Raw genomic sequence first — 452,298 nt, 5'->3', positions numbered from 1 at the left:
GACCCATCGCCTCGGCACGACCGCATCGAGTGCGGTCGGAACCACATTATAATCGCCGCAGAGCACCGTTGGCCTGCCGGCTTCAAGCAACGACAGACCGTAGTTGATAAGCCTTTCAAACCAGTCCAGCTTATAATTGAACTTGGGCCCTGGCGCTGGATTGCCATTGGGCAGGTAGAGACAGCCAATCACAAGCCCTTTTACGTCGGCCTCGAGGTAGCGGCTGTGCGTATCGTCGGGATCGCCTGGCAAACCGCGTCGGCGTTCTACGGGATCCGTCCCGCGGGCAAGGATTGCAACGCCGTTATAGGACTTCTGGCCGTGCCAGATGGCGCCGTATCCTGCCTTTCTGATCACATCCAACGGAAATTTCTCGTCAGATGTTTTGAGTTCCTGAAGGCAAACGATGTCGTACTTGGCGTCATCCAGCCATCGTAGAAGCACTGGCAGCCGACCGTTGACGCCGTTTACATTGAAAGTTGCAATGCGGGTCATGCGGACCTCTTATTGCGCTGTTGCGTTCTGGATTGCGCTTTAATCATCCGGATCAAGAATGTCGGCAACTGCATCCTTCTCATCGCGAGGTAGAACCGTCATCGTAAAGATGAAGGCTGACAGCAAAAGGCAGACGCCGTTGGTTATGATTATGGGCCATTCCAGCTTCATCATGCCGAAGGCCAACCACAAGGCAAAACCCAAAACCGTGATTCCATACATCGGCGCGGAGATCCCGCCTGTGTTTCGCGTTTTGATGATCTTCCAAGCCTGAGGCGTAAAGCTGGTCATGGAGCAGACAGTTGCGAGGTAACCTATAAGCGTGACTGCGTTCATGCGTGCCGCCCTAATCAAGGTGGGTTTCCGCGATGCGTGCCCGCTGTCGACAACGCGCCCTAGCTTCTAACCAAGGTGCGGACCAATCCGGGAATCCGGCCTTCGGTTACTCTTCCGCCTGTTCAATAACGTGAAACACGCTGGTTTTTCCACCTGCAGCAGGTCTCACCCTGATCCACGGTTTTCCGGATGCTTTCCCGGGCGTCATGGGCTTAGGGACGGTCTTTACGACCGCATGCACATGGCTTTGCGCAGCGACTGAAAGGCTTCGCACGACCTTTTTGCCATTCATCAATTCGACCCGATAGCTTTCCATCAGCTTGGCCCCAGCACCCAGAGTGTAGCGAACGTGCCAATCGAAAAATTACAACGGAGGGCGGCGAGGCGAGGATACCTCACAAAGCCAATTTTCGGGAACGCGCTGTACAGACACGCACCGCAACCAGCCGGTTGCGGTTGCCGGAACGGGGCACGGCCAGTTCACTACCTCAGGCTCGGCTTCTCAGCGCCTGTGCTTCCCTTTCCAGTGTCTCACGGCTGTTGCCGTGCTTTGCGATGAGTTCCCTCACTTGCTGAGGGGTGATGCCTGTCTTGCTGGCGAAATATTCGACCTCGTAGTCTTCGTCAGACGATACACGATCGCGGTCGCGAAAGTCTCGTTTGCTCTTATCATCGGCCATTTTCGTTTCCTCCACGCAAGCGATCGACCGAAACGCCATTCGAGGCGATTTGTTTCAACGGGTTGCAAAGTTTCTAATACTAACCTGCATCCCGAATTCGTGAGTCAGTATGTCTATGATGTGCGCCGGGCGCTTGGGGCCGCCTCTTCCAGCTAAAACCATGCGAGGCCAAAGCTATTTGCCATCTTGTCGTCGGTGTCAGACTGACGCGGCTGCTACATGTCAACATCATAAGTCTCCGGTTTGGTGCTTCAGCTTCCCGCTTAGTTTGGGCCAGTCGGCGCCGTGCTTCTGAAGAAGCCTGTATGCATGGATCGGTGTTATCGCTGCGACCTGTGTAAAATGTTCGATCGCAAGCTCTTGCCTTCACGACGCCACTTGAATCGTTCGACTTATTTACGCTCATTTAATTGAACCCTGCTCCTAGGCACCGAACGGCAACGAACGTTTCGAAGCGCGGTTTCGATTGTTTGGGGGCGAGATGGCCCAGCTTTGCGGTTGTATGCAGCCGCTTTTTGGGGGAATAAAAATTCACGCTCCTGAAAGGAGCAAGGCGGCCTTGGCCGCCTTGCGAGTGCTGCATCAAAGATCGCGTCCACGTCTAGTCCGTTGAAGGTCTTCTCCGTTATAGACGTCGGCATTCGGATCGAAACCAGTCCAGCCGCCAGCTTCATATTCATTGCGTCTGCCAGCGACATCGACCGAATTATATTGCTTGAGGATCTGTTCGGCATTCGGCACAAGATTGTCGTCGACCTTGGCCGTGACCATCGTCCCGCCGCGACGAACGCCCTCGGCATAGACGTGGGCATCATTTTCGGGGACTCCAGCGCTTGTCATGGCGCCGATGATGCCCCCAGCTGCGCCACCGACCACTGCCCCGCCAACCGCGCCGACGGCGGTGGCAGCCAGCCACCCAGCTGCAACGACAGGTCCGACCCCAGGAATGGCCATCAGGCCGAGGCCTGTTGCCAGGCCGCCGGCGCCGCCAATGACGGCGCCCACGCCAGCGCCAGTGGCCGCGTCCTCGCCGGCTTCGGTCTCCTCGTCCTTGTGCCAGCCGGTCGCGTTGTTGGCCACAATGCTGATGTCATCGCGCGGGACGCCGGTGGCCACGAGTTCGCCAACGGCATCGTTGGCATCGTCATAATTATCAAACAGTCCTGTTACGGTTTTCATTTTGATTCTCCTCGCTTTCTGATCACTTAGTGCCAGCAACGACGTTGCCTTGGTAGTCGAGCGCGATCGGCGTCGACTTGCCGTCCTTGCTTGCTGTTCCGCGCCAGATGCCTTGGTCGTCCTTCGTCAGGCCAGAGACGTCGCCATAACCCGCCTTTTCGATCGCGCTCTTGGCCTGGGCCTCGGTGAAGCTGTTGGCCCCGGGAACAGGAGCTGCCGGATTGGTGGCGCCGCTGTTGACTGCCGGTGTGGTGCCGTCAGAAGCAGGCGCCGTTACTGCGGCCTTTTGAATCATGTCCTGATGCATCTTGAGTGTAGGCAGCGTATCAGCCGCAAAGGATTGCAGGGCGGCGTTATCGCCGTCCTTGGCGTAAGCCTCGAACAGGCTGACCGCATCGGCATGGGCGGCCTTCTGCATGTCTGCATAAGATGCGTCTATTGGCGCCGCACCTGACTGCAGCTTGTCGACATCTTTCTTGTGTGCAGCATCGAGGTCGGCAGGCACCTTCAACTTCTGTTCGCCGGCGATGCTCTCAAGCTTCGCATTGGCGGCGCCATGATCGGAGATCATCTTCTGGGCGAAGTCCTTGAGGCCTTGGTCCTGCAGCTTGTCTTGGGCGACCTTGCTCGACTGAACTTCGAACATTCCGCCGATTCCGGCCTTGGTGACGAAATCCTGCGCGCTCTCGGCAGCGAGCGCTGGCCAGGCAAATACCATCGACGCAGCCAACGACAGCGTCGCCAGGCGAAGACTCTTTCTCATGATAAACTCCTCAGTTGAGATTGATGAATCCAAACCTGCTCGCGGCGGGTTTGTTCCCAGGCAATGCGAACGCGCTGCCAATTGGCTGAAGGTGCTTGTTCGGCGTTCATATGCATTGAAGCAGGCAAATTTCGGAGCCGCGCGAATTGCGCGGAAGAGCCCGGTAGTCGCCATGCCTTCTCGGTGCTGAAATCAGTTCTCTCACAGGCTGACGTGGTGTCCGGTCGAATCCGTAACGGGCGTTTTCACCGGTTGGTTGCGGTGTGGATATCCAAACCGAGCAAAGGATCGCGCTGGATCAGGAACATTTTGTCGAGCGGCAGGTTAGCGAAGGCACAACCAACGGAGAATGACGATGAAGGCGCTGACCTGGCACGGCAAGAGTGACATCCGTTGCGAGCAGGTAGATGACCCGGTCATTGAGGACGATCGCGATGCCATCATCAAGGTTACGGCCTGTGCGATCTGCGGATCAGACCTGCATCTGATGGGAGGATTTGTCCCAGAGATGCACGCCCACGACGTGCTTGGGCACGAGACCATGGGCGAGGTCGTCGAAGTCGGGAAGGGTCACTCCAAGTTCAAGATCGGCGAACGCATCGTCGTGCCGTTCACGATAGCCTGCGGCGAGTGCCGGATGTGCAAGTGGCAACTGTTTTCCCTTTGCGAGAGGTCGAATCCAGCCGGCGCCAAGCAAGCCCAGCAGATGGGGTATCCAACTGCTGGCCTGTTCGGCTATTCGCACATGTATGGCGGCTTCGCGGGCGGCCAAGCCGAATTCCTGCGCATACCCTATGCCGACGTTGGCCCTATCAGGGTGCCAGATAGCCTGACGGACGAGCAGGTGCTGTTTCTTTCCGATATTTTTCCCACAGGCTATCAAGCGGCGGCGAACTGCAACATTCAATCCGGTGATACAGTGCTGGTCTTCGGCTGTGGGCCTGTTGGCCAGTTCGCGATCAAGTCAGCCTTTCTCCTGGGCGCGGGCCGGGTTATCGCGCTGGACATCGTCCCCGAACGCCTGGCGCTTGCGCAAGCGTCGGGAGCGGAGACGCTGAGATATGACGACGAAGATCTGCAAAAGCGCATCCTGGATATGACGGACGGCAAAGGGCCGGATTCGGTCATCGAGGCGGTCGGCATGGAAAGCCATGGCCCCGGGGGCGTCATGGAGACCTTGCAAACCGACCTTACCGCGATGGAGAGACCTTATGCGCTACAACAGGCGCTTATGGCCTGCCGGCCCGGCGGCACGGTCTCGTTGCCGGGGGTGTTTGTTGGGAGCGTTACTGTGCCCATGGGAATGTTCGTCGGCAAAGGGCTGACAATGAAAACTGGCCAAACACATGTCCAGCGCTACTTGGAACCGTTGATGAAGCTCATTGAGGACGGAAAAATCGACCCGTCCTTTCTGATTACCCACCGCATTGGGCTAGAAGAAGGACCCGATGCTTACAAGACCTTCCGCGACAAGAAGGATGGTTGCATCAAGGTCGTCATCAAACCGTAGGCTCAATCACCCGCCCGGCATTCGCCTTCAATTCCATGGAAGCTTACTTCGATTTCGCAACGTCGATTGGCTGCAGCGGGCGTTAATGCAGGGCCGTTCAAAAGGACCCCGTCCGGCGCGAATCCTGGCATGAGCTATGCGACACTGCTCGGGGGAATTCCAGGCAATCTCGCATCTTGCATAGGTGCGAACCGCCCGAGATGGGCTTCCTCCCATGTTACTACATGCAGCAATTTTGTGTGTTCCTTTGCGCAGTAGACCGAGCCGAATCCGATGCCACGCCAGCTGATATCGACCGTCGCGGCTTCGTCGCGTTCCGACGCCGACGCGGCTACTGCGCGGCGAGCCTCACAGCGGAACAAAGGGTTTCTCCTCGCGTTGCGGCAAGGGCAACGAGGATATGGAGGCTTCACCGTGAATGATCGTGAATTACTACGGGATCCGCGTCAGGAGTATCCGGCGCCGCCTTTTCCAAAACAACCGCAGACCATGCCTGGCCTTGCCGGGAAAATGGATCCGGTGCCGGACCACGGCGAGGAAAGCTATCGGGGCTCTGGTAAGCTAGCTGGGCGCAAGGCGCTCGTGACAGGGGGCGATTCCGGGATAGGGAGGGCCGTCGCTATAGCCTTTGCGCGGGAAGGGGCGGACGTAGCCATTTCTTACCTTGCGGAAGAGGAGGCGGACGCCAAGGAGGTCATCGACCTTATCGAAACCGCGGGCAGGAAGGCGCTGGCGCTGCCTGGTGACATCAAGGATGAGGCTTGGTGTCGGGGTTTGGTAGACAAAGCTGTCTCCTCCCTCGGCGGCCTCGATCTGCTTGTGATCAATGCCGGGAGGCAGCAGTATCGCGAGAGCATTGATGAGTTGACGACAGACGACTTCGACAAGACCATGAAAACGAATCTGTACGCGCTTCATTGGATCGCTCAAGCAGCCGCGCGGCATCTCCCTGCCGGCGCCTCCATCATCACCACGGCGTCGATCCAGGCCTACGAGCCTTCGGCGATCCTGCTCGACTATGCCACCACCAAAGCCGGCATTGTCGCTTATACCAAGGCACTCGCCAAGCAATTGATCAAGCGGGGCATTCGGGCCAATGTCGTGGCTCCCGGGCCTGTCTGGACCGTGCTGCAGCCAAGCGGTGGTCAGCCGGATGAAAGGGTCAAGCATTTTGGCGATGACAGCGATTTCGGCCGTCCTGGACAGCCAGTCGAGCTGGCGCCCGTCTATGTGCTGCTGGCCTCGCGGGAAGCCAGTTTCATAAATGGCGAAGTTTATGGCGTCACTGGCGGCAAGGGAGTCGCGTGACCCTATATTGAGACATCGAGCTTCAAGGACGCCATGGGGCGCATTGCATACAAAGTTGCTGTCGCCATTCTCCTGACCGCAGCGGCTGCTGCGATCGCCGCGTTCTTGGTGACCTCGGCTCACCCGCCGTTCTCGCCAGACGATCCGCGATTCGAAGTGAAAGGGGATGTGGGCCGCGGCAAGCTGGTCTTCGCGGCGGGGGACTGCGCCTCCTGCCACGCTACCCCGGGACAGTCAGATCGACTACGACTAGGCGGTGGCATGGCGCTTGGGTCGCCGTTCGGCACTTTCAGGCCGCCCAACATCTCCCCTGATCCTGTTGACGGTATAGGCAGATGGAGCGCCGCCGATCTGGCAAATGCGCTGATTGGTGGAGTGTCTCCCAGGCGCGAACACTATTACCCGTCTTTCCCCTACACCAGCTTCACCGGCATGACCGTCGCCGACATCAACGATGTCTACGCCTATCTCATGACGCTGCCAAAAGTGTCTGGACGTGTGCCCCCGCACGATCCAGCAATCCTGTTCAGCATTCGCCGGTCCGTCGGATTTTGGAAGCTGATGTTTTTCCGCCAGGGCCGGTCGGCTGCGAATGCAGATGGCAAAACGCTGCCTGATCGTGGCGCATACCTCGTCGAAACCGTTTCTCATTGCGCGGAATGCCACTCCAGCCGAAATGCGTTTGGAGCAATCCGGTCCGATACGCTGTTTGCCGGCGGCATCGACCCGCAAGGTACCGGGTTCGTGCCCAACATTACGCAGGAACGATTGGGGGCTTGGACCGAGACCGATATTACCACGATGCTTAGAACCGGAAAGACGCCCAACCACGGCCGGGTGGGATCGTCGATGGCCGACGTGGTGACGAATACCGCCATGCTGCCTGAAGGCGACCGCGAGGCGATCGCGCACTACATCAAAGCGCTTCCGCCGGTCGCGACCCCACACCCATAGGTTCATTGGGCATAAAGATACGCCGCAAGATCCCGCGCTTCCTGTTCAGAAATCCCCGATTGCGGCATGGCCGTCTGCGGGGAGAAGCGCTGCGGCGAAACGATCCAGGCTACAAGATTGGCGGGACGGTTTTCCACGACACCCGCGATATAGACGCGCTTCGACAGTTCCGCCAGTGGCGCCCCAGCCTGGCCGTCCGCCCCAGGAATCCCGGAGATCGTGTGACATCCGGCGCACCCATAGCGACGAAAGATCGTCGGCGCTCGACCGGGATCGCCCCCGGTCATCATCCTGGCGATGGAGGCTTTGGTGTGCTTGTCACGCACGACACTGGTCGTGACAAACGCGGCGCAAGCCACGACAACAAGCACCGTCGCCAAGGCGGCCCGGCCGGGGACCGATGCGAGCGGATTAGACATTCTGTGCCTTTCTCTCGCTAGAGCCTCTGATCCAAAGCGCCAGCATCGTCAGTGCCGCGCCTGCATAGATGGTGCCGGCGGGAATCCACATGATCATGCCTGCCAGTTGTTGGTCTTCAAGCGGCGTCAAGCCCCAGGCCATCGCGGTTTGTGTCTGCGCTACGTACAAGACGCGCGGGGCGAGGGCCATCAATGCGCCCAGAATGCTTGTGTGCATCATAGTGAAAAACAGATGCCAGGCAGCCGAGCCGTAATCACTTCGCCAAACAAGCGCCCACCAGAACAATATCGCCGTGGCGAAGAAACTGAGATGTTGGAAGCGATGCAGCGCGGGGTTGGTAAGGGCGGCGTCGAACACTATCGGCACGTGCCAGGCCCAGATTGCAACGCCATGCAAAATGGTTGCGCTGGTCGCGTTTGTGCCCCTGTCCCACAAGCCGCGCACTATAGGCGCCCGCATCAGCATTCCCGCCGCCATACGGACCCTGGCAGGCAATCCCCACAGCAGGATTCCAATCGGCCGCGCCAACACGATCAAAGGGGCCGACACAGCCATGACGATCTCGTGCTCGATCATGTGAAAGGTAAAGAGGTGTTCGCCAAGCCAGTGCAGCGGGGATAGCAGCGCACCAGCCAGGGTCAGAAGCCCGGCGCTGTAAAGGCAGATGGGGCGGTGCATGCCACCGGGCCGATTTGTGCGTCGAGCCAGCCTTGCCGCTCCCACGCAATACAGAACTGCCAGCGTCCCGAGTGGCACCACCATCCACGGATCGAAAGTCCAGGCAGGCTCCAAGCCATGCGCATCGTCGCCATGCGCCATGGCCGGCCAGGCTATCATACCGCAGATCAGGGCGCAGATCAGCGTTGGCATGCGTCCAGCAGCATCGTGGCTGCCTCCTGCAACAACAGGGCAAAGACAAATGCCAGCGCGACCAGAAATCCCGCGTCAACAATAAAGCGCCTGGTCTGGGCCATCCCGTGTGAAGCCATACGCGCTGCAGTTAGGCCAGCGATCGAAGCAACCAGAAGGACCCCGCAGAGGACGGCGCTCCATGGACTATGCTGTCGGCAGTCAATGTAGGGCATGATTTGGCCAAGTTGGGTGCTGAGCGCCCAGGCCAGCGGCGCGACACCAAGTCCGGTCCATTGCAGCCCTGTTTTGCTCAAAGCCGAGCTATCCAATAAAGGCAGGCGTACATGGGCAACCACGTCGCAACCACGAAGTTCCAGTACATCGCATTGTCGCTGACATCTCCGAATCGGCGCGGCGTGTCGCCATGCCGGGAAAACATCAGGCAGGCGAGAACCAGCGTCTCGATCACATCGGTCAGGATGTGGGTGGTGTGGAGCCCAAGCATGACCCATACAATCGAACCGTATGCGTTTTGATCCCACTTGATATGCATTGCGGGAAACTCAAACGCGCGCAGGATCAGAGGCACTATTCCGAGCACGGCCATGACGATCAGCCCGATGCGAACCTTTCGCAGATCCTGCTCGCGCGCCCAGCGTGCGACGAGGATGTTGGGGACAAGGCTTGCCAGCAGAAGGACTGTCAGGGCCGTGCCGGCGAAGAGATCTGGCGGCGGGGCGCCCAATGGCCATAGCGGCGCCAGGCTCATCAGGTAGAGATAGATCACGATGGAGAGCGCAAAGCCTGTCACTTCAATGAGCATGAAAGCGAGCGTTCCCCACCAGGACGGGCTTGCCGTGCCAAGGCCATGCGCTGGGAGCTCGGTCAGATCGAGCACGATATCTTCCTTCATGACTCGTCCTCCGGCACGCCCTTGGGCCAGAACCAGCCTATCAGTGAGACCGCGACCGGGATGGAACCCCAGACAACCGCCCATGGGCTGAATATGGACCATATCAGCGTCAAGGTGGTCGCGAGCGCTGCCCAAAGCGGCCAGATCGAATTCCCGACCGATGATTCCCGCGCTTCTGGAATGCCCTCAACGACGCTGGTGATCAACAGTTCACGCCGGTCGACCCGCAAGCCGGCAGCGACGGGCAGGGCGGCCGCCTCCGCCCACAAGGGCTCTCGGCTGCTAACCACGGGTGGCCTGGCAAAATTGTAGGGTTGCGGCGGCGACGCCGTCGCCCATTCAAGCGTCGAGGCTCCCCAGGGGTTAGCACTCGCGACGGCGCCTGACCTGGCGCTACGGACGGCATCGATGAAAAACAGAAGGAAGCCAGCGGCCAGGACAATTGCGCTAAGGCTGATGAACATGTTGAGGCCGGCCCAAGGCATCTCGGGCTGATAGGTGTAGATGCGACGCGGCATGCCCTGAAGACCCAGTATGTGCATGGGAAAAAACGTCAGGTTGAAGCCGACAAAGATCAGGCCGAAGATCCAGCGGCCAAGGGCCTCGCTCATCATTTTGCCCGTCAGCTTCGGGAACCAGTAATAAATCGCGCCGAGGAGCGGAAAAACCGCGCCGCCGACTAGGACGTAATGAAAATGGGCGACAACGAAATAGGTGTCGTGGACCTGGGTATCGAACGGAACGGAGGCCACCATGACGCCGGTGAGACCGCCAATCACGAAGATCACCATGAAGCCGACGACGAACAGGAATGGCGTTTTGAAGATCGGCTTTCCCGCCCAGATGGTGGCAAGCCAGCAGAAAATCTGCAATCCCGCCGGGACCGCGATCGCCATGCTGGAGGCGGTGAAAAAGCTCTCTCCCAGCCGCGGGAGGCCAGCGACGAACATATGATGGACCCAAAGGCCGAAGGCGAGGACCCCCGTCGCCACCAAGGCCATGACCATCGCCAGGTAGCCAAACACTGGCCGACCTGTAAACGTCGCCACAATGGTCGACACCATGCCGACTGCCGGCAGGAAGATTATGTAGACCTCGGGATGACCGAAGAACCAGAACAAATGCTGCCACAGCAACACGTCGCCACCTTCGGCAGGGTTGAAGAAGTGCGTGCCGACAAGGCGATCGAGGATAAGGCTGGTGCTTGCGATCATGATCGCCGGCATGGCCAGAATGACAAGAAACGATGTCACCAGCATCGACCAGACGAACAATGGAATCCTGTCGAGCGACATCCCTGGCGCGCGCTGCTTGAACACGGTCACAACGATCTCGACGGCGATGGCGAGGGCGGAAACCTCGGTGAAGGTGATCATCTGGGCCCAGATATCGGCACGTTTCCCCACGCCATATTGCGGCCCCGACAAGGGCACGTAAGCGAACCATCCGACGTCCGGGCCGGTATCGACGATGAAGGCAATCCACAAGAGCAATCCGCCTGCGAGGTAGATCCAGTAGGAAAATGCGTTGAGGCGCGGGAAGGCGATGTTGCGTGTTCCCACCATCAAAGGCACGAGGTAGACGGCCATTGCCTGCATGACGGGGACGGCGAACAGGAACATCATGTTCGAACCGTGCATGGTGAAAATCTGGTTGTAGCGATCGGGTCCAATGAACCTGGCTTCAGGCTGCGACAGTTGCAGCCGCATCAGCAGCGAGAGCACCCCTCCAAGCGCCAGGAAAACAACAGCTGTCGCGATGTAGCGTCGACCGATCACCTTGTGATCCACCGTCGACAGGGCCTCCCACAGGCCAGGCTGCGCTGACCAGGTCGAGGCGAGGGCCCGGTTAAGTTCCTTGTCGCTTAAGGCCGTGTCCCTGAGCCCATCATCCTTCGAGCGAGTCATTTCAGGCTCTCCATATAGGCGGAGATATCCTGGAGCTCGATACTGGTCAGCGGCACCATCGGCATGTTGTTTCCGGGCTTCAGCGTCTGCGGATCGGTGATCCATGCGGCCAGTGAACCGCGCGTGGTCTCGACGAGGCCGGCCGCGATTGTTTGGCGACTGCCGACATGGGTAAGGTCAGGTCCGGTGGTGCCGTTGGCGGCTGTGCCCCGGATGGTATGGCAGGCGGAGCACGGCTTTGCCAGGAAAGCCGCGCGTCCGGCGGCTACGTCAGGACCTGTCGTCGGGATTGCATCAGCACTCTGTGACGCGATCCAGCGTGCATAGTCGGCTGGCGCCTCGGCGATGACCATCACCGCCATATGGCTGTGCTGCAGTCCGCAGAATTCGGCGCACTGACCGCGATAGACACCCGGCTTTTCGGCCCGCAGCAGCAGGCTGTTGGAGCGCCCCGGGACGAGATCCTGCTTGCCGGCAAGACTGGGAACCCAAAACGAGTGGATGACATCGGCGCTTTCAAGCCGAACATGAACATCCTGACCGACCGGGATGTGAATTTCATTGGCGGTCTGAAACCCGGGCGTGACGGTGGAGCTGGCGTAGAAGACCTGCCACCACCATTGCTGCGCTCTCACGGTGATCGTTACGGATGCTCTTTCAGGAAGGCCGATGCTGCGGGTGGTGTAGAAGCTGGCAACCGTCATGCCGGCAATCATAATGGCCGTCGCGGCCACTGCCGCAGTCACGACCACAGCCAGCCGCCGTTGCCGGATTTCCGTTTCGTCCTGCTGCCGTTTGCGCCACAGTGCGCCAGCAAGCACGAGCATCACAGCAACCCAGATTACCGCGCACAGAGCGACGATGCCGACGATCAGGTGTCCGACATGGATCGCGGGAGCGCCAGAGGGGTCGAGCGCGGACTGCTTTCCGCTGCAGCCGCACGCGAGCCCAGCGATCCACAACGCGATGGCGCGCGCGGCTCTCAAGGGGAGGGCCCCTGGTCAGGGTGAACCCCCACCGGCCCCTGGTCGAACAGAATGATTGCCGGTCCGCGATTTTCGGCGGGGCGGGTCTGCTTGTCATCGTTGCGACCGGGCGCCGCGACTTTGGGCTTGTAGGCGCCAATCGTCTGCACATAGCCGGCGAGCTGCCATATCTGCTCGGTCGTCATTCGATCGCGAAAAGCTGGCATTCCATGCGGCCGGCCGTCGCGGATGGACGCAACGATGGAAACGATCTCGGGCCCGTACAGCCACCAGCCGTCCAGGAAGGACGGGCCCGCGCCGCCGCGACCATCACCATGGCACGCTGGACAGCCGAACCAGGCGTAAAGACGCTTGCCCTGGCTAAGATTGTAGGCGTCCGTTTCGTATGGCTTGCCCAACGCAAAATAGCTCTCGGGCGGCGTTCCGCTGATGCCGTTTGGCATCAATCGCAACCCGTCAAGATCAGCCGCAACAGGTGGATCCAACCGAAGCTCTCGAGGCTCGCGAAGCCATCCCAAGGCGGCGCTGGCAATGCCGAGCGTTATCGCCGCAGCCGCAAAAGCGCCATTCGAGTAGCTCATCTCCCTCTTCATCATCTCGCCTACAGGGATTCAACCATCCTGGGACAGGGTTGATCGGCTCAAACGCACCGGCAAAAGTTTGTACGAAGGGGTCTTGGACTTTGGATCGTGATGCGCCAAGGGAAACAGCGGATTTGTCTCAGGATAATAAGCCGCACAACAGCCCTTGGGAATGTCGTACCGGACAATCCTGAGGCCACCGACGCTGCGAACGCTGTTGTCATCGATTGCTGTCGTCATGTCGACGATTTCACCATCGACGAAGCCCAGGCGAGCGATGTCTTGTGCATTCATGAATACAATCCGGCGCGTGCCCTCAACGCCACGGAAGCGGTCGCTGTAGCCGTAGATGGTGGTGTTGAACTGGTCGTTGGAGCGCAGCGTGGCGAGGTGCAAAACATCTGCTGTGTTGGCGGTTGAAAAGTCGGGGAAAAGCTTGCCCGGCGTGATAAAGTTCGCCTTTCCCGTTTTCGTCACCCATTTGCGCTCCCGCGCCGGCAGCGGTCTTGCAAATCCACCGGGCAAAAAAAGCCGTTCGTTGAAATCCTTGAAAGTTTCGGGGTAAGTCCGCTCAATGGCATTGCGGATCTCGGAGTAATCGCCAACCCAGGCGTCCCACGGAACCTTCGTTTGCCCAAGCGTAGCCTTGGCAATGCCGGCAATGATAGCCGGTTCGGAGAGTAGCGCGGAGCTTGCCGGTTTGGCCTTGCCGCGTGAGCCATGGAAATGAGCGATGGAGCTTTCCATGGACACCGCCTGCGGCCCACTCGCCTGCTGGTCGAGTTCGATGCGGCCAAGGCTCGGCAACAGATATGCGACCTCTCCATGCAGGACGTGGCTGCGATTGAGTTTGGTGGCTATCTGCACGCTTAGACGCAATTTGCGCCATCCCTCTTCCATGGCCGCGGTGTCTGGCACCGCTCTCAGGAAATTGCCGCCAAGGCTGATAAACGCGCGGGACTGACCGGTTAAAATCGCTTCGCATGTTTCCACCGTCGAGCGGCCGGTCCATTGCGGCGGCTCAAAGCCATAGAGTTCGGAAAGTTTGTCGAGGGGCGCCAGGCCGGGCTTCTCCGTGATCCCGACGGTGCGTTGGCCCTGCACGTTGGAGTGACCGCGAACGGCGCAAATATTCGCCCCGGGCTTGCCGATGTTGCCGCGCAGCAGCGCGAGGTTGCAGACCATGTGAACGTTCTCGACGCCCATGAGCTGTTGTGTGAGCCCCATGCCGTAGACCATCATGACTGCGTTTGAGTTGGCATAGGTGGCAGCGGCCTTTTTCATTTCGGCGTGCGTCAGCCCCGATACACGCTCAAGCTCGTCCCATTGGTGGGCGCGCGCAGCGGCTGCGAATTCCTCGAAGCCGGTCGTGTGTTCCTTGATGAAATCGTGATCGAGAACGTGCTTCTTGGCAGCCGATACCATCGATGCCGCAAAGGCAATCATGGCTGCATTGTCCGGATCTTTTGGCGTCGCATCGTGTCCGGCCACAGGGTTTTGACCAGAGGCTTTCAGAGCGTCGTCGGCTTCGATGAGCGCCTTGCAGACGCCGAACAACGCTGCGATATCGCCGCCGTTGTTGACTTGATAATATTCCGACGAAATCGGTGTCTCTTTGCCGGTGAGCATCTGGCCGGGCGATTGCGGATTGACGAAGCGCTCCAGGCCGCGCTCCCGCAGCAAGTTGAACGTAACAATCTTCACGCCTCGGTTGACCGCGTCCTGCAGATCGTGAAGCAGGCGTGGCGAGGAGGTCCCGACATTCTGGGCAATATAGAATATGCAGTCCGTGTTCTCGAAGTCGGACAAAATGGCGGTGCCGACCGATGCGCCGATACTCTCGGGAAGCGCAACGGAGGAGCTTTCATGGCACATGTTCGAGCTGTCGGGCATGTTGTTGGAGCCATACATCCGCGCGAACAGCTGGTACATGTAGCTCGCCTCGAGTGAGGCCCGCCCAGATGTGTAAAGATCGGCCTGATGCGGGTCGAGAGCGCGCAACTCCCTGCCGATCTCTTCGAATGCTGCGGACCATTCGACCGGCACATATTTGTCGCTGGCAGCGTCCCAGCGCATCGGGTGCGTCAGCCGACCCTCCTTTTCGAGGTCGTGATCCGACCATCGCTCGAGTTCTCTCAGCGTGTGCTTGTCGAAGAACGCCGGGCCTGCACGTCGCGACGTGGTTTCCCAGGCTGTCGCCTTGGCGCCGTTCTCACAAAATTCTAGCGGATGCGGCTGCGCTGGCTTTGCCCAGGCGCAGCTCACGCACATATATCCTTCAGGCTTGTTCTGGGTCGAAAGCAATCGGCTCCCCTTCAAGGGAACATGTTCTTTTAGGAGAACCTCACCCACGGATTTCGCTGAGCCCCACCCACCGGCGGGCCCTTTATACGGCTTGACAGTGGCTGTTCTCGTTCTCGAAGTCATTTCCTGCCTCGTTTGCGACAGCGAGATTTCCGTCGGTCTCGCTCTCATTTGCCGTGGACGCCCAAGCAACGCCACTTGGCCCGCGACCTCTTCCCTTCGCCGGCCACGGGATGACATCCTGGCTGCGACATAATCGACAATGCGAAAGGTTGGCCAATCAGCGTTTCCCGGCAATATGAAACTTGGGATCTGCCTGACGGTTCCACGCATGGACTGACTTCGTTGTCCTCAACTTTTGCCACCGGCTTCTGACGTCAGAGAAGCGTCGCGTCGGCCGCTTCGGGATTGCATGGCGGCGCTGGAACCTCGTCTCGAGTGGAAAGTTGACCACCGTCCCCGAAGGAGATTCCGCCATGGCGCGTCCAGCTAGCAGACCCGTTGTCCCGCCCTCCAACGGTCGTATGTGATGAAGAAAAATCCATGAACGTCGCCAACCTACAGCTGGAGGGGCTGCTGATGGCGGTCGCAGCGGTCAACAACGCCCTGGTACGGAAGGGACTCCTTTCCATTGATGATATCGATAGGGCCTTGAAAACCGCGGAAGCTTCGTTCACCGGCGACGAGCGCCTGTTCGAGGACATGTCACCGGCAAACCGCGATGCCGTCTGCTTCCCTTTGCGACTTCTGCAACTCGCGAACACGAGCCAGTTCGTGCCCGGCGTGCCGCCGTTTTCAGAGTTGGCCAAGCAAGTCGGGATTACCAAACAGCCTTACAACGACCAGATGTGAAGGAGCATAGGTATGGAGGTTCTGGAAATCGTCGTTGCCAACAACGTTGTGGAATTCCGCGGCGAGGGTGGTGACAACATAGTCGTTACCGTCGCGCAACCGGCGGTCTTATCCCCAGAGGAGCTGATCGAAAAATCCAAGATCATGCTTTTGCATGCCGCCAAATTTGGTGTCGACGAAGAGAATTCTGGCGAACAGCGGCTAGCCGATGCGGGGGATGAGTATCGGCTTGAGTATCATGACAATGGGGAGATCCGTGACGTGGGTGGCCTGGTCTTTCCCGATCTGGACGCTGTGCGCGACGAATGCAGGCGCTCGGCGGAGGATTTGTGGAAAGACGCCCTGTCTCGGGGTGAAGCACCGGTGGGCTGGGCCGTCAGGGCGCGTGACCGTCGCGGTGACATCGTCGCCACGGTCGATTTTTCCGACTTGCAACGCGCCGCCGCCGAGATGGACCAACGACCTCAGTCCGAAATTTGAGCCCGTCATTCTCAAGCGTTTCAAAGGAGAGCACTATGCCGCGTAAGCCAGCAGCCGAAGCCAACGCACCGGCAGCCACCGTCCACGACTTGACCTTGGTCAGAGGCCAAGGCGGGGAATTACATCAGGTTGCGGAGGGCGACACTGACGTCCTGACTACAGCCCAGGGCGGCCCGGTCTCAGATGACCAGAACACGCTCAAGATCGGCGCACGTGGTCCCACGCTGATCGAGGATTTTCATTTCCGCGAGAAGATTTTCCACTTCGACCATGAGCGCATTCCTGAGAGGGTAGTGCATGCGCGTGGCTATGGCGCCCACGGCTTTTTCGAAACCTACGAGTCGCTCGCAAAATATACGCGCGCCGACATCTTCCAGCGAGCAGGGGAAAAAACGCCGGCATTCGTGCGGTTCTCGACGGTGGCAGGCAGCAAGGGGTCATTCGACCTTGCCCGCGACGTCCGGGGATTTGCCGTGAAGCTTTATACCAAAGAGGGCAACTGGGATATCGTGGGAAACAATATCCCGGTGTTCTTCATTCAGGACGCGATCAAGTTTCCCGATGTAATCCATTCGGTCAAGCCGGAGCCTGACCGTGACTTCCCGCAAGCGCAGTCGGCCCACGACACGTTCTGGGACTTTATCAGCCTGACGCCGGAATCGATGCACATGATCATATGGGTGATGTCGGATCGCGCCATCCCGCGCTCTTTCCGCTTCATGCAAGGGTTCGGCGTGCACACCTTCCGGCTCGTCAACGCGGCCGATGAATCGACCTTCGTGAAATTCATCTGGAAGCCCAAGTTTGGCATGCAATCAGTCTTGTGGAACGAAGCGGTCAAGATCAACGGCGCCGATCCCGACTTTCATCGCAGGGACCTCTGGAATGCCATCCAATCCGGCGATTTACCCGAATGGGAGCTGTGCCTGCAATTGTTCGACCAGGAGTTTGCCGACAATTTCGACTTCGACATCCTGGATCCGACCAAGATCATCCCGGAGGAGATCTTGCCGCCCATACCTGTCGGGCGTCTTGTTCTAGACCGGATGCCGGAGAATTTCTTTGCCGAGACTGAACAGGTCGCGTTCATGACCCAGAATGTTCCGCCTGGGATCGACTTCAGCAACGATCCGCTGCTGCAGGGCCGCAACTTCTCCTACCTCGACACGCAGCTGAAACGCCTGGGCAGCCCCAATTTCACGCATCTGCCGATCAACGCGCCAAAATGCCCATTCCATCATTTCCAGCAGGACGGCCATATGGCGATGCGCAATCCGGTTGGACGGGCCAATTACCAGCCGAATTCATTCGGCGTCGGCCCGCGCGAATCCCCTGAGCGTGGGTACCGGTCCTTCGCTGACGGGGAGGAGGGCCAAAAGGTCCGGCTGCGGCCCGAAAGTTTTGCCGACCACTACAGCCAGGCCGCCCAGTTCTTCAACAGCCAGACCCCACCCGAGCAACGCCACATCGCTCAGGCCTTGACCTTTGAACTGAGCAAGGTTGAGACCCCGGCCATCCGCGAGCGGATGATCGCGCACCTGCTGAACATCGATGAGGGGCTTGCTGTCTCGGTCGCCGACAAGCTCGGCATCGCCGAGATGCCGAAGCCGGCCGACGCCGCTGTATCGCCGCGCACGGATCTCGAGCCCTCGCCAGCGCTGAGCATCATTGCAAATGGTCCGGAGAGCTTTGCTGGCCGCAAGGTTGGCGTCCTGATCGGCACCGGCACGGACGCCGGTCTCTTCAAAGCCTTGCAGGCTGCCATTGAGAATGAAGGGGCCGCAATGGAAGTTATCGCGGCAAAGGTCGGCGGCGCGGTGGCCAGCGATGGCACCAAGATTGTGGCCAAGCATATGATCGATGGCGGCCCATCGGTATTGTTTGACGCGGTCGCCATCCTGCTCACCGAAGAGAGTGCCAATCTGCTGGCCGGCGAAGCGGCGGCTCGCGATTTCGTGGCGGATGCCTTTTCTCATTGCAAGTTCATCGGCTTCACGACCGGCGCCGTGCCGCTTCTGGCCAAAGCGGGCGTCGAGCCCGGGGCTGACGAGGGAATGCTGCCGCTGGCTGACAAGGCGAGTGCCACGGATTTCATTGAAAGTTGCAGGGGTCTGCGGCTGTGGGCGCGGGAAGCCGCAGTCAAGCTGTGAGGCCGCGTCTTCAGCCTTGCAAAAGAGGGGCCCGCAGACTGGGGCCCTTCATTGTGATGATTTCTGAAAGAGCACAGCTCCGAATGGTGTGGACATCGTGTCGGCGCTGACCCCACGCAGCTTTTGCCGCTACGACTGCTCGCTCATGTGCGGCGAACGGTTGCTACGTTTCGCTGGTGACGTTAGGTACTTCGACGACGATTCTCACACCGCGATCTAACCATTCGCGCTCGGTAGACCCTTGAAGCTGCCGCCGTATCGTAGCTTCAGCGATCACAGTGCCAAAGCCTGCCTTTCGGATGCCCGCAGGCGGCGGGCCTCCCGTTTCTTCCCAAACGAGCGCAAGCCCTTTGGTTTGCGGAATTTCGTTCCAGCTGATTGCGACCTGGCCAGTGTCGTGCGAGAGCGAGCCATGCGACGCCGCGTTTACAGCGAGCTCATGAATGAACAACGCAAGCGGTTGGACCGCGTGAGCTGCAAGCATGATCTCCGGGCCGCTCAAAACTGCCCGTGTCGCACCGTAGGGCTCTATCTGTGTCCGAATGGCCTCCCGTAGCGGTATCTGATGCCAGCCGCGCCGGGAAAGCAAAGTGTGGGCTCGGGCCAGAGATTGCACACGCTGCTGCACGGAGGCCGCATACAAGGCAGCGTCGTCCGATCGAGTAAGCCGCACGATGCTGTCGACAAGCGCAAGCACATTGTTGGCGCGATGGTCTACCTCTAGAAGAAGCCGGTGCTCGGAGTCTTCGAGAGACTGGATCCTGCGATAGTCTGTGCGGTCGATTTGAGAGCCGAAGTGATACACAACTCGGCCGCTGTCATCGTGAATTGGGCTGAAGTGAAGCTGGTTCCAGAAGGCCGATCCATCCTTGCGGTAGTTGAGGAGTTCGACACTGGCCTCGCGCTCCTCTCTAATCGCGGCTCGTATTTCGGAAACGGCGATTTTGGATGTTGCCGGACCCTGCAGGAACCGGCAGTTTTTGCCGAGAACCTCTCCTGCGTCGTATCCTGTTAATTTCAAGAAAGCTTCGTTTGCCAGCACTATAGGGTAATCTTGCTGTGTGGCATCGGTGACCACCATCGGCATACGTGTTCGCTGAAACGCTGTGGCCGCCAACTCCTTGCGGTCTGGCAGCGCATCCGCCGTCACTGCGGCCGGCTGATCACCGTGAATATGGGACAGGTCTTTCTCGTCCATTAGCGTTCCTTGGTTGCCGACTAACAGGTTGAACGTGAGGGACGCTAAAGCGTTGCCGACCGCTACCAAATTCACTGCTGAAGCCGATCTGTCGCAACAGTCGGTGACGAAGTTGGCGCCGTCTGCCCGAGCCGTGGAACAAGGATCGGGGCCGCAAATTACAGGAATTGATGTCCCGGCGGGTGCCGCCAAGCGGTGCTTAGCGCTTTGTCGAATTGGGTGGAGGATTGAGATGTCGCGTGAGGTAGAGCAACGCCGTCTTCAAATGCTTATCGAGCAGTATGTCGAGGTGCGGAAGAAGCGGCACGATGTTGTATCGGTGAGGCACGCAGCGGCGGCTGTTCTGACCGTTATGAAACAGAGTCCGGTTTCAAAAAAAGAGCTGGACGACATGATTGCCGCAAGCGCCGTGGCTCATGGCCTCGGGGTTGTATTCGATGCGCTGCAATCCCCGTCGGATTATTCGGTGTCGCGCTGACATGGCTGCCGACCCTACTTTGCGCGACGAACCCATTGGTGACAATGCAGTGCATATCTGCGTCGACATGCAGGCGATGTTCCGCGAGCCGTCGCCTTGGTCGTTGCCGTGGATGGACCGTGTGCTTCCCAGGATCGTAGGGCTTTGCAGCACACAGCCGGCGGGATTGGTCTTTACGCGGTTTATACCGGCTAGGCGGCCCGGCGACGGGCAGGGGACTTGGAAACGCTATTATGAACGGTGGGCAGACATGACACTAGAGCGCCTTGGCCCGGGACAGGTGGACTTGGTGCCGGAACTTCGAGCGTTTACGCCGCCAGCGCCAGTTGTAGATAAGCCGGTGTATTCTCCTTGGCTTGGCTCGAACCTTCGCACTCTGCTGGCGCAGCGGCGCTGCGACACCGTTATCGTCACCGGCGGCGAAACAGATATGTGCGTGCTTTCGACTGTGTTGGGTGCGGCAGACTATGGCCTGCGCACCATCGTGGTCCAGGATGCGGTCTGCAGTGCCTCGGATGAGGCCCATGATGACATGATCGGGCTGTTCAGCAATCGCTACGGCCAGCATATCGAGACCGCCACCACCGAGCAGCTTCTAAACTGTTGGATAGGCGGGTGACCGACGTACACGGTAAGGGCCACGACGATGTCGCCGTGGCCATTCTTTCTGTGCGTGGAATCAGGCCGCTTTTTGCTGCTCGGCCGCTCTGTCATTCACGCCGGATTCACCAAGGGAGGTGAGGGCTTCGTCGGTGGCCTTCTCCTCTTCGAGTGTGGCGTTGAGGAGTTCGACGATGTCATCCTTGCCCAGCGATGTCGCCCAGGCGATCAGCGTGCCATAGCGCGCGATCTCATAGTGCTCGACCGCCTGCGCAGCGGCGACAAGGCCCGCGTCGATCGAGGTCGAACCCTTGTATTCCTCCAGGATCTCGGATCCTTCCTCGATGATGCCGTCGATGGCGGGGCAAGTCTTGCCGCGCGCAGCAACGCCAAGGATATCGAACACCTGCTCAAGTCGCTCGACCTGGCCCTCCGTCTCGACAAGATGTTTCTCGAAAGCGGCGGACACCTGGGCGTCCTCCGCGCCCTTGGCCATTTTAGGCAGGGCTTTGAGAATTTTCTTTTCGGCGTAGTATATGTCCTTGAGGCCGTCGAGGAACAGATCCTCGAGGCCCTTGGTGCCGGCACTGGCTTTCTTGGTGGCTGCCATCTGACAATCTCCTTTGGTTGAAATCACCCCTTCGGGTGCTAATCCAACTCGGATGGTTGCGGCAGGTTCCTCCAGAAAATCACGTGTGATCAATTTTCTTTTTAGCCTCGAAAAGCTCTTCAAAAGCGACACGAGACATGACCGAGCTTTGATGCTCGGCGCACCTGCTTGGTGCTATGGTTTGAATTCCTTGTTTGCCGCTGGGCGTCTCAAGGGGCGACCGCCGTGATGCACGAAGGGCGACATACGGGGATCACCGACGCTGCAGGGGAACGAACTGCTTCGGCGCGGGTTGCGCATCGTCCTTCATCCTAAGTCTCGGGGATGTCCGTTTGGCAAGCCAAGCGACCCGAGAAACCAAGTAATCATTTCACCAACGATGGGAGAACAAGGCGACTGAATTTGTGGTGACTATGATTGACGGGAGGCAATTTCGTGCCAGCAGCGAGAATGCCCGGTGTTGTCGGCCCTTGTAGACCAATGCAGCACGAAAAGGTTATTGCGAACTGGCTGTCAGGCCAAGCGAGCCCGAGCATTCCGGCCGGGAGACAAACGCCGTCTTTTTCAAGCACGGGATCATATCGATCAGTGAAGGAGGCCAAGCACAAACGGATTTGCCAGCGGACAAGCCAGTATCAGCCTAGCCGCTCGCCGTGGCAGGCCCGTCCCGCCAGTCGGACGAGGCACCGTCCGTGAACCTACCCAGCTCGTGTTAGGCTTCGATCACGCCGGAGAGCCGGTTACAGAGCGGCTAGCACCAGTTCATGAACAGTGGCCAACCGCTCCGGCCCAGGCTGCGTGGCGATCTTAAAAATGAGCCGCCCTTGACGTCGAACGCAGTCGGGGCGCTGGATCAAGCGGTCATAAGACTTGGAACCGGGCGTCCTAAATTCGATCGCTATGGCAACGGGGCCAGCGCCGATCTTGGAGATGCCGGCCTTCACCGCCGCAAGCTTAAGGCGTGCGAAATCGATTAGCATAGTCGCCTCAAGTGGCGGCTTTCCAAACCGATCTTCAAGCTCCTCGGCAAAAGCATCGATTTCAGCGAGGGTCTCAAAGCGTTGCAAACGCGAATAGAGATTGAGGCGCACCACCGCCTCGGGGACATAGTCGAACGGAAGAGTGCCCGAGAATTGCAGTTCGATCTCGGTTTCAAAGGTCGAGGTGGCATTATTACCCCGCACTTTATCGACTGCCCGCGCCAACAGCCGCTGATAGAGGCTCAACCCGATCAACTTCATGTGGCCGGCTTGTTCCTCTCCAACCAGATCGCCCGCGCCGCGCAGGTCGAGATCGCGGGCACTGATAGCAAGCCCTGACCCGAGCCGGTCGAAAGCGAGCAGTGTCGAGAGCCGCGAGCGCGTTTGCGGCGCGATGTCCTTCTCAGCCTCGGTTAACAAGTATGCCATACCTTGCACCCGCCCCCTGCCGACACGGCCGCGCAACTGGTGCAGTTGAGCCATCCCGAACCGGTCCGCTCGAAACACGACGATGGTGTTGGCGCGTGGCACATCCAGGCCATTCTCGATGATGTTTGTCGACAGAAGGATGTCGCCATCCCCGTTGGCAAAGGTCACGATAGCCTCGTCCATCACGGAGGCGTTCATGTCGCCATGGGCCACCAGCACGGATAAATCGGGAACCAATTTGCGCAGTTCAGCAAGCGTGGGTTCGATGTCCTCAATGCGTGGGACCACGCAAAAACTTTGGCCAGCCCGTCGATGCTCGCGGATGAGTGCTGTCTTGACCGACGCTCTATCGAATGGTGCAAGTTCTGTGCGCACCGGACGCCTTCTTGCCGGTGGCGTGGAAAGCAGGCTGGCTTCCTGGACACCAACCATGGCTGCCGCAAGCGTACGCGGTATGGGAGTGGCACTCATAGACAGAACGTGCAGTTTCTGGCCGAGGCCGCGAAGCGTTTGCTTGAATTTCACGCCGAAGCGGTGCTCCTCGTCGATAACGAGCAGACCGAGGTCGGCAAAGAAGACGTCCTTGGCCGCGATTGCCTGCGTCCCAACGACGATTCGAAGCGATCCATCCGTGAGCCCAGACTTGACCTTTCTTGACTCAGCCTCGCCGACGACGCGCGAAAGAAGGGCCACACTCACCTCGCTGCCCTCAAACCTGCGGGAAAATGTTTCGTAGTGCTGGCGCGCCAGCACTGTAGTCGGTGCGACGACGGCGACTTGGAAACCATTCAACGCGACAACGGCGGCAGCGCGCAACGCCACTTCCGTCTTGCCAAAACCGACATCGCCGCAGATCAGCCTGTTCATCGCCTTGCCAGATGACAGGTCGTCGATGACGGCGGCAATCGCCTCCGCCTGATCGGCGGTTTCCGGATAGGGGAACCTTCCGGCGAAACGAGCATAAGGAATACGCGGTGGTTTCAACGCTCGGGCACCAGTTCTGTCACGCTCGGCAGCCAGTCTGACAAGCTGTTCTGCCGCCTCAGCAATCTCCAAGTCGAGCTGTGCCCGGCGCTTGGCCCAGCCATCCCCTTTCAACCTGTCGAGCGTCACTACCTCTTCATCGGCCCCATAACGCCAGATGCGGCCGAATTCCTCTACGGGCGCCAGAAGCGTGGCTCCTCCATTATATTCAAGCCGTACGGTATCGGTGACCATCCTCTCGACCTCGACGGTTTCAAGGTCTCGCAGAACGGCGATGCCGTGATCTTCATGCAAAACGACGTCGCCGATTCGCAACTCTGGCTCCTGAGCGAGCGAGGGGGCTCCATGATCTCCCAGGTTTATTCGTGTACCGAAGACGTCGGGGGCCGTTACGACCGCAAGCGCGGCCTTGTCATCGACAAAGCCATCGTCGATATCGACATTGAGGCTGACCAAGGTTGCGGGCTCGACGCCCAGTGCCGATGCCCAGCTTTCGACGTGGCCGACATCAAGCGTCAGATGACGCTGCAGCGTCTTGACCATCCGATCGAGGTCCACAATAGGGCCGGCGAGGGCGACACGCCGGCCGGTCTGGATCTGTTCGGCAATAAAGTTTGCCATAGCCTTTGAAGGGTTGATCTCGACGATAAAGTCGGGCGTTGGCGACAAGCCATGCAAATCAAGCTCCATCCGACGTTTCGCCAAGTGCTTATCAAGGGTCGGGCGATCCAGGTAGAAGCGTTCTGCGGTCGGCTTGCGGCCTTGCTGGCTGTCGCGCATCCGCCGGGCGTCATCGATCAACGCGATCGCGGCGTCGAAGCGTTCGTCCACAGCCGGCTCCACGGCAATACGGGCGTGCGGCAAGAGTTCGAAGATGGTGTTGAGCTTGTACCCGGCCCCGACCATCTGCATTTCCATGCATGGTGCTTCCGTAGGTTCAGCCGGGGCTGAGCTCCCTTCCAGCAACTCCGTCGAAGGCGCGAGCATGATGTTCTCGAAACTCTCATCTGTGCGTTGCGACACCGGGTTGTATGAACGAATGCTGTCCACGACCCCACGCTCGATTAGAACCCGAAAGGGATGTGGCGCTCCTGATGGAAACACCTCGATGCCCTGACCAAGCAAGGCGAATTCCCCAGGCTCGTCGACCCGATCGTCCATCAGGTAGCCATAAGTCTGCAGGCGATCGCAAAATGCCTCAACATCAACGCGGTCGCCGATGGCCAGGGATGTGAAGGCCGTTGCAATCGCATGGACAGGAAGAAAGCGCTGCAGCGCCGCCTCTGGGGACATGACCACTACGCGAGGACGAGTGTTGGCCGGCTTGGCCAAAGCGAGAAGCGCGGTTGCGCGTCGTCCCATGCTTTGACGCGATGGCTGGATACGGTCGTACGGCAGGCAGTCCCACGGCGGCAATAAAATCACCTGCGTTTCCGGCATAAACTGCGCGAAGGAAATTGAGACTTCTTCTGACTGGTTCTCGCTCCGTGCGATGAATATCATGTCATCCGCGCCGCCATCCCGTACGGCCTCGACCAGCCGCGCGGCAATTGCCGCAGCTGGTATACGACGCGATCTTTTTGCGTGTTCTTCGTTCGGAACACCCGATTCTGAAAGCGCGCTCGAGCCCACCACGTCGATCGGCGGTTTTAAGTTTTTTTGTCGTTTCATGAAATATCGGTCCGAGGTTGCCCGCTTCTAACGAGCTTGCGCACGGTGTGTTCCAAAGGCCGCGGGCGCGCTCCAAGAGGGCGTGTAGCCCGAATGCGGCAGCCAGAGGACAGCGTGCAATTGGCTGTTCTCGACCCTTCGCCGAGTGAACCCTCGGCGGCAGGACGTGCAGGATACAGTCGGGTCTCCGGATACGGTCGTTAGCAATGCCCGCAATCAAATCGCGGCGAACGTGACGATCACAAGCGGGGAGGTAATTCCTAAGGCCAATCGCTGGCGGAACCTTTTCGACCCGGACGCTTTACGCATCCGATGTCACGCAGCGTCGTAGCGTTCGCTAATACCACCATCTCGCGTCTGCTGGCGGCCGTGTTGCTCGCCGGCCTAGCTGCCTGTTCTTCATCCGAGGCTCAAGACAAGCAGGCGCAGAACGCCAAGTCCACCGCCAATTCAGCGATCATGGTCATCGACAGTTGGAGCGCAGGTGCCACGCCCTCCCACTATGCGGGAGCCACGTTGCGGTCTTTGGCTGAAGCGTTAGCTGACTACGATCGGCAACTACAAACGGCGGACGGTTCTGAGTCCTCCAGGCGACTGGCGCGACAACTCACAGCCGCTGCCGAGCGGGCCGAAAATGCCGTCACGAGCGGCGACAGAGCACAAGCGGAGCAAGCCGGTCAGGAGCTACGAACTGTCATTGCCAAGTTCGTTGTGGCAAATCCCGCAGATCGAGCGACAAATCCATGAAAAAATTGCTGGAAATCTCGCTCGGCGTGGTGACCAGCGTTGGGGGCTTCCTTGAGGTCGGATCGTTGGCGACTGCAGCCCAGGCAGGTGCATTGTTCCACTTTCAGCTGGTCTGGGCGATTCTCCTTGGGACTATCTGCATTATTTTCCTCGTGGAGATGGCTGGCCGTTTCGCAGCCGTCAGCAAGCACACGATAGCCGACGGCATTCGCGAGCGCTTCGGCTTCAAAGCGTTCCTTTGGCCTCTGGTCAGTACATTGCTGGTCAATTTCCTGGTGCTGTCTGCTGAGATCGGCGGGGTCTCCATTGCTGCTGAACTCGCCACCGGGATCGGCTTCCAATGGTGGGCGCTGCCGGTAGCTTTCATTGCGTGGCTCTTGCTGTGGAAAGGCACTTTCGGCCTGATTGAGAAAGGCGTTTCGCTGTTGGGGCTGGTAACGCTCTGCTTCGTCGTAGCAGCGGTCATCCTCAAGCCTGACTGGACGCGGGTCGCCGTCAGTTCGGTGCCCTCCTTGCCGCATCACGACACCGCTACCTACTGGTTCATGGCTGTCAGCATTCTGGGTGCGTCCATCTCGCCATATCTCTTCATGTTCTATTCCGCGGGAGCGATCGAGGACAAGTGGGACAAGAGTTATCTCGGTATCAATCGCGCTATTGCCGGGCTCGGCATGAGTTTCGGCGGCACCATCTCCATAGCCGTGCTTATCGTCGCTGCGTTGGTGCTTGGAGCGAACGGCATCACCCAGGTGGACGATTACCACCAATTGCCATTGATGCTGACTCCGGTGTTCGGTTTCTGGGGCTTTGTGCTGTTCGTTGCCTCGCTTGGCATCGCCTGCTTCGGCGCCACGGTCGAGATCGCCCTTCAGCAGGCATACCTCGTCGCGCAGGGGTTCGGGTGGAATTGGGGCGAGGACCGCAAGCCTCGCGACGATCCAGGCTTCACCATGGTCTATACCGTCACGATCTTCGCGGCCGCCATTCCGATTGCGCTCGGCCTTGATCCGCTGAAGCTTACCATCTTTTCAATGGCCCTTACGGCCGCAGGCCTACCGCTGGCGGTCGTGCCATTTCTCTTCCTGCTCAATGACCGGTCTTATATGGGCGAACATCGCAACGGCGTGATCTCAAACGCGGCAGTGCTCTTTATTATCGCGCTTGGCTTCATCCTCGCGGTTGTCACCATTCCTCTGCAAATATTTGGAGGCAGTTGATGCACATGATACGCGACGTTTTGGACAAGCAGGTTGTCGACCGCAATCAGGTCAAGATCGGCAAGGTGGACGGGATAGTAGCCCAGTTGAGACAAGGTAAGCCCCCAAGGGTCATCGCCGTCGAGATCGGGTCGATTGCGCTGGCGCGCCGCTTGGGACCGCTCCCTGGACGCTGGATGGTCATTCTGGCCGCCAAGCTGGGCGGCGAACGCCATGCCAAGCCTCATCGGGTGGCATGGAGCAAGGTTCGCGACATCGGCCTCGAAATCGAGTTCGATATCGATGTGCGCAAGACTGCTATTTTTGACTGGCAGGACTGGTTGCGCGAACACATCGTCGGAAGGATTCCGGGAGCTTGACGATGGCAACCGCAAATCTCGACCGACTGGTTGGCCGGAGCGTCTTCTCGAAAGAGGGTCATTGCATAGGCCATTTGGAGGAGATCATCGCCGAGGCAGATGGCGATGAACTTGTCGTCACTGAGTACCATGTCGGCATTTTCGCGGCGTTCGAGCGTCTGTCCGCCTCGTCAATCGGCACGGCCCTGCTCGACCTTTTCCGGCTGCGCAATCGCAAAGGGATTTATCGGATTCCGTGGGACAAGCTTGACATTTCCGACCCCGCGCGGCCGGGCCTTCGCTGCTCCGAGCAGGAGCTCGCAGCGATGCAATCCAGCGTGCCGCTCGAACGCTGAGGTCCGGTCACCGGTCAGTCCAGCTTCAGACGTTCAGGTAACTGGCACGCAACGGCGATCGATCAACTGGAATCATTTTGGAGAAAGGCCTTGAATGCTGCTGCGAGAGCGGCTGGATTTTCTTCGGCGACATGGTGCCCACTCTTTATCCCAAAGCCTCCCACGTCGTCGGCCCAGTGCTTCCATATTGCGACCGGATCGCCATAGATCTGCTCCAAATCATCGTTGAGCGACCAGAGGCAAAGCATCGGACAGCGCACCTTCCGGCCTGCATCTCGATCATCACGGTCGTGGCGATGGTCGATCCTGAGACCTGCGCGGTAGTCTTCGATCATCCCATGGACGACAGCAGGATCGTGGATGAAGGAAACCAATTCGTCATAGGCCTCACGTCCCATCTCATCTGGCCGCAAGGCGCTGTGCCATGCCATTGGGTCTGCCAGGATGGCCCGTTCTGGCTTCTCGGGTTGAGCGAAGAAGAACCAGTGGTACCAATCGCGGGCAAATTTCCAGTCGGCACGCTCCAGATGCTCGATAACTGGCAATCCATCCACGGTAATCAACTTTCGCATCAAATCGGAATGGTCCATCGCCATTCTGAAAGCGACCAGGGCGCCACGGATCATGCCCGGCAACGAAGAAAGTGTCGTGGCCCAACACTTTCATGACCTCCACGAGCGCCGCCGCCTTTGCCCGCTTGGACGAGAACCTGCTCTCCGGGTCGTCGGCCGGTATGTAGGAGCGCCCGAACCCCGGAAGATCCGGGCACACGATCCTGAAATCTGCTGACAGCAAGTCCGCAACTTGGCTCCACGTCATATGCGAGCGGGGATGGCCATGGATCAGAAGCAGTGGCGGCCCAGATCCGCCGTGCCGAAGCCGTATCGGTCCGCCCTCGGTATCAATCATTTCAAGCACGAAGTTGTCGAACATGTCCCATCTACCCACAGGTCAACCATGAGCTTATAGAACCTTCTCACCGAGCAACGGTTCACGGCGGGATCGCCATTTCTCCGTGCCCCAGTCGGAATAATCCCCGGACGCGGCGGGCTCCCCTTCAGATAGATTTGTCCTTGCCGTCAAACTTGATGGAGCGAAAAGCTAGCAAGCCGTGGCAAAGCCGCCGGTCGGTAGTATCAAGCAAACCGAACCGCGGGGTATTGCTGGCGCTCTCATGCGTCCGCGCTGACCCTTGTTGTTTGTTTTCTTGTCTCTATGGTTAGCCCATTTCCGGAGGGTGGCATGCCTCGTCGATCGGCTCGGGCTCATTTGCTTGGTCTTATCGCGGTGGCCGTTTTGCCAGTCTGGCTGTTTGCTGCCTACCTCCTTGTAGAATATGCGCTTCATGAACAAAGCCGCTTTGAACAGGATGCCTTGCAGACGGCACAACAGGTCTCCTTGGTGGTCGAGGCCGAACTCCTCAATTTGCAGACGATCCTCGATGGGTTGTCAAAATCGGGGTCTCTCGCAAAGGGGGATCTGAAAGCGTTTGGGGATGAAGCGCGTCGGCTTGCGCAGGGCACGGATAAGATCATCGCATTGCGCGACCTCGATGGCCGCCAACTTGCAAACACGCAGATTGCACAGGGAGAGCCATTGCCGCCCGTCGACCCTGTGACGACCGACGAGCGCGAAAAGTTGAAATCGGGCGGCATCTCGGTCAGCAATGTGTTCGCGGCCAAAGACACCACGGACTATCGGGCGGCGGTCGAGAGGCGCGTGTCCGGACCGAACGGTGAAGAGTGGCTGCTTTCGGTCTCCGTGCCGACTGCCCGCATTCGCGATGTCATGTTGCCCGCCGTGCCGCGAGGCTGGACTGTGGGCATTGGCGATCGCCACGGCAGTTACGTCGCACGGTCGAAGCAACACGAGGAGATGACGGGAAAGCCCGGGTTGCCGGAGTACGTCGAAAAAATCGTCAGGCCTCATGGCAGTTTCACGGCCCGCAATTTCGAAGGGACAACGCTGCTGGCAGGTTACTACCGTTCTCCGTACTCTGGATGGTTTTACACCGCCAATGTGCCGCTCTCGGAAGTCCAGGCGCCGCTTTGGCGTTCGCTCGCAGCGATTGGTGGAATTGGCGCCGCGGCGCTGCTCATCTCCCTTGCCCTCGCTTACATCGTTGGAAAAAAGCTGACCCAAGCCACGATTGATCTTGCCGGCCGCGCAGAGTCGCTTGGTAATGGCAGCGAAGTTCGGCCGATGTCCACCTCGGTGGCCGAGTTCGCCAAGATCGCCCAGGCGATGATCAATGCAGAGCACGCTATCACGGAACGCACGCGAGAGCTGCAGACCGTGCTCGAGACGGTGCCGGCAGCCGTATGGTTTACTTATGATCCTCAAGCTCGCCAGGTTATCCGAAATCGCTTCGCGGCCGAGTTGATGGGTTTACCGACGGTAAGGTCCAAGTCATTTGGCGAACCCGATCTCGTTGTCGACACGGTGGCAGTCAAGGACGGGCAGCGTGTCCCTCGCGAAGATCGTCCTTTGAGCCGGGCGATGCGCGGTGAGACGATCGACAACCAGGAATTTGCATACATTCTGCCGTCGGGTGCTCACCGTTCCCTGCTCTCCAGCGCACGGCCGATCCGCGATCCGAGCGGATCCATCATTGGTGCGGTGCAAATCAGTTTGGATATCTCGGAGCGTAAGCGTGGCGAAGAGCAACGTCAGCTGCTGCTCAACGAACTCAATCACCGGGTGAAGAACACGCTGGCGGTTGTCCAGTCGATCGCCACCCAGACAATCCGCAACGCCGCGGATCTGCCGGAGGCAGGACGCAACCTGTCCAGCCGGCTCGTCTCGCTGGCGAAGGCTCACGATGCCCTGACACGCCAAAATTGGAGCGGTGCGGACCTCGGCGATCTGATCGCCAACTCGATCACCGCGCACGCACCGCTCGACCGTTTTCGGATCAGCGGCGAGGATGTCTGGCTTCCGCCAACTGTAGCGCTTTCATTTGCTTTGGCACTTCATGAGCTCACGACCAATGCCATCAAGTATGGCGCGCTCTCGAACGCAGCCGGAATAGTTTCAATCGCCTGGACAGTTACCGGTGAGGAGGATGGGCGCAACCTCAAGCTGGAATGGCGTGAGTCAGGAGGGCCACCGGTCACACCTGCAACGCGCAAGGGCTTTGGAACGCAATTGCTGACGCGCGTTTTCGACAATGAGCAATCTGGCGGAGTTGTCTTGCGATACGAGCCATCCGGCCTGCTTTGCGTTTTCCATGTGAGCCTCTCCAGGCAGACAATTGCGCGGGCAACGACCTGAAAGTTCATCTCGCCATAATGTGAGACACTACGCCGGGTGGGATTGCGGACGCTAGCTCCGGCCGAACTCCCTGCCGTGCGCAGGTCTTTCGTCGTTGAGTGCGCATTCTGGCATGGCCGGCGCGAAGCCGAAAATTTGTGTGGCACAGCAAGACAATCTACGGCGAATTTCGTGGAACAATCGGATGCCCAGACCGTTGCCAAGCGATTTTCAAGCTCAGGATTTGCCTTGTTTCAGCGACCGAACGAAAGTCTCGCTACCTCGCAAAGGTCTGGCGGTGCCACTCATGTCCAGGGCGGATTGGCCGAGCCCAGGCAAATCGCCAACGTTGCGCGCCGACTGGTTGTTATCTCGAATAGGTTGGGTAACATTCGCGATCTGTCGCAAGCCGGCGGGCTGGCGGTTGGTGTCGCGGATGCATTGGCCGAGCGTGGTGGCTTATGGCTCGGAGCAAGCGACGAACATCAGGACTCTTTCGCGAGCGACCAACCGCTGATCCGCCTCGAACGCTTGGGTAGGATCGAGACGGCTGCGCTCATCCTGCCGCGAGAGGATTATTCGCTATATTACAACGGCTACGCAAACAGTACGCTATGGCCGCTGTTCCATTATCGGCTGGACCTCGTGAACCACCGGGCAGACTTTCTAGCCGCCTACCGGCAGATCAATGCGCGGTTTGCGAAAGCGCTCGTGGGACTGTTGTCGGGCAACGACGACCTAATCTGGATTCACGACTACCATCTTATCCCCTTGGCCGCCGAGTTGCGGCGGCTCGGAATCCGCAATCGGATCGGCTTTTTTCTGCACATTCCGTTCCCGCCGCCTGACCTGTTTGTAGCCACACCCGACCATGAAGAACTCATCGGCGATCTGCTTCAGTATGACGTTGTGGGTTTCCAGACCGAAACGGACGTGGCGAATTTTCGGCGTTCGGTGCAGGCCACCAATTCCACGACCTTTGATACCAACGGCGCAGCTGAGGCAAATGGCCGGACAGTGTTGTCGAAGTGCTTCCCAATAGGCATCGACGTCAATTCATTCTCTCGCATGGCCAACGACGCGGCCGAGGATGTCCAGATTGATTCCATGCGCCGCCAGATTCTGGGATTGAAACAAATCATCGGCGTCGACCGGCTGGACTACTCCAAAGGTCTGCCCGGCCGCATGCAGGCTTTCGCTCGCCTGCTGGAAAGGCACCCTGAACAAGAGCGGGCGGCAACTTATTTGCAGATTGCGTCGCCCACGCGCGAGGAGGTTAGCGCCTATGCTGACATCCGGTCACAGCTAGAGGCAACCGCTGGCGCGGTGAACGGGAAGTACGCCGATCTGGCCTGGACCCCGATCCGCTACATCCACCGAGCCGTAGCACGCTCGCGGCTAGCTGGTCTGTTGCGCGCTAGCCAGGTCGGCTTGGTCACGCCTTTGCGTGACGGGATGAACCTTGTGGCAAAGGAATACATAGCCGCTCAGGATCCAGCCGATCCCGGAGTGCTTGTATTGTCTCGTTTTGCAGGTGCGGCGGAAGAGCTTGCGGAGTCCCTGATCGTGAATCCTTATGCGGTTGACGAGGTTGCCGATGCCATCGCAAAAGCGCTCGAAGATGCCACTTGATGAACGAATTGCCAGGCACGGCGCACTGCTCAAGCGCATCAAGCGCAACGACGCAGCAGAATGGCGGCGATCATTTCTCGCCGCGCTCGCGGGCGAGGGGTAGGGTGCGTTTGCACTAATCCTGCAAGCGGCCTGACTACACCGAGTTTACTAAGGGAAGCACCTGTGTGGCGGCGAGCACGCCGCTTTCATGCGGAATTACCGAGTTCGGCGGCGCGATGCAGGCCGGTGCGCGAAAATATCCGGCGCCGCCGTTTCCGAAGCAGGGGGCGCCAGAATTCCAACAGAAACACGGCAAAACCGGACTGGAACGCCGCGGACCGAACCAAATGTCGCCAAAGGCGTTGAGTCGCGTTGCGTCATCAGCCGGGGCATTTCCATGACGAAGGGCGAGCTATCTACCTATCGGACCAAACGCGATTTCACCAAAACGAAAGAACCCAGCGGCGAGCGTTTGATCGCGAAATCAAACCGGCTACGGTTTGTAATCCAGAAACACGCAGCCACACGGCTCCACTACGACCTTCGCCTTGAGCTCGACGGTGTCTTCAAGTCCTGGGCCGTCACGAAAGGTCCGTCGCTCGATCCTCAGGATAAACGCCTTGCGGTAGAGGTTGAGGACCATCCGCTGGACTACGGCGACTTCGAAGGCACGATCCCCAAAGGGCAATATGGTGGCGGCACCGTCCAGCTGTGGGACCGTGGATATTGGGAGCCAGAAGGCGCTATGTCGCCTGAACATGCCTTGGAGAAAGGCGATCTGAAATTCACGCTTGACGGCAAGCGCCTGCATGGAAGTTTCGTTCTCGTGCGCATGAAGCACGACCGCAATGGCGGAAAGCGAACCAACTGGCTTTTGATCAAGCACCGCGACAAATACGCGACTGATGGCAATGGCGACGCAGTGCTGACGCAGGACCGGTCCGTCGCCTCGGGCCGGAGCATGGAAAAGATTGCTGCCGGGAAGGGGGCCGGCCCGAAGCCGTTCGTGATGCAAGGCTCATCGGTGCCCGATGCGGACGCCGTGTGGGACAGCAATCGGGGCCTCGCCGCTGAGGAACGCGCAAAGTCGTCAAAGGTATCGCCAAAGCCGTCGCCGAAAGCATCGCCACGTCCGAAACGCGCCGTTCGTGCTGATGCGGTCAAGATGCCCGACTTCATCGCACCACAGCTTTGCGCGACGCTCTCCCGGCCTCCTATAGGAACAAACTGGGTTCACGAAATCAAGTTCGATGGCTATCGCGTCCAGCTGCGGGTCGAAGATGGCGTCGCCACGCTGAAGACCAGAAAAGGCCTGGACTGGACGGAGAAGTTCGGCGCCATTGCAAAAGAGGCGGAGAGCCTTCCCAACGCTATCGTGGATGGTGAGATCGTGGCGCTCGGCGAAAATGGCGCACCGGATTTTGCCGCGCTCAAAGCCGCGTTGTCGGAGCGCCGGACGAAGGATTTGATCTTCTTTGCATTTGATTTGCTGTTTGCGGACGGTGTCGATCTGCGAAAGCTGCCGCTCTCGGAACGCAAGGTAAGGCTAAGCGAGATGATCGGCGAGGTTGGGCGCGGTGAGGAGAACCTCATCCGCTATGTCGAGCACTTCACCAATGGCGGTGACGCTGTGCTGCAGTCTGCCTGCCGACTTGAACTCGAAGGCATTATCTCCAAAAAAGCTGATGCACCCTACGTCTCGGGCAGAACCGACACCTGGGCAAAGTCGAAATGCCGGGCCGGGCATGAGGTTGTTATCGGCGGCTGGTCGACGACCAACGGAAAATTCCGCTCATTGCTGGTCGGCGTCAACAGGGGCGACCATTTCGCCTATATCGGCCGTGTCGGGAGCGGGTACAGCGAGGCAAAGGTCAGGCAACTGCTGCCGAGGCTGAAGGAGATGATGGCGGCCAAGTCGCCGTTTACAGGCGATGGCGCACCGAAAAAGGATTCAACCGTCTTTTGGACGAAGCCGCAACTGGTTGCGGAAATCGAGTTCGCCGGCTGGACCGGCGGCGGCAATGTCAGGCAGGCGGCCTTCAAGGGCCTTCGCGAAGACAAGCCAGCAAAGGAGGTAGAGGCGGAGCGTCCCGCCAACCCACAAGAAACGCAGATTGCCGAACCTGCCAGAGGATCCGGCCGGACCGGAAAAACCCCAATCGTCATGGGCGTCATTATCTCGAAACCTGACAAGCCGCTTTGGCCGAATGCCGGTGATGGTGGGAAGCCAGTCACCAAGCTCGACCTCGCGGAATACTTTGAGGCCGTTGGCCCTTGGATGATCAAGCATCTCAAGGGCCGCCCCTGTTCACTCGTGCGCGCGCCGGACGGTTACGCCGGCGAGCAGTTCTTCCAGCGCCACGCCATGCCCGGCACGTCCAATCTGCTGGAGCTGGTGAAAGTCTTCGGCGACCACAAGCCGTATCTGCAGATCGGCCGCGTCGAGGGCCTGGCTGCGATCGCCCAGATCGGCGGCCTTGAACTGCACCCCTGGAATTGCCACCCTGCTCATCCCGAGGTTCCCGGCAGGCTGGTTTTCGACCTGGATCCCGGTCCGGAAGTTTCCTTTGGCGAAGTCGTCGTAGCCGCCAAGGAAATGCGCGACCGTCTCGAAGATTTGGGGCTGGTCAGCTTTTGCAAGACCACGGGCGGCAAGGGCCTGCACGTCGTGACGCCGCTGGCAGGCCAGCGCAGCAAAACGAACTGGCCCGAGGCCAAGGCCTTCGCGAAGGCGGTGTGCGTGCAAATGGCGGCGGACCGTCCGGATCTCTACCTCGTCAACATGGCCAAGAAGTTGCGGACTTCCCGGATCTTTCTCGACTACCTCCGCAATGATCGCATGGCGACGGCCGTTGCACCTCTGTCACCGCGTGCGCGGGAGGGTGCAACGGTCTCCATGCCACTGACCTGGGCTCAGGTGACGGCGGATCTCGATCCGAAAAAATATACGGTCCGAACCGTGCCGGGCCTTCTGAAGAAGACCGTTGCCTGGGCCGACTACGACGAGGGCGAAAGGTCGATCAGCACTGCCATTAAACGGCTTGGTTCCGCAAAGCTCGCGGCATGAATTCGAAAGGATCAAAACCGCCTTTCGGCGTTCCATTGGACACCGAGCCGATGGAGGCAAAGGCTGCGGACGCCTTGCCGGGTGACAGCGGCGAATGGCAGTACGAACCCAAATGGGATGGCTTCCGCTGCCTCGCCTTCAAAGCCGGTGATGAGGTCGAGTTGCGGGCAAAATCGGGCAAGCCACTCGGCAGATACTTCCCGGAAGTCGTCTCGACTCTGCGTGAACTGAAGGCCAAAGACTTCGTGGTCGATGGCGAGATCGTCATCGATATTGACGGCTCGCTGTCTTTCGATGCGCTGCAGATGCGGCTGCATCCAGCGGAGAGCAGGATCCGGAAACTGTCGATCGAAACTCCAGCCAAGCTGATCCTGTTTGATATGCTGGCCAGTTCGGACTCCAGCTTGATGGATCAACCGCTGTCCGAAAGGCGTCAGGCGCTGGAACTGTTCGTAGAATTGGCTGGTCATGCCGATATCGAACTGTCTCCTTGTACTCGGGATTTGACAACGGCAACCGAATGGCTTGGCGAATCTGGTTACGGTTCAACAGACGGCGTTGTCGCCAAGCTTGTCGACGACGAATATCGGCCCGGCGAACGCGCCATGGTCAAGGTCAAACGGTTGCGTACAGCCGATTGCGTGGTCGGAGGCTTTCGCTATCTGGCAAATGCGCGCGAGGTCGGCTCCTTACTGCTGGGTCTCTACAATAACCAGGGCAAGCTCGACCATGTGGGGTTCACGTCGACAATCGCGCGGGAGGATCGACCTCAGCTGACCCGACAACTCGAAGCTTTGCGGTCGCCTCCTGGTTTTACCGGCAAGGCTCCGGGCGGCCCAAGCCGCTGGAGCACCGAGAGGAGTGGGGAGTGGGAACCGGTTCACCCCGAATTGGTGGTCGAAGTTCGCTTCGATCACGTCACGAATGATCGCTTCCGGCACGGCACCAAATTTCTGCGATGGCGCCCCGACAAGAATCCCAAGCAGTGCACCTTCGAACAGATGCTGAAAACATGAAATCGGCACGCGGTCTGTAGCGCGCGTTGCGCTTAAACGTTAGCCCTATGCGCTCGACTGCCCAGTGTTCGCTTCTTGACCCCTTTCGTAGTGAGGCTGGGCCTCTGGCGTGATTGCCGCAACGACCACTGGTTCCGGCGGCGGCGCTAATCGATCAGCGCGTCAATCCGCTTGGGACTATCCATTCCTGAATCCGCCGAGCCAATTCCGCTGCAGTGACCCGTTCGGCGTCACCGAAAGTTCTGATACCCGCTTGGTGCCTTCGGTGAGTGCTGAGGTTGCACCGCCTGCTGCTGACCGGATTTAGACAGCGGGAGCTCTCCCCCGTTAATGGTCCGAGGAACCTCGCTGGCAGGCTGCTCAACCATTGGGTTAGGTGGCATCGGCGATTGCGTCATTGTGGAGTCCTCCGGTTACTGCGCTGCACGTGCGCCAATGAGCGTTACTGTTTGCGTAATTGCAGGCCTGACCTAAGCAGCATCGACGCGCTGGAGATCAGAGACGCGGACCACGCCGTGCTGGCTGACGAAGGTCAGGGTCGTGTCCGTGCTCTGGCTCTGTGAAACACCAGATATGCGATGATCTCCGGTATCGTAGATTATCGTATTTCCATGATCGTCGATGACCAGACGGCGCTTCTCGTTAAACGGCGCGTAGCGCATATGGTTCTGGGAGCCAGCGGCAGATTGCGTCCAGAGTCCGATCCGTCCTGTCTGCCCAGCAAATACCAGCAACTCCCAGCGAGAAGGAGCGAGCTATGTCAGAGCCGGATCGCATCATACGTCTCAAAACCGTCCTTAACCGTACCGGCCTGTCCCGCTCAACCCTCTATCGCAAAATTGCCGAAAGCACATTTGCCGATCCTGTTTCGTGGCGCGCCGGGGCGGGGCGGAACGATAGCGACTAGGGGCAATCGCTCGGCAGGCACATCGCTGCCATCGGCATAGATTCACCTTTGTCAAATCCAATGACCTATAAGGGGCCGCAGGCGGACGGACAGGTTTCTGCCGCGCGGATACTAAAGCGGGCCTTCAACTGGAAGCGCGCCGGTTGCCACCAAGCCCGACGCCGCGCCACTAACCAAGGCTCTCGAGAAGGACGCGCGCCGATTTATCTCCTCGGTCAGTGTCGACTGGACGATGTCTGGTGTGGAGCGATCCTGCTCGCGCCGATCGAGTTCGAAGCAGACGACGCCACATGACGATACGCAGGCCCGACTGTGTTCGTTCGAAAAATCCTCCATCGCAATCCGGATTTGGTCGCGCACAGGGCGGAAGAAGGCGTACATGAGGTCCGCCGCTGGCTCAGCCCGACGGCCCCGGCGCGGTGGCCGGGTTGCAGGGCACTTTCTCCAAAGTAAGCAGCTCTTCGTAGAGCGGCCTCGGAATGGTGACGCCGGCGCGAAAGCTCTTTGAACCGCGCCTCGTATCGGCGCTGTGACGGCAGTCGCGCATCCTGGCCGATGATGGCGGCGAAAAGCAGCTCGGCGCGGGCGAGGTTCTTGCGCAGCGCAGCGCCTAAGAACACACTCGGGTCGAAAATGACGATCAGCTCTCCATGGCACGGGGTGGCGACGAGCTCGTCGTCGAAAGCTTTCGATTCCAGGCGGGTCATGTCGTCGATCAGGGGACCGGCCTTAACTCACTATAGCGCGGGACGCTGTTTCGAGCGCCGCTCGATGTCGCGTCGGCCGCTTCGTCCAGCCCTCGGCTTGCTACTACCCGGCCGGCTATGCCGATCACAGTTATATCAACAGCAGACCGGCGGGCGGACGGCTTACGCCCGCTATGCATCACGCTTTGCATTCGACGAGGACAAGCGGCAGGTAGGGCTGGGGCGGCGCCCTACCTCCATAGGTCGGGCCTACAGGGCGCGCTGATAGCTTTCCTTGCTCCCTTAAGGGTGAATTCGACTGGAGCGATGTTGGGTATGACGACCATCACGGAACGAGAGCTGAGCAGCTGTTTCATAATCTCCTGATACCAAGAGATGCTGGCCCGGTTGTCGGTGGTGATGAGACCGCTGTACGGACTTACCGATCGGGAGCCATCAAAAAGCATGGTGAGCGGCCCGTCGACTTCTTGACCGCCGATCTTGATCGTTATGCCACTGCCGCCAGGTTTGGTAGCGCCGCAGTTGCACGCCACCATTATCTCATTGCCTGGGCCATGAGTAATAATGGCCTCATCGAAGCCCTGACCTGCACCCGAAACCCAGTGATCATCATTGCCGAAAGCGAAGGCTTGACTCGCAATCAAAAACAGCCCCGTGACGATTGGCAGAAAACGCATAATCAAAATCCTCACGATGCGCTGACCTTCAAAAGCGCGAAGGCCTCTTTGATATGACAACAAAGCCGGGTTGGGCACAAATTTTATGTCCGATGTCCATAGGATTTCAGCGACGCTTTCAGGCCCTGAGAGGCTGGACGGTTAAATTCCCGGGCCACTTTTGGCGGGGCGAAGGGTCACTGGCACGGCTACTTTTGGACGCGACAGAATTGCGGCAGTGACCGAAATGCTGAAGGGTTTCGGGTGCCGTCAGGCGTACGAAAGTCTCTCATGCAGGAACCCGCGGGCCGCAGACGATTGCCTATGGGGATTTGCCTGGGGGTGTGCCAGCGCCTGTCGCGAATTTCCGCATAGGATGCGGTGGGCATGTTGTGGAAGCGGCTTCCGGGCCAGGTCGCAGAGCCTGTAGCGTTGATTCCGACGGGATTGGTGTGCGTGACGACCAGCGCCACGGCAACGTGCACATAATATCCCGTTGACCGGCGCCGGCGTGGCGCGGTCATAAGAGCAACTTGGCCATGCCGGGTCATGGAGCGTTCTCCCGGTTCGGCGCTCTTGAGGCAGGCGGTGCACGAGGCTGGCACCACCGTTCGAACCACTCGATGACGACCATGCGTCCGCCGCAGCAAGGGCAAGGCGGGCGGACGTCAGCCGGTTCTTCCGGAGTGTCGTCTTTGGGCGGCAGAGCGACGTTCAGCAGTTCGCGCGCGAGTGCGAGGCTGTCCTTGCGGGCGAAGCTGGCGAGCAGCCCATAGTGACGGATGCGGGGGAACCCACGCGGCAGGACATGGAGCAGGAAGCGGCGGATGAACTCGTCGGCGGCAAGCGTCATGGCGCGCTGGCGCTCGACACCATCGCGGCGATAGTCCATGTAGCGGAAGGTGACTCCAGCCTCTTCGAAGGCGATCAGGCGGCGGTTCGAGATGGCGACCCGGTGAGTGTAGCGCGACAGGTAGGCGAGCACCGCTTGGGGGCCGGCGAAGGGCGGCTTGGCGTAGACCACCCAGCGCTTGCTGCGAACAGGCTTCAGATGACGCAGGAAGGCCCGACGATCGACCAGGTTCGCCGCCGATCCGAAGAAGGCGAGCCGACCGGCGTCGTGCAGCGCCACCAGCCGGATCAGGAACAGACGGCGGAACAGCTTGCCCAGTACTCTGACTGGGAGAAGGAAGGCCGGCCGCGACGATATCCAGCGTGACCCGTCCGGTGCGATGCCGCCGCCCGGCACGATCATGTGGATATGGGGATGGTGGGTCATTGCCGAGCCCCATGTGTGGAGCACGGCGGTGGTGCCGATGCGCGCGCCGGGGTGCTTGGGATCCGCCGCGATCGTCAGCATCGTCTCCGATGCCGCCTTGAACAGCAGGTCATAGACCAGCGCCTTGTTGTGGAACGCGATGACGGCAACCTCGGCGCGCAGCGTGAACACGACGTAGAAGTAGCCGACCGGCAGCAGGTCGGCCTCTCGCTCGGCGAGCCATGTCCGCGCGGCCGCGCCCTGGCACTTCGGACAGTGCCGGTTGCGGCAGCTGTTATAGGCGATCCGCCATTGGCCGCAGTCCGCACAGGCTTCGACATGACCACCCAATGCAGCGGTGCGGCAGTGTTCGATCGCCGACATGACCTTGAGCTGCTGCAGGCTCAGATGCCCTGCGTGGGCGACCCGGTATCCGGGGCCGGCAGCACGGAAGATATCGGCGACCTCCAGGTCCGCCCGGACCGGTTCAGCCGGGAGGCGACTTATCCTCCATCAGCGCCATCAGCCGGTCGAGCGGCCCTGCGACCGCGTGGATCGTCCGGGTCGAGACCTTGGTGTAGAGCGCGGTGGTATCGAGCTTGCTGTGCCCGAGCAGGACCTGGATGACGCGGATGTCGACATCCTGCTCAAGCAGGTGGGTGGCGAAGCTGTGACGCAGCGTGTGCGGGCTGACGCGCTTGCGGATGCCGGCGACTTCGGCTGCTTCCTGGACCGCGCGATGCAGTTGCCGCGATGAGATCGGCGCGATGCAACTGCGTCCCGGGAACAACCAACCATGCGGAAGCATCACCTCGCGCCGCTTGCCTTCGCGCCACCACAGTCGCAGCAGTTCCAAGAGTTGCGGCGAGAGCATGGCGTTGCGGTCCTTGCGTCCCTTGCCCTGTTCGACGCGGATCAGCATGCGTGTGCTGTCGATATCATCCACCTTGAAGTGCGCGACCTCGGACACGCGCAGGCCCGCGCCATAGGCAACACCGAGCGCGGCCTTGTACTTGATGCCAGGTGCTGCTTCGAGCAGCCGCGCCGCTTCCTCAACGCTCAGCACCTCGGGCAGCTTGCGCGGATACCGGGTGACCACCAGCGCACGCGCCAGATCGCGCCGCTTCAGCGTCACCGTGAACAGGAATCGCAGCGCCGAGACCGCGCCGTTGATCGTCTCAGGGCCCACGCCGCTCTCAAGGTGACGCAGCTGGAAGCGCCGGATGTCCTCGGGCGTCGCGGTGTCGGGAGCACGGCCAAGGAACGCGGCGAAGCGCCGGACATGACGAACGTAGTCCTGCTGCGTATGCGGTCCCAGGCCCCGCATCAGCATGTCTTGCTGCATGCGCTGGCGAAGCGGTGTGATCGGAGTGTCGATCGACAAGGTAACCATGGCAAGTTCCTCTCGTTGAAGGGAACTCCATGGCCCGATCGCGGTCTCTACCCGCTCAAGGCCTATGAATACCGCGCCATCTCAGAATCAGGCGACCCTCTCGCGAAGCGGGTTCGTGCATGAGGCGCAAAGCCGTCGCTCGCTCGCTACAGCGCCGTTTGATGGCGCGCTCACTCGCGTCTCCGTAAGCGTGACTTAGAGGCTCAGTGAGGTTCCGCGGCCAATTTCTTGATGGCGGAAGAAGGATCGAACCCTAAAATCTTCGCTAAATCGATGAATTCGACTACATCGACGCGGCGTTGGCCGCTTTCCAGCCGAGCTACAAACGACTGATATTCGCCTAACCTTGCGGCAAGCTCGGTCTGTGTAAGCCCACTGGCCTCACGCTTTTCAATCAGCATAGCGATCAGGGATTGGTGGCGATGCGTTCCGAGCGTTTTCACCACAGATTTCCCTCATCCGGTTCCAGATGAGGGCTTCAATTATATCTGATTTCCAGTTATCTTAAATTCAGATACGACCGGCCGTGTCGAATTGGAGGAACCCAAGGTGACGCCATCAACCGCGACAAAACATGACCCTGTTCTCACCCTGTGGGCCGCATGGCATCGTGCCCAACATACCTCTCTGGTGCTTTGCAGGATGCAGCAGCGGTTGGAGACAAGAATTATCAGCAATACCGGAATTCAGGTATTGACCAACGGCGATTTCAACGAACAGTCCAAGCCACCGGACAGCGTCCGTCAATACGCAGTGGCTCAGGAGGCCGAAGTCTTGGCTGTGACCGAGGCGCTCAAACTTCAGGATGCGCTTCCAGAGGTCGCCGCTGTGTCGCTAGCTGGTATCTTGGCCAAGTTGGAGGTGATCGTCGGAGCGGACCGGGATATTGGCGATCCGACCGATTTCCCTTGGCCACACATCGATTCAGTAGTGCGCGACCTAAAAGCTATTGCGGGCCTTTTGCCGCCACCACAGTCTGATCGCTACACCACCCGCGCTGATGTTGCGAAGCATTTGAAACTGGCCGCCGAGCTTGTAGAGTCTCTGGAAGAGGGACGGGCAGAACGTATACGCTAAGCTGCGACATCGGTTGGTTTTCCAAAACCGGCTGAGAAACTAGCTCTACCCACGCCGACGATCACAGATAGTCATGCCGCTTCCTCGAGTGCGGCTTTATGCTTCTTCTTCGTCAGGATCTCCCGCACGAATTTGTCCCACCGCGCCATAGCAGCGCGCTTTTCTGGCATATAGTTCCAGCGATCGTAGCTCTTAGAACTGACGTCCTGTAGCGTGTGGTTCTGCAATCGGTCTCGAATCTCTTTCGAGAGCCCTGCCTTTCCGGCAAGCGTCTTCCACGTTCGCCTCAGATCGCGGTTTGTCACGACGGGGATGACCTCGCGATCGCGCTGGCGCCACATGAACGAATAGAGCGTGCCATGGCTGACCGGCTTGGACGGGTCGGTTGCGGATGGAAAAAACCAGCCAAATTCATTCGCTTTGATCGACTCGATAAGCTCCGCCGCAATCTTGGGCACCGGGATGGCGTGAGGCTTTCCATTCTTAGTTTTGGACCAATCGATGATGCGTTCGGCCGCATCCCATTGATCGACGTGTAGCCGAGCGATCTCCTCGACACGCTGGCCGGTCAGCATAAGAATTCTTACGGCGCGCGTGTAAGGGGGGTGAACCGGCGCATCGGGATATTCGAGCCAACGATAGAGACGAATAAATTCCTCTTCGTCCAACCAACGCGTTCCAACGTTTTTCGGTTCTGTCGGAATACCTGCAGCAGGATTGTATACGAGCCGAAAGCGACGAACCGAGGATGTGCGGTAGTCATGCTCGGATTTCAGCCCCCAACTGTATGCCGATCGAATATAGCTGCGAACATGATCGGCCATAGACCGTTTGCCTCGCTGATAGATCGGGCGAATGAGGTCCCTGATCTCGTCAGGCTCGATGTCGCGGGCAGGGCGGTTGCGACCGAGCGAATCGGCGATCTTGTTCAAGCCCTTTTCGGTCTCCTTCCAGGACGGTTTTCCATCTGCCTTGAGCGACGCGACGTAAGCCTCGAACAGATAGCTCTATGTTGAGAGGAGACCTGGATGGCAATTTACGGTCTGAGGGTTATCAGCTTCATCTTCGTCGCATTGGCCTTTGTCCCGGCCGGTGCGCACTTCTTCTCGATGTTCAACAAGATGAAGCTGGATGGAACGAGCTACTTGGCCGCGCAACGCGCGTACGACGGCTGGAGCCTGTTCGGCATCGTGGTGCTAGGGGCATTGTTCTCCACAGCCGCCTTGGCAGTCCTGCTCTACAGGTCAGGTGGGTCATTCGGCCTTGTTGTCCTTGCCTTCATCAGCATCGGTGCCACCCAACTTGCCTTCTGGACGCTGACCTATCCGATCAACCAGGCAACCCGGAACTGGACCGTTTTGCCCGAAAACTGGGAGTTGCTGCGGCGCCAGTGGGAATATTCGCACGCCGTCGCCGCCGGCCTCAATGCCTTGGCGTTGCTGGTCCTTTTCATATCAGCGCTTCGCGCTGCGGTGCGTTGAACGACCACGTCTTCACCGACGCGGCGATCGAGCGGGCTGTTGGAGGCGTCGCTTATCCAGATCTCCGGATGGAGCGTGTGACGAAGTCAATCAGTGCATAGGCTCGCGGACCAACTGGAACTTTGTGATTTCGCGTGCTGTTCGATCAATGCAAGCAACTCCGTTGGCGGGCCGCTACGATCCGGCCGGGTCCAGCCAGTTTCGAAGGAAAATAACGGATCGTCGCGATCCGTGCGACGCTTAAGGCCGACCAACCGCACCCGGTAACCGAGCGCCTTGACGATTTCGGGCAGATCGTCCGCCTTTCCATCCTTCCACGTGACTTCCCAGCTCAGCACGGTGGTCGCGTAGAATGCGGAGGTCGATCCATTTCAGCACGAGAAGCGTCATCAAGGTTAGCAATGTCCCGGCCGCTCCCAAGCCATATTGACCACCGCCGAATGCCAAACCGATCGCCGTCATCACCCACGAGGTCGCGGCCGTGGTGATCCCACTGACAAGATCGCCTCGGCGAAGGATGGCGCCGCCACCGATGAAGCCGACGCCTGTCAACACGCCAAGCGGAAAGCGCAACACATCCATCGAGGCAAATGAATCGGGATTCTTGCCGCGTACTTCCAGCAATATGTTTGCCTGGACCATTGAAGGCGGCGGCCAGTCCGACGAGGATAGTCGTTCTGAAGCCCGCCGAATGACCGCGCGCTTCGCGATTCAATCCGGTCAACGGACCGGCAAGCACAGTCAAAACCAATCGCGCCGCGATATCTGCCAGTCTGGACTTAGAGGCATGGCGGGACCCGAATTGGAAGGTCGATTGTCCTGCAATCCAATTCTCGGGCGCGCTTTAGGTTCCGCGCCGAGTCGGGCGGGCGCGCAACAGCGGTAGCAAATTGAAATCCGCAGTACTAGCGGCGCGGGCGACGCAGTGGGATGCGCACGACATTCTCCGGTCCAGGCAGGTCAAAGGCCATGGCCAATTGGCGCACAGAGGCCATCTCCACGATCAATTCTTCGATCGAACGATTTGGCAAACCAGTCTTCACCCGCTGCCTCACCCTGGTCGCAAGCTCATGAACTCGCACCGGGACGAAAAGCGGGCTGTCATCCAACAGCTTGCTGATTTCAATGACGACATCGGCGTCAATGTCCTTCGGCAATTCCCGCATGGGCGTCACCTTGCTCTCGAAGCAACGGCCGTCACATCTTTCAATCCGACGGGGTTGAGGCACCGCGCGCCGGGCGTGGAACGGAAGAGGGTATGCAGGCACGCATCGATAGTCGGATTGATAAATCTGCCCGCCTCGGTGTGTCATCAAAAAATGTTGGTACGGAAATTACCAAGCTGCTCCTTCACGCAAGCCACCGGCGCCTTGCCCGGGATCGCGGCTCCGGCGGCAGCCACTGCCGAAGGGAACAAAAAATATCATCTGGAATTGAGACTGATGATCGGAGGATCGAGTCATGGACAGCAGGGAAGCGCGCATCAAACGGCGAGCCTACGAAATTTGGGAGCGGGAGGGCCGTCCTGCCGGACGAGAGCAGGAACACTGGGACCAGGCCGTACAGGAAATAGAGGCGGAAGGCCCGGAGGCCGAACGCGTATCGGCCGCTCCAATGGTTGGAGTTGGCTCGAAAAGCAGCAGCGGTTGAAGACCCACCCAAGCAACCAAGACGCCTGAGCTTCGTTGGTCGATATCAACCAGAGGAGGCCTCGACAATGAAAACCTTGCCATTGCTAATCTTGCTCGCTGGTCTGGCGCTTGCTGCCTGCGACAATAGCACCGAGCCGACAAAAGCCAACACCGACACTGTCAACAAGAACCCGACGGTCGATCAGGATACCAGGCCCAAGTCTACGACTGGCGGTGACCAGCCAGCTACCGTGCCGCCGAGCAAATGACCTTCGATCTCATAACGCCTGTTGGCAAGGAGAACCGATATGCAAGCTTCAATCGCAACTGCAACACACAACCCGCACCAACTGACCATAGAGCCGTTTGCCGGCACAGTGACGGTACGATTTTCTGACGCCATTGTTGCTGCGACGGACCGAGGTAAGGTGCTTAGGGAAGAGGGCTATGAGCCTGTTTTCTACATCCCTTTCGACGATATTTATTTCGACCTTTTTGAAAAGACCAACACCACCACCAAAAGTCCATCGAAAGGCACCGCCAGCTATTGGCGTGTCCATGCCGTGGGAAGCGCGGCTGACGATTTCATGTGGGCCTATGAGACTCCTCAGGCCGGGGCGAGGGCAATAGCGCGTCACGGCGCGTTCGACCCCGACAAGGCGCGCATCGATGTCGATCCGTTGGAGGACAAGCGGCATACGCCCCACGTCTTGGAGTAGCTCGCTCGTGCGCACACCGAGCCGGGCTGAGCCTCGGGTATGTTAGCGGCGCGGAAACTCCTCATCAAGAATGCGTAGTGCCTCTTCGTATTTGACAGTAGATGCCCCAACTTGTCGCGCCTGCCAGATATTGTCTTCCAGATCCGCGCGCTTTACCGGCAGCGCCAGCGGGTTAGATGCAGCGCGTCGCACAAACGCGAAATAATCCTCGCCGTCCCTGCGTGAAATGGCGTCAACAGCCGAAGCAATCGCCGGTCCGAAACCCGCGTCTTCGATCTTGGTCCGGTTCCAGCCTTCGCCCTTTTCCAGCACGTCATGAAGATAGGCGACGACCTTCTGATCCATCGTTTCGACAACATCAACGACACGCCGACAATGCTCGATGTAAGGCTGGCCGGTCTTGTCGCGTTGCGATGCATGGACCTCTTCAGCGATCTTGGCGGCCCGGTAAAAGATGCTCATCTGGCTTCCCCTTCAGGCATGGTTTCACCATCGCTCCTCGGTATCGTGTTGCGGCAGCTCTATTCCACAGCAAACCCAGGCAAGTCGCTGCCCCGACCCATAGTTGTAGCGCGGCTCCAGTTGGGCCGGATCGTCGAACGTCCCAACATGCAGCGCGATCTCGTCGGGCGATGCGTCATAGGAAAGGCTGAGCGGCGATCCGCAGCTGAAGCAGAATCCCCTCTGGGCGATCGGCGACGATCTGCGATAGGTTGGCGTCGCATTGATCCAGGCCACGCTTTGAGAAGGCACCCAGGCCAGGACCGCGAATGCGCTGCCGGTGGCTCGCCGGCACATGTCGCAATGGCAGTAGTGCACTCTCGGCTTGCCTCCAACGCGAAAGCGGACGGTGCCGCAGAGACATCCTCCGCTCAGTTCCATGGTGGTGTCCCGGCTGATTTACGGCCCCCGTCGCGTGGTTTCATGCGAGTAGCTCCATTCGCCTCGGCGGAAACGCCACTCATTCGCGTCGGTTCCTGTGCTATCTCAGGAACCAGTCCCGGCACGTGGCGTTGCCTGTCTTTGCTAGGAAGCTGTTGTGGACACATACCGCCGGTCGGAGACGCGCTGATGTCGATGCCAGGCTTGGCCTATGGTCCCCTTGGCGATCGATGCATGCATGTCTGCGTGGATATGCAGAGGTTGTTTGCCGAGCCGTCTCAATGGGCAACACCCTGGATCACCCGTGTTCTGCCACAAGTCGAAAGACTGGTCGAAAGACGCGCGCCGCAGACGGTCTTTACGCGGTTCCTGCCCGCCCCAAAGGTGGGGCAAGGCGTCGGCACGTGGAAGCGCTACTACGAGCGTTGGGCTTCGATGACGATCGAGACGATCGGACCCGAAATGGCCGAACTGTTGCCGTCATTGGCCGCTTATTGCCCGCCAGCGGCAATCATCGACAAGCACATATACTCGCCCTGGTTCGAAGGGAGCCTCCGAGCTCTTCTGATGGCGCGCGATATCGATACACTGGTCATCACGGGTGGCGAAACAGATGTATGCGTTCTGGCCACGGTGCTCGGGGCCATCGATTTCGGCTATCGCGTGGTTCTGGTCACGGACGCGCTGTGCAGCTCTTCCGACGCAACCCACGACGCGCTGCTGACCGTCTATCATCAGCGGTTTGCACAGCAGGTCGAGACAGTCGAGATGGAGACAGTTCTCTCGAACTGGACGTAAACCGCCCTGCCGATCGGTCCTTGAAGCTCAAGAGTCCAGATCGATAAGCGCAACACCGAGTTCCGGACGCTTGCTGCGGCGCAGATGGCCTGGGGCTTCTACCAGCGTGACTTCCAGCGTTGGCCGAACGATGCCTTCAAGCAGGTGCCCACCCCGGGTGGTGCCGTCGCTCAATCCGAGCACCGCATGGACGTGCAGGCTGGGCTTGCCATCGTCGCCCAGCGCAATATCGCCGATCGCGCTCAGCACTTCGCATTGTTCGTCGATCGGGATCTTGCGGTAGGTCTTAGCATTCAGGTCAAACCACCCGACGGTGGCTCGTTCGAACGCACCGATGGCGGTCAACGAAGCGCTGCCGACCGTCTGCTCGACCGCGAAGGCGGTAAGCTTGGCGAATGCTTCTTCACCGGGGTCCAGCACCACGACGAATGTCCTTGTCCGCTGTCCTCGTTGACGAGTTGTGATTTCATGTCTGCGCTCCGGGCATCGCCAGTCAATGCGCGCGGTGTTCGGCGTTCCGTTTGCGGGTGGCTGCGGCCTTCTTAGCCGATTCCGATCGGCTTGCGGATGAGCGCGACGCCGATGCCTTGCCGCCGATTCTACCGCCCTTGTGTGCCGCCGGATTGCCTGTGTGCTCGCCGCGTCCGGAGCCGCCTTCCTTCTTGCCGCCGCCATCATCCTTGTTGACGGTCGCCCATGCGCGACGCTCGGCTTCCTTGTCGGAAACCCCACGCTTCTCGTAGCCCTCGGCAATGTGGTCGGCCTTGCGTTCCTGTTTGTCGGTGTATTTCGATTTGTCACCGCGTGGCATGATTGTTTCTCCCTTGTTGGATAGGGTCTGAACGGAAAGCCAGCGACGGGGTTCCAGCGCCGACGATATTTCAACTAGCGCTTGTCATGCTTTGGAGACCGCAGAAGCAAGGCGAGGGGAACAAATAACGCCGTCACGATTGCGCAGTAGCGAAAGACGTCGACATAAGCGAGCAGCGAAGCCTGGCGCGCGATCAACTGCCCAATCCAGCCGGCGGCCTGTTGCTTGGCCTGGAGCATGGTCGATCCCTGGGCAACAAAATGCTCGGTCACTTGATGCAGCACCTTTTGGTAGGCGGGAGACGATTGTGCCGTGTGGCTGACAAGGTTCGCCTGGTGGAGCTGCGCATTCTGGGCGATCACCGTGTTGGACAGCGACACGCCGATGCTGCCGCCGATGTTGCGGGCTACATTGATCAGCGCCGACGCCTGGTTGGTCTTCTGCGGAGCGAGACCGACGTAAGCCGCCGTCGAAATGGGGATGAACAGGAACGGCAGGCCGATCATCAGGAAGACGCGCGCAAAGGCAAAGAAACGGAAGCTGGCGTCCGGGGCAAGCGACGTCATATGCCACAGGGCGACCACCACAACGGACATGCCCATCATGATCAGATATTTGGGCTGAACGATGCCTGCGGCAAATCCCGAAATCGGCATCAGCATCAGCATGGCGATGCCGCCGGGCATCATAGAGAGACCCGACAGGGTCGCCGTATAGTCGAAGGCGGTTTGTTGCAGCTGCGGCATCAACTGCGTGGTGCTGAACAGCACGGCGCCGACCGCCATCATCACCAGGAATGACGTGCCGAACTGACGACTGAACAGCAGGCGGATGTCGACGATCGGATCGCGGTGGCGGAATTCCCATGGGATCAGCAGCAGGAACGAGATCGCCGAAACCACAGCGAAAGCCGTGATGAAACTCGATGCGAACCAGTCGTTTCGCTGACCCTCATCAAGGAAGATTTCCAGGCAGCCAAGCGCCGTGGCGACCAGGATGAACCCGACCCAGTCGATTCTGAGGCCGCCCTTCAACCGTTCCTGCCGTTCGCGCTCGAGCACATCGGGCTCGACCAGCAGCCACTGCACCAGGGCAAGCGACATGATGCCGAACGGCACGTTGATGAAGAAGATCCAGTGCCAGGAGAAATTGTCGGTCAGCCAGCCACCGATGGTCGGCCCGACGGTCGGCGCGACGATGACGGCGATGCCATAAAGCGCGAACGCCTGAGAGCGTTTTTCGGGGGAAAGGTATCGGCAAGGATAGACTGTTCGCTTGGAGCCATGCCGCCGCCGCCGAGGCCTTGCAGGATTCTGAAGACGATGAGCATTTCCAGGTTGGGCGCTAGGCCGCAAAGCAGCGATGCGATGGTGAAGGTCGCTACACAAAGCATGTAATAGCGCTTGCGGCCGATCACGCTGGCCAGCCAGCCGCTGACCGGAATGATCACCGAATTGGCGACCAGATAGGTGGTGATCACCCAGGTGCTTTCGTCCATTCCCGCCGCCAAGCTGCCGGCGATGTTGCGCAGGGCGACGTTGGCGATCGAGGTGTCGAGCACCAGCATGAAGGTGGCGATCGAGACGACGACCGCGATGAGCCAGGGATTGCGACCACCGGCGGCGGACCGGCTTTCGCTCGCGCCACCGGCCATTTCGACGGCGCTCATCTCACCTTGACTGTCGGCACCACCGACAGCCCCGGACCGAGCAGCACGCCCGGCGGTTGGTCGAAGACGATCTTCACCGGCACGCGCTGCACCACCTTGACGAAGTTGCCGGTGGCGTTTTCGGCCGGCAGCAGGCTGAAGGCAGTGCCGCTGCCCGCTTGGATGCTGTCGACGCGGCCGTGGAAGGTTTTTTCGGGATAGGCGTCGATATCGATCTCTACCGGCTGTCCCGGCCGCATCAGGTCGAGTTGGGTTTCCTTGAAATTGGCCTTCACCCAGACCTCGTCTGGAACGAACATCATCAGCACCTGGCCGGGCTGGGCGTAGGTGCCCTTGGCGACCGTAACACTGGTAGCGCGGCCGGCAACAGGCGCGCTTATCGTGGTGCGTGACAGTGTGGCGCGCGCCTGCTCCTGGCTCGCCTTGGCCTGATTGAGTTTGGCTTGCGCGCTCTCTTCCTGCGCCTGCAGAACAGTGACCTGGCTCTTCGCGGCAGTCACGTTTGCTCCAGCACTGTCGAGGGCGGCCTGGTCCTGGCGCAGGGTCGAAGCGGCCTGTTCCGCCTGCTGTTGAGTGGAGGTTCCCTTGGCCAGCAGTTCGCGGTTGCGCTCGTCCTCCGCCTTGGCGAAATCGAGCGCGGCCTGGGCTTGCGCCACCTGCTTCTGCGCCGCATCGATCTTGGCGTTTTGTGCTTCGATCTGTGCTTCGACATCGACAATGTCAGCCTGCGCGGAGGCCACGCCGGCATTGGCCTCCGCCAGGCTCGCCTGATAGTCGCTGTCATCGATGCGCAGGAGCACATCGCCGGCTTTCACCGGCTGGTTGTCGGTAACAGCGACATCGGTGATGCGGCCCGATATCTCGGCACCGATCGTCACGGTGCGGGCATCGACGAATGCATCGTCGGTCGATTCATACTGGCGCGCGTTCAGCCACCACAGGACCAGCCCGATGGCAGCGAGCAGCAACACGATCAGGATCGCGATGGAGATGAAGGGGTGCCGTCGTGGGAAACTCAGCAGGCTGGGCTTTGGTTTTTCCGGCTGCCCGTCGGGCCTTTTGGGCTCTGAAGTGGTGGCCTCAGCCGCATCGTCCCTGCGTTTTGGCGAGGCGTCGGATTTGACTTTGCGCGATGAGCCGCGCGTGTCGCTGGTTTCGTCGGGTTCTTTGGTTTCGTTTTTCGCGTCCACGGGAGAACTCTCAAGAAGATGCCAACCGTTTTCGACAGTGGCGAATCAACGACAGCCGCTCGCAAAAGGTTCCTGACGACCGATAATTGTTTCGCGCCTGGTGAAGTCGGTTCAGGCGATTGAGACCCTGACCACGATCGCCAGGATCACGCTGCCGACCAACCCGGCTATGAAGGTGATCCGACGTGTGCGCGTTCGCAGGATGATCTCACCTTGTCGTGCCTGCTCCGCCGAGAATACAGGCCCATCGTCACTGTTCTTGTCATGCCGATCATCGCTCATGATCGTTTGCCTTGGTGCTCACGAAAGACAACTATCGGCCGGCAGTTGAAGTTCCAGATGCGTCGATGCAGCCAAACAAAAAAAGCGATCACAGGCACGTGAGGACGGAACTTTGCTCTTTGCGGTTGGTTGGGTCCGCTTAAGACCCAGCCAGCCCGGAGCCAGCCATGTCCGAAGCCAAAATTGCCAGTGGCCTGAGCAGACGCATGTTCATGACGGCCTCTGTTTCGGCGGTAGCGGCAATGCCGCTTGTCCAATCCGCGAAGAGCGCTGACCAGCCAACGTCCGCCAAGCCGGCCCAACCGCGTGACTTGTCGGCGGTTTCAATGCGTATCAACAAACAGCCCTACAACCTGGCGCTCGACAACCGCACTAGCCTGCTAGACGCTCTGCGCGACCATGTTGGCCTGACCGGCACAAAGAAAGGTTGCGATCACGGGCAGTGCGGTGCGTGCACCGTTCTTGTCGACGGAAAACGGGTGCTCTCGTGCCTGAGTTTCGCCGTCATGAACCAGGGCCGCGAGATCACCACGGTGGAAGGCCTGGTTTCGACCAACGGCGAACTGCATTCCGTCCAGCAGGCGTTTGTCGATCACGATGCCTTTCAATGCGGCTATTGCACACCGGGCCAGATCATGTCCGCCATCGGGTGCATCAACGAAGGCCACGCTGGCTCGGAAGATGATATTCGCGAATATATGAGTGGCAATCTGTGCCGCTGTGCGGCCTATCCCAACATCGTTGCGGCGATCGTCCAGGCCCGCGACGAGATCAGGAGGGCCTAGATGCGCCCCTTCGTTTATGAAAGCCCAACCAGCGTCTCCGCAGCGGTCGCCATGGCGTCGCATGCCGGTGATGGGCAGAGCCCGCCGACTGCGGCCGACGCGCAGTTTATTGCCGGTGGCACCAATCTGGCCGACTACATGAAGCTCGGTGTGGCGCAACCGGAACGATTGATCGATCTCAACTCTCTGGCCGAACCCGCCTTGCGACAGATCAGGATAGAGGATGACGCCATTCGCTTCGGGGCGTTGGTTCGCATGAGTGAAGCAGCCGACAACCGGGATGTCAGGCACCGTTGTCCGCTGCTAGCCGACAGTCTGAAATTCGCCGCCAGCGGCCAGCTTCGCAACATGGCTAGCCTTGCTGGCAATGTGCTGCAGCGGACGCGCTGCGAGTATTTTCGTGAAACCTCCTGGTCATGCAACAAACGTCAGCCGGGCTCCGGCTGTGCTGCGATGGAAGGGTTCAATCGCCAGCACGCCGTTCTCGGCACAAGCGATGCCTGTATCGCAACCTATCATGGCGATTTCGCGCAGGCGCTAGTTGCGCTCGGCGCGACCGTCGACATTGAGGGCAGGCGGGGAAGGCGAACCCTTGCCTTCGCCAAGCTGCATCGGCGGCCAGGCGAAACGCCCGACATCGAAACGGATCTCGCAGCCGACGAGCTCATCACCGCCATCGAAGTGCCACTCGCGCCGTGGAGCAGCCGGTCCCGTTATTTGAAGATACGTGACCGCGAATCTTACGCGTTTGCGCTGGCGTCCGCGGCTGTCGCGCTCGACATGGACGGCGACACGGTCAGGAGTGCGCGTATCGCTCTCGGCGGCGTAGCGACCGTGCCGTGGCGGGCGAGCGCGGCGGAAGACACGCTCAAGGGCAAGGTGCTTGATGAGTCTGCGGCCCAAGCAGCCGCCGACGTCGCCTTCGCCGATGCCAAGCCGCGCGAACACAACGCATTCAAGATAGCGCTCGGCAAGCACACGCTGGTGCGGGCGCTGCTCGAAACCCGTGACATGAAGGTCTGAGCCATGAATCAAGCCGCGCCAGTTCCCAAAGACAATCAGGGCGATCCCGTTGTTCGGATCGACGCCCGGCTGAAGGTTACCGGACAGGCCAGTTATCCTGCCGACATCGCCACGGCCAACGTTGCCTACGGCGTCCTTGCCACCAGCAGCATCGCACGGGGCAAGGTGTCCAAATTCCAGACGGAAGATGCCAAGGCGGTGCCCGGTGTGCTGGACATCGTCACCTATGGCGACATGGACAACACCGACAAGCCGAAATTCGGCAACACCGGCGCAAGTTCTATTGGGCCATTGCATGACAAGACGATTTTCCACGATGGCCAGATCGTCGCTCTGGTTGTTGCCGAGACCTTTGAGGCGGCGGAGGAAGCGGCGACGTTGATCCGTGTCGCCTATGCGGACGAACAACCCAGCGCTACCTTCGATTCCAAAGGCGTGAAGGTAGGGCCGGCGGCTGGCAAAAACCCGATGTTCAAGGAAGATGCCAAAGCCGGCGACTTCGATGCCGCCTGGGCAAATGCTGCTGTGAAGATCGACGAAAGATACTCTACACCGACCCAGCATCACAACCCGATCGAACTGTTTTCGACCACGGCCATATGGCACGGCGATCAACTGACGATCCATGAGCCATCGCAGAACGTGACCGGCTGGAAGATGGAACTGGCACGCCAACTGAAGCTCGACCCGGCCAACGTTCGGATCATCAGTCCCTATATCGGCGGGGCCTTCGGCTCGAAGGGGCCGATGACGGCCCGCACGGCCATCGTCGCCGTCGCCGCGCGGCGAATTGGCCGTCCAGTTCGCTGCGTCGTCAGCCGCGTACAGGCCTTCGGCACGCAGACTTATCGCGCCGAGACGCGGCATCGGATCCGCATAGGCGCCGGCAAGGACGGCCGCATCACGGCGTTCGGACATGAGGGGTGGGAGGTGACGTCACGCCCTGACCCTTATGTCGTCGGCGGCACGTCCACCACCGCCCGTATGTACAATTACGGCTCTGTCCTCACGCATGTTTCGCTGGTCCACGCCGACCGCAACACGCCTGGATATATGCGGTCACCACCAGAAACGCCTTACGTCTATGCACTCGAGAATGCCATGGACGAAATGGCCGTCGCGCTTGGCATGGACCCAGTCGCGTTTCGCCGCATCAATGAGCCGGACAAGGAACCGATCGGCGGCAAGCCATTTTCCAGCCGCTCGCTCATCAAGTGCTACGATCAGGCGGCGGAGGCCTTTGGCTGGGCGAAACGCGAGCCGAAGGCCGGCTCGATGCGTGACGGCGACTGGCTGGTAGGCATGGGGTGCGCGACGGCAATCTACCCGACCGCCGTCGCACCTTGCGCGGCCAGGGTTCGTCTCACCGCCGACGGCGCGGTTCGGGTCCAATGCGGTTCGCATGAAATCGGCACTGGTGTTCGCACCATAGCAGCACAGATGGCAGCCGAAAGGCTGGGTGTCGGCATCGCAAAGATCAGCGTCGAGATGGGCGACAGCGCCTTGCCGCCGGCACCGGTGTCGGGCGGCTCGATCTCGACGGCGAGCGTCTGCTCCGCGGTGATGATGGCCTGCGATGCAGTGCGCGGCAAGCTGTTCGCGGCCGCGGCGGGCAACGACGGTCCCCTTGCCGGTTCGGGCAACGCGAAACTGGATATGGCGGATGGGAAAGTCGTTACGGAGACTGGCAAATCGGTGAAGCTGGCCGACGTCTTCAAGGCCATGCAGGTCGGCGCCATCGAGGAATATGCCGAGTTTGCACCCAAGGGTTCTTCGCCGGAGGCCCTCAAGAAACTCTATGCCGGACAGCCGGAATTTCACGGTGGGGAAGGCGACAAGGATTCGGTCAAATATGCCTTTGGCGCCGAGTTCGTCGAAGTGCGCATCAACCGCTACACCCGTGAAGTCAGGGTGCCGCGCATCGTCGGTGCCTTTGCTGCCGGGCGCATCATGAACACGCGGACCGCGCGCAGCCAATTGATGGGCGGTATGATCTGGGGCATCGGCCAGGCTTTGCACGAGTCAACGGAAATCGATCGGCGGCAGGCGCGCTACGTCAACCGCGACCTGCAGGACTATCTGGTGCCGGTTAACGCGGATATCAAAAAGGTTGACGTGATCCTCGTGCCGGAAGTCGATCACGAGGTCAATCCTGCCGGCGTCAAGGGGCTGGGCGAACTCGGCAACGTTGGAACAGCCGCTGCCGTGGCAAGTGCGGTCTACCATGCTACCGGCAAGCGTATCCGCGATCTGCCGATCAGGATCGACGATTTGATAGACTGACGATTTGGGGCACTGGACTGACGTGGAACTGGTAACCCATAAGAAATTCAAAAACGGCAGGTTGATGCCGTGGGGAAAAGGCACGGTCGTTAGCGGAGCAAAGGGATTTGTCTACCTTTGCGGAAACACGGCAACCGCCGACGATTACGATCCAGCTGGAAAAAAGGGAGGCGGCTTCACTGGCGATGCAGCGGCACAGTGGCGCGCCATTCTGACGAACATCAAAACAGATCTGGAAGAACTCGGTAGCGCGCTCGACTACCTCATCCGGCTGACCTTCTTCATCAAGGGGCCATTCCCCGATGGCGGCGTTCTGAGTTCTCCCAATTTTCGCCTGGACGTGCTGGACGAGTTCTTTGCCGAGCATTGCCCGAAGCACTGCAGCTATAACAACCCGCCGCCCTCGGAGGTGATCGGGGTTGCAGCGCTTGCGCAAGCCGACATCGTTGTTGAAATTGTCGCGATGGCGGCGCTGCCTGATTGAATCGATTTTCCGTGTGCAACAGCGCTGGCTTAGTTACCCCTGGCTCTCGCGTATCATTCCGGCGCTGTGGCTGGAGCCGTGTAACGGCGGCGAACGGCATCGAGCACGCGCTTGCGGCTCTCCTCGGCCGATAATGTTTTGTCCTCTTCCGCCTCGGCCGTTTCGCGTGCGAGGTCCTTGTCCCTGATCTGATGTCGGAACCATTTGGAATAGTCGCCGGCATGCAAATGAAACGCCCAGGTCTTGTCGTCGATGCCCTCAGCGATCTGGGCAAAGATCATCAGATTGTGGGCTCTGAGGTTCATCGCATTGTCAGGGCCGTGGAAATAGAAGCTGCCTGCTTCATCTAGCTGGCCTTCGGCGTATTTGCGGCTGTGGCGCTTGAGTGACTGGCGCGGCTCGATCACCTTGACCGTTTTGACTTTCTTGCCTGCCTGCGGCCGCCAGAACAGCACGCGTGCGCCCTTGGGAGTTGGGATGGCCTTCGGTGCCTCAATGCCTGTCTCATGGCAGAAGACCTTCACCACGTCCTCCGCCTTGGGGCCAAGCGCAATGATAGCCGTCACCAGGCGCAACGCGTCGGTCGAGATCGCCTCGGGGTGAACAGTGATCAGGATTGTGCCCGGCAATTCCAGTGACAGGACAGCCCGCGTATCGTCGCGCCGCTTGGGCAGGAGATGATGCGCTTCGTCGATGACGAGCCAATGCGGCCTTGCGGTGCGGCGGCGAAAACTGCCGAGGCCGGGCAGCAGGTCCGCAAAGAAATCCGGCCTCTCACTGACGCGCAGCGCCAGTCCATTGACAACGATATTGCTGTCGGCCTTGGCGATCAGATCGAGCACCTGCGCCTTTGTCGGCGCGCTTGATCCGTCACCAAGCCGCACGGCGCCCTCAAGGCCGTCATAGTCTCCCTCGGGATCGAAGACGCAGAACTGAAACTTGCTCTCGACGAAGCGCTCCGTCAGCGCGGTGGCCAAGGTGGATTTACCGATGCCGGAACTGCCGGCAATGAGGACCGTGTCGGTCGGCGACAGATAGATATCGTCGCCACCGGCCGATCCCAGGACGATACCGTCGTGGCGCCTCGGTACGATCGCGTGATCATGCTTGATCATCTTGTCGATCAGCTGCTCCACGCCTTTGCCCCGTGCGCCACGCATGACCAGATTGGCTGTATTTTTGACCGAAGGAATTGCATTATCGACGGCGACGCTACAGCCACAGGCCTGCAGGAAGGCGTGGTCGTTTTCGGCATCGCCGACACCAACGACATTGTGTGGCGAGAGCCGAAGGTCCTGAAGGGCGGCAGCCAGTCCGGTAGCTTTGTTGATGCCGCTAGGCAGGACCATCACCGCGCCCTTGTTGAAGATGATTTCCAGTTCGAGGCCCATCTTCTTGATGACCTCGAGCACCGTGGCCTGATGGGGTTCCCAGGTAGCGACGATCGATCGCCCGACTGAAAGCGGCTTGACGCCCTGCTTCTTCAGCCTGGCGACGAATTTGGGCTCGGGCGCCGGTGAAATCACCCGCTCTTCCTCGCTGGCCGGTGTGTAGATCAGCGCGCCATTCTCGGCGACGACCTTGTCGAAGAGACTCACCTCGGAAAAGACGCGCTTGAGATCGGGCAGTTCACGGCCGGTGACCAGAACGAGCTTGCGGCCGCTTTTCTTGAACCGCTCGAGAGCAGAGAGCGTTTTCCGGGCAACCATGCCGTCATGAGCCAAAGTGCCGTCATAGTCCGTCGCCAATGCAATGAAATACATTCTCCCGACCTTTTACAGTTCTGGTTCGCGCTCCGGTTAGAACGTGTCATCGAGACAAAGGCTCCCCATCAGAGGAATTGCGGCTTTCGAAAAGGGGGTGACGGCTCCGCCCGGAAATCAGGAACCCATGCGGTATCGGCACGTTGACCGACAAGCCGGGACCATAGTCCCGGCCTTTGCGGGCGGCATGCAAACCCGCCGCCGAAATCCACACTGAGCGTAATGAAAGGCAAGGCCATGGGTTTCTTTTCGAAGGACATCAAGACACTCGATGATCTCTTCGTGCACACGTTGCGCGACATCTACTACGCCGAAAAGCAGATCGAGAAAGCGCTGCCGAAGATGATCGACAAGGCAACCGACCGCCAATTGAAAGCCGGATTCGAAAAACATCTCGGCCAGACCAGGGGCCATATCGAACGCGTCGAAGAGGTGTTCGAGTTGCACGGCGTCAAGGCCAAGGAGGTCAACTGCCCGGCAATCGACGGCATTCTCGAGGAAGCCGATGATGTGAGCGGCGACGTCGACGATAAGGAAGTTCTGGACGCGGCGCTGATTGCATCAGCACAGGCCGTCGAGCACTATGAAATGACCCGCTATGGCACGCTGATTGCCTGGGCCAAGGAGCTTGGCCGCACTGACTGCGCCAACGTGCTGGCCAAGAACCTCAGAGAAGAACAGGCGACCGATCGCAAGCTCACCGAAATGGCGGAAAGCAAGATCAACCTGCAGGCGGCCGAATAAGGCAACTCCATTGGCTGGCCGGCATACGCCGGCCAGCCCGCGCTGAGCAATCTCAGCGAGACGGGTCGACACCCGAAGCCGCTGATTGCTTACGTTCCACGCTGTCAGTAACCGCCGACCACCGGCAAGATTTCGCCGGTGATGTAGCTGGAGCAATGCGGCGAAGCGAGGAAGACATAGGCCGGCGCGAGTTCTTCTGGTTGCGCAGGTCGTTTCATTGGCGTGTCCGCGCCGAATTTTGACACGTCGTCTGCTTCTTTGTCCGACGGATTGAGCGGTGTCCACACCGGACCTGGCGCAACCGCGTTTACCCTTATTCCCTTGCCGATCAGATTGCCCGAGAGCGCGCGCGTGAAGGCGTGAATGCCCCCCTTGGTCATGGAATAGTCGACCAGTTGCTTTGAACCGTCGATGCCGGTTACCGAACCGGTGTTGATGATGGCAGAACCGGCTTTCATGTGCGGCACTGCTTCCTGTGCCATATGGAAATAGCCGTAGAGATTTGTCTTCAGCGTCGTATCGAAATGTTCCTCGGTCAGGTCGCTGAAATCGCTGGAATGGATCTGGAAGGCTGCATTGTTGACCAGCACGTCGATGCGGCCAAATTCCTTCACGGTCTCGGCCACCGCGTTGCGGCAGTGATCGCGATCGCTAACGTCGCCCTTGACCAGAATGCAGCGTCGTCCCTCCTTCTCCACTGCGGATTTGGTCTCTCCGGCATCCTTGTCTTCCGCGAGATAGATGATCGCGATGTCGGCGCCCTCACGGGCGAACAGAACTGCCACCGAACGGCCGATGCCGGAATCGCCGCCCGTGATGAGCGCTACTTTGTCTTCGAGTTTTTTCGACCCGAGATAGTACGGCGCATCGTATAGAGGGGCCGGCTCAATCGCCCATTCATGTCCCGGTTTCGGCTGATGTTGCTCGGGGAAGGGGGGCTCGGGATACTCGCGGGCGCCGGCCTGCATGGCGCCTTGCTGCTTGCCATTGGCTTTTGATTTGTCCTTGGCATCGACACCACGTTGGATATGGCGCTGTTTGGCCGCTTCGCCGGCTACTTCCGATTTCATCTGCATCATCGTCTCCTTGGCTTGGAGAGGGAACAACGCATTTCAGACGAAAAGGTTTATGGCCGACGCTCCATTCCTTCAAATCGGCGACACGCTCGAGAAATGGCCGTTGCAGTGTGGGCAAGCGGCCGATCACCTGAAAAGCCGCATTCCTGAATGTCTGCAGGACAGGACTGTCCGATTGCGCCACCGACAAGACACGCTCGCTGAGTTTGATCCAGTGCCGCCCTACCAGCCATCGCTCACCAGAGCAGCCGGCAAGCGTGCCTTCGACGAAACGCCTGGCAAAACATGCCGCATCTTCAATGCCGAGACTCATGCCACCGGCGCCCAGCGGAAAATGTGCATGCGTGGCATCGCCACCCAGGAACGTAGTCTGGTAGCGCATCGCTTGCCGCACGGGAATGTGGAACCGGTGAGTCCGCAAAAGACGGACGACCCTGTAAACGCCAGGGATGCGGGCAAGCGCACCATCAGTATTGGATACCGCGCGGTAGCGGTTTTGGCCAATCGGAATGACAAAGCCGACGTACGGCCTTTCGTCGATGTCGGCATCGGCGATGCTGTTCGCGGCTAAGTCAAATGGCAAATGTCGCTGCTGCCAGAACCATGGTGTGCTGACGTTTTCCACGAAAAGCTCGGGGCGGTTCACGAGCGATTTTCTCACCACATGCCGGGCAATAGCCGATAGCGCACATCGCGCGCGTACGCGTCGTAACCGTCCAATTCGTCACGCAGCATCGTTTCCTCGTCGAGGATGCGCAACACCAGGATCAGGAGGGTGGGAATCACGAAAATCATGCCCCACCAGGAGCCGAGCGCCAAAGGCGTTCCGAGCACCATGATCAGGACACCAAAGTACATCGGGTGTCGGACAATGGCGTAGGGGCCGGTCGTGATCACCGTCTGCCCTTCCATCTTCTCGATGGTCGAGGCCCCATAGCTGTTTTCGCGAAAGACACGCAAATCGATCATCAGTCCAAACGCCACGAGTGCGTTCCCGAGGACCGAGAGCCAGGCAGGAACCTGCGACCAGCCGAAACGATGGTCGAGCACCGAGGCCACCAGCACCAGGCACAAGAGGATGAAAGCCATCGTGATGATGATCTTCTGGGCGGGCCTGGCTTCCGCGACAGGTCCCGCCTTCATGCGGCGTTCAAGCAGGGCCGGGTCGGTCAAGGCGAGATAGAGGCCTATCGCATTGGTCGAAAGAGTGAAGACGACGATGAACGCCCATCCTTGCCAATAGGCCAGAGTGCCGGCCGGTACGAAAATGAGAAAGCCCAAGACGATGAGGCCGAGGATCATCGCCTTGAGGGTGCGCATCAGTAATCGCATCATGACCTCCGCTGGTTTCTACAGGCCCATCAGCGACAGCCCGACGACCAGGCCCATCAGGTAACAGCCGACATGCCTGCCGCGGCTGGCGACAGCGTTGCCGATCGCTGCGTAACCGTAAGCGACGACAGCCGCCGCGATGATCCAGCGCCGGGCGCTTTCGGATCCCAGAGTAGGCGCCACGATCAGCAGTGCGCCGATGCAGATCCAATCGATCGTACTGGCCTGCCAAACCATGCGGAGCAGGCGCTGGCTTCGGCGCGACTCGATGTGGACCTTCGGAAACACCTGCAATTCGGCCACGGCGCCATGCACCACGGCGACGAAGATCGCCAACGCGCCTGCGATCTGAAGTGCAAGATCCCTCATGGATCACCTCTTTCGTTTGCAGCCCTATGCGGCATAACCACGCTTGAGCAGCATGGTGGCGGCACGATCGAATTCCTCCGCCGAAGGCATAGCGAAATCGAGGGCATCGGCGTAGCGCGCGATGATGTTGAAGACCGTCGCCACGGCGATCGCGTCAAGTAGAGCGTCATCCGTCACCCCCGAACGAAGGGCCGCCGCTGCGTGTTCCGCCGACAACTCCATTGGGCGCAGCGTCATGGTCTCAAGGAACACCAGCGCTGCCTTGAGCGCCGGGGAAATCGGCGCAGAGCGGAAATCGGCGAGCACGGCATCGACCGATGGCCGTTTCATCGTCTTCGCCGCGACGGCGCCGTGGGCACCGATGCAAAAGGCGCTCGCATTCCATTTCGCGACCATGGCGGCCATCAGCTCACGCTCCGCGACGCTCCATGGGCTCGGACCGCGCATGGCCGCGTGCGTCCATGCGCCCATTGGCGTGCTGAAGAATTCCTTGTGATAGAACGCCACGCGAGCGGCATCCGGCAGCCGCATTCGCGAAACTATGGAAATGAAGCCGATGAGCAGGCGATGCGTGACCGTGTCACCGCGATCGATTTCAGGCAGACGCATGACGAGCCTCCTCAAGAGCTTTGATCGCACGCTCCCAGCGCAGCAGGGCCGCTCCGGTCGCCGCGGCCGCGATCAGCTCGAAGGCGGCCTTCTCGCTTCGGGCGGCAGCCAGAACATCCGCGACCTGTGCATCCGTCGTGCCGGATGCCGATTCGCCGATCTGGCGGGCAAGATCGTCGTATGGCGCTTCTATCGGCGGTCCACCTGCTGCGCGTGCTGCTGTCCTTTGCCGCAGCGCCGGGTCGGTCTCGCCTGACCCTTCAAGAACCCTGAGCCTCAACGTTTCGGCAAGTGCATAATGATCGGGTCGACTGGACGTCATCATAAAGCGCTCCTGTGTCCTTGGAACCCCCTGAGGCTCCGTTCACGTCTCGGGATCGCTCGATCTTTCTTGCGCACCGTCAGCGCGCTTGTCCTCGCAATCCCAGCCATGCGGCATCCAGGACGATGTCCGTGATTTCCTCGCGGCTTGGACCCGGATGATCGAGCCACCACACGGCCACCGCGTGGAGACCCTCTTTCAGAAATGCCGCCGTCGCCTGTCGATGCCACGGCATACGGCCGGGCATGAACTCCGCCAGCAGGGCGGCGATACCGGCGGACGCGCCCGCCTGGACCTCGCGCGAAACCTTCGCCGCGACCGGATTTCCGGCGGGAACCGTCAGCAGCACCCGTGCGGCATCCGGTGCCTGCTCTACGAATTCCAGAAAGGCGTCGACCGAGCGGCGGAATTTTTGCTCCGGGTCGCCGTCGTCTCGCACGATCGCCTTGCCTCTGGCGATCAGGCCGTCGCGGATCGACTCCAATACCGCCACGAACAGCGCCTGCTTCGACGGAAAATGGTCGTAGAGCACCGGCTTGGTGATCCCTGCGCCTGTCGCGATGCTGTCCATTTTCGTGGCGTCGTAGCCGTCGCGGGCAAAGGCGGAGACAGCCGCTTCGACGATCCTGGCCCGACGCGCCTCGGCGCTCAGACGCTTTCTTACCCTTGAATCCATCGGCAACAATACTAACCTACTTTGAGGTAGGTTATCAAGCCAAGAGGTGATGCCATGCGCATTTTCGTTGCAGGCGCGACCGGCGCCGTTGGACGCAGTCTGGTTCCACTCCTGATCGGCAAAGGTCACAGCGTCGTCGGATTGACGCGAACACCAGCTAAGACCGGCCTCCTGCGGGAGCTCGGCGCCGAGCCTGTCGTTGCCGACGCGCTCGATCAGAAAGCCGTTTATGCCGCGGTCATTGCCGCACGTCCGGATGTGATCGTGCACGAACTGACGGATTTGAAAGGCGCCTCGGACCTGCGCCACTTCGATCGCGCCTTCGCCGGCAGCAACCGGCTGCGCACCCTTGGAACCGACCATTTGCTTGCGGCCGCGCGTGACTGCGGCGTGAAACGGATGATCGCGCAAAGCTTCTGCGGCTGGCCTTATGCGCGTGTCGGCGGATATGTGAAAACCGAGGACGATCCGCTCGACGACAATCCGCCGCAAGAGCATCGCGGCACGTTCGATGCGATCCGCTATCTCGAGCACGCCGTTACGACAACGCCGAAGATAACTGGCGTCGTCTTGCGCTATGGCGGGTTCTATGGCCCTGACACCGGCGTTTTCGATCCCTCTACGATAGAACAGATCCGCAAGCGCCGCATGCCGCTGATCGGCGGCGGCACGGCGTGGTGGTCGTTTCTGCATATCGCCGATGCTGCGGAAGCGACGGCGCTCGCGGTCGAGCGTGGCGACGGCATCTACAATATCGTCGATGACGATCCCGCGCCGGTGCATGACTGGCTGCCTGATCTCGCCACAATGCTCGGCGCAAAACCACCGTTCCGTGTGCCGGCTTGGCTTGGCCGACTGGCGGCGGGAGAGCACATCGTTGTCATGATGACGGAGTCGCGCGCGGGATCGAATGCCAAGGCCAAGCGGGAGCTTGGGTGGTCGCCGCGCTATCCGTCGTGGCGACAGGGATTTGCCGAAATTACCCAAAATGAAGGGCGGAAGGATCAGACAGCATGACGATCAAGATCATTCAGTTCCTCGCCAACGTTATCTATGCGGGCATTCTCACCAGCGACATGTTCGGCCTGCAGACCACATCGGGCCAGCCCACCGAAGATCTGATGCGCTCGCGTCAGGCGCCGAGTGAAAAAGCCGCATCTGACTCTCGCAGAGCAAGAAGAACTCGCCAAGATCGATAGTGACCTTCGATCGATGGGATTCTCCACCGCGCGTTGGGACACCGATTGTCGTGCATTCCTCTTAGAGCGGAAGAAAGCGGCCAGGATACGGTCTCGCAGGCGGAGTAGCAGCGCAAGGTAATAGCAGAAGGTCTCATTCGCGAAATCTTGGGGAAGGGGAGTTCGGGATACTGACGCGCGCCCGCCTGCATGGCGCCTTGCTGCTTGCCATTGGATTTCGATTTGTCCTTGGCATCGACACCACGTTGGATATGGCGCTGCTTGGCCGCTTCGCCGGCTATTTCCGATTTCATCTGCATCATCGTCTCCTTGGCTTGGAGAGGAAACAGCGCATTTCAGACGAAAAGGTTTGCGCAAAAGATCTCGACTTATCGAAAGGATTCGGGTCAGCCTTTTGGCAGTGCATAAGCGATGACATCATCGCCAATCTTCGTCTCCATAAAATGATGGCCACCGGGAGCAATGACGACGTACTGCCTGCCGTCGACCTCATAGGTCATCGGCGTGGTCTGCCCGCCAGCCGGAAGGTCGGTCTGCCAAACGACTTTGCCGGTTTTGATGTCGATGGCACGCAGCTTGCTGTCCGTGGCGGCAGCGATGAAGATCAATCCGCCCGCCGTCACCAGAGGCCCGCCATTGTTGGGCGTGCCGATGTTGAGTGGCAGCATCGACGGTATGCCCCACGGCCCGTTGTTGACTGCACTGCCAAGCGGCTCGTCCCAAAGCGTCCTGCCCGTCTTCAGATCAATGGCGCGTATGTGGCCGTATGGCGGTTCGGAGCAAAGCAATCCGGTCGATAGCCGCCAGCCGGCGTTGACTGCTATGGCGTAGGGAGATCCCATCTGCGGGTTGCCCATATCCTTCGATTTCTGGGAACCGCCGCCCTGTTCGATCGACTTGAAACCAATCTGGTCGGCTTTCTCGCGCGGCAGCAACTGGTTGTAGTTCGGCATGTCGTTGTAGTTGGCAATCAGGATGCCGTCGTCGGCGTCGACCGCAACGCTGCCCCAATCGGAACCGCCATTGTAGCCGGGATATTCTATGAAGGGCTTGTCGACCGTCGGTGGGGTGAACTCTCCCTGGTAGAACGCTTGCCGAAACTGGATGCGGCAATAAAGTTGATCAAGCGGGCTCATGCCCCACATCTTCTTTTCGGTCAGCACCGGTTGGTCGAGATGCGCATAGCCCGAATAGGGCTGCGTCTTCGACAGCTTGTCCGGTTCGACGCCGCCGGACGGCACCGGCCGCTCCTCGACCGGGAAGAGCGACTTTCCAGTCTTTCGGTCGAGCACGTAGATCTGGCCCTGCTTGCTCGGCACGATGATCGCGGCCACCTTTCCGTTGCCTGCCGGAATATCGACGAGCGTCGGCTGCGACCCGAGGTCGTAGTCCCAAAGATCGTGATGCACGGTCTGGAAATGCCAGATTGGTTTGCCTGTCGCGACATCAATGGCGACGATCGAGGAATTGAACTGGTTTTCGAAATCCTGGCGATCGACGCCATAGTAGTCGACGGCGGCATTGCCGAGCGGCAGATAGACGTAGCCGAGTTGCGGATCGGCGGCCGCGACCGTCCACATATTCGGCGTCCCACGTGTATAGGTATCACCTTCCGGCGGCGCGCCTGTGCGGTCGGGATGGCCCATATCCCAGGCCCACACGAGTTTGCCCGAGACCACGTCATAACCACGCACGACACCCGATGGCGCATCCTCGGCCTGGCCGTCCTGAACCTGCGCACCAAGCACGGCGATGCCGCGCACGATGGTCGGCGGTGCGGTCACGGAGTACCAGCCTGGTACCGTTTTCCCCAGCCCTTGCGTGAGGTCGACTATGCCTTGCTGGCCGAAATCGGTGCAGAGCTTGCCATTCCTGGCGTCAATCGCAATCAGCCTGGCGTCGAGCGTACCCCAGACGATGCGCGTACCGCAGGGCTGCTCTGCCCTGGCCCCCGGCTTGGCGTAGTAGGCGACACCGCGACAACTGGCGCCGTAGGGGATGGCGTCATCCGAGACCTTCGGATCGTAGCGCCAGTCCTCCTTGCCGGTGGCAGCGTCGGCGGAGATGACGATGCCTTTGGCCGAGCAGGCATAAAGGTGACCGCCCACCTCAAGCGGTGTGTTTTCCGGCGAATATTTATCCTTGGCCGCCTTGTCGGGCATGTCACCGGTGTGGAATTCCCAGACCTTGGTCAGTTGCGAAACAGTATCGGCATTGATCTGCTTGACCGGGGAATAGCGGGTCGCAAGCTCGGAACCGCCATAGACTGGCCAATCGCGTCCGGCCGGATGTACCGCCGTGTCGGGCTGTCCGGTGCCGTCGTTCGCTGGAGCCGCCGTGGTAGCAGGGGCGATAGCGGGTGCTTCCTGCGACCGTGCCGTCATGGTGAAATGGTAGAAGCCGAATGTGCAGGTTAGAACCAGAGCTGCGGATGTGGTCGCGTAGGCGCCAAGCCGTTTCATGCGTCCACGGCCGAAGGCGGGTAGCGTCAACAGGACAAAGACCAGGATGACGGTGGGTGCCAGCACGCGGGGCATCAACCCCCAAGCATCCATGCCGACTTCCCAATAGGCCCAGGCGAGCGTGGCGATCCAGGTCAGGACATAGAGCCAGACCCCGGCAATTTTGCTGCGCAACAGCAGAGCGCCTGAAATCAAGAGTGCTATTCCGGTTGGTAAATAATACCAGGAACCGCCCAGTGCGATCAGCCAGCCGCCGCCGGCGCCGATCAGCAAGCCAAGTATCAACAGCAACACGCCTACGAATATGGTCCACCAGAAGGCAAAGCGGGAGCGGCTAGGATATGTGGTGGGCGAATTGGCGGCGCTGTGTGTCATGGCTAGATTTCCAGGTATGGAGCGTTCGTGATCATCTTGAACGCCAGCCATTGCTCATGGTTGCGGGCACGGGCGGCGTTTCAGCCGCGGGCAGGGGTCACCATTTTGTGAGCAGTTCTCACTGGCGGAACCTTTGCCACATCGCCGCCGTTAGGCGGTCGATCCAGAATCTGGCTCCATGCAAATCGGCGAGGGGATGCCGCAGGTTTTTTCCAGCAATGCCAATGGGATTGCCCGCTTTGTGTTGTGGGGCGTGTGTTTTTTCGCGATTTTTGTCGCCATTGGCGGGACGGCTTTTTTGCGATCAGGCTTTGTCACCGGCGTCGGACAACCCATCGCCCAACCCATCCCGTTCAGCCACAAGCACCATGTCGGCGAAATCGGCTTGGACTGCCGTTACTGTCACAGTGGCGTCGAGACGTCGGCTTCTGCGGGCCTGCCTGCAACCGAGGTGTGCATGACCTGTCACTCGCAGCTCTTCACCAATGCCGACATGCTGGCCCCGGTGCGCGCAAGCCTTGCCTCAGGCCAGCCTTTGCAATGGCAACGCGTCAATTCGGTGCCAGATTTCGTCTACTTCAACCATTCGATCCACATCGCCAAGGGTGTCTCCTGCGAGACCTGCCATGGCGAGGTCGACGATATGCCGCTGATGCAAAAGGCGCATTCGCTTTCGATGGAATGGTGCCTCGGCTGCCACCGCGATCCCGCTCCCAATCTTCGCCCGCCGCAGGATGTTTTCCTCATGCATTGGAAGCCGCCGCAAGACATCGAAGAGGTAAGGCGGTCGCTGATCAGTATCCTTGATATCCACCCCGAGACCATGACGGATTGCTATGTCTGCCATCGCTGACATCGAGACGGTCTCGGCCTGCGACCTTGCAGCAATTCGGCTCGCTGCTGCGGGGCGTGGACCATGGCGAAGCTTGGATGAACTGGCTGATAGCGCGGAATTTCAGCGCTTTGTCCAAGCCGAGTTTCCGGCGATTGCCGAACGCATGCCCCTCACTGTCGATCGCCGAACGATGCTGAAGTTGATGGGCGCGTCGCTGTCGCTGGCCGGTCTGACGGCCTGCAGTGAGGCCCAGCGCATCGTGCCTTACGTGCGCCAGCCAGAGAATGTTATTCCCGGCAGGCCGCTCTATTATGCGACAACACTCGCCAGCGATGGCTACGGCATTGGCGCGGTGGTGGAGAGCCACGAAGGCCGGCCGACCAAGGTCGAGGGCAATCCGGATCACCCGGCATCACACGGTGCAACCGATGCCGTCATGCAGGCTGCGGTGTTGTCGCTGTTCGATCCAGAACGGTCGCGTACGCCGCTCAAGCAAGGCGAGCCGGCCAGCTACGATGACTTTCTGAAAGATATCGCCGGGCTTGCCGGTGGATGGACCGCCTCAGGCGGACAAGGCTTGGCTCTGCTGATCGAAGCGACGACATCACCGACAGCAAAAGCTCAGATTGAAGCGCTTAAGAACCGATATCCCAAGCTCCGCGTCTTCCAACACAATGCGCTCGCGGCCAATTCCGGCGAGCAGGCAGCGGCGAAACTGTTCGGCAAGCCGTTGACCCCAATCTACCATTTCGATCGCGCCGATGTGATCGTCAGTCTGGATGCAGACTTTCTGGGGGAAGGGCCAAGTCGTCTGGCCTATGCCCGCGACTTCGCCAACCGGCGGCGCGTCCGTAAATCCACCGACACGATGAGCCGTCTCTACGTCATCGAATCCACGCCGACGATCACGGGTGCGGCGGCCGATCATCGTCGTGCCGTCAGGCCAAGTGCGGTCGAAGGTATTGCGCAGGCGCTCAAAGCGGCTCTCGAAGGAGACAAGGGGACAGCCGGTTCGTCGCCGCTCGAACCAATGTGGACAACTGCGCTTGTCGATGATCTTCGCAGCGCGGGGCGCAACGCACTCGTGGTGCCCGGTGCGCACCAGGCACCGTTCGTCCACGCGGCAGCATTTGCCATGAATGCCAGGCTTGGCGCCATCGGCAACACGCTGGAATTCATCGAACCTCCTGATGTCATGCCAAGCGATGGCGACCTTGTGATGCTCTGCCAAGCCATCGCGGGTGGTTCCATCGACACGGTCGTCGTGCTCGGTTCCAATCCCCTGCAGACCGCGCCATCGGACATCGATGTCCGCAAGGGCTTCTCCAGGCTAAAGCTTCTTGTCCACTGGGGGCTCTATCGCGACGAAACGGCGTTCCCAGCGCACTGGCATATTCCCGCCGCGCACGAACTGGAAGGTTGGAGCGATATCCGCGCCTATGACGGCACGGCTTCGATCGTGCAGCCGCTTATCCAGCCCTTGTTTGGCGGCAAGAGTCTGCATCAGCTGATAGCCGCGTTTAGCGGCGATTATAACGCTGATGCACGGGCGCTGGTGCGCTCGACATGGAAGGCCATGGATGAGCCGGCCTGGCGCAAGGCTCTGCGCGATGGCGTTGTCCCGAACAGTGCCGCTATCCCGATCGCCGTCACCATGCCGGCAGATATTGGCGCCGTTGCGCCAAGACCGTCTGTTGGAGATCGGCTTGAGGTCAGCTTCGTCGCCGATTCCTGGCTGCGTGACGGCCGCCACGCCAATTCGTCCTGGCTGCAGGAACTGCCACGGCCGCTAAGCAAGCTTGTCTGGGGCAACGCGGCTCTGGTCTCGCCCGGCACCGCGGAGCGCCTTCAACTTGAGAACGGGCAGATCGTCAATCTGGCGCGCGGTGGCAAGGATATGGATGCGCCGGTCTGGATCACACCGGGCCAGCCGGAAGAGACGGTAACGCTGTCGCTTGGCTTTGGGCGCAAGATCGGATCGGTTGCCGCGCTGGCCGGTGGCTATGATGCTTTTGCGTTGCGGACCGCCGGCGCTCTCTGGTTTGCCGATGACCTCGCGTTGACCGCGCGCGATGGTTCCGCGCGCGTGATCACGACCCAACACCATCAGGCGATGGAGGGCAGGGCGATCGTGCGCCATGCGACGCTCGACACATTCAGGAACAATCCGCATTTCGTGCGGGAGAATGTGCCGGCGTCGCCCACCGAGTCGCTCTATCCCGATTGGAGGTACGATCAGGAAGCCTGGGGGATGGCGATCGACCAGTCGGCGTGTATCGGCTGCATGGCTTGCGTTTCGGCGTGCCAGGCTGAAAACAACATACCGACCGTCGGTCCCGATGAGGCGGCGCGCGGCCATGAAATGCATTGGCTGCGCATCGACCGCTATTACGAGGGCACCGTTGACGATCCCGACATCTTCTTCCAACCGGTGCCATGCATGCATTGCGAGAAGGCGCCATGCGAGGTGGTCTGTCCCGTCAACGCCACCACTCATACGCATGACGGGCTGAACGCGCAGGTCTACAACCGCTGCATAGGCACGCGCTACTGCTCGCAGAACTGCCCCTACAAGGTGCGGCGCTTCAATTTCTTCGGCTATCAGGACTTCGACAAGGACTCTGCCGGGCCGCAACAGGCCGTGCACAATCCCGATGTCACCGTGCGCTCACGCGGCGTCATGGAAAAATGCACCTATTGCGTCCAGCGCATTTCCGAAAAACGCATCCGCGCCCAGGTCGAGAACCGGGAGATCGCCGCTGACGAAGTGGTCACCGCTTGCCAGCAAGCCTGTCCCACACAGGCGATCAGCTTTGGTGACCTTACCAAGAAGGGATCAAAAGTCGTGCGCGAAAGGAACGAGCCGCATAATTATGCGCTGCTCGAGGAGCTGAACACGCGGCCGCGCACCACTTATCTCGGCAAGATCACCAATCCCAACGACCGGATTGAAGCCAAGCCTGGCACGGAGACCGGCCATGGCTGAAGCCGTTGCCGCCAGAGGTAGAAAATCGCCACGCCCGCAGCCGGTGCTGCGCGGTCGTCACGATTTTCCGGAAATCAGCGGTCGCATCAGCGCCGTTGTCCTGGACGGAAAGCTGCCGCGGCTGTTCTGGGCCGCCTTTTTCGTCTGCTTCGCCTTTGTGCTGCTGTTCCTCTTTTCCATCACCTACCTGATTTCGGTCGGTGTCGGCGCCTACGGCATCAACATCCCTGTTGTGTGGGGCACGCTGATCTCGAGTTTCGTCTGGTGGATCGGTATTGGTCACGCCGGCACGCTGATCTCGGCCGTGCTGCTGCTTTTGCGCCAACCCTGGCGCGCCTCGATCAACCGTTTCGCCGAGGCGATGACGCTGTTTGCCGTGGCAATGGCTGGGCTCTACCCAATCCTGCATCTTGGCCGGCCGTGGTTCTTCTATTGGCTGCTGCCGCTGCCCAACACGCACATGCACTGGCCGCAATGGCGCAGTCCGCTGGTCTGGGATTTCGCCGCGATCTCCACCTACGCCACCGTCTCCTTGCTGTTCTGGTACATGGGCCTGGTGCCCGATCTCGGCGTACTGCGCGATCGGGCAAAGTCGCGTGCCGGACAAGTGTTTTACGGTATCCTTGCACTCGGCTGGCGAGGTTCGGCCTTCCATTGGGCGCGCTACCAGACCGTGTATTTCCTGATGGCAGCCCTTGCGACGCCGCTGGTCGTGTCGGTGCATTCGATCGTCGCGCTCGATTTCACCTTTGCCATCACACCGGGATATCACTCGACGATTTTCCCACCCTATTTCGTCGCCGGCGCGCTGCTTTCCGGCTTCGCCATGGTGCTGACGATCGCGATCCCGTTGCGCTGGGCGTTCGCGGTCGAGGATCTGATCACGCTGCGCCATATGGAGAATGCCGCCAAGCTGATGATCGCCGCCGGCATGATCGTCATTTACGGCTATGCCTCGGAAGCGTTTTTTGCCTGGTATTCGGGTCAGCCCTATGAGCGCGCCATGATGGCCGAACGCGCCGTCGGTCCTTACGCTCCATTGTTCTGGACGATGCTGTTTTGCAATTGCGTCGTCCTGCAGCTGCTGTGGTTTCGCGGTGTTCGGCTCAACATGCCGCTGCTGTTTTCCATCGCGCTGGTCATCAATATCGGCATGTGGCTGGAGCGCTATGTCATCGTCGTCACTGGCCCGAGCCGCGACTACCTGCCGTCCTCGTGGGGCGAACAATCGCTGACCTGGCTGGATTTCGGCATCTTGTTCGGCTCGATCGGCACCTTCTTCGCGCTGGTCTTCCTGTTCATCCGCATCTTGCCGGCGATCACCATCTTCGAGGTCGAGGAACTGGCCGAAGAAAAGGGCGGCGCAGCATGAGCCTCTATGGCGTCATCGCGGCTTTCGCCGATCCGGATGCGCTGACGCTGGCGGCCCGGACGATGCGCGACAAGGGCTACCGGCGCATGGATGCTTTCTCGCCCTTCGAGGTGCACGGCCTTGCCGACATTCTCGGCATGCGAAAGACGCGGCTGCCATGGGCGGTGCTGGCGGGCGCTGTTGCCGGCGCGGTGCTGGTCTACGCGTTGATCCTCTACTCGGTCGAGGTGGATTTTCCCATCAATGTCGGCGGCCGACCTCTGCACTCCTGGCCGCCTTTCACGGTGATCGCGTTCGAGGGGGCCATTCTCGGCGCGGCGCTGGCCGGTTTCGTCGGCATGCTGTGGGCAAACGGTCTGCCGCAATACTACCACCCGGTCTTCAACGCCAGGACCTTCACCTATGCGCGCGGCGGCAAGTTTTATCTGCTCGTCGAAGCGGCTGACCCAAAATACCGCAAGGGCGTCACGCGAGGGCAGCTTACGCGGCTTGGCGCCGAAACGGTCGAGGAGGTGGAGGCATGAGAGCCGCGACGCTCCTGTTGGTGCTCCTCCCGATGATCGCGGGCTGCAAGCAGGATATGGCCGACCAGCCGCGTTACAATCCTCTCGCGAGCAGCACACAGTTCGCCGACGGCATGTCGGCGAGGACGCCGGTCGACGGCACGATGACGCGCGATGCCGACCTCACGGCAACGCCGGATAAATTTCCCTATCCGATCACCATGGAGTTGCTCCAGCGTGGACAGCAACGCTTCGACATCTTTTGCTCGCCCTGCCATGGCCGCACCGGAGATGGCCACGGCATGGTGGTCCAGCGCGGCTTCCCGGCACCGCCGAGCTATCACCAGGATGCGCTGCGCAATGCGCCGGACCGTCATTTCTACGACGTCATCACCAACGGCTATGGCGCTATGTATCCATATGCCGGGCGTGTGCCGCCGAAGGACCGCTGGGCGATCGTCGCCTACATCAGGGCTCTGCAATATTCGCGTCATGCATCCGCCGGCGCGCTCCCGGACGGTCTGCGTGCAAAACTCGATGCGGAGGCCGCGCGATGAGGCGTCCCGCATGGCCCGATGGGTATCTTGCTCCAGCGGTTTTGCTGGCCGCTGTGGGGCTTCTGCTGGGTAGCATCGGACTCCTCTTCGATCCGCGGGGCACGCTGGCCGGCTGGCTGACAATCGCGCTCTTCCTGCTTGGATTGCCGCTTGGGGCGATGACGATCCTGTTGGTGCACGGGCTGACGGGCGGTCGTTGGGGCGAGGCATTGCGTGGGCCGTTACGCGCCATTGTGGCGACCTTGCCGCTGGGTTTGCTGTTGCTTCTGCCTGTTCTCGTGCGGCTTGATTTCGTCTTCCCATGGGCAGGGACTGATCCAGCTGTGTTGCCGGAGACGGTGCGGCAAAAACTCGCCTATCTCAACCTGCCATTCTTCGTCCTTCGCTTCATCGTCTGCGCCTTGATCTGGCTGGTGCTTGCCTGGCTGATCCGTGGGTGGACAGCGCCCGATAAGGACAGGTCAAGGCGCACGACGAGCCGTCCCTATGCGATCGGGCTCATCGTTCACGGTCTCGCCGTGACCGTGTTTGCCATCGACTGGATGCTTTCGATCGAGCCCGACTTCATCTCCAGCATCTATGCCATGCTGGAAGCCGCGGCCGAGGTCGTTGGTGCGTTTGCGCTGGCTCTGACGGTACTGGCGGCGGGCCGCGCAATAGAAACCGTGCCGGCCGGTGAGGACGATGTGGCGCTGGGCGAGGACGTCGCCAACATGCTGTTCGGGTTCATGCTCATCTGGGCATACCTGTCCTTCATGCAGTGGCTCATCATCTGGGCCGGTGACCTGCCCGAAGAAATCCACTGGTACATCCTGCGCAGCCAGGATGGTTGGCAGTACCTGCTGTGGATGCTGATCGCGCTGCAATTCGTCATGCCCTTCGCGGGCTTCCTCAACCGCTCGGCCAAGCGCAGCCATCGCGGTCTGCTCGGCCTTGGTGCGTTTGTCCTGGCCGGACATTTCACTGATGTCGTCTGGCGCATCCGCCCGGCGCTGTCGGCCGCCGGAGCGCCGGTATCCTGGACCGACCTGGCGGCGGTCGCCGGTGCCAGCGGCGCGTGGTGCGCTTGGTTCCTTTGGACCCTGTCCGAGCCGAAACGGATCGCTTTCTGGCACGGGAGGCAGGTCCGTGGTTAGGGCTGCACATCCCGAAACGCGCGACGTGCAGCCAAGGGCAGTTCTGCTGTTTGGCGCCGGTCTGCTCGTCTTCTTGGCGCTGGCTGCAATAGCGCTGAAGCTGATTTTCAACACGACGCCATATTGGCCGCTGGCAGGTGGCGGGACTGGAGACGCAGCTCCACAATTGCAGGTGTCGCCTGCAACCGATCTCACGGCATTTCGCAAGCAGGAAGATCAGGAACTGGGCAAGCTCGGCTGGGTCGATCGCAATGCCGGCATCGCACGCATTCCGATCGAAGACGCGATGAAACTGATCACCGTTCAGGGACTTCCTGATTGGAAACGGCAGGTCGTTTCGGAAGGGCAGGAATGCGCTTTGCTCGAGCAGCAGGTTCGCCGTGCGCCACGACTCGGCAAATGCGACACGGCAGGCGGTCAAGGATCGCCCGTTGAGGCGACCGGCCCGCGAGCCCATGCCGCGCCGGCCTCGGGGGTCCAGCCATGATACGATCGCTCCTGGTCCTGGCTGCGCTGCTCGCGTCAAACGCGGCCGATGCTGTAGAGCGCCCAACTTTCGATCCGAAGATCGGCGCGCAACTCGATCTCGACAAGGTCTTTCTCGATACTTCGGGCAAGGCAATTAGTCTGTCCGAAATTCTCGACGGCCGTCCGGCGCTTGTCGTCTTCGGTTACGACAAATGCCCCAACCTCTGCGGTGTCACTCAGCAGGCGGTAGCCTCAGACCTGAACAAGACAGGCCTCGATCCCAAAGCGTACCGGGCGATTTTCGTTTCGATAGATCCTTCCGAGACCGCTCAGGATGCAATCGCCGCAAGAGCGGCAGTCGCGCCGTCCGCCGGGGAAAAAGGGCTAGCGGCGTGGCGGTTCCTGACCAGCCCTGACGATGCCGGTGCCGCGCTTGCGGCCGAAGCGGGCATCACCTTCGACCGGCGCGATCGGATCGCCCAGTATGTCCATCCGATCGCCATCATCGCGCTGACGCCGCAGGGACGAATCGCGCAGGTGCTGCCGGCGGTGAGCTTCGAGCCGCGCGATCTCAAGCTCGCTCTCGTCGAGGCATCGGCCGGTCGCCTGGGCTCGATCGCCGACCATGTCTTCCTGCTCTGCGCCGGCTTCGATACGTCAAAAGGGCAATACACGTCCGCAATAGAGGCGGCCGTGAAGATGGCAGGCGTAGCGACACTTTTGGGGCTTGGAGGCAGCCTTTTCATACTTACGCGGCGGAGGCGGACTTGAGCTTCGGCATCCCCTTCACACCGCCCGAGGCGTCGTCGATCGCCGGCAGCGTCGACACGCTGTTCTACACCTTGCTCGCTTTCACCTTTGCGCTGGGCGCTTTCCTCGCCAGCCTCGTTGTCTTCTACGCCATCAAATACCGTGCCGGTTCCACGGCGGACCGAACCGGCGAGCGCACGCGCAGCCTGCCCTTGGAAGTGACCTGGACTGTCGTCAGCCTGTTGATTGCCTTCGTTATCTTTGGTTGGGGAGCCGTGCTGTTCCTGCGCCGCGAGCATCCGCCTATCGACGCGCTCGAAATCTCCGGGCTGGGCAAGCAATGGATGTGGGAGTTTCGCCATCCCGGCGGCCAGCGCGAGATCAACGAACTGCATGTGCCGGTCGGCAAGGCCGTGATCGTGTCGCTGGCGTCGCAGGACGTCATTCACTCGTTCTTCGTGCCAGCCTTCCGGGTCAAGCAGGATGCCGTGCCGGGGCGCACGACGCATGTCTGGTTCATCGCCAACGAACCGGGACAATATCATCTGTTTTGTGCGCAATATTGCGGCACCCAGCATTCGGAAATGGGCGGCTGGGTGACGGTGATGCCGCCGGAAGCCTATGCTACGTGGCTTGGCGACCAGGGGCAGGGTGACACGCTTGCCGCCGACGGTGAAAAGTTGTTTCGCGCGCTTGGCTGCTCGGGCTGCCACGGCAATGCCAGCAAGGTCAGGGCACCGGATCTGGCCGGTATCTTCGGACAGCCGGTGGCGCTGGACAATCAGCAAACGGTGATCGCTGACGACCGCTATCTCCGCGATTCAATCCTCAACCCGAAAAAGGAAATCGCCGCCGGTTACGATCCGGTGATGCCGAGTTTCGACGGCGTGGTCGATGAGGGAGAAATGCAGATGCTGCTTGCCTATCTCAAATCTCTTTCGCCCCGGGCGACGACCAAGAGCGAGGCAGCCCAATGAGCGCCGAGGCATTGAGGCCGTCGAGCTATCTGGGGGAGGGTGCCGGTCCAGCCGCGTGGCTGCTCACCACCGATCATAAGCGGGTCGCTTGGCTCTATCTCATTTCACTTACTGCCTTTTTCTTCCTCGGCGGCGCCTTTGCCGTCCTGATACGGATCGAGCTCGCGACGCCCGCCGGCGACCTCGTCTCGGATGACACCTACAACCGGCTGTTTTCGCTGCACGGCATCATCATGGTCTGGTTCTTCCTGGTGCCATCCATCCCCGCCACGCTCGGCAATTTCCTGTTGCCGCTGATGATCGGTGCGCGCGACCTCGCTTTCCCAAGACTTAACCTGGCGAGCTGGTATGTCTTCATGCTCGGCAGCTTGTTCGCCCTGGCTTCGGTGGTCTTCGGCGGCGTCGATACCGGCTGGACCTTCTACACACCGCTCTCCACGCTCTACGCCAACGGCTTCGTCTCGATGGCAGCCCTTGGCGTCTTCATCGTCGGCTTTTCGACGATCATGACGGGCATCAATTTCATCGTCACCATTCACACGCTGCGGGCACCGGGCCTGACCTGGTTCCGGTTGCCGATCTTCGTATGGACGATGTATGCCACCGCCCTGGTGATGGTGCTGGCGACGCCGGTGCTCGCCGCCTCGCTGATCCTGATCGTGCTGGAGCGCGTGTTCGGCATCGGCATCTTCAATCCCGCACTTGGTGGCGACCCGCTGCTGTTCCAGCATCTCTTCTGGTTCTATTCGCACCCCGCCGTCTACATCATGATCCTGCCAGGGATGGGGGTGGTCTCGGAGGTGCTGCCCTGCTTCAGCCGGCGCCCGCTGTTCGGCTACAAGGCCGTCGCCCTGTCCTCGATGGCGATCGCCGTGTTCGGCTTTCTGGTCTGGGGGCACCACATGTTCGTCTCCGGCCAGTCGGCCTATGCAGGCGTGCTGTTCTCGTTCCTGTCGTTCTGCGTCGCCATTCCCTCGGCGATCAAGGTCTTCAACTGGAGCCTGACGCTGCGCAAGGGCGAGATCACGTTCGAAACGCCGATGCTCTACGCGCTGTTCTTCCTGGCGTTATTCACCTTCGGCGGATTGGCGGGCCTGTTCCTGGCAGCGCTCGCCATCGACGTTCACGTCCACGACACATATTTTGTCGTCGCGCATTTCCACTACATCATGGTCGGCGGCATGGTGACGGCCTACATGGCCGGGTTGCACTTCTGGTGGCCCAAGCTGACTGGCCGCATGTATTCCGAAACCTGGGGCCGTATTGCCGCCACGGTCACCTTTCTCGGATTCAACCTCACGTTCTTTCCGCAATTCGTGCTCGGCTTCCTCGGCATGCCAAGGCGCTATCACACCTATCCACCAGAATTCCAGTTCTGGCACATCCTGTCGTCGGCCGGCGCCGTCGTGCTGGCGGTGGGTTACCTGATGCCGTTGTTCTACCTCGGCTGGTCGATGTTTCGCGGTGCCCGCGCACCCGCAAATCCCTGGGGTGCGACCGGGCTCGAATGGCAGACGGCTTCGCCGCCGCCACCACACAATTTCGATGTCATGCCGACGGTCAACAGGCCTGCCTACGATTACGACATGAAGGGGCTGCAACATGAGAAGTTCAGTCCGCATAAGGACGAGGCCTGATGGGCGCGCCGACCGAAAGCGTAGCCTTCGATACGCCGGCCCGCGAACAGGCGGCCGATACGTTCGCCATGTGGATATTCATCGGTTCGGAAGCGATGCTGTTCGGCGCGATCCTGCTGGTGTTCTTGATCGCGAGGATCAGCTACGGCCCAGCCTTCGCCGCCGCATCACACCGCCTGTCGCTGCCACTCGGCACGCTGAACACCGTCGTGCTGATCTCGTCCAGTTTCGCCATGGCCCTTGCGCATCTCTTCGCCAGCAGCGGCCGCTGGCGCGCATCGACTTGGTCGCTCGCTGCAACGGCACTGCTGGGTTTCGTTTTCCTCGGCATCAAGGCGGCGGAATACACGATGGAATTCCGCGAAGGCATCGCGCCGGTGCTTGGGGCGCCGTTCACCTACGATGGACCGGATCCCACGCATGCAGAATTCTTTTTCGGCCTCTATTTCGCGATGACATCATTGCACGCACTGCATCTCATAGGTGGCATCGTCGTCATTGCAGGCATGCTGGTGATTTGGTCGAGGGCGACGCAGTCCAGTCGGCTTCGCCGCGTGCGGGCGATCGGCCTTTACTGGCATTTCGTCGACATCGTCTGGGTGTTTCTGTTCCCCGTTCTCTACCTGATCAACCGATGAGCAACATTCGCAAACTCACCATCGCCTATTTCGGACTCCTGGCCCTGCTGGGTCTGACGGTCGGCTCATCATTCCTCGACCTTGGTGGTTTGAACTCCGCGCTCAACTTGGTGATCGCTGCTGGTAAGGCCGCGATTATCGCCATTCTGTTCATGCAATTGACCGATGAGGGCATCTTGCCGCGGCTGGCGGTTGCGGCGACAGGCTTGTGGCTGGCCGTTCTGTTCGGACTGACGTTGATCGGACGATGAGGATGGGACATGGTAGGCTTCTTGTTGAAGAAGCCTGTGATGCTCCGCAACTGCCGAACCTAACTCAACGTGGGCGCGACAACCGTTGTTGTCCTTACGCAACCGCAGAAATCCTCCCGCCGAGTGGGTTCGTTCATCGGCCCAACTGCGGCCATTCGTGACCTTTCTTCGATTGACGCTCCCGGCAAATTCACGACATGCAACTTCATGCTGCACCGTTAGGTTCAGACGGCTTTGCGGTTCTGCCCCTTGCTGAGCAACGCGGTGACGAAACTTTCCCACTTCTTCATGCCGGCGCGCTTTTCCGGCATGTAGTTCCACCTGTCGTAATTCTTCGAACTGACATCATGGAGGGCATGGTTCTGGATGCGGTCGCGGATTTCCTTCGTCACACCGGCCTTGCCAGCGAGTGTCTTCCAGGTGCGCCGCAGATCGCGATTGGTGACAACCGGGATGACGCCACGCTCCCGCTGCCTCCAGATGAAGCTGTATAGGGTGTTGTGGCTGACCGGTACGGACGGGTCGTTCGCTGAGGGAAAGAACCATCCATATTTGTTCGGCTTGAGGGAATTGATCAACTCGGCGGCCAGCGCAGGAACAGGTATCGCGTGCGGCCGGCTGTTCTTCGTCTTCGACCAGTCGATAATTTCTTCGGCGGCATCCCACTGATCGACGTGGAGTCGGGCAATCTCCTCGACGCGTTGTCCAGTCAGCATGAGGATGCGGATGGCGCGGGGGTACGGCGGATGCACGGGAGTGTCGGGGCATTCGAGCCAGCGATAGAGCCGCACATATTCGTCCTCATCCAGCCAGCGGGTGCCGACATTCTTTGGTTCGGTTGGGATGCCCGCTGCCGGATTATAGGCAAGCCGGAAGCGGCGAGGCGAACTGTTTCGATAGTCATGCTCGGACTTCATGCCCCAGCTGTAGGCGGAACGAATGTAGCTGCGGACATGATCCGCCATCGCCCGGGCTCCGCGCTCGTAGACAGGGCGGATGACGTTGGCAATTTCATCGGGTTCGATCTCGCGCGCAAGCCGATTGCGCCCGAGTGTGTCGGCAACCTTGTCCAGTCCCTTCTCGGCTTCCTTCCAGGAGGACTTGCCGTTCTCCTTGAGGTTCTCGACATAGGCCTCGAAGAGATCGCCGACAGTTCCCGGTCGAGTATCTGTGGCGATCTTGATGCTTCGACCCTTCTGGATAAGATTGGCGAAGTCCCTCTGAAAGAGCTCACGTGCTCCTGCCAGTGAGGTCGAGGGATAGGAGCCGATCTTCTTTTTCGTCCGTTTGCCATCGCGCCACTGCTGAGCCATCCACTCGGCTGTCACCCGCGTAGGCATAGCCTTCAGAACCAGCACCAGCCGACCCGTGCCGCGACCTTCGCCATCGGCAAGGTCTGCCTGCTTTCCTGACTTCTCGACCTGTTTGATTGCTCGCCGAATGGCTCCGTCAGTGAGGCTGGGCATGGCTGGGACTCGTGCAGATTTGGGGGCGGTATGGGCTCGTTAATTGGTGACGGTAAGGCGATCACTCGCCGAAAATCGCCTCCAATTATGCCAAATTCCGCCCCCTGTACGCAAGGCCAAAAAAGATCAATGATTCAATAGGATTGAGCGTGATTGCTCGTGACGTTTGGAGGACGAAATGGATGGTTGTGCACCAGGATGATCGCGGTGGCCGAGAGGTCGAGCGCACGCTTGACCACTTCCCTGGGATAGACGGGCGTATGGTCGACAGTGCCGGTCTGCTGCACCTCGTCGGCAATCAGCGCGTTCTTCTTGTCGAGGAACAGGATGCGGAACTGTTCGCGCGCCTCGAAGGCCATGGCAGAGCGGCAATAGGCGAGAAGCTGCGTCCAGGACGACAGGACTTCGCGGCCATGGACCTCGCCATGCGCCATGCGCTGTGCTGTCGCCGCGACGATTTTCAGGTCGAGCGCCACCGCCGGACCGATGCCCTTGACTTCCTGCAGCAGGTTGACGGGCGCACCAAGCACCTCGGCCAATGTACCGAAGCGCGTGAGCAACGCCTTGGCGGCCGGCTTGGTGTCGGCGCGCGGGATCAGCCGGAAGAGCAGGAGCTCCAGAAGTTCATAATCGGGCAGGGCGTCCGGACCCGCTGAGACGAAGCGCTCGCGCAAGCGATCGCGATGGCCGAGATAATGCGGTTTTTCGGCTGGAGCCGGCTTTGCCTTCGCCGCCGGCCGAACCGGTACCTCGGAGAAGAAACTCCGCTCGTCGTCGTCGTTGGCTTTCCCCATCCGCCCCCGCATCCGGCAATCGATCGGGCGCAGCAGTCGCCCGACGGTCAAAAACTCAGGCCGGCAGGCCGGGACGATCAAGCTTGTTGGGCGAGAGCGTGAAAATCTCGCAGCCGGCGTCGGTCACGCCGATCGTGTGCTCGTACTGCGCCGAGAGCGAGCGGTCGCGGGTTACGGCTGTCCAGCCGTCCGACAGCACCTTCACATGCGGCCGGCCGAGATTGATCATCGGCTCGATGGTGAAGATCATGCCGGGCCGCATTTCCACGCCCTCATTGACGTTGCCATAGTGCAGGATATTTGGGGCGTCGTGGAACAGCTGGCCGACGCCGTGGCCGCAGAAGTCGCGCACCACCGAGCAGCGCTCCGCCTCGGCATAGGTCTGGATGGCAGCACCGATGGCGCCGGTGCGAGCCCCGGGCCTGACCGCGGCGATGCCGCGCATCAGGCATTCATGGGTGACCTCGAGCAGCCGCTCGGCGGCGCGCTTGATGGTGCCGACCGGATACATGCGCGAGGAATCGCCGTGCCAGCCATCGAGAATGTAGGTGACGTCGATGTTGACGATGTCGCCGTCCTTCAACGGCTTGCTGTCGGGAATGCCATGGCAGACGACATGGTTGATGGAGGTGCAGGACGACTTCGTGTAGCCGCGATAGTTGAGCGTCGCCGGCAGCGCTCCGTGATCCATGCCGAACTCGAAGACGAAACGGTCGATGGCATCGGTGGTGACGCCGGGCGCGACCATGGGAACCAGCTCGTCCAGGCAACGCGCGGTGAGGTCGCATGCCTTGCGCATGCCGGCAAAACCGTCCTCGCCATAGAGGCGGATCTGGCCGGTGTTTCTGAGGGGTGCGGTGGCGGCGTCGAGATAGGTGACCATTTTGTCCGTATGGAAGGTAGGGCGCTGCAGGGATGCTGGCGTGAAAATCCCACCAGATTTGGCACTTGGGGGCAAAAGGTTCAAGGAAGAACTGCCTGATGCAGCCCGAACCGGCGGGATATTCGTCGCGTCTGCGCGGGCTTTTGCCGGTTTTGCACGGTTTGCTTTCCTTTGCGGCCATCGTGCGCTAGGGCGGGACGATGTTTTGGAGATCGCGTCCAGCCCTGAAGCGCGCCAGATCGCTTGAAGCGCCGTTGACGGCAGCCTGCTCCTGCCTGATGGGCCTTGTGTTGCTGGCGATGCTGTGCCTCGGCCGGCCGGTTTTCCCCACTTTCGCTGACCCTGCCCAGGGCAGCGCCAGCGTTGGCATCGAACGGTCGGGCGAAGTCGCGGCGTTGCTGCGTGTCACCAACAAGGCACAGGCCCTTGAGGCTCGCACCGTCAGGCCGTTGGTGGCCAAGTTCGCGGGCGGCCATCCGGCATTGCCGGCTCCAGAAACTGTTTTCCTTTGGCTCGCCCCGACGTCGCCGGCAGTGTTTGGCGCCGGCCGTGGGATGGTCTCGGCTCCGTGCACGAGCACCAATCAGCCGCGCGCGCCGCCGTCCGCGCAGGCCTGAGCGGTCCAAGACCGCACGTTCGCCATCCTACCAAGCCATTCGTGTCGCGATCCGTGCGGCGGCCATAGCCGCGCATTGTTGGCGCGGCGCGTCATTTCCGGATCATTGCAATGCAACAACGTATCAAGACATTCAAAAGCCTGTCGCGTGCAGCCTCGGCTGCTTCATTTCTGTCCGTTCAGGCGTTCATCTGTATCGGAACCGTTTACTGGGCGATCGCCGAGACGCTCTATCTGTCGGGAACCGGAGCGCTCGTGCTCGGTGTCCTGTTCGCCTTGCCGTCGGCCTATGTTCTGATGATGGTGGTGCGCATGGCCTTCGACGCCGAGACCGACCCGGCCAATCAATAAATTGCGCCGCCGGATCGGAAAGTTCTGCCGGGTACCTTTGTGCCGGCAGAACTTTCCTCGCCCTTTGCAGCAGAAGCGGCCGCTTCCGCAGTGACGACACATTTCCGTGGCACAAACCGGTCAAAGCAACTTTTGACGACGGACGGCGTTGCTGGGCGACGCCAGTTCGGGAGATTTCGGATGGACAGATTGCAGTTCGAGGTGCCGGTGCGTATCGCGCCAGGGCCTGGCTTGCCCGTCGAGGAGATTTACAGCGTCGAGCAGGCGTTGGATTTTCTCCAGGACTGGCCGGCACGCCGGCAGGGACCGGTGTATCAGAAAGCCTTCAACGCCTGCTTTGGCGCCACGGTGGACGTGGTCAAGACCGAGGATGCCTGCCGGGCATTCATGGCATTCTGCCGCGTCACCGGACTGATGGCCAGCGACATGATGGCGCCGCGCAAGCGCGGCGCCGAGGCGAGGGCGCTGCAGGCTTGAGGGCAGCTTCGCTTGCCTCGATAACCAGTTCGGCTTGAGTGCACCGTCTCTTGTCGCGGATATCCATCAATAGCGGCGTTAAGCTTCCGTTTCCACCTTCGCGGCTACGCCATTGCTTGTTCAGCAATGTTGATTCGTTGCGTCAGTCTCATGGTTCGGAAGATGTCTCCAGAAAAAATCCGTGCGTTCCCGATCGACCGTCAGCTATTCCTGGTCAGAGAAGTTGCGGCCAAGCTCGACAATCTGCATGGCGAGACCGCAGTCTCGTTCTGGAGGGCCAAGGCAGCGGAGCTGCTTGACCTCGTTGTCGGGTCGGGCAGGGACAGAGCCACGGCCGGTGATGAAGTCCGCAGATTTTTCCTGGCCGTACAGAAAGAGTTGTCGGCTGGAGTGGCCTCAGAGCAGGTGCCCGTCCTTTCCGCCTGAAGCCAAAACTGCGGCGCGCTGGATTTGACCGCATCCGGTTGAGCCGGATCGCTCCCATTCGCCGGAACCGCCAGCGTGATCCTGCAATCGGTGGAGTCACTTGTCCGCGGAGCGCTGCCGTGCCGGCAGGGACGGCAATCGCCGTCGTCCGAGCACCGATCAGCGAACGGCCGGTTGTTTGAAGCCGATCGAAGCCTTGATCAAAAATGAACCGAACTTCTTAGCCGTTCGTTCATATATGCGTGCTTTCTAATTTAAGTTATGGCTTCCAACTGCTTCACCCGAATTCGGCTCATGGCGACCGGCATACGCCGGAGTACCAGGGCAAATGTTGCCACTATCTTCGCCCTCAGCCTGCCGATCGTCGTCGGCGCCGCCGGCTTCGGCGTGGAGACCTCCTACTGGTACTACAACAGCCTGAAACTGCAGGCGACGGCCGATGCCGCCGCCTATGCCGGCGCGCTTGAACAGATCTCAGGGTCCGACAAGCCGACGATCGTCGCGGCCGCGACACAGTCTGCCGCGTCCAATGGGTTGGGCTCGGGCACGATCGTCGTCAACACGCCGCCAGCGTCCGGGCCGAATACGGCGAAGAAAGCAGTCGAGGTTATCGTCCACCAGAACGTCGACCGGATGTTCACCTCGATCTTCACGCAGGGCCAGGTGCCCGAACAGGCGAGGGCGGTGGCCCTCATCACCAACGCCTCGAAGTCCTGCATGACCGCGCTCGATGTGACCGCCTCGCAGGCTGTACTGTTTTCCGGCAATACCAGCGTGAAGGTCACCGGCTGCGTGGTGATGTCCAATTCGAACGCTTCGGACGCCATCAAGCTCCAGGGCTCGGCGGCACTGCAGGTCGATTGCCTGATAGCGGCGGGCGGCGTCTCACTGAACAATCCGGTCACCACCGTTTGCCCGGCCCCGATCACCCAGGCGCTGCCTGCCGCCGATCCATTCGCCGACCTGCCGACCCCGGCTGCTTCAAATCCCTGCCAGAACACCAACAAATCGACGCTGAAACCTGGCACCTACTGCAGCGGACTCAGCCTTAGCGGCAGCGTTACCCTCCAGCCGGGCGTCTATGTCGTTCAGGGCAATCTCAAGATAAACGCCAACGCTTCCGTCACCGGCAGCGGGGTGACCATCTTCATGTCGGGCAGTTCGACGGTCAGCATGAACGGCAACGCCTCCGTGCAGCTCAGCGCGCCGACTTCGGGCGCTTATTCCGGTGTTCTGTTCTATGGCGACAGGGCCGGTAGCAGTGCATCCAGCACCTTCAACGGCACAGCCGACTCGCTGCTGACTGGGGCCATCTACTTCCCGAGACAGCAGATCAGCTATCTCGGCAATTTCTCGGGCAATGGCGGCTGCACCCAAGTCGTCGCCGATACGATCCAATGGTCAGGCAGTTCAACCATCAATCAGGATTGCACCAGCCTCGGAATGCGCGACATTCCGGCCGCGCAGTCCGTGGCACTGGTCGAGTAGCCTCCCGTGGAACGCGGATCAAAACTGATCCTTGGCGACCGTTCGGGCGTTGCGGCGGTCGAGTTCGCCATGGTCCTGCCCTTCTTGTGCGCGGCGCTGCTCGGCATCATCGACGGCTGGTCCTATGTGACGAGTTCGCTGTCGATGCGCGCCGGCGTGAAGACCGCCGCGAACCTGATCATGGCAGGATCGACCAACGACACGGCGACGCAGGCCGTTGCGATTTCGAGTTGGGAGAAGCGGCCGATGGACGGCCGTGTCACGCTAAGTCGAATCTATATGTGCGGGGCGACCGTGGTCGACGCTTCCACCTTGTGCAGTGGGCCAAAGGTTCCATCGGTCTATGTGCAGATCCAGGCATCGGCCACCTGGACGCCACCCTTCACCTTCGGCGTTTTTTCCGCTTCCAGCGTCATCGGCCACCTGGAGGTGATCCGTGTCCGCTAAGGCAAGCGCCTTCAAGTGGGATCGATCGGGTGGAGCCGGATTGGAGTTCGCGCTGATCGCGCCATTCCTCATCATATTGCTGTTCGGAATCTTCGCCTTGGGCTGGTCGATGAACTCGGTCTCAAGCGTTCGCTATACGCTTGAGACATCGTCACGCTCGCTGCAGCTTCAGAACACGCTGACCCAGGCCGACATCCAGTCGATCGCCACGCAGAAATTGCAGGCCCTGGGTTTGAAGGATGTCAACGTGACGATCGCCATCGACCCGGCGAGCGGCGGCTTCCGCATGGCGCATCTGACCGCCACCTATGCCTTCGTCGTTGACTTCCCTTACCTCAGCGCCTTCCCGATCAACTACGCGACCACCGTTACCGTGCCGCTGGTTGGCGGTTAGGCGTGTCAGCCGGCAGGTCCTTGGCAGTCAAAGGACGCAGGCCTGCCCCGATTCTCGGGCGGTATCGGCCAAAGCTCGGCGGGAAAATAGGTTTTCAGTTGAGTGCTTGAAGTTGCTGGTACGCCCAAGGGGAATCGAACCCCTGTTACCGCCGTGAAAGGGCGGTGTCCTAACCGCTAGACGATGGGCGCGCTCAGACGAAGCGGCTTATACTGGCGTTGCGCGCAACCGGCAACCCGTCAAGTGCCGCCCTGGACAACTTTTTTCCGGCTTTTGGAAACACAAGGGGCTTCATCACGACTGCACGGCTTGGTGACTTGCGGAAACGCCCATCGCTCGTCATTCCAGTGCGGAGCAAGGAGCGAAGCTCCGCTGCGCTCCTCAACCAAGGTCACGGAACGGATCCCCGGGTCTTCGATGGAGCTTCGCTCTCGCTCCGCCCGTGGATGACGAAGTTGGGGATGCTCAGGCCAATCTCGAAAGTCTAGAATTGTTCACTGGAACGATATTTTGCGGCACGACCTGGCCGCTCTGGCCCGTCAAATCGCGCCCTTTAGCCGTCGCCACCGCCGCTGCGCCGGCGGCAGCGCCAGTTCCAGTCGCGCTCGGGGCCGACGTCGACGTGGACCGATTCGGTGTGGCAGTAGGTGCCGACGCCGCCACGGCCGGGCATTGTCCTGATGTAGTTCGCCAGTTCCCATTTGGAGACGCCGGGCACCTGGATGTCGGCGGCGGCGCAGTACATGTGCAGCGAATTCTTGGCGCCGTTGGCGCGGCGGTTGCGGGCAGGGTCGCGGTAGCCTGACGTGACCATCATCTTGCGGCCGTAATGGCCTTCGATCGTCTTCAGCACGCGCACCAGCGACGGCTTCAGGCAGGCGACGTCAACGCTTTCGTTCTGCTTCAGCAGCCCGTTGGGCGCGAGCCGGGCCATGCCGGCGGCGGACGCGACCTGATAGCTGCCGCCCGAACCCTCGTCCTCATTGAGGTCGACGTCGCTTTCATCATCGAGGCCGGATTTGCGCTTGATCTCGAACAGCGCCGTCTGGCGCACGCCGGGCAACGCATCGCCGCCCGTGATGTGGCCGGCTTCGTTGCCGATCGAAGCCAACTGTATCGGCTTTGCGGTGGAATTGGCCGAGGCCAGTGTGATGATCGGCTTTGCCGGTGTCGGCGCGGGCTTGGCCTGCACGGCCGGCTGTTCGCCTGTGCGCGTGTTGACCAGTGGAGCGGGGGTTGCGGAAGCCGGCGTGGCACCGAACATCGAGGCCAGGAAGCCCCGTTTCTTCGGCGCTTCTGCTTGCGGCATCTCGCCCGCCGTCACATAGACCGGATTGTTCATCGCCGGTGCCGCGGCAGGCTTCGGCGCCGTCACGTCGGCATCGGCGGCGGCGATCTTCTGGGCGACCGCGTCGGTCTGCTGCGCCGTCTGGGTCGGCTGCTGCAGGGCCTGCGGCGTTTGTCCCGCGATCGTTTCAGCCCCGGCCGGCGTTGTCAGTGGAAAGGCAGCCTCGGGCTTGGCGATCGGTACGTAAGCGACCGTTTCAGGAAGCGCCGTATCCCCCTCGCTCATCACGGTCGTCTGGGTGATCGTGGTCTGCGATGTCGAATCGGCGGTGGCGATGGGCTTGCCGGTGGCGGCCGCATTGATGTTCGAGGAGGAGGCATTGTAGCCAGGCATTCCGACCGACATTGTCGGGTCGCCGGCGGAGGTGCAGGAGGCCAGGAGCACGGAGCAAAGCGCTGCCACGATGGCGCGGCGTTCTCCCTTTGCGAGGCTCCATCCTGCTGATTTCAAAGTCAAATTCCCCCTCGATACCCGGTCGGTAAATCCTTGGCGCAGCACTGGCCGCCGCAGTCCAAGGTGACCTTTGTCTCCGATCCGGAAACGAGACCTGTGTCAAATCCGCAAGCTCGAAAGTATTTTTGCGGCGAATGCCGAATTACGACCGCTCGACGGTTGACGACACCATTTCGCCCGCTTTTGACAAGCCGTCAACTCACCAGACATTACAGTCCGTTACACACGCACCTTGACATAGGTACCGGGAGCATCCCCCAAGGTTTTCATATGCTTGCCTGGTTTGCGGGCAGGCACGCGGGTGTTGTCCTTGGCCTCTATCCAGCTTTGCCAGTGCGGCCACCAGGATCCCGGATGGTCGGTAGCCGTGGCTATCCACTGGTTGAAATCGCCGATCGGCGCGCCGCCGGTCCAGTACTGGTACTTGTTGGATGCGGGCGGATTGACGACACCGGCTATGTGGCCGGATCCGGCCATCACATAGTCGACCTTGCCGCCAAAATATTTCGAACCGAGGAAGACGGACAGCGCCGGCGCGATGTGATCTTCCTTCGAGGCAAGGTTGTAGATCGGAATGGTGACATCGCCGAGCGAGACCGTGCGGCCCGCCAATTCCATCGTGCCGCGCGAGAGGTTGTTCTCCAGATAGCAGTTGCGCAGGTAGAAGGAGTGGTTGGCCGCCGCCATGCGGGTCGAATCGGCATTCCAGTAGAGCAGGTCGAAGGGCAGGGGATCCTTGCCGCGCATGTAATTGTTGACGACATAGGGCCAGATCAGATCACCGGAGCGCAGCATGTTAAAGGCGGTCGCCATCTTGGTGCCGTCGAGATAGCCCTTTTCATTCATCGACTTTTCCACCGCCGCGACCTGTTCCTCGTCGACGAACACTTTCAGGTCGCCGGCATAGGTGAAGTCGACCTGGGTGGTGAAGAAGGTCGCCGACTTGATGCGGTCGTCGCCTTCGCTGGCCATCAGCGCCAATGCCGCCGCCAGCAGCGTGCCACCAACGCAGTAGCCGATCGCGTTGACGTCGCGCTCGCCGGTGGCCTTCTCGATCGTGTCGAGGCCGTATTGCAGGCCTTCCCTTATATAGGCTTCCCAGTTCTTGGCGCCGTGACGCTCGTCCGGATTGATCCAGGAGATGACGAAGACGGTATGGCCCTGCTCGATCGCCCAGCGGATGAAGGATTTCTGCGGGTTGAGGTCTAGTATGTAGAACTTGTTGATCCAGGGCGGGCAGATCAGCAGCGGCCGTTTCAGCACCATCTCGGTGGCGGGATCATACTGGATGATCTCAGCAATATCGCTGCGGCCAACCACCTTACCGGGCGTGGTGGCGATGTTGCGGCCGATCTCAAAGGGCGAATAGTCGGCCTGGCGCAGTTTCAGGTCGCCCTTGCCGGCGGCGATGTCCTCGGCAAGCATCTTCATGCCGCGCACCAGATTCTCGCCGTTGGAGGCGATGGTTTCGCGAAACAGTTCCGGATTGGTCAGGATGAAATTCGACGGCGAGATGGCGTTGGACACCTGCTTGACGTAGAAGCTCGCCTTGTGGCGGGTGTGCTCGTCCAGACCTTCGGCGTGCTCGACCAGTTCGGACGCCCAGCGCGAGGTGACGAGATAGGCCTGCTTGAGAAAATCGAAGAAGGCGTTGCGGCCCCATTCAGGATCCTGGAAGCGCTTGTCGCCGCGCTCCGGCTTGACGGCATCGTCGGTACCCTCGGCGCTGGCGCTGACACGCTGGATGGCGTTCGCCCAGACGGTCATATAGCCGGCGAACAGCCGCGTCTGCGCTTCGAGCGCGCGCTGCGGGTCGGCAAGCCAGTATTCGCTGAGCTTGGAGAAGGTCTTGACCATGTCGACGACCGGTTCGGCGACGTGGTCGCGCACCTCGCCTTTTTCGCGCGGCTCGGCCCAGGCGGATGCCGCCTTGCCGGCCTGCTCGACCATGCGCGCCATGTTCAACGCGAAGCGTTCCGGATCCTTCACCAGATATTGCTCGACGGTCGAAGGCTCGTCATCTTCCGTTTTGCCCGAATCGGGTGTTTTGGACATGGTTCGCGGGGTTCCTCCCGAAGCGTTTTCTTGACATATTAACATGGGACATCCGACAGGGTCCAATCTCGCTCTACCTCGGCTGCCAAGGAAACAATATGACGATTAATATTGGCGAGACTGTTTTTTTTGGTGCCGCAGGCTTTTGCCGCATCGGCGTGGCGATTCTCTTTGTGGGGATCGCCGGATGTTCGAGCACGAATACCGGCGGTCCGGTGCCGATGGCCGAGAATGCCGGGCCGAAGGATACAGGCACCTTTCCGAACCTGAACATCCCGCCGCAAGTGGCGAACAAGCAGTTCACCGAGGCCGAGCGGAACGCCAAGCTTGCCGAACTCAAGGCCGACAAGAGCGGGCAGGGTGCCAAAAGCGGCGGCGGCTCCGTCACCGATCAAGCGGCGCTGACGGATCTGGCCAAGAAGCATGGCCCCCAGACGCTAAAGCAGATCGAAGGCAAATGCGATCCCGCCCTCGACCCTACCTGCAAATGAGTATATAGCGCGCGCCCAATACCCCTTTGCTGTCTGGAACCGCCATGGAAGAGTTTCACAAGGTCCGTCGCCTTCCGCCCTACGTTTTCGAGCAGGTCAACCGGCTCAAGGCCAGCGCGCGCTCGCGCGGCGCCGATATCATCGACCTTGGCATGGGCAATCCGGACCTGCCAACGCCGAAGGCCATCGTCGACAAATTGTGCGAAGTCGTGCGCGATCCGCGCACGCATCGCTATTCCTCCTCGCGCGGCATTCCGGGACTGCGCCGCGCCCAGGCCGCCTATTATCAGCGCCGCTTCGGCGTGAAGCTTAATCCCGACACGCAAGTGGTTGCCACGCTCGGCTCGAAGGAAGGCTTCGCCAACATGGCGCAGGCGATCACCGCGCCCGGCGACGTCATCCTGTGCCCCAATCCGACCTATCCGATCCACGCTTTTGGCTTCATCATGTCCGGCGGCGTCATCCGTTCGCTGCAGGTCGAGCCCGATGACGGCTTCATTCCGGCCGTCGAGCGGGGCATTCGCCATTCGATCCCGAAGCCGCTGGCCTTGATCCTCAACTATCCGTCGAACCCCACGGCGCTGGTCGCTTCGCTCGATTTCTACAAGGACGTGGTGGCGTTCGCGAAGAAGAACGACATCATCATCCTGTCCGACCTTGCCTATTCGGAGATCTATTTCGACGGCAATCCGCCGCCTTCGGTGCTGCAGGTTCCGGGCGCCATCGACGTCTGCGTCGAATTCACCTCGATGTCGAAGACCTTCTCCATGCCCGGCTGGCGCATGGGCTTTGCCGTCGGCAATGAACGGCTGATCTCGGCGCTGACCCGGGTGAAATCCTATCTGGACTACGGCGCCTTCACGCCGATCCAGGTGGCGGCCGCCCATGCGCTCAATGGCGACGGCGCCGATATCGCCGAGGTGCGCGACATCTACCACAAGCGTCGTGACGTGATGGTCGATGCGTTCGGCCGCGCCGGTTGGGATATTCCCGCCCCGGCGGCCTCGATGTTCGCCTGGGCGCCGATCCCGGAGCCATTCCGTCATCTCGGCTCTCTCGAATTCTCCAAGCTGCTTATCGAGCACGCCGACGTGGCGGTGGCGCCCGGTATCGGCTTCGGCGAACATGGCGACGATTTCGTGCGCGTGGCGCTGGTCGAGAACGAGCACCGGATCCGCCAGGCGGCGCGCAACATCAAGCGCTTCCTGTCGACCAGCGCCAAGCAGCCCAACAACGTGGTGCCGCTCTCCGCCCACCGGTAAGCAAAATTCGATCTGATTTGAGGGACGTCGCCTTCCATGGCTGAAGCACTGCGTGTTGGAATTGCCGGCCTCGGTACGGTCGGTGCATCGGTGGCACGTGTGCTGCGCGACAAGGCAGCGGAACTGACCCGGCAATGCGGGCGCGACATCATCGTCGCAGCGGTTTCGGCGCGCGACCCGAAGCGCGACCGTGGCATCGATGTCAGTTCCGCAAAATGGTTCGACGATCCGGTGAAGATGGCGCAGACAGCCGAGATCGACGTGTTCATCGAATTGATCGGCGGCGACGAGGGGCCGGCACGTCTGTCGGTGAAGGCGGCGCTCGAAGCCGGCCGCCATGTCGTCACCGCCAACAAGGCCCTGCTCGCCAAGCATGGCGTGGCGCTGGCCGAGATCGCCGAGAAGAAGGGCGTGCTGCTCAACTACGAGGCGGCGGTGGCGGGCGGCATTCCCGTCATCAAGACGATGCGCGAGGCGATGGCCGGCAACTCGGTCACCCGCGTGTTCGGCATTCTTAACGGCACCTGCAACTACATCCTGACCCGCATGGAGGCCGAGGGCATATCGTTCGATGCCTGCCTGAAGGATGCGCAGCGGCTGGGTTACGCCGAGGCCGATCCGACCTTCGACATCGAAGGCCATGACACCGCGCACAAGCTGTCGATCCTGACCAGCCTTGCCTTCGGCACCAAGATCGCCGCCAGCGACATCTATATGGAAGGCATCTCCAACATCACCCAGGCCGACATCCGTGCCGCCGGCGACCTCGGCTACAGGATCAAGCTGCTGGGCGTTGCCCAGCGCACCGAAAGCGGCATCGAGCAGCGCGTGCATCCGACCATGGTGCCGACCGCCTCCGTCATCGCGCAGGTGCATGGCGTCACCAACGCGGTGGCGATCGAGACCGACATCCTCGGCGAATTGCTGCTTTCAGGCCCCGGCGCCGGCGGCAACGCCACCGCGTCGGCCGTCATCGGCGACATCGCCGACATCGCCAAGAGCCGGCCGGGCTTCCAGCATGGCCCGGTCTTCGGTCGGCCGGCAAAGGAGCTGAGGCCCTACAAGAAGGCGCAGATGCGCAGCCATGCCGGCGGCTATTTCATCCGGCTGACCGTGCATGACCGCATCGGCGTGTTCGCCGCGATCGCCAAACGCATGGCCGACAACGATATTTCGCTGGAATCGATCGTCCAGCATGCGGTCAGCGGCGAGGCTGCGGCACAGAAGACGGTGATCCTCGTCACCCACGAGACCACCGAGGCCGCCGTGCGCAAGGCCGTCGACGGCATCACCAAGGACGGTCACCTGACCGACAAGCCGCAGGTCATCCGCATCGAGCGGGCAGGGTAGCTTCGCCCCCACCGTCGATCAGCCGCGATCAACCGGAACGAATCCGTGCCGGCGCCGTTCTCTTGGTCAGCAACCAAGGGAGCCGCTCCATGGCCGATACCAACAAATCCGACACCCCTCACATCGACGACATCCAGAAAACGCTGGAAAAGCAGATCGCCGAACTGCGCAAGGAGATCACCAAGATCAACAAGAGTATTTCGGCGCGAGGCGCGGAAATGCTCGACGATGCCAGCGAGCAGGCTTCGGATTTCTACGAGACGGCCGCGGCGCGTGCTTCGCGCACGGCACAGCAATTGCGCACTCAGGCCCAGGCGGTTTCGGAAGTGGCGCGCGAAAACCCTGGCACCACGACCGCATTGGTCGGCGTGATCGGCCTGCTCGGCTTTCTGGCCGGTATTGCCGTCGGCCAGTCGTTGAACAACGACACCTCGCGCCGCTGGTATTGACCGCGTCGACATCGAGCCGACGTTGCCGGTTCGTTTCGCGGTTTCTCAGGTAATCATTTAGGAGGGCACCATGGCTTCATCCGTGCTGATCGGCATTCTGATCACATTTCTCGTCATCATCCTCGTTCTTTATCTGGTGCAGCGCCTGCCTCTCGATGCCCGGATGCGGCAGATCGTGCAGATCATCGTCATCATCATCGGCATCATTTCGCTGCTCAAATACCTCGCGGTTTTCTAGATCCCGGCGTTGTCTCTTTGCGTCCTCAAGCGCGGCCCGGCTGTTCCCAGCCGGGCCCCAATCTTGTTCGGAATAAGGTTCAATCGATTGATATTGCTTATCTTTCGATAAAACTCGCGGCAGGTCTTGCCGTTGTCATTCTCGTTTGACAAAACAAGCCCGCCTCCGGCGGGAGGTGGCATGCAAACGAGGATCTGCCGAAATGAATGTGGCCCAGAACATTGTCGCCGGACTTGACCGGATACTCACCATGGAACTGGTGCGCGTCACCGAAAGGGCCGCGGTCGCGGCCGCCAGGCTGCGTGGGCGCGGCGACGAGAAGGCGGCAGACCAGGTCGCTGTCGACGCCATGCGCCAGGAGCTCAACCGTCTTGCCATCAAGGGCACTGTAGTAATCGGCGAGGGAGAACGGGACGAGGCGCCGATGCTCTATATCGGCGAGGAGGTCGGTACCGGCAAAGGCCCGGCCGTCGATATCGCCCTTGATCCGCTTGAGGGTACGACGATCTGCGCCAAGAACCTTCCGAACGCGCTTGCCGTCATCGCGATCGCCGAGAAGGGTAGTCTGCTGTTCGCGCCCGACGTCTATATGGACAAGATCGCCATTGGTCCGGGTTATGCCGAAGGCGTCATCGACCTCGATGCATCGCCGGCCGAAAACATCGCCAACCTGGCCCGGGCCAAGGGCGTCGCGGTGTCCGACATCACCACCTGCATCCTCGACCGGCCGCGCCACGCCAAGCTGATCGATGCCGTGCGGGCCACGGGTGCCGCGATCCGGCTGATCGGTGACGGCGATGTCGCCGGTGTCATCCACACCACTGATCCGGACGAAACCGGTATCGATATCTATCTCGGCACGGGGGGCGCGCCCGAGGGCGTGCTGGCAGCGGCCGCACTGCGCTGCACCGGCGGCCAGATGCAGGGCCGGCTGATCCTCGATACTCCGGAGAAGGTCGCCCGTGCGGCGAAGATGGGCATTTCCGATCCGAAGCGGATCTACCATGCCGAAGACATGGCGCGCGGCGATGTGCTGTTCGCGGCCACCGGCGTGACCGACGGCAATATGCTGGCCGGCGTCAAGTTCGGCGGCACATACATCACCACGCATACGATCGTCTTGCGCTCGTCGTCGCGAACCGTGCGGGAGATCAAGGCCCGGCACCAGGATCTGGATAAGTTCTAGACCAGCTTGCGAGGGCGGATCGCAGTTGTTAGCCATTGGCTGCATCCGAACCCTGGCCACGCAAGGACCGACGATGAAAGCGTTCGACTGGCACGGGGATCCGATTTCGCGTGCCACGCCCATCACGAAGTCCTACCGCAACACCCAGAATGTGCGCCGCTTTTTCATCCGCGAATGCGGCGATACGTTCAGGTTCGATCGGCCTTTCATGGCCTGGCTCAAGAACGATCGGGAAAAGACAATGGGGGATGCAGCCGAGGAATGGGTCCGACGCCAGGCTGAAAAGCGGAAAGCGTAGTTATTCTTGAATTCTCCCGCGACGCCTACCGCCACGAACCGCATGGCTTTGCCCGCCTTTGGCCTTAAAGCCCGTCGCGTTCACGCGACGCTCCTTAGGCCGTTGTTTGTGCATGTCGTCATCCCAAAACCGCTGCACACTTTTGGGCGACATGCATTATCCTGCGGCCAATTATGAGTTGGCAAAGCGCATGATGGGCGACAGGCGCCTCTTCCTCGATGTCAGGCAGTCGGCTACCGGTCTCTCCTGGGAGCATCGGCTGACCGAGCGACAGGACATGATCGCGCTTGCCATCGCGCAAGGCCATGGCGTGCCCGACATCGTCGCACGTGTCCTTGCCGGACGCGGTGTTACCGCCGAGCAAACCGAGCGGTTCCTCGATCCGACGATCCGCGACCTGTTGCCGAATCCGGCCTCGCTGACCGACATGGACAAGGCCGCCACCCGCATCGCGGCGGCGGTGATGGCGAGGGAAAAGGTGGCGATCTTCGGCGACTACGATGTCGACGGCGCGGCCTCGTCAGCCTTGCTGAAGCGGTTTCTGACACATTTCTCGGTGCCATCGGAAATCTATATTCCGGACCGTATTTTCGAGGGTTACGGCCCCAATCCCGATGCCATGCGCGAACTCGTCTCGCGCGGCGCCACGCTGATCGTCACCGTCGATTGCGGCACCAACAGTGCCATTTCCGTCGACGCGGCCAATGCCGCCGGAGCCGATGTCGTCGTGCTCGACCACCATCAGGTGGGTGGCGCCTTGCCGGCCGCGATTGCCGTCGTCAATCCAAACCGCGACGACGATCTTTCCGGTCAGGGTCATCTCTGCGCCGCTGGTGTCGTGTTCCTTGCCCTGGTGCAGACGGCAAAGGTCCTGCGTGGCTTGACCGAGACCACGCCACCGGATCTGCTTTCCATGCTCGATCTCGTTGCATTGGCCACCGTGTGCGACGTGGTGCCGCTGACCGGGGTCAACCGTGCCTTCGTCGTCAAAGGGCTGCAAGTGGCGCGCCAGCAGAAGAATGAAGGGCTTGCCGCATTGGCACGGGTTTCTCGCATCGGCGAACCGATCGGCACCTTTCATCTTGCCTATCTGATCGGGCCGCGCATCAACGCCGGCGGACGCATCGGCGATGCGGCCCTTGGCAGCCGGCTGCTTGCGACAGACGATCCGGTCGAGGCGCGAACCATCGCCGAGACGCTGGACCGGTTGAACCAGGAGCGGCAACTGATGGAGCAGGAGATGCTTGCGGCAGCCCGCGCCGAAGCCGATGCCGAGCTTGCCGGCGGCAATGGCCCGGCCATCGTCGTCACCGCCAGCAACAACTGGCATCCCGGCATTGTCGGCTTGCTCGCTTCAAGACTGAAGGATCATGCCCGGCGGCCGGCTTTCGCCATCGCATTCAACGCTGTGGGCATTGGTACCGGTTCGGGCCGTTCGGTGTCGGGCTTCGACCTCGGCCGGCTGGTGCGTGAAGCCGCCGACGCCGGGCTGATCGTCAAGGGCGGCGGCCATGGCATGGCGGCCGGTATCACCGTGGAGCGCGCCAGGCTCGGCGAACTCAGGGCGTTTTTCGAGGAGCGCGCGGCCGCCGACGTGTTTCGGCTGCAGGACGAGGAAAGCCTGGCAATCGACGGCGCGCTTGCCGCCGAAGGCGCGACGCTCAGCCTGCTCGACGCGCTGGAAAAGGCCGGCCCCTTCGGCGCCGGCCATGTCGCACCGGTTTTCGCGCTGCCACGCCATCGGCTGGCCGACGCCCGGCCGGTCGGCACCAACCATATCCGCGCCGAATTGCAGTCGGAGAGCGGCGGCCGAATCCAGGGGATCGCCTTTCGCGCGGTCGACACCGCACTTGGCGAATTCCTGTTAAAGAACCGGGGCAAGACGGTGCATGTCGCCGGCTCGCTGTCGGGCAATTACTGGAATGGCAACCGCACCGTGCAGTTCCGCATCATCGACGCGGCGCGGGCTTAGCCGCGCCAGAGCCGTGGAACTCAACTCGCTGGCGCAAAACGCAGCAGCGTCACGCCTTGGGGCAGGCTTTCCCTGCCAAGCGGTTTCAGTGTCAGCGACGGGCCGGACTGGAAGTACGGCTTGCCGCCGCCGACCACGACCGGGTGCATGTAATTCTGTTTCGGGCACCGCCAATGCGATGTCCTCGTCCGATCGGTCGATAGCCGTCCAAATGCTTCATAAGGTCCAATCAGGTGGCTCATGTTTTTGGGATCCGATGGAAAGTGGGCCGTGAGACTGGTCTATTGAACCAAGGTCGGAGAAGTGCCTGTCGGTCCTGTGAGGTTTCTAGCCAGACGCTCAAGGGTAAGCGCACCCTCATTGAGAGGATACGGCCCTGCAAGCATACCGTCAAAAACGAAATCGCCTCTCCTAGTGTCTACTTGTATTCCGTTTCCAAGTCGCCGAATGATCTCGTCTCGAAGCGCTACGGCATCAGGTAAAAGTTTTGTTTGCCATTCGTGGCGGTGACGATCTGACCTAGCGAGCAGTTCTTTCGTTTGTGTCTCCCAGCTCTCCCGGTCAGACATTCTTCGCATCACTATTTCCGAGTCCTCAGACTTAAATCTGTTTTCCATTTCTCTCATCTGGAGTGCGACGTCTTCGACCCGGAGCCGCAACTCATGGTTCGTGAGAGCTGACAGATCGGAAGTAGATGTCGATGGCGGGGGCAGTTCCTTGGCATGGAGCTGTTGGGTTAGTTCGTGGATTTGAACTTGCTCGACCAGCTGTTCAACCCGGCGAAAGCTAAACTCTGACTCTCCATGTTTTATGTGAAGACTTGGCAGCAGTCTGGATATCTCGGCGCGAAAGATGTACGCCGAAAACGCAATTGCTGCCGGCCATCCGAGGGAGGCCAGTGCCTGAATAATCGCGGCAACAAGTCCCCAGCCGTTTGTGACTTCTGGCAAAACTTTCCTCCCTCAAAGGCTCGCTCACCAAATCATCGAAAGCTACTATGGGCAAGGTGACGTAGCTTGGGCCTCCTGACGAGGCAAGGCGAGGCATAATTCCGTTGTTGCAACGGAACACGTCAATAACGTCTTGGGCGAATGGATTTACGCTAACACCGTCTGCAGCCGGCTCAGTTCGCCGATCTGCGCCATCGTCGCCTGGTAGCCGAGCTGGATCGCCTCGTCGGCACGATGGAACTCGGTCAGGCCGATATGGCTGAGCTTGGGCTGCAGAGACATGTCAGGCGGATCGCCGGCAAGCCTGGCGCGCGAGATGCGGTCCTGGATGATGTTGAAGGCTTCGACCATGACGCCAGTGATGCCGAGGCGCGTCTGATGCGACGGGTGGTCGGGGTCCGAGTGACCGGCGCGCGGCGCGTCCTTTTCGACAACCAGTTCGCCGGCGCTGTGCTTTATCACCGCGGCGCGGCCGAACAGGTCGTAGTGAAGATTGACCGCCACGACGAGGGGCTGTTCGTAGGCGCGGCAGACCGACACCGGAACCGGATTGACCAGCGCGCCGTCGACCAGCACCCGGCCGTTGCAATTCACCGGCTCGAACACGCCAGGCAGTGCGTAGGACGCGCGCATGGCCGTGATCAACGAGCCGCTCGACACCCAGATTTCGTGGCCGGTGCGGATTTCCGACGCGACGCAGACGAATGGCTTGGGCAGATCCTCGAAACGAACGCCCGCCACATGCTCACGCAGGCGGGCGTCGAGCTTCATGCCGCCGAACAGGCCGCTGCCACGCAGATTGAGATCGAGCAGCCCAAAGATGCGACGCTTGGTCAGGCTGCGTGCGAACTCTTCCAGCTCGTCCAGTTTGCCGGCGAGATAACAGCCGCCAACCAGTGCGCCGATGGATGTGCCGGCTATCATCGAAACTTCGATACCGGCTTCGTCGAGTGCACGCAGCACGCCGATATGGGCCCAGCCACGGGCGCAGCCGCCACCCAATGCCAGCGAGATGCCTGTCTTCTTTTCGGGTTTTGGTTGGGGTGCGCCGCCGGACGAGGAGAGGCCGTTGGCTTCTCGAACGTCTGATCTGTTACGCAATGACGCCCACTCGAGCATCATGATCTCCCTTGTCCCACATCCTTTGTATCAGAAGGATGTTTGAGAATAGTGAACATGAGTGGTTTGTGAATATGGAATGGTTCACATAGGCTTCCGATACGTCTTTTCCGCATCGAACAGCGGTTTGCTGCCGTCGTCGACAAGCGTCCCCTTGCCGTCGACCAACCCCACCGTCCGATAAAAGCATGAACGCCGGCCGGTGTGACAGGTTGCGTCGTGGCCCAACACTTTCACGTGCAGCCACAATGCATCCTGATCGCAATCGGTGCGCATCTCGACGACATGCTGGAAATTGCCCGAGGTTTCGCCCTTCTTCCAAAGCGCGTTACGCGAGCGCGACCAGTAATGGGCGATCCCCGTTTCCAATGTCAGCGCGAGCGCTTGCGCATTCATATGGGCGACCATCAGCAGCATGCCGTCTTCGGCATCGGTGACGACCACCGTGAGAAGACCGGCCGCGTCGAAGCGCGGCGAGAAGACCGCGCCTTCTTCGAGAGCCTTCTTGTCTGACGGAGCTTCGGGAAATTCCAGTGCCGACATCGCCGGTGCATTTTCCTGTTTGACCATGATCTCTGGACAAACGTTTTCGTTTGTCCGCGAAAACCGGTTTTCCGAGATCATGGTTGGGCTATGCCGGTGCCGGGCTTACGCCCCGCCGCCGCGTACCATGGTGACAAAACGAACCTGCTCTTCGGGCGTATCCTTGAAGACGCCGGTGAAGGTGGAGGTGAGTGTGGTAGAACCCTGCTTGCGGATGCCGCGCATGGCCATGCACATGTGCTCGGCCTCGATCATCACGGCGACGCCGCGAGGGTTGAGCACGTCCTGGATGACGCCGGCGATCTGCGCGGTCAGCGCTTCCTGTGTCTGCAGGCGATGGGCGAAGATATCGACGACGCGCGCGATCTTGGACAGGCCGACAACCTTGCCGTCCGGCAGGTAACCGACATGGGCCTTGCCGATGATCGGCACCATGTGGTGCTCGCAATGCGAATGGAACTGGATGTCCTTGACGATGACGAGATCGTCGTAACCGGCGACCTCCTCGAAGGTGCGGCCGAGTTCCTCTGCCGGGCACATGTCGTAGCCACCGAACATCTCGCGGTAGGCCTTGGCCACGCGCTTGGGCGTGTCGATCAGCCCTTCGCGATCCGGATTGTCGCCGGTCCAACGCAGCAAGGTGCGCACCGCGGCCTCGACCTCGGCTTCGCTCGGCCGGTCGGTGACCGGCTTTTCCATATAAGCGGACTGGGGCATGAATTTCTTGATGACGGCATCCATAAAAGGCGTCTCCCGTAGTTCCTCTCCAAGGAGGAACGAGTTGAACGGACCACGACCTTTCGGTGTCGGAAACTCGCCCCGTTTCCAGCCCCGTAAGCGGCGTGAACTCCCCGGCCAGGACAGCGGCGCTCATCGCCTTGTCGTTACCGGACTGCCAGCATTATATAAGGTCGTAGCGAGCGAAAGGAAGACGCAGCAGCGGCAATCGCTGTTCGCTTGGCGGCGACGGATTGGAAAATTATGATCAACGACGTCTACAACGCGAAAATTCTCGGCTTTGCCGGAAACATCGAACGCATCGGGCGGCTCGACCATCCCGACGCGACCGCCAAGGCGCATTCCAAACTGTGCGGTTCGACCGTTACCGTCGACCTCAAGATGGAAGGCGGCGTGGTCACCGACTTCGCCCATGACGTGAAGGCCTGCGCGCTCGGCCAGGCATCGTCCTCGATCATGGCGCGGCATGTCGTCGGCGCGAGTGCCGAGGAATTACGCGCGGTGCGCGACACCATGCTGAAGATGCTGAAGGAAAATGGCGAGCCGCCGCAAGGACGCTTTGCCGACCTGAGGTACCTGGAGCCGGTGCGCGACTACAAGGCGCGCCATGCCTCCACCATGCTGACCTTCGACGCCGTGGTCGACGCCATCGGCCAGATCGAGAAGAAGCGCGCCGAAGAAGCGGCTTAGGCCTGCTCCTGCAGCTTGTGTCTGCTTTCTGCAAACTCGCCTCTTAACCAGTCGGCGAATGCGGCGGCCGGCTCCGACAGATCCCTCAGATTCCTGGCCACCAGCCAGTAGGCGCCCGACGCGACGTCGATGTCGAACGGCTTGATCAGCGCTCCGGATGCGACTTCCCCGCCGATCTGCAAGAGATCACCCAGTGCCACGCCATGCCCGAGCAGCGCGGCCTGCTTTGACAGCGAGGCATCCGCCAGCATCGGACCTCGCGCCGGCACGGCGTCGGCGGGCACGCCGGCGGCCTCGAACCAGCGCGCCCAGCCCTGGCGGTTTTCCTCGTGCAGAAGCGTGTAGCGGGCAAGGTCGATCGGCTTCTCGAGGGCAGGGCCTGAGGCGAGCAGCGCCGGCGACAGAACCGGGGAATCGACCGTCGAGGCAAGCCGCTCGGCCTGGCTGCGGGGCCACGAGGTGGCATGGGCGCTGAAGCGCAAGGCAAGTTCGGGCTGATCGCCGCGGAAATCGATCAGCCTTGGATCAACTTCCAGGGACACGTCGATATCGGGCCGCAATTGGCGGAATCGGTTGAGCCGGGGCACCAGCCATACGGATGCAAGCGACGGCTCGACACTGACACGAACCAGGGACTGCGCCGGGACCGCCACCAGTTCCGACAGCAGCCGGTCGATATCGTCAAAGCTTCTGACCAGTTGGGCAAGCAGCCGGCGGCCGGTATCGGTCAGTTCGACACGGCGATGATGGCGTTCGAACAGAGGCTGACGCAGGAAGGTCTCAAGCTCGCGGATCTGCCGGCTGATCGCCGCCTGGGAGACGAAAAGTTCCTCGGCGGCCCGGCTGAAACTCAGATGCCGCCCCGCCGCCTCAAAACTCCTCAATGCCGTCAACGGCAAGCGTCCGCGCTTCATTCGCATAACCCAGGATTATCCGAAGTGGAAATTATACTCGTTTGAAGGCCAAGGCCAGCGGCGGTCTAATCGCGTCAAAGGAGACCGACCATGAACCAGTTCCTCGACATCTTCGGCGATGTGATGCGGATCGCGACGTTCCAATGGCGTGACGAAAGGCGGCATACAAAGTGCGGCCAGGAGCCGATCCGCCCCGACCGCTGGGTGCCTCCGGTTGACCGGCAGCCGTTTCGCCGCTTCCGCCCATGACCGCACAGTGGAACAACGGGTGGGGATTGCGTTCTCCCGGCGAAGCTCACATCTATCGCGGGAAGAACGCGACACGGAGATTGCGGTGCACGACCCGCATGGGCATGCCCACACTGCCAGGCCGCCGGGACGCGGCCGCAACTGGCCCGGCCCGTGGCGCAAGACGCCTGGCCGTCTCTTCGGCACGTCGCTCGTGCGCCTCTACCAGCTGACGCTGTCCGGCTTTGTCGGCAATTCCTGCCGGCATCTGCCGACCTGTTCCGAATACGCGCATGAGGCGATCGCCCGCCATGGCCTGTGGGCCGGTGGCTGGATGGGCCTTTTTCGCGTGCTGCGTTGCGGGCCCTTCGGCACGCACGGCGTCGATTTGGTGCCGGAAGTGCTGGCGGATCGTTATGTCTGGTTCATGCCCTGGCGGTACTGGCGGATCGGCCGCAAGCGCGCCGAAACGAAGGCATGACCGCGCCGTCTCGGGCGCGCATGTTTACGATCCGGTAGGGTTAACGCAAGCCTGCACAAAGACTGCGCATTTGAGACAAAATCGAGACAAGAGACCTCGCTAAGCCCGCTCGCGAACACCCTTCTGGAGCGAGCATCAATGCGTAACATCGACCGTCTTCCCTTTATCCTGGCCGGAGTCCTGTTCCTGCTCGCCTGGCTGCTGGGGTTCCCGATGCGCGCGCAATCGGCGCCGCTTGGGGATGTGCACTGCACGCTGATCGCCGATGCGGCGACCGGCAAGACGCTTTACCAGGACGGGATCTGCGACCAGCGGTTCAGCCCGGCCTCGACGTTCAAGGTGCCGCTTTCGCTGATCGGCTACGACGCTGGTATCCTGAACGACGAGCACACGCCGACCTGGGATTACAAACCCGAATTCAATGCGGTGAAGCGTGACCAGAAGACCGTCGACCCGGTGATCTGGGAACGCGATTCGATCATCTGGTATTCCCGGGAGATCACCCGCCGGCTGGGCGGCGAGAAATTTGCCGGCTATGTATCGAAGCTCAACTATGGCAATGCCGACGTTTCAGGCAATCCCGGCAAGGATGACGGGCTCACGCGTTCCTGGGTCAACTCCTCGCTCAAGATCACGCCGGTTGAACAAGTTGCCTTCCTGCGGCAGTTGCTCGCTGGCAAGATGCCCGTATCGGCGAAGGCGCATGAGATGACACGCGCAATCATACCAAGCTTCAAGGCTGGCGGTTGGGCCGTTCAGGGCAAGACCGGCAGCACGAGGCTCGGCGAGGGCGGCAAGGACAAGCGCTCGCTCGGTTGGTTTGTCGGTTGGGCCCGGAAAGACGGACGCCAGATCGTGTTCGCCCGGCTGGTTGTCGACACCAATCGGACTGACATGCCGAAAGGGTTGGCGACCAGGGCTGCGTTCCTCAAGGATCTGCCGCAACTGATGAAGTAGGCTGGGCTTTACGGCGGCGGCATCTGCCCATAAAAGACTGCCGCCGCCGGACGCCTCCGGCCAACCTGATGCAGGTCGCAGCCGCAAGGCGCCGGTGACCTGCATTTTACCACCCGCGCTCGTTTGCGGGACTGGATAGGAGATACATGATGCTGAATTCCGTTTCCCTGACATTCCCCGATGGCTCCGTCCGCGACTACGACGCGGCGATGACCGGTGCCGGCCTCGCCGAATCGATCTCGAAGTCGCTGGCCAAGAAGGCCGTCGCCTATGCCATCGACGGCACCGTGCGCGACCTCGGCGACCCGCTCGGCAAATCCGGCAAGGTCGAGATCATCACTCGCGACGATGCGCGCGCCCTTGAGCTTATCCGTCACGACACCGCCCATGTGCTGGCGGAAGCCGTGCAGGAATTGTGGCCGGGAACGCAGGTGACCATCGGGCCGGTGATCGAGAACGGATTCTATTACGACTTCGCCCGCAACGAGCCGTTCACGCCGGATGATTTTCCGGTGATCGAGAAGAAGATGCGCGAGATCATCGCGCGCAACAAGCCGTTCACCAAGGAGGTCTGGTCGCGCGACAGGGCCAAGAAGGTGTTCGCCGACAAGGGCGAGCGCTACAAGCTCGAACTGATCGACGCCATTCCCGAAGACCAGGATCTCAAGATCTACGCCCAGGGCGACTGGTTCGATCTCTGCCGCGGTCCGCACATGGCTTCGACCGGCCAGATCGGCAACGCCTTCAAGTTGATGAAGGTGGCCGGCGCCTATTGGCGTGGCGATTCGAACAACCCGATGCTGACGCGCATCTACGGCACGGCCTGGGCCGACCAGGCGCAGCTTGATGCCTACCAGACGATGCTGGAGGAGGCCGAGAAGCGCGACCATCGCAAGCTTGGCCGCGAGATGGACCTGTTCCATTTCCAGGAAGAAGGGCCGGGCGTCGTCTTCTGGCACGCCAAGGGCTGGAAGATGTTCCAGAACCTGGTCAACTACATGCGCCGCCGGCTCGACGAGCAGGGCTACCAGGAGGTCAACGCTCCGCAGGTGCTCGACAAGAGCCTGTGGGAAACGTCAGGCCACTGGGGCTGGTATCGTGACGCCATGTTCAAGGTGACGGTTGCCGGCGATGACACCGACGACGATCGCGTTTTCGCGTTGAAGCCGATGAACTGTCCGGGCCATGTGCAGATTTTCAAGCATGGGTTGAAATCCTATCGAGATCTGCCCGTAAAACTTGCCGAATTCGGCAATGTACATCGCTACGAACCATCAGGGGCGCTGCACGGGCTGATGCGCGTGCGCGGCTTCACGCAGGACGATGCGCACATCTTCTGCACCGAGGAGCAACTGGCGTCGGAATGCCTGCGCATCAACGACCTGATCCTGTCGACCTATGCCGATTTCGGCTTCGACGAGATCAGCGTGAAGCTGTCGACGCGGCCGGACAAGCGTGTCGGCACCGACGAGGCGTGGGACCACGCCGAGGCGATCATGAGCAGCGTGCTGGAGACGATCAGGACCAGATCCGGCAATCGGATCAAGACTTCGATCAATCCGGGCGAGGGCGCCTTCTACGGGCCGAAGTTCGAATATGTGCTGAAGGATGCCATCGGCCGCGAATGGCAGTGCGGCACGACGCAGGTCGACTTCAACCTGCCGGAACGCTTCGGCGCCTTCTACATCGGCTCTGATTCGGAGAAGAAGCAGCCCGTCATGGTGCACCGCGCCATCTGCGGCTCGATGGAGCGCTTCCTCGGCATCCTGATCGAGAACTATTCCGGTCACTTCCCGCTGTGGTTCGCGCCGCTGCAGGTGGTGGTGGCGACGATCACGTCCGACGCCGACGGCTATGCGACCGAGGTGGTGGCAAAACTCAAGGCCGCAGGGCTGTCGGCCGAGGCCGACCTGCGCAACGAGAAGATCAACTACAAGGTCCGCGAACACAGCCTGGCCAAGGTTCCGGTCATCCTCGTCTGCGGCAAGCGCGAGGCGGAAGAGCAGACGGTCAACATGCGCCGGCTTGGATCGCGTGATCAGGAGTCGCTGGGCCTTGCCCAGGCAATCGATCGGCTGACCGAAGAAGCGATCACGCCCGATCGCCGGCGCAAGCGCGCCGCCTGATTTGAGCAGCATCCCTGATGGTGGCGGTGGAGCGATCCACCGCCATTTTCATATCCCTGTCACGCCGATCTTGTAACGAGCCCCTATGCTCAAGCTGAAATTGCGCGAACGGTCCTTTCCCGAACTTTCCTACGCCAATCCGCACCAGCCGGTGCTGGCGCGGTGGTTCATTCATTCCGTCGAAGGCCTTTCCGGCCGCGATCGCTTTGCGGCACTCTACGATTTCTGGCGCCGAGAGGTCGTACCGACCGGCGAGCGCGTGTTCAGCCGCATGCTCGACCTGATCGATGTCGGCGTGCGAACCGCCGATCAATGGCCGCCCGCACAATTGCCCGATACGCCGCTGGTGATCGTTGCCAACCATCCCTTCGGCATTGGCGACGGCATTGCGGTACTCTCACTGGCCGAGCAGCTCGGGCGGCCCTTCCGGGTGATGATCCACAAGGATCTGCTCAGGATTCGCGAGATGGAGCCCTATTCGCTGCCGATCGACTTTTCCGAGACCAAGGAAGCGCTGAAGAACAATATGGCGGTGCGCCATGAAGCGGTGCGGCTGCTCAAGGAAGGTGTCACCATCGTGGTGTTCCCGGCCGGCGGCGTTGCCACCGCGCCGAAAGGGTTCGGCCGGGCGCGCGACCTGCCGTGGAAGATGTTTCCCGCCCGCCTCGTCCAGGAAGCGAAGGCGTCGGTCGTTCCCATGCATTTTTCCGGGCAGAACGGCAGGCTGTTCCACCTGGTCAGCGGACCCATGAACATGGCCGAGCGCGACGGCCGGGTGGCCAAATTCGTCGGCAAGGCCTCGCTGACATTGCGCACGTCGCTGCTCATCCGCGAATTCGCACGACTGTCCGGCAAGGCGATCGACGTGCGCGTCGGCGATGTGCTGAGCTGGAGTGAACTGGAGCCGCTGCGCGACCGCAAGGCATTGCTCGACCGTCTTTACCGCGGCGTGTTCGACCTGGCGCCACAGCTGCCGCGCCGCCGGATTCCCTTCCTGCCGGCACGGATAAAGCTAAAGCTGGCGGCCTGAAATCGGGGAATAGGCCGTAGAAGGCTAATCCGCGCCTTCTTCCGGATCCATCGCCGCCGCCTCGGTCGCCAGGACCTCGATCTCCTGGTTCTGTCCGGCCACGACCGTGAAATCCTTCTGGTAGATGCGGTCGCGGTTCTTGGCGATGATGGTGTAGTCGCCCTCGGCAAGCACCATCGAGGCGAAGGCGCCGACGGTCTCCTTGATCGGATCGCCGGATTCGTTGAGCAGCGACCAGGACGTGTCGGCGATCGCTTCACCGCCCGTTTCGCGCACCAGCTTCATCGTGATCTCAGCGGCGTGATGCTCGACGGTGGCCTCGGTCAGCTTGCCGGCCTCGACGCGGATGTCGGAGCGGATCACCGCGTTGACCGCGCCATAGGTCGAGACGACGTGGTAGATGCCGGCATTGAGCCGCACGACGCTATTGGGCTCGACATCGGGAATGATCAGCGCGCGGTCGCCATTGGCCTCGGCGGTGCCCTCATAGATCGAGAAGCGCAGTTTTTTCGGGGGAATGCGCACGCCGCCGGACAGAACCGCGTCGAGCTTCAGGCCACCGGCGTCGAGCACCAGGCTTTCCCGTTTGGCTTCCTTGCCGACAGTGATGCGCTTGGTGGCGCCGGCGCGGCCATAGGAGGCATGGACCAGATAGCTGCCGGGCTCGAGCTGGAAGACGGCACTGCCGCCATGGGCGGAGGCGACCATCGGCAATTTGCCGTTGACGGGTTCGGGCTTGAAGACACGCCAGACGAGGCCACGGGTGATGTCGGTGCCCTTGTCGGTCAGCTGGGCCGACAAAGTGATGGCGCCACCGCCGCCAAGCGCCAGCGGGGCTTCGGTCCTGGGCGTCGCATAGCTCGAAATCCCGGGGAGTTTCAGGTCGCTGACGCCGTCCTTTTCCTGCGCGGCAGCCAAGGAGACCGGCAGCAGGAACAGCGCGGCGCAGAGCCAAACCAGGAAAAGACGCAGTCGCCCCTCAAACATGCCTTGCGTTGAAGCCCATGGCGGTGGCAATTTCAAGGCTTAAGAGTCCGATCCACGACTCTTCAGCCCGGCGCTCGCGCGCCTTTGCCCGAGCCGCCCGAATTCCCGATGGTGCGCTTCAGCTCAAAACAGAGTGTCTAGGAGACTTGCGCCCATGGCGTCGCCGATCATCGACTTCCTGCTGACCCGAAATTCAGCACCGATTCCGGACCTCAAGGAGCCGGCGCCCAGTGACGCCGATATCGCGACGATGATCGCCGCCGCAGCGCGCGTGCCCGACCATGGCCGGCTCGAGCCCTGGCGCTTCATCCTCTATCGCGGCGATGTCCGTATCGAGATCGGCAGGAAGCTCGCGGAGCTCGCCGAACAGCGGGAAGGGCCGTTGCCCGAGGGCCGCCGCAACCAGGAGCTGGCGCGCTTTTCCCGGGCGCCGCTGGTGATCGGCGTGGTGTCCGTGCCGAAAGAGAATCCCAAGATCCCGCAATGGGAAATGTTCCTGTCCGGCGGCATGGCGGCGATGAACCTGATAATCGCGGCCAATGCGCTGGGCTATGGCACCAACATGATCAGCAACTGGTATTCCGACGTGCCCGAGGGCAGGGCGATCCTCGGACTGGCGCCGCAGGAGCGCGTCGTCGGTTTCATCCATATCGGCTCTTATGCCGGCCGGGCGCCGGAGCGGCCACGGCCCGACCCGGCCAAGCTCTACGCCGATTACTCAGGACCCTGGGCGGGCTGAATGTTCTACGAGCCGTCCAAGGGGCATGGGCTGCCGCACGATCCGTCGAAGGCGATCGTGGCGCCGCGCCCGATCGGCTGGATATCGACGCTGAACAAGGCGGGCGAGATCAATCTCGCGCCATACTCCTTCTTCAATGCGGTTTCGACACGGCCTTTCATCGTCTGGTTCTCGTCGGAAGGAGAGAAGGACAGCGCCTCCTTTGCCCAGGAGACCGGCGAGTTCGTCGCCAACCTTGTCAGCCGCGATCTTGCGGAGAAGATGAACTACACATCCGTCAACGCGCCGCCTGGCGTCAACGAGTTCGTCTATGCCGATCTCGCCATGGCGCCTTCGCGTCTCGTCAGGCCGCCCCGTGTGGCGGCAGCGCCTGCCGCGCTGGAATGCCGGGTGACGGAAGTCTTCCGTCCAAGGGCGTTGGACGGAACGCCAACCAGCGCTGTCGTGGTCGCCGGCGAGGTGGTTGGCGTGCACATTGACGATGCCTTCCTGAAAGACGGCCTGTTCGACATCGCCAAGGCCGGGAATGTGGCTCGTCTCGGTTACATGGATTACGCCAGCGTCAATGAGGTCTTTTCGATGCGCCGGCCACGCTGGGGCAAGGAGTAGGCTCCAGGCTGGCCGTTCAGCGGGCCTTGACGGGGTTCATTTTCCGTCGGGCTGTCGTGACGGCCCTGATATAGCCGGGATCTCCGATCCGAATGCTTCCGTCGGGAAGGCCGAGTATGCGGTCGAGAGCGATCTCGTAGAGCCTGACGCGTTTCTCCAGGACTTCGATCGCGACCTCCATATCGGCGTCGCTGCCGCCGGCGATCGCCTTGGCGACGACATCATGCGTGGCCAAGCCGAACTGCATGACGATGTCGGCGACACCCTCCGGATCGAAGGTTCTGAAAGTGCCGTCTTCGACACCTTGCCGGATGATCTTGACCAGCAAGGGTGAAAACGACGCGCTGGCCGCCAGGTTGATGTCGCGGTCTCGATCCTGGCCCGTCGCGACTGGGAGAGCAGGCCGTTCAGACTGCCAAGTGGGTCGAGGCCGGGATCGTCGAGCACGCCCTGAACCCCAGCCAGTGCCTGTCTCGCGAAACGGTCGGCCAATGCTTCCAGAAGGGAAGCGGTCAGGCGGAAATGCCTGCCGCCCTCGCGCGTGCAAGCAGCCTTTCAGCCAGCCGCAGATGCGGGCGGTCGTACATCTTGCCGTCGATTCCGACGACGCCGGGATTTCCGGCCGCCTCGAACGCCGCGACGATTGCCGCCGATTGTTTAACCGCCTCGGCCGAGGGCGTGAAGGCGGCGTTGATGACCGGCACCTGGTCGGGATGGATCGCCATCTTGCCGGTGAAGCCGTCTCGCTCGGCCTCCGCGCATTCAGCGGCGAATGCCGCCATGTCGCGAAAATTCGGGAACACGGTGTCGATCGCGGCGACCTCGGCGGCTCCGGCCGCCAGGATAGTCGTCAGGCGGGCGTGGCGGAACACATCGGTGTAGCGACCCTGCTCGTCGCGGGTGGAGCGTGCGCCGATCGCCGCCGACAGGTCTTCCGCGCCCCAGGTCAAACCGGCGAGCCGCGCACTTGCACCGGCATAGGTCGCGGCGGCGAGTATTCCCGCCGGGGTTTCGGTGATGATCGGCAGGATCCCGACCGAGCCGTCGGGCAGGCCGTTCTCCGCCTCCCGAACCCTGAGCTTTGCCGAGAGGTGCTGCACATCCTGGCCGCTGTTGGACTTGGGCAGCATGATGCCGTCCGGTCTTGCCGCAACGAGCGCGGCAAGATCGTCGTCCGTCAATCCGGTCGAGAGGTCATTGACCCTGACATAGATGGCCGGGGTGGTTTGGCCCCAGCGTTCGACGATAAAGCGTGCGGCGACCGCGCGCGCCGCCGCCTTGTTCCGCGGCGCCACGGAATCCTCGAGATCGACGATCACCACGTCGGCGCCGGCGCCGAACCCCTTTTCCAGCTTGCGCTCGGAATCGCCGGGAACGAACAGCAGCGAACGCATCAGGCGGCCTTCTTCAGCATCATCGCTTGCCTGATGCATTTGGCGACGAGGTCGCCATGCTGATTGTAGGCGCGGTGCTCGAATTCGACGATGCCGCGGTCGGGCTTAGACTTGGACTCGCGTACCGAGACGACGGAGGTTTCGACACGGATGGTGTCGCCGTGGAAGACCGGATGCGGAAACACGGTTTCCTTCATGCCGAGATTGGCGACCGTCGTGCCGACCGTGATGTCATTGACCGAAATGCCGATCATCAGGCCAAGCGTGAACAGCGAGTTGACCAGCGGCTTGCCCCATTCGCTCTTGGCGGCGAAGTCGAAGTCGATATGCAGCGGCTGCGGGTTCAATGTCATCACCGAAAACAGCATGTTGTCGCTCTCGGTGACGGTCTTGCGCAGCGTGTGTTGGAAGACGTGGCCGACGACGAATTCCTCGAAGATATAGCCCGGCCATTTGCTGTTTCCTCCGCTGTCTGACGGTTGATAGGCGCTGCATTCGGCAGTCGCAAGCCAGTTAATGAACATGGTGAACCGTTCGTAAACCATTTCTGCCTACCGTCTTCACCGGGGCCGGAAATCTTCTGGCAAGGGGCATAAGCAGGCGGGCATGGTTGTTGTTTCGCATTTCCTGAAGTGGATCTATACGGCCAGGGTGTCCGAGCGTGCCGCCGCGGCCAACGCGCTGGCCCGGGCCTATGTCAATTCCGAACTGCCGTTCGAGGATCGCTGCGCCGCGGAAGCCGCGCTGACGCTGCTGCTCGACGATGCGTCATCGAAAGTGCGGCTGGCAATGGCCGAAGCGCTCTCCATGAGCCATCACGCGCCGCTGCAGATCATCAGCGCGCTGGCTTCCGACCAGCCTGAAGTCGCTGGTGTCGTGCTGGCGCGCTCACCGCTGCTCACCGACGCCGATCTGATCAACCGCGTGGCGGCGAGTCAGAAGGCAACGCAGAAGCTGATCGCCGACCGTCCGCTCGTCTCGATGGCGCTGTCGGCGGCCATCGCCGAGATCGGCGAGGCGGAAGCCTGCGCGGTGCTGCTGGCCAACAGTGGCGCCGACATCGCTTCCCTCAGTTTCCGCCGCATGGCGGAACGCCACGGGCACCTGCCTCAGGTACGCGAGGCACTGATATCGGATGCACGCCTGCCTGCCGACTGCCGGCATATGCTGTTGGTCAAGCTTGGCGAAACACTGAAGACATCGCCACTGGTCATGGCATTGATGGGCGCCGCGCGTGCCGACCGCGTCATGCGGGACGCTTGCGTCAAAGCCTCGGTCACGCTGATCGAGGGCACACGCCAGGAAGAACACGCGGCGCTGATCGAGCATCTCAGGCTGCGCGGCGATCTCACCGCAAGCTTCCTTATCCGCACCATCGCGCATGGCAAGGTCGATTTCTTCGGCTCGACGCTGGTGGCACTCGGCCAGCAGTCTGAACAGCGCGTGAGGGCGCTGCTGGCGGGCGGGCACGATGTCGCCTTGCAGGCCCTGTTCCGCGGTGCCGGCCTTGCCGCCGCCACGCATGCGATCATCCTGCGTGCGCTGAAAATCTGGCGGGAAGTCGCCAATGGCAAGCGCGTCGCCGGCGTGCAGGAAGTCAGCTGGCTGATGCTCAAGGAACTGGGCGGGCAATCCGCGGAAGGCGATCTCGCCGCTTTGGTCAAGTCGATCCATCTTGATGCTCTGCGCGAGAATGCACGCGGCCATGCGCTGGCGATCGCCGCCGCCTAGCCTTTATCCCTGGCGAAGAAATCCGGGAAATCCTCCATCGCCGCAGCGATAATACGCAGTGATGCCGCGATCTGCAGCGAGTCCCCGTTGGCGTTCCGCTGGGCTATGCCCGCCGCATATTGCCGGGCCACGGCGACAGTTGCTGTCCGCGGGTCACCGGGCGCGCGGAAAAGCAGTTCGCGCGCCAGCCCCCTCAGGAAGTTGGCGACCGAAAGTGCGGTTTCGGACGGGATGGCGTGGTTCTGGCTTGCGCTGCGCAACCGCAGGATCTCCAGACCGACCGTGACTGCGGCAACGCCACCACCCAGAACCGCTTCGCCCTTCCTGCCGGAATTCTGCACCAGCGGCATCAACTGGTTGATCCGGTCATAGGCGAGGCTCTCGAAGGCCGATCGCCTCGGCACGCGCTCGTGCAGGCAAAGTCGAGCCAGATCCTCGCGCATGGCCCGCACGATGCGGCTGGCCGCGAGCCACGGATCGGCGGGGAGCACGACGACGAAGACCCCGATCGCCAGCAGGATACCGACCAGGATCGACGCCGAGCCGGCAAGGAAGGGGCCAGGAGCATAGGTCATCGCCTGATGCGGACTGAGGAAGGCGAGAAAATTGATGGCGAAGGCAGTCGCCACGCCGACATAGCGCGGATTGGCCATGGCGAGCGCCGCCGGCACCAATATGGGCACGACAAAAAGCGTGAACCAGCCAAAACCAGGCAGGGCGGGAAGCGCGATCTGGCCGACGAGAAAGGCAAAGGGCAAAGCGAGCAGGGTGCCCTTGAAGAAGCCCCAGGATACCTGCACGGGGTCGGGGCGAGCGGCAAACAGGCTCGACACGACGGCAACCAGGATGACGGTGCCTGCCGCTTCCGACCATTTCGTCGTCAGCCAGAATGCGGCGACCAGCAATGTGGCAAGGGCCGCGCGGACGGCGTTACGTGCCGCTCCAGGATAGTCGCGATGCACCACGAGGGCGGGTTGCCGCCTGGCGCGACCTTGGCGGCGCGTGGCTGGCGAGCGCAGGGCATCCAGACCGCGCAGCACCTGTTTCAGCGCCTCGGCGAAATCGGCGGCGATGGTGAGGCGGGTGATGGTGCCGACCCTGTCATCACCCTGGTCGACCGAGGCATCGGGCATTCGCCTGGCTTTGGCCGAGATCGCGTCGAGCCGTGCCACCCAGGGCGCGGTATCATCCAACGCGCCGGGTTTGGCCGCCAGTTCACTGACAAGCACTTGCAACTCCGAGCGTACCGGAATGAGCGCGGCGTTCTTCGGAGCGGCGTGCGAATACAGCACACGTGCCGCCGAGAGAGCCGAGAGCAGCTGTCCGATGGTGAGCCGGACCGGATGGGCGCGGGGCGCGAAGCTCGCTGCCTCGAGCCTGGCATAGGCGCGCATCTCGCCAAGCGTCTGGGTGTCGGCGACAAGCTTGCGGTGCAGTCCGATGAGCGTTGCCCGATCGCCGCCGGAGAACGCACCGCCGGCATAGATGGCGAGGTCGAGAATGCAGCGTTTCAGCCGCGAGATGATGGCGTCGCTGGCCAGTTTCGGCAGAATCAGCCGGCTGGTCAGGCCGGCGCAGACGATACCGAGTACGATCTCGGCACAGCGCGCGACTGCAAGGTCGACGACAAGGTGCGGTTGCCCGAAGGCGGGCAGGCCGATGATCATGGCCGTGTAGCCGGCCAGGGCCGCGCCATAGGCTTCCGGGTTGCGCAGCAGCGAGGAGACGAAGGTGCAGATGCCGATCCAGACGGCCAGCACCGTCACCAGCACCCAGGGGCCGGTACCAAAGATCGTGGTGATGCCGATCGCGGCGACGCCACCGGCGAGCGTGCCGAGCAGGCGGTAAAAACCCTTCGCCAGCACCATGCCGGCAACAGGCTGGGCGACAATGAATACCGTCATCATCGCCCATTGCGGGTGATCGAGCTGTAGCGCATAGGCGGCGAGAAGCGCGATAAGCCCGGCCGAAACGGTGCGCAGGGCGAAAATCCAGTCCGAGTGCGTCGGCTGTGTCAGTCCGGCCAAGCTTGTCTCGAAATAGGCCTTCAGCCGTGCCCGGGTCACATGATCGTCTCCGCAACTGGAGCCGGTGTTATGGACCGGGTGGCGCTTAGATATCCAGCACTTCCGTCTCCGCGAATTCGGCGCGTTCCTGAATGAAGCGGAAGCGGGCTTCCGGCTTGGTGCCCATCAGCGCGTCGACCGCTTCCTTGGTCGCGGCTTCGGCGTCGATCACGTCGACCCTGAGCAGCGTGCGCTTCCTCGGGTCCATGGTGGTCTCCTTGAGCTGCGAGGCCATCATTTCGCCCAGGCCCTTGAAGCGACCAAGCTCGACCTTGCCGCGCCCGGTGAATTCGGTGCGCAGGAGCTCGTCCTTGTGCGCGTCGTCGCGGGCATAGGCAACCTTGCCGCCTTGCCTGATCGAGTAGAGCGGCGGCACCGCCAGATACAGATGGCCGCCACGCACCAGCGCCGGCATTTCCTGGTAGAAGAAGGTGATCAGCAGCGAGGCGATGTGGGCGCCGTCGACGTCGGCGTCGGTCATGATGATGACGCGGTCGTAGCGCAAATCCTCGTCGCGGTACTTTGAGCGTGTGCCGCAGCCGAGCGCCTGGATCAGGTCCGATATCTGCTGATTGGCGGCGAGCTTGTCGTTGCCGGCGCTGGCGACGTTGAGGATTTTTCCGCGCAATGGCAGTACTGCCTGGCTGGCACGGTCGCGCGCCTGTTTGGCCGAGCCGCCGGCCGAGTCACCTTCCACGATGAACAGTTCGGCACCGGCCGCAGCGTTCTGCGTGCAGTCGGCGAGCTTGCCGGGCAGGCGCAGCTTGCGCACCGCGCTCTTGCGCGACACTTCCTTTTCCTGGCGCCGGCGCACCCGCTCGTCGGCGCGCGCGATCACCCATTCCAAGAGCTTGGAGGCTTCCTGCGGATTGTCGGCCAGCCAATGGTCGAATGGATCACGGATCGCGGTCTCGACAATGCGGATGGCTTCGATCGTCGCCAACCTGTCCTTGGTCTGGCCGACGAATTCAGGCTCGCGGATGAACACCGACAGCATGCCCGCCGCCGAGATCATGACGTCTTCGGAGGTGACGATCGAGGCGCGCTTGTTGCCGACCAGATCGGCATGGGCGCGCAGGCCCCGGGTCAGCACGTTGCGGAAGCCGGCCTCGTGGGTGCCGCCTTCGCCGGTCGGGATGGTGTTGCAGTAGGAATTGATGAAGCCGTCGCCGCCGAACCACGTCACCGCCCATTCGAGCGAGCCATGGCCGCCTTGCTTTTCGCTTTTTCCCGCGAAGATTTCGCGGGTGACCTGAAAGTCGTCGCCGAGCGATGCCTTGAGATAGTCCTTCAGGCCGCCAGGGAAATGGAACTCCGCCTTGGCCGGCGTCTGGTCCTTTTCCTTGATCAGTGAGGGGTCGCAGGTCCAGCGGATTTCCACGCCGCCAAACAGATAGGCTTTCGAGCGCGTCATGCGGTAGAGCCGCGCCGGTTCGAAGGCCGCGCCCTTGCCGAAGATCTGCTCGTCGGGATGGAAGCGGATTTTCGTTCCGCGCCGGTTGTGGATCTCGCCAAGCTGCTCCAGGCCGCTTACCGGAATGCCACGCGAAAAGCGCTGGCGGTAGAGCTGGCGGCCACGCGCGACCTCGACCTCGAGATGATCCGACAGCGCGTTGACCACGGAAACGCCGACACCATGCAGACCGCCGGAGGTTTCATAGACCTTGGAGTCGAATTTGCCGCCCGAATGCAGCGTCGTCATGATGACTTCGAGCGCCGGCTTCTTGAATTTCGGATGTGGATCGACCGGGATGCCGCGGCCATTGTCGGTAACGGTCAGAAACCCGTCGGCCGAAAGCTCGACATCGATGAAGGTGGCATGGCCGGCAACCGCCTCGTCCATCGAATTGTCGATGACCTCGGCGAACAGATGGTGCATCGCCTTGTCGTCGGTGCCGCCAATATACATGCCTGGCCGGCGACGCACCGGCTCCAAGCCCTCGAGCACCTCGATATCGGCGGCGCTGTAGCCCTCGCTGCCGTCCTTGGTCGCTGCGGGGCGCTTGGCCGCCGCCTGCACAAGGGGATCCGCCGGCCGCGCCGGTGTGCGAACCGGCTGCGGCTGCTTGTCCATATTGCCGAAGAGATCGTTATTGTCGTCCATGCCTGCCATAGGGTCCGGTGCTGCGAATCACTCGCCGATACTGCCACGCTTTTCAGCGCCAAGCGACGGAGGTTCCTGTTACGTTCGGGGATTTGACCCCTCTTACCTTAAAACCATTCGATAACCAAGCGGGCGGAAATAGGTCCGATGCCGCTGGCCGGGATTCCTGTTTCTTTAACAAAGCGGCCTAGCGTGAGCCCAACAAACAAGAAAACGACGGGCATCAGGGGTTTCGGCGTGAGGGGCAAGGCCATAACGATGATCGGCATCGCCGCCGTTTTCGGCGCGATTTCGATCTTTGCCGCGGATTTCTGGGTCAAAAGCCAGGCCAAGGCCGACGCCGAGGAGAAGACGGCGTCGATCGCTGCCCCAGCTCCGCCGAGGATCGAGTTCAAGACCATCGTGGTGGCAAACGCACCGTTGCGCTACGGCATGGAACTCGACCGTGCAAAGCTGATCGAAATCCCGTGGCCGCAGGATTCCCTGCCGCAGGGCGCCTTTCCCACCATCGATGGGTTGCTTGGCGAAGGCAGCCGCGTCGTGCTGTCGCCGATCGAGGTCAACGAACCGGTGCTGCTGACCAAGCTGTCGGGGCCAAACGGTCGCGCGACGCTCTCCAACATGCTGACGCCCGGAATGCGCGCGGTCACCATCCGCACCGACGAGATCGCCGGTGTTGGCGGCTTCGTCACGCCTGGCGACCGCGTCGATGTCGTGCTGACGCGCGATGCCGGCGAAATCCAGGAAGTCGCCAAGAATGCGCAAGGGGCGGCCGGTTCGACCATCACTTCCGAGATCGTGGTTGCGGACGCCAAGGTGCTGAGCGTCGGGCAGGGCGCCGACGAGCGCCAGACCACGCCGCAGGTGGCCAACTCCGTGACCATCGAGGTGACGACCGAGGGCGCGCAGAAAGTGGCGCTTGCCCGCACCGTCGGCACGCTGTCGCTGTCGCTGCGCTCAGCCAGCGAAGGCGGCGACGGCAAGAATGGCGTCACCACCATCTCTTCCTTCGGCGGATCGGTGGCGGCCAAGGCTCAGGCCGCGGCCGGCTCCTTGTTCGATGCGATGACCAAGGAGCCAGAGAAGCCGAAATTCAAGACGGTCATCGTGACGCGCGGCACGAAGGCCGAGGAATATCAGGTTCCTGCGCGGGATCAGAAGTAAAGGCCGGTGGGGACCGGGCGGGACGGGGCAATGTTGATGCGTACCCTATATCGAATGGCGGGCCGGTTGCGTTTCGCGCGCACCCTGGCGATGGCGATGGCGGTGGCCCTGGCCGCGGGCGGGATGCTTGCCTTGCCCAGCGCGGCCAGGGCGGACAATGACGTCGTCCATGTCTCGGCGACCAGGAATGCGTCGATCAAGGTCGCCAAGGGGAAGCCCAAGACGATCGTGACGAGCGCTGCTTTCTACCAGATTGTCATCGGCGATCCGGAGATCGCCAACGTCAATCCGCTGACCGACAAATCCTTTTATGTGCTGGGCAACAATCTCGGCACCACCGGCATCGCTTTGTTCGACGAGAACAAGCAGCTTGTCGGCACCGTCGACATCGAGGTGACGCTCGACACGGATCAACTGGCCAGCACCATCCGCGCCAGCGTGCCGGACGCCAAGATCAAGGTCGGTTCGGCCAATGGCCGTGTCGTGCTGTCGGGTGAGGCGGATGACGCTGTCGCCGCGGATAAGGCAAGCAAGATCGCCAGCCGCTTTTCCGGCAATGAAGAGGTGATCAACTCCGTCAACATCTCGTCCTCGCAGCAGGTCCAGCTCAACGTCCGTTTTGTCGAGATCAATCGCCAGGCAAGCCAGGATCTCGGCGCCAAATACAGCGCCAATTTCGCCTACGGTATCGGTGGGCGCGACGTCACCATCGATCCGGGAACCGTGCCGGCGGCCGGCACCGGCGAGATCATCGGCCGGCTGTTGTCGAACGGCGTGTCGATCGATGTCGCCATCAAGGCGCTGGAAGAGCGCGGCCTCGCCCGCCGGCTGGCCGAGCCGAACCTGATTGCCCGTTCCGGCGAGACGGCGAGCTTCCTCGCCGGCGGCGAATTTCCGATCCCGGTTTCCGAGGACAACGGCAAGATTTCCGTCAGCTACAAGAAGTACGGCGTCAGCCTCGATTTCACGCCGACAGTGCTCAAGGACGGGCTGGTCAGCCTCGACATCGCGCCGGAAGTGTCCTCGATTGATGCGTCGGCCTCCTATAACATCGGCACCATCTCCGTGCCCGGTTTCATCGTCCGCCGTGCCAAGACCTCGGTCGACCTGAAGAATGGCCAGAGCTTCATGATCGCGGGGCTGCTGCAGTCGCAAAACGACATCACCACATCGCGCATTCCCGGCCTCGGCAAGATGCCCGTGCTTGGACCGCTGTTCTCGTCGAAGTCCTATCAGCGCCGCGAAACCGATCTGGTCATCATCGTCACGCCCTATCTGGTCAAGCCGGTCGATCCATCGAAGAAGATGGCCGAACCGACCGACGGCACGCAGCCGGCCAGCAACGTCGACTATTTCCTCAACAATACCGAGGAAGTGAAGGCATCGGACACCGGTCGCGCGCTGGCGCTGGCTGATGGCAGTGCCGCACGAGCCACCCCCGCCACCACGGTCGGGCATTTCCTCGACCTGCCGAAGGACTGAAGTGCCATGCGTCTGATCCTGAGATCGAGCATTGCCTTGCTTTTGGCCGGCTTCGCCGCCGGCTGCACCAGCGACGACTATGTGCGCAGTGAAGGGCTGACGACCGGCGCCGGTAACGCCCAGGCCGCCAATACCGTCATGCAGATGGTCGATCCGTGGAAGTACGGTGTCCAGAACACCAGGCTTCTCGTGCCTGCCAAGCGTGGCGATGCCGGACCCGTCACACCCGATCAGGCCACCGCTTCGAAGGCATCGCAGACGACCACGGGCAACTGACCCCAAAGGGCGATCGAGCCCACAGGCTGATAAAATGGCAAACGGCATCAAGACCCGGAAAATCCTGCTGGTATCGACGGACAGGACCTTCGTGCAGGACACGCGGACCGCATTCGCCGCATCGGAAATCATCCAGCTCTCGGCGGTGGAGAAGAGTGTCACCGAGTTGCGTGGCGAGATCCAGGAGGCCGATTTCGGCGCCATCATCGTCGATATGGACGCGGCGAGGCTAGAGGAGGTCGAGTCGCTGCAGCGCATCATGCGCCGGCAGGAGGGCAAGACACCGGTTGTCGTCGTCACCCAGGAGTTCAACGCAGCCGCTGTGCGTATCCTGGTGCAGCTCAAGGTCGCCGATTTCCTGGTCAAGCCAATCACGACGGCCGACCTGGTGCGCTCGGTCGTGCGGGCGTTGCAGGGGCCGGGGCGGGAGGAAAACACCGAGTCGCAGATCTACACCTTCATGCCTGCCGCCGGCGGCGTCGGTACAACGACGCTGGCGCTGCAGACCGCCTTCCAGCTGCATCATTCGGTGACGCGTGGCGCCTCGACCTGCGTGGTCGATCTCAATTTCCAGCAGGGCGCCTGTGCCGAATATCTCGACCTCGAGCCACGTTTCGACATTACCGAGATCGAGAATCAGCCCGAACGCCTCGACCGGCAATTGCTCGACGTGATGCTGTCCAAGCACGCCAGCGGGCTGTGCGTGCTGGCCGCGCCGACCCACCCGGCGGAGATGCGCTCGTTCAAGACCGATGTCGTGGTACGCATGCTGGACCTCGTCTCGGCCTATTTCGACAATGTCGTCATCGACATGCCACGCACCTGGTTTCCCTGGACGGAGACCGTGCTGCTCGGCTCCAACAAGCTCTATATCGTCGCCGAGATGACGGTGCCGTGCCTGCGCCACACGCAAAGGCTGATCCAGGCCGTCTATGAGACCGCCGGCAAGGAAGTGAAGCCGAACGTCATCGTCAACCGTTTCGAGCAGAAGATGTTCGACAACGGCATCAAGCAGGCCGATGTCCAGGAGATCCTTGGCGAGCATTTCGTCGGCGGCATCGCCAACAACTACCGGCTGGTGCGCGAGGCGGTCGACCGCGGCGTGCCGCTGCACGAAATCGACCCCAATGCCAATGTCGTCAACGACCTGAAGAGGATCATTCTTCCGGAGGAGGCAGCCGCGACTGGAGCCAAGTCGAAGTCGCTGTTTGGTCTCGGCAAGGGCTTCTTGAAGAGGAAGGCAAGATGAGCAGCCGTTTTTCAACCCTGCAGAACCGTGACGCGCGTCCGCAGCGTCCGGCAGAAGCAGCCCCGGTCGCGCATCATGCGGTCGTCATCCCGACCAGCCGAAAGGCCTTGCCGGCAAAGCCGGACGTCGCACCGGCAAAGAACGCCAACAAGGTGCTCGATGCGCGCGTTCGCATTCACCGCATGCTGCTCGAGGAGATCAACCTCGTGGCGCTGGAGCGTTTGCCCAAGGAGGAGATGCGCCGGCAGGTGCATGATTTCGTTTCTGAAAAAACCCGCCAGGAGCGGATGGCGATCAACACCGTCGAACTCGAGGCGCTGGTCGACGATATCGTCGACGAGATGGTCGGCCTCGGTCCGCTCGAGCCTCTGCTCAAGGATCCGGACATCAACGACATCCTGATCAACGGCCACCAGAACTGCTTCATCGAAAAGAAGGGCAAGCTGCAGCAGGTCCATATCCCGTTCAAGGATGAGGCGCATCTGCTTAGAATCATTAACAAGATCGTCGCTGCGGTCGGCCGCCGTGTCGATGAATCGCAGCCGATGGTCGACGCGCGCATGCTCGACGGCTCGCGCTTCAACGCGGCCATCCGCCCGGTTGGAGTCGACGGGCCGCTGGTGTCGATCCGCAAATTCTCCAAGAACAAGCTCGGCCTTCACAAGCTGGTCGAATTCGGCGCCATCACGCAGAACATGGCTGAGGTGCTGGCGGCGGCGGTTCACGCCCGCAAGACGACGATCATTTCCGGCGGCACCGGTACCGGCAAGACGACGATGCTGAACGCGCTGTCGGCCTTCATCCCCGAGGACGAGCGGTTGATCACCATCGAGGACGCGGCCGAACTTCAGCTGCAGCAGCCGCATGTCGCGCGCATGGAGACGCGCCCCGCCAATATCGAGGGCCATGGCGAACTGAAGCAGCGCGATCTCGTCAAGAACGCGCTGCGCATGCGCCCAGACCGGGTCATCCTCGGCGAGTGCCGCGGCGAGGAAGCCTTCGACATGCTGCAGGCGATGAACACCGGCCATGAGGGGTCGATGGCGACCATCCACGCCAACACGCCGCGCGATGCCATTTCGCGCCTCGAACAGATGCTTGGCATGACCGGCATGCCGATGACGGTGCAGTCGATCCGCAGCCAGATCGCCAGCGCCATCGATATCATCGTCCAGCTGACCCGGCTTTCCGACGGCAAGCGCAAGGTGACAAGCGTCGCCGAGGTGACCGGCATGGAAGGCGACGTCATCCAGATGCAGGAGATTTTCCGCTTCGTGCGCACCGGCATGGATGCCGATGGCGGGATTCTCGGCTATTTCGAGGCGACCGGCATCCGGCCGCGCTTCCTCGAGGATCTGCGCGCCATGGGCATCGAATTTCCCGGACGCTATTTCGAACCCGGCCGGCCGCAGGAGTAACCAGGTGTTCGACGGGCTGAGCGCGATCTATGTCGTCTATGCCGGGGCAGCACTCACCGGCATCATGATCGCCGAGGCCTGTTATCTCCTCTATGCCGGCCGCAGCGACAAGCGCACCGCCATCAACCGGCGCATGAAGCTGCAGGAAAACAAGATCAGCCAGGAGCAGGTGCTGATCCAGCTGCGCAAGGAACGCGGCCTTGATGCGGGCACCTCGCTGTTCTCGCCGGACCGGTTCCGTGCCCTGCGCACGCAGTCGGGCATGATCATGCCGCTGTCGAGATTCCTGATGATCACCTCGGGTGTGGCGCTGGCCATGGCCCTGGTCGCGATCTGGTATGGCTTGCCGCTTTTGATGGGGCTTGTCCTGTTCGTCGTGCTGCTGCCGCTGTTGCCGGTGGTGGTGATGCGCTTCAAGCGCAAGCGCCGGCTCAAGCGCTTCGGCATGCAGCTGCCCGAGGCGCTGGAGTTGATCACGCGCGGCCTCAAGGCCGGTCATCCCGTGCCGGTGGCCATCGCCATGGTGTCGCGCGAAATGCCCGATCCGATCGGTACCGAATTCGGCGTCATCGCCGATGAGGTGACCTATGGTTCCGATCTGGTCTCGGCGTTGAATTCGCTGTTCGACAGGGTCGGCCATGAGGATCTGCCGCTGTTCATCACCGCCGTCTCGATCCAGTCCAGTTCGGGCGGCAATCTGCGCGAGATTCTCGACGGCCTGGCGCTGACGATCCGCGAACGCGGCAAGCTGCGTCGCAAGGTGCGCGCCATCTCGACCGAGGGCCGCATGTCGGCCTATATCCTGACGGCGATACCGGCGCTTTTGTTTGCCGCCATCATGGCGCTGATGCCGGGCTTCTACCGCGATGTCTGGGACGAGCCGAAAACCTGGTACCTGATCGGCGGCTCGGTGACCTGGCTGATGCTGGGCAATCTGATGATGTTCAAGATGTCGAATTTCAGGTTCTGACATGCAGGGCTTCATCGAGTTCCTCGCCTCGCTTGCTCCGACTTCGTTGATGCCGGTGGCCGTCCTGTTGCTGGCCCTGGGCACAGGCGCGGTCGCCTGGCCGATGGTGGCGGCGAAGGGCGATCGCAACGAAGTGAAGCGCCGGCTCAAGGTCGACCATGGTCCCGCGGCCGCGAAACCCGAGCCGCTGCAGAAGAAGAATGCCGACGTCGTGCGCGAGAAGGCGGTGAGGCGGGCGCAGGAATTCTACGCCAAGAGCGATCCCGAAAATGTCGCCCGGTTGCGTATGAAGCTGATCCAGGCCGGCTATATGGAGCCGCGCGCCGTCGGCACGTTCTTCATCATACGCTTCTCGGTGCTGGTCGGCGCCGCGATCGGCGCGTTTGTCCTGAACCAATGGCTGGCCAATGCCGACGCGACGATGGCCAGCCGTTGGGCGTTCGTCATCCTGTCGGGCGTGGCCGGCTATTTCCTGCCTGGCCTGGTGCTGACCCAGAAGGTGCGGGAGAAGATGCGCGAATACCGCAACGGCTTTCCCGACTTCATGGACCTGATGATCGTCTGCTCGGATGCCGGCATGAGCATGGAGGCCGGCATCGAGCGCGTCTCGAAGGAACTGGCCAAGACCTATCCCGCGCTCAGCCAGAACCTGCAGCTGGTGTCGCTGGAACTGAGGGCCGGGCGCAGCCTCGACGATGCGCTGAAGGCACTCGCCGACCGCCTCAGCCTCGACGAGGTCCGTTCCTTCGCCACGCTGCTGCAGCAGTCGAAGGAGCTCGGCACCAGCCTGTCGGGCGCACTGCGCGTCTTCTCCGACGAAATGCGCCACAAGCGCATGTCGCTGGCCGAGGAAAAAGCGCACGCTCTGCCGGCCAAGATGTCGATACCGGTGACGGTGTGCATCCTGCCGGTGGTGCTGATGATCGCGGTCATCCCCATCATCGTCAAAATGACGGGTAGCCACTAGCCAATATTGATGCTCTGGATCCGGGGCCGACAACCATCATCCGGTCCGAACGCGGCCCTGCGACGTGAGAATCCCATGCGAATATTGTTGTGTGCCGTCTCCCTCGCTCTCGCCGCCGCCAGCCTGTGGCCGGCGCAGGCCGCGGCCGACGATTGCGGCGATGCCGCCGCGCTGTTGCGGCAGGCTTATCCCAAGGTCCAGAAAAGCGCCGACGGCCGTTCGTTCACGCTCGAGCCGCATACCAGCATCCCCCTCGCGGACCCGCAGGATGGTATGCCGGGCCTGGTCTGCAAGGTCTGGCCTGCCCATGACGATCTGCTTCTGGTCGCGGTGCCGCTGATCGACAGCGTCCAATCCTCCGACGGCCAGCATGTTGGCGATATCGAGCTTCTGGTCGTCGACAGGAGGACCCTGCAGGTACGCCAGCGCCTGCTCCAGCCCAGGCTGATGAACGACGATGCCATCGCCATCCGCGGCATCGAATTCGACACCGGCCGCTATGGGCTGGCGCCCGGTGTCACCGCCTTCGGCCTGCGCATCGACATGGCCAACCATTCGCAGCCCAATCCCTTTGGCGAAACCGACCTGCGGCTCTATGCCATCGCCAACAATGCGCTGCGCTTGGTGCTCGACGGGCTCGTCGTGGCCGGCAATGGCGGCGAAGGCGACACCAATTGCGCGGGATCCTTTCATTCGAGCCAGGTCAGCCTGGCGATGAGCCCGAAGATCCATCGCGGCTACCACGACATCATCGCGGTCGAGCGGCAGGATACCGACGAGCCGTTCCCCGACAAGGATGGCGAGTGCCAGTCGCATCCCGGCAAGTCGGTGAGCCGGACGCACCGGCTGCGCTATGACGGCAGCCGCTATCCGGTTCCGGCGGCGCTCAAGGCAATGGACCCGCCATAACAACGCGGTTCGCACCCGTTCGAGGCGTTGCGGCCCCGTGGTTAATGGCCGGTATTGCGGAAACCAAATCTTAGGGGCATTTCGGCACCGAAGCTTAATCGCTGTGCTGTAGTGTCTTTCCCTGAAGAACGACCCGACAAATCGGGCGACGGGGCAGGGCATGCGTCAGACGAAATTTGCGGCGGTGGCCACGATGGCGGCCGCCTTGATGATCACCGGGTGCACGACGAACAACAACGTCGACACGACCAAGACCACCGCGATCCAGCCGGCTGCCAGGGATGTCGATACGTCCGATCTGGCGCAAGGCAAGGCGCAGTTTCGCGATGCGAATTACGGCCTCGCCGAACAGCATTTCAGCAAGGCCGTCGAGCTGAAGGCCGACAACGCGGAGGCCTGGATGGGGCTCGCCGCCTCCTATGACGAACTCGGTCGCTTCGACTTTGCCGACCGCGCCTACGGACAGCTCCTGAAGGTCGCCGGCCGCAAGCCGCAGATCGTCAACAATATGGGCTATTCGCAACTGCTGCGCGGCAACAAGAAGAAGGCCAGGGCGCTGCTGCTGGAGGCAAAGGCCGGCATGGCCGACCCCACGGTCGTCAACGCCAATCTCGCTCTGCTCAACAAGGGCTGATGGCCGTCCTCGCGCCGGCCAAGGGTACGGTTTCGGGACAGGTGGTATCGACGCTTTGTAAACCCTAACCGTAGCTTCGGTCGAAAGATCGGCTGAAAACCATGATCGAGGGCTGCCGCTGACCTAGAATGCGGCGTAACCGCCGACGCTCGAAGAGGCCCCCGCCCGATATGCTGGATTTCAGTTCGCTCCTGCTCGCGGCCGCGCTGTCGGGCACCTGTCTGGCCGTCACCATGTTTGCAATCTGGTTCACCGCGCCGCGGGCTCGTTTCGTGCCGACGGTGGCGTGCGGCATTCTCGTGCTCGTCGCGCATGTGATCCTGTTCTGGCGATACACCAAGGAGCCGGATCCGCTGCTTTGCCAGATCGCGCTGGCGCTGCTCAGCCTGGGCTTCCTGATCCTCTGCATTTCGGCCATGCAGTATCTTGGCGTGGCGAACCACAGGCGTGCGGTCGTGCCGACACTTGGCGCCATGGCAATCTGCGCGGCCTTGACCTTCCTCGGCCTTGACGGTGTCGGCTTCATCGTCACTTACGCGACGGTGACCGTGCTGCTGTCGACGATCGGGGCGATGTTCTGGGTCAATGGCAGTCATGATCGCCGCATCCTGCTGGTGGTCTCGTTCCTGAGCGGCACCTGTGCGGTGTCGTTTGCCCTTTGCGGCATGGTTCTGCTGGCCAAGGCGCAATGGACGCTCGGGGTTGCGCCGGACAATTGGGCCGAACGTCTGAATTCCGTCGTGGCGGTGGCCTGCATGACCGGCCTCGGCGCCTTGACGCTCTCGCTGCACCATCTGCAGGCACAGATCGAGCTGAAGGCCGAGACGATGACCGATCCATTGACTGGGCTGATGAACCGTCGTGGATTGACGTCGCTCCACGGCGAGCGGTCCTTCGGTCCCTTCGTAGCGATCGTCATGTTCGACCTCGATCACTTCAAGAGGACGAACGACATATACGGTCACCCCATAGGGGATCAGGTCCTGTGCCGCTTCGCTGCCGTCATTCGGAGATATGCCAGGAACGGCGTCGACGCCTTTCGCCTGGGCGGCGAGGAGTTTGCCGTCGTCATGTCGCGGATGACGGAAGAGCGGGCCTATGATCTCGCCAGCAAGATTGGCGTGGCCTTCGGCACCGAAATCGTCGCCACCCCGCTCGGTCCGTTGCGCAGCACGGTCAGCGGTGGCATCGGCTTTGGCGGCGCCGACGGCAGCAGCCTCGACGAAGTGCTGGCCGAGGCGGACGCCGCGCTCTACGCGGCCAAGCGCGCCGGCCGAAATTGCGTCATCAGCCGCAAGAGGATGGACAAGGCCGAACCGATCGAGCCGGCCTTGCGCTCAGCTTAGGCCGAGAGACTGCTATTCGGCTGCTCCCAGGTAATCCGACAGCGGCGGGCAGGAGCAGACCAGGTTGCGGTCGCCGGCGACATTGTCGATGCGCGATACTGGCGGCCAGTACTTTGCCGCTGTGTCGGCGTCGCCGGCGGGGTAGGCCGCTTCCATCCGCGAATAAGGATGGTTCCACTGGCCGGCCAGTGCCTCTGCCGCGGTGTGCGGGGCGTTGACCAGCGGGTTGTCGGTCAGCGGCCATTCGCCTTTCGCCACCTTGGCTGCCTCGCCGGCGATGGCGATCATCGCCTCGCAGAAGCGGTCGAGCTCGCGCTTGGGCTCGGACTCCGTCGGTTCGACCATCAGCGTGCCGGCAACCGGAAACGACATGGTCGGTGCGTGGAAGCCGTAGTCGATCAGGCGTTTGGCGATGTCATCGACGCTGATGCCGGCGCTCTCCTTGAGCACACGCGTGTCGAGGATGCATTCATGCGCGATACGATCGTGCCGGCCCTTGTAGAGCAGGGGGAAGTGCGGCGCGAGTCGTGTCGCCACGTAGTTGGCCGAGATGATGGCGGTCTCCGTTGCCTGCTTCAGGCCGGCGGCGCCCATCATGCGGATATACATCCAGGTGATCGGCAGGATGGAAGCGCTGCCGAAGGGTGCCGCCGACACGGCATGCGCCGAGCCTTCGGTGACATGGCCCGGCAGATAGGGCTTCAGATGCGCCTTGACGCCGATCGGCCCGATGCCGGGGCCACCGCCGCCATGCGGGATGCAGAAGGTCTTGTGCAGGTTCATATGGCAGACATCGGCGCCGATATCGGCCGGGCGGGCAAGGGCGACCAGCGCGTTGAGGTTGGCGCCGTCGAAATAGACCTGGCCGCCGTGCTCGTGAATGAGGGCGCTGAGGTGGCGGGCGCCTTCTTCGTAGACGCCGTGCGTCGAGGGGTAGGTGAACATCAGCGCCGCGAGATTCCTGGAATGCTCGTTAGCCTTGGCCCGCATATCGTCCATGTCGATATTGCCGTCCTCCAGGCAACGCACGACAACGACGCTCATGCCGGCCATCGCCGCACTTGCCGGGTTGGTGCCATGCGCGGAAGAGGGGATCAGGCAGATGGTGCGATGGCCTTCACCGCGCGAGCGATGATAGGCGCGGATGGCGAGCAGGCCGGCATATTCGCCCTGACTGCCGGCATTGGGCTGCAGGCTGACCGCATCGAAGCCGGTGATCTCGGACAGCCAGCCTTCCAGCTCGCCGATCATGGCGCGATAGCCGGCCGAATGGCTGGCCGGCGCGAAGGGATGCAGGTTAGCGATGCTTGGCCAGCTCACCGGCATCATTTCGGCCGCCGCGTTGAGCTTCATGGTGCAGGATCCCAGCGGGATCATGGAGCGGTCGAGCGCCAGGTCCTTGTCGGCCAGCCGACGCAGCAAGCGCATCATGTCGGTTTCCGACTTGTTCTCGTGAAAGACCGGCTGGGTGAGAAACTCTTTTCCACGCGGCTTACCGGGCACAGTGCTGCCGGCCGAAGGCCCGGGCTTGGCACCGAAAATGGCCGCGATCGCCTCGAGATCGGCATCGGTCGAGGTCTCGTCGAAGCTGATGCCGACATGGTCGGCGTCGATGACCCGCAGTAGCCGGCCGGCTTTTTCGGCGGCTTCGGCGATCTCTGCGGCCTTGCCCTTTACCTCCACCGTCACCGTGTCGAAACGGCTGGCGCCGAGCACGGGCACGCCTGCCGACTTGAGACCGCCTGCCAGACGGTTGGCCAGCGCGTGGATGCGTCCGGCAATCGCCTGCAGGCCGACGGGACCGTGCCAGATGGCATAGGCCGTCGCCATGTTGGCGAGGAGCGCCTGCGCGGTGCAGATGTTGGAGGTCGCCTTGTCGCGACGGATATGCTGCTCGCGCGTCTGCAGGGCGAGGCGGTAGCCGGGCCGGCCCTTGCTGTCGGTCGACTGGCCGACAAGGCGGCCGGGCATCAGCCGCGTCAGCCTGTCGGAGACGGCGCAATAGGCGGCGTGCGGGCCGCCAAAGCCCATCGGCACGCCAAAGCGCTGCATCGGCCCGACCGCAATGTCGGCGCCGAGTTTTGCCGGCGCATCGGTCAGCGTCAGGCCGAGCGGATCGGCGATGAAGACGACAATGGCACCGGTGGCGCGGGCCTTGTCGATCGCGGCCTTGTGGTCGCCATAGACGCCAAAGGTGTCGGGCCAGGAGACGAGCAAGGCGGCCGTGTTGTCGTCGATCGTCTCGCCGTCGATCTCGATGCCGAGCGGTTCGGCGCGGGTGCGTACCACATCCAGCGTCTGCGGATGCGGCGTGCCGGCAAGTGCCACCTTGGTGCGTTTGTCGCGGTGGTGGCGCAACGCTATGCCGACCGCCTCGGCGACGGCGGTTGCCTCATCGAGCAGCGAGGCCGACGCCACCGGCAGGCCGGTCAGTTCGGTGACCAGCGTCTGGAAGTTGAACAGCATTTCCAGACGGCCCTGGCTGATCTCGGCCTGATAGGGGGTATAGGCCGTATACCAGGCCGGATTCTCGAACAAATTGCGCTGGATGACCGGCGGCACGTGGACGCCGTGATAGCCGGCGCCGATGAAGCTCTTCAGCACGGTATTCCCTGCCATTGTCGCCGACAATTCGGCCAGTGCTTCGGCTTCGCTCGCCGGCGCCGGCAAGGCCAGCGGCAGGTCGAGGCGAATCGATTGCGGCACGGCCTGGCTGATCAGTGTCTCGACCGAGGGGACGCCGATAACCGCAAGCATGGCTCTGACGTCGCTGACATCGGGACCGATATGGCGGGCCGAGAAGGGGGTAAGTGCTGCGCTCATCGTTTTAAGTCCTGTTATCAGCCGATATGGGCTTTGTAGGCGGCCTCATCCATGAGGCCGGCGAGCTGGCTTTCGTCGGCAAGTTTCATCTTCCACAGCCAGCCGGCGCCGGTTGCCGCCGAGTTGACCAGCGAGGGGTCGGAAGACAGCGTGCCGTTGGCCTCGGTGATCTCGCCGTCGACCGGCGCGTAAACGTCAGAGGCCGCCTTGACGGATTCGACCACGACGGCGGTATCGCCCTTGGTCAGCTTCTTTCCCGTTTCCGGCAGTTCGACGAAGACGAGGTCGCCGAGCTGTTCCTGTGCGTAGTCGGTGATGCCGACCGTGGCGATGCCGCCTTCGACGCGGAGCCATTCGTGATCGGATGTGAAATAGGTCTTTGTCATGCGGTCTATCCTTTGCGGTAGCGATGAGAGGTGAAGGGCAAAGAGCTGATATCGACAGGGATTTTCGTGCCGCGCACGTCGGCGAAGACCCGCGTGCCGGGCTTTGCCAGCGATGCGGCGACATAGCCCATGGCGACCGGGTGGCCAGCCGAGGGGCCAAAGCCGCCCGATGTGACGTGGCCGGCGGGATTGCCGTCGGCGTCGAACAGGGCAGCACCGGCGCGCACCGGCTGGCGGCCTTCCGGCTTCAGGCCGACACGCTTTTGCGCCGGGCCACGTTCCACGGAGGCGCGTAGGGCGTCCGCACCGATGAAGGTGCCGGACGCGCGGATGTCCTTGGGGATCGCCCACATAAGCGCGGCGGCGGCCGGGTCGGTCTCCGGCGTGATGTCCTGGCCATGCAGGCAAAGCCCCGCTTCCAGCCGCAGGCTGTCGCGCGCGGCAAGGCCGATCCACAGCACGCGTTCATCCTCGAGCAGCTTCGCTACAAGGACGCGCGCATCGGCCTCGGGCAGGCCGATCTCGAAACCGTCCTCGCCGGTATAGCCGGACCGGCTCATGAACCAGTTCTTTCGCGGCTCGACACCGTGCATGAACAGCAGCGAACCAGTCTCGATGCCGGCGCGGGACAGCGCGGCCCAGGCTTCGGGTCCCTGTATGGCCAGGAAGACGCGGTCGAGCGGGTCGACCTTCACGTCAAAATTCGCGGCCAGCTCGCGCAGATGCTTTTCGTCGGCGACGGCGTTGCCGGCATTGGCGACGACCATGAAGCGGTCGGCGCCGAGGCGGGTGACGATCAGGTCGTCGAGGATGCCGCCCGCCTCATTGAGGAAGAAGGTCAGTTTGGATTGCGAGATTTCGAGCGCGCCGGCATCCAGCGGGCAGGCTCGGTTGAGCAGCGCAACCGCTTGCGGTCCGCTGACCTCGAACAGCTTCATGTGCGAGATGTCGAAGAGGCCCGCATGCTCGCGGGTATGCAGATGTTCCTTCATGACGCCGGCCGGGTAGGTCAGCGGCATCGACCAGCCGGCGAAGGCGCCGAAGCGCGCACCGGCGGCTGTGTGTATATCTTCGAGGGGAAGGTGTCTTGAGTCGTCGCCCGTCATGTCGTCTCCAGAGTCGCACGCAATCGGCCGCGAATGGCGACCAGTCCGTGCCCCTCTGTCTGAAGCCTGAGAGACTCGCGCAGCCGGAACTCTGTCAGCGGCGCTTACACCTTCGGCGCGGGGGCAAGCCCCGACTTTCCAGAGTGTCTTTCCCGTCTACGGTTCTTTTGCCTGAGAGATTTCGGGCGATTTCCCCTTCGGCGGCAGCTCTTGCTGCTCTCTCCCGCAAACAGGTAGGACTCAAACCTCGAGTCCTCGACGCGCCATCCATAGCCCGCCGGCGACACCTTGTCACCTCCCTGCGACATCTAAAGCGCGACGCGCCTTAGATCTTTGTTTTGATGCATGTCGTTCTCCCGAAGCCGCTGCACACCTTTGGGCGACATGCATTGGCCGACAAGTCTTCGCTAACCACGCCGTTTGCCGGTTTTCCAAGACACTCCTGACAGAGAAGGTCGATATGACGCTTTGGGGCGGACGGGACGACAATGGGCGAATTGATCATAAGCGCGCCGGTGGCGGGGCTGACCTCGAAGAACCGCATCGCCTCGGAGGACGTGGTGATGCTGCGCCGCGATGTGTTCGCCGATGGCGTGGTGACGCGAGGCTTTGTTCGCGCTCGACCGGACGGCGCGGGACAAATGCGCGGACTGGGCACCGTTCTTCGTCGAGGCGGTGACCGATTACAGCCAAGAACAGGGCAGCCGAGGCTTTGGCCCGCCGCGCCGAAGCGATCGATGTCAGCGAAGCCAAATGGTTGGCCGAGCACATCGGGGCTAACCGTCCCCTCTACGAGAACGAGCGCGTCGGCGGAGGCCGGCGTCCGCTGCGCGATAATGAACGCACGCTGCTCGCGCTGATCAAGCGCGCCTCGCCGGAAATCCACCCGGCGCTGAAGCCGCTGCTTGAGAAAGTGGCCTAAGCCTACTGCTTCGGCTTGGCCTGTTCCGGCTTGGTGCCGGTATCGAAGCGCGACATCCATTTGAAACCGCCGAACCAGTAGCGGCGCACGCCGGCGATGGTGCCGTCGGCGGTGCGCGCGCCGATCCAGTTGTTGACGTACTGGGTCAGGCGCACATCGTCCGGCCGCAGGGCAAAGGCTTCCGGCGTGCGCAGCAGCGGGCCGCCGACCAGCCTGAATTTCGCGTCGTAGAGCCTCGCCGCCATCTGCGGTGTCGGCGAGGTGGCGACCATCGCCTGCGCGTCGCCGCCGATGATCGCGGCAAAGACATCGGCAGTGTTGTCGAAGGATAGGATGTTCGCCTTCGGAAAAGCTTCCTTGGCAGCTGCCTCGTCCGTGGAATTGGACAGCACGGCGATCTTATATCCCGGCGCCGCCAGCGCCTTTCCCGGCCTTTTGCCGAGGCTGGCGATCGAGGCCACCATGCGGACGTCGGCGGTGCCGGTCGGGTTGGAGAACACAACCTCGCGGGCGCGCTCCGGCGTGCTGGCATAACCTGCGGCGATCAGATCGAAATCGCCCTTGAGCAGACGCGCCTTCAGGTCGTTCCACGGCACTTCGACCAGCTTCAGGTCGACGCCGAGATCGGACGCCAGGGCGCTGGTCAGGTCGACATCGTAGCCAGCGAATTTGCCATCAGCCTGCTTGAGGATCCATGGCGGGTTGAGCGCCACGCCGACCGTCAGCGTCTTCTGGTCGATGACGCGCTTCAGGCTGTCGTCCGCGCGGGCCGGCAATAACGCCAACCAGGCAGAAAGAATAAGTATGATCGCCGCGACCATATTATTAGCGCGCATGAATGTATCCTCATTGCAGCTTGTCTGGTTGTAAGACTTACACAGAGGTGCCATTCTGTCGATAGCGAACACAATTGGAGACTTGCAATGTCGGTGCGGATGGCGGTTACCGGTTCGATGATGTTCCTGGCCTGCCTCTTGGGCAATCCGGCGAAACTGTCACTGCTGCCCGATGCCGCGCGGGCCGCGGCGCCGATGCGCCTGGTCTGCTCAAGTTCCAACTACCGCTACTCTTATTGCGGGATCGACACGCGTGGCGGCGTGCAATTGACCAACCGGCTGTCGAAGTCGCGCTGCCAGTTCGGCACAAGCTGGGGCTATGATGGCGGCGGCATCTGGGTGGACAAAGGTTGCTCGGCGCAATTCCTGATCTCCGGCTCCGGCTCCGGCTCCGGCTCCGCCCGCAAGCCGTCTCCCGGCGATGCGGCGGCAGCGATCATCGTCGGCGGCATTGTTGGCGCCATCCTCGACAACAACGACAGGCACAGTCACCATTCGGACAATTATTATCCGAGGCCGAAGCCGCGCCGCGGCGATCAATGGATCGACCCGACGCCGCAATTCGACAGGGACGGCAATCCCAATTTCGATACCCACGGCAACTATCAGGGGTGCCACGGCATCGGCTGCAGGGTGGACAATCCGGACGAGATGCAGGGCGGGCCACCTGAGCCGGGTCAAACCACTTTCGATAGTTCGGACGAATGATCGCGCCGCCAAAAGCTTGCCGCTCTGAAATGGATTCAGGCGACGCGCTTTTTAGTTTTTGTTTTGAGGCATGTCGTTGTCCCAGAATCGCTGCGCACTTCTGGGCGACATGCATTAGGTCCGCATGTTGAACGCCGAACCCGTCAGGCTGCTGCCTATCGGGGAACCACCGCCTTGCAAAGGATGATGTTGGAATGGCCTTCGGGCCATCCAGCGAATTCGGCCATACGCTCGAAGCCAGCTTTTTGGTACAGGCCGGGTGCCTGGAAATCGTGGGTCGAAACCCATATCCGCAGCGAGCCGCGCGCGGCTGCCTCCGCGACAAAGGCATCGAGCAACTTCCTCCCGTGGCCAAGGCCTCGATAGGCCTCGTCGACCCACATCAGCTTGAGCTCGGCGATGCCGGCCCAGGAATAGCCGGCGGCGATCCCGACGGCGCGTCCTTTGTAATCCCGCAGAGCAAAGGCGAGGGCACGGTCGTCGTTACGACCGGTCAGCCTCCGGTTGTCGTCGTCGAGATGCTCCTCGATGACATGGAGCTCGGCTGCCGCAAGATCATGCTCGGCCTGCAGGCGAGGGCCCATCAAATCCCGCCGTACCAGTCGTAGCCATTGTCTTCCCAATAGCCGCCGCGGCCGCCGCCGACATTGGCGAAGCTGTCGACCAGTTCGATCTTGTAGAGATATTTCGGCATCTTGTAGCCGAGCTGGCGCTCGACGCGCACGCGCAGCGGCGCGCCGTTCTCGACCGGGAGCGGTTTGCCGTTCAGGCCATAGGCCAGGATCGTCTGCGGGTGGCGGGCGTCGATCAGGTCGATCGTGCCATAGTATTTGATGTCCCCGGACAGGCTGCGGTCGATCGTATCGAGGCAGTGGAACATGACGTAGCGCGCCTGCGGCTTGACCACTGCCTGGTCGAGCACCAGCGACAGCGGCGTACCGGTCCATTTGGCGATGCAGCTCCAGCCTTCGACGCAGTCATGACGGGTGATCTGGGTGCGGCTCGGCATGTTCTGAAGCTGCTCGCGGCTAAGCGACAGCGGCTTTTCAACCAGTCCCGAGACTTCCAGCCGCCAGTCGGCGAAATTGTTCGCGAGCAGGCCCTTGTAGGTGTCATCGTCAGGGGCCGTGACTCCGTTCGGCCGCTGCGGCTGGCGGATGTCGGCATCGGTGAATTCCGGCGCCAGTGCGTCACGCCCGGCGAGCAGGCGCTGCGCGCGATATGTCAGGCCATTGGCGTTTTCGAGGAAGCTGCGCAGGCCGCTGCCGATGCTCAGCTGGCTGTCGAAAGCGTCGCATCCCGACAGCATGATACCGGAGGTACCGAGGCTGGCGGCGGTCAGGAATTTTCTGCGGCTGATCTGGAACTTAGCCATCTCAGGCACTCCTTTCGGTCGTCGTCTTGTCGTCATGCGAGGGAGGGTCCGTGCGGTACCAGCCGGTGATGATCGAACGCAGTTCGTTGATCGGGCCGGCGGCAAGGATCATCAGGATGTGAATGATGAAGAAGCCGACGAGCAGCAGCATGACCGTGAAATGGATGGTGCGCGCCGTCTGCCTGCCACCGAGCACCTCGTTGAGGAACGGCAGCACCGAATTCATGCTGGGCGACATGGCAAGGCCAGTGATGATCATCAACGGCAACAGCACGAACAGCACCCCGCCATAAGCCATCTTCTGCAGCGTGTTGTATTCGCGTGTGTGGTGGAATTTCAGCCTGGCGTGGTCGACGATGTCCCGTGGCAGCCGCTTGAGGTCGTCGAGGCGCGGGGCAAGATCGCGCCTGATATGACCGTTGATCAGGCTGGCGACCAGCCAGACGATCAAGGTCGTCGTCAGGATCCAGGCGAAGAAGAAATGCACGACGCGGGCGGTACCGAGATCATAGTAGGAGGGAATGGTTGCCCAGGACGGGAAGCCGCGCGCCGTCTCGTTACCTGGCGGACCCGACCAGCCGAGAACGCCCGTCGTGTCGAAGCGGTGCCCGAAGATTTCGGTGTAACCGCGCGGACCGGCATCGGTGTTCGCTGCGCCGATTTCGAAAATGGTGTTGTTGTATTCGAAGCCGGATTGCTTGCCGATGTAGAGCTGCGGCCGGGCGTTGAAGATCTGCAGGCCGGAAAGCAGCATGAAGAACAGCGAGATGGCCCAGATCCAATGCGTCAGCCGCGTCCAGCGCGACTGCCGGTAGATCAGTGTGCTGCCACTCGACACGGGTGCATCCGGTCCGGTGGCGGATTGGCTTCTGGCAACGGATTCCATCTTGTCTCGTCTCCCGGCCTCGCGGCGTGGCCTGCGCGTTCATTGTCCTCCTGATACGTCGCGATCCAAACCGATGTTTCATCCGATCACGGATTTATTACGGACCACCAAGGCTGACGGCGAGATTGACGGCCGCGGCGACGATGACCGTGTTGAAGAAGAACGACAGGATCGAGTGGACGAGCACGACACAGCGCATATGCGTTGTTGAAATATTCGTGTCGGCGGTCTGCGCCGTCATGCCGATGACCGCCGAGAAGTAGAGGAAATCCCAGCCCTCCGGTCGCTTGTCGCCTGGGAACAGCAATCCGCCGACCGGGATTTTTGTCTTGGTCTTGGTGTCGACCTCGTCGCCGTCCATCCAGTAGACATGCGCATAATGAAGTGCCGCCATGGCATGGATAGTGAACCAGCCGAGCGGGATCGACAGCAGCGCGAAGATGAGTTCGACGGGGTGGCCTCTGTCCTTCTGATTGATCAGCAGGAACAACGAGACAACGGCGACACCGACAACGACTAGCGTGATGGCGAAGATGACCAGCACCGGCTGGTCGGTGGCGCGCGCATTCTTGCTTAGATACTTGCCGGTGAACTTGGGCATCTGGCTGACGACAAGAATGACATAAGCGGCGAAAAAGGCGTTGGCGCCGATCGAATAGGCAAGCGGGGCGTGCAGCAGCAACGCCACAAGCAGCGCAAGCGCCCCGAAACACGCGGACATGGCGAACAGCATGTGGCGCTGCATTGGTCTTTGCACGGGAATTTCGGCAGCCATGGTGGTTCCGACCCTGGATGGCGCTCTGTTCTAGCTCGGTGTGGCCGATTTCAGGGCGCGCCGCAAGATACGGTCGAGTTCGCCGAGGAACCGCGAGCGGTCTTGCGGCGCGAAGGAGGCATTGTAGCCCTTGCTTTCGCCGGTCTCGCGCAAATGCTGCTTGAGGTCGCGCATGGCCACGGCCATGCCGATGGTTTCTGGCGTGAATGGGCGTCCGGTGGGGCCAAGCACGTGGGCGCCGAGCGCCACGGCGCGGGCCGCGAGCGGAATATCGGCAGTCACCACGACATCGTTGGATTTGGCGTTCTCGACGATCCAGTCGTCGGCGGCGTCAGCTCCCTTGGAGACCACGACGTTGCGGATCATCGGATCGCGCGATGGCCGCAGGCCGCCATTGGAGACGTAGGTGACGAAGACGCCAAGGCGCTCGGCGACTTTCTCGACCTCGGCCTTGACCGGACAGGCGTCGGCGTCGACGTAGATGACGGGCGCGGGCATTGTTTCTCCGAAACGGACAGGGGCCGGTAACATGTCCGGCCCCTGCCTGAAATCCTACAGCGTTCAGGCCGGCAGCGCGCCGGACTTCTTCGCCGTCCAGGTGGCGATGTAGTCCATCAAGCCAGGGTTGAGGCAGTCATAGGGTTCGAGCCCGATTGTCCTCAGCCGCGCACGAATACCGTCCATCCGCTTCGGGTCGACACCGGATTCGATGATCGAGGACACGAAGGCGGCAAAGCCCGGCGGCGACCAGCCGTCCTCGACGAAGCGTTCGGGGTGGATGAAGGACAGCCCCTTGAACGCATGGTCGCGCTCGACCGGTCCGTGCATGTGGACGCCGCAGCCGGTGCAGGCGTGGCGCTGGATCAACGCGCTGGGGTCGACCACCTTGAGCTTGTCGCCGTTCTCGGTGACGGTGACGTCGCCGGTACCGGCGACGGCAACCACCGAGAATACAGCACCTTCCGGCTTCCAGCATTTGGTGCAGCCGCAGGCGTGATTGTGGGCGATCTGCCCCTTGACCTTCACCTTGACCGGCTTGCTGGTGCAGGCGCAGACCAGCGTGCCGCCTGCAAAGCTTGCGCTTTCCTTGGGCAGGCCATTGTCGATTTTCGGGTGCAGTTTTTCCGCCATTCCATTCTCCTCCCAGTTGTGAACCACAGAGGTCGCTGGCCGGTGGGTCGGCGGCGTGTGGCTTTGCTTCAATAAACGACGACGCTTCGGATCGACTTGCCCTCATGCATGAGGTCGAAGCCCTTGTTGATGTCCTCGAGCTTCAGCGTGTGGGTGATCATCGGATCGATCTGGATCTTGCCGTCCATGTACCAGTCGACGATCTTCGGCACGTCGGTGCGGCCGCGCGCGCCGCCGAAGGCGGTGCCCATCCAGGTGCGGCCGGTGACGAGCTGGAACGGTCGGGTCGAAATCTCCTGGCCGGCGCCGGCGACGCCGATGATGACCGACTTGCCCCAGCCGCGATGCGAGGCTTCCAGCGCCTGGCGCATCACCTTGGTGTTGCCGGTGCAGTCGAACGTGTAGTCGGCGCCGCCGATCTGGTCGGCACCGCGCTTCGTCATGTTGACGAGGTAAGGGACGATATCGCCGTCGATCTCCTTCGGATTGACGAAATGCGTCATGCCGAACCGCTCGCCCCAGGCTTTCTTGTCGTTGTTCAAATCGACGCCGATGATCATGTCGGCGCCGGCCAGCTTCAGGCCCTGGATGACGTTCAAGCCGATGCCGCCGAGGCCGAAGACCACGGCGGTCGCGCCGATCTCGACCTTGGCGGTGTTGATCACCGCACCAATGCCTGTCGTCACGCCGCAGCCGATGTAGCAGATCTTGTCGAAGGGAGCGTCCGGGTTGACCTTGGCCACCGCGATCTCGGGCAGCACGGTGAAGTTCGAGAAGGTCGAGCAGCCCATGTAATGGAAGATCTTATCCTTGCCGATCGAGAAGCGCGACGAGCCGTCGGGCATCAGGCCTTGGCCCTGCGTGGCGCGGATCGCCGTGCACAGGTTGGTCTTGCGCGACAGGCAGGACGGGCACTGCCGGCATTCCGGCGTATAGAGCGGGATGACATGGTCGCCCTTCTTGACCGAGGTTACGCCCTTGCCGACGTCGACCACGACACCGGCGCCCTCATGGCCGAGGATGGCCGGAAACAGCCCTTCCGGATCGGCGCCCGACAAGGTGAACTCGTCGGTGTGGCAGATACCGGTCGCCTTGATCTCGACCAGCACCTCGCCATCGCGCGGACCGTCGAGGTCGACCTCCATGATCTCCAGCGGCTTTCCGGCGGCGACAGCGACAGCGGCGCGGGTCTTCATCAGGCGTCCTCCAATGCGAATTTTTTTCCAAGGTTTCAGGTTTTATCGACACGATCAACTGGAAGCTGGCGCCGAGACTGGGCCACAGCGAAGAATTGGAATCGCAAATCGATTGAAAGGCAGTGATTTGCATGGTCGGCTTGACCCTGCAAGCACAGGCCATAAAAGGAACGACCGACCGGAGGGGAACGACCTCAGCATGTTCACGAAAATCCTGATCGCCAATCGTGGCGAGATCGCCTGTCGCGTCATCAAGACGGCGCGCAAGATGGGCATTGCCACGGTTGCCGTCTATTCCGATGCCGACCGCGACGCGGTTCATGTCGAAATGGCCGACGAGGCGGTGCATATCGGGCCGTCGCCCGCAGCGCAAAGCTATCTTGTCCCTGAGAAGATCATCGCCGCGTGCAAGGAGACTGGGGCTCAGGCCGTGCATCCAGGCTACGGCTTCCTGTCCGAACGGGCGGCCTTCTGCGAAGCGCTGGAAGCGGAAGGCATCGTCTTCATCGGCCCGAAACCCAAAGCGATCAAGGCGATGGGTGACAAGATCGAATCGAAGAAATTCGCCAACGCCGCCAAGGTTTCGACGGTGCCCGGCTGGCTCGGCGTCATCGAGAATGCCGACCATGCTGAAAAGATCGCTGGCGAGATCGGCTATCCCGTGATGATCAAGGCCTCGGCCGGCGGCGGCGGCAAGGGCATGCGCATCGCCTGGAACCAATTGGAAGTGCGCGACGGGTTCGACCGGGCGCGATCGGAAGCCAAGAGCTCGTTCGGCGATGACCGCGTGTTCATCGAAAAATTCGTCGTCGATCCGCGCCATATCGAGATCCAGGTGCTGGCCGACGCGCATGGCAACGCGCTCTATCTCGGTGAGCGCGAATGCTCGATTCAGCGCCGCAACCAGAAGGTGGCCGAGGAGGCACCGTCACCATTTCTCGATGCCAAGACGCGCAAGGCCATGGGCGAGCAGTCGGTGGCGCTGGCCAGGGCCGTCGATTATCAGAGCGCCGGCACGGTCGAGTTCATCGTCGACAAGGACAAGAACTTTTATTTCCTTGAAATGAATACACGATTGCAGGTCGAACATCCGGTGACCGAGCTCGTCACCGGTATCGATCTGGTCGAACAGATGATCCGCGTTGCCGCAGGCGAAAAGCTTGGTCTGAAGCAAGGCGACATCAAGCTGAATGGCTGGGCGGTGGAAAGCCGGCTCTATGCCGAGGACCCCTATCGCAATTTCCTGCCGTCGATCGGCCGGCTGACCCGCTATCGGCCGCCGGAGGAGGGGCAGTTTGGCGATGTCGTCATCCGCAACGACACCGGCGTCACCGAAGGCTCGGAGATTTCGATGTTCTACGACCCGATGCTCGCCAAGCTGTGTACCTGGGCGCCGACGCGCATCGAGGCGATCGATGCCATGTCGGAAGCGCTGGACAGTTTTGTGGTCGAAGGCATCGAGCACAATATCCCGTTCCTGGCGGCGCTGATGCAGCATCCGCGCTGGCGGGAAGGGGCGATTTCGACCGGCTTCATAGCCGAGGAATATCCCGACGGTTTTGCCCCTGTCGTGCCGAACAGCGAGGAAGAGGCCGTGCTGGCATCAATCGCCACCGCCACGGAATTGTTGCGCCGCGACAGGCTCGACCGGCTGGGCGGGCGGCTGGCGCCGCATTCGGGCGCCCTCAAGCGCGACTGGGTGGTGAAGATCGGCGATGACTATCTCCAGGCGTCCATCCTGGAAGGCATGATTTCGATCCCAATGGAGATCGACCTGTCGATCGAGGGCGGCAAGGCGCTGACCGTTTCGTCCGACTGGCGGCCGGGCGACCTGATCTGGCGCGGCACGGTCGGCAAGCGCAGGGTTGTCGCCCAGATCCGGCCTGTCGCCAACGGTCTTCGCATCGCCTGGAAAGGCATGTCGGTGACCGCCCGCGCCATGCTGCCGCGCACCGCCGAGCTGGAACGGCTGATGCCGGAGAAGGTGGCGCCGGACACGTCGAACCTGCTGCTTTGCCCGATGCCCGGCCTCGTCGTGTCGATCGCCGTTACCGAAGGCCAGGAGGTCAAGGCCGGCGAGACGCTTGCCGTGGTCGAGGCGATGAAGATGGAAAACGTGCTGCGTGCGGAACGCGATCTCGTTGTGTCCAAGCTCAACGCCAAGCCCGGCGACAGCCTGGCTGTGGACGCGGTGATCATGGAATTCGCTTGAGCAAGTCGCGCAGGGGCGCGGAAGCCTGTGGTTGTCGGTCGTTTGTGCTGGACTGGTATCGCCCTGTCCCGGACAATACATCCTCACCGACTCAAAGCCTTCGACAGCGCGAGAAACCATGGCGGATGACAGACTTCCACGCGACCCCCTGAAGCGCGAAGCCGCGATCGCGGCCGCGCGGCCGGAGGTACCGGCGCGGCCGTTCGTCCATCTGCGCGTGCATTCGGCCTATTCGCTGCTCGAGGGTGCGCTCCAGCTTGGCAAGATCGTTGGCCACGCCGTGAAAGACGAAGCGCCGGCCATCGCGGTCACCGACACCAACAATCTGTTCGGTGCGCTGGAGTTCGCGCAGAAGGCGGTCAAGGACGGTATCCAGCCGATCATCGGCTGCCAGATCGCGCTCGCCTTTTCCGGCGAGAACGCAGACGGCCAGCGTGATCGCCGCCGCCAAGGCCCGGAAATGCGGCCGGTCGTCCTGCTCGCCGCGACCGAGGCCGGCTATTCCAATCTGGTTCGGCTGGTCAGCGGCGTCTACCTGGAAACACCGCCCGGCGAGGCGGTGCATCTGACCACCGAGACGTTGACTGGACAGAGCGATGGGCTGATCTGCCTCAGCGGCGGACCGCGCGGCCCGATCGGTAACGCCTTGAAGGAGGATCGCCGCGATCTGGCCGAGACGCGGCTTTTGACGCTGAAGGCGCTGTTCGGCGACCGGCTCTATGTCGAATTGGATCGCGTTGCGGGCTACGACCGGGTCATCGAACATCAGACGATCGATCTCGCCTATGCGCACGAACTTCCGCTCGTTGCCACCAACGAGGCATTTTTCTCGTCGCGCGACGACTATGAGGCGCATGACGCTCTGATCGCCATCGCCGAGGGCACCGTCGTTGCCGTCGATAACAGACGCCGGCTGTCGCCGGACAATTTCCTGCGCAGCCAGGCCGATATGGCAAAGCTGTTCGCCGACCTGCCGGAAGCGATCGACAACACCGTCGAGATCGCGCTGCGCTGCTCGTACTATCCAAAGAACCGCAGCCCGATCCTGCCGCGCTTCACCGGCGGCGATGCCTCCGACAAGGACGCGGCCGAAAAGGCCGAGGCCGCGGAGCTCGCCCGCCAGGCGCGCGAGGGGCTCGACGCGCGGCTTGCCCTGCACGGACCGACACCGGGCTACACGGTCGAGCAGTATCGCGAGCGGCTCGAATTCGAGCTCGGCATCATCGAGAAGATGAAATTCCCCGGCTACTTCCTGATCGTTGCCGACTTTATCAAATGGGCCAAGGCGCAAGGCATTCCGGTCGGGCCGGGCCGTGGTTCGGGCGCCGGATCGCTGGTCGCCTATTCAACGACCATCACCGACATCGATCCCCTGCGTTTCTCGCTGCTGTTCGAGCGCTTCCTCAATCCGGACCGCGTGTCGATGCCCGACTTCGACATCGACTTCTGCCAGGATCGCCGCGAAGAGGTGATCCGCTACGTCCAGCAGAAATACGGCCGCGACCAGGTCGGCCAGATCATCACCTTCGGTACGCTGCAGGCCCGCGCCGTGCTGCGCGACGTCGGCCGCGTGCTGCAGATGCCCTATGGCCAGGTCGACAAGCTGTCGAAGATGGTGCCGCAGAACCCGGCCAATCCGGTCAAGCTCGCCGACGCCATCGCCAATGAGCCGCGCTTTGCCGAAGAGGCGGAGAAGGAGCCGATCGTCCAGACGCTGCTCGACATGGCGCAGAAGCTGGAAGGGCTCTATCGCCACGCCTCGACACACGCCGCCGGCATCGTCATCGGCGATCGGCCTTTGTCGGAGCTGGTGCCGATGTACCGCGATCCGCGCTCGGACATGCCGGTCACCCAGTTCAACATGAAATATGTCGAGCAGGCCGGCTTGGTGAAGTTCGACTTCCTCGGCCTGAAGACGCTGACCGTGCTGGAGACGGCGGTAAAACTGATCCGCCGCCGTGGCATCGACATCGATCTGGCGACGATCCCGCTCGACGACCCCGACACCTATGCCATGCTGTCGCGCGGCGAGGTGGTCGGCGTGTTCCAGGTGGAAAGTGCCGGCATGCGTAAGGCGCTTATCGGCATGCGGCCCGACTGCATCGAGGACATCATCGCGCTGGTCGCGCTTTACCGGCCGGGCCCGATGGAGAACATCCCGACCTACAACGCCAGAAAGCATGGCGAGGAGGAGATGGCCTCGATCCACCCCAAGATCGACCATCTGGTGAAGGAGACGCAAGGCGTCATCGTCTACCAGGAACAGGTGATGCAGATCGCGCAGGAGCTGTCCGGCTATTCGCTCGGTGAAGCCGACCTTCTGCGCCGCGCCATGGGCAAGAAGATCCGCGCCGAGATGGACAAGCAGCGTGAGCGCTTCGTCACTGGCGCTGTCGAGCGTGGCGTCAGCAAACCGCAAGCTGACTTCATTTTCGACCTGTTGGCCAAGTTCGCCGATTATGGTTTCAACAAATCGCACGCCGCCGCCTACGCCGTGGTCTCGTATCAGACCGCCTATCTCAAGGCGCACTATCCGGTCGAGTTCCTGGCGGCATCGATGACGCTCGACATGGGCAACACCGACAAGCTCGCCGATTTCCGCCAGGATGCGCTGCGTCTCGGCATCGAGGTTCTGGCGCCGTCGGTAATGACGAGTTTTCGGCCTTTCGAGGTCGGTGAAAACCGCATCTACTATTCGATGGCCGCGCTCAAGGGCGTCGGCGACGCGGCGGTCGAGCACATCGTTGCTGTCCGTGGCGAGAAGCCGTTCAAGAACCTCGCCGATTTCTGTGAGCGGGTCGATCCCAAGATCGTCGGCAAGCGTGTCTTCGAAAGCCTGATCATGGCCGGCGCGCTCGACTGTTTCGGGCATGACCGGGCGCAGATGATGGCTGGTGTCGAACGAATGATGGGGCTGGCATCGTTGGCGCAGCAGAATGCCGTTTCCGGCCAGGCCGATATTTTCGGCGCCTCGCTCGGCGCGCAGTCGCAGGCGCTCAACCTGCCGGCGACGGATCCGTGGCTCGCCGCCGACCGGCTGCACCGCGAATTCCAGGTTGTCGGCTTCTATCTCTCTGCCCACCCGCTCGACGAATACAAGGCGGCGCTGCAGAAGATGCGCGTGCAGAACTGGGCGGAGTTCTCAGCCGCCGTCAAGCGCGGCGCTTCTGCCGGCCGCCTGGCCGGCACGGTGACAAGCAAGCAGGAGCGCAAGACGCGAACCGGCAACAAGATGGGCGTGGTGGCCTTTTCCGACACTTCCGGCCAGTACGAGGCCGTGCTGTTTTCGGAAGGATTGGCACAGTATCGCGACCTCCTGGAAGCCGGCCGCTCCGTCGTCATCACTGTGGCGGCGGAGGACAGGCCCGAGGGCGTCAATTTGCGCATCAACTCGGTCCAGTCCCTGGAGGACGAGGCAAGCCGCATCCAGAAGGCGCTGCGCATTTTCGTCAGGAACGACGGTCCGGCCTCAATTATCCAATCCCAACTCACCCAGCGTGGCGAGAGCCAGGTGAGCATTATCGTGATCAAGGAAGAGGCGCAGGGCGAGGTCGAGATCGCCTTGCAGGGCGGCTACCGCGTCTCACCGCAGATTGCCTCCGCGATGCGCGCCGTGCCCGGCGTGGTGGAAGTGGAATTGGTGTGACCGCCGCCCTTGGCAGGCGGTGGCGATCCTGCGGGCGGCATCTGCCGCTCACGCAATCGCGATCCGCATGAAGACCCCCGACAAGGATTCATCCCCGGATCTTTCCGCAATTGCGCGCCTGCGCGACACGCTGCGCAGGCTCTACCATGGGCGCACGCCGGCGGCTTTCCGGTTCCAGCTGGCGGCAATCGTCATCGATCTGGCAATCATCGCCTTCTTCATCGCGACACCCGTCATCCAGCAATCGGCTTCGTTCCTGTGGCTGGATTATGCGGTGGCGGTGCTCGTCGGCGTCGACCTGATCGCCAGGTTGCTGGCCTCCAACGACATGCTGCGCCTGATGAGGCAGCCGACCTCCTGGGTGGATGTCTTCATCCTTTTGACCCTGCTGATGCCGACAGCGCTCGCCAATCTCGGTTTCCTGCGCATCCTGCGGCTGTGGTCATTGTCGCGCAGCGGTTCGATCTGGCGGCATTTCGAGATGCGTGGCCTGCGCCCCTGGCGGGAGGCGAGCCAAGCGGTCATCAACCTTTTGACCTTTCTTTTTGTCATCACCGGCTTCGTCTACACCTTCTTCTTCCGCAACGGAGCCGGGCTGGAAAACTACATTGACGCGCTTTATTTCACCGTCGCCACGGTGACCACGACCGGTTTCGGCGACATCGTGCTGCCGGGCATGGCCGGCAAGCTGACCGCGATCGTCACCATGATCATCGGTATATCGCTGTTCGTCAGGCTGGCGCAGGCGATCTTCCGGCCCGCAAAAGTGTTCTTCCCCTGTCCGCAATGCGGGCTGCAGCGGCACGAACCGGACGCCGTGCATTGCAAGGCCTGCGGGCATGTTCTCAACATACCGGACGCAGGCGACTAGGCGCATGAATATTCAGGTGATGCCGGCTACGACGCCGCCACTTCAGCCGGCTCGACTGGCTTGCGCTGCAGATTGAGCAGATTGCCCATCAGGATGAGCAGCGCGCCACCGGCGGTGAAGGCGTCGATCTGCTCGTGATAAAGCAGCCAGCCAGCCAGCGCGGACAAGGGCACCCGCAGGAAATCCATCGGCGAAATGACAGTCGCGTCGGCATAGGTGAGCGCACGGGCCATGCAGAAATGTGATGACATGCCGGTGAAGGCGATCAGCACGATCCATGGCCAGAGTTCGAGTGAAGGGGTGCGCCATACGTAGAGCGCGGGGATGAGGCCGAGCGCCGATTGGATGATCAGCATCCAGAAAATGATGCGCACGACGGTGTCCGTGCGGGTCAGTGATTTGACCATGACCAACGATATGCCGAAACAGACCGCGGCGCCCAGCACGACAAGGTGTCCCGGATCGACAGAGCCGACGCCCGGGCGCACGATGACCACCACGCCGATCAGCCCGAGCACGACCGCCGCCAGTTTCGGCCGGCTCAACCGTTCGCCCAGAAAAGTCACCGCCAGGATCGCCGTCCAGATAGGGGTGGTGAATTCGATCGAGATCAGCACCGCCAGCGGAATCAGCGTTAGCGCGTAGAGCCATGCCGCCTGGCCGCTGTAGTGAACGACATTGCGGGCGATGTGGGCGAGGGGACGTTGCGTGCGCATCGCCGCAAAGCCGCCGCTTGTCAGCACCAGCGGCAGGAGAATCAGGAAGCCGATCACCGAGCGCAGTTCCAGCACCTGGAAGACATTGAGCTCGGCTGTCGTGGCGCGGCCGGCGATCGACATCCCCAGGAACGAGGTAACCGACAGCGCCATCCAGAACGCGGCCTTGGGGATCGAAGGGGTGGATTTCATGGCCGCTATCTCGCAGGCGGGAGCCTCTGCCGCAATTGCTAGCCGCTTGATTCTTCTGGACCAGTCGCGGCGACGTTGCAAACGGTCGCGTTGCCGACGGAACCTGATACGCCAAGGGGCGTTGAGTTGCAGTATTCACCCAAGTCTGCATGTCAGCCCGACGAGGAGAACTTCGATGATATCACCAGCGCGGTTCGCACTTGCCGGCTGTTTGCTGGTCGCGGCCAATGCGGCACATGCCGATGAGAGCAAGTTTCTCCAATCCTTCCAGGGGAGTTTTGCCGGCAACGGGACTGTCCAGGTGACGACGCAGGCGCCGACAGTCAGCGTTTCTTGCACCTTCAAATCGGATGCGACAGCGTCCTCGCTGTCGCTCGACGGCAACTGCCGCGGCCTCGTTGTGGTCACGCGTGCCATCAGCGCCCATCTGACAACCAGCAGTGCCAGATACAGCGGTGTCTATGTCGGATCGCGCACCGGTCCGGCTCAGCTCAACGGCAGCCGCTCCGGCAACGCGATCAATCTCGCCATCCGCTGGGCCAAGCTGGTCAATGGCGACCGCAGCGCGCAGCTGACGGTGCAGAAAAAGGGAGCCAATGGCATTCTACTGACCGTCACCGACCGCGATCCCAAAACCGGCAAGAACGTTGTGACCAGTCGCATCGATCTGAAGCGCACCTGACAGCTCATTCCTCGAGCGGCTCCGGCGGGTGGGCATCACGGCCCCTGCCGAATGTATAGCCGGTCTCCACCGCCTTGCGGCCGAACTTGTCGCGCAGCGCGTCGATCGCGCCTTCGGCCATGGCGCGTTTGCGCGACTGGACGTCAACCAGATCCGGCGGGTCGGCCTTGTCGTCATCTGAGAGGTCGCTGACGCCGATGCCGAGCAACCGAAATTTCGTCCCGTCCGTTTCCTTGCGCAGAAGCTCCACTCCGGTCGAGAAGATGCGGTCAGCGAGCCGGGTCGGGTCACCGAGCTGGCGATTACGCGTGCGCAGCTTGAAATCCTGGGTCTTCAGCTTCAGCACCACGGTGCGCCCGGCAATGCCTGACTTTTTCAGCCGCGCCGAGACCTTTTCCGAAAGGCCCCTCAGCACCGAGACCAGCTCTTCCAGCGACGCGATGTCGGTGTCGAAGGTGGTTTCGGCCGATACGCTCTTGGCGTCCTGGTCGGGATCGACGCGGCGGACGTCCTCGCCGCGCGAAAGCCGGTAGAGTCTATCACCCATCGCGCCATAGCGGCGCATCAGGTCGCCACGCTCCATCTTCTGAAGCTGGCCAATGGTGCGGATGCCGTCGCGCTCAAGCGTGGCGTTGAACGCCTTGCCGACGCCCCAGATCATCGTCACGGGCTGAGCCGCCAGGAAGCCGACCGCCTCGGCCTCGCCGATGACCGAAAAGCCGCGCGGCTTGCGGAAGTCCGACGCGATCTTGGCGAGGAATTTGCAGTAGGACAGGCCGGCCGAAACGGTGATGCCGATCTCCTTCTCGACGGCCAGCGCAAAGCGCGCCAGCACCACGGCCGGCGGCAGGCCGTGCAAGCGTTCGGTGCCGGCGAGGTCAAGAAACGCCTCGTCGATCGACAGAGGCTCGACCAGCGGCGTCAGCGCCTGCATCATGGCGCGCACCTCACGGCCGACGCGCACGTATTTTTCCATGTTGGGCGGGATCACGACCGCCTCGGGGCAGGCCTCGAGCGCCTTGAACATCGGCATGGCGGAGCGCACGCCGCGGATGCGGGCGATGTAGCATGCGGTGGAGACGACCCCGCGCTTGCCGCCGCCGATGATCAGCGGCTTGTCCTTGAGCGCCGGGTTGTCGCGCTTTTCGATCGCCGCGTAGAAGGCGTCGCAATCGATATGGGCCAGATGCAGCCGGTAAAGCTCGGGATGGCGGGCAAGGCGAGGGCTGCCGCAACGTTCGCAGCGGCGCGTCTCACTGCGCTGAAACGTCAGGCAGTCACGGCAAAAACCGTGATCGGGATTGTTGACAGGGGCCGCCATCACTGCGAACATAAAGAGAACAGAGGCAATGGTACGACAGTGCAAGGCCAGCGACAAGCTTGGCCTGGGGAGAACCGCATGAGCACGACCATAGTGCCGCTGGCGCCTGAGCTCTGGCCTGATTTCGAAGACCTTTTTGGCAAGCAGGGCGCCTGTTACGGCTGCTGGTGCACGCATTTCAGGCTGGCGCCGGCGGCGCGGCGCGAAAGCAGCCGCGAACGCAACAAGGACCATATCAAGGCACGCATCGAAGCCGGCCCGCCGCCCGGCCTGCTGGCCTTCGAGGACGGCAGGGCGGTTGGCTGGATGCAGATCGGGCCGCGCTACGACGTGCCCGAATGGAACAACAAGGGCAGGGGCTCTGCGCCGATCGACCCCGCCGACGCTTCAGATCCGTGCGTTTGGGCGATCTCCTGCTTTTTCATTCGCGCCAAAGCGCGCGGCAGGGGTATCACGCATCGCCTCGTTGAAGGCGGCATCGATTTCGCTCGCAGGAACGGTGCACGGCTTGTCGAGGCCTGCCCGATCGACCTGTCGCGCGATTCGCGTTCGATCGGCTTGTTCGTCGGCTCGTCAGGAGTGTTCGAGAAGGCCGGGTTCGAGAGGCTGGTCGAGCGCAAGGCGGGTCGACCGCTGATGCGGTTGGTGCTGGAGCCGGGCACCTGACCACCATCGTCTTGCAGTTGTGATGGTATTTCCCTACCAGACGTACGAAACGATTTCTGCCTTTCGACCAAACGGAGAATTCCCGTGAACCGTGTGTTGCCAGTTGCCTTTACCGCGCTTGTGCTCAGCGCGCCCGCTTTCGGCCAGACCGTAGACAGCCAGGGCGCGAAGCAATTGTCCGATGACCTGTCCCGCTATGTCGGCAAGCAGGCGCTCGACAAGGGCATTCTGAAGATCTCGGTCGAAGGCGACGCCTACAAGATCGCGTTCGATCTCCAGGCGCTTGCGGCGACCTTTCCCGCAGAAGGAAGGGTGAAACTAGACTTCGCGCCCTACGCTTTGCTGGTCAAGCCGCGCAGCAATGGGACCTGGGATGTCTCGATGGATTTTTCGCAAAGCGGGTCCTTCGAGTTCAACGGGCCCGAGGGGCTGCAAAGCACGCAGTTTTCGATCAAGGACGGCAAGGGTTCCGGCGTCTACGATCCCAATCTGGCGGCCTTCATCAGCGGCGCCAGTTCGTTGGCCGGCATGACGATGGCATCGAAGGATGCCAAGCAGCAGATGGAGACCAGCACTGGTGCCGGCACCGCGACCATTGCCGCCACCAAGGCCGCCAATGGCGGTGTTGATTTCACCACGTCGCAAAAAATTTCGAATTTTGTCGAGGTGATCAAATTCAATGATCCTGAGAGCGGGCTGAATTTCCCGGTCACCATCAAGTCGCCGGAATTGTCGGTGGAAGCCAGCGGCAAGGGCGTGCAGACCAGGCCGCTGCTCGACCTCCTGGCATTTGCCGTGGCCAATGAGGACGAGACGACGCTGAAGGCAAACCAGGCGCAACTGAAGTCGCTTCTGCTCGCTGCGCTTCCGGTGTGGGAGCGCATCGACGGCACCTATGGCTTCAAGGATTTCGCCGTCGACAGCCCGATCGGCACTTTCGGGGCGACGCAGCTCAGCACCGTGTTCGGCAGCGACGGCGTTTCCCAGAACGGCAAGATCACCTACGGCATCAAGGCGTCGGGGTTGACCGTGCCGCAGCAGCTTTTGCCGAGCTGGAGCGTGGCGTTGCTGCCCACCGATATCGACCTCAATTTCGGCGGTGCCAATATCGATCTCGACAGCATGGCGAAGAAGGCGATCGAAGCCTTTGATCTCAATAAGAAGCCGCCGCTGTCGCCCGAGTTCGGCGACCAGCTCAAAGCCGACTTCCTGGCCAAGGCGCCGAAGGTCGTCATCGGCCACAGCACCGTGAAGAACAAGGACATGGAGATCGCGCTGGAAGGCGAGATGACAGGCTTCGGTGAAAAGCCCGACGCCAATCTTACGGTCGATGTCGCCGGCTTCGACAAGATCATGGCGCATCTGCAGGACGCCGCGAAGGCGGAGCCGGAACTGGGACAATACGTGCCCGTCGCTCTCATGGCCAAGGGTTTTGCCAAGACGCTGCCGGACGGCCGTCTGGAATGGGCTGTCAGCACCAAGGCCGACGGCTCGGTCACCGTCAACGGCGTCATGCTGAAGCCCGCCGATCCGGCGGTGGACGACAGCGTCGACGATGGGGACGGTGCGGACGATAGCGGCGGCGACGACAGTGGTGGCAGCGACAATGGCGGGTCAGGGGCGAAACTGAATCCTTGAGGGCTCAGCCCTCAAGCAATTTCAGGAAGGGGTCTAACGCTAGAGCCCCAGCGCGCCAGCGATCTTCGGCGCGGCTTCGTGCCAGTCCTGGACAACGATGACATCGTCCGGGACCGGCGGCAGGAACGCACGCAGTGAATTGTCGGCCATCAGGTGGAAAAGATTTGCGTCGGCGACCGATTCCCGTACCGACGCCAGATTGTGCGGCTGATCGTCGACGAAGACCACCGGCCGGCCGTTCTTGCCGCGCAGCTTGGCCACCGCCGGTCCCTTGGCCATCTCGGTGGTCAGCAGCGGATAGTCTAGGCCCAGGGCATCGAGATGGATGCGACGCACCGCACGATGCCTGTGCGGCATGGCCGTCAGCAGTATGATTTCCGCGCGGTTGCCAAGTCCTGCCAGGGCTTGCGCCGCGCCGTCGGTGATGCTCTGCCAATCGGCTTGCGCGTCGAAGAAATCGCCCAGAAGTGCCGTGACCTCGGGCTGTTCGATCAGCCGGCCGCTCGCCGTTTCGGCTATGTTGCCGGTCAGCCGGAAGGACGCCAGTGTCAGGCCATAGCCGCGCGACTTCAGGAAATGCGGGAAGGGGCGGATGAATTCGAGCACGACGTCGTCGACGTCGAGCACCAGCAGCGGCCGGTCGTCGGCCGCCAGTTCCGCGATCTGGCGGGCGGTCTCCGGATCATCGCTCATATGGAATGCTCATGGTTGTCGTCGCCGAGCGGTAGGGCGCGCAATGCCTTGCCGACGGCCGCCGGCGGCGTGCCGGTTTCCTCGGCAAAGCGCATCAGCGTCGGCTCGTGGGCAAGAATGAATTGCAGCACGCCGGCCAGGAAACCCGGCTCGCCGGCGGCCTTGCGGATCGAATGCGCCTCTATTCCGGTGATCGCCAGAAAACGCGGCAACAGCTCCGGGTCGGAGGCAACGAAGCCCAGCGCCTTCACGGCAATGGTTTCCGCCTCTTCGCGCATTGACGCCGCGTTTGCCATCACTACCTTCTGCATGTGGAATGAGTCTCTCCGCAGTAATGGCAAGAATTGCTTGCGGCAAGCCTTTACAGCGCGGCGCGCCTTTTGGACGCGCAGTGAGGCGAAGTGGAATTCGCGCTGTTTTGCAGCCCGAGGGTTTCCGTTTCGTCAATCATATTGCCGTATAGTGAAGCAGGGTTTGGTGCGTTCAACCAGGGGCGCATGACGGCCACCTTCGAGCGGAAGGACGGCCGGGACGGGATGTCGATGCCTAAGAAGGTCATGATCGTCGAGGACAATGAGCTCAACATGAAGCTCTTTCGGGACCTCATAGAAGCGAGCGGCTACGAGACGGTGCGCACCCGCAATGGCCTGGAGGCGCTGGATCTGGCGCGCAAGCACCGGCCCGATCTTATCCTGATGGACATCCAGCTGCCCGAAGTGTCCGGGCTGGAAGTGACCAAATGGCTGAAGGAAGATGACGATCTGCACGTCATTCCGGTCATCGCGGTGACGGCCTTCGCCATGAAGGGCGATGAGGAACGCATCCGCCAGGGCGGCTGCGAGGCCTATATTTCGAAACCGATCTCGGTGCCGCGTTTCATCGAGACCATCAAATCCTATCTGGGCGATGCCTGATGTGCCCTTCCAGCCGAGCCGGAGCCTTGTGAAATGACCGCGCGGATCCTCGTCGTCGACGACATCCCTGCCAATGTGAGGCTGCTGGAGGTCCGGCTGCTAGCCGAATATTTCGAGGTGCTGACCGCCAGCAACGGGCCCGACGCGATCGAGACCTGCGAGAACGGCAAGGTCGATGTCGTGCTGCTCGATGTGATGATGCCCGACATGGACGGGTTCGAGGTCTGCCGCAGGCTTAAGAGCGATCCTGCGACGTCGCACATCCCGGTGGTGATGATCACCGCGCTCGACCAGGTGTCCGACCGTGTGCGCGGGCTGGAGGCCGGCGCGGACGATTTCCTGACCAAACCGGTCAACGACCTGCAGCTGATGACACGCGTGAAGAGCCTGGTCCGGTTGAAGTCGCTGACCGACGAGCTCCGGCTGCGGGCCTCGACGACGCGCAATATCGGCATCGAGGAACTGCTCAGCCGCAATTTCGCGTCCGAGGACACGACGCCGAAAGTGCTGTTGATCGACGAGCGCAAATCATCGGTCGAGCGCATCCAGAAGATGCTGCGCGACCGCGCCGATCTCGACGTGACCGGTGATCCGCATGCCGGGTTCTTCCAGGCGGCCGAAAATCCCTATGAATGCGTGATGATCTCGACGGCCTTTGCCGATTTCGATCCGCTTCGGCTCTGCTCGCAATTGCGCTCGCTCGACCGCACCCGTTTCGTCCCAATCATCCTTCTGGCGGAGGAGGGCGAGGAGGAGCGCATCATCCGCGGCCTCGAACTCGGCATCAACGACTATCTGATGCGGCCGATCGATCAGCAAGAACTGACGGCGCGGCTGCGCACGCAGGTGCGTCGCAAGCGCTACAACGACCAATTGCGCGCCAGCGTCACCCAGACCATCGAAATGGCGGTGACGGACGGCCTGACCGGGCTGCACAACCGCCGCTACCTCGACAGCCATCTGCAGACACTGTTCGACCGCGCCGTGGCGCGGCGCCGGCCGCTGTCGGTGATGATCACCGACCTCGACCGCTTCAAGTCGATCAACGACGCGCACGGCCATGATGGCGGCGACGAGGTGCTGCGGGAATTCGCCCGGCGGCTGCGCAAGAATGTCAGGGGTATCGACCTTGCCTGCCGTTTTGGTGGCGAGGAGTTCGTGGTGGTGATGCCGGACACTGATGGTGCGGTCGCCGAAAAAGTGGCCGAACGCATCCGCGCCGAAATCGCCCAGCAGCCCTTCGCCATCGGTACCGACGGCAAGACGATCGAGGTTACCGTCAGCGTTGGCGTGTCGTCGGTGCTGAAGGGTGTGGATACGGTGGCTGCGCTGATGAAGCGCGCCGATCTCGCGCTTTACGAAGCCAAGAGCGGCGGCCGCAACCGCGTCGTTGCCAAGGCGGCGTGACCCTGCGCGCCTGATTGTTCGGTCAATCCAACAAGGTTAGCTATTTACCTTAATCCAAGCGATTCGCGAGCCTTGGTTAAGAAACTGTTGATTTTCCTAAGCCCGTGCGCAAATGTGCAGGGGAAGACGAAGCCGGCGCGAGGGTAGATAGCCGGCTCGATCCCTGAAATACCCCATGATGCTCAGGTCCGCCGCATCTCCTGGGTCCGTGGGGTCGGCCGGCCGGCGCTGGCACATAGTGGCCTCCTCGTACCGCTGCCAACCGCCGACCGGCCCCCTTTGTTTCAAGACTGCGTAAAAGCCCCGAAAGGGGCTTTTTTCATGGGCGGAAAAATCTGAATAACGCTTGCGCGGCTTCAACTGCGGCGGCGCGACTGCGAACCGCCATTCTGAGCTGTCGTTCATCCAAGGCCGGGAGAGTACTTCTCTCTATTTCATACATATGGCGCACAAGGGGCTTGCGGCAAGACCCGCCTGTTTTCGTAAAATCGCGGCCTAAGCCAGCGGAAACGGGAGATGATAATGGGTGTTGTGTCGTCAGGAGACGGTCGGGATCATACTGTGGTCATCGTCGGGGCCGGTCCGACCGGGCTGATGCTGGCCGGCGAACTCGCTTTAGCCGGTATCGATGTCGCCCTCGTCGAGCGGCGCCCGACCCAGGAGCTGGCCGGCTTGCGCGCGGGCGGCCTGCACGCACGCACGATCGAGGTTCTCGATCAGCGCGGAATTGCCGACCGGTTTCTCTCGCGCGGGCAGCGCTTCCCGACCGTCGGGTTCCACATGATCCGTTTGGACATCAGCGACTTTCCCAGCCGGCACAACTATCTGCTGGCGCTGCGACAAAACCATATCGAACGGATATTGGCCGACTGGATCGACGAGTTGGGGGTGCCAATCTATCGCGGGCAGGAAGTCACTGACTTCGCGCAGGATGATGACGGTGTCCACCTGGATTTGTCCGGCGGCCAACCCTTGAGGGCGCAATACCTCGTCGGCTGCGACGGAGGACGCAGCACGATCCGCAAGGCGGCGGGCATTGAGTTCGCCGGATGGGATCCGACGATGAGCTGGATGATCGCCGAGGTCGAGATGTCCAGGGAACCGGCATTGGGCTTTCGCAACGACGCCTACGGCATTCATGCGATAGGCAAGATCGAGGATAGCGACAGGGTGGGTGTCGTGCTGACCGAGAGGCAGCTGACCATCGGCGGCGAGCCGACGCTGAACGATCTCAGCGAGGCACTTGTCGCTGTCTACGGCACCGATTTCGGGGTCCACAGCCCGACCTGGCTCTCTCGCTTCACCGACATGACACGTCAGGCCGCCGCCTACCGCGACAGACGTGTCCTTCTGGCCGGCGACGCCGCGCACATTCATCCTCCGATGGGCGGGCAGGGGCTCAATATCGGCGTGCAGGACGCGGTGAATCTGGGATGGAAGCTGGCCCAGGTGGTCAAGCGGATCTCACCGGAAAGCCTGCTCGACACCTACCACGCCGAGCGCCATCCTGTCGCCGCCCGCGTGTTGCGCAACACCATGGCGCAGGTCGCGCTTCGCCGCACGGATGACCGCACCAAGGCCTTGAGCGATACGATGACCGAGTTGCTCGGCATGGAAGAGCCGCGCAAACGGATCGCCGCGGAAATGTCCGGCCTGGGTATCCGCTACGATCTCGGCGAGGGCCACCCGTTGCTTGGGCGGCGGATGCCCGACCTCGACCTTGTCACAGGCCGCGGTCCGGCGCGGGTCTTCAGCCTGCTGCACGATGCCCGGCCGGTGCTCCTCAACGTTGGTGAACCGGGCTGGCCGGACATTACGCCCTGGGCGGATCGGGTCCGCCAGATCGAGGCTGGATATGACGGCATCTGGGAGCTACCGGCCCTCGGGACGGTCGCCGCGCCCGATGCCGTCTTGATCCGGCCGGATGGATATGTAGCCTGGGTCGGGGCTGGAGCCCAACAGGGGCTGGCCGACGCGCTGACCGCTTGGTTCGGACCGTCCGCCGCGCGTTAGCAACACGGTCAAAGCGGGCGGCCTCCTCATCGCCGTGCCACAGGCCCTTGCGTCAGAAGCGTTCGCGATAGTCGCGCGGGTTTGTGCCGAGGACACGTAGAAAGCCGCGCCGCATCGTCTCTTCCGATCCGAAGCCGCAACGGCGGGCCGTCTGGTTGACGGCCTCGCCCCGTTCCAGCATCCGTCGCGCCGCCTCGATGCGGATCTCCTCGACCGCGCGCGCAGGCGTGCGGCCGGTTGCCTCCCGATAGTGCCTGGAGAAACTGCGCGGGCTCATATTGGCGCGCTCGGCCAGGTTCGGCAGCGAAAGGTCGCCGTCCATATTGTCCTGGATCCAGCCATGCAGCCGGTCGAAGCGTTCGTCGCCTAGCTGCAGCTTGAGCGTCTGGCTGAACTGCGCCTGGCCACCGGGGCGCTTCAGGAAGACAACCAGTTCGCGCGCCACGGCAAGCGCCACACGCCGGCCAAGGTCGGCCTCGACGAAGGAAAGGGCGAGATCGATTCCCGCCGTCACGCCTGCCGACGTCCACACATTGCCGTCACGGATGAAAATCGGATCGGGTTCGAGGCGGACCGCCGGAAAGCGCCGCGCGAATTCGGCGCAGCGTCCCCAGTGGGTAACGGCACGCCTGCCGTCGAGCAGGCCCGCCGTCGCCAGCAGCATGGCGCCACTGCAGACGGAGGCTGTTCGCGTGGCGTCGCGCGAGCGGCCGGTCACCCAATCGATCAGCCCGGGGTCCTCGCAGGCCGCGTTGACGCCCCATCCGCCAGGCACGATCAGCGTGTCGATCCCTGGCCCGTGCGCCGGCAACGGCGCCGCTTCCAGCGCGAGACCGGCCGATGTCCTGATCCGCGGCGAGGCGGCGACGACCGTGACCTCGTAGGGGGCGGGTTCGCCGGCCTGCGCCCTGAAGTCGTTGGCGCTGGCGAAGACCTGAAGCGGTCCGCTGACATCAAGGAGCTGGACATCGGGATAGGCAAGGATTTCGATGCGGCGCATGGCGATTTGGCTTGAAACGAGGGATAATTGGCGATCGTGCCAAAGCATGGTGCCTTAGATTGGCCGGAGTCAACCTATGGAGAGTTCCATGACCCTTCGCTTCGGCATCCTCGTCTTCCCCAATGTCCAGCAGCTCGACCTCACCGGCCCTTATGAAGTCCTGGCATCGGCAAAGGGCGCCGAGGTGGAATTGATCTGGAAGGATCGCAATCCGGTCATGTCGTCGACGCGACTGTTGCTGTACCCGACGGCGACCTTCGACGATTGCCCTCCTCTCGATGTGCTGTGCATACCGGGTGGCGGCGGCGTCAACGCGCTGCTGGAGGATCAGGCCGTGCTCGAGTTCGTGCGGGAGCGCGCGGCTCAGGCGCGCTACGTCACCTCGGTGTGCAGCGGTGCCCTGGTGCTGGGTGCAGCCGGCCTGCTCAAAGGCAAGCGGGCGACGACGCATTGGTACGCGCATGATTTCCTCGCCGAGTTCGGCGCCATCCCAGTCGACGAGCGAATTGTCGAGGACGGAAACTTGATAACCGCCGGCGGCGTCACCTCGGGGATCGACTTCGGCCTCGCCCTTGTCGCCAGGCTTCTCGGTCAGGCCGAGGCCGAAACGGTGCAGCTTTCGCTCGAATATGCCCCGGCGCCTCCGTTCCAATCGGGCACGCCCGCACAGGCTTCGCCTTCCGTGCTGGCGGAAGCAAAGGAGCGGCTCGCGGGTTCAAGGCGGGTTCGCGAGGACATGTTCGCGCGCTGGCGCGCCACTCGCGCAGCCGCCACGCCGGCGCGAAGCCACGCTTGAACTGATGGGCCGAACGGCGCGCCGTTCGGCCCATCTTCGTTTCGGCTGTTGACACATCTCTCCGTCTGTGCAGAAATTGGTTGGACCATTGGACCACTTGTGCATCGCTTCGGGGAGGAAGTGTGGACCAGAACAGCCTGCCACCCATTCAGACGACGGCGCGCGATGACGCTGTGCTGAAGGCATTGGTGGGCTTTGTTCGCGCCGAAGCCTTGCAGCCCGGCGAGCGGCTTCCGACCGAGCGTATCCTGGCCGAGCGGCTGAAGGTCAGCCGCAACACGGTGCGCGAGGCGCTGACGCGGTGGGAAGGGCTTGGTCTCGTCGAGCGCCGGCAAGGCAGCGGCACCTATCTCAAGGCGGCTGTGTCGCCCGACATGCTGCATATGCCGCTGACGCTGGCGGGCGGCAACGACTTCACCAGCCTGATGCAAACGCTTGAAATCCGCCGCGCGCTGGAGGCGGAGGCCGCGGCTCTTTGCGCCGAGCGGGCGAGCCCGGCCGACATCGCCGAGATCGAGCGCAAGCTCGACATCATGGAGCAGGCATTCCGTACCCGCGACGGCATGTCGTCTGAAGAGGACTGGGAGTTCCACCAGGCGGTCTACCGCGTCTCCGGCAATCCGCTGTTCGAACAGATCATCGCAGCCATGCACGAGCTGTTCCATCGTTTCTGGGAGCATCCGCTGGGCGTGCGCGATTTCGGTCACGCCAGCTTTCCCTACCACCGCACCATCTATGAGCGCATCGCCGCGCGCGACCCGCAGGGGGCCCGCGCCGAGGCACTCAAGCTGATCGCCACCGTCGAGGACGATCTCAAGCGCGGTGCCGCCAAACTCAAACTTCCGAGCCAGACATGAACGAGCATCCGAGCGGTTTCGATCACGATTATCTTGCCGAGGCGGCGACACTGCTGGCGCATGACGAACCGTTCCCCGGTGGCGCGGTGGTGCCGCCGATCTACCAGACCTCGCTGTTCACCTTTGCCAATTATGCCGAGATGGCCGACACCTTTGCCGGCAAGCGAAGGCAGCCGATCTATTCGCGTGGCGACAATCCGACGGTAATGGAATTCGAGGCGCGTGTTGCCGCCCTTGAGGGCGCCGAGGCCGCGCGCGGCTTTTCCAGCGGCATGGCGGCGATCAGCGCCGCGGTGCTTGCCTTTGTCGGGGCGGGCGAGCGTATCGTTGCGGTGCGGAACTGCTACGGCGATGCCTACCGGCTGTTCGAGCGGCTTCTGCCGCGGCTCAATATCAAGGTCGATTACGTCGACGGTTCCGATCCCGATGCGGTGGCGGCGGCACTTCCCGGCGCCAAGCTGCTCTATCTGGAAAGTCCGACCTCGATGATGTTCGAGCTGCAGGATCTGCCGCATCTGACCCGGCTGGCCAAGGAACAGGGCATCGTCACCACTATCGACAACTCCTGGGCGACGCCGGTTTTCCAGAAGCCGATCATGCATGGCGTCGACCTGGTGCTGCATTCAGCATCGAAATATCTCGGCGGCCACAGCGATACCGTCGCCGGCGTGGTGGCCGGCTCCGCAGCGCATATCAAGCACATCAACGAACAGACCTATTCCTATCTCGGCGGCAAGCTGTCGCCGTTCGAAGCATGGCTGCTGCTGCGCGGCCTGCGCACGCTGCCGCTGCGCCTGCCGCACCATATGAAGAGCGGGCTCACCATCGCCGAGCGGCTGAAGGCGCATGCCAATGTCGAGCGCGTCAACCATCCGGTTTATTCGAACCATCCGGGCAAGGCGACGCTGGCAGGCTATGCCGGTCTGTTCTCCTTCGAGGTGACGGACGATATCGACATCCCCGTCTTTGTCGATGCGCTGAAGTTTTTCCGCATCGGCGTCAGCTGGGGCGGGCATGAAAGCCTGGTCGTGCCGGCCAAGGCGTCACTGGAGCAGACGCCGGGACTGAATTCGATGGCGCGCTTCGGCGTCAGCCCCCGAACCATCCGCTTCAATGTCGGATTGGAAAGTGTCGAAGACCTCTGGGCCGACGTCGCCCAGGCCTTCGAAAAAGCCAGAAAATAACAAGCGGGTTCAAAATGGGAGTCTTGAACATGAAAAAACTGACCATCATGCTTGCCACCGTTGCGGGGTTGGCGATTTCCGCCGGGAGCGCGCTGGCCGATTCGACCCTGAAGATGGTCGAAGTCATCACCAGCCCGCCGCGCACCGAATTCCTGAAAAAGCAGATCGCCGAGTTCGAGGCGGCCAATCCCGGCGTCAAGGTCGAGCTGATCTCGCTGCCCTGGGGGCAGGCCTTCGAAAAATTCCTGACCATGGTGCAGGCCGGCGATACGCCCGACGTGGTCGAGATGCCGGAACGCTGGATGGGTCTCTATGCTAACAATGCCCAGCTCGAGGACCTCGGCCCCTACATGGCCAAGTGGGACGATGCCAAGACGCTCGGCGACCGTGCCAAGCAGTTCGGTTCGACGGTCAACAACACGCAGTTCATGATCCCTTACGGCTACTATGTGAACGCGCTGTTCTGGAACAAGAAGCTGTTCAAGGAAGCCGGCCTCGACGGTCCGCCGGCCACGCTCGACGAGTTCGTCGCCGATTCCAAGAAGATCTCCGCCATCCCGGGCAAGTATGGCTACTGCCTGCGCGGCGGGCCGGGCGCTTTCAACGGCATGCACATGTTCATGAACATCGCCGCAGGCAAGGGCGGCTACTTCAACGAGGACGGCACCTCGACCATCAATGACGAGGGCTCGGTCAAGGGCCTGCAGATGCTGGCCGACATGTACAAGGACGGGCTGGCGCCGAAGGATGCGGTGAGCTGGGGCTTCAACGAGACCGTCACCGGCTTCTATTCCGGCACCTGCGCCATGCTGAACCAGGATCCGGACGCGCTGCTCGGCATCGCCGACAAGATGAGCGCCGACGACTTCGCCGTGGCGCCGCTCCCCGTTGGTCCGAGCGGCAAGTCGTATCCGACGCTCGGCTATGCCGGCTGGGCGATGTTCGCCAATTCGCAGCACAAGGACGACGCCTGGAAGCTGATGGCGACGCTGCTTTCGCCCAAGGACAATCTGGCATGGGCCAAGGAAGTCGGCGTCGTCCCGATCCACAATGGCGCCGACCAGGATCCTCATTTCAAGACCGAGCAGTTCAAGGGCTGGTTCACGGAACTGAGCGACAGCTCCAAATATGAAATGGTGACGCCGCCGACGCATCTGGAAAATCTCGGCAACTTCGTCGACCAGGTCGCGATCAAGAACTTTCAGGAAGTGCTGCTTGGCCAGAAGACCGCCAAGGACGTCGCGGACCAATGGGCTGCCTTCCTGACCAAGGAACAGCAGGACTGGCTGGCGAAGAACAAGAAGTAGTTTTGTTCCCTTCTCCCCGTTCGCGGGGAGAAGGTGTCACGAAGTGACGGATGAGGGGCGGCGCAACGCCTCGATAGACTGGCGCTGCCCTTCATCTGCCTGCCGGCATCTTCTCCCCGCAAACGGGGAGAAGGACGCTGTCCCCGACGCCGCTCCAGGGAGCCGATCCTCACCCAATGACCTATGCCGTGTCCGAAATACGATCCGCCGGCAAGCCGCGCCGCAAGCGGCTGTCGCATGCCGTCATCGAGCCCTGGCTCTATCTCAGCCCGGCGATCATCCTGCTGATCGTGGTGCTGTTGGTGCCGCTGATCATCGGCATCAGCTACTCCTTCCGCAAATTCTCGGCCTTCAAGTCGGAATATGTTGGGCTCGGCCAGTATCAGGCAATGCTGTCGGATCAGGTTCTGGGGCAAGCCCTGATCAACACGCTGTGGTGGACGATCGCCAGCCTGTTCTTCCAATTTTTCCTCGGCCTTGGCCTGGCGCTGCTGCTCGACAAGCCGTTCTGGGGTCGCAAGTTGGTGCAGGCTCTGGTGTTCCTGCCCTGGGCCGTACCGTCCTTCCTGTCCGGGCTGACCTGGGCCTGGCTGTTCAACCCTATCATCGGGCCGCTGCCGCATTGGCTGTACGCGCTAGGGCTCAAGGCAGAGCCGACCAATGTGCTCTCCGATCCCGCCACGGCGATGTGGGGGCCGATCGTCGCCAATGTCTGGTTCGGCATTCCGTTCTTCGCCATCACGCTTCTGGCGGCGCTGAAGTCTATCCCGTCCGAAATGCACGAGGCGGCGGCGATCGACGGCGCTTCGCCCTGGCAGCGCTTCACCAAGGTGACGCTGCCATTCCTCGCGCCGACCATCGCCATCACGGTGATGCTGCGCACCATCTGGATCGCCACCTTCGCCGACCTGATTTTCGTCATGACCGAGGGCGGGCCGGCTGGTTCGACCAATACAGTGCCAGTCTATATCTATGTCAGCGCCTTCAAGTCACTGGACAAGGGCTATGCCTCGGCGGTGGCCGTATTGCTGCTCGTGCTGTTGATCGCCTATGCAATCGCGCTGATCGCCATCCGCCGCTCCCTGGTGAGGCACGTCTGATGATCGCGGGACGCTCTGCTTCACAACGGTTCTTTGGTGGTATCGGCCTCTACGCGGCGATCGCCGCCTATGTGATCTTCGCCCTGTTCCCGATCTACTGGACGCTGAAGATCTCGGTGACGCCGGAGCGGCTGCTCTATTCCGAAGGCATCACCTTCTGGCCGTCGCGCACGACGTTGCAGAATTTCGTCACCGTGCTCGAGGCCACCGATTTCCCGCGCTATTTCCTCAACAGCGTCATCGTCTCCGTGTCGACGGCGGCATTGGTGACGGTGATCGCCACGCTCGCCGGTTACGCCATGTCGCGTTTCACCTTTCGCGGCAAGGCGGTGCTGGCGCTGATGCTGCTTTTGACCCAGACTTTTCCGCTGGTGATGGTCATTCCGCCGATCTACCGCGTCATGGGTCAGATCGGGCTGATCAACAGCCTGACCGGGCTGATCGTCATCTACACCGCCTTCAACACCGCCTTCGCCACCTTCCTGATGCAATCCTTCTTCGATGGCATCCCGAAGGATCTGGAAGAGGCGGCGATGATCGACGGTTGTACGCGTGCGCAGGCAATGCGCCGGGTGATCGTGCCGCTGACGCTGCCCGGCATGGGCGCCACGCTCGGCTTTGTCTTCACCGCCGCCTGGAGTGAGCTCTTGTTCGCGCTGATGCTGATCTCCAGCGACGACCAGAAGACCTTCGCCGTCGGCTTGCTCACCTTCATCGGCAAATTCGCCGTCGACTGGGGGCAGATGATGGCGGCGTCGATCCTGGCGCTGATCCCTGTCTGTATCTTCTTCGCCTTCCTGCAACGCTATCTCGTCACCGGCCTGACCGCCGGCGCCGTCAAAGGATAGACCGATGGCCTCTGTCACGCTCGAAAAGGTCCGCAAGGATTACGGCGCCGTCCGCGTCCTGCATGCGGTCGACCTTGAAATCGCCGACGGCGAATTTGTCGTTCTGGTCGGTCCATCCGGCTGCGGGAAATCGACATTGCTGCGCATGATCGCCGGGCTGGAGGAAGCCTCCGGCGGCGAGATCCGTATCGGTGAGCGATTGGTCAACGATGTGGCGCCCAAGGATCGCGACATCGCCATGGTCTTCCAATCCTATGCGCTTTATCCGCACATGGATGTGTCGAAGAACATGGGCTTCAGCCTGATGCTGCGCAAGGCCGAGAAGCCGGCGATCGATGCCAGGGTGGATGGCGCGGCCAAGCGGCTGGGCCTGGACACCTACCTTCAGCGCTTGCCGCGGCAGCTGTCCGGCGGCCAACGCCAGCGCGTCGCCATGGGCCGCGCCATCGTGCGTGATCCCAAGGTCTTCCTGTTCGATGAGCCGCTGTCCAACCTCGATGCCAAGCTGCGCGTCCATATGCGGGCCGAGATCAAGGCGTTGCACCAGCAACTGAAGACCACCTCGGTCTATGTCACGCACGACCAGATCGAGGCTATGACCATGGCCGACCGGATCGTCGTCATGCATGACGGGCTGATCCAGCAGGTTGGCGCGCCGCTCGATCTCTATGACCGTCCGGCCAACGTGTTCGTTGCCGGTTTCATCGGCTCGCCGGGCATGAATTTCCTGCCGGCGACGGTTCGCAAGGGCGAGGTACCGGAAGCGGTGCTGGCCGATGGCCAGGCGCTGAGACTGCCGGATGGCCCGCCGCTCAGCGACGGCGATGCCATTACCATCGGCCTGCGGCCCGAGCATATCCGGTTGGCCGATGACGGCGCGCTACAGGGCGAGGTAGGGGTCGTGGAGCCGCTCGGCCTCTCGACACAGTTCTACGTCGCGCTGGCCGGCCAGCAGCTTTGCGTCTTTGCCATGGGACGCGCCGGCGTCAAGCCCGGCGACATCGTGCGGTTGGCGGCCGATCCGACGTCGCTGCATCTGTTCGATCCGAAAAGCGGCGATCGCATCGGCTGAAGGAAATTCAGCCGGGCTGAGGGAACCAGACCGCAGCCTCTGCTCTGCAAACAAAAACGCCGCCCGATGGGCGGCGTTTTTGTTTACAGGGAAAACCCAGATTACTTGATCTTGGTTTCCTTGAATTCGACGTGCTTCTTGGCGACCGGATCGTACTTGCGGAACGACAGCTTGTCGGTCTTGGTACGGCTGTTCTTGCTGGTCACGTAGAAGAAACCGGTGTCGGCGGTCGATAGAAGCTTGATCTTGATGTTTGCGGCTTTGGCCATGGTATCAGTCCGTTCGTTCGTGGAGTTTTGGCCGCTGGAGCACGGGGAAAACACCCGGACGCGGGAAACTTGGCGCGACACATAAAGAACGTGCTTGGAAAGTCAAGCCCGGCGGACCTGATGCGGCCCGTCCGGGTAGCCCACTACGCGTAAATCAGACGTTTTCCGTCTCCGACGCCGCAACCTTCTTCCAGTCTCCGGTCGTGTTCCACCAACGATTCGGGTTGGCGCGGTCATCCAGCCCCTTGGACCGGCTGGCGAGGATCGGCTGGAGGCGGATCACCGGCTCCTGATAGGAATGGGCCTGGAAAATCGCCTCGACGACGCGGCTTGCCAGCGCCTGGTCATCCGGCAGTTCGAATGAAACCTCGACCGTGCCCGGGCGGCGGCGCAATTCGATTTCGGCGCCGGCCGCGGCCCCTTCAAGCGGCCTGTAGCGCTCGATGCCGTGTCCCGACTGATAGGCGTTGCGGTCGTATTTGCCCATGGCCAGCGGGGCGATCGCTACGACCGCGTCCATGATGCGGTCGACATCCGCGGCCGGGGCCTGGAAGGTCACAAGCAGCAGGAGCGTCATTCGCAATGATGTGGTTTCAAAGCCGCTGTCGATCATGGGAGTGTCCTCAACTTCCGTTTTTGGGGGACACTCTTTTAACCTGACGCTGCTGACACGGTTCTGTCAGCAGCGGTCGCTGTCTCAAAGGGTCAAAGGAGTATCTTGCGGACGAGCCTGACGCCAACCAGCGCCATGTAGGCGCCAAAGAACAGGCCGAGCGACCAGCCGAAACCGGACGGACCGAACGCGTCCATGCCGATGCCGATCGCCTGCGGGCCGAGCACCATGCCGACACCATAGCAGAGCACGAAGGCGGCGTTGGCGGATGCCAGTTCATGGCCGGAAAGTTGCGAGCCGAGGTGGGCAAGGCCGATCGTGTACATGGCGGCGACAACGCCGCCCCAGACGAACAGAAGGGCGGCCATCAGGTGCCAATTCTGGGCGAAGAAGGGCATGAAGACCGTGCCGGCAAGGCCGACGGTGGCGCAGGCGAGCAGCAGATAGCGGCGGTCGCTGACCCGGTCGCTGATCATGCCGATCGGTATCTGCAGCAGCACATTGCCGAGACCGATCATGGTCAGCAGCAATGCGGCGTCGGCTTCCGAATAGCCGATGCGGTTGCCATAGATCGGAAACAGCGCGAAGCCTCCGGTTTCGACCGCACCGAATACCAGCACGGCGGCGGTCGCCGATGGCACCAGCCAGATGTAGCGAAGGAAGTTGCTGGTCTCGCCATCGGCAACGATGGAGGGGCTTTCATTGCGCGCGGCCAGCACCGGTATCGCGGCCAGCGTCACCAGTACGATGATGACGCCGAACGGCCTGAAGCCGGAGCTGCCAAGATGGGCGAACAGCCACGGTCCGGCGGCAAAGCCGAGCGACAGGACGGTGGCGTAGATGCCAAGCACAAGACCGCGCCGGTGCGGCGGTGCCGACGTGCTGATCCAGAATTCCGACAGGATGAACAGCACCGTCAACGCGATATGAAGCACGATGCGCAGCGGAAACCACATCCAGAAGTCGGGCGCGAAATGGAAGCCGACGAAGGCGAGGGCGCCGGCGGCGATCATCCCAATCATGGTCCAGGCGACGCCGAAGCGCATGGCGAGCGGTGTGGCTAACGGCGCACCGGCGATCGAGGCCAGGCCGGCGACGGCGGTGTTAAGGCCGATCATCGAAGCCGAGTGGCCCCGCGTTTCCAAGATGACGCTGAGCAGGGGCATGCCGAGGCCAATGGCGATGCCGACGACGCTGATCGACGAGATCGCCGCCACCATCGGCAGCCAGTGTACGCGTTCGTCGCCCTTGGGTTGGGTATCGACCGTCATGGGATGCTGAATACTCTGTCTCTTTGATCTTACGCAATTCCGGGCGGAAAACCGCGTCACACTTTTCCTGGAATTGCCCTACAGAAGTTCGCGGGTGAAGCGGTTGCGGACAAGCCGGTAGAAGGGGACTGGACCGCCCGGACGCAGCAGCGGATCATGGGCGAGGCGCTTTTCCAGCTCGTCCAGGATCATTCGCGTGATGTCGGGTATGTCGGCTTCCCGGGCTTTGGCGAGCGGCAGCCAGACCAGTTCCTCGAGTTCGTTGGTCGGCCCGCCGCCGGGCAGTTCGACGGCGACATCGTTGCGCCAGGCGCTGAAGAAACGGGTATCGAAGCGGCGTATCCGGTTGGGTGGGGTGATGGCGCGCGCGATGAAACGCAGCGTTTCCAGTGACGGTCTTACGCCGTGTTCGACAAAACCCTGCCAGTCACGCTTGTCGGTGGCAAAGGCGGCCTTCTGGCCTATCAGCAGCCCGGCTTCCTCATAGGTCTCGCGAATCGCTGACAATGCGACAGCCCGGGCTCGCGCGGCACTGGTGCGGCCGGGACCAGCAAGCAGCTTTGCTTCCTCATCGCGGTGCAATGCGGTAGCGGTCGCGACGCGGCTATCCGCCGGATCAGTGCGGCCGCCGGGAAACACGAACTTGCCTGGCATGAACGCGTGGCCGGCATGACGGCGGCCCATGAGCACCAGCACCTCATCGCCCTTGCGGTCGAGCAGGATCAGCGTCGCGGCGTCACGCGGACGCAGAGGCCGGCCGCTATGTGCGGCAAGACCCTTGTCGAGCTTGTCGACGTCCACCTTGGTCATTGCTTCCATGCGCAGGGACCTAGCGGAAACTTCTGGCAAGCGAAAGTGGCCTTTCACGGTCGGTATGTTGCGCCAGCCGGAGCTCTAGGCTCTCGGATGAGGCTCAATCCCATCCTTTTCGCCGCCGAAGCCGTGCATATAGAACGCCCATTGCAATCCGATGACGGCGCCTTTGACAGGTTGCAGCAGCGCTACCGACAGCAAGATGGTCAGGGGCACCCAGATGAGGATGTGCTGCCAGGTGGACAAGGTCGACGTCGCTTCCACGCCCATGAAGGCACCGAGAATGATGTGGCCGACGATGACGATGACCAGATAGGCCGGCAGATCGTCGGCGCGATGGTGATGGATCTCCTCGCCGCAGACGCTGCAGGTCTCGACGGTCTTGGTGAAGCCGCGAAACAGCTTGCCTTCGCCGCAGTTCGGGCAGCGCCCCAAAAAGCCACGCTTCATCGCCGTCCATAATGGGCGGGCAACGCGGCCCGACTGATGTTCGCCGCCGAAAACCTGTTGTTCCATTATCGTCTCCTGCCGCGCGACCCCGGTCGCGATTGCGACGCACGGGCGCGGCCCTTAGCCTTGTGAAACGACCTGGTGGAGCCTGGTAGGGGCTTCGGGTCGGTCAACATCTCGAAACGCATCGCGCCGGCCATGGGTGCCACCTCGACGAGCCGAACCTCGACGCGGTCCGCGAGCTGGTAGCCTTTTCCCGAGCGTTCTCCGAACAGGGAGCGGGCCGTTTCGTCATATGTATAGTAATCGCCGCCCAGAGTTGAGACGGGGATGAAACCATCGGCGCCATATTGCGGCAATTGGACAAATAGTCCTGATTTGGTGACGCCGGAGATGCGGGCGTCGAAGCGCTCGTCGATGCGTTCGGCGAGATAGGCTGATATCAGTCTGTCAACCGTGTCGCGCTCGGCCGCCATGGCGCGCCGTTCGGTGCCGGAGATCAGCACCGCGACATCCTCGAGCCGCGCTTCCTCGTCCTGCGTCAGCCCGCCGGGACCGAGGCCGAGTGCGGCAATGAGTCCGCGGTGCACGATCAAGTCGGCGTAGCGGCGGATCGGCGAGGTGAAATGCGCGTAGCGCCTGAGGTTGAGGCCGAAATGGCCGATATTCCCGGGTGAATATTCGGCCTGGCTCTGCGAGCGCAACACCACCTCATTGACCAGTGCCTCGTTGTCGGCGCCATGCACGCGCTCAAGAATGCCGTTGAACTGGCTGGGCCGCATCTGCGCCCCGCGCGCCAGCGATAGTCCAAGCGTTGCCAAGAATTCGCGCAGCGATTCCTGCTTGGCGAGCGAAGGCGCGTCGTGGACACGGTAGACCAGCGCCTGCTTCTTCGCCTCCAGCGTCTCGGCCGCGGCGACATTGGCCTGGATCATGAATTCTTCGATCAGCTTGTGGGCATCGAGCCGTTCCGGCACGATGACGCGATCGACCGTGCCATCCGGCTTGAGCAGGATCTTGCGCTCCGGCAGGTCGAGTTCGAGCGGCTGGCGGCCGTCGCGACCGCGCTTGAGGATCGCATAGGCATCCCATAGCGGCTTCAGCACCGTGTCGAGGATCGGGCCGGTCTTGTCGTCCGGTGCGCCGTCGATCGCCGCCTGGGCCTGTGGGTAGGCGAGCTTCGCCGCGGACTTCATCATCACGCGGTGAAAGGAGTGCCTGATCTTGTGGCCATCGGCGGAGAAGGTCATGCGCACCGCCAGCGCCGGCCGGTCCTGGCCTTCGCGCAGCGAGCAGAGGTCGTTGGAAATACGCTCGGGCAGCATTGGCACGACGCGATCCGGGAAATAGACCGAATTACCACGCTTCAGCGCCTCGCGGTCGAGTGCCGTGCCGTACCGGACATAGGCGGCAACATCGGCGATCGCGACAGTGGCGATCACGCCGCCCGGATTCTTTTCGTCCAGGTCAGGCGTCGCGAAGACAGCATCATCATGGTCCTTGGCGTCGGCCGGATCGATGGTGACCAGCGGCAGGTCGCGCCAGTCCTCACGATTGGCCATCGTCGCGGACTTCACCGCCTCCGCCTCGGCGATGACGTCGGCCGGGAAGATGTGCGGAATGTCGTGGGCATGAATGGCGATCATCGAGACCGCCTTTTCGCTGGTCAGCGAACCCAGCACGTTGAGCACCTTGGCTCTCGGCAACCCATAACGGGAGGCGCGTGCCGGCTCGACCTCGACCAGGTCGCCATTCTCAGCCCCGTTCTGGAATTCCTTGTCGACGATCAGCTCCGGCTGGCGCCGTTCCACTGGTTCGATGCGGAAGGTACCGTCCTGCAGCACGCGGAAGACGCCGAGAACGGCATCGTTGCGCTTCTCGAAGATCTTCATCACCCGTCCGGTATAGGCGGGGCCTGAGGGGTCATCGGTCGGGAAGGTCTTGGCCAGGACGCGGTCGCCGATGCCCGGCGCTGGTCCGTTGCCGCCGCGCGACACGCGGATCGACACGACGGGTGGTTCGCCCGTGCCCACGGACTCCGCCGGATGCGCCAGCAAGATACCGTCGCCGTCGCGGCCGAAAATGTCGAGCACGGCGACATGGGGCAGGGCGCCGACGCGGGCCAGCCGCTTGCGCTCCTTGGTGAGTACGCCCTCATCCTGCAGGTCACGCAGGAGATCTTTCAGCCAGATGCGGTCGTCGCCGCGCAGCGCGAACGCCTTGGCGATGTCGCGTTTTCCCGCCCGGTCGGGATTTTCGGCGATGTAGCGCAGGATCTCATCGCGCGATGGCTTGTAGTCGTCCTTGACCTTGGCCCTCGTGTCGGCGGTGCGCGGATCGCCGTGGCTTCTTCCGGTGATCCTGCGCGCCACGCTGTCCTACCCTTTTTTCTTCGCGGTCGGCTTCTTCGCAGCCGGCTTTTGGGCCGCTGTTTTCTTGGCCGCCGGTGCCTTGGCCGCTGCCGCCTTGCGGAACGGCTTCTTGCCGCCGCCGCCCTTGGCTTCCTTCTCGGCAATCAGCGCCAGAGCGTCCTCAATCGTCACCGACTGCGGATCCTTGCCCTTGGGCAGCGTGGCATTGACCTTGCCGAAATTGACGTAAGGCCCGTACTTGCCGTCGCGCACGACGATCTTGCCGCCGCCGTCCGGATGGTCGCCAAGTTCCTTCAGAGCCGCCGCCGTGCCGCCATTACGGCCGCCCTTGCCCTTGGATTGCTTCTCGGCAATCACCGTGACGGCACGGTTGAGACCGATGGAGAACACGTCCTCAATGCTGTCCAAATTGGCGTAGGTGCCATCATGAAGGACGAACGGACCGTAACGGCCGAGCCCGGCCGAGATCATCTTGCCGGATTCGGGATGTTTTCCCACGTCCCGCGGCAGACCTAGCAGCGCGAGCGCCTTCTCATGGTCGATGGAGTCGGGCGTCCAGCCCTTGGGCAAGCTCGAACGCTTGGCTTCCTTGCCGTCGCCGCGCTGGATATAGGGGCCGAAGCGGCCGGAGCGCAGGGTGATTTCCTCAGCCGTGTAGGGATCCTTGCCGAGCACCTTGGTGCCGTCCTCGCCGCCGCCATTCTCGCCGTTCGGATTGGCGGCGTCACCGAGCTGGCGGGTGAATGAGCATTCGGGATAGTTCGAGCAACCGACGAAGGCGCCGAACTTGCCGAGCTTCAGCGACAGATTACCAGTGCCGCATTTCGGGCAGATGCGCGGGTTCGAGCCGTCCTCGCGGGTAGGGAAGACCAGCGGCGCCAGTTCCTCGTTGAGCGCGTCGAGCACGTCGGTGACGCGCAGTTCCTTTATGTCGGCGACCGCGCCCGAAAAATCCTTCCAGAAATCGCGCAGCACGTCTTTCCAGGCAAGCTTGCCATCGGAGATCTCGTCGAGCTTTTCCTCGAGCGAGGCGGTGAAGTCGTATTCGACATAGCGCTCGAAGAAACTTTCGAGGAAGGCGGACAACAGACGGCCCTTGGCCTGCGGCACCAGCCGGCGCTTGTCGATCGTGACGTAGTCGCGGTCCTCGAGCGTCTTGAGGATTGCCGTGTAGGTCGACGGCCGGCCGATGCCGAGCTCTTCCAGCTTCTTGATAAGCGAGGCCTCGGAATAGCGCGGCGGCGGCTCGGTCGTGTGCTGGGTGGCGTTGATCGCCTGGCGGGCAAGCTGCTCGCCGGCGCGGATCTCCGGCAGACGACGGTTTTCCTCGTCTTCCGCGTCGTCGTCCTTCTGGTCGGTGTAGGCGGCGATGAAGCCGTCGAAGCGGACGACCGACCCGACGGCGCGAAGCTCGGCGGTGCGGGCGCCATTGACGGCCTCGATCTCGACGGTGGTGCGCTCGATTTCGGCCGGCTGCATCTGGCTGGCGATGGCGCGCTTCCAGATCAGCTCATAGAGCCGCAACTGGTCGGAATCGAGATACTGCCTGACCGATGCCGGGGTGCGCATGAAGTCGGTCGGGCGGATCGCTTCGTGCGCTTCCTGGGCGTTCTTGGCCTTGGCGGTGTATTGGCGCGGCTTCTCCGGCAGGTACTTTGGGCCGAATTCCTTGGCGATGGCGTCCCGAGCACCGGAAATGGCCTCGGGTGCCATCTGCACACCGTCGGTTCGCATATAGGTGATCAGGCCGGTGGTCTCGCCGCCGATCTCCATACCTTCATAGAGGCGCTGCGCCACCTGCATGGTGCGCGTGGCCGAGAAACCGAGGCCAGACGAGGCGGCCTGCTGCAGCGTCGAGGTGGTGAAGGGCGGGCCGGGGTTGCGCTTTGTCGGCTTGGCTTCGACGGACAACGCCTTGAAGGTCGCGCCCTCGAGCATCGCCTTGATGTCGTCGGCCTGCGCTTTGTTCGCAATGTCTAGCTTTTGCAGCTTCTTGCGCTCGAAGGCGGTCAGGCGCGCCTCGAAAGTCTCGTTGCGCGGCGTGCCGAGGATGGCGGCGATCTGCCAATATTCCTCGCGGATGAAGCGTTCGATCTCGGATTCACGGTCGCAGACCAGGCGCAGAGCCACCGACTGGACACGGCCCGCCGAACGGGCGCCCGGCAATTTGCGCCATAGAACCGGCGACAGCGTGAAGCCGACGAGATAGTCGAGCGCCCGGCGGGCGAGATAGGCATCGACCAGCGGCGCATCGATCTGGCGCGGATTGGCCATGGCTTCCAGCACCGACGATTTGGTGATGGCGTTGAAGACGACGCGGCTGACGGGCTTGTCCTTCAGCGCGCGCTTCTGCTTCAGCACTTCCAGCACATGCCAGGAAATGGCCTCGCCTTCGCGATCAGGGTCGGTGGCGAGGATCAGGCCGTCGGCATCCTTGACCGCCTTGGCGATGTCGGCGAGCCGCTTGCCCGATGCCGTGTCGACCGCCCAGGACATGGCGAAATCTTCATCCGGGCGCACCGAGCCGTCCTTGGCCGGCAAATCGCGGACATGGCCGAACGAAGCCAGAACCTTGTAGTTCTTGCCCAGATATTTGTTGATTGTCTTAGCCTTGGCCGGCGATTCGACGACGACGACGTCCATGAGGTCTCTTATCTGCTGTGATGCGCCAGAAGAATTCCGCTGCGCGCGACGAAATCTCGTTTCTGTTTGTCGCTCACATGGCCGCGCTTTTGCATCCGGTCAAGGGGAAGCGCCCAAATTGCGAGGTCGCCGGCAGCAATACACTCTAAGAGTGTATGGAGAAAATCACAGAATTTCAGCTCGAGGTGATGATGGTGCGGAGTCGGCCGAAACGACCTGTTTTGGTTTTTCGGCCGAGTCGCGAACAGCCGGCACGATGGCGCGCGCAGGCTATGCCGTGATAGGCAGATAGGTGCTGGCCGCCGGACTTGCTTGGAAGGATACACGGCGGCCAGTTCTTGTCCCGCCAACAAGCGGGAATGGGTGCGAAGACTCAGTTGGCCTTGACGATGTGCCAGACTTCGCCGACGCCGTCGCCATTCACGTCGCCGGCCTTCTTGTCTTTGATGAAGGTGTAGACGGGCTTGCCATCATAGGCCCACATCTTGGTGCCGTCGGTGCGGTCGACAACGCTCCATTCGTCGTCGGCCTTGGCGCCGGCTTCGGCCTTCAGCGGCGGCCAGTTGGTGGCGCATTTGTCGTAGCAGTTCGACTTGCCCTTCTCGTCCTTGTCATAGGTGTAAAGCGTCATGCCCATGGCGTCTGTGTAGATCTTGGTGCCATTGACCTCTGCTTCCTTCCACGCGTCAGCGGCGAAGGATGCGGCGGTGCTGAGCAAAAGTGCTGCCAGCCCTACGGTTATGGTTTTCATGGAAATCTCCCTGATATCTGGAGACACGCGGGAAATCGCGGCCTCACAGCGTCAACGCCTTTCGATCGCGGTATCTTCCCGAGAGGCTTGTGGGACATCGGCAGCTGGCGGCCGCAGTTGCCAGTAACAATTCCCTCGGTTCGGTCGTACTAGACGGGTGGCGCTACTGAATTCGGGGCCATTGCGATTGCCCGAACAGCGACCGGTTGCCACACATTGGTGATTGGCGCACAGGTCAGGGCGTCGCTATATCGTCGCCAAACAGTCGGAGCTCAGGGAATGGCATTGGACATCGGCTATGTCAGCGCGGTCGGGGCGGGGGCTATCTCGTTCCTGTCGCCATGCGTGCTGCCGCTGGTGCCGCCGTATCTCTGCTACATGGCCGGCGTGTCGGTCGACGATTTTCGCGGCAATGCGGGCGTGACGGCCAGGGAAGGCACGCGTGGCGCGCTGCTTTATTCCTCGATCGCCTTCGTGCTCGGCTTCTCGACCGTGTTCGTGGCGCTCGGCGCCGGCGCCTCGACCATCGGCCGGCTGCTGCGCGTCTGGCAGGAGCCGCTGGCGATGGCCGCCGGCGTGCTGATTATCCTGATGGGCCTGAATTTCCTCGGCATATTGCGCATTCCGCTGCTGTCGCGCGAGGCGCGCTTCCAGTCGCAAGGCAAGCCGGCCAGTGCCGTCGCCGCCTATGTCATGGGGCTGGCCTTCGCCTTTGGCTGGACGCCCTGCATCGGCCCGGTGCTGGGGCCGATCCTGACGTTGGCCGGCGGGCGCGAAACGGTGGGCGAGGGCGCTCTGCTGCTCGCCGCCTATTCGCTTGGGCTTGGCATACCCTTTCTGATCGCGGCGCTGTTTTCCGGCGCCTTCATGCGCTTCCTCGGCAAATTCCGCGTCCATCTCGGCCGGGTCGAAAAAGCGATCGGCGCGCTGCTGGTGGTCGCCGGCGTGTTTTTCCTCACCGGCGGCGTGCAGACGGTGTCGTATTGGCTGCTGGAGAATTTTCCGGTGCTGGGGCGGCTGGGGTAAGGCCGCAACTGCGGCATTTGCCATAAAATATCGGACAGTGGACCTACTGATTAAAAGTCACTTGCTCGACCATCTCACCGGAATTTAACCGCATTGGTGCAGCATGGCGCCACTGCTATCCTGTCTTGATTCCCAACCCTTTTCCTATGGTTGTCCGCCCATGAGCCAGAGATCCTGCCTGTCTGTCATCCTCGCCGCTGGCGAAGGCACGCGCATGAAGAGCGCGCTGCCGAAGGTGCTGCATCCGATCGCCGGCCTGCCGATGGTCGCCCATGTGGTGAAGGCGGCCGACGCCGCCGGTGCCAGCAGCGATGCGATCGTCATCGGCCATGGCGCGGAAGAGATGCGCAAGGCGGTGGCGAAGTTCTCACCCAAGGCCGAGACCTTCGTGCAGGACAAACGCCTGGGTACGGCGCACGCCGTTCTTGCCGCCCGTGAAGCGATATCAAGGGGTTATGACGACATCCTGGTGATGTTCGGCGACACGCCGCTGATCGATGCGGAGGCTCTGACCCTGGCGCGGATGAAACTCGCCGAAGGCGCGGCCGTCGCGGTGATCGGCTTCCGAACGCCCAATCCAAACGGCTATGGCAGGCTGGTCGAAAAAGGCGGCAAGCTGATCGCCATCCGCGAAGAGAACGACTGTTCCGAAGCGGAGAAGAAAATCACCTTCTGCAATGCCGGCATGATGGCGGTCGCCGGCACCCATGCGCTGAAGCTGCTCGACGCGGTCGGCAACAAGAATGCCAAGGGCGAGTATTATCTGACCGACATTGTCGAGATCGCGGGCGCGCAAGGCTTCGATGTCGTCGCCACCGAAGCCAGTTTCGAGAATGCGCTCGGCATCAACAACCGCGCCGAACTGGCGCAGGCGGAGGGCATCTGGCAGCAGCGTCGACGCCAGGAGGCGATGCTGTCGGGCGTGACGCTGATCGCGCCGGAAACGGTCTATTTCTCGCACGACACCGAGATCGGCGCCGACACGCTGGTCGAACCCAACGTCTGGTTTGGCCCGGGCGTGAAGATCGCCGGCGGCGCCAAGATCCATGCCTTCAGCCATATCGAAGGCGCCACCATCGCGGCCAATTGCGATGTCGGGCCATTCGCTCGGCTGCGGCCAGGCGCCGATCTCAGGCAGAAGGCCAAGGTCGGCAATTTCTGCGAGGTCAAGCAGGCTGTTGTCGAGGAGGGCGCCAAGGTCAACCATTTGACCTATATCGGCGATGCCCGCGTCGGCGCGGGCGCCAATATCGGCGCCGGCACCATTACCTGCAACTATGACGGCTATTCGAAATTCTTCACCGAGATCGGCGAGGGCGCCTTTGTCGGCTCGAACTCCTCGCTGGTGGCGCCGGTATCGATCGGCAAGGGCGGCTACATTGCATCGGGCAGCGTCATCACTGAAAGCGTGCCCGACGACGCGCTGGCCTTCGGCCGCGCCCGCCAGAAGACCATTCCCGGCAAGGGCAAGGAATTGCGCGAGCGATTTGCCTCGGCCGCGGCGGCGAAGAAGAAGGCCGCTGGCGCCGATCATTAGCGGTCAGTCGGCGGGCTTTGTTTCTTCCTGAAGCAATTGAAATCCGATCAATTGCAGTAACCGGATTGCAAGAGCGGTCTGGCATGGTGCATGCGTGCGCAAGCGTCCGTTACAGCGGGCGAAATGCAATGTGACTTTCGCGGCGGGCCAGCCATCCCTAAATAAGCGCTGGTTTTGCATGGGGAATCGGGGACTGTCTGCATGTGCGGTATCGTTGGAATCGTCGGCCACTCGCAGGTTGCGCCGCTCATCGTCGACGCGCTGAAGCGGCTCGAATATCGCGGTTATGACTCGGCCGGCGTGGCCACCATCGAGAAGGGTGAACTTGGCCGCCGGCGCGCCGAAGGCAAGCTGATCAACCTCGAACGCCGGCTCAAGGACGAGCCGCTGGACGGCACGATCGGCATCGGCCACACGCGCTGGGCGACGCATGGCGTGCCCAACGAGACCAATGCGCATCCGCATTTTTCCGACGGTGTCGCCATCGTCCACAACGGCATCATCGAGAATTTCGCCGAGCTGCGCGATGAGTTGATCCGCGACGGCTATTCCTTCTCCTCGCAGACCGACACCGAGGTCGTCGCACATCTGGTGGCGCGCGAACTGGCCAGGGGGCGCAAGCCCGTCGAGGCGGCGCACCAGGCGCTGAAGCGGCTCGAAGGCGCCTTTGCGCTGGCCATCATGTTCAAGGGCGACGAAGACCTGATCGTCGGCGCCCGCAACGGCCCGCCACTGGCCGTCGGCCATGGCGACGGCGAGATGTTCCTGGGCTCCGACGCCATTGCGCTGGCGCCCTTCACCAATTCGATCACCTATCTCGAGGACGGCGACTGGGCGGTGGTGCGCCGCGACAGCGTCGCCATCTTCGACATCGACGGCAGACAAGTCGAGCGCAAGCGCCAGCAGTCGCTGTCGACCTCCTTCATGGTCGACAAGGGCAACCGGCGCCATTTCATGGAGAAGGAGATCCATGAGCAGCCCGAGGTGATCTCGCACACGCTGGCGCATTATGTCGACTTCGTCTCCGGTGTCTCCAAACCGCTCGACCTGCCGTTCGACTTCGCCAAGATCGGCCGGCTGGCGATCTCGGCCTGCGGCACCGCCTATCTCGCCGGCCTGATCGGCAAATACTGGTTCGAGCGCTATGCGCGGCTGCCGGTCGACATCGATGTCGCCTCGGAGTTCCGCTACCGCGAGATGCCGCTGTCGGCCAACGATGCCGCCTTCTTCATCTCGCAGTCGGGCGAGACCGCCGACACGCTGGCCTCGCTGCGCTATTGCCGCAAGGCCGGCATGAAGATCGGCGCCGTCGTCAATGTTCGGGAATCGACCATGGCGCGCGAATCCGATGTCGTGCTGCCGACACTTGCCGGACCGGAGATCGGCGTCGCCTCGACCAAGGCCTTCACCTGCCAGCTCTCGGTGCTGGCGTCGCTTGCGGTGCGGGCCGGCGTGGCACGCGGCACGATCTCGAAGGATGAGGAGAAAACCCTGGTGCGGGCGCTTTCGGAAGCGCCGCGCTATGCCAACCAGGTGCTCAAGCTCGAAGAGCAGATCGATCGCATCGCGCGGGACCTGTCACGCTACTCCGATGTGCTCTATCTCGGCCGCGACACCAATTTCCCGCTGGCCATGGAAGGCGCGCTGAAGCTCAAGGAAATCTCCTACATCCATGCCGAAGGCTATGCGGCGGGCGAGCTGAAGCACGGGCCGATCGCGCTGATCGACGAGAACATGCCGGTCATCGTGATCGCGCCGCATGACCGCATCTTCGAGAAGACCGTGTCCAACATGCAGGAAGTGGCGGCGCGCGGCGGCAAGATCATCCTGATCACCGACAGCAAGGGGGCGGCACAGGCGAGCGTGAAGACGATGGAGACGATCATCCTGCCGGACGTGCCCGAAATCATCTCGCCGATCATCTATGCGTTGCCGATCCAGATGCTGGCCTATTTCACCGCTGTCTTCATGGGCACCGACGTCGACCAGCCCCGCAACCTGGCGAAATCGGTCACGGTGGAGTAGGGGCCTCAACAGGCGCTCTTTAAAAACTTCGCAGTTCCAAACGGCCGTCCGGTTCACTAATGTTGCGCTGCAACCCGCGCCCCGGTGAACCATGTCCGATGCTCCGAAGACCTCCGGCATGACCCGGCTGAGGAACTATTTCCTCACAGGCTTCATCGTCTGCGCACCCCTGGCGATCACCGCCTATATCGCCTGGTCGTTCATCGGCTGGGTCAATTCCTGGGTAAAGCCTTATATTCCGGCGCGTTATAGCCCCGACACCTACTTGCCGTTTCCTGTTCCGGGATTCGGGCTGATCGTCGCGCTGATCCTGATCACGCTGATCGGTTTCCTCGCCGCCAACATTGTCGGCCGCGCCATTGTCGGTTTCGGCGAGCGCCTGCTTGGCCGCATGCCGCTGGTACGCGGTATCTATGGCTCGCTGAAGCAGATCTTCGAGACCGTGCTGTCGAACAAGGGCGACATGTTCCGTCAGGTCGGATTGGTCGAATATCCCCGCAAGGGCGTGTGGTCGCTGGTCTTTGTCGCCAGCGAAAAAGAAACCGAGATCAATGAGAAGCTCGACCAGGAAGGCGATCCGCTGATCGCCGTGTTCATGCCTTGCACGCCGAATCCGACAACCGGATTCCTGATGTACGTGCCGAAGTCGGACATCGTGCTGCTCGACATGACGATCGAGGACGGCGCCAAGCTGATCGTCTCCGCCGGGCTGGTGGCGCCCGAGGTGAAGACGAAATTGGTGACGCTCAACGGCGAGCCGATCAATGGAACGGTCGCCAATCCGCCGCTAGGGCCTCATCCGGCGCGCAAGAGCCGCACCGCCTCGTCGCGGCCGAACAAGTAGAGCAGCAGGCGCAGCGCCTCGCCGCGGTCGGACTGCAGCTCAGGGTCGCGCGACAGGATCAGCCTCGCATCATCGCGGGCGGCTTCCAACAAGTCGGCATGCGCCTCTATCCGCGCCACCTGGAACCCCGGCGTGCCGGACTGGCGGGTCCCCAAAAGCTCGCCTTCGCCGCGCAATTTCAGATCTTCCTCGGCGATCAAAAAGCCGTCCTCGGTCTCGCGCATCACCGACAGCCGGCGTTTTGCGGTCTCGCCGAGCGGATCCTTGTAGAGCAGCACGCAGGAGGAGGGCTTGTCGCCGCGCCCGACGCGGCCGCGCAACTGGTGCAACTGCGCAAGGCCAAAGCGTTCTGCATGCTCGATCACCATGACGGTGGCGTCCGGCACGTCGACACCGACCTCGATGACCGTGGTGGCGATCAGGATGCGGGTCTCGCCCTCCTTGAAGGCACGCATGGCCTCGTCCTTCTCGGCGCCCTTCATGCGGCCATGGACGAGGCCGATGCGGTCGCCGAACAGCGGCTTCAGCGAAGCGAAGCGATCCTCGGCCGACATCAGCTTGATCTCTTCCGATTCTTCCACCAACGGGCAGATCCAGTAGATCTTCTGGCCACCGGCGACCGCGTCCTCCATGCGCCCGACCAGTTCGTCGAGACGCTCAAGCGGCAGCGTGACTGTGCGGATCGGCTGGCGGCCGGCCGGTTTTTCCGTCAGCTTCGAGACATCCATGTCGCCGAAGGCGGTCAGTACCAGCGTGCGCGGGATAGGCGTCGCGGTCATCACCAGCATGTCGGGCGCATCGCCCTTGGCGGTGATGGCGAGCCGTTGGTGAACGCCGAAGCGATGCTGTTCGTCGATCACGGCAAGGACCAGGTCGTGGAAGGTGACCGTCTCCTGGAACAGCGCATGGGTGCCGACGACGATATCGATCTCGCCGCTCGCCAGACCAGCCAGCGTTTCGGTGCGTTCGCGGCCCTTCTCGCGGCCGGTGAGGATGGCGATGCGCAGCCCGACCTTGGCGGCAAGTGGCGCGATCGTCGCCAGATGCTGGCGCGCCAGGATTTCGGTCGGCGCCATCAGTGCCGCCTGGCCGCCCGCCTCGACGGCGCGCGCCATGGCAAGCAGAGCGACCACCGTCTTGCCCGAACCGACATCGCCCTGCAGAAGCCGCAGCATGCGCTCGGGGTCGGCAAGGTCTGCATTGATTTCGCCGAGCGCGAATTCCTGGCTTGTGGTCAATGAATAGGGAAGGGCCGCACGCAATTTCTCGACGATGCGGCCGTCGCCGACCAGGGGGCGCCCAGACAGACGGCGGATCTTTGCCCGCACCAGCGCCAGCGAGACCTGGCCCGCCAGCAACTCGTCATAGGCAAGACGCCGCCAGGCAGCGCCGTCGATGGAAACGTCGATCGGGTCTGCTGGATTGTGGATACGGATGAGCGCATCGGCAAAGGTGGGAAAGGTGTGCCGGCGCATGAAGGCGCCGTCCTGCCATTCCGGTAATTCGGGCAAGCGCGCCAGCGCCTGGCCGATCGCCCGGCGCAGCACCTTGCCCGAAAGCCCCGCGGTCAGCGGATAGACCGGTTCGACCAGCGGCAGGTTTTCCGCCTCGCTGGCCAGCGCGATATGGTCGGGGTGGACCATGGTCGGGCGGCCATTGAACCATTCCATGCGGCCCGAGACCACGACAAGCTCGCCGACAGGCATCGCCTTTTCGAGGTAGGCGGCGTGCGCATGGAAAAAGGTCAGGCCGATTTCGCCGGTATCGTCATGGGCGTAGACCCTGTAGGGCACCGACCTGTTGCCGCGCGGCGGCGGCTGGTGGCGGTCGATGCGCACGTCGAGCGTGACGATCTGGCCTTCCGCGGACCCTGCGATCCCCGGCCGGCTGCGGCGGTCGATGACGGTATGCGGCAGCACGAACAGAAGGTCGCCAGCGCGGGCCGCGCGATCGCCAAGATCAGCGGCGACGACCTTCTCGATCAGCGCGCCAACCTTCGGCCCGACGCCGGCAAGCGAAGTGATCGGGACGAACAGCGGATCGAGGATGGAAGGACGCATAATGTCAGCTTATGTTGCGACGGTGTCAGCGCAAGGCTGACAGCACCTTCTATCCACGCTATATGCGCCGCAGCAAGCGAGGATGCGGCACAATGACCGGAACGAAACGATCAAGCGAGGGGCTGGACACCCACCGCCGCAAGCTCTTGTTCCGTTCCTGGCATCGCGGCATGCGCGAGATGGATCTGATCCTCGGCACGTTCGCCGACGCCGAGATCAGTGCCTTGACCGACGAGGAAATCGACCAATATGAGAGGCTCCTCGACATTCCCGACACCGAATTCCTACCGTTGATCACCGGTGAACGGCCGATCCCGGCGGATATCGATTGCGCCGTCCTGCAAAAGATCCTGGCGTCCCGCCGGACCATGACATTCTGAACAAAAGCAATTCCAGGAAAATGCGAAGCGGTTTTCCCACGGGAATTGCGACAAACAAGACCGTGATTTGATGAGCCTCATTCCCACCATTGGTCTGCCGAAAGGCCGTGCCGGCCAGTTCATCGTCGATGGAGTCGCCGATGGCTATGAAGCCTTCGCGCTGGTGCAGGCGGCCCTGGAAATCGCGCCCGACAAGCCGGTGCTGTTCGTGGCGCGCGACGGCCAGCGCCTGCCGGCGATCATCGAGGCGTTGGCCTTCGCGGCACCCGGCCTGCCGGTGCTGGAACTGCCGGCCTGGGATTGCCTGCCCTACGATCGCGTCTCGCCAGGTTCGGATGCCGCCGCCAAGCGCCTCGATGCGCTGACCGCGATGATCGCGCTGGCCAAGAAGCCACACCGCGCCGTCATCCTCACCACCGCCAATGCGTTGCTGCAGCGCATTCCGCCGGCCGACCTTGTCGAGGCACAGACCTTTCACGCCAGGCCCGGCAACCAGATCGACATGAACGCACTGGTATCACGGCTGGAAACGTCAGGCTTCGAGCGCGTGCCAACGGTGCGCGGTATAGGCGAATTCGCGGTGCGCGGCGGCATTCTCGACCTGTTCGCTCCGGGCTGGAGCGAGGCGCTCAGATTGGATTTCTTCGGCGATACGCTGGAATCGATCCGCGTCTTCGACGCCGCCACGCAGCGCACCACCGGCCAGCGCAAGTCGATGGCATTGCAGGCGATGAGCGAAGTGGCATTGACGCCCGAAACCATCAGCCGCTTCCGCCGCTCCTACATCGAGGCCTTTGGCGCGCCGCAGCGCGACGACGGGCTTTACGCGGCGGTCAGCGAGGGCAGGCGCTTCGCCGGCATGGAGCACTGGCTGCCGTTCTTCTATGAACGGTTGGAGACGGTATTCGACTATCTGCCGGACACGCCGGTTGTCTTCGACCATCTGGCGCATGAGGCGTTGGCCGAACGCCACACGCTGATCCTCGACCACTATGAGGCGCGTAAGAAGCAGGCCGACGCTGCGCTGAAAGATGCGGTGCCTTACAAGCCAGTGGCGCCCGATCTGCTCTACCTGTCGCCGGAAAACCTGATCGCCTCGCTCGGACCGCGCGAAGCGATCGACTTCACGCCCTTTGATGCTCCGGATGCCGGTGCGAAAAAGGTGTATCACGCCGGCTCGCGCCATGGCCGCAGCTTCGTCGAGGAGCGCGCCGATCCGAACGTCAACGTGTTCGATGTGGTCGTCAGACACATCGCCGACGAACGCGCCGCGCGCCGCCGTGTCGTCATCGCCGGCTGGACCGAAGGCTCGCTCGACCGGCTTGGCCAGATCCTGGCCGAGCATCATCTCGGCAATCTCAAGCAAGTCGAGACGCTGGCGGAAGCCGAACAACTCGAGCCGGGGCAGGCTGCTCTTGCCGTGCTGCCGCTCGAATCCGGCTTCGAGACCGAGAAACTGGTCGTCGTCGCCGAACAGGATATTCTGGGCGACCGGCTGATCCGGCGTTCGAAGCGCAAGAAGCGCGCGTCCGACTTCATTGCCGAGGCCTCGGCCTTGTCTGCCGGCGATATCGTCGTCCACGCCGACCACGGCATTGGCCGCTTCATCGGCTTGCGCACCATCGAAGCGGTCGGTGCGCCGCATGACTGCCTGGAAATCCACTATGCCGGCGACGACCGGCTGTTCCTGCCGGTGGAGAACATCGAGCTTCTGTCGCGCTATGGCTCTGATACAGCCGAGGCGACGCTGGACAAGCTTGGCGGCGGTGCCTGGCAGTCGCGCAAGGCAAAGCTGAAGCGGCGCCTGCTCGACATGGCCGGGCAGCTGATCCGCATCGCCGCCGAGCGGCAGATGCGCGCCGCCCCGGCGTTGGTGCCGGCCGAAGGCCTCTATGACGAATTCTCAGCCCGTTTCCCCTATGAGGAAACCGACGACCAGCAGAGCGCGATCGATTCGGTGCGCGACGATCTTGGCGCCGGCAAGCCGATGGACCGGCTGATCTGCGGCGATGTCGGCTTCGGCAAGACCGAAGTGGCGCTGCGCGCCGCCTTCATCGCCGCCATGGAAGGGTTCCAGGTTGCGGTGGTGGTGCCGACGACGCTGTTGTCGCGTCAGCATTTCAAGACGTTTTCGCAGCGTTTCTCCGGCCTTCCCATCCGGGTCGCCCAGGCCTCGCGGCTGGTCGGCGCCAAGGAGCTGGCCGAAACGAAGAAGGCGCTGGCCGAGGGGCAGGTGGACATCGTTGTCGGCACCCATGCGTTGCTCGGATCCTCGATCTCGTTCAAGAATCTCGGCCTGCTGATCATCGATGAGGAGCAGCACTTCGGCGTCAAGCACAAGGAGCGGCTGAAGGACCTGAAGACCGATGTCCATGTGCTGACGCTGTCGGCGACGCCGATCCCGCGCACGCTGCAACTGGCGCTGACGGGCGTACGCGAACTGTCGCTGATCGCCACCCCGCCGGTCGACCGCATGGCGGTGCGCACTTTCATCTCACCCTTCGATCCGCTGGTCATTCGTGAGACGCTGCTGCGCGAGCGTTATCGCGGCGGGCATTCCTTCTATGTCGTTCCGCGCATCAGCGATCTCGCGGAAATCCATGATTTCCTGAAGGAATCTGTTCCCGAATTGAAGGTGGCGGTGGCTCATGGCCAGATGCCGCCGGGCGAACTCGACGACATCATGAACGCCTTCTACGACGGGCAATATGATGTGCTTTTGTCGACCACCATCGTCGAGTCCGGTCTCGACATACCGACCGCCAACACGCTGATCATCCATCGCGCCGACATGTTCGGCCTGTCGCAGCTCTACCAGTTGCGCGGCCGCGTCGGCCGTTCCAAGGTGCGCGCCTATGCGCTGTTCACACTGCCCGCCAACCGCAAGCTGACCGACACGGCCGAGCGCCGGCTGAAGGTGCTGCAGTCGCTCGACACGCTCGGCGCCGGCTTCCAGCTCGCCAGCCACGATCTCGATATTAGGGGCGCCGGCAATCTTCTGGGTGAAGAACAGTCCGGCCACATCAAGGAGGTCGGCTTCGAACTCTACCAGCAGATGCTGGAGGAGGCCGTCGCCGAGGTGAAGGATTCCGGCGAGGTCCAGGATGGCGGCTGGTCGCCGCAGATCGCCGTCGGCACGGCGGTGATGATCCCGGAAAGCTATGTGCCGGACCTGCAGCTCAGGCTGGCGCTCTACCGCCGTCTTGGCGATCTCGAAAACACCGAGGAGATCGACGCCTTTGGCGCCGAGCTCATCGACCGGTTCGGCCCGCTGCCGGACGAGGTGAAGCATCTCCTGAAGATCGTCTTCATCAAGGCGCTTTGCCGCAAGGCCAATGTCGAGAAGCTCGATGCCGGGCCGAAGGGCGTCGTCATCCATTTCCGCAAGCGCGAATTCTCCAATCCGGTCGGGCTGGTCAAGTTCATCGGCGAGCAGGGCTCGCTGGCCAAGATCCGGCCGGACCACAGCGTCGTCTTCACCCGCGACTGGCCAACGGCCGAAAAGCGTCTGGCGGGCTCGGCGGTGGTCATGACGCAATTGGCAAGGCTGGTCGAGAAGGCGGCATAGCCCAGCCTGCCCATTCGCCAGCGCTGAAATTCCGGTCTAGAATAGGAAATCGGCTTCGTGTATGGAGCCGCCAACCCATATAGGGGTGGAAATGCGGGCGAGGGTGTTCGCCGGAAAGAGCGTTGGGTGCAGCGATGACGAAATGGTCGCCGAATTCGTGGAGAGCAAAGCCGATCAAGCAGGTTCCTGCCTATCCGGATCTTGCCGCGCTGAAAAACACGGAAGCCCAGCTCGCCACCTTTCCGCCGCTGGTTTTTGCCGGTGAGGCACGCAAGCTGAAGAAGCAGCTCGCCGCGGTCGCAGCCGGCGAAGCCTTCCTGCTCCAGGGCGGCGATTGCGCCGAGAGCTTTGCCGAACATGGCGCGGACAACATCCGCGACTTCTTCCGCGTCTTCCTGCAGATGTCGGTCGTGCTGACTTTTGCCGGCGCACAGCCTGTGGTGAAGGTCGGCCGCGTTGCCGGCCAGTTCGCCAAGCCGCGCTCGTCCGACAACGAGACCAAGGGCGGGGTGACGCTGCCGAGCTACCGCGGCGACATCATCAATGGCATCGAATTCGATGCCAAATCGCGTATTCCCGACCCAGCCCGCCAGGAAATGGCCTACCGCCAGTCGGCGGCGACGCTCAACCTTCTGCGCGCTTTCGCGCAGGGCGGTTATGCCAGCCTGGAGAACGTGCATCGCTGGATGCTCGGCTTCGTGTCCGACAGCCCGCAAGGCGAGAAGTACGAGTCGCTGGCCAACCGCATCACCGAGACGATGGACTTCATGAAGGCCGTCGGCATCACCTCGGAGACCAACTACGCGCTGCGCGAGACCGATTTCTACACCAGCCACGAGGCGCTGCTGCTCGGCTATGAAGAGGCGCTGACCCGCGTCGACTCGACCTCCGGTGACTGGTACGCCACGTCAGGCCATATGATCTGGATTGGCGACCGCACGCGCCAGCCCGACCATGCCCATGTCGAATATTGCCGTGGCATCAAGAACCCGCTCGGCCTGAAATGCGGCCCATCGCTGACCGCTGACGGCTTGCTTGAACTGATCGACCTGCTCAACCCCGAGAACGAGCCCGGCCGGTTGACGCTGATCGCGCGCTTTGGTTCGGACAAGGTCGCTGATCATCTGCCGAAGCTGGTGCGCGCGGTGCAGAAGGAAGGCCGCAGCGTGGTCTGGTCGTCTGACCCGATGCACGGCAACACCATCGAGGCAGCCGGCTACAAGACGCGGCCGTTCGACCGCATCCTGAAGGAGGTGCAGACCTTCTTCGAGGTGCACCGCGCGGAAGGCACGCATCCGGGCGGAATCCATGTCGAAATGACAGGCAAGAACGTGACCGAATGCACGGGCGGCGCGCGCGCCATCACGGCCGAGGAATTGCAGGACCGCTACCACACCCATTGCGATCCGCGCCTCAATGCCGACCAGGCGATCGAACTGGCCTTCCTGGTCTCGGACCTCCTGAAGAAAAGCCATCCGGTGCAGCACAAGCAGGTCGCCAACGGCTGATCCCAACCAATTGACCGGTAAAGAAAAAGGCGCCTGGGAAACCCGGCGCCTTTCCTTTTTCAGCTCATCGTTTGCGCTCCCGCCTAAGCCGGCGCGATCGGCAAAAGACATCAGTCTTTCTTGTAGAGCAGCCAGCTCTTGCCGGCGCGGCCGGCCATGGTGGAATGCTTGGTGACGCGATTGCGGCCGCTGACCTTCGAGCGATAGAGCGCACGGTCGGCTTTCGTGTAGAGGTCCTCGGGGCCTTCGGCCTCCGACGCCATGCAGATGCCCATCGACACCGTCACGGTGCCGTAATTCATACCGGTCTGGCTGCTGGTGAACGGCGTCTGTTCGATCAGGGCGCGAATGCGCTCGGCGATCTCGTAGGTGGCGTCTTCGCTGGCGCCCTCGATGATCAGCGCGAACTCCTCGCCACCGGTACGGGCAACGAACATGTCGCCGCGGATGCTGGTCTGGAAAATGTCGGCGATGATCTGGATGATCTTGTCGCCGACCGGGTGACCGTAGCGATCATTGATATCCTTGAACCGATCGATGTCGGCAAGGATCAGGGCATTGAACAGGATGCCCTTGTTGCTGTTGTAGATCCGGGTGATTTCCTTGTCGAAGGCGCGCCGGTTCCAGATATGGGTCAACGGATCGGTGTCGGCGAGCCGCTTGTACTCTTCGAGCTTCGACTTGACGCTCTCGAGTTCGGTCGTCTTGTCATTGAGCGTCGAGGCGACCTGCCGGCCATGATCAATGGTCGAGTTGGTGGCGATCGACATGGCGTTGGCGATCTTGTGCAGGAGATCCTGCGAAAGCAGGCTTCGGTTACTCAGGCCGCTCGATGTCTCATCGAGAATCCTGCCGTATTTTTCGATGTGGCCGCGCTCGCTCCGCAACAGCGATGCGACTTCCTCGAGCTCCCTGGCGATGACGTCCCGCGCATGCTCGACAATGTCTGGGCCATGGTTATGGGCAAAGAAAGAACGGCCGATCTTGTCCAACTCGTCCTGTGTCGGCCGGTTGCTCAGCGAGAGCACGGCAAGGCCAAGTTCGCGATTGGTGCCGCTCAGGGCCTCGTAGAAGATCTCGTAATTGCGCGGCAGGCCGAGCACGCCGAGCTGACGCATCGTGGCGACAACGGCGGAGACGATATCGGTGCCTTGTTCGGTTGGGGCGGATGCCGGCTGCATGTCTAGTTCACTCGTCCCCTCGGATCCCGGCGCGGAATTTGCGGGTTCCATTGATCGCCGCCCTGGGGAGCGCTAGCCGATAGTCCAAAACATCTTGCGAAGAGACCTGTCCCCACCCATGACCTTCGCTTGACGCAACCATAAATGCGGTAGCGCTAAAGTTTCCTTAATTTGCACGATTCCCGCAAGTTTTCTCTACCTGTGGCTGTAGAAGCATAAACTTTCGCATCACGGTCGCGAGACAAGACCCAATTTGGCGCGTTGAATTCGAAATCCGTGCGGCGCGCTGCTGGAAATGAAACTGAATTTCGAATTCGCCACGCCAATCGATGTCGTATTTGCTTGCGCGCAATCCCCGCAAAGCTGGAATCTTGGCAATGATGCTGGACGAGGTTTCTTCAAGGGGTGCCAAAATGAGCGACAGTCACCGGGGATCATGCCTGTGCGGAGCGGTCCGCTTCCGGACGCACGGGGCGTTGCGTGATGTCGTCTACTGCCATTGCTCGCAATGCAGGAAGCAGAGCGGGCATTTCTATGCCGCGACCAATGTTGCCGACGCCGACATCGTCATCGAAGGCGCCGAAAGCATCACCTGGTATGAAGCGTCCGATTTCGCCAGGCGCGGTTTCTGCAAGACATGTGGGTCGGTGCTTTTCTGGAAGCCGAGGGATCAAGGCTACATTTCGGTCATGGCGGGATCGTTCGACAAGCCGACAGGCCTCAAGGGCGACTGTCATATCTTCGTTGGCGACAAGGGCGACTATTATTCGATCGACGACGGACTGCCCCAATTTGAAAAGTCGACGCCTTCGATAGCGGTCGCCGAATGAATTTTGGACGAGACGCCTTATTCCCTTGATCGGGCCGTTGCTTTATCTCGTGCCGGTAATTCGGACAGAGGTTTGGGCATGCAGCGGCTGATCGACGCTTTTTTCAATTCGGTGCGGGCGTTTCGCAAGCTGGCCGCCAGCGAGAAGGCTTTCCAGCAGGAATTGCTGCTGTTGCTGCTCGCCTTGCCGGCCGGGTGGTTCGTTTCCGTCTCGTGGCGTGGCTACGCCTTGCTGATCGGGGCGGTGCTGCTCCTGATCATGGTCGAGGTGCTGAACACCGGGATCGAGGCCGCCTGCGATGCGTTCAGCCGCGAGTTCAATGTCGACATCCAGCTGGCCAAGGATTGCGGTTCGCTAGCCGTGCTGATTTCGGTATTCATCGTCGCCGGCGTCTGGGGCATCGCGCTCATCGAGCGGATCACCGGCTTTCCCATCTGACCTTCCGCCCGACTATGGAGGCTGGCGGCATCACTGTTCACGGTTACGCTCGCGGCTGGCGATGTGGCGGGCGACAAGCCAGGCCAGCACGGCCACGGTGAGGCCGATGCCAAGCCCGATCAGCAGTCGTTCGTGGCGCAGCAAGGCCTGGCCAACGAAATGCTCGGCGCCCAGCCCAAAAACATAGCCAATGGTGCTGAACACCACCGCCCAGATCACCGATGAGATGGCGTTGAGGATGACGAAGCGGGGTGCTGCTATGGTCGACAGGCCGGCCGCGATGCCGCCGACCAGGCGCATGCCGTAGACATAGCGGTTCGACAGCACGAAGATGTTGGGATGGGTGTTGAGCAGGCGGTAGGCGCGGCGGAAGCCGGGCCGCCTGCGCAGCCTGACGACATGACGGTTGTCTGCGAAACTTCTGCCCAGGATGAAGAAGAAGGTATCGCCGGCGAAGGCGCCGAGCGCTGCCGCGACAAAGGCGTGCCAAAGCACGAAAACATGCTGGTGGGCGAAGAAGCCGCCGAGGATCGCGGCACTTTCCCCTTCGGCGACACAGCCGACGAAGACGGCGAGCAGCCCGTACTGTTCGATGAAATGATGGATCGCTTCGGTCATGAGGACTGGGTCTGGGGAGCGAGCCGTTCGTCGATCCGCTTCAGCTGTTCGGCTATCTGCGCGATCTCGTCGCGCATGCCGATGATCTGGCTGTGGCGCAATTCGTCCAGCTTTTCGTGCAGTGCCATGATCTCGATTTCGGCCTTGAGGTTGACCTCGTAGTCATGGGCAGCGTCGATGCGGTCGCGCGCCGCCTGGCGATTCTGCGACATCATGATCACCGGCGCCTGCAGGGCAGCGATCATCGACAGCACCAGGTTGAGGAAAATGAAGGGGTAGGGGTCGAACGACTTTTGTCCTAGCAGCCACCAGTTGGCACCGATCCATAGGATCAGGAAGGCGATGGATGACAGAATGAACGTCCACGAACCACCGACACGCGCGATGGCATCGGCGATACGATCGCCCGCGCCCTGAAGGCCGGTAAGATTGTCGTTGATGTCCTGTGATATGGGTTTGCGGTCGACAGTGCTTTGCAGCACCCGCCTCTCGAGCTCGCTCAAATTCTCTGGGTTTCGCCTCAGCCATCGATTGGCCAGTTCGGGCACTGTCTTGTTCATGGACGTCTCCACACCAAAGCGTTGGCTTGGCAGTTTCGTCTCCATATAGGAAGATGCCGTACCTTCAAAAGCGCGGCATGGAGATGGAGGCAAGATGCCAGATTTCGCCAAAATCCGCGCCCGTACAGCCAAACGCAAGGGTGGGGAAGCGGAGCTTTCAACGCTGCTGGGGCCGGTGCCCGACAATGCCGCAGTCGCCGACATCCCGGACGATCGCATTCTGTCGACCATGGCCGAGCGAATCTTTGCCGCCGGTTTTGTCTGGCGCGTTATTGAACAGAAGTGGCCGGGTTTCGAGGAGGCGTTTCTGCGTTTCGAGCCGAAGCGGCTGTTGTTCCAGCCTGACGATTTTTGGCACGATCTGGCTTCCGACCCGCGCATCGTGCGCAATCCGCAGAAGATCAAATCCGTCCGCGACAACTCTGCCTTCGTCGAACGCGTGTCCAAGGAACATGGCGGCTTCGGTCATTTCCTTGCCGACTGGCCAGCGGATGATCAGGTCGGACTGATGGCCTATCTCGGCAAGCATGGCAGCCGGCTGGGCGGCAATACCGGCCAGTATTTCCTGCGCTGGCTGGGCTGGGACGCCTTTGTCATTTCGCCCGACATGGCGGCGGCCCTTCGTGACGCAGGCCTCGATATCGCCGAAAGCCCGACTTCGAAGAGGGACCTCGACAAGATCCAGGCCCAGATCAATCAGTGGGTGGCGGACACGGGCCTGCCGCGCCGGCACATTTCGCGCATCCTGGCGATGTCGATCGGCGACAACCATTCCCCGCAGTCGTTGCGCGAATATATGGGCGACGACTGATCGCCGGTCTGGGCGCGAATGACCCCAGGTCATTCGGATCGGCACGGTCTGGGGTGGTCCAAACGAACGCCATTGCTCGGGCAATTCCGCCGCGCTAAGTCAGCAGGCATGACCAAGAAGCCCGACATACTGCGCATCGCGATCGCCCAGCTCAACCCGACAGTCGGCGATGTCGCCGGCAACCTCGCCAAAGCCCGCGAGGCGAGGGCGGATGCCGCGCGCCAGGGCGCCGATCTCGTGCTCTATACCGAGCTTTTCCTCGCCGGTTATCCGCCGGAAGATCTCGTGCTGAAGCCGGCCTTCCTCAAGGCATGCGAGCGGGCGGCGCAAGAGTTCGCCGCCGATACATCGGATGGCGGCCCGGGCGTCATCATCGGCACACCGCTGAAGCGCAAGAGCGGCACGCACAATTCGATCATCGTCGCCGATGGCGGCAAGATCCTGGCCGAACGCTACAAGCTTGACCTGCCGAACTATGGCGAGTTCGACGAAAAGCGCGTCTTCCAGGCCGGGCCGGAACTGCAGGGCCCCGTCAATTTCCGCGGCGTGCGGCTGGGCATCCCGATCTGCGAGGACATCTGGGGCGACGTCGCGGTGTGCGAGACACTGGCCGAGAGCGGCGCTGAAATTCTGCTGGTGCCGAACGGCTCGCCCTATTATCGCGCCAAGATCGATGTGCGCCATCAGGTTGTCATCAAGCAGGTCATCGAATGCGGCTTGCCGATGATCTATGCCAACCAGCTCGGCGGTCAGGACGAGCTGATCTTCGACGGCGCGTCCTTCGCCATCGGTGCCGACAAGAGATTGGCTTTCCAGATGAGCCAGTTCGAGGACGCGATCGACGTCACCACGTGGAAACGCACGGAGGAGGGCTGGGTCTGCTCGGAAGGGCCGATGTCGAAGATCCCCGAGAGGGAGGAGGCCGACTATCGCGCCTGCATGCTGGGCCTGCGCGACTACGTCAACAAGAATGGCTTCAAGAATGTGGTGCTGGGCCTGTCGGGCGGCATCGATTCGGCGATCTGCGCTGCCCTTGCCGTCGACGCGCTCGGTGAGGAGCGGCTGCGCGCGGTGATGATGCCCTACCGCTATACGTCGAAGGATTCGCTGAAGGATGCCGAGGACTGCGCCCGCGCGCTCGGCTGCCGCTATGACATCGTACCGATCTTTGAGCCCGTCGAAGGGTTCATGCACGCGCTGACGCAGCTTTTCGAAGGCACCAAGGAAGGCATCACCGAGGAAAACCTGCAGAGCCGCGCGCGTGGCACCATCCTGATGGCGATCTCCAACAAGTTCGGCTCGATGGTCGTCACCACCGGCAACAAGAGCGAGATGTCGGTCGGCTATGCCACTCTCTATGGTGACATGAATGGCGGCTTCAACCCGATCAAGGATCTCTACAAGATGCAGGTCTATGCGCTGTCGCGCTGGCGCAACAGCCATGTGCCGCCGGGCGCGCTCGGACCGTCGGGCGAGGTCATCCCGAAGAACATCATCGACAAGGCGCCGTCGGCGGAATTGCGGGAAAACCAGACCGACCAGGATTCGCTGCCGCCCTATCCGGTGCTGGACGACATCCTCGAATGCCTGGTCGAAAACGAGATGGGCGTCGACGACATTGTGGCGCGTGGCCATGACCGGGCGACGGTGACGCGCATCGAGCATCTGCTTTATATCGCCGAATACAAGCGTCGGCAGGCCGCGCCTGGCGTGAAGATCACCAGGAAGAATTTCGGCCGCGACCGCCGTTATCCCATCACCAACCGTTTCAGGGATCGTGGATAAGGCGCGGTTCGTCCACCGGGCGAAAATGCGCGATGCCGCGAGGCGAGGACACAGCCATGCAAGACTGTGAGATCAGTTTCGACCTCGCGCGGATCGACTTCCGCGCGACCTCGGACCTGTTGATGACGAGCTACTGGGGGGCCGGACGCAGCGATGAATTTCATCGCCGGGCCTTTGCCAATTCGTTCTGCGCCGCCGCTTACATAGACTGCCAACAGGTCGGTTTCGGCAGGGCGATCACCGATCGCACGGTGTTCGCCTATCTCGCCGACATCATCGTCTGGCCGCGGCATCGCGGGCAGGGCATCGGCTCGCGGCTGGTGCGGGGGCTCATCGATCATCCCGAGCTCGGCACCGTCTCGCACTGGAGCCTGTCGACCAGCGACGCGCATGGCGTCTATGAGAAACTGGGTTTCAAGGCCTCGACGGACGGCCGATACATGCGCCTCGATCGCTCGCCCCAATGACGGGCATGCGGCCAAAGCTTCTATCGGCTATTGTTGCAAAATAATCTCAGTCCTTGGACCAGATACGCTTTGGTCAGGAGCTGGCCTTGGCGATGCATCGGGCCGTCTCTATAAGAGCCATTCCGCGATTCATTTGCGGGAGGTCCGAATGGCAGTATTTCACATGGTAATGCGAGGCCGCGAAGCCTAGGTCTCATCCGGCGCTCCGCGAAGATCTACTCTTCGCGCCGAAGCCGGATTGGGCACGGGCTTATGCCGATGCCGGTCGCCGCCCTGACAGGGGCGTGACGCCAAAATATGCCAGTCCGCTTCCGGGCATCATCAGCCCCTTGCGCGGCTTCTTCAATTTTCGACTTTACTGGGATCGGGCTCGTTTGCGCCCGAATGACATCATGGCTCGTCTTAAGATCGATTTGCGCGCGAGCGCGTTTCGCAGCGTTCTTGGTTTCTCGCTCACCCACTGGCGGCGCCAGCCGTGGCGGCTTTCGCTCATCATGGGCGGTTTCCTGCTATCGACGCTGGCCGATGTCCTGACGCCGCTTTATTCCGGCCGGCTGGTCGACGCCGTCGCCAGCAGTGCCGGCGCGGACGCCATTGCCTGGAATGCCGCGATGACGGCGTTCTCGATTCTGATGGGGCTGGCGCTGACCGGCGTCGTGCTGCGCAACCTGGCGTTCATGGGCATCGTCGAACTGACGCTCAAGATGATGGCCGACATCGCCGCCGATGCCTTCCATCGCGTCCAGCGGTTTTCCACCGATTGGCACGCCAACAGCTTTGCCGGCTCGACCGTGCGCAAGGTGACGCGCGGCATGTGGGCGCTCGACCTGCTCAACGACACCATCCTCATCGCGCTGCTGCCGTCCGTCGTCATGCTTGTCGGCTCGACGCTGCTGCTCGGCTGGTTCTGGCCGCTGATGGGGGCGGTCGTTGCCGCCGGCTCGGTGCTGTTCATCATGGTGACCGCAATGCTGTCGCTTGGCTATGTCGCGCCGGCGGCAAGGCTCGCCAACACGTGGGATACACGTCTGGGCGGCTCGCTGGCCGACGCGGTGAGCTGCAACGCCGTGGTCAAGGGTTTTGGCGCCGAGGAGCGCGAAGAGCGCCGCTTCGCCAGGGTTATCGCCAAATGGCGAGGACGCACGCGCCGCACCTGGGTGCGCGGCACCGTCAACGGCACCACCCAAGGGGTGCTGCTGCTGGCCATGCGCGCCGCGGTGATCGGTCTGGCGCTGATGCTGTGGTCATGGGGGCAGGCGAGCGCCGGCGACGTCGCCTTCGTGCTGACCTCGTTCTTCGTGCTGCAGGGCTATTTGCGCGATATCGGCACGCATATCCGGAATTTGCAGCGTTCGATCAACGACATGGAGGAATTGGTCGATTTCCAGTCCGAGCCGCTCGGCATCGAAGACCGGCCCGGCGCCGGGCCGATCCGGATCACGCAAGGGGCCATCAGCTTCGACAACGTCACCTTTCACTATGGCAATCACCGGACGCCGCTCTATCGCGACTTTTCGGTCGATATCGCTCCGGGCGAACGTGTCGGGCTCGTTGGGCACTCGGGGTCGGGCAAGACGACGTTCGTCAAGCTCATCCAGCGGCTCTATGACTTGAATGCAGGCAAGATCCTGATCGACGGCCAGGATATCTCGCAGGTGGCGCAAGCGTCGCTGCGCGGGCAGATCGCCATCGTCCAGCAGGAGCCGATCCTGTTCCACCGGTCGCTCGCCGAAAACATTGCCTATAGCAGGCCGAGCGCGACGCAGGCCGAGATCGAACATGCCGCCAGGCTGGCGAGCGCGCACGACTTCATCGCCAACCTGCCGAAGGGTTACGGCACGCTGGTCGGCGAGCGCGGCGTGAAATTGTCGGGCGGCGAGCGGCAGCGCGTGGCGATCGCGCGCGCCTTCCTTGCCGATGCGCGCATCCTGATCCTGGACGAGGCGACATCGAGCCTGGATTCGGAATCGGAGGTGCTGATCCAGCAGGCGATGGAGCGGCTGATGGTCGGCCGCACCACGCTGGTCATCGCGCACCGGCTTTCGACGGTGCGGGCGCTCGACAGGCTGCTGGTCTTCGATCGCGGCAACATCGTCGAGGAAGGCTCGCATGACGAACTGATCCGGCTGAAGGGCGGCATCTACCGACGCCTGTTCGAGCGCCAAGCGCTCGAGCTGACCAAGGGACTTGCCATCTGATCTGGGGTGGCCTTCGGCTTCGTTCGGAGGCCACCTCTATCAGGCGCTGTCGGCCGGTCGGGAGTGGCGGTGCACGCAACCGCAGGGGGGGGCCGAACCTGTTGCGAACGCATCGGCGGGGGCTCCCCGTCACCCAGCCTATGCTGGCCGAGCCAATCCGTGACGCGAAGCGATATCCAGGTCCTCTTGCGGATCCTGAGCTTGAGACATTTTGTTTATGATGCCGATCGAGATACGTTGTCTCAACCATTGATTGCTATAGCTTTGCTCAAAGCAACCCAAGGAAGATCTTCGTATCTCCTGGGATCCCGATTGATCAGCGCAGGGTTTCGCCCTCCGGCAGACGACCTCCATAGGCCTCACGATGCATCTTGTTTCCGCAAATGCCGGTGTGAAAAGCGTGGCTGCGCCGTCGGTGCTGGAGACGCAACACGGCACGGTTCGGCCGCTCGCAGCCGAAGATCTCGAGCGTGTCGCCGCACTCTTCCTGACGAAGTTTCGGCGGCGACATCACCTTCTCGATCGCGCGATCGCGGAGACGGCCGAGTATATGAAAAAGATCTATCTTGAGCCTGCCGGCCAGCCCGGTGAGAGCAACGCTCTTGTCCAGATCAACCCGCAGGGCCGTCTGGGAGGCTTCCTCGGGGTCCTGAAAGCCCGCTACGAACTCAACGGAGCGGCATTGAACGCGGCGATCATCGGGCCGCTCATGGCCGACCCCGGCACCGATCACGGCTCGGCCGGACCGCAACTGCTGCGTGCCGTGCATCAAGGCGCATTCGATCTGCACCTGACCAATTCGGCCAATCGGGTATCCTTGGCCTTCGCGCGCCCGATGAAGTATCAGCTGCTGCCGGTGCATTGTCTGGGATGGACCTGCATTTTCCGGCCGGCCGCGATGGCCGCCGCCGTGGCGCGCGGCAAATGGCCGGGCCTGCCTCGCTTCGCGCTCGATCCTTGCGCCAGAGCATTCGACGCTCTTGCGACAAAAAGATTCGAGCCGCCCGCTCAGCACTCCTCTTCACACCGGGTCCATCGCGAACCGATGGACGCCGCGCAATTTGCGGAGCGGTTGCCGACCCTGGTGTCCGATTACTCGCTTCGGCCGCGTTGGCAGGATGGGGAGCTGCCACGGCTGCTCGCTCTGGCGGCCGAGAAGCGGGCCGACGGTCCCCTTCATTTCGGCGGGACCTACGACGAAACAGGCAAGATACTCGGCTGCTACGCTTTCTACGGCCAAGCCGGCGGCATCGCGAACCTGCTGCAAATCCAGGCCTCCGGATCTCACTGGGGCGCGACGCTGGATGGCCTGATCGCCGACGCGAGGAATATGGGCTGCGTGGGCATCACCGGGCAAACGCAAGGCAGGTTCATGCCTCAGCTCTTCGGCTACAAGAATGTCTTCCTCCGCTACGCCGGGGGGACGATGGTCCGCTCGCGGATCGCCGAGGTCACGGAAGCGGTCCGCTCCGGCGACATCTTCATCGGTGGCTTGATGGGCGACCGCTGGACCCGCCTCAGTTCCGATGATTTCGGCCGCTGATCACCCTCGGCGACCGGTTCGGATGTCCCGGCCCGCCAAGAGTTGACCTAAGGCGGCAGGAACCGAACGGCATCATAATCTCGACCGGCGTCGGCTCCGCCCGCCGGCTGCGCTCGAACGCAGCACGCGCTGCCCGGTCTTTTCATTGCGCGCGCCATGTTCTATGTCTGCGGCACAGCGCGGGGGCGCATCTTGTCAATCACAAAGGCATCCGGTACGCCCCATCCATGACAGTTACCGTTCGTTTCGCCCCGTCACCGACCGGCCGCATCCATATCGGCAATGCGCGCACCGCTCTCTTCAACTGGCTGTTTGCCCTGAACAACAAGGGCCGCTTCATCCAGCGCTTCGACGACACCGACATCGCCCGCTCGAAGCAGGAGTTCGCCGACGCCATCCTCTACGACCTGCATTGGCTGGGCATTTTCCCGGACGCCACCGAATATCAGTCGCGGCGTTTCGAGATCTACGACGCGGCCGTCGAACGGCTGAAGGCGGCGGGCGTTCTCTATGCCTGCTACGAAACGCCGGAGGAACTCGATCTCCGGCGAAAAGTGCGCCGCACGCGCGGCCTGCCGCCGGTCTATGGCCGCGAGGCCCTGGCGCTGACCAGAGAGCAGGTCGCCGAATACCAGGCCGACGGGCGCCGGCCGCACTGGCGTTTCCTGCTGCCCAATTTCTCGGACGATCCGCAGCAGCCCGAACGCACCGACATACACTGGAACGATCTGGTGCGCGGCGAGGAAACGGTCGATCTCGCTTCGCTCTCGGATCCGGTGCTGGTGCGTGAGGACGGCACCTATCTCTACACGCTGCCGTCCGTCGTCGACGACATCGAGATGGGCATCAGCCACGTCATCCGTGGTGACGATCATGTCACCAATACCGGCGTGCAGATTGCCCTGTTCAAGGCGCTGGGCGCCGAGCCGCCGGTTTTCGGTCACCACAATCTTTTGACCACCGTCTCGGGCGAGGGACTGTCGAAGCGCACCGGGGCGCTCTCCATTGAAAGCCTGCGCGAGGACGGCATCGAGCCGATGGCCGTCGTTTCGCTTGCCGTCCTGGTCGGCACCTCGGAGAATGTCGCGGCCGCGCATGACCTGGCTGAACTCGCAGGCCATTTCGACCCGGCCGCGACTTCGAAATCATCGGCCAAGTTCGATCCGGACGAGCTGTTCGTGCTCAACCGCGTGCTGCTGCACCACATGCGCTTCGACGAGGCCCGAGACAGGCTGATGGTGCTCGGCATCTCGGGCGACCAGGCCGAACCTTTCTGGTTGGCGGTGCGCGGCAATCTCGACCGGCTCGCCGATGCGGTGGGCTGGTGGCGCATCCTGCGCGAAGGTCCGCAGGAACGGTCCGATTTTTCCGCCGACGACCGCGATTTTCTTCGTCAGGCTTTCGATGTCCTGCCGGAAGAGCCCTGGAACGGGACAGTCTGGAAGGATTGGACAGGCAAGATCAGGGAAGCGACCGGGCGCAAGGGCAAGGGGCTGTTCATGCCGCTCAGGCTTGCGCTTACCGGACTGCCTTCGGGGCCGGAGCTTGCAGATTTATTGCCGCTGATGGGTCGGGAAGGAACGTTGGCCCGACGACCCTGACCTTGCGCTGTTCCGGCGGCAAGGCGGACACGGGCGATGTCACCGGCTTGGCGGAAAGCCGCTTGATGGCTTCGCGGTCGAGCCCGCCTTCCATATTGGCCAGGGTTTCCGGGTCGGCGCCCGGATCGGGCTTGGAGGCAGGGACCGGAATGAACGGTGCCGCGTCCGTTTCGGGCTGCGACGGTTGCCGATTTGGCGGGTTGCCGCCAATGATCTGGAAGTTCTGCGCGGCATTGCAGCCGCAAGCCGGTGGGCGCGGCATGTTGGACTGCTTGTAGAGATAGGCGGTCGGCAGTTCGCTATAGGGCCTGCCGGTGACCGATGACGTCATCGCGGCGGAATCGTCATCCATGCCGCGCGAATAGAAGACCTGCATCTCGGTGCCGGGGCAGCTTGATTCGCAATTCTTCTGGTCGCGCTCGAAATCGCCGACCGAGGCCGCGTTCGACATCGGGAAGAAGTAGCCATCGCAGGTACGTACGCACATCGTGCGGAACTCGCCGCCGGCACTCGGGAAATCGGGAACCCCGGGCTGGTTCAAAACCCTGCTGATATTGCGCTCCCCATCGGGATCGTCGGGCTGGTCAAGCGTGTCGCTCCGCTGGCTGTCGTTGCCGAAAAGCTGGTCGAACAGGTTCGCGTTGCCGCCTTCTCCACGGTCGGCTTCCTGCAGCGGAGCGTGGCGCGGCGCAACCGTGTCGTCGCGGCAACCATTGGTGTCGAGCGCGGCCAGGATGCGGCCACGGTCACGACGCGATCCGCCGCCGGCGAGCTGGGCGCGCTTGGCCTGGAGACTGTCGAGGTTGGCGTTCATGCGGTCGATGGTGGCGTTGAGCCCGGCGCATTGATTGACGTTGCGGGAAAACAGCGAAAATCCGCACCCGGCGCTGTCCGCCTGGCCACGGGCCTTGGAGATCTGCTCGCGCTGCCGGTCGATCGCGGCATCGTATTTCCGGATCATTGCCGGGCCGCCGCCGCCGCGCGAAGCCGCGGCGAGATCTGCCTCCAACTGACGGCAAACTCGCGAGGCGGCCTGTGGTTCGGTGATGGCGGCGCCGGACAGCAGGAGGCCAAGCAGCATGGCAGTATGCGCCCGCTTCAACCCTGCGCTTGTCATCCGCCTCAAATCCCGCTTGCCTGTGGTCGCCAAGCTACCCCGTTCGCGGTTAATCGTCTATTTCGGATGCAGTCCGGCGGTTGGCCGAAAGCCGTCAAGTCGCTGCAGCAGGCGGGTTCAATCGGCCGAGCAACAACAGTTAGCGGCAGACCGCTCCGGCCGGTCAGAACTTGTAGTTCATGCCGATCCTGACCGTATTGAACGTGTTGTCGAAGGTGGTGTTGGAGTTGGCTCCATAGTCGATGGTCTGGTCCCGCAGATCGACGTATTGATATTCGAACTTTGCCGACCAATGATCCGTGATCGCTTGCTCCATTCCAGCGCCGATGGTCCAGCCGACCTTGGTGTTCTTTTCGGAACTGTTCAAGGGACCGTCGAGATATTGGTTTTCGACGCTGCCAAACGCCAGGCCACCGGTCCCGTAGATCAGGGTGCGATCGAACGCATAGCCCGCCCTGGCGCGAAGCGTTCCAAACCAATCCACCTTGGTGTCGTAAGTATCGCCTCCGCCGACATTGATCTCGTCGGAGTGGCCCTTGATGTCGGCTCCGGAAAAATCGGCCTCCACGCCGAGAACGGTGGAATTGATCTGGTAGTTGTAGCCGAGCTGGATGCCGCCCAGGAAACCGTCGGTATCGTAGTTCTGAGAACCACGGATTGTCGGTGTGTTCGGCAAGTTGTAAGCCGCATCGGTCCTTCCGAAACCGTAGCCAATCTGCCCGCCGATATAGACGCCGGACCAATCGTGGACGGTTGCAGGCTCGGCACTGATAGCGTCCGCGGCCAGAGCTTGTCCGCTGATCAGGGACAGCAATGCGGATGCAAGCAACAAACCCTTCATGACGTCCTCACCGTCAAATCATATGCGAAACCATATCAGGTCGGCTTTCGGTGCGAAATCCGCTCCCGGCCAACACCGGCTTTCCGCAATCGCAAGTTGCCGACCGGCAACACCCCGAGTCGGAATGCGGTGGTTGCCGGCGCGCGCCGGCAAGCCTCCTGCGGGCCAGGTCGAACCGCCGGAGCCCGGCCTAGTCCAGATTGGCGATAGCCTGCGCCTTGTGCGCGGCCTCGACCACGGCGAGCGCCGTCATGTTGACGACACCGCGCGATGTCACCGAGGGCGTCAGAATGTGCGCCGGCATATCGGTGCCAAGCAGGATCGGCCCAACATGCAGCGCATCCATCATCGCGCGCAGCGCCGTCAGCGTGATGTTGGCCGAATCGAGGTTCGGGAACACCAGCAGATTGGCTTCACCCTTCAGGCGCGAATGCGGATAGACGCGCTGGCGCAGAGGTTCCGACAAGGCTGAATCGGCATGCATTTCGCCGTCGCACTGAAGTTCCGGCGCGATGCGCGCCAGGATCGCCGCCGCCTGCCGCATCTTCAGCGCGCTTGGCGAATCGCGCGAGCCGAAATCCGAATGCGACAGCAGTGCCGCCTTGGGCTCGATGCCGAAGCGCTGGATTTCCTCCGCCGCCAGCACGGTCATCTCGGCGATCTCCTCCGCCGTCGGGTCGACGGAGACGTGCGTATCGGTGAGGAAGATGATGCCTCGCTGCGAGATCAGCATGGACAGCGTCGACAGGTCATAGTCCTTGATGCCGGCGCGTGGGCCGATGATTAGTGTGACGTTGCGCAGGTGCCGCTCGAAGCGTCCTTCGAGGCCGCAGACCATGGCGTCGGCATCGCCGCGCTTCAGGGCGAGCGCCGCGATCACCGTATTGTCGGTGCGCACCATGGTGCGCGCGGCCTCCGTCGTGACGCCGCGCCGGCCGGCAAGTTCGATCAGGAGGTCGACATAGTGGCGATAGCGCGGATCGTCCTCGGGGTTGATCAGGCCGAAATCGACGCCCGGCTTGATGCGCAGCCCGTAGCGTTTCAGCCTGACCTCGATGACGTGCGGACGGCCGATCAGGATCGGCTCGGCAATGCCTTCCTCCAGCACCACCTGGGCGGCGCGCAGCACGCGCTCATCCTCGCCATCGGCATAGATGACGCGCTTGGCGCTCGACGCCTTGGCGGATGAGAATACCGGCTTCATCACCAGGCCGGAGCGGAAGACGAAACGGTTGAGCTTGTCGATATAGGCGGTGAAATCGGTGATCGGCCGTGTCGCCACACCGGTGTCGCAGGCTGCTTTGGCGACGGCCGGCGCGATGCGCAGGATGAGCCTGGGATCGAAGGGCGAGGGGATAAGGAAATCAGGCCCGAAGATCGGCGTCTCGCCCGAATAGGCGCGCGCGGCGACGTCCGAAGGCTCTTCGCGGGCAAGGGCGGCAATGGCCCGCACCGCGGCCATCTTCATCTCTTCATTGATGGCGCTGGCACCGCAGTCGAGCGCGCCGCGGAAGATATAGGGGAAGCACAGGACGTTGTTGACCTGATTGGGAAAATCGGACCGGCCCGTGCAGATCATGGCATCGGGTCGTGCCGCGCGCGCCACTTCCGGCATGATCTCGGGATTGGGGTTGGCCAACGCCAGGATGAGCGGCTTCGGCGCCATGTGCTGCAGCAGCTCCGGCTTCAATACGCCGGCCGCGGAGAGGCCGAGGAAGACGTCGGCGCCCGGGATGACATCGGCCAGCGTGCGCGCCTCGGTGTCCTTCACATAGGGGTCTTTCCAGCGGTCCATCTCGTCGGTGCGGCCCTTGTAGGCGACGCCGAAACGGTCGGTGACCCAGATGTTTTCGACCCGCGCGCCGAGCGAGACCAGGAGGTTGAGGCAGGCAAGGGCGGCCGCACCCGCGCCGGAGGTGACGATCTTTATGTCCGAAATGGTCTTGCCGGCGAATTCCAGCCCGTTGAGCACGGCGGCGGCGACGATGATGGCGGTGCCGTGCTGGTCGTCGTGGAACACCGGTATGCTCATGCGGGCTTTAAGCCGCTCTTCGACTTCAAAACATTCCGGCGCCTTGATGTCCTCGAGGTTGATGCCGCCGAAAGTGGGTTCAAGAGCGGCGACGGTCTCCACCATGCGTTCGATCTCGGGGGCATCGATCTCGATGTCGAAGACATCGATGCCGGCGAACTTCTTGAACAGGACCGCCTTGCCTTCCATCACGGGCTTGGAGGCGAGCGGGCCGATATTGCCGAGACCGAGTACCGCCGAACCGTTGGAGACGACGCCGACCAGGTTAGCGCGCGCCGTATAGTCGGCGGCGGTCGCCGGATTGTCGCGGATCTCCAGGCAAGGGGCGGCGACACCGGGCGAGTAGGCGAGCGCCAGGTCGCGCTGGTTGCCAAGCGGCTTGGTTGCCTGGATTTCGAGCTTTCCCGGTGTCGGGTGCTTGTGGAAGTAAAGGGCGGCTTCGTCGAGGTCCGAACGTGCCGTTTTCTTGCTCTCGCCTTCCATGCGGCCGCTCCTCGAAACCTGTGTTGGGAGTCCTTTTAGCATGCGGCCAAGATTTTTCGCGATGCTAATTGACGCGCCGGAAGCTTTAAACGCCGGCGCGTCAAAAATCATTAGATGTCAGATTCTTACGGCTGTTTCATGCCAGATGAATCCCGCCGCGTCGCGGACCTTTCGATCAGAAGGCGCTGACGTAGAGACCGCCGTCGACCGGTATGTTCTGCCCGGTGAGATAGCCGGCATGGACCGAGCAGAGGAAGGCGCAGATCTGGCCGAATTCCTCCGGCGTGCCGAGCCGCTTGGCCGGCACATCAGCGCTGATGCGGGTCTTGCGCGCGGCGGCAGCGGCGGGTTCCTCGACGGTGCCGGCCTCGTGCGGCCCGCGCAGCCGGTCGGTGTCGAGCTTGCCCGGCAAGAGACTGTTGATGGTGACGTTGCGGTCGATCACCGTTCGCGCCACGCCGGCGAGGAACGAGGTCAGGCCGGCGCGTGCGCCCGACGACAGGTCGAGGCCGGGGATGGGGACATAAACCGACAGCGAGGTGATGTTGACGATGCGGCCGAAGCCGCGCTTTGCCATGCCGTCGAGGACGGCCTGCACCAGCTCGATCGGCGTCACCATGTTCTGGGTGACGCCTTCGAGGATTTTCGCGCGATCGAGCTCGCGGAAATCGCGTAGCGGCGGACCACCATTGTTGTTGACGAGAATGTCGGGTTCGGGGCAGGCAGCAAGCAGCGCCTTCTGTACCTCGGGCTTGGAGACGTCGCCGACGACCTCCGTCACCGTCACGCCATAGCGCTCGCGCAGCTCGGCAGCGGTTTTGGCCACCAGTTCGGCATTGCGCCCATTGACGACGATGTCGCAACCGGCCTCGGCCAGCGCCATGGCGCAGCCTTTCCCAAGCCCCTTGCTCGAAGCGCAGACGATTGCCTTCTTTCCGCGGATACCGAGATCCATGACGACTTCTCCTGTGATCAGGCCGGCAAGCTAGTCCTTAGACTGGACCAATCGCAACCGTCATACGGTTGTTGCATGAATCGAGGCATAGGCTGCTCGAAAGCAAGGGTGAAATCGCGATGTCAGGCCAAGAGCCCCGCACTTTCCGTAGCATGTTCATTTCCGACGTCCATCTCGGCTCGAAGGCGGCCAAGGCCGAATTCCTGATCGATTTCCTTAGATACCATGACGCCGACATCATCTATCTGGTTGGCGATATCGTCGATGGCTGGCGGCTGCGGCGTAGCTGGCACTGGCCGCAAAGCCACAATGACGTCGTGCAGAAATTGCTGCGCAAGGCGCGCAAGGGCGCCAGCATCACCTATATAGCCGGCAACCACGACGAGTTCGCCCGCCAGTTCCAGGGCGTGCATTTCGGCGGCATCGTCGTCGCCGACCGCGCGATCCATGAAACAGCCGACGGCAAGCGCCTTCTTGTCATCCATGGCGATCAGTTCGACACCGTCGTTCACAACCAGCGCTGGCTCGCCTATCTCGGCGATCATGCCTATGACGCGGCGATGATCGTTAACCGCGTGGTGACGCGGTTGCGCCAATTGCTCGGCCTGCCTTACTGGTCGTTCTCGTCCTGGGCCAAGGTCAAGGTCAAGAAAGCGGTCAACTTCATCGGCTCGTTCCAGACCGTGCTGACCGAGGAAGCCCGCCGCTCGCATGTCGACGGCGTCATCTGCGGCCATATCCACCATGCCGCGATCGAGAATTTCGACGATGTGCGCTACATCAACACCGGCGACTGGGTGGAAAGCTGCACGGCCGTGGTTGAGCACTTCGACGGCCGGATGGAAATCCTGACCTGGGCGCAAATCCTGCCCGAAGCGCCGGACGAGCCCTTTATCCCGATGCTCATCGAAGATCGGGTGGGGCAGGCGGCCTGACCCGAATTCTCGCCGGTTTTCGGCGTCAATCGATTAGTCCAGCCGGTTTCCCCGGATTTTCCACCATGTTAAGGGATCGATCTACGTTGCTGGCCGGCCGGCCAAGTGCGGCGTAATTGGATCGATTCATGTCCCTGCCGCCGCTTTCGCCAGAACAGCTCGTCAAGCCGCGCCATTTCGAACTGCGCATGAGCCTTATCTTCGGCACGCTGTTCATATCGCTCGGCACGCATCTGCCCTATTTCCCGCTCTGGCTGCAGGCCAAGGGCTTTCACGCCGAGCAGATTGCGGTCATCCTGGCGGCGCCCATGTTCCTGCGCGTGGTGACGACGCCGTTGCTGACGACGCTCGCCGACCGGGCGCGAGACCGCGCCGATGTCTATGTCTCGCTGGTGGCAGCCTCCCTGTTGCTCTCGGCGGGTTATTTCCTGACACCGACCTACGCCATGGTGCTGGCGGTGTCGCTTGCCCTGACCATTGTCTGGACGCCGCATTCGCCGATCGCCGATTCGCTGGCGCTTTCGGGCGTGCGCCGCTTCGGTTCGAACTACGCAAGCATGCGCAAATGGGGTTCGATCTGCTATCTCTGCGCCAATGTCGCGGGCGGCTTCATCCTGGCGGCTACCGGTCCGCAAGCCGTTCCGGTGATCATCTTTCTCGCTCTTGGCGCGGCGCTCGTCGCGGGGCTGCTGGCGCCGCGCATGGGGCGGCCGCGCAAGGCCTCGCCGCTGTCGGCCGCGGAAATCCAGCACGCGGCGCCGAGCCTGTTCAATGCCTATTTCCTCTACTTCACCTTTGGCGTCGGCATCATCACCGCCAGCCACGCCTTCCTCTACGGCTTCGTTTCCATCTACTGGAAATCGATCGGCATCAGCGATTCCGTCGTCGGGCTGCTGTGGGCTTGGGGCGTGGTGTCCGAAGTCTGCATGTTTTTGTTTTTCAATCGCATTTTCGCCTCCATATCCGTCGTCAGGGTGATGGTCATCGCCGGCATCGGGTCGATCGTGCGCTGGATCGTCTTTCCACTGGTATGGCCGCTCGGACTCGGCGTCGCCGGCTTCTTCGCCGTGCAGTCACTGCATTCGGTGTCTGTCGCGATGGTGCTGATCGGCCTGCAGAAGATGATCGCCGAGACCGTCTCCGAGGAGCGCACGGGCGCCGCGCAAGGCATTGCCTATTTCTTCAACGGCTTCTTCATGGCCGCCGTTACGCTCGCGTCCGGTCCGCTCTATGACCGTCTCGGCGTCGATGGTTTCCTGGTGATGATCCCGATCGCGATCATTGGCCTCATGCTGATAGGGCTTGCCGCGCGCTCAGCCCCAAAGCGCCCGGTCCGGGGGTGAGACGAGCGAACCCTGGTAGACGAGACCCGGCACACGGTCGCGCGCAAGCAGAAGCGGGCCATCGAGGTCCACGAAATCGGCGTCCTGGGCGAGCAGGACCGCCGGCGCCATGGCAAGCGATGTGCCGACCATGCAGCCGACCATGATGCCAAAACCCAGTTCGCGGGCGCGGTCACGCAACACGAGCGCCGCGGTCAGTCCGCCGGACTTGTCGAGCTTGATGTTGACGGCATCGTAGAGGCCGACAAGCGCTTCCAGGTTCTTCGCCTCATGCACGCTTTCGTCGGCGCAGATCGGCACCGGATGCGCGATATCGCGCAGGATTTCATCCCTGCCGGCGGGCAGGGGCTGCTCGACAAGCGCAATGCCTTGCTCCGCGGCAAAGGCGAGGTTCGCGACGATGTTGTCGTCGGTCCAGCCTTCATTCGCATCAAGGATGATTCGGCTCCCGGGTGCCGCCTGTCTCACCGCCTGGATCCGGGCGATGTCATTGTCACCGCCGATCTTGACCTTCAGCAGCGGCCGGCCGGCGTTGGCACGGGCCTGTGCCGCCATCGCCGCGGGTTCGCCGAGCGATAGTGTGTAGGCAGTTTCCAATGGACGCGGCGGAGCTGGCCAGATTGCGTGCGCAACCGGGCTGTTACCCATCTTGGCTTCAAGGTCCCAGAGGGCGCAGTCGACCGCGTTGCGGGCGGCCCCCGCCGGCATTGCGCCGAGCAGGGCGGTCCGGTCGATGCCGCCGGCTATCCGCTCGCGCATCGCCTCTATCGCGGCGTGCACGCCGTCCATGGTCTCGCCGTAGCGTTTGTAGGGAACGCATTCGCCGCGACCGCTATGACCATCCTGGCTGATCGTGCAGGTTATGACCTCGGCCTCGGTCTTCGAACCACGTGAAATGGTGAAGGTCCCGGCGATCGGGAAACGTTCGGCCTCAACCGAAATGACACGCGCCATATTTTTCTGCTCCGGCTATGCGAGAACGGCGTCGTCGGCAAATCGACAGCTTGGTTCCATCAGGCTAAACAGGACGCCATGTTGACCATCGGCAAGCGCGACGCAAGCGGCACGACCGCGGGGGAGGCTGACCACGAACCGCGCGTGGCGATCGGCGAGGAGGACGGCGTTCTGGGTTGCGCCTTCTCCGGAATCTGGACGACACGCACCGTCGCATTGATCGACGACGATATGCGCAAGATCGAGAAACGAAGTGGTTTCAAGGTCTTGGCGCTCGATCTTTCTAACATCGAGAAGATGGATACCGCCGGCGCCTGGCTGATAGACAGGCTGGTCAGCGCTTTCGAGAAAAAGGGCGTCAAAATCCAGCTGCAAGGCCAAAGCGAGATCGCTTCGATACTGCTCGACGCTGTGGGCGAGGCGGTTCGGCGCGAATCCGAATCCGGTCCAGTGCGGCCGCCCAACATCATCATTCGCGCGCTGGAGGCGGTCGGCCGGCGCGTCTACGAGATGCGCGACGACTTCCTTGCCTCGATGAACATATTGGGTGCCACCATCCGCGGCGCGCAGATGAAGCTCGGCCGCGGCCATGCTGTCAATCCTGCGGCGATCTTCAATCAGATCGACCGCATGGGCGTCGGCGCCATTCCAGTGGTGGTGCTGATGTCGGCGATCGTCGGCGCCATCGTTGCTCAGCAAGGGGCCTATCAGCTCAGCTATTTCGGCGCCGACATTTTTGTCGTCGACCTCGTCGGCGTGCTGATCCTGCGCGAGCTCGGCGTGCTGATGACGGCGATCATGATCGCCGGCCGCTCCGGAAGTGCGATTACCGCCGAGATCGGCTCGATGAAGATGCGCGAGGAAGTCGACGCGCTGAAGGTGATCGGGCTCAACCCGATCGGCGTCCTGGTCTTCCCGCGGCTGGTGGCGCTGGTGATCGCCTTGCCGTGCCTGACCATCATCGCCAATTTCGCGGCGCTCGGCGGCGGCATTCTCGCGGCCTGGCTCTATTCAGATATCGCGCCTGCCGCCTTCATCGACCGACTGCGCGTCGCCATCGATCTCAGCACGATCTTCTCCGGCCTGATCAAGGCACCGTTCATGGCGATGATCATTGGCACGATCGCCTCGGTCGAAGGCATGAAGGTCGGCGGCAGCGCCGAATCGCTCGGACAGCACGTGACCGCCTCGGTGGTGAAATCGATTTTCGTCGTCATTATTCTCGACGGGCTTTTCGCCATCTTCTACGCAGCGATCGAGTTCTGAGATGAAGCTGCGGAGCAGGACAAAGGCGATCGCGGACGATACGGGCGAGGGCGATATCGTGCTTTCCGCGCACGACATCACCGTGGCCTTCGCCGACAAGGTGATCCTCGACAAATTGTCGCTCGACATCAGGCGCGGCGAGATTCTCGGTTTTGTCGGCGCTTCGGGTGCCGGCAAGTCGGTCCTGCTGCGCACCATTCTCGGCCTGACGCGCAAGCGGTCGGGCACGATCAAGCTGTTCGGCGTCGATGTCGAGAAGGCGAGCGACGCGGAACGCCTTCGCATCGACATGCGGCTTGGCGTACTGTTCCAGCATGGCGCGCTGTTTTCGGCGCTGACGGTACTGGAAAACGTCCAGGTGCCGATGCGCGAGTATCTCGACCTGCCGCGACAGCTGATGGACGAACTGGCAATGCTCAAGGTCGAGTTGGTCGGGCTGCCGCCGGACGCGGCGCAAAAATTCCCCTCCGAGCTCTCCGGCGGCATGATCAAACGGGCGGCGCTGGCGCGGGCGCTGGCGCTCGACCCCGACATCGTCTTCCTCGACGAGCCGACCTCCGGCCTCGATCCGATCAGCGCGGCGGAATTCGACGAACTGGTGGTCAAGCTGCGCGATACGATGGACCTGACCGTTTATATGGTCACACACGACCTCGACACGCTTTTCACCGCTTGCGACCGCGTGGCCGTGCTCGGCAACAAGAAAGTGCTGGTCGAAGGCACCATCGACGACATGCTGAAGAGCGAGGAGCCGTGGGTGAAATCCTATTTCCGCGGAAAACGCGCCCGGCAACTTGATCTTGCGGCGCGCGCATAGCCATAAGTGGAGCAATGGAAACCAGAGCCAACTACGTCATTGTCGGTATCTTCACGCTGGTCGCGATCCTGGCGGCGTTCGCCTTCGTGTACTGGACGGCGGCGATCGGCGACAAGGGCGAGACCACGTTGCTGCGCGTGCGCATTCCGGGCTCGGCTTCCGGGCTTGGCCGCGGCAGTTTCGTGTTGTTCAACGGCGTCAAGGTCGGTGACGTCAAGCGCGTCTATATCGACGTGGACAATCCGACTGTCGCCATCGCCGACACCGAGATCGACCGCTTGACGCCGATCACCAAGTCGACGCAGGCCGATATCGGCCTTGCGGGTCTTACCGGGCAGGCCAATATCGAACTCAAGGGCGCCGACCCCAAGGAAGTAAAACTCCTCGACCAGGCCGAAAAGGAAGGCAAGGTCGCCGAGATCGTCGCCAACCCCTCGGCGGTCACCAATCTCTTGCAGACCGCGCAGAACATCTTCAACCGCGCCGACAAGGTGCTGACCGAGCTTGAAGGCTTCACCAAGGATGTCCGCGGACCGCTGACCGACACCGTCAAGAACGTGCAGACCTTCTCCGATGCACTGGCCAAGAATTCCGACGGCATCGACAAGTTCCTGACCGCCGTCAGTGCGCTGTCGGATGAGCTGAAAGGCGTTTCCGGCAAGCTGGACGGCACGCTGAAGGCCGCCGAAGGGATTCTCAACGCTGTCGACAAGGACAAGATCAAGAGCATTGTTGCCAATGTCGACACGGTGACGGGGAATCTCAAGGAGACATCGCAGCAGCTCGACGGCGTGATCAAGAATGTCGACACCGCGGTCGGCTCCGTCAATGATTTCGCCAAGCAGACGCAAGGCACGCTGGCCAAGGTCAATGGCGTGCTCGACGGCATCGACCCGGCGCAGGTGCGCACCGCTCTCGCCAACATCCAGAAGGCGAGCGAAAGCGCCGATAAGGCCGCCGCCGACATCGCCGTCGTGACCAACAAGTTCGCCAACCGGGCCGACGACATCGACCAGACGATCAAGGATGCCAGGCAACTGGCGCAGCGGCTCAACGACGCCTCCGTGCGTGTCGACGGCATCCTCGCCAAGGTCGATACCTTGCTCGGGTCGGGGCAGGCCGATGGCGTGATGGCCGACGCCAGGGATACGCTGAAGTCGTTCAAGCAGGTTGCCGATACGCTGAATTCGCGGCTTGGCGTCATCACCGACAATCTGGCGCGCTTCTCGGGCCAGGGTCTGACCAACGTCGAGGCGCTGGTGCAGGACAGCCGCCGCTCGATCACCCGCATCGAGGAGGCGGTGACCGATCTCAGCCGAAACCCGCAGCGCATCCTTTCGGGTGGCGATGGCGAGGTGCGGCAGTTCGATGGCAGGGCGCGGCGTTGACTTCGGCCGCCGCACGCCCCAAGAACATGAGCTGCAGATGCGGGTTGATCTTACGATCCGGGGACAACGAGGATCGCGCGTGAAGTCTGTTTGGGTGAGAACGAGCGGGTTGACATCGGCTGCGGCGCTGCTTGCGCTATCGCTTGCCGGCTGCGCGGTACTGGGCGGCAAACCGGCGCCGCTGGACACATTCGAGCTTTCGGCGCCGCCCGTTGACGCCAATGGCCATAGCCGCAAGCAAATCCTGATCGCCCAGCCCTCGGCGCTCAAGGCGCTGGACAGCCAGAACATCGTCATCAAACCCTCGGACCGCTCGATCCAATATCTGAAGGGCGCGCAATGGGCCGACCGCCTGCCGCTGATCGTGCAGGCGCGGCTGGCCGAGACATTCCAGCGCTCGGGCAGCTTTGCCGGTGTCGGCAAGCCGGGCGAGGGCCTGGCGATCGATTATCAGGTCATCGTCGAGATCCGTTCGTTCGAGGTGCGCGTCGACGGTGGCGAGCACGCCGAAGTCGACCTGTTCGTACGCATCCTCAACGACCGCAACGGTGAGGTGCGCGCGTCCAAGAGCTTCACCGCAACCACACCGGTCTCGGGCAGCGGCAATTCCGCCTATGTCAGTGCGCTGGACGGTGCGTTTGGCGATGCCGCCAAGCAGATCGTCCGCTGGACCGATTCGGTGATCTGAGCGCCCGGCGCCGGATGCACCGACGCTTCCGGGCTAAAGGCGGTCGAAGACCTCCGGCCGCAGCTTTCCGGTCTTCATCAGGTGCTGCAAGGTGTAGGTTACTGACAGCGCATCGTCGAGCGCGTCGTGACCCTGTAACGGCGGGTGTTCGACACCAAAATAGTCCGCAAGCTTGTTGCTCGGCGTCCTCGCCAAATCCTCGATCGGCATCCCGGCCGCGATCAGCAACTTCACGGCATTGTCAAACCGGGTGGCCGGGATGGAAGGCTGAATGCCCGCGACATAGCAGCTGATGGCCATCATGTTCAGTTCGTCCTTGCCCCAGGACCAGAATCGCGCGCCACCGGAAAAACGATCGATGTCGGCAAGGGCTTCTCCCAGCGCGACCCCTTCGGTCTCGATGTTCTCCTCAGTGATGCCGGTCAGTTTGGTGAAGAACGGGTCGAGCGCGTATCTCCGGCCAAACCGGTCGATCGGTCTGATATAGGCCTTGTGTGAACCGAGCAGCGGAAAGCCGTCTTCAAGCCCAAGCCTGACAGCGCCGATCTGCGCGATGACCGGGTCGGGATCGTGGGCAGCACACCAGAATCTGCGCTGCGAACCCTCAAGGCAGAGAAACTCGCAGTCGAATATGATTGCCGTCTTCACGATCGGCCCCCTTTTTATCGAGGATCAGGGCAGCGGGTTAGCCCGTGGTCTTCGCGCCGTCGGGAAAGCGGACTTTGCGCCGCGAGCGTACCGAACGCATGCGTCGGCTCGCAGCTACGAGACGGTTTCAGCGACGGAGCTTTGAGGCAGTCACAGGCGGGGCGGGGCCCCGCCTGTTAAATTCCGGCTCAGTGCAAGCGGCCGCTGGCATGGGCCAGCATGGTATAGACCTTGCCGGTGTCCGACGTCAGGTAGGTCTGCGCCATGATGTTGTCGCGGTCGTTGCGTGAGACATCCTTCAGCAGTTTCTCGAAGTCGTCGCAGTAACGGTCGACGGCGGCGCGGAACTCGGCCTCTCCCTGATATTTGCGGCGGATCTCGTCGAACGTCTGCTGGCCCTTCAGTGTGTAGAGCCGGCGCGTGAACACGTCCCGCTCGCCGCGCCGATAGCGGTTCCACAGCTCGATCGAAGCGTCGTGGTCGATGGCCCGTGCAATATCGACAGAGAGCGAGTTCAGCGATTCCACCACATGCAGCGGCGAGCGCTGGGCAGGCGCCGCGCGCGGCGCTTCGGCGGGCGCCGAGGGTGGAGCCGCCGGCCTGAGATCCGCATCGTTCGACGCCGCGGTCAGGAGGTCACGCACCCAGCCGCCCTGTGGCGTGCGGGTGTTGGCGTCGGGACGCTGCTGACGCGGTGACGCCTCGGCCGGACGCTCGAGATCGAGCGTACCGCGCAATGCGGTGCCGCCCAGCGGCGCCTGAGGCGTGCGAAGCTCCGGCTGCGGTGTCGGCGCGCGACGCGGCGGCTCGGCGGCGCGGGTGACCGGCGCTTGCGGCGCCGGACGCAAGGTGCGCGGCTCCGAGGTGTCGCCGCCACGACCGGACTTCGCAACGATGTCCGAAAGCTCCTTCAAGGCGTTGATTTGCTCGGAAACGGCGCGGCGGATGGCGGAGGTCGATTCCTTCGCCTCTTCCGGCATCTCGATGACGCCTTTCTTGAGCTCGGCGCGGGTGAGGTCGAGTTCGCTCTTGATCGAGCCCGCGGTGCGCCGCATCTCCTCGGTCGCATCGGCGAAGCGCTTGGTGGCCGAATCCACGACATCGGTGATGGCGTTGCGGATCTTGTCGGCCGATTCCAGCGTCTTGCCTTCGGCGTTCTGCAGCGTCTGGCCGACGAGGTTTTCGAAGGAGCGCATGACCCTTTCGAGATCTTCCGATTTCTTGACCAGGCCGACGGCGAGATCCTCGAGCGACGACTGCCTTTCCAGCGTGTGCTCGAGGTTGCTCTGGGCAGAGCTCAAGAGGTCCGAGGCACTGGCCAGCAGACGGCTGTGTTCATCGAACTTGGTGGCGATCGAGGCCACTTCGCGCAAGGTCGAGGACGACAGTTCCGTCAGCCTTGTGGTGTTCGAATCGACCAGGCGCGCCGAGCTGGCGAAGGTCTGCGCCGCCTTTTCGGTGGTCGCCGCGAAGCTCTGTGTGCTGCCGGTCAGGCGTTCGTCGACCTGGCCGAGATTGACCGCGGCCTGCTCGATCAGCTGACCGAGCTGCGAGCTGGAGTTGGTCATGCGGCCGATGAGATCGGCAACGCTGTCGGACAGCGACGAGCGAGCGCCTTCGACCGCCGACAAGGTTTCGGCGGTGCGGCTGGCGAGCGCGTTGACAAGGGCGGCATTTTCGCTGCGCAGCTTCTCGGTCGCGCGTTCGGTGACCTCTTCCATGCTCTTCTGCAGTTCCGAGCCACCCTGGGCGAAGCGCTCAACCAACGGCCGGGCGGTTTCGTCGAGGATCCTCGACATTTCGGCCGAGCGGGCCGCGAGCATGGTGTTGAGTTCGCGGGTGTTGGCGCCGATCGTCTTGGCGGCGTCGTTGGTGCTCTGGCCGATATGCTGGCCAACAGCGGTGAAGGTTTCGGCGATCACATTGGCGCGTGAAACGAGTTGCGCCTCGGCGGTCGAAACCTGTTCGTTGAGCTTCTGGCCCATCGTCTCGGTGGTGTAGGCGAGCCGGTTCTCGACGCTCGCGATCTGTTCCTCGACACGGGCGGCCGCCGCCGCCGCGCTCGATGCAAGACGCTCGTCGGCGCCGGCAAGCGCCTGCTCGATTTCGCGGGCATGCACGGCCAGTTCCTGGCCGGTCTGGCGGGCACGGTCGGCGACCCTCTGCTCGGTGCTGGCGAAAGCACCGACGATGGTCTGCGCATGTTCGCCGATCGTCGACGAGCTGTCGGCGATGCGCGAGACCAGGCGCTGGTCTGCCTCGTCAAAGATGCGGCCGATTTCCGACGCACGGCTGGACAGGGCGTCCGAGCCTTCCGCGATGCGCGAAACCAGTTGCTGGTCGGCGGCATCGAAGATGCGACCGAGGTCCGAAGCGCGGGCGGCCAGCGCCTCGGCCGATTCGCCGATGCGCATGCCGAGCCGCTGGTCGGCGCTTTCGAAGTTGCGCAGGATGTCGCCGGCGCGGGCGGCCAGCGACTGTGCCGTCTCGACGGCGCGGGCAACCAGTTTCTGGTCGGCCGCGTCGAACGTGCCGGCGATCTCGCTTGCACGGGCCGCCAGATGATCCGCGGTCTCCTGAGCCCGGGCGGCCAACTGATCGGTGGTTGCTTGGGCGCGGGCGGCGAGCTTCTGGTCCGCCAGGTCGAAGGTGCCGGCGATCTCGCCGGCGCGAGCAGCCAACTGATCGGCGGTTTCATGGGCGCGCGCCAGCAGCGTGCTGGAGGTGTCGTCCGCGCGGGCAAGCAGCGCGTTCGAAGTATCTTCCGCACGGGCGTGGAGGCGACGATCGGCCTCCTCGAAGGTCCGGGCGATGTCTTCAGCCCGCGCCAAAAGGGCGGCTGACGTCTGTTCGGCGCGCTCGGCGATCTTGCGGTCGGCGTCACTGAAGGCCGCACCGGCCTGCTCATGCAGCGTGCTGGTGACTTCCAGGACCTTGTCGCGCAATGCGCCGGCGACGAAGACCGCGCTCTTCTCGAGCACGCTGCGAACGTTGTCGACGCCAGTCGAAAGCGCACGCTCCATGGTTCCGGCGCGTTCCTCGATAATGCCGGTCTGACGGCTGAACGCCTGCTCGATCTTGTCGACATCGGCGGCGATCGCGGCCGAAATGTCGGTGCTCCTGGCTGCGATCTGGTCGATATGACCCGACAGCGAGCGGTCGACGTCCTTACGGGTCTCGGCGAGCTTGCCGAGATCGTCTTCCAGGGCACGGCTCAACATGTCGCGGCCTTCGGCCAGCTTGCCGACATGGCCGGCGATGATGTTGTCGATCTCACCGCGGCTCTCGGTCAGCTTCTGCAGGTCGGCCTCCAGGACCCGTGAAAGCTGCCCGCGATCCTCCGCCAGCTTTTCCGACTGGCTGGATATGACACCCCTGATGGTGTTGAGGTCCGATTCCAGCGCGCGCTTGAGAATATCGCGGCCTTCGGCCAGCTTCTCGACCTGGCCGGCGACCAGACCATCGATGCTGGAGCGGCTTTCGGCCAGCTTGGCGAGATCAGCTTCAAGGGCACGCTTGAGAATGTCGCGGCCTTCGGCCAGCTTCTCTACTTGGCCGGCGACCAGGCCATCGATGCTGGAGCGGCTTTCGGCCAGCTTGGCAAGATCGTCCTCGAGAGCCTTCGACAGGGTCGAGCGCTCCTGGACAAGCCTGTCGGCGTGGCCCGCGACCAGGCCGCTGACGCTGTCGAGATCGGCCTCCAGCGCCTTCGACAGGGTCGAGCGCTCCTGGACCAGGCGCTCGGCATGGCTGTTGACGAGGCTGTTGACGCTTTCGAGGTCGACTTCCAGCGCCTTCGACAGGGTCGAGCGATCCTGGACAAGCCGCTCGGAATGGCTGTTGACGAGGCTGTTGACGCTTTCGAGATCTGCTTCGAGCGCCTTGGCGAACTGGGCGCGGTCGTCGACCAGTTTCTGCGACTGGTCGGCAACGGTGTTCTTGATCGTGTTGAGGTCGGCTTCCAGCGCGCGTTTGAGAATGTCACGGCCTTCGGCCAGCTTCTCCACCTGGCCGGCGACCAGACCATCGATGCTGGAGCGGCTGTCGGCCAGCTTGGCGAGGTCATCCTCGAGAGCCTTCGACAAGGTCGAACGATCCTGAACCAGCCTGTTCATATGATCGGCGATGACGCTGTTCACATTCTGCAGGTCGGCTTCCAGGACCCGCGAAAGCTGTCCGCGGTCCTCCGCCAGCTTTTCCGACTGGCTGGATATGACGCCCTTGATGGTGTTGAGGTCCGATTCCAGCGCGCGCTTGAGAATGTCGCGGCCCTCGGCCAGCTTCTCGACCTGGCCGGCGACCAGGCCGTCGATGCTGGAGCGGCTTTCGGCCAGCTTGGCAAGGTCGGCTTCGAGCGTCTGCGACAGCAGGTTGCGGTCGTTGGCAAGCCTTCCGGAATGATCGTCAAGCAGGCCCCTGATGCCCGAGAGGTCGTTTTCGAGCGAACGACCGAGCTGGGTGCGGTCTTCCACCAGCTTTGCCGAATGGGTCTCGATCAGGTTCTTGATGCCGATGATGTCGTTTTCCAGCGCCTTGGCGAGCACCGCACGGCCTTCGGCGATCTTCTCGACCTGGCCGGCGACCAGCCCGTCAATGCTGGCGCGGCTGTCGGACAGCTTGCCGAGATCCGCTTCCAGGGCGCGCGACAGGATGTTGCGGCCTTCGGCGAGTTTTCCGACATGTCCGGCGACCATTTCATCAATGATCGTGCGAGCTTGAACGAGTTTCCCAGAGTCTTCGTTGAGGGCCAGTGAAAGCCGGTTGCGGCCTTCTTCCAGCCTCTCGAGGTGGCTGCCGAGCGATGCATCGATGGCAGCGCGCGATTCGTTGACCTTGCGCAGGTCCTCTTCGAGGGCGCGTGCGATCAGGCTGCGGCCTTCGGCCAGCTTCTGCACCTGGTTGGTCACGGCGGCATCGATGCCGGCGCGGCCCTCGGCGAATTTCGCGAGATCCGCCTCCATGGCGGCTGCCATGCGTTCGCGGCTTTCGGAAAGCTTGCGGCTGTGGTTTTCGACGGCTTCCTCGATGCCGACGCGAGCGTCGGCTAGCCGCTGGATGTCGCTGTCGAAAGATCGCGAGACGACGTGACGCGCCGCTTCCATGCGCCCGGCGAAGTCGCTGGCCCGGGCCTCCAGCATGCTCGATGTCGAGGTGACGATGTCGGCCATGTCGGCGCCGATCTGGGTCTTGCCCTGATCGATCATCGCGGTCAGCGTATCCCTGCTCTCGGCGAAAGTGTGGGCGATTTCGCGGGCGCGCTCGACCAGCGTCTCGTTGATCTGGCGGGCTCGCGCCTCAAGCGCGGCGTTGAGCTTCTGCGTACCGGTGTCCAGCGCTTCGGCGCGGGTCTGGAACTCGCTGATCAGCGCCTGGCCGCGTTCGGCGAGCGTGCGCTCGATGCCGTTGAGGCTGGCTTCGAATTCCGAATTGAGGGTGCGCGCGGCGCCGCCAAGCAGCGACACCATGCCGGTGGTACGATCGTCGAGCAGATCGGTCAGCGACCGGGTCAGGCCGTCCGTCGTGTCCGTCAGCTTGGCAATGCGCGTGTCGAGCAGGCTGGCGAAGGCCTCGCCAGAGGTCGTAAGCCTGTCGGTGATGTTGTCGAGCCGGCCTTCCACCGAATCGAAAATCGACATCGAGCTTTCATTGATGCGGTCGATCAGCGTGTCGCCGGAATTGGTGATCGTCATCGACAGCTTGGTCGATGCGTTGAGGATCGAGTCGCGGATGATGTCGCTGGCGGCGCCGATTTCATCCCTGAGCGTCTCATGCGCGCCCGAAATCGAGGCGCGGACCCGCTCGGCATGGGTGACGACGGCCTCGCGCTCGCTGCCGAGCCCGTCGACCAGCGAACGGATGCGGGTTTCGTTTTCCGAATAGGAGCGCTCGATCTGGTTGACTTCGCTGTGGACCAGCGTTTCCAGTTCCACGGCGCGGGCAAGTGTGCGTTCGATGCCTTCGCCCATGGCCGCCACTTCGCGGCGAACAGCCTGGCCGATCATCATGACGCGATCCTGCGCCATGTTTTCCGGCTCGGTCAGGCGGAAGGCCACTTCCGTCATCGACTGTGCGGCGATGCGCATGTCCTGGGCGCGGCGAATCATGGCCGCGAAGGCCCAGAACAGGATGATCGGCACGATCGCCGCGACGGCGAGGCCAATCAGCTCGGGACGGGCAAAGAACTGGTCGAGCGTGCGGATCCGCCAGATGCCCGGTCCGAACAGCAGGTTGGCGAGCGCACCAGCGCCCGCGATCCATGCGAGCGACACAAACGCGATGATCCAGTAGACGGTGTTGGAAGCGCGCCTGTTGAGGCTGTGCAGGAGGGTCTTGTAATCTTTCTGACGATCGTCGTTGGCCGGCGCAAAGCCCGTGGGCTGCGTGCCATTGCCATTGCGTGTCTCCACGGGGCGCAGTTCAGCGGGCTTGGCCTTTGGCGCGGGCTTCGCGGCCTGATCGGTCACGGGGCCCTGATTGGCCACGGGCGCCTGATTGGCGGCGGGTGCCGGATTCTGGTTGCGTCCCTCGCGAGCCAGCTCGTCGGCGGCCTGGGATATCTGCGCTTCCAGATCTTCCATCGAAGCCGCGATATCGAGATCGCCGCTGCCGATGTCGCCGCTGAGGTCGAGATCGAGCGCTTTTTCCAGTTCCCTGGCCACGTCGCTGTCGAGAGTTCTCGTGTTCGTCGTTGGTTTCTTCGCCATGCCTTCGCTACCCTGTACTAGCTGCCGCGGGCTTATATAATTCTGTTTGTCTTACCCCCGCGCAGGAGGCTGAAAATGGACCCTCGTATCGTAATGACACAGGGGGGTAAAGAAAACATGCATTCCGCGGGATACGTAAAACTTTAAATATAAGGTTAACGGAAGCGTGATTTGGGCGCCGCTTTCGCAACATTTTTCCGGGCCATTCATTAACCCGTTGTCCATTGGATTCGCCTAGTTTTTCAGGCGGCCGAAGAAAACGGAGTTCGAGTTCATGCGTGGCGAAAGCGGCATTGCCTTCTCAATGCCCGGGGGCGACGTATCGGGAACCAGGCAGTCCCGACCGGTCGATTTGGCACACCTTGCCCGGCAGACGATGGGCGACCGCGCTCTCGAGCAGGAGGTGCTGGCGCTGTTTGTACAGCAGGCGCTGTCGGTGCGCGACAAAATAGTCGACGCCAATCTCAAGGACCGGCTTTTGCTGGCTCACGGGTTGAAGGGCTCGGCTCGCGGCGTCGGCGCCTTCGCCATCGCCGATTGCGCCACCGAGATCGAGCGGCGGCCGGAAGACAGCCAGACGCTCAAGCGGCTTGGCACGCTGATCGACGAAGTGCGCGATTTCATCGCCGCGATCAATCGCTGACCCCCGGTTTGTGGAAAAACGTCACCGAGCGCCGCTTTCGCGCGGCAGTTGACTTGTTTGCCGGAGTGATTATCTCGGCTGAAACTCCCTTCAGGTGACAAATGACCAAACTGACCTTCATCGCCCATGACGGCACACATTTTGACGTGGATGCCGAAAACGGCTCGACGGTGATGGAAAACGCCATCCGCAACGCCGTGCCGGGGATCGAGGCCGAGTGCGGCGGCGCCTGTGCCTGCGCCACCTGCCATGTCTATGTCGACGAGGCATGGACGGCGGAGGTCGGCGAGCCCGAGGCGATGGAGGAGGACATGCTTGACTTCGCCTACGACGTCCAGCCGAATTCGCGGCTGTCCTGCCAGATCAAGGTGCGCGACGCGCTCGACGGTCTGGTGGTGCGGGTGCCCGAGCGCCAGGGCTGAAAGCCGATTTTTCCAGCTGCCGCTTGGCAGCGGGTCGGCGGTCATGCAGTCTCACGCCAATCCAGCAGCGAGGCATAGCGCATGACCGGGATCATCAGCACAGACGTCCTCATTGTCGGAGCGGGGCCCGTGGGGCTGTTTGCCGTGTTCGAACTCGGCCTGTTCGACATGAAGTGCCACCTGATCGACATTCTCGACAGGCCAGGGGGCCAATGCGCGGAGCTTTATCCGGAAAAGCCGATCTACGACATCCCCGGTTGGCCTTCGATCTCGGCGCAAGGGCTGGTCGACAAGCTGCTCGAGCAGATCCACCCGTTCAAGCCTGACTTCACCTACAATCGCATGGTCTCCAGCCTGGAGAAGCTGGAGGATGGCAGCTTTCGCGTGACCACGGACGAGAACGAGGTGTTCGAGGCCAAGGTGGTGGTCATCGCCGCGGGCGGCGGCTCGTTCCAGCCGAAGCGTCCGCCGATCCCGGGCATCGAGCCCTATGAAGGCAAGAGCGTCTTCTATTCGGTGCGCCGGATGGAGGATTTTCGCGGCCACGACCTCGTCATTGTCGGCGGCGGCGACTCGGCGCTCGACTGGACGCTGAACCTGCAGGCTGTGGCGAAAAGCGTGACGCTGGTCCATCGGCGGCCTGAATTCCGCGCCGCGCCCGACAGCGTCAACAAGATGTACGCCATGGAGGAGATGAAGCAGCTGGAATTCAAGGTCGGCCAGGTGACCGGCCTCTCCGGCGCCGATGGCCAGCTGTCATCGGCCACCATCAAGGGCGGTCCGGACGGCGATATCGAAGTGCCATGCACACGCATGCTGCCCTTCTTCGGCTTGACCATGAAGCTTGGACCGATCGCGGAATGGGGGCTCAATCTCCACGAGAACCTGATTCCGGTCGACACCGAGAAGTTCCAGACATCGGTGCCCGGCATTTTCGCCGTCGGCGACATCAACTGGTATCCGGGCAAGCTGAAGCTGATCCTGTCGGGCTTCCATGAAGTGGCGCTAATGGCGCAGGCCGCCAAGCGCATCATCAGCCCCGGGGAACGCATCGTGTTCCAGTACACGACCTCGTCGACGAGCCTGCAGAAGAAGCTCGGCGTGGTGGACGCTTCCTAGGGCGTTTCACCGTTTCGCGGAAACGGGAAGACGCTCTATCTCTTTGATCTAATGCATTTCCCAAGGGGAACGCGATTCGCACTTTCCTGGAATTGCTCCAGTCTAGTCCGCCAGGACCGGAGTCTCGGGCCGGCCGCGCAGCGGCTTTTCCGGCATCAGGCTGAGCGTCAGAAGCGCCAGCATCAGCATAACCACGGCGGCGGCGAAGATCACCCAGAACGCCGAAGTCCCAGCCACGGCTCCGCCCGCCTGGGCGCCTTCGCCAGCCAGCGGCAGGCCGTTGCCCAGCGCGACGGCACCGAGGATCGCCACGCCGAGCGCGCTGCCCAGCGAGCGCAGGAACGTCATCACGCCGGTGGCGACGCCGAGATGCTTGGGGTCGACCGCGTTCTGGACCGACACCGTGGCGACCGGAAAGGTGGTGCCGCTGCCAATGCCGATGCATGTCGTCAGGATCTCGACGATCAACAGCGAGGCGTGCCCGGCCACAAGCGTGAGGATGGCGAGACACGCGGCGGCGAAGGCCAACCCAATCATGGCGATCCGCTTGTAGTGAACGAAGCGTGGAATGGTGCGCCCGCTGAATGTCGCGCCGGCAACCGTGCCCAGCATCAGCCCCAGCAGGGCGGTGCCGGATTCGCTCGCCGACAAGCCGATGACCGATTGCAGGTAGACCGGCAGATAGACCGACAGCCCGATATTGGAGGCCTGCAGGAGGAACAGCGAAAGCGTGCCCCCGAGAACGATTGGATTGGAGAGCACTTCGAGCGAGATCAGCGGCTCGGAAGCGCGCAACAGCCGCAGCGCGAACGCACACCAGATGATGGCCGAACTCGCCAGCAGCCCGAGGATTTCGCGCGACAGCCACGGATACTCGCTGCCGCCCCAATTCAAGGCCAGAAGTACTAAGGCGGTGGCCACGATCAAAAGCAGCGCGCCAAGACCGTCTATGCGATGCCGCTTTGCCGCGACTGGCAGCTTCCTCAGCGGCTTGTTGATGATGGCCATCGCGGCGATGCCGAGCGGGATGTTGATCCAGAAGATCAGCGACCAGTGCAGATGTTCGGCGAAGGTGCCGCCCAACAGTGGCCCAGCGATGCTGGCGACCGCCCAGGTGCCCGAAATCCAGGCCGCGTATCGTGCCCGCTCTCGCGGCGGCACAAGGTCTCCGATCACGGTCTGCGCCAGGGCGAACAGGCCGCCGCCGCCGGCGCCCTGGATGGCGCGCCCGACCACCAGCACGAACATGTTGGGAGCCATCGCGCTGACAAGCGATCCCAGGAGAAAGATCAGGATCGCGGCATACACCGTTGGCCGACGGCCATGGACGTCCGAGATCTTGCCGTAGAGCGGTGCCATGGCGGTCGCAGTCAGCAGGTAGCCGGTGACGATCCACGGCAGATACTGCGCATGGCCAAGCGCATGCCCGATGGTCGGCATGGCCGGCGCGACGATGGTCTGATCGAGCGCCGCCAGCAGCATCGACAAAAGCACGCCGCCGATGATGGCGTTCTTTTCGGCTTCGGTCAGTGGCGTGGCCGCAGCCGCGATGGTCTGCTTGTCGACAGCCTGGTCCATAGTCTTTTGTCCATGTGCTCGCGCGCTGTCCGGGTCACCGATTGGGCTTGTCTGGTGGGTGCGCCGTGCTTGAAGGGTTGTGCCCTGCCAACCCGTGATATGTCGTTCCGTATAGGCCGATTTCGACTGCCGTTCGAAAATTTTTCGAAGCTGGCACTACGCTTCGGCCCGGTTGGCTTGTGTCGGCGCCGCTCGGTGCGCCCACGAAATTCAGGCCGGCGGCAACTGGCCATTCTGGATGCGCTCGATGCGATAGCGCATGAGCCGCAGGATACGGCTTTCGAAATTGACGCTTTCGACGCGGTCGAACTGCACCTGGGCGCGATCGTGCCTGGCGAGGACGGCGGCGGTGATCTCAGCCGCCTTCGCCTTGGCCGCATCGCAATCCTTCTGCGGATAGGTAGCCTTCAGCGCGTCTTCCAACTCGCGGGCATGATTCTTGGCGATCTCGACATGGCGTTCTTCGTGGCGCTTGATGTCGGCAGACAGCGTATCCCAGAACAGCTTGACATCGGCATCCGCCTTGCGCGGGCGGCGCCATTCCGGAAGGATTACCTTGACCTTGAGGGTCACGACCGCGTCGGCGATCCGGCAGGAGCCAGCCTGCCGGGCGTAGCTGATACGAGTGGTGAAGGCCATCTGGGTGGCGCCGGGGTGGCGCGAGCCCGTGCTTTTGACCTGCGGCCCATGTTTGGAGAGCTGCTTCTCGATATCCTCGAGCGTGCTGCCGCCAATGGAAAAATAGCTGTATGTCTTCACCAGATTGGCCGCGCCCGCTGGGATGGCGGTCGTCACGGCAAGCAGCAGCGCGCAGAGCAGGGTTCGTTTCATCATATTGCCTCTTCGACCACCTTGCTTTACGGCCGTTGCCAACGCAACGGAATTGATCCTTTGCGGATCACACATCATTGATGAACCCATGGTTGATGAGCAATGACGGCGGGGCGATGGCAGCTGGCCCATGGACGCCATCTCGACCTTGGCCGCAAGGCCGTGGTTGTCGGGATCCTCAATGTCACCCCCGACAGCTTTTCCGACGGTGGCCTGTTTGATGTCCCCGAGGCGGCACTGGCCCAGGCGCGTCGCATGGTCGGCGAAGGGGCTCGGATCATCGATGTTGGTGGAGAATCGACCCGGCCGGGTGGTGCCGCAATATCGGCCAGCGAGGAACAGGCGCGTATCCTGCCGGTGATCGAGGCGCTGGCGCGTTCCGGCGAGGTGCTGATTTCGGTCGACACCTATCGTGCCGAGACCGCGCGGCTTGCGGTGGCTGCCGGCGCGCATGTCGTCAACGATGTCTGGGGTTTGCAGCGCGAGCCCGACATTGCGCGGGTCGCCGCCGAAACCGGCGCCGGGCTCATCATCATGCACACCGGTCGGGATCGCGAAAAACTGCCCGACGTGATCGCCGACCAATTCGCCTTCCTGGAGAAATCGCTGGAGATCGCCCGTCGGAACGGCGTTGCGGACGAGCGCATCGTGCTTGACCCCGGCTTCGGCTTCGCCAAGGAGACGGCTGAGGAAAATCTCGACCTGATGGCGCGTTTTGCCGAGCTTCATGCGCTTGGCTTTCCGTTGATGGCCGGCACCTCGCGAAAACGCTTCATCGGCACCGTCACCGGCCGCGATGCGGCCGACCGTGCCGCCGGGACGGCGGCGACCAGCGTCATTCTCAGGCTCAGGGGAGCGCATCTGTTTCGCGTCCATGATGTCGCAATCAACGTGGACGCGCTGGCCGTGGCGGATGCTATGCTGGCGCGTGAAACCGCTGCATCGGCCCGAAAATCGGAGTCGATTTTCGGAAAGCACGATGCGTAGATTCAAAAGTGTTAGAGCGTACTTTGTGCGTCCAAGTGGACGCACGTCGCTCTAGATCGGGACGCTGAGCCATGTATGTCATCCGCTTGAAGAACTGCGCCTTCTTTGCCCGGCATGGCGTGCTCGACGAGGAGGAGGCGCTCGGCCAGCGTTTCTATGTCGACGCGGTGCTGTCGGTCGAACCCGGCCGCGCGCTTGTCGACGATGCCATCGGGGAAACCGTCAACTATGGGATTGCCTTCACGGTGATCGAGAAGATCATCACCGGCGAGCGGCGCTTCCTGATCGAGGCCCTGGCAATGGAAGTGGCAAAGGCGCTGACGGAGCGGTTTCCCCAGATCAAGAGAGCCGAAATCACCGTGCGCAAGCCGAACGCGCCGGTGCCTGGTGTGCTCGATTATGTCGAGGTGACCGTTGTCTGGCCGGAGTAACACCGTCTATCTCAGCCTCGGCGGCAATCTGGGCGACCCGGCTGCCTCGATGGCAGCGGCGTTGCGTATTCTCGATGCCGATGCGGACACGCGCGTCGCCGCTGTCTCTTCGCTCTACCGCACGCCGCCCTGGGGCAAGCTCGATCAGCCGGATTTCCTCAACGCCGCCGCCGAACTGTCGACCCGACTCTCGCCGCGGGCGCTGCTCGATCTCTGCCTCGATGCCGAGCGAAAGCTGAAGCGGGTGCGTGAGGAGCGCTGGGGGCCGCGCCTGATCGATATCGACATTCTGGTGTTCGGCGACCGCATCATTCATGAGACCGGCCTGGAAGTGCCACATCCGCGCATGCTGGAGCGCGCCTTCGTGCTGGCGCCGCTGGCCGAGATCGCGCCGGATCTTGCCGTCGGCGGGCGAAGCGTGTCGGAGCGCTTGGGCGCCGTAGACGCCGCCGGCATCGAGAGATTGCCGTCCGGCCGTGACTGGTGGCTGCGCTGAGGCAATTCGAGGAAAGTGTGAGACGGCTTTCCCTTGGGAATTGCGTCGAACAAAGAGATGGATGGGCGTCAGCCTGAGAAACCGCCTGCGTCCAGGAATGCCTTTTCCTCCGCCGTGGTTTCGCGGCCAAGCAACCTGTTGCGGTGCGGAAAGCGGCCGAAGCGCTGGATGATGTCACGGTGCTCCAGCGCGTATTTCAGGTTGAACTCGGCCCTGGCGGTGTGCAGTTCGACCGAAATGTCCTGGTCGGCAAGGTTTTCAGCATGTTCGAACGGCAAATACAGGAACACGCGGACTTCGGGTTCCAGCGCCAGGTCATGCCCGGCGGCGACCGCCTTCTGAGCAAAATGCTTGGCCAGCGAGTCGGTGGCATACATGTGGCCGGTACCGCGAAAACAATTGCGCGGAAACTGGTCGAGCAGGATCATCAGCGCCAGCGAGCCTTCGGCGTGTTCTGACCAATCATCGCATTCGCGCCGCGCGGCGGCGTAGTGCAGATCAAGAAAGCGGTCGCGGAAACCGGCATCGAAGGCATCGTTCTTCTCGAACCATGCATCCTCGCCGGCGTCACGCCAGAATTTGGTGACCGACAGGGCCCTGCTATCCAATTCCATGCATGCTTCCCTGTTCAATCGGCAGTTTCGGATTTGTGCAGGACGCCGGCCGTCTCTTCATTGAGTGCCTGACCGGGGCGGCGCGGCGTGGAGAGCGGTGTTGGAATCGGCGTGCCGATGTTGCCCCGCAAGAAGCGTTGTCCGGCGCGGATGCCTTCGGCGAGCTGGGTTTCGAAGCGGTCGGTGTCGCGGCGCCTGACGTCTTCGATCGTTTCAGCCACGTCTTCGGGATCGACACCAAGCGATTCCAGGGCCGAGCCACCGAAAACCAGGGCAGATTCGAAGGTCTCACGCAGCTGATAGTCGACGCCGGCGCGAATGAGCTGCAGCGCGGTGCCGCGGTCGAAAGCCCGGGCCAGCACTGTAAGCAGCGGAAATTCGGCCTTGATCAGCTCGGCAATGCGAACAGCCGCATCGGCCTTGTCGACACAGATCAGCACCGCGCGTGCCCGGCCGGCGCCGGCCGCATGCAGGATATCCAGCCGCGTGCCGTCGCCATAATAGACCTTGAAGCCGAAATCGGCCGCCGCCTGGATCATCTCGACATCGTTGTCGATGATCGAGACGTCTATGCCGCGCAACAGCAGCGGCTGGCTGGCGATCTGGCCGAAGCGGCCGAAGCCGATGATCAGCACGCTGCCAGTCAGGCCGTCGGCGATATCGACCCCGTCGAGCGACTGCTCGTCGCGCGGGGTGACATATCGCAAGGCGATGATTGCCAGCGGCGTCAGCACCATGGAGATGATGACGATCGCCGTCAGGGTCGCGTTGGCCTGGCCGTCGATGATGCCGACGGCAGCGGCGGCCGAGTAGAGGACGAAGGCGAATTCACCACCTTGCGCCATGAAGACGGCGCGTTCGAGCGCTTCGCGATGGCCGGTTTTGAGGATGCGGGCGACGATGTAGATGCCAAGCGCCTTCATCACCATGTAGGCGACGACATAGACGGCGATCAGCTTCCAGTTCGCGGCCACCACATGCAGGTCGAGCGACATGCCGACGGCAAGGAAGAACAGGCCGAGCAGGATACCGCGGAACGGTTCGATGTCAGCTTCGAGCTGATGGCGGAAGGTCGATTCGGACAGAAGAACGCCGGCCAGGAACGCCCCCATCGCCATCGACAGGCCGCTGAGCTGCATGGCGAGTGCCGATCCGAGCACGACCAGAAGGGCCGCCGCCGTCATCACCTCGCGGGCACGGGCATCCGCCAGGATGCGGAAGAAGGGGTTGAGCAGATAGCGTCCGGCCAGCACCAGTCCGACGATCGCGGCAAGGCCGATGCCGACCTCGGTCAGTCTTTCCGACAGGCTGGTGTCAGCGCCGCCGGGTGCAAGGAATGCGATCAGGGCCAGCAGCGGCACGATGGCCAGATCTTCCAGCAGCAGGATGGAGACGATGCGCTGGCCTTTCGGCGAGGCGATTTCGCCGCGTTCCTCCAGAAGCTGCATGACGATCGCCGTCGAGGTCAGCACGAAACCGGCTCCGGCCACGAAGGATTGCGAGATCGAAAACCCCCCGGCCATCCCCACGCCGGTCAGAAGGACCGCGCAGATCCCGACCTGGAGCGCGCCGAGGCCGAAGATTTCGCGCCGCAGGCCCCATAGCCGCGACGGCTGCATTTCCAGCCCGATGATGAACAGGAACATGACGACGCCGAGTTCGGCGACGTGGAGGATGGCGCCCGATTCGGAAAAGACGCCGATGCCGAACGGGCCGATCACCACGCCGGCGGCCAGATAGCCAAGGATCGAGCCGAGGCCCATGCGCTTGAAGATCGGAACGGCGACGACCCCCGCGGCAAGCAGCGCCACCACCTGAATGAGATCGCTGCCTGATGTTTCTACCGCCATTCCCACCGTTCCGTTTGTTCGAGGACCGCGGCCGACGCGGTCAAAACCATGCCGGCGCGCGGATCGAGGGATGCGCTGGGACGCCGTAGCACCTTGATTTTGCGCATGATCCGCTCAGAAAATCGATTCCGATTTTCATGTCTCGCGCCTGGCCGGAAGGATAGGGGTTTCGGCGCGGATCGAACAGCCTGAATCCAGCCCGGACAATATTGCAGGCGCGTTACACAAGTTGAGGCTGAGGCCGCGTTGCATCTTGCCACAATCGAGGGTTAGAGCACGCTCGGCTTCGGCCATTGGAGGGTGAGCGACGATCAAGTCGCGCCCTTTTGAGGAGATGACTGACATGAAGAAGTTTTTGCTTGTTGCCGTCGGCCTGGCGGTGCTTGCCGGCTCGGCCTGTTCGAAGGCACCGGAATGCACGGCCGAGATCGCGACCAAGAAGGCGCAGGACATGGCTGCCGCGCTGCAGGAAGCGATCACCAAGGATCCGTCCAAGGCAGCTGACCTGACCGCCAAGGTCCAGGCGGTGACAACCAAGTACCAGGGCACCACGACACTTGCCGATGCCTGCAAGGCCTATGACGAGGTGACGGCAGCGATCAAGGGCTGACGCCCGGTTCGACTGTTTCAGAGGAGGCGGTGGCGATGGGCTGCCGCCTCTTTGCTTTTGAGGTGTATTACGGCGCGATGCGCGCTCAGTTCGGCGCGATGGAGCCGACTTCGACGGCATCGACGCGCTTCAGGCTCATGCCGATGACCGGCACCAACTGGTCCTGGACACGCACGGCAACCGTCACGGTCATCGAATTGTCGTCGGGAATGCGGGCCTGCATGACGCCGCGCAATTGGTTACGGTTGATGGTGAAGACCACCTTGCGGGCATCGACAACATTGCCGCCGATGATATCGAGGCCTGCACCGGCCGAGCCGCCCATGAAGGAGCCCTTGTAGTCGCGGCCCTTGCGCTCGATCTTGGCTGACATTGGCTGGGTAAACACGCCGACCCGGCAGCCGCCGTCCAGCGTCATGCCCATCTTGCCGTCGGGCGTGGAGCCGGTGAAGCTGCAGTTGAATTTCGTGCCCTTGTACTTGCCGGCGATGATTTCGCCCGGACCGACCCATTTGCCTTCGGCCGACTGGAAGAACTGCTTGTCCGGCTCCGCGGCGGAAGCCCCGGAAGCGACGCCGACGACTGCTGTGATCGCGACGGCCAGGGGCAGGACGCTGGACAGAATTACGCTTTTCATCGACGACACCCGGCAACAAAGAGGCTGTTTGGAACCGGTTTGACCATGAAGAAGATTGGTTAATGCTTCGTCACTGCGGGGCGTCGAAACCGCAATCAGCTCATCGTCGGGAGGAGCAGGGCGCTACTTGCCGGAGCCCGTCGTTTCGGTGTCCTTCTTCGCGGCGAACGATGTCAAGGCAGAGAGAAAATCGCCCAGTCCAGGACGTTTGGCTGCACTGAAGGGCAGGGGGCGCGCCGTCTCCATCGCCGCGATGCCGATGCGTGCCGTCATCATGCCATTGACGACGCCCTCGCCGAGCTTTGCCGAAAGGCGCGCCGCCAGGCCGTGGCCGACGATCTGCTGGACGAAACTGTCGCCGACGGCGATCGAGCCGGTGACCGCCAGATGCGCCAGAACGCTGCGCGCCAGGCGGAAGAACCCCAGCGTTCCCGGCCGTCCGCCATAGAGTTCCGAAAGACGGCGAATGAGGCGGCCTGCCTCGAACACCACATAGGCGACATCGACGAGCGCGCGCGGGCTGACCGCCGTCACCAGCGAGACGCGTTTGGCGGCCTCGAGGATCATCACCTTCGCCCGGGCATCAAGGGGCCCGAGAATTTCCGCTTCGGCCAAGCGCACCAGATTGCCGCCATCGATGATTTCGCCGCGCAGTTCGGCCAGCGCACGCCGGCCGGCCGCTGTTTCCGGCTTGGCCGCGACGAAAGCCGAAAGCTCGTCGACCACTGATCGTGCCGCCTTTGGATCGTCGCGCGCGATGGCATCGAGCGCGCGCTTTTGCAGTTTTTCGACCTCGGCGAGGCGGGCGATCGCCAGGAACTCGCGGATCAGGATTACCAGGAGCGCGAGCACGGCAACAACAGCCATGCCGGCGGCCAGCCAGCCCAGCCATTCGGCGCGGGCGAAGAGGTCGCGTATCAGCTGGTCGGTCCATAGGCCGACCGCCAGTGAAACCAGCACGCCCATGGCGCCGAAGAAGATGCTGGCCAACAGTGAGCGTTTTCTGGGGGCGATCGCCGGTGGCGGCTCGGCCGCAACGATGTCCGGCTCGTCGAAAACGTCGATCTCAGCCGGTATGACCAGCGCGACATCTGTCTTGAGCGCACGGGGTTTGCGCGAGGGCTCGGTCTGGCGCGCTTCTGGCGCATGCTGTGTTGGCGTGGCTTCCGGTTCGATGCGGAAGGCCGCCGGCTTGCGGGGCGCGGTCATGCCAGATGGTCTCCGATCAGGAACTGCAGGGCGCGGTCGAGCCTGATATGCGGCAAGGACAGCGTGACACCCTCGGCCGTGCGTTCGAGCCTTGGCGGACGGAACCGGACAAAGCGGATTGCCGGGTCCGCGGAATCCTGCCTGTGGTCGGGCCCGGAGATGTCGAACAGCGCATCAATTTTTTCCGGTAAGTCCCCCGGAAATATGCCAGTTTCGGTCTTTCCGTCAAACGTTTCGCCGTTGATCCTCTCGCCGGCGATCGGCGTGCCGATAATGACCGGCAACGTCTCGCGGCCTTGCTTGACCGTGCCTTCTCGGGTCGCACGCACCGCCGCCATGGCCACCACGTCGACGTCGGCGCCGGTGAAGTTCGCCCGTGCCACGGCGCGGTCGGCCAACCGCCGTACGATTGCCTGCAACCGGTCATGGCTTTCATGGTGCAGGTGGTCGGCCTTCGTCGCGGCGACCAGGATGCGGTCGATGCGCCGCGAAAAGAGGTCGGTGAGGAAGCTGCCCCGGCCGGGACGAAAACAGCTGAGAATCTCGGTCACGGCGCGCTCGAGATCGGCCATGGCGCCAGGGCCGGCATTCAGCGCCTGCATGGCATCGATCAGCACGATCTGGCGGTCCAGCCGCGTGATGTGTTCGCGGAAGAAAGGTTTGACGACATGCGTCTTGTAAGCCTCGTAGCGCCTGTCCATCATGGCGTGCAGCGACCCCGGTCGTGGACGTCTGTCGCCCAGGCCTGCCAGCGGCGCGAAAGTCAGCGCGGGCGAGCCTTCCAGATCGCCGGGCATCAGGAAACGGCCGGGCGGCAGGGTTGAAAGCGCCCGCTCGTCGAGTTTGCAGGCCTTGAGATAGGCGGCGAAGCTCTCCGCCAGGCGGCGTGCCGTCATCTCGTCGGCGTCGGCATTCGGGTCGATCCGCGCCGAGATCGCCCGCCAGGCCTGCGACAGATCCTCTCGCACCGGCAAAGCGGCCATCTCGATGGCTTCTCGTGAAAAATCGGTGAAGGATTTGCCGAGCAGCGGCAGGTCGAGCAGCCATTCGCCGGGGTAGTCGACGATGTCGACCGACAATTTTCCGGAAGAGAACATGCGGCTCCAACCGGAGGCCGATTCGTATTCGATGGTCAGCCGCAGTTCAGAAATGGCGCGTGTCGAATCAGGCCAGACCCGGTCGTTGACCAATGCGGCGATGTGGTCCTCGTACTGGAAGCGCGGCACCGCGTCGTCAGGTTGTTCCTCGAGGAAGGCGCGCGCGATGCGCCCGGATCTCTGTGCCTCGAACAATGGCAGGCGTCCGCCGTGGATCAGATTGTGGACCAACGCGGAGATGAACACCGTCTTGCCCGCGCGGGAAAGGCCTGTAACGCCCAGTCTCAACGACGGAGAAAAAAGCCCTGTGGCGCGTCCCGACAGCGTATCGAGGGCAATTCTTGCCTCGTCGGTGAAAGTGGTTAGCGATGATGCCAAAATGTGCTCTCTCGGGCTTCGGTTCCTGCGATATAGGCTTTGGAACCCGGCTTTGAAATGGCGCCGGCAAGCGACACTAGAGATCGGCCGGTGTCAGAAACGCTTCGAGATAACCTGCTTCCTGGGCTACCTTCGTCAGATCGTCCAGGAAGCGCACGACCGCCAGGCCCGAAGTCGGGAAACCATGATTGAGCGTTGCCCGCGCCGTGTCGTCGCCGTCGCCGGAGACCGCCATGGCAAGATCCTCCATCATCGGGTTGTGACCGATAACCAGCAGGGAACCCGGCCCGCCATGCTCCCGGATAAGGCGGAGATAGCCGGCCGCGTCTTCGCTGTAGAGCGTGTCGAAAAACAGGACCTTGCCGGTATCTGTCTGACCGGCCAGTCCTTCGAGCGTTTCCCTGGCGCGCCTGGCGTTGGAGCACAATGTCAGGTCGGGGACATAGCCACGTGATCGCATGGCCGCGCCTATGATCTCGGCATCGGCGCGGCCCGATGCGTCGAGCGGGCGATCGAAATCGCGCATGCCGGGCAGCGCCCAGCCGGCCTTGGCGTGTCGCAACAGATAGAGCCTGCTCACCCAACCTCCAATGATGCCGAAGCCCGAAGCCGCACCGCGATTAGCCACGAGAAGGGCGGTTCGCACAATGGTCCCGCGTCCTCCCGCCAATGAATTGCATGGGGCCGGATGGTAAGGGTGGTTCGCCTTGGCCATGGAATCGGCTGCGGCGCGCTTCGGCGGAGGCCGCCGGCGTACTTTAACAATTGCGTGAGTCGGTGGGCGATTGCGCTTGTGCAGGCGTCGACCGGCGAATATATAGGCGCCAAATTTGGGGCAGTTTGGGTGAGTCGAATGAACGACATCGTTACCGCCGATTACGTACCCTCCGAAGACGAGCCGTTCATGAACGAACGGCAGAAATCCTACTTCCGCCTAAAGCTCGTCACCTGGAAAAATGACATACTGCGCGAAGCGCGCGAAACTCTCGAAATCCTTCAGCAAGAAAACGCCAACCACCCTGACCTCGCCGACCGCGCCTCTTCGGAAACCGACCGCGCCATCGAGCTCAGGGCCCGCGATCGCCAGCGCAAGCTGATCTCGAAGATCGATTCGGCGCTACAGCGCATCGATGAAGGCACCTACGGCTATTGCGAGGAAACCGGCGAGCCTATCGCGCTGAAGCGGCTCGATGCGCGTCCGATCGCCACCTTGTCGATCGAGGCGCAGGAACGGCATGAGCGCCGCGAAAAAGTCTATCGCGACGACTGACGCATTGCTTTGGGGCCGCGGTTCCGGGCAGCTACAACGAAGTTGATATCAAAATGGCCGGGTTTCCCGGCCATTTTTCGTTGGTGCTTGGTTGGCCAAAACCGGGCGACAGCCTCGGCCAGGTCGTCGGCCGGCTCAGGCGCTTGTCATCTCTTCTGGCTTGAAAGTTCGCCCAGAAGCTTGGTCATTTCATCGTCGAGCGACTGCGGCGCCTTGGCTGCCGGTTTGCCCACCGGGCCGCCGGAGCGGGGCTGGTCCAGCGAAACCTCGAGTTCCTTCATCAGCGTATCGTCGATGCTGTCCTGCCTTGGCGGCGGTGGCGGCGCGTGCCTGACGGCATTGGCGTTGGCGGAGCCGTAGGCAGGCAGTGGCGTGTCGTTGGCCGACTGATAGGTTTGCGCCGCCGGCTTCGGTGCGGGCGCCGGGGTTGGCGGTGGTGCGGCCGGGCGCTGGCGGGCAGGCGCCGGTGCAGCGGTCACCGGCTGTGGAGGCGGTGCGGGGCGAGCCGGTGCGGGAGCCGGCTGCGGCGGACGCGATTTTGCTGCCGGGGCCGTGGCGGCCGGGACGGGCTGCAAGCCGCCATCTCCGGTCAGCGCCGGACGGCGGGGCGCGGCCAGACGGATGTCGCGTTCGACGACGACATCGGTCGGGCCGCCGATCAGAAGCAGATGCTCGATGTCGTCGCGGCGCACCAGCACCAGCCGTCGATGGCTGTCGACGGCCGTGGCGTCCATGACGGCAAGCCGGGTCTTGCGGTTCCGTCCACCGGCGACAAACGTACCGAAGGTCAGGTTGCGCACGAGCCTGATGATGACGAGCACGATGACCAGCAGGATCAGCGCCGCGAAAGTCCACAGGAGTGCCGCCGCATAACCAGGGCCCGCCACGCTATCCAGCCACTGCATTGGTTTCCCCTGATCGGTTTGGAAAGTGACGCGACACTAGACCGTTGCGGCTAGCCACCGCAAGTTGCCTTTCACGCATCGTGAACAGCTTGAAACACTCTACGGCCGGCCGGCATCATTTTTATCTGACATTTGCCGCCCGGGCCTTTTCCGGACTAGGAGAATGTGATTCAACCGGCTAAAGCGCGTCGCGCTGAAACGGATTCATGCGACGCGCTTCAGGTCCTTGTGTTTCGTGCATGTCGTTTTCCCAAAACCGAAGTCACTTTTGGGCGACATGCATTAGGGGCGGGTGTCGGAACAGCGGACTTCACGAGCAGGGGGCATATGGCCAAGGAAGCGCGCGGCGATTTCTATCCGGTACCGATCGTCGACCAGAACACGCGACCGGGCGCGGTCACCCGGCTCATCATCTTCATCGTCGTTCTGACGGGGGCCGCGATCGTCTTCGGCCTGTTCCGCGAGCGCCTCGGCGATCCGTTCCTGCTCGGCATGCTGGGCGTGCTGGCGATGATCGGCGTCGGCTTCCTGTTCGCGACCGCGATCGGCTTCGTACAGGTCACGCCGCGCTCGACCGGCGATGAACTGTCCAAGGCTTTCGTCGATTCGATGTCGCAAGGCCTGCTGGTGACGGACACCAAGGGCCGCGTCGTCTACGCCAACCGCGCCTATGCCGACATGACCGGAGCGTCCTCGGCGGCCGACCTGAAGACGGTCGAAGGGCTGCTTTCGGATGTTCCCGAGGCTTCGGTGACCATTTACCGGCTGGCCTCCGGCCTGCGTGACGGCCAGCCCGGCGACGGCGAGTTCCGGCTCGCCCAATCGATCCGGCCCGGCGCCGAACAGGGTGCCCGCTGGTACAGGGCGCGCGCCCGAACCTTCAGCGTTCCGGGTCAGCGGCTGCCGATGCTGGCCTGGCAACTCGCCGACATTTCGCAGGAACGGGCCGAGCAGGAGCGTTTCTTCCTCGACCTGCAGAAAGCCATCGACCATCTCGACCACGCCCCGGCCGGTTTCTTTTCCGCGGACCAGGACGGCCGTGTCACCTACATCAACGCCACGCTCGCGGAATGGCTCGGCATTGATCTCGCCAGTTTCACGCCCGGCGCCGTGACCTTGCCGGATATCGTTGCCGGTGACGGCATGGCGCTGGTGCGCTCGGTCAAGGCCGATCCTGGCACGACGCGCAACGCGGTCATCGATCTCGATCTGACAACGATGACGGGAGAGGCGCTGCCGGTGCGTTTCATGCATCGCGTTTCGGCCAGCCGCGAAGGTGTCGGCGGCCCGACGCGCACGATCGTGCTCAACCGCACGCAGGGCGAGGATGCGTCGGCCGATCTGCGTGCTTCGGAAGTGCGCTTCACCAGATTCTTCAATTCGACGCCGATGGCGATCGCGGGTGTCGATGCCAACGGGCGCATCCTGCGTACCAATGCGCCCTTCCTGTCTCTGTTTTCCTCGGTCGTCGACCGGGACGCCGTGGATCGCCGCGTGCGGCTCGATACGGTGATCCATGAGCGCGACCGGCCGGCCTTTGCCGCCGCCTTCGAGAAAGCCCGCCAGCGGCAGGCCGACATCGAACCGATCGACACTGTGCTTCCCGGCAACGAAGAGCGGCATATCCGGTTTTACGTCAACGCCGTCGCCGATGGTACCGGCGGCGAGGGCGCCGAGGAATCGGCCATCGTCTACGCCGTCGAGACGACCGAGCAGAAGGCGCTCGAAGGGCAGATGGCGCAAAGCCAGAAAATGCAGGCGGTTGGCCAACTCGCCGGCGGCATCGCCCACGATTTCAACAATGTGCTGACCGCCATCATCATGGCGTCGGACCTGCTCCTGACCAATCACCGGCCGTCGGACCCGTCCTTCCCCGACATCATGAACATCAAGCAGAACGCCAACCGGGCCGCTTCTCTGGTCAGGCAGTTGCTGGCTTTCTCGCGCAAGCAGACGCTGCGGCCCGAGGTGCTGAACCTGACCGACGTGCTTGCCGATCTCAGGATGCTGCTTGCCCGCCTCGTGGGCAACGACATCAAGCTGAAGGTCGACCACGGCCGTGACCTGTGGCCGGTCAAGGTCGATATCGGCCAGTTCGAGCAGGTGGTGGTCAACCTGGCGGTCAATGCGCGCGACGCGATGCCGGCCGGCGGCGATCTCACCGTGCGCACCCGCAACGTGACCGCCGAGGAGTGCAAGACCTTCCCCTACCGCGAACTCGTCGCCGCCGATTACGTCGTGGTCGAAGTCGAGGATACCGGCAGCGGCATCGCGCCTGATGTGCTGAAGAAGATCTTCGAGCCGTTCTTCACCACCAAGGAGGTCGGCAAGGGCACGGGCCTTGGCCTGTCCATGGTCTACGGCATCATCAAGCAGACCGGCGGCTTCATTTTCTGCGATTCCGAGGTCGGCAAGGGGTCGACCTTCCGCATCTTCCTGCCGCGTCACATCGCGGAAGCGAAAAAAGCAGCCGAGCCCGGGGAGGCGCCGAGCGCCGCGCCGGTCAAGCCGGTCGACAGCACCAAGGACCTGTCCGGGTCGGCCACGGTCCTGCTGGTCGAGGACGAGGACGCCGTGCGCATGGGCGGCGTGCGAGCACTGACCTCGCGCGGCTATACCGTGCACGAGGCATCATCCGGCGTCGAGGCGCTGGAGGTGTTCGAAGCACTGGGCGGCAAGGTCGACATCGTCGTCTCGGACGTGGTGATGCCCGAAATGGACGGGCCGACCCTGCTTGGCGAATTGCGCAAGCGCCAGCCCGACATCAAGTTCGTCTTCGTGTCGGGATATGCCGAGGACGCATTCGCCAGGAACCTGCCGGCCGAGGCGCATTTCGGCTTCCTGCCGAAGCCGTTCTCGCTCAAGCAACTGGCAACGATCGTCAAGGACATGCTTGAGTCCTAGAGCGCCTCACGTTGAAACGGATCCATGCGCCGCGCTTCAAGTCTTTGCTTTTGTGCATGGCGTTCGCCCAAACGGAGGGCGCTTTTGGGCGACATGCATTAGGCGCTTCGGCTTCTCTGCCCTTGCGCAACGCCCTCACAACGCCATGATTGCGGGTGAAGGAGCAAGCGGGCTTGGGGGAGCAACTGTTGACGCCACACATCGAAGCGCGCAGAGGCGATTATGCCGACACGGTGCTGTTACCGGGTGATCCGCAGCGCGCCGAATGGATGGCGCGGACATTTCTGGAAGCGCCACGCTGCGTCAATAGCCGGCGGGGTACTCTCGGCTTTACCGGCCTGTTTCGCGGCAGGCCCATCAGCATTCAGGCGACGGGTATCGGTGTTTCATCATTCCTGATTTATGCTCATGAATTACTTGACTATTATGGCGTAAGAACGCTGATCCGCACCGGTACCTGCGGTAGCCTGAGCGCCAAGGTAAAGCTGCGCAGCCTTGTCATTTCGCAATCGGTTCGGCCCGAAAGCGCTCAAAGCGGTCAAGTCTTCGGCCTTTACGGAACCGCTGCCGGTCCGGATCCGACGCTGCTGGCCCGTGCCTTGGCCAAGGCGGCCGAACTCGGCGTCGAACATCACGCCGGCCTGACACTTTGCAGCGACATCTTCCACCACCCGGACGGTCGCACCCGATTTGCGGAGGCCCAGGCGGCAGGCGCGCTGGCGGTGGACATGGAAACCAGCGCGCTTTACCGAATCGCCAGGCATTTCGGAGTCAGTGCACTGTCGATCTGCACGGTGGTCGACAATATCGAGACCGGTGAGCTGACCGACTATTCAGAACGTCAGCAGCTTTTCACGGACATGACCCGGCTGGCGCTCGAAATCGCTGGGGAAGGGCGCTAGGCCGCTTCTCGCTTAGGCGCCATCCGCTCGTCCAGGTCGGGCCGATGGCCGCGCAGATAGAGCGCGCAGGTCGTGCGCAGCATGGACGCGAAATTGGGGATTTCGCCGTTGATCTCGATGGCTTCGTCGTACAGCTTCGAGATGAATTTGGGCGTGGTCAGGTTCTGGCTTTCGGCGATTTCGTCAAGCAGGGCCCAGAACGTCGCCTCGAGCTGGATGCTGGTCGAATGTCCATCAATGCGGATCGACCGGTTGATCTGACGATAGCCTTCCGGATCCTGTGCGGCAAAGACTCTGCACATCGTTTCCTCCCGTTTTTGTTGGTCTTGGGTGCCGACTCAGTGGCCGACGCCTCTTTTGACACTGCCTGCGGTTTCATCTTCGACCGGACGGCCGACAACGGCAATCAGACTTTCGTCCTTAGATGAAGCGACACTACCGTTTCTCCTATTCTACACGTGGTAATCGGCTGCCACCACCTTTCTTCGCCGGCGCGCATAATCACTTCTAAAGCATGAAAGCTGCGGAGTCTGATTTGGCGAAGGCGATTTACACCATGATCCGGGTTCTCGACGAGGCCCGGTCCATCGATTTCTACACCAAGGCCTTCAGCCTTGAGGTCGCCCAGCGACTGGATTTTGAGACGTTCACGCTGATCTATCTCAGCAATGCCGATACCCCTTTCGAAGTGGAATTGACCGTCAACAAGGGGCGGCAGGAGCCTTATGCGCTTGGCGACGGCTATGGTCACCTCGCGGTGTCGGTCGCCGATCTCGACGGCGAACACGATCGGCTCGGCGCGCTCGGCCTCAATCCGAAGAAGATCGTCGAGTTCAACCATGACGGGTCGCTCATCGCCCGCTTCTTCTTCATCGAGGATCCCGACGGTTACAAGATCGAGGTCCTGCAGCGTGGAGGGCGCTTCCAATAGGGGACAACCAGCCGCGCGCACCGCGCGGCGCCAGCAACGGCACCCCCAAGGGGGTGCGAACAGCAAGCAGGGAGGAAACTATGGTCACGATTTATGAGAGGAAGCCTGGCCTGTCACGGCGCGAGCTTCTCAAACGCGGCGGCGTCGGTGCGCTGCTTGTCATTTCAGGCAGCGCCATCATCAGCCCTGAGCACGCCTGGGGCTTGGAAACCTCGGCGCTGAAGCCCGAGACGATGGCGACGCTGATCCAGGTGGCGCGCGACATCTATCCGCACGACCAGGTGCCGGACAAATATTACGCCATCGCCGTCAAGGGCCATGACGAGACAGCCGCCAAGGATCCCGCTCACAAGGAACTGATCGAGAAGGGCATTGCCGAGCTCGACAAGAAGGCCGGCAAGGGCGGTTATCGCGGGCTCGGCTGGGAGGAGCAGCGTGTGGCGCTGCTCACCGAGATAGAGAAGACGCCTTTCTTCCAGACGGTGCGCGGCGGTCTCGTCGTCAGTCTCTACAACCAGAAAGAGGTATGGCCGATCTTCGGCTATGAGGGCGAGTCCTACTCCAAGGGCGGCTACATCGCGCGCGGTTTCAACGACATCGAGTGGCTCTGAGCCACTCTGTCCGCAACCGCTTTTTGACCGATCTCATGGGAGGAAACCATGGCAGCACAATTTGATCTCAAGAACGACGGCGTGGTCGTCATCATCGGCTCGGGCGCCGGCGGCGGCACGCTCGGCAACGAACTGGCCCAGAAGGGCATAGATGTCGTCATCCTCGAGGCGGGCGCCCGTCACGAGTATGAGGACTTCATCAACGACGAATGGGATTCGTTCGCCCAACTCGCCTGGAAGGACAAGCGCACCACATCGGGTGACTGGCGCGTGGCGAAGGATTTTCCCAACCTGCCGGCCTGGATCGTCAAATCGGTCGGCGGCTCGACGACGCACTGGGCCGGGGCCTCGCTTCGCTTCCAGGAGCACGAGTTCAAGACGGCGACCACCTACGGCAAGGTGAAGGGTGCGAACCTCCTCGATTGGCCGGTGACGCTGGCCGAAATGGAGCCGTACTACGCCAAGGCGGAAGCCAAGATGGGCGTCACAGGCACCAATGACTGGCCGCGCCTGCCGGGTAACAACAACTTCAAGGTTCTCAAGGCGGGCGCCGACAAGCTCGGCTACAAGGAATGCCATACGGGCAACATGGCGATCAACTCCGTCGAACGCGACGACCGCAACTCCTGCCAGCGGACCGGCTTCTGCTTCCAGGGCTGCAAATGGGGCGCCAAATGGTCGACGCTCTACACCGAAATCCCCAAGGGCGAGGCGACAGGCCATCTTGAAGTCCGACCGAACGCCATGGTGATCAAGATCAACCATGATGCGTCGGGAAAGGTGACCGGTGTCGTCTATGCCGACAAGGACGGCAAGCTGCAGGAGCAGAAGGCTCGCATCGTCGCGGTGGCCGGCAACTCGATCGAAAGCCCGCGCCTGCTGCTCAATTCCGAATCGAGCAAATTCCCGCATGGCCTGGCCAACTCCTCAGGGCAGGTGGGCAAGAACTACATGCGCCACACCACGGGCTCGGTCTACGCGATCTTCGACAAGCCGGTGCATATGTATCGCGGCACCACTATGGCCGGCATCATCCGCGACGAGGCGCGGCATGATCCGTCACGTGGCTTCGTCGGCGGCTATGAGTTCGAGACGCTCTCCCTCGGCCTGCCGTTCATGGCGGCGTTCCTGAACCCAGGCGGCTGGGGGCGCTCCTTCACCACGGCGCTCGACCACTATGACCACATGGCTGGCCTGTGGATTGTCGGCGAAGACATGCCGCGCGAGGAAAACCGCATCACGCTGCATGCCGACGAAAAAGACGAACATGGCATGCCGATCGCCGACGTGCATTTCGATGACCATCCCAATGACACGGCGATGCGCGACCACGCCTACAAGCAGGCCTCGGCGCTCTACGCGGCGGTCGGCGCAACGCGCACCTTCCCGACGCCGCCCTATCCCTCGACCCACAATCTCGGCACCAACCGGATGAGCGAGAAGGCGGCCGATGGCGTCGTCAACAAGCATGGCCAGACGCACGACATCAAGAACCTGTTCGTGTCGGACGGCAGCCAGTTCACGACGGGTGCCGCGGAAAACCCGACCTTGACCATCGTGTCGCTGGCGATCCGCCAGGCCGACTACATCGCCGCCCAGATGTCGGCCAAGACCATCTAACCTCCCGACTGCCTGCTGGCGCGGAACCTGACCGGGTTCCGCGCCTTTTTTTGTGTGCTGGAACCTTATGCCCCGACCGGCTGGCCGTCCTTGCGACGGATGGCGACCACCGATGGCCTCGGGGGCTGGCCGTCCCGGAAATCTGGCCACAGGGACTGCGCCTTGTCGAGCGTTACGGCATCCTCGGAGGGGTGCTGCACCGAAAGGAACAGCGTCGTGCCATCCGGCGTGAAGCAAGGGCCAGTCGCTTCCGCGCCATGCGGGCAGGTGAACAAGAGCTTCGGCAAGCCGCGCGCCGCGCCTTCCGTGTCGACGCCATAGACGCCGTCCGGCAGGCCGAAATCATTGGCGCCGTCGGTCGCCACCCAGAGCCGGCCGGCCGGGTCGAAGGTGATGTTGTCAGGGCAGACGAACCAGCCATTGTCCGACGTCTCGGGATGGAAGGTTGCGCCGACCTTGGTGTCCTTTGGATTGCCGCAGAGCACGAACAGGTCCCAGGCGTATTTGTCGGCGGTATGGTCGGCCTCGGCGCCGCGGCCCCCGGGCGGGATCAGTTCGACGATATGACCCCAGAGGTTTTCGGGCCGCGTGTTGGCCGGATTGACCTTGGATTCGTCTCGCTTCTTGTTCTTGGTCATGACGGCGTAGACGCGGCCGGTGACCGGATTGGTCTCGATGTCCTCCGGCCGGTCCATCGGGGTCGCGCCGAGCGCGTCCGCCGCCAGCCGTGTCTTCAACAGCACCTCGGCCTGGTCGGCGAAGCCGTTCTCGGCGGTGAGCTTGCCCTGACCATGAACCAGCGGCAGCCATGTCAGCGAGCCATCGGCGTCGTAACGGGCGACCGAGAGCACGCCATCGTCCAGAAGGCCGTTGCCGGAAGCCGGGTTCGCCTTGTCGTAAGCCTTGTTCGAGACGTAGCGGTACATGTATTCGAAATAGTCGTCGTCGCCCATGTAGACGACGATGCGGCCGTCCTTGTTGAGGACGACCGTGGAGGCCTCATGCGACATGCGGCCAAGGGCCGTGCGCTTCACCGGCTTCGATTGGGGATCATAAGGGTCGATCTCGACCACCCAGTCGAAGCGGTTCGGCTCGTTCGGCTCCTTGTCGATGTTGAAACGGTCATGGAAACGGCCACGGCCGTAGATGTCGGAGCCATCAAAGCCATAGCGGTCGAGAATGTCAGCGGTCGGTGCCTTCTTCGGATCGCCGCCGAACAGGTCGGAGACGCCTTCCTCGCAAGTCAGCACGGTGCCCCAGGGGGTAAAGCCGCCGCTGCAATTGTAGCTGGTGCCGAGCACCTTCGTGCCGGTCGCGTCGGCGGACGTCCTGAGCAGCGCGTGGCCGGCTGCCGGCCCGGAAACGGTCATCTCGGTGTTGGCCGTGATGCGGCGATTGAGCGGACTGTCCTCGACGGTTTGCCACTTGCCGTCCTTGAACATGACCTCGACGATCGAGTGGCCCATCGCCGCAAGGCCGAGATCGACCTGCTCCTTGCTCATCGTCTTGCCGGCGTCATCCTCGGTCATGCCGGGAAACATGACATTGGGCGAGATGTATTCGTTGTTGACGCAAAGCAGGCCGTGATCGGAGTTCACCGAGCCCTTGGGCAACGGCAGGAAGGCGATGTAATCGCAATTGTAGCCGAAACGCTTTTCCTGTTCGGCGGCCGCGACCGTGTTGCCGTCGAAATCCGGGAGACCGGCGACGAGCGGATCGCCCCAGCGTGCGACGATTGTTGTTTCATAGCCTTCGGCGGCGGCATGGGTCTTGTCATAGACCCGCTTCAGTTCGGGAAAGCCCAGCGTGGAAAGCGCGGCGGCATGCGTTTCGCCGGCGAACAACGAGCCGACAAAGCTGCCGCCGGCGATCAGCGCGCCGGAAGCGAGGCCGCCTTTTAGGAGCGTACGGCGCGAGACGCGCTCGGCGATGATTTCGCGAATGACAGGGGAGGATGAAAACGGGAAGTTGGCCATGTGTCTGCCTCTCGATGTGGATGGGTGACGGCGCACCGCTGCCTATCCAGCTTCGGCAACATCCAGATGACATGAGAGGGCGGGGAGCCTGCAGGCCGCGCCCGCCAAGGCGAGGCCTACGGATTGTCTGCCTTGGTGCAGGTCGATGCCGTGAAGGCACCATCGGGCTGCTTCATGATGATGTCGAAGGAGGGCGGGCTCTGGCCGTCCAGCGTTGCCTGGGTCAGCGACAGCGAGTTGCCGCCAGCCGTATAGCCACCGAGCGGTCCCAGCCAGGAGATCACGCCGTTTGCATCCATCTGGTAGTTGTACCCCTGCTGGGCGGCCCCGAAGGTGACCGGACCAGTGTAGACATTGCCCTTGATGGTGATGTCGCCGAGGTTGAGGAACATGCCGAGCAGGTAGACTTCGCAGTGATAGGTGCCATCAGGCATCTTGCCGTCGCTGAAATCGGCCCTTGCGGCCCCGGTTGCCGTGGACAGAAGCACTATGCCGATAGAAATGCGTGAAATCAGGGATGCCATGGCGTCGCTCGGTTGAGACGCGAGCTTGCCCCATTTTTGCGCTGTATCGCAACATTTGTCGTCCACGCGCGGTATGCTGCGATCAAAATCTAGGCATTTGGTCGAATTGAGCGAAAATTAGGCAGATGCCTTGTGCGTTGCGCAAATTTCCCTCAACCAATTTTTAACCGGCTCTCCTTTGTTTGTTCCGCCTAATATAATAACGATCTGATAATATTCGTCTATTTGCCGTTTTTTGGCGTCCAGGCAGCGGTTGGCATGGGGGTTGCATTGTATTGGTGCGGTGCAATCAACCAGCTTGGGAGTCTTCCGTATGAGGGGTAATTTCTCGACAATAACAAAAATGTTCTCGGCAAGCGTGGTCGCCGCTGGTCTGTTGATGTCGGCTCCCGCCAAGGCGGCGGACGACACGATCAAGGTCGGCATTCTCCATTCGCTGTCGGGGACCATGGCGATTTCGGAGACGACGCTGAAGGATGCCATGCTGATGCTCATCGACGAGCAGAACGCCAAGGGCGGCCTGCTCGGCAAGAAGCTTGAAGCCGTTGTCGTCGATCCGGCGTCCAACTGGCCGCTGTTCGCCGAGAAGGCACGCGAGCTGATTTCGAAGGACAAGGTCGCGGCGGTGTTCGGCTGCTGGACCTCGGTGTCGCGCAAATCGGTGCTGCCGGTGTTCTCCGAACTCGACAACATCCTGTTCTATCCCGTCCAGTATGAGGGCGAGGAGAGCGAGCGTAACGTGTTCTATACCGGTGCCGCGCCGAACCAGCAGGCCATTCCGGCGGTCGACTACCTGATGAGCGAGGATGGCGGCTCAGTGAAGCGCTGGGTGCTGGAAGGCACCGACTACGTCTATCCGCGCACCACCAACAAGATCCTCGAAGCCTACCTGAAGTCGAAGGGCGTCGCGGCCGAAGACATCATGGTCAACTACACGCCATTCGGTTTCTCCGACTGGCAGACCGAAGTCTCGGCGATCAAGAAGTTCGGCTCGGCCGGCAAGAAGACCGCCGTCGTCTCGACCGTCAATGGTGACGCCAACGTGCCGTTCTACAAGGAACTCGGCAACCAGGGCATCAAGGCCGAGGACATCCCGGTCATGGCCTTCTCGGTGGGCGAGGAAGAACTGGCCGGTCTCGACACCGCGCCGCTGGTCGGCCATCTCGCCGCCTGGAACTATTTCGAGAGCGTCGACACGCCCGAAAACAAGAAGTTCATCGCCGACTGGCACAAGTTCATCAAGAACGACAAGCGCACCACCAACGACCCGATGGAAGCCCACTATATCGGCTTCAACATGTGGGTGAAGGCGGTCGAGAAGGCCGGTACCACCGATCCGGACAAGGTCATCGACGCCATGATCGGTGTTTCGGTGCCGAACCTGACCGGCGGCTATTCGACCATGATGCCGAACCACCACATCACCAAGCCGGTGCTGATCGGCGAGATCCAGGCCGACGGCCAGTTCGAGACGGTTTCGCGGACGCCTGGCCTGGTCATGGGTGACGAATGGTCCGATTACCTGCCGGACTCCAAGAACCTGATCTCCGATTGGCGCGCGCCCCTGTCCTGCGGCAACTTCAACGTTGCCACGGGCAAGTGCGGCGGCAAGGGAACGAACTGATCCTCCCCGGCCTGGACCGTCAGGTCCAGGCCCATGACCGCAAGCGCGCCGGGCGGGCTTTCTCCTCCAGTCCGCCCGGCGCGAAATCAACCTTTCGGAAGTCACCTGAAGCGATGAACCTGTTCCGCATGATTGGGCTGACGCTGTTGTTCCTGCTGGCGACGCTGTCGTCATCGGGAGCAGGGGAAGCCGAACTGCGTGGCATCATTGCCAAATTCGCGACGGCCAAGGGTTTTTCGGAGATCGGAACTGTCGTTCACGAACTGGCGGCCACCGGTGACCCGGCCGTTGAAGGGTCGCTTTCCGCACTCGCCGACGGCAATCTTTATATCCGCAAGGCCGATTCCCTGGTGTTCATCGGCAAGGAAGCCGGCGAAAGCGTCCAGCTTTCCGACCCGCTGAGCGGCGAAGCATCCGGCGAGGCGGCCAAGGACGGCATCACCAAGATCAAGGTCAACAACACGCTGCGCCGCGTCATTCGCGATGCGCTGGGCACGCTGACGCTTGGCGCCAAGGATCCGACCGTCCGCATCGCCGCCGCCGCCACCATGTTCAAGACACCCGACTCCGCCAATATAGAGCCACTCGACGCGGCGATCGCCAAGGAGACTATTGTCAGCGTCAAGGCTCTGCTCGAACAGGCCCGCGCCGCTTCGGTTCTTGTCTCCGACCGTCCGGATGCCGACAAGCTTGCGGCGATCGCACTGATCGGCGCGCGTGGCGATCGCGATGCGGTTTCCTTGCTCACGTCGGTCGAGGCCAACGCCTCGGGCGCCGTGAAGGAAGCCGCGACAGCCGCAATCGCGGACATCAATTCGACATTGGCCCTGTGGGATGCCGGACAGAACATCTGGTACGGTATCTCGCTGGGTTCGGTATTGCTGCTTGCCGCGATCGGGCTCGCCATCACTTTCGGCGTGATGGGCGTCATCAACATGGCGCATGGCGAGATGGTCATGCTGGGTGCCTACACCACCTTCGTCGTCCAGCAGGTGATCCGCACATCCTTTCCCGGCCTGTTCGACTGGTCGCTGGTGATCGCATTGCCGCTTGCCTTTCTGGTCGCCGCACTGGTTGGTCTCGCCATAGAACGCGGCGTCATCCGCTTCCTCTATGGCCGGCCGCTGGAGACGCTGCTGGCGACATGGGGGGTGTCGCTGATCCTGCAGCAGGCGGTGCGCTCGATCTTCGGGCCGACCAACCAGGAGGTCGGCAATCCCTCCTGGATGTCGGGTTCGTTCGATGTCGGCCAGTTGGCCATCACCTGGAACCGTCTGTGGATCCTCGTTTTCGCGCTCACCGTCTTCGGCGTGTTGCTCTACGTGATGAAGCGCACGCCCTGGGGCCTCCAGATGCGGGCCGTCACCGCCAACCGCCGCATGGCCGCCTCGATGGGCATCAGAACGCCATGGGTCGACGCGCTGACCTTCGCGCTGGGGTCCGGCATTGCCGGCATCGCCGGCGTCGCGCTCAGCCAGATCGACAATGTCTCGCCCAATCTCGGCCGCGGCTACATCATCGACAGCTTCATGGTCGTCGTCTTTGGGGGCGTCGGCAATCTATGGGGCACGCTGGTCGGCGCCTTCTCACTCGGCATCGTCAACAAGTTCCTCGAGCCCTATGCCGGCGCGGTGCTCGGCAAGATCGTCGTGCTGGTGCTGATCATCCTGTTCATCCAGAAGCGGCCGCGCGGCCTGTTCGCGCTCAAGGGCAGGGCGGTGGAAGCATGATCACGGGACGCTTCTTCGCCGCCGGCGCGGACCGCCGCATCGCCATCACCATTTTCGTCCTGTTGGCGGCGGCCATCATCGTGCCGCTGCTCAACCTGGCTGTTTCTCCGGCAGGCGCGTTCTACATCCCGTCCTATATCGTGGCGCTGACCGGCAAGTATCTCTGCTATGCGCTGCTGGCGCTCTCGCTGGATCTGGTCTGGGGCTATTGCGGCATCCTCTCGCTTGGCCACGGCGCCTTCTTCGCGCTCGGCGGCTATGCGATGGGCATGTATCTGATGCGCCAGATCGGCTCGCGCGGCGTCTATGGCAACCCGATCCTGCCGGATTTCATGGTGTTCCTGAACTACAAGGAATTGCCCTGGTTCTGGTATGGCTTCGACCATTTCTGGTTCGCCGCGCTCATGGTGCTTGCCGTGCCCGGCCTGCTTGCCTTCGTCTTCGGCTGGTTCGCTTTCCGCAGCCGCGTCACCGGCGTCTATCTCTCGATCATCACCCAGGCGATGACCTATGCGCTGCTGCTGGCCTTCTTCCGCAACGACATGGGTTTCGGCGGCAATAACGGGCTGACCGATTTCAAGGATATTCTGGGCTTCAACGTGCAGGCCGATGCGACCCGTTCGGCTCTTTTCGCCGTCAGCGCGGCGATGCTGGCGCTCGCCGTGTTCGTCACCTGGGCAATCGTCGGTTCCAAATACGGCAAGCTCCTGATGGCGGTGCGCGACGCCGAGAGCCGCACGCGCTTCCTCGGCTGGCGGGCAGAGAACGTGAAACTGTTTGCCTTCACCGTCTCGGCCGTCATGGCCGGCATTGCCGGCGCGCTCTACGTGCCGCAGGTCGGCATCATCAATCCCGGCGAATTCGAGCCGTCCAATTCGATCGAGGTGGTGATCTGGGCGGCCGTCGGCGGGCGTGGCACCATTGTCGGGCCGATCATCGGTGCGCTGCTGGTCAATGCCGGCAAATCCTGGTTCACCGGCGTGCTGCCGGAACTCTGGCTGTTTGCGCTGGGCGGGCTGTTCGTCGCCGTCACGCTGCTCTTGCCGAAGGGTATCATCGGCATGTGGGATTCCTGGCGCGGCAACGCCAGGGCCTTGCGGGCGGCATCGCTGGCCGAAGAGGCCGGCACCGATGGCGACCCGGCGCCGGCGAAGATCGTTCGCAGCGCGGCGACAAAGCCCGGCGACTGGTCGTCGTCCAGCCACGAACCGCAGCCGGCGGAGTAAGCGATGTCGAAGTCGAACACCATCCTTTATCTCGACGGCGTCTCGGTCTCCTTCGACGGTTTTCGCGCCATCAACAACCTGTCTCTTGTGCTCGACAAGGGCGAGATGCGCGCCATTATCGGCCCCAACGGCGCCGGCAAGACGACGATGATGGACATCGTGACAGGCAAGACGCGGCCCGACGAAGGCGAAGTGTTCTTCGACGGCCAGGTGGATCTCACAAGGCATGACGAGGCCGAGATCGCCATGATGGGCATCGGCCGCAAATTCCAGAAGCCGACGGTCTTCGAGAGCCACACGATCGAGGAAAATCTGATGCTGGCGCTGAAGGGGCCGCGCTCGATCTTCCCGGCGCTGTTCCACCGCCGCTCCGCCGCCGAGGCACGCCAGATCGATGATATTCTTGGCATCATACGGCTGGGCGACAAACGTAACGAACTGGCGGCCAACCTCAGTCACGGCCAGAAGCAGTGGCTGGAGATCGGCATGCTGCTTGCGCAGGATCCGAAGCTGCTTCTGGTCGACGAACCGGTGGCCGGGATGACCGATGCCGAGACCGAGGAGACCGCGCGGCTGCTCAAGGACATTGCGCGCGACCATTCGGTCATTGTCGTCGAGCACGACATGCATTTCGTGCGCGAACTCGGCGTCAAGGTGACCTGCCTGCATGAGGGCTCCGTGCTCTCGGAAGGCACACTCGATTTTGTCTCGGCCGACGAGCGTGTCGTCGAAGTCTATCTGGGGAGGTGAGCATGATCTGGCGGGTCCAATTCCATCGCTTCGATCTGGCCTTTCTCCGGTTCTGGAAAAGGCGCTGAGACATGCTCGAGGTTTCAAACGCCACGCTCCACTACGGCGCCGCCCAGGCGTTGCGTGGTGTTTCGCTGAAGGCGGGCGCCGGCAAGATCACCTGCGTGCTCGGCCGCAATGGCGTCGGCAAGACCAGTTTGATGAGATCGATCGTTGGCCATCACAGGCTGACGAGCGGAAGCGTTGCCTTCGAGGGGAAGGCGCTCGACCGGAGCGCGGCGTATGACCGCGCCCGGTCGGGCATCGCATTCGTACCGCAGGGCAGGGAGATCTTTCCCCTGCTCACGGTGCGCGAAAACCTGGAATCCGGCTTTGCGCCATTGAAGCGTGCCGACCGCAACGTGCCGGCGCATGTCTTCGAGCTGTTTCCGGTGCTGAAGCAGATGCTTGGCCGCCGTGGCGGCGATCTTTCCGGCGGCCAGCAGCAGCAACTCGCCATCGGCAGGGCGCTGGTGATGCGGCCGAAGCTTCTGGTGCTGGATGAGCCGACGGAAGGGATCCAGCCGTCGATCATCAAGGATATCGGCCGCGCCATACACTATCTGCGCGACCAGGCCGGCATCGCGGTGCTGCTGGTCGAACAGTATCTCGACTTCTGTCGCGAACTCGCTGACGAGGTCAACATCATGGATCGTGGCCAGATCGTCCACACCGGCCCGGCAGAAGATTTGGACCGGGCTGATGTCCGCAAATTTCTCACGGTCTAGAATCGGCACTGAACTTCAGCTTCTGGTTCGAATTCCTTGGCAAGTCCAATATTTCTTTCATCCGGCCATTCGCGTCTCTGGTGCATCAGGGACTGCATGCTAGTCTTTTTCTTGGCTTTGTGAGTTGGCCGCTTCCGTATCAGTCTGGTTATCGCAGATCCAGGGCGCGGCGAAGGCCGGGCAAGTTCCACGCAAGCAAGGCTTCCTAGCTTCCCTCCTGCGATCTCTGTCGTTCAAACGCGTTTGGGCACACAGCAGGCTAAGGGACAGCCATGGAACGTTACATCGAGGACTACCAGAAGCGGCGGCTTACCGAACGCGTCGACATCATCGCCGCCATCAACATCCTGAGGTCACAGGGCTGCGAATACGACGACCTGATCGAGGAGATCACCAAGGTCTTCTACGTCGACCTCGATGCCTTCAATGAGATCGTCATGGCGGCATAGATTGGCCGGGGCCGCCTCGCTATCCCATCGTAAAAGGCCCGGTGTCTGGTCGAGAACTCTTGTCCATAGCCGGCTCGTTTCCTTTCCGACCTGGCTGATATCCACGGCCATCAATCCGGCCCGGGCGATGCTCTGCGTTCCAGCAGCACGATCGCTGCTGCCAGCGTCTCGCGGTCGTCCTCGTCCAGAATGTTCTCCAGCCGGACTGCAATCCAACGCGCCCGTGCGGATCGCGATTGCTTCAGGATCGAGGACCAGATCGCAGAGGGCGACATGGTGACGACGCGCAAGTCTGTCACCGGTATTCTCACGGGGCGATTGCTGGGAGCCGGTCCCACGAATGCGCCGATCGCCATCGATGTCATCGATATCGTGCGCGTTCGCGACGGCCGCTACGCCGAACACTGGGGCATGAACAATCTGGCCGGCGTCGTGGCCGCGATCCGGGGGGACGCATGAAGAGGCCCCTTCTTAGCCGCGAGATCGTCGAACGAGCAAACTCATTGAGGAGCAGATGATGGCCGAGACCGTCCTATGGCAGCGCTTCGAGGGGGGTATCTTGTTCGGAACAGGCCTCCTGCTCTTCTGGCACGGCAACGGGTCGATACCGTGGTGGGGAGCGCTGCTGGCGTTTTTCGCCCCAGACCTCAGCTTCCTTGGCTATCTTCTGGGGGCCAGGACGGGCGCGTTCATTTACAACGCGGTCCACATCTACGGCTTCGGCGCGGCTGTGCTTGCAATTGGCCTCGTCGCGCCGGCTCCGCTTCTTGCTGGTCTCGGGTGGCTCTGGATTGCCCATGCGGGATTTGACCGCATGCTGGGCTATGGCCTGAAATTTCCGGAGGGCTTTGACCACACCCATCTTGGCCGCATCGGAAAGCGGCGGTAAGCGCGGTCAGCTCGCGCGTCGGAACGGGGAGGCAGTGACGCGGTTGCGGCCGCCACGCTTGGCGTCATAGAGCGCCTTGTCGGCGGCGCTGAGCACCTTGTCGAAGCTGAGGCCTTCTTTGCTGCCGAATGCAAAGCCGGCACTGACCGTGCAGTTCAGGGAACCGTTTTCGGTCTCAATCAAGCGCGTCGCGAAAGCGGTCCGGATGCGCTCCGCGGCTTCTTCAACCGTCTCCGGCAGAGTGCGCTTCAACACCAGCGCGAATTCCTCGCCGCCCATGCGCGCCGCGACGTCGGCCTGGCGAAGATTGCCGGCGAGTTCCCCGGCGAACACTTTCAACACCTGGTCACCCGCCGCGTGGCCGTATTCGTCGTTGATGGCCTTGAAGTTGTCGAGGTCGAAGACGACCACAGCGGTAAAGGCACCGACCGGGACACTGCCGTGCATGTCGAACAGGGCGCGCCGGTTGAGCAGCCCGGTCAAGGGATCGGTCAGGGCATCGCGGCGGTGGTGCCTCGCCAGACGACCCTGATTGAGCGCAAGCGACAGGGCGCCAATACCCGTCATGCTGGCGATGACCACGATGAGGCTCAGTTCCTCCGCCCAGTTGCTTGGTGCGTGTCCCAGGACCAGTTTTCCATCCCAGGCAAGAACCATGGCGCAGAGCGCGAAAGACGTGGCGGTGGCCGAATAGAGCGCGGTGATGCCGATCGTCAGGGCAGGGGCCTCGTTCCGGCACCTCCAATATTCGAATGCGGTGGCGAACAGAAGCAAGGCCGCGAACGAGTTCTCGAATATGAAGCCCAGGCCGTCATAGCCCAGCGCCATGGGGGGCAGCGTCACCACCAGCGAAATACAACCCAACAGCGTTCGCCTGACCGGTGAATCGCCCGTTCTGAACTGATAGGCAGCGCCCAGCATGGTTGAAAAGCCGATCAGCAGGAAACCCAGCGCGGCGATGCCGAGCAGCCGCCCGGGCATGTCGATATAGGCGTCATAGAAGAAGATATCGCCGACCACGAACACGAGGCTTATTGCCCATGTCAGCAGAAAACGCTCCGAACGGGCGGTTAGCCACATGCCGAACAATGTCAAACTCAGGCAGGCCGCGGAGAATCCGACAGCCAGCAGAAGCGAAGTGTAGTCGAGCGACATGCCCCTCTTTCCTTGCCGGCGGCGGTTCCAGTTCTGCGGCTTGGCGTCGCCGCATTCATGCAGCAAGGAAGTGTCGATAAGGTTACGATGGCGGCGAAGATGCCATCAAAAGGCGCTTTGCCAAGGGCAAAACGCATAGGTGGCGCTTATGGCATGTGGCCTGTTGCTCGTCAGTCCGCCAACCGTTTCATCAGCGCCATCGCCCCGAAGGGCGCGCGCACCTTGCCCTCGGTGATGAAGTAGACGAACACGTCGCGCGGCTGCACCGGAGCGTCGGTGGCGGGGTCGACACGCCGCAGGTCGGCCGGCTGCTTTCCTTCCGCCCAGATCCTTGCACGTGCCGCCCATTCATCGAGCCCCTTCGGCGTATAGCAGTCGGGATTGTCGTCTGAGCCGGTCTGCAGCCGGGCGTAAATGAAATCGCCGGTCACATCGGCGATATCAGGATATTTGGCATGGTCGGCATAGACGATCGCAGCCTTGTATTTGCGCGCGAGCGCGGCAAATTCCGGCACGATGAAACTGTCATTGCGCACTTCGAGTGCGTGGCGAAGCGCGACACCATCCTGCTTTTCCGGCAGCAGTTTCAAGAAGGCTTCGAAATCGTCCGGATCGAATTTCTTGGTCGGCGCGAACTGCCACAGGATCGGACCGAGCTTGTCGCCTAGAGCGGCAACGCCGGAACCGAGGAAGCGCATCATCGATTTACCGGCTTCGCCCAGCACACGCCGGTTGGTGACGAAGCGGTTGCCTTTCAGCGAATAGACAAAGCCGTCCGGTGCCTCGCTGGCCCATTTGACGAAGGTCGGTTCCTTGAAACTGGAATAATAGGTGCCGTTGACCTCGATGCTCGGCACCTGCCGGCTGGCGTATTGCAACTGCTTGGCCTTCGGAAGCTTGTCCGGATAAAAGGACGTGTCCCAAGGCTCGAAGGTCCAGCCGCCCATGCCGGAGCGGATTGTTCCCGATTTGCTCATTGTCGTCCTCCCGAATGCAGAAGTCTGGCCAAATTCAGAAAAATCAGACCGTCGTGGTTTCGTCGACCGGTTTTGCCATGTCGACCAGCACCCATCCTGGCCGGTAAGGATTGGGCCGGCGACCCGTTTCGCGATAGCCGTAAGCGAGATAGAGCGCGATGTTCCGTTCCATTTTCGCATTGGTGTAGAGCCGTATCTCCGGCAGGCCCCATAAGCGCGTCTGTTGATCCGCGTGATTGAGCAGCTTTATGCCGAAACCCTTGCCCTGGAAGGTGGGCGACACCGCGACGGAGAAGATCATCGCGTGATCCTCGTGCCGCTCCAGTGTGAGCACTCCGGCAAGCCCATCGCCGCTCTCCAGCAGCCAGACCTCGCCGTTGGCGATGCGCGGCGCATAGTCCTCGGTCACCGGGATCGGCGGTGCGTCGAGTATGGCGTTGTAGGGAGCGTAGGCTGCTTCCGTCAGCGCGACGATCGCGGCGAGATCTTCGGAGTGGGCAAGCCTCATGATTGATCCATTCCAGCGGCAGCGGCGATCGCCTTCTTCATGCCGGCAGCCATCGCCGCGACCGCGGCGCGGCTGGCTTCGCCCAGGCCATGGCGCTCGGCGATCCAGTTCGGATCATTGTAGGACAGCCAGATCTTACCGTCCTCATCCTCCCAGGCCAGCGCCTTCACTGGCAGGTCGATGCCGGCAAGTTGCCTGTCCTGCATGAGGGGTGTGCCGCCTCTGGGGTTGCCGAAAACCAGCAACTCGGTCGGCCGCAGCGAGGCGCCGACATCGCGCGCGCCGGCGGCATGATCGATGCGTGCGAAGACGAGCAGGCCCGCGCGCTTGACCAGCTCAGCAAGGCGATCGATGGTTTCGGTCACGCCAAAACGGCTCTGGGCCGTGATCAGACCATCCTCAGCCATCACTCAGCCGCTTCGCGTTTGCCTCCGGGGCGCCGCTCCAGCAATTCCTTGAGGAACTGGCCGGTGTAGCTGCGCTTTTCGCGCACGATCGCTTCCGGCGTGCCCTGGGCAACCAGTTCGCCGCCGCCATCGCCGCCTTCGGGGCCGAGGTCTAGCACCCAGTCCGCGGTCTTGATCACCTCGAGATTGTGCTCGATGACCACCACCGTGTTGCCCTGGTCGACCAGTTCATGCAGCACTTCCAACAGCTTGGCGACATCATGGAAATGCAGGCCGGTGGTCGGCTCGTCGAGGATGTAGAGCGTCTTGCCGGTCGCCTTGCGCGACAGTTCCTTGGCGAGCTTGATGCGCTGCGCCTCGCCGCCCGACAGCGTCGTCGCCTGCTGGCCGATATGGATGTAGCCGAGGCCGACCTGCTTCAGCGTGTCGAGCTTGTCGCGCACGCCGGGTACGGCGGCGAAGAAGTCGACGCCTTCCTCGACCGTCATGTCGAGCACGTCGGCGATCGACTTGCCCTTGAACAGGACATCGAGCGTCTCGCGGTTGTAGCGCTTGCCGTGGCAGACGTCGCAGGTGACGTAGACGTCGGGCAGGAAGTGCATTTCGATCTTGATGACGCCGTCGCCCTGGCAGGCCTCGCAGCGGCCGCCCTTGACGTTGAAGGAGAAACGCCCCGGCTGATAGCCGCGCGCCTTGGCTTCCGGCAGGCCCGCGAACCAGTCGCGGATCGGCGTGAAGGCGCCGGTATAGGTGGCCGGGTTCGAACGCGGTGTCCGCCCGATCGGTGACTGGTCGATGTCGATGACCTTGTCGAGGAATTCGAGCCCCTCGATGCGGTCATGCTCGGCCGGATGCTCGCGCGAACCCATGATGCGGCGCGAGGCCGCCTTGAACAGCGTCTCGATCAGGAAGGTCGACTTGCCGCCGCCCGACACGCCGGTGACGGCGGTGAAGGTGCCGAGCGGGATTTCGGCGGTGACGTTCTTCAGATTGTTGCCGCGGGCGCCGACGACCTTCAGGCGCCGGTTTTTTTTCGCCTCACGCCGAACACCAGGAGTGGCGACTTCAAGCGCGCCCGACAGATACTTGCCGGTGATCGAGTTGGGGTTGGCCATCACCTGCTGCGGCGTGCCCTGGGCGATGATCTCGCCGCCATGGATGCCGGCCGCCGGTCCCATGTCAACGACATAGTCGGCATGCAGGATGGCGTCCTCATCGTGTTCGACGACGATCACCGTGTTGCCGATGTCGCGCAGATGCTTCAGCGTATCGAGCAGGCGCGCATTGTCGCGCTGGTGCAGGCCGATCGACGGCTCGTCCAGCACATAGAGCACGCCGGTCAGGCCGGAACCGATCTGCGAGGCCAGCCGGATGCGCTGGCTCTCGCCCCCCGACAGCGTGCCGGAATTGCGCGACAGCGTCAGATAGTCGAGCCCGACATCGTTGAGGAACCGCAGGCGTTCTCGGATTTCCTTGAGTACGCGCACCGCGATCTCGTTCTGCTTGTCGTTGAGTTGGGCGGGGAGGTCGGTGAACCACTGGTCGGCCTTGCGGATCGAAAGCTCGGTGACTTCGCCGATATGCTTGCCGGCGATCTTCACGGCCAGCGACTCGGGCTTCAGCCGGTAGCCCTTGCAGGCGGGGCAGGGCGTTGCCGACATGAAGCGCTCGATCTCCTCGCGCATCCAGGCGGATTCGGTCTCTTTCCAGCGCCGCTCGAGATTGGGGATGACGCCTTCGAAGGTCTTGGTCGTCTTGTAGGAGCGCAGCCCGTCATCATACTGGAAGGTGACTTCCCGCTCGCCGGTGCCGCGTAGAATCGCGTCCTGGGCCTCGGTGCTCAGATCCTTGAACTTGTCGCCGAGCTTGAAATTGTAAGCCTTGCCCAATGCCTCGAGCGTTTGCACGTAATAGGGCGAGGTCGACTTCGCCCACGGGCTGACGGCGCCGTCGCGCAGCGACACGTTTTCGTCCGGCACAACGAGATTGGGGTCGATGGCGCGCTGGCTGCCGAGACCGTCGCAGGTCGGGCAGGCCCCGAACGGATTGTTGAACGAGAACAGCCGCGGCTCGATCTCGGGAATGGTGAAACCGGATACCGGGCAAGCAAACTTTTCCGAAAACAGGATGCGCTCATGCGTCTCGTTCTTGGACTTGTTGACCGAATCCTCCCCGGTCTGGCTGGAATCGAGCGGCTTGTCGGCAAACTCCGCCACCGCCAGCCCCTCGGCGAGCTTCAGCGCTGTTTCGATGGAGTCGGCAAGACGCGTGGCAAGATCACCGCGCACGACGATGCGGTCAACGACGACGTCGATGTCGTGCTTGTACTTCTTGTCGAGCGCCGGAACATCCGCGATCTCGTAGAAGACGCCGTCGACCTTCACGCGCTGAAACCCCTTCTTCTGCAATTCCAGCAATTCCTTGCGGTATTCGCCCTTGCGGCCGCGCACGATCGGCGCCAGCAGGAACAGGCGCGTGCCTTCCTCGAGCGCCAGCACCCGGTCGACCATCTGGCTGACCGTCTGGCTCTCGATCGGCAGGCCGGTGGCCGGCGAGTAGGGCACGCCGACACGGGCAAACAACAGGCGCATGTAGTCGTAGATCTCGGTGACGGTGCCGACCGTCGAGCGCGGGTTCTTCGAGGTGGTTTTCTGCTCGATGGAGATGGCAGGCGACAGGCCGTCGATCTGGTCGACGTCAGGCTTCTGCATCATTTCGAGGAATTGCCTGGCATAGGCCGACAGGCTCTCGACATAGCGGCGCTGGCCTTCGGCATAGATGGTGTCGAAGGCGAGCGACGACTTGCCGGAGCCGGACAGGCCGGTCATGACGATCAGGCTGTCACGCGGCAGGTCGAGATCGATGTTCTTCAGATTGTGTTCGCGCGCCCCGCGAATGGAAAGGAATTTATGGTCGGCCATAGCCGGTCGCCGCCTCAGATCTGGAATTCGTGGGATTGGCTGGTTCTTCCCGGCCATCCCCTATGTAGGTCTTTTTGCCGCCACGTCGAGAGACGCCCACAACTCCCGACAGAAGTCGTTTAACCGCCTTTCGCGCGAACGGGCAAGCGGAAAGAACAAAGGCTGAACACGCTCCTGACAAAGCTGTGCAAAAACTGGCACGGCTGTTTTCAGAAAACTGACTGGCACGTAACCTCCCGGCGATCACATTTTTCCGTAACCGGCTATTGATGGTTGACGCGGCCGGCTCACAGGAGCAGTCTTGGGCAGTCAGCGAAGCCGGCCGTCTTTCGATGGCCTCGCCGCCCCAAGGCGGCCTGCGAGACGCCGCAGGCATTCGCGATTTGCGCTTCGCGACGGCAATGTCGCAACGGACACAGGAGCGGAGCATGACGCCACCGGACAGTCCCCAAGGGCTCCACGTCTCGTTGGAGCCGCGGCAGGCATAAGTGCCAGGGTTTAGCGTTTGCGCCGCCCGGTAAACCGTGACTTGCCGTATTCCCTAAAAATTAGAGACTGCTAGTCGGATCGTCGGCTGACGCCGCGAAGCATCCGAAATCCAACGCCGGCAGTACACTCCCGGCAAAAAATGGATTTGAGATCCAGAAAAGCCCCGTCCGTTTGCCCAAGGCACGGCGGGGCTGTTCTTTTGAGGAAATGGCTGAACTGGCCTTGGTGGAGGGCTGCTCACCTCGGGGGCTTGAACCCGCCCGTGGCCATATCGACCGTGATGCTGCCGGAAATCCTGACATCCGTATCGCCGATCTTGAACGTGCCGTTCCCGTTGCTGGGGAATGCGTCGTCGGGTTCCGGTTGGGGAGCCGGCTTGGCGATGCGATAATCGCCGGCCACGCCGGGCAGGGCGCCTTTGTGCGCCGGCGGTGCGCTGTCGTCGGCGAGTGCCATGCCGCTCGCAAGGCTGGCGAAAGTGAGCGCCGCGGCGGCGATGACGCGATGCGACGTCCTGGGCGAATAAGTGTCGATCATTCCCGGATTATAGGGACGAGCCGCTGCCGGAACCAGACCGGTGTCGTCAAATCTTCGACAACCGCCAGGAATCCGATCTGGCTTGGGTTTATGCCGCCCTTTTGCGCGTATCGAAAACGTGGTCGACAATACCCCATGCCTGGGCCTCGCGGGCGGTCATGAAATGGTCGCGGTCGAGCGTGCGTTCGACCTCCTCATAGCTGCGGCCGCAATGCTGGGCATAGAGTTCGGCCATATGCCGTTTGGTCTTGCCGATCCGCTCGGCATGGCGCTGGATGTCGGAAGCCTGGCCCTGGAAGCCGCCCAGCGGCTGATGCAGAAGGATGGTGGCGTTCGGCAGCGCGATGCGGCGCCCCGGCGTGCCCGCCATCAGCAGGAACGACCCCATCGAGGCGGCAAAACCCATGCACACCGTCGATACCGGGCAACTGACATATTGCATCGTGTCGTAGATGGCGAAGCCGCTGGTCACCACGCCGCCCGGCGAGTTGATGTAGAGCGAGATCTCCTTGTCGGGGTTATCCGACTCCAGCGACAAGAGCTGCGCGCAGACAAGCGCCGAGACATCGTCGTTGATCTCGCCATTGATGAAGACGATGCGCTCGCGCAGCAGCCGCGAGAAAATGTCGAAGGCGCGTTCGCCGCGGCTCGATTGCTCGACCACCATCGGCACCAGACTGGCAATACCGCTCATTTTCTTCTCCGATTTACGTGTTCAGGCCGCACGCAGCACAAGGCGCGGTGTGTTCGCCGCGATGGGCTTTCCTGCCCCGCGCGGCCCCAGCGAAAGCCGGCAGCCGGCGCCTGCCATGGCGACGGCAGGCATCGCCTTGCGGGAAAATCCGTCATGGACGATGCGCAGATGCGTGCCGCCCGAAACGGTGCGGGCGAGCGTGAAGGTGACGACGCTGTCGAGAGGATCCTGCCGTGCGGGATCGTCCGGCTGCTCTCGCCAGGAATAGCGCAGGAGGCGTTCGGGCTCGGCGTCGAGGATTTCGCATTCGATCGCAGCGTCCATCCCGGCGAAGGCAAAACGATTGCCGATTTCCGGCGTGATGTCGTTGGGCATCATCCAGGCGGCGAGCAGTTCCGGAACCGTCAGCGCCCGCCAAACCTTTTCCGGCGGCTCCGCAAGGTCGTATTCGAACTCGAGCGCATCCGAGGCGGCTTCGCTTTGGCTTTCGGCGTTCATTGATCCGACTTCCTTCACTGATCCATGTCCTTCAAAACCGTCTTCAGCCTTTCGATGCGCTCCGGCCAGAAGGTCCGGTAGCGTTCGATCCAGGAGAGCAAGGGGGCAAGCCCCTGCGGATCGGCACGATAATAGGCGTTGCGGCCGGCCCGCCGCTCGACCACGAGGCCCGCGCCACGCAGCACCGCCAGATGCTGTGAGACGGCCGGCTGCGACACAGTCAGGCCGCTGCGCAATTCCGACACGCTCATCTCGCTTGTGGCGAGGCGCTCGAAGACGGCGCGGCGTGTCGGGTCGGCCAGGGCGCGGAAAATCTCTGCTTCGATCATGACAAAAGCATAAGTTGATACTTATTGATTTGGCAAGTGCTGTTTTGAAACCCATATGAAGGCCCTCGGCATTGCTGCCATTCCTTGACAATCAGCAGCAGTGCATATAGGAACGAAAAGGGAACAAAAACCTTGTGGGAAAAGCCAGCCTTAGCAGGCGGCTGACGTGCGCAGCCTGTAAGGTGCTGCGACAAAAATTTGTTTCGGATGAGCGCGGAGAAAAATCATGGCGGGTAGCGTCAACAAGGTCATTCTGGTCGGCAATCTTGGCGCGGATCCGGAAATTCGTCGCCTGAACTCGGGCGAGCCGGTCGTGAACATCCGCATCGCCACGTCGGAAAGCTGGCGCGACAAGAATTCCGGCGAGCGCAAGGAAAAGACCGAGTGGCACAATGTCGTCATCTTCAATGAGGGCATCGCCAAGGTAGCCGAGCAGTACCTGAAGAAGGGCATGAAGGTCTATGTCGAGGGCCAGTTGCAGACGCGCAAATGGCAGGACCAGACTGGCGCCGACAAGTACACGACGGAAGTCGTGCTGCAGAAATTCCGTGGCGAACTGCAGATGCTCGATGCGCGCGGCCAGGGCGAGGGCGGCCAGGTCGGCGGTTATTCCGGTGGCGGCAGCAGCCGTGGTTCCGATTTCGGCCAATCCGGCCCGAACGAAAGCTTCAACCGTGGCGGCGGCGCTCCCAGGGGCGGCGGTGGCGGTGGTTCGTCGCGCGAGCTGGATGACGAGATCCCGTTCTGATCGAAAGCAATACCGAACGGCTGACGTCGCCAGATGACTGACGTTACGTGATCGATACGCCCCGAGGGTCCTGATGGACTTTCGGGGTTTTGCGTTGTTGATTTGGCCTGACAGCAGGTGCGATCTGGGACTGAAAGGACAAGGCGGTGAAGGCACGGGTAAAATGGGTCGAGGAGCGCACCTTCGTCGGTGAGTCCGGCAGCGGTCACAAGCTGGTGCTGGGAACGGCGTCCGGACCTGAAGGCAAGACACCGGGCCCTAGCCCGATGGAACTGGTGCTGATCGGCACCGGCGGCTGTTCGGCCTATGATGTCGTGCACATCCTGGAAAAAGGCCGTGAGGCGGTTGAGGACTGCGTGGTCGAGCTCGATGCCGACCGGGCCGAGACCGAGCCAAGGGTGTTCACGCGCATCCACATGCATTTCATCGTCAAGGGCAGGGCGCTCTCGCCCGACAAAGTCAAACGGGCGATCGACCTGTCGATCGAAAAATACTGCTCGGCCTCGGCAATGATGGCCAAGACCGCCACGATCACGCATGATTTTGAGGTTGTAGACACGTTGGCGAAGTAGGGCAGTAGGGACTGCCGCTCATCCCACCATCAATGCCTTGATGCCGTCGGCGACGAACTGAACGGCCAGCGCGGCCAGGATGACACCGAGCAGGCGGGTCAGGATCGAGCGGCCGGTCTGGCCAAGGATGCGGTCGATGCGTTCCGACAGCACGAACACCAGATAGGTGATGGCCAGGCAGACGAAGATGATGCCGACGAGTGCGGCCTGCGCGGCGAAGCCCTGAAACGAGCCGGAGAGCAGCACCGTCGCCGAAATCGCGCCGGGGCCCGCGATCAGCGGGATCGCCAGCGGGAAGGCGGCGATGTTGTGGATCATATCCTTGGTGATGGCGACGTCGCCGATCTTCTCCTTGCGGTCCTGCCGGCGCTCGAACACCATTTCGAAGGCGATGAAGAACAGCAAAAAGCCGCCGGCGACGCGGAAGGCCGGCAGGGTGATGCCGAACACCGACAGGATGGAGGCGCCCGCAACCGCGAACAGCGCCATCACCAGGAAGCCGATGACCGAGGCGCGCACCGAAACCTGCTGGCGCTCCTCGCGGTTCATGCCGCGCGTCACGGCCAGAAACAATGGTGCCAGCCCGGGCGGGTCGATGGTCACGAGAATGGTGACGAAGGCATTGAACAGGCTGTCGAAACTCGGCATCGCTGATCCCTCCCGCCGGGCCGAGCCCGTTCCACATTGGTAGAGCAAAGCCCGGTCGGTGGGAACAGTCAGGACTGCGAAAGCACGGCTCCCGGCAGGGTTAGCCAGCAGCGTTGCAATAGGCCTCCAGGCGATAGCCGTCCGGGTCCAAGACAAAGGCAGCGTAGTAGTTTTCACCATAGTCGGCGCGAAGACCCGGACCGCCATTGTCGATTCCGCCTTCGCGCAACGCACCGGTATGGAAGGCCTCGACGCCGTCCCGCGTTGGTGCGGCGAAGCAGAAATGCAGGCCGGATTCTCCGTCCGCCGCTACTGGCCGCGTCGCCTCGTTGACCCATAGCGCGACACTCTGGGCACCATAACCGAACGAACCCGGTGACTGGCTGAGGCAGCTATAGCCGAGAGGTCCCAGCGCTGCGTCATAGAAGCGCTTCGAGGCATTGCTGTCGCGAACGCCTATCGAAATATGGTCGAACATGGTTTTCTCCATTGTTACAAGGTGTTGCGACGTCAGGTTGTTGTCTCTCGCCGCGCCAGGAACTCGACTTCAAGCCGCCAGGTCGCGCCATTGTCGTGCGAGCGCTCGCCGAGCCATCGAAAGGAGTTCTCGGTAATCCGCGAAAAACTCCAGCGCACCGAGGAACCGGTGCCGTCGGCGCCGACCTGCACGATCGTGTCGCCCTCGGCACGGCCGAGCTGGCGGCTGAAATACTGGCTGCGTGGATCGCTCCAGAAGATGTGCCAGACGTCCGTGCCGGGATCATAGACCCGCAGCGTCGTGCCATAGAATGTCCACTTGCCGAGCAACGGCGAGGGGCCGGTGCCGCGCGCGGGCAGGATCCAGACATCCTGGATGGCGCGGCCTTCCAGTACCCAGCCGAAATGCACTTCGCCGCGTCCGGTCAGCACGCTGCCGTCCTCGAGGTGGCGCGAGGCGTCGAAGGTCCAGGCGCCGACGAAGCGGCCGTAGAGATTCAGTTTTTCGGCAAGCCCGCCGACCGGTCCGGGACTGTGCAGGGCTTCGGCGAAGGGGTCGAACATGGCTGCGGTCTCTTTCTGTCAGGAGACCGCGAGGAGTAGGCGCCGACGGGGTTCTGGGCTTGGGAAAAATTGCTATATTTCGGCCATGACGGCGACGACCCGCACCCTCGCATTCGGACCCGGCTGGCACGTCGCGGACGTGATCTGCACGGCCGGCGCCGGCGACCGGCCGTTCGAGGAATCCCATCAGGATTTCTGCGTCGCGGCGGTCACCAGCGGCACGTTCCGCTACCGTACGCAGCAAGGCACCGCGATGCTGGCGCCGGGCGCACTGCTGCTCGGCAATTCCGGCACCTGCTATGAATGCGGGCACGAGCATGGCAGCGGCGACCGTTGCCTCTCGTTCCATTTTGGACCGGCCTATATGGAACGGATCGCCGCCGGCGTGCCGGGTGCCCGAACCCTCGCCTTCGAGGTGCCGCGCCTGCCGCCCTTGCCAGCTTTGGCACCGCTGCTGGCCGAGGCGGAAGCCGCGCGTGAGATGGCCGACAAGGATGCCTTCCAGGAACTTTCCCTGCGCATGGCGGGCGCGGCCTTGACCACGACTTCCGGCGCCACGGCTGTCCCGCGCAAGCCGAGCCGCCGCGATCAGAAACGGGTGGCCGAAGCCGTGCGGCGGATCGAACTGGATGCCGACAGCCCCGTTTCGCTCTCGGCACTGGCGGATGAGACGGCGACCAGTCCCTATCATTTCCTGCGTATTTTCCGGCAGGTTGCCGGCATGACGCCCTACCAGTTCCTGCTCAAGACCCGCCTGCACCGGGCAGCGGTGCGGCTGCGCCTGTCGGATGATGCGATCTCGGCGGTCGCCTTCGACGCCGGCTTCAACGACCTGTCGACGTTCAATCGCCGGTTCCGGCGCGTCATGGGCGAGACGCCAGGCGATTATCGCGCTCGCCGGTCAGGCAGCACCGGCATGCGCGCACCTAAAGCGCGTCGCGTTGAAACGGATTCATGCGACCCGTTTTAGGTTTTGCTTTCATGCATGTCGTTCTTCCAAAACCGAGGTCATTTTCGGGCATGCATAAGCCGAGGCACGATCAATCCGATGTCGGTCCGCACCAGCCCGGCAGATAGTCCGCGTCCTTGCCCTTGGCGAGCGTCAACGCCTCTTTCATCGCCTTGTCGAAGTTCTTCGCAACCGCATTGCGGTCGATGCGCCGACGAAGGAAATCCGCCCAGATGAATTCGCTGAACGGCGTCGTGTCCTTGGCGAAGCCGCCTTGCCGGCGTAACTCGCCGGCCATGCTCCTATAGGGATCATCGATCAGCTCGCCGATTGTCTTCGGAATTGCCGAGTAATCGCGGCGCCGGCCGTTCTCGTCGAACGGGTGCATCCAGCCTCTGTTATCGAGCACGAAAAGAAACGCGTCCTTGTCGAGCGCGGACAGGTCGCTGATCACGGTCACAAGCACGTCCTTGACGCCTTCCTCGAGCAGGGCGCGAGCGAGGTGATGGTGATCGGTGACGTAGTTTCGATTCTTGGGACCCAATACGACGGGCACCATGTGTCTGCCGAGAAAAGCGCCGGTCTTCTTCTGGGCGTCCTGTTCCCGGATCATCTGGCGTTTCAACGCAACTTCCCGCATGCCGACGGTTATCTGCGTCGGCCTAAGGTCCGCGACGGGCACCGGCGTGACAAAGGGTTCTCGGGGGTCGATCATGGCACTCTATCCTGCTCTTGCTGCTGCCGTGTCCCCGGACCAAGCGATTTGATCGCCGCATCGACGCTATGGAAGATTCGCTGCGGGCCGATGAGTTCGGCAATGCCAAACCGCGCCAAAGCCGCCTGCGCGCGCAGCGATTCCAGCCGGGCGATGGCAAAAATAGCGCCTGACTTGCGGCAATGGACGATGGTGTCTTTCAGCGCCTGCGCGGCGGTGTAGTCGATTTCGACGATGTTGCTGGCCTCCAACACGACCAGTTTCACGGTTTCGTTGCGGGCGTCGATGAGATCGCAAAGGCCGCGCTTGAAGCGGTCGGCGTTGACGAAGGACAGCGGCGCCTGGAACGCCGCCACCAGCACCCCCGAGAGTTGTTCGCCGGCACCGGGCTTACCTGGTGGCCACCAAACGGAGGTGCCCGGCACCTGTTCCAACTCGATCGGCAGCGTGCGGGTCGCGCTCCAGATCCCGTGCAGCAGTGACAGGCCGATGCCGACCGCCACGCCGGTCGCGATCGGCAACACCACGATTGCCGCCATGGTGACCAGGATCAATACGAATTCGACCGGCGCCTGCCGGTAGACATTGGCGAACACCTTCCAGCGCAATATGTGCTGGGCAACGAACATCAGGACGCCGGCAAGGGCGGCCTGTGGAACATTGGCGAGCAGGCCGCCGCCAAAGGCGCCGAGCGCCAGAACGATCGCCGCGGCAATGAGGCCGGACAGTTGCGAGCGGCCACCCGACTGGGAGACGATTGCCGTGCGCGGCGGGCTGGCATTGACGGCAAAGGCGCCGAACAGGCCTGACACGATGCTCCCGGCGCCGGCGCCGACGAAGTCGCGGTTGACGTCGGGGGCGTCGTCCTGCTGCGAGGCGAAGGAACGCGAGGTGGCGGCCGTCTGCACCATGACGACGATGGCGATCAGCAGCGCAAGCGGAACCAGCGCCTGTACATCATCGAGGCCGGCCTCCGGCAGGGAGGCGCGCGGCAGGCCGTTTGGCAGGGCGCCGAGCACCTCGACGCCGTGATCCCTAAGGCCGAGGACGACGACCGCAAGCGTGGCAAGGACCATGCCGATCAAGGCGCCAGGGATGCGGGCGCTGATCCGTTCCGAGCAGAACACGATCGCGAACACGCCAAAGCCGAGCCCGAGGGCCCATGGGTTGGTGAGATGGAGACTGCCGGCAGTCTCGCCGATACGCCGCAAGGTCCCGCCGCTCTCGGCAGGCAGGCCGAGAAGCCCTGGCATTTGCGAGAGGATGATGTGGACGGCGATGCCGGCCAAAAACCCCGTCGTGACCGGCACCGACAGGAGATCGGCGATCCAGCCGAGGCGAAAGATGCCGCTCAGCGTCACGATCAACCCGACCATCAATGCCAGCATGGCTGCCAGGGCCAGATAATGCGGCGAGCCGGATGTGGCGAGCAGCGCCAGGCTGCCGGCAAATAGCGGCGTGATGGTCGAATCCGCGCCAACCGAGAGGTGGCGATTGGCGCCAAACAGGGCAAATGCCACCGAGCCAGCGACAAAAGCCAAGAAGCCGACCTCGGGAGCAAAGCCGCCGAGCCGGGCGGTTGCCATCTGCTCGGGAATGGCGATCGCGGCCAGTGTCAAACCCGCGACCAGATCGCCATTGATATGCCGGGGCTGCCAGCCGCTCAACGTTCGCAAAGGCAGCCACCGGCTCCGATTCATCGTGCTTGCGGCTTTCGCTTGGGGAAAACGGTCCATTGCCGGCTTTTGCCTTGTGGCGGCGAAAAGCGTTGTGGCCATATCGTCGCAATCAGCGGTATCCTTTTGAAATTACCACCAAAAATGACACTGGAAAAGTGCTGGGAATATTGGAGTTTCGGCGCTGCTTCCTATATAAGCGGTCAGTGATTCCTGATTAGATTGTGATCCGATTTGACCGACCAAAAACCCCCGCGCGGCGCCGACGGCGGCCCCACCGGCATCGAGCCCATCTCCATCATCGAGGAGATGCAGAGCTCCTATCTCTCTTACGCCATGAGCGTGATCGTCAGCCGTGCGCTGCCCGACGTGCGCGATGGCCTGAAGCCGGTGCATCGCCGCATCCTCTATGCGGCGCATGAGAGCGGCTACCACTGGAACCGCAAATATGTGAAGTCGGCGCGCCCGGTCGCCGACGTGATGGGTAAATACCATCCGCATGGCGACGCCTCGATCTATGACGCCTTGGTGCGCATGGCGCAGGATTGGTCGCTGCGCGTGCCGCTGATCGACGGGCAGGGCAATTTCGGCTCGATCGACGGCGATCCGCCGGCGGCGATGCGCTACACAGAATCGCGGCTGACCAAGGTCGCGCATGAGCTTCTGGAGGATATCGACAAGGACACTGTCGACTTCCAGGACACTTATGATGCTTCGGACACCGAACCGAAGGTTCTGCCGGCGCGCTTTCCCAATCTGCTGGTCAATGGCTCCGGCGGTATCGCCGTCGGCATGGCCACCAACATCCCGCCGCACAATCTTGGCGAAATCTGCAATGGCGCGATCGCCGTGATCGACAATCCGGCGATCGACCTGCCGGCGCTGATGGAGATCATTCCGGGCCCCGATTTCCCGACCGGCGGCATCGTGCTTGGTCGTTCCGGCATCTACAGCGCCTATTCGACCGGCCGTGGCTCCATCGTGATGCGCGGCAAGGTCAACATCGAGCAGCGCGGCAATGACCGCGAATCGATCATCATCACCGAAGTTCCCTACCAGGTGAACAAGGCCTCGATGATCGAGAAGATGGCCGAACTGGTGCGCGACAAGCGCATCGAGGGCATTTCCGACATCCGCGACGAAAGCGACCGCCAGGGTTATCGCGTCGTCATCGAGCTGAAGCGCGATGCCGTCGCCGACGTCATCCTCAACCAGCTTTACCGGTTCACGCCGCTGCAGACCTCGTTTGGTGCCAATATGGTGGCGCTGAATGGCGGCAAGCCGGAAGTGATGAACCTGACCGACATGCTGAAGGCGTTCGTCTCCTTCCGCGAGGAGGTCATCACAAGGCGGACGAAATTCCTGCTGCGCAAGGCGCGCGACCGCGCCCATGTGCTGGTTGGTCTCGCCATCGCCGTCGCCAATATCGACGAGGTCATCAAGCTGATCCGCACCGCGTCCGATCCGCAGACGGCGCGCGAACAGTTGATGGAGCGGCGCTGGCCGGCCGGCGATGTCGAATTGCTGATCCTTCTGATCGACGATCCGCGCCACCGCATCAACGAGGACGGCACCTACAATCTGTCCGAGGAACAGGCGCGCGCTATCCTCGAACTGCGCCTGCAGCGCCTGACGGCGCTCGGCCGCGACGAAATCGCCGACGAGCTGAACACGATCGGCGACGAGATCAAGGATTACCTCGACATCCTGTCGTCGCGCGCGCGCGTCCAGCAGATCGTCAAGGATGAGCTCGCCGCCGTGCGCGACGAGTTCAGCACGCCACGCCGCACCGAGCTCACCGACGGCGGCGCGGACATGGAAGACGAGGACCTGATCCAGCGCGAGGACATGGTCGTGACGGTGAGCCATTCCGGCTACATCAAACGCGTGCCGCTGTCGCTCTACCGAGCGCAGCGCCGCGGCGGCAAGGGCCGCTCCGGCATGTCGACCAAGGAAGAGGATTTCGTCACCCGGCTGTTCGTGGCCAACACGCATACGCCGGTGCTGTTCTTCTCTTCACGCGGCATCGTCTACAAGGAAAAGGTCTGGCGGCTGCCGATCGGCAATCCGCAGTCCCGCGGCAAGGCGCTGATCAACATGCTGCCGCTGGAGCAGGGCGAGCGCATCACCACCATCATGCCGCTGCCCGAGGACGAGACAAGCTGGGGCGAGCTCGACGTGATGTTCGCCACCACGCGCGGCACCGTGCGCCGCAACAAGCTATCCGACTTCGTCCAGGTCAACCGCAACGGCAAGATCGCCATGAAACTGGAGGAGGAGGGCGACGAGATCCTCGGCGTCGAGACCTGCACCGACAATGACGATGTGCTTTTGACCGCCAGTTCCGGCCAGTGCATCCGCTTCTCCGTCGGCGACGTGCGCGTCTTCCAGAGCCGCAACTCTGTCGGCGTGCGCGGCATCACCATGGCCGAAACCGACCGCATCATTTCGATGTCGGTGATCGAGAATGTCGACGCTTCGCCGGCCGAGCGTGCGGCCTATCTCAAGCGGGCCGCGGCCGAACGGCGGGCTGCCGCCGGCGTAGCGGCCGGTGAAGAGGAAGAGATTGCGCTGACCAACGAAGAAATCGGCGAGGAGACGGAGCTTTCCGACGAACGCTACGAGTTCCTCAAGGCACATGAGCAGTATGTGTTGACGGTGACCGAGTATGGCTACGGCAAGCGCTCGTCTTCCTACGATTTCCGCCTGACCGGACGTGGCGGCAAGGGCATCCGGGCCACCGACGTGTCGAAGACGGCCGAGATCGGCCGGCTGGTGGCAACCTTCCCGGTCGGCAATGACGACCAGATCATGCTGGTGTCGGATGGTGGCACCGTCATCCGTGTGCCCGTCAACGGCATCCGTTTTGCCAGCCGCGCCACCAAGGGCGTGACCATCTTCAATACGGCTGAAGGTGAGAAGGTGGTTTCGGTCGAGCGGATCTCGGAGCCGCAAGCGGAGGAAGAGGGCGAAGAAACCGTCGAGGGTGGCGCTGAGTCCGATCCGGTGGCGGATACTGGCTCGGATAGCGCTGAGTAAGCCCTGGACCGGTTTTTGACATAGCAACGCCGACCCATTGGCCGGCGCGGCAGCAAGTGTGGAATGACCTAGTAGTGACGATACGGCTTGCGCGGGCCGAAACCTTCGAAGCGCTTGGTGGTTACCTTGACGCGGACGCGTTGTGCCTCCTGATGCAGCCCGAATACGGTGGCGATCAGCATGGCGACGGTCATTGCGGTGGCGAGCATGTAGATCAGCATGTGCGTGTTCTCCTGCGCCTTACAACGGATAGATGGGATTTTGGTTTCATCTTATTAAGGTGCAACCTAGTGAACGCTGCGTGAAGGCTTCGTGATCAGCGTGTTCATCTGTCGTTCATGCGCCGGAAAAGGTTCACGGCCAGCGCGCCGATCGGATTTGCCTTTGCGAGAGAGGCTCGCTAGAAGCACCTGCCATGACCGAACGCATCGCCCTTTATGCCGGCTCCTTCGACCCACTGACCAACGGCCATCTCGATGTGCTGAAGGCGTCGCTGGCGGTTGCCGACATCGTTTATGCCGCGATCGGCATTCATCCCGGCAAGAAGCCGCTGTTCTCCTTCGAGGAACGGGTCCAGTTGATCGAAGCCGCCACGAAAGCCGAATTTGGCAGCGATGGCGCCCGCATCAAGGTGGTCGCCTTCGACGGGCTTGTCATCGATGCCGCGAGGAAGCAGGGTGCCTCGATCATGATCCGCGGCCTGCGCGACGGAACCGATCTCGACTACGAGATGCAGATGGCCGGCATGAACGAGACCATGGCGCCTGAATTGCAGACGGTCTTTCTGCCCGCCAGCCCGTCGGTACGCACCATTACCGCCACACTTGTACGGCAGATAGCCTCGATGGGCGGCAACATCCGCCCCTTCGTGCCGGCGGCAGTTGCTGGCGCGCTCACCGCCAAATTCGCGAAATAAGCCTCGGAGAAAACACATGCAGCTGAAAAGGCTCGCCTCGTTCCTTGTCGTGCTCGCCGGTCTTTTGACCGCTTCCGTTTCCGCCTATGCCGCAGATCCCGAAAACACCATGATCATCACGCTGAAGGACGGCGACGTCACGATCGCGCTGCGGCCCGACCTGGCGCCCAAGCATGTCGCGCAGATCAAGAAGCTCGTGCGAGACCATGCCTATGACAATGTCGCCTTCCACCGCGTCATCGACGGCTTCATGGCGCAGACTGGCGACGTCAAGTTCGGCAATATGAAGAAAGGTTTCAACTCGCAAGCCGTGGGCACCGGCGGCTCGGACCTGCCCGACCTTCCGGCCGAGTTCTCGCAGACCGAGCACTACAAGCGCGGCGTGGTCGGCATGGCCCGCTCGCAGGATCCGAACTCCGCCAATTCGCAGTTCTTCATCATGTTCGCGCCGGCGCCGCCGCTCGACGGCCAGTACACCATCGTCGGCAACGTCGTCAGCGGCATGGAGTTGGTGGACAAGATCAAGAAGGGTGACGAGGCCGACAACGGTACGGTCACCGACCCGGACCGGATGATCAAGGTGCGCATCGCCGCGGACAAATAATTCTGTTTTTTGAGAAAAAGGATATCTGACATGGCTGAGATCAAGGACCGCGAGAACGCGCTCATCCTGGAAACGACCAAGGGCAAGGTCGTCATCGAACTTTTCCCCGACCTGGCTCCCGGCCACGTCGCCCGCATCAAGGAACTGGCCAGGGAAGGCGCCTATGACGGCGTGGTCTTCCACCGCGTCATCGACGGCTTCATGGCGCAGACCGGCGACGTGAAGTTCGGCAATTCGAACAAGCCGACCTTTGCTCCTTCGCGCGCGGGCATGGGCGGTTCCGACAAGCCGGACCTGAAGGCTGAGTTCTCCAACGCCAACCATGGCCGCGGCACCTGCTCGATGGCGCGTGCGCAGAACCCGAACTCGGCCAATTCGCAGTTCTTCATCTGCTTCGACGATGCCGCTTTCCTCAACCGCCAGTATACGGTCTGGGGCCAGGTCATCGAAGGCATGGACAATGTCGACAAGATCAAGCGCGGCGAGCCGGTTGTAGATCCCGACAAGATCGTGTCGCTGAAGGTCGCGGCGGACGTGAAGTAAGGCGAAACGACAATGATGGGCGTCGTCTGGTCGCTTCTCGGCATCCTGTCCGGCGCCTTCATTGCCATTCAGGCCCCGATCAATTCGCAGCTGGCTCGCGGCCTGGGTCTCCCGGTCGCGGCTGCTGCCTTCTCGTTCCTGTCGGGCGCCATCGTGCTCGGCATCATCTCCGTCACGGTGGTGAAGCTGCAAGGCATCTCGCTCGACTGGAAGGCGCCAGCGCCGTGGCTGTTCGTCGCCGGCGGCATGCTCGGCGGCTTCTATGTCACGCTCTCCACAATCCTGACTCCGCGCATCGGGGCCGCCGCCTTGATGGCGTTCCTGGTGGCCGGCCAGCTGCTGGCCGGCATGCTTATCGATCGCGTCGGCTTCCTTGGCGTCGCGGTGCGCGAGATCTCGCTCGGCCGGGTCGCCGGCGCGGTGCTGCTGCTGGTCGGAGCGCTGCTCGTCCGGCTTTACTGATGCGCGTCGATCTCTTTGACTTCGACCTGCCGGAGGAGCGCATCGCGCTCCGCCCGGCAGAACCGCGCGACAGCGCCAAGATGCTGGTGGTCAAGCCGGGCGAAGAGCTTGAAGACCGGGCGGTTGGCGACCTGCCATCCCTGCTCAGGGCCGGCGACGTGCTGGTGTTCAACGACACCAAGGTCATTCCGGCACAGCTCAAAGGCATCAGGCGGCGCGGCGAAGCGGCGGCGCAAGTCGAAGCGACACTGCATATGCGCGTGGCGACGGACCGTTGGCTGGCCTTCATGCGGCCCGGCAAGCGTATCGCCGCCGGCGACCGCATCCATTTCGGCCATGACGGCAATTCCTGTTTCCTGGGCCAGCTCGACGCCACCGTTGTCGAGAAAGGCGAGGGCGGCGAGGCGCTGCTTGGCTTCGACCTGTCGGGGCCTTTCCTCGACGAAGCGCTGCACGCCGTCGGTCACATCCCTCTGCCTCCCTACATCGCTTCGAAGCGCGATGACGATGAGCGCGACCGGGCCGACTACCAGACCATCTATGCAAGGGAGGAAGGCGCTGTTGCCGCCCCTACCGCCGGCTTGCATTTCACGCCGGAGCTTTTTGCTGCTCTCGACGCCAAGGGTGTCGAACGCCACTTCGTGACTTTGCATGTCGGCGCCGGCACGTTCCTGCCGGTCAAGGCCGACGACACCGCCGATCACAAGATGCATGCCGAGATCGGTTCGGTCAGTGAAGCGACTGCCAACGCGCTCAACGCGGCCAAGGTGAGGGGCGGACGCATCATTGCCGTTGGCACGACCTCGCTTCGCCTGCTTGAGAGTGCCGCGCGTGAGGACGCTTCGCTCGCTGCCTGGTCAGGCCCGACCGACATCTTCATCACACCCGGCTACCATTTTCGCACGGCCGACATGCTGATAACCAATTTCCATCTGCCGCGCTCGACGCTGTTCATGCTGGTTTCGGCCTTCAGCGGTCTCGACACAATGCGTGCCGCCTATGCGCATGCCATTGCGAACCGGTACAGGTTCTACTCCTATGGAGACGCAAGCCTGCTTTATCGAGCGGAGATGAGCGATGGACGATGATCTGCAAGCCCTCGATCGCGAAGGCCTGATCGCCGAAGTGAAAAAGCTGCGCGCCGGCATTCGCGCGCATCGTGACACGTCAGGCCATGATCTCTGCTGGCATCACCCGGATTTGTGGGACCTGCTGCCTGAAAAGACCGAGCCGTCGATCGCCGTGCCGCCCTGGCCAAAATTCATGCGCGGCTGCGTGCAATACCGCCAGTCGCTCGACAGGCAGGCGCCTGACGCGCCGGTTCATGACAAGGAATTCAATGGCTAAGCCGTTCAGCTTCAAGGTTCTGGCGACCGACGGCAAGGCGCGGCGCGGTGTCATCGACATGCCGCGCGGTGAAATCCGCACGCCGGCCTTCATGCCGGTCGGCACCGGCGGCACCGTCAAGGCCATGTATATGGACCAGGTGCGCGGCGTCGGCGCCGACATCATCCTGGGCAATACCTATCACCTGATGCTGCGGCCGGGCGCCGAGCGCGTGGCGCGGCTCGGCGGCCTGCATGAATTCGCCCGCTGGCCGCATCCGATCCTGACCGACAGCGGCGGTTTTCAGGTGATGTCGCTGTCGAAGCTGAGGAAACTGACCGAAAAAGGCGTCACCTTCCGCTCGCATATCGATGGCGCAGCCTACGAGATGTCGCCGGAGCGTTCCATCGAGATTCAAGGGCTGCTTGATTCCGATATCCAGATGCAGCTCGACGAATGCACGGCGCTGCCGGCTGAATTGAAGGAGATCGAGCGCGCGATGGAGCTGTCGCTGCGCTGGGCCGAGCGCTGCAAGGTGGCGTTCGGCGACCAGCCCGGCAAGGCGATGTTCGGCATCGTGCAGGGCGGCGACAACGCGGCGCTCAGGGTGCGCTCGGCGCAGGGGCTGAGCGCGATGAATCTCAAGGGTTATGCGGTCGGCGGCTTGGCCGTCGGCGAGCCGCAAGCGGTGATGCTCGATATGCTCGACATCACCTGTCCGGAACTGCCTGATGACAAGCCGCGCTATCTCATGGGTGTCGGTACGCCTGACGATATCCTGAAATCGGTGGCGCGCGGCATCGACATGTTCGATTGCGTCATGCCGACGCGGGCCGGCCGGCACGGCCTTGCCTATACAAGGCGCGGCAAGGTCAATCTGCGCAACGCGCGCCATGCGGACGACCCGCGACCGCTGGACGAGGAAAGCGACTGCCCCGCAGCGCGGGATTATTCGCGCGCCTATCTGCATCATCTCGTGCGCTCGCAGGAGGCGCTTGGCGCGATGCTGCTCACCTGGAACAATCTTTCCTACTACCAGAAGCTGATGCGGGACATTCGAGCCGGGATCGAGACCGGGAGCTTCGAGACGCGTGGGACCGAGATCACGGAGGGCTGGGCGAGGGGCGACATCCCCGCCCTGTAAAACCTCAGGTGCTCAACGAGTTCGATGCGCGCAGGCTGCAGCCTGTAATCCGGAACGTGCCGTCGGGCTGCTGCTGCAGCGTATAGACCGCCTCATAATCCTTGCCGTCCGGGCCGACGATAAGCACCTGCTGGATGATCGAACCCGGGCCCGTCTGTTCGACCTTGCCGAAGGCATAGGACTGTGGCTTGCGCACCGGCGGGTAGCCATTGGTCACCATGTTCATGAAGGCATCGACGGTCGGGAACACCTGCTTCACGTTCGGGGCGGCGAAGCTGTAGGCCTTGGCGCCATCATCAGCGAGGAGGGCCTTCAACTGGCCATCGATGGCAGCCTGGCCAGCCTTGATTTCGGCATCGCCGGCAAAGGCCGAGGATATGAAGATGAATGGAATGACTGCGAATGCGAAAAAAGCGCGGCGCATGGCCTGTCTCCGTCGTTCCTCGGAATGGTCCCTCAAAAATGATGTCCGAAGACCCACGATAACATACGCTTGGCGATGCATCCCGGTTTCACCGATTGCGAATATTCGCCACTGGAATGTCATGCCGGTTGCGGAGCTGCGCGAGGCCGTGGCCAGTGCCCGTGTCGGCTAAGTACGGATTCCAATGCTTGAAAGGCCGCCTCCAGTCTGCCAGAAGGGCCGCTTGGACTTGGACGTTTAGCGGGACGAAGCCATGAAGGCGTTTTTCGTGCAGATCAAATGCGAGCTGGGCAAATCCTATGAGGTCGCCAGCGCGCTTGCCGATGCCGAGATCGCCTCGGAGATTTACTCCACCGCCGGCAACTACGATCTACTCGCCAAATTCTATGTCGACGATGAGGAAGATGTCGGCCACTTCGTCAACGAGAAGGTGCAGATTCTCCCCGGCATCAAGGACACGTTCACGGTCGTCACGTTTCGCGCCTTCTAGCCGGGAATGCATGTGCCCGGGCGCGAGGCAAAGCCTGATCAAGGCCGTATTTCAGCTGCCTCAATTTTAGGCAGGCGCGACATACTGATCACCCGGACCTCCCAAATCACCGATTGCGCTTGATTTTCTCCGACGACGCCAGTGAAATGGCGTCACAGGGGAGTATGCGATTGGCAGCGTTCGATGAAATGCTTCCGGAAGTCTCCGGATTGAGAAGACCGTATTCGGCTTATGATCGCTGGCTGAAGGAGCAGGATCCAGCCAGGCTTACCGAGAAGATGCAGGACGCCGAACGCGTCTTCCGCAAAACCGGAATCACCTTTGCCGTCTACGGCGAGCAAGAGGCGTCCGAGAGACTTATTCCCTTCGACATCGTTCCGCGCATCATTTCAGGCAATGAGTGGCGCCGCCTGACGCAAGGCATCGAACAGCGCGTGCAGGCACTGAACGCCTTCCTCGACGACATCTACCATCGCCAGGAAATCCTGCGCGCCGGCCGTGTCCCCAGGGACCTCATCGCCAGGAACGAGGCTTTCCTGCCGGAGATGATCGGGGTGCGGCCGCCGGCCGGCGTCTACACTCATATCATCGGCGTCGACATCGTGCGCATCAGCGAGGACGAATTCTACGTGCTGGAGGACAATGCACGCACGCCGTCGGGTGTCTCCTACATGCTGGAGAACCGCGAGACGATGATGCAGCTGTTCCCCGAGCTGTTCCAGAAGATCAAGGTACGGCCGGTCGAGAACTACCCGCAGCTGCTGCGCCAGTCGCTGGCGGCGGTGCGGCCGCAGAGCACCAAGGGCGCTCCGACCATCGCGGTGCTGACACCCGGCAGTTTCAACTCGGCCTATTTCGAGCACGCCTTCCTTGCCGACCAGATGGGTGTGCAACTGGTCGAGGGGCAGGATCTGCGCGTCGTCGACGGCCATGTCGCGATGCGCACGACCGAGGGCTACAAGCAGATCGATGTGCTTTATCGCCGCGTCGATGATTCCTTCCTCGACCCGCTGACCTTCCGGCCGGATTCGGCCCTTGGCATACCCGGCATCATGGATGTCTACCGCGCCGGCAACATCACCATCGCCAATGCGCCGGGCACTGGTATCGCCGACGACAAGGCGATCTATTCCTACATGCCCGAGATCGTCGAGTTCTACACAGGCCGCAAGGCGATCCTCGGCAACATCCCGACATGGCGCTGTTCCGAGCCGGACAGCCTGAAATATGTGCTCGAGCACATCCATGAGCTGGTGATCAAGGAAGTGCACGGTTCCGGCGGCTACGGCATGCTGGTCGGCCCGGCGGCGACCAAGAAGGAATGCGAGGCGTTCGCCAAGAAACTGGCCGCGAAGCCTTCCAACTATATCGCCCAGCCGACACTGGCACTGTCGACCTGTCCTATCCTGACCGACAAGGGGCTGGCACCGCGCCATGTCGACCTCAGGCCCTACGTGCTGGTTTCCGACCGCATCCAGATCGTGCCTGGTGGCCTGACGCGCGTGGCGTTGAAGGAAGGCTCGCTGGTGGTCAATTCCTCGCAGGGCGGCGGAACGAAAGATACCTGGGTGTTGGATGATTGAGACGAGCGGGGGGACGCAGCAGTCATGAGACGTATTCTTCGCTATTCGCCACTCGCCATTCGCCTTTCGCCCGACACCGGAGCAAGCTGACATGCTTTTGGGCCGCACCGCCAACGGGCTCTACTGGATGAACCGCTATATAGAGCGGGCCGAAAACATGGCGCGGCTAGTCGATGCCGGGCTGCGCATGGCGCTGACCCGCACGCAAAGCGCGTCGGAGGAATGGAATTCGGTGCTGCTCAGCGCCGGCTCGGATGTCGCTTTCACGCAGAAGTACTCGGACTACACGGCCGCGAACGTGGCCGATTTTCTGCTTCGCGACACCTCGAACCCGTCGAGCGCGATGTCGTCGATCGAGACGGCCCGCAACAATGCCCGCATGGTGCGCACCGCGCTGACGCGAGAGACCTGGGAAAGCATCAACGAAGCCTGGATGTCACTGAAGCGGATGCTGGCTAGGCCGATCGACGAGCGTGACCTGCCAAGCGTCCTCGACGCGATCAAACGCGAGACGGCGCTGATCCGTGGTTCGTTCTACGGCACCATGCTGCGCAACGAAATCTTCGACTTCTCGCAACTCGGCACCTATGTCGAGCGCGCCGACAACACAGCACGCATCCTCGATGTGAAATATTACGTGCTGTTGCCGTCGATCTCCTGGGTCGGCTCGACGCTCGACAACTATCAGTGGGAATCGATCCTGCGTTCGGTGTCGGCGCATCGTTCCTACCGCTGGGTCTACGACGCCGACTACAAGCCGACCAACATCGCCGATTACCTGATCCTCAACGTACGCATGCCGCGTTCGCTGACTTTCTGCTACCGCTTCCTGTCCGAACATCTGAAATTCCTCAGCGATGATTACGGCGAGCGCCACGCCTGCCACGCAACGGCGGAGAAGACGCAGACCATGCTGAGGGCAGGGTCGATCAAGGATATTTTTGATGCCGGCCTGCATGAGTTCCTGGCCAACTTCATTCGCGACAACACCAGGCTCGGCGACGAGATCGCGCAGGATTACCGGTTTTATTGAGGAAGCCATGAGGCTCAAGATCACGCACCGGACCGAATACCGCTACGACACCCCGGTGCAATATCTGCTGCAACGGCTGCGGCTGCTGCCGGTGAGCGGGCAGACACAGACGGTGCTGTCATGGGCGCTGAAGGTCGACGGCGCGCGCGAGGAAGTGCGATTTACCGACCACTACGGCAACGACACCCGACTGTTGAGCGTCGAGGGTGACCATGACTTCATCACGGTCGAGGCGTCTGGCGAGGTGGTGACGCGCGACACGTCAGGCGTTAGCGGGCCGCATCACGGCTTCGCGCCGCTGTGGTTGTTTGCGCAGGAGACACCGCTGACCACCATAGGCGGCGGCATTCGCGATCTTGCCGAATCGGTCGGCGCGGGCACCGATATCGAAAGGCTGCATCGGCTGATGGCAATGATCGGCGAGCGTGTCGCCTACACGCCGGGCACCACCAATGCGACGACACCGGCGGAAGAGGCGCTGGCGCTGAAAACCGGGGTTTGCCAGGACCACAGCCATATCTTTGCCGCCACCGCGCGCGCCATGGGTTTTCCGTCGCGCTACATCAGCGGCTATCTGATGATGGACGCCGTCGAACAAGCGGCAAGCCACGCCTGGGCCGAAGCGCATGTCCCGGGCCTCGGCTGGGTTGCCTTCGACCCCGCCAACGGTATTTCTCCCGACGAACGCTATGTGAAGGTCGCCACCGGCCGCGACTACCGCGATGCCTCGCCGGTATCGGGAATTCGGCTGGGGCAGGCGGAAGAACAGCTTGCGGTCACCGTCACGGTAGAGCAGTAATCCCGCAAGGATTAGTGCCAGAAGAGATTCCATGACCTATTGCGTCGGCCTGAAGATCGATCGCGGGCTCGTGTTCATGTCGGACACGCGCACCAATGCCGGCATGGATTCGATCTCGACCTTCAAGAAGATGCATGTCTGGGAGCAGCCCGGCGAACGCGTCATCGTGCTTATGTCGGCCGGTAATCTGGCGACGACACAGGCCGTGGTCAGCCTGCTCGACGAGCGTACCAAGGCGGTCGGCGATCGTCACGAGAAGCTCCTGGACACACCGTCCATGTACCAGACGGTGCGGCTGGTCGGCGACACGGTCAAGGAGGTGATCGCGCATTCCTCGCCCGCCGGCGAGAAGGCCGATTCCTATTTCAATGCCTCCTTCATCCTCGGCGGACAGATCAAGGGCAGTCCGCCACGGCTGTTCATGATCTATCCCGAGGGCAATTTCATCGAGTTCGACCGACGACACGCCGTTCTTTCAGATCGGCGAGACCAAATATGGCAAGCCGATCATCATTCGCGCCTATGAGCGGACCATGAGCCTGGCCGAGACGGTGAAGCTGCTCCTGGTGTCGTTCGATTCGACGCTGAAATCGAACCTGTCGGTTGGCTTGCCGCTCGACCTGCTGTTCCTGGAGAAGGATATTTTCAAGGTTGGCCTGAAGAAGCGGATTGGTCAGGACGACCAGTATTACCGCACGATCTCCGATGGCTGGTCGAATGCGTTGAAGACGGCTTTTGCCAGCCTGCCGGATTTCCCGGGCTAATGCATGTCGCCCAAGCGTCCCCGGTTTTGGGCGCATGAAAACAAGGACCAAAGCGCATCACCGTCGATCCGATCAAATGCGATGCGCTTCAGGGCGCGGCGCGGCGCGCGACAGCCGTTGAATCTATTTTACATGTTAATTAATCGTGGAATTCGAGAGCCGGGCCAGGGGTGCCGGATTTGCGATCATGTCGGGAGGACAGGATGAACAACAACGAGTTCCGGCAATGGTCGCAACGTGCCGCCGACTGGGGCGCCGACTATCGCAATTCGTTGCGCGAGCGACCGGTGCGACCGCTGGTCGATCCGGGCGACATTTTCAGGAGCATCGAAGCCTCTCCGCCCGAAGACGCCGAACCGATGGACAAGATCTTCGCCGACTTCGAGGAGAAGATCGTGCCGGGGATGACGCATTGGCAGCATCCGCGCTTCTTCGCCTATTTCCCGGCCAACGCGGCGCCCGTCTCGGTGGTGGCCGAGTACCTGGTGTCGGCGATGGCCGCGCAATGCATGCTTTGGCAGACGTCGCCGGCTGCGACCGAACTCGAAACACGCACCGTCGACTGGATGCGCCAGGCGCTCGGCCTTCCCGAAGGATTCTCCGGCGTTATCCAGGATTCCGCCTCGTCGGCGACACTCAATGCCGTGCTGACCATGCGCGAGCGGGCGCTGGATTGGCAAGGCAACAAAAAGGGACTGGCCGGCCAAGCACGGCTGCGCGTCTATTCCTCGGATCAGGTGCACACTTCGATCGACCGCGCGATATGGGTTTCGGGCATCGGCGAGGACAATCTGGTGCGCATTCCCGTCAGCGGCCGCTTCCGCTCCATGGATACAGCAGCGCTGGAAGCGGCAATCGTCGCTGATCGTGCGGCTGGAATGCTGCCTGCCGGCATTATAGGCAGCGTCGGTGGAACCAGCATCGGCGGCACGGACGATATCGCCGCGGTCGCCGGTGTGGCGCGCCGGCATGGGCTCTATTTGCATGTCGATGCCGCCTGGGCCGGATCGGCAATGATCTGCCCGGAGTATCGTCATTTCTGGGCCGGCGCCGAACAAGCGGATTCTGTCGTCTTCAACCCGCACAAATGGCTGGGCGCGCAGTTCGACTGCTCCATCCAGTTCTTGCGACAGCCGGAAGACCTGGTGCGCACACTGGCGATCAAGCCCGAATTCCTCAAGACGCACGGACGTGACGGCATCATCAACTATTCCGAATGGTCGGTGCCGCTCGGCCGGCGCTTCCGCGCCTTGAAATTGTGGTTCCTGCTGCGCGCCCACGGGCTGCAAAACCTGCGCGCCATGATCCGCAACCATGTCGCGTGGAGCGAGGGGCTTGCCGCACGGCTGGCAGGAGAGCCGGATTTCGAAATCGTCAGCGAACCGATGCTGTCGCTGTTTTCGTTCCGGCACAAAACGACCTCAAGCGCTGATGCCGACGAGCATAATCTGCGGCTGGTCAATGCGATCAACGACGATGGCCGTATCTACCTGACGCAGACGAGGCTGGACGGCCAGGTGGCAATACGGTTCCAGGTCGGCCAATTCGAAACGACAGCTGATGATGTCGACGCGGCTTTTGCCATCATCACCGAAATCGCCAGGAATGGTGTGGTCCAGCCCTGATGGCGTTGCGTTTCGGCTTTGCCTTGGCGATCGGGTAATTTCTGTTAGCCGGCTTATACCTTTTCATGGCTTTCGCTTTCGTCTATAGACAAGAAAAACGAAAACGGGAGCTTGCCTATGTATCTGTCTCCGCGCCATGCCGAGATCATCCAGATGGCCAAGGACCATGGCCGTGTGCTGGTCGATGACCTGGCCACTCATTTCAATGTGACGCCGCAGACCATTCGCAAGGATCTCAACGATCTCTGCGACCAGCGGCTGCTTTCGCGCATCCATGGCGGCGCCTTGTTCCCTTCCGGGATCGAGAACATGGAGTATGAGGCGAGGCGCAAGATCGCGGCGGACGAGAAGGAAGCGATCGGCCGCGCCGCGGCAAGGCTGATTCCCGACAATGCCTCGCTGTTCATCAACATCGGAACCACGACGGAGGCGGTCAGCAAGGCGTTGCTCGATCACAGCGGCCTCATGGTCATTACCAATAACATCAATGTTGCCAACAGGATGCGCATATATCCTTCGATCGAGGTGGTGATCGCCGGCGGGGTCGTGCGCGGCTCGGACGGCGGCGTCGTCGGCGAAGCCGCGGTCGATTTCATCCGGCAGTTCAAGGTCGACTACGCCGTCATCGGTGCTTCGGCCATCGACCATGACGGCGCCTTGCTCGATTTCGACTTTCGCGAGGTGAAGGTGGCGCAGGCGATCATTGCCAATGCCAGGCACGTCATCCTGGTCTCCGACCAGACCAAGTTCGAGCGCACGGCGCCGGTGCGTATCGGCCACCTGTCGCAGGTCAACACCTTCATCACCGACCGTTGCGACATCGCGTCGGTGCGCAAGATCTGCCAGGAGGCCGAAGTTCAACTGATCGAGACGTCGCTCGGCTGAGACTGGTCACGGCCGTCTCACGGCGTTTTGATATTTCGTTTGACATTCGTTATTAGTTCGAAATAATTCCGCCACGGTTTCGCAAAAGACCAAAAATGGTGCAATGCGAAATCGTGGAGGAATTAAGTGGACACAACTTCAGTCCGGGACATTTTCGTAATCGGCGGCGGCATCAATGGCTGCGGTATTGCCCGGGATGCCGTTGGGCGCGGGTTTTCGGTTTTTCTGGCCGAGATGAACGACCTCGCCTCCGGAACCTCCTCCGGTTCGACCAAGCTGATCCATGGCGGCCTGCGTTACCTCGAATTCTACGAGTTCCGCCTGGTGCGCGAGGCGCTGATGGAGCGTGAGGTTCTGTGGAGGAACGCGCCGCACATCATCTGGCCGATGCGCTTCGTGCTGCCTTATGCCAAGGGCCTGCGTCCCGCCTGGCTGATCCGGCTCGGCCTGTTCCTTTACGACCACATAGGCGGCCGCAAACTGCTGCCGGCGACCAGGACGCTCGACATGGCGAGCGACCCGGCGGGCAAGCCTTTGAAGCCGCTGTTTAAAAAGGCCTTCGAATATTCCGACGGCTGGGTGAATGATGCGCGCCTGGTGGCGCTCAACGCACGCGATGCCGCCGATCGTGGCGCGACGATTCGAACCCGGACGAAGGTTGTCGGTGCGCACCGCGAAGACGGCCTTTGGACGATCAAGATCGAGAATCTACAGAACGGCGAGACCGAGGAGGTCAAGGCCCGGCTGCTGGTCAATGCCGCCGGACCATGGGTCGATCACGTGCTTTCCGGCGTCGTCGGCTTGAACGATGTGCACAATGTCCGTCTCGTGCAGGGCAGCCATATCGTCATCGCCAAGAAATTCGACGATCCGCGCGCCTATTTCTTCCAGAACAAGGATGGCCGCATCATCTTCGCCATTCCCTACGAGGAAGAGTTCACGCTGATCGGCACCACCGACCGGGATTATCCCGGCGATCCGCACGACGTGAAGATCAGCGATACCGAGATCGATTATCTCTGCGCCGCGGCTAGCGAGTATTTCGCGCAACCCGTCAAGCGCTCGGACATCGTCTGGACCTATTCAGCGGTGCGTCCCCTCTATGATGACGGCGCCTCCAAGGCGCAGGAAGCAACGCGCGACTACGTGCTGAGGGCCGATGGCGGCGAGGGCGACGCGCCGATCGTCAATGCCTTTGGCGGCAAGATCACCACCTACCGCCGGCTGTCGGAATCGATGCTGGAGAAGATCGAGGGTTTCCTCGGCAAGCGCGGCAAGCCGTGGACGGCGGACGCGCCGCTGCCGGGCGGCGATTTCCCGGCCACCGGTTTCGATGCGCAGGTGGCCAAGCTGAAGGCTGCCTATCCGTTCCTCGATGCGCGCCTCGCCCGGCGGCTGACGCGGCTCTACGGGACGCGCGCTCAGGTTCTGCTCGGACTTGCCAAGTCAAATGCCGAGCTCGGCCGCAATTTCGGCGGCGAGCTCTACGAGGCCGAGGTTCGCTATCTCGTTGAAAACGAATGGGCCGTCACAGCAGAGGATGTGCTGTGGCGCCGGACCAAGCGCGGCCTGCATCTCGCCCGCGAGCAGGTCGCAGCCCTCGATGAATTCATGCGCGGCATAAGCCGCCGGCATGTCGCGGCCGCCGAATGAGGAGATTTTGAGCTGATGCAGAAAGCCTGGGAGGAGGCGTCATGCTTGAACTGAGGAACGTCACCAAGACAGTCGGTGCGGTGGAGCACATACACGATGTGTCGCTGACCCTTCAGCACGGCTCGCTCAACGTCCTGCTTGGGCCTACGCTTTCCGGAAAGACCAGCCTGATGCGGCTGATGGCCGGCCTCGATGCGCCGACCTCCGGTTCGGTCTGGTTCGATGGCCATGATGTCACCGGCATACCGGTGCAGAAGCGCAAGATCGCCATGGTCTACCAGCAGTTCATCAATTATCCGGCGATGACGGTCTATGAGAACATCGCCTCGCCTCTGAGGGTGGCCGGCGTCGAGCAGGGCAAGATCGATAGCCAGGTGCGCGAGGCCGCCGCACTCCTCAAGCTGACGCCCTATCTCGACCGCACACCACTCAACCTGTCGGGCGGCCAGCAGCAGCGCACAGCGCTGGCGCGCGCCATCGTCAAGAATGCCAGCCTAGTGCTGCTCGACGAACCACTCGCCAATCTCGACTACAAGCTGCGCGAGGAGTTGCGGGCCGAACTGCCGAGAATCTTTGCCGCCGCCGGCACCATCTTCGTTTATGCCACAACGGAGCCGCATGAGGCGCTGCTCCTCGGCGGCAACACGGCAACGCTGTCGGAAGGCCGCATCACCCAGTTCGGGCCGACCATCGACGTCTTCCGCAGGCCGGTCGACCTGGTGACGGCCAGAACCTTCGCCGATCCGCCGCTCAACACCATCGTGCTGGCCAAGAAAGGCGCCGACTTCCTGCTCGAAGGCGGGGTGAAGCTGCCGGTGCCGCCCGAACTCGTCGGCATTGCCGACGGCAACTACACGATCGGCTTCCAGCCCCACCATCTTTCGCTCGAACGGCCCAATGCCTCGGCGGTGCCGGTGCGGGCAAAGGTCACCATCATCGAGATCACCGGGTCCGAGAGTTTCATCCATCTCGATTTCGCCGATGTGCGCTGGGTCATGCTGACCCACGGCATCCGCGATTTCGAGACCGACGCGGTGGTCGAGGTGTTCATCGATCCGCGTCACATCATGGTCTTCGACGAGCACGGCCGTGCCGTGACCGCGCCGAAGCTGGCGGCTTGAGGAGGGCGATATGGCACGCATCGACGTCAACCATGTCAGGCATTCCTACCTGCCGAACCCGCGGAAGGATGCCGATTTCGCGCTGCGGGAAGTGCACCACACTTTCGAGGATGGCGGCGCCTATGCGCTGCTCGGCCCGTCCGGCTGCGGCAAGACCACGCTGCTCAACATCATTTCGGGACTGCTTCATCCCTCGCATGGCCAGTTGCTGTTCAACGGCAGGGACGTGACCAATCTGTCGACGCAGGAGCGCAACATCGCGCAGGTGTTCCAGTTCCCGGTCATCTACGACACCATGACCGTCTATGACAATCTGGCCTTCCCGCTGCGCAATCGAGGCGTGCCGGAGGCCGATGTCGACCGCAAGGTGCGCGAGACGCTGGAGATGATCGACCTGGCGTCGTGGGCGAAGAAGAAGGCGAGGGGCCTGACCGCCGACCAGAAGCAGAAGATCTCGCTCGGCCGCGGGCTGGTGCGCTCCGATGTCAACGCCATCCTGTTCGACGAGCCGCTGACCGTCATCGACCCGCACATGAAGTGGGTGCTGCGCTCGCAATTGAAGCAACTGCATCGCCGCTTTGGCTACACCATGGTCTACGTCACCCATGACCAGACCGAGGCGCTGACCTTCGCCGACCAGGTCGTGGTCATGTATGATGGCGGCATCGTCCAGATCGGCACGCCGGCGGAACTCTTCGAGCGGCCGCGCCACACTTTTGTTGGCTATTTCATCGGCTCGCCCGGCATGAACGTCATGCCGGTGGCGATCGACGGCAAGACGGCGACGCTCGGCTCCCAGCGGATCGAATTGCCGGGCGCACCCAAAGCGGCCGGCGGTGCCGTGGAACTCGGCATCCGTCCCGAATATGTGCGTCTCGGCCGCGAAGGCATGGCTGTTTCAATCAGCAAGGTCGAGGATCTGGGCCGCCACAAGGTGGTGCGCGCCAAACTGGAGGGGCGCGACATCGCCGCTGTCATCGGCGAGGACGAGGCCGTTCCGGCCGAACCGAAGGTGCGGTTCGAGCCTGCGGGCATCAACATCTATGCCGATTCCTGGCTGGTTGAGATGGCGCGTGTCGAGATGGGGGCATAGATGGACAAGACCTGGAACAACAAGGCCTGGTTCCTGGTGCTGCCGGTGCTGGTGCTGGTGGCGTTCTCCGCCGTCATCCCGCTGATGACCGTCGTCAATTATTCGGTGCAGGACACGTTCGGCAACAACGTCTTCTTCTGGGCCGGCACCGAGTGGTTCGAGGAACTGCTCCATTCCAGCCGCTTCTGGGAGGCGATGAGCCGCAACCTCATCTTCTCCTTCATCATCCTCGCCATCCAAGTGCCGCTCGGCATCTTCATCGCGCTCAACATGCCGAAGAAGGGCTGGGGAGTGCCGGTTTGCCTGGTGCTGATGGCGCTGCCGCTGCTGATCCCGTGGAATGTCGTCGGCACCATCTGGCAGGTGTTCGGGCGCAACGACATCGGCCTGCTCGGCTACTACGTCAACGCGCTCGGCATCGACTACAATTACGTGCAGGATCCATTCGATGCCTGGGTGACGATCATCATCATGGATGTCTGGCACTGGACGAGCCTCGTCGTGCTGCTCTGCTATGCCGGTCTGGTCTCGATCCCGGATGCCTTCTACCAGGCAGCCAAGATCGACGGCGCCTCGCGCTGGGCGGTGTTCCGTTACATCCAGTTGCCGAAGATGCAGCGGGTGCTTTTGATCGCCGTGCTGCTGCGCTTCATGGACAGTTTCATGATCTACACCGAGCCTTTCGTCGTCACCGGCGGCGGGCCGGGCAACTCGACGACGTTCCTGTCGATCGACCTCGTCAAGACGGCGCTCGGCCAGTTCGACCTCGGTCCGGCTGCCGCCATGTCGCTGGTCTACTTCCTCATCATCCTGTTGTTGTCATGGGTGTTCTACACCGTGATGACCAACTACGACGCGGAGCGCTGAGATGGCCGGCGCCAATGAACGAACCGAGCGCAACGCGATGAACGGGGCCGCCGCCGCGGAAGGTCTGGCCAGTTCGCTGTCGCAGAGCGAACTCGACAGGCGCATGCGCCGTCGCGGCGAGGAATCGCGCTGGTGGTGGATCGTGCCGACGCTCTACATCTTCGTGCTGCTGATGCCGATCTACTGGCTCATCAACATGAGCTTCAAGACCAATGCGGAGATCGTCAACTCGCTGACGCTCTATCCGCATGCCCCGACCATCGCCAACTACGTCACGATCTTCACGCAGAAGGCCTGGTATTCCGGCTATATCAACTCGATCACCTATGTCGTCATGAACATGGTGATTTCGGTGTCCGTGGCCTTGCCGGCGGCCTACGCCTTCTCGCGCTATCGCTTCCTTGGCGACAAGCATCTGTTCTTCTGGCTTCTGACCAACCGCATGGCGCCGCCGGCGGTGTTCGCGCTGCCGTTCTTCCAGCTCTATTCCGCCTTCGGTCTGATCGACACGCATATCGCGGTGGCGCTCGCGCACTGCCTGTTCAACGTGCCGCTGGCGGTGTGGATCCTTGAAGGCTTCATGTCCGGGGTGCCGAAGGAAATCGACGAGACCGCCTATATTGACGGCTATTCCTTCCCGCGCTTCTTCATCAAGATCTTCATGCCGCTGATCGCCAGCGGCATCGGTGTCGCCTGCTTCTTCTGCTTCATGTTCTCGTGGGTCGAACTGCTGATCGCCCGCACGCTGACCACGACCGACGCCAAGCCGATCGCGGCGACCATGACCCGCACAGTGTCGGCATCGGGCATGGACTGGGGGCTGCTGGCCGCCGCCGGCGTGCTGACGCTGATCCCTGGCGCGCTCGTGATCTGGTTTGTGCGCAACTACATCGCCAAGGGCTTCGCCCTGGGGAGGGTGTGATGAAACGAACGCAAGAGTCCGTTCGCAACACCATCGCCAAGGGCTTAGCCCTGGGGAGGGGCCGTCCATGAATCTCGACTTCTCCTGGATGGCTTGGACCTGGCCGACGGCCGCCTTCTTCATCGTCATCGCGCTGCTGCTGGTCGGCATGGGGGTCTGGGAATATGCGTCGCCCGGCGGCAATCCGCGTGTCGGCGTGCTGCGCTTCGAGACGACGCGCGGCGATCGCCTCTTCGTTTCGCTGCTTGGCAGCGCCTTTATCCATCTCGCTTGGCTGGGTCTGATTGGGCCCAGCCTGTGGTGGGCTCTCGCTCTCTCCGTGGTCTACGCCATCGGCGTGTTCCGCTACGTATAGAGGGGGAAACTGTTGGAGCGGCCGCGTGCTGGCGACCGCCCCAGATCGCACTTGAACCTTGAAAAGTGGAGGAAACACAATGCGACGGCAATTCCTAACATCAACGACTGCCCTTGTGCTATTGCTCGGCGTGGGCAACGCCTATGCGGGCATGGATGAGGCAAAAGCCTTTCTGGACAAGGAGATAGGCGACCTTTCATCTCTATCACGCGCCGATCAAGAAAAAGAGATGCAGTGGTTTGTCGACGCCGCCAAGCCGTTTGCCGGCATGGAAATCAAGGTCGTGTCGGAAACGCTGACGACGCATCAGTACGAGTTGCAGGTGCTGGCTCCAGCCTTTGCTGCCATCACCGGCATCAAGGTCACGCATGACGTCATTCAGGAGGGCGACGTCGTCGAGAAGATCCAGACCCAGATGCAGACCGGCCAGAACCTCTATGACGGCTGGGTCAACGACTCCGACCTGATCGGCACCCATTGGCGCTATCAGCAGGTGCGCAACCTGACCGACTGGATGGCCAATGAAGGCAAGGATGTCACCAATCCGGGCCTCGACCTGAAGGATTTCATCGGCTCCTCCTTCACCACCGCGCCGGACAAGAAGCTCTACCAGCTTCCCGACCAGCAGTTCGCCAACCTCTACTGGTTCCGTTACGACTGGTTCAACGACGAGAAGAACAAGGCCGATTTCAAGGCCAAGTACGGCTATGACCTCGGCGTGCCGGTCAACTGGTCGGCCTATGAGGACATCGCCGAATTCTTCACCGGCCGCGATGTCGGCGGCAAGAAGGTCTATGGTCACATGGACTACGGCAAGAAGGATCCCTCGCTCGGCTGGCGCTTCACCGACGCCTGGCTGTCGATGGCCGGTAACGGCGACAAGGGCATCCCGAACGGCCTGCCGGTCGACGAATGGGGCATCAAGGTCAACGAGAAATCGCAGCCGGTCGGCTCCTGCACGGCGCGCGGCGGCGACACCAATGGCCCGGCGGCGGTCTATTCGATCCAGAAATACCTCGACTGGCTGAAGGCCTACGCGCCGCAGGAAGCGCAAGGCATGACTTTCTCCGAATCGGGTCCGGTGCCGGCGCAGGGCAACATCGCCCAGCAGATCTTCTGGTACACCGCCTTCACCGCCGACATGGTCAAGCCCGGCCTGCCGGTCATGAACGACGACGGTACGCCGAAGTGGCGCATGGCGCCGTCGCCGCATGGCGTCTACTGGAAGGACGGTATGAAGCTTGGCTACCAGGACGTCGGTTCGTGGACGCTGATGAAGTCGACGCCTGAGGATCGGGCGAAGGCGGCCTGGCTCTACGCCCAGTTTGTGACCTCGAAGACCGTGGACGTGAAGAAGAGCCATGTCGGCCTCACCTTCATCCGCGACTCCACCATCCATGACAAGAGCTTCACCGAACGTGCGCCGAAGCTCGGCGGCTTGATCGAGTTCTACCGCTCGCCGGCCCGCGTACAGTGGTCGCCGACCGGCACCAACGTGCCGGACTATCCGAAGCTGGCACAGCTGTGGTGGCAGGCGATCGGTGACGCTTCTTCTGGTGCCAAGTCGGCCCAGGAGGCGATGGACTCGCTCTGCGCCGAGCAGGAAAAGGTCATGGGCCGCATCGAGAAGTCCGGCGTCCAGGGTGACATCGGGCCGAAGCTCGCCGAGGAACATGATCTCGCCTACTGGAACGCCGACGCGGTCAAGGCCGGCAATCTCGCTCCTCAGCTCAAGATCGAGAACGAGAAGGAAAAGCCGCAGACCATCAACTATGACGAACTGGTCAAGAGCTGGCAGAAGTAGGACTGTCTATGCGGGCGTTCGCGCCCGTGTGAAATTGGGGGAGGCGGCGCGTTGCCGTCTCCCTTCTTTGTGTCAAGGCGGAGGACGCGGGAATGAACGGTTTTGTGCTGGCAATCGACCAGGGAACGACGTCGACCCGTGCGATCCTGTTCGATGGCCAGATGAAAGTCGTAGGCAGCGGACAGAAGGAATTCACCCAGCACTATCCTGCCTCCGGCTGGGTCGAGCATGACCCGGAGGAGATCTGGGCGAGTGTCGTGACGACCGTGAAGGCCGCGCTGAAGGCCGCCGGCCGTGAGGCATCCGACGTTGCCGCTATCGGTATCACCAACCAGCGCGAGACCGTCGTCATCTGGGACAAGGCGACGGGCAAGCCGATCCACAATGCCATCGTCTGGCAGGACCGCCGCACTGCGCCGCTGTGCCAGAAGCTGAAAAAGCAAGGATTGGAAAAGAAATTCACGCGCAAGACCGGGCTGCTGCTGGATCCCTATTTCTCGGGCACCAAGATCGCCTGGATGCTCGACAAGGTGAAGGGCGCCAGGAAACGCGCCGAGAAGGGCGAATTGCTGGCCGGCACCATCGACAGTTTTCTGATCTGGCGGCTGACCGGCGGTAAGATCCACGCCACAGACGCCACCAACGCCTCGCGCACGCTAGTCTACAACATCGCGGAAAACGCCTGGGACGATGAGTTGCTGGCCATTCTCAACATCCCGGCAAAAATGCTGCCGGAGGTCAAGGATTGCGCCGATGATTATGGAGCGACCGAGAAAAATCTGTTTGGCGCCGAGATAAAAATCCTCGGTGTTGCCGGCGACCAGCATGCCGCGACCATCGGCCAGGCTTGCTTCGAGCCCGGCATGATGAAATCCACCTATGGCACCGGCTGTTTTGCGCTGCTCAACACCGGCAGCGATCTGGTGCGTTCGAAGAACCGGCTTTTGACCACCATTGCATATCGGTTGAACGGCAAGACTACATACGCGCTGGAGGGTTCGATCTTCATTGCCGGGGCGGCCGTGCAATGGCTGCGCGACGGCATCAAGGTGATCGGCAAGGCCGAGCATAGCGGGCAACTGGCTGCCGAGGCCGACCCGACGCAGAATGTATACCTGGTGCCGGCCTTTGTCGGACTGGGCGCGCCGCACTGGGACGCCGACGCGCGCGGCGCCATTTTCGGACTGACCCGCAATTCCGGCCCGGCGGAATTTGCGCGGGCCGCACTCGAATCCGTCGCCTACCAGACCCGCGACCTGCTCGACGCCATGCGCAAGGACTGGAAGGGGACTTCCGCCAAAACGGTTCTCAGGGTCGACGGCGGCATGGTTGCATCCGACTGGACCATGCAGCGCCTGGCCGACATACTCGACGCGCCGGTCGACCGCCCGACCATCCTCGAGACGACCGCGCTGGGTGCGGCCTGGCTCGCCGGCTCGAAAGCAGGGGTTTGGCCGAAGGCGAAGGAGTTTGCCAAGAGCTGGGCGCTCGAGCGGCGATTCAAGCCAGATATGGAGGCTTCGACACGATCCGCCAAGCTGGCAGGCTGGCGCGATGCTGTTCGCCGGACGCTGAGCATGCCATAACGCTCACCACGGAACGAGCTGAAGGTGGGGGGCATGCAGCCAGACTGGTATCCTGCTTGGCGGGACGAGGCTTTTGAACAGCTACGCGACAAGAATGCCCGTTTGGAGAAGGAGTTCCGCCTCGGTCACTGGCCGCGCTATGACTACGACCTGACGACCGGCAGGCTTCTGTTCTCGGACCAGGGTGTCGTAAAAGTCGTCACCGAGATTCAGATTGCAGGCTCGACAAGCGCCAAAGCTGGTAACTGGCTTTGGGCCTGGTCGAATTCGAACCTGCCCGACGACCTTCTCGGCGATGCCAAGCGGGTTCGTTCCTTCGGTGAGAAGAACGATATCGCCGAACTTGAGCAGGCCTATGTGACCGACACGAAAGATGATCTGGAAGCGCTCGGCTGGGAACTGACAGCAGCGATGGTGCGTGTCTGCGAAGCACTCGGTGCTTACCGCTCTCCGCGCGGGGAAGGGGGCGGTCTTTATCTGATCCTCAAAAGCGCAGGCTGGGCCAGCTGACAGGAACTTCATTCCGCCGATCGGGATGGTGTAATTCCAACGGAAAGGCCCGCGCCATTTCCGACGCGGGCCTTCCATTCAGAGTTTCCAGCTACTGATATTCGCTTGGATCAGTAAGGCGAACGGCATTCCCTCCGCGGGCCGTAATTTGGCTGGAAGGTGTTGTCCGAGGAACGGTAGCTCCGGTAGTGGTCGTAACACCACTGCACATGGGAATTGCCTTCGTAGACGCGGTGGTTCTCGCTGTTGACGATCGCACCCGTGATCAGCGCACCAGTCGCGAAAGCCGCGAGCGGGAACCAATAGTCGCCGTGGCGGCGATAGCCGCGATGGTATTCGCGATAACCGCGATGGCCATTCCAATAGCCGCCGCCATCGTTGTTTCGAGCAAAGTTACGATTGCCGTTGAAATGACGATTGCCGGAATTGCGGTTAAAGTGACGGTTGTTCATCCACGGCTTGTAATCGACCGTCTGCACATCGCTCGAAGCCGATGCTGCCTGCGGCACAAACATCTGCGCTGCATTGGCAGGCACAGCAGCCGCGGCAAACGAAGCCGAAAGTGTGGTCGCCAGTATACCCGTTACGATCTTATTCATGGTCTTCTCCTTCGAAAGGGTGATTGACGTCCCTTGTGGCGAGACAACGGGTGATGTAGGCGAAGGTTCCTCGTCAAATCCCAAGTTGCTGATTTGTAATGTTTCTCCGGGCTGTACCCGGTGACGACGGGAGGTTGCGCCTCTGCTTCGCCAGGAGCGTGCCACTCGTAACCGAAGCGGGCAGGGAGGCACGGCGGCGATGCTTGAGAAGTCTGGCCCGTGGACCTTTTTTCCGGTTGACCGGTCGAGGCACTCTCCCTATGTTCCGCGCAATTTCGAGGGCGGCCTTCAAGCCCGCGGGAGCGCGTAGCTCAGCCGGTAGAGCAACTGACTTTTAATCAGTAGGTCATGGGTTCGAATCCCATCGCGCTCACCAAAAATAGCCAAGAATATCAAATGATTTAGCGGAAAGCCGGCCGGCGGCGGGCGGATCATTTGGCCTTGGGGGAAAGCGTGGGGGAAAGCCGGCCCCTTTTCCCCAATTCCTTCTCCCCGGCTTTTTCCCCAAGCCTTTCCCCCGTCGCCGGATCGTGAGAGTTTCTCCTATGCCCGATCCATTCGCCGCCCTCATTGCCGGCCTCGAACGCGCCGGCCTGAGTCGCCCGAGATCGCCCGGCAGGCGAATGTTTCCCCGACGACGATCTGGAGAATGGCGAACGGCGTGAACAACGATCATATGGCCGGGCCGGCTTCGCGCATCGCGCGGCTGCATGAGCGAGTCGTCGGTTGCGATGCAACGAAGAAGGGCGTGGAGAGTTGAATACTACCGCATGCCTCTTGAGAGGAGCGCGATTATGGCCGGTAGATACGACCACTACATTCAACTTGAAAACATCAAAAATTTCTCATCAAAACTGCAAACAGAAGCCGATCCGGCAAAGCGGAATATGCTTGTAAAGCTTTTAGCCGAGGAAACCGCTAAATTGCAGGGCAGGCGAAAAATCCGCGACAACAAGCCTGCATGAGCACATTGTGCCGAGGGAGACAGTGCCCGGAAGGCTCCACGGGAAAAGGGCGATAGAGCAGATGGTACGGATTCGTACGGACTGACCCTCACACAATTTTTTGTTGCGGGATTTTCTGGGTCATTTTATTTTATCAGACGTCATCCCGTCTTGAGGGCACAGGGATGATGAAAGAGGACAGCGCTTTCGCCTGAGTGGAGGTGTCAAATGCCGTTCCAAAACACAGCCGACCCCGACCAGCTATCCATCCTAACCAGAGCGCTTGACGAGCATTGCCAGACCACGGGCATCCCGCTCGACAGTCCAGAGCGCGAGAACCTAGCATCTCGCGTCATGGCGCTATTCAGTACCGGCAAGACGACTTTGGACGAGTTGAAATCTGCGTTGTCGAGCACCGACCGATAGTCGCCTTACAGCGCGCGGCAAGCGCTGGCCGCTGTGCTGGCCCGGCGATGCGGCCCGCGCGCCCTGGCGGGGCTGGCAGGCGGCAATCCCTGGCGTTTTCGCCCGGACGGCGCTATAGTCGTTGCCACGAAGATTGGCACGGTACGGCATGGCTCGGATGATATAGTGGGCCTGTCGCACTAGGTCGTGGCGAGATGAGAAGCGACACGGATCCTATCCTGCGTTTCCACGGCGCAGCCCGTGGCGTCACCGGTTCATGCTATGAGATCGAAACGGCGCACTGGCGGATCCTCGTCGACTGTGGCCTGTTCCAGGGGTCGAAGTCCGAGCGGGAATTGAACTACGGGGCATTCCCGTTTCCACCTGAAGCGATTGACGCGGTCATTCTGACGCACGCGCATATCGATCACAGCGGCCTGTTGCCGAAACTGGTCAAGCAGGGCTTTTCTGGTCCCATCCTTACGACCCTCGCCACCATCGACCTCTGCTCGGTCATGCTGCCGGATTCGGCGCATATCCAGGAAACGGAGGTCGAGCACCTGAACCGTCGCAACGCGCAGCGTGGGCGCCCGCTCGTTGAACCGATCTACAGCCAGCAAGATGCCGCCGCCTGCATGACCATGTTTCGGGCTTTGGAATATGGCGAATGGACTACGGTCGCCGAAGGCCTTCGCGCTCGGTTCTGGAACGCTGGCCATATGCTTGGTTCGGCATCCGTCGAGCTTGAGATCGATCGACACGAGGCGCCGCTGCGCATCATATTTTCGGGCGACATCGGGCCAGGCCACAAGCTGCTTCAAACCGATCCCGAGGGGCCCGCCGGCGTCGACTATCTGATCTGCGAGTCGACCTATGGCGACCGCGACCGGCCGGACGTTTCGCCCGAACAGCGGCGCTCCTTGCTCGGCGACATCGTGCGTGGCGCCGCCGAGGCCGTCGGCCCGCTCATCATTCCGTCCTTCGCTGTCGAAAGGACGCAAGAATTGCTGGTCGATCTGTATTTGCTCATGCAAGCGGGGAAGGTGCCGACAGCTCCGGTCTTCGTTGACTCGCCGCTGGCAACACGTGCCAGTGCGATTTTTGAGCGCCATGCCGATGAGATCGAACAGGGTGACGTGCTACGCCAGGCGCTCAAGTCCAAGGAGCTACGTTTTACCGAGACGGTGGAACAGAGCAAGGCGATCAACCGCCTGACCGGCTTCTTCGTGGTGATCGCTGCCAGCGGCATGTGCGACGCGGGGCGCATCCGCCATCATCTGAAGGCCAATCTCTGGCGCCGGAACGCCACGGTGATGATCGCCGGGTACCAAGCCCAGGGTTCGCTTGGCAGGATCCTGCTCGACGGGGCTCGGCGCGTGCGCATCCAGGGCGAAGAGGTGGAGGTCAAGGCGCATATAAGTCTATTCGACCTGTATTCCGGCCATGCCGACGCCGGCGAGCTGGTCGCCTGGGTCCAGGCTCGACTTCCGGTCAAGCAGGTGGCTTTCCTGACCCACGGCGAGGAAACGGGGCTCAGCGCTCTCAGCAAGCGGCTGCGAGGGTTGATCCCGGAAGGCAGGATCGTCATGCCGAGCCTGGATGACGCCTTCCGATTGACACCCGGCGGCAGTGTGCCGGTGGCACTCAACGAACCGCGCCGTCTGAGACCGGAAAAGGTCGCTCGCCTCGATTGGCACAACGACCTTTCCAAGCTTCTCCTGGATATAAATGAGGCGGTGAGCGCCGCGGCAGATGAGCGGGGTCGCGCAGCGGTTATCAGGCGCGTGCGCAGGGCGCTCGAAGAAAAGGGGGCATAAAGGTCGAAGACAGGCGAATTGATTCAGGGCAATGCGGCCCGCGAAAACCGATGCAAGAAGAGGTTAGACGGACAGCATATCGATGGCGGTCTGGTCCGCGAGTTGATCGGAGTTGCGATGTTGGCCCCGAGCGCTGCTGCGGCCTTGGGCGTTCATCTCGGCGAGTAATTTGTCTTCAGCCAAGAATCGGATCGCCGGAGAGGAAGAATGACCATGGCAGGCATATCGAGACGTGTTTTTCTGTCAATTGCATCCATGGTTGCAGCTTTCTCCAACCGGACTGCACTAGCCGACACGTCTTCCAGCTTGCCGGACGCTGCCAAGAATGGAGGGATGTCATTGCTCGAGGCGCTTTCGCTCAGGCAATCGACACGGCTCTTCGCCGACAAACCCATTGATGACGAGACCCTTTCGACATTGCTTTGGTGCGCCTTCGGCATCAACAGGCCGAACAGCGGCGGCCATACGGCGCCTTCATGGCATGGCGCCATGGAGACCGACATCTATGTCGCCGACGAACGGGGCGTGCGCAAATTCGACCCGGCCGGACAGGCTGCCGTGACCATTCTTTCGCGCGACATTCGGCGCTTGGCAAGCAAGGAGACTTTTGTTGAAACCGCGCCTGCAGTCCTGATCTACTGCGCCGATAGGGTGCGCTTGCATGTTGCGAACGAAGATCAGGCAAGTGCGTTTGCCCATGTCGACGCGGGCATCGTGGCGCAAAACGTCTATCTCTACTGCGCATCGGCCGGTCTGGGTACGTGCCTGGTGGGCGGGGTGGACCAGCCGACGCTTGGCAAGGTGCTTGGCCTGCCGCAGACGCAGTTCGTGACCTTCGTGCAACCTGTAGGATATCCGAGTTCAGGTTGATGGAGCTCTACACTCCATCAGCCTTTGATTGTGCTCACGACATCTTGCCCGATTTTGACGAACCCGGTTCTGAGCCGCATCCGGCCGAGCACGCGAGCTGTGTCCTTCATGGATTCCTTGGTGGCCGATATGGCTGCCCGTGGGGCCGAAATAGGTGACATGAGCGCCCTGGTCATGAGCCGCTACCTCGAACCCCGTCCGCGTCCGCGTGCGCGTGGAATCCTTCTCGAAGATCAGCGCGATGTTGTTCCTGACAAGACGAGGGATCTCGTGTCCGGCGGGCTTGGCCGCCTTGAGATCGGCCGCCAGCTTGAGAAGAAGCGGATCTCGTCGGCGGTCAGATCGTCCAGGGTCAGGACGGATCGGACCTTGCTTGATCTGCTCGCGAATGAAGAGGAAAAACTCAGGCAAGCCGAGGAAGCTGATAGATAGGGGAAAAAGTGCCCATGACAATAATAGAAAACCCCTCCAACATCGCCGCTAAACATCCTTGCTGGAAGGTTCCCACGTTCTCCAATGGGTAGGTGAGATGTCCACCCGTTCCTTCGTGGCCGACTTGGTCCAGCCTGTCAGTATGCGCCTGCAGGGAAAGACTAGGGCGTGAACGCCGTCCCCATCCATGACGGCCAATTCCAAATCCCGATCAAAAGGGGCGGTCGATATTGGTTGCCACATGGATTCATTTTTGGAAGGAACGGCCAAAGCGTCCTTGACGCAGGTCAAATCCAAAGACTTGCCGGGCACGTGAATGCCTCCAAACGGCGATCAGAAGTCGAGTTTCCCGTGGTTGGGCCGCCATGTTCCGCAAGGTCTGCCATTTCATCATCTCGCTGCTGCGCAGGTCCGGCACGTTTGATCGTGCCTCCCTGCTTTGGGAGTGAGACGCGCGGGAAGATGCTCTCGGTGGTGACGCTGGCTTCACCAAGATCGAAACGACGATCTGCCCCAATGACAACAATGGCGCAATGTCTGACATTGCGAAATTCGGTTGATCCTAAGGCGCTTTATTGCGCGTGCCAACATTGCCCACTTTCAGGATTTGCTCGCGCGCGAGACAGATCCCGAACAAAGGCGTGTCATCGAAGGCTTGCTGGCGTTGGAGCAGAAGAAGCTTGAGATGGCCGAAAGCCAAGCTCGCGATCAGTCCCGCGCGCCGGCAAACCAGGAAGTGTCGTCAAACAATTGCATTGATATGGTGCGGCAAAGCGGTCCGGGGTCGAAATAGTTTCGCTATCCGGACTAGGCACCCAACCAAACGCAGCTTGGCATATCGTCCTTTGAAGAAGGTCTCAGCGCGCCGGATAGACGCGCCGAGACAAGCGGGTCACTACGCAGCCTTGACCGTGATCTTCTTCTCGGCCTTCTGGGCTTCGGCGGTCTTGGGCAGTTTCACCGTCAACACGCCCTTGGCGAAGCTTGCATCGATCTTGTCGGCGTCGACGCCTTCAGGCAGTTGGAACGAACGCTGGAAGGAGCCGTAGCGGCGCTCGGACAGATAGTAGTCCTTGTCCTTCTCTTCCTTTTCGTCCCTCTTCTCGCCCTTGATCGTCAGCGTGTGGTTGGAGAGCTTGATCTCGACATTTTTCTCGTCGATGCCGGGCAGCTCGGCCGTGATCTCGTACTCCTTGTCCTTCTCGACCAGATCCATGGCGGGCGCGACTGGCCAACCCGCATTCCGCAGGGACGGCAGTTCACGGCCGAATAGGGACCGTGTCGAAGGCATGCGGAAGTCGAATGGGTGAAAGTCGTCGAATAGCCGGTCGATTTCGCGACGCAGGCTTTCGAACGGTGCTGTCCAGTTGTCGGACCGGGCAGGGGCAGTGCTCTTCTCAGTCTTGACGGGGAGTTTGGTGGCAGCTTCAGCCATGGTTTTTCTCCTTTGGTGAGTTGATCGGCAGGTATCGCCGCCTCCACTCTTCCACCTTTAGGTCTCCCAAGAGGTGCTAGAGCTGGAGGTCAGCGGACCTGCTTGCCAAGTGTCGTCGTCGAACTGGCCCATTGCTTCGCGAATCCGCGGTTTTGCCGCGGTCCATCGCGCCCGCGTCGCCAAATCTGGCTCGGCCTGGCAAGAACAGCATCAAAGCCGTTGCAAGGGGAGGCCTCATTGATCGACATCAATGGCGACTGGAAATGTTTCCCGCTGGAGTCGTGGTGGAGATGAGCGATCACCGAGTCTACAGCGCAATCAAATCATTACCGAGCCGGACGTCTTCCGTTAGCAAAGCGCACGGCGCGGTGATGACTAAAAGTGCTCGCGCTCAAATTCGAGGCAGGAGTAGCCGAGTGTCGAAAGACCGTCGGCGAGATGGTCCGCAAGCAGCGGCGTTCCACAGAGATAGTCGGCCGTGTGCTCATTGTGCGCCTCCGTCGCCTGCTGGCGGACACTTTGCCATTCGTCGGCGGATTGATCATCGCGACCCAGCCACATCAGGGCGACCAGGTCGATCTGTGCGTCGAGCGAAAGATCGGAAATCAGCGACTGCAGTTCTTCGAGGACGGGGTCGTCGGCATGATCCTCAAGGATCGCGGCGGAACGATCATCGGACGGATTGGAGGCGGGGCTGGGTTCGGTGACCGCATCCTTGGCATCGAATTCACGCGCCTTCATGATGATGAAGCATACGGTTTCGAGGGGAACTTCGAGTTCCGTTTCACCATTGCCAATACTGCTCGCCGCTTTTTCCATCATACTGTTTCCTTCAGTTGCTGTTCACTTTCGCGTCCCCGCACGACACGTCTGCCGATCATCGGACCATGTGTTTCGGTGACGACCGTACAGCGCCCTTCCGGCTGGCCCTCGGCCTGGAAATAGATCACGACCCAGTCGCGCGTCTTCGCCAGTTCGTGCGCCAGCCTGGTGTTCGAGAAAAACGCGGTGAAATGCCAGTTGTCATGTCGCGCATGCAGGACCGGCAGCCAGGCCTCGCGTTTCGGATTGAAGCGCTTTGGCGCAATCTTGCGAAGCGCCCCGGCCGCCGCCTTTTCGCGATACATGCGATCGACATCGAGCAGCATCGACACTGGCGGCAAGGGTTGAGATTGATAGGTCGTTCTCAGCCGAGCCCTGCCGAGCCGCTCGGCGAGGGCTGCCCCCAGCATCTCCTTGCGCCTGTGGCCGATACCCCTGATATGAAGCGCGCCGCTATGGAGCGCATTCTCGAGGTCTTCGAGGGTCTCGAGTTGCCCGTCCTCGGCGAGTCGGTGCGCGTATCGTGGTCCGATTCCGGGGATAGACCGAAACAACGCCTCCGGCTCCATCTCGCCGCGCAGCCGTTCCAACTGGGACCAGTGTCCCGTTGCGCCCATCTCGGCAATCGCGCCAGCCAGGCCTGTTCCGATGGCCGGGAGGGCGATGAGGCCGTCGCGTCCTTCCCTTGCCAGGATCTCGCCTACCGGCCGTTCCAGCCTGGAAACGACATCCGCGGCCCTTCTGTAGGCCCGTGCACGGAAACCGTCGGCGCCCTGGCTGTCGAGGAGATCGGCAAAATCGCGGAATTTTGCTGCCACCCCGATGTTCTCGAGGAGCGGCTTGGTCGCCAATGGCGTCATTGGCTTGACGCCAGGGCTGGGCCTGGCGGTCTGAAGCGGCTCGGGCATGGCCCTCCCCAGTACAGGGGTTGAAAATTGTCGATTGCCCCTCATAGGCCGTTCGACGGCTCGCATCCTTGACGCGCATCAATCCATCGGTGTTCGAAACCGGATAGAAAAAATACGTGCTTCTTCGCGCTCGAAGGCTCGGAACAGCTCGGCGTGGCAATAGTGAGCTCGGTTCGCGTGACGAGAAAAGTGAGGGGGAATCATTCGATGGAACCGTCGGAGGCATCGGCTACCGCGCTTAGCAAACGCTACAACTTCTTCGGAAGCTTGGGCCCAGGCCTGATCACGGGGGCGGCTGATGATGATCCAAGCGGTATCGCCACCTATAGCCAGGTGGGCGCCCAATTCGGCTACTCTCTCGCATGGACCATGCTCTTCAGCTATCCGCTGATGGCTGTAACTCAAGGGATCAGTGCCGGGATCGGCGCGGTAACCGGCCAAGGTATCGCGCGCAATCTGCGTCGACACTACTCGCCCTGGCTGCTGCGTTTCGCCGTTCTTCTGCTGCTTGTCGCCAACGTCATCAACATCGGCGCCGACCTCGGCGCCATGGGAGCGGCGCTTGAATTGCTCATAGGTGGCCCGCAATATTTGTATGCGGTGTTGTTCGCGCTGACGTGCGTCTTCCTGGAAATCTTCGTGAGCTACCGACGCTACGTCACGGTGCTTAAATGGCTGACCCTGTCCCTGCTTGCCTATGTCGCGGTGGTGCTGTCGGTTCACGTGCCGTGGGGCACGGCGCTCTATGGCACGCTGGTTCCGCAGATCGCCTTCGACGGCGATCACGCCATGGCGCTGGTTGCCGTTCTTGGCACGACAATCAGTCCTTACCTCTTCTTTTGGCAAGCCGGGGAGGAGGTCGAGGAGCAGCACCGGCAACATCGTCAACGGCTGGGCGCCAACTCTCACGCTGCCGGGCCGGAGCTGTCGCGCATCCGGGGCGACACACTGTTCGGAATGGGCTTCTCCAACCTAGTGGCCATTGTCATCATCATCGCCACCGCGGCAACGCTCCATGCCAACGGGATCACGCAGATCCAAACCTCATCGCAGGCGGCCGAAGCGCTCAGGCCTGTCGCCGGGGAGTTTGCGTTCGCCATCTTCGCTGCCGGCATTATCGGCACGGGCATGCTTGCCATCCCTGTGCTTGCCGGCTCGGCCGCCTATGCAGTCGCGGAGATGTTTCGTTGGTCCGAAGGCCTCGATCGGCGCCCGCAAGATGCCAAGGCCTTCTACGGCACGATTGCGGTGGCGACGCTGGGTGGGGTAACTCTGACTTTTGTCGGCATGGATCCCATAAGAGCGCTCTATTGGAGTGCTGTGGTGAACGGAGTTCTGGCCGCTCCACTGATGGCGATCATGATGATGATCGCCATGAACCCTCGGATCATGGGCCATCTCACCTTGCCGCGCTGGATGGCTCTCGGCGGCGGGCTCGCCACGGCGGTGATGGCTCTGGCCTCAATTGGCTTTTTCGTGCTGTGACAAACGGAAGGGTCCTGCCGTCGACGACCTGGATGATGCGGTCGCAACGGCCAGCGAGATCTTGATTGTGGGTGATGACAAGGAAGGTCGTCCCACGCTCTGTGTTGAAGCGCCGCATCAAGTCGAAGACAGCATCGGCCGAGGCCGTGTCGAGATTGCAGGTCGGTTCATCGGATTCATCGCCAAGGCGCGGGCAATGGCCACGCGTTGCTGCTGCAAGCGCCTGTGACCTTGCGCCAGATCAATTCTGGCTCTCGGCTTGCCGGCTTCCGATCGCGCGGCCAAGCTCAGTTGGCTGTACCGCCTTAAGCTGGCGGCTCGACCACGATGCCGGACAGAGGCTCGACCCAGTACAGATGATCGGTCACGGATTTCACGCCGGCAACATTTTCTGCCGCGACAAGCGCGGCCTGACGCTCGCGCTCGTCAAGGATCGCGCCGTTCAGCTCGGCAATCCCTTTGTCGACCCTGACATGGATCATGTCTGTTCCAGCCCATGGCTGCGCCGCAAGCTCCGCAACGATTTTCTGACGAATCTGTTCGTCGGTTGCCACCGTCGAGTCGCCCTTTGGAAGAGAGCGAAGCAATGCGCGCAGAAGATCGGAACGTGTGACGATGCCGATAACTTTTCCGCCCTCGACCACCGGAATGCGTTTGACCTGGTGGCGCGTCATGAGTTCGACGACGTCCTCCAATGCGCTTTCAGGGGATGTCGTGACGACTTGTTCGGACATTACCTCGTCGACCCGACGGCCGTTGGCATGGACATACTCCTCGGCGACACGTCCTGGGCTGACGAGAAACTCCAGCCAGCGTGAGCGCTTGCGTTTCGTGCCCAATTCGCCGCGGCGCAGAAAATCGCCTTCACTGACAATCCCGACCAGCACGCCATCGCTGCGGATGACGGGAAGGCCGCTGATCTTGCGCGAGAGCATCAACCCGGCCGCGTCGGCGATCGATGCGGACGGTTCGACGCCAATGACGGGGGAAGTCATTATCGATGAGGCTTGCACGTTCGTCTCCTTCGAAATCCACACTTGTTCGGCTTGCCGCCGAGGGATCACGACAGCATGGAATAGCTGACCTCATCCTATTCCCTGGGCAGGCGGGCGCTTTGACCGGCGTCAAGGCAGGATTCCGACCGAGGTTGCAGTTTTCAAATCCAATCCTGCAAAATCTGGTTCGAGCGTCGAACGATGGGCAATGAGCATAGATTCAACATCGGCTACGTCGTGGCCGCCCTCCTGCTGCTCGAGAAGGAAACGCTGACGCCTGACGACTTCGCGCCGTTGCGGCGAACCGCCGAGTTGGTGCGGCGGCGTGAAGGCGACGCAGGCCGAGATGCTGGCCCATTTGAACAAACGAGGAGAGTGTCATGAAACACAAGCTTCAGCAGAAGATGATCGACATCCTGGCGCGTTGCATGGACATGACGATAGCAACGACCCGCTCCGATGGCTCGCCACAGGCGACGGTCGTCTCGTTCGCCCATGATGGTCTGCTGCTTTATTTCGGCTGCGGAGCCAGCTCGCAAAAGGCCATGAATATCTCTCGCGATCCGCGCGTTTCGGTGGCCCTGACCGCACCCTATGAGAACTGGCTGGAGATCAAGGGGTTGTCGATGGCGGCGACCGCGACGGAGGTCGTCTTGCCTTCCGAACTCACGGAAATCGGACGCATGATGGTGCAGCGCTTCCCGCAGATTTCGGCTGTCCAGCCCAGTGAGTCCGTACCTGTGAAGCTGTTCAGAGTACGGCCCACGATCGTCTCTGTGCTCGACTATTCCCTGGGTTTTGGTCACACCGACCTAGTCAAAGTCGAGGCCGATGACATCGCCGAGACCCTGGACAGCATGCGACACCATTGGCTCGTGGGCACTCCCGCCAGCTCTTGACGATCGCGTCGATCGACCAAGCAGCTGACTATCCGACGCGGCATTGAGCCGGATCAATGAGCAAGGGCGCAAAAGATGCTTTTTGTTGACGCTGCGGGCGAGAAGTCCGCTCAACAAACAGGAGACAGACCATGACGGATTTAACGTTGCGTCAGAACATTCTCGATGAATTGGAATTCGAGCCGAGCATCGACGCTGCACACATCGGCGTCGCCGTGGAAGATGGCATCGTCACCCTTACCGGACATGTTTCTTCCTACTGGGAAAAGACCACCGCCGAAAATGTGGTCAAGCGGGTCAAGGGCGTGAAGGGTCTCGCCGAGGAAATCGAAGTCCGGCTGATTGGCCAGAAGGGGACCGCGGACGACGAGATCGCCAAACGTGCGGTCAATGCGGTCACCTGGAACGTCTCCATCCCGAGGGACAAGGTGCAGATCAAGGTCCAGGACGGCTGGATCACGCTGACCGGGAAAGTTGAATGGCAGTACCAGAAGAACGCGGCGGCCGAGGCGGTGCGCGGGCTGGCCGGCGTTGTCGGTATTGCCAATCAGATCGAAGTCACCCCTCGTGCCTCGGTGCCCGACGTCAAGAAGCGCATCGAGGACGCGCTGAAACGTGATGCGGAAATCGAAGCCCAGGCGATCCGCGTCATCGTTCTGGATGGCAAGGTTACCCTTGAAGGCAAGGTCAAGGCTTGGTCCGAGCGCCAGGCAGCCGAGCGTGCCGCCTGGTCGTCGCCGGGCGTCCGGGCGGTGGACGATCGGATTTCCATAATCTGATGAGGCCGACAAGGCCGGCGCGGCGGCTTCCATGAGTTGCCGCCACGCCGATGCAGCGCGGTGCGTATTCGGTTAAGAGAAGCACGCTCGGAGGAAGAGGGCGCGCTCTTCCAGTTCACGAGGCGACGAAGATCGTTGCCAAGGATGGCGAGGCAGTGCGTTGGACCTCGATCAAGACCGTGTCAAAGGAGAAACAAAATGATTCTGGCTAATGGCACTATCATCGCGGTCACCGACGGCGAGAACCTGCGTCTCTTCCGCAACAAGAGCCCCGAACCCCGGATCGACCTGGTGGAATTGCCCGAACCGATGCTGCATTCGGCTAACACGGGCTCGGGCGGACGGCATCGCAGTTCCGCGGCCAATCCCGATGATTCCCGCCTGCGGGAAGACGACTTTGCCGCCACCGTGGCAGCCTATCTCAATCGCGAAGCGCTGGCGGAAGCGTTCCAGCATGTGGTGGTGATCGCCGATCCGCGCACGCTGGGCGAACTGCGCAAGCACTTTCAGCCTTCGCTGAAAGCAAAGCTGGTGGGCGAGCTGGCCAAGGATCTCGCGAAACATCCCGCCGAGGCGATCGAGAACACGTTGGCGGCGGCTTGAGCCCCGCCCAGATCATCGACCAAACCCTGCCGATCTCGACTATCGTCGAGAACCTTTTAGCATGGCGACTTTGGGCGGATTGGATGCTCAGTTCAATTTGAACGCATCCCGGTTTAGAGGAGTGAGAAGCTCGAGCCAAGGAAGACGAGAAACTGACCGGTGATCAGGGGAATTTTCAACATGGGCCCATTCTCGCCGCTGTCCTGGATCGGCGATCCCGCGACGTAAGGGTGCACCTTCAGGATGTTTTTCCAGATCGTTGGAAAATCCGCTCCCTTGTTCTTTTCAGCGTTGCACGCATTGAGAAGCCCCGCGACGATGTGAGTCATTGAACCCGTATTAATTAAGCGCCTGTTTTGAAATCATATGAATGAACACGACACGGATGGTTTTGATTTCGATCAAACTGCGCGGGCTCAAATGAGCACCCAGCCTTTGCCTTGCTTTCGATAAAGGCGCTTCACGGCAGCCCAAGCGACGCGGTAGGCAGTCTCTTCACGCCTTTCGCCTTGGTCGGCATATTCGTCCCAGGCGCTGTTGAAAGCAGCGCGAAAGATCTCCCTCGCATGCAGGGGCAGATGCGCCCTGACAGACGGTGGAAGATCCTTCTCGGTCGCATAGGGCATTGCCATTCTCACTGCAGCCAAGCCAACGCCCATGGCTGGGATGTGGCTGATGAACATCGGACGTGGCCGACGCGGACGATCAGCTTGACATGAAGCGGCAGAGCCGGCTGTCGTCGAGCAGCGGGCGGGTAACGCCGCCGAATACCCATTCCCCTGATCCGACTGTGCCCGTAGGCGCCTGACACGACCAGGTCTGCGTTGGCGGAGCTCAGGAAGTCGACCAGCCCGTCGCTCTCGTCATCGGCCTTCAGCACTTCGGTGCGCGCCGTGATGCCATGCGTTGCCATGAAGGTCGCGACATCGTTGATGCCGGCCCCGGTCCTGTCGCTGGGCTCTGAGTCGACCGTGACCACGATCGCCTCGTTTGCCATCGCCATCAGCGGCACGGTGTCGGTCACCGCGCTGCATTCAGCGCGTCAGTTCGAGAACAAGCGGTCGACGGAGCCATTCCTGAGCAGGGAGCGGGTCATGCCGCCAAAGGCCCATTCGCGCAGCCGGCTATGACCGTAGCCACCGGCGACGACAAGATCGGCACCCATGCCATGGGCGAGTTCGATGATGGTTTCGCAAGCATCCTTATGATCCGAGTCCAGGACTTCCGATCTCGCCTTGATGCCGTGCCTCATCATGAACCGGACGACGTCGCTGACACTTTCGCGCGCATCTCTCTGGTTCTGTTCTTCGATCGTCGCCACGAGCACATCTTGTGCGCCGGTCAGGAAGGGCAATGCATCGGTGACTGCTCGCCGAGCCTCGCGGGTATCCTTCCACGCGACCAGAACGTTCTTGGGGTCGGGTGGAACAAGCCGGTCGGCCGCAATCAGCACAGGCCGTCCGGCCGACAGCACAAATGTTCCGATGTCGACCACCCGGTGGTGATCAGCGCCGGAGACCGGCGTTCCCGTCACGACGAGATCGGCGGCGCGGGCATGCATCGCGAGCAGACGTGTCGGGTCCCCGATCTCTTCACGCCATGTGGCGTCGTCTCCGACGAGGCTCAGGAATTCCTCCTTCAGAATCTTCAGGCGATCCTCGATCTCGATCCGGCGCTCACGCATGATTTCCGCCGCCGCCATGCCGCCATCGTCACCCGGAACAAACACGTATGAATCGGCTGCGGCGAAACCGATCAGCGTAGCTTCGAAGCGCCGCGCCAACTCCAGCGCATAGGTCGCTCGCGGCGCTGCCGGAGAATCGACGTCGAGTTGAACCATGATGGTGTTGAAGATCATTTCCGTGCCTCCGATGAGATTTGTTGCAAGATCACCGGAGGTCCGATCTCGCGCCTTGATGCGTATCAAAGTCCGCATATCTTGTAAGTCCGTCAGGGCACATCGTCATCGCCGGCTTGCGAGACGCTGGACGCAGTAGCCAAGAGAGAACAAGCCACTTGAATGAGAATGCGGGCAGCGCGGCATTGCTGCGCCGAAATCATCATCGAGTTTGTCTTGGCAACGACGTTTCGCGCGGTATTACATAGTCATCTCTGGTTCGAGAGCGCGTTCTTTCGCCGGTTCCGGAATTTCGGTCATGGTCGCTTCCGTCAAGAGCAGAACGCTCGCGACCGAGACGGCGTTTTCCAGAGCGATGCGCACCACTTTGGTCGGGTCGATGATCCCGGCCTCGACGAGATCGACGTATTCCTTGCGGCCCGCATCGAAGCCGAAATTGCCGATGCCTTCAATCATCTTGGCAATGACGACCCCGCCGTCGACTGCTGAATTTTCTGCAATCTGCCTGACTGGTGCTTCCAGCGCGCGCTTGAGGATCTGTACGCCGGTCCGCTCGTCGCCCTCGCAATGCTGCTCCTCGTCAGCCACGGTCGCGATGCAGCGCAAGAGGGCAAGCCCGCCGCCTGGCACTATACCTTCGGCGACCGCGGCCTTCGTGGCGCTGATGGCATCGTCGAGCGCTTCCTTCTTCGATTTCATCTCGGCCTCTGTCGGCGCGCCGACCTTGATGACGGCGACGCCGCCCGCAAGCTTGGCCAGCCGCTCCTGCAGCTTTTCGCGATCATAGTCGCTCGTCGTGTTGTCGATCTCGCGCCGAATCTGCTCAACACGGCCCTTGATCGCCTTTGCGTCTCCGCTGCCGCCGATGATCGTCGTATTGTCCTTGTCGACGACAATGCGCTTCGCGCGCCCCAACTGCTCCATGGTCACATTTTCCAGTTTGAGCCCGAGGTCTTCGGAGATGACCTGGCCGCCGGTCAGGATGGCAATGTCCTGCAGCATGGCCTTGCGGCGATCGCCGAAGCCAGGTGCCTTTACGGCACAGTTCTTGAAGGTGCCCCGGATCTGGTTGACGATGAGCGTCGCAAGGGCCTCGCCTTCGACTTCCTCGGCGATCACCAGCAAGGGCGAACCGGACTTCGCCACGGCTTCAAGCAGCTTGATAAGATCATTCAGCGAAGCGATCTTCTTTTCGACGATCAGCACGAGCGCGTCTTCGAGGACCGCTTCCATCTTCTCCGGATCGGTCACGAAATATGGCGACAGGAATCCGCGATCGAACTGCATGCCTTCGACGACGTCGAGGACTGTTTCCGTGGTCTTCAATTCTTCGACCGTGATGACACCTTCGCCGCCGACCTTCTCCATTGCTTCGCCGACCAACTGGCCGATGAGGGGATCGTTGTGCGCGGAGATCGTTGCCACCTGTTCCTTTTCTCGACGGGTCGAGACCGGCCGAGATATCTGCTTGAGTGTGTCAATCGCCCGTTTTGTTGCACGATCGAGACCTTTCTTGATGTCGATCGCGCTGGCGCCGGCAACGACATTGCGCACCCCGTCGGCGAACATCGCGTGGGCCAGGATGGTTGACGTGCTGGTGCCGTCACCGACCATGTCCCCAGTCTTCTCGGCTGCCTGCCTAAGCATCCGCGCGCCAAGATTCTCCTCGGGGTCCTTCAGGTCGAATTCCTTGGCGATGGTCACGCCGTCATTGCAGACGATGGGAGCGCCCCACTTCTTTTCGATCAGAACCGATTTCGAGCGCGGCCCGAGCGTCACGCGTACGGCGTCGGCGAGCTGGGTTGCGCCACGAAGAATCTTTTCGCGCGCTGCTGAACGAAACAATACCTGTTTGTGAGCCATGATCGCCTCCGAGCTATGATGCGTCTTGGCTAACAGGGATGAGGTCAGCCGGCTTTGATACGCATCAATCCGAGCGTCAGCCCAGGTTGACGAGGATCAAAGTAGACCCGTTTCCTGTTGGGTGGCTGTCAACGCAGCTTGGATAACAGCCATGCCACACAGCCCGAATTCGCTATCGAACGGGTCCCAAAACGTCAGTGAAACAAGTTGCCGCGATCAAGGCGTTGAGGGGCTCGGCCAAGCCGATCGCCAGCAGAGCAGCTATGCAAACGAATAGGGAGGAGTGAGTTTGAGCAATCTGTTGCGATAAAACGCATCCGCGGCGGACGTGTACTTTAGTGCTTCCGATTTTCATATCACGCTGGCGCCGTTGTTAAACCTTGCGCCGCGATCGACCGCTCAGCCGTTCCGCGACAGATGCACGTCCAGGACGGCGGCCTTCTTGGCGATCAGGCCTTCCAGATCCGCGTCCGATCGCTTGGTGCCGGTCCGTTCGCGCAGCAGCGAGATCACAGCGCTCATCGAAAGTGGGGCGGTTTGGGAAAGTGAGGCGGTTTGAGTGCCCAGAATGGCATCCACCGCGCTGGCAACATCCGGAGTCTCCGCTGGCGCTCGCATGGTCGGTTCCTTTCTGTTCAGGTCGGCCTCGGTGCCATCAGCCGGTCCCCTGGCGCCGCGATCGAAGACGACCGCCAGGCCGTTCTTCACCGCGAGTGCGGCGACCATATCGTCGAGCTTGCGATCGGAAAGGGCTGGGTCCGCTGGTTTCAGCATCCTGCGGATCACCCTGGCAGCCTGATCCGTCGATACGAAGCCATAACGCCGTTTTCTGGCCTCGACATATTGTTCGATGATCATGCTCAGGCGTCGGGCCGCGATATCCCTGGGCTCCTGCACCTAGGCCTCCTTAAGCTGAGTGCAACTCGGCAGCCAAAATGAAATAGGGCGGCTCGATCGAACGTCAAAGGCTCCCGACCATTTGACGCATCTGCGAATGAGGCCGGAACGATCCTGCGGCTGAGGCATTTCCGCTGCATGACCAGCTCATTGAGGGAAGGCCGGGCCATGAAGATTGCCCACGTCGCGCCACTATATGAATCCGTACCTCCAAGGCTCTATGGCGGCACCGAGCGCATCATTTCCTACCTGACCGAGGCTCTCGTCGCCCTCGGCCACGATGTGACGTTGTTCGCCAGTGGCGACACGAAGACCTCCGCCAGGCTCGTGCCATGCCGCGAGCGGGCCCTTCGTCTTGATCCGCGTCCATTGAAATCCGAGATCGCGGCGCATCTATCGATGCTCGACGAGGTGAGGAAACGGGCCGACGATTTCGACGTCATTCATTTCCATCTCAGTCATTTCCTGCATTTCCCGTTCTTCCGAGGGATCCCGCAACGTACAGTGACGACGCCGCATGGCAGGCTGGATTACGCCGACCTCGCACAAGCCTACGACCGGTTCCCGCGGTTTCCGATGATTTCCATATCCCGCAGCCAGCGGGCGCGGTTCGCGTCCGCGAATTGGCTGGCGACGATTCATCACGGATTGCCGGTCGATCTCTACGAACCCGATTTCGAGGCAGGCTCGGATGGCGGCTATCTTGCGTTTCTCGGCAGGATGTCGCGCGACAAGCGACCGGACCGAGCGATCGAAATCGCCCGCCGCACCGGGCTGAAACTCAAACTTGCGGCCAAGGTCGGTGATGGCGATCGCGCTTATTTCGAGGAAGTCGTCCAGCCGATGATCGATGGCGACAGGGTCGAATATGTCGGCGAGATCGGCGAGGATCAGAAGAGCAGATTTCTTGGCAACGCAGCCGCCCTCTTGTTTCCCATTGATTGGCCCGAACCCTTCGGCCTTGCCGTGATCGAGGCCATGGCCTGCGGAACCCCGGTCATGGCCTGGAGTTGCGGCGCCATGCCCGAGATCATCGATTATGGAGTTACCGGCTTCGTCGTCGAAACGATCGAAGATGCTGTCGCCACGATGCCGGCTCTCCTGCAACTCGACAGGCGGCGCATAAGGGCGGTGTTCGAAAGGCGGTTTTCAGCCGACAGGATGGCCAGGGACTACGTCGCGGCTTATTCGCGGCTGAACAACGGCCATGAGCAAAGCAGAGCCTCATAGCCCGTTCGAAACCAGCACGGGACGATCTTTTGACCATAACCCATCTCGACGAGCGCAAGCTTGATCCTGCCATAGCACTGGCTTCCCTGGACGAAACCGCGCCCAGGGAGCCGCATCGTCTTTTCGCGCTCAAGCATGGCGACTGCTTTGTCGTCGCCGACGCCTATGGCGACATACGCGGGGTCGGCGACGGATTCTTCCGCGACGACACGCGCGTACTTTCCGAATTTCGCCTCACCGTTGGCGGGCGGTCGACGTCGTTGCTTGGCGCGTCGCTCAGCCAGGACAACGTGCTGTTCACCACCAACCTCACCAATCTGCCGATCGAGAGCGCCGCGGGCCGCCAGATACCGCAAGGCGCTATCCACATCGAGCGCGTCCGGCTGCTGTGGGAGGAAAGGCTGTATGAGCGCATAACGCTGTCCAACTACAGCCGGGAGCATTCGACGATCCTGCTGTCGCTGCGTTTTGCTGCTGATTTTCGCGACATGTTCGAGGTTCGCGGCTCGACCCGCTCGAGGCGTGGAACGGCCCATACGGCCGAGATCGCCAAGAGCGCGGTCGTGCTCCGCTACGAAGGCCTGGACAGCGTGGTGCGGACATCGGCGATTTCGTTTTCGCAGACGCCCGATCAACTGACCTCCGACCAGGCGGATTTTGTCATCGCCGTCACCAAGCGCAGCAGCCAGACGCTTTACGTGGAAGTGGGCAACGAGACGGATGCTAACCCCGAAAGCCAGCGATTTCGCGCTGCTGCCGCCCGTGCTCGTTTCGGCATGCGCGCCAAACGTCGACATGGCGCGACGCTGCACAGTTCGGGCCGCGTTTTCAATGACTGGATGGCGCGGGCTCGCGCCGATGTCGCGCTGCTCACCACGGAACTGGCGACCGGACCTTATCCCTATGCCGGCATTCCCTGGTTCTCCACCGCTTTTGGCCGCGATGGCGTGATTTCAGCCTTGCAGATGCTTTGGCTCAATCCTGGTCTGGCGCGCGGCGTCCTGGCGTTTCTCGCCCAGCACCAGGCGACCGAGACCTCTCCCTTCAGCGATTCCGAACCCGGCAAGATCATGCACGAGACGCGCAAGGGTGAGATGGTGGCGCTGAGCGAACTGCCGTTCGGGCGCTATTATGGCGGTGTCGACACGACGCCGCTCTATATCCATCTTGCCTGCGCCTATGCGGACCGCACGGGGGACATAGCCTTCATCGATACGCTGTGGCCCTCGCTGTGCGCCGCGGCCGAGTGGATCGAAACAGCGAGCCGCTCGACGGGTTTCCTCACCTACCAGCGCGCCGCGGAATCCGGCCTTGCCAACCAGGGATGGAAGGACAGTTTCAATTCCGTCTTTCACGCCGATGGCCGCATTCCGAAGGGACCGATCGCGCTGGTAGAAGTGCAGGGCTACGTCTTCGCGGCATTCCAGGGGTTGGCGAAACTGGCACGGTTGCGCGGTGAGACGGAGCGGGCGGAAAACTGGGAAATACGCGCCGACGCCATTCGGCAAAAAGTCGAGCGCCATTTCTGGATCGAGGAGCTTGGCTACTATGCGCTGGCGCTGGATGGCGACGGCCAACCCTGCAAGGTGCGCACATCCAATGCCGGTCACCTGCTCTATGTCGGCCTTCCCGAACCGGACCGCGCGCGCATGGTCGCCGACCAGCTGCTATCGGCCTCGTTCCATTCCGGCTGGGGACTGCGAACGCTGGCGGACGACGCGATCTTCTTCAATCCGATGTCCTATCACAACGGATCCATCTGGCCGCACGACACGGCGATCTGCGCGGCCGGACTGGCGCGATACGGCAGCCGCGACAGCGTGGTGCGGCTGATGAGCGGCACTTTCGAATCCGCCGTTCACTTCAACATGCGGCTGCCGGAGCTCTTTTGCGGCTTCACGCGCGCGGCCGGCGAGGCACCGATTGCCTATCCGGTGGCTTGCCTGCCGCAAGCCTGGTCCGCCGGCTCCGCTTTCATGCTCATGCAATCGTGCCTCGGCCTTCAGATCGATGGCTGGACAGGCGAGATCCATGTAACCCGGCCGCGCCTGCCGATCGGCATCGACAACCTCGTCATTCGCCATCTTTCGGTAGGGCAGGCGTCGGTGGATCTGACATTCCAGCGCGTGGGGGACCGTGTCGGAGCCTTCCTTGCCGAACCTCATGAGGGGCTGGTGCCGCTCGTGGTCAGGAGCTGAAAAATCGGAACCATCAGGCGCCGCGGGCGTTTGACCACCAGCTATGGGCGTCGAAGCTCCATCAGATGGAGTTGTTTCGGCATCCCATTGAAAGGTAATCGATTTCAATGCCCGACAACAGTTTGTACCTGGCCGTTCCCGTATTCGCCTTGTGGCTCTTCATTCTTGCAGCTGTCGTCGTCCTGGCTGTTGTATTGATGACGATGAAAGTGCGGGCGCGCAAGGGTAACAGGATTGCCGCCGCGGACGTTGAACCCGCTCGCAGCCCTTTGCCGGAATTTGAGAAAAATGGGCAGTCGGCGGCCGCGGCACTGGTGCAGTGGTCGCCCGAAACGTTGCGTCATATCCTGGCAACCGAACTTCCCGATGCCCAAGTGATCGTCGTCTCGAATCGCGAGCCATATATCCACAACCGCGAGGGCGACGACATCCAACTGGTCGTACCCGCCAGCGGCCTGGTCTCCGCCTTGGAACCGATCACGCGGGCCTGTGCAGGCACCTGGATCGCCTATGGCGGCGGTTCAGCCGACGCGCTTGTGGTCGACAAGAACGACCGGATCGAGGTGCCGCCCGACAATCCTTCCTACACGCTGCGCCGTGTCTGGCTGAGCGAGGAAGAACAGCAAGGCTATTATCTCGGCTTTGCCAATGAAGGTCTCTGGCCGCTGTGCCATATAGCGTTCACCCGGCCGATATTCCGTGCCTCGGATTGGGAAGCCTATGAGGCGGTCAACCGCAAGTTCGCCGACACCGTCGTCGCGGAGGCCCGTAACGAGCGGCCGATCGTGCTGGTTCAGGACTACCACTTCGCGTTGCTGCCGCGGATGGTCCGGGAACGCCTGCCCGAGGCGATCATCATCACCTTCTGGCATATTCCGTGGCCCAATTCGGAGGTGTTCAGCATCTGCCCGTGGCGCGAGAAGATCCTCGAGGGCCTGCTTGGCAGTTCGATCGTTGGTTTTCACACCCAGTTTCATTGCAACAACTTCATCGACAGCGTCGACCGCTTCCTGGAGAGCAGGATCGAGCGCGAGGACTCGGCCATCTCCTATGGCGGCCAGATCAGCCTGGTTCATGCCTATCCGATTTCAATCGAATGGCCGCCGGCGCAACTGGCCAAACTGCCTGACGTGGCGCAATGCCGCCTGCGTGTCCGTGAGAGATTCGGTCTGACTGAGAATGTCAAACTGTGCGTTGGCGTCGAACGTCTCGACTATACAAAGGGTATCCTCGATCGCTTCAATGCGCTCGATGAACTGCTGACGCTTCATCCGGAATGGATCGGCAAGGTGGCGTTCCTGCAGATCGCGGCGCCCAGCCGCGGCACTCTTCCCGCCTATCAACAATTGTATGAGGAGTGCCTGCGCCATGCCGAGGATATCAACCAGCGCCATGGTCGCGAAGGCTACACGCCCGTTCTGATGGTGACGGAGCATCACTCGCAAGACCAAGTCTACGAGATCTACCGTGCGGCCGATGTCTGCACAGTGACCAGCCTGCATGACGGCATGAACCTGGTCGCCAAGGAGTTTGTTGCGGCGCGTGAGGATGAACAAGGTGTGCTGCTGCTCAGCATGTTCGCCGGCGCCTCCAAGGAACTGCTGGAGGCGCTGATCGTCAATCCCTATGACGCGGCGATGATGGGCGACGCCTTGCTGCAGGCCCTGACCATGTCCGAGGACGAGCAACTCCAGCGCATGCAACGCATGCGCGAGATCGTGCGTGACAACAATGTCTATCGGTGGGCGGGCAGCATGCTTCTCGATGCCGCGCGCCTACGCAAGCGTGATGCGGTCGATCGTGCCGTCGGCGTCGCTCCGGCGCCCCCTGGCAATGTGATATCGCTGCTTGATCGCAGACGTGTGGCGGCGCTGTGATGTCGATATCGCCAAACCTGCCAGAACCCGTCGTCCCGCAAGGTCCATGGAGCCTGTTCCTCGATATCGATGGCACGCTTCTCGAACATGCCGTGCATCCCGATGCGGTGGTTGTCAGTGAGGAGTTGCGCGTGCTGTTGACACGGCTCGAAGCGCAATTGGACGGAGCATTGGCGTTCATCACGGGACGGTCGATCGCCGCAGTCGACCATCTCTTCCAACCCCTCAGATTGCGCGCCGCCGGGCTTTATGGCCTCGAGCACAGGCTGGCGCGCGATGGTCCGGTCGAAGCGGCCGGCGAACCGGCCGACATCGCAGCGCTTGCCAACGAAATCGCGACGGAACTGGACAATGCGGACGTCTACATCGAACGCAAGGGACCAATCCTTGCCATTCATACACGCGCGGCGCCGCATTTGCTGCAGCGGGCGACGCAGTTGGTCGAACAGGCCCTGGACAAGTTACCTGCGGGATATCGGGTCCTGGCCGGAAATGCCGGTGTGGAACTGATGCCGCTGGAGGCGGCGAAGGGAGCAGCCATAAGACGCTTCATGCAAATTCCGGCTTTCAGGGGACGCCGACCGGTGTTCCTCGGTGACGACACTTCAGACGAGAACGGGTTCGAGGTCGTCAACGAATTGGACGGCATCTCCGTTCGCATAAAGCCGTATGGATCGACAGCGGCACCTTTTGCGCTGGCCGGCGTAGACGCCGCCTTGGCCTGGCTGGACGTGATGAGCAGACGCGAGACCGTGGCCACGCTAGCCGCAATGGCCAAATGAACCGGATTGCACCCAAGCCGTTCCCGCGCATGGAAGGAGTCTGCAATGACCCAACTGACCAGCCTCATCCGGGAAATCATGCCCGCCTGGCTGCGGCGGCGCTCTGAGCCGCAAAGCGGTGACGCCAAGACGGCAGCTCAGCCGTTGCATCCCGAAGATGCCGACGCAGTCTGGCGTAAGGCTGTCGAGAACGATTTGTTTGGAGCCAACACAACGGATTATGCCGAGGCCGGGGAGAAGGGCGGCAACCGCCATTGATCGTTGCGCTCAACCGTCCCCGAAAACCAGCGAAACATTGCCTCCGGCATGGCGTTCGAGCCGACCGGCAAGGTCGAGTTCCAGCAATATCATGAACACCTGGGCCGGGTGCAAGCCGGTGTGGCGGATGATTTCGTCGACCGACACCGGCGTCGGGCCGAGCGCCTCGATGACGCGTGCGCGGTCACTTTCGCCGGGCGGCGGGGTGGCCGAAAAGTCGGGCGGGTCTTCAAACGGCGGCACATCAGGTGCCCGCATGCCGGTCAACGGTGCGATCGCCCTGGAAATATCAGATGCCTCGGTGACCAGCGTGGCGCCGTCCTTGAGCAGGCCGTTGCATCCCGCGGCGCGCGGATCAAGCGGGGAGCCCGGCACGGCAAAGACCAGCCTGCCCATTTCGCCGGCAAGCCTGGCGCTGATCAGCGAGCCTGAACGCTGCGCCGCCTCGACCACCACCAGCCCAAGGGCAGCCCCCGCGACGAGCCGGTTGCGGCGTGGAAAATCCTGGGCGCGCGGCTGCCAACCGAATGGCATTTCAGAGATGATGGCACCCCGCTCGGCAATGTCGTCACATAGGCTTGCGTTTTCAGGCGGGTAGGGCAGGTCGAGGCCCCCTGCGAGCACACCGACAGTGCCGGTCGCCAGACTGCCCTGATGCGCCGCCGTGTCGATGCCGCGCGCCAGGCCGGAGATGATGCCGTAGCCATCGCCGCCAAGATCGGCCGCCAGCTTGCGCGCCATCTTTATGCCGGCCAGCGATGCGTTACGGGCGCCGACGATGGCAACCCCCGGCAACCGGAACACAGCTGCATTGCCCCTGACCGCCAGTAGCGGGGGAGGATTGTCCATGCTTCTCAGCAAGGATGGATAGTCTGGCTCGCCGATACCGACAAAACGCGCGCCAGCCTTGCGAGCTGCCTCGAACTCGGCTTCGGCTTCGGCGATCGACGGAATGCGGGCGATCCGGCTGGCGCCGCCCGAAATCATCAGTTCCGGCAGGATCTCCAGCGCCACTTCGGCGGAACCGAAGCGGTTGATCAGATCGCGAAAGGAAGCGGGGCCGACATTCTGGGTGCGGATCAGCCGCAGCCAGCTCAGCCGCTGCCGGTCGCTGAGGCGCGGCCCGGCGGCCGGCTCGCTCATCCCTTGGCTCCGATCTTGCCCTCGGTGCCGGCAAGCAGCCGCGAAATGTTCGCCCTGTGCTTGATGAAGACGATGATGCTCATCACCACGAACAGGACGGCTGTTTGCGGTGCGCTCATGAAATACAGGGCGATCGGCACGATGACGGCCGCCGTCAGCGCCGCCAGCGAGGAGAAGCGAAACAGGAAGGCCATTACCAGCCAGACGACGGCGAAGATCAGCGCCACCTGCCAGGCAAGGCCGATCAGCACACCGAGATAAGTCGCGACGCCCTTGCCGCCCTTGAAGCCCAGCCACACCGGGAAGAGGTGGCCGAGAAAGGCGCCGAGGCCGGCCCAGACCGCCGTTTCGAGCGCGAAATGGCCTGCAATCAGCACGGCGGCCGTGCCCTTCAGCGCATCAAGCAGCAGGGTCGCGGCGGCCAGGCCCTTGTTGCCGGTGCGCAGCACGTTGGTGGCGCCGATGTTGCCCGAGCCGATCTTGCGCACGTCACCGAGGCCGGCGGCACGGGTCAGCAGCAAGCCGAATGGGATCGAGCCCAGGAGATAGCCGAACACCAATGCCAGGATCAGGCCGTAAGTCATTGTTTCCCCCGCATTTTCCTGGGCCAACCGGATCAGGTTCGACGCCCGTTCCCGGTCTATGCCGAGTACACTGTGCGGCCCGCGACCAGTGTTTGCAAGACCTTGCCTTGCAGGCGCGCGCCTTCGAAACAGGTGTTTTTCGAGCGCGAGCGAATGCCGCTTTCACTGACGATCCAGGGTTCGTCGAGATCAACAAGGGCAAGATCGGCAACAGCGCCAGGCTTCAGCGTGCCGCCGGCCAATCCGAACAGCCTTGCCGGCGCGGTGGACAGGGTTTCGATCAGCCGGAGCAGCGGCACATCGCCATTGTGGTAGAGCCGCAAGGCCGCGCCAAGCAACGTCTCCAATCCGATGGCTCCGGCCGCGGCGTCGGCGAAGGGCAGGCGCTTGGTGTCGACATCCTGCGGATCGTGCGAGGAGACAATGATGTCGACCGTGCCATCCCTGACCGCCTCGATCATCGCCAGCCGGTCTTCCTCGGCGCGCAGCGGCGGTGTCAGACGGAAGAAGGTGCGGTATTCACCAACATCGTTTTCGTTGAGCGACAGATTGTGGATCGACACGCCTGAAGTGACGGCAGCGCCGTCGGCTTTGGCGCGCGTCACGGCGTTTGCCGCCATCGCCGTCGAGATCTTCGCCGCATGGTAGGAACCGCGCGTCAGACGGGCCAAAGCCAGATCGCGCTCCAGCGGGATCGATTCGGCTTCACGCGGAATGCCGGAAAGGCCGAGCCAACTCGCGTACAGGCCTTCGTTCATGACGCCGGACGAACCGAGGTCGGCATCCTGCGTCTCGTGCACGATGGTGGCGCCGAAGTCGCGGGCATAGGTCAGGGCGCGGCGCATCACCAGCGCGCTTGCTATGGTGTGGCGGCCATCGGTGAAAGCGACGGCGCCGGCCTCGCGCAACAGGCCGAACTCGGTCATCTCGCGGCCATCGAGGCCCCTGGTGATCGCCGCCGCCGGGAAGATATTGACGATCGCCGTGTCCTTGGCGGTGCGCAGCACAAACTCGACCAGCGCCACATTGTCGATCACGGGATCGGTATCGGGCATCATGACGATGGAGGTGACGCCGCCGGCCGCGGCGGCAACACTCGCCGAAGCGATGGTTTCGCGATGCTCGCCACCTGGTTCGCCGATGAAGACGCGGCCATCGATCAGGCCGGGGATGATCGCCTTGTTGGCGCAGTCGATAACGGTCGCTCCCTCGGGCACGCCCTGGTTCAACGCCGCCTTGCCGGCGGCAACGATCTTCTTGCCATCGACAATGACGGAGCCGACTTCGTCGATGCCGCGCGAGGGGTCGACGATGCGGGCGCGTTCAAAGACCGTCGTGCTCATGCGCCGCGACCCTCTTGATTGCGACGGGGGTCGAGCAGCGCTTCCATCACCGCCATGCGCACGGCAACGCCCATCTCCACCTGTTCCTGGATGACGCTTTGCGGACCGTCGGCGATTTCGGAGGCAATCTCGACGCCGCGGTTCATCGGGCCGGGATGCATGACCATTGCGTCGTCCTTGGCCGCCTTCAGCTTTTCGGCATCGAGGCCGAAATAGCGGAAATATTCGCGCACCGAAGGCACGAAGGCGCCCTCCATCCGTTCGCGCTGCAGGCGCAGCATCATCACCACGTCGGCGTCTTTCAGGCCTTCGGCCATCGACCGCGTGACAATCACCCCCATTTTCTCGATGCCGGAGGGCAGCAGCGTTGAAGGTGCTACGACCCGAACCTGTGCGCCGAGCGCGTTGAGCAGCATGATATTGGAGCGCGCCACGCGCGAATGCAGGATATCGCCGCAGATCGCCACGATCAGCTTCGACAGCGGACCCTTGGCGCGGCGGATGGTCAGCGCGTCGAGCAGCGCTTGTGTCGGATGCTCGTGCGCGCCGTCGCCGGCATTGACGACGGAGCAGCCGACTTTCTGCGCCAGAAGGGCGGCCGCGCCCGCCGACTGGTGGCGGATGATCAGGATGTCGGGTCGCATGGCGTTCAGCGTCATCGCCGTGTCGATGAGCGTCTCGCCCTTCTTCACCGAGGAACTCGCCACCGACATGTTCATGACGTCGGCGCCGAGCCGCTTGCCGGCCAGCTCGAACGAAGACTGCGTACGGGTCGAGGCTTCGTAGAAGAGATTGATCTGGGTGCGTCCGCGCAGCGTCGAGGTCTTTTTCTCGGACTGCCGCGAGATCGCGACCGCCCGATCCGCCCGGTCGAGCAATAGCTCGATGTCGGCGGGCGAAAGATCGCTGATGCCCAGAAGATGGCGGTGAGGGTAGAGTGGCAGGGACGAAGCGTCGGTCATCTCAAGGCGCTGCTATAGGGTGCGGATTTTGCGCCTGCAAGCGCCAGCTTTGGATTGGCGCCGTTCTCCCCGGTATTTTCGTCGCGCGCGCGGCAACGCTTGGCTATATCTAGCCGAGGGCCTCGGATTCGTGGCTTTCGCACGATAAGGACCTTTCTACCGATAAAGGTCTACCGATAAAAGGATTGGGCGTGACCGACGACGTAACGAACCAGCCGCCGCCATTGACGGGCGGCAACGCCTGGCGGGGCGATCCGTTGCTGATCCAGCTTGCCGAGCGCTTTTCCGACCCGGTGCGCAAGGACCTGGACGGGCTCGGCCGTTTCGTGCTGACGCAGGAGGCGCAGGAACTGGCCCGTCTCGCCAATGTCGAGACGCCGAAACTGAGGACGCATGATCGCCAGGGACGACGCATCGACCTGGTCGAATTCCACCCCGCTTACCACGCCTTGATGCGCCGTTCGGTGGCGAATGGCCTGCATTCCTCGGTCTGGGAAAATGGCGATGCCGAGATCGGTCGCCGCCATCAGGTGCGCGCCGCGCGCTTCTATTTGACGGCGGAGCTGGAGACCGGGCATCTCTGCCCGATCACAATGACCAGCGCCTCGCTGGCGGCGTTGATGGCCAGCCCGAAACTGTTCCGCGAATGGGCGCCGCGGGTCACGACGCGCAAATACGACCAGAGCCAGAAGCCGCCAGTCGAGAAGACCGGGCTGACGCTCGGCATGGGCATGACGGAGAAGCAGGGCGGCACGGATGTGCGCGCCAATACGACAAGGGCCGAACGCGCCGGCAGCGGATTCTACCGCCTGACCGGCCACAAATGGTTCATGTCGGCGCCGATGTCGGATGCCTTCCTGGTGCTGGCACAGGCGCCGGAGGGACTGTCCTGCTTCCTCGTGCCGCGTGTTCTCGGCGACGGGTCGGGCAATGGCTTCCGCTTCCAGCGGCTGAAGGACAAGCTCGGCAACCGCTCCAACGCGTCGTCCGAGGTCGAATTCGTCAACGCCATCGGCGAGATGGTCGGCGAACCCGGCGCCGGCGTGAAGACGATCATGGACATGGTGACCCTGACCCGGCTCGACTGTGCCGTGGCGTCCTCGGCGATCATGCGGGCAGGGCTGGCGGAAGCGGTTCATCATGCCCGCCACCGCCAGGTGTTCGGCTCGACCTTGATCGAGCAGCCGCTGATGCAGCGCGTGCTGGCCGACATGGCGCTCGATGTCGCCGCGGCGACCGCGCTGTCGTTCAGGCTGGCGCGCTCCTTCGACGAAGCGGCCAGCGATCGCGGCGAGGCGGCATTTGCCCGCGCCATGACGCCGGTCGTCAAATACTGGGTGTGCAAGATCGCGCCGCCGCTGCTGTACGAGGCGATGGAGTGCCTCGGCGGCAATGGCTATGTCGAGGAAGCGCCGCTCGCCCGTTATTATCGCGAGGCCCCGGTCAACGCGATCTGGGAAGGATCGGGCAACGTCATGGCACTCGACGTACTGCGTGTGCTCGGCCGCGCGCCGGGCCTGTTCGAAGAGGTGCTGGCAGGAATCGACCGCGACCTTGGCGCCGGCGGGCGTGGCACGATCGGCGTGCTGAAGGCGGCGATGCAGGTTGCTTCAACCGACGAGGGCTCGGCCCGACTGCTGACCGAACAACTGGCGTTGTCGGCAGCGGCGGCGGAATTGCGCCGGCTGGGGGCAGGGCGGATCGCCGATGCCTTTGTCGAGACGCGCCTGGCCGGCCAGTGGCGCAACACCTATGGCATGCTCGATTCTCGCCACGATTCCCGCATGATCATCGACACGCTTTATCCGCCGGTGAATTGAGCCGGGAACCGCCGGGTCGCTGTGCGTCCTGTGGATCGCCGTTAACCTTAACAAATGGTTTCCATTGCGACGGCGGGCGGCAAAGCCCACTGTCATTCCTGCCGAAGCAGGAACCATGATGCGACACGTATTGACCTCCTTTCTGTCTGTGCACTGGGCGATTGTTTTCGCCCTGCTGGCACTGATCTGCATCGATGGAAACCGCGGCGTGGCCTCAGCCCTCGGCGTGCTCGGCGTCACGGTCGAGAGCGCCCGGTTCGTCAATCTGGAGAATGTCATCGTTGTCGCGCCGCTGGCGACAGCATTGCTGGTCGTGTCGGTGCTGTTCTTCTGGGCCTTTGTCGATTCCCTGATCAACGATGCGGCCAGCCCGGGCGCAGACAGCGTCGTTCGCATGGCCTTCATTTCCGCTTCAGGCGTGCTGTCGATGATCCTGATCGGTGGCGCCGCGCAGGGCATCAACGGGCTTTTCATGGTCGTCGCGGTGCAACTGGCCGCGCTGCTGGCCTCCTATGTCGCGATGCTCGCCGAGCGGCGCTCGGCGGCCGCGTCCGATGACGCGGATTTCCATGCCATGGCGCACAGCATGGCGAAGGCAGCGGCCCATAATTCGCTGCTCTCCCTGATATCGGGCCGAACTGGACCGAACGGGAAGGGAGGCCGCTGATGCGTTATATCTTCGGAATGTGGGCGGCCCCGATGGCGATCTTCTGGGGCTGGTTCTATCTGTCGGCCAACGACCTCAATTTCGGCTACGTCATGCTCAGCCGGCAAACGCACGACTTCTTCTTCCAGCTCTACGGTCAGATGCTGGGCATCGACCCCTCGATCATCCCTGGAATGGTAGCGAAGACGTGCATCTTCGACGGACTTCTGCTGCTGGCCCTGTGGGCGTTCCGCCGCCGTCGCGAAATCGCCGGCTGGATCAGTCGGCGTTGGGCGGTCCAGATTCCGTTCGTTCGGCTGCATCGAGCGACCGAAGCCGGTCCAAAACTCCCTGCAGAATAAAGGCGGCCGCAGCCGAGTCGATCTTGCCGGCGCGTTTGGCGCGCGAGAAATCCATTTCGATCAACGTCCTTTCGGCCGCGACCGTCGACAGCCGCTCATCCCAGAACACGAAGGGCAGGTCGCTCAGTTGCGCCATGTTGCGTACGAAGGCGCGTGATTTCTGCGCGCGCGGACCTTCCGAGCCATCCATGTTGATCGGCAGCCCGATCGCCACCGCGCCGACATTTTCCTTCTCCAGCAAGGCCAGAAGCACGGCGGCGTCGAGGGAGAATTTCCTTCGCATGATGACCGGGCGTGGATGGGCGAAGGAGAATCCCCGGTCGGAAACCGCGACGCCGATCGTCTTGTCGCCGAGATCGAGCCCCGCCAGCGTCCTGCCATTGGCGAGCCGCGCCGGCAATTGCTCAATCGTGATGATAGCCAACGGTTTTTCCTTGTCTTTTTCAGCGGCACGCATCCTTCCGGATGGGCGGCGGACACTATACCCTTTGATCTCGGGGCTATCGGCGTTCTATCCTTTGGCCCGGCAAAAATCGAGGAATGCATACATGAAACTGACCTGGTACGGCCATTCGGCCTTCCGTATCGAAACCGCTGACGCCAAGATCCTCATCGACCCCTATCTGATCGGCAACCCATCCTGGACGGGCGGCTGGGAAGGACCGGCTGAAGGGATCACGCATGTCCTGCTGACGCACGGGCACAGCGACCACATCAGCGGCGCGCTGGAAGTGCTCGGCAAGAGCGGTGCCCAGCTGGTCGCCAATTTCGAGATCTGCATGTATCTGGTCGGCAAGGGCGTGGACGGCAACAAGATCAATCCCGGCAACATCGGCGGCACGGTCGATTGCGGCGGCTTCACCACCACCTTTGTCCAGGCGTTGCACTCTTCCTCGTTTGGCGAAGAGGGCGGCAAGAATGTCTATCTCGGCAATCCCGGCGGGCTGGTCCTGCATTTCCCGGAAGACCGGACGCTCTACCATATGGGCGATACGGACATCTTTTCCGACATGGCGCTGATCAACGAACTGCATGAGCCGAAGATCGGCATCGTGCCGATCGGCGACCGTTTCACCATGGGCGGCGCGGTGGCGGCACTTGCATGTCGCCGCTTCTTCAACTTCGACACGGTCGTGCCTTGCCACTTCGGCACGTTTCCAATGATCGATCCGACGCCCGAGAAATTCGAGGCCGGCCTGGAAGGGTCCGGCGTGAAGGTCGCATTGCCTGATATCGGTCAGACGATTACGATCTAGAAGCAGCCAAAGCGGAACAAATCCATGGCGTTGGGGCGATCTCTTTGCGTATCGATGTTTGTCGCGGCGTCGCCCGCGCTCGCCGCGGATGACTTCATCGAAGGCGTCTACCTTCAGTCCGAGGAGCTTTGCACGCAAGCCAGGAAGGACACGCTGCAGACGTTGATCGACGCCGGCAACGTCGTGCTTTCCGTGCACGGCCTGCAGGGCGTCGAATACAATTGCGAGTTCGTGCAGGTCAGCAAGGCGACGCGATCGCCGAGCTGGGCGGTGACAGCCATCTGCCAGGAACCGGGCTATGTCTTTCCCGATGTCCTGTCGGTGACGCGGATCAGCCCGACGCAGCTCGATCTCGTGTCGGTCCGGCCGATCGATGACGAAAGCGAGGCGAGCGGCAACAGCGGCAGCTACTATCGGTGCGAGGGCGTCAACATGCCTTGATCGTCCCGGAACTTATGATCTTGACCTGAATTACATCAGCAACGCGCAGGTCGTCGTCCGCGCCAGAGTGCTGTCCTATCAACCGGTATTCGACCCGGAGATCCAAGAGCGGCAGCGCAAGTTTATCGAGGCTTTGGGCAAGGACGATCATGCGCATCTGACGGACGGGTTATCGGAACGCCCTGCCGATAGCATTCGTATCAAGTTCGAAGTCACCGAGACCATCCTCGGTTCTCCGTGATTGAAGAATTGGGGGGCGGTCTGGGTCCATTCGACATTCGCTATGCCAGAGCAATGAGCGGCCCGGAAAATGTGATCGTCGGCTTGCGCGCCGCCATCGATCGTCATGGAATACCGTTCGTTCAGCTTGTCCAGCAACCTGGTGCGCCGATGATGATCCTTAAAGACAACCCCGCGAACCGCAAAGCTGTCGTCGACGCCATTATTGCGCAAAGTCGCGGGCACGCAGGCTATGCCTTTCAGTGAGGTGTAACCGAACTGGCACCAATATGTTGCGCACACGGCTCGGCGCGGCTATAGCGCGGGCAGGTTTTTCGAAGGTTCCAGAATGTCCGTTGATGTCAAGACTGTGAAGCGCGTCGCGCGTCTCGCCCGTATCGCGGTAAGCGAAGAGGATGCGGAGCGCATGACCGGCGAGCTGAACGCCATCCTTGGTTTTGTCGAGCAGCTGAACGAGGTGGATGTGTCCGGCATCGAGCCGATGACCTCGGTGACGCCGATGGAGATGAAGAAGCGCCAGGACGTTGTCACCGATGGCAACAAGGCGGCCGACATCGTCGCCAATGCTCCAGCGACCGAAGAGAATTTCTTCCTCGTGCCGAAGGTCGTGGAGTAGGACGCCGATGGCAATCGAGATCGCCATCGAGACGCCGCTGCAGGATGATGTGCGCGGGCTGGTCCAGGAACTCAACGAGACCTTGCTCGAATTGACGCCGCCTGAGCATTGCTACCATCTGACGGTCGAGCAGATGGCGGGCCAGGATACCACCGTCTTCATCGCTCGCGACGACGGCATCGCCATCGGTTGTGGGGCGCTGAAACGCCATGGCGACGCCATAGGCGAGGTCAAGCGCATGTACACGAGGCCTTCGCATCGCGGCCGCAAGATCGGCGCCAGGATCGTCGAACGGGTCGAGGCGCTGGCGAGGCAGGAAGGACTGAGGCGGCTGGTGCTGGAGACGGGCGATCGCCATCCCGCGGCCTGGGCCGTCTACGAACGTGCCGGGTTCTCGCGCTGCGGCCCGGTGCTGGATTATCCCGATTCCGAGTGGTCGGTATTTTACGAAAAGAGCCTTTGATGAGCGATCTGACCCGACTGACGATTTCGCAGGCCCGCGCCAAGCTGCGCGGCAAGGAAATCACCGCGACCGAGATCACCGAGGCCTATCTCTCGGCGATCGATCGCGCCAATCCGTCGCTCAATGCCTATGTCGCGGTGACCGGCGACAGAGCGCGCGACATGGCCAAGGCATCCGATGTCAGGCTGGTCAAGGGCGAGGGCGGTGCGCTGGAAGGCATTCCGCTGGGGATCAAGGATCTGTTCGGCACCGAAGGCGTTCATACCCAGGCCTGCAGCCATGTACTCGACGGCTTCAAGCCGCGTTACGAATCGACTGTCACCGCCAATCTGTGGGCCGACGGCGCAGTGATGCTCGGCAAGCTAAACATGGATGAGTTCGCCATGGGCTCGTCCAACGAGACATCCTATTATGGCCCGGTCATAAACCCTTGGCGGCGTTCGCGCCTCGACACGGTGGTGATGCCGACGACGCATCAGGGCGATGGCGGCTTCGTATCTGCCGGCGGCACGAAAACCCAGCGCAGCCTGGACAATGCGCAACTGGTGCCGGGCGGCTCTTCCGGTGGTTCGGCAACCGCCGTCTCGGCCTTCCTGTGCGCCGGTGCCACGGCCACGGACACTGGCGGTTCGATCCGCCAGCCGGCCGCGTTCACCGGAACCGTCGGCATCAAGCCGACCTATGGCCGCTGCTCACGCTGGGGCATCGTCGCCTTCGCTTCGTCTCTCGACCAGGCCGGACCGATCGCGCGCGACGTGCGCGACGCCGCGATCCTGCTCAGGTCGATGGCCTCCGTCGACCCAAAGGACACGACCTCGGTCGACCGGCCGGTTCCGGACTATGAGGCGGCGATCGGCAAGCCGATCAAGGGCATGAAGGTCGGCATTCCCAAGGAATACCGCGTCGACGGCATGCCCGAGGAGATCGAGGCGCTGTGGCAGAAGGGCATTGCCTGGCTCAAGGATGCCGGCGCCGAGATCGTCGATATTTCCTTGCCGCACACCAAATACGCGCTGCCGGCCTACTACATCGTGGCACCCGCGGAAGCTTCATCCAACCTCGCGCGCTACGACGGCGTCCGCTACGGCTTGCGCGTGCCGGGCAAGGACATTGTCGAGATGTATGAGAAGACCCGTGCGGCCGGTTTCGGCCGTGAGGTCAAGCGCCGTATCATGATCGGCACCTATGTGCTGTCGGCCGGCTACTATGACGCTTACTATCTGCAGGCTCAGAAGGTCCGCAACCTGATCAAGCGCGACTTCGAAAACGTCTTCGCCGCCGGTGTCGACGTCATCCTGACCCCGGCGACCCCGTCGGCCGCCTTCGGCATCGCCGATGAGGACATGGCCGCCGACCCAGTCAAGATGTACCTCAACGACATTTTCACGGTCACCGTGAACATGGCCGGCCTGCCGGGCATCGCCGTGCCGGCCGGTCTCGATCCCAAGGGCCTGCCACTTGGCCTGCAACTCATCGGCAGGCCGTTCGAGGAAGAAACACTGTTCCAGACCGCCGCCGTCATCGAGCAGGCGGCCGGCACATTCCAGCCGGAAAAGTGGTGGTAAGGGTATCGCTCGTCTAGCGCGTAAAGGATGCGCGGCGCCGTATTGGGGTGAGCGATGTTCTTCCTTCTTTCCAAGGTCTTCTGGTTCTTCATCCAGCCACTCAACCTGACGATCTTCCTGCTTCTGGCGGGGCTGATCGCCGCAATGATCGGCCGGCGGCGGCTGGCCGTCACCGGTAGCGTTCTCGCCTTTCTGATTCTGGCGCTCTCGACCTGGACGTCCCTTGGCGCGATGATGCTCAACCCGCTGGAAGAGCGCTTTCCGCGCCCGCCGCTGCCGCAAAAGGTCGACGGCATCATCGTGCTCGGCGGCGGCTTCGAGGGCGCCATCAACTTGGCGCGTGGCGGCTATGAATTGGGCAGCAGCGGCGACCGCATGATCGAGACCGCAATCCTCGCCCGGCGCTTCCCACAAGCCAAGGTGGTTGTATCAGGCGGACACGGCTCGTTTTTCATCGACGCCGAGGGGGACGCCGACACCGCGTCCCGCCTGCTCGTTCCGCTTGGTGTATCGGCCGATCGTCTTGTCCTTGAGGACAAGTCCCGCAACACCTACGAAAATGCGGTCTTCAGCCGCAAACTCGTCGAACCGAAGCCGGGCGAGACCTGGCTGCTGGTGACCTCCGCCTTCCACATGCCACGGGCCAAGGCGCTGTTCGACAAGGCTGGGTTTCCAACCGTTCCCTGGCCGGTCGACTATCACACTTCCGGCAAGGAAGGTGTCGGCTTGTTTCGCGACAATGCGATCGATTCCGTGCAGAACACCACCATAGCGCTCCGCGAATGGATTGGGCTTTTCGCCTATTGGCTTTCGGGCCGCATCGATCAGCCGTTTCCGGCGCCGGGCGGCTGACCGATGACGGCGCGCCGCGCCGCCGAGAAGAACTGGCGGCGCACCAGCACGGCCAGCAACAGAAGCGTCGACAGCACAAACACCACCGGGTCGACGAACCAACCGAGATAGCCGATCGAGAAGAACACGCCGCGCAGGCCCGAGTTGAAATGCTTGCCGGCCAGCATGTTCATCTGCGCCGCGCGCCACACCGCTGTTTCGGTGACCGGATTGCGCGAGGCTTCGCCGTGCGGGATCGGCACCGCGCCGATCAGGATCGAGCAGTAGTTGAACAGCCGGTAGGCCCAGCCGAATTTGAAGAAGGAAAAGGCGAGGATCAGCACCAGTCCCAGCACCTTGATCTGGAAGGCCGGGCGCGACGGCGCTCCGCCGAGTGGCAGGTTGCTCAGCACCTCAAGCACTCGGTCGGACGCGCCGAGCAAGGCAAAGCAGCCGCCGAGCGCGATCAGGGAACTGGAGGCGAAGAAGGCGGTTCCCTGCTGCAGGCCGCTCATGATGGCGGTGTCGACGATACGGATTTCGCGTTCGGCCATGGTGCGCATCCAGGCTTCGCGCTGTGCATTCATCGCGGTCGTCAGCGACATGCGGCTGACCAGCTTGCCGTCGGAGGCGAGCGTGTGCAGCAGCCACGCGATCAGGAAGAAGGCCAGCGCCCCGAAATCAGCCATCGAAAGATAGAAGGAATTGCCCATGGGCTGAATTTATCACATCCAGCGCGGTCGCTTCGATGCAGGCTCACGTGATCGACGGCAATGTCGCTGCCGGAGCAAACAAGGTCGGCAGGTGCTGCGCCGCGATTGCCAAAAGAGCGGAAACATCCGGGGAATTCCTATATCTGTATGTAGTCCTCGACGTGCCCCAGGAGACAGCGTGTTCCTTTCGGTTTTCGACCTGTTCAAGATAGGCATCGGCCCCTCCAGCTCTCACACGATGGGGCCGATGACTGCCGCGCGGCGGTTTCTCGACGAAGTCGCGGGGGACGACTGGCCGCGGCCCGCCGGCGCCAAGGTCGCCCGCATCGGGGCCAGCCTGCATGGCTCGCTCGCTTATACCGGAATCGGCCATGGCAGCGACCGCGCCGTTATCCTCGGCCTCGCCGGCCAGACCCCGCAAACAGTCGATCCCGACCAGGCTGACGGCATTGTCAGCCGCATCACCGCCGACAGGCTGATTTCACCGCCCGGCCACCCGTCCTACCATTTCGACCCGACCACGGATCTGGTGCTCGACCGCAAGACGCCGCTCACGGGTCACGCCAACGGCATGGCGTTCTATGCCTACGATTCCGCTGATCGCCTGCTTCTCAAACGCATCTACTATTCGATCGGCGGCGGCTTCGTGGTCTCGGAAGAAGAACTGCAGCGGATGAAGGCCAAGGGGTCGGTGACGACGGAAGGCAAGAAAGTGCCTTATCCCTTCAAGAACGCGGTCGAGATGCTGAAGATGGCGGCCAAGAGCGGCCTTTCCATCGCCGAGATGAAGCGCGTCAACGAGGAGACGCAGATGTCGCGCGAGGAGCTCGATGCCGGCCTCGACGCGATCTGGAGTGCGATGAAGGGCTGTATCGACCGTGGCTTGTCGCAGGATGGCATCATGCCTGGCGGGCTGAAGGTGCGGCGCCGCGCCCGGCAGCTCCACGACAAGCTGCAGGAACAGTGGCAACAGAACCGGCCAAATCCGCTGCTCGCCAATGACTGGCTGTCGATCTACGCGATGGCGGTCAACGAGGAGAATGCGGCCGGCGGGCGCGTCGTCACCGCGCCGACCAATGGCGCAGCCGGCACGCTGCCGGCGGTGCTTCGCTACTGGCTGCATTTCCATCCGGAGGCCGACCAGCCGAGCATCCGCGACTTCCTGCTGACGGCAGCGGCCGTCGGCGGCATCATCAAGACCAATGCGTCGATCTCGGGCGCCGAGGTCGGATGCCAGGGCGAGGTCGGCTCCGCCTCGGCAATGGCAGCGGCCGGCTTGTGCGCCGTCATGGGCGGTACGGCCATGCAGGTCGAGAATGCGGCCGAGATCGCGCTCGAACACCATCTCGGCATGACCTGCGATCCGGTCGGCGGGCTGGTGCAGGTTCCGTGCATCGAGCGCAATGCTCTCGGCGCGGTCAAGGCGGTGACCGCCGCGTCATTGGCGATCAAGGGCGACGGCGTTCACTTCGTGCCCCTCGACTCGGCGATCGAGACCATGCGCCAGACCGGCCTCGACATGAACGAGAAGTACAAGGAAACCAGTCTCGGCGGGCTCGCTGTCAATGTCGTGGAGTGCTGAGGGCGCTTGGCACTGTGGAGAAGTTCGTCAGGCCGTTGACGTACCGGTGCTCTGGACTAACCTTAGCGAATGGCTCTCAATCTCCTAAAACTGTGCGTCGGCTGCGACAGCGTCGAGGATCTCGAGGAATGGATCGAGTTCCGTCTTGACGAACGGCGCCGAGCCGGTGAACCGGCCGAACACTGGCACACCACGCGCATGGTGCCGACGCGCGGCGCCGAGATCACCGATGGCGGTTCTCTGTACTGGGTGATCAAGGGCAACGTGCAATGCCGCCAGCTGATCACTGAGATCCGGCCGTTCACCGACGATGAGGGCATCGGCCGCTGCCATTTGATGCTCGATCCGCAAGTCGTGCGCACCGACTGGCAGCCGCGGCGGGCTTTCCAGGGCTGGCGCTACCTGAAACCTTCGGATGCGCCACTCGATCTCGGCAAGGGCAAGGCCGGACTGGTCGAGATGCCGCCGAAACTCAGGCGCGAGCTTGCCGACCTCGGCTTGCTGTAGGTCTCCGCGCACAAGCGTTGCCTGTCCCGGCGCGGGCTGTTTCTGGCCCCCAATCTTGCCTCGCACTGGACTTGCAAGCGGAGCCACAACGCCACATCTTGAAATTCATGCGCGATCAAAAGCTGTCGAACTCGACGAAAGCCGCGGCATTCGCCGGGCCGGCCTGCATGGCGGCCTCTTCTCGCCCGAGGGAAGGCCATCATTCCGGCGCAGAAAAAGTGTTCGGTGACATCACGCGGCTGTCCGGGCGGACAGGATATCCGCGGTGCGGTGGGAAATGTTAGGCGCAATTATCGTTCTGGTCGCATTGCTGCTGGTGCTCTTGGTCGTGGTCTCGGCCTTCCTCCGGGCGGACCCCGCACGGCTCGCGAGCGGGACGAGAACACTGGCTCCGGTCCTGCTGGCGCTGGCGGGCGTCGCCCTGCTTCTGGTCGGTCGAAGCGGAATCGGCGGCGTCATCCTGTTCGTGGCGATCGGCTGGTATGCCGCCGCCCACGCGAACCGACCCAAGGTCGGTTCGGCGTCGGGAAAACGCTCAACGGTGCGGACGGCGGCACTCGAGATGGAGCTGGATCACAATACGGGCGGCCTTGAAGGACTGGTTCTGGCCGGCCGCCACGACGGCAAGATGCTTGGCGCGATGGGCCTTGCGGAGCTGCAGCATCTCTACCGCGAACTCTCCGGCGATGCGGAGAGTCGCCAACTGCTAGAGACGTATCTTGACGGCCGATTTCCCGTCTGGCGCAAAAACACTGAGACGAACGGTGGCGAAGGGCTGGGTGTTGCGCCAGGTCCGGGCTCCATGACTAAGGAGGAGGCCTACAAGGTCCTTGGTCTTGAAGCGGGGGCCGCCGCGGCGGATGTCCGCAAGGCGCACCGCCGCCTGATGCAGCGCCTGCACCCCGATGTCGGCGGCACGTCTTTCCTGGCGGCGCGAATTAACGAAGCCAAGGACGTCTTGCTCTCCAATCACAATTAGTTCTCCTTCGACGCAGCAAATTTCCGGGAGATCGCTTCCACGCCGTCCTATTGCTGGACGGCGTAGCACTCGATTTTCTTCTTTTTCAAAGCGGTGCAGGCCTTCCAGGCGGCGTCCTTCGATCCGAAGCCGCCAAAGCGGGCGCGGTAATAGGTGACGCCGTCCTTGTCGAAGGCGACGGTGAAGCCGGCAGCATCCGCCAGCACCTTGGGCGCCTGCTTGGTGGTCTTGTCGAGGAATGCCTGGGCTTCCGACTGTTTAGGCGACGATGCGACCTGGATGGCCCAGCCCGACGGTACCGACGCCGTGTTGACCGGATCGACAGCCGGTGCCGGTTCCGCATAGGCGGCCACGACCTGCGCCGTAGCGACCTTGGGGGCAGCGACGATGACGGTCTTCACCTTCTTTGCCGGGACTACCAGCTTGGGTGTCTCGGCCTGAGCGGTATCCGCGTCCTCGCTGTCGCCCTGGGCAACGGTTGCGTCGTCGGCGACAGCCGTGTCGTCTTCAGCGACAGCTACCGGCTTTTCATCCGGGGTGGGCGCGTCGTGCTTGGGCAGGAGAACCTTGGCAAGTGCCTTGATCGGATTGTTGCTGTCAGCCTTGGCAACCAGATCGCCACCGCCGCGGGTCGATGCCCTCGGCATGTAGGTGTTGATCAGGCTTGCCATCTGGTTGTCGCGGCTGCCGCCCGACGTCCCGCCCATGACAACGGCAACGAGCCGGCGGTTGCCGTCGGAGACGGACGAGACGAGATTGAAGCCGGAGGCACGGGTGTAGCCGGTTTTGATGCCGTCGACGCCCTTGATGCGTCCAAGCAGGCGGTTATGGCCGTTGATGCGCTGGCGGCCGTAGAGAAAGGAGCGCTGCGAGAAATAGCCATAGTACTGGGGAAAATGCTCGCGCAGTGCGATGCCCAGCGTAGCCATGTCGCGCGCGGTGGTGAACTGACCAGGGTCGGGCAAGCCGTTGGCATTGCGGAAGACGGTGCCGTTCATGCCGAGCCGCCGCGCCTTGGCGGTCATCATGCGGGCAAAGGTGGTTTCATCACCGCCAAGCATTTCGCCGAGCGCGGTGGCCGAATCATTCGCCGACTTGGTGACGATCGACAGGATCGCGGTCTCGACCGTGACCGAACCGCCCGGCTTTACGCCGAGTTTCGTCGGCGCCTCGGCGGAGGCATGGGCCGAAAACACCACCGGCGAGTTTTTGCTGATCTTGCCCTTCGCCATCGCTTCGAAGGTCAGATAGAGCGTCATCATCTTGGTCAGCGACGCCGGATAGCGCCTGCCGTTCGCATCCGCGGAGTACAGCACCTTGCCCGTCTTGGCGTCCACGACAATGGCTGCCGGCCGCGCTGCCAGCGACGAGGCGACGTCAGCGCAGACGAATGTCATCGCCAAGGCGAAGACCATGATCGCTTTGAGGGGGGAGGTGGATTTGGAAACGATGCCCAACAACGCCTGACGCACTGATATTTCCCTTGAATTCTTCGTTGCGCTGGAGGCGGCAAAGGGTCCTGCCTCACTTCCAGCCAAGCTAGCGGGGCAGCGTTACCAATCCGTTTATGGTAACCGCCGCGTTCACCATTTTCTTCGGGCTTGAAACTCACTTTATTTGATTTTTAGCCATTGCCTGCGCAGGCAGGCCCCGCACGCAGGCCAAATATTGACTTTTGTGCGGCGCACAATATATTTGAGTGCATTGCACAAGGGCGCCCCGAAGAAGGACGCCTCAACCGTCAAGGGAATCGTGAAATGACCCAGACCTATGAGGACTTCAGCAAATACGGCAAGGAATTCGCCGATACCGGATTGAAGAGCTTCGCTTCGCTCTCCAAGGGCGCGCAGGCGATCGCGACCGAAGCCGGTGAATACACCAAGAAGAGTTTCGAGGCCGGCAGCGCCGCTGCCGAGAAGCTGTTTTCGGCCAAGTCGCTGGAAAAGGCGATCGAGATCCAGTCCGACTACGCCAAGCAGTCCTACGAGGCGTTCGTCGCCGAAGCCACCAAGATTGGCGATCTCTATGCCGAACTCGCCAAGGAAGCCTACAAGCCGTTCGAATCGATCGTTGCCAAGGCGAAGTAATTTTCGTCCGACAGCTGCAACTCCGGCCCTTTGGGTCTGGGACAAACCCGGTCGCGGAAGCGCGGCCGGGTTTTTTCGTGCCAATTTCCGCTCCGGGGCGGCGTAGCGCTTCACGATTGCGAAAATCCGCGAAGTTTGGTCACCTAGCCATATTGTCAGCTAACCAGAAGGGCTTAAAATCGTCCATCGAACACCTACATGTCGAACTCGCATGAGGATTCGAAGAGGCAGGATTACGTGACGATCGGTTTGACTGCCACGAAACAAGTGGCGCGGATGCAAAACGGCGGCGGCGACGGCAATGAGGCCGGCCGCGGGACGGCCGTCATCACGCGCACCAAAACCAAGACCAAGAAGCCCAGCCTTTACCGGGTCCTCATCCTCAACGACGACTACACTCCGATGGAGTTCGTGGTTCACGTCCTGGAGCGTTTTTTCCAGAAGGACCGCGAAGCCGCCACACGCATCATGCTTCATGTTCACAATCATGGAGTGGGCGAGTGCGGGGTCTATACATTCGAGGTGGCCGAGACCAAAGTGTCTCAGGTCATGGATTTCGCCCGACAGAATCAGCATCCGCTGCAATGCGTGATGGAGAAGAAGTGAGGTAACATGCCGGCTTTCTCCCAAGGCCTGGAAAAGGCGCTTCACCAGGCGCTGACGCTCGCCAATGAGCGGCACCATGAATACGCAACCCTTGAACATCTGCTGCTCGCGCTGATCGACGACACCGAGGCGGCCGCCGTCATGCGCGCCTGCAACGTCGATCTCGACGAGCTGAAGCACACTGTTCTCACCTATATCGACACCGAGCTCGACAACCTCGTCACCGGCTACGACGAGGACTCCAAGCCGACCGCGGGGTTCCAGCGCGTCATCCAGCGCGCGGTCATCCATGTGCAGTCGTCGGGCCGCGAGGAAGTGTCGGGCGCCAACGTGCTCGTCGCCATCTTCGCCGAGCGCGAGAGCCACGCCGCCTATTTCCTGCAGGAACAGCAGATGACCCGCTACGACGCGGTCAACTACATCTCGCACGGCATCGCCAAGCGCCCGGGCGCATCGGAGACGCGCTCGCCGCGCGGCGCCGATGACGAGCAGGGCGGCCAGAACGGCGCCGAGCCGCAAGAGGAAGGCGGCAAGAAGAAGCAGCAGCAGGACGCGCTGACCGCCTACTGCGTCAACCTCAACAACAAGGCCAAGGCCGGCAAGATCGATCCGTTGATCGGGCGCGAGTCGGAAATCAACCGCACCATCCAGGTGCTGTGCCGCCGCTCCAAGAACAACCCGCTCTATGTCGGCGACCCCGGCGTCGGCAAGACGGCGATCGCCGAAGGCCTGGCCAAGCGCATCGTCGAGGGCGATGTTCCCGAAGTGCTGCACAACGCTACCATCTTCGCGCTCGACATGGGCACGCTGCTGGCCGGCACGCGCTATCGCGGCGATTTCGAGGAGCGGCTGAAGCAGGTCGTCAAGGAGCTCGAGGATTATCCGGGCGCCGTGCTGTTCATCGATGAGATCCATACGGTGATCGGCGCCGGCGCCACGTCGGGCGGCGCGATGGACGCGTCCAACCTGTTGAAGCCGGCCTTGTCGTCGGGTGCGATCCGCTGCATCGGCTCGACCACCTACAAGGAATTCCGCCAGTTCTTCGAGAAGGATCGCGCGCTCGTGCGGCGCTTCCAGAAGATCGACGTCAACGAGCCGACCATTGAGGATGCCATCGAGATCATGAAGGGGCTAAAGCCCTATTTCGAGGAATTCCACAAGGTCCGCTACACGAGCGAAGCCATAAAGGCCTCGGTCGAGCTGTCGGCGCGCTACATCAATGACCGCAAGCTGCCGGACAAGGCGATCGACGTGATCGACGAGACCGGTGCCTCGCAGATGCTGGTGCCGGAAGCCAAGCGCAAGAAGACCATCGGCATCAAGGAGATCGAAGCAACGATCGCCACCATGGCGCGTATCCCGCCGAAGACCGTTTCGGCCGATGACGAGAAAGTGCTGCAAGGCCTCGACATCGAACTGAAGCGTGTCGTCTATGGCCAGGACACCGCCATTACCGCGCTGACTTCGGCGATCAAGCTGGCACGTGCCGGCCTGCGCGAACCGGAGAAGCCGATCGGCTCCTACCTGTTCTCGGGCCCTACCGGCGTCGGCAAGACCGAAGTCGCCAAGCAACTCGCCGCCTCGCTCGGTGTCGAGCTGATCCGCTTCGACATGTCGGAATACATGGAACGTCATACCGTTTCACGGCTGATCGGCGCGCCTCCCGGCTATGTCGGCTTCGACCAGGGCGGCCTGTTGACCGATGGCGTCGACCAGCATCCGCACTGCGTGCTTTTGCTGGACGAGGTCGAGAAGGCACATCCGGACCTGTTCAACATCCTGTTGCAGGTGATGGATCACGGCAAGCTGACCGACCACAACGGCAAGCAGATCGACTTCCGCAATGTGATCCTGATCATGACCACCAATGCGGGTGCATCGGATGCGCAGCGGGCGGCGATCGGTTTCGGTTCGACCAAGCGCGAAGGCGACGATGTCGAGGCGATCAATCGGCTGTTCACGCCGGAGTTCCGCAACCGTCTCGATGCGATCATCCCGTTCGGCTCGCTGCCGGTGCCGGTGATCCATCAGGTGGTGCAGAAGTTCGTCATGCAGCTCGAGGCCCAGCTCTCCGAGCGTGGCGTCACCTTCGACCTGTCGCCGGATGCGATCGCCTGGCTCGCCGACAAGGGCTATGACGAGCGCATGGGGGCGCGGCCGCTCGGTCGTGTCATCCAGGAGCACATCAAGAAGCCGTTGGCCGACGAGGTGCTGTTCGGCAAGCTGAAGAAGGGCGGCACGGTGCGCGTCACCGTCGAGAAGAAGGAAACCGGCGAGACCGGCCTGAAGCTCGAATCGCTGGCCGACGAGGCGCCGGTGCAGCCGAAGAAGGAAGAGCCGGAAGACGCACCCAAGCCAAGGAAGGCCGTGGCCAAGAAACCCGCGGCAAAGAAGGTTGTGGCGCAGAAGCCGGAGCCCAAGGGCAAGGATGGCGGCAAGCGCAGCCTGGTGCCGCAACTGCCAAGAAAGAACTGATCATTTCGCAGTCGAGAAAAGCCCCGGAAACGGGGCTTTTCTTCATTTGAACAATGGGGTGGCTATGGCCGGCCAGATCATCATTCTCAACGGCGCGCCGCGATCAGGAAAGTCGAGCATCGCCCGAGCCATTCAGGAAAGCTTCGATGGCCCGTGGATGAATCTGGGCGTCGACGGCTATGAGCGGATCACACCCCCGCGATATCGTCCAGGAATAGGCCTGCGCCCCGGCGGGGAGCGACCTGACCTTGAGGTCCTCGTGCCCCGCTTTTATGCGGCCCTCTATGAATTGATCGCGGCCCACAGCCGGCTGGGCCTGAATGTCGTGACGGATGTCGGCCATCACGATGCGTATTCAAAGCCCCTCAACTGCCTGATCGATTGTGCGCGCCGGCTCGCCGACCTGCCGGTGCTGTTTGTCGGCGTTCGCTGTCCAATTGAAATCATTATGGAAAGGCGAGCCGCCAGCGAGGCGGGCAGGGGTTATGTCATCGGCTCGCCGGCTGATCCCGTACCTTCGCCGGTGCGCCTGTGGCAGGATGAGGTACATCGGCCGGGCGTATACGATCTTGAGGTCGACACTTCGTTGCTGAGCCCGGTGCAGTGCGCGGATGCGATCCGCGAACGGCTTCTACCGGGAGCGGCGCACCCGACAGTCTTTCAGGGGCTTGCGGATCCGCCCCCCGCAATCCATCAGCGTTCCTGACTATACCGACGCAGCTTCCGGGCGGGCCGAAGGAATCTCGCTCGGGAAACGCGAAGCAATCGTCGTCCGGGACAATACAACACCGGTGATTTTCCAGATGGCGACCGAGATCAGTATGCCCGCGTAACCGTCCGGGGCGTAGTGCCACCCAAGAACCACGGACCCGAGCATGATGATCGCCGCGAATATCCACATTACGACGCCCAGCCGTGGAGACAGCCTCGTTACATAGAGCGCAAAAAGCACGGATGACGCGACATGAATGGAAGGGAACGCTGATATGCCCATGGTTCCTGAAGACAGACCCTCATAGCCGTTCCACAACCGCTCCTGCAGGGACAGGGCCCAGACTGGATACTGTTTATTCGCCGATTGAAGTGCGTCCATCAACGGCTGATAGAGATCGCCAAACCCCAACCTTGCAAAGTAGCAAGGGCCGGCGGATGAGAATGTCAAAGCAACGAAGAAGCCGCCGATCAGCCAGAGCAGCATGAAACTGAGCAGGAACTGATGACGCAGAAGAGTATCGCGGGTCGCCACGGCACTTGAAAAGACAGTCACGATCAGCACCACAAACCAAAAATTATAGCAGAAATTGAGAAGGCGGATGGCTAGCGGGCTTTCAAGAATCCACCAGAGCCATTGGTAAGAAGCGCGGCCGAAATGCAGCTTGGTGCTGAAGTGTGCGATGGCCTGGTCCCAGGAGAAAGGCGCCAATACAGCGATCGCGCCCTTCAGCACTGAAAAACCCGAAACAAAAATCAGGATCGCGGCAAGGCCGTTCACGCCATTGGCAATGCGGTTCCTATCGGTCAGCAATTGCCGGAAGGAAACCAGCAAATGGTTGGCCGGCGACTTTGCGCGATGGACCAACGCCAGTTGAATCAACCGGAAGGCTGCATATGCACATCCAAAAATCCAGAAATAGACCACCAGATAAAAGGCATATTCATAAAGCAATCCGAAATCCGGAAAATTCCCGACCCGGGCGCCAACCACAAAGCCTAATCCCAGAGTAAACAGCGCAACCGCATGAATAATACGGTGCCGAAGAAATGATTCGACCAAGAGTTTTGAAAACGCGGCCTCACCATTGGCTCCGGATCGCCGGCTCAAATATTCGAAAGTATCTTGCAATGCATGTCCCTCGCGCACGAGAAATGCCTCGCAAGGGCTTGCTGGAGTATTAAGAAAGAAGCCGCCGGGTGGTGTCCCGGTCGCAGCGGTGATCGCTCGGTTTACAAAGGCTTAAGATTTAGCCGAAAGGGCGGCGCGGATCTTTTCGGCGTTCGCAGCCAGCACTTCGGGCTTTTCCATAGCGCCGGTATGCGGCTTCAGGGGGATGCCGTCGAAGCGCGGGATGACATGGATGTGCAGGTGATAGACGGTCTGCCCGGAGGCCGGTTCGTTGAACTGCAGGATGGTGACGCCATCGGCGTTGAGAGCCTTCTTCACGGCCAGGGCCACTTTCTGGACGACCGTGAAAAGCGGGCCGAAGGTCGACGGGTCGGCGTCGAGCAGATTGCGCGACGGCGCCTTTGGCACCACCAGCGTGTGGCCCGGCCCCTGCGGCATCACATCCATGAAAGCCACGACCGCATCGTCTTCGTAAACGCGGTGCGAAGGAATTTCGCCGCGCAGGATCTTGGCGAAGATGTTCTCGGTGTCATAGGCGGTTTGGGCCATGGCGAACGCTCCGGATTTGTACCTCGCCATCCCGTGTAGCGAAGCTCTTCCGGAGCGGCAAGACGATGCGGCGGGCGATCAGGCGAGATCGACCGTGTCAAGCATGCTTACTCCTCCAGGTCCTTGCGGAACGGGGTATGCTCTTCCAGATATTCGCCCATCCGCTCGACTTCGCGCCGCTCGCGCCTGAGATAGTCGGCGACCGCGTTGCGCAAGCCAGGATGCGAAATGTAGTGGGCGGAATGCATTGTCACCGGCCTGTAGCCGCGCGCCAGCTTATGCTCTCCCTGCGCGCCAGCCTCGACCACCTTCAGCTTGCGTTCGATGGCGAAATCGATGGCCTGATGGTAGCACACCTCGAAATGCAGGAAGGGGTGATCCTCGATGCAACCCCAGTTGCGGCCATAGAGCGCGTCGGAGCCGATGAAATTGATGGCGCCGGCAACGTAGCGCCCGTTGCGCCTGGCCATCACCAGCAGGATATCGTCCGCCATGCGTTCGCCGATCAGCGAGAAGAACTGGCGGTTCAGATAGGGGCGGCCCCATTTGCGGCTGCCGGTGTCCATGTAGAAGGCGAAGAAGTCGTCCCAGGCTTTCTCCGTCAGGTCCTTGCCGGTCAGCCAGTCAATGGTGATGCCATCGGCAAGCGCTTCGCGCCGTTCCTTCTTCATCGCCTTGCGCTTGCGCGAGGCAAGTGTGGCGAGAAAGTCGTCGTAAGTCGAAAAGCCTTCGTTGAAGAAGTGGAACTGCTGGTCGGTGCGATGCAGGAAGCCCGCGGCCTCAAGCGTCGCGACGTCGCTTTCCAGCGCGAAGGTGACATGCGCCGAGGACACGCCGAGCTTGTCGGTCACCATTTTGAGGCCGGCGGCGAGCCCGGCCTTGACCGCATCCGGATCCTCGCCTTTGCCGACCAGCAGGCGAGGGCCGGTGACGGGCGTGAACGGCACGGCGCATTGCAGTTTCGGGTAATAGCGGCCACCGGCGCGCTCGAAGGCATCCGACCAGCCGTGGTCGAACACATATTCGCCCTGGCTGTGCGACTTGAGATAGCAAGGGACCGCGCCCAGCAGCCTGCCTTGCGCAGTCTCCAGCCGCAGGTGATGTCCTTGCCAGCCGGTGCGTCGCACGGCGCATCCGGAATCTTCCAGCGCGCTCAAGAACGCGAATGAAACGAGTGGGTTATAGCCATTTTTCGCATCGCCGCGCGTGGTGCCGGCAAAGCTGTTCCATTCATCGCAGGTGAAAGCGCTGAAGCCGGCGGCGATGCGGATCGAATAGTCCGCGTTTGCCGTTTGCCCGTCGCCGTCGTCACCCTGATCCATGAGGCTTATTTAAGCTCCATCCGGGCCGCTACAAGTCACGTTTCAGACACTCGGCTCAGGCGACCTTCACCAGGTCGGGTTCGAACCCTTCGAATGTCATCTGATCGGCATATTTGAAAGTCAGGTCGATCGCGGGCTGGTCATGGACCGTCCAGGTGATGACGGGCATCTTCGAGCCTTTCACGCACGAAGCTGACGAACGGGTTCGGCAAGTCACCGGCGGCGTAGGAGGTGAAGGAGAGTTCGTGCGCCAGCATGGAAAAATGCGCTTCGATCAGCTTGAGGTCCTTGCCGTAGGCGGTCAAACCAGCGGGAATGCCGGGTGCATGTTTCGGGAAATCGCGGATCAGCCAGTGATCGAACGACATGATCGCCGCCTTGCCCTTGTAACGCTTGAGCATCTTGCCGACACGCGCCACCAGACCTTCATCGCGGCCGGGAATCCCTTTCAGTTCGACGACCATGGGCACGCGGCCGTCAACCAGGTCGAGCGCTTCCTGCAGCGTCGGCAAGTGGTCGGATGTGCCGCCAACCTTGAGCGCGGTCAGTTCGGCCGCGCTGCGCTGCCAGACGAAACCATCCTCTCCAGTCAGCCTTTTCAGATCGTCGTCATGGATGATGATGGGAACGCCGTCCGACGACAGATGCACGTCGCATTCGATGGCGTAGCCGCGTTCGGCCGCGGCGGCGAAGGCCGACAGCGTGTTTTCCCAGCGCGTCTTGTTCATGTCGTGGAAGCCGCGGTGGGCAACCGGCCGGGCAGTCAGCCAGGAGAGGTCGGTCATGTCAGCCTCATTCGACTTCGAAGATCGCTTCGATTTCCACTGCGGCATTAAGCGGCAGGGAGGCGGTGCCGACGGCCGAGCGGGCGTGCTTGCCGCGCTCGCCAAGGGCGGCGACCAGGAAATCGGAGGCGCCGTTGGCGACCAGATGCTGCTCGACAAAGTCAGCCGCGGAGGCGACGAAGACGGTGATCTTCACAAGCTTCCGGATCTTCTCGAGGTCGCCGAGTGCGGCTTTGGCCTGTGCCAGAATGTTGATTGCGCAGTATTTTGCCGCGTCCTTGCCGCTTGCCGTGTCGACGTCGCGGCCGAGCAGGCCGCTCGCCTGCAGCTTGCCGTCCTTGAGCGGCAATTGTCCGGCGGTGAACAGCAAATTGCCTGACCTGCAATAGGGCACGTAGTTGGCGGCAGGTGCGGCGGCGACCGGAAGCGCCACGCCGAGATCGCTTAGCCGCTTTTCGATTGTTTCACTCATTGCTTTTCCCTATTGCTGGAAGACGCCGCGCTGGCCGGGCCGAAATTGCTATTTTTGCCTCGCTTCCGCCACGACTTTTTTTAAGCTGGACCATCTTTCCCTGCGGCCTGCCATCAGCCGCGACGATCGGAGTACCTCATGCGCGCAACGCGCCTTGCATTCCACACCGTCCTGTTGTCGGCGGTATTCTCGATAGGACCCGCTTTCGCCGTCCCGGCGCTGCAGGCGCACCGCGCCGTGTATGACCTCACCCTCAACAAGGCCTCCGACCGGTCCGGCATAACAGGCATATCCGGTCGCATGGTCTACGAATTCAACGGCTCGGCCTGCGAAGGCTATACGGTGAAATTCCGTTTCGTGACCCAGATCGTCACCAACGACAACACGAGACTCACTGACCAGCAGACGACGACTTTCGAGGATGCCGAAGGCAAGACCTTTTCGTTCGTGACCAAATCCTTTGTCGACCAGAACCTCGACAAGGAGGTCAAGGGTATCGCCACGAAGGATCCGAAAGGGCTCAAGGTCGATATCGACAAGCCCGAAAAGAACAGCCTGGAACTCGCCGCCACCCAGTTTCCGACCCAGCATCTGGTTGAGCTGATCGGCAAAGCCGAGAAAGGCGAGAATTTCTACCAGACCAACCTGTTCGACGGCTCGGAAGACGCCAACAAGGTGATGACCACCACCGTTGTCGTCGGCAAGAAGACCGAAGCCGACAAGGCCGACCCCGAGGCTCCGGCGCTGGCTAAGCTCGCCACCGACAAATACTGGCCGGTCGACATCGCCTATTTCGACGACAGCGCCCAGAACGGCGAGGAAGTGCCGGAGTACCGGATCAGCTTCAAGTTGCATGAGAACGGCATCACCCGCGATCTCACCATGGACTATGGCGACTTCTCGATGACCGGCAAACTGGTCAATCTTTCGCTGTTCGACCAGACAAAGCCTTGCCCGGTATCGAAATAGCCGGGGTGCGCAATTGAGCTGGCCGCGGCGGGCTTGATGGCAGTCTACGTCGATGCGGCGATCTGGAAGTGGGCCGGCCATCGCTGGTGCCACCTGATGGCCGACGACACCGACGAGTTGCATCGATTCGCCGCCGAACTGGGCGTCAAGCGCTCGTCCTACCAGGGCCCGCCCAAGACATCGGCTCCGCACTATGACATAACCGGCTTGGAGCGCGACCGCGCGGTGCGGCTCGGCGCCATCGAATGCAGCCGCGAGGAGATCGTCGCGATCTTCCGGCGCGTGCGGGTGCCCAATGGAAAGGCCAAGCCATGACACCAACGGCATTTCTCGCCTATTGCGCCGCCGTCACACTCGCCGCCGCCACACCGGGACCCGCAATGTTCGCGGTCATCACCAATGGCGTGTCGCGCGGCTTCCTTCGTGCCTTCATGGCCGGCGTTGGGGTCGCCGCCGGCGATGCGGTGCTGGTCACCCTGGCGCTGCTCGGGCTAGTGGCGCTGGCCCAGACCTTCGAGTGGATCTTTCTCCTGCTGAAATATGCGGGTGCTGTCTATCTGATCTTTCTCGGGATCAGGATGTGGCGCGCCTCGGCCGCGCAATCAAATGAGCCGCGGACGGCCGAGGCGAGATTGTCCCGGTCCTTCTTGCTTGGCGCATCCATCGCGCTGGGGAACCCGAAGGCAATTCTGTTCCATGCCTCGATCATGCCGTTGATCCTCAACCTCGACACACTCACTTTTGTCGATGGCCTGCTGGTGGTGGCGGTCGTCATCGGCGTCAACGTCCTGACCATGGGTGTCTATGCAGCACTTGCGGTCCGGGCTTCGGGCTGGTTCAGGACACCCAGGCGCATGCGGCTGATGAACCGGTTTGCCGGCAGCGCGATGATCGGCACCGGAGCGCTGATTGCCGCACGCTGAGCGGTAAAATGGCGCCCCGCTTGCGTTTGTCGCACTTCCCCTCTATATGCGCGCTCATTCCACACACGGACTTTGGTGTCTGCCCGGGAGAAATCCGGCTGAAACCTCCGGTGGCGTTCAAGGACCTAGTCCGAAAATGCCTGTGTCCGTGGAGGCTAACCGGAAAGGAAAATAAGAATGGCTCTGCCTGATTTCAGCATGCGCCAGCTTTTGGAAGCTGGCATTCACTTCGGCCACCAGACCCACCGCTGGAATCCGAAGATGGCGCCCTACATCTATGGCGCCCGCAACAACATCCACATCATCGACCTCTCGCAGACGGTGCCCTTGCTGCACCAGGCGCTGAAGCAGGTCTCCGACACCGTCGCCAAGGGCGGCCGCGTGCTGTTCGTCGGCACCAAGCGTCAGGCGTCCGACATCGTTGCCGATGCGGCTCAGCGTTCGGCCCAGTACTATGTCAACTCGCGTTGGCTCGGCGGCATGCTGACCAACTGGAAGACGATCTCGAATTCGATCCAGCGCCTGCGCAAGCTCGACGAGATGCTTGCCGGCGAGGCCCAGGGCCTCACCAAGAAGGAGCGCCTGAACCTCGACCGCGAGCGCGAGAAGCTGGACAAGGCGCTGGGCGGCATCAAGGACATGGGCTCGACGCCCGACCTGATGTTCGTGATCGACACCAACAAGGAAGCGATCGCCATCCTCGAGGCCAAGCGCCTTGGCATCCCGGTCGTCGCCATCATCGATTCGAACTGCGATCCGGACAAGATCGATTTCCCGATCCCCGGCAATGACGACGCGGCCCGCGCCATCCAGCTCTATTGCGACCTGATCGCCAAGGCAGCGATCGACGGCATCGCTCGTCAGCAGGGCGCGCTCGGCGTCGATATCGGCGCTTCGGTTGAAGCTCCGGTCGAGCCGGCGCTCGATCCGGCTCCGGCATCGGAAGCCCCCGAGGCTTGATAATCGAAGGCCGGCAACGGCCTTCATCTTTCTCATATTTTGGCACGCTAAACAGACGCACCATCGAGTACCGATGGTGCGTCGGTGCATTTAAAACAAAGAGGCGACAATGAGCATTTCGGCTGCACAGGTCAAAGAACTCCGCGACTTGACCGGCGCGGGCATGATGGACTGCAAGGCGGCGTTGAACGAGACCAACGGCAATATGGAAGAGGCCGTCGACTGGCTGCGCAAGAAGGGCATTTCCAAGGCCGACAAGAAGGCCGGCCGCACCGCTGCCGAAGGCCTGATCGGCGTCGACAATGGTGTGCGCGAGGCCGCGGTCGTCGAGGTCAATTCCGAGACCGACTTCGTTGCCCGCAACGCCGCGTTCCAGGAAATCGTCGCCAACGTCGCCAAGGTCGCTCTCGCCTATGGCACGACCGAAGCGGTTGCCGCCGCCAAATATCCGGGTTCGGACAAGTCGGTCACCGACACCATCAAGGACGCTGTCGGCACCATCGGCGAGAACCTGGGCTTCCGCCGCTCGGCCAAGCTGACCGTTCCGCATGGCGCGGTGGCGACCTATGTCCACAACGCGGTCGCCGACGGCCTTGGCAAGCTCGGCGTGCTGGTCGCGATCGAAACCACGGGCAATGAGCATGCGGCCAACGCCTTCGGCCGCCAGGTCGCCATGCACGTCGCCGCCACCAACCCGATGGCGCTGACGGCAGAGCAGATCGACCCGGCCGCGGTCGAGCGCGAGAAGGCGATCTTCTCCGATCAGGCGCGTCAGTCCGGCAAGCCGGAAGCGATCATCGAGAAGATGGTCGAAGGTCGCCTGCGCAAGTTCTACGAGGAAGTCGTGCTCTTGAAGCAGGCCTTCGTGCTCAATCCCGACATCACCGTCGAGAAGGCGCTGAAGGATGCCGAGAAGGAAATCGGCGCGCCGGCCAAGATCACCGCCTATCTGCGCTTCGCGCTTGGCGAGGGTATCGAGAAGGAAGAGACCGATTTCGCGGCGGAAGTCGCGGCGGCGGTCAAGAAGTAAGCTTCCTATCGCTTTATTCCGACAGTGTTTTTCGGCCTGATGTTCGCATGGATGTCAGGCCGATTTCTTGTGCGGTGTCGATAAACGCCCTCAGCTTCGGCGCCATCGCCGCCCGGCGCGGGAAGTAGAGGAACAGGCCAGGTTCCTCGATCGCTGATTGCGGCAGCACCTGCACCAGGCGGCCGGCCGCAAGATCCGCGCGCGCCAGTGGTTCGAACAGATAGGCAAGGCCTACTCCGGCAAGCGCCAGGTCAATCGCGGCGAGCGAATCCGTGACGATGGCCGTTCCGCCGGTCTCCATGACGACATCCTTGCCGTCCTCCGCCAAATCCCAGCGATAGAGCGCGCCGGAGCGGACAAGCCGGTAACCGATGCAATTGTGGTTGACGAGATCGGCTATGCTGCGCGGGCGGCCACGTCGCCCGATATAGGCGGGAGAGGCGACGATGACGGCTTTGAACGGAGGCGTGAGCCGCACGGCGACCATATCCTGCGCGATCATCTCGCCCAGCCGGATCCCTGCGTCAAAACCTTCGCCGACGATGTCGACCAGCCCCTGGTCGGCGAAGACCTCCACCGTGATGTCCGGATAGCGCTCGGCCATGGCCGCGACGACCGGGGTCACCGCCAATGGGATCGCGATGTTGGAGGCATTGATCCTGAGCAGGCCGGACGGCTTGCCCTTGACACTGCGGATACGATCCATCCGTTCGGCAATATCCTGAAGGGCAGGGGCCGCCGTTTCCACCAGTGCCTTGCCTGTCTCGGTGAGCGAAACGCTGCGTGTCGTACGTGCGAACAGGGGCTGACCGACCCGCTCCTCGACAAGGCGCACCGCATGGCTGACAGCGGACGGACTCATGCCGAGTTCGGCGGCTGCAAGCGCGAAGCCGCCGCGCCGGGCAACGGCAACGACGACAGGCAGATGGCTGAGCAGATCCCGATCCATTCATGAATGATATCGCATGGTCCTTGCGAACAATGCAATCTTATCGATGCCAAGACACCGATCCACATTGTCGCCGACACATCCGCGATTGGCTGATGGCATTGAGGAGAAAAGACATGAATGCGTTGAAGCACGTAACTTTCGCGGCCGGCATGGCGCTGTCGCCGGTCGATGCCGGCGGGACGGAATCGTCCGCCTGGCAAGCGCTCGCGGACGAACGCGCGGTCATCCGTATAGCCGATGCCATCGACCGCGCCGTCGACGCGCGGGACTGGAAACTCGCGCGCAGCTATTTCGCGGATCGGGTTGCCGCTGACTTCAGTAGCCTGTCGGGGCAGCCCGCGGCCATCATTGCCTCCGACGATCTGATCGGCGCCTGGGCCGGCAATCTCAAGGGTTCGAAGACAAGCCTGCACCTGCGCACCAATCACCAGGTCGTTCTCGAGGCGGACACGGCGACCGTCCTGTCGAACGGCTATGCCTGGAACCGGATGGAAGGCAATGGCGACCCGCTTTGGGAGGTCTGGGGCACGTATGAGCACAAGCTGACGCGCGCCGCCACCGACTGGAAGGTCGACGGCTTCGCCTTCCACATGAAGAATGAGCGCGGCAACCCTTGGGTCAAGGCGACGCCGGGCCAGTGATGCCACGGGACTCGCCATCAAGCATTGGAAGACGATCATGACCATGACCTACTACACGCTCGGTAACAGCGGCCTCAGGGTCAGCCGGCTGGCGCTGGGCACCATGACGTTCGGCAAGGAATGGGGCTGGGGAGCCGACAGGGACACGGCCCGCGCGATGTTCGACGCCTATGTCGAGGCGGGCGGCAATTTCTTCGACACGGCGGACCTCTACACCGGGGGCACCGCCGAAGCCTGGCTTGGCGAATTCATCGCCGAGCGGGGCTTGCGCGATACCGCGGTGATCGCCAGCAAGTTCACCATGAACATGCAGCCCGGCAATCCCAATGCCGGCGGCAACGGCCGCAAGAACATCATGCGCGCGATAGACGCTTCACTGAAGCGGTTGGGCACCGACTATATAGATCTCTATCTCATGCATGTGTGGGACAGGTTGACGCCGGCCGAAGAGGTCATGCGCACCCTGGATGACCTGGTGCGGGTGGGCAAGGTGCGCCATGTCGGCCTGTCCGATGTGCCGGCCTGGTATGCGGGGCGGGCACAGGCGATCGCCGAGTTGCGCGGATATGAACCGGTTTCGGCGCTGCAGCTCGAATACTCCCTCGCCGAACGCTCGATCGAGAATGAGTTCGTGCCATTCGGCATGCGCCATGGCGCCGGCATCATGGTCTGGAGCCCGCTGGCCAGCGGGCTGCTCAGCGGCAAATACCGGCCGGTCCAGGCTGGAAATACTGGCCGGCTCGACGGGTTTCGCAACTCGACGCATCCGGGCTTCCAGAAATTCACCGAGCGCAACTGGACTATCGTGGCCGAGCTCGAGAAGGTTGCGTCCCAACTCGGCCGCAGCATGCCGCAGGTCGCGATCAACTGGGTGGCGACGCAGCCGGGGATCGCAACGGTGATCCTGGGTGCAACGACGCTCAGCCAGATCGCGGACAATCTCGGTGCGCTGGACTTCGAGATTCCGGCCGAACTTCGCGACCGGCTGGATTTGGTCAGCGGAACCCCTGCGCCATTCCCCTATTCCTATTTTGGGCCGCAGATACAGGCGCGCGTCACCGGCGGTGCTGCAACCGGCGACAAGCCCTCCGGCTACGCGTCGCCGGTGCTTGTCGAGGGCGAGCCGGCCGGCGTATCCACGGACTGATCGATCGGGCAGGGGTTACCGTGAATTTGCCGATTGGGCGCCGCGTGACATCGCGGCGCCCTTCGTGTATCGGAACTCGGCATCGTGCCAATGTTCGGGGCTCGGCGCCTGCGCGAGGGCGGCCAGCCCGGGCGCGACCACATGCAAAATGAAGAGGACCAGATGACGGTGAAGCCCCTCTACCGACGTGTCTTGTTGAAAGCGTCGGGCGAAGCGTTGATGGGCGAACAGCATTTCGGCATCGACGTCTCGGTCGTGGATCGCATCGCCGCCGACATCGCCGAGGCCCGTGCCCTGGGCATAGAGGTCGGCGTCGTCATCGGCGGCGGCAATATCTTCCGCGGCGTGGCCGTCGCCTCCAAGGGCGGAGACCGCGTCACCGGCGACCACATGGGCATGCTTGCCACGGTCATCAACTCACTGGCGCTGCGCACCTCGCTGCACAAAATCGGCGTTGATGCGGTGGTGCTGTCGGCGATCGCCATGCCAGAACTCTGCGAGAGTTTTTCGCAACGCCAGGCAGACGCTTACATGAACCAGGGCAGGGTGGTGATCTTCGCCGGCGGCACTGGCAATCCGTTCTTCACCACTGATTCGGCCGCAGCGCTTCGCGCGGCTGAAATCGGCGCGGACGCGCTGTTCAAGGGCACGCAGGTCGACGGTGTCTACTCGGCCGACCCGAAGAAGGACCCGAACGCGACCCGTTTCGAGCGCATCAGCCATGCCGAAGTCATAAATCGCGGCCTTTCCATCATGGATACGGCAGCGATTGCACTTGCGCGCGAAAACAACATTCCGATAATCGTCTATTCAATCCACGAAAAAGGTGGTTTCGGCGATATTCTGAGGGGCGGCGGCCGCTGCACGGTCGTCGCGGACGATTGATCCGGGGCCTGATCCCTAGAAAAGGGAAGCCGGCTTTTCGAAAATCAGGCTCGAACGGGGCCTTGCCCCGAAGCAGTGAACCCGCGGCAGACGGGTCGAGGAGACTAAGATGAGTGGTGAGTACGACGATCTCAAGCGGCGCATGGATGGGGCAATAGCCGCGTTCAAGCATGACCTGGCTTCGCTGCGGACCGGTCGCGCCTCCAGCAATCTGCTCGATGCCATCCAGGTGCAGGCCTACGGCACCACGATGCCGATCAACCAGGTCGCCAACGTTACCGTTCCGGAGCCGCGCATGATCTCGGTGTCGATCTGGGACAAGTCGATGGTTGGAGCCGTCGACCGCGCCATCCGGGAATCCAATCTGGGCTTCAACCCGATCGTGGACGGCACCAATCTCAGGATTCCGCTGCCGGAGCTCAACGAGCAGCGCCGCAAGGAACTGGTCAAGATCTCGCATGGCTATGCCGAGAACGCCCGCGTCGCCGCGCGCCATGTGCGCCGCGACGGCATGGACTTCCTGAAGAAGGCGGAGAAGGACGGCACCATCAGCGAGGACGATCAGCGCAAGCGTTCGGACCAAGTCCAGAAGCTCACAGACGAAACAATCAGCACCATCGATCATCTGCTTTCCGACAAGGAAGCTGAAATCATGCAGGTTTAGGGTTGGCCGCAGGCTGACCCGAAAGCGAGATCATGACAACGCCCGCGCATGTCGCGATCATCATGGATGGAAATGGACGCTGGGCCAAGTCGCGCGGCATGCCGAGGCTCGCCGGTCATCGCGCCGGCGTCGAGGCGTTGCGCAAGACGGTGCGCGCGGCACCGGATCTCGGTATCTCCTTCCTGACCGTCTATGCTTTCTCTTCGGAGAACTGGTCGCGGCCGAAGTCCGAAGTCAGCGACCTGATGGGACTGTTGAAGCTTTTCATCCGCCGCGATCTCGCCGAGCTCCATCAGAGCGGCGTGCGGGTCAGGATCATCGGCGACAGGGCAGGGCTGCAGGCCGACATCAGAGGGCTGCTCGACGAGGCCGAATCGCTTACCGCCGGCAACGAAGCGCTGACACTGGTCATCGCCTTCAACTATGGCGGGCGCGACGAGATCGTTCGCACGGCGCGCAAGCTTGCTTCGGCGGTGGCGCGCGGCGAGATCGACAGCGAAGCGATCACCGCCGAAAGCTTTGCCGGCTGTCTCGACACGCAAGGCATTCCAGATCCGGAACTGGTCATACGCACCAGTGGCGAGCTTCGCCTGTCCAACTTCCTCTTGTGGCAGGCCGCCTATAGCGAGCTGGTGTTCCTGCCTTGCTATTGGCCCGATTTCAGCCGCGAGCACCTCGCCGAGGCCTTGCGCGAATTTGCCGGCCGCGAACGCCGTTTCGGCGGATTGGGCCCGCAAGACGTCGCGTCGCGACCGGCCGCGGGATGAGCAACCTTCAGCTCCGCGTCATTTCAGCGGTCGTGCTTGCCGTCATCGCCCTTGGCCTGACCTGGCTTGGCGGCCTGCCTTTCCGACTGCTGTGCGCAGCCATGGTGGCGATGATCTTTTACGAGTGGACACGCATGTCGCGGCCTGTCACGGCCCATGGGCTGGGCTTCCTGCCCGAGGCGCTGGCGGTTGTTTTCATCGGCGCCTTGATCGCCGGCCTTCCTGCGTTCTGGCTGCTGCTGCTTACCGTGATTCTGATTGCCGTGACGGCGATTGCCGCCCTGGTTCGCCAGACCGGGCAGTGGGAGGCAAGCGGTCTTGCCTATGCCAGCGTGTCCGGCCTGTCGCTTGCCCTGCTGCGCGATGGCGACCATGCGGGCCTCGTCGCCATACTGTTCTTGTTCGCGGTCGTCTGGGCGACCGACATTTTTGCCTATTTCGTTGGGCGCGCCGTCGGCGGTCCCAAACTCGCGCCGTCGATTTCGCCCGGCAAGACGCGCAGCGGCGCGCTGGGCGGCGCTGTCGGTGGTGTCGTTGCCGGGGTTATGCTGGCAGCCGCCGCCGGTGCCGGGAACCTGGCGCTGCTCGGCCTTGTGGCACTCGTGCTTTCGATCGTGGCCCAGGCCGGTGACCTGTTCGAATCCTGGGTCAAGCGGCGGCACGGCTGCAAGGATTCGGGTGTCCTCATTCCGGGCCATGGCGGCGTGATGGACCGTGTCGACGGGCTTGTCGCGGCGGCTCTCGCCCTGTACGTCATTGGCTGGATTTCGGCGGGCGCCGATCATCCGGCACAGGGGCTGTTTCCGATTTGAATGATGCCGTTCCACGATCTGGTGCGGACGCGCCTTGGATTCGCCTGGATTGATGTCACAGTCACGGCGCAACTGCGGAAGAATTTGAGGGCCTGAATTGAACGAGATTCTTCACGCGATTTTCAGCACGGAAGGTTTCTTTCTGGGCACGCTGGTGCCGTTTCTCTTCGTGCTGACCGTGGTGGTGTTCGTCCACGAGATGGGCCATTACCTCGTCGGCCGCTGGTGCGGCATCGGGGTCAAGGCCTTTTCGATCGGCTTCGGTCCCGAACTCATCGGTTTCAACGACAGGCATGGCACGCGCTGGAAGCTCTGCGCCATACCGCTTGGCGGCTATGTCAAATTTGTCGGCGACATGAACGCCACCTCCAGCCAGCCTACCTCGGATGAACTCGAGACGCTGACCGACGAGGAGCGCAAGGTCGCCTTTCACACCCAGGCGATCTGGAAGCGCGCGGCGACCGTGGCGGCCGGGCCTCTGTTCAACTTCCTGCTGACGATCGTCGTCTTTGCCGTCCTGTTTGCGGCCTATGGGCGGTATGTCGCGGAGCCCATGGTGGCGGAGGTTACGACAGACAGTCCCGCGGCGAAGGCCGGCATCCAGCCCGGGGACCGATTCGTCAGCGTCGATGGCAGCAAGGTCGAAACCTTCGGCGATGTGCAGCGGCTGGTTTCGGGCCGGGCCGGCGATGCCATCACCTTCGTCATGCTGCGCGATGGCAAGGAAGTCACGGTCACCGCGACCCCGCAGTTGATGGAGCAGGAAGACGCGCTCGGCAACAAGGTCAAGGTCGCGGTGATCGGCGTCGTCAACAACAAGGAACTCGGCCAGCCCCGCCTCATTACCTACACGCCGGTCGGTGCCGTGGCGGCCGCCGTCGAGGAAACTGGCCACGTCATCGAGCGCACCGGCCAGTTCCTGAAGCGTTTCGCCGCAGGGCGCGAGGACAAGTGCCAGTTGGGTGGTCCCGTCAAGATCGCCGACATGGCAGGCAAGGCGGCGAAACTGGGTTTCGAGTGGCTGGTTCAGCTCGTGGCGCTGCTGTCTGTCGGGATAGGCATTCTCAATCTTTTGCCGATTCCCCCCTCGACGGCGGCCATCTGTTGTTCTACGGGGTGGAGGCCGTCATTCGCCGACCGGTGTCGGAACGGATGATGGAAATGGCCTATCGGGCCGGTCTGCTCCTTGTCCTGTGCTTCATGGGTTTCGTGTTCTGGAATGATCTCTTTGGATGCTGAAATCATGAAGAAATTCGGCTTCGACATGGCCAATGTTGAGACGCCGTTTACCATGCACGGGGATATGAGTGACGCGAAAGCCACGCACCAGGGTTAAGTAAATACAAATTAACCAGAAGCCTTGCGTGTAGGGAAAATCCGGTTAATACGGTAGGGGAAATTACCGCACGTCCGGTTTTCTCGCCGTGGGGACTACGAGAAAAGGTTATTAAGCCCGATGAAGGCAGCATCCAAGTTTCTGAACGCCGCGTCAGCGGCGGCACTGTCCGCCGCTTTGGTCGTACCAGGTGCGCTCGCAGTGCAATTCGTTGCCACATCGGCGGCTGAAGCCGCTGTCGTCAGCAGGGTGGAGGTGACCGGCAACCAGCGTGTCGACGCCGAGACCATCCGCAACTACATCACCATCAAGCCGGGCAAGGCCTTCTCCAGTTCGGACATCGACAGCGCGGTCAAGGCGCTGTTCGGCACCGGTCTGTTCTCGGATGTCCAGATCAACCAGGTCGGCTCGACGCTGGTGGTCAAGGTTGCCGAGTACAAGGTCGTCAACCAGGTGCTGTTCCAGGGCAACAAGAAGCTCAAGGACAATGCGCTTCAGGCCGCGGTTCAGCTGAAGCCGCGAGGCACGTTCTCGCAGGCGACGCTCGATTCCGATGTCGAGGCGGTCAAGGCCGCTTACAGGCGCATCGGCCGCGACGATGCTGGCGTGACCGCGCAGATCATGGAACTCGGCGACAACCGCGTGAACGTGGTTTTTCACATCACGGAAGGCGACCGCACGCAGATCGCGGCGATCAACTTCGTCGGCAACAGCGCCTATTCGAGCCGTCGCCTGTCGGACGTGATCAACACCAAGCGCTCGTCCTGGGTTTCATTCATCCTGCGTGACGACGTCTACGATGAGGACAAGCTGCGCGCCGACCAGGAGCTGCTTCGCCGCTTCTACTACAATCACGGCTATGCCGATTTCCAGGTCGTGTCGGCCGTCGGCGAACTCGACAGCGCCACGAACAAGTACACGGTCACCATCACCGTCCAGGAAGGCGAGCGCTACACGTTCGGCGACATCAGCGTCGAAAGCACGATCCCGGAAGTCGACTCCAAGTCACTGGAATCGGTGGTCGAAACCCGTAAGGGCGACGTCTACAATGCCAAGAACGTCGAGGACTCCATCATCGCGCTGACCGAGAAGGTGGCCGGCTCCGGCTATGCCTTTGCGCAGGTGACGCCGCGCGGCGACCGCAACTTCGAGAACCATACGATTTCGGTGGTCTATACGGTCGACCAGGGCACCAAGGCCTATATCGAGCGCATCGAGATCCGCGGCAACGATCGCACGCGCGACTATGTCATTCGCCGCGAATTTGACGTCAGCGAAGGCGATGCGTTCAACCAGGTGCTCATCCAGCGCGCGAAGAAGCGTCTGGAAGACTTGAATTATTTTGAGAAAGTCGACATCTCGACTGTACCCGGCTCGCAGCCGGACCAGGTCGTGCTGGTGGTCGATGTGGTCGAGAAGTCGACAGGTGAATTCTCCGTTGGCGCCGGCTATTCGACCGGTGGCGACACGGCGGGTCCGTCCGTCGAAGGGTCGATCACCGAGCGCAACTTCCTCGGCCGTGGCCAGTTCATCAAGGTGTCGGCGGGTGGTGGCAAGAATTCGCGCGACTACAGCCTGTCCTTCACTGAGCCGTATTTCCTCGGACGGCGCATCGCCGCCGGTTTCGACATCTACAAGTCGACGAGGCAGTACAACAACAATTACGACAGCGACACTACGGGCGCGACGATCCGCTTCGGACTGCCGATCACCAACAGCATCACGACCCAGCTCGCGTACAATATCTCGCAAGAGAAGTACTCGGTGGACGACAGTTGCGGTCCCACGAGTCCTGGAGATCCCGACGGTACCTGTAACATCTCCCAGGCTGTCCTGGACGGCATCGAGCAGAGTCCGTGGATCAAATCGTCGGTCAGCCTGGGGCTGGTCTACAACACTATCGACGACATGAAGAACCCGCATGAGGGTATCTATGCCAACACGACCGTCGAGGTCGCGGGTCTTGGCGGCGATGCCAAGTTCGTGAAGGTCACGGGACGCGGCAGCATCTATCAGACGCTGTCCGAACAGCTCGATCTTGTCGGTCTCATTTCGGGTGGCGCCGGTCATGTCGAGGGTTACGGCAACGACGGCGACCTGCGCATCTTCGATCACTTCCAGAGCACCGACCGCATGATCCGCGGTTTTGCCTATGGTGGCATCGGCCCGGTCGCTTCCGGCACCAGCGGTGACCATCTCGGCGGCACCACATATTTCAACGCGTCGGCCGAGGCCCAGTTCCCACTGCCGGTCGTACCTGAGAGCTTCGGCCTGCGCGGCGCTGTATTTGCCGATGCGGCGACGCTTTATGGCAGCAAGATTGCCGATCAGAGCTTGGTCAACCAAGACTTTACCGGTATGAAATTGCGCGCTTCGGTCGGTCTCGGCCTGATGTGGGCCTCGCCGTTCGGTCCGATCCGTATCGACTATGCGATCCCGGTCAAGAAGGAAGCGAGCGACGACGTGCAGGAATTCAACTTCGGCATATCGACCCGCTTCTGATCGGCGGCCAACGATGCTCCCGGATTGTTTTGATCCGGGAGAAATGTTCCGACCTAGCTGGATATAGCTTCTGGAATGACCGACCCGGTGTTCTTCGCGCCATCACGCCGGTATACGGCGGCCGAAGTCGCGAATCTGACCGGCTCGGTGCTTGTCGATTCCGGCCAATCCGACGTTTCGATCGAAGCGCTGGCACCAGCCAACGAAGGCGCTGCCAACGCGCTCGTCTTCGTCGACGGCAGACGCAATTCCGCGCTGATGCCGTCGCTGCGGGCGGCTGCGGTCCTGTGTCCGGCGGAATTCGCCAACAAGGCGCCGGCCGGTGTCGCTGTGCTGATCCACCCACGGCCGCAACAGGCATTCGCGCTCGTCGGCCGGCTGCTGTTCCCGACAGCCGCCACGCCAGGGCCAATGACCGGTGAAACCGGCGTTTCGCCGCATGCCCATGTCGATCCGACCGCGCATATCGAAGCCGGCGCCATCATCGAGGCCGGCGTGGTCATCGGGCCGGGCGTCTCGATCGGTCGCGGGACCGTCGTCGCACCCAACGCGGTCATTGGACAGTCGTGCCAGATCGGCCGTGACGGCTATGTCGGCCCGGGTGCCAGCATCCAGTATGCGCTGATCGGCAACCGGGTCATCATCCATGGCGGCGCCAGGATTGGCCAGGACGGCTTCGGCTTCGTTGCCGGCGCCAAAGGGCCGGAGCGGGTTCCCCAGATCGGGCGGGTCGTCATCCAGGACGATGTCGAGATCGGCTCCAATTCGACCGTCGATCGTGGCGCCATGTCCGACACGATCATCGGCCAGGGTACCAAGATCGACAATCTCGTCCAGATCGCCCATAACGTCCGCATCGGTCGCAATTGCATAGTAGCCGGGCTTTCAGGTATTTCCGGTTCCGTGGTCGTGGGTGACAATGTCACGATGGGTGGCGGCGTCGGACTTGCCGATCACCTGACCATCGGCACAGGAGCCAAGCTTGCCGCCAGAAGTGGATTTATGAGCAATGTCCCTGCCGGCGAGATCTGGGGCGGTTATCCGGCACAGCCGATGGCGGAAGCCATGCGGGAGATAGCCATGTTGCGCACGATGGCCAGGGCACGCAAGCAGGGCAAGGACAATGGCTGATATGGTGGCGGCGACGACGCTGGAAGCGGTCGACATATTGGGGCTGATGAAGCTTCTGCCGCATCGCTATCCCTTCCTGATGATCGACCGCATCGTCGACATCGATGGCGATGAATTTGCCATCGGCATCAAGAACGTCACCATCAACGAGCCGCATTTTCAGGGGCATTTTCCCGATCAGCCCGTGATGCCAGGCGTGCTGATCGTCGAGGCCATGGCACAGACGGCGGGCGCCATCTGCATCCGAAGCCTTGGGGCGTCGAAGCCGTCGCTGGTCTATTTCCTGACCATCGACAACGCCAAATTCCGCAAACCGGTCGTTCCCGGCGACCAGTTGAAGATCCATGTCAAGAAAATCAAGAAGCGTGGCAACCTGCTCAAATTCGCCTGTGAAGCCCTGGTCGATGGCACCAAGGCAGCCGAGGCCGAGATTTCAGCCATGATGGTCACCGGCGACTGACGATCGAGTGCCTATGAAAATCAAGACTTCAATCCATCCTTCTTCCGTTGTGGAAGAGGGCGCTCAAATCGGCCAAGGTGTGCGCATAGGGCCGTTCTGCCATGTCAGCGCCGATGCCGTGATCGGTGATGGCGTCGAACTGGTCAGCCATGTCTCGGTGATGGGCGCGACCACCATCGGGGCGTCCACCAAGGTTTATCCGATGGCGATATTGGGCGCGCCGCCGCAGAACACCAAGCACAAGGGCGGCCGCACCACGCTGGTCATCGGTGCCAATTGCACCATCCGCGAAGGCGTCACCATGCATGTCGGCACGGATACCAGCCGCGGCGAGACGACGGTCGGCGACAACGGCAATTTCCTTGCCTATGCCCACATCGCCCATGATTGCGTGGTCGGCAAGAACGCCACCTTCGCCAACGGCGCGACGCTGGGCGGACACTGCGAGATCGGCGATAACGTCTATATTGGCGGCCTCAGCGCCGTTCATCAGTTCGTGCGTGTCGGCGATAACGCCTTTCTCGGCGGGTGCTCGGCTTTTGTCGGTGATGTCATTCCCTATGCCATTGCCGTTGGCAACCGCGCCAGCTTGCGCGGCTTGAACATCATCGGCCTCAAGCGTGCCGGTCTGCCGCGTTCCGAAATCTATCTGTTGCGCAAGGCTTACAGGACGATCTTCGACCGCTCCCGCACCGTCGGCGAGAACATCGAATTCGCCAAGGCCGAGTTCGCCTCTTCACCGACCGCCATGAAGATCATCGATTTCATCACCAGTCGCGGCAAGCGGCACTATGCGGTGCCATCGCTCAAGGGCAGCGACGGCGACGATGCCGATGATGAAGACTGAGACGGCTTCTGCTGGTCTTGATCTCCCGCCTGGTGCCAGGGTCGGCATCATCGCCGGCGGCGGCAGTCTTCCCGTTGAAGTCGCGGCCGGCTCGGCCGAGCAGGGGTACCCGCCCTTCGTCGTCCTCATGGACGGCGAGGCTGATCGCCTAGTGGAATTGCGCCAGTATGACCATGAGACCTTGGCCCTGGAGGCGATCGGCTCGCTTGTTCCATTGCTCAAGCGTCACCGGATCACCCATCTTGTGCTTGCCGGCGAGATCAAGCGCCGGCCAAGGCTGACGCATCTGCGCCCAAGCCTCAGCCTGCTTGCGGTGATACCGGTTGTCGTGATGGCACTGGCGCGCGGCGACGATGGGCTGCTGAAAGTGGTGGCGCGAGGCCTCGAGGCACGAGGAATAAAGGTCGTGGGGGCCCACGAAATCGTGCCGAACCTTGTGGCAGCCGAAGGGACCTTGACCAAGGTGGAGCCGCAGAAGTCCGACTGGCGCGACATCGAGGCGGGCTTCGCGGCGGCAAAGGCCATCGGAGCGCTGGATATCGGCCAGGCGGCGATCGCGGTCGGCGGCCGGACCATCGCGCTTGAGGGTATCGAGGGTACGGCCGGATTGCTCGATCGCGCCAGGCTGCTGCGTGGCCACGGCCGCATCGCCGGGAAGACGCGCGGCGTCCTCGTCAAATGCGCCAAGCCCGGCCAGGAGCTGCGCGCGGATCTTCCGTCCATAGGACCGCAGACGGTCGAAGCAGCCCACGTGGCCGGGCTTGCGGGCATTGCCATCGAGGCGGGACGCTCGCTGATCCTCGAGGGTCCCGCAACCCTGTCGCGCGCCAATGAACTCGGTCTGTTCATCGTCGGCCTGGCCGTCGCGGAGCCGGCGCATGGCTGACAGGGCGCTGAAGATCGCGATCGTCGCGGGAGAGGAATCAGGCGATCTGCTTGGTGCCGACATCGTGCGTGAGCTTCGCCAGATGACGGGCCGCGAGATGCAACTCGCCGGCCTCGGCGGCCGGCATCTCGGCGAACTGGGCCTGGTGTCGCCGTTCGATGCCGGTGAGATTGCTCTGATGGGTTTCAGTGCCGTCCTGCGCGATCTGCCGCGCCTCGTCAGGCGGATCGGTCAACTGGCCAAAACCATCGCGGACGAGAAGCCGGACTGTCTGGTCACCATCGACAGCCCGGACTTTTCCTTGCGTGTCGCCAGGAAGGTGCGTGCGGCCAATCCGTCGATTCCCATCATCCACTATGTCTGTCCAAGCGTCTGGGCGTGGCGGCCGGGCAGGGCGGTGGCTATGAGGCCTTACGTCGACCATATCCTGTGCATCCTGCCGTTCGAGGTGAAGGAACTCGAGCGGCTGGGTGGCCCGCCCGGCACCTATGTCGGGCACCGCCTCACGCATGAGGCAGGTGTGCTTGCCGCCGCGAAGGCGCAAGAATTGCCGCGCGATCTTGCCCAGGACCGCATCAAGACGTTGCTGGTGCTGCCCGGCTCGCGGCGCGGCGAGGTGCGCCGGCTGATCGAACCATTCGGCGAGACGGTGTCGATGCTGCGCGCGCGCGGACATAGGCTGCGGCTGTTGCTGCCGACGGTTCCCCATGTCGCCGACCTCGTCAAATCCTCGGTCAACCGTTGGGATGAAAAGCCTGAGATCATCGTCGATCCGCAACGCAAATGGCAGGCTTTCGGCAAGGCCGATGCCGCGCTGATCGCATCGGGAACGGTATCGCTGGAGCTGGCGCTGTCGGGCGTGCCGATGGTCTCGTGCTACAGGCTCGATCCCATAGCTCGTGCCGTCGCGCCCTATTTCGTTTCCGTCTGGTCGGCGCTGCTGCCCAACCTGATTGCGGATCGTGCGCTTATTCCGGAGTTCTACAACGAATACGTCAAGCCGAACAATCTGGCTCGGCAAATGGAAGCGCTGTTCGCCGACAGCGGCATGCGCGTCTGGCAGAAAGACGGCTTTGCCGAGATCGCGCGGCGCATGGCGACGGACAAACCGTCGGGCGAGATCGCGGCGGGCGTTGTGCTTCGCCATATAAAAAAGGCGCCCTGACAGGCGCCTTTTTCGGTCAAGACAGCTTTAGTCAGCGCTTGGCGATCGGCACGTAGTCACGCTCTGGGGCGCCGGTGTAGAGCTGACGCGGGCGGCCGATCTTCTGGCGCGGGTCCTCGATCATCTCCTTCCACTGCGCGATCCAGCCGACGGTACGGGCGACCGCGAATAGCACCGTGAACATGGTGGTGGGGAAGCCGAGCGCCTTCAGCGTGATGCCGGAATAGAAGTCAACATTCGGATAGAGCTTCTTCTCGATGAAATAGGGATCGGTCAGCGCGATCTTTTCCAGTTCCATGGCGATGTCGAGCAGCGGATCGTCCTTGATGCCGAGTTCGCCCAGAACCTCGTGCGCCGTCTTCTGCATGATTTTCGCACGAGGATCGTAGTTCTTGTAGACGCGGTGGCCAAAACCCATCAGCCGGAACGGATCGTTCTTGTCCTTGGCGCGGGCGATGAATTCCGGGATGTGATCGACATGGCCGATCTCGCCCAACATGTTGAGCGCCGCTTCATTGGCGCCTCCGTGGGCCGGGCCCCAAAGGCAAGCGATGCCGGCGGCGATGCAGGCGAACGGGTTGGCGCCAGAAGAGCCGGCAAGGCGAACCGTCGAGGTCGAGGCATTCTGCTCGTGATCGGCATGCAGGATGAAGATGCGCTCCATGGCGCGCGCCAGCACCGGGTTGATCTTGTACTCCTCGCACGGCACCGCAAAGCACATATGCAGGAAGTTTGCCGCGAAACCGAGATCGTTCTTCGGGTAAATGAAGGGCTGGCCGATGTGGTACTTGTAGGCCATGGCCGCGATCGTCGGCATCTTGGCGATCAGACGCATGGAAGCGACCATGCGCTGGTACGGGTCCGAGATGTCGGTGGAGTCATGGTAGAAGGCAGACAGCGCGCCGACCACGCCGCACATCACAGCCATCGGGTGCGCATCGCGACGGAAGCCGGTGAAGAAGCGCGACATCTGCTCGTGCACCATGGTGTGGCGCGTTACGCGGTAATCGAAATCGTCCTTCTGCGCCTTGGTCGGCAGTTCGCCGTAGAGCAGGAGGTAGCAGACTTCGAGGAAGTCGCCGTGTTCAGCCAATTGGTCGATCGGATAGCCACGATGCAAGAGGATGCCGGCATCGCCGTCGATGAAGGTGATTTCGGACTCGCAGCTCGCGGTCGAGGTGAAACCGGGGTCGTAAGTGAACGCGCCGGTGGTGCTGTAGAGCGAGGCGATGTCGATGACGTCAGGTCCGACGGAGCCGCTTCGCACCTTGAATTCATGAGTCTTGCCGGCGAATTCAAGCGTTGCCGTAGCTTCTTGGTTCTTGCCGCCCACATCCAGTTTTTTCGCAGCTTCGGTCATTGCAAACTCCTTCTTGTTTCCTCATGCCGGCAAAGGCAAATCTCTGCAGAGCGACACGTCGAATCACCGCAATGCGCGTATTCGCCACCGCATTTTAGGAGGTGCGTGCCAGATTGGGCCAAGGCCTAATGTTGCACTGCGAAACGCGCCTTTCAATGCCAATCTTCTTGGGCCAGTTTGCTCCTAATCGATTTGATCCGCTATGCGCGCCAGGCTCTCCTCGCGTCCAAGCACGGCAAGCACGTCGAACACACCCGGCGAGGTGCTTTTGCCAGTCAGCGCGGCCCGCAGGGGTTGGGCCACGGCGCCAAGCTTATGGCCACCGGCAAGCGCATAATCGCGGATCGCGGCCTCCGCCGCGGCAGCCGTCCAGTCGCCCGAAACCGCGTTCAAAGCTTCGTGAGCGCCACGCAGGATCTTGCGCGCATCGTCATTGAGCAAGAGGGCCGCTTTGTCGTCGATCGGCAGCGGGCGCGTGGCGAACAGGAAGGCCGCGCCATCGACAAGCTCGACCAGCGTCTTGGCGCGCTCCTTCAGCCCCGGAAGGGCTGCCAGCAGTTGCGCCTTGTTCGTGTCGTCAAGGCGTGCGGCCATCGCCGGGCCACCCTCGAGATAGGGTAGAGTGGCGATGAAGATGTCGAACAGTTCGGCGTCGGCCATGCGGCGCATATGCGCGCCATTGATTGCTTCCAGCTTGGCGAAATCGAAGCGGGCCGCGCCCTTGTTGACGTCGCCGATGTCGAACCAGGAGATCATGTCCTTGATCGACATGATCTCGTCGTCGCCGTGGCTCCAGCCCAGGCGCGCCAGATAGTTGAGCAGCGCCTCCGGCAGGTAGCCCATGGCGCGATAGGCCTCGACGCCAAGCGCGCCGTGGCGCTTCGACAGCTTGGCTCCGTCGGCGCCGTGGATCAGCGGGATGTGCGCCATCGACGGGACGTCCCAGCCCATGGCGTTATAGATCACGGTCTGGCGGGCGGCATTGGTCAGGTGGTCGTCGCCACGGATGATGTGCGTGACACCCATGTCGTGGTCGTCGACGACGACGGCATGCATGTAGGTCGGGTTACCATCCGAACGCAGGATGATGAAGTCGTCGAGATCCTTGTTGGGAAAGCGCACCTCGCCTTGGACGCGGTCGTGGACGATCGTCTCGCCCTCGGTCGGCGCCTTGATGCGGATGGCGCCCTTGACGCCAGCCGGCGCCTCGGATGGATCGCGATCGCGCCACTGACCATTGTAGCGCGGCGGCAGACCTTTTGCGCGAGCCGCCTCGCGCATCGCCTCCAGTTCGGCAGGCGTCTCGTAGCTGTAATAGGCCTTGCCCAGGCGCACGAGCTCCTCCGCGACCTCGCGGTGGCGCGGGGCACGCTCGAACTGCGAAACCGCATCGCCGTCCCAGCCAAGACCGAGCCAGGAGAGTCCGTCCAGGATGGCGGCCGTCGCCGCATCGGTCGAACGCTCGCGATCGGTGTCCTCGATGCGCAGCAGCATCGTGCCGGCGGTATGTTTGGCATAGAGCCAGTTGAACAGCGCCGTGCGCGCGCCTCCAATATGCAGGTAACCGGTGGGCGAGGGGGCAAAACGGGTGACGACCTTGTCGGACATGAAACTCTCGGAAACCATCTGAAGCGGGGCGCGGCGGCGCGGACTTTCGCGCGTTGCGCGTTCATGTAGCATAGGGCGTCAGGGGTGCAAGGGGCAGACCCGATGGCTGGACGTGGCCGGGGCTCGGATCAGGGCGAGGACGCTGTTGTTGGCGTCAGCGAGCGGTCCCTGTTTGCGATCCCGCCGCCGGCCTCGCTGCCGCCATCACCTCTCCTTCCCGGCTCCGGCAGCCAACCTTTGCCAGCGGGTGCCCCAGCACCAATTCCGCCCGCCACTGGCCGGATTGCGCGTGTCGGGCGGCAAATCGGCCAGGCTTCCTTGCGTCGCCTGCGCCACAGTGTGACGACGGCAGCGGAACTGGAGCTTGACCGAGGCGCTGCCTTCCTGCTGGTGCCGGTCTGCCTGGCCGCGGGTGCGATCGGCTACTATTCGCTGGCGGCGGAGCCTGACTTCGCAAAGCCCGTCGCGATCGTCGTGCTGATGGCGATCTGTGCGCTTGTCTCGCGCTCCTGGCCGAAAACCCATCTGGCTTTCATGGCGGCATTGTTGTGCGCGCTGGGCCTGCTTGCCGCCAAGGTCGAGACCTGGCGGGCGGGCACCCGGATGCTGGGTTCGGAAATCTCGACGCAAGTGACCGGCCGCGTCGTCTCGCTCGAGCGCATGGAGACCGGCCGCATCCGATTGACGATAGACGTGACGTCGACGGCGCGGCCAAAACTGCGTTACGCGCCGGAAAGGGTCCGGCTTTCAGCGCGCAAGATACCTGACGACATGACCGCCGGCTCGCTGATATCGGGCTATGCCAAACTGCTGCCGCCGACCGGTCCGGTGCGGCCGGACAGCTACGATTTCTCCTTCGACAGCTACTTTGCCGGCATCGGTGGCAGCGGCTTCTTCCTTGGCAATCCAAAAATCATCTCCGCCGACGACGATGAGATGCCGCTGTCGGCCCGCCTGTTTTCGGGGATAGAAAATGCGCGCGAAGCCATCGCCGACCATATCAGGGGCGTTGTTGGCGGCGCCGAAGGCGAGATCGCGGCAGCGCTGATCGTTGGCGTGCGCGCCGGCATTCCCGATGAAATCAACGAAGCGATGCGGCGCACTGGCATCTATCACATCATCTCCATATCGGGACTGCATATGGCGCTGGTCGCCGGCACCATCATGGGTCTGCTGCGCGGTGCCTTCGCGCTTTTCCCGGATTTTTCCGCGCGTCGGCCGGTGAAGAAATATGCGGCCGCCGCGGCACTGTTGTCGATCGCCGCCTACCTCGTCATCTCAGGCGTCGTCGTTGCCGCCGAGCGCAGCTTCATCATGCTGGCGGTGATGCTGATTGCCGTATTGTTCGATCGCGCGGCGCTGACCATGCGCAACCTCGCTATCTCGGCGATCGCCGTCATCGTGGTGTCGCCGCATGAAGTGGTCGGCCCGAGTTTCCAGATGTCGTTCGCCGCGACGGCCGCACTGGTCGGCGCCTATGCCGGCTGGGCGGATCACCGTGCGGGAAAGACAAGACCGCCACCGCCAAGGCGATCCCTGCCGGGGTTCCTGACGCGAAAATTCCTCGCGCTCACGGGAGGGGTGGCGATGACGTCCATCATTGCCGGCAGCGCCACGGCGCTGTTTGCCATATGGCACTTCCAGCGTGTGTCGCCGCTCAGCCTGTTCGCAAATCTGGCTGTCATGCCAATTGTCTCAGTCGTCATGTTTCTGGCGGTTGTCAGCGCCTTGACAATGCCCTTCGGTCTGGACGGACCTTTTCTCTACCTCATGGGCAAGGGCCTGACCGCGATGATCGCCATATCGGCGTGGATATCGGAACGCTCCCCCGTCGATGCGGTCGGGCTGATTTCACAACACTCCGTGCTGCTGGTGACGATCGCCCTGGTCATCGCGACGATGGCGACGACATGGCTGCGGCTCGCGGCAGTGCCATTCGCGCTCGCCGGCCTGTTGACAGTGTCGGATACACGCACGCCGGACGTGCTGATCTCCGAAGACGCGCGGCTGGTTGCGCTGCCGATCGGCGGCGGCGAACTCGCGGTCAGCCGGGCTCGTCCAAACGAATTCACCGTCGACAATTGGAAACGCGCGCTGGTGTCCGAAACCATCGTCGTGCCGGAGATGTTCAACAAGGCGGACGGGCAATTCGACTTGGCCGATGCGGTCAATCTGCCGCCGGGGGCGCCGTTTTATTGCACGGAGGGCATCTGTCTCGCCCGGCATCCGTCTGGCGCGATCATCGCGCATGTCGAAGACCGCAAGGCTACCTGGAAGGCCTGCGGCTTCGCCGACCTGATCGTTGTCAATGATGCGACGGGCTACGATGCCTGCCACAACCCGCTGGTTCTCGTCGTTACCAAACGGCAACTCGCACGCAAGGGCAGTGCCGCTGTCTTCTTCGACCGCCAATCGGCGACCAGCCCGCCAACCATCAGCTTCGCCGTGGACGGGCCCTATCGGCCCTGGCACACGCAACGAAAGTTTTCGCGTGAGGCGAGGGGACTGCCGCCCTATCAAAAACCTGAAACGCCGGCCGCTCCTGCTCAGTAGCGCCTGATCAGGCCGACTAGCTTGCCTTGCACCTTGACCCTGTCCGGCCCGAAAATGCGCGTCTCGTAGGCCGGGTTGGCGGCTTCAAGGGCAATCGAGGCGCCCTTGCGGCGGAACCGCTTCAAGGTCGCTTCCTCCTCGTCGACCAGCGCCACGACGATCTCGCCTGGGCTCGCCGTATCGGCGTTGCGGATAATGACTGTATCGCCATCGAAGATGCCGGCCTCGATCATCGAGTCACCCTTGACCTCCAGCGCATAGTGCTCGCCACCCATGATCATGTCCGGAGGCACCGAGATCGAATGCGTCTGATGCTGGATGGCATCGATCGGCACACCTGCGGCGATACGGCCCATCACCGGGATCGACACGGCAGAGACCGCGTCGTAGTCATTGCCGGCAGAGGGCAAGCGCGACGGCGCCGGCTTGATCTGACGGCCTAGGCCGCCCTGACCAAGACTGCCTTGAATGACACTCGGCGAGAATTTCTTTGCCGCGTTGAGGCCGGGCGCGATCGAATCCGGCAGTCGCAGCACTTCCAATGCCCGCGCCCGGTTGGGCAGCCGCCTGATAAAGCCGCGTTCCTCCAGCGCCGTGATCAGGCGATGTATCCCTGACTTGGAGGCGAGATCCAGCGCCTCCTTCATCTCGTCAAAGGAAGGCGGGATACCGCTTTCCTTCAGCCGTTCATGAATGAACATCAGCAGTTCATGTTGCTTACGCGTCAGCATGGCGCCCCCCAGGCATTGAACGAAGGGAATCGGAATCGAAAAACAAACCCAGAACAAACACTATCTGTTCCAGTTGTGTTCCGCAACTGTTTAAAGTTTAGTGAATTTGTTAAGGCATCTGAAATTGTCTGCCGCCGGCAGCGGGCAGCGATCGGCCGCCTTCGCCGCCAGCGCGAGCATTGAAATCATTTTGGTTAATGGCCTGTGGCCTACCCTTGATGGACCTTGGAATCAGTTTCTAGAGGGCGTCCAGAGGCTGGATCGCGTCGTTGTTCGATCCATTCCTGGCGGAACGAAACGAAATCAAAACGCCAACGATCATGCTTCGAGAGCAATAACGCTGAAGTCATCCGGAAATTGCTTTCAGGCTGCCGGCGCGTGCGGTGTAGTTGTTCGCGCCGCCGTCCTCGCTATGAACGTAGACATGCAGCGTATAGCCGATATGCGCCGTCATCAGCGCCTTTGCCCGCTCGACATCGCGATCGAGGGCCGCTTCCATGATCGCGGTGTGATGCTCGATCGCGATCGCCTCTCGAAGAGCGTCCATTGCCTCGCCATAACCATCCTTGAGGCCGGCGGCCGCCCGCAATGTCGGCGCCAGGCCGAGAAACCGATGATGCCGCCGCAACTGATCGGCGATTGTCGAACGGAAGCGCAACAGCCAGTTGGACGTCGCGGCACTCAGCAGTGCCCCGTGAAAGGCCTCGTGGCTCTCGTCCCACTGGTCGACGGCCGCATCCGAGGGGTCGTCGACCGCGGTCTTGCAGCGGGAGAGCCGGTAGTGGGCGGTGACAACCGCGTCCTCCCATTCCCTGCCGCCTTTCTCGATCGATTCCAGGAACAGCGGCATCTCCACAACCATCCGTGCGCGAGCCAGGTCCTCGAGTTCGGCCCGCGACACCGGAGCCACGGCAAAGCCGCGATTGCTGATGGCGGTAACCAGGCGCTCGGCCTCAAGTCGAGACAAGGCTTCACGCAGCGGTGTCCAGCCGACGCCGTATAGACCGCGCAGCGCACTCAGCTTGAGCGGTGCGCCCGGCATGAGGCGTGTGGTCAGGATATCGCGCCGCAGCAGCTGATAGGCCGCCTCGGTTTTCGTGGAGTTGTTCTGGTCCTGCATCGCGATCCGTCCATCGTCGGGCATGTGAAAATTATATATGATGGTGCTCGATGGCAAGAATTATATATAATGTTTGACAGGAAGCGATGGACTGACCATGATCGCCACAGTTGCCGTCCCGATGAGCGGCGCTGATCAAATCTGGGAGGAAATGATGTTGAAGTCCAAATCCGCTTGGCTGTCGGGATTGGCCCTGGCAGGCGCATTGATGGTCAGCGCGGGGAGTGCCGCCGCCGACCAGATTCGCATCGGCATCGCCAATTTCGGCGAGCATCCGCAGCTCAACGCTGCCATAGCCGGATTCAAGAAGGCGCTGACGGACAATGGCTTTGTCGAGGGCAAGGATGTCGTCTACACGGAGAGCCATACCAATTTCGATGCATCGCTGGTGCCGCAGATGATCGCCAAGCTACAGGCGGAGCAGCCCAAGCTGATCTACACCATCACCACGCCGGTCTCGCAGATCGCCAAGAAGGCGCTTGCCGGTTCCGGCATTCCGATCGTCTTCGCCGCTGTCACCGATCCGGTCGCGGCCAAGCTGGTGCCGTCGTGGGACGCCGGAGACGAAGGCATGACCGGCGCCAGCGATCTGCAGGATGTCGCCGCTGTCATGGCCTTCACCAAGAAGCTGCTGCCGAACGCCAAGCGCTTCGGCGTGCCTTACAATCCAGGCGAGGCCAATGACGTCGCCCTGGTCGAGAAGATCAAGGCGACCGCACCGGCGGCCGGCTTCGAGGTCGTCGAAGTCGGCATCGACAACGTCAATGACATCCAGCAGCGCATCGCCGCGCTCGCCGGCAAGGCAGACGTGATCTACGGCCCGGCTTCGAACCTGATCCAGCCGGCGATCGCCGCTGTTTCCGCGGCCGCTCGCCAGACCGGAATCCCGGTCGTCAACTCCGATGACAGCGCGGTCCGCAACGGCACGGTGCCGGCAAGCTTCGCGGTCAATTACACGCAGGTCGGTGTCAACGCCGGCAACATCGCCGCCGAAATCCTCAAGGGCAAGGATCCCAAGACGATCGCGCCGTCGCGCCCGGCCTACAAGGATCACATGGCAACGATTTCCCGCAAGGCGATGGCCGCGTTCGGCATCGAGATACCGGCGTCGATGGCCGATTGCGGCTGCATCGTCGACTGACATCGGCACTGAAGGATGACGGCGCCGGCGCCGTCATCCCGAGGTCAGGGAGGAACGATGCTCGAAGATCCGATCCGCGCGTAAAGTATTCTACAAGGGCCAGGCCGACGAGAAGATCGCGCTGGACGGTCTCAGCCTGTCGCTGGCCACGGGCGAGTTCGGCATCGTCATCGGCTCCAACGGAGCCGGCAAGAGCAGCATGCTCAATGCCATTTCCGGAGCTCTTGTCCTGGATTCCGGCAAAATCCTGATCAATGGTGTCGATGTGACAGCCATGCCGGTGTACAAACGTGCCGCAAGGTTGGCACGGGTCTTCCAGGATCCGATGCGCGGCACAGCCGCCAGCATGACGGTGGCGGAGAACATGCTGCTGGCCGACCTGCGCAGCCAAAAACGCACGCTGCGGCAAGGGCTGAACGCCACGCGGCTTGCGTCCTACAAGGAGCGCCTGTCGATATTGGGCCTCGGCCTTGAAAATCGCCTCGATACCCGTGTCGATCTACTCTCGGGCGGGCAGCGTCAGTCGCTGTCGCTGATCATGGCCGTCGGCGGATCGCCGGATTTGCTGCTGCTCGACGAACATACGGCCGCGCTCGACCCGCGCACGGCAGAGATCGTCATGCAAGCGACGGTGCGCGCCGTCAACGCGCTGAAGCTGACCACCCTGATGGTGACCCACAACATGCAACACGCCGTCGACTATGGCAGCCGGGTGATCATGCTCGATGCGGGCCGGGTCCTGCTTGAGATCACCGGCGAGGAGAAGGCGAGGGTCACGGTCATCGACCTCATCGGCCATTTTTCGGTCAAGACCGACCGCATGTTGCTGGCGAGCTGATCATCATGGGCTTTGTTCAGGAGGTTCTCACCAGCTTCGTCGCGATCATACCGGTCACGCTGGCGCAAAGCCTGATCCTGGCCTTTGTCGTGCTCGGGATCATGATCCCGTTTCGCATGCTGAATTTTCCCGATCTGACCAGCGAAGGCGCATTTCCGCTGGGGGGCTGCGTCTGCGGCGTGCTGCTGGCTGCCGGCGTATCACCGCTGGCAGCCATCGTGGTTGCGTTCGCGGCGGGCTTCGCGGCGGGTTGCTGCACAGCCTTCATCCATCTGCGTTTCCGCATCCACACGCTTCTTGCGGGCATCCTGATGATGACGATGCTCTACAGCATCAACCTTCGCATCATGGGCAAGTCCAACCTCTCCGTCTTCGGCTCGCCCACCGTGTTCGACTGGGTGCCGTTCGCGCGGCCGGGTTTTCCGGCCAGCAAGATCGTTGTCGCCGGTCTCGTCGCGCTCATCGTCTTCCTGGCGCTCTATATGTTTTTCAGGACCGAGAAGGGGACTGCCGTGCGCGCCGTGGGCGCCAATCCCGATATGGCCGAGGCTCAAGGCATCAATGTCTGGGCGGCGACCATTGGCGGTGTCGGGCTGGCGAGTGCATTTTCGGCGTCGAGCGGCGCGCTGATGGTGCAGTCGCAGGGCTTCGCCGACGTCAATATGGGGCTGGGGATTCTCATCAACGGCCTTGCCGCGCTGATGATCGGCGAGGCCGTCGTCGGCAAGCAGACGGTCTGGCGCCAGTTGCTGGCGCCCTTCGCCGGCGCGATCATCTACTACCAGTTGGTGTCGTTTTGCCTTGCCGCCGGCATGCCGCCTCCCGACCTGAAGCTTGCCACGGGCCTGTTCGTGCTCGCCATGCTTGCTCTGCCCAGCCTGAAGCGCAGCCGAGGCCCGGCACCCGCGCGCGAAGCGATCCGTGAATAATCAGACGTGAATAACCGAGGGACGTCACAAATCATGCGCGCAACGCTCGATCTCGCAGCAGTCGAGGCCATGGATGCGGCGGATCCGCTGCGTGCCATGCGCGACCGGTTCATTTTGCCGGAAGGCGTGATCTACCTCGACGGCAATTCGCTGGGCGCCGCGGCGCCCGCCGTCTTCAACGAGCTGCAGAAGGCCGCGACGCAGGAGTGGGCACAGGACCTTATCCGTGCCTGGAACACCGCCGGCTGGTTCGATATGCCGGTCGCGCTTGGCGACCAGCTGGGACGGCTGATCGGCGCCGCGGCGGGCCAGACGGTGGTCTGCGACACGACCTCGATCAACATCTACAAGGTGCTGCATGCCGCACTCAACATGCGGCCGGACCGCACGGTCATCGTCGCCGAAGGCGACAGCTTTCCAACCGATCTCTATATGGCCGAGGGCGTGGCCTCGACACGGCCGGGCACGGTGCTGCGGCTCGAGGGCGTGGATGCTCCGACCATTGAAGAGCTGATCGACGAGCGCGTCGCCGTCATCCTGGTCAACCACGTCAACTACAAGTCCGGACAGTTGCGCGACATGGCAGCCCTGACGCGCAAGGCCCACCAGGCCGGCTCGCTGATCGTCTGGGATCTCTGCCACACCGCAGGTGCCTTGCCGGTCGAACTCGATGCCGCCAATGCCGATTTCGCCATCGGCTGCACTTACAAATATCTCAATGGCGGCCCGGGCGCGCCGGCCTTCATCTATGCCGCGACACGCCATCACAACCATGTCCATCAGCCGCTCAGCGGCTGGTGGGGCCATGCGCGGCCGTTCGCCTTCGAGCAGGGTTTTGCCGCCGGCAGCGGCATTCTCCGGTTCCTGTGCGGCACGCAGCCGGTGCTGTCGATGCGGGCGCTGAAGGGCGCGCTGGATATCTGGGACGAGGTCGACATGGCGGCGGTGCGCAAGAAGAGCATTGCCTTGACTGACCTGTTCATCCAGCTCGTCGAAGCTAGGTGCGGCGCCTATGGGCTCGAACTGGAAAGCCCGCGTGACGGCAATGCGCGCGGCAGCCAGGTGTCGTTCCTCCATCCGCATGGCTACCAGGTGATGCGGGCCCTGATCGAGCGCGGCGTGATCGGCGATTTCCGCGCGCCGTCAACCATCCGCTTCGGCTTCACGCCGCTCTATGTCGGCTACAGGGACGTCTGGCAGGCGGTCGAGGTGCTTGAGGACATCCTGCGCACCGGCGCTTGGCAGGAGGCGCGTTTCGCGGTCAAAACGGCGGTGACTTGAGACCTCAAAGCCGGGTGCGGACCGTCCACAGTTCTGGAAACAGGACGACTTCGAGCATCTTCTTGAGGTAGGATGCGCCTGACGTGCCGCCTGTGCCGCGCTTCAGGCCGATGATGCGCTCGACCGTGGTGACGTGGTTGAAACGCCAGCGGCGGAAATAATCCTCGAAATCGACCAGCTTCTCGGCCAGTTCATAGAACATCCAGTAGCGCTGCGGATCGCGGTAGACAGTCTGCCAGGCGACCATGACCTCTTCATTCTCGGTCCGCGTTTCACGCCAGTCCGTGCGCTTGGCATCGGCGCCGATGTCGAACCCGTTGCGTGCCAACAGGCGCAGCGCTTCGTCGTAGAGCGACGGCTCGGCCAGGATGGCTTCCAACTTGCCGCTCAGGTCTGGTCGATGCTTGTGTGGGCCGAGCATTGCGAGGTTGCGGTTCCCGGTCATGAACTCGATGGCGCGATACTGCCAGGACTGGAAGCCGGAGGATTGGCCGAGCGCGTCGCGGAACTCGGTGTATTCGCTTGGCGTCATGGTCCGCAGCACGTCCCAGGCGTTGTTCAACTGTTCGAAAATGCGCGCGACGCGCGACAGCATCTTGAAGCTCGGCTCGAGGCGGTCGGCGCGGATGGAACGGATGGCGGCGCCGATCTCATGCAAAGCGAGTTTCATCCAGAGTTCCGAGGTCTGGTGCTGGATGATGAACAGCATCTCGTCATGCGCCGACGACAGCGGCGTCTGTGCCTCCAGCACTTTTTCCAGGTGCAGATAGTCGCTGTAGGACATGCGTTCCTTGAACGACATCTGCGCGCCTTCGGACGCCGGATCGTATGGCTCGCTCAATGGATTTTCTCCGTGCGCAGCCGGAAGCGCTGGATCTTGCCGGTCTGCGTCTTGGGCAGCGCGGCGATGAACTTGACCGATCGTGGATATTTGTAGGGTGCGATCGTCGCCTTGACGTGGTCCTGCAGGCGCTTGACGGTCAATGCATCTGCTGCCACGCCTTGCACCAGCACGACATGCGCCTCGACGATCTGGCCGCGTTCGTTATCCTCGGCGCCGATAACAGCACATTCGGCGACATCGGGATGCGAGAGCAGTGCGGCCTCGACCTCGGGGCCGGCGATGTTGTAGCCGGCGCTGACGATCATGTCGTCGGAGCGCGCGGCGAAATGGAAGAAGCCGTCCTCGTCCTGGGTAAACGTGTCGCCGGTGAGGTTCCAGCCGTCGCGCACATACTCCTTCTGCCTGTCGTCGGCCATGTAGCGGCAGCCGGTCGGGCCGCGCACCGCCAGCCGTCCGGCCTCGCCACGCGGCACCTCTTGCATCGCGTCGTCGACGATGCGTGCTTCATAGCCGCCGACTGGTTTGCCTGTGGAAGCAGGCTTCATGTCGCCAAAACGGTTGGAAATGAAGATGTGCAGCATTTCGGTGGCGCCAATGCCGTCGAGGATCGGCTTGCCGGTTTTCTCAGTCCATTCTTCGAAGACTGGAGCCGGCAACGTCTCGCCGGCCGAAACGGCGACGCGCAGCGATGACAGGTCGGCGCCTTCATCCATGGCCTTCAACATGGCGCGATAGGCGGTCGGCGCAGTGAAGGAGATGGTCGCCTTGTAGGTCTCGATGATGTGAATCATGTTGGGCGGCGTCGCCTGTTCCAGCAATGTCGCCGCGGCGCCGAAGCGCAGGGGAAAGATGGCGAGGCCGCCAAGGCCGAAGGTGAAGGCGAGAGGCGGTGAGCCGACGAAAATATCGTCCGGCGTTACCTGGAGAATTTCGCGCGCATAGGCGTCGGCGATGATCAAAAGGTCGCGGTGGAAATGCATCGTTGCCTTCGGCACGCCCGTCGTGCCCGAGGTGAAGCCGAGCAGGGCGACGTCGTCGCGGCCAGTGTTGACGGCGGTGAAGGTGACCGGCTTGTCGAGGGCGGCGCGATCGAGCTCGGCATCATGGTTGGCGGTGCCGTCGAAGCCGATCACCTGCTTCAGGAACGCACTGTCCTTGGCGCAGGCGGTCATCTCGTCCATCAGCCTGGTGTCGCAGAGCGCAGTGGTGATCTCCGCCTTGTCGACGATCTTGGTGAGCTCGCCCGCGCGCAGCATCGGCATGGTGTTGACGACCACGGCGCCGACCTTGGTGGCGGCCAGCCAGCAGGCGACCATTGCGGGGTTGTTGGCTGAGCGGATCAGCACCCGGTTGCCTGGCTTAACGCCGTAATTTTCGACCAGCGCGTGCGCCAGCCTGTTCGTCCAGTCGGACAGTTCCTTGTAGGTGCGGCGGCGGCCATTGCCGATCAGGGCGGTGTGATCGCCGAGACCTTTCTCGACCAGCCGATCGGTCAATTCGACGCCGGCATTGAGGTGTTCAGGATAATCGAAACCGTCGAGCAGGAAATCCGGCCATTGATCCGGCGGCGGCAGGTGATCGCGCGTGAACGTGTCGATATGCGCTGAAGGCCCAAGCATCTCGCCGCTATCCCATTCGCTGCCTGGCCAGTGCGCTAAGCAGCTGTCCGAGGCGGTGGATCTGAAGGTCCCGTCTTTTCGCGAGAGGGCTTCGTGCAGCCGGCTACACCTGTTCGGCGACGCCACCGGGAAAGGGTGAACATCCGCAGGTTTGGACAGCACAGCAGACCTCCCATTGTCGGCTGTTCGTGAAGCAGGATCGCACCAGTTGAAATTTGTTTCAAGCCTAAAATGTTTTGTGCTGGAGCATTGACGCATGGCATTGTGGTGGCCATTGCTGGCGTGACAACCGAAGTGCTTGGGGGAGGGTGCGGATGCTTGGACATCGCGTTGAGGATTGGGACAATGCCTACGCCAACGGCGCGAATATTGCTCGCAGTGACCGCTGGCCGGCCGCGTGGAGGGAACCTGCGCAAGCCTTTCGCGACACGATGTCGGCGCAAGGCCGGGCACGCATCGACATCGCCTATGGTGAGCGACCGCGCAATCGGTTCGATCTTTTCCTTCCAGAGGCTTCGCCCAAGGGGCTCGTCGTGTTCATCCATGGCGGTTACTGGATGGAGTCCGACAAGAGCACCTGGTCGCACCTGGCCAAGGGCTCGGTCAGCAGCGGTTTCGCCGTGGCGATGCCGTCCTACACGCAATGCCCGGACATTCGCATCGCCGGAATCGTCCGCGAAATCGGCGCGGCGATCGGCAAGGCGGCGGCAATGGTTGGGGGGCCGCTGATGCTCACCGGACATTCGGCCGGCGGCCATCTCGCCAGCCGCATGGTGACCATATCAACGCCGCTGGCCGCCGATGTGGCAAAGCGCATACGCCATGTCGTTTCGATTTCGGGCCTCCATGACCTGCGCCCGCTCATGCGCACCGGCATGAACGAGGCGCTGGCAATCGACGAAGCCGAAGCCCAGGCCGAGAGCCCGGCACTGCTGCGCCCCATGGATGGCGTCCGCATCACCTGCTGGGCCGGCGGCGGGGAGCGGTCCGAGTTCCTGCGCCAGAATGCGCTGCTGGCCAACATCTGGACCGGGCTTGGCGCCATTACCAGCACCGTGGTTGAGCCCGACCGGCATCATTACGACATTGTCGATGGGCTCGCCGATCCGGCGCATGGGCTGACGCGGACCTTGATCTCGGAATAGCGGAGATCATTTTTTACATTTTATCAGCGACTTATATGGCAGCGCTTCAGCGGAGCATCAGAACGCTGCAGGAATCTCCGGCAGCGGAAGCGGATGCGAACGGGGGCCGCACGACCAACCCGTTAGCGTCGGCCAGCATCCTCAGCATCGAGGAATCCTGGATGCTGAACGGCGTCGCCACCAGCCCGCCATCGTCCTCCCTGACTACCGCCCGCACATAATCCTGGCGCAGATCATTGGCCGGCATTGAGGCGCCCAGCCGCGCCTGACGGATGTCCTGGCGATGATTGCGGCCGCCGAGCCTTGCCAGAAGCGGTTTCAGGAACAATTGCGAGCAGACCAGGCTCGCCACGGGGTTGCCGGGCAGCCCGATGCACCTGATATCGCCTAGGCGTCCGAACATCAGCGGCTTGCCGGGGCGCATGGCGATCTTCCAGAAGCCGAGCGTCATGCCTTCGCCGGTCAGCACGTCATGGATCAAATCGTGGTCGCCGACCGAGGCGCCGCCAAGGGTGACGATGACATCCGCACCGGCCGCGACCGCTTTCCTGACAAGCGTGGCAATGGCCTCCTGGCGGTCAGCGGCAATGCCGAGATCGAGCGCGCGGGCGCCGACAGATTGCGCGGCGGCGACGACGCCGTAAGCGTTGGATGAGATGATCTGGTCCGGCCCGAGTTCGCTGCCGGGCGGCAACAACTCGTCACCGGTTGCGATGATGGCGACCAGCGGCCGTTTGACCACGGTGACCATGGGATGGTTGGCCGATGCCGCCAATGAAAGCGCCGCCGAGTCGAGCAAGCGGCCTTTCTCCAGCAAGACGTCGCCTTTGGAAAAGTCGAGCCCAACGCGGCGGATATTGCGCCATCCGGCGGTGGGCTCGATCACTTCGATATTGCCATCGCCAAGATTCCGGACGTTTTCCTGGATGACGATGGTGTCGGCGCCGTCAGGCAGCGGGGCGCCGGTAAAGATACGCACCGCCTGGCGTTCGCCGACCGTGCCGTCAAAGCCGCGGCCGGCCGGCGCCATGCCAATCACCGAGAGTCTCGACGGTACTGACGCTACATCGGCCGCGCGCGCGGCATAACCATCCATGGCCGAGGCATTGAAGGGCGGCTGAGTGCGAAGCGCCACGACCGGTTCGGCCAGCACGCGATCGACCGCCTCGATGAGAGGAACGCTTTCGCCGGCCAGCGGCGCGGCACCATCAAGAAGGCGTTCGAGCGCCTCCGCGACCGGGACCAGCGCCATCAGGCGTCAGCCTTGTAGTCGCCAGACTTGCCGCCGGTCTTCTCGACCAGCCGAATGCCGGAGATGATCATGGCGCGGTCCACCGCCTTAGCCATGTCGTAAATGGTCAGGCAGGCCACGGAAGCGGCGGTCAGTGCTTCCATCTCGACGCCCGTCTTGCCGGTGACGCGCGCCAATGCAGTGACTTTCAGGCCGGGCAGCGCATGGTCGGGCTCGATGTCGACGGAAACCTTGGTCAGGAGCAGCGGATGGCACAGCGGGATCAGCTCATGCGTCTTCTTCGCCGCCATGATGCCGGCGATGCGCGCGGTACCGAGCACATCGCCTTTCTTGGCATTGCCGGCGAGGATGGTTGCCAGCGTCTCGGCTCGCATCGAGACGAACCCTTCAGCGATCGCGGTGCGCGTCGTCTCGTCCTTGTCGCCGACATCGACCATGTTGGCCTCGCCCTGCGCGCCGAGATGGGTGAGGGCCGAAGTCATTGTCAGGCGGCCTCTACCGCCGCCTTGCCCGTCAAAAGCAAGTGTGTCGCCGCTGTGACATCCTGTTGTCGCATCAGGCTCTCGCCGACGAGGAAGGTGCCGATGCCGCTCTTCTGCATCCTGAGGCAATCGTCATGTGTAAAAATCCCGCTCTCGCTGACCAGCAGGCGGTCGCCTGGCACCATTGCCGCCAGCCGTTCGGAAGTCTCAAGACTGGTTTCGAATGTTCTCAGATTGCGGTTGTTGATGCCGATCAACCGCGACGACAGTTTTACCGCACGCTGCGTTTCGGCCTCGTCATGCACCTCGATCAGCGCATCCATGCCGAGTTCGAATGCGGTCGCTTCCAATTCGCTCGCCAAGGCATCATCGACGCTTGCCATGATGATCAGGATGGCGTCGGCGCCCCAGGCGCGCGCCTCGTACACTTGATAGGGATCGAACAGGAAATCCTTGCGCAGCGCGGGCAGGGCGACGGCAGCCCGTGCCTTGGTGAGGAACTCCGGCGCGCCCTGGAAGGACGGTGCGTCGGTCAGGACCGAAAGACAGGCGGCGCCGCCTTTCTCATAGGCCCGGGCCAACGCCGGTGGATCGAAATCGGCCCGGATCAGCCCTTTGGAAGGGCTTGCCTTCTTGATTTCGGCGATCAGGGCGAAGCCGCCTGATCCGCGCTTCGCCTCGAGGGCCGCGAGAAAGCCGCGCGGCGCGTCTGCATCTTTTGCGCGCGCCTTGATCTCGGCCAGCGGCACGCGTGCCTTGGCGGCGGCGATCTCCTCGCGTTTGTAGGCTTCGATCTTGCGTAGAATGTCAGACACGGTTCACCCGTTCGAAACTTCGACCAATCGGTCGAGGACCTGCAGCGCCCGGCCGCTATCGATGGCTTGCGCGGCGAGCGCGATGCCGTCGCCAAGTGTCGTTGCCTTGCCCGCAATCACCAGTCCGGCGCCGGCATTCATCAGCACGGTGTCGCGATAGGCGCCGGCAGCGCCGCCCAGCATGTCGCGCAATGCCTTGGCATTGTAAGCGGCGTCGCCGCCGCGCAGCTCGTCCTTGGTATGGCGCTTCAGCCCAAATTCTTCCGGGGTCAGCGTGAAGCCGCGGATCTCGCCGCCGATCAGCTCCGCCACCTGCGTCTCGCCGGTGGTGGTGATTTCGTCATAGCCGTCGCCGTGAACAACCCAGGCATGCTCGGTACCCAGCGCCTTCAACGTCTCAGCGATTGGCAGGATCCATTCCGGCAGGAACACACCGACCATCTGCCTGACGACGCCAGCCGGATTGGAGAGCGGCCCGAGCAGGTTGAAGATGGTGCGGGTGCCGAGCTCGACACGGGTCGGGCCGACATGCTTCATCGCGGGATGGTGCGCCGGAGCGAACATGAAGCCGAGGCCAGTCTCTCGGATGCAGCCGCCGATCGTTTCCGGAGAGATATCGATCTTGAGCCCAAGAGCGATCAGGACGTCTGCGGCGCCGGTCAGCGAGGACAGGCCGCGATTGCCGTGCTTGGCGACTGGAACGCCGCTGCCGGCGATGACGAACGCCGATGCCGTCGAAATGTTGACGCTGTGGGAATTGTCGCCGCCGGTGCCGACGATGTCGATGGCACCGGCGGGCGCTTCGACGCGGAGCATCTTGGCCCGCATGGTAGCGACGGCGCCCGAAATCTCGCTCACCGTTTCACCGCGCACGCGTAGCGCCATCAGGAAGCCGCCGATCTGCCCGGGGGTCGCGTCGCCCGACATGATGATGTCGAAGGCCTCGCGCGCTTCCTCGAAGGAAAGCGCGTTGCCGCCCGCGACCTTGGCGATATGGGTTTTCAGCGCGCTCATCTTGTCGAGGCTTGGGCAACGGCGGCTTGGTCGATGCGGACGTCATACTGCGTCTGCAACTGCGCCACCAACTGGTCGAGCAGATCGTCCGACATGCCGGAGGTGAAGGATTTCTGTGCGTCCTCCGGCACCGAGCTGGCATCGGCCCCGGCGGGTTCGAATACTTCGGCGACCTTGAACAGGATTTGTCCGTCGCCGGTGGGCGAGGGGATCAGCCCGGTGCCGCCTTCGCCGACGCCGAACATCACGGCGGCGCCCTCCTTGCCGAAATCGGCATCGTCGGCTTCGCGCTTCAGGCCGCGCTTGGTCTGCTTTTCCAGCTTGAGTTCGTTGGCGATGACGTCCAGCGTGGCGCCAGCCTTGAGCCGCTTTTCGAGTTCGTCCGCCTTCACGGCGAGCCGCTTGGTGGTCTCCGCCGCCGTCCAGTCCGCGACGACCTTCTGGCGGACCTCATCGAGAGTACGGTCGCGAGCCGGCGTGATCGAACCGACCTCATAGAAGACGAAGCCGTTGTCGGCCGTGGTCAGCGCTTCGTTTTCGGTGTTGGGTTCCGCGTCAAAGACCGCCTTGATCAACGCTGGCGATTCCGGCAGGTCCTTGACGACCGAGCCGTCCGGCCTGAGGCCGTTGCGGTCGATGGCGTCGATGGTGACGTCCTTCAGCTTCAGCTTGGCGGCTGCTTCGGCCAGGGAACTGCCGGAGGCGCGGGTGTCTTCGTAGTTGTCGTGAACATCCAGCAGGATGCGGCTTGCCTCGCCCAGCGCCAGATCCTTGCGGATCTGGTCGGAGACTTCGGCGAGCGGTTTCACCACCTCGGGCTTGATCTCGGTGACGCGCAGCAGCACCGGACCAAAGGCGCCCTGAACGACCTGGCTGACTTCATTGGCGTTGAGCGCGAAAGCGGCATCGGCAACCGCCTTGTCGGCGATCTTGTCCTTGGCAAGCGTGCCAAGCAGCGTGTCTGCCGGAGTCTTGCCTTCGGCGGTCACCAGCTTTTCGAAAGTGGCGCCGGCCTTGAGCGAATCGAGCGCGGCCTTGGCCGCATCCGGCGTCTTGAAGACAAGCTGCTCGATGGTGCGCATCTCAGGCGTGGTGTAGCGCGCCTTGTTCTTGTTGTAGTCGTCGCTGACTTGTTGGTCGGTGACCGCGGTCGTATCCATGATGTCCACCGGCTCCAGGCGGACATAGGAGAATTTGCGATACTCGGGTGCGGCGTAGGTCTTCTTGTTGGCTTCGAAATAGGCCTTAAGCACGCTGTCGCTCGGTGCGTCGATCGGCTCGACGAGCGCCTTCGGCAATGTCAGGTAATCGACGGTGCGGTCCTCGCCGCGGTAGAGCGCCACCGCCTTGAAGAAGGCGTCCGGCGCCTTGAGGCCGTCCGAGACCGCCTCGACGATCTGCTGGCGCACCGCAACCTGGGCGCGGTTCTTCAGATAATCCTCGGGCCGCATGCCGACTTCGCGCAACAGGTATTCGAACGTCCTCCTGTCGAACTCACCGCTCGGCCCCTTGAAGGCCGGATCCTCACGCGTCAACTCGGCCAGCCGGTCCTTGGACAGGCCGAGGCCCAGCTTGCGTGCCTGTTCATCGAGAACGGCGCCGGAAACGAGCTGGGCCAGCACCTGATTGTCGATGCCGAGCGCCTTTGCCTGTTCATGGGTGAGGCGCTGACCGAATTGCTGCGACATGACGGCCAACTGACGATCATAGGCGAGGCGATATTCGTTGATCGATACCTTGGTGCCACCCGCAGTTATCACCGAATCGTGGCCGGCAAAGCCGCCCATCAGCCGCCCGGAGATGCCCCAGACCAAAAAGCTGAGCACCAGCAACACCAGTAGACCTTTCGCGACCCAGGTACCCGCCGCGTTTCTCAATATACTAAGCATCGTTACTTCCGATTTGTGCGCCTTTTTCGCAGGCGCCGAGTCTGAAACAAGCGCAATAGCGCCCTTCCGGCCCACTGTCGATTGCTTTGTGGCCTGATTTTGGTAGTGAGGGCCAAAGCCTGATATCGCCCGGAGAAGCAGACCATGACGCCAGGAATTCGCCCGCTCGTTGCCGGCAACTGGAAAATGAACGGCACCAGCGCCTCGCTGAACGAGCTCAGGATGATCGGCAACGGGTTCATGAGCGGGCTCGACGCCGAGACCGAGGCGCTGGTCTGCGTTCCCGCGACGTTGCTTTCCCATGCCGCGGAGATTCTGTCACGCACGCCCGTCCATGCCGGCGGCGAAGACTGCCATGCCAAGGAAAGCGGCGCCTACACCGGCTGCATCTCGGCGGAGATGCTGAAGGACGCGGGCGCGAGCCATGTCATTGTCGGCCATTCCGAATGCCGCGAACAACGCGGTGAGGACGATGCGACGGTCCAGGCCAAGGCAACCGCCGCATGGCGCGCCGGATTGGTGGCCATCGTTTGCATCGGCGAGACGCAGCAACAGCGCGAAGCGGGCGCCACGCTTGACGTACTGTCGCGCCAGGTCGCCGGCTCGGTGCCGCCGAGTGCCACTCCATCCAACACCGTCATTGCCTATGAGCCGGTATGGGCGATCGGCACCGGCCTGACGCCGACCGCGGCCGATGTGGCCGAAGCGCATGCGCATATCCGCGAAAAGCTGTCGGAAAAGCTCGGCGCCGCCGCTGCCAGGATACGCATCCTCTATGGCGGCTCGGTCAAGCCGTCCAATGCGGTGGAGTTGCTGGGTGTCAGGAATGTCGACGGTGCCCTGGTCGGCGGCGCCAGCCTGAAGGCAGCTGATTTCCTGGGTATCGCGGAAGCCTACCGCAGCATTCCCGGCTGAGATTCATGATGCTGGATGGGGCTCATCCCGTCCAAATTCGTTGCAAAGGGCGCGTTGCTTCCCATATTCCGGCCACGGGCTTGGAAATGCCGTGAAAGCATTGTATTGAGCCGCCTCCAATTCACCGGTCGTGTCCGCGGCCGGGCAAGGTCTTGCCAGGATAAACTATGCAAACCGTACTGATCGTCATCCATCTCATGGTCGTGCTCGCCCTGGTCGGCGTGGTGCTGCTGCAACGCTCCGAAGGTGGCGGCCTTGGCATTGGTGGCGGATCGGGCTTCATGACGGCGCGTGGCGCCGCCAATGCGCTGACGCGGGCGACGGCGATCCTGGCGGCGGCTTTCTTCGTTACGTCGCTGACGTTGTCGATCATTGCCCGCTACGGCGAGAAGCCGATCGACATTCTCGACCGCGTTCCCGCGACTTCGGACGGCGCCGGCAAGGGCGTGCTCAATCAATTGCCCGGCACGACGACGCCGGCGCCCGCCGGCAACGCCACACCGACGCCGCCATCCGGCAATGACGCCGCGGCGACGCCTCCGGCAACTGCCCCGGCGACGGCGCCTGCTGCCGGCGCGACGCCGCCGGCAAGCAACGGCGCCACCAACACCGCGCCGGCGACACCGCAAGTCCCGAACCAGTAAGCTCCACCTGGTCCCAGCCGCGACCTGTGATCGTTTGAACACAGTCGCGGCAAATGCTGCGCGATCACGAAGATTCGACGGGCAGCAGCGTGGTCTCGCGCTTGAGGCATACGCGCTTATTCGACTATAGATTGCACGCGGCATTTTCGGTGTCCTTGGGGGGCGCCGGGCGACGCCGTGGGCAACAAGCATTGAACGATCGGATCTTCGCCATGCAGCTTCGCAGCTTCATTTTCCTGGGACTTTGCGCCGCAATCGGCCTTAGTTCCCCGGCTTTCGCCGGTGTGCCGGCCAATTTGGCCGCCAACCAGTCGGTCAACAAAACCGACGCCATCAACGTCGCAGCCAAGAGCGATGCGGCGCAACTGAAGCTTCTTAAGAAGAAGAAAAACCCGACACCGGACGATCTCGCCCAGATCAAGAAGCTCGAGGCCAAGATCGTTGCCGACAAGGAAGAAGCCAAGGCCAAGGCGCTCGAAGCCAGGAAGCTGGCGATGCGTGAAGCCGCCAAGGCCAGGGCCGAAGCGGACAGGCAGGCGTTCCTGGCCAGCAAGGGCCAGAAAGCTCAGGCAACCGAAGTGGCTGACGCCAAGCCGGCCAAGAAGACCACCAAGGTCATCGAGCCGGTTGAACCGATCACGCCAATCCAGTCGGCCGAGCCGCTCCCGGCCGAGGCGATGAACGTCGCCTTGACCGGCAACAATGGCGAACTGCGCAGCGAGGTCATCGGCGGCCAGAAGCAGTCGAGTGGCGGTCTGTTCGCCGGCCTGTTTGGTGGGACCTCATCCGGCTCGTCGATCAGCTATCTGCCCGAGACGCGCGCGCTCGACCAGGCACTCGCCGAGAAGAACGCCAAGAAGCCGTTCAAGGTGAAGCCGGAATTCGTCCCGCAAGACGTGGAATTCACCGGCTACGATGCCGGCACCATCGTCATCGACACCAGCGCGCGCCGCCTCTATCTCGTCGAATCATCGACGACCGCGCGTCGCTACGCGATCGCGGTCGGCCGTGAGGGCCTGCAGTTCAAAGGCACGGTCGCCGTCGGCGACAAGCAGGAATGGCCGCGCTGGATCCCGACGCTCGACATGCAGAAGCGCGAACCGAAGCATTACGCCCAGTACAAGGACGGCATGCCCGGCGGTGGCCAGAACCCGCTCGGCGCGCGCGCCATCTATCTCTATGACGGCAAGAAGGACACGCATCTGCGTATCCACGGCACCATCGCGCCGCAGTCGATCGGAACCAGCGCCTCCAATGGCTGCTTCCGCATGATGAACGAGCACGTCATGGATCTCTACAGCCGCGTCAAGGTCGGCACCAAAGTCGTCATCATCTGACGTCTTTAACATCATGCCGAAAGGGCCGGCTCAGCCGGCCCTTTTGTTTTGCCCGTTCACGATCAAGCCTGTTCGGTCGTGAAACCGGATTCCACGTTTCGGGATCCTGGTCCAAGCGCCTTCTTGGGAAAAAGCCTTCGCGGTGGTTTTTTCTCTGGCGGAATCAATCCGGCCGCGTTAAGCGATGACTCCCATGGCGCGATATGTATTCATCACAGGCGGCGTGGTTTCCTCACTTGGAAAAGGCATTGCCGCAGCGGCCCTTGGGGCTCTCCTGCAGGCGCGAGGCTATCGCGCACGCATCAAAAAACTCGACCCTTACCTCAACGTCGATCCCGGCACGATGTCGCCGTACCAGCATGGCGAGGTGTTCGTCACCGATGACGGTGCCGAGACCGACCTCGATCTTGGCCACTACGAGCGCTTCACCGGCCGCTCGGCCAATCAGCAGGACAACATCACCACCGGCCGAATCTACAAGAACATCATCGAGCGTGAGCGGCGCGGCGACTATCTCGGCGCCACCGTCCAGGTCATCCCGCACGTCACCGACGAGATCAAGAATTTCGTCCTCAACGGCAATGACGACTACGATTTCGTGCTGTGCGAGATCGGCGGCACGGTCGGCGACATCGAGGCGATGCCGTTCCTCGAGGCGATCCGCCAACTCGGAAACGATCTGCCGCGCAACAACGCCGTCTACGTGCATCTGACCCTGATGCCTTACATCCCAACCGCGGGTGAGCTGAAAACCAAGCCGACCCAGCACTCGGTCAAGGAACTGCGCGGCATCGGCATCGCTCCCGACATCCTGCTGGTCCGTGCCGACCGCGCCATCCCCAAGGAAGAGCGCCGCAAACTGTCTCTGTTCTGCAATGTCCGGGAAAGCGCGGTCATTCAGGCGCTCGACGTGCCGCATATCTACGACGTGCCGATGGCCTACCACAAGGAAGGGCTTGATTCGGAAGTGCTGGCCGCCTTCGGCATCGACCCGGCGCCGAAGCCGCGCATGGAGCCCTGGCAGAAGGTCTCCGACCGCATCCACAATCCGGAAGTCGAGGTGACCATTGCCATCGTCGGCAAGTATACCGGCCTCAAGGACGCCTACAAATCGCTGATCGAGGCGCTGTCGCATGGCGGGCTCGCCAACCACGTCAAGGTCAAGCTCGACTGGATCGAATCGGAGATCTTCGAAAAGGAAGATCCGACGCCATGGCTGGAGAAGGTGCATGGCATCCTGGTTCCCGGCGGCTTTGGCGAACGTGGCTCCGAAGGCAAGATCCTGGCGGCGAAGTTCGCGCGCGAGCGCAAGGTGCCGTATTTCGGCATCTGCTTCGGCATGCAGATGGCTTGCATCGAGGCGGCGCGCTCGCTGGCGGGCGTCGAGCATGCGTCTTCGACCGAGTTCGGCCCCACCAACGAGCCGGTCGTCGGCCTGATGACCGAATGGCTGAAAGGCAACATGCTGGAGAAGCGCCGCGAGACCGGAGATCTCGGCGGCACCATGCGGCTTGGCGCCTATCAGGCCGATCTCGCCAAGGGATCCAAGATCGCCGACATCTATGGCGACACCCAGATTTCCGAGCGCCACCGCCATCGCTACGAGGTCAATATCGACTACAAGGAGCGGCTCGAGGATTGCGGCCTGGTGTTTGCCGGCATGTCGCCGGACGGCGTGCTGCCGGAAACGGTCGAATATCCCGACCATCCGTGGTTCATCGGCGTGCAGTACCACCCCGAGCTGAAGAGCCGGCCGCTCGATCCGCATCCGCTGTTCGCCAGCTTCATCGAGGCGGCGGTCGAGCAGAGCAGATTGGTGTAGGTACCATCTCACGGAAACGGTGGACCGCTCTATCCCTTTGTTTCGACGCAATTCCTGTGGGAAAACCGTTTCACACTTTTCCTGGAATTGCTCAGGCGAGGCCCACCTGATGCAGACCTATGTGGCGCTCCTCTACAGCATCATTCTTGGCGCGGGGCGGCGGGTCGTCATGTCGGACCTCAAGGCGATGGCGGAAAGCCTTGGCCTCAGGAATGTTAGCACTTTGGTGGCGACAGGCAACCTTGTCTTCGAGAGTGAAAAGACTGCCATCCCCATCCTTGAAAAGCGGCTGGAGACCGCTTTCGAAACGGCCTTTGGCCGCCACGTCGACATCATTGTCCGCAGCGCCAGAGATTGGCTGAAACTCGCGTCACGCAATCCATTCCCCACCGAATCGACGGACGCCGGCGATCAGGTCGCGGTGCGCGTGATGCGCAAAGCCGTGGCCGAAGATGTCCTGCCAGGGCTTCAGGCGCATGCCGCCGAGGATGAGACGGTGCTCTTGGTCGGCGGCGACATATGGCTCGTCTTCTCGCGGGAAAGACCAAGCTCACGGTTGCTTGCGGCCGCCAATCACAAGCGCATGGGCGTAGGCACGTCACGCAACTGGAATACGGTGCGCAGATTGGCCGAGATGGTGGGCGGCAGGCGGTAGGGATTCCCTGACGCCTGCCGCCTACTCCCTCATTTTCAAGCCTTCGCCGTCCTGGCGCCCGCACCCACGGCGGCGGTGCGCAGCACGTAGTAGATAACGCCGGCGATGGAGACACCGAAGAACCAGCCGTAGACGCCCCACCAGGCCGGCAGCCAGTTGGTGAAGTTCGGCAGGATCGACGAGAAGACAGCACCAATGCCGGCGGCGATGAAGGCATTGACATGCCAGCCGCCCTGGAAACGGAACTCGCCATGCTCGCGATAAAGCGCCTCGACGTCGACCTCGCCTTTGCGGATCAGATAGTAGTCGACCATCATGACACCGAAGATCGGTCCCATCGTCGCGCCGATGACGCCGACAAAATGCGCCGCGCCGCCTTCCCACGGGGCGAAGGGATAGAGCACCAGCGCGATCAGCGCCGCGATGTAGCCGCCCTTCTTGAAGTCGATCTGGCGCGGGAAGACGTTGGAGAAGTCGAAGGCTGGCGAGACGAAGTTGGCGACGACGTTGATGCCGAGCGTCGCCACCGCGAAGGTCAGCGCGGCAAGGGCCGCCAGGAACCAGCTGTCGAACTTAGCCGAGATCTGGTCGGGATGCAGCAGCACTTCGTGATAGACGTCATAGGCGGCGATGGTGGTGACGCCAGCGACCAGCGAGAACAGGATCAGGTTGACCGGCAGGCCCCAGATATTGCCCTTGCGCAGCGCAGCCTTATCCGGCGCGTAGCGGGCGAAGTCGCAGAAATTGAGATAAAGCGCCGAGAAATAGGTCACCCAGATCGCGGCAACCCCGAAGAGTGCCGTCCACGATCCGGGATCGCCGGGAATGCCGGCATCAGCGGTCTTTTCGCGCAGCACATCCATTGGAATATCGCTGGTGAAGGCGAAGGTCCCTGATTTGACGCAGAGATAGATGGCCAGGAGCAGCATCATCACCCAGACCGCGGGCCCAGCCCAATCCTGGAAGCGGCGTACCGTTTCCATGCCCTTCTGGATGATCAGCAGCTGTAGCGCCCAGATAATGACGAAGCAGATCACTTCCAGTGTGGAATGGCCGAGAAGATGCGAAGTCTTGTTGAACTCGTCGAACCATTGCATGCGGGTCAACAATGCCACGATCGCGCCGGATGCGGCCGCCGTTTGCGCGCCGTACCAGAAGCAAGCGACGATGGCGCGCACCAGCGCCGGTATGTTGGCTCCCCAGACACCGAAGGAGGCGCGTGCAAGCACGGGGTAGGGCACGCCGGTCTTCACGCCGGCATAGCCGACCATGTTCATCAGCGCGTAGATGATCAGAGACCCGATGCCGATGGCTATGATGAAATTGACGAAGCCGCCGCAGAACAGAAACAGACTGGCGGCGAGATAATAGCCCCACAGGCTATGGACGTCCGACGTCCAGACGTTGAAGATCGAAAATGCTCCCCAGTTTCGAACTTTGGCCGGAGCGAGGTCCTCATTGTAAAGGTCAGGCGATGCGCCCTGTATCGTCATTGCAATATCCCCTTCTTGCAGCACGCGCCCTCACGCGTTGACCAAAGAGGTTACGCCTGACGCTGGGGAACCGACAAGCAACCGATTTGCCGGCTTTGGCCTTAAAGATATTCAATACGAACCGCGATTATCGACGGATCGCATTCGTGGGCCGTTGTTGAACAAGGTCGGCTCAGCGATTCGGATTTCGGCAACAACGGCTCCACCTAGGTGATGGCCATTACCCGCTTGTGGTCCTCGACTTCGGACAATAGCCAATCCTGAAACAGGCCGGTGCCTGGCTTGTTGCCGATGCTGCGACGCTGGTGCAGATAAATGCCGGCCGGGTAGGTGTGGCGGGCACGAAACGGGGCGACAAGTTTGCCTTGCTCAAGAAAATCCTGTGCCATCATCGTGTCGGCAAGCGCAATTCCGGCCCCATTGATCGCCTCGCGCATGATCAGCGTGCAATCATCCAGCGTCGTGCTGGATTTCGGCGTCGTATCCGAAACACCTTCCTGCTCCAGCCACCGCCTCCATCTCATGGTCTCGCATTCATGGATCAGATGGTGATTGACCAGATCAGCGGGCGATCGCAGCGGCACAGGCCCTTCGAGCAGTGAGGGCGCGCAGACAGGCGTCAGAACCAGCGGGATCAGCAGCGTCAGGGCGGGGCCGGCCTTGTAGACGAACTCGTCGACAATGGCCAAATCGAAATTGGCGCGCTTGCCTGATGTCGAGATCTCCAGTTCCACCGTCGGATGCAGCCGGCGAAAGTTCGGCAAACGGTCCGCCAGCCAAAGGTTCAGAACGGCCGGCACGCATAACACCCGGACACGTTGGGTCCTGCCGTGGCTCGGGCCATCGGCGAGGCTGACATCGTCGGTGGCGCGCCAGATGGCTTCGAACGCCTCGGAAAGGCTGCGCGCATAGTAAGAGCCCCTGATGGTCGGCGTTATCTGGCGAAAGCCGCGCTCGAACAGATCCTGGCCGAGATTTCTTTCAAGCGCGCGGATGTGGCGGCTTATGGCCGAGGGCGTCAGGTGCAGTTCTTCGGCCGCATCCTTGATGCTGCCGAGACGTGCGGCGGCCTCGAAAGCGCGCATGCCATTGAGTGATGGTAAGGCCATGGGCCGATCATGAATTGTCAGTTGAGTTTTTGTCAATCGACTTGAGCAAAATTGGCGTTTGATCGCCTGGCCTGTTCGGGGATACCCAAGGACAAGAGCGACTAAGTCGCCGTCCAAAAACAACTATTTGGGGCCTCCGGCACCATTCCACCAGTGGCGGAGACCGGCCTGATCGGTTCCACCGCCGGCTGCGGAAGCATTGCGCATCAGCAAATGGGAGAACAACTGCATATGCCTCAATCGCCGGTGCCGGTATTCGAAACGGTGGACGAGATTTCCCCAGAGGCCTCTGTCGTCGTGATCTTGCAAACTGCCCAAACAGGCTTTGGCCCCCGGGCAGCGGCGCTGGATGCTGAAATGGGCGGGATTCTGTCCCGCGCCTGCTCCGACCCGGCCGCACTGGCCGAATCCGGCACCTGCATCGATCTCATCGCCCCTCAGGCCGTATCGGCCCGGCGCGTAGTCGTCCTGGCCCTGGGCAAAGCTGAAGCCGTGAGCGCCCTGTCCTTGGCGCGGGCCGGCGGTTTGCTTGCCGCGCATCTGGAAGGCAAGGGCGAATGCGCCGCCACGCTTGTCCTCGACCCTATTGCCGGTGCCGGCTTGCCCGGAGCCGAGATCCTGGCGCGCGTCGCGCTTGGCATGCGGCTGCGGCGCTATCGTTTCGACATGCGCAACCGGCGCCAGGGGGCGGGAGCGGATCGAACCCTGCGGGTGCAACTGGTCGGAGCAAGTAGCGCGGAGCTGACCCCGGCGCTGGCCCGGGTCAATGCAATCGCCGATGGCGTCGAATACGCGCGCACGCTGGTCAACCTGCCGCCGAACCATCTCCACCCCGACAATTTCCACGATCATCTGGAGCCGCTGCGCGAGGCCGGCATCGACATCGAAATGCTCGATGCCGCGCAACTGAAAGAGCTCGGCATGAACGCGCTGCTGGCGGTCGGCTCCGGCTCGGCGCGGCCGCCACGGGTGGCTGTGCTGCGCTATCGCGGCAAGGGTGCTCCCTCCCAGCCGCTGGCGTTCGTCGGCAAGGGCGTCTGTTTCGATTCCGGAGGCCTCTGCATCAAGCGCGGCGAGCAGATGTTTGACATGAAGGCCGATATGGGCGGGGCGGCGGCGGTGGTCGGCCTTCTGATCGCGCTCGCCCGGCAAGGCAGCCCGGTACACGCCATTGGCGTTCTCGGTATTGCCGAGAACATGCCGTCCGGCACCGCTCTCAAACCGCGCGACATCATCACGACGGCCTCGGGACAGACCGTCGAAGTGTTCGACACGGATGCCGAAGGGCGTCTGCTCCTGGCCGATTGCCTCCACTACGCGGCAACACGCTTCAATCCGTCGGTGATCGTCGATCTGGCGACGCTGACCTATTCGGTGACGCGTGGCCTGGGATCGATATTCGCTGGCCTGTTCAGCACCGACGATGCAATCGCCTCGCAGATGATCGCGGCCGGTGAAACCGTCGGCGAGCGGTTCTGGCGGCTGCCGCTCGACCGTGCCTATGACGAGGGGCTGCAATCGCCATTCGCCGACCTCCGCCACCATGCCAAGGACATGGAGGATGGCGACGCTCCCTATGCAGCTGCTTTCCTGCGCCATTTCACGGAAGACCGCCCGTGGGTGCATCTCGACATCGCCAGCAAGGAATTGACCGATACCGATCGGCCCTTGGGCAGGCAAGGTGCCACCGCCTTCGGCGTACAGATGCTGGAAGAGTGGGTGCAGGCCAGCCGCGGGGTAAACTAGGTGCCTGCCGTCAGGGACAGCAAAGAGATGCGTTCGAGCGTGATGGGGAACCGGGATGTCGTCTGAGATCATTGGCAGGGAAGGGCGGGCCACCTTCCGCGGCTATGAGACCTGGTATCGGATCTCTGGCGACATCGACGCCGCCAAGGCCCCGCTGGTGATCCTGCATGGTGGGCCAGGCGCCGCCCACAACTATGTCGATGCCTACAAGCTTCTTGCCCGAAGAGACCGCGCCGTCATCCACTACGACCAGTTGGGCTGCGGCAATTCCACATTGCTGCCCGAGAAAGGCGCCGACTTCTGGACACCTCGGCTTTTCATCGACGAGCTTGAAAACCTGGTCGACCGTCTTGGCATTCGCACGGGCTTCCATGTGCTTGGCCAGAGCTGGGGTGGCATGCTGGGTGCCGAATATGCGGTCACGCGGCCGAAAGGTCTGAAGTCGCTGACCATCGCCAATTCGCCGGCTTCGATGAAGCTGTGGGTCGAAGAGGCCAACCGGTTGCGCGCCGACCTGCCCGAGGACGTGCAGGAGACACTGACCCGCCACGAGCAGGCCGGCACGACGGACGATCCGGCCTACCAGGCAGCGACAATGGTTTTCTACGAGCGGCATGTCTGCCGGGTCGTGCCGTTCCCGCCAGAGGTGACGGAGACCTTCGCCCAGGTTGTGCGCAATCCAACCGTCTATAATTTGATGAATGGGCCGAACGAGTTCCACGTCATCGGAACCCTGAAGAATTGGAGCATCATCGACCGCCTGCCGGCCATCGATGTTCCCACGCTGATCATCTCCGGACGTCACGACGAGGCCACGCCCGCGACCGTGCAGCCCTTCAAGGACGGCATCAAAGGATCGCGCTGGGAGATATTCGAGCACTCCAGCCACATGCCGCATGTCGAAGAACAGGATGCGTGCATGCGGGCGGTGGGAGACTTCCTGGACCACAACGACAACTGAGAAAAGGGGAATCAAGACATGAAGAAACTGCTTCTGGCGGCATCAGCCGCGGCATTGCTGGCCGGCGCGTGGCTCGCTCCGGCACAGGCCGAATATCTCAAGGAGCACCGAGGCGGCACCATCCGCCTTCTGGCCCGCTCCGCGGCGGGTACACTCGATCCGCATATCAACTACACCGACCAGGGCTGGCAGATGTACCAGCCGATCTATGACGGGCTCGTGGCCTTCCGCAAGGCCGAGGGCATGGACGGCTTCACCATCGTTCCCGACCTGGCAGCGGCGCTGCCCGAGGTTACCAATGACGGCAAGACCTTCACCTTCAAATTGCGCAAGGGCATCAAGTTCTCCAGCGGCCAGGATCTTGGCGTGAAGGATGTCGTCGCCTCATTCCAGCGCATCTTCAAGGTTTCAGGGCCGACCTCCGGCACGTTCTATGCCGGTATCGTCGGCGCCGACAAATGCCTGGCCGACACCAAGGGCTGCACGCTGGAAGGCGGCGTTGTCGGCGATGAAGCGGCGGGCACCATCACCGTCAACCTCACCAAGCCTGACGCCGAAATCCTCTACAAGCTGGCCTTGCCGCATGCCGTGATCCTGCCGGCGGATACGCCAGCCGAAGACATGGGCTCCAAGCCCATCCCCAGCACCGGTCCGTACATGATCTCCGCCTTCGACCCCAACAAAGGCATGACGGTTTCGCGCAATCCCAATTTCAAGCAGTGGAGCGAGGAAGCACAGCCGGACGGCTATCCGGACGTTGTCCAATATGATTTCGGCCTGTCCGAGGAAGCGGCCGTCACCGCGATCCAGAACGGCGAAGCGGACTGGATGTTCGACGCATTGCCGAGCGACCGCCTGGGCGAACTTGGCAGCAAGTCCATGGACCAGTTGCACATCTCGCCGCTTTCGGCCTGGTGGTACGCCCCGTTGAACAACCGCCTCGCTCCATTCGACAATGAAAAGGCGCGCCAGGCTGTTGCCTATGCGATCGACCGCAACACACTGGTCAAGCTGTTCGGCGGCAAGGTGCTGGCCTCGCCGGTCTGCCAGGTCCTGCCGCCGGACTTCCCCGGCCATGAAGACTATTGCCCCTTCACCAAGGACCCCGGTGCCAAATGGTCGGCGCCTGATCTCGACAAGGCCAAGCAACTCGTCGAGGAATCGGGAACCAAGGGCCAGAAGGTCACCATCATCGTCGAGGATACCGCCATTTCGCGGTCGATCGGCGTCTATCTGCAGAGTGTGCTGACGACCATCGGCTATGTGGCAGACGTCAAGCCGATCTCGTCCAATATCCAGTTTACCTACATCCAGAACACCAACAACAAAGTGCAGATGTCCGTCACCCAATGGTACAAGGACTATCCGGCGGCTTCGGACTTCCTGAACATCCTGTTCAGCTGCGCTTCCTTCCGTGAGGGTTCGGATGCTTCGATCAACATCGCCGGCTTCTGCGACAAGGACATCGATGCCAAGATGCAAAAGGCGCTGGACCTTGGCGTGACCGACCAGAAAGCCGCCGACAAATTGTGGGCCGAGATCGACAAGCAAGTCACGGACAAGGCACCGGCCGTCGGCTTCTTCACGCCGAAGCGGCTTGACTTCGTCAGCAAACGGGTTGGCAATTTCAAGTTCAACCGGCAGTTCAACTGGATGATCACCCAGTCCTGGGTGCAGTAACGACCTTTGGAGGGACACGTCCGTGTCGAACCAAGCTGTCGCCATGCCGCGCAAGACGCGAGGGCCCTGGGCCGTCGCGTTTGCGAAGCTGGCAAGGGACAGGGCCGCGATGGCGTCCCTGGCCGTGTTCCTCCTCATCGTCCTTGCCTGCCTCAGTGCGCCTCTCTATGCGCAATGGGCAGGCGTGGACCCCTTCGCCTCGACGCTCGACGCCGTCATCCAGATCGACGGCACCGACGTCCCGGTGATGGAACAATCGACCGAGGGGCTCGGACTCGGCTACACGCCGCTCGGCCCGACCTGGCGGCTCGGCAATTATTTCCTCGGCGCCGACAGTCAGGGGCGCGATGTCATGGCCCGGATGCTCTATGGCGGGCTGAGCTCGCTGCTGATCTCCGGGGCGGCCACCATCTTCACGCTGATCATCGGCACGGCGGCGGGACTGATCGCCGGCTATTTCGGTGGCGTCACCGACACGGTGCTGTCGCGCTTGCTGGATGTCCTGTGGGCGTTTCCGATCTACCTGCTGGCGATTTCGCTTTCCATCGTCACCATCGCCCAAGGGATCAGGATCGGGCCGATAGATATCGAGTCCGGCAGCCTTTGGTTGCCGGTTATCATCATCGGCATCGTCTACGTGCCCTATGTGGCTCGACCGATACGAGGGCAGGTCCTGTCGCTGCGCCACAGCGAGTTCGTGCTCGCCGCGATCAATCTGGGCGTGCCGGGATGGCGCATCCTGTGGCGCGATATCCTGCCCAACATCACCACCACGCTGATCGTTTTCGTGCCGCTGATGATGGCGCTGAACATGCTGACGGAATCGGCACTCTCCTTCCTGTCGATCGGCGTGCAGCCGCCGGCGGCGAGCTGGGGCACCATCATCCAGGACGGACAGGCGCTGCTTTACACCAGGCCGCTGGTGGCACTGGTTCCGGGCCTGGCGATCGCGGTTTCGGTCATGGCGCTCAATGTCTTCGGCGACGGGCTGCGCGACGCGCTCGACCCGCGCTCCAAGGTTCGGCTGGGGCGCGACTGATGATTTACGCCATCCTGCGCCGGTTCGGTCAGATGCTGTTCGTCATGTTCGGCATCTCGGTTATCGTCTTCCTGATCTTTTTCGCGACGCCGGGCGCCGACCCGGCCGCGCGCATCGCCGGCCGCAATGCGTCGCCCGAAGTGCTGGAGGCGGTGCGCCACAGCTTCGGCTTCGACCGGCCGCTCTACGTGCAATATGTGAAGATGATGGAGAAGATCTTCGTCACGGGCGACCTGACCTCTTTCGTCAACCGTGGCTGGAAGGTGGTGCCGGCAGTCATGGATTCCATTCCCGTCACGCTCTCGCTGGTGTTCGGGGCTGCGATCCTGTGGGTGGTTGTCTCCATCATCATCGGCATCGTTGCCGCCGCCACGCGCGACAGCTGGCTGGACAAGCTTCTGATGGCGCTGGGGCTGCTCGGCATTTCCATGCCGGTCTACTGGCTGGGCGAGGTGATGAACCTGATCACCCAGAGCCGCTACCATGACAGTTGGGCGTTCTCCTGGGTGCCGCCGCTCGGCTACAAGAATTTCTCCGACGATCCGAAGGGCTGGTTCCTGACGCTGATCATTCCATGGATCACGCTGGCCATCCTCTACATCGGCATCTATGGGCGGGTGCTGCGTGCGGCCATCATCGAATCCCTGCAGGAAGATTATATCCGCACGGCCCGGGCCAAGGGGCTGTCGGAGACCCGCATCCTGCTGCGCCATGCCTTGCGCACGTCGCTCATTGCCTTCGTCACCTTGTTCGGCCTCGACTTCGGCGCACTGGTGGGAGGCTCGGCGCTGCTGACCGAGGTGGTGTTCGGGCTGCACGGCATCGGCAAGCTCACCTATGACGCACTGCAAAACCTCGATCTGCCGATGATCATGGCAACGGTAATGTATGCTTCCATGTTCGTGGTGATCGCCAACGCGGTCGTCGATTTCGTCTACATCCTTCTCGATCCGCGCCTGAGGACATCATGATACTGTCGGTGCGCGACCTCAAAGTATCCTTCCGCACCAATGACGGTCTGGTGCGGGCCATCGACGGCGTTTCCTTCGACCTCGAGGAAAGCGAGATCCTCGGTGTCGTCGGCGAGTCCGGTTCCGGCAAGACGGTGTCGCTGCTGGCCGTGATGGGCCTCATCACCGACCCCAATGCCAGCATCGAAGGCTCGATCCGCTACAAGGGCCGCGAGTTGGTGGGGCTGCCCGCGCGCGAACTGAGACGGCTGCGCGGCAATGAGATCGCGATGATCTTCCAGGATCCGATGACGGCGCTGACGCCTGTCTACACGATCGGCTGGCAGATCGCCGAACAGATCCGCGCGCATCGCACCATCAGCAAGGCCAAGGCGATGGAGCGCGTGGAAGAACTGCTGGCCGAGGTGAATTTTCCCAACCCGCACGAGGCGATGTCGCGCTACCCGCACCAGCTTTCGGGCGGCATGCGGCAGCGGGCGGTGATCGCAATGGCTTTGTCCTGCAATCCGGCACTGCTGGTGGCGGACGAGCCGACCACGGCGCTCGACGTCACGGTGCAGGCCGGCATTCTCGACCTGGTGCGCAAGCTGCGCGCAACACACAAGTCAGCGGTCGTCTTCATCACCCACGACATGGGCGTGGTCTCCGAACTCGCCGACCGGGTGATGGTCATGTATGCGGGCCGCGTGGTTGAACGCGGCAGTCGGATGGAGCTGTTTTCCGACCCGCGACACCCCTATACGCGGGCGCTGCTCGGTTCGATCCCGCCGCTGACCGGCGACAAGCCGCGCCGCCTGCCGGCCATTCCCGGCTCGCCGCCATCGCTGCTGCGATTGCCGCAAGGCTGTGCGTTCGGCCCGCGTTGTCCAGTGCATTACGAGCCCTGCGTGACCGGCAAGCCCGACCTTGGGGCCGGTACCCACGCCGCGGCATGCTTTCGGGTGGCACAGGCATGAGCGGACCCATGACCGACAAAGAGCGCCCGATTCTCGAGACGCGTTCGCTGGGAAAGCGTTTCTCGATCGGCACCCGCTTTTCCGCCGAAGGCAGGCGAACCGTGCATGCGGTCGACAATGTTTCGCTGAGCGTGCGGCGTGGCGAGACGGTCGGGTTGGTCGGCGAGTCCGGGTGCGGCAAGTCCACTCTGGCGCGTTGCCTGGTGAGGCTCTACGACATATCTGACGGCGAGCTTCTGTTTGAAGGCGACGACATCACCTCGAAGTCGCTGTCCGAACTGAGGCCGCTGCGGCGGCGCCTGCAAATGGTCTTCCAGGATCCGTCTGCCTCGCTCAATCCGCGCCGGCGTGTCGGCGATTTGGTGGCCGAGCCGCTGCGCATCCATGGCAAGCTTTCGTCACGCGAGATCACCGCGCGCGTCGCCGAACTGTTCGACCTCGTCGGGTTGCTGCCGGATCATGTCATGCGGTATCCGCACGAATTCTCCGGCGGGCAGCGCCAGCGCGTCGGCATCGCGCGCGCCATCGCGTTGAACCCCGATCTTGTCGTGCTGGACGAGCCGGTTTCCGCGCTCGACGTGTCGGTGCAGGCGCAGATCGTCAACCTGCTCGCCGACCTGCAGGAGAAGCTCAACCTCACCTACATCTTCATCGCCCACGATCTCTCGGTGGTGCGCCAGGTGTCGACCCGCATTGCCGTCATGTATCTCGGCTCGATCGTCGAGGAAGGGCCGGCGGAGGAGGTGTTTGCGGCCCCCGCCCACCCTTACAGCCAGGCGCTGATCTCGGCGGTGCCCGTGGTTGAGACGACGCCGAGCGGGACGCGCAAGCGCATCATCCTTACCGGCGATGTGCCAAGCCCGCTCAAGCCGCCATCCGGCTGCCGTTTCCACCCTCGATGCCCGATCGCGGTCGAGCGCTGCCGCACGGAGCGCCCGGAGCTGAGGGAGTATCGGCCCGGCCGGAAAGTTGCCTGCCACTTCCCGACGGTGTAGCCGAGCGGTCATCGTCGCATCGGCGATCGCATTCGGCCAAAATATTTTTGAAGATTCCGTTTTTTGCGTGGAACCGACGGTCAGGCGGCGCGTTTCAATGGGTTCGATCGGGCGTATCGCTATCGACCGGGAGGAAACAATGGACTACCTGCATTTCTTTTCGCCCGTGCGGATTTCGCGCGGGCAGGGACACCCTGTAGAAGAAGTGGATAGTGTCGCCGAGGCGATGGTTTTCTTGCGTAAATGGCCGACGGGACGACGTGGACCTGTGTATCAGTGCGCGCTGAATTGCTGCGCGGCCGCCCTGTCGGGACAAATGTCGGCTGAAGAGGCGAGGAAGGCATTCACGGGCTTTGCCCGGATCACGCGCCTTCTGGACGATGACATGGCGTTGCCCGTCGCCGGCGAAACCATGGCAGGCGTATACGCGCTGCGGCGATAGACGCGTCGGGCCGCTGGATGCTGAACGTTGTGGACCGCGTCCATAACGACAGTTTATTTGTCTGCTCAAGCGACGGAATAACGGTCGATCACCCAAAGCCACGAACCGTCGCTTTGCCGCCGTGCGACTTCGCTGGTTATATCGCCATCGGGAAGACGGGTAGAGGTGAGTGCCAGGTCGCCGCAAATGAGTGCAGGCCGCTGTTCCCCCACGGCAAACTTCCGTCCTGACGCGAGGATCTCGGCATAGTAGCCGCGAATGGCTCCGCGGCCGCGCAGAAAACGTCCGCCGCCGCAGTCGATCACCGCATCGGGTTCGAACAAAGCGGTCATGCCATCGACATCTCCGGCATGCTGCCGCGAAATCAGCAATGGCTAGAGATCCTGCGGATCGTAGACTGGCTTTCTTACGACTGAATCGCCCATGCTGGCTTCGCTTCTGCTTCCCCGGATCCTACCGTGGAATGCTCCTCTGTATTCGTGACAGCTCACGGAATGTTCTGGATCAGGCAGGCAGAGTGATGCCGGAAAGCTCGGCGCAGATTTCAAGCAGACGATCCTGAAGCGCCTTGTCGTCGGCCTGGCGGTTGGCGGCCAGCGGACGCAGATGATAGAAATAGCGGCCGGTTGCTTTGGCTTGCGGGTCGTTGCCGGCAGCGAGCCAGGCCTGCGTCAGATGCGCCTGCTTCATATCGTCGGACGCCCCGGGGCCACCCATTTTTGTGGGCACCCAGCCTGGCTCAAGCTTGGCGCCTTGTCGCCGCCCGTAAGCTCTTTGGCGATCCCAGAAGCGGTGGTTTGTTCACCGGCCCCTTTCGATCATTCACAGCATTCATGGGCGACTTAGCTGCCATTACCACTGGTGATGGGGAAGACAACAAGGATTATAGCGCCGCCCATCGACCCCATGGAATCCTCTCACGGAAAGTGCGGCGCAACGAGCGCACGAAAACAAGAGGGGAGACTAATCATGAACGATGCAATCGTCGGACGCAGAACAGTTCTCAAGGGCATGGCCGCTGGCGGCGCCGGTCTCATGCTCGGCGCCATGCCGGTGTTCGCCCAGTCAGCGGGCAAGCTCGTGTTCATGGAGCCGTATGACATGGCTCTGGAGGACATCCACGCCAACTGGCCCTATCCCGAACTGCCGTTTTTCAGTTCATGCGTCGACGTTCATCCGCCATGCGCCCCACGATCATCTCCGCAATCGGGATCGCTGACGTGGCGGCGGGTGAGGGGGCGTTGCAGACGTGCAGCATGCGGTCCGTTTGTGCGAACAGGAAATCGTGGATGAGGGCGCCGTCCTTGCGCACGGCTTGCGCGCGGATGCCTGCTTCGTGTGGGAGCAGGTCGGCGAGGTCGAGGCTCGGGCAGTATTTCCGGCACTCCTCCAGATAGCCTGGCTTCCAGAGCGAGTTGCGGAGTTCCGTCAACGCCGATCCGCGGTTGGCGAACACGGTCTTCCAGAAGCCGGGAAACAGCGCGTAGTCGGCCGTGTCCGAAACATTGAATGAAAGCCGTGGATAGCCCTCGCGGGCAAAACCGATCACGGCATTCGGCCCGACCGTGACGCTGCCGTTGATCATCCGCGTCAGGTGCACGCCGAGGAAGGGCAAGGCGGGATCCGGGACGGGATAGATCAGATGGCGGACGATGTCGTTCTTCGATGCGGGCAGGCGATAGTATTCGCCGCGGAAGGGAACGATGCGATGCTCGATTGAAAGCCCAGCGAGCACGGCCAGCCGGTCCGATTGGAGACCGCCGCAGACCACCAGTTTCTTCGCCTGCCAGTTTTCGCCGGTCGACGCGATGTCGACGGAATCCCTGGCTTCGCGAATGCCGGTGACGCGAGCCGACAGGCGGATCTCGCCACCGAGAGCCTCGATGCGCCGGCCCATGGCCTGGCAGACGTCGGCATAGCTGACGATGCCGGTCGAGGGCACGAAAAGCGCGCCAAGACCGCGGATGTTCGGTTCCCGCTCCTTCAATTCACCCTCGCTGAGGCGATGGACTTCGATCGTGTTCTGCTTCGAGCGTTCGTGGAGCGCCTCCATGCGCTGCACTTCGAGTGAGGAGGTGGCGACGAGTAGTTTGCCGCAGACATCGAAGCGGATGCCGTGCTCCTGACAGAAGGCCTTGGTGGCATCGGCACCCTTGCGGCAGAGCTCGGCCTTCAGGCTGCCCGGCGGGTAGTAGATACCGGCATGGATGACGCCACTGTTGTGGCCGGTCTGATGCCTGCCGAGAGCTTCCTCCTTCTCCAGCAGGATCAGGCTGCAGCCGGGATATGTCTCAAGCAGCCGCATGGCCGTCGCCAGGCCGACGATGCCGCCGCCGATGACGCAATAGTCGAAAATCATATGTCTCGCCCTTGTTTGCCTGCTTATGCGTGTGCAGTCTGACGGTCGCCGTAGCCGAAATAGGCTTCTTCCAGCGCATGTCCATCGGCAAGTTCGCTTGCCGAACCCTCCAGCGCGACATGGCCGTTGCGCAGCACGTAGATGCGGGAAGCGAGGTCGAGAATACGGGCGGTGGACTGTTCGACGACGAGCAGGGTCAGCCCGCTGGCGTTAAGCTGGCGGAGGCTTTCGTAGACCTGGTCGATCACCAGCGGCGCAAGGCCGAGCGACGGTTCATCGATCATCATCAGTGACGGGCGCTGCAGGATGGCGCGGGCAATGGCAAGCTGCTGCTGCTCGCCGCCGGAAAGGTGGCCGGCAACGCCGCGGTAGCGGCTTTTGAGAATCGGAAACGCTTCCAGAACCCGTTCCAGATCGGCGGCCGCTTCGGCCTTGTCCTTGCGGATCATGCCGCCGAGCAGCAGGTTTTCCTGCACCGTCAGTGTCCGGAAGATGCTGCGGCCTTCCGGCACCAGCGCCAAACCTTTCCGGCACAGCTTTTCCGGCGACTGGCCGGCGATCGGCTCGCCATTGAAGACAAGCGTGCCCCCAGTCGGCGCCATGAGCCCGGAAATTGACTTCAGGAGCGTGGATTTGCCGGCGCCGTTGGGGCCGACGACGAAAATGACTTCCCCCTTTCTGACTTCAAGATCGACCGATTTCAGGGCAGCAAGCCGGCCATAGCCGGCGGTGAGGCCGCGGATTTCAAGCATGTCATTCCCCTTTGACGGTCTGTGGCGCGATCGAACTCAGAATGGCCCGCCGTTTTTTTGCCATTGACAAAAAAAATCTAACTCGCATTCTGTCTTCTGTCCACAGAGGACTATGTGCAAATAATTAAGGCGGTGCATTGGTCATCGCCAAGGGGAACGACGATGAAATCTGTTGCTGTGGCCGCTTCGGCCGCAATCACCCTTCTATTGCCTATGGCCGGCGTGCGCGCCGAAGAGCCGATCAAGATCGGGTTCGCCATCGCGGAATCCGGCTGGCTTTCGAACTACGACAGCGCGCCTTTCAAAGCAGCGGTCATGAAGATCGAGGAGATCAACAAGGCTGGCGGGCTGCTGGGACGTCAGATCGAATATTCTGTCATGGACACCAAGACGGACCAGGCTCGCGCTGCAACTGTCGGCGCGCAGCTCGTCGATGGCGGCGTCGACATGCTGGTCGTCTCCTGTGACTACGATTTTGGCGCCCCGTCGGCGCTCGCCGCCAAGCAGGCTGGCAAGATCGCCTTCAGCCTGTGCGCCGCCGATCCGAAGATGGGCGTCCAGGGCGTCGGCCCACTCACCTTCACCGCCAACAGCGCGGCGCAGTCGGAAGGCATCGCGATTGCCGAATATGCCCAGAAGAAGATGAACCTGAAGTCAGTCTACGTGCTCGAAGACCTGACGATCGAATACAACAAGTCGGCCTGTGCCGGGTTCCGGGCGGCCTGGGTCGCGGGTGGTGGCGAGGAAGCGATCCTCGGCAACGACACCTTCAAGAACGACGATCCGTCGATCGCCTCGCAGATCACCCGCCTCAAGGGGCTTGCAAAACAGCCGGACGCGGTCTTCGTCTGCTCGTTCACGCCGGGTGGCGCTTCCGCCGTGCGCCAGCTGCGCGCCGCCGGCATCGACCAGCCGATCCTCGCCAACACTGCGATGGTCGACAATTATTGGCTCAACGCCGTACCGGGCCTGAAGGATTTTTACCTGCCCGCCTTCATGTCGCTTTACGGCGATGACCCGCGGCCGGAGATGAACAAGTTCCTTGAAAGCCACAAGGCGCGTTACGGCGAGCCGCCGGTCTCCTCCTACTCGGTTCTGGGCTACAGCCTGATCGAGCAGTGGGCGTACGCAGTCGAGCAAGCGAAGACGACTGAATCCGAAGCCGTGGTCGGCGTCATGAACACCTTCAAGGACCAGCCGTTCACGGCCGGCCCGACCTCGTTTACCGATCAGCTGCATATCCAGGTCGACCGCCCCTGGCTGATCATGAAGGTCGAGAACGGTTCCTTCCATGCCGTCGAGGTCTACCGGAACTCGTTCAAGCCGGACATGAAGCTCCTGTTCCGCGTCGGTCAGTAACCGACTGCGATCCGCTGGCCGCATGGTGGTGCGGCTGGCGGAACCAAATCTCCTGGAAAATTCACAGCCGAGCTTACGGATAGGTCTCGCCCGATATGTCACGCCCATCGAAAAGATCGGGATCGAAAGAACGGCTGGAAGCCCGCGGTGTTGCCGTCGCCTTTGGCGGCATCCGGGCGCTCAACGGGGTCGACCTCGAACTCAGCCGCGGCGAAGTCCTCGGCCTCATCGGCCCGAACGGCGCCGGCAAGACGACGATGGTCAATGTGCTGAGCGGCTTCCAGCGGCCGACGAGCGGCAGCATCCGCCTCGATGGCATCGATGTGTCGCGGCTGACTGCCCGCAAGATCGCCCAGGCCGGCATCGGCCGAAGCTTTCAGGCGGCCCGGCTGTTCCGGACAATGACGGTGGAGCAGAACCTCTCCGTTGCGGCGATCGGCGGCGGGCTGTCTCGTCGGGAGGCCCGGGAGCGGGCGCTCGACATCCTCGACTGGATGGGCCTCGCGGAGAAGGCCGATCACCGTTGCGACAGTCTTTCCTATGGCGACGAGCGGCGCGTCGGCATTGCCCGGGCACTCGCCTTGCAGCCGTCCTTCGCGCTGCTCGACGAGCCGGCTTCCGGCATGAACGACGCTGAGTGCGAGGCGCTGATGGAAGTCATCGCCGAGCTGCCGGCCCGCTTCGGCTGCGGCGTGCTGCTGATCGAACACAACATGAAGGTGATCATGGGGGTGTGCCAGCGCATCCATGTGCTCGATGGCGGGCAGAGCCTCGCCGAAGGCTCGCCGCAGGATATCCGGATGAACCCCGCCGTTCGCCGCGCCTATCTGGGCGAAAAAGCGGCCGACAGCACACTCGCGATCTAGGACCGGACGCCATGGCCAACATCGTTCAAGTTCTCGTCGATGCCATCGCGCTGGGCAGCCTGTATGCCCTTGTCGCGTTGGCGATCGGCCTCGTCTTCGGCGTCATGCGGCTCGTCAATTTCGCGCAGGCCGACTATATCACCATCGGCGCCTATGCGCTGGTCGTGCCCACGGCGAGCGTCACGCCGCCGTTGCTGCTCGGTGCGCTTCCCGCCGCCCTCATGATCGGCGGCGTGCTTTTCGTGGTTGTCGTGCTGGCGCTGCTGACGGAGCGCGTCGCCTTCCGACCGCTGCGCAATTCCAACCCGTCGACACTGCTCATCTCGTCCTTTGCCGTCAGCTATTTCCTGCAGAACCTCGTCATGCTCATCCATACCGGCCGGCCTAAATCGGTCGGGATCGGGCAGGGTCTCGCAAACGCGGTGGAAATCGGTGGCGTGCGCGTTCCGGGCGTGCAGCTCCTGACCATGGGCGTCACCGCCGGCCTGCTCGTCGCGCTGGTTCTCTTCCTCAAGAAGACACCGCTCGGCATCCAGATGCGGGCAGCGGCGGAAAACTTCCAGATGGCCCGGCTGCTCGGTATGCCGGCGAACCGGGTGATCGCGCTCGCCTTTGCCATTTCGGGCCTGCTCAGCGGTGTGGTCTCCCTGCTGCTCACGATCCAGACGGGCACGCTCGACCTGCGCATGGGCCTGATGCCCGTCGTCTACGGCTTCTTCGCTACCGTCATCGGCGGCATGGGCTCGCTGCCGGGGGCAGCACTCGGCGGGTTCCTCGTGGGTGTCGCCAGCGTGCTCCTGCAAACCTACCTGCCGGCCGATCTGCGCCCCTTCCGCGATGCCGGTGTGTTCACGCTCGTCATCCTGATCCTCCTCGTCCGCCCGCAAGGCCTGATCGTCACCAGCGCCGCTAAGGAACGTGTGTAATGAAGAGCAAGACCATGCCATCCCTTGCCGCGATCGGCCGCTTCTGGTTTCCGGTGCTGGCGCTTGTCGTGCCGCTCGCGCTCATCGTCGTGGTCACCGGCCACTTCGGCGGTCTCTCCCTGCAGCGCACCGTCATCGAAATGCTGATCAGCATCGTCATCGTCGTCGGGCTTTACGTCTTCGTCGGGAATTCCGGCATTATTTCCTTCGGCCATGCCACCTTCATGGCGATTGCAGCCTATGCCTCGGCCTGGCAGACCTGCTGCGAGATGCTGAAGCCGATCACCATGTCTGGCCTGCCGCATTTCCTGCGCGACCAGAGCATCCCGCTGCTGCCTTCCGCCGTCGTCTCGGTGCTGCTCGCCGGCGCCGCCGCTTTCCTCACCGGCCTCGTCATCATGCGGCTCACGGGCCTTGCTGCGTCGATCTCCACGCTTGCCGTGCTCTTCATCCTGAACGTGGTCTATTCCAACTGGGACAGCGTCACTATGGGCTCTGCCTCGATCGTCGGCCTGCCGACCTATGTGACGGCCTGGCTTGCGCTCATCTGCGCCGTTCTCGCGATCGTCATCGCCTATCTCTACCAGATTTCCGCCTTCGGCCTTGCTATCCGGGCGACGCGGGAAGACGAGGTCGCGGCCGCCGCGTCGGGCATCTCGCTCTACTGGTCGCGGCTCATCGCCTTCACGCTCTCGGGCTTTCTGGTCGGCCTCGGCGGCGTGTTGCAGGCGCATTACCTCGGCACCGTGTCGATCAACAATTTCTTCCTGAGCTTCACCTTCCTCGCGCTCGCCATGCTCATCGTCGGCGGCATGGGCAGCCTTGCCGGCGCGGTGGTCGGCGTCGTCGTCATCACGGTGATGATCGATATCTTCCGTCGCCTCGAAAGCGGGATCTCGATCGGCGGCGAGCAGTGGGCGCTGCCGGCGGGAACGCAGGAGCTTATCATCGCGGGCTTTATGCTGTTGATACTGGTCTTCCGCAAAGACGGGATCATGGCAGGGCGAGAAATAGGCTTGCCGCAGCAGCTACAGCGCGAGAAGGGGCTCATCAATGGCTAACAATCTCTTCAATACAGACGAGCCAATCGGCATCATCGACCACCGGATGCTGTCCGACCAGGTCTCGACGTTACTCGTGCGCGAACTGATCTTCGGCCGGCTCCAGCCCGGCCAGCGTATCAACGAAGCGGAACTGGCCCGCCAGCTCGGGATCAGCCGCAATCCCATCCGCGAGGCGATCCGCCGGTTGGAGGAGCGTGGCCTGCTCGTCGCGGTTCCCCGCAAGGGCACCTTCGTTCGCACTTTCCTGCACAGCGATATCGACGAGATCTTCTCCTTCCGCGTGGTCGTCGAACGTTTCGCGATGGAACAGGCGCTGCCGCAGATGACGGATGCCGACATCGACCGCATCGCCGGTTTCGTCGATGCCATGGTCGCGGCCGCCAATGCCAATGACGAGATCGCGCTTGTCGAGAACGACCTCGCCTTCCACCTCGAGATCTGCCGGCTGTCGAAGAACCGCCAGACGCTGCACGCCTTCACCAACATCCAAGCGGAAGTACAGATGCTGATCACGATGGCGGAACGCCAGTTCGAGAGCCAGATGGCGGCGGCCGTCGATCACTGGCCGGTCGTCGAGGCGCTTCGCACCCGCAATCCCCAAAAGGCGATGGATGCCATCCGCGATCATATCCGCGATTCCTGGCGTCACCTGCTTGAAGCTTACGACCGGGAAAAACCCCGCTCGTCCTGATCCTATCCATGAGAAATGAGGACATAATGCCTGACACGAAAATCATCGGCATCGACATCGGGGGAACGTTTACCGACTTCGTTTCCTACGATGCGGCGACCGGTACCATCGAAAACTGGAAGAACCTGACGACACCCTCCGAACCGATCGAAGGCGTGCTCCAGGGGCTCGCGCAGGTAGAGGATGTCGCAAGCGTCGACAAGATCCGTCTCGGCACGACGATCGCCACCAACGCGCTGCTGACGAGGCGCGGCGCGAAGGTCGCCTATGTCACGACGACCGGTTTTCGCGATGTTCCCTTCATTCAGCGCGGCGATCGCCGCAGTCACTACGACATTACCTGGATCAAGACCAAGCCGTTGATGAAGCGCGCCGACACCTATGAGATCGGCGGGCGTTTCAGCGCCAAGGGCGAGCTTGTCACGGCGCTCGATGAGGCGGCCGTGCGCGAGGTGGCCGCAACGATCAAGGCCGACGGCACGATCGAGGCAATCGCTGTCTGCACGCTGTTCTCCTATATCGATCCGAGCCACGAGCAGCGCATCCGCGACATCCTTGCGGAAGAATTGCCCGGCATGCCGATCTCGATCTCTTACGAGGTGCTGCCGAAATGGAAGGAATACGACCGCGCCTCGACCACGATTGCCGACGCCTATCTGAAGCCCATCGTCTCCGACAATTTCCACCGCATGCAGAAGCGCCTCGATGGCATCGGCATCGGCGACAGGATCGGCGTGATCAAGTCTAACGGCGGTGAATCGACGCTGAAAGGTGCTGCAGAAGCGCCGGTGCAGATGACGCTCTCCGGCCCGACCGGTGCGGTTGTCGCCACCCGCGTCCTCTCCGAACTCACCGGCATCAAGAACCTCGTCACCTTCGACATGGGTGGAACCTCGACCGATTGTTCGACCGTCGTGGACGGCATGGAGCATGTGACGACGAGCTTCGAGATCGAATGGGGCCTGCCGATCCAGATCCCGATGATCGACATCCACACGATCGGCGCCGGCGGCGGCTCCATCGCCTGGATCGACAAGGGCGGCATGTTGCGCATGGGCCCGCAATCGGCCGGCGCTGCCCCGGGGCCCGCCTGCTACGGCCGTGGCGGCGAGAATGCCACGGTGACGGACGCCAATGTCGTGCTCGGCCGCATCAACCCCGACTACTTCCTCGGCGGCAAGATGAAGCTCGACGCCGGGGCGGCGCATCGCGCGGTCAAGACGATCGCCGACCAGCTCGGCCTCGAGGTCGATGCTGCTGCCTTCGCCATGGTGCAGATCGCCAACAACAACATGCTGGGCGCACTGCGTGCCGTTCTCCTCCAGCGCGGCCTTGATCCGCGCGATTTCTCGCTCGTCGCCTCGGGCGGGGCGGGACCGGTGCATATCTGCGACCTGATGGATATTTCCGGCATTCCGCAAGGCATCGTGCCGAACTATCCCGGCCAGTTCTCCGCCTTCGGCTTCATCATGACCGATGCGCGTGTTGACCGGCATCGCACGGTGCAGCAGATCTCGAAATACTTCGACGGTGCCCGCGCCACGGCGGCGATGACGGAACTGGTGGATGGCGCCATCGCCGAGCTGGTCTCCCAGGGCTACCAGCAGAAGGTGGAGATCTACCGCTCCATCGAGGCCCGCTACTTCGGCCAGAACCACGAGCTGGAGCTGAGCTTCCCGGCCAACCAGTTCACCGAGGAGACCATAGCAAGCCTCTGGGAACGCTTCCACGAGGAGCACCAGAACCGCTTCGGCTTCTCCATTCCGGGTGAAACCATCGAGACGGTCAATCTCAAGGTCGTCGCCGTCGCCGTCTCCGAAAAGCCGAAGATGCGGGAGCTCGAAAAGGGCGAAGGCACGCCGGCGTCCTCGGGCAGCCGCAAGGTACGCTTCGAGGACGGCTGGCACGAGGTGAAGACCTACGACCGCGGCACGTTCAAGCAGGGGCAGACCGTCGCCGGTCCCGCCATTGTGGAGGAAAGCGCCTCCGTCACCATTTTGCAGCCGAAACAGACGCTGCGCGTCGACCGGCTCGGCAATCTGATCATTTCGGCCTGAGGAGTACCATCATGGACTTCGTTACGATGAACATTCTGGAATCCAGCATGGTCTCTCTCTGCAAGGAGATGGGGATCGTGTTGATGAAGACGTCCTATTCGACGATCTTCAACGAGGCGCTCGACTTCACTTGCGGGCTTGCCGACATGAACGGCGACATGATCGCGGTCGCCGACTATTGCCCGGCGCAGATCGGTGGCATGCCGTTGCTCGTCAAATCCTGCCTCAAGGAAATCCCGATCGACGAGATCGAGGAGGGCGACGTCATCCTGCACAACGACCCCTATCGCGGGGGCCTGCACACGCCGGAGCACACCTTCTTCAAGCCGATCTTCGTCGATGGCGAGATCATGGGCTTTGCTGTCGCCATCGGCCATATCGCCGAAGTCGGCGGCATGGCGCCTGGCGGCTTCTGCGGCGAGGCGACGGAAATTTTCCAGGAGGGCCTTCGCATTCCGCCGGTCAAGATCAAGAAGCGCGGCAAGGACAATATCGAGGTCTGGAAGCTGCTTCTCGCCAACGTGCGTACGCCGCGCGTCAACTATGGTGATCTGCGCGCCCTCATCGCCGCCGTCGACCTCGGCGAAAAGCAGATGACGCAAATCTACCAGAAGTACGGCAAGGAGAAAATCAAGGAGACGGTCAACGACTTGCTGCTCTATTCGGAGCGCCGCATGCGTGCCGAACTGGAGGCGATCCCGGACGGCATCTATGCCTTCTCCGACAAGATTGAGAGCGACGGTATCGACGCCGACCGCACTTATACGGTCGCTGTCGAAGTGCATAAGCGCGGCGGCGAGATCATCGTCGACTATCACGGTTCCTCGCCGCAGGCCTCCGGCCCGATCAACGCAACGCTCGGCGTTGCCACATCGGCGGCCTACAACGCCGTGCTACACATGACCGACCCGACGATCCCGCGCAATTCCGGCTGCTTCCGGCCGATCCGCGTCATGGCGCCGCCCGGCACCATCGTCAACGTGGACTTCCCCGCGCCGGAAGTCGGCGGCAACACCGAAACCCATCCACGCATCGTCGGCACGATCCTCGGCGCCATGGCCCCGGCGATCCCGAACCGGGTGATGGCGGCGGAGGGTGCCACCCACTGCAACTTCGTCTTCGGCGGCGTCGATGCCGACACAGGCGAGTATTTCGCCTGTTACGACCTCGAAGCGGTCGGCTGGGGCGGCCGCGCCTTTGCCGATGGCAATGACGGCGTCGACTCGATCAACGGCAATTGCCGCATCACGCCGGTCGAAGTCTACGAGACGCGCTTCCCCTGGCGCATCGAAAGCCTCGCCTTCAACGTCGATGCCGGCGGTGCCGGCGAATATCGTGGTGGGGTCGGCTATTCCAAGCAGATGCTGTGCCTCAACGACGAAATCATCTGCTCGCAGATGACTGACCGGCACTTGCTGGCCCCCTGGGGCCTGAATGGCGGCACGGAAGGCGGCCTCGGCGCGACGCTGGTCATGAAGTCCGGGCGGAGCGACTGGCAGACGATGCGCGAAGCCTATGGCAAGGCCTCGACCAGCCGCTACTCCAACGTCTCCATTCGCCGCGGCGATCGCGTGCGGCTCGTCACCCCTGGCGGCGGCGGCTACGGCGAGCCCGCAAAGCGCGATCCGGCGGCGGTCGCGGAGGATGTCCGCGAGGGCTACGTCTCGAAGGCGGCCGCTCACAAACACTACGGCTATCAGGAGGCCTGAGACCATGAAGTTCTCGCTGAACGGGCTTTACATTGAAAGCTACACCAAATGCGCCAATTGCGGCGTGCTGATCTACGAGGCCTCGGCCGAGGATTCCGCCCGCAGGAAGACGCATGACGGGAGCATCTATTGCTCTCAGGAATGCGTCGACTGGAAGATCGACCGGGACGCCCGCCGCGCCAAGGCCGCAGTCTAGCAATCGATGCGCCGGCCCCGTCCGTCAGGGATGGGGCCGACAACTTCAAGCGCCGCGACAAGCGCCGCGCCATAACAAACTGTCCAAGGAGATACCCATGTCCACGAACGCTGCCTTCACGGCGCGGCGCGCAGCCGCCATTCCGGCCGGCCTGTCGAAACATCTCGACGTCTATATCGAGAAGGCGGAGAACGCCGAACTGTGGGACGTCGAAGGCAAGCGCTACATCGATTTTGCCGCTGGCATCGCCGTCAACAACACCGGCCATCGCCATCCGAAGGTGGTCGAGCGCGTGCGCAACCAGCTCGACAAGGTCACGCACACCTCGTTCCAGACCACGCCCTATATCGACTATGTCACTGTCTGCGAGAAGCTGAACGAGCTGGTGCCGGGTGACTTCCCGAAGAAGACTTTTCTCGTCTCCACCGGCGCCGAGGCCGTGGAGAACGCCGCCAAGATTGCCCGCGCCGCGACCGGCCGCTCGGCCTTTGTCGCCTTCTCCGGTGCCTTCCATGGCCGCACGCTGATGGCGATGACGCTGACCGGCAAGACCAATCCTTACAAGGCCGGCTTCGGCCCGCTGGTGCCGGATGTCTTCCACCTGCCGTTCCCGATCCCCTATCACGGCATTTCCGAGCAGGAATCCCTGACCGCCCTCGACCGCTTCTTCCGCTCCGAGGTCGATCCGACGCGCGTCGCCGGCATTTTCGTCGAACCGGTGCAGGGCGAGGGCGGTTTCTACCCGGCGCCCGTCACGTTCCTGCGCACGCTGCGCGAGATTTGCGACAGGCACGGCATCCTGTTGATCGCCGACGAGATCCAGACGGGCTTTGCCCGAACCGGAAAAATGTTCGCGATGGAACATGCCGGCGTTGCCGCCGATATCGTCGTCATGGCCAAGGGCCTTGGCGGCGGCTTCCCGATCGCCGCCGTCACCGGCCGCGCCGATGTCATGGACAAGATCCCGATGGGCGGCGTCGGCTCCACCTTTGCCGGTAACCCGCTATCCTGCGCCGCGTCGATCGCGGTGCTTGAGATCATCGAGGACGAGAAGCTGATCGACCGCGCCAACGAGGTCGGCCGCCGGCTGAAGGCGGTCTTCGAGGGCTGGCAGGAGGGCAACGAATTTTCCTGCATCGGCGAGGTCCGCGGCGTTGGTGCCATGGTGGCGATCGAATTCGTGCGTGACCGCGAGACGCGCCAGCCCTGGCCTGAACTGGTGAAAGCCATCACGCACACCGCTGCCGAAAAGGGCCTGCTGCTGCTCTCCTGCGGCGTGCATGGCAATGTCGTGCGTGTGCTGACGCCGCTGACCATTCCCTTCGACCATCTCGACGAAGGCATTGCCATCCTCAAGGACACCCTGCGGGCGGCACTGGAAAAGGTGGAGCGCGGACAATGACGCTCGCGCTGCTTCACGATCAGGCCTTCATCGATGGCGCCTGGGCCGGGGCGGACACGGGCTCGACCTTCGAGGTTCGCAATCCGGCGACGGGCGCGGTTATCGCGCGCGTCGCCGATCTTGCGGCCGCCGACGTCGAGCGGGCGATCCTTGCGGCCGAGCGCGCGCTCGTGGACTGGCGCCAGCGCCCGGCCAAGGAACGGGCCAAGCTACTGCGCGCCTGGTTCGACCTGATCACCGCCCATACCGAGGATCTTGCCCAGATGATCACGGCCGAGCAGGGCAAGCCGCTCTACGAGGCACGCGGCGAGGTCGCCTTCGGCGCCTCCTTCGTCGACTGGTTCTCGGAAGAAGCCAAACGCGTCTATGGCGACGTCATCCCGTCGGCCGGTCGTGACCGGCGTTTCATCGTGTTGAAACAGCCGATCGGCGTGTGTGCCGCCATCACGCCCTGGAATTTCCCGCTGGCGATGATCACCCGCAAGGCGGCGGCCGCACTCGCCGCCGGCTGCACCATGGTCGTCAAACCCTCCGAGGAAACGCCGCTGACGGCGCTCGCAATGGCCGAGCTTGCCCGGCAGGCCGGCATTCCGGCCGGCGTGCTCAACATCGTGCCGTCGAAGGATGCCGCCGGCATCGGGCGCCTGCTCTGCGAGCATCCGGTGATCCGAAAACTCTCCTTCACCGGCTCGACAGCAGTCGGCAAGCTCCTGATGCGGCAGTGCGCCGATACGCTCAAGAAACTGTCGCTGGAACTCGGCGGCAATGCACCGTTCATCGTCTTCGACGACGCCGACCTCGATCTCGCCGTCGCCGGTGCTATCGCCTCGAAATTCCGCAATTCCGGCCAGACCTGCGTCTGCACCAACCGCATCTATGTGCAGGACGGCATCCACGCTGCCTTCGTCGCAAAGCTGACCGAGCAGGTTGCTAGCCTGAAAGTCGGTGACGGCGCCGCGCCGGAGGTGGTGCAGGGGCCGCTCATCAACGCAAAAGCCGTGGCGAAAGTGGCGGAGCTTGTCGGCGACGCCGTGGATCGCGGCGCGCGCATCGAGACTGGCGGCAAGCCGCATGCGCTCGGCGGCACCTGGTTCGAACCGACTGTGCTGAGCGGAATGCAGGCGCCGATGCGGCTGGCGCAGGAAGAAGCCTTCGGTCCGATCGCTCCGGTCTTTCGCTTCAAGGACGAAGCGGAAGTCATCCGCCTCGCCAACGACACGCGCTACGGCCTGATGGCCTATTTTTACGCCCGTGATGTCAACCGCATCTGGCACGTCCTCGAAGAATTGCAGTTCGGCATGGTTGGCATCAACGAAGGCCTGATCTCCACCGAGCTTGCCCCGTTCGGCGGCATCAAGGAAAGCGGTTTTGGCCGGGAGGGCTCCAAGTACGGCATCGAGGAATATGTTGAGCTGAAATATGCCTGCTTCGGCGGGCTGAAGGTGGGGTGAGGCATGGCGCTTATTATTCGCCAGACAGGAGCAGGCCCAGAAAGGGACTAAGATGCCAGATCGAAAAGTCGCCCTCGTCGTCGGTGCATCGCGAGGCCTGGGTCTCGGGCTCGCTCATGCCTTCGTCTCACGCGGATGGGAGGTGATAGCGACCGTACGCAGCGCGCATGGCCGCGGCGCCCTGGAAACCCTTGCCGGCAATGGGTTGGTTTCCATTGCGCACATGGACATCAACAAACCAGAAGACCTAACGGCCCTTCGGAAGATGCTCTCGGCGCGCGCGCTCGACGTTTTGTTCGTCAATGCGGGCGTTGCTATTGACCCTTCCATTGCCGCGGAAACCGTCTCGACACAGGACTTCGTGGACGTCATGGTCACGAACGCGCTTTCTCCGCTGCGCGTCATTGGGGCGCTCCACGATCTGGTCGATCCCGGAGGCGTTGTCGCAGCGATGTCTTCGGACATGGGCAGCATCAACGACAATGCCGGCGGCGGATGGGAGATCTATCGCGCCAGCAAGGCGGCCCTCAATCAGATGATGAAAAGTTTCGCGATCCGCAAAGGAGACGGGCGAACCTATATCGCCATGTCGCCGGGATGGGTACGCACGGAGATGGGTGGCAACGGGGCGCCGCTCGACATAGAGACGAGCGCCGCCGGAATTGCCGAGACGCTGATCGCCCGTTCGGGCGCTGGTGGCATTCATTTCGTCGATTTCCGCAACCAACCCCTTGCTTGGTAGGCGCTGTGCAGACGGCGTGACGTCGCGCGCAGTTGTTTCCTGCCCACAGTGCGGCGCTCGGCCTTGCCGATCATCGTACTCGCGCTGCCAGGCACGTTTCTTTCCGGCCGGCGGTCCGTCGGGCAACGACCCGACGTTGCCCGATCCAGGCACGGCAGCTTGGCGCCTGATATCGGCCGTTTAGGTCAGCTTTGCCGGTGCCTTAGTAGCGGACTAAGATTTGGCCAGCCCAGCTCCGCGACATCGATGTAGAGTTCCAAGCCAAACGGGCATGAAATGGCGGATGGCCGGAGCCTAGCTTGCCTATGCGCTGACCGTTCACAGAACGCAGGGTATCCATTTCGGCCGGACCTTGCTCGTATCAGGTCCACCTCAGAGCCCGTTAGCAAGATTTCGGAGTGAGATCGGCACCATTGAATGAAGGCAAGGAACCGCCATCAGTCCGTGTCAGTAGCCGTCAGGAATCCGGTACCATATCGGCAACAGCAAATTGTCTCTTGGCGTCACCCAAGATGCCTTGTACAGAATCCTGCTCTTTGGTGACCCTCATCCTGTCGGGGGGAAGAGCCCGTTTCATATGCAAGGAGCGTTGCGTGCGTAGACACCCGCTCATCAACGGCGGGAGGTCGCGTTGCGCTGGTTGAGCCGTCGCTCGGTAGGGCAGCAACCGGCAACTCCCGTTTCTTCGATGCGCAGCTTCTCCGGCCTGATGGCCGCCTATTGGCGATCGAAGAAGTGGCTGGAGGCATGGGGGCTGACGTCGGTCATCATCATACTTACAGCCTTGTCGGCCTTGGCCAGTGTCTGGTTTGCAGAGGTGTCGGGCCAGCTTGTCAGCGCGATCGCGCTTCTTCACCGTCCTGAAGATCCCGCGACGCTGAGAACCATCCTGGAGAGTGCCGCAATACTTGGCGCGATCGTGGTCCTTCGGGATGTAGGCTTCATCCCCGTCCGTCACTATTTCTCGACGACGCTGCACCGCAAGTGGCGTGCTTGGCTTGATCAGCGGTTCAACGATGCGCTGCTCGACAGCAACCATACGCACTATCACCTCCAACATGGCGCCACCCGTGCCATACCGCCCAAGATCTCGGTCCCCGACAATATTGATCAGCGTGTCCAGGAATTGATCAAGGGAATGGCCGGCGGTGCCATTGGCGTCGCAATGGGTATCGCAGGGGTGCTGCTGTCACTTGTCTTTGTTGGCAGCAAGATCGTCGAAACGTCCGCTCCGGTTGATGGACTGCCCTTCTTCGGCAGCTACGGCAGCGCCTTCCTGACGCTTGTCGCCGTCATTGCCTACGTCCCGATTGCAACCTTCGTCGCGACGAAGCTGGGGGCTGTGTTGCAGGTGCTGGACAACACGATGCAGAGGGCCGAAGGCAGTTACCGCGGCGAACTGAACAGGCTTCTCCACAACAGCTTTTATACCGCCGCCGCTTCGGGCGAGATTGCGCAGAAGGGCATCCACAAACGCCGCTATCTCGACATTGATCGCACCTGGGCGAGGCTCAACAAGCTGGTTTCCGGATATATGGCGTTTGAGCTCTTCTACAATTTCCTAGGTTCTCGGATTGTTGCCTACGCGCCGGGCCTGTTGCCCTATGTGGACAACGAGATCAGCTTGCAAACCTACGTTACGGGAGCCGAACTGGCGAATGCGCTGATAGTTGCTTGTTCCTGGTTTATCCACGTCATGCCGGACATATCGACGCTCAAGGCGAATTCAGGTCGCCTGACCGAGCTTGCAAGGGCGATCGAGGATGTGCAGCGGCCGCGCGAGTTCTACGCGCGAACCGGCCTTTCGGAACTGCGCTACAGCACCCAGGACCCCAAACTCGGCCTGACCCTCAATGATCTGGAACTGATGCATGAGGGCGATGATGCGCCCTTTATCAGGACCGGCGAGCACCACTTCAAGCCAGGAGAATGGACCTTGCTCGTCGGAGAGTCGGGCAGCGGCAAGTCGTCTCTGTTCAAGGCCATCAATCGCCTCTGGCCGCATGGTCGCGGTACGACAATTCTGCCTGAGAGCGTGCGAAGTCTGTATGCAGCTCAGGATGTGAACCTACCGCCCATATCCCTCAAAGAACTGATTTGCATGCCTGATCTTGTTGAGGCCCATTCGGATGTAGACGTCGCGGTCGCGCTGACCAAGGCAGGCCTTGCGGAGTTTGCCGGCGACCTCGCCGAGGAGGGGCGCAACGGGCATAGCTGGGACCAGCTTCTGTCCGGCGGTCAGAAGCAGAAGGTCATACTCGCGCGGATACTCCTGCTGCAGCCGGGGCTGCTGTTTCTGGACGAGTCGACGAGCGCCCTCGACCCCGATGCCACGGTTGCCTTCCACCAAGCGATCAAGGATGCCTGTCCGAGCACGACGGTGATCAGCATCATGCATGATGCCACGCCTCCAAGATCCTCCAGCGGCAAAGGTTTCTACGACAGCGTGGTCACCATCGCAAACGGCACCACCAGAAAGGAGCCGCTCCCGAATACAAAAGGCGGCCCTGTGGGTCCGGCGCGGGTTAAACCGGTCACCAAGGCAGGAGAGCGCTAACACGTGGCAGCCGTCCAGCGGCCAGGAATAGCTCTACTCTGCATCGGGTAGCCAGCAGGCGTACAGCGCAACGACCCCAATGAGAATCTACGAGCGCGCAAGGTTGCCAGTGCGCGCTATTCGGTAGTCTTCCCGTCGAAGTGCTCCGACGACGACTCGGCGATCGACTTCTTGCTTTGGACCAGCTGGTCGCGATGATTTGGTGGACCGTAGATGGTGTAGACCTTCAGGCTCTTCGCACCCACATTGATCAGATTGTGGGAGGCGCCCGCAGGCACAAGGATCGCGTCGCCGCTCTTTAGCTTGTGCGTAGTCCCGTCGATGACGATCTCGCCCTTGCCCTTCTCGACCCGAAAGAACTGGTGGTGGGTCTTGTGCGTTTCCATCCCAATGTCCTGTCCGGGCTTTAGCGACATCAGCACCAGTTGCAGATGATGGGCGGCAAGGTGCTGCATTCGTCCGATGTCGCAACCCTGGTCACCGCCATGGCAGGTGGGTGGGCCGCCTGTCGCGCTCACACCCCTTGCCGACAAGACCGAGGCGCTTAAGTGCCATACGCGCGAAATCTACGGGTTCGACCTTCACCGGTAGACCGTGGACGGCCGCAGCATGAGACAGGACAAGTTTTATGAAGCCGATGTCTATGCCTAGCGTCATCGGTCCAGCGCCTTGGGCGGCCCGATCACGACCGAAGCGAATGAGCCGTTCTCGATCGAGTGCAAAAATGTTGCATTTGCCAAGATGCCTTTGCAGCATATCAAGGGCTGAGGCCTTGGAGCGGCGAGGGGACTTGCCTACATCGCACATGTCGTCGATATGAAGATCGATGAGTTCGCCGAAGGTCTTCAGGCGCGCTATACGGGACTTGGTCGGCGTCTCACCACGATCGACTTGGCGCTCGGTTTCGGTCGCCCAGCGGCGTGCGTCGTCTCGGTCTCGCTGACATAGCGACCTTTGCGACGGACTTGGACACGCCAGGAACCGGACGAGAGCTTTGTGTAGATGGCCATTTTTTCGTGTGCGCTCCGTGTGCACTGACAGAACGAAACGTGGCGAAAAGGGTCGTATTCTGGCGTAAAGAGGCGTATCCGCGATTGCGACTCACGAATTGATGTAAAAAAATGGCGAAAAATCAAGAACATAGCGTGGCCGTGGCCCCGATGATGGATTGGACGGACCGGCATTGCCGGTTCTTCCATCGCCAGCTGACGAACCGTGCGCTGCTTTACACCGAAATGGTGGTGGCAGACGCGGTCCTCCACGGCGCGCGCGATCGGTTGCTTGGCTTCGATGCGGTGGAACATCCGGTCGCCTTGCAGCTCGGCGGTTCCGATCCCGCGAAACTTGCCGAGGCCGCGCGCATTGGCGAGGCCTTCGGCTATGACGAAATCAATCTCAATGTCGGCTGCCCGTCCGACCGCGTCCAGTCGGGGACGTTCGGGGCCTGCCTGATGAAAGTGCCCAACCTTGTCGCCGAGTGCGTCGAGGCGATGAAAGCTGCGGTGACCATCCCCGTCACCGTCAAATGCCGCATCGGTGTCGACGAACAGGACCCGGAGCCGGCGCTCGATGCACTGGCGAACGGGGTTTTCAATGCCGGCGCCGACGCCTTGTGGGTGCATGCGCGCAAGGCGTGGCTGGAAGGGTTGAGCCCCAAGGAAAACCGCGATATTCCGCCGCTCGACTATAACAGGGTCTATCGGCTTAAGGTTGAAAAACCGAGCAAATTCATCGGGATCAATGGGGGTATTCAGTCACTTGAAGAGGCGCGGGCGCATCTCGATCAGGTTGACGGCGCCATGCTTGGCCGCGCCGCCTACCACACGCCAGGCATTCTGGCCGGCGTCGACGCCGGCTTCTACGGCGCAAAGCCCGAGGCGTTCGATTTCGCAGCGCTTATCGACGCGATGGCGGGTTATGCAGCGCGCCACATCGAACAGGGCGGACGGCTCGGCCATGTCACCCGCCATATGGTCGGGCTGTTCCATGGGTTGCCCGGTGCGCGCCGTTACCGCCAGATCCTGTCGACCGATGCAAACCGGCCCGGTGCCGGGCCTGATGTGCTGAAGACGGCGTTTGCGGCCGTCGAATTTGGCGCAGGGACCGCCGAAGCGGCCTGACCTGGAGCAATTCCAGGAAAAGTGGAAACGGTTTTCCGTCCGTGAATTGCGTCAAGTTCACCGTCTCCGTGAAACGGTGGATTGCTTTAATCCCTGAGAATCATGCGGTCGCCGCGCACGTCGAAGCCCGACAGTGAGCCGATGAAGTTCATGCCGAGCAGGCTCTGGCTCAGCATGCCAGGAGCCGCGACCATCACCGACATGTTCTTGCGCACGATGCCGCCGATCGCCACCGCGTCGGTCTTGACCGCCGCGGCGCGCGCCATGCCGTTGGCTGTCGAAACCGGTATGGTGTAGTTGAGCGCGGCGGGGTTGAAGCCGGCGGCTTGCGCGTCTTCGGACGTCAGCACCGTGCTGGTCGCGCCGGTATCGACCACGGCCCGCACCGGGTTGCCGTTGACCAGGATGCGCGCCTCGAAATGGCCGTTGTCGGCCTTGTCGAGGGTCACGGTGGCGTGGCCGTCTTCGACGCCAAGCGCCAGCGGACTGCCGGGGACGAGGCCGGCTGTCACCCGGCTGGCTACGTCCTGCAGTTCGTAGCGATACTGGTAGCCGGTGATCAGAGCGAGCACGATTGCCGCCCAGGCGCCAAGGTTGCGGGCCATCGCGCCCAGCGGGCGGCCTGACCGCAGCAGGCCGGCACCGATCAGCGCGCCGAAGGCGCCAAGCCAGATCAGCCGGCCGAAATCATAATTTTCCACGCCAAGCGTGCTGCCGGCGGAGTCGTTGAGCATGAGCAGGACCGCTCCCACGCCGATCACCGCCATCATAATCCAGAACAGCCGGCTGCTCATCCGTGCCTCGCTAGAGTGCGTCGCGTTGGCGCGCCATGCGGGTGCGGCGCGTTTCCCGGCGCGGCCGGCGCTCGACCGTTTCCAGCCGGGCCGGCAGTTCGGCCATCACATTGCGACGCGTTTCGGGCGTCATCCCCATCCAGGCGCCGATTTCCTCGCGCGTGCGGCCGCAACCGAAACAGAAGCCGGTTTTCATGTCGATCGAACAGACCAGGATGCAGGGGGATTCGATGGCCGTCATGACTTTCTCACGAGCGACCCGTTTGGATTCCGCTCTTCCATCTCCACATGGTGCAACGGCAAAGCCAATGCAAGCCCTCGCGATCGCGCCCTCCCAGGCCATCTTTGCGGCAATCAAGGCGGATGTTTGGGAGAGGTTGTGCCGATCACGCAACGCGGCTATGCCGCTCACCAACTCCAGGAATGATTGCTCACGACATGACCAGCGCGCTACCTTTCGACGATTTTCGCAACCTGCTCGACAATTTGCCGGCAGCCGACCTCAAGGCGGAAGCGCGCGTGCATGCGCTGTTCGCCAAGGCGGACAAGCCAGCGCATTCGCTCGGCCGCATCGAGGAGATCGCCGCGTGGCTTGCGGCCTGGAGCGGCAGGGCTCCGCCCGCCGTGACAAGGCCGCTGATGGCGGTCTTCGCCGGCAATCATGGCGTGGTCAGGCATGGCATTTCGCCACGCCCGGTGGCGGCGACAGCCAATGCGGTCGAGCTTTGCGCCGCCGGCGGTGCGGCGATCAACCAGATCTGCATCGCCAACGATCTCGGGCTGAAGGTGTTCGATCTTGCCTTGCACATCGCCACAGGCGACATCACCGATGATGCCGCGCTTGATGAACGCGGTTGTGCGGCGACCATGGCCTTCGGCATGGAGGCGATCGCCGGCGGCACCGACCTGCTTTGCCTCGGCGATCTCGGCGTCGGCAATTCCACCGTCGCCGCCGCCCTGTTTGCGGCACTGTTCGGGGGCAGGGGGGCCGATTGGGTCGGCCCGGGATCCGGCGCCGATGCGGCTATGCAGGCGCGCAAGGCGGAGGTGGTCGATGCGGCGCTGGCGTTTCACAGCGACCATCTAGAGGACCCGCTGGAAGTGTTGCGCCGGGTCGGCGGCCGCGAGTTCGCGGCGATAGCCGGCGCCATCCTCGCCGCGCGGATGCAAAAGATCCCGGTGCTGCTCGACGGCTTTGCGGCAACGGCCGCTGCGGCGGTGCTCTATGCCGCGAACCCCGCAGTGCTAGACCATTGTCTTCTCGCCAGCCTGTCGCCGGAGTCCGCGCATGCAAGAGCCGCCGAGCTGCTTGGCTTCCGCCCACTGCTCGACCTGGGCATGAGCCACGGCGAGGGGGCGGGGGCGGCACTTGGCGCAGGTCTGGTCAAGGCGGCGGCGCTGACCAGTTCGGGCATGGCGGCAGCTGTTCGGGGCTAAGCCCTCGGGTATCAACGCCTGAGATTGGGGATACGATAGACGACCGAGGTATATTTCGGATTGCATCGTGTCTCGATGACCGACCCGCCAAGGCCTTCCGCGATTCTCCTGCTCGCCACGTTCTTTTCGGCAACGGGGTATTGGAAGCAATCCGGATCGAGTCGCTCGGAAGCCCACTCAACAACAGCGCCAATGGCCTCACGGCCAATACCGTCTCCTTGAGCGTCTTCCCTTATCCAAATACCAAGCTCAGGAGATACCGTCTTTGCCGCGTGAAGGCCGATAAGCCCCAGGCAGCGATCGTCCGCCACCGAACGCGCGACGAAATGCAAATCCGACCCACTACGGATCAGCGTCAGCCAGGATCGCCATACTTGCGCGAAGGCCGCCGGTGATCGAGGTGGTTCCCATTGCATGAAGCGGGTGATTGCGGGCGTGATGGCGGCAAAGACCTCGTCCGCATCGTCAGGCGTAAACAGCTTCAGGCAAAGCCGCTCCGATCTGATTTCAATGCCGCGGGCATCCCAATCTGCGGTCATTGCGGTCTGCGTTCCTCTGCCGGGCCGGGCGCGTGCTGCTCGGCAGGGGGTATCTATCGCCGACGGGCCGCTACTGCCGCGGTCGGCAACGCCGGCAGCTCTTCCATCACCCGGCTCAGCGGGAAGATGGCAATCGCCTCGGTGCCTTCGCGCAGCTTGGAATGGAGCTCGAATTGGCCGCCATGCATGGCAAGCAGCCCTTGCACGATCGGCAGGCCAAGTCCGGTGCCTTGCTCGGCACTCTTGATGGCGATCGAGCCTTGGCCGAAGGCTGAAAGCACGATCGGAATCTCGTCTTCGGGAATGCCGGGGCCATTGTCCTTGATTGAAATGTATTGCCCGCCGCCCGCCGTCCAGCCGACGCGGACGCGGATTTCGCCGCCGGTGGCGGTGAATTTAATGGCGTTGGACAAAAGGTTGAGCGCGATCTGGCGCACGGCGCGCTCGTCGGCGAACAGACGCGGCAATGTCTGTTCGAAATCCTGGATGACCCGGATGTCCTTGTTGCGCGCCTTCAACTCCATCATATGGCAGCAATCCTCGACGATGTTCAGCAACATCACCGGCTCTTCGTTGAGCTGGTAGCGGCCGGCCTCGATACGCGACAGGTCGAGGATCTCGTTGATCAAGTCGAGCAGATGCTGGCCGGAGTCGTGCACGTCATGGGCGTAGTCGCGATAAGTGGGGTTGCTCATCGGCCCCAGCACTTCGTTCGCCATCACCTCGGAAAAGCCGAGAATGGCGTTGAGCGGCGTGCGCAGTTCATGGCTCATCGAAGCGAGGAAACGCGATTTCGCCAGATTGGCGTCCTCAGCCCGCCGCCGCGCCTCGTCCGACATCGATTTCGCCGTCTCGAGTTCGGCGATCAGTGCGTCCTTTTCGGAGCGGAACGACAACAGCATCAGGGAGGAGCGGTTGATGTGGTGGGCGACATAGGCAAAGAAGGGCAGCGACAAGACAAGCAGCCCGGCCATGATCGCCTCGACGGGCATCCACAGCCTGGTGCCAACATAGGCATAGAGCGCCACTGGCATGGCAAAGGTCGCCAGCAGCGCGCCGCTCAGGGATGAGGCCATGACCGCGGTCCCTGCCATGGCAAACAGCAGCACCACGGCCTTGACCACCTGGAACTGGGCGACATCGCAAGCGCCGCAGCCAAGCCAGACGAACCAGGCCCAGCCGAGACCGCAAAGGAAATGGCCGGCCAGGAATTCCCGCCTCGCTTGCAAGGGGTTGAGCTCGGAAGCTTCCGTACGCTCGATGCGCCGCGCCATGAAGACGACGATCGTATAGGAGATGAGCGTGAACAGCGTCCAGAGCCCGATCTCGTTGCCAACGCCGGCGAGCCGGCCGGCTACTGCGATCGCCAGGACGAGCAACGGGATGACCACGGCACCGCTTGTCATGGCGCGCGCGTGTAGTTTCAGCAGTTCGCGGTCGAAATCGAGATTGCCGGCCTGCTGCGAAAGACGGTCGCGCGTCTTGCGCACCGCGCGCGCGACATCGCTGTTGCGATGCCGTTTCCTGCGGTCCACAATGAACTTGTCCGCTGTGTTCGAGCGTTGCAAGGGCATCAAAAACTTCAATTTATACGTGCAGCGGTTTCAAGGTGTTAAGCTACGTTCGAATGATTAACCAACCGTTTGCCATATGAGCCGTTCCTGGTCGCCAAGATCGCGCCGACGGTACGCACCGGTGCCCAGGAGCCCGTGGCGGCGGCTTCTGGATTATGGGCTTACGACAATCATTCTGGGGTTGCTGATCCTGCTGGCGGCACGTCTCGATCGGGTGGAAACGCGCCAGACGCAGGGTGCGGCGATCATCAATGACGGCGATTCCATCACACTTGGCGCCGAGCGCATCCGCATGCGCGGCATAGATGCCCCGGAATACACCCAGACCTGCCGCAGGAACGGTGTGGATTATGCCTGTGGCACGCTTGCGCGCCAGTCGCTGGTGCGCCTAATCGCCGGCAGGCCGGTCACCTGCAGCGGCTGGCAGCGGGATCGCTATGGCCGGCTGCTTGGCGACTGCAAGGCCGGCGGCACGGATCTCAACCGCGCCCAGGTCGAGGCGGGCTGGGCCGTTGCCTTCGGCGACTACGAAGGTGAGGAAGCGACTGCCCGCGCGGCAAAGGTCGGTATCTGGGCGGGTACGTTCGACCGGCCGCAGGACTGGCGCGACAGTCATCACGGCGAGGTGGTGGAGCGAAAACACGGCACGCTGGCGTCGATCGGCGACGCCGTGCGGGAGATTTTTCGCTTCTGGTGAAGTGCCTTGGCTGGGAAGGAAAAGGGAGGATCGAATGAAGCTTTACGACGGCGGCCGGGCGCCCAATCCGCGGCGGGTTCGCGTTTTCCTTGCAGAGAAGGGGATCGCGGTTCCAATCGTGTCCGTCGACATGGGCGCGCTGGAGCACAAGAGCCAAACAGTGAGTTCGCGCAACCCTTTGCAACGCCTGCCGGTGCTGGAACTTGACGACGGCACGATCATCACGGAATCCGTCGCCATCTGCCGCTATTTCGAGGAGTTGCAGCCCGAACCGGCCCTGTTCGGACATGGCGCGCTCGGCAAGGCGCAGGTCGAGATGTGGCAGCGGCGGATGGAGCTCAATCTGCTGAGCAGCGTCGCGCAGGCCTTTCGCCATATCCATCCTGCCATGAAGGAATGGGAAATCCCGCAGGTCCCGGAATGGGGCGAGGCCAACAAGCCGAAGGCGGTCGAGTTCCTGAAGATCCTCGACCGCGAGTTGGCGAGCCGTGAGTTCGCCGCCGGCGACAGCTATTCGATTGCCGATATAACCGGCCTGATCGCGATCGACTTCATGAAGCCGGCCCGCATCAAGGTGCCGGAGGAATGCACCAATGTGTTGCGCTGGCATCAGGCGGTCTCCAGCCGCCCGAGTGCCGCCGCTTGAGTATGAAACTGGACAGTTTTGCAGCAGAGGTCCGAGCCTGCCGCATCTGTGTCGAAAACCCTATCGGCAAGCCGCTGCCACATGAGCCGCGACCGGTATTGCGTCCCTCGTCCAGCGCCCGCATCCTGATCGCCAGCCAGGCGCCGGGAACCAAGGTGCACCTATCAGGCATGCCGTTCACCGATGCTTCCGGCGACCGCCTGCGCAACTGGCTTGGTGTGACCAGCGACGAATTCTACGACATCGAGAAATTCGCCATCGTGCCGATGGGGTTCTGCTTTCCCGGCCAGGATGCCAAGGGCGGCGACCTGCCGCCCAGGCGCGAATGCGCGCCGGCTTGGCGCGCGCCCTTGATGGCCCTGATGCCGCGAATAGACCTCGTGCTGACGATCGGCATCTATGCGCAGTCCTGGCATATGGGCGCCGCGCGCCGCCCCTCGCTGACGGAAACGGTGATGGACTGGCGTGCCATCTGGGAGAGTTCCAGCGGAGCGAAAGTGCTGCCGCTGCCGCATCCATCCTGGCGCAACAGCGGCTGGCTGAAGCAGAATCCATGGTTTGAAATGGATTTGCTGCCTTTCCTTCGGTCGGAAATCCGCTATCGCATTGGCTAGGCATTCAGCAAGAAATCACTCGCTTTAACGGCGATTGGCAGAATTTCTTTCTTGTGGAAGCCTCGAATAAGAGGGATTATAGACAAACTATTCCCCTAGGAGCCTCTAATGGACCGCCTTGACCGAAAGATCCTACGTCTCCTGCAGGAGGACGCGACGCTCGCGGTGGCCGATGTCGCCAAGAAAGTCGGCCTGTCGACCACGCCCTGCTGGCGCCGCATCCAGAAGCTCGAGGAGGAGGGCGTCATCAAGCGGCGCGTGGCCATTCTCGACCATGAGAAGGTCAATGTGCGGGTCACTGTCTTCGTCTCGATCCGCACCAATTCACATAGCCATGAGTGGCTGCGGCGGTTTTCCGAGGTCATCCAGGAATTTCCCGAGGTGGTCGAGTTCTACCGCATGAGCGGGGACGTCGATTATCTCTTGCGCGTCGTGGTGCCCGACATCGCCGCCTATGATGCCTTCTACAAGCGGCTGATCGCCAAGATCGAGATTCGTGACGTGTCGTCGTCCTTCGCCATGGAGCAGATCAAGTACACCACCGAAATCCCGCTCGACTATATGGTGCTGGACAAGGAATCGGGTGCCAACGCTGCCTGAGCGCCAACCCGTTAGTTCTTCTTTTTGTTGAGAAAACTCCAGGGCGAATTCACCGGCAGGGTGATGGTGTCAGGCACAGTGTCGACACCGACGACCTCCGCCTTGCGCACGGTATAGCCGGACTGGATGACGCTGACGCCATCCAGAATGAACAGCTGGCTTTTCTCCATGTCCGGCTTCAGGGCGCCGGTGACGGCGACCGACTGGTAGGCTTGCGACATCTTGTAGGGGTGGGCTGGCGTGACCAGCACGATCTGGTTGGGCGGTGGCGTCGGCATGTGACTGCACGCGCCCGTCCATGGCACCAGCAGGAACTGATAGACGAGATCGCCGTCGCGATCGACCGGCAATGCATATCCGGCTAATTGTACGGTCTTGTCCTGCAGATCGACGGAGAGCGTCTCGCCATGATCGGGCAATTTTGCCGCGATCATCGGCAGGCCGGCGTCTTCGGCAACGGCCTGGGTCGCCGGGCGCAAATCCTTCCAGAAAATTTGCATCGTGTCGGCCGAGGCGCCGGCAGCGGGGAGAGACAGCGCGGCCGCGAGCGCCAGGATTGATTTGAAATGGATGCTCATGCCGCTTCCTTTACGGGCGAGTAAAGACGCCGTGCCCAATGACGTCAATGCTCGAGCCGCATCACATGTCGGCGAGAACCGGCCATGCCGGCCTCGCGGAAGCCACGCGATGCAAACATGTCGCGAAAACCCATGAAACGGTAACTCGGCGACGCCTCGGCCACCGGATAGGCCTCAATGATACGCGCCCTTGGCGAAGGCATGATCGATGGCGGCATCGAGCAATGCCGAAGCAAGGCCGCCGCCGCGCAAAACCCTCGGCACATAGAAGCAGACGATCGACCATACGCCGCTCTCGCGATCATCCTGCTGCTTTGAAAGCTTGCGATAGGTCTCGCGTGGCGCGACCGAGCACCAGCCGATGGTCTTGCCGTCGAGCTCGGCGACGATGCCGACCGGGTGCTGGCATCGAGGAGCGCCATCATCCGCCGCTTCTTCTCGTCGCTCTGGACGTGCCCGCGGCCGGACTGCCGCCAGGCCATGCAACAGCAATATTTGGCGACCCCGGCTGCTCGAACAGAGCCTCGAAGCTGACACGGGTCGCCCGCGCCACCTCGGTGAAGCGGATGTTGGCAGGTCAAACGTTTCTGGCGGCGATCCGCGCGAGCGTTTTGGCATCGGTCAGTTCCTTCACGGCATCCTTACCGATCCAGCGTGCCGTCTTGTCGGGCGATCGAGCGAGCCGTTCAGCGACAGCAAGGGCAGCGCCATGCATGGCCATCGATCGCTTGCCGATGGAACGAAGCGCCCAGTTCACGGCTTTCTTCACGAAATTACGGTCGTCGGTGGCATGCGCCTCGATGATCGGCAGGAAGGTGAGAAAAGTCGCCTCCGGCTCTTTCTTCCGGTGGACCACAGACCAGGCCATCATGGCAAAAGCCGTGCGTCGAACGAATTCCCGTTCGTCGGCCGCGAACTCGCCGATCAGTCCGTATCGACGAAGAGGTCAGAGACGCCGTCGACGATATCCCAGGAGTCGAAACTGGCCGCCCATTGCCTTGCGTTCGCGGCAGAAAACCGGTTCGGGTCGGCGGTGACGGAAGCGATGAACTGCGCCTCCATAATGCCTGACTCCCACAGCTCAAAAGCGCGCTCATGGTTGCGTTTGATCTTCCGAGCGATCTGCCGCTGGACGCCATGTGGAATTCCAAGCGCGCGTTCGATCTTGATACCGTAGCGCAGCATGCCAAGGCGATTTTCCTCCGAGCCGATCAAGCGCAGATGCGCGACGATTTCGTCGGCAGTGGATCGGGGCGAAAGCTCGGCCATCGCAAATCCTACTTCTCCAGCCGCGCCAGCAGCGAGGACGTGTCCCAGCGCTTGCCGCCCATGGCCTGCACGTCCTTGTAGAACTGGTCGACAAGCGCGGTCACCGGCAGCTTGGCGCCGTTGCGATCAGCCTCCTCCAGGCAGATGCCGAGATCCTTGCGCATCCAGTCGACGGCAAAACCGAAATCATATTTTCCCGCATTCATGGTCTTGTGCCGGTTTTCCATCTGCCAGGATCCGGCCGCACCCTTGGAAATCACCTCGATCACCTTCTCGATGTCGAGCCCGGCCTTCTTGCCGAAATGGATGCCTTCCGACAGGCCCTGCACCAGCCCGGCGATGCAGATCTGGTTGATCATCTTGGTCAGTTGGCCGGCGCCCGCCGATCCCATAAGCCCGACCATGCGGGCATAAGCATCGATCACCGGCCTAGCCCTGTCGAAGGCGGCCTGGTCGCCGCCGACCATGACGGTCAGCACGCCATTCTCGGCACCGGCCTGGCCACCGGAGACCGGCGCGTCGAGGAACGAGAAGCCGCCGGCTTGCGCGGCCTCCGCCAACTCGCGCGCGACCTCGGCCGAGGCCGTGGTGTTATCGATGAAGACCGAACCTTTCTTCATCGAGTTGAAGGCACCATCCGGGCCGGTCGTCACCGAGCGCAGATCGTCGTCATTGCCGACGCAGGAAAAGACAAAGTCCTTGTCCTTGGCTGCCTCCGCCGGCGTCACCGCAAGGCTGCCGCCATGCTGGCCGACCCATTGCTCGGCCTTGGCCCTGGTGCGGTTGTAGACGGTGACGTCGTGGCCGCCCTTGTTGCTGAGGTGTGCCGCCATGGGGTAGCCCATAACGCCAAGACCGAGAAATGCCACAGATGCCATGAGCTTGCCCTTCAGACGAAAACGAAATTGTTGCGAAAGCTCTAGGCTCTGCGCTCAATTCGTCAAGACGCCTGTGGCACGATCGACTGGTACAGTATGGGAACCCGTCAGCGTTTCAGGTGGATGGTGATCCGGCGCTCGATCCATTCGATGGCATGGCGCAACAGCTCAACCATCACGAGGTATACCAGGGCGACCCAGATATAGGCCTGGATGTCGAAGGAATTGGCGAAGGCGAGTTTTGCATTGCCCATCAGGTCGTAGACGGTGATGATGGCGACGATCGCCGAAGCCTTGACCATCAGGATCAGCTCATTGCCATAAGGCCGCAAGGCGACGATCAGGGCTTGCGGCAAGACGATCTTGCGCAGCGTCTGCAGTTTGTGCAGGCCGAGCGAGGCAGCGCCTTCCCATTGGCCTCTGGGCACGCTTTCGATGGCACCGCGCAGGATTTCGGCCTGGTAGGCGGCTGTGTTGAGCGCGAAGGCGAAGACGCCGCAGTTGAAGGCGTCCTTGAAGAAATCCCAGAGCGTGAACCATCCCATCGTAAAGCCGACTGGGATGCTTACGTGAGGCAGAACTTGGACCCAGTCGCTGACGACCGGTAGGTACACGCCAACCGCACTGAGCTCCGGTCTGAACGAACCCAACCCGTAATAGACCAGAAACGTCTGAACCAGCAGCGGCGTGCCCCGGAAGAAATAGACGTAGCAATAGGCAAGACCGGACAGGATCCGGTTCCTGGACATGCGCCCATAGGCGACAGGCACCGACAGGATCGCGCCCAGCACCATCGATATGGAAACCAGCGACAGGGTGACGCCAAGCCCTCTGAGATAGGCCGGCGCATATTTGGCGAAGAAGGCTGCGTTCCAGGCAAAGAACAAGTAGCTGACGATGCCGAGGCCAAAGGCGATCCACAGGCAAACAAGCGCGTAACCGACGATGCGCCGTCGCGGCCAGCCGCGAGCTCGCGGTGGCGGCCGTTCGACCATGGCGGCTGTCGCGCTCATCGTTGTGCCTCGCGTTTGCCGAGCGAGCGCAAAATGGCGTTGGTGGCGAAGGATGACACGACGGCCAGGCCAAGAAAGACCAGTGCCGCCACGCCGTAAAACAGGAACGAGTGCTTAGTGACGCGAGCGGCCACGCCAGCGTTGCGCAACGTCTCTGCTAGACCGACGACCGACACCAGTGAGGTGTCCTTCAACAGGCTGAGCCAGCAATTCTCAAGACCGGGAAACGCGATGCGCAGCAGCTGCGGCAAGATCACAAGGCGCATTGTCTGTCCGTAGGAAAGACCAATGGCATAGCCGCCCTCATACTGGCCTTTCGGAATGGCGCGGAAGGCCGACAGGAAAACCTCGCTGGCGTAGGACGAGAAGATCAGGGCAAGCACGATCATGCCGGCGACGAAGCTGTTGACGTCGATGGTGGCGTCTGGTCGGAAATACCGGATGATGTGCTGCAGCAGGATCGGCACGCCGAAGAAGAACAGGAAGAGCGTGACCAGTTCCGGCAGGCCACGAAAGACCGTGGTGTAGATGTTGGCGGCCAGGCGCAGCGAGGGCTCTTCGGATTGCTTGCCGAGCGCAATGAAAAAGCCGATCGTCAAACCAATGGGAAGCGTCGCCAACGCCAGCAGAACCGTTACTACGACGCCATAGGCAATATCGTCACTCCAGCCATCGGGTCCCCAACTGAGAAGTGTCCATATGCTTTGGGCTGGCATTGACGGGTCTTATCTCCACGGCATTCCCAAGACGAATAGAAAGACGGCGGGGAATTTCCCCGCCGTCTTGATCCAGTCTATCAGGACTCGGCGCCGTAGACGTCGAACTTGAAGTACTTGTCGTTGATTTCCTTGTATTTTCCGCTGGCGCGGATGGCGTCGATGGCCTCATTGAGCTTGTTGACCAAGTCGGTCTCGCCCTTGCGCACGGCAATGCCGGCGCCCGGTCCGAAGATCTCGACCGGTTGCGGCGAGGGCTGGCCGAGAATCTTGCAGCAGGCGCCATCAGGCGAGTCCAGCCACTGCTGCAGCACGACGATATCGTCCTCGATCGCGTCGAGACGACCATTGGCAAGATCCGCCTGCTCCTCGGGGCTGCTCGGATAGCCCTTCACGGTGCTGTCGGTGTAGGTCTTCGAGGCATAGTTGAAATGCGTGGTCGTGGTGGCGACACCGATGGTCTTGCCGGCGAGATCTTCCTTGGTCACGCCCTTCAGCGTGCTGTCTTTCGGCACTGCGAGAGCCGACGGCGTGTTGTAGTATTTGTGGGTGAAGTCGACCTTCTCCTTGCGCTCCGGGGTGATCGACATAGACGCGACGATGGCGTCGAACTTGCCGGCCTGAAGTGCGGGGATGATGCCGTCCCAATCCTGGGCGACGAAGGTGCACTTGACCTTCATCTGGTCGCAAAGCGCCTGGGCGATATCGATGTCGAAGCCGACGAGCTTGCCGTCGGAGGTGAGGTTGTTGAACGGGGGATAGGCGCCTTCGGTGCCGATCCGCAGGGTCTTTTCCTGGGCCTGGGCTACGCCGAGCGTCAGCAGCGCGGCCGATGCGGCGAGCGCGATACGCAGTGCAATACGCATGATATTCCTCTCTTTATGGTCCCGGCCGTCGTTCCGAAACGGCTCTGTGGGGCGGTGCTTTTGACCGCCCGCTGAAGCGATACTCCCACTCTTTCCAAGAAAAAAGCAACTGCAAAACCACCGAAATCGGCAACGGGGTTCTGCCGTTACGTTACATCTCAAGCAACGAGCCCGGTGGTGTGCTCGATGAAGTCGACTATCGATTTTACGTCGTCGAGGTGGAATACCGGCAGGCTCTTGTCCGTGACGGTGAAATCCGCGGCGACGGCGACAATATTGGGATCGCCAGCCGAAAGCGGCGTCCGGTCCTTTGCCGCCAGCCGCCGTGTTTCGATCTTACGGTGGGACTCGCGCTTGTAGCCTTCGACCAGCACGATGTCGCATGGGGCGAGCCGCGAAAGGATGCCCTCCAGCGGTGGCTCGTCCTCGCCGCGCAATTCGTGCATCAGCGCCCAACGGTTGCCGGACACGATCGCGACCTCGGTGGCGCCGGCCTGCCGATGGCGGAAACTGTCGGCGCCAGGCTTGTCGATGTCGAAGTCATGATGGGCATGTTTGACCGTCGAGACCTTCCAGCCGCGCCGCACAAGCTCGGCGACCAGCTTTTCGGTCAGTGTGGTCTTGCCGGAGTTTTTCCAGCCGATGATGCCGAAGATGTTCATGATGTCATGCTCTGCAACAGGCGTCTGGCCTCGGCAAGATCGTCCGGCACGTTGATGTTGAAGAAAGGATCGAGCCCTGTGGATTGCTGGATCGGGAATTCCACCTCGACATGGCCGTGGCGCTCGATGAAGGCCAGTACCCGCCGGCTATCCTCGTCGACCAGGAAATGCCGCAAGGCGTCGCGACAATCGATTGGCCACAGCGCGAAGGTCGGGTGGAGCCTGCCGGCGGAGGAGGCGATAGCGATCGAACCGGGGCTTCGACCGGACGCCGCGGCAAGGCGGTCGACGAGATCAAGCGGCAGGAAGGGCGTGTCGCCGGCAGCGGTGACGACAGCCTTGCAAGGTGTGCTGGCAGCGGCCCATTCGAGGCCGGTCAGAATTCCGGCAAGCGGGCCGGCAAAGCCCTCGACGGTGTCGGCGAGCACGGCCAGTCCGAAACGGGAAAAACGTGCCGGATCGCCATTGGCACTGAGCGCCAGGGTTTCAATCTGCGGGCCAAGGCGCGACAGGACCTGGTCAAGCACGCAGCCGGCGCCAAGCGGCAACAGGCTCTTGTCGCCGCCTCCCATGCGCCTTGACTGGCCGCCGGCCAGAATGATCCCCGCGACATCCCGTTTCATGCCGCCCAGCCTCTACGCCAGCCGCCGGAAATCGCAAGCAGCTTCAAGGGCTAGATTCCATCCGGCGCCATGGTCGGCCCGGTGCTTTCGGCGACGATCCTTCGCCGGCCGACCAGCCGTTCGCGGTAAAGCGTATAGAGACCCGAGCCGACGACTGTCGCTGCGCCGACGATCATCGGCGTGTCCGGAAAATCGCCGAAGACGATCAGGCCAAGCAGTATGGACCAGAGGAGCGCGGTGTAACGGAATGGCGCGACGAAGGAGATCTCGCCCGAGCGCATCGCCATGATGATGAACTGATAGCCGACGAGCACGAGCACCGCAGCCAGCGCCAGCAGTGTCGTGCTCTTGACGGTCATCGGTGTCCAGCCACCCATCGGCGACAACAGCAACGCGCCGACAACGGTCATTGCCAGAGCGGTGGCGGTCGAGACCAGCATCGTCGGTATGGCTTGAGGGATACGCTTGGTGGCGAGATCACGCACGGTGCAGCATGCAACGCTGACCAGTGCCACAAGGGAATAGACGCTGAAGCCGTCGAAGCCCGGCCGCACGATGATCAGCACGCCGGCAAAACCGATGGCGATCGCCATCCAGCGTCGCCAGCCGACCGCTTCTCCGAAAAACAGCGCGGCACCCATCGTCACCGCCAGCGGCAGCGCCTGAAGAACGGCCGAGACGCTGCCGATCGGCAAATGGGCCAGCGCCACGAGGAATGACACGGTGGCACCCGCTTCGCCCAGGACGCGGATTGCCACCAATGGCTGCAGCATCAGGCGCGGCTGCAAAAGCGCGCCACGTTGCCAGGCCAGCAGGCCGACGAAGAGCGAGGCAAAAGCCCCCCTGATCAGCATGACCTGCGCCATGTTCATCGATTGCGAAGAGTATTTGGTGATGGCGTCGTTGAGCGTGAAGCCAACCATCGCCACCATCATGAACAAGGCGCCGCGAAGATTTGGAGAAAGGGGCAAGACATCTACCGGTTGCTTTGGCAAGCAAGCCTGTAACAGCCCGCCGCGAAACAGCAATGGCAAAGGGCTGTGCCAGAACAGGGAGAATCCGTCGTCGCCGGGGTGAAATCACATCCTGGCTTCGTTACGGATCGTGTCGGGAGGTCGCTTCGCCTCCCGGAAACCGACCGGCCCGGGCGATCCTATTTCTTCGGCGTCAGCACTTCGGTGCCGTTGCCTTCCTTGCCGGCGATCGTCCACAGGCCATGCAGCGAGCCGTCCTCCTCGACCTTGTAGACAACGAGGCCGATATCCTTGTCCATGACATAGCCGGCGGAGAATGCGTCGTCGTTGCGCATGCAGATGCCGTCCGAGGAGGAGCCGCCTGTCTCCCAGTGGATCGTGCAGGTCGTTCCGCTGGTCAGCGTGATGGTGGCTTCGCCGCCATAGGCCGAGCCATCGAAGTTGGTGCCGGCGACGGTGTAAGTGCCGCCGATCGACTGCGCTGCCGCGGGCAGGGCGGTCAGCCCAAGCAGAGCCAACGAAAGCAGAAATTTGTGCATGATGTATTCCCCCAAGAGCGACAACCGCTACGAAACGAACGCTAGGCGGGAAACCGTCACCAGTAAATCAGACGGACATTACAGGCAGAGATTTGTTCGCGGTGTGGCTAAAATGCTCGTGGGGCGCCGCAGTGTTCATGGCCCCTCGAGGCTGCCGGCAATGGTACCAACGAGCGGGTCGTATTTCGACTTCAGGGCCGGCGGGTAATCGATCCAGACCGTGCGAATGACGCCATCCCTGCCGAACAGCCGCCGCTCGTAAAAGATCTTTCCATCCTTCATCCCCGACAGCACCGCCCAGTCCTTTCCGGTCTTGCTGTAGGTGACGGTATAGCCGGGTTCCTTGCTCGCTTTTTCGTCAGCAACGAAACCCTTCGGGGTGTCATCGTCGATGTTGAGAATGCCCGAGCAAGTCAGGCTGGCGCCATCCGCGCTCAGCCATACCTGACCATCGCCATTTTCCGGCTCGGGCTGACGATCGGTGAAGATCTCGTCGGGAAAGGTGCAGACGGTGCCGAAGCGCTCGTTCACATAGGTGAAGGGCGCTGCGATGGCGCTGCTTGCTGCAATCGTCGCGAAAGCCGCAATCACCGAAAAAAGCCGTCGCATCTGCTGCCCCAAAGCCAATGACCGGGAGCAATCCTTGCACAGATCGACGGGAAGGTCAGCCGCCCGTTACGCTCATATGCCGGGACACCGACGGGCGGCTGGTGCGGCGGTCGATGATGAAATCGTGGCCTTTCGGCTTGCGGCCGATGGCTTCGTCGATGGCGTCGGCGACAAGTTCGTCGCCTTCGGATGCCCGCAAGGGCGCACGCAGATCGGCGGCATCCTCCTGGCCGAGGCACATGTAGAGCGTGCCGGTGCAGGTCAACCTGACCCGGTTGCAGCTTTCGCAGAAATTATGCGTCATCGGTGTGATGAAACCGAGCTTTCCGCCGGTCTCGGCGACGTGGACGTAGCGGGCCGGGCCGCCGGTCTTGAACGGAATGTCGGTCAGCGTGAACTGGCGCTCCAGCGAAGCGCGCAGCAGCGACAGCGGCAAATACTGGTCGGTGCGGTCGGCGTCGATCTCGCCCATCGGCATGGTTTCGATGACGGTCAGGTCCATGCCGCGGCCGTGCGCCCAGCGCATCATGTCGGGCAATTCGGCGTCGTTGAAGTCCTTCAGCGCGACCGCGTTGAGCTTGACCTTCAGCCCGGCCGCCTGAGCGGCATCGATGCCTTGCATGACCTTGTCGAGATGGCCCCAGCGAGTGATCTGGTGGAATTTGTCGGCGTCGAGCGTGTCGAGCGAGACGTTGATGCGCTTGACGCCGCAATCGGCGAGCTCGGCGGCGAAGCGCGACAGCTGCGAGCCGTTGGTGGTCAGCGTCAGTTCTTCCAGCGCGCCGCTGTCGAGGTGGCGCGAGAGCTGGCGTACCAGATGCATGATGTTCTTGCGCACCAGCGGCTCGCCGCCGGTGAGGCGCAGCCTTTTGACGCCCTTTTCAATGAAGACGGTGCAGAGCCGGTCCAGCTCTTCCAACGATAACAGGTCCTTCTTCGGCAGGAAGGCCATGTCCTCGGCCATGCAATAGGTGCAACGGAAATCGCAGCGGTCGGTGACCGACACTCTGAGATAGCTGATCGTGCGACCGAAGGGGTCGATCATGTTCATGTTCGAGCGTTTCCGTGGCCGTTATCGACGTCGTTATATACAGCTATGTGATACGATCCAGCCCGCCATTCAAGATACCGCTTCTCGATCTTTGGTAACATCCCGGAGCCGACATGGTGTGTCGGTCGTCTATCAGGACTTTTCCCCTTTCGCGAAGCGGCGTAGGGAAGGGCAATCGATACGGGATGAAACTGCATGACCGCGCCAAAAGAACTCAGGGTCTCCAAGGACCGCAAGCTGCTGTCGGTCACCTTTCCCAATCACCAGCCATTCGAATTGCCGGCGGAGCTGTTGCGCGTCGCCTCGCCATCGGCCGAGGTACAGGGGCATTCTCCGGAGCAGCGGGTGACGGTTCCCGGAAAGCGCAACGTGGCCATCCTGAAGATCGAGCCGGTCGGCAACTATGCGGTGCGCATCACCTTCGATGATTTCCACGACACCGGTATTTTCACCTGGAACTACCTGCATACGCTCGGCCATGAGAGGGATGAGCGCTGGAATGCCTATCTTGCCGAGCTTGCGGAAAAAGGGCTGAGCCGGGATCGCTAAGCTGGTGTCGTGAAGGCGTCACACATCTGGAGTAGCGCCGGCAAAGGTTCGGAGACGAAAAAGATGTCGCTCATCACCACGGTCGAACAGCTCGAAGCGCTCTATGGCTTTCCCGGCGAAGCCTCGCTGGTCAAGGAACTCGACCACGTCATTCCCGAATACGCAGCCTTCATCGAGGCTTCGCCCTTTGTTGCGCTTGCCACCAGCGGCCCGGAGGGGCTGGACTGTTCACCGCGCGGCGATCTCGCCGGCTTCGTGCGCATCGTTGATCCGAAGACACTGATGATGCCGGACCGGCGCGGCAACAACCGCGCCGATTCGCTGAAAAACATCATCAGGGATCCTCGCGTCGGGCTGCTGTTCCTGGTGCCGGGCTCCGGTACGACACTGCGCATCAACGGCCGCGCGCACCTCACGACCGATGCCGCCCTTTGCGCGTCGTTCATGGTCGACGGCAAGGCGGCGCGCTCGGTGACCGTCATCGACGTCGATTCGGTCTATTTCCAATGCGCCCGCGCCATCGTGCGGTCGGAACTTTGGAATCCGGCAAAACATGTCGATCCGAAGTCACTGCCGACACCAGGAAAAATCCTGGAAATCACCAGCCGGAAGAACATCGACGGCGAAACCTATGACAAGGACTGGCCCGAGCGGGCGAAGAAGACGATGTGGTAGCCGGTGCACCTACTCAGTGAGGCTGGCCTGAATCTCGGCACACCTTGGGTGCTAGGCCTCCTTCAGTACCTCATAGATCTTGCGCATCTGGTCGCCGATCATGTCGCATTGTTCCGGCGTCGACTGGCTCATCGCCTTTTCGATCAGCGCCATATGCACCTTCAGCGCCTGCATCAGCAGCGCCTCGCCGGCCTCGGTCAGGGCCAGCCGCAGGATGCGCTTGTCCTTCTCGTCGCCTTCGCGGCGCAGCAAGCCGCGCGTTTCCAGCTGCGGCAGGAGCATGGTGATGTTGGAGCGACCGACGAGCAGCTTGCGGGCAAGGTCGTGCTGCGACATGCCGGGGTGACGGTAGAGGTTCATCAGCACGTCGAGCTGCGCCGGCTTGAGATCCAGCGGCGCGAGTTTCACCGCCAGCGTGCGCTCCAGCACATGGCAGGCGCGCGCCACCGCGACCCAGTTGCGAAAACGCGGGTTGTCCCAGGGCAGCTCTTGTTTATTGTTCATCTTTGAACTATTATGTTCATGCTTGAACGTATGGATGGATTCTCACTATGGCATCATTCGGGCTGAAGGTCATCCGAGGTGTGTTTGGTGCGGCCGAACATATTGCGCCGCGCATCACCGGGCGCGCGGCCTTCGAACTGTTCTGCCGTACGCCGAGCGCCAGGGCGCTGACCGACGGCGAGCGCCGCGCCATCAGCCGCGCCGCCGAATTCATGACCGAGGCGCGCCATCATCGGCTGAAGACGGCGACCGGCTGCGTGGCGGTGCACGAATTCCGGCCGGAACCGGGCAGGGCGGCTCCTGGCACAGTGCTTGTCGTTCATGGCTGGCGTTCGCGCACCGAATACATGCGCGCATTGATCGAAGGCTATCGCGCCGCCGGCTACAGGGTCGTTTCGTTGGATCTGCCGGGCCATGGCCATTCGCAGGGCCGGCACCTCAACATGGTCAACGCGGTTGACGCGGTGCGGGTCGCCGGCGAATGGTTCGGTCCGTTCGTGGCGGCGGTGGGTCATTCCTTCGGCGGCGCCGTCGCCGCCAATGCCATCGCCGGTTCGGTCAAGAACATTCCGCCGCTGGCGGCCGGGCGTCTTGTACTGATCGCGGCGCCAAGTTCCTTGCCGGCGATCTTTGCCGACTTCAGCCGCATGCTCAATGTCGGCCCCCGCTCGCAGGTTGCCATGGCGGACCGTGTCGAACACCTGTCCGGCCGGCCACTGCATGAATTCACCGGCGACCGCCAGCTCGCACAGGCGCCCGTGCCGACGCTTATAATCCACGCGCCTGATGACCGCGAGGTGCCGGCCGAGCATGCGAGACGCTATGCCGGTGCCGGCGGTCATGTGCGGCTGCACTGGGCCGACGGGCTCGGCCACCGCCGCATTCTTGCGGACAAGGGCGTGGTCGAACGCGCCGTTGCTTTCGTCGCGGGGAACCACGAGCCGTCATTACTGCATTGAGCCGCGGTTCTCGTTCCATGCATGTCGTTGCCTCAAACCCGGGAGCACTTTTGAGCGACATGCACCGGGCTACTTCTTCTTCTCGCCGGGCTCGACCGGTAGTCCGGCCGCCTTCCAGGCGGTGTAGCCGCCAAGGATGTGCTTGACCGGCGTCAATCCCATGTCCTGCGCGGTCTTGGTGGCGAGCGCCGAGCGCCAGCCTCCGGCACAAAAGAAGACAAAGCTCTTTCCCGAGGCGAAAAACGGCTTGTGATAAGGGCTTTCAGGATCGATCCAGAATTCCAGCATGCCACGGGTGACGTGTTTGGCACCGGGTATTTTCCCATCACGTTCGACCTCGCGAGGGTCTCGCAGGTCGACGAAGATCGTGCCCTCATCTTCAAGCAATCCCGCCGCTTCTTCAGGCGAAACCACTTCGATCTCGGCATTGGCCTCGTCGAGCAGTTCGCGATAACCCTTTTTCACCGTCGTCCCCTCCCGGCCTTGCTGGCAGGTCCGAATTTCGAGCACACCAGCCTGCATTTGTCACGCTGCCTCGGTTCCGGCCAACGTCTTCCACGCCGCCATCGCCCCGGCCACGGTCGCCAGCAGGGCGGCGCGCGATGCACCATCCCGCGCCTGGATCGACATGCCATGCTGAACCGTGGCGAAGAAGGTCGCCACGGCACGACAATCGAATTTCGCCGGCAATTCGCCCTCCGCCACGCCGCGCTCGAGGCGCTTGCGCAGGGCTGTGAGGTTTCCGGCACGACGCCGGCGCAAATCCGCGCAGATGGCGCCGCTGCTTGAGTCCTCGTGCAGTGCACCCAGTGCAATCAGGCAGCCCTGCGGGCGATCGGTCTGCGAATAAGCCTTGGCTGTCTGCCGCAGGAAGTTCTCGATCGCCTTGCATGCCGTCGATGCCTGGTCCAACGCGGCCCAGATCTCTGTTCCTTCGGCTTGCGTGTAATATTCGGTCGCTTCGAGGAACAGCGCCTCCTTGCTGCCAAAGGCGGCATAGAGGCTGGGCGAATTGATGCCCATCGCCGCGGTCAGCTCGGCAATCGAAGTGCCCTCGTAGCCTTTGGCCCAAAAGAGTTCCATCGCGCGCCGCAGGGCCGCGGTTCGATCGAAGGTACGGGGACGGCCTCTTTCCGACATGGCGCCTTTTCTGTGTTGATCGATACATAAATCAGTTGACGCGACCGGGCAAGGCTGCCAGACATTTATGTATTGGTCGATACAGAAATGGAGAAGCAGATGTCTTCCAGCAATTTGAGTGGCAAGGCCGCCCTCGTCACGGGTGGCAGTCGCGGCATAGGGGCGGCGATTGCACGGCGCCTGGCCGCCGATGGCGCGGCTGTCGCACTGACTTATGTACACGGCGAGGAGCAGGCTCTATCCGTTGTTGCCGATATAGAGGCCAAGGACGGCCGTGCCATTGCGATCAGGGCCGACAACCGGGATGCCGCGGCGATAGACAGAGCCGTCGATCGGGCCGTTGGCGCCTTCGGCCGTCTCGACATCCTGGTCAACAGTGCCGGCATCTGGCGCACGGCACCCATCGATACGCTGTCGCTTGCCGATTTCGACGAGACCATGTCGGTCAATCTGAGAGCCCCGTTCATCGCCTCGAAAGCCGCGGCGGCTCATATGGGCGAGGGAGGCAGGATCATCTCGATCGGCAGCAATCTCGCCGAACGCGTCACCGACACCAGCCTGGGCGCCTATTCCGCCAGCAAGGCGGCACTGGTCGGGTTGACCAGGGCCCTGGCGCGCGACCTCGGTCCGCGCGGCATCACCGCCAATGTCGTCCACCCCGGCTCGACCGACACCGACATGAACCCGGCGGACGGACCGCATGCCGACCACCAGCGCCAGAAGATGGCGACGCCGCGATTCGGCAAGGCCGACGATATCGCCGGCATGGTTGCCTGGCTCGCCGGCCCAGAAGGACGTTTCGTAACCGGCGCCGCATTGACCATCGATGGCGGCGCCAACGCCTGATTTTCATGGAGTCCTTGGGCGGGAGCGAAAACACCCGCGCTCCCGCCGTCACGATGTTGTGAAACCGTTCTGCAACACGCTTTCCGAAATTTATGAAAGCTTAACGAAATCGGTATGAATCGGTATAGTCGCGCCTTACATCCGCCATGCGGTGAGCGAGACGGTTTAGCGTGCGGAACGGGAACCGGTTGCAGCCGGAGCGGGTGATCCATGAAATTCCTCGGTAAAAAAGCAACCGCGATGCCGCTGATTGCGATCGCGGCAACGCTCGCCCTGGGCGCGCCTCAAGCCGGTGCGCAAGGGCTTTTCGACATGCTGTTCGGCGGCGGTGTCAGGCACGAGCCACAAGGGGAATTTCCGCCTCCGCCAAAGCACAAACCCAAGCCGAAAGTCCCTGCTGGCGGCGGCGGTGGCGTAAAGATCAGCAGCCCGTCCTATTACACCTACAAGGCTGACAGGCTGGTGCGCGTCGACTTCTCGACGCTGTCGGCGGCGCCCCAGCCGGCAACGCCGCAGGACGCGGCGTTCGTTCCGTCCGCCACTGGAGCTGCTTTCCACGACGCCATTGCCGATCTCAGCGACTACGAACTCTATGCCGAGCCCGACATCGCCAAGGCGCTGATTGCCTACTATTCGGCCAATCCGGACTTCATCTGGGTGAGCGGAACCAGCCTCAACAATCGCGCCCAGGATGCGGTTCGGGTGCTCGGCGAGGCCGCGAGCTATGGCTTGACGCCAGCCGACTATACGGTCGACGTGCCGGCCGTGAATTCGGCCTCGGTGGGGGACGCCGCCAAGTTGAAGGAACTGGTGCGCTTCGAAATGGCGCTTTCGGCGCGCGTCTTGCGCTACGCCCATGATGCCCAGAGCGGCCGTGTCGAGCCCAACAGGATGACCGGCTATTATGATTTCCCGGCCAAGCCGCTCGACATGGTCGGCGTACTGAAGACCTTGGCGCATACCCAGGAAGTGCGCACTTACCTCGAATCGCGGCATCCGCAGAATGCGGAATATCAAGCGCTGCGCGTCGAGCTGGAATCACTGCAGGCAAGTGCCGAGAACGAGATCGTCGTCGATCCCAAGCTGCTGCTGAAGCCGGGGCAGACCAGCCCCGAACTGCCGAAGCTGCTGTCGTTGATCGCGCGCAATCTCGATGACGACATGGGCGGCACCTATGGCGAGCTCCTGTCGCGGCTGGCGACCAGCGAGGTCTACGTCCCCGAACTGGTGCCGCTGATCAAGGCGGTGCAGGTGAAGGAAGGCATGAAGGGCGACGGCGTCATCGGTCCGCGCACCGTCGCCTTGCTGGCCGGCACGTCGAAGGCCGACAGGCTGCTCAAGGTGCAGGTGGCGCTGGAGGAACTGCGCTGGCTGCCTTCCGACCTCGGCAGCCCGCGTGTCTTCATCAACCAGCCCGCATTCACCGCCAGCTACATCGACAATGGCGAGGAAAAGCTGAAGATGCGCGCCGTGGTCGGCCGGGTCACCAATCAGACGGCGTTCTTCTACGACCAGATCAAGCAGGTCGATTTCCATCCCTATTGGGGCGTGCCGCAGTCGATCATCGTCAACGAGATGCTGCCCAGATTGCGCAGTGATCCCGGTTATCTCGACCGGGCGGGCTACGAGGTGACGGATTCGCGCGGCAAGCGCATTCCGTCGTCGGCGGTCAATTGGGGGGCTTATGGCGCCAACATTCCCTACAGCGTGCGCCAGCAGCCGAGCGAGGCCAATGCTCTGGGTGAACTGAAGATCCTGTTCCCCAACAAGCACGCGATCTACATGCACGACACGCCGCAGAAATCGTTCTTCAAGCAGGACATGCGCGCGCTCAGCCATGGCTGCGTGCGCCTGCAGGACCCGCGCGGCATGGCGGCCGCGGTGCTTGGCACCTCGGTCGACTATGTCGCCGAGAAGCTGAAGCACGGACATTCGACGGAGAATGTGACGCGCAAGATCCCGGTCTATGTCGCCTATTTCACCGCGTGGCCCGACATGTCGGGCAAGGTCGAGTATTTCAACGATGTCTACGATCGCGATTCGCGGCTGAAACAGGCTCTGGACGCGACCGAAGCGGTGCGTTCGCCCTCTAGCTGATCGTTCAGAGCTGCGACAACGGGCGACGGAAGCCCGCTTCCCGCCCGGCGATCAGCCAGTAGACCAAGCCAGCGACAAGGCCGGCGGCGGCGATGATGCCGATATCGGCCCATCGCTCCGGATCCATGTCCTCGGCGGAACTCGGCCAGATCAGGAAGAAGCCGGCGGCGGCGGCAGCTGCGCCGAAGGCCATGTGCATCAGGACATTGCGCAACGAGAAGAACTCCGCGATCAGCGCGAAGATCAGCGTCTGCAGCGCGGTCACGACAATCGTCAGGAAATAGATGAACATGCCAAGTGGCGGCACCACCAGGGCGGCGATCGGCGTAACCCCCATGACGTCGAAATACGCCGGCGCGCTGGGCAGGGAACTGAGCGCGGCGTAGATCGCCACCACGGCGAACAGGCCGACCAGTATCGCGACGAGATAGCCGGCAAGCATCATCAGGATGCGCTTCATCACGTGCTTCGCCGTCGCCATGCCCATCCCCCATACGGCGCATCAACCGGTTCAGTCAGCCATCAAAGACGATCCGGCGCAAGGGCAGGCGCCTCGCCGGCGTGCCAGGCTTTCTTCGAATCATGCGCCGCCACACAGATGCTCGGAGTCCGGCAAGGCCCAGGAACCTTTCGCAACCAGATCGATCGAATAATAGACCCGACCGCGGTCGTCGTCCTTGGGGCAGTCCCTGGGAATCGCGATCAGGCACATCACGACGGGTTCGCCGACCTTCGATGCGGCGAGGCCAGGCTCGCGATCATAGGAGACGGCCCCGCCGCCATTGGTGAATGTCGCGGCGCTGCCCGCGTCGGGGCTGGCTGTTTCCAGCGGATCGTCGCCGAGCCGCGTGGTCAGCGTCCTGATGTGCGTGGTCGCGCATTGCCCGACCGCGGAGGGCAGGGGCTGATCCTGGTTGCCGGGATTGCGCAACGCGACGTCCAGCGCCTTCTTGCCGATCAGCGCGATGTTGTAATCCTGCACCCATGATGGCGCGTTGCCATAAGTCTGCAAGGCATTGTTGAGTGCGCTGACAATGCAGGCGGTGTCGCTCCTGCAAGCATTGCGGTCGGCGATCAGTCCGCGGGCGATCTTGCGCTTGTCGCCGCCGAATGCCGGCTCGAATCCCTTGTAGGCCTTGGCGACCAGCAGATCGATGGCCGACAGCCGCGGGTCGGCGCAGATCGCCTTCTCCGCCGGCAAGCTTGCCTTGGCACAGTCGAAGGACGGCCCGCCGGCCCGCGCCGAGGGAGCGGCAAGGATGCTGCCGGCCAGTATGATGGCGAGGACGAGCAAGACATCGGTTCGAACGGAAAATCGCACGACTGCCCCCAAGCCAACAGCATTGCCCAAGGCGACGCCGCACCCTGGCGTGCATATCACACTCCAAGCATGGACAATTTGCGGCACTCCGATTGGCCATGAAGGCGCGCGGAGAAAACGGCAGGCCCGTCGAATGGAGAGTGTCCGGCGGCGGCTCCTACTTAGGCTCGGCCGTCACCGGATCGTAGGTGATTTCCACCTTCGCCTTGTCCGACGTGTAATAGGTGACGGTGTAGGCGCCATTGTCCCAGTCGACTTCCTTCACATAGCGGAAGCCGTCGCGCTGCTCGACCTTGGCGATGATCTCCGAAAGCTTCTTGGCATTGGGCGGCGGCAGCGGCTTGTCATCCGCGGCCAGAGCCGGACCGGCAGCGAGAAGAACGGCAACGCTGGTTGCCACGAGAAATCTGGACATGGTTTTCCCTCAAGTTTCGACCCAAGGAAACTCGCTGGCGTGCGAGTTGGTTCCAGATGAGCCGCAATGCTTGGCAGGTCGTGCTTGCAGGTTGCAATTTGCCAGAGCGTCGAAGCAGGGGCTGAGACTAAAAAACATTCCGGGGAAAATGGTGGGCGATGCAGGGATTGAACCTGCGACCCCATCCGTGTGAAGGGAGGGCGAGCCCGCAAAGCCTTGCGCTGAAAAGGGTCACAGGGTTCGCCCGATGCCGTAAAGGGGCACAAAAAGGCACTAAGTTGCACCCGGTCGCCTTCGGGTTATCGCCAGTTGCGCGCCAGCGCCTGACCACCTAAACCACGCCGGGAGGGAAGTCACTCCCGGCGCTTCCGCTTGATTGCGGACGCTACCGCCGTCCGTGATGCCAAGCTGGCCGACCAGATAGCTTCGCTGGAAAAGAACCTCGCGCCCAATTGCGGGCGAAACAGGCTGGCCCTGCAACCGACAAAACCAGACGTGCCGTCCCTCAGTTCAAATACTGGATAGCCAAAGAGCGCAAAAGCTGGACGGGCAGGGGTGGGAAAAAGGCGGAGGAGGCCTTCCGGTCCCATTTCGAGCCGGGTAAGGATTTGAAGGATTACCGGGTCCGGCCCGGAAACGAGGCACCAGAGCGGACTGACGCGGATAGGTATTGAAGTGCGTATAACTTCAGAAGAGCTGCTGCACTACGGCATTTTCCACCCTCTCGCGGTGGACCAGTACATGAAGGCGATGCAGGCCCAGACGCGCTTCGTTCATTACTGCAGCGCCGAAACCGCATTCCACATCGTGAAGTCCAACCGCATGCGCCTGCGCAACGCAACCGTCATGAACGATTTCATGGAAATCGAGCATGGGAGCAGGTGTCTGGATGCCGCCTGGAGCAGCCCGGATGGCGAGCGATTCCGGCAGGTCATCGACGGTTTGTTTGACGGGATATCCGAGGAGATTGCGCGCCTTCTGAGGGGATGGGTTCCCCTGTTCGGCAGGGAAACGTACATAAGTTGCCTCTCGGAACACGGAAACGATGAGGATGACCTTGGACGGCTGTCGATGTGGCGAGCTTACGGCGGCCCGTCCGGCGTGGCCGTAGTCTTGAACCCGGAGCCGTTCTACTCGTCCAGCACTGTGTTGGGCGCGGTGTCATCGCCAGTCGCATACCTCCACGAGGCGGATTTCATCGCACAGTTCAATCGCGTGACTGACGGCATCAAAACCCATGAGGGCATGATACGCGAGAAGGGTCGGCAGGCCCTAATCAACTCGCTCTTTGCTGCGTTCCGCTTTGCCGTTTTGTGCACAAAGCACCCCGGCTTTAAGGAGGAGCGGGAGTGGCGGATCATCTTTGACCCACGGTTCTCCACAGAGCATAAGCTTGTGCGCAGCGTGGAGCTTATACGCGGGGTGCCGCAGCTCGTGTATAGCATCCCTTTCAAGGACTACCCGGAAGAGGGGTTTGTAGGCGCCGAACTGCCGAAGCTCGTGGAGCGCATAATCATCGGCCCCACGGAGTTTCCTGACCAACTCCGGGAAGCGACAATCGCGCTTTTGCAAGAGGCCGGCGTATCGGATGCAGAGAAGAAGGTCGTGTGTTCGACCATTCCTCTTCGGCAGTAGATCATCTCTAAGGGTTGGGTGGGGGAAAAATGGCTAAAAAAGACGACAAACGAAGCTGCTTCGTCGTGGGGCCAATAGGCGATGATGGTAGCGACGACCGCATCCATGCCGACTGGTTGCTGGAAGAGATTATCCAGCCCGTATTTCAGCAATATTTCCCAGATTTTGAGTTAAGCCGATCTGACAAAATTGCCGAGCCCGGTCGTATCGATTCTCAGATCATTGCAGCGCTTCTAGATTCTGACCTCGTCATCGCCGACCTCAGCACGCTCAATCCGAACGCGTTCTATGAGATTGGCATTAGGCACATGATTGATAAAGCCATTGTGCACGTACACTTGGAGGGCCAACGTATCCCGTTCGACATTGGCATGTTCCGGTCGGTGAAATTCTCACGGAAAACCCCAGCGGATTTGAGAAGGGCATGCGCTGCTTTGAAAGACGCGGTGGCGGCGGCGATTGCCGACGACCACGTGGTCGATAATCCGGTGACGGTGGCGCGGGGCAAAGTTCGTTTGCGGGAGTCAGCAACCTCGGTGGAAAAGGTGTTGCTTGGAGAGATGCAGAGCTTGAAAAATCGGCTGGCGAATATCGAGAACAGCGCTTTTCACCCTAGAAGGGAGCGTCGGCCTAGTGGGCAGTTTCGAATAGACATAACACCAAGAACCTCTCAGTCCACGCAGGACTTCGAAAAATACGCTCGTGAACTGGTTGACGCGCTCTTTCAGAATTATCGAGAGGAACCAAACGGCGACATGATCCTCACCATTTACGTGCCGGAGAATGAGGATAACCGCAACGCTCTCAATGTCCTCCGAAAGGAGGCCCATGCGTTTGAATACTCTGTGACCAATTCATAACGCCCAAAAGAAGCTCTTTGATACCCTTGAAATCGGCGGTTGCGCCACCGTCCCACAATTCCTTGCGAGCGTAGTCGCTATCGACCTTTGCCGCAGCGTCAAGCGACTCGGCGAGCGCGCCTGCCATCAACGTCATGATCCTGCGCCTGAGATAGGATTCCACCGCTGCCTGGGAAGTGAGGTCTTCGTTCAGAGTGATTGAAGCTTCGCCATTATGGCCGGACATGTAGCCAGTTATCTTGACCTTGATGTCGTTGCCGCGGAACCCCAGGCGTTCGCCCATCGCCCAGTGACCGAATTCGTGCCGCGCGATCTTTTCGGCGTAGATCTTCGTCGGCGGCTGAAACGGCCTTTTTGGTTGCTGCTGACTTTTCAAATTTTTGCCTCCTGTTTGCAGGCGGTGTACGCCCGCCAGCGTACTCTGGCTCCGGCAACCCGGGTGATGCCGGACTATGCCAACCGGTCTCGACGTCGCACGGGTTTGAAGGTGCCCTTGCCCGTGACCTCCAAGGCTACCCTTGGTTGAAGGTCTTTCACCCTGGCACTGGTTATATTCTTGTCGCCTGCCGGGCACCTGAAAAACTCAAGGAAAAACCGGTAGGCTGTCCAGCTGCATTGATCATAGACATCCCGCTCTGTAGCTCCGGCTATCCTGTTCGCCGAACCGCAGCGCATACCTGCTGGATCGTATACGAATACGAAAGATTCAGGGGTGTAGCCCATCATCTTGTCGCACTGGTCCTTAAGTTCCTGGTGAGGCTTGCCAGCCATATTTTCACCCGGACCTATACGCTTTGCCTGAACAAGGACGCCCTTGGAGTAGCTCTGTTCCGGCGTTTCGAGCTTCACATGGATAAGGAGGTCGGCTCCGTAGACACCCTCTTCACCGCTCCGCCGGTGGGTGAGTACAGATGCGTTCCAATGGATGCCTTGCGTCTGAAGTCCCCGGAACCCTTCGCGGAAGGCGCCCGCAAGCGCGCCCGAAAGATCGTCCTCGTGTTTGATGAAGCCCGCACCAAGGTCTCCCATCACCACGTCAGTAATATCCGCAGCCTTGTGAGCTGCTTCTCGCATCACAGATTCAAAAGACATAATTTCACCCCCGCACTTCGCTTGTAGGCCGAAATACGTGACGGGTAGCTAAAGTTGTGAAATTATCCACCAGAAACAGAAACAGCAGATCTGGAATTTGTACTGCCCTACAAGACACCGCCGTGCCCAAGGCCAAGGGTTACGTGATGGGGCACCTTCTACCCGAAGCCCTACACCGCCTGGAAGAGACAGGCCGAAGCCGACATCCGCAAGCTAGTCACGACCCAATACGCGGGCCGCGTGAGCGTTTTGATTGAGTGCGCTGAGGCTCCGCCCAAGAGCGACAGCAAGAAGCAAAGGGAAGCCCGTCTGCAAAGCGGATGGCCGCGCGGTGACATCGACAACTTGGGAAAGGCCGTTCTGGACGCAATGACGGCGGCGGGGGTGTGGGTGGACGACAGCCAGGTGGTGCGCCTGGTTGCCGAGAAGCGATACGGCGAGGCCGACCAGACGCGGGTTTGCGTCGAGGTCGCGTCACCGGCTACCTAGTTCGCCAACCGGCCGGCAGCCTGGCGCGGCAGCCCGGAGGCTAATCCGGTGGCTTCCCGTACGATCCGCCGTTGGATTTCTGATTGTGCCATTTGATGCAAGGCAACCGTCACCACCTCGGTGGAGCGCTTTGCGCGCCAGTGACCGAAATCGGAAAAATCGCTGCGGAGTAAATCATCCAACGTTTTTAAGTGGCTGGATGGTGGGCGATGCAGGGATTGAACCTGCGACCCCACCCGTGTGAAGGGTGTGCTCTCCCGCTGAGCTAATCGCCCGCTCGTTGCCCGAAGGCCAAGCGAGCCGCGATATAAGGGAGGCCAACCGGTTAAGTCAAGGCGGTGTCTGGCATTCTCACACCGATCGGATTCCTCGCCCTTTCGGGTCTGTTCCGACAGGATGCCGGTCGCTGTCCGTTCAACGTCCAGCGGCGCTGATCAGCCTTTCCGCCAGACCCACGGTCAGCGCGTCGAAATGCGAAATTATCGCCGAGGGCTCGAATTCGCGGACGTGGCGGTCGGTGTAGCCGAAATCAACGGCCACCACTGGGATGCCGGCGGCCTTGGCGGTGTCGATGTCGGTTTGCGAATCGCCGACCATCAACGCGCGGTGGGGATCGCCGCCGGCCAGCCTGATGGTTTCGGTCAGGTGACGCGGATCGGGCTTGCGAAAGGCGAATGTGTCTTGTCCGGCGATGGCAGCGAAATGCTTGGTCAGGCCGAGCGCTTCGATCAGCGCCAGCGAGTTGGCCTCGTATTTGTTGGTGCAGATGGCCAGGAGATAGCCCGCCATCTCGAAGCGAGCGATCGCCTCGATGACACCAGGGTACGGGCGGGACTTGCCGGGAATATTGTCGGTATAATGATCGAGGAACAGTTTCAGCAGCCGGTCATGCTCGGTGACATCAAGCGAGCGCTGCTGCGCGGCATGCGCCCGCTCTATCATCACGCGGCCGCCATGGCCGACGAAGCGCTTGAAGCCGGCCTCGTCGACTGCCGCGAGCTCGCTGGCGGCCAGGCTGTGGTTGAGGCTGTCGAGCAGGTCCGGCGCTGTATCGATCAGCGTACCGTCGAGGTCGAACACGATTGTCGGGCGAATCATTGTCTGTCCCACACAGGTTTGTACAGCTGGCAGGCGATAAAGGCTGGCGCGCGTCAAGGCAAGCAGGGCGGTGGTATGGCCGCCAGGGGCTTTGACCAGACCGGCAAAAATGCTAGGAGCCCAAAACACTAAAGCGCGTCGCATGTGGTTCCCAAAGCCGAGGTTACTTTTGGGCGACATGCATCAGGTTTCGGGGCGGCAAAGCAGCATGGATGCGAGGCAATTGAAGGTCGAGGCCGCGCGGGCGGCTCTTGCCCATGTCAGCGATGGCATGCGGCTCGGCATCGGCACCGGCACCACTGCCGAAGAGTTCGTACGATTGCTCGCCGACAAGGTCGCGACAGGCATGACCGTCATCGGTGTCCCGACGTCGGAGCGCACCGCTGCATTGTGCCGCGAGCTTGGCGTGCCACTGTCGACATTGGAGGAAACGCCCGAGCTCGACCTCACCATCGACGGCGCCGACGAGGTCGACCCGGAACTGACCCTGATCAAGGGCGGCGGCGGCGCGCTGCTGCGCGAGAAGATCGTGGCCGCGGCCTCGCAGCGCATGATCGTCATCGCCGACCAGTCGAAGATGGTCGAGACGCTCGGCCGGTTTCCACTGCCTATCGAAGTCAACCAATTCGGCCTGCGCGCCACCGAGATCGCGGTAGCGGCGGCGGCTGCAAATCTCGGCCTTTCCGGTCCGATTACATTGAGGATGACGGGAGGCCAGGCTTTTGTTACAGACGGCGGCCATTTTATCCTCGATGCATCTTTTGGCCGCATTCCGGATACAAGAGCGCTTTCGAATGCTCTCCACGCCATTCCGGGCGTGGTCGAGCATGGTCTTTTCATCGGGCTGGCGTCAGCGGCCATCATCGCCGGTGGCGACGGCATCCAAACCGTCCATGCCGCCCGAAAACCAGGGAGTTCTACCGATCATGATGTTGCATAACCGGGTTCGCGGCCTTTGCGTCGTTCTGGCGGCCTCGGCCGTTTTCGCCTTCTCCTCGCCGGCGTTTTCGCAGGACGTCACCGAGTCGCACCTGAAGGCGGCCCGGGCGGCGGTCGCGGCGATCCATGCTACCGACCCGTTCGACAACATCCTGCCGCAGGCGGCGGCCGCGCTCGAGTCGCAGCTCATCCAGAAGAACCCGGACATGCAGGAGCTGATCGGCAAGACGATCAACGAGAAAGCGCTGGCGATGGCCTCGCGCCGCGCCGATCTCGAAAAGGAAGCGGCCCTTGCCTATGCGAAGGTGTTTTCCGAAAAAGATCTCAATGACATCGCGGCCTTCTACGGCTCCGAGGCCGGCAAGAAGCTGCTCGACAACGGTCCGGCAGTGACGCGTGATTTGGTCAAGGCAGCCGACATCTGGCAGAACGGCCTTGCCCGCGATCTCGCCCAGCAGGTCGGCGAAACGCTGGCCGCGGCCGCCAAGGCCAAGGCGCCGGCTGCGCAGGCGCCCGCTGACGGGGCTGCTCCGGCGGATGGCGCCGCGCCCGCCGATGGTTCGGCTCCTGCCGACGGCACGCAGAACTGATCCTGCGTTTTCAAATACGGCCTTGCGGCCATCTGTGAAGCCCGGCTTGTCCGGGCTTTTCTTTTGGCCTTTGGCGGCCTACCTGTCACTCACATTTTCCGACGTTCAAGGAGCTGCCTCATGGCCGGTTATGATTACGATCTCTTCGTCATCGGCGGCGGCTCCGGCGGGGTAAGGGCGGCGCGCGTTGCGGCGGCACTCGGCAAGCGCGTCGGCATCGCCGAGGAATACCGCTTCGGCGGCACCTGCGTCATCAGGGGCTGTGTGCCGAAGAAGCTCTATGTCTACGCCTCGCAATTTCCGGAGCATTTTGCCGACGCGGCCGGCTATGGCTGGACGGTGCCGGAGGCCAGTTTCAACTGGCAGACACTGGTCGCCAACAAGGATCGCGAGATCAGCCGGCTGGAGGCGATCTACAAGAAGAATGTCGAGGGCGCCGGCGGCGAGACCTTTCATTCGCGGGCGATGATCGTCGACCCGCACGTGATCCATCTTCTGGGCGAGGATCGCACAGTCACCGCCGACCAGATCCTGGTCGCCACCGGTGGCCGCCCAGCGGCGCATCCGGCGCTGCCCGGCCACGAACACTGCATCTTCTCCAATGAGGCTTTCGATCTCAAGGCGTTGCCTAAGGCGATCATGATCGAAGGCGGCGGCTACATCGCTGTCGAATTCGCCAACATCTTCCACGGCCTCGGCGTCGACACGACCCTGGTCTATCGCGGCAAGGAGATCCTCAGCCGCTTCGACATGGATCTGCGTCACACCTTGCACGAGACGATGGAAAAGAAGGGGATAAAGATACTCTGCCATTCGGTGACCGAACACGTGCGCAAGCGGCCGGATGGCCGGCTCGACGCCCTCCTGACCAGTGGCAATACGCTGACGGTGGACCAGGTCATGCTGGCTATCGGGCGCATCCCCAACACCGAGAATATGGGCCTGGAAGGCGTCGGCATCGAGATGACCTCGACCGGCGCGATCAAGGTCGATGATTATTCCCGCACCAACATCGACAATATCTGGGCGATCGGCGACGTCACCAACCGCGTGCAGCTGACGCCGGTGGCGATCCATGAAGCAATGTGCTTCGTGGAGACGGCATTCAAGAACAACCCGACCGCGCCCGACCACGAAACCATCGCGACCGCCGTCTTCTCGCAACCGGAAATCGGTACGGTGGGCTTGTCGGAAGACGAGGCCGTCAAGCGTTTCGCAGATATCGAGATCTACCGCGCCAGCTTCCGGCCGATGCGGCATACGCTGTCGGGCCGCGACGAAAAGATGCTGATGAAGCTGGTGGTCGACGGCACTTCCCGCAAAGTGCTTGGCGCCCACATTCTGGGGCCGGATGCCGGCGAGATGGCACAACTGCTCGGCATCCCGCTGAAAGCCGGCCTGACCAAGGATGATTTCGACCGCACAATGGCCGTGCACCCGACCGCGGCGGAAGAGCTTGTCACCATGTACAAGCCGACATACCGCGTGAAGGATGGCCAGCGGGTCTGACTTCGCCTGCCGGCAACGCCCATCGTCAGGCGTCTCCCCGATGCACTGCGCGATGCCATCCACGGCGGCAGCCCGAAACAACTCCATGAGAGCGAACCCCCGCCGCCGGCCACGGCCGGCGGCGGGGGAGTGCTACAGCAGGGTGCCGCGCAGGATGACGAGCGCCACCGAGAAATAGATCACCAGCCCGGTGACATCGACCAGCGTCGCGACAAATGGCGCCGATGCGCTGGCGGGATCAAACCCGATCCGTTTCAGGGCGAACGGCAGCATCGACCCCGAGAGGGAACCAAAGGTAACGATGCCGACCAGCGCCGTCCCAACCGTCGCTGCAATCAGCGGCCAGTGCGGGCCGTAATCGTAGAAACCGAAATACTGCCACAGCGTTATACGGCAGACACCGACAACGCCAAGGATCGATCCCAGCACGAGGCCGGTCGGCAGTTCGCGCAGCGCAACCCGCCACCAGT

442 protein-coding genes, 3 tRNA genes, 14 pseudogenes and 1 riboswitch (2 of these 460 running past the window's edge) are annotated in these 452,298 nt (G+C 62.1%); of the genes and pseudogenes, 263 read left to right on the top strand and 196 right to left on the bottom strand.

Translation table 11 applies throughout. The features are described from left to right. From xth to AC1VON_RS23055, 5 genes are all read right to left on the bottom strand, one after another. A protein-coding gene (gene xth / locus AC1VON_RS23075; RefSeq protein WP_483124960.1) for an exodeoxyribonuclease III crosses the window boundary here: on the bottom strand, window positions 1-495 show its 5' portion. The gene continues 300 nt to the left of window position 1, outside the view; the window shows 495 of its 795 coding nt (coding positions 1-495); it begins with the start codon at window positions 493-495; its stop codon lies beyond the left edge, outside the window. Window positions 496-534: 39 nt separating this feature from the next. After that, a complete protein-coding gene (locus AC1VON_RS23070; RefSeq protein WP_483124959.1) occupies window positions 535-831 on the bottom strand; it encodes a SemiSWEET family sugar transporter in 297 nt (98 codons plus the stop codon). Between the two features lie 488 nt (window positions 832-1,319). After that, window positions 1,320-1,511, bottom strand: a complete 192-nt coding sequence (locus AC1VON_RS23065) for a DUF3606 domain-containing protein (protein WP_483124958.1) — start codon at window positions 1,509-1,511, stop codon at window positions 1,320-1,322. A gap of 582 nt (window positions 1,512-2,093) precedes the next feature. Next, complete coding sequence (locus tag AC1VON_RS23060) at window positions 2,094-2,690, bottom strand: hypothetical protein (protein WP_483126364.1); 597 nt, start codon at window positions 2,688-2,690, stop codon at window positions 2,094-2,096. Window positions 2,691-2,712: 22 nt separating this feature from the next. Further along, window positions 2,713-3,453, bottom strand: a complete 741-nt coding sequence (locus AC1VON_RS23055; RefSeq protein ID WP_483126363.1) for a DUF4142 domain-containing protein — start codon at window positions 3,451-3,453, stop codon at window positions 2,713-2,715. A gap of 355 nt (window positions 3,454-3,808) precedes the next feature. On the opposite strand from AC1VON_RS23055, the gene AC1VON_RS23050 reads away from it, so the two are divergent. The 3 genes from AC1VON_RS23050 to AC1VON_RS23040 all read left to right on the top strand — a co-directional run bounded on the left by AC1VON_RS23050 (window position 3,809) and on the right by AC1VON_RS23040 (window position 7,225). Beyond that, on the top strand, window positions 3,809-4,963 hold the full coding sequence (locus AC1VON_RS23050; protein ID WP_483124957.1) for a zinc-dependent alcohol dehydrogenase: 1,155 nt from the start codon (window positions 3,809-3,811) through the stop codon (window positions 4,961-4,963). A gap of 414 nt (window positions 4,964-5,377) precedes the next feature. Beyond that, the gene (locus AC1VON_RS23045; protein ID WP_483124956.1) at window positions 5,378-6,271 is read left to right on the top strand and encodes an SDR family oxidoreductase; all 894 of its coding nucleotides are present in this window, start codon (window positions 5,378-5,380) and stop codon (window positions 6,269-6,271) included. Between the two features lie 33 nt (window positions 6,272-6,304). Then, window positions 6,305-7,225 (top strand): c-type cytochrome, encoded by a 921-nt coding sequence (locus AC1VON_RS23040; protein ID WP_483124955.1) that lies wholly within the window; start codon window positions 6,305-6,307, stop codon window positions 7,223-7,225. Window positions 7,226-7,227: 2 nt separating this feature from the next. Here AC1VON_RS23040 and AC1VON_RS23035 read toward each other — a convergent pair whose 3' ends face one another. From AC1VON_RS23035 to AC1VON_RS23000, 8 genes are read right to left on the bottom strand one after another with little or no spacing between them, the layout of a single operon-like run. Continuing rightward, entirely contained in the window at window positions 7,228-7,644 is a 417-nt protein-coding gene (locus AC1VON_RS23035; protein WP_483124954.1) for a c-type cytochrome, read from the bottom strand. Next, window positions 7,637-8,515 carry a cytochrome c oxidase assembly protein gene (locus tag AC1VON_RS23030; protein ID WP_483124953.1) on the bottom strand — a complete coding sequence of 293 codons (879 nt, stop codon included), beginning with the start codon at window positions 8,513-8,515 and terminating at the stop codon, window positions 7,637-7,639. The genes AC1VON_RS23035 and AC1VON_RS23030 overlap by 8 nt, the downstream gene beginning before the upstream one ends. Then, complete coding sequence (locus AC1VON_RS23025; RefSeq protein WP_483124952.1) at window positions 8,503-8,811, bottom strand: hypothetical protein; 309 nt, start codon at window positions 8,809-8,811, stop codon at window positions 8,503-8,505. Before AC1VON_RS23025 ends, AC1VON_RS23030 begins: the two co-directional genes overlap by 13 nt. After that, the gene (locus AC1VON_RS23020; RefSeq protein WP_483124951.1) at window positions 8,808-9,410 is read right to left on the bottom strand and encodes a cytochrome c oxidase subunit 3; all 603 of its coding nucleotides are present in this window, start codon (window positions 9,408-9,410) and stop codon (window positions 8,808-8,810) included. The genes AC1VON_RS23025 and AC1VON_RS23020 overlap by 4 nt, the downstream gene beginning before the upstream one ends. Then, the gene (gene ctaD, locus AC1VON_RS23015; RefSeq protein ID WP_483124950.1) at window positions 9,407-11,317 is read right to left on the bottom strand and encodes a cytochrome c oxidase subunit I; all 1,911 of its coding nucleotides are present in this window, start codon (window positions 11,315-11,317) and stop codon (window positions 9,407-9,409) included. The genes AC1VON_RS23020 and ctaD (AC1VON_RS23015) overlap by 4 nt, the downstream gene beginning before the upstream one ends. Beyond that, entirely contained in the window at window positions 11,314-12,303 is a 990-nt protein-coding gene (coxB, locus tag AC1VON_RS23010) for a cytochrome c oxidase subunit II (RefSeq protein WP_483124949.1), read from the bottom strand. Before coxB (AC1VON_RS23010) ends, ctaD (AC1VON_RS23015) begins: the two co-directional genes overlap by 4 nt. Next, window positions 12,300-12,896 (bottom strand): c-type cytochrome, encoded by a 597-nt coding sequence (locus tag AC1VON_RS23005; protein ID WP_483124948.1) that lies wholly within the window; start codon window positions 12,894-12,896, stop codon window positions 12,300-12,302. The genes coxB (AC1VON_RS23010) and AC1VON_RS23005 overlap by 4 nt, the downstream gene beginning before the upstream one ends. Before the next feature lie 18 nt (window positions 12,897-12,914). Next, entirely contained in the window at window positions 12,915-15,311 is a 2,397-nt protein-coding gene (locus tag AC1VON_RS23000) for an FdhF/YdeP family oxidoreductase (protein ID WP_483124947.1), read from the bottom strand. Between the two features lie 420 nt (window positions 15,312-15,731). Between AC1VON_RS23000 and AC1VON_RS22995 the strand changes: the two genes are divergently transcribed. From AC1VON_RS22995 to katE, 3 genes are read left to right on the top strand one after another with little or no spacing between them, the layout of a single operon-like run. Beyond that, the gene (locus AC1VON_RS22995; RefSeq protein WP_483124946.1) at window positions 15,732-16,040 is read left to right on the top strand and encodes a hypothetical protein; all 309 of its coding nucleotides are present in this window, start codon (window positions 15,732-15,734) and stop codon (window positions 16,038-16,040) included. A 12-nt stretch (window positions 16,041-16,052) separates the two neighbouring features. Next, window positions 16,053-16,520: a DUF6894 family protein gene (locus AC1VON_RS22990; protein WP_483124945.1), complete on the top strand. Its 468-nt coding sequence runs from the start codon at window positions 16,053-16,055 to the stop codon at window positions 16,518-16,520. A 35-nt stretch (window positions 16,521-16,555) separates the two neighbouring features. Continuing rightward, the gene (katE, locus tag AC1VON_RS22985) at window positions 16,556-18,670 is read left to right on the top strand and encodes a catalase (protein ID WP_483124944.1); all 2,115 of its coding nucleotides are present in this window, start codon (window positions 16,556-16,558) and stop codon (window positions 18,668-18,670) included. 163 nt (window positions 18,671-18,833) lie between these two features. Here katE and lov read toward each other — a convergent pair whose 3' ends face one another. After that, entirely contained in the window at window positions 18,834-19,868 is a 1,035-nt protein-coding gene (gene lov / locus AC1VON_RS22980; protein ID WP_483124943.1) for a blue-light-activated histidine kinase, read from the bottom strand. Between the two features lie 232 nt (window positions 19,869-20,100). On the opposite strand from lov, the gene AC1VON_RS22975 reads away from it, so the two are divergent. Together AC1VON_RS22975 and AC1VON_RS22970 are read left to right on the top strand one after the other, a co-directional pair. Further along, a complete protein-coding gene (locus AC1VON_RS22975) occupies window positions 20,101-20,346 on the top strand; it encodes a hypothetical protein (protein ID WP_483124942.1) in 246 nt (81 codons plus the stop codon). Window position 20,347: 1 nt separating this feature from the next. Then, window positions 20,348-20,965 (top strand): cysteine hydrolase family protein, encoded by a 618-nt coding sequence (locus AC1VON_RS22970; protein ID WP_483124941.1) that lies wholly within the window; start codon window positions 20,348-20,350, stop codon window positions 20,963-20,965. A 60-nt stretch (window positions 20,966-21,025) separates the two neighbouring features. Here AC1VON_RS22970 and AC1VON_RS22965 read toward each other — a convergent pair whose 3' ends face one another. Further along, window positions 21,026-21,556: a YciE/YciF ferroxidase family protein gene (locus AC1VON_RS22965; RefSeq protein ID WP_483124940.1), complete on the bottom strand. Its 531-nt coding sequence runs from the start codon at window positions 21,554-21,556 to the stop codon at window positions 21,026-21,028. A gap of 740 nt (window positions 21,557-22,296) precedes the next feature. Then, the gene (locus AC1VON_RS22960) at window positions 22,297-25,620 is read right to left on the bottom strand and encodes a DEAD/DEAH box helicase (RefSeq protein ID WP_483124939.1); all 3,324 of its coding nucleotides are present in this window, start codon (window positions 25,618-25,620) and stop codon (window positions 22,297-22,299) included. Between the two features lie 312 nt (window positions 25,621-25,932). On the opposite strand from AC1VON_RS22960, the gene AC1VON_RS22955 reads away from it, so the two are divergent. From AC1VON_RS22955 to AC1VON_RS22940, 4 genes are all read left to right on the top strand, one after another. Next, complete coding sequence (locus AC1VON_RS22955) at window positions 25,933-26,367, top strand: hypothetical protein (protein WP_483124938.1); 435 nt, start codon at window positions 25,933-25,935, stop codon at window positions 26,365-26,367. Beyond that, a complete protein-coding gene (locus AC1VON_RS22950; RefSeq protein ID WP_483124937.1) occupies window positions 26,364-27,584 on the top strand; it encodes an NRAMP family divalent metal transporter in 1,221 nt (406 codons plus the stop codon). The genes AC1VON_RS22955 and AC1VON_RS22950 overlap by 4 nt, the downstream gene beginning before the upstream one ends. Beyond that, a complete protein-coding gene (locus tag AC1VON_RS22945; RefSeq protein ID WP_483124936.1) occupies window positions 27,584-27,943 on the top strand; it encodes a hypothetical protein in 360 nt (119 codons plus the stop codon). The genes AC1VON_RS22950 and AC1VON_RS22945 overlap by 1 nt, the downstream gene beginning before the upstream one ends. A 74-nt stretch (window positions 27,944-28,017) precedes the next feature. Then, a complete protein-coding gene (locus tag AC1VON_RS22940) occupies window positions 28,018-28,278 on the top strand; it encodes a hypothetical protein (RefSeq protein ID WP_483124935.1) in 261 nt (86 codons plus the stop codon). 62 nt (window positions 28,279-28,340) lie between these two features. Here AC1VON_RS22940 and AC1VON_RS22935 read toward each other — a convergent pair. Continuing rightward, window positions 28,341-29,211, bottom strand: a pseudogene (locus AC1VON_RS22935) (alpha/beta fold hydrolase). A gap of 309 nt (window positions 29,212-29,520) precedes the next feature. On the opposite strand from AC1VON_RS22935, the gene AC1VON_RS22930 reads away from it, so the two are divergent. From AC1VON_RS22930 to AC1VON_RS22915, 4 genes are all read left to right on the top strand, one after another. Further along, window positions 29,521-31,551 carry a sensor histidine kinase gene (locus tag AC1VON_RS22930; RefSeq protein ID WP_483124934.1) on the top strand — a complete coding sequence of 677 codons (2,031 nt, stop codon included), beginning with the start codon at window positions 29,521-29,523 and terminating at the stop codon, window positions 31,549-31,551. A 171-nt stretch (window positions 31,552-31,722) separates the two neighbouring features. Continuing rightward, window positions 31,723-33,162: an alpha,alpha-trehalose-phosphate synthase (UDP-forming) gene (locus AC1VON_RS22925; protein ID WP_483124933.1), complete on the top strand. Its 1,440-nt coding sequence runs from the start codon at window positions 31,723-31,725 to the stop codon at window positions 33,160-33,162. A 379-nt stretch (window positions 33,163-33,541) separates the two neighbouring features. Next, the gene (gene ligD / locus AC1VON_RS22920; protein WP_483124932.1) at window positions 33,542-36,211 is read left to right on the top strand and encodes a DNA ligase D; all 2,670 of its coding nucleotides are present in this window, start codon (window positions 33,542-33,544) and stop codon (window positions 36,209-36,211) included. Further along, the gene (locus AC1VON_RS22915) at window positions 36,208-37,227 is read left to right on the top strand and encodes an ATP-dependent DNA ligase (protein ID WP_483124931.1); all 1,020 of its coding nucleotides are present in this window, start codon (window positions 36,208-36,210) and stop codon (window positions 37,225-37,227) included. Before ligD ends, AC1VON_RS22915 begins: the two co-directional genes overlap by 4 nt. A gap of 470 nt (window positions 37,228-37,697) precedes the next feature. Here AC1VON_RS22915 and AC1VON_RS22910 read toward each other — a convergent pair whose 3' ends face one another. Then, window positions 37,698-37,889, bottom strand: a complete 192-nt coding sequence (locus AC1VON_RS22910) for a hypothetical protein (RefSeq protein WP_483124930.1) — start codon at window positions 37,887-37,889, stop codon at window positions 37,698-37,700. Between the two features lie 95 nt (window positions 37,890-37,984). Here AC1VON_RS22910 and AC1VON_RS22905 point away from each other — a divergent pair, with 95 nt between their 5' ends. After that, on the top strand, window positions 37,985-38,134 hold the full coding sequence (locus tag AC1VON_RS22905) for an AlpA family phage regulatory protein (RefSeq protein ID WP_483124929.1): 150 nt from the start codon (window positions 37,985-37,987) through the stop codon (window positions 38,132-38,134). A gap of 215 nt (window positions 38,135-38,349) precedes the next feature. Here the strand turns inward: AC1VON_RS22905 and AC1VON_RS22900 are convergent, their stop codons facing one another. Continuing rightward, on the bottom strand, window positions 38,350-38,841 hold the full coding sequence (locus AC1VON_RS22900) for a hypothetical protein (protein ID WP_483124928.1): 492 nt from the start codon (window positions 38,839-38,841) through the stop codon (window positions 38,350-38,352). A 467-nt stretch (window positions 38,842-39,308) separates the two neighbouring features. On the opposite strand from AC1VON_RS22900, the gene AC1VON_RS22895 reads away from it, so the two are divergent. Beyond that, a complete protein-coding gene (locus tag AC1VON_RS22895; RefSeq protein ID WP_483124927.1) occupies window positions 39,309-39,575 on the top strand; it encodes a hypothetical protein in 267 nt (88 codons plus the stop codon). 469 nt (window positions 39,576-40,044) lie between these two features. Here AC1VON_RS22895 and AC1VON_RS22890 read toward each other — a convergent pair whose 3' ends face one another. From AC1VON_RS22890 to AC1VON_RS22880, 3 genes are all read right to left on the bottom strand, one after another. After that, window positions 40,045-41,262 carry an IS91 family transposase gene (locus tag AC1VON_RS22890; RefSeq protein WP_483126362.1) on the bottom strand — a complete coding sequence of 406 codons (1,218 nt, stop codon included), beginning with the start codon at window positions 41,260-41,262 and terminating at the stop codon, window positions 40,045-40,047. Further along, the gene (locus AC1VON_RS22885; protein WP_483124926.1) at window positions 41,243-42,148 is read right to left on the bottom strand and encodes a tyrosine-type recombinase/integrase; all 906 of its coding nucleotides are present in this window, start codon (window positions 42,146-42,148) and stop codon (window positions 41,243-41,245) included. The genes AC1VON_RS22890 and AC1VON_RS22885 overlap by 20 nt, the downstream gene beginning before the upstream one ends. A 203-nt stretch (window positions 42,149-42,351) precedes the next feature. Then, entirely contained in the window at window positions 42,352-42,549 is a 198-nt protein-coding gene (locus AC1VON_RS22880) for a helix-turn-helix domain-containing protein (RefSeq protein WP_483126361.1), read from the bottom strand. A gap of 148 nt (window positions 42,550-42,697) precedes the next feature. On the opposite strand from AC1VON_RS22880, the gene AC1VON_RS22875 reads away from it, so the two are divergent. Then, complete coding sequence (locus tag AC1VON_RS22875; RefSeq protein ID WP_483124925.1) at window positions 42,698-43,225, top strand: hypothetical protein; 528 nt, start codon at window positions 42,698-42,700, stop codon at window positions 43,223-43,225. A gap of 71 nt (window positions 43,226-43,296) precedes the next feature. Here AC1VON_RS22875 and AC1VON_RS22870 read toward each other — a convergent pair. Further along, window positions 43,297-44,226: pseudogene (locus AC1VON_RS22870) on the bottom strand (tyrosine-type recombinase/integrase); the annotation flags it as partial. A gap of 27 nt (window positions 44,227-44,253) precedes the next feature. Between AC1VON_RS22870 and AC1VON_RS22865 the strand changes: the two are divergent. Further along, a complete protein-coding gene (locus AC1VON_RS22865) occupies window positions 44,254-44,706 on the top strand; it encodes a hypothetical protein (RefSeq protein WP_483124924.1) in 453 nt (150 codons plus the stop codon). Window positions 44,707-44,946: 240 nt separating this feature from the next. Here AC1VON_RS22865 and AC1VON_RS22860 read toward each other — a convergent pair whose 3' ends face one another. Further along, on the bottom strand, window positions 44,947-45,330 hold the full coding sequence (locus AC1VON_RS22860; RefSeq protein WP_483124923.1) for an MgtC/SapB family protein: 384 nt from the start codon (window positions 45,328-45,330) through the stop codon (window positions 44,947-44,949). A gap of 281 nt (window positions 45,331-45,611) precedes the next feature. Next, on the bottom strand, window positions 45,612-45,872 hold the full coding sequence (locus tag AC1VON_RS22855; protein WP_483124922.1) for a hypothetical protein: 261 nt from the start codon (window positions 45,870-45,872) through the stop codon (window positions 45,612-45,614). A 295-nt stretch (window positions 45,873-46,167) separates the two neighbouring features. Between AC1VON_RS22855 and AC1VON_RS22850 the strand changes: the two genes are divergently transcribed. From AC1VON_RS22850 to AC1VON_RS22840, 3 genes are all read left to right on the top strand, one after another. Beyond that, window positions 46,168-46,356 (top strand): DUF2934 domain-containing protein, encoded by a 189-nt coding sequence (locus AC1VON_RS22850; RefSeq protein WP_483124921.1) that lies wholly within the window; start codon window positions 46,168-46,170, stop codon window positions 46,354-46,356. Between the two features lie 67 nt (window positions 46,357-46,423). After that, window positions 46,424-46,606: a hypothetical protein gene (locus tag AC1VON_RS22845; protein ID WP_483124920.1), complete on the top strand. Its 183-nt coding sequence runs from the start codon at window positions 46,424-46,426 to the stop codon at window positions 46,604-46,606. A 39-nt stretch (window positions 46,607-46,645) separates the two neighbouring features. Beyond that, a complete protein-coding gene (locus AC1VON_RS22840; protein ID WP_483124919.1) occupies window positions 46,646-47,056 on the top strand; it encodes a DUF427 domain-containing protein in 411 nt (136 codons plus the stop codon). A 42-nt stretch (window positions 47,057-47,098) separates the two neighbouring features. Here the strand turns inward: AC1VON_RS22840 and AC1VON_RS22835 are convergent, their stop codons facing one another. Further along, complete coding sequence (locus AC1VON_RS22835; RefSeq protein WP_172228319.1) at window positions 47,099-47,518, bottom strand: HD domain-containing protein; 420 nt, start codon at window positions 47,516-47,518, stop codon at window positions 47,099-47,101. 24 nt (window positions 47,519-47,542) lie between these two features. Further along, window positions 47,543-47,938 (bottom strand): GFA family protein, encoded by a 396-nt coding sequence (locus AC1VON_RS22830; RefSeq protein ID WP_483124918.1) that lies wholly within the window; start codon window positions 47,936-47,938, stop codon window positions 47,543-47,545. A gap of 189 nt (window positions 47,939-48,127) precedes the next feature. Here AC1VON_RS22830 and AC1VON_RS22825 point away from each other — a divergent pair, with 189 nt between their 5' ends. Further along, the gene (locus AC1VON_RS22825; protein ID WP_483124917.1) at window positions 48,128-48,736 is read left to right on the top strand and encodes a cysteine hydrolase family protein; all 609 of its coding nucleotides are present in this window, start codon (window positions 48,128-48,130) and stop codon (window positions 48,734-48,736) included. 27 nt (window positions 48,737-48,763) lie between these two features. Here AC1VON_RS22825 and AC1VON_RS22820 read toward each other — a convergent pair. The 5 genes and pseudogenes from AC1VON_RS22820 to AC1VON_RS22800 all read right to left on the bottom strand — a co-directional run bounded on the left by AC1VON_RS22820 (window position 48,764) and on the right by AC1VON_RS22800 (window position 52,688). Then, a pseudogene (locus AC1VON_RS22820) lies at window positions 48,764-49,206 on the bottom strand (PPC domain-containing DNA-binding protein). Between the two features lie 23 nt (window positions 49,207-49,229). Then, on the bottom strand, window positions 49,230-49,547 hold the full coding sequence (locus AC1VON_RS22815; RefSeq protein ID WP_127262154.1) for a plasmid stabilization protein: 318 nt from the start codon (window positions 49,545-49,547) through the stop codon (window positions 49,230-49,232). 74 nt (window positions 49,548-49,621) lie between these two features. Then, window positions 49,622-51,078 (bottom strand): annotated as a pseudogene (locus AC1VON_RS22810) (DHA2 family efflux MFS transporter permease subunit). Between the two features lie 134 nt (window positions 51,079-51,212). Continuing rightward, complete coding sequence (locus AC1VON_RS22805) at window positions 51,213-52,406, bottom strand: HlyD family secretion protein (RefSeq protein ID WP_483124916.1); 1,194 nt, start codon at window positions 52,404-52,406, stop codon at window positions 51,213-51,215. A gap of 111 nt (window positions 52,407-52,517) precedes the next feature. Continuing rightward, on the bottom strand, window positions 52,518-52,688 hold the full coding sequence (locus AC1VON_RS22800) for a hypothetical protein (RefSeq protein WP_172228329.1): 171 nt from the start codon (window positions 52,686-52,688) through the stop codon (window positions 52,518-52,520). A gap of 167 nt (window positions 52,689-52,855) precedes the next feature. On the opposite strand from AC1VON_RS22800, the gene AC1VON_RS22795 reads away from it, so the two are divergent. The 4 genes from AC1VON_RS22795 to AC1VON_RS22780 are packed head-to-tail and all read left to right on the top strand — an operon-like array spanning window position 52,856 to window position 57,263. Beyond that, the gene (locus AC1VON_RS22795; protein WP_483124915.1) at window positions 52,856-53,473 is read left to right on the top strand and encodes a (2Fe-2S)-binding protein; all 618 of its coding nucleotides are present in this window, start codon (window positions 52,856-52,858) and stop codon (window positions 53,471-53,473) included. Further along, window positions 53,474-54,496, top strand: coding sequence for an FAD binding domain-containing protein (locus AC1VON_RS22790; protein WP_483124914.1), 1,023 nt, complete (start codon window positions 53,474-53,476; stop codon window positions 54,494-54,496). Window positions 54,497-54,499: 3 nt separating this feature from the next. Continuing rightward, the gene (locus AC1VON_RS22785) at window positions 54,500-56,779 is read left to right on the top strand and encodes a xanthine dehydrogenase family protein molybdopterin-binding subunit (RefSeq protein ID WP_483124913.1); all 2,280 of its coding nucleotides are present in this window, start codon (window positions 54,500-54,502) and stop codon (window positions 56,777-56,779) included. 22 nt (window positions 56,780-56,801) lie between these two features. Continuing rightward, window positions 56,802-57,263, top strand: a complete 462-nt coding sequence (locus AC1VON_RS22780) for a RidA family protein (protein ID WP_483124912.1) — start codon at window positions 56,802-56,804, stop codon at window positions 57,261-57,263. Window positions 57,264-57,316: 53 nt separating this feature from the next. Here the strand turns inward: AC1VON_RS22780 and AC1VON_RS22775 are convergent, their stop codons facing one another. Then, window positions 57,317-59,026, bottom strand: a complete 1,710-nt coding sequence (locus tag AC1VON_RS22775; protein WP_483124911.1) for an HAD family hydrolase — start codon at window positions 59,024-59,026, stop codon at window positions 57,317-57,319. 237 nt (window positions 59,027-59,263) lie between these two features. Between AC1VON_RS22775 and AC1VON_RS22770 the strand changes: the two genes are divergently transcribed. Further along, complete coding sequence (locus AC1VON_RS22770; RefSeq protein ID WP_172228339.1) at window positions 59,264-59,770, top strand: YciE/YciF ferroxidase family protein; 507 nt, start codon at window positions 59,264-59,266, stop codon at window positions 59,768-59,770. A gap of 104 nt (window positions 59,771-59,874) precedes the next feature. Here the strand turns inward: AC1VON_RS22770 and AC1VON_RS22765 are convergent, their stop codons facing one another. The 7 genes and pseudogenes from AC1VON_RS22765 to AC1VON_RS22735 all read right to left on the bottom strand — a co-directional run bounded on the left by AC1VON_RS22765 (window position 59,875) and on the right by AC1VON_RS22735 (window position 64,154). After that, window positions 59,875-60,846 (bottom strand): SDR family oxidoreductase, encoded by a 972-nt coding sequence (locus AC1VON_RS22765; RefSeq protein ID WP_483124910.1) that lies wholly within the window; start codon window positions 60,844-60,846, stop codon window positions 59,875-59,877. A 331-nt stretch (window positions 60,847-61,177) separates the two neighbouring features. Then, window positions 61,178-61,228: pseudogene (locus AC1VON_RS22760) on the bottom strand (hypothetical protein); the annotation flags it as partial. 275 nt (window positions 61,229-61,503) lie between these two features. Further along, a complete protein-coding gene (locus AC1VON_RS22755; RefSeq protein WP_483124909.1) occupies window positions 61,504-62,178 on the bottom strand; it encodes a methyltransferase family protein in 675 nt (224 codons plus the stop codon). Between the two features lie 18 nt (window positions 62,179-62,196). Then, a complete protein-coding gene (locus AC1VON_RS22750; RefSeq protein ID WP_483124908.1) occupies window positions 62,197-62,547 on the bottom strand; it encodes a hypothetical protein in 351 nt (116 codons plus the stop codon). A gap of 24 nt (window positions 62,548-62,571) precedes the next feature. Further along, window positions 62,572-63,156: a carboxymuconolactone decarboxylase family protein gene (locus tag AC1VON_RS22745; protein ID WP_483124907.1), complete on the bottom strand. Its 585-nt coding sequence runs from the start codon at window positions 63,154-63,156 to the stop codon at window positions 62,572-62,574. Further along, window positions 63,143-63,478 (bottom strand): hypothetical protein, encoded by a 336-nt coding sequence (locus AC1VON_RS22740; RefSeq protein WP_483124906.1) that lies wholly within the window; start codon window positions 63,476-63,478, stop codon window positions 63,143-63,145. Before AC1VON_RS22740 ends, AC1VON_RS22745 begins: the two co-directional genes overlap by 14 nt. Before the next feature lie 79 nt (window positions 63,479-63,557). Continuing rightward, complete coding sequence (locus tag AC1VON_RS22735) at window positions 63,558-64,154, bottom strand: TetR/AcrR family transcriptional regulator (RefSeq protein ID WP_483126360.1); 597 nt, start codon at window positions 64,152-64,154, stop codon at window positions 63,558-63,560. Between the two features lie 54 nt (window positions 64,155-64,208). On the opposite strand from AC1VON_RS22735, the gene AC1VON_RS22730 reads away from it, so the two are divergent. Beyond that, on the top strand, window positions 64,209-65,171 hold the full coding sequence (locus AC1VON_RS22730) for an NAD-dependent epimerase/dehydratase family protein (protein ID WP_483124905.1): 963 nt from the start codon (window positions 64,209-64,211) through the stop codon (window positions 65,169-65,171). Then, window positions 65,168-65,353 (top strand): hypothetical protein, encoded by a 186-nt coding sequence (locus tag AC1VON_RS22725; RefSeq protein WP_483124904.1) that lies wholly within the window; start codon window positions 65,168-65,170, stop codon window positions 65,351-65,353. The genes AC1VON_RS22730 and AC1VON_RS22725 overlap by 4 nt, the downstream gene beginning before the upstream one ends. 386 nt (window positions 65,354-65,739) lie before the next feature. Here AC1VON_RS22725 and AC1VON_RS22720 read toward each other — a convergent pair whose 3' ends face one another. Continuing rightward, the gene (locus AC1VON_RS22720; RefSeq protein ID WP_483124903.1) at window positions 65,740-68,190 is read right to left on the bottom strand and encodes a membrane-bound PQQ-dependent dehydrogenase, glucose/quinate/shikimate family; all 2,451 of its coding nucleotides are present in this window, start codon (window positions 68,188-68,190) and stop codon (window positions 65,740-65,742) included. 196 nt (window positions 68,191-68,386) lie between these two features. On the opposite strand from AC1VON_RS22720, the gene AC1VON_RS22715 reads away from it, so the two are divergent. From AC1VON_RS22715 to AC1VON_RS22655, 13 genes and pseudogenes are all read left to right on the top strand, one after another. Next, on the top strand, window positions 68,387-69,043 hold the full coding sequence (locus tag AC1VON_RS22715; RefSeq protein ID WP_483126359.1) for a cytochrome c3 family protein: 657 nt from the start codon (window positions 68,387-68,389) through the stop codon (window positions 69,041-69,043). Next, window positions 69,027-69,212: pseudogene (locus AC1VON_RS22710) on the top strand (TAT-variant-translocated molybdopterin oxidoreductase); the annotation flags it as partial. The gene AC1VON_RS22715 and the pseudogene AC1VON_RS22710, both read left to right, overlap by 17 nt. Before the next feature lie 3 nt (window positions 69,213-69,215). Then, window positions 69,216-72,011 (top strand): 4Fe-4S dicluster domain-containing protein, encoded by a 2,796-nt coding sequence (locus AC1VON_RS22705; protein ID WP_483126358.1) that lies wholly within the window; start codon window positions 69,216-69,218, stop codon window positions 72,009-72,011. After that, window positions 72,004-73,383 (top strand): NrfD/PsrC family molybdoenzyme membrane anchor subunit, encoded by a 1,380-nt coding sequence (nrfD, locus tag AC1VON_RS22700; RefSeq protein ID WP_483124902.1) that lies wholly within the window; start codon window positions 72,004-72,006, stop codon window positions 73,381-73,383. The genes AC1VON_RS22705 and nrfD overlap by 8 nt, the downstream gene beginning before the upstream one ends. Beyond that, window positions 73,380-73,907 carry a DUF3341 domain-containing protein gene (locus AC1VON_RS22695; protein WP_483124901.1) on the top strand — a complete coding sequence of 176 codons (528 nt, stop codon included), beginning with the start codon at window positions 73,380-73,382 and terminating at the stop codon, window positions 73,905-73,907. The genes nrfD and AC1VON_RS22695 overlap by 4 nt, the downstream gene beginning before the upstream one ends. Then, window positions 73,904-74,443, top strand: coding sequence for a c-type cytochrome (locus tag AC1VON_RS22690; RefSeq protein WP_483124900.1), 540 nt, complete (start codon window positions 73,904-73,906; stop codon window positions 74,441-74,443). Before AC1VON_RS22695 ends, AC1VON_RS22690 begins: the two co-directional genes overlap by 4 nt. Further along, entirely contained in the window at window positions 74,440-75,579 is a 1,140-nt protein-coding gene (locus AC1VON_RS22685; protein WP_483124899.1) for a hypothetical protein, read from the top strand. Before AC1VON_RS22690 ends, AC1VON_RS22685 begins: the two co-directional genes overlap by 4 nt. A 73-nt stretch (window positions 75,580-75,652) precedes the next feature. Continuing rightward, window positions 75,653-76,066, top strand: coding sequence for a hypothetical protein (locus AC1VON_RS22680; protein ID WP_483124898.1), 414 nt, complete (start codon window positions 75,653-75,655; stop codon window positions 76,064-76,066). Continuing rightward, window positions 76,063-76,818 (top strand): SCO family protein, encoded by a 756-nt coding sequence (locus tag AC1VON_RS22675; RefSeq protein WP_483124897.1) that lies wholly within the window; start codon window positions 76,063-76,065, stop codon window positions 76,816-76,818. The genes AC1VON_RS22680 and AC1VON_RS22675 overlap by 4 nt, the downstream gene beginning before the upstream one ends. Then, window positions 76,815-77,774 (top strand): cytochrome c oxidase subunit II, encoded by a 960-nt coding sequence (gene coxB / locus AC1VON_RS22670; protein ID WP_483124896.1) that lies wholly within the window; start codon window positions 76,815-76,817, stop codon window positions 77,772-77,774. The genes AC1VON_RS22675 and coxB (AC1VON_RS22670) overlap by 4 nt, the downstream gene beginning before the upstream one ends. Then, window positions 77,771-79,411: a cytochrome c oxidase subunit I gene (gene ctaD, locus AC1VON_RS22665; RefSeq protein ID WP_483124895.1), complete on the top strand. Its 1,641-nt coding sequence runs from the start codon at window positions 77,771-77,773 to the stop codon at window positions 79,409-79,411. Before coxB (AC1VON_RS22670) ends, ctaD (AC1VON_RS22665) begins: the two co-directional genes overlap by 4 nt. Continuing rightward, on the top strand, window positions 79,411-80,049 hold the full coding sequence (locus tag AC1VON_RS22660) for a cytochrome c oxidase subunit 3 (protein ID WP_483124894.1): 639 nt from the start codon (window positions 79,411-79,413) through the stop codon (window positions 80,047-80,049). The genes ctaD (AC1VON_RS22665) and AC1VON_RS22660 overlap by 1 nt, the downstream gene beginning before the upstream one ends. Continuing rightward, window positions 80,046-80,300, top strand: coding sequence for a cytochrome C oxidase subunit IV family protein (locus AC1VON_RS22655; RefSeq protein WP_483124893.1), 255 nt, complete (start codon window positions 80,046-80,048; stop codon window positions 80,298-80,300). The genes AC1VON_RS22660 and AC1VON_RS22655 overlap by 4 nt, the downstream gene beginning before the upstream one ends. Before the next feature lie 224 nt (window positions 80,301-80,524). On the opposite strand, the gene AC1VON_RS22650 is transcribed toward AC1VON_RS22655, so the two are convergent. From AC1VON_RS22650 to map, 3 genes are all read right to left on the bottom strand, one after another. After that, window positions 80,525-81,766 (bottom strand): tyrosine-type recombinase/integrase, encoded by a 1,242-nt coding sequence (locus tag AC1VON_RS22650; protein ID WP_483124892.1) that lies wholly within the window; start codon window positions 81,764-81,766, stop codon window positions 80,525-80,527. 134 nt (window positions 81,767-81,900) lie between these two features. Continuing rightward, window positions 81,901-82,560 carry a JAB domain-containing protein gene (locus AC1VON_RS22645; protein ID WP_483124891.1) on the bottom strand — a complete coding sequence of 220 codons (660 nt, stop codon included), beginning with the start codon at window positions 82,558-82,560 and terminating at the stop codon, window positions 81,901-81,903. Window positions 82,561-82,615: 55 nt separating this feature from the next. After that, window positions 82,616-83,443, bottom strand: a complete 828-nt coding sequence (gene map, locus AC1VON_RS22640) for a type I methionyl aminopeptidase (RefSeq protein ID WP_172350250.1) — start codon at window positions 83,441-83,443, stop codon at window positions 82,616-82,618. Window positions 83,444-83,697: 254 nt separating this feature from the next. Between map and AC1VON_RS22635 the strand changes: the two genes are divergently transcribed. The 7 genes from AC1VON_RS22635 (at window position 83,698) to AC1VON_RS22605 (ending at window position 87,642) form a co-directional block, all read left to right on the top strand. Beyond that, the gene (locus AC1VON_RS22635) at window positions 83,698-84,060 is read left to right on the top strand and encodes a hypothetical protein (protein WP_206681845.1); all 363 of its coding nucleotides are present in this window, start codon (window positions 83,698-83,700) and stop codon (window positions 84,058-84,060) included. A 110-nt stretch (window positions 84,061-84,170) separates the two neighbouring features. Continuing rightward, the gene (locus AC1VON_RS22630) at window positions 84,171-84,410 is read left to right on the top strand and encodes a hypothetical protein (RefSeq protein ID WP_172350252.1); all 240 of its coding nucleotides are present in this window, start codon (window positions 84,171-84,173) and stop codon (window positions 84,408-84,410) included. Window positions 84,411-84,590: 180 nt separating this feature from the next. Next, window positions 84,591-84,887: a DUF982 domain-containing protein gene (locus AC1VON_RS22625; RefSeq protein ID WP_483124890.1), complete on the top strand. Its 297-nt coding sequence runs from the start codon at window positions 84,591-84,593 to the stop codon at window positions 84,885-84,887. 162 nt (window positions 84,888-85,049) lie between these two features. Beyond that, window positions 85,050-85,313, top strand: coding sequence for a DUF6074 family protein (locus AC1VON_RS22620; protein ID WP_483124889.1), 264 nt, complete (start codon window positions 85,050-85,052; stop codon window positions 85,311-85,313). Between the two features lie 261 nt (window positions 85,314-85,574). Beyond that, complete coding sequence (locus AC1VON_RS22615) at window positions 85,575-86,801, top strand: pilus assembly protein TadG-related protein (protein WP_483124888.1); 1,227 nt, start codon at window positions 85,575-85,577, stop codon at window positions 86,799-86,801. 6 nt (window positions 86,802-86,807) lie between these two features. After that, window positions 86,808-87,248 (top strand): TadE/TadG family type IV pilus assembly protein, encoded by a 441-nt coding sequence (locus AC1VON_RS22610; RefSeq protein WP_483124887.1) that lies wholly within the window; start codon window positions 86,808-86,810, stop codon window positions 87,246-87,248. Then, the gene (locus tag AC1VON_RS22605; RefSeq protein WP_483124886.1) at window positions 87,238-87,642 is read left to right on the top strand and encodes a TadE/TadG family type IV pilus assembly protein; all 405 of its coding nucleotides are present in this window, start codon (window positions 87,238-87,240) and stop codon (window positions 87,640-87,642) included. Before AC1VON_RS22610 ends, AC1VON_RS22605 begins: the two co-directional genes overlap by 11 nt. Before the next feature lie 116 nt (window positions 87,643-87,758). On the opposite strand, the gene AC1VON_RS22600 is transcribed toward AC1VON_RS22605, so the two are convergent. The 3 genes from AC1VON_RS22600 to phaC form a co-directional block, all read right to left on the bottom strand. Beyond that, a tRNA-Glu gene (locus AC1VON_RS22600) sits at window positions 87,759-87,833 on the bottom strand. Between the two features lie 362 nt (window positions 87,834-88,195). Next, window positions 88,196-89,446, bottom strand: a complete 1,251-nt coding sequence (locus AC1VON_RS22595) for a YcbK family protein (protein WP_483124885.1) — start codon at window positions 89,444-89,446, stop codon at window positions 88,196-88,198. Between the two features lie 216 nt (window positions 89,447-89,662). After that, entirely contained in the window at window positions 89,663-91,498 is a 1,836-nt protein-coding gene (gene phaC, locus AC1VON_RS22590; RefSeq protein WP_172350258.1) for a class I poly(R)-hydroxyalkanoic acid synthase, read from the bottom strand. 98 nt (window positions 91,499-91,596) lie between these two features. On the opposite strand from phaC, the gene AC1VON_RS22585 reads away from it, so the two are divergent. From AC1VON_RS22585 to recJ, 8 genes are all read left to right on the top strand, one after another. Then, window positions 91,597-91,989, top strand: a complete 393-nt coding sequence (locus AC1VON_RS22585; RefSeq protein WP_172352964.1) for a hypothetical protein — start codon at window positions 91,597-91,599, stop codon at window positions 91,987-91,989. Window positions 91,990-92,033: 44 nt separating this feature from the next. Further along, on the top strand, window positions 92,034-93,251 hold the full coding sequence (locus AC1VON_RS22580) for an LL-diaminopimelate aminotransferase (RefSeq protein WP_172350259.1): 1,218 nt from the start codon (window positions 92,034-92,036) through the stop codon (window positions 93,249-93,251). A 36-nt stretch (window positions 93,252-93,287) separates the two neighbouring features. Then, window positions 93,288-94,601, top strand: coding sequence for a homoserine dehydrogenase (locus tag AC1VON_RS22575; RefSeq protein WP_483124884.1), 1,314 nt, complete (start codon window positions 93,288-93,290; stop codon window positions 94,599-94,601). A gap of 89 nt (window positions 94,602-94,690) precedes the next feature. After that, a complete protein-coding gene (locus AC1VON_RS22570; protein ID WP_172350261.1) occupies window positions 94,691-95,050 on the top strand; it encodes a hypothetical protein in 360 nt (119 codons plus the stop codon). A 70-nt stretch (window positions 95,051-95,120) separates the two neighbouring features. Continuing rightward, window positions 95,121-95,288 carry a Thivi_2564 family membrane protein gene (locus tag AC1VON_RS22565; RefSeq protein ID WP_081295122.1) on the top strand — a complete coding sequence of 56 codons (168 nt, stop codon included), beginning with the start codon at window positions 95,121-95,123 and terminating at the stop codon, window positions 95,286-95,288. Between the two features lie 202 nt (window positions 95,289-95,490). Further along, entirely contained in the window at window positions 95,491-96,474 is a 984-nt protein-coding gene (gene glpX, locus AC1VON_RS22560; RefSeq protein WP_483124883.1) for a class II fructose-bisphosphatase, read from the top strand. Between the two features lie 73 nt (window positions 96,475-96,547). Further along, on the top strand, window positions 96,548-96,772 hold the full coding sequence (locus tag AC1VON_RS22555; protein ID WP_483124882.1) for a DUF6434 domain-containing protein: 225 nt from the start codon (window positions 96,548-96,550) through the stop codon (window positions 96,770-96,772). Between the two features lie 190 nt (window positions 96,773-96,962). Then, entirely contained in the window at window positions 96,963-98,744 is a 1,782-nt protein-coding gene (gene recJ / locus AC1VON_RS22550; RefSeq protein WP_483126357.1) for a single-stranded-DNA-specific exonuclease RecJ, read from the top strand. A gap of 20 nt (window positions 98,745-98,764) precedes the next feature. Here the strand turns inward: recJ and AC1VON_RS22545 are convergent, their stop codons facing one another. The 5 genes from AC1VON_RS22545 to folE all read right to left on the bottom strand — a co-directional run bounded on the left by AC1VON_RS22545 (window position 98,765) and on the right by folE (window position 102,097). Continuing rightward, complete coding sequence (locus tag AC1VON_RS22545) at window positions 98,765-98,893, bottom strand: hypothetical protein (protein ID WP_483124881.1); 129 nt, start codon at window positions 98,891-98,893, stop codon at window positions 98,765-98,767. A gap of 132 nt (window positions 98,894-99,025) precedes the next feature. Further along, complete coding sequence (locus tag AC1VON_RS22540; protein WP_483124880.1) at window positions 99,026-99,694, bottom strand: hypothetical protein; 669 nt, start codon at window positions 99,692-99,694, stop codon at window positions 99,026-99,028. Window positions 99,695-99,841: 147 nt separating this feature from the next. Next, a complete protein-coding gene (locus AC1VON_RS22535) occupies window positions 99,842-100,813 on the bottom strand; it encodes a patatin family protein (RefSeq protein WP_483124879.1) in 972 nt (323 codons plus the stop codon). Between the two features lie 84 nt (window positions 100,814-100,897). Continuing rightward, window positions 100,898-101,356, bottom strand: a complete 459-nt coding sequence (gene hisI, locus AC1VON_RS22530; RefSeq protein ID WP_483126356.1) for a phosphoribosyl-AMP cyclohydrolase — start codon at window positions 101,354-101,356, stop codon at window positions 100,898-100,900. 105 nt (window positions 101,357-101,461) lie between these two features. Next, window positions 101,462-102,097, bottom strand: coding sequence for a GTP cyclohydrolase I FolE (folE, locus tag AC1VON_RS22525; RefSeq protein WP_056572284.1), 636 nt, complete (start codon window positions 102,095-102,097; stop codon window positions 101,462-101,464). Window positions 102,098-102,337: 240 nt separating this feature from the next. Between folE and AC1VON_RS22520 the strand changes: the two genes are divergently transcribed. Beyond that, on the top strand, window positions 102,338-102,784 hold the full coding sequence (locus AC1VON_RS22520; protein ID WP_483124878.1) for an iron-sulfur cluster assembly scaffold protein: 447 nt from the start codon (window positions 102,338-102,340) through the stop codon (window positions 102,782-102,784). Here AC1VON_RS22520 and AC1VON_RS22515 read toward each other — a convergent pair. Then, window positions 102,781-103,698, bottom strand: a complete 918-nt coding sequence (locus AC1VON_RS22515; RefSeq protein ID WP_483124877.1) for a LysR substrate-binding domain-containing protein — start codon at window positions 103,696-103,698, stop codon at window positions 102,781-102,783. The two genes, AC1VON_RS22520 and AC1VON_RS22515, sit on opposite strands and share 4 nt — an antisense overlap. A 90-nt stretch (window positions 103,699-103,788) precedes the next feature. On the opposite strand from AC1VON_RS22515, the gene AC1VON_RS22510 reads away from it, so the two are divergent. The 5 genes from AC1VON_RS22510 (at window position 103,789) to AC1VON_RS22490 (ending at window position 108,520) form a co-directional block, all read left to right on the top strand. After that, window positions 103,789-103,947: a hypothetical protein gene (locus AC1VON_RS22510; protein ID WP_483124876.1), complete on the top strand. Its 159-nt coding sequence runs from the start codon at window positions 103,789-103,791 to the stop codon at window positions 103,945-103,947. 85 nt (window positions 103,948-104,032) lie between these two features. Continuing rightward, window positions 104,033-104,407: a membrane protein insertion efficiency factor YidD gene (yidD, locus tag AC1VON_RS22505; protein ID WP_172350267.1), complete on the top strand. Its 375-nt coding sequence runs from the start codon at window positions 104,033-104,035 to the stop codon at window positions 104,405-104,407. 138 nt (window positions 104,408-104,545) lie between these two features. Beyond that, window positions 104,546-105,364, top strand: coding sequence for a class D beta-lactamase (gene blaOXA, locus AC1VON_RS22500; protein WP_172350268.1), 819 nt, complete (start codon window positions 104,546-104,548; stop codon window positions 105,362-105,364). 149 nt (window positions 105,365-105,513) lie between these two features. Then, window positions 105,514-107,490 (top strand): threonine--tRNA ligase, encoded by a 1,977-nt coding sequence (gene thrS, locus AC1VON_RS22495; RefSeq protein ID WP_483124875.1) that lies wholly within the window; start codon window positions 105,514-105,516, stop codon window positions 107,488-107,490. An 85-nt stretch (window positions 107,491-107,575) separates the two neighbouring features. Continuing rightward, entirely contained in the window at window positions 107,576-108,520 is a 945-nt protein-coding gene (locus AC1VON_RS22490; RefSeq protein WP_483124874.1) for a lysophospholipid acyltransferase family protein, read from the top strand. Between the two features lie 24 nt (window positions 108,521-108,544). Here the strand turns inward: AC1VON_RS22490 and AC1VON_RS22485 are convergent, their stop codons facing one another. Next, window positions 108,545-109,507: a hypothetical protein gene (locus AC1VON_RS22485; RefSeq protein ID WP_172350271.1), complete on the bottom strand. Its 963-nt coding sequence runs from the start codon at window positions 109,505-109,507 to the stop codon at window positions 108,545-108,547. Between the two features lie 154 nt (window positions 109,508-109,661). Between AC1VON_RS22485 and AC1VON_RS22480 the strand changes: the two genes are divergently transcribed. Further along, window positions 109,662-110,246 carry a nitroreductase family protein gene (locus AC1VON_RS22480; protein ID WP_483124873.1) on the top strand — a complete coding sequence of 195 codons (585 nt, stop codon included), beginning with the start codon at window positions 109,662-109,664 and terminating at the stop codon, window positions 110,244-110,246. Continuing rightward, window positions 110,247-110,855, top strand: a complete 609-nt coding sequence (locus tag AC1VON_RS22475; protein WP_172350273.1) for a flavin reductase family protein — start codon at window positions 110,247-110,249, stop codon at window positions 110,853-110,855. 16 nt (window positions 110,856-110,871) lie between these two features. On the opposite strand, the gene AC1VON_RS22470 is transcribed toward AC1VON_RS22475, so the two are convergent. From AC1VON_RS22470 to AC1VON_RS22460, 3 genes and pseudogenes are all read right to left on the bottom strand, one after another. Beyond that, the gene (locus AC1VON_RS22470; protein ID WP_483124872.1) at window positions 110,872-111,183 is read right to left on the bottom strand and encodes a hypothetical protein; all 312 of its coding nucleotides are present in this window, start codon (window positions 111,181-111,183) and stop codon (window positions 110,872-110,874) included. Between the two features lie 184 nt (window positions 111,184-111,367). Then, a complete protein-coding gene (locus AC1VON_RS22465; protein ID WP_483124871.1) occupies window positions 111,368-112,249 on the bottom strand; it encodes an HpcH/HpaI aldolase/citrate lyase family protein in 882 nt (293 codons plus the stop codon). Further along, a pseudogene (locus tag AC1VON_RS22460) lies at window positions 112,249-112,702 on the bottom strand (MaoC family dehydratase). The gene AC1VON_RS22465 and the pseudogene AC1VON_RS22460 overlap by 1 nt, the downstream one beginning before the upstream one ends. A gap of 153 nt (window positions 112,703-112,855) precedes the next feature. Between AC1VON_RS22460 and AC1VON_RS22455 the strand changes: the two are divergent. Next, a complete protein-coding gene (locus tag AC1VON_RS22455) occupies window positions 112,856-113,980 on the top strand; it encodes a DUF2336 domain-containing protein (protein WP_483124870.1) in 1,125 nt (374 codons plus the stop codon). Here the strand turns inward: AC1VON_RS22455 and AC1VON_RS22450 are convergent. Beyond that, complete coding sequence (locus tag AC1VON_RS22450) at window positions 113,977-116,046, bottom strand: FUSC family protein (protein ID WP_483124869.1); 2,070 nt, start codon at window positions 116,044-116,046, stop codon at window positions 113,977-113,979. The two genes, AC1VON_RS22455 and AC1VON_RS22450, sit on opposite strands and share 4 nt — an antisense overlap. A 46-nt stretch (window positions 116,047-116,092) precedes the next feature. Beyond that, window positions 116,093-118,150, bottom strand: a complete 2,058-nt coding sequence (gene parE / locus AC1VON_RS22445; RefSeq protein ID WP_172350278.1) for a DNA topoisomerase IV subunit B — start codon at window positions 118,148-118,150, stop codon at window positions 116,093-116,095. Window positions 118,151-118,342: 192 nt separating this feature from the next. On the opposite strand from parE, the gene cpaB reads away from it, so the two are divergent. The 10 genes from cpaB to AC1VON_RS22395 all read left to right on the top strand — a co-directional run bounded on the left by cpaB (window position 118,343) and on the right by AC1VON_RS22395 (window position 128,565). Continuing rightward, window positions 118,343-119,314 carry a Flp pilus assembly protein CpaB gene (gene cpaB, locus AC1VON_RS22440; protein ID WP_483124868.1) on the top strand — a complete coding sequence of 324 codons (972 nt, stop codon included), beginning with the start codon at window positions 118,343-118,345 and terminating at the stop codon, window positions 119,312-119,314. A 30-nt stretch (window positions 119,315-119,344) separates the two neighbouring features. Next, window positions 119,345-120,796 (top strand): type II and III secretion system protein family protein, encoded by a 1,452-nt coding sequence (locus tag AC1VON_RS22435; protein ID WP_172350279.1) that lies wholly within the window; start codon window positions 119,345-119,347, stop codon window positions 120,794-120,796. Between the two features lie 6 nt (window positions 120,797-120,802). Further along, a complete protein-coding gene (locus tag AC1VON_RS22430) occupies window positions 120,803-121,072 on the top strand; it encodes a hypothetical protein (protein ID WP_172350280.1) in 270 nt (89 codons plus the stop codon). Window positions 121,073-121,106: 34 nt separating this feature from the next. Next, window positions 121,107-122,321 carry a CpaE/TadZ family protein gene (locus AC1VON_RS22425; RefSeq protein WP_483124867.1) on the top strand — a complete coding sequence of 405 codons (1,215 nt, stop codon included), beginning with the start codon at window positions 121,107-121,109 and terminating at the stop codon, window positions 122,319-122,321. Next, on the top strand, window positions 122,318-123,739 hold the full coding sequence (locus AC1VON_RS22420; protein WP_172350282.1) for a TadA family conjugal transfer-associated ATPase: 1,422 nt from the start codon (window positions 122,318-122,320) through the stop codon (window positions 123,737-123,739). Before AC1VON_RS22425 ends, AC1VON_RS22420 begins: the two co-directional genes overlap by 4 nt. Before the next feature lie 4 nt (window positions 123,740-123,743). Then, entirely contained in the window at window positions 123,744-124,709 is a 966-nt protein-coding gene (locus AC1VON_RS22415; RefSeq protein ID WP_172350283.1) for a type II secretion system F family protein, read from the top strand. Between the two features lies 1 nt (window position 124,710). Further along, window positions 124,711-125,676, top strand: coding sequence for a type II secretion system F family protein (locus AC1VON_RS22410; RefSeq protein ID WP_483124866.1), 966 nt, complete (start codon window positions 124,711-124,713; stop codon window positions 125,674-125,676). Between the two features lie 75 nt (window positions 125,677-125,751). After that, complete coding sequence (locus AC1VON_RS22405; protein ID WP_172350285.1) at window positions 125,752-126,585, top strand: PA3715 family protein; 834 nt, start codon at window positions 125,752-125,754, stop codon at window positions 126,583-126,585. Window positions 126,586-126,745: 160 nt separating this feature from the next. Beyond that, window positions 126,746-127,219, top strand: coding sequence for a hypothetical protein (locus AC1VON_RS22400; protein WP_172350286.1), 474 nt, complete (start codon window positions 126,746-126,748; stop codon window positions 127,217-127,219). 170 nt (window positions 127,220-127,389) lie between these two features. After that, complete coding sequence (locus AC1VON_RS22395) at window positions 127,390-128,565, top strand: GGDEF domain-containing protein (RefSeq protein ID WP_172350287.1); 1,176 nt, start codon at window positions 127,390-127,392, stop codon at window positions 128,563-128,565. A 12-nt stretch (window positions 128,566-128,577) separates the two neighbouring features. Here the strand turns inward: AC1VON_RS22395 and gcvP are convergent, their stop codons facing one another. Genes gcvP through gcvT form a run of 3 tightly spaced genes read right to left on the bottom strand, consistent with a single transcriptional unit; the run spans window position 128,578 to window position 132,880 of the window. Next, a complete protein-coding gene (gcvP, locus tag AC1VON_RS22390) occupies window positions 128,578-131,388 on the bottom strand; it encodes an aminomethyl-transferring glycine dehydrogenase (protein WP_172350288.1) in 2,811 nt (936 codons plus the stop codon). A 17-nt stretch (window positions 131,389-131,405) separates the two neighbouring features. Continuing rightward, the gene (gene gcvH / locus AC1VON_RS22385) at window positions 131,406-131,774 is read right to left on the bottom strand and encodes a glycine cleavage system protein GcvH (RefSeq protein ID WP_172350289.1); all 369 of its coding nucleotides are present in this window, start codon (window positions 131,772-131,774) and stop codon (window positions 131,406-131,408) included. 5 nt (window positions 131,775-131,779) lie between these two features. After that, complete coding sequence (gene gcvT, locus AC1VON_RS22380) at window positions 131,780-132,880, bottom strand: glycine cleavage system aminomethyltransferase GcvT (RefSeq protein WP_172350290.1); 1,101 nt, start codon at window positions 132,878-132,880, stop codon at window positions 131,780-131,782. A 149-nt stretch (window positions 132,881-133,029) separates the two neighbouring features. Next, window positions 133,030-133,116, bottom strand: a riboswitch (glycine riboswitch). A 476-nt stretch (window positions 133,117-133,592) separates the two neighbouring features. Between gcvT and AC1VON_RS22375 the strand changes: the two genes are divergently transcribed. Then, complete coding sequence (locus AC1VON_RS22375; RefSeq protein WP_246740684.1) at window positions 133,593-133,802, top strand: hypothetical protein; 210 nt, start codon at window positions 133,593-133,595, stop codon at window positions 133,800-133,802. Window positions 133,803-133,804: 2 nt separating this feature from the next. Here AC1VON_RS22375 and AC1VON_RS22370 read toward each other — a convergent pair whose 3' ends face one another. Further along, window positions 133,805-134,638 (bottom strand): transporter substrate-binding domain-containing protein, encoded by an 834-nt coding sequence (locus tag AC1VON_RS22370; protein ID WP_483124865.1) that lies wholly within the window; start codon window positions 134,636-134,638, stop codon window positions 133,805-133,807. 87 nt (window positions 134,639-134,725) lie between these two features. On the opposite strand from AC1VON_RS22370, the gene AC1VON_RS22365 reads away from it, so the two are divergent. Next, on the top strand, window positions 134,726-135,346 hold the full coding sequence (locus AC1VON_RS22365) for a DUF3011 domain-containing protein (protein WP_483124864.1): 621 nt from the start codon (window positions 134,726-134,728) through the stop codon (window positions 135,344-135,346). A gap of 155 nt (window positions 135,347-135,501) precedes the next feature. Here AC1VON_RS22365 and AC1VON_RS22360 read toward each other — a convergent pair whose 3' ends face one another. The 7 genes from AC1VON_RS22360 to AC1VON_RS22330 form a co-directional block, all read right to left on the bottom strand. Next, entirely contained in the window at window positions 135,502-135,930 is a 429-nt protein-coding gene (locus AC1VON_RS22360) for a GNAT family N-acetyltransferase (RefSeq protein ID WP_483124863.1), read from the bottom strand. Then, entirely contained in the window at window positions 135,930-136,721 is a 792-nt protein-coding gene (locus AC1VON_RS22355; RefSeq protein ID WP_483124862.1) for a molybdopterin-binding protein, read from the bottom strand. Before AC1VON_RS22355 ends, AC1VON_RS22360 begins: the two co-directional genes overlap by 1 nt. 1 nt (window position 136,722) lies before the next feature. Beyond that, a complete protein-coding gene (locus tag AC1VON_RS22350; protein WP_172350294.1) occupies window positions 136,723-137,607 on the bottom strand; it encodes a cytochrome b/b6 domain-containing protein in 885 nt (294 codons plus the stop codon). 97 nt (window positions 137,608-137,704) lie between these two features. Next, the gene (locus tag AC1VON_RS22345) at window positions 137,705-138,382 is read right to left on the bottom strand and encodes a DUF1345 domain-containing protein (RefSeq protein ID WP_172350295.1); all 678 of its coding nucleotides are present in this window, start codon (window positions 138,380-138,382) and stop codon (window positions 137,705-137,707) included. Window positions 138,383-138,412: 30 nt separating this feature from the next. Then, window positions 138,413-138,880 carry a YaiI/YqxD family protein gene (locus tag AC1VON_RS22340; protein ID WP_483124861.1) on the bottom strand — a complete coding sequence of 156 codons (468 nt, stop codon included), beginning with the start codon at window positions 138,878-138,880 and terminating at the stop codon, window positions 138,413-138,415. Between the two features lie 63 nt (window positions 138,881-138,943). Next, window positions 138,944-139,513: an S-(hydroxymethyl)glutathione synthase gene (gene gfa, locus AC1VON_RS22335; protein WP_483124860.1), complete on the bottom strand. Its 570-nt coding sequence runs from the start codon at window positions 139,511-139,513 to the stop codon at window positions 138,944-138,946. Between the two features lie 68 nt (window positions 139,514-139,581). After that, complete coding sequence (locus AC1VON_RS22330) at window positions 139,582-140,709, bottom strand: S-(hydroxymethyl)glutathione dehydrogenase/class III alcohol dehydrogenase (RefSeq protein ID WP_483124859.1); 1,128 nt, start codon at window positions 140,707-140,709, stop codon at window positions 139,582-139,584. A gap of 199 nt (window positions 140,710-140,908) precedes the next feature. Here AC1VON_RS22330 and AC1VON_RS22325 point away from each other — a divergent pair, with 199 nt between their 5' ends. The 3 genes from AC1VON_RS22325 (at window position 140,909) to AC1VON_RS22315 (ending at window position 147,438) form a co-directional block, all read left to right on the top strand. Further along, window positions 140,909-142,921, top strand: coding sequence for an acetyl-CoA carboxylase biotin carboxylase subunit (locus tag AC1VON_RS22325; RefSeq protein WP_172350299.1), 2,013 nt, complete (start codon window positions 140,909-140,911; stop codon window positions 142,919-142,921). A gap of 118 nt (window positions 142,922-143,039) precedes the next feature. Then, window positions 143,040-146,567: a DNA polymerase III subunit alpha gene (dnaE, locus tag AC1VON_RS22320; protein ID WP_172350300.1), complete on the top strand. Its 3,528-nt coding sequence runs from the start codon at window positions 143,040-143,042 to the stop codon at window positions 146,565-146,567. A 67-nt stretch (window positions 146,568-146,634) separates the two neighbouring features. Then, window positions 146,635-147,438 carry an ion channel gene (locus tag AC1VON_RS22315; protein ID WP_483124858.1) on the top strand — a complete coding sequence of 268 codons (804 nt, stop codon included), beginning with the start codon at window positions 146,635-146,637 and terminating at the stop codon, window positions 147,436-147,438. Window positions 147,439-147,464: 26 nt separating this feature from the next. On the opposite strand, the gene AC1VON_RS22310 is transcribed toward AC1VON_RS22315, so the two are convergent. Further along, window positions 147,465-148,346 carry a DMT family transporter gene (locus AC1VON_RS22310; RefSeq protein ID WP_172350302.1) on the bottom strand — a complete coding sequence of 294 codons (882 nt, stop codon included), beginning with the start codon at window positions 148,344-148,346 and terminating at the stop codon, window positions 147,465-147,467. A 175-nt stretch (window positions 148,347-148,521) separates the two neighbouring features. Here AC1VON_RS22310 and AC1VON_RS22305 point away from each other — a divergent pair, with 175 nt between their 5' ends. After that, complete coding sequence (locus AC1VON_RS22305; RefSeq protein WP_172350303.1) at window positions 148,522-149,028, top strand: hypothetical protein; 507 nt, start codon at window positions 148,522-148,524, stop codon at window positions 149,026-149,028. A 4-nt stretch (window positions 149,029-149,032) separates the two neighbouring features. Here AC1VON_RS22305 and AC1VON_RS22300 read toward each other — a convergent pair whose 3' ends face one another. Beyond that, on the bottom strand, window positions 149,033-150,361 hold the full coding sequence (locus AC1VON_RS22300) for a DNA polymerase IV (protein ID WP_483124857.1): 1,329 nt from the start codon (window positions 150,359-150,361) through the stop codon (window positions 149,033-149,035). A 66-nt stretch (window positions 150,362-150,427) separates the two neighbouring features. Between AC1VON_RS22300 and AC1VON_RS22295 the strand changes: the two genes are divergently transcribed. Both AC1VON_RS22295 and AC1VON_RS22290 read left to right on the top strand, forming a co-directional pair. Next, a complete protein-coding gene (locus tag AC1VON_RS22295; protein ID WP_483124856.1) occupies window positions 150,428-151,015 on the top strand; it encodes a GNAT family N-acetyltransferase in 588 nt (195 codons plus the stop codon). Window positions 151,016-151,099: 84 nt separating this feature from the next. Then, window positions 151,100-152,653, top strand: a complete 1,554-nt coding sequence (locus tag AC1VON_RS22290; RefSeq protein ID WP_483124855.1) for a hypothetical protein — start codon at window positions 151,100-151,102, stop codon at window positions 152,651-152,653. A gap of 39 nt (window positions 152,654-152,692) precedes the next feature. Here AC1VON_RS22290 and AC1VON_RS22285 read toward each other — a convergent pair whose 3' ends face one another. After that, on the bottom strand, window positions 152,693-153,346 hold the full coding sequence (locus tag AC1VON_RS22285) for a hypothetical protein (protein WP_483124854.1): 654 nt from the start codon (window positions 153,344-153,346) through the stop codon (window positions 152,693-152,695). Further along, entirely contained in the window at window positions 153,343-153,642 is a 300-nt protein-coding gene (locus AC1VON_RS22280) for a DUF3572 domain-containing protein (RefSeq protein ID WP_027052046.1), read from the bottom strand. Before AC1VON_RS22280 ends, AC1VON_RS22285 begins: the two co-directional genes overlap by 4 nt. Before the next feature lie 201 nt (window positions 153,643-153,843). Here AC1VON_RS22280 and AC1VON_RS22275 point away from each other — a divergent pair, with 201 nt between their 5' ends. From AC1VON_RS22275 to AC1VON_RS22265, 3 genes are all read left to right on the top strand, one after another. Then, entirely contained in the window at window positions 153,844-154,260 is a 417-nt protein-coding gene (locus AC1VON_RS22275) for a response regulator (protein ID WP_275451165.1), read from the top strand. 33 nt (window positions 154,261-154,293) lie between these two features. Continuing rightward, on the top strand, window positions 154,294-155,667 hold the full coding sequence (locus AC1VON_RS22270) for a PleD family two-component system response regulator (RefSeq protein ID WP_172350308.1): 1,374 nt from the start codon (window positions 154,294-154,296) through the stop codon (window positions 155,665-155,667). Window positions 155,668-156,189: 522 nt separating this feature from the next. Next, complete coding sequence (locus tag AC1VON_RS22265; RefSeq protein ID WP_483124853.1) at window positions 156,190-157,680, top strand: FAD-dependent monooxygenase; 1,491 nt, start codon at window positions 156,190-156,192, stop codon at window positions 157,678-157,680. A gap of 52 nt (window positions 157,681-157,732) precedes the next feature. Here the strand turns inward: AC1VON_RS22265 and AC1VON_RS22260 are convergent, their stop codons facing one another. Then, window positions 157,733-158,680, bottom strand: coding sequence for a GlxA family transcriptional regulator (locus AC1VON_RS22260; RefSeq protein WP_483124852.1), 948 nt, complete (start codon window positions 158,678-158,680; stop codon window positions 157,733-157,735). 88 nt (window positions 158,681-158,768) lie between these two features. On the opposite strand from AC1VON_RS22260, the gene AC1VON_RS22255 reads away from it, so the two are divergent. The 7 genes from AC1VON_RS22255 to AC1VON_RS22225 all read left to right on the top strand — a co-directional run bounded on the left by AC1VON_RS22255 (window position 158,769) and on the right by AC1VON_RS22225 (window position 165,844). Continuing rightward, the gene (locus AC1VON_RS22255; RefSeq protein WP_483124851.1) at window positions 158,769-159,476 is read left to right on the top strand and encodes a DJ-1/PfpI family protein; all 708 of its coding nucleotides are present in this window, start codon (window positions 158,769-158,771) and stop codon (window positions 159,474-159,476) included. A gap of 122 nt (window positions 159,477-159,598) precedes the next feature. Continuing rightward, on the top strand, window positions 159,599-160,333 hold the full coding sequence (locus AC1VON_RS22250) for a FadR/GntR family transcriptional regulator (RefSeq protein ID WP_172350312.1): 735 nt from the start codon (window positions 159,599-159,601) through the stop codon (window positions 160,331-160,333). After that, window positions 160,330-161,517, top strand: a complete 1,188-nt coding sequence (locus AC1VON_RS22245; RefSeq protein WP_483124850.1) for a PLP-dependent transferase — start codon at window positions 160,330-160,332, stop codon at window positions 161,515-161,517. The genes AC1VON_RS22250 and AC1VON_RS22245 overlap by 4 nt, the downstream gene beginning before the upstream one ends. Before the next feature lie 29 nt (window positions 161,518-161,546). Next, window positions 161,547-162,824 (top strand): ABC transporter substrate-binding protein, encoded by a 1,278-nt coding sequence (locus AC1VON_RS22240; RefSeq protein ID WP_172350314.1) that lies wholly within the window; start codon window positions 161,547-161,549, stop codon window positions 162,822-162,824. Between the two features lie 176 nt (window positions 162,825-163,000). Then, on the top strand, window positions 163,001-163,924 hold the full coding sequence (locus AC1VON_RS22235) for a carbohydrate ABC transporter permease (RefSeq protein WP_172350315.1): 924 nt from the start codon (window positions 163,001-163,003) through the stop codon (window positions 163,922-163,924). Continuing rightward, on the top strand, window positions 163,924-164,772 hold the full coding sequence (locus AC1VON_RS22230; RefSeq protein WP_172350316.1) for a carbohydrate ABC transporter permease: 849 nt from the start codon (window positions 163,924-163,926) through the stop codon (window positions 164,770-164,772). The genes AC1VON_RS22235 and AC1VON_RS22230 overlap by 1 nt, the downstream gene beginning before the upstream one ends. Window positions 164,773-164,776: 4 nt before the next feature. After that, window positions 164,777-165,844, top strand: coding sequence for an ABC transporter ATP-binding protein (locus tag AC1VON_RS22225; RefSeq protein WP_483124849.1), 1,068 nt, complete (start codon window positions 164,777-164,779; stop codon window positions 165,842-165,844). A 101-nt stretch (window positions 165,845-165,945) separates the two neighbouring features. On the opposite strand, the gene rpmG is transcribed toward AC1VON_RS22225, so the two are convergent. The 8 genes from rpmG to AC1VON_RS22185 form a co-directional block, all read right to left on the bottom strand. After that, window positions 165,946-166,113, bottom strand: a complete 168-nt coding sequence (gene rpmG, locus AC1VON_RS22220) for a 50S ribosomal protein L33 (protein ID WP_006201775.1) — start codon at window positions 166,111-166,113, stop codon at window positions 165,946-165,948. A 154-nt stretch (window positions 166,114-166,267) separates the two neighbouring features. Continuing rightward, on the bottom strand, window positions 166,268-166,726 hold the full coding sequence (locus tag AC1VON_RS22215) for a YqfO family protein (protein ID WP_483124848.1): 459 nt from the start codon (window positions 166,724-166,726) through the stop codon (window positions 166,268-166,270). A gap of 92 nt (window positions 166,727-166,818) precedes the next feature. Then, window positions 166,819-167,997: an MFS transporter gene (locus AC1VON_RS22210; protein WP_172350319.1), complete on the bottom strand. Its 1,179-nt coding sequence runs from the start codon at window positions 167,995-167,997 to the stop codon at window positions 166,819-166,821. A 78-nt stretch (window positions 167,998-168,075) separates the two neighbouring features. Continuing rightward, complete coding sequence (locus AC1VON_RS22205) at window positions 168,076-168,816, bottom strand: NUDIX hydrolase (RefSeq protein WP_056572180.1); 741 nt, start codon at window positions 168,814-168,816, stop codon at window positions 168,076-168,078. Between the two features lie 75 nt (window positions 168,817-168,891). After that, a complete protein-coding gene (locus tag AC1VON_RS22200; RefSeq protein ID WP_172350320.1) occupies window positions 168,892-169,326 on the bottom strand; it encodes a DUF983 domain-containing protein in 435 nt (144 codons plus the stop codon). Further along, window positions 169,326-171,632 carry a ribonuclease R gene (gene rnr / locus AC1VON_RS22195; RefSeq protein WP_483124847.1) on the bottom strand — a complete coding sequence of 769 codons (2,307 nt, stop codon included), beginning with the start codon at window positions 171,630-171,632 and terminating at the stop codon, window positions 169,326-169,328. Before rnr ends, AC1VON_RS22200 begins: the two co-directional genes overlap by 1 nt. A 6-nt stretch (window positions 171,633-171,638) precedes the next feature. Further along, window positions 171,639-174,275: a type I DNA topoisomerase gene (gene topA, locus AC1VON_RS22190; RefSeq protein ID WP_483124846.1), complete on the bottom strand. Its 2,637-nt coding sequence runs from the start codon at window positions 174,273-174,275 to the stop codon at window positions 171,639-171,641. A gap of 373 nt (window positions 174,276-174,648) precedes the next feature. Further along, entirely contained in the window at window positions 174,649-175,026 is a 378-nt protein-coding gene (locus AC1VON_RS22185; RefSeq protein WP_172350323.1) for a COG4315 family predicted lipoprotein, read from the bottom strand. Window positions 175,027-175,305: 279 nt separating this feature from the next. On the opposite strand from AC1VON_RS22185, the gene AC1VON_RS22180 reads away from it, so the two are divergent. From AC1VON_RS22180 to AC1VON_RS22165, 4 genes are all read left to right on the top strand, one after another. Then, window positions 175,306-176,052: a cytochrome c biogenesis CcdA family protein gene (locus AC1VON_RS22180; protein ID WP_172350324.1), complete on the top strand. Its 747-nt coding sequence runs from the start codon at window positions 175,306-175,308 to the stop codon at window positions 176,050-176,052. A 160-nt stretch (window positions 176,053-176,212) separates the two neighbouring features. Beyond that, complete coding sequence (glmU, locus tag AC1VON_RS22175; protein ID WP_483124845.1) at window positions 176,213-177,589, top strand: bifunctional UDP-N-acetylglucosamine diphosphorylase/glucosamine-1-phosphate N-acetyltransferase GlmU; 1,377 nt, start codon at window positions 176,213-176,215, stop codon at window positions 177,587-177,589. Window positions 177,590-177,790: 201 nt separating this feature from the next. Beyond that, window positions 177,791-179,614 carry a glutamine--fructose-6-phosphate transaminase (isomerizing) gene (gene glmS, locus AC1VON_RS22170; RefSeq protein ID WP_483124844.1) on the top strand — a complete coding sequence of 608 codons (1,824 nt, stop codon included), beginning with the start codon at window positions 177,791-177,793 and terminating at the stop codon, window positions 179,612-179,614. Window positions 179,615-179,705: 91 nt separating this feature from the next. Beyond that, window positions 179,706-180,458, top strand: coding sequence for a DUF502 domain-containing protein (locus tag AC1VON_RS22165; RefSeq protein WP_483124843.1), 753 nt, complete (start codon window positions 179,706-179,708; stop codon window positions 180,456-180,458). Here the strand turns inward: AC1VON_RS22165 and recG are convergent. After that, on the bottom strand, window positions 180,410-182,518 hold the full coding sequence (gene recG, locus AC1VON_RS22160; RefSeq protein ID WP_172350327.1) for an ATP-dependent DNA helicase RecG: 2,109 nt from the start codon (window positions 182,516-182,518) through the stop codon (window positions 180,410-180,412). The genes AC1VON_RS22165 and recG overlap by 49 nt on opposite strands. A 92-nt stretch (window positions 182,519-182,610) precedes the next feature. Between recG and AC1VON_RS22155 the strand changes: the two genes are divergently transcribed. From AC1VON_RS22155 to AC1VON_RS22145, 3 genes are all read left to right on the top strand, one after another. After that, window positions 182,611-182,898 carry a succinate dehydrogenase assembly factor 2 gene (locus AC1VON_RS22155; RefSeq protein WP_172350328.1) on the top strand — a complete coding sequence of 96 codons (288 nt, stop codon included), beginning with the start codon at window positions 182,611-182,613 and terminating at the stop codon, window positions 182,896-182,898. Between the two features lie 70 nt (window positions 182,899-182,968). Further along, complete coding sequence (mfd, locus tag AC1VON_RS22150) at window positions 182,969-186,466, top strand: transcription-repair coupling factor (RefSeq protein WP_483124842.1); 3,498 nt, start codon at window positions 182,969-182,971, stop codon at window positions 186,464-186,466. 134 nt (window positions 186,467-186,600) lie between these two features. Continuing rightward, entirely contained in the window at window positions 186,601-187,974 is a 1,374-nt protein-coding gene (locus AC1VON_RS22145; RefSeq protein WP_483124841.1) for a class II 3-deoxy-7-phosphoheptulonate synthase, read from the top strand. 110 nt (window positions 187,975-188,084) lie between these two features. On the opposite strand, the gene AC1VON_RS22140 is transcribed toward AC1VON_RS22145, so the two are convergent. After that, window positions 188,085-189,155: a diguanylate cyclase domain-containing protein gene (locus AC1VON_RS22140; RefSeq protein ID WP_483124840.1), complete on the bottom strand. Its 1,071-nt coding sequence runs from the start codon at window positions 189,153-189,155 to the stop codon at window positions 188,085-188,087. Window positions 189,156-189,568: 413 nt separating this feature from the next. Between AC1VON_RS22140 and AC1VON_RS22135 the strand changes: the two genes are divergently transcribed. Next, entirely contained in the window at window positions 189,569-189,985 is a 417-nt protein-coding gene (locus AC1VON_RS22135; RefSeq protein WP_172350332.1) for a GFA family protein, read from the top strand. A 78-nt stretch (window positions 189,986-190,063) separates the two neighbouring features. Beyond that, a complete protein-coding gene (locus AC1VON_RS22130; protein WP_140773321.1) occupies window positions 190,064-190,423 on the top strand; it encodes a diacylglycerol kinase in 360 nt (119 codons plus the stop codon). A 30-nt stretch (window positions 190,424-190,453) separates the two neighbouring features. Here the strand turns inward: AC1VON_RS22130 and AC1VON_RS22125 are convergent, their stop codons facing one another. Then, complete coding sequence (locus AC1VON_RS22125) at window positions 190,454-191,041, bottom strand: DedA family protein (protein ID WP_172350333.1); 588 nt, start codon at window positions 191,039-191,041, stop codon at window positions 190,454-190,456. Then, the gene (locus AC1VON_RS22120) at window positions 191,038-191,601 is read right to left on the bottom strand and encodes a DUF1003 domain-containing protein (RefSeq protein WP_172350334.1); all 564 of its coding nucleotides are present in this window, start codon (window positions 191,599-191,601) and stop codon (window positions 191,038-191,040) included. The genes AC1VON_RS22125 and AC1VON_RS22120 overlap by 4 nt, the downstream gene beginning before the upstream one ends. Window positions 191,602-191,695: 94 nt before the next feature. Here AC1VON_RS22120 and AC1VON_RS22115 point away from each other — a divergent pair, with 94 nt between their 5' ends. The 6 genes from AC1VON_RS22115 (at window position 191,696) to gltX (AC1VON_RS22090) (ending at window position 200,006) form a co-directional block, all read left to right on the top strand. Continuing rightward, a complete protein-coding gene (locus tag AC1VON_RS22115) occupies window positions 191,696-192,412 on the top strand; it encodes a DNA-3-methyladenine glycosylase I (protein WP_172350335.1) in 717 nt (238 codons plus the stop codon). Window positions 192,413-192,520: 108 nt separating this feature from the next. Further along, window positions 192,521-194,197, top strand: coding sequence for an NAD+ synthase (locus tag AC1VON_RS22110; protein ID WP_483124839.1), 1,677 nt, complete (start codon window positions 192,521-192,523; stop codon window positions 194,195-194,197). A gap of 56 nt (window positions 194,198-194,253) precedes the next feature. Then, window positions 194,254-194,664, top strand: a complete 411-nt coding sequence (locus AC1VON_RS22105) for a GNAT family N-acetyltransferase (protein WP_483124838.1) — start codon at window positions 194,254-194,256, stop codon at window positions 194,662-194,664. 392 nt (window positions 194,665-195,056) lie between these two features. Next, on the top strand, window positions 195,057-196,862 hold the full coding sequence (locus tag AC1VON_RS22100; RefSeq protein ID WP_483124837.1) for an ABC transporter ATP-binding protein: 1,806 nt from the start codon (window positions 195,057-195,059) through the stop codon (window positions 196,860-196,862). A gap of 364 nt (window positions 196,863-197,226) precedes the next feature. Further along, the gene (locus AC1VON_RS22095; RefSeq protein ID WP_483124836.1) at window positions 197,227-198,405 is read left to right on the top strand and encodes a hypothetical protein; all 1,179 of its coding nucleotides are present in this window, start codon (window positions 197,227-197,229) and stop codon (window positions 198,403-198,405) included. Between the two features lie 227 nt (window positions 198,406-198,632). Next, complete coding sequence (gltX, locus tag AC1VON_RS22090; RefSeq protein ID WP_483124835.1) at window positions 198,633-200,006, top strand: glutamate--tRNA ligase; 1,374 nt, start codon at window positions 198,633-198,635, stop codon at window positions 200,004-200,006. Here the strand turns inward: gltX (AC1VON_RS22090) and AC1VON_RS22085 are convergent. From AC1VON_RS22085 to AC1VON_RS22070, 4 genes are all read right to left on the bottom strand, one after another. Further along, the gene (locus AC1VON_RS22085; protein WP_483124834.1) at window positions 199,924-201,123 is read right to left on the bottom strand and encodes a DUF2865 domain-containing protein; all 1,200 of its coding nucleotides are present in this window, start codon (window positions 201,121-201,123) and stop codon (window positions 199,924-199,926) included. The two genes, gltX (AC1VON_RS22090) and AC1VON_RS22085, sit on opposite strands and share 83 nt — an antisense overlap. A 163-nt stretch (window positions 201,124-201,286) precedes the next feature. Beyond that, entirely contained in the window at window positions 201,287-201,964 is a 678-nt protein-coding gene (locus AC1VON_RS22080; RefSeq protein WP_172350342.1) for an outer membrane protein, read from the bottom strand. Window positions 201,965-202,154: 190 nt separating this feature from the next. Further along, a complete protein-coding gene (locus AC1VON_RS22075; protein WP_172350343.1) occupies window positions 202,155-204,479 on the bottom strand; it encodes an NADP-dependent malic enzyme in 2,325 nt (774 codons plus the stop codon). A 175-nt stretch (window positions 204,480-204,654) separates the two neighbouring features. Further along, the gene (locus AC1VON_RS22070) at window positions 204,655-205,434 is read right to left on the bottom strand and encodes an SDR family oxidoreductase (RefSeq protein WP_172350344.1); all 780 of its coding nucleotides are present in this window, start codon (window positions 205,432-205,434) and stop codon (window positions 204,655-204,657) included. A gap of 152 nt (window positions 205,435-205,586) precedes the next feature. Here AC1VON_RS22070 and AC1VON_RS22065 point away from each other — a divergent pair, with 152 nt between their 5' ends. Together AC1VON_RS22065 and AC1VON_RS22060 are read left to right on the top strand one after the other, a co-directional pair. Then, window positions 205,587-206,369, top strand: a complete 783-nt coding sequence (locus AC1VON_RS22065) for a UDP-2,3-diacylglucosamine diphosphatase (protein WP_056577406.1) — start codon at window positions 205,587-205,589, stop codon at window positions 206,367-206,369. 128 nt (window positions 206,370-206,497) lie between these two features. After that, window positions 206,498-207,712: an MFS transporter gene (locus tag AC1VON_RS22060; protein WP_483124833.1), complete on the top strand. Its 1,215-nt coding sequence runs from the start codon at window positions 206,498-206,500 to the stop codon at window positions 207,710-207,712. On the opposite strand, the gene dgcA is transcribed toward AC1VON_RS22060, so the two are convergent. Further along, a complete protein-coding gene (gene dgcA, locus AC1VON_RS22055; RefSeq protein WP_483124832.1) occupies window positions 207,683-208,666 on the bottom strand; it encodes an N-acetyl-D-Glu racemase DgcA in 984 nt (327 codons plus the stop codon). The two genes, AC1VON_RS22060 and dgcA, sit on opposite strands and share 30 nt — an antisense overlap. A gap of 78 nt (window positions 208,667-208,744) precedes the next feature. Between dgcA and AC1VON_RS22050 the strand changes: the two genes are divergently transcribed. From AC1VON_RS22050 to AC1VON_RS22035, 4 genes are read left to right on the top strand one after another with little or no spacing between them, the layout of a single operon-like run. Continuing rightward, complete coding sequence (locus AC1VON_RS22050) at window positions 208,745-209,932, top strand: ABC transporter permease (RefSeq protein WP_172350348.1); 1,188 nt, start codon at window positions 208,745-208,747, stop codon at window positions 209,930-209,932. A 1-nt stretch (window position 209,933) separates the two neighbouring features. Then, window positions 209,934-210,749: an ABC transporter ATP-binding protein gene (locus AC1VON_RS22045; protein WP_172350349.1), complete on the top strand. Its 816-nt coding sequence runs from the start codon at window positions 209,934-209,936 to the stop codon at window positions 210,747-210,749. 14 nt (window positions 210,750-210,763) lie between these two features. Then, window positions 210,764-212,137, top strand: coding sequence for an MlaD family protein (locus AC1VON_RS22040; RefSeq protein ID WP_172350350.1), 1,374 nt, complete (start codon window positions 210,764-210,766; stop codon window positions 212,135-212,137). Window positions 212,138-212,174: 37 nt separating this feature from the next. Further along, window positions 212,175-212,825, top strand: coding sequence for an ABC-type transport auxiliary lipoprotein family protein (locus AC1VON_RS22035; RefSeq protein WP_483124831.1), 651 nt, complete (start codon window positions 212,175-212,177; stop codon window positions 212,823-212,825). Between the two features lie 33 nt (window positions 212,826-212,858). Here the strand turns inward: AC1VON_RS22035 and AC1VON_RS22030 are convergent, their stop codons facing one another. Together AC1VON_RS22030 and AC1VON_RS22025 are read right to left on the bottom strand one after the other, a co-directional pair. Next, the gene (locus tag AC1VON_RS22030; RefSeq protein WP_483124830.1) at window positions 212,859-213,473 is read right to left on the bottom strand and encodes a 3'-5' exonuclease; all 615 of its coding nucleotides are present in this window, start codon (window positions 213,471-213,473) and stop codon (window positions 212,859-212,861) included. Window positions 213,474-213,661: 188 nt separating this feature from the next. Further along, window positions 213,662-220,177, bottom strand: a complete 6,516-nt coding sequence (locus AC1VON_RS22025; protein ID WP_483124829.1) for a kinesin — start codon at window positions 220,175-220,177, stop codon at window positions 213,662-213,664. Between the two features lie 274 nt (window positions 220,178-220,451). Here AC1VON_RS22025 and AC1VON_RS22020 point away from each other — a divergent pair, with 274 nt between their 5' ends. The 3 genes from AC1VON_RS22020 to AC1VON_RS22010 all read left to right on the top strand — a co-directional run bounded on the left by AC1VON_RS22020 (window position 220,452) and on the right by AC1VON_RS22010 (window position 222,361). Continuing rightward, on the top strand, window positions 220,452-220,820 hold the full coding sequence (locus AC1VON_RS22020) for an Hpt domain-containing protein (protein WP_140773357.1): 369 nt from the start codon (window positions 220,452-220,454) through the stop codon (window positions 220,818-220,820). A 101-nt stretch (window positions 220,821-220,921) separates the two neighbouring features. Further along, on the top strand, window positions 220,922-221,242 hold the full coding sequence (locus tag AC1VON_RS22015; RefSeq protein WP_137931040.1) for a 2Fe-2S iron-sulfur cluster-binding protein: 321 nt from the start codon (window positions 220,922-220,924) through the stop codon (window positions 221,240-221,242). An 81-nt stretch (window positions 221,243-221,323) separates the two neighbouring features. Continuing rightward, window positions 221,324-222,361, top strand: a complete 1,038-nt coding sequence (locus AC1VON_RS22010; protein ID WP_483124828.1) for an NAD(P)/FAD-dependent oxidoreductase — start codon at window positions 221,324-221,326, stop codon at window positions 222,359-222,361. 102 nt (window positions 222,362-222,463) lie between these two features. Here the strand turns inward: AC1VON_RS22010 and AC1VON_RS22005 are convergent, their stop codons facing one another. Both AC1VON_RS22005 and AC1VON_RS22000 read right to left on the bottom strand, forming a co-directional pair. Beyond that, window positions 222,464-223,939: an MDR family MFS transporter gene (locus AC1VON_RS22005; protein ID WP_483124827.1), complete on the bottom strand. Its 1,476-nt coding sequence runs from the start codon at window positions 223,937-223,939 to the stop codon at window positions 222,464-222,466. Between the two features lie 210 nt (window positions 223,940-224,149). After that, window positions 224,150-224,773, bottom strand: a complete 624-nt coding sequence (locus AC1VON_RS22000) for a DUF922 domain-containing Zn-dependent protease (RefSeq protein ID WP_172350356.1) — start codon at window positions 224,771-224,773, stop codon at window positions 224,150-224,152. Between the two features lie 99 nt (window positions 224,774-224,872). On the opposite strand from AC1VON_RS22000, the gene folP reads away from it, so the two are divergent. From folP to folK, 3 genes are all read left to right on the top strand, one after another. Beyond that, a complete protein-coding gene (folP, locus tag AC1VON_RS21995) occupies window positions 224,873-225,757 on the top strand; it encodes a dihydropteroate synthase (RefSeq protein ID WP_172350357.1) in 885 nt (294 codons plus the stop codon). 71 nt (window positions 225,758-225,828) lie between these two features. After that, entirely contained in the window at window positions 225,829-226,188 is a 360-nt protein-coding gene (folB, locus tag AC1VON_RS21990; protein WP_056576709.1) for a dihydroneopterin aldolase, read from the top strand. After that, window positions 226,172-226,684, top strand: a complete 513-nt coding sequence (gene folK, locus AC1VON_RS21985) for a 2-amino-4-hydroxy-6-hydroxymethyldihydropteridine diphosphokinase (protein ID WP_483124826.1) — start codon at window positions 226,172-226,174, stop codon at window positions 226,682-226,684. Before folB ends, folK begins: the two co-directional genes overlap by 17 nt. A gap of 68 nt (window positions 226,685-226,752) precedes the next feature. Here the strand turns inward: folK and AC1VON_RS21980 are convergent, their stop codons facing one another. Continuing rightward, window positions 226,753-227,298 (bottom strand): DUF924 family protein, encoded by a 546-nt coding sequence (locus AC1VON_RS21980; RefSeq protein WP_172350359.1) that lies wholly within the window; start codon window positions 227,296-227,298, stop codon window positions 226,753-226,755. A 14-nt stretch (window positions 227,299-227,312) separates the two neighbouring features. After that, window positions 227,313-229,148 (bottom strand): monovalent cation:proton antiporter-2 (CPA2) family protein, encoded by a 1,836-nt coding sequence (locus AC1VON_RS21975; RefSeq protein ID WP_172350360.1) that lies wholly within the window; start codon window positions 229,146-229,148, stop codon window positions 227,313-227,315. 343 nt (window positions 229,149-229,491) lie between these two features. Here AC1VON_RS21975 and AC1VON_RS21970 point away from each other — a divergent pair, with 343 nt between their 5' ends. After that, complete coding sequence (locus AC1VON_RS21970; protein WP_019858327.1) at window positions 229,492-229,758, top strand: hypothetical protein; 267 nt, start codon at window positions 229,492-229,494, stop codon at window positions 229,756-229,758. A gap of 85 nt (window positions 229,759-229,843) precedes the next feature. Here AC1VON_RS21970 and AC1VON_RS21965 read toward each other — a convergent pair whose 3' ends face one another. The 4 genes from AC1VON_RS21965 to AC1VON_RS21950 form a co-directional block, all read right to left on the bottom strand. After that, window positions 229,844-230,395, bottom strand: coding sequence for a hypothetical protein (locus tag AC1VON_RS21965; protein WP_172350361.1), 552 nt, complete (start codon window positions 230,393-230,395; stop codon window positions 229,844-229,846). Between the two features lie 123 nt (window positions 230,396-230,518). Beyond that, window positions 230,519-231,604 (bottom strand): YcjF family protein, encoded by a 1,086-nt coding sequence (locus AC1VON_RS21960; RefSeq protein WP_172350362.1) that lies wholly within the window; start codon window positions 231,602-231,604, stop codon window positions 230,519-230,521. Further along, complete coding sequence (locus AC1VON_RS21955) at window positions 231,601-233,079, bottom strand: YcjX family GTP-binding protein (protein ID WP_483124825.1); 1,479 nt, start codon at window positions 233,077-233,079, stop codon at window positions 231,601-231,603. The genes AC1VON_RS21960 and AC1VON_RS21955 overlap by 4 nt, the downstream gene beginning before the upstream one ends. Window positions 233,080-233,155: 76 nt before the next feature. Next, a complete protein-coding gene (locus tag AC1VON_RS21950; protein WP_483124824.1) occupies window positions 233,156-233,659 on the bottom strand; it encodes a SixA phosphatase family protein in 504 nt (167 codons plus the stop codon). A gap of 273 nt (window positions 233,660-233,932) precedes the next feature. On the opposite strand from AC1VON_RS21950, the gene dksA reads away from it, so the two are divergent. Then, window positions 233,933-234,349, top strand: a complete 417-nt coding sequence (gene dksA / locus AC1VON_RS21945) for an RNA polymerase-binding protein DksA (RefSeq protein ID WP_006202025.1) — start codon at window positions 233,933-233,935, stop codon at window positions 234,347-234,349. A gap of 146 nt (window positions 234,350-234,495) precedes the next feature. Here dksA and AC1VON_RS21940 read toward each other — a convergent pair whose 3' ends face one another. Further along, window positions 234,496-235,254: a flagellar biosynthetic protein FliO gene (locus AC1VON_RS21940; RefSeq protein WP_172350365.1), complete on the bottom strand. Its 759-nt coding sequence runs from the start codon at window positions 235,252-235,254 to the stop codon at window positions 234,496-234,498. Window positions 235,255-235,581: 327 nt separating this feature from the next. Here AC1VON_RS21940 and cckA point away from each other — a divergent pair, with 327 nt between their 5' ends. Together cckA and AC1VON_RS21930 are read left to right on the top strand one after the other, a co-directional pair. After that, on the top strand, window positions 235,582-238,158 hold the full coding sequence (gene cckA / locus AC1VON_RS21935) for a cell cycle histidine kinase CckA (protein WP_483124823.1): 2,577 nt from the start codon (window positions 235,582-235,584) through the stop codon (window positions 238,156-238,158). A gap of 188 nt (window positions 238,159-238,346) precedes the next feature. Then, entirely contained in the window at window positions 238,347-239,060 is a 714-nt protein-coding gene (locus AC1VON_RS21930) for a purine-nucleoside phosphorylase (RefSeq protein WP_483124822.1), read from the top strand. Here the strand turns inward: AC1VON_RS21930 and AC1VON_RS21925 are convergent. Continuing rightward, window positions 239,057-239,362, bottom strand: coding sequence for a ribbon-helix-helix domain-containing protein (locus tag AC1VON_RS21925; RefSeq protein WP_172350368.1), 306 nt, complete (start codon window positions 239,360-239,362; stop codon window positions 239,057-239,059). The genes AC1VON_RS21930 and AC1VON_RS21925 overlap by 4 nt on opposite strands. 233 nt (window positions 239,363-239,595) lie before the next feature. On the opposite strand from AC1VON_RS21925, the gene AC1VON_RS21920 reads away from it, so the two are divergent. The 3 genes from AC1VON_RS21920 to AC1VON_RS21910 all read left to right on the top strand — a co-directional run bounded on the left by AC1VON_RS21920 (window position 239,596) and on the right by AC1VON_RS21910 (window position 242,222). Then, entirely contained in the window at window positions 239,596-239,991 is a 396-nt protein-coding gene (locus AC1VON_RS21920; protein ID WP_483124821.1) for a VOC family protein, read from the top strand. Window positions 239,992-240,071: 80 nt separating this feature from the next. Further along, window positions 240,072-240,602, top strand: a complete 531-nt coding sequence (locus AC1VON_RS21915) for a gluconate 2-dehydrogenase subunit 3 family protein (RefSeq protein ID WP_172350369.1) — start codon at window positions 240,072-240,074, stop codon at window positions 240,600-240,602. Between the two features lie 48 nt (window positions 240,603-240,650). Then, entirely contained in the window at window positions 240,651-242,222 is a 1,572-nt protein-coding gene (locus tag AC1VON_RS21910; RefSeq protein ID WP_483124820.1) for a GMC family oxidoreductase, read from the top strand. A 65-nt stretch (window positions 242,223-242,287) separates the two neighbouring features. Here AC1VON_RS21910 and AC1VON_RS21905 read toward each other — a convergent pair whose 3' ends face one another. Together AC1VON_RS21905 and AC1VON_RS21900 are read right to left on the bottom strand one after the other, a co-directional pair. Continuing rightward, window positions 242,288-244,198 (bottom strand): PhoX family protein, encoded by a 1,911-nt coding sequence (locus AC1VON_RS21905; RefSeq protein WP_483124819.1) that lies wholly within the window; start codon window positions 244,196-244,198, stop codon window positions 242,288-242,290. A 116-nt stretch (window positions 244,199-244,314) separates the two neighbouring features. Next, window positions 244,315-244,722, bottom strand: coding sequence for a hypothetical protein (locus tag AC1VON_RS21900; RefSeq protein ID WP_172350372.1), 408 nt, complete (start codon window positions 244,720-244,722; stop codon window positions 244,315-244,317). A gap of 313 nt (window positions 244,723-245,035) precedes the next feature. On the opposite strand from AC1VON_RS21900, the gene urtA reads away from it, so the two are divergent. The 6 genes from urtA to AC1VON_RS21870 all read left to right on the top strand — a co-directional run bounded on the left by urtA (window position 245,036) and on the right by AC1VON_RS21870 (window position 251,268). Next, entirely contained in the window at window positions 245,036-246,346 is a 1,311-nt protein-coding gene (gene urtA, locus AC1VON_RS21895) for an urea ABC transporter substrate-binding protein (protein ID WP_140773394.1), read from the top strand. Between the two features lie 113 nt (window positions 246,347-246,459). After that, window positions 246,460-248,076 carry an urea ABC transporter permease subunit UrtB gene (gene urtB, locus AC1VON_RS21890; protein WP_483124818.1) on the top strand — a complete coding sequence of 539 codons (1,617 nt, stop codon included), beginning with the start codon at window positions 246,460-246,462 and terminating at the stop codon, window positions 248,074-248,076. Then, window positions 248,073-249,302, top strand: coding sequence for an urea ABC transporter permease subunit UrtC (urtC, locus tag AC1VON_RS21885; RefSeq protein ID WP_483124817.1), 1,230 nt, complete (start codon window positions 248,073-248,075; stop codon window positions 249,300-249,302). The genes urtB and urtC overlap by 4 nt, the downstream gene beginning before the upstream one ends. A gap of 3 nt (window positions 249,303-249,305) precedes the next feature. Next, entirely contained in the window at window positions 249,306-250,052 is a 747-nt protein-coding gene (gene urtD / locus AC1VON_RS21880; RefSeq protein WP_056576773.1) for an urea ABC transporter ATP-binding protein UrtD, read from the top strand. A 71-nt stretch (window positions 250,053-250,123) separates the two neighbouring features. Beyond that, the gene (urtE, locus tag AC1VON_RS21875) at window positions 250,124-250,819 is read left to right on the top strand and encodes an urea ABC transporter ATP-binding subunit UrtE (RefSeq protein WP_172350375.1); all 696 of its coding nucleotides are present in this window, start codon (window positions 250,124-250,126) and stop codon (window positions 250,817-250,819) included. Between the two features lie 272 nt (window positions 250,820-251,091). Beyond that, entirely contained in the window at window positions 251,092-251,268 is a 177-nt protein-coding gene (locus AC1VON_RS21870) for a hypothetical protein (protein ID WP_172350376.1), read from the top strand. 110 nt (window positions 251,269-251,378) lie between these two features. Here the strand turns inward: AC1VON_RS21870 and AC1VON_RS21865 are convergent, their stop codons facing one another. Beyond that, the gene (locus AC1VON_RS21865) at window positions 251,379-251,558 is read right to left on the bottom strand and encodes a hypothetical protein (RefSeq protein ID WP_483124816.1); all 180 of its coding nucleotides are present in this window, start codon (window positions 251,556-251,558) and stop codon (window positions 251,379-251,381) included. Here AC1VON_RS21865 and AC1VON_RS21860 point away from each other — a divergent pair. Both AC1VON_RS21860 and AC1VON_RS21855 read left to right on the top strand, forming a co-directional pair. Then, the gene (locus tag AC1VON_RS21860; protein WP_483124815.1) at window positions 251,542-251,727 is read left to right on the top strand and encodes an ester cyclase; all 186 of its coding nucleotides are present in this window, start codon (window positions 251,542-251,544) and stop codon (window positions 251,725-251,727) included. The genes AC1VON_RS21865 and AC1VON_RS21860 overlap by 17 nt on opposite strands. 58 nt (window positions 251,728-251,785) lie before the next feature. After that, the gene (locus tag AC1VON_RS21855; protein WP_483124814.1) at window positions 251,786-252,157 is read left to right on the top strand and encodes a DUF4260 domain-containing protein; all 372 of its coding nucleotides are present in this window, start codon (window positions 251,786-251,788) and stop codon (window positions 252,155-252,157) included. A gap of 6 nt (window positions 252,158-252,163) precedes the next feature. Here the strand turns inward: AC1VON_RS21855 and AC1VON_RS21850 are convergent, their stop codons facing one another. The 9 genes from AC1VON_RS21850 to AC1VON_RS21810 all read right to left on the bottom strand — a co-directional run bounded on the left by AC1VON_RS21850 (window position 252,164) and on the right by AC1VON_RS21810 (window position 260,672). Next, window positions 252,164-253,312, bottom strand: a complete 1,149-nt coding sequence (locus tag AC1VON_RS21850; RefSeq protein ID WP_483124813.1) for a GGDEF domain-containing protein — start codon at window positions 253,310-253,312, stop codon at window positions 252,164-252,166. A gap of 170 nt (window positions 253,313-253,482) precedes the next feature. Next, entirely contained in the window at window positions 253,483-254,289 is an 807-nt protein-coding gene (locus AC1VON_RS21845; protein WP_483124812.1) for a DUF72 domain-containing protein, read from the bottom strand. Between the two features lie 43 nt (window positions 254,290-254,332). Then, window positions 254,333-254,797, bottom strand: coding sequence for a GNAT family N-acetyltransferase (locus AC1VON_RS21840; RefSeq protein WP_172350381.1), 465 nt, complete (start codon window positions 254,795-254,797; stop codon window positions 254,333-254,335). Next, the gene (locus AC1VON_RS21835; protein ID WP_483124811.1) at window positions 254,794-255,204 is read right to left on the bottom strand and encodes a DUF302 domain-containing protein; all 411 of its coding nucleotides are present in this window, start codon (window positions 255,202-255,204) and stop codon (window positions 254,794-254,796) included. Before AC1VON_RS21835 ends, AC1VON_RS21840 begins: the two co-directional genes overlap by 4 nt. Further along, window positions 255,204-258,125 carry an excinuclease ABC subunit UvrA gene (gene uvrA, locus AC1VON_RS21830; RefSeq protein WP_483124810.1) on the bottom strand — a complete coding sequence of 974 codons (2,922 nt, stop codon included), beginning with the start codon at window positions 258,123-258,125 and terminating at the stop codon, window positions 255,204-255,206. The genes AC1VON_RS21835 and uvrA overlap by 1 nt, the downstream gene beginning before the upstream one ends. Before the next feature lie 726 nt (window positions 258,126-258,851). Continuing rightward, window positions 258,852-259,151: a hypothetical protein gene (locus AC1VON_RS21825; protein WP_172347038.1), complete on the bottom strand. Its 300-nt coding sequence runs from the start codon at window positions 259,149-259,151 to the stop codon at window positions 258,852-258,854. Window positions 259,152-259,239: 88 nt separating this feature from the next. Beyond that, the gene (locus AC1VON_RS21820) at window positions 259,240-259,845 is read right to left on the bottom strand and encodes an ATP-dependent Clp protease proteolytic subunit (RefSeq protein WP_172350384.1); all 606 of its coding nucleotides are present in this window, start codon (window positions 259,843-259,845) and stop codon (window positions 259,240-259,242) included. Between the two features lie 21 nt (window positions 259,846-259,866). Then, entirely contained in the window at window positions 259,867-260,343 is a 477-nt protein-coding gene (locus AC1VON_RS21815; RefSeq protein ID WP_172350385.1) for an SRPBCC family protein, read from the bottom strand. Window positions 260,344-260,357: 14 nt separating this feature from the next. After that, window positions 260,358-260,672 (bottom strand): ArsR/SmtB family transcription factor, encoded by a 315-nt coding sequence (locus AC1VON_RS21810; protein WP_015317709.1) that lies wholly within the window; start codon window positions 260,670-260,672, stop codon window positions 260,358-260,360. Between the two features lie 226 nt (window positions 260,673-260,898). Between AC1VON_RS21810 and AC1VON_RS21805 the strand changes: the two genes are divergently transcribed. Both AC1VON_RS21805 and AC1VON_RS21800 read left to right on the top strand, forming a co-directional pair. Beyond that, window positions 260,899-261,420 carry a single-stranded DNA-binding protein gene (locus AC1VON_RS21805; protein ID WP_056576800.1) on the top strand — a complete coding sequence of 174 codons (522 nt, stop codon included), beginning with the start codon at window positions 260,899-260,901 and terminating at the stop codon, window positions 261,418-261,420. A gap of 146 nt (window positions 261,421-261,566) precedes the next feature. Next, the gene (locus AC1VON_RS21800) at window positions 261,567-261,992 is read left to right on the top strand and encodes an OsmC family protein (protein ID WP_483124809.1); all 426 of its coding nucleotides are present in this window, start codon (window positions 261,567-261,569) and stop codon (window positions 261,990-261,992) included. An 18-nt stretch (window positions 261,993-262,010) separates the two neighbouring features. On the opposite strand, the gene AC1VON_RS21795 is transcribed toward AC1VON_RS21800, so the two are convergent. From AC1VON_RS21795 to AC1VON_RS21785, 3 genes are all read right to left on the bottom strand, one after another. Further along, complete coding sequence (locus tag AC1VON_RS21795; RefSeq protein ID WP_140773427.1) at window positions 262,011-262,640, bottom strand: MarC family protein; 630 nt, start codon at window positions 262,638-262,640, stop codon at window positions 262,011-262,013. Window positions 262,641-262,740: 100 nt separating this feature from the next. Next, entirely contained in the window at window positions 262,741-263,118 is a 378-nt protein-coding gene (locus AC1VON_RS21790) for a VOC family protein (protein WP_483124808.1), read from the bottom strand. A gap of 32 nt (window positions 263,119-263,150) precedes the next feature. Beyond that, entirely contained in the window at window positions 263,151-263,681 is a 531-nt protein-coding gene (locus AC1VON_RS21785) for a hypothetical protein (RefSeq protein ID WP_483124807.1), read from the bottom strand. Window positions 263,682-263,766: 85 nt separating this feature from the next. On the opposite strand from AC1VON_RS21785, the gene AC1VON_RS21780 reads away from it, so the two are divergent. After that, a complete protein-coding gene (locus AC1VON_RS21780) occupies window positions 263,767-264,651 on the top strand; it encodes a helix-turn-helix transcriptional regulator (RefSeq protein WP_483124806.1) in 885 nt (294 codons plus the stop codon). Window positions 264,652-264,721: 70 nt separating this feature from the next. Here the strand turns inward: AC1VON_RS21780 and AC1VON_RS21775 are convergent, their stop codons facing one another. Then, the gene (locus tag AC1VON_RS21775; RefSeq protein WP_483124805.1) at window positions 264,722-265,345 is read right to left on the bottom strand and encodes a ParB-like protein; all 624 of its coding nucleotides are present in this window, start codon (window positions 265,343-265,345) and stop codon (window positions 264,722-264,724) included. Beyond that, entirely contained in the window at window positions 265,342-267,045 is a 1,704-nt protein-coding gene (locus AC1VON_RS21770; RefSeq protein ID WP_172350391.1) for a SulP family inorganic anion transporter, read from the bottom strand. Before AC1VON_RS21770 ends, AC1VON_RS21775 begins: the two co-directional genes overlap by 4 nt. A 210-nt stretch (window positions 267,046-267,255) precedes the next feature. Here AC1VON_RS21770 and gyrA point away from each other — a divergent pair, with 210 nt between their 5' ends. Then, a complete protein-coding gene (gene gyrA / locus AC1VON_RS21765; RefSeq protein WP_483124804.1) occupies window positions 267,256-270,060 on the top strand; it encodes a DNA gyrase subunit A in 2,805 nt (934 codons plus the stop codon). A 68-nt stretch (window positions 270,061-270,128) separates the two neighbouring features. Here gyrA and AC1VON_RS21760 read toward each other — a convergent pair whose 3' ends face one another. Next, window positions 270,129-270,281, bottom strand: a complete 153-nt coding sequence (locus tag AC1VON_RS21760; RefSeq protein ID WP_172350393.1) for a hypothetical protein — start codon at window positions 270,279-270,281, stop codon at window positions 270,129-270,131. Between the two features lie 194 nt (window positions 270,282-270,475). Here AC1VON_RS21760 and coaD point away from each other — a divergent pair, with 194 nt between their 5' ends. The 7 genes from coaD to tgt all read left to right on the top strand — a co-directional run bounded on the left by coaD (window position 270,476) and on the right by tgt (window position 275,055). Continuing rightward, entirely contained in the window at window positions 270,476-270,976 is a 501-nt protein-coding gene (gene coaD / locus AC1VON_RS21755; protein ID WP_172350394.1) for a pantetheine-phosphate adenylyltransferase, read from the top strand. A gap of 109 nt (window positions 270,977-271,085) precedes the next feature. Next, window positions 271,086-271,580 carry a peptidylprolyl isomerase gene (locus AC1VON_RS21750; protein ID WP_413814140.1) on the top strand — a complete coding sequence of 165 codons (495 nt, stop codon included), beginning with the start codon at window positions 271,086-271,088 and terminating at the stop codon, window positions 271,578-271,580. 30 nt (window positions 271,581-271,610) lie between these two features. Then, window positions 271,611-272,123, top strand: coding sequence for a peptidylprolyl isomerase (locus tag AC1VON_RS21745; RefSeq protein WP_056576829.1), 513 nt, complete (start codon window positions 271,611-271,613; stop codon window positions 272,121-272,123). Between the two features lie 12 nt (window positions 272,124-272,135). Beyond that, complete coding sequence (locus AC1VON_RS21740; RefSeq protein ID WP_056576832.1) at window positions 272,136-272,585, top strand: DMT family transporter; 450 nt, start codon at window positions 272,136-272,138, stop codon at window positions 272,583-272,585. Further along, window positions 272,585-273,673, top strand: coding sequence for a tRNA preQ1(34) S-adenosylmethionine ribosyltransferase-isomerase QueA (gene queA, locus AC1VON_RS21735; protein ID WP_483124803.1), 1,089 nt, complete (start codon window positions 272,585-272,587; stop codon window positions 273,671-273,673). Before AC1VON_RS21740 ends, queA begins: the two co-directional genes overlap by 1 nt. Continuing rightward, entirely contained in the window at window positions 273,663-273,932 is a 270-nt protein-coding gene (locus tag AC1VON_RS21730) for a hypothetical protein (RefSeq protein WP_172350397.1), read from the top strand. The genes queA and AC1VON_RS21730 overlap by 11 nt, the downstream gene beginning before the upstream one ends. Next, window positions 273,925-275,055, top strand: coding sequence for a tRNA guanosine(34) transglycosylase Tgt (tgt, locus tag AC1VON_RS21725; RefSeq protein ID WP_483124802.1), 1,131 nt, complete (start codon window positions 273,925-273,927; stop codon window positions 275,053-275,055). The genes AC1VON_RS21730 and tgt overlap by 8 nt, the downstream gene beginning before the upstream one ends. Window positions 275,056-275,059: 4 nt before the next feature. Here tgt and AC1VON_RS21720 read toward each other — a convergent pair whose 3' ends face one another. Next, the gene (locus AC1VON_RS21720) at window positions 275,060-275,479 is read right to left on the bottom strand and encodes a DUF4864 domain-containing protein (RefSeq protein ID WP_483124801.1); all 420 of its coding nucleotides are present in this window, start codon (window positions 275,477-275,479) and stop codon (window positions 275,060-275,062) included. Between the two features lie 253 nt (window positions 275,480-275,732). On the opposite strand from AC1VON_RS21720, the gene AC1VON_RS21715 reads away from it, so the two are divergent. The 16 genes and pseudogenes from AC1VON_RS21715 to AC1VON_RS21640 all read left to right on the top strand — a co-directional run bounded on the left by AC1VON_RS21715 (window position 275,733) and on the right by AC1VON_RS21640 (window position 292,569). Next, window positions 275,733-275,969: an Lrp/AsnC family transcriptional regulator gene (locus AC1VON_RS21715; protein ID WP_010909609.1), complete on the top strand. Its 237-nt coding sequence runs from the start codon at window positions 275,733-275,735 to the stop codon at window positions 275,967-275,969. Window positions 275,970-276,139: 170 nt separating this feature from the next. Further along, a complete protein-coding gene (locus tag AC1VON_RS21710) occupies window positions 276,140-277,552 on the top strand; it encodes a circularly permuted type 2 ATP-grasp protein (RefSeq protein ID WP_056576849.1) in 1,413 nt (470 codons plus the stop codon). 91 nt (window positions 277,553-277,643) lie between these two features. After that, window positions 277,644-278,585 carry an alpha-E domain-containing protein gene (locus AC1VON_RS21705; RefSeq protein WP_172350400.1) on the top strand — a complete coding sequence of 314 codons (942 nt, stop codon included), beginning with the start codon at window positions 277,644-277,646 and terminating at the stop codon, window positions 278,583-278,585. Between the two features lie 7 nt (window positions 278,586-278,592). Further along, window positions 278,593-279,384: a transglutaminase family protein gene (locus tag AC1VON_RS21700; protein WP_483124800.1), complete on the top strand. Its 792-nt coding sequence runs from the start codon at window positions 278,593-278,595 to the stop codon at window positions 279,382-279,384. A gap of 31 nt (window positions 279,385-279,415) precedes the next feature. Further along, window positions 279,416-280,148: pseudogene (locus tag AC1VON_RS21695) on the top strand (proteasome-type protease). Between the two features lie 203 nt (window positions 280,149-280,351). Further along, complete coding sequence (locus AC1VON_RS21690; protein WP_483124799.1) at window positions 280,352-281,773, top strand: pyridoxal phosphate-dependent decarboxylase family protein; 1,422 nt, start codon at window positions 280,352-280,354, stop codon at window positions 281,771-281,773. Between the two features lie 117 nt (window positions 281,774-281,890). Then, window positions 281,891-282,658, top strand: a complete 768-nt coding sequence (locus AC1VON_RS21685; protein WP_172350404.1) for a DeoR/GlpR family DNA-binding transcription regulator — start codon at window positions 281,891-281,893, stop codon at window positions 282,656-282,658. A 126-nt stretch (window positions 282,659-282,784) separates the two neighbouring features. Continuing rightward, window positions 282,785-284,311, top strand: a complete 1,527-nt coding sequence (gene glpD / locus AC1VON_RS21680) for a glycerol-3-phosphate dehydrogenase (RefSeq protein WP_483124798.1) — start codon at window positions 282,785-282,787, stop codon at window positions 284,309-284,311. Between the two features lie 41 nt (window positions 284,312-284,352). Next, window positions 284,353-285,432: an ABC transporter ATP-binding protein gene (locus AC1VON_RS21675; protein WP_483124797.1), complete on the top strand. Its 1,080-nt coding sequence runs from the start codon at window positions 284,353-284,355 to the stop codon at window positions 285,430-285,432. Between the two features lie 10 nt (window positions 285,433-285,442). Continuing rightward, window positions 285,443-286,525: an ABC transporter ATP-binding protein gene (locus AC1VON_RS21670; protein ID WP_483124796.1), complete on the top strand. Its 1,083-nt coding sequence runs from the start codon at window positions 285,443-285,445 to the stop codon at window positions 286,523-286,525. Then, the gene (locus AC1VON_RS21665; protein WP_172350408.1) at window positions 286,526-287,392 is read left to right on the top strand and encodes a carbohydrate ABC transporter permease; all 867 of its coding nucleotides are present in this window, start codon (window positions 286,526-286,528) and stop codon (window positions 287,390-287,392) included. A 1-nt stretch (window position 287,393) separates the two neighbouring features. Then, window positions 287,394-288,314, top strand: coding sequence for a carbohydrate ABC transporter permease (locus AC1VON_RS21660; protein WP_172350409.1), 921 nt, complete (start codon window positions 287,394-287,396; stop codon window positions 288,312-288,314). A 67-nt stretch (window positions 288,315-288,381) separates the two neighbouring features. After that, window positions 288,382-288,669: a DUF2160 domain-containing protein gene (locus AC1VON_RS21655; RefSeq protein ID WP_056576880.1), complete on the top strand. Its 288-nt coding sequence runs from the start codon at window positions 288,382-288,384 to the stop codon at window positions 288,667-288,669. 79 nt (window positions 288,670-288,748) lie between these two features. Continuing rightward, complete coding sequence (locus tag AC1VON_RS21650) at window positions 288,749-290,473, top strand: ABC transporter substrate-binding protein (protein ID WP_483124795.1); 1,725 nt, start codon at window positions 288,749-288,751, stop codon at window positions 290,471-290,473. Window positions 290,474-290,565: 92 nt separating this feature from the next. Next, complete coding sequence (gene glpK / locus AC1VON_RS21645) at window positions 290,566-292,059, top strand: glycerol kinase GlpK (protein ID WP_483124794.1); 1,494 nt, start codon at window positions 290,566-290,568, stop codon at window positions 292,057-292,059. Window positions 292,060-292,092: 33 nt separating this feature from the next. Continuing rightward, window positions 292,093-292,569: a DUF6882 domain-containing protein gene (locus AC1VON_RS21640; RefSeq protein WP_172350412.1), complete on the top strand. Its 477-nt coding sequence runs from the start codon at window positions 292,093-292,095 to the stop codon at window positions 292,567-292,569. A 110-nt stretch (window positions 292,570-292,679) separates the two neighbouring features. On the opposite strand, the gene AC1VON_RS21635 is transcribed toward AC1VON_RS21640, so the two are convergent. Further along, the gene (locus AC1VON_RS21635; protein ID WP_483124793.1) at window positions 292,680-293,168 is read right to left on the bottom strand and encodes a BA14K family protein; all 489 of its coding nucleotides are present in this window, start codon (window positions 293,166-293,168) and stop codon (window positions 292,680-292,682) included. A gap of 300 nt (window positions 293,169-293,468) precedes the next feature. Between AC1VON_RS21635 and AC1VON_RS21630 the strand changes: the two genes are divergently transcribed. The 4 genes from AC1VON_RS21630 (at window position 293,469) to AC1VON_RS21615 (ending at window position 297,204) form a co-directional block, all read left to right on the top strand. Beyond that, window positions 293,469-293,544 (top strand) — tRNA-Lys (locus AC1VON_RS21630). A gap of 418 nt (window positions 293,545-293,962) precedes the next feature. Then, a complete protein-coding gene (locus tag AC1VON_RS21625) occupies window positions 293,963-294,133 on the top strand; it encodes a hypothetical protein (protein ID WP_483124792.1) in 171 nt (56 codons plus the stop codon). A gap of 599 nt (window positions 294,134-294,732) precedes the next feature. Further along, on the top strand, window positions 294,733-296,334 hold the full coding sequence (locus tag AC1VON_RS21620; protein ID WP_172350416.1) for an MBL fold metallo-hydrolase: 1,602 nt from the start codon (window positions 294,733-294,735) through the stop codon (window positions 296,332-296,334). A 207-nt stretch (window positions 296,335-296,541) separates the two neighbouring features. Further along, complete coding sequence (locus AC1VON_RS21615) at window positions 296,542-297,204, top strand: nitroreductase family protein (protein WP_483124791.1); 663 nt, start codon at window positions 296,542-296,544, stop codon at window positions 297,202-297,204. Window positions 297,205-297,281: 77 nt separating this feature from the next. Here the strand turns inward: AC1VON_RS21615 and AC1VON_RS21610 are convergent. Further along, window positions 297,282-297,611 (bottom strand): annotated as a pseudogene (locus AC1VON_RS21610) (ornithine carbamoyltransferase); the annotation flags it as partial. Between the two features lie 581 nt (window positions 297,612-298,192). On the opposite strand from AC1VON_RS21610, the gene AC1VON_RS21605 reads away from it, so the two are divergent. Further along, window positions 298,193-298,429 (top strand): hypothetical protein, encoded by a 237-nt coding sequence (locus AC1VON_RS21605; protein WP_483124790.1) that lies wholly within the window; start codon window positions 298,193-298,195, stop codon window positions 298,427-298,429. A gap of 102 nt (window positions 298,430-298,531) precedes the next feature. Here AC1VON_RS21605 and AC1VON_RS21600 read toward each other — a convergent pair whose 3' ends face one another. From AC1VON_RS21600 to AC1VON_RS21590, 3 genes are all read right to left on the bottom strand, one after another. After that, the gene (locus AC1VON_RS21600; RefSeq protein ID WP_172350418.1) at window positions 298,532-299,071 is read right to left on the bottom strand and encodes an Hsp20/alpha crystallin family protein; all 540 of its coding nucleotides are present in this window, start codon (window positions 299,069-299,071) and stop codon (window positions 298,532-298,534) included. A gap of 375 nt (window positions 299,072-299,446) precedes the next feature. Then, complete coding sequence (locus AC1VON_RS21595; protein ID WP_483124789.1) at window positions 299,447-299,890, bottom strand: DUF3775 domain-containing protein; 444 nt, start codon at window positions 299,888-299,890, stop codon at window positions 299,447-299,449. Then, a complete protein-coding gene (locus AC1VON_RS21590) occupies window positions 299,890-300,801 on the bottom strand; it encodes a DNA-binding protein (RefSeq protein WP_483124788.1) in 912 nt (303 codons plus the stop codon). The genes AC1VON_RS21595 and AC1VON_RS21590 overlap by 1 nt, the downstream gene beginning before the upstream one ends. Before the next feature lie 207 nt (window positions 300,802-301,008). Between AC1VON_RS21590 and AC1VON_RS21585 the strand changes: the two genes are divergently transcribed. After that, a complete protein-coding gene (locus AC1VON_RS21585) occupies window positions 301,009-302,286 on the top strand; it encodes an NRAMP family divalent metal transporter (protein ID WP_483124787.1) in 1,278 nt (425 codons plus the stop codon). A gap of 13 nt (window positions 302,287-302,299) precedes the next feature. On the opposite strand, the pseudogene AC1VON_RS21580 reads toward AC1VON_RS21585, so the two are convergent. From AC1VON_RS21580 to AC1VON_RS21570, 3 genes and pseudogenes are all read right to left on the bottom strand, one after another. Next, window positions 302,300-302,502 (bottom strand): annotated as a pseudogene (locus tag AC1VON_RS21580) (ABC transporter ATP-binding protein); the annotation flags it as partial. A gap of 89 nt (window positions 302,503-302,591) precedes the next feature. Further along, window positions 302,592-303,299, bottom strand: coding sequence for a CBS domain-containing protein (locus AC1VON_RS21575; RefSeq protein ID WP_483124786.1), 708 nt, complete (start codon window positions 303,297-303,299; stop codon window positions 302,592-302,594). A gap of 111 nt (window positions 303,300-303,410) precedes the next feature. Further along, complete coding sequence (locus AC1VON_RS21570) at window positions 303,411-303,647, bottom strand: hypothetical protein (protein WP_483124785.1); 237 nt, start codon at window positions 303,645-303,647, stop codon at window positions 303,411-303,413. A 14-nt stretch (window positions 303,648-303,661) separates the two neighbouring features. Between AC1VON_RS21570 and AC1VON_RS21565 the strand changes: the two genes are divergently transcribed. The 3 genes from AC1VON_RS21565 to AC1VON_RS21555 all read left to right on the top strand — a co-directional run bounded on the left by AC1VON_RS21565 (window position 303,662) and on the right by AC1VON_RS21555 (window position 305,562). Next, on the top strand, window positions 303,662-304,180 hold the full coding sequence (locus AC1VON_RS21565; protein ID WP_483124784.1) for a pyridoxamine 5'-phosphate oxidase family protein: 519 nt from the start codon (window positions 303,662-303,664) through the stop codon (window positions 304,178-304,180). Window positions 304,181-304,311: 131 nt separating this feature from the next. Next, window positions 304,312-304,959 carry a BON domain-containing protein gene (locus tag AC1VON_RS21560; RefSeq protein WP_483124783.1) on the top strand — a complete coding sequence of 216 codons (648 nt, stop codon included), beginning with the start codon at window positions 304,312-304,314 and terminating at the stop codon, window positions 304,957-304,959. Window positions 304,960-305,157: 198 nt separating this feature from the next. After that, window positions 305,158-305,562 (top strand): baeRF12 domain-containing protein, encoded by a 405-nt coding sequence (locus tag AC1VON_RS21555; protein WP_483124782.1) that lies wholly within the window; start codon window positions 305,158-305,160, stop codon window positions 305,560-305,562. A gap of 113 nt (window positions 305,563-305,675) precedes the next feature. On the opposite strand, the gene AC1VON_RS21550 is transcribed toward AC1VON_RS21555, so the two are convergent. From AC1VON_RS21550 to AC1VON_RS21525, 6 genes are all read right to left on the bottom strand, one after another. After that, window positions 305,676-305,891, bottom strand: coding sequence for a hypothetical protein (locus AC1VON_RS21550; protein ID WP_172350426.1), 216 nt, complete (start codon window positions 305,889-305,891; stop codon window positions 305,676-305,678). An 87-nt stretch (window positions 305,892-305,978) separates the two neighbouring features. Beyond that, the gene (locus AC1VON_RS21545) at window positions 305,979-306,188 is read right to left on the bottom strand and encodes a ChaB family protein (RefSeq protein ID WP_172352968.1); all 210 of its coding nucleotides are present in this window, start codon (window positions 306,186-306,188) and stop codon (window positions 305,979-305,981) included. Between the two features lie 8 nt (window positions 306,189-306,196). Continuing rightward, window positions 306,197-306,586, bottom strand: a complete 390-nt coding sequence (locus AC1VON_RS21540) for a hypothetical protein (protein WP_483124781.1) — start codon at window positions 306,584-306,586, stop codon at window positions 306,197-306,199. Window positions 306,587-306,604: 18 nt separating this feature from the next. Further along, complete coding sequence (locus AC1VON_RS21535) at window positions 306,605-307,420, bottom strand: universal stress protein (RefSeq protein WP_172350427.1); 816 nt, start codon at window positions 307,418-307,420, stop codon at window positions 306,605-306,607. Between the two features lie 240 nt (window positions 307,421-307,660). Next, entirely contained in the window at window positions 307,661-309,283 is a 1,623-nt protein-coding gene (gene groL, locus AC1VON_RS21530; protein WP_483124780.1) for a chaperonin GroEL, read from the bottom strand. A 399-nt stretch (window positions 309,284-309,682) separates the two neighbouring features. Beyond that, complete coding sequence (locus AC1VON_RS21525) at window positions 309,683-310,141, bottom strand: hypothetical protein (RefSeq protein WP_483124779.1); 459 nt, start codon at window positions 310,139-310,141, stop codon at window positions 309,683-309,685. 207 nt (window positions 310,142-310,348) lie between these two features. On the opposite strand from AC1VON_RS21525, the gene AC1VON_RS21520 reads away from it, so the two are divergent. The 5 genes from AC1VON_RS21520 to AC1VON_RS21500 all read left to right on the top strand — a co-directional run bounded on the left by AC1VON_RS21520 (window position 310,349) and on the right by AC1VON_RS21500 (window position 316,525). Then, complete coding sequence (locus AC1VON_RS21520; protein WP_172350430.1) at window positions 310,349-311,410, top strand: glycosyltransferase family 4 protein; 1,062 nt, start codon at window positions 310,349-310,351, stop codon at window positions 311,408-311,410. A 35-nt stretch (window positions 311,411-311,445) separates the two neighbouring features. Further along, on the top strand, window positions 311,446-313,608 hold the full coding sequence (locus tag AC1VON_RS21515) for an amylo-alpha-1,6-glucosidase (protein ID WP_483126355.1): 2,163 nt from the start codon (window positions 311,446-311,448) through the stop codon (window positions 313,606-313,608). 107 nt (window positions 313,609-313,715) lie between these two features. Beyond that, a complete protein-coding gene (locus AC1VON_RS21510) occupies window positions 313,716-315,485 on the top strand; it encodes an alpha,alpha-trehalose-phosphate synthase (UDP-forming) (protein ID WP_483124778.1) in 1,770 nt (589 codons plus the stop codon). After that, entirely contained in the window at window positions 315,485-316,267 is a 783-nt protein-coding gene (gene otsB / locus AC1VON_RS21505; protein ID WP_483124777.1) for a trehalose-phosphatase, read from the top strand. The genes AC1VON_RS21510 and otsB overlap by 1 nt, the downstream gene beginning before the upstream one ends. 45 nt (window positions 316,268-316,312) lie before the next feature. Beyond that, a complete protein-coding gene (locus tag AC1VON_RS21500; RefSeq protein ID WP_483124776.1) occupies window positions 316,313-316,525 on the top strand; it encodes a hypothetical protein in 213 nt (70 codons plus the stop codon). Window positions 316,526-316,534: 9 nt separating this feature from the next. On the opposite strand, the gene dprA is transcribed toward AC1VON_RS21500, so the two are convergent. The 4 genes from dprA to AC1VON_RS21480 are packed head-to-tail and all read right to left on the bottom strand — an operon-like array spanning window position 316,535 to window position 320,557. After that, window positions 316,535-317,668, bottom strand: coding sequence for a DNA-processing protein DprA (gene dprA, locus AC1VON_RS21495; protein WP_483124775.1), 1,134 nt, complete (start codon window positions 317,666-317,668; stop codon window positions 316,535-316,537). Continuing rightward, on the bottom strand, window positions 317,665-318,252 hold the full coding sequence (gene plsY, locus AC1VON_RS21490) for a glycerol-3-phosphate 1-O-acyltransferase PlsY (RefSeq protein ID WP_483124774.1): 588 nt from the start codon (window positions 318,250-318,252) through the stop codon (window positions 317,665-317,667). The genes dprA and plsY overlap by 4 nt, the downstream gene beginning before the upstream one ends. A 56-nt stretch (window positions 318,253-318,308) precedes the next feature. Continuing rightward, window positions 318,309-319,595 (bottom strand): dihydroorotase, encoded by a 1,287-nt coding sequence (locus AC1VON_RS21485; RefSeq protein ID WP_483124773.1) that lies wholly within the window; start codon window positions 319,593-319,595, stop codon window positions 318,309-318,311. Continuing rightward, the gene (locus AC1VON_RS21480) at window positions 319,592-320,557 is read right to left on the bottom strand and encodes an aspartate carbamoyltransferase catalytic subunit (protein ID WP_258583625.1); all 966 of its coding nucleotides are present in this window, start codon (window positions 320,555-320,557) and stop codon (window positions 319,592-319,594) included. Before AC1VON_RS21480 ends, AC1VON_RS21485 begins: the two co-directional genes overlap by 4 nt. A gap of 191 nt (window positions 320,558-320,748) precedes the next feature. Here AC1VON_RS21480 and AC1VON_RS21475 point away from each other — a divergent pair, with 191 nt between their 5' ends. The 3 genes from AC1VON_RS21475 (at window position 320,749) to AC1VON_RS21465 (ending at window position 323,385) form a co-directional block, all read left to right on the top strand. Further along, window positions 320,749-322,377, top strand: coding sequence for a DNA alkylation response protein (locus AC1VON_RS21475; RefSeq protein ID WP_483124772.1), 1,629 nt, complete (start codon window positions 320,749-320,751; stop codon window positions 322,375-322,377). Between the two features lie 118 nt (window positions 322,378-322,495). Further along, window positions 322,496-323,044: a hypothetical protein gene (locus AC1VON_RS21470; protein WP_483124771.1), complete on the top strand. Its 549-nt coding sequence runs from the start codon at window positions 322,496-322,498 to the stop codon at window positions 323,042-323,044. Beyond that, entirely contained in the window at window positions 323,044-323,385 is a 342-nt protein-coding gene (locus AC1VON_RS21465) for a DUF6105 family protein (protein ID WP_483124770.1), read from the top strand. Before AC1VON_RS21470 ends, AC1VON_RS21465 begins: the two co-directional genes overlap by 1 nt. On the opposite strand, the gene ruvX is transcribed toward AC1VON_RS21465, so the two are convergent. Continuing rightward, window positions 323,303-323,809 (bottom strand): Holliday junction resolvase RuvX, encoded by a 507-nt coding sequence (gene ruvX / locus AC1VON_RS21460; protein WP_483124769.1) that lies wholly within the window; start codon window positions 323,807-323,809, stop codon window positions 323,303-323,305. The two genes, AC1VON_RS21465 and ruvX, sit on opposite strands and share 83 nt — an antisense overlap. A gap of 124 nt (window positions 323,810-323,933) precedes the next feature. Here ruvX and AC1VON_RS21455 point away from each other — a divergent pair, with 124 nt between their 5' ends. The 8 genes from AC1VON_RS21455 to AC1VON_RS21420 all read left to right on the top strand — a co-directional run bounded on the left by AC1VON_RS21455 (window position 323,934) and on the right by AC1VON_RS21420 (window position 328,818). Beyond that, window positions 323,934-324,641, top strand: coding sequence for a metal-dependent hydrolase (locus tag AC1VON_RS21455; protein ID WP_483124768.1), 708 nt, complete (start codon window positions 323,934-323,936; stop codon window positions 324,639-324,641). A 24-nt stretch (window positions 324,642-324,665) separates the two neighbouring features. After that, window positions 324,666-325,082 carry a hypothetical protein gene (locus tag AC1VON_RS21450; protein WP_483124767.1) on the top strand — a complete coding sequence of 139 codons (417 nt, stop codon included), beginning with the start codon at window positions 324,666-324,668 and terminating at the stop codon, window positions 325,080-325,082. A 67-nt stretch (window positions 325,083-325,149) separates the two neighbouring features. After that, window positions 325,150-325,323: a hypothetical protein gene (locus tag AC1VON_RS21445; protein WP_483124766.1), complete on the top strand. Its 174-nt coding sequence runs from the start codon at window positions 325,150-325,152 to the stop codon at window positions 325,321-325,323. After that, window positions 325,320-325,568, top strand: a complete 249-nt coding sequence (locus tag AC1VON_RS21440) for a hypothetical protein (protein ID WP_483124765.1) — start codon at window positions 325,320-325,322, stop codon at window positions 325,566-325,568. Before AC1VON_RS21445 ends, AC1VON_RS21440 begins: the two co-directional genes overlap by 4 nt. An 82-nt stretch (window positions 325,569-325,650) precedes the next feature. Beyond that, the gene (gatC, locus tag AC1VON_RS21435) at window positions 325,651-325,938 is read left to right on the top strand and encodes an Asp-tRNA(Asn)/Glu-tRNA(Gln) amidotransferase subunit GatC (RefSeq protein WP_172350445.1); all 288 of its coding nucleotides are present in this window, start codon (window positions 325,651-325,653) and stop codon (window positions 325,936-325,938) included. Window positions 325,939-325,945: 7 nt separating this feature from the next. Next, window positions 325,946-326,401 carry a GNAT family N-acetyltransferase gene (locus AC1VON_RS21430; RefSeq protein ID WP_483124764.1) on the top strand — a complete coding sequence of 152 codons (456 nt, stop codon included), beginning with the start codon at window positions 325,946-325,948 and terminating at the stop codon, window positions 326,399-326,401. Next, window positions 326,401-327,966: an amidase gene (locus AC1VON_RS21425; RefSeq protein ID WP_483124763.1), complete on the top strand. Its 1,566-nt coding sequence runs from the start codon at window positions 326,401-326,403 to the stop codon at window positions 327,964-327,966. Before AC1VON_RS21430 ends, AC1VON_RS21425 begins: the two co-directional genes overlap by 1 nt. A 54-nt stretch (window positions 327,967-328,020) precedes the next feature. After that, on the top strand, window positions 328,021-328,818 hold the full coding sequence (locus AC1VON_RS21420) for a YdcF family protein (RefSeq protein ID WP_172350448.1): 798 nt from the start codon (window positions 328,021-328,023) through the stop codon (window positions 328,816-328,818). Here AC1VON_RS21420 and AC1VON_RS21415 read toward each other — a convergent pair. Next, on the bottom strand, window positions 328,791-329,510 hold the full coding sequence (locus AC1VON_RS21415; RefSeq protein WP_483124762.1) for a DUF599 domain-containing protein: 720 nt from the start codon (window positions 329,508-329,510) through the stop codon (window positions 328,791-328,793). The two genes, AC1VON_RS21420 and AC1VON_RS21415, sit on opposite strands and share 28 nt — an antisense overlap. Window positions 329,511-329,688: 178 nt before the next feature. Between AC1VON_RS21415 and AC1VON_RS21410 the strand changes: the two genes are divergently transcribed. The 3 genes from AC1VON_RS21410 (at window position 329,689) to AC1VON_RS21400 (ending at window position 332,578) form a co-directional block, all read left to right on the top strand. Further along, the gene (locus AC1VON_RS21410) at window positions 329,689-331,092 is read left to right on the top strand and encodes an L-serine ammonia-lyase (RefSeq protein ID WP_483124761.1); all 1,404 of its coding nucleotides are present in this window, start codon (window positions 329,689-329,691) and stop codon (window positions 331,090-331,092) included. A 69-nt stretch (window positions 331,093-331,161) separates the two neighbouring features. Then, window positions 331,162-331,599, top strand: a complete 438-nt coding sequence (locus tag AC1VON_RS21405) for a DUF1489 family protein (RefSeq protein WP_056576946.1) — start codon at window positions 331,162-331,164, stop codon at window positions 331,597-331,599. A 277-nt stretch (window positions 331,600-331,876) separates the two neighbouring features. Continuing rightward, window positions 331,877-332,578, top strand: coding sequence for a DnaJ domain-containing protein (locus AC1VON_RS21400; protein WP_483126354.1), 702 nt, complete (start codon window positions 331,877-331,879; stop codon window positions 332,576-332,578). Window positions 332,579-332,625: 47 nt separating this feature from the next. Here AC1VON_RS21400 and AC1VON_RS21395 read toward each other — a convergent pair whose 3' ends face one another. Next, entirely contained in the window at window positions 332,626-334,050 is a 1,425-nt protein-coding gene (locus AC1VON_RS21395) for an SPOR domain-containing protein (RefSeq protein WP_483124760.1), read from the bottom strand. 285 nt (window positions 334,051-334,335) lie between these two features. Here AC1VON_RS21395 and AC1VON_RS21390 point away from each other — a divergent pair, with 285 nt between their 5' ends. The 4 genes from AC1VON_RS21390 (at window position 334,336) to AC1VON_RS21375 (ending at window position 338,452) form a co-directional block, all read left to right on the top strand. Then, entirely contained in the window at window positions 334,336-334,665 is a 330-nt protein-coding gene (locus AC1VON_RS21390; protein WP_140773518.1) for a phasin family protein, read from the top strand. A 276-nt stretch (window positions 334,666-334,941) separates the two neighbouring features. Beyond that, window positions 334,942-335,271, top strand: coding sequence for an ATP-dependent Clp protease adapter ClpS (gene clpS / locus AC1VON_RS21385; RefSeq protein ID WP_010909565.1), 330 nt, complete (start codon window positions 334,942-334,944; stop codon window positions 335,269-335,271). A 6-nt stretch (window positions 335,272-335,277) separates the two neighbouring features. After that, window positions 335,278-337,746, top strand: a complete 2,469-nt coding sequence (gene clpA / locus AC1VON_RS21380; RefSeq protein WP_056576958.1) for an ATP-dependent Clp protease ATP-binding subunit ClpA — start codon at window positions 335,278-335,280, stop codon at window positions 337,744-337,746. Window positions 337,747-337,810: 64 nt separating this feature from the next. Beyond that, window positions 337,811-338,452: a chloramphenicol phosphotransferase CPT family protein gene (locus tag AC1VON_RS21375; RefSeq protein WP_483124759.1), complete on the top strand. Its 642-nt coding sequence runs from the start codon at window positions 337,811-337,813 to the stop codon at window positions 338,450-338,452. Here AC1VON_RS21375 and AC1VON_RS21370 read toward each other — a convergent pair whose 3' ends face one another. The 5 genes and pseudogenes from AC1VON_RS21370 to AC1VON_RS21350 form a co-directional block, all read right to left on the bottom strand. After that, window positions 338,453-339,589 carry a phosphatase PAP2 family protein gene (locus AC1VON_RS21370; RefSeq protein WP_483124758.1) on the bottom strand — a complete coding sequence of 379 codons (1,137 nt, stop codon included), beginning with the start codon at window positions 339,587-339,589 and terminating at the stop codon, window positions 338,453-338,455. A 111-nt stretch (window positions 339,590-339,700) separates the two neighbouring features. Then, the gene (locus tag AC1VON_RS21365; protein WP_483124757.1) at window positions 339,701-340,138 is read right to left on the bottom strand and encodes an HIT family protein; all 438 of its coding nucleotides are present in this window, start codon (window positions 340,136-340,138) and stop codon (window positions 339,701-339,703) included. A gap of 107 nt (window positions 340,139-340,245) precedes the next feature. Further along, a complete protein-coding gene (locus tag AC1VON_RS21360; protein ID WP_483124756.1) occupies window positions 340,246-341,460 on the bottom strand; it encodes a GNAT family N-acetyltransferase in 1,215 nt (404 codons plus the stop codon). A 55-nt stretch (window positions 341,461-341,515) separates the two neighbouring features. After that, window positions 341,516-342,245: pseudogene (locus AC1VON_RS21355) on the bottom strand (glycerophosphodiester phosphodiesterase). 7 nt (window positions 342,246-342,252) lie between these two features. Continuing rightward, window positions 342,253-342,717 carry a RidA family protein gene (locus AC1VON_RS21350; RefSeq protein ID WP_483124755.1) on the bottom strand — a complete coding sequence of 155 codons (465 nt, stop codon included), beginning with the start codon at window positions 342,715-342,717 and terminating at the stop codon, window positions 342,253-342,255. 138 nt (window positions 342,718-342,855) lie between these two features. On the opposite strand from AC1VON_RS21350, the gene AC1VON_RS21345 reads away from it, so the two are divergent. From AC1VON_RS21345 to tsf, 5 genes are all read left to right on the top strand, one after another. Beyond that, complete coding sequence (locus tag AC1VON_RS21345) at window positions 342,856-343,686, top strand: cell envelope integrity EipB family protein (protein ID WP_483124754.1); 831 nt, start codon at window positions 342,856-342,858, stop codon at window positions 343,684-343,686. 36 nt (window positions 343,687-343,722) lie between these two features. Further along, window positions 343,723-344,001, top strand: a complete 279-nt coding sequence (locus AC1VON_RS21340) for a DUF4031 domain-containing protein (RefSeq protein WP_483124753.1) — start codon at window positions 343,723-343,725, stop codon at window positions 343,999-344,001. Beyond that, window positions 343,998-344,609 (top strand): LysE family translocator, encoded by a 612-nt coding sequence (locus tag AC1VON_RS21335; RefSeq protein ID WP_483124752.1) that lies wholly within the window; start codon window positions 343,998-344,000, stop codon window positions 344,607-344,609. The genes AC1VON_RS21340 and AC1VON_RS21335 overlap by 4 nt, the downstream gene beginning before the upstream one ends. Before the next feature lie 177 nt (window positions 344,610-344,786). Beyond that, window positions 344,787-345,569: a 30S ribosomal protein S2 gene (gene rpsB, locus AC1VON_RS21330; RefSeq protein WP_023777441.1), complete on the top strand. Its 783-nt coding sequence runs from the start codon at window positions 344,787-344,789 to the stop codon at window positions 345,567-345,569. A gap of 109 nt (window positions 345,570-345,678) precedes the next feature. Further along, window positions 345,679-346,599 (top strand): translation elongation factor Ts, encoded by a 921-nt coding sequence (gene tsf / locus AC1VON_RS21325; protein WP_172350462.1) that lies wholly within the window; start codon window positions 345,679-345,681, stop codon window positions 346,597-346,599. 13 nt (window positions 346,600-346,612) lie between these two features. On the opposite strand, the gene AC1VON_RS21320 is transcribed toward tsf, so the two are convergent. Next, the gene (locus AC1VON_RS21320) at window positions 346,613-347,548 is read right to left on the bottom strand and encodes a LysR family transcriptional regulator (RefSeq protein WP_483124751.1); all 936 of its coding nucleotides are present in this window, start codon (window positions 347,546-347,548) and stop codon (window positions 346,613-346,615) included. Between the two features lie 116 nt (window positions 347,549-347,664). Between AC1VON_RS21320 and AC1VON_RS21315 the strand changes: the two genes are divergently transcribed. From AC1VON_RS21315 to lpxB, 13 genes and pseudogenes are all read left to right on the top strand, one after another. Beyond that, window positions 347,665-348,192: a nuclear transport factor 2 family protein gene (locus AC1VON_RS21315; protein WP_483124750.1), complete on the top strand. Its 528-nt coding sequence runs from the start codon at window positions 347,665-347,667 to the stop codon at window positions 348,190-348,192. A gap of 37 nt (window positions 348,193-348,229) precedes the next feature. Beyond that, window positions 348,230-349,339 carry an aldo/keto reductase gene (locus AC1VON_RS21310; RefSeq protein ID WP_483124749.1) on the top strand — a complete coding sequence of 370 codons (1,110 nt, stop codon included), beginning with the start codon at window positions 348,230-348,232 and terminating at the stop codon, window positions 349,337-349,339. Window positions 349,340-349,501: 162 nt separating this feature from the next. Beyond that, complete coding sequence (gene pyrH / locus AC1VON_RS21305) at window positions 349,502-350,224, top strand: UMP kinase (protein ID WP_172352971.1); 723 nt, start codon at window positions 349,502-349,504, stop codon at window positions 350,222-350,224. A 109-nt stretch (window positions 350,225-350,333) separates the two neighbouring features. Next, window positions 350,334-350,888, top strand: coding sequence for a ribosome recycling factor (gene frr / locus AC1VON_RS21300; RefSeq protein ID WP_027051885.1), 555 nt, complete (start codon window positions 350,334-350,336; stop codon window positions 350,886-350,888). 32 nt (window positions 350,889-350,920) lie between these two features. After that, entirely contained in the window at window positions 350,921-351,655 is a 735-nt protein-coding gene (locus AC1VON_RS21295) for an isoprenyl transferase (RefSeq protein WP_140773545.1), read from the top strand. Next, complete coding sequence (locus tag AC1VON_RS21290; protein WP_483124748.1) at window positions 351,652-352,467, top strand: phosphatidate cytidylyltransferase; 816 nt, start codon at window positions 351,652-351,654, stop codon at window positions 352,465-352,467. Before AC1VON_RS21295 ends, AC1VON_RS21290 begins: the two co-directional genes overlap by 4 nt. A 97-nt stretch (window positions 352,468-352,564) precedes the next feature. After that, window positions 352,565-353,706: pseudogene (gene rseP, locus AC1VON_RS21285) on the top strand (RIP metalloprotease RseP). Between the two features lie 217 nt (window positions 353,707-353,923). Continuing rightward, the gene (gene bamA, locus AC1VON_RS21280; protein ID WP_483124747.1) at window positions 353,924-356,305 is read left to right on the top strand and encodes an outer membrane protein assembly factor BamA; all 2,382 of its coding nucleotides are present in this window, start codon (window positions 353,924-353,926) and stop codon (window positions 356,303-356,305) included. Window positions 356,306-356,380: 75 nt separating this feature from the next. After that, on the top strand, window positions 356,381-357,436 hold the full coding sequence (gene lpxD / locus AC1VON_RS21275; protein WP_172350469.1) for a UDP-3-O-(3-hydroxymyristoyl)glucosamine N-acyltransferase: 1,056 nt from the start codon (window positions 356,381-356,383) through the stop codon (window positions 357,434-357,436). Next, entirely contained in the window at window positions 357,429-357,896 is a 468-nt protein-coding gene (gene fabZ, locus AC1VON_RS21270; RefSeq protein ID WP_483124746.1) for a 3-hydroxyacyl-ACP dehydratase FabZ, read from the top strand. Before lpxD ends, fabZ begins: the two co-directional genes overlap by 8 nt. Window positions 357,897-357,909: 13 nt before the next feature. Then, window positions 357,910-358,743 (top strand): acyl-ACP--UDP-N-acetylglucosamine O-acyltransferase, encoded by an 834-nt coding sequence (gene lpxA / locus AC1VON_RS21265; protein WP_140773556.1) that lies wholly within the window; start codon window positions 357,910-357,912, stop codon window positions 358,741-358,743. Further along, window positions 358,730-359,629, top strand: a complete 900-nt coding sequence (locus tag AC1VON_RS21260) for an LpxI family protein (protein WP_172350471.1) — start codon at window positions 358,730-358,732, stop codon at window positions 359,627-359,629. Before lpxA ends, AC1VON_RS21260 begins: the two co-directional genes overlap by 14 nt. Beyond that, entirely contained in the window at window positions 359,622-360,794 is a 1,173-nt protein-coding gene (lpxB, locus tag AC1VON_RS21255) for a lipid-A-disaccharide synthase (protein ID WP_172350472.1), read from the top strand. The genes AC1VON_RS21260 and lpxB overlap by 8 nt, the downstream gene beginning before the upstream one ends. A gap of 31 nt (window positions 360,795-360,825) precedes the next feature. On the opposite strand, the gene gltA is transcribed toward lpxB, so the two are convergent. Both gltA and gltX (AC1VON_RS21245) read right to left on the bottom strand, forming a co-directional pair. Further along, window positions 360,826-362,154, bottom strand: coding sequence for a citrate synthase (gene gltA / locus AC1VON_RS21250; protein WP_056577025.1), 1,329 nt, complete (start codon window positions 362,152-362,154; stop codon window positions 360,826-360,828). 183 nt (window positions 362,155-362,337) lie between these two features. Then, a complete protein-coding gene (gltX, locus tag AC1VON_RS21245; RefSeq protein ID WP_172350473.1) occupies window positions 362,338-363,762 on the bottom strand; it encodes a glutamate--tRNA ligase in 1,425 nt (474 codons plus the stop codon). Window positions 363,763-363,864: 102 nt separating this feature from the next. On the opposite strand from gltX (AC1VON_RS21245), the gene AC1VON_RS21240 reads away from it, so the two are divergent. Next, complete coding sequence (locus tag AC1VON_RS21240; protein ID WP_483124745.1) at window positions 363,865-366,315, top strand: ComEC/Rec2 family competence protein; 2,451 nt, start codon at window positions 363,865-363,867, stop codon at window positions 366,313-366,315. Here the strand turns inward: AC1VON_RS21240 and lexA are convergent. Next, a complete protein-coding gene (gene lexA, locus AC1VON_RS21235) occupies window positions 366,309-367,046 on the bottom strand; it encodes a transcriptional repressor LexA (protein ID WP_172350475.1) in 738 nt (245 codons plus the stop codon). The genes AC1VON_RS21240 and lexA overlap by 7 nt on opposite strands. A 346-nt stretch (window positions 367,047-367,392) precedes the next feature. Beyond that, window positions 367,393-368,166 (bottom strand): GntR family transcriptional regulator, encoded by a 774-nt coding sequence (locus AC1VON_RS21230; RefSeq protein ID WP_172350476.1) that lies wholly within the window; start codon window positions 368,164-368,166, stop codon window positions 367,393-367,395. Between the two features lie 154 nt (window positions 368,167-368,320). On the opposite strand from AC1VON_RS21230, the gene AC1VON_RS21225 reads away from it, so the two are divergent. The 4 genes from AC1VON_RS21225 to kynU all read left to right on the top strand — a co-directional run bounded on the left by AC1VON_RS21225 (window position 368,321) and on the right by kynU (window position 372,355). Beyond that, window positions 368,321-369,307 (top strand): ABC transporter substrate-binding protein, encoded by a 987-nt coding sequence (locus tag AC1VON_RS21225; RefSeq protein ID WP_483124744.1) that lies wholly within the window; start codon window positions 368,321-368,323, stop codon window positions 369,305-369,307. Window positions 369,308-369,374: 67 nt separating this feature from the next. After that, window positions 369,375-370,145, top strand: coding sequence for an ABC transporter ATP-binding protein (locus AC1VON_RS21220; protein ID WP_483126353.1), 771 nt, complete (start codon window positions 369,375-369,377; stop codon window positions 370,143-370,145). Between the two features lie 5 nt (window positions 370,146-370,150). Further along, a complete protein-coding gene (locus AC1VON_RS21215; RefSeq protein WP_172350479.1) occupies window positions 370,151-371,074 on the top strand; it encodes an ABC transporter permease in 924 nt (307 codons plus the stop codon). Between the two features lie 33 nt (window positions 371,075-371,107). Next, window positions 371,108-372,355: a kynureninase gene (kynU, locus tag AC1VON_RS21210; RefSeq protein ID WP_483124743.1), complete on the top strand. Its 1,248-nt coding sequence runs from the start codon at window positions 371,108-371,110 to the stop codon at window positions 372,353-372,355. A 4-nt stretch (window positions 372,356-372,359) separates the two neighbouring features. Here kynU and kynA read toward each other — a convergent pair whose 3' ends face one another. After that, the gene (gene kynA / locus AC1VON_RS21205) at window positions 372,360-373,196 is read right to left on the bottom strand and encodes a tryptophan 2,3-dioxygenase (RefSeq protein WP_483124742.1); all 837 of its coding nucleotides are present in this window, start codon (window positions 373,194-373,196) and stop codon (window positions 372,360-372,362) included. Beyond that, on the bottom strand, window positions 373,193-374,818 hold the full coding sequence (locus tag AC1VON_RS21200) for a benzoate-CoA ligase family protein (RefSeq protein WP_483124741.1): 1,626 nt from the start codon (window positions 374,816-374,818) through the stop codon (window positions 373,193-373,195). Before AC1VON_RS21200 ends, kynA begins: the two co-directional genes overlap by 4 nt. 314 nt (window positions 374,819-375,132) lie before the next feature. Between AC1VON_RS21200 and AC1VON_RS21195 the strand changes: the two genes are divergently transcribed. Beyond that, window positions 375,133-375,963: an alpha/beta hydrolase gene (locus tag AC1VON_RS21195; RefSeq protein WP_483124740.1), complete on the top strand. Its 831-nt coding sequence runs from the start codon at window positions 375,133-375,135 to the stop codon at window positions 375,961-375,963. A gap of 46 nt (window positions 375,964-376,009) precedes the next feature. On the opposite strand, the gene AC1VON_RS21190 is transcribed toward AC1VON_RS21195, so the two are convergent. The 5 genes from AC1VON_RS21190 to AC1VON_RS21170 are packed head-to-tail and all read right to left on the bottom strand — an operon-like array spanning window position 376,010 to window position 381,415. Next, a complete protein-coding gene (locus tag AC1VON_RS21190; RefSeq protein ID WP_483124739.1) occupies window positions 376,010-377,215 on the bottom strand; it encodes a molybdopterin molybdotransferase MoeA in 1,206 nt (401 codons plus the stop codon). Beyond that, window positions 377,215-377,697 (bottom strand): cyclic pyranopterin monophosphate synthase MoaC, encoded by a 483-nt coding sequence (moaC, locus tag AC1VON_RS21185; protein ID WP_172350484.1) that lies wholly within the window; start codon window positions 377,695-377,697, stop codon window positions 377,215-377,217. The genes AC1VON_RS21190 and moaC overlap by 1 nt, the downstream gene beginning before the upstream one ends. A gap of 2 nt (window positions 377,698-377,699) precedes the next feature. After that, window positions 377,700-378,512: an indole-3-glycerol phosphate synthase TrpC gene (gene trpC, locus AC1VON_RS21180; RefSeq protein ID WP_483124738.1), complete on the bottom strand. Its 813-nt coding sequence runs from the start codon at window positions 378,510-378,512 to the stop codon at window positions 377,700-377,702. 3 nt (window positions 378,513-378,515) lie between these two features. Next, the gene (gene trpD / locus AC1VON_RS21175; RefSeq protein WP_172350486.1) at window positions 378,516-379,526 is read right to left on the bottom strand and encodes an anthranilate phosphoribosyltransferase; all 1,011 of its coding nucleotides are present in this window, start codon (window positions 379,524-379,526) and stop codon (window positions 378,516-378,518) included. Beyond that, window positions 379,523-381,415 (bottom strand): peptidyl-prolyl cis-trans isomerase, encoded by a 1,893-nt coding sequence (locus AC1VON_RS21170; protein ID WP_483124737.1) that lies wholly within the window; start codon window positions 381,413-381,415, stop codon window positions 379,523-379,525. The genes trpD and AC1VON_RS21170 overlap by 4 nt, the downstream gene beginning before the upstream one ends. 144 nt (window positions 381,416-381,559) lie before the next feature. Here AC1VON_RS21170 and tpiA point away from each other — a divergent pair, with 144 nt between their 5' ends. The 5 genes from tpiA (at window position 381,560) to AC1VON_RS21145 (ending at window position 386,788) form a co-directional block, all read left to right on the top strand. Continuing rightward, window positions 381,560-382,330, top strand: coding sequence for a triose-phosphate isomerase (gene tpiA / locus AC1VON_RS21165; RefSeq protein ID WP_483124736.1), 771 nt, complete (start codon window positions 381,560-381,562; stop codon window positions 382,328-382,330). A 167-nt stretch (window positions 382,331-382,497) separates the two neighbouring features. Continuing rightward, entirely contained in the window at window positions 382,498-382,974 is a 477-nt protein-coding gene (secG, locus tag AC1VON_RS21160) for a preprotein translocase subunit SecG (protein ID WP_483124735.1), read from the top strand. A gap of 212 nt (window positions 382,975-383,186) precedes the next feature. Further along, window positions 383,187-384,311 carry a L,D-transpeptidase gene (locus AC1VON_RS21155; protein WP_483124734.1) on the top strand — a complete coding sequence of 375 codons (1,125 nt, stop codon included), beginning with the start codon at window positions 383,187-383,189 and terminating at the stop codon, window positions 384,309-384,311. Window positions 384,312-384,495: 184 nt separating this feature from the next. Continuing rightward, the gene (locus tag AC1VON_RS21150) at window positions 384,496-386,133 is read left to right on the top strand and encodes a CTP synthase (protein WP_483124733.1); all 1,638 of its coding nucleotides are present in this window, start codon (window positions 384,496-384,498) and stop codon (window positions 386,131-386,133) included. A gap of 109 nt (window positions 386,134-386,242) precedes the next feature. After that, complete coding sequence (locus tag AC1VON_RS21145; protein WP_483124732.1) at window positions 386,243-386,788, top strand: DUF1697 domain-containing protein; 546 nt, start codon at window positions 386,243-386,245, stop codon at window positions 386,786-386,788. Window positions 386,789-386,823: 35 nt separating this feature from the next. On the opposite strand, the gene AC1VON_RS21140 is transcribed toward AC1VON_RS21145, so the two are convergent. Further along, window positions 386,824-388,281: an NCS1 family nucleobase:cation symporter-1 gene (locus tag AC1VON_RS21140; protein ID WP_483124731.1), complete on the bottom strand. Its 1,458-nt coding sequence runs from the start codon at window positions 388,279-388,281 to the stop codon at window positions 386,824-386,826. A gap of 206 nt (window positions 388,282-388,487) precedes the next feature. Beyond that, window positions 388,488-389,390, bottom strand: coding sequence for a LysR substrate-binding domain-containing protein (locus AC1VON_RS21135; RefSeq protein WP_172352973.1), 903 nt, complete (start codon window positions 389,388-389,390; stop codon window positions 388,488-388,490). A gap of 213 nt (window positions 389,391-389,603) precedes the next feature. On the opposite strand from AC1VON_RS21135, the gene AC1VON_RS21130 reads away from it, so the two are divergent. The 8 genes from AC1VON_RS21130 (at window position 389,604) to AC1VON_RS21095 (ending at window position 398,180) form a co-directional block, all read left to right on the top strand. Next, window positions 389,604-391,136, top strand: coding sequence for a leucyl aminopeptidase (locus tag AC1VON_RS21130; protein ID WP_483124730.1), 1,533 nt, complete (start codon window positions 389,604-389,606; stop codon window positions 391,134-391,136). 55 nt (window positions 391,137-391,191) lie between these two features. Next, window positions 391,192-392,097 carry a proline iminopeptidase-family hydrolase gene (locus AC1VON_RS21125; RefSeq protein WP_483124729.1) on the top strand — a complete coding sequence of 302 codons (906 nt, stop codon included), beginning with the start codon at window positions 391,192-391,194 and terminating at the stop codon, window positions 392,095-392,097. An 18-nt stretch (window positions 392,098-392,115) separates the two neighbouring features. Next, a complete protein-coding gene (locus AC1VON_RS21120) occupies window positions 392,116-393,777 on the top strand; it encodes an ABC transporter substrate-binding protein (RefSeq protein ID WP_483124728.1) in 1,662 nt (553 codons plus the stop codon). 22 nt (window positions 393,778-393,799) lie between these two features. Beyond that, complete coding sequence (locus AC1VON_RS21115) at window positions 393,800-394,816, top strand: ABC transporter permease (protein ID WP_483124727.1); 1,017 nt, start codon at window positions 393,800-393,802, stop codon at window positions 394,814-394,816. Next, the gene (locus AC1VON_RS21110) at window positions 394,816-395,787 is read left to right on the top strand and encodes an ABC transporter permease (RefSeq protein ID WP_140773624.1); all 972 of its coding nucleotides are present in this window, start codon (window positions 394,816-394,818) and stop codon (window positions 395,785-395,787) included. Before AC1VON_RS21115 ends, AC1VON_RS21110 begins: the two co-directional genes overlap by 1 nt. Continuing rightward, the gene (locus AC1VON_RS21105; RefSeq protein ID WP_172350498.1) at window positions 395,784-396,743 is read left to right on the top strand and encodes an ABC transporter ATP-binding protein; all 960 of its coding nucleotides are present in this window, start codon (window positions 395,784-395,786) and stop codon (window positions 396,741-396,743) included. Before AC1VON_RS21110 ends, AC1VON_RS21105 begins: the two co-directional genes overlap by 4 nt. A gap of 8 nt (window positions 396,744-396,751) precedes the next feature. Next, on the top strand, window positions 396,752-397,738 hold the full coding sequence (locus AC1VON_RS21100; RefSeq protein WP_172350499.1) for an ABC transporter ATP-binding protein: 987 nt from the start codon (window positions 396,752-396,754) through the stop codon (window positions 397,736-397,738). A 139-nt stretch (window positions 397,739-397,877) separates the two neighbouring features. Further along, the gene (locus AC1VON_RS21095) at window positions 397,878-398,180 is read left to right on the top strand and encodes a DUF982 domain-containing protein (protein ID WP_475450752.1); all 303 of its coding nucleotides are present in this window, start codon (window positions 397,878-397,880) and stop codon (window positions 398,178-398,180) included. Between the two features lie 65 nt (window positions 398,181-398,245). Here the strand turns inward: AC1VON_RS21095 and AC1VON_RS21090 are convergent, their stop codons facing one another. The 4 genes from AC1VON_RS21090 to AC1VON_RS21075 all read right to left on the bottom strand — a co-directional run bounded on the left by AC1VON_RS21090 (window position 398,246) and on the right by AC1VON_RS21075 (window position 401,291). Continuing rightward, window positions 398,246-398,551 carry a YybH family protein gene (locus AC1VON_RS21090; protein WP_483124726.1) on the bottom strand — a complete coding sequence of 102 codons (306 nt, stop codon included), beginning with the start codon at window positions 398,549-398,551 and terminating at the stop codon, window positions 398,246-398,248. 133 nt (window positions 398,552-398,684) lie between these two features. After that, window positions 398,685-398,897: a hypothetical protein gene (locus tag AC1VON_RS21085; RefSeq protein WP_483124725.1), complete on the bottom strand. Its 213-nt coding sequence runs from the start codon at window positions 398,895-398,897 to the stop codon at window positions 398,685-398,687. 436 nt (window positions 398,898-399,333) lie between these two features. Beyond that, a complete protein-coding gene (gene lhgO, locus AC1VON_RS21080) occupies window positions 399,334-400,536 on the bottom strand; it encodes an L-2-hydroxyglutarate oxidase (RefSeq protein ID WP_483126352.1) in 1,203 nt (400 codons plus the stop codon). A gap of 26 nt (window positions 400,537-400,562) precedes the next feature. Next, window positions 400,563-401,291, bottom strand: coding sequence for an ABC transporter ATP-binding protein (locus AC1VON_RS21075; protein WP_172350502.1), 729 nt, complete (start codon window positions 401,289-401,291; stop codon window positions 400,563-400,565). Window positions 401,292-401,453: 162 nt separating this feature from the next. Here AC1VON_RS21075 and AC1VON_RS21070 point away from each other — a divergent pair, with 162 nt between their 5' ends. The 12 genes from AC1VON_RS21070 (at window position 401,454) to AC1VON_RS21015 (ending at window position 416,311) form a co-directional block, all read left to right on the top strand. Then, on the top strand, window positions 401,454-402,650 hold the full coding sequence (locus tag AC1VON_RS21070; RefSeq protein WP_483124724.1) for an ABC transporter substrate-binding protein: 1,197 nt from the start codon (window positions 401,454-401,456) through the stop codon (window positions 402,648-402,650). A 95-nt stretch (window positions 402,651-402,745) separates the two neighbouring features. Then, window positions 402,746-403,516 (top strand): ABC transporter ATP-binding protein, encoded by a 771-nt coding sequence (locus AC1VON_RS21065; RefSeq protein ID WP_172350504.1) that lies wholly within the window; start codon window positions 402,746-402,748, stop codon window positions 403,514-403,516. Between the two features lie 11 nt (window positions 403,517-403,527). Beyond that, a complete protein-coding gene (locus AC1VON_RS21060; RefSeq protein WP_483124723.1) occupies window positions 403,528-404,442 on the top strand; it encodes a branched-chain amino acid ABC transporter permease in 915 nt (304 codons plus the stop codon). Then, complete coding sequence (locus tag AC1VON_RS21055) at window positions 404,442-405,503, top strand: branched-chain amino acid ABC transporter permease (protein ID WP_483124722.1); 1,062 nt, start codon at window positions 404,442-404,444, stop codon at window positions 405,501-405,503. The genes AC1VON_RS21060 and AC1VON_RS21055 overlap by 1 nt, the downstream gene beginning before the upstream one ends. Further along, complete coding sequence (locus AC1VON_RS21050) at window positions 405,496-406,197, top strand: GntR family transcriptional regulator (protein ID WP_172350506.1); 702 nt, start codon at window positions 405,496-405,498, stop codon at window positions 406,195-406,197. Before AC1VON_RS21055 ends, AC1VON_RS21050 begins: the two co-directional genes overlap by 8 nt. Window positions 406,198-406,223: 26 nt before the next feature. Next, on the top strand, window positions 406,224-408,254 hold the full coding sequence (locus AC1VON_RS21045; protein ID WP_483124721.1) for a hydantoinase/oxoprolinase family protein: 2,031 nt from the start codon (window positions 406,224-406,226) through the stop codon (window positions 408,252-408,254). A gap of 11 nt (window positions 408,255-408,265) precedes the next feature. Continuing rightward, the gene (locus AC1VON_RS21040) at window positions 408,266-409,963 is read left to right on the top strand and encodes a hydantoinase B/oxoprolinase family protein (RefSeq protein ID WP_172350508.1); all 1,698 of its coding nucleotides are present in this window, start codon (window positions 408,266-408,268) and stop codon (window positions 409,961-409,963) included. 4 nt (window positions 409,964-409,967) lie between these two features. Next, entirely contained in the window at window positions 409,968-410,159 is a 192-nt protein-coding gene (locus tag AC1VON_RS21035; protein WP_172350509.1) for a hypothetical protein, read from the top strand. Window positions 410,160-410,256: 97 nt separating this feature from the next. Further along, window positions 410,257-411,561: a 4-aminobutyrate--2-oxoglutarate transaminase gene (gabT, locus tag AC1VON_RS21030; protein ID WP_483124720.1), complete on the top strand. Its 1,305-nt coding sequence runs from the start codon at window positions 410,257-410,259 to the stop codon at window positions 411,559-411,561. Then, entirely contained in the window at window positions 411,558-413,012 is a 1,455-nt protein-coding gene (locus AC1VON_RS21025) for an NAD-dependent succinate-semialdehyde dehydrogenase (RefSeq protein WP_483124719.1), read from the top strand. The genes gabT and AC1VON_RS21025 overlap by 4 nt, the downstream gene beginning before the upstream one ends. A gap of 52 nt (window positions 413,013-413,064) precedes the next feature. Further along, window positions 413,065-413,754 carry an SDR family NAD(P)-dependent oxidoreductase gene (locus tag AC1VON_RS21020; RefSeq protein ID WP_483124718.1) on the top strand — a complete coding sequence of 230 codons (690 nt, stop codon included), beginning with the start codon at window positions 413,065-413,067 and terminating at the stop codon, window positions 413,752-413,754. Window positions 413,755-414,385: 631 nt separating this feature from the next. After that, on the top strand, window positions 414,386-416,311 hold the full coding sequence (locus tag AC1VON_RS21015) for an ABC transporter ATP-binding protein/permease (protein ID WP_483124717.1): 1,926 nt from the start codon (window positions 414,386-414,388) through the stop codon (window positions 416,309-416,311). A gap of 116 nt (window positions 416,312-416,427) precedes the next feature. Here the strand turns inward: AC1VON_RS21015 and AC1VON_RS21010 are convergent, their stop codons facing one another. After that, entirely contained in the window at window positions 416,428-416,766 is a 339-nt protein-coding gene (locus tag AC1VON_RS21010) for a cupin domain-containing protein (protein ID WP_483124716.1), read from the bottom strand. 666 nt (window positions 416,767-417,432) lie between these two features. Between AC1VON_RS21010 and dusA the strand changes: the two genes are divergently transcribed. After that, the gene (dusA, locus tag AC1VON_RS21005; RefSeq protein ID WP_483124715.1) at window positions 417,433-418,431 is read left to right on the top strand and encodes a tRNA dihydrouridine(20/20a) synthase DusA; all 999 of its coding nucleotides are present in this window, start codon (window positions 417,433-417,435) and stop codon (window positions 418,429-418,431) included. Window positions 418,432-418,517: 86 nt separating this feature from the next. Here dusA and AC1VON_RS21000 read toward each other — a convergent pair whose 3' ends face one another. Then, window positions 418,518-419,225 carry a TIGR02281 family clan AA aspartic protease gene (locus AC1VON_RS21000; protein WP_172350520.1) on the bottom strand — a complete coding sequence of 236 codons (708 nt, stop codon included), beginning with the start codon at window positions 419,223-419,225 and terminating at the stop codon, window positions 418,518-418,520. A gap of 10 nt (window positions 419,226-419,235) precedes the next feature. After that, window positions 419,236-419,466: a DUF1289 domain-containing protein gene (locus AC1VON_RS20995; protein ID WP_483124714.1), complete on the bottom strand. Its 231-nt coding sequence runs from the start codon at window positions 419,464-419,466 to the stop codon at window positions 419,236-419,238. 197 nt (window positions 419,467-419,663) lie between these two features. On the opposite strand from AC1VON_RS20995, the gene AC1VON_RS20990 reads away from it, so the two are divergent. Beyond that, a complete protein-coding gene (locus tag AC1VON_RS20990; protein ID WP_483124713.1) occupies window positions 419,664-420,662 on the top strand; it encodes a nicotinate-nucleotide--dimethylbenzimidazole phosphoribosyltransferase in 999 nt (332 codons plus the stop codon). A gap of 11 nt (window positions 420,663-420,673) precedes the next feature. Here AC1VON_RS20990 and AC1VON_RS20985 read toward each other — a convergent pair whose 3' ends face one another. Continuing rightward, window positions 420,674-421,201 (bottom strand): GNAT family N-acetyltransferase, encoded by a 528-nt coding sequence (locus AC1VON_RS20985; RefSeq protein WP_483124712.1) that lies wholly within the window; start codon window positions 421,199-421,201, stop codon window positions 420,674-420,676. 53 nt (window positions 421,202-421,254) lie between these two features. Next, window positions 421,255-422,775, bottom strand: a complete 1,521-nt coding sequence (locus tag AC1VON_RS20980) for a sensor histidine kinase (RefSeq protein WP_483124711.1) — start codon at window positions 422,773-422,775, stop codon at window positions 421,255-421,257. 76 nt (window positions 422,776-422,851) lie between these two features. Here AC1VON_RS20980 and AC1VON_RS20975 point away from each other — a divergent pair, with 76 nt between their 5' ends. The 4 genes from AC1VON_RS20975 (at window position 422,852) to AC1VON_RS20960 (ending at window position 425,332) form a co-directional block, all read left to right on the top strand. Further along, complete coding sequence (locus AC1VON_RS20975; RefSeq protein WP_483124710.1) at window positions 422,852-423,472, top strand: thermonuclease family protein; 621 nt, start codon at window positions 422,852-422,854, stop codon at window positions 423,470-423,472. A gap of 34 nt (window positions 423,473-423,506) precedes the next feature. Then, window positions 423,507-424,118, top strand: a complete 612-nt coding sequence (locus AC1VON_RS20970; protein WP_483124709.1) for a glutathione S-transferase — start codon at window positions 423,507-423,509, stop codon at window positions 424,116-424,118. Further along, window positions 424,058-424,732 carry a uracil-DNA glycosylase family protein gene (locus AC1VON_RS20965; RefSeq protein WP_172350526.1) on the top strand — a complete coding sequence of 225 codons (675 nt, stop codon included), beginning with the start codon at window positions 424,058-424,060 and terminating at the stop codon, window positions 424,730-424,732. Before AC1VON_RS20970 ends, AC1VON_RS20965 begins: the two co-directional genes overlap by 61 nt. Before the next feature lie 108 nt (window positions 424,733-424,840). Beyond that, window positions 424,841-425,332, top strand: coding sequence for an Lrp/AsnC family transcriptional regulator (locus AC1VON_RS20960; protein ID WP_006205209.1), 492 nt, complete (start codon window positions 424,841-424,843; stop codon window positions 425,330-425,332). A gap of 11 nt (window positions 425,333-425,343) precedes the next feature. On the opposite strand, the gene AC1VON_RS20955 is transcribed toward AC1VON_RS20960, so the two are convergent. The 13 genes and pseudogenes from AC1VON_RS20955 to moaA all read right to left on the bottom strand — a co-directional run bounded on the left by AC1VON_RS20955 (window position 425,344) and on the right by moaA (window position 435,110). Next, window positions 425,344-425,910: a DUF3299 domain-containing protein gene (locus AC1VON_RS20955; RefSeq protein WP_483124708.1), complete on the bottom strand. Its 567-nt coding sequence runs from the start codon at window positions 425,908-425,910 to the stop codon at window positions 425,344-425,346. A 174-nt stretch (window positions 425,911-426,084) separates the two neighbouring features. Further along, a complete protein-coding gene (locus tag AC1VON_RS20950; protein ID WP_483124707.1) occupies window positions 426,085-426,402 on the bottom strand; it encodes a GNAT family N-acetyltransferase in 318 nt (105 codons plus the stop codon). 85 nt (window positions 426,403-426,487) lie between these two features. Further along, a pseudogene (locus AC1VON_RS20945) lies at window positions 426,488-427,179 on the bottom strand (DNA alkylation repair protein). An 8-nt stretch (window positions 427,180-427,187) separates the two neighbouring features. Further along, the gene (locus tag AC1VON_RS20940) at window positions 427,188-428,057 is read right to left on the bottom strand and encodes an NAD(P)-dependent oxidoreductase (RefSeq protein WP_172350530.1); all 870 of its coding nucleotides are present in this window, start codon (window positions 428,055-428,057) and stop codon (window positions 427,188-427,190) included. A 107-nt stretch (window positions 428,058-428,164) separates the two neighbouring features. After that, window positions 428,165-429,070, bottom strand: a complete 906-nt coding sequence (locus AC1VON_RS20935; protein ID WP_483124706.1) for an ABC transporter permease — start codon at window positions 429,068-429,070, stop codon at window positions 428,165-428,167. Beyond that, complete coding sequence (locus AC1VON_RS20930) at window positions 429,067-429,786, bottom strand: ABC transporter permease (protein ID WP_483124705.1); 720 nt, start codon at window positions 429,784-429,786, stop codon at window positions 429,067-429,069. The genes AC1VON_RS20935 and AC1VON_RS20930 overlap by 4 nt, the downstream gene beginning before the upstream one ends. An 80-nt stretch (window positions 429,787-429,866) precedes the next feature. Next, the gene (locus tag AC1VON_RS20925; RefSeq protein WP_140773798.1) at window positions 429,867-430,652 is read right to left on the bottom strand and encodes an ABC transporter substrate-binding protein; all 786 of its coding nucleotides are present in this window, start codon (window positions 430,650-430,652) and stop codon (window positions 429,867-429,869) included. Window positions 430,653-430,810: 158 nt separating this feature from the next. Further along, on the bottom strand, window positions 430,811-431,314 hold the full coding sequence (gene mobB, locus AC1VON_RS20920) for a molybdopterin-guanine dinucleotide biosynthesis protein B (RefSeq protein WP_172350533.1): 504 nt from the start codon (window positions 431,312-431,314) through the stop codon (window positions 430,811-430,813). Next, window positions 431,311-431,937 carry a molybdenum cofactor guanylyltransferase MobA gene (gene mobA, locus AC1VON_RS20915; protein WP_483124704.1) on the bottom strand — a complete coding sequence of 209 codons (627 nt, stop codon included), beginning with the start codon at window positions 431,935-431,937 and terminating at the stop codon, window positions 431,311-431,313. Before mobA ends, mobB begins: the two co-directional genes overlap by 4 nt. A gap of 50 nt (window positions 431,938-431,987) precedes the next feature. Beyond that, complete coding sequence (locus AC1VON_RS20910) at window positions 431,988-432,908, bottom strand: DMT family transporter (protein WP_172350535.1); 921 nt, start codon at window positions 432,906-432,908, stop codon at window positions 431,988-431,990. Window positions 432,909-433,090: 182 nt separating this feature from the next. Continuing rightward, window positions 433,091-433,450, bottom strand: coding sequence for a hypothetical protein (locus AC1VON_RS20905; protein ID WP_172350536.1), 360 nt, complete (start codon window positions 433,448-433,450; stop codon window positions 433,091-433,093). A 135-nt stretch (window positions 433,451-433,585) separates the two neighbouring features. Beyond that, on the bottom strand, window positions 433,586-434,059 hold the full coding sequence (locus tag AC1VON_RS20900; protein ID WP_483124703.1) for a hypothetical protein: 474 nt from the start codon (window positions 434,057-434,059) through the stop codon (window positions 433,586-433,588). 55 nt (window positions 434,060-434,114) lie between these two features. After that, window positions 434,115-435,110: a GTP 3',8-cyclase MoaA gene (moaA, locus tag AC1VON_RS20895; protein WP_172350538.1), complete on the bottom strand. Its 996-nt coding sequence runs from the start codon at window positions 435,108-435,110 to the stop codon at window positions 434,115-434,117. Window positions 435,111-435,305: 195 nt separating this feature from the next. Here moaA and AC1VON_RS20890 point away from each other — a divergent pair, with 195 nt between their 5' ends. Together AC1VON_RS20890 and AC1VON_RS20885 are read left to right on the top strand one after the other, a co-directional pair. Beyond that, on the top strand, window positions 435,306-435,659 hold the full coding sequence (locus AC1VON_RS20890) for a gamma-butyrobetaine hydroxylase family protein (RefSeq protein ID WP_140773805.1): 354 nt from the start codon (window positions 435,306-435,308) through the stop codon (window positions 435,657-435,659). Window positions 435,660-435,722: 63 nt separating this feature from the next. Continuing rightward, on the top strand, window positions 435,723-436,334 hold the full coding sequence (locus AC1VON_RS20885) for a pyridoxamine 5'-phosphate oxidase family protein (RefSeq protein ID WP_483124702.1): 612 nt from the start codon (window positions 435,723-435,725) through the stop codon (window positions 436,332-436,334). Between the two features lie 51 nt (window positions 436,335-436,385). Here AC1VON_RS20885 and AC1VON_RS20880 read toward each other — a convergent pair whose 3' ends face one another. Beyond that, a complete protein-coding gene (locus AC1VON_RS20880) occupies window positions 436,386-436,838 on the bottom strand; it encodes a MarR family winged helix-turn-helix transcriptional regulator (protein WP_172350540.1) in 453 nt (150 codons plus the stop codon). A 47-nt stretch (window positions 436,839-436,885) separates the two neighbouring features. Between AC1VON_RS20880 and AC1VON_RS20875 the strand changes: the two genes are divergently transcribed. Beyond that, window positions 436,886-437,797, top strand: a complete 912-nt coding sequence (locus tag AC1VON_RS20875) for an alpha/beta hydrolase (protein ID WP_172350541.1) — start codon at window positions 436,886-436,888, stop codon at window positions 437,795-437,797. Window positions 437,798-437,866: 69 nt separating this feature from the next. On the opposite strand, the gene AC1VON_RS20870 is transcribed toward AC1VON_RS20875, so the two are convergent. After that, the gene (locus AC1VON_RS20870) at window positions 437,867-438,262 is read right to left on the bottom strand and encodes a rhodanese-like domain-containing protein (protein ID WP_172350542.1); all 396 of its coding nucleotides are present in this window, start codon (window positions 438,260-438,262) and stop codon (window positions 437,867-437,869) included. A 60-nt stretch (window positions 438,263-438,322) separates the two neighbouring features. After that, complete coding sequence (locus AC1VON_RS20865) at window positions 438,323-438,937, bottom strand: TetR/AcrR family transcriptional regulator (RefSeq protein ID WP_483124701.1); 615 nt, start codon at window positions 438,935-438,937, stop codon at window positions 438,323-438,325. Between the two features lie 99 nt (window positions 438,938-439,036). On the opposite strand from AC1VON_RS20865, the gene AC1VON_RS20860 reads away from it, so the two are divergent. Next, window positions 439,037-439,783 (top strand): 3-oxoacyl-ACP reductase family protein, encoded by a 747-nt coding sequence (locus AC1VON_RS20860; protein ID WP_172350544.1) that lies wholly within the window; start codon window positions 439,037-439,039, stop codon window positions 439,781-439,783. A gap of 210 nt (window positions 439,784-439,993) precedes the next feature. Then, window positions 439,994-441,880 (top strand): L,D-transpeptidase family protein, encoded by a 1,887-nt coding sequence (locus AC1VON_RS20855; protein WP_483124700.1) that lies wholly within the window; start codon window positions 439,994-439,996, stop codon window positions 441,878-441,880. Between the two features lie 4 nt (window positions 441,881-441,884). Here AC1VON_RS20855 and AC1VON_RS20850 read toward each other — a convergent pair whose 3' ends face one another. From AC1VON_RS20850 to AC1VON_RS20840, 3 genes are all read right to left on the bottom strand, one after another. After that, window positions 441,885-442,367, bottom strand: coding sequence for a hypothetical protein (locus AC1VON_RS20850; RefSeq protein WP_172350546.1), 483 nt, complete (start codon window positions 442,365-442,367; stop codon window positions 441,885-441,887). A gap of 93 nt (window positions 442,368-442,460) precedes the next feature. Then, window positions 442,461-443,201: a lysozyme inhibitor LprI family protein gene (locus AC1VON_RS20845; protein ID WP_483124699.1), complete on the bottom strand. Its 741-nt coding sequence runs from the start codon at window positions 443,199-443,201 to the stop codon at window positions 442,461-442,463. 157 nt (window positions 443,202-443,358) lie between these two features. After that, complete coding sequence (locus tag AC1VON_RS20840; RefSeq protein ID WP_172350547.1) at window positions 443,359-443,616, bottom strand: PepSY domain-containing protein; 258 nt, start codon at window positions 443,614-443,616, stop codon at window positions 443,359-443,361. A gap of 741 nt (window positions 443,617-444,357) precedes the next feature. Here AC1VON_RS20840 and AC1VON_RS20835 point away from each other — a divergent pair. Together AC1VON_RS20835 and AC1VON_RS20830 are read left to right on the top strand one after the other, a co-directional pair. Further along, window positions 444,358-445,251, top strand: a complete 894-nt coding sequence (locus AC1VON_RS20835; RefSeq protein ID WP_483124698.1) for a DUF2971 domain-containing protein — start codon at window positions 444,358-444,360, stop codon at window positions 445,249-445,251. 29 nt (window positions 445,252-445,280) lie between these two features. Beyond that, a complete protein-coding gene (locus AC1VON_RS20830; protein ID WP_483124697.1) occupies window positions 445,281-446,111 on the top strand; it encodes a hypothetical protein in 831 nt (276 codons plus the stop codon). Here the strand turns inward: AC1VON_RS20830 and AC1VON_RS20825 are convergent. After that, window positions 446,056-446,487, bottom strand: a complete 432-nt coding sequence (locus AC1VON_RS20825; protein WP_483124696.1) for a hypothetical protein — start codon at window positions 446,485-446,487, stop codon at window positions 446,056-446,058. The two genes, AC1VON_RS20830 and AC1VON_RS20825, sit on opposite strands and share 56 nt — an antisense overlap. A 74-nt stretch (window positions 446,488-446,561) precedes the next feature. Continuing rightward, window positions 446,562-447,203: a hypothetical protein gene (locus tag AC1VON_RS20820; protein ID WP_483124695.1), complete on the bottom strand. Its 642-nt coding sequence runs from the start codon at window positions 447,201-447,203 to the stop codon at window positions 446,562-446,564. A gap of 165 nt (window positions 447,204-447,368) precedes the next feature. Between AC1VON_RS20820 and AC1VON_RS20815 the strand changes: the two are divergent. Next, window positions 447,369-447,692: pseudogene (locus AC1VON_RS20815) on the top strand (RusA family crossover junction endodeoxyribonuclease); the annotation flags it as partial. Between the two features lie 200 nt (window positions 447,693-447,892). Here the strand turns inward: AC1VON_RS20815 and AC1VON_RS20810 are convergent. Both AC1VON_RS20810 and AC1VON_RS20805 read right to left on the bottom strand, forming a co-directional pair. Continuing rightward, window positions 447,893-447,967: transfer RNA gene (locus AC1VON_RS20810), tRNA-Val, on the bottom strand. A 139-nt stretch (window positions 447,968-448,106) separates the two neighbouring features. Beyond that, the gene (locus tag AC1VON_RS20805) at window positions 448,107-448,790 is read right to left on the bottom strand and encodes a phosphoglycolate phosphatase (RefSeq protein ID WP_483124694.1); all 684 of its coding nucleotides are present in this window, start codon (window positions 448,788-448,790) and stop codon (window positions 448,107-448,109) included. Between the two features lie 208 nt (window positions 448,791-448,998). Here AC1VON_RS20805 and rpiA point away from each other — a divergent pair, with 208 nt between their 5' ends. The 3 genes from rpiA (at window position 448,999) to gor (ending at window position 451,828) form a co-directional block, all read left to right on the top strand. After that, window positions 448,999-449,730, top strand: coding sequence for a ribose-5-phosphate isomerase RpiA (gene rpiA / locus AC1VON_RS20800; RefSeq protein WP_172350549.1), 732 nt, complete (start codon window positions 448,999-449,001; stop codon window positions 449,728-449,730). Beyond that, window positions 449,717-450,319, top strand: coding sequence for a DUF2059 domain-containing protein (locus AC1VON_RS20795; protein ID WP_172350550.1), 603 nt, complete (start codon window positions 449,717-449,719; stop codon window positions 450,317-450,319). Before rpiA ends, AC1VON_RS20795 begins: the two co-directional genes overlap by 14 nt. 120 nt (window positions 450,320-450,439) lie before the next feature. Then, window positions 450,440-451,828, top strand: coding sequence for a glutathione-disulfide reductase (gor, locus tag AC1VON_RS20790; RefSeq protein WP_483124693.1), 1,389 nt, complete (start codon window positions 450,440-450,442; stop codon window positions 451,826-451,828). A gap of 132 nt (window positions 451,829-451,960) precedes the next feature. On the opposite strand, the gene mgtE is transcribed toward gor, so the two are convergent. Further along, window positions 451,961-452,298: the end of a magnesium transporter gene (mgtE, locus tag AC1VON_RS20785; RefSeq protein WP_483124692.1), read on the bottom strand. It continues 1,027 nt past the right edge of the window; 338 of the gene's 1,365 nt are visible here — the last part of the coding sequence; the start codon falls outside the window, past its right edge; it ends in the stop codon at window positions 451,961-451,963.

The organism is Mesorhizobium sp. HAY1-8B (assembly GCF_056868045.1).
Note: the sequence above shows the minus strand (reverse complement) of the source record. Positions and strands in the feature narration are given on the sequence as shown.

Coding starts and splice junctions, on each gene's coding strand:
- AC1VON_RS23070 (WP_483124959.1), bottom strand. CDS start 831: ATGAACGCAGTCACGCTTATAGGTTACCTCGCAACTGTCTGCTCCATG.
- AC1VON_RS23065 (WP_483124958.1), bottom strand. CDS start 1,511: ATGGCCGATGATAAGAGCAAACGAGACTTTCGCGACCGCGATCGTGTA.
- AC1VON_RS23060 (WP_483126364.1), bottom strand. CDS start 2,690: ATGAAAACCGTAACAGGACTGTTTGATAATTATGACGATGCCAACGAT.
- AC1VON_RS23055 (WP_483126363.1), bottom strand. CDS start 3,453: ATGAGAAAGAGTCTTCGCCTGGCGACGCTGTCGTTGGCTGCGTCGATG.
- AC1VON_RS23050 (WP_483124957.1), top strand. CDS start 3,809: ATGAAGGCGCTGACCTGGCACGGCAAGAGTGACATCCGTTGCGAGCAG.
- AC1VON_RS23040 (WP_483124955.1), top strand. CDS start 6,305: ATGGGGCGCATTGCATACAAAGTTGCTGTCGCCATTCTCCTGACCGCA.
- AC1VON_RS23035 (WP_483124954.1), bottom strand. CDS start 7,644: ATGTCTAATCCGCTCGCATCGGTCCCCGGCCGGGCCGCCTTGGCGACG.
- AC1VON_RS23030 (WP_483124953.1), bottom strand. CDS start 8,515: ATGCCAACGCTGATCTGCGCCCTGATCTGCGGTATGATAGCCTGGCCG.
- AC1VON_RS23020 (WP_483124951.1), bottom strand. CDS start 9,410: ATGAAGGAAGATATCGTGCTCGATCTGACCGAGCTCCCAGCGCATGGC.
- ctaD (WP_483124950.1), bottom strand. CDS start 11,317: ATGACTCGCTCGAAGGATGATGGGCTCAGGGACACGGCCTTAAGCGAC.
- AC1VON_RS23005 (WP_483124948.1), bottom strand. CDS start 12,896: ATGAAGAGGGAGATGAGCTACTCGAATGGCGCTTTTGCGGCTGCGGCG.
- AC1VON_RS23000 (WP_483124947.1), bottom strand. CDS start 15,311: ATGACTTCGAGAACGAGAACAGCCACTGTCAAGCCGTATAAAGGGCCC.
- AC1VON_RS22995 (WP_483124946.1), top strand. CDS start 15,732: ATGAACGTCGCCAACCTACAGCTGGAGGGGCTGCTGATGGCGGTCGCA.
- AC1VON_RS22990 (WP_483124945.1), top strand. CDS start 16,053: ATGGAGGTTCTGGAAATCGTCGTTGCCAACAACGTTGTGGAATTCCGC.
- katE (WP_483124944.1), top strand. CDS start 16,556: ATGCCGCGTAAGCCAGCAGCCGAAGCCAACGCACCGGCAGCCACCGTC.
- lov (WP_483124943.1), bottom strand. CDS start 19,868: ATGGACGAGAAAGACCTGTCCCATATTCACGGTGATCAGCCGGCCGCA.
- AC1VON_RS22975 (WP_483124942.1), top strand. CDS start 20,101: ATGTCGCGTGAGGTAGAGCAACGCCGTCTTCAAATGCTTATCGAGCAG.
- AC1VON_RS22970 (WP_483124941.1), top strand. CDS start 20,348: ATGGCTGCCGACCCTACTTTGCGCGACGAACCCATTGGTGACAATGCA.
- AC1VON_RS22965 (WP_483124940.1), bottom strand. CDS start 21,556: ATGGCAGCCACCAAGAAAGCCAGTGCCGGCACCAAGGGCCTCGAGGAT.
- AC1VON_RS22960 (WP_483124939.1), bottom strand. CDS start 25,620: ATGAAACGACAAAAAAACTTAAAACCGCCGATCGACGTGGTGGGCTCG.
- AC1VON_RS22955 (WP_483124938.1), top strand. CDS start 25,933: ATGTCACGCAGCGTCGTAGCGTTCGCTAATACCACCATCTCGCGTCTG.
- AC1VON_RS22950 (WP_483124937.1), top strand. CDS start 26,364: ATGAAAAAATTGCTGGAAATCTCGCTCGGCGTGGTGACCAGCGTTGGG.
- AC1VON_RS22945 (WP_483124936.1), top strand. CDS start 27,584: ATGCACATGATACGCGACGTTTTGGACAAGCAGGTTGTCGACCGCAAT.
- AC1VON_RS22930 (WP_483124934.1), top strand. CDS start 29,521: ATGCCTCGTCGATCGGCTCGGGCTCATTTGCTTGGTCTTATCGCGGTG.
- ligD (WP_483124932.1), top strand. CDS start 33,542: ATGACGAAGGGCGAGCTATCTACCTATCGGACCAAACGCGATTTCACC.
- AC1VON_RS22915 (WP_483124931.1), top strand. CDS start 36,208: ATGAATTCGAAAGGATCAAAACCGCCTTTCGGCGTTCCATTGGACACC.
- AC1VON_RS22910 (WP_483124930.1), bottom strand. CDS start 37,889: ATGCGCTACGCGCCGTTTAACGAGAAGCGCCGTCTGGTCATCGACGAT.
- AC1VON_RS22905 (WP_483124929.1), top strand. CDS start 37,985: ATGTCAGAGCCGGATCGCATCATACGTCTCAAAACCGTCCTTAACCGT.
- AC1VON_RS22900 (WP_483124928.1), bottom strand. CDS start 38,841: ATGACCCGCCTGGAATCGAAAGCTTTCGACGACGAGCTCGTCGCCACC.
- AC1VON_RS22885 (WP_483124926.1), bottom strand. CDS start 42,148: ATGGTTACCTTGTCGATCGACACTCCGATCACACCGCTTCGCCAGCGC.
- AC1VON_RS22880 (WP_483126361.1), bottom strand. CDS start 42,549: ATGCTGATTGAAAAGCGTGAGGCCAGTGGGCTTACACAGACCGAGCTT.
- AC1VON_RS22865 (WP_483124924.1), top strand. CDS start 44,254: ATGGCAATTTACGGTCTGAGGGTTATCAGCTTCATCTTCGTCGCATTG.
- AC1VON_RS22855 (WP_483124922.1), bottom strand. CDS start 45,872: ATGCGGGAATTGCCGAAGGACATTGACGCCGATGTCGTCATTGAAATC.
- AC1VON_RS22850 (WP_483124921.1), top strand. CDS start 46,168: ATGGACAGCAGGGAAGCGCGCATCAAACGGCGAGCCTACGAAATTTGG.
- AC1VON_RS22845 (WP_483124920.1), top strand. CDS start 46,424: ATGAAAACCTTGCCATTGCTAATCTTGCTCGCTGGTCTGGCGCTTGCT.
- AC1VON_RS22840 (WP_483124919.1), top strand. CDS start 46,646: ATGCAAGCTTCAATCGCAACTGCAACACACAACCCGCACCAACTGACC.
- AC1VON_RS22835 (WP_172228319.1), bottom strand. CDS start 47,518: ATGAGCATCTTTTACCGGGCCGCCAAGATCGCTGAAGAGGTCCATGCA.
- AC1VON_RS22830 (WP_483124918.1), bottom strand. CDS start 47,938: ATGGAACTGAGCGGAGGATGTCTCTGCGGCACCGTCCGCTTTCGCGTT.
- AC1VON_RS22825 (WP_483124917.1), top strand. CDS start 48,128: ATGTCGATGCCAGGCTTGGCCTATGGTCCCCTTGGCGATCGATGCATG.
- AC1VON_RS22815 (WP_127262154.1), bottom strand. CDS start 49,547: ATGCCACGCGGTGACAAATCGAAATACACCGACAAACAGGAACGCAAG.
- AC1VON_RS22800 (WP_172228329.1), bottom strand. CDS start 52,688: ATGAGCGATGATCGGCATGACAAGAACAGTGACGATGGGCCTGTATTC.
- AC1VON_RS22795 (WP_483124915.1), top strand. CDS start 52,856: ATGTCCGAAGCCAAAATTGCCAGTGGCCTGAGCAGACGCATGTTCATG.
- AC1VON_RS22790 (WP_483124914.1), top strand. CDS start 53,474: ATGCGCCCCTTCGTTTATGAAAGCCCAACCAGCGTCTCCGCAGCGGTC.
- AC1VON_RS22785 (WP_483124913.1), top strand. CDS start 54,500: ATGAATCAAGCCGCGCCAGTTCCCAAAGACAATCAGGGCGATCCCGTT.
- AC1VON_RS22775 (WP_483124911.1), bottom strand. CDS start 59,026: ATGTATTTCATTGCATTGGCGACGGACTATGACGGCACTTTGGCTCAT.
- AC1VON_RS22770 (WP_172228339.1), top strand. CDS start 59,264: ATGGGTTTCTTTTCGAAGGACATCAAGACACTCGATGATCTCTTCGTG.
- AC1VON_RS22765 (WP_483124910.1), bottom strand. CDS start 60,846: ATGCAGATGAAATCGGAAGTAGCCGGCGAAGCGGCCAAACAGCGCCAT.
- AC1VON_RS22755 (WP_483124909.1), bottom strand. CDS start 62,178: ATGCGATTACTGATGCGCACCCTCAAGGCGATGATCCTCGGCCTCATC.
- AC1VON_RS22750 (WP_483124908.1), bottom strand. CDS start 62,547: ATGAGGGATCTTGCACTTCAGATCGCAGGCGCGTTGGCGATCTTCGTC.
- AC1VON_RS22745 (WP_483124907.1), bottom strand. CDS start 63,156: ATGCGTCTGCCTGAAATCGATCGCGGTGACACGGTCACGCATCGCCTG.
- AC1VON_RS22740 (WP_483124906.1), bottom strand. CDS start 63,478: ATGACGTCCAGTCGACCCGATCATTATGCACTTGCCGAAACGTTGAGG.
- AC1VON_RS22735 (WP_483126360.1), bottom strand. CDS start 64,154: ATGGATTCAAGGGTAAGAAAGCGTCTGAGCGCCGAGGCGCGTCGGGCC.
- AC1VON_RS22730 (WP_483124905.1), top strand. CDS start 64,209: ATGCGCATTTTCGTTGCAGGCGCGACCGGCGCCGTTGGACGCAGTCTG.
- AC1VON_RS22725 (WP_483124904.1), top strand. CDS start 65,168: ATGACGATCAAGATCATTCAGTTCCTCGCCAACGTTATCTATGCGGGC.
- AC1VON_RS22720 (WP_483124903.1), bottom strand. CDS start 68,190: ATGACACACAGCGCCGCCAATTCGCCCACCACATATCCTAGCCGCTCC.
- AC1VON_RS22715 (WP_483126359.1), top strand. CDS start 68,387: ATGCCGCAGGTTTTTTCCAGCAATGCCAATGGGATTGCCCGCTTTGTG.
- AC1VON_RS22705 (WP_483126358.1), top strand. CDS start 69,216: ATGCTGAAGTTGATGGGCGCGTCGCTGTCGCTGGCCGGTCTGACGGCC.
- nrfD (WP_483124902.1), top strand. CDS start 72,004: ATGGCTGAAGCCGTTGCCGCCAGAGGTAGAAAATCGCCACGCCCGCAG.
- AC1VON_RS22695 (WP_483124901.1), top strand. CDS start 73,380: ATGAGCCTCTATGGCGTCATCGCGGCTTTCGCCGATCCGGATGCGCTG.
- AC1VON_RS22690 (WP_483124900.1), top strand. CDS start 73,904: ATGAGAGCCGCGACGCTCCTGTTGGTGCTCCTCCCGATGATCGCGGGC.
- AC1VON_RS22685 (WP_483124899.1), top strand. CDS start 74,440: ATGAGGCGTCCCGCATGGCCCGATGGGTATCTTGCTCCAGCGGTTTTG.
- AC1VON_RS22675 (WP_483124897.1), top strand. CDS start 76,063: ATGATACGATCGCTCCTGGTCCTGGCTGCGCTGCTCGCGTCAAACGCG.
- ctaD (WP_483124895.1), top strand. CDS start 77,771: ATGAGCGCCGAGGCATTGAGGCCGTCGAGCTATCTGGGGGAGGGTGCC.
- AC1VON_RS22660 (WP_483124894.1), top strand. CDS start 79,411: ATGGGCGCGCCGACCGAAAGCGTAGCCTTCGATACGCCGGCCCGCGAA.
- AC1VON_RS22655 (WP_483124893.1), top strand. CDS start 80,046: ATGAGCAACATTCGCAAACTCACCATCGCCTATTTCGGACTCCTGGCC.
- AC1VON_RS22650 (WP_483124892.1), bottom strand. CDS start 81,766: ATGCCCAGCCTCACTGACGGAGCCATTCGGCGAGCAATCAAACAGGTC.
- AC1VON_RS22645 (WP_483124891.1), bottom strand. CDS start 82,560: ATGGGGAAAGCCAACGACGACGACGAGCGGAGTTTCTTCTCCGAGGTA.
- map (WP_172350250.1), bottom strand. CDS start 83,443: ATGGTCACCTATCTCGACGCCGCCACCGCACCCCTCAGAAACACCGGC.
- AC1VON_RS22630 (WP_172350252.1), top strand. CDS start 84,171: ATGCAACAACGTATCAAGACATTCAAAAGCCTGTCGCGTGCAGCCTCG.
- AC1VON_RS22625 (WP_483124890.1), top strand. CDS start 84,591: ATGGACAGATTGCAGTTCGAGGTGCCGGTGCGTATCGCGCCAGGGCCT.
- AC1VON_RS22620 (WP_483124889.1), top strand. CDS start 85,050: ATGTCTCCAGAAAAAATCCGTGCGTTCCCGATCGACCGTCAGCTATTC.
- AC1VON_RS22615 (WP_483124888.1), top strand. CDS start 85,575: ATGGCTTCCAACTGCTTCACCCGAATTCGGCTCATGGCGACCGGCATA.
- phaC (WP_172350258.1), bottom strand. CDS start 91,498: ATGTCCAAAACACCCGATTCGGGCAAAACGGAAGATGACGAGCCTTCG.
- AC1VON_RS22585 (WP_172352964.1), top strand. CDS start 91,597: ATGACGATTAATATTGGCGAGACTGTTTTTTTTGGTGCCGCAGGCTTT.
- AC1VON_RS22580 (WP_172350259.1), top strand. CDS start 92,034: ATGGAAGAGTTTCACAAGGTCCGTCGCCTTCCGCCCTACGTTTTCGAG.
- AC1VON_RS22575 (WP_483124884.1), top strand. CDS start 93,288: ATGGCTGAAGCACTGCGTGTTGGAATTGCCGGCCTCGGTACGGTCGGT.
- AC1VON_RS22570 (WP_172350261.1), top strand. CDS start 94,691: ATGGCCGATACCAACAAATCCGACACCCCTCACATCGACGACATCCAG.
- AC1VON_RS22565 (WP_081295122.1), top strand. CDS start 95,121: ATGGCTTCATCCGTGCTGATCGGCATTCTGATCACATTTCTCGTCATC.
- glpX (WP_483124883.1), top strand. CDS start 95,491: ATGAATGTGGCCCAGAACATTGTCGCCGGACTTGACCGGATACTCACC.
- AC1VON_RS22555 (WP_483124882.1), top strand. CDS start 96,548: ATGAAAGCGTTCGACTGGCACGGGGATCCGATTTCGCGTGCCACGCCC.
- recJ (WP_483126357.1), top strand. CDS start 96,963: ATGATGGGCGACAGGCGCCTCTTCCTCGATGTCAGGCAGTCGGCTACC.
- AC1VON_RS22545 (WP_483124881.1), bottom strand. CDS start 98,893: ATGCACCCGGTCGTGGTCGGCGGCGGCAAGCCGTACTTCCAGTCCGGC.
- AC1VON_RS22535 (WP_483124879.1), bottom strand. CDS start 100,813: ATGCTCGAGTGGGCGTCATTGCGTAACAGATCAGACGTTCGAGAAGCC.
- hisI (WP_483126356.1), bottom strand. CDS start 101,356: ATGTCGGCACTGGAATTTCCCGAAGCTCCGTCAGACAAGAAGGCTCTC.
- folE (WP_056572284.1), bottom strand. CDS start 102,097: ATGGATGCCGTCATCAAGAAATTCATGCCCCAGTCCGCTTATATGGAA.
- AC1VON_RS22520 (WP_483124878.1), top strand. CDS start 102,338: ATGATCAACGACGTCTACAACGCGAAAATTCTCGGCTTTGCCGGAAAC.
- AC1VON_RS22515 (WP_483124877.1), bottom strand. CDS start 103,698: ATGAAGCGCGGACGCTTGCCGTTGACGGCATTGAGGAGTTTTGAGGCG.
- AC1VON_RS22510 (WP_483124876.1), top strand. CDS start 103,789: ATGAACCAGTTCCTCGACATCTTCGGCGATGTGATGCGGATCGCGACG.
- blaOXA (WP_172350268.1), top strand. CDS start 104,546: ATGCGTAACATCGACCGTCTTCCCTTTATCCTGGCCGGAGTCCTGTTC.
- thrS (WP_483124875.1), top strand. CDS start 105,514: ATGCTGAATTCCGTTTCCCTGACATTCCCCGATGGCTCCGTCCGCGAC.
- AC1VON_RS22490 (WP_483124874.1), top strand. CDS start 107,576: ATGCTCAAGCTGAAATTGCGCGAACGGTCCTTTCCCGAACTTTCCTAC.
- AC1VON_RS22485 (WP_172350271.1), bottom strand. CDS start 109,507: ATGTTTGAGGGGCGACTGCGTCTTTTCCTGGTTTGGCTCTGCGCCGCG.
- AC1VON_RS22480 (WP_483124873.1), top strand. CDS start 109,662: ATGGCGTCGCCGATCATCGACTTCCTGCTGACCCGAAATTCAGCACCG.
- AC1VON_RS22475 (WP_172350273.1), top strand. CDS start 110,247: ATGTTCTACGAGCCGTCCAAGGGGCATGGGCTGCCGCACGATCCGTCG.
- AC1VON_RS22465 (WP_483124871.1), bottom strand. CDS start 112,249: ATGCGTTCGCTGCTGTTCGTTCCCGGCGATTCCGAGCGCAAGCTGGAA.
- AC1VON_RS22455 (WP_483124870.1), top strand. CDS start 112,856: ATGGTTGTTGTTTCGCATTTCCTGAAGTGGATCTATACGGCCAGGGTG.
- parE (WP_172350278.1), bottom strand. CDS start 118,150: ATGGACGACAATAACGATCTCTTCGGCAATATGGACAAGCAGCCGCAG.
- AC1VON_RS22435 (WP_172350279.1), top strand. CDS start 119,345: ATGTTGATGCGTACCCTATATCGAATGGCGGGCCGGTTGCGTTTCGCG.
- AC1VON_RS22430 (WP_172350280.1), top strand. CDS start 120,803: ATGCGTCTGATCCTGAGATCGAGCATTGCCTTGCTTTTGGCCGGCTTC.
- AC1VON_RS22425 (WP_483124867.1), top strand. CDS start 121,107: ATGGCAAACGGCATCAAGACCCGGAAAATCCTGCTGGTATCGACGGAC.
- AC1VON_RS22420 (WP_172350282.1), top strand. CDS start 122,318: ATGAGCAGCCGTTTTTCAACCCTGCAGAACCGTGACGCGCGTCCGCAG.
- AC1VON_RS22410 (WP_483124866.1), top strand. CDS start 124,711: ATGCAGGGCTTCATCGAGTTCCTCGCCTCGCTTGCTCCGACTTCGTTG.
- AC1VON_RS22405 (WP_172350285.1), top strand. CDS start 125,752: ATGCGAATATTGTTGTGTGCCGTCTCCCTCGCTCTCGCCGCCGCCAGC.
- AC1VON_RS22400 (WP_172350286.1), top strand. CDS start 126,746: ATGCGTCAGACGAAATTTGCGGCGGTGGCCACGATGGCGGCCGCCTTG.
- AC1VON_RS22395 (WP_172350287.1), top strand. CDS start 127,390: ATGCTGGATTTCAGTTCGCTCCTGCTCGCGGCCGCGCTGTCGGGCACC.
- gcvP (WP_172350288.1), bottom strand. CDS start 131,388: ATGAGCGCAGCACTTACCCCCTTCTCGGCCCGCCATATCGGTCCCGAT.
- gcvH (WP_172350289.1), bottom strand. CDS start 131,774: ATGACAAAGACCTATTTCACATCCGATCACGAATGGCTCCGCGTCGAA.
- gcvT (WP_172350290.1), bottom strand. CDS start 132,880: ATGACGGGCGACGACTCAAGACACCTTCCCCTCGAAGATATACACACA.
- AC1VON_RS22370 (WP_483124865.1), bottom strand. CDS start 134,638: ATGCGCGCTAATAATATGGTCGCGGCGATCATACTTATTCTTTCTGCC.
- AC1VON_RS22365 (WP_483124864.1), top strand. CDS start 134,726: ATGTCGGTGCGGATGGCGGTTACCGGTTCGATGATGTTCCTGGCCTGC.
- AC1VON_RS22360 (WP_483124863.1), bottom strand. CDS start 135,930: ATGGGCCCTCGCCTGCAGGCCGAGCATGATCTTGCGGCAGCCGAGCTC.
- AC1VON_RS22355 (WP_483124862.1), bottom strand. CDS start 136,721: ATGGCTAAGTTCCAGATCAGCCGCAGAAAATTCCTGACCGCCGCCAGC.
- AC1VON_RS22350 (WP_172350294.1), bottom strand. CDS start 137,607: ATGGAATCCGTTGCCAGAAGCCAATCCGCCACCGGACCGGATGCACCC.
- AC1VON_RS22345 (WP_172350295.1), bottom strand. CDS start 138,382: ATGGCTGCCGAAATTCCCGTGCAAAGACCAATGCAGCGCCACATGCTG.
- AC1VON_RS22340 (WP_483124861.1), bottom strand. CDS start 138,880: ATGCCCGCGCCCGTCATCTACGTCGACGCCGACGCCTGTCCGGTCAAG.
- gfa (WP_483124860.1), bottom strand. CDS start 139,513: ATGGCGGAAAAACTGCACCCGAAAATCGACAATGGCCTGCCCAAGGAA.
- AC1VON_RS22330 (WP_483124859.1), bottom strand. CDS start 140,709: ATGAAGACCCGCGCCGCTGTCGCTGTCGCCGCCGGAAAGCCGCTGGAG.
- AC1VON_RS22325 (WP_172350299.1), top strand. CDS start 140,909: ATGTTCACGAAAATCCTGATCGCCAATCGTGGCGAGATCGCCTGTCGC.
- dnaE (WP_172350300.1), top strand. CDS start 143,040: ATGGCGGATGACAGACTTCCACGCGACCCCCTGAAGCGCGAAGCCGCG.
- AC1VON_RS22315 (WP_483124858.1), top strand. CDS start 146,635: ATGAAGACCCCCGACAAGGATTCATCCCCGGATCTTTCCGCAATTGCG.
- AC1VON_RS22310 (WP_172350302.1), bottom strand. CDS start 148,346: ATGAAATCCACCCCTTCGATCCCCAAGGCCGCGTTCTGGATGGCGCTG.
- AC1VON_RS22305 (WP_172350303.1), top strand. CDS start 148,522: ATGATATCACCAGCGCGGTTCGCACTTGCCGGCTGTTTGCTGGTCGCG.
- AC1VON_RS22300 (WP_483124857.1), bottom strand. CDS start 150,361: ATGTTCGCAGTGATGGCGGCCCCTGTCAACAATCCCGATCACGGTTTT.
- AC1VON_RS22295 (WP_483124856.1), top strand. CDS start 150,428: ATGAGCACGACCATAGTGCCGCTGGCGCCTGAGCTCTGGCCTGATTTC.
- AC1VON_RS22285 (WP_483124854.1), bottom strand. CDS start 153,346: ATGAGCGATGATCCGGAGACCGCCCGCCAGATCGCGGAACTGGCGGCC.
- AC1VON_RS22280 (WP_027052046.1), bottom strand. CDS start 153,642: ATGGCAAACGCGGCGTCAATGCGCGAAGAGGCGGAAACCATTGCCGTG.
- AC1VON_RS22275 (WP_275451165.1), top strand. CDS start 153,844: ATGACGGCCACCTTCGAGCGGAAGGACGGCCGGGACGGGATGTCGATG.
- AC1VON_RS22270 (WP_172350308.1), top strand. CDS start 154,294: ATGACCGCGCGGATCCTCGTCGTCGACGACATCCCTGCCAATGTGAGG.
- AC1VON_RS22265 (WP_483124853.1), top strand. CDS start 156,190: ATGGGTGTTGTGTCGTCAGGAGACGGTCGGGATCATACTGTGGTCATC.
- AC1VON_RS22260 (WP_483124852.1), bottom strand. CDS start 158,680: ATGCGCCGCATCGAAATCCTTGCCTATCCCGATGTCCAGCTCCTTGAT.
- AC1VON_RS22255 (WP_483124851.1), top strand. CDS start 158,769: ATGACCCTTCGCTTCGGCATCCTCGTCTTCCCCAATGTCCAGCAGCTC.
- AC1VON_RS22245 (WP_483124850.1), top strand. CDS start 160,330: ATGAACGAGCATCCGAGCGGTTTCGATCACGATTATCTTGCCGAGGCG.
- AC1VON_RS22240 (WP_172350314.1), top strand. CDS start 161,547: ATGAAAAAACTGACCATCATGCTTGCCACCGTTGCGGGGTTGGCGATT.
- AC1VON_RS22235 (WP_172350315.1), top strand. CDS start 163,001: ATGACCTATGCCGTGTCCGAAATACGATCCGCCGGCAAGCCGCGCCGC.
- AC1VON_RS22230 (WP_172350316.1), top strand. CDS start 163,924: ATGATCGCGGGACGCTCTGCTTCACAACGGTTCTTTGGTGGTATCGGC.
- AC1VON_RS22225 (WP_483124849.1), top strand. CDS start 164,777: ATGGCCTCTGTCACGCTCGAAAAGGTCCGCAAGGATTACGGCGCCGTC.
- rpmG (WP_006201775.1), bottom strand. CDS start 166,113: ATGGCCAAAGCCGCAAACATCAAGATCAAGCTTCTATCGACCGCCGAC.
- AC1VON_RS22215 (WP_483124848.1), bottom strand. CDS start 166,726: ATGATCGACAGCGGCTTTGAAACCACATCATTGCGAATGACGCTCCTG.
- AC1VON_RS22210 (WP_172350319.1), bottom strand. CDS start 167,997: ATGACGGTCGATACCCAACCCAAGGGCGACGAACGCGTACACTGGCTG.
- AC1VON_RS22205 (WP_056572180.1), bottom strand. CDS start 168,816: ATGGAAGCAATGACCAAGGTGGACGTCGACAAGCTCGACAAGGGTCTT.
- AC1VON_RS22200 (WP_172350320.1), bottom strand. CDS start 169,326: ATGGAACAACAGGTTTTCGGCGGCGAACATCAGTCGGGCCGCGTTGCC.
- topA (WP_483124846.1), bottom strand. CDS start 174,275: ATGGACGTCGTCGTCGTCGAATCGCCGGCCAAGGCTAAGACAATCAAC.
- AC1VON_RS22185 (WP_172350323.1), bottom strand. CDS start 175,026: ATGAAAACCATAACCGTAGGGCTGGCAGCACTTTTGCTCAGCACCGCC.
- AC1VON_RS22180 (WP_172350324.1), top strand. CDS start 175,306: ATGGCATTGGACATCGGCTATGTCAGCGCGGTCGGGGCGGGGGCTATC.
- glmU (WP_483124845.1), top strand. CDS start 176,213: ATGAGCCAGAGATCCTGCCTGTCTGTCATCCTCGCCGCTGGCGAAGGC.
- glmS (WP_483124844.1), top strand. CDS start 177,791: ATGTGCGGTATCGTTGGAATCGTCGGCCACTCGCAGGTTGCGCCGCTC.
- AC1VON_RS22165 (WP_483124843.1), top strand. CDS start 179,706: ATGTCCGATGCTCCGAAGACCTCCGGCATGACCCGGCTGAGGAACTAT.
- recG (WP_172350327.1), bottom strand. CDS start 182,518: ATGCGTCCTTCCATCCTCGATCCGCTGTTCGTCCCGATCACTTCGCTT.
- AC1VON_RS22155 (WP_172350328.1), top strand. CDS start 182,611: ATGACCGGAACGAAACGATCAAGCGAGGGGCTGGACACCCACCGCCGC.
- mfd (WP_483124842.1), top strand. CDS start 182,969: ATGAGCCTCATTCCCACCATTGGTCTGCCGAAAGGCCGTGCCGGCCAG.
- AC1VON_RS22145 (WP_483124841.1), top strand. CDS start 186,601: ATGACGAAATGGTCGCCGAATTCGTGGAGAGCAAAGCCGATCAAGCAG.
- AC1VON_RS22140 (WP_483124840.1), bottom strand. CDS start 189,155: ATGCAGCCGGCATCCGCCCCAACCGAACAAGGCACCGATATCGTCTCC.
- AC1VON_RS22135 (WP_172350332.1), top strand. CDS start 189,569: ATGAGCGACAGTCACCGGGGATCATGCCTGTGCGGAGCGGTCCGCTTC.
- AC1VON_RS22130 (WP_140773321.1), top strand. CDS start 190,064: ATGCAGCGGCTGATCGACGCTTTTTTCAATTCGGTGCGGGCGTTTCGC.
- AC1VON_RS22125 (WP_172350333.1), bottom strand. CDS start 191,041: ATGACCGAAGCGATCCATCATTTCATCGAACAGTACGGGCTGCTCGCC.
- AC1VON_RS22120 (WP_172350334.1), bottom strand. CDS start 191,601: ATGAACAAGACAGTGCCCGAACTGGCCAATCGATGGCTGAGGCGAAAC.
- AC1VON_RS22115 (WP_172350335.1), top strand. CDS start 191,696: ATGCCAGATTTCGCCAAAATCCGCGCCCGTACAGCCAAACGCAAGGGT.
- AC1VON_RS22110 (WP_483124839.1), top strand. CDS start 192,521: ATGACCAAGAAGCCCGACATACTGCGCATCGCGATCGCCCAGCTCAAC.
- AC1VON_RS22105 (WP_483124838.1), top strand. CDS start 194,254: ATGCAAGACTGTGAGATCAGTTTCGACCTCGCGCGGATCGACTTCCGC.
- AC1VON_RS22100 (WP_483124837.1), top strand. CDS start 195,057: ATGGCTCGTCTTAAGATCGATTTGCGCGCGAGCGCGTTTCGCAGCGTT.
- AC1VON_RS22095 (WP_483124836.1), top strand. CDS start 197,227: ATGCATCTTGTTTCCGCAAATGCCGGTGTGAAAAGCGTGGCTGCGCCG.
- gltX (WP_483124835.1), top strand. CDS start 198,633: ATGACAGTTACCGTTCGTTTCGCCCCGTCACCGACCGGCCGCATCCAT.
- AC1VON_RS22085 (WP_483124834.1), bottom strand. CDS start 201,123: ATGACAAGCGCAGGGTTGAAGCGGGCGCATACTGCCATGCTGCTTGGC.
- AC1VON_RS22080 (WP_172350342.1), bottom strand. CDS start 201,964: ATGAAGGGTTTGTTGCTTGCATCCGCATTGCTGTCCCTGATCAGCGGA.
- AC1VON_RS22075 (WP_172350343.1), bottom strand. CDS start 204,479: ATGGAAGGCGAGAGCAAGAAAACGGCACGTTCGGACCTCGACGAAGCC.
- AC1VON_RS22070 (WP_172350344.1), bottom strand. CDS start 205,434: ATGGATCTCGGTATCCGCGGAAAGAAGGCAATCGTCTGCGCTTCGAGC.
- AC1VON_RS22065 (WP_056577406.1), top strand. CDS start 205,587: ATGTTCATTTCCGACGTCCATCTCGGCTCGAAGGCGGCCAAGGCCGAA.
- AC1VON_RS22060 (WP_483124833.1), top strand. CDS start 206,498: ATGTCCCTGCCGCCGCTTTCGCCAGAACAGCTCGTCAAGCCGCGCCAT.
- dgcA (WP_483124832.1), bottom strand. CDS start 208,666: ATGGCGCGTGTCATTTCGGTTGAGGCCGAACGTTTCCCGATCGCCGGG.
- AC1VON_RS22050 (WP_172350348.1), top strand. CDS start 208,745: ATGTTGACCATCGGCAAGCGCGACGCAAGCGGCACGACCGCGGGGGAG.
- AC1VON_RS22045 (WP_172350349.1), top strand. CDS start 209,934: ATGAAGCTGCGGAGCAGGACAAAGGCGATCGCGGACGATACGGGCGAG.
- AC1VON_RS22040 (WP_172350350.1), top strand. CDS start 210,764: ATGGAAACCAGAGCCAACTACGTCATTGTCGGTATCTTCACGCTGGTC.
- AC1VON_RS22035 (WP_483124831.1), top strand. CDS start 212,175: ATGCGGGTTGATCTTACGATCCGGGGACAACGAGGATCGCGCGTGAAG.
- AC1VON_RS22025 (WP_483124829.1), bottom strand. CDS start 220,177: ATGGCGAAGAAACCAACGACGAACACGAGAACTCTCGACAGCGACGTG.
- AC1VON_RS22020 (WP_140773357.1), top strand. CDS start 220,452: ATGCGTGGCGAAAGCGGCATTGCCTTCTCAATGCCCGGGGGCGACGTA.
- AC1VON_RS22015 (WP_137931040.1), top strand. CDS start 220,922: ATGACCAAACTGACCTTCATCGCCCATGACGGCACACATTTTGACGTG.
- AC1VON_RS22010 (WP_483124828.1), top strand. CDS start 221,324: ATGACCGGGATCATCAGCACAGACGTCCTCATTGTCGGAGCGGGGCCC.
- AC1VON_RS22005 (WP_483124827.1), bottom strand. CDS start 223,939: ATGGACCAGGCTGTCGACAAGCAGACCATCGCGGCTGCGGCCACGCCA.
- AC1VON_RS22000 (WP_172350356.1), bottom strand. CDS start 224,773: ATGATGAAACGAACCCTGCTCTGCGCGCTGCTGCTTGCCGTGACGACC.
- folP (WP_172350357.1), top strand. CDS start 224,873: ATGACGGCGGGGCGATGGCAGCTGGCCCATGGACGCCATCTCGACCTT.
- folB (WP_056576709.1), top strand. CDS start 225,829: ATGTATGTCATCCGCTTGAAGAACTGCGCCTTCTTTGCCCGGCATGGC.
- AC1VON_RS21980 (WP_172350359.1), bottom strand. CDS start 227,298: ATGGAATTGGATAGCAGGGCCCTGTCGGTCACCAAATTCTGGCGTGAC.
- AC1VON_RS21975 (WP_172350360.1), bottom strand. CDS start 229,148: ATGGCGGTAGAAACATCAGGCAGCGATCTCATTCAGGTGGTGGCGCTG.
- AC1VON_RS21970 (WP_019858327.1), top strand. CDS start 229,492: ATGAAGAAGTTTTTGCTTGTTGCCGTCGGCCTGGCGGTGCTTGCCGGC.
- AC1VON_RS21965 (WP_172350361.1), bottom strand. CDS start 230,395: ATGAAAAGCGTAATTCTGTCCAGCGTCCTGCCCCTGGCCGTCGCGATC.
- AC1VON_RS21960 (WP_172350362.1), bottom strand. CDS start 231,604: ATGACCGCGCCCCGCAAGCCGGCGGCCTTCCGCATCGAACCGGAAGCC.
- dksA (WP_006202025.1), top strand. CDS start 233,933: ATGAACGACATCGTTACCGCCGATTACGTACCCTCCGAAGACGAGCCG.
- AC1VON_RS21940 (WP_172350365.1), bottom strand. CDS start 235,254: ATGCAGTGGCTGGATAGCGTGGCGGGCCCTGGTTATGCGGCGGCACTC.
- cckA (WP_483124823.1), top strand. CDS start 235,582: ATGGCCAAGGAAGCGCGCGGCGATTTCTATCCGGTACCGATCGTCGAC.
- AC1VON_RS21925 (WP_172350368.1), bottom strand. CDS start 239,362: ATGTGCAGAGTCTTTGCCGCACAGGATCCGGAAGGCTATCGTCAGATC.
- AC1VON_RS21915 (WP_172350369.1), top strand. CDS start 240,072: ATGGTCACGATTTATGAGAGGAAGCCTGGCCTGTCACGGCGCGAGCTT.
- AC1VON_RS21910 (WP_483124820.1), top strand. CDS start 240,651: ATGGCAGCACAATTTGATCTCAAGAACGACGGCGTGGTCGTCATCATC.
- AC1VON_RS21905 (WP_483124819.1), bottom strand. CDS start 244,198: ATGGCCAACTTCCCGTTTTCATCCTCCCCTGTCATTCGCGAAATCATC.
- AC1VON_RS21900 (WP_172350372.1), bottom strand. CDS start 244,722: ATGGCATCCCTGATTTCACGCATTTCTATCGGCATAGTGCTTCTGTCC.
- urtA (WP_140773394.1), top strand. CDS start 245,036: ATGAGGGGTAATTTCTCGACAATAACAAAAATGTTCTCGGCAAGCGTG.
- urtB (WP_483124818.1), top strand. CDS start 246,460: ATGAACCTGTTCCGCATGATTGGGCTGACGCTGTTGTTCCTGCTGGCG.
- urtC (WP_483124817.1), top strand. CDS start 248,073: ATGATCACGGGACGCTTCTTCGCCGCCGGCGCGGACCGCCGCATCGCC.
- urtD (WP_056576773.1), top strand. CDS start 249,306: ATGTCGAAGTCGAACACCATCCTTTATCTCGACGGCGTCTCGGTCTCC.
- urtE (WP_172350375.1), top strand. CDS start 250,124: ATGCTCGAGGTTTCAAACGCCACGCTCCACTACGGCGCCGCCCAGGCG.
- AC1VON_RS21870 (WP_172350376.1), top strand. CDS start 251,092: ATGGAACGTTACATCGAGGACTACCAGAAGCGGCGGCTTACCGAACGC.
- AC1VON_RS21860 (WP_483124815.1), top strand. CDS start 251,542: ATGGTGACGACGCGCAAGTCTGTCACCGGTATTCTCACGGGGCGATTG.
- AC1VON_RS21855 (WP_483124814.1), top strand. CDS start 251,786: ATGGCCGAGACCGTCCTATGGCAGCGCTTCGAGGGGGGTATCTTGTTC.
- AC1VON_RS21850 (WP_483124813.1), bottom strand. CDS start 253,312: ATGTCGCTCGACTACACTTCGCTTCTGCTGGCTGTCGGATTCTCCGCG.
- AC1VON_RS21845 (WP_483124812.1), bottom strand. CDS start 254,289: ATGAGCAAATCGGGAACAATCCGCTCCGGCATGGGCGGCTGGACCTTC.
- AC1VON_RS21840 (WP_172350381.1), bottom strand. CDS start 254,797: ATGAGGCTTGCCCACTCCGAAGATCTCGCCGCGATCGTCGCGCTGACG.
- AC1VON_RS21835 (WP_483124811.1), bottom strand. CDS start 255,204: ATGGCTGAGGATGGTCTGATCACGGCCCAGAGCCGTTTTGGCGTGACC.
- uvrA (WP_483124810.1), bottom strand. CDS start 258,125: ATGGCCGACCATAAATTCCTTTCCATTCGCGGGGCGCGCGAACACAAT.
- AC1VON_RS21825 (WP_172347038.1), bottom strand. CDS start 259,151: ATGATCGACACTTATTCGCCCAGGACGTCGCATCGCGTCATCGCCGCC.
- AC1VON_RS21820 (WP_172350384.1), bottom strand. CDS start 259,845: ATGAGCGGTATTGCCAGTCTGGTGCCGATGGTGGTCGAGCAATCGAGC.
- AC1VON_RS21815 (WP_172350385.1), bottom strand. CDS start 260,343: ATGAACGCCGAAAGCCAAAGCGAAGCCGCCTCGGATGCGCTCGAGTTC.
- AC1VON_RS21810 (WP_015317709.1), bottom strand. CDS start 260,672: ATGATCGAAGCAGAGATTTTCCGCGCCCTGGCCGACCCGACACGCCGC.
- AC1VON_RS21805 (WP_056576800.1), top strand. CDS start 260,899: ATGGCGGGTAGCGTCAACAAGGTCATTCTGGTCGGCAATCTTGGCGCG.
- AC1VON_RS21795 (WP_140773427.1), bottom strand. CDS start 262,640: ATGCCGAGTTTCGACAGCCTGTTCAATGCCTTCGTCACCATTCTCGTG.
- AC1VON_RS21790 (WP_483124808.1), bottom strand. CDS start 263,118: ATGTTCGACCATATTTCGATAGGCGTTCGCGACAGCAATGCCTCGAAG.
- AC1VON_RS21785 (WP_483124807.1), bottom strand. CDS start 263,681: ATGTTCGACCCCTTCGCCGAAGCCCTGCACAGTCCCGGACCGGTCGGC.
- AC1VON_RS21780 (WP_483124806.1), top strand. CDS start 263,767: ATGACGGCGACGACCCGCACCCTCGCATTCGGACCCGGCTGGCACGTC.
- AC1VON_RS21775 (WP_483124805.1), bottom strand. CDS start 265,345: ATGATCGACCCCCGAGAACCCTTTGTCACGCCGGTGCCCGTCGCGGAC.
- AC1VON_RS21770 (WP_172350391.1), bottom strand. CDS start 267,045: ATGAATCGGAGCCGGTGGCTGCCTTTGCGAACGTTGAGCGGCTGGCAG.
- AC1VON_RS21760 (WP_172350393.1), bottom strand. CDS start 270,281: ATGCTGATCTACATGCTCGCCACCGCAATGACCGTCGCCATGCTGATC.
- coaD (WP_172350394.1), top strand. CDS start 270,476: ATGACCGAACGCATCGCCCTTTATGCCGGCTCCTTCGACCCACTGACC.
- AC1VON_RS21750 (WP_413814140.1), top strand. CDS start 271,086: ATGATCATCACGCTGAAGGACGGCGACGTCACGATCGCGCTGCGGCCC.
- AC1VON_RS21745 (WP_056576829.1), top strand. CDS start 271,611: ATGGCTGAGATCAAGGACCGCGAGAACGCGCTCATCCTGGAAACGACC.
- AC1VON_RS21740 (WP_056576832.1), top strand. CDS start 272,136: ATGATGGGCGTCGTCTGGTCGCTTCTCGGCATCCTGTCCGGCGCCTTC.
- queA (WP_483124803.1), top strand. CDS start 272,585: ATGCGCGTCGATCTCTTTGACTTCGACCTGCCGGAGGAGCGCATCGCG.
- AC1VON_RS21730 (WP_172350397.1), top strand. CDS start 273,663: ATGGACGATGATCTGCAAGCCCTCGATCGCGAAGGCCTGATCGCCGAA.
- tgt (WP_483124802.1), top strand. CDS start 273,925: ATGGCTAAGCCGTTCAGCTTCAAGGTTCTGGCGACCGACGGCAAGGCG.
- AC1VON_RS21720 (WP_483124801.1), bottom strand. CDS start 275,479: ATGCGCCGCGCTTTTTTCGCATTCGCAGTCATTCCATTCATCTTCATA.
- AC1VON_RS21715 (WP_010909609.1), top strand. CDS start 275,733: ATGAAGGCGTTTTTCGTGCAGATCAAATGCGAGCTGGGCAAATCCTAT.
- AC1VON_RS21705 (WP_172350400.1), top strand. CDS start 277,644: ATGCTTTTGGGCCGCACCGCCAACGGGCTCTACTGGATGAACCGCTAT.
- AC1VON_RS21700 (WP_483124800.1), top strand. CDS start 278,593: ATGAGGCTCAAGATCACGCACCGGACCGAATACCGCTACGACACCCCG.
- AC1VON_RS21690 (WP_483124799.1), top strand. CDS start 280,352: ATGAACAACAACGAGTTCCGGCAATGGTCGCAACGTGCCGCCGACTGG.
- AC1VON_RS21685 (WP_172350404.1), top strand. CDS start 281,891: ATGTATCTGTCTCCGCGCCATGCCGAGATCATCCAGATGGCCAAGGAC.
- AC1VON_RS21675 (WP_483124797.1), top strand. CDS start 284,353: ATGCTTGAACTGAGGAACGTCACCAAGACAGTCGGTGCGGTGGAGCAC.
- AC1VON_RS21670 (WP_483124796.1), top strand. CDS start 285,443: ATGGCACGCATCGACGTCAACCATGTCAGGCATTCCTACCTGCCGAAC.
- AC1VON_RS21665 (WP_172350408.1), top strand. CDS start 286,526: ATGGACAAGACCTGGAACAACAAGGCCTGGTTCCTGGTGCTGCCGGTG.
- AC1VON_RS21660 (WP_172350409.1), top strand. CDS start 287,394: ATGGCCGGCGCCAATGAACGAACCGAGCGCAACGCGATGAACGGGGCC.
- AC1VON_RS21655 (WP_056576880.1), top strand. CDS start 288,382: ATGAATCTCGACTTCTCCTGGATGGCTTGGACCTGGCCGACGGCCGCC.
- AC1VON_RS21650 (WP_483124795.1), top strand. CDS start 288,749: ATGCGACGGCAATTCCTAACATCAACGACTGCCCTTGTGCTATTGCTC.
- glpK (WP_483124794.1), top strand. CDS start 290,566: ATGAACGGTTTTGTGCTGGCAATCGACCAGGGAACGACGTCGACCCGT.
- AC1VON_RS21640 (WP_172350412.1), top strand. CDS start 292,093: ATGCAGCCAGACTGGTATCCTGCTTGGCGGGACGAGGCTTTTGAACAG.
- AC1VON_RS21635 (WP_483124793.1), bottom strand. CDS start 293,168: ATGAATAAGATCGTAACGGGTATACTGGCGACCACACTTTCGGCTTCG.
- AC1VON_RS21625 (WP_483124792.1), top strand. CDS start 293,963: ATGGCCGGTAGATACGACCACTACATTCAACTTGAAAACATCAAAAAT.
- AC1VON_RS21620 (WP_172350416.1), top strand. CDS start 294,733: ATGAGAAGCGACACGGATCCTATCCTGCGTTTCCACGGCGCAGCCCGT.
- AC1VON_RS21615 (WP_483124791.1), top strand. CDS start 296,542: ATGACCATGGCAGGCATATCGAGACGTGTTTTTCTGTCAATTGCATCC.
- AC1VON_RS21600 (WP_172350418.1), bottom strand. CDS start 299,071: ATGGCTGAAGCTGCCACCAAACTCCCCGTCAAGACTGAGAAGAGCACT.
- AC1VON_RS21595 (WP_483124789.1), bottom strand. CDS start 299,890: ATGGAAAAAGCGGCGAGCAGTATTGGCAATGGTGAAACGGAACTCGAA.
- AC1VON_RS21590 (WP_483124788.1), bottom strand. CDS start 300,801: ATGCCCGAGCCGCTTCAGACCGCCAGGCCCAGCCCTGGCGTCAAGCCA.
- AC1VON_RS21585 (WP_483124787.1), top strand. CDS start 301,009: ATGGAACCGTCGGAGGCATCGGCTACCGCGCTTAGCAAACGCTACAAC.
- AC1VON_RS21565 (WP_483124784.1), top strand. CDS start 303,662: ATGAAACACAAGCTTCAGCAGAAGATGATCGACATCCTGGCGCGTTGC.
- AC1VON_RS21560 (WP_483124783.1), top strand. CDS start 304,312: ATGACGGATTTAACGTTGCGTCAGAACATTCTCGATGAATTGGAATTC.
- AC1VON_RS21555 (WP_483124782.1), top strand. CDS start 305,158: ATGATTCTGGCTAATGGCACTATCATCGCGGTCACCGACGGCGAGAAC.
- AC1VON_RS21550 (WP_172350426.1), bottom strand. CDS start 305,891: ATGACTCACATCGTCGCGGGGCTTCTCAATGCGTGCAACGCTGAAAAG.
- AC1VON_RS21545 (WP_172352968.1), bottom strand. CDS start 306,188: ATGCCCTATGCGACCGAGAAGGATCTTCCACCGTCTGTCAGGGCGCAT.
- AC1VON_RS21535 (WP_172350427.1), bottom strand. CDS start 307,420: ATGATCTTCAACACCATCATGGTTCAACTCGACGTCGATTCTCCGGCA.
- groL (WP_483124780.1), bottom strand. CDS start 309,283: ATGGCTCACAAACAGGTATTGTTTCGTTCAGCAGCGCGCGAAAAGATT.
- AC1VON_RS21525 (WP_483124779.1), bottom strand. CDS start 310,141: ATGATCATCGAACAATATGTCGAGGCCAGAAAACGGCGTTATGGCTTC.
- AC1VON_RS21520 (WP_172350430.1), top strand. CDS start 310,349: ATGAAGATTGCCCACGTCGCGCCACTATATGAATCCGTACCTCCAAGG.
- AC1VON_RS21510 (WP_483124778.1), top strand. CDS start 313,716: ATGCCCGACAACAGTTTGTACCTGGCCGTTCCCGTATTCGCCTTGTGG.
- otsB (WP_483124777.1), top strand. CDS start 315,485: ATGTCGATATCGCCAAACCTGCCAGAACCCGTCGTCCCGCAAGGTCCA.
- AC1VON_RS21500 (WP_483124776.1), top strand. CDS start 316,313: ATGACCCAACTGACCAGCCTCATCCGGGAAATCATGCCCGCCTGGCTG.
- dprA (WP_483124775.1), bottom strand. CDS start 317,668: ATGAGCGAGCCGGCCGCCGGGCCGCGCCTCAGCGACCGGCAGCGGCTG.
- plsY (WP_483124774.1), bottom strand. CDS start 318,252: ATGACTTACGGCCTGATCCTGGCATTGGTGTTCGGCTATCTCCTGGGC.
- AC1VON_RS21485 (WP_483124773.1), bottom strand. CDS start 319,595: ATGAGCACGACGGTCTTTGAACGCGCCCGCATCGTCGACCCCTCGCGC.
- AC1VON_RS21480 (WP_258583625.1), bottom strand. CDS start 320,557: ATGACCGACGCTTCGTCCCTGCCACTCTACCCTCACCGCCATCTTCTG.
- AC1VON_RS21470 (WP_483124771.1), top strand. CDS start 322,496: ATGCGACACGTATTGACCTCCTTTCTGTCTGTGCACTGGGCGATTGTT.
- AC1VON_RS21465 (WP_483124770.1), top strand. CDS start 323,044: ATGCGTTATATCTTCGGAATGTGGGCGGCCCCGATGGCGATCTTCTGG.
- AC1VON_RS21455 (WP_483124768.1), top strand. CDS start 323,934: ATGAAACTGACCTGGTACGGCCATTCGGCCTTCCGTATCGAAACCGCT.
- AC1VON_RS21450 (WP_483124767.1), top strand. CDS start 324,666: ATGGCGTTGGGGCGATCTCTTTGCGTATCGATGTTTGTCGCGGCGTCG.
- gatC (WP_172350445.1), top strand. CDS start 325,651: ATGTCCGTTGATGTCAAGACTGTGAAGCGCGTCGCGCGTCTCGCCCGT.
- AC1VON_RS21430 (WP_483124764.1), top strand. CDS start 325,946: ATGGCAATCGAGATCGCCATCGAGACGCCGCTGCAGGATGATGTGCGC.
- AC1VON_RS21425 (WP_483124763.1), top strand. CDS start 326,401: ATGAGCGATCTGACCCGACTGACGATTTCGCAGGCCCGCGCCAAGCTG.
- AC1VON_RS21420 (WP_172350448.1), top strand. CDS start 328,021: ATGTTCTTCCTTCTTTCCAAGGTCTTCTGGTTCTTCATCCAGCCACTC.
- AC1VON_RS21415 (WP_483124762.1), bottom strand. CDS start 329,510: ATGGGCAATTCCTTCTATCTTTCGATGGCTGATTTCGGGGCGCTGGCC.
- AC1VON_RS21405 (WP_056576946.1), top strand. CDS start 331,162: ATGGCTCTCAATCTCCTAAAACTGTGCGTCGGCTGCGACAGCGTCGAG.
- AC1VON_RS21400 (WP_483126354.1), top strand. CDS start 331,877: ATGTTAGGCGCAATTATCGTTCTGGTCGCATTGCTGCTGGTGCTCTTG.
- AC1VON_RS21390 (WP_140773518.1), top strand. CDS start 334,336: ATGACCCAGACCTATGAGGACTTCAGCAAATACGGCAAGGAATTCGCC.
- clpS (WP_010909565.1), top strand. CDS start 334,942: ATGCAAAACGGCGGCGGCGACGGCAATGAGGCCGGCCGCGGGACGGCC.
- clpA (WP_056576958.1), top strand. CDS start 335,278: ATGCCGGCTTTCTCCCAAGGCCTGGAAAAGGCGCTTCACCAGGCGCTG.
- AC1VON_RS21375 (WP_483124759.1), top strand. CDS start 337,811: ATGGCCGGCCAGATCATCATTCTCAACGGCGCGCCGCGATCAGGAAAG.
- AC1VON_RS21365 (WP_483124757.1), bottom strand. CDS start 340,138: ATGGCCCAAACCGCCTATGACACCGAGAACATCTTCGCCAAGATCCTG.
- AC1VON_RS21360 (WP_483124756.1), bottom strand. CDS start 341,460: ATGGATCAGGGTGACGACGGCGACGGGCAAACGGCAAACGCGGACTAT.
- AC1VON_RS21350 (WP_483124755.1), bottom strand. CDS start 342,717: ATGAGTGAAACAATCGAAAAGCGGCTAAGCGATCTCGGCGTGGCGCTT.
- AC1VON_RS21345 (WP_483124754.1), top strand. CDS start 342,856: ATGCGCGCAACGCGCCTTGCATTCCACACCGTCCTGTTGTCGGCGGTA.
- AC1VON_RS21340 (WP_483124753.1), top strand. CDS start 343,723: ATGGCAGTCTACGTCGATGCGGCGATCTGGAAGTGGGCCGGCCATCGC.
- AC1VON_RS21335 (WP_483124752.1), top strand. CDS start 343,998: ATGACACCAACGGCATTTCTCGCCTATTGCGCCGCCGTCACACTCGCC.
- rpsB (WP_023777441.1), top strand. CDS start 344,787: ATGGCTCTGCCTGATTTCAGCATGCGCCAGCTTTTGGAAGCTGGCATT.
- tsf (WP_172350462.1), top strand. CDS start 345,679: ATGAGCATTTCGGCTGCACAGGTCAAAGAACTCCGCGACTTGACCGGC.
- AC1VON_RS21320 (WP_483124751.1), bottom strand. CDS start 347,548: ATGGATCGGGATCTGCTCAGCCATCTGCCTGTCGTCGTTGCCGTTGCC.
- AC1VON_RS21315 (WP_483124750.1), top strand. CDS start 347,665: ATGAATGCGTTGAAGCACGTAACTTTCGCGGCCGGCATGGCGCTGTCG.
- AC1VON_RS21310 (WP_483124749.1), top strand. CDS start 348,230: ATGACCATGACCTACTACACGCTCGGTAACAGCGGCCTCAGGGTCAGC.
- pyrH (WP_172352971.1), top strand. CDS start 349,502: ATGACGGTGAAGCCCCTCTACCGACGTGTCTTGTTGAAAGCGTCGGGC.
- frr (WP_027051885.1), top strand. CDS start 350,334: ATGAGTGGTGAGTACGACGATCTCAAGCGGCGCATGGATGGGGCAATA.
- AC1VON_RS21295 (WP_140773545.1), top strand. CDS start 350,921: ATGACAACGCCCGCGCATGTCGCGATCATCATGGATGGAAATGGACGC.
- AC1VON_RS21290 (WP_483124748.1), top strand. CDS start 351,652: ATGAGCAACCTTCAGCTCCGCGTCATTTCAGCGGTCGTGCTTGCCGTC.
- bamA (WP_483124747.1), top strand. CDS start 353,924: ATGAAGGCAGCATCCAAGTTTCTGAACGCCGCGTCAGCGGCGGCACTG.
- lpxD (WP_172350469.1), top strand. CDS start 356,381: ATGACCGACCCGGTGTTCTTCGCGCCATCACGCCGGTATACGGCGGCC.
- fabZ (WP_483124746.1), top strand. CDS start 357,429: ATGGCTGATATGGTGGCGGCGACGACGCTGGAAGCGGTCGACATATTG.
- lpxA (WP_140773556.1), top strand. CDS start 357,910: ATGAAAATCAAGACTTCAATCCATCCTTCTTCCGTTGTGGAAGAGGGC.
- AC1VON_RS21260 (WP_172350471.1), top strand. CDS start 358,730: ATGATGAAGACTGAGACGGCTTCTGCTGGTCTTGATCTCCCGCCTGGT.
- lpxB (WP_172350472.1), top strand. CDS start 359,622: ATGGCTGACAGGGCGCTGAAGATCGCGATCGTCGCGGGAGAGGAATCA.
- gltA (WP_056577025.1), bottom strand. CDS start 362,154: ATGACCGAAGCTGCGAAAAAACTGGATGTGGGCGGCAAGAACCAAGAA.
- gltX (WP_172350473.1), bottom strand. CDS start 363,762: ATGTCCGACAAGGTCGTCACCCGTTTTGCCCCCTCGCCCACCGGTTAC.
- AC1VON_RS21240 (WP_483124745.1), top strand. CDS start 363,865: ATGGCTGGACGTGGCCGGGGCTCGGATCAGGGCGAGGACGCTGTTGTT.
- lexA (WP_172350475.1), bottom strand. CDS start 367,046: ATGCTGACGCGTAAGCAACATGAACTGCTGATGTTCATTCATGAACGG.
- AC1VON_RS21230 (WP_172350476.1), bottom strand. CDS start 368,166: ATGCAGGACCAGAACAACTCCACGAAAACCGAGGCGGCCTATCAGCTG.
- AC1VON_RS21225 (WP_483124744.1), top strand. CDS start 368,321: ATGTTGAAGTCCAAATCCGCTTGGCTGTCGGGATTGGCCCTGGCAGGC.
- AC1VON_RS21215 (WP_172350479.1), top strand. CDS start 370,151: ATGGGCTTTGTTCAGGAGGTTCTCACCAGCTTCGTCGCGATCATACCG.
- kynU (WP_483124743.1), top strand. CDS start 371,108: ATGCGCGCAACGCTCGATCTCGCAGCAGTCGAGGCCATGGATGCGGCG.
- AC1VON_RS21200 (WP_483124741.1), bottom strand. CDS start 374,818: ATGCTTGGGCCTTCAGCGCATATCGACACGTTCACGCGCGATCACCTG.
- AC1VON_RS21195 (WP_483124740.1), top strand. CDS start 375,133: ATGCTTGGACATCGCGTTGAGGATTGGGACAATGCCTACGCCAACGGC.
- AC1VON_RS21190 (WP_483124739.1), bottom strand. CDS start 377,215: ATGGCGCTGGTCCCGGTCGCGGAGGCGCTCGAACGCCTTCTTGATGGT.
- moaC (WP_172350484.1), bottom strand. CDS start 377,697: ATGACTTCGGCCCTCACCCATCTCGGCGCGCAGGGCGAGGCCAACATG.
- trpD (WP_172350486.1), bottom strand. CDS start 379,526: ATGAGCGCGCTGAAAACCCATATCGCCAAGGTCGCGGGCGGCAACGCG.
- AC1VON_RS21170 (WP_483124737.1), bottom strand. CDS start 381,415: ATGCTTAGTATATTGAGAAACGCGGCGGGTACCTGGGTCGCGAAAGGT.
- tpiA (WP_483124736.1), top strand. CDS start 381,560: ATGACGCCAGGAATTCGCCCGCTCGTTGCCGGCAACTGGAAAATGAAC.
- secG (WP_483124735.1), top strand. CDS start 382,498: ATGCAAACCGTACTGATCGTCATCCATCTCATGGTCGTGCTCGCCCTG.
- AC1VON_RS21155 (WP_483124734.1), top strand. CDS start 383,187: ATGCAGCTTCGCAGCTTCATTTTCCTGGGACTTTGCGCCGCAATCGGC.
- AC1VON_RS21150 (WP_483124733.1), top strand. CDS start 384,496: ATGACTCCCATGGCGCGATATGTATTCATCACAGGCGGCGTGGTTTCC.
- AC1VON_RS21145 (WP_483124732.1), top strand. CDS start 386,243: ATGCAGACCTATGTGGCGCTCCTCTACAGCATCATTCTTGGCGCGGGG.
- AC1VON_RS21140 (WP_483124731.1), bottom strand. CDS start 388,281: ATGACGATACAGGGCGCATCGCCTGACCTTTACAATGAGGACCTCGCT.
- AC1VON_RS21135 (WP_172352973.1), bottom strand. CDS start 389,390: ATGGCCTTACCATCACTCAATGGCATGCGCGCTTTCGAGGCCGCCGCA.
- AC1VON_RS21130 (WP_483124730.1), top strand. CDS start 389,604: ATGGGAGAACAACTGCATATGCCTCAATCGCCGGTGCCGGTATTCGAA.
- AC1VON_RS21125 (WP_483124729.1), top strand. CDS start 391,192: ATGTCGTCTGAGATCATTGGCAGGGAAGGGCGGGCCACCTTCCGCGGC.
- AC1VON_RS21120 (WP_483124728.1), top strand. CDS start 392,116: ATGAAGAAACTGCTTCTGGCGGCATCAGCCGCGGCATTGCTGGCCGGC.
- AC1VON_RS21110 (WP_140773624.1), top strand. CDS start 394,816: ATGATTTACGCCATCCTGCGCCGGTTCGGTCAGATGCTGTTCGTCATG.
- AC1VON_RS21105 (WP_172350498.1), top strand. CDS start 395,784: ATGATACTGTCGGTGCGCGACCTCAAAGTATCCTTCCGCACCAATGAC.
- AC1VON_RS21100 (WP_172350499.1), top strand. CDS start 396,752: ATGACCGACAAAGAGCGCCCGATTCTCGAGACGCGTTCGCTGGGAAAG.
- AC1VON_RS21095 (WP_475450752.1), top strand. CDS start 397,878: ATGGACTACCTGCATTTCTTTTCGCCCGTGCGGATTTCGCGCGGGCAG.
- AC1VON_RS21085 (WP_483124725.1), bottom strand. CDS start 398,897: ATGGGTGGCCCCGGGGCGTCCGACGATATGAAGCAGGCGCATCTGACG.
- AC1VON_RS21075 (WP_172350502.1), bottom strand. CDS start 401,291: ATGCTTGAAATCCGCGGCCTCACCGCCGGCTATGGCCGGCTTGCTGCC.
- AC1VON_RS21070 (WP_483124724.1), top strand. CDS start 401,454: ATGAAATCTGTTGCTGTGGCCGCTTCGGCCGCAATCACCCTTCTATTG.
- AC1VON_RS21065 (WP_172350504.1), top strand. CDS start 402,746: ATGTCACGCCCATCGAAAAGATCGGGATCGAAAGAACGGCTGGAAGCC.
- AC1VON_RS21060 (WP_483124723.1), top strand. CDS start 403,528: ATGGCCAACATCGTTCAAGTTCTCGTCGATGCCATCGCGCTGGGCAGC.
- AC1VON_RS21055 (WP_483124722.1), top strand. CDS start 404,442: ATGAAGAGCAAGACCATGCCATCCCTTGCCGCGATCGGCCGCTTCTGG.
- AC1VON_RS21050 (WP_172350506.1), top strand. CDS start 405,496: ATGGCTAACAATCTCTTCAATACAGACGAGCCAATCGGCATCATCGAC.
- AC1VON_RS21045 (WP_483124721.1), top strand. CDS start 406,224: ATGCCTGACACGAAAATCATCGGCATCGACATCGGGGGAACGTTTACC.
- AC1VON_RS21040 (WP_172350508.1), top strand. CDS start 408,266: ATGGACTTCGTTACGATGAACATTCTGGAATCCAGCATGGTCTCTCTC.
- AC1VON_RS21035 (WP_172350509.1), top strand. CDS start 409,968: ATGAAGTTCTCGCTGAACGGGCTTTACATTGAAAGCTACACCAAATGC.
- gabT (WP_483124720.1), top strand. CDS start 410,257: ATGTCCACGAACGCTGCCTTCACGGCGCGGCGCGCAGCCGCCATTCCG.
- AC1VON_RS21025 (WP_483124719.1), top strand. CDS start 411,558: ATGACGCTCGCGCTGCTTCACGATCAGGCCTTCATCGATGGCGCCTGG.
- AC1VON_RS21020 (WP_483124718.1), top strand. CDS start 413,065: ATGCCAGATCGAAAAGTCGCCCTCGTCGTCGGTGCATCGCGAGGCCTG.
- AC1VON_RS21010 (WP_483124716.1), bottom strand. CDS start 416,766: ATGCAGCACCTTGCCGCCCATCATCTGCAACTGGTGCTGATGTCGCTA.
- dusA (WP_483124715.1), top strand. CDS start 417,433: ATGGCGAAAAATCAAGAACATAGCGTGGCCGTGGCCCCGATGATGGAT.
- AC1VON_RS21000 (WP_172350520.1), bottom strand. CDS start 419,225: ATGAGCAGCCGGCTGTTCTGGATTATGATGGCGGTGATCGGCGTGGGA.
- AC1VON_RS20995 (WP_483124714.1), bottom strand. CDS start 419,466: ATGACGGCCATCGAATCCCCCTGCATCCTGGTCTGTTCGATCGACATG.
- AC1VON_RS20990 (WP_483124713.1), top strand. CDS start 419,664: ATGACCAGCGCGCTACCTTTCGACGATTTTCGCAACCTGCTCGACAAT.
- AC1VON_RS20985 (WP_483124712.1), bottom strand. CDS start 421,201: ATGACCGCAGATTGGGATGCCCGCGGCATTGAAATCAGATCGGAGCGG.
- AC1VON_RS20980 (WP_483124711.1), bottom strand. CDS start 422,775: ATGCCCTTGCAACGCTCGAACACAGCGGACAAGTTCATTGTGGACCGC.
- AC1VON_RS20975 (WP_483124710.1), top strand. CDS start 422,852: ATGAGCCGTTCCTGGTCGCCAAGATCGCGCCGACGGTACGCACCGGTG.
- AC1VON_RS20970 (WP_483124709.1), top strand. CDS start 423,507: ATGAAGCTTTACGACGGCGGCCGGGCGCCCAATCCGCGGCGGGTTCGC.
- AC1VON_RS20965 (WP_172350526.1), top strand. CDS start 424,058: ATGCACCAATGTGTTGCGCTGGCATCAGGCGGTCTCCAGCCGCCCGAG.
- AC1VON_RS20960 (WP_006205209.1), top strand. CDS start 424,841: ATGGACCGCCTTGACCGAAAGATCCTACGTCTCCTGCAGGAGGACGCG.
- AC1VON_RS20955 (WP_483124708.1), bottom strand. CDS start 425,910: ATGAGCATCCATTTCAAATCAATCCTGGCGCTCGCGGCCGCGCTGTCT.
- AC1VON_RS20940 (WP_172350530.1), bottom strand. CDS start 428,057: ATGGCATCTGTGGCATTTCTCGGTCTTGGCGTTATGGGCTACCCCATG.
- AC1VON_RS20935 (WP_483124706.1), bottom strand. CDS start 429,070: ATGAGCGCGACAGCCGCCATGGTCGAACGGCCGCCACCGCGAGCTCGC.
- AC1VON_RS20930 (WP_483124705.1), bottom strand. CDS start 429,786: ATGCCAGCCCAAAGCATATGGACACTTCTCAGTTGGGGACCCGATGGC.
- AC1VON_RS20925 (WP_140773798.1), bottom strand. CDS start 430,652: ATGCGTATTGCACTGCGTATCGCGCTCGCCGCATCGGCCGCGCTGCTG.
- mobB (WP_172350533.1), bottom strand. CDS start 431,314: ATGAACATCTTCGGCATCATCGGCTGGAAAAACTCCGGCAAGACCACA.
- mobA (WP_483124704.1), bottom strand. CDS start 431,937: ATGAAACGGGATGTCGCGGGGATCATTCTGGCCGGCGGCCAGTCAAGG.
- AC1VON_RS20905 (WP_172350536.1), bottom strand. CDS start 433,450: ATGCACAAATTTCTGCTTTCGTTGGCTCTGCTTGGGCTGACCGCCCTG.
- AC1VON_RS20900 (WP_483124703.1), bottom strand. CDS start 434,059: ATGCGACGGCTTTTTTCGGTGATTGCGGCTTTCGCGACGATTGCAGCA.
- moaA (WP_172350538.1), bottom strand. CDS start 435,110: ATGAACATGATCGACCCCTTCGGTCGCACGATCAGCTATCTCAGAGTG.
- AC1VON_RS20890 (WP_140773805.1), top strand. CDS start 435,306: ATGACCGCGCCAAAAGAACTCAGGGTCTCCAAGGACCGCAAGCTGCTG.
- AC1VON_RS20885 (WP_483124702.1), top strand. CDS start 435,723: ATGTCGCTCATCACCACGGTCGAACAGCTCGAAGCGCTCTATGGCTTT.
- AC1VON_RS20880 (WP_172350540.1), bottom strand. CDS start 436,838: ATGAACAATAAACAAGAGCTGCCCTGGGACAACCCGCGTTTTCGCAAC.
- AC1VON_RS20875 (WP_172350541.1), top strand. CDS start 436,886: ATGGCATCATTCGGGCTGAAGGTCATCCGAGGTGTGTTTGGTGCGGCC.
- AC1VON_RS20865 (WP_483124701.1), bottom strand. CDS start 438,937: ATGTCGGAAAGAGGCCGTCCCCGTACCTTCGATCGAACCGCGGCCCTG.
- AC1VON_RS20860 (WP_172350544.1), top strand. CDS start 439,037: ATGTCTTCCAGCAATTTGAGTGGCAAGGCCGCCCTCGTCACGGGTGGC.
- AC1VON_RS20855 (WP_483124700.1), top strand. CDS start 439,994: ATGAAATTCCTCGGTAAAAAAGCAACCGCGATGCCGCTGATTGCGATC.
- AC1VON_RS20850 (WP_172350546.1), bottom strand. CDS start 442,367: ATGGGCATGGCGACGGCGAAGCACGTGATGAAGCGCATCCTGATGATG.
- AC1VON_RS20840 (WP_172350547.1), bottom strand. CDS start 443,616: ATGTCCAGATTTCTCGTGGCAACCAGCGTTGCCGTTCTTCTCGCTGCC.
- AC1VON_RS20835 (WP_483124698.1), top strand. CDS start 444,358: ATGAAGGCGATGCAGGCCCAGACGCGCTTCGTTCATTACTGCAGCGCC.
- AC1VON_RS20830 (WP_483124697.1), top strand. CDS start 445,281: ATGGCTAAAAAAGACGACAAACGAAGCTGCTTCGTCGTGGGGCCAATA.
- AC1VON_RS20820 (WP_483124695.1), bottom strand. CDS start 447,203: ATGTCTTTTGAATCTGTGATGCGAGAAGCAGCTCACAAGGCTGCGGAT.
- AC1VON_RS20805 (WP_483124694.1), bottom strand. CDS start 448,790: ATGATTCGCCCGACAATCGTGTTCGACCTCGACGGTACGCTGATCGAT.
- rpiA (WP_172350549.1), top strand. CDS start 448,999: ATGGATGCGAGGCAATTGAAGGTCGAGGCCGCGCGGGCGGCTCTTGCC.
- AC1VON_RS20795 (WP_172350550.1), top strand. CDS start 449,717: ATGATGTTGCATAACCGGGTTCGCGGCCTTTGCGTCGTTCTGGCGGCC.
- gor (WP_483124693.1), top strand. CDS start 450,440: ATGGCCGGTTATGATTACGATCTCTTCGTCATCGGCGGCGGCTCCGGC.